This window comes from Microcystis protocystis FBCC-A270, assembly GCF_050500235.1.
Lineage (GTDB): Bacteria > Cyanobacteriota > Cyanobacteriia > Cyanobacteriales > Microcystaceae > Microcystis > Microcystis ichthyoblabe_A.
Map to the genome: position 1 here is coordinate 4,036,753 of NZ_CP191407.1, position 461,373 is coordinate 4,498,125.

Sequence of the window (461,373 nt, forward strand, 5' to 3'; positions counted from 1 at the left end):
CATTGTAGTTGATTGGATTCTCCTAATAAATACTCTTGCCAATTCTCAGCTAGTGGACAACTATAATATCCTCTTTGCCAACCAATACTTAGCATATCTTCTGAAAATCCTAGTTCTCTTAGTCCTTTCTTTAAAACTCTTAGTTTCCAATTGGGACCTTGACCAAATTTATAAGTATCAAAAATGGTTTCTGGAACGACTTGTTTAATTAATTCCCAACTTCCGTTAGCCGTTATATGTAAATGGCTTTGACCTTTTGTATAACCTATAAATTTCCAGTTCATTAAACGGTTATATATTGCTGATTTTCCAAATGCTCCTAAAGTATCTATATAAACTAAATCAGCTTGTTTATTTTGTCCAGAAATAATGGATACTCTATTGTTATACTTTTCATAGAAGTGCTTTCTAACTTCAGGGAACATCAAACATAAAGCAATTAATTTACTGCTGAGAACTAGATTATAAGGAGGTACAGCACCTAAAATATAAGCAGTCATACAATTATATAATCTCTCTAGCTTTTGATCTTTTGTCCAAGTGATATACTGATCTCTAACTCCTAAACCAATAATTGGATCACTGAGGCCAAAAATACCAATTAATTTATTATTTTGTTCATCAAAAACTAAAAAACGTATTCTTCTACCATAACCAGTTGTAACAGGGATTGACCAAAAAGAAGTAGCATAAGTCCAAAGTTCTCTTTGTTTCTGGGTGTTCACAACTTCTAAGTAAGGATTGATTTTAAGAATATTTATTTCTTCAGGTTTAGCTAAACAATTTTTAAATTCCTCCTCATATTTTAAACCTTTTGAGTTCGTATGTTGAGCTAATCGATTTTGCATAAATCGTAAATCATCAACTATTAACTTTTGAGAGTCAAAATCCCATTCAACTCCATATTCAGATAACTTTGATAACAATTGATCTCGAACGTGATCTTTTTGGTGTTTTTTCATGTTTAAAAATGGAACTCATCCGAGGATTGAAGATTATTAGCATTTTGAAATTGACTGAATTCTGTAAACATCTGAACAAATAAAGGAGAACCCGTAAAAGACAAAGGGGAAACCGGACCGAGAAACATAAACGGATATTGTTTATTACTTTGAGGGTCAACAAATGATTTGTATAAGCTTAAAGCCTGTTTATCACTTACTAATTCTTCAATTTGTCTGTATTCACTACCAGAAGTTAAACCATATCCAAAAGCGTAAAGTCTTAATTGACCGACAATTTCTTTATGTAAAGATGCAATTGTTTGAGTAATAAACATATAACCCAAGCCGTATTTTCTTGTGGTTCTTACACCATCTACAAATGTTCTTGTTAGGTTGGACATTTCACTATTATCATCATTACCAAAAGAGGATTTAACAAAGCGATGAGCTTCATCAAGACAAATTAAACAGTTTAATTTTTTATCCTCTTTAAAGGCATTTTCTCCCGCTACTTTTAAAATTGTGCTAATCTCTTTAAGAATCAGTGCTTTGATTTCCTCATTATCTGCGAAAGTTGTACCCTCACCCTTAATATCTAAAAATACAATAGGCTTTTGCTCATCAGTAGCAGATTTTTGAACAATATGCCACAATGAGCTTCTATGATTACCTTGACTATCATTTTTAAGAAATAAATCTAATACAGGTTGCCAAATATCGTCTTTGATTCTTTGAAATTCTAGAGACTTCTGTGATTTTTGATAATCTGTATCATTCTCTTTTTCAAGAAAGCTATCAAGAGTTTGTTCTAATCTTTCCTTTGTTTGTTTGGTAGCATATATTCTTTGTAGAGCATTATTATCATCTCTAAGACAAGTTAATACATTAAGTAACAAATTGTCAGGAGAGTTATTCAATTCAAATTCTATGTTTTTTCCTTGCTGTTTTGACAATTGAGATAAAATAATTCTGATGATTCGAGCGATTTCTTCCGAAGCATAGTCTTGATTTTCTTTACTTCTAACTCCAATATTTCTATAAAACTCTGTTTTTAATAAAAGAGAGCAAAATAAATTTACAGCATTATTTTTAGTTCCTAATCTAATTTGATTAGTTAAACGATAAACTTCAACTTTTCTACCTAACTTTCGGAGCGAGTCATGCAGTTTAAAGGGCAAATCTGTCTGACTTGCAAATTGATTTTGAGGATCTATGAAAATGATGCCCATATTTTTATGTTGAGCATAACCTAGAAGCATATAAGCGGCTAAACCAGACTTACCAGAGCCACTTTTTCCAAAAACTCCGATATGATAAGCTTCTCCCGCACCCCCTTCTCCTCTATCAAAATGTTTTAACCAAAGAGGCATTTTAACATCAGTAGCATAAGCATTACCTAAGTAAATAATTTGATTTTTGTATTGCTCTAAAAGCTTATCTAAAATTTCATCTCGAACTGAAATAATAGGCGTACCCGTTGCCGGGGAAGTTCCTAACGTTCCTGCGGTGATTTTTCCATCTGGCGCAATACTAAAACAAGCCTGAACGTTTAATTTAGCTGTTCTCACATCTGCTTTTTCACTAAGATGAGGAAGTGAACCTCTACGCTTAATAATACCTCTAAAGGTTAAATCTTCATGCCAGCGATTTTGAGTTTCTATCTCACTAATTTGTCCGATAACCACTAAATTTTCTTGATCTTGCGGTTGAACCAGACAGACTAACTGCCCTAAATTTCTCTTTTTCTCACTTTTTTGATTAATATCTATAATAATTTCTGTCGTGTTACTCGGTGAACCAACGCTACCGATGTTAAATTGATCTGAGTGATTGTTGAGTTTGTCAAGTAAATCCATTGTCTTTTTCCTGTAATTTGATGAAGATTGATTAAGTTCTGTAAGATTGGGTCAACAATTGGAGAAAGTCAGGGTTATCACTAAATTGATATTGTACCACGGCTCTTAACGCTTCTAAACCATCACTAATACTTTTAGCCATCAGATCCGCTAAATATTGAGGATAAGGTTCTTTGATCTCTGTTGAAACAACTTGTTCTTTGATAGCTTTTAATACTTTGGCTAATTCAATTTCTGTATTAGCACAGCTTTCTTTCATTTCTATCCTATAAGCTGGCGACCATTGATAAGGTTTATAATAAGTAAAATATACTTTTCGGCTTTTAGGCAAAATAATAGCTTGGTTTAAGTCCTCTTTTATCTTGTCTCGCTTACCTTGAAAATCAAATTTACTTGAAACTGAAATATATAAATCTTTCCAAACTCGCTCTGTTTTTGTGGTTTGACCCACAGGTAACGGTTTAGTAAATTCACCGGCATTTAAAATTAATGTCATGCTGGTTTTATCGTCAAGCTTGAGGTCAAAGTTTTTTAAAACACTTAAGCCAATTTCTTGAGAAGAATCATATTTAACCATATATACTATATTGGGATTGGTCATCGCTTTTTTAAGAGAATCTATCAAGCTAAACCTATTAATGATATCCCATGTAGCTTGTTGAAAATGCGGTTCATCCAACGTTGACATACTGGTTAAGCTGTTAATTCCGATAACTGGTGTTTGATGAGAACCATCGGCAATAATCACATCATGTGGTGTTTGACTAATAACTAATAATTCTAAAGCTGTCATCGCTCCTCTAGTCACTTTAGGATTACTCTCAGAACTGTGCGGGAGAACATCTTGCCAATTTTTGTATTGAACTGAACCCCATTTTCGCTGATCTTCTCTAACTAATCCTTCAACACCAACACCAACTGCAATTAAAGTATCAGCACCAATAGATTTTTCAATAGCTTGTCCACCGTCAACCGCTGCAACAGAAGGAATAGGTGGGTTTTCTAAATCGTCAACTCTACAAATTAAATCATTATCATCCAAGATTTGATGCAGGGTTTTTCTTTGTTGTTGTAATTCATTGAAAAGTGGCTTGATTTTTTCTGCTATTTTAGGAGCATCTTCCAGAATGTCTTCTAGTAATTCATCTGGCAAGTTAGCATAGTTATCATTTTTATTGTTAGTCATGTTTAGAAAATCATAAAAAAACAATCTAAAGGCCAGAAAATCACGGGCTTGATATTTTTAGCTCACGACAGAGCGTTTTGTCTGACATACCGTAAATTTACCGAACATCAAGCCAGCTTGTCAGGTTTAGCTTTTGCCCGTTGCTGAAAGCTATCAAAATTAACTATGGACGTAACTGGATTCGAACCAGTGACCCCATCGATGTCAACGATGTACTCTAACCAACTGAGCTATACGTCCGTACGAATTGTTATTATAACACGATTGCTCCTAATTAGGCAAGCCCCTAGGCAGTAAATTGATAGCCAATTAACTTATAAATTAACTTGGCAGTGGTAAATTCCGAAACCACCGAATCACTAATCGGGGCCAATTCCATCACATCGCAGCCAATCACCTGATGAGTTTGGAAAAGACGACGGAGAAAGCCTAGGGTTTGATGCCAACTTAACCCCCCCGGTTCAGGTGTTCCCACCCCCGGAATTAAAGCCGGATCTATGCCATCCACGTCTATGGTTAAAAATACCTTCTCGGTGGTGATTTTGGCGATCGCTTTTTCGATCCAATTCGGATCACCGGCGATATCTCGATCCCAAACCACGGGAATCTGTTGTTTAGCAATTAATTCGGCTTCTTCCCGACAAATAGCCCGAATTCCCACGGGTAAGGTGGGTAAACCCATTTCTAACACCCGACGCATCACACAGGCGTGGTTATGGTGCGATCCTTCGTACTCAAAACGCATATCGCCATGGGCATCAATTTGAACCACCGTAAAAGGGTCCGATAAAGCCTGTCGGTAAGCTTGTACTACTCCCGTAGTGATAGCGTGTTCACCCCCGACGGCGACGACAAATTTATCATCGGCAATTAAACGAGAAACTGTAGCTGTGGTGACGGCTAACATCTCCTCGGCGGACAATTGCGGTTGTTGACGGGTATCTGCGATCGCATCATGGGTATAGATGCCCACTTCTAAACAGGTTTCCCTCTTAAGTTCCTCGTCATAAGCTTCCAATTGTTGGGAAGCAGTAATCACCGCCGCCGGCCCGGTTTCACAACCCTTGCGATAGGTGGTGGTGGCCTCGTAGGGAATCGGCAGGATTACGGCCTTAGCTTTGGCGTAAGTGGCGATCGCTTCACTCCCTAAAAATTGTTCGCTACCGGTGGCGCAAGACAATAACATGGGCAAGTCACAGAAAATTTTAGTCCAATCTTCTATTATAAATATTTTGACTATTTTTGTCTATCTCAACTGACTCCAAACGTATCTACTACAATAGCCACAACCCCTTATCTATCAATAGATACATCCCTTAACTTTTTTTGCTGTACCCATGTTTATTCAAGAATGTTTGTCAGAGTATCCTAATTTTGAACAATTTGTCTGGGATTTGGAAACCCGAGGAGTTTCTGATATTGATATTCCCGTTCTGATATTTGTTGCCAGATGAAAAAGAAAGCCAGATGTTGAGAATCAAAATGGGTGATAGCGAGAATCAATTATTAAAAAATGTTCAGAAATCAATGTAAGGAAGAAAAAACAAGGTACAATTACTTAAATTTTTTCAAACTTGATCAGAATGGTTAATACCCCTCCTCCCACTCCTTGTCTGCCCCAAAATGAACCAGATGCGAATCGGCGGGCTGATTCCCTCAATCTTCAACGCCAAGCCTATAGATACGACTATCAGTATCTCCCACCCTTAGTCCTCATGGAATCCGTGCCTGCAGCGGAAAACTTTTCCCTTCAGTACATTACTGAACGGTTGGCGGCAACTGCGGAACTACCGGCCAATATGCTGGCTGTCAAAGTCAAATCTTTTTTAGATCCCCTCGATGAGCTACAAGATTATGAGGACTTCTTTGCCATTATCCCCTTACCCAAAATCGCCAAAGTCTATCAAACCAATGATGCCTTTGCCGAACAACGTCTATCGGGAGCTAATCCCCTAGTATTACGTTTACTGAAGCCGGGGGATGCTCGCGCCCAAGTTCTCAATCAAATCCCTAGTTCTAAGACAGATTTCGAGCCATTGTTTCAGGTCAATCAAGAATTAGCAGCGGGAAACATTTATATTGCCGATTATACGGGTACGGACATTAATTATCTCGGTCCCTCTTTGATTCAAGGGGGAACCCATGCCAAAGGGCGAAAATATTTACCGAAACCCAGGGCCTTCTTTTGGTGGCGGAAAAGTGGCATCAGAGATCGGGGCAAATTAGTTCCGATCGCTATCCAATTTGGGGAAAATGCGGAAAAGCTTTATACTCCTTTTGAGAAAAACCCCCTTGCTTGGCTATTTGCTAAAATTTGTGTTCAGGTGGCCGATAGCAATCACCACGAGATGAATTCCCATCTCTGTCGAACTCATTTTGTCATGGAACCGATCGCGATCGGCACGGCCCGGCAACTGGCAGAAAATCATCCCCTCAGTCTTCTGCTTAAGCCACACCTAAGATTTATGTTAACGAACAACCATCTGGGACAAGAGAGACTGATCAACCCTGGTGGACCGGTGGATGAATTATTGGCCGGCACCTTGGGCGAGTCGATGGCACTGGTTAAGGATGCCTACGCAAACTGGAATCTTCGAGACTTTGCCTTTCCTAAAGAAATAAGTAACCGGGGTATGGACGATACGGAACGACTACCCCACTACCCTTACCGGGATGATGGGATGCTGGTTTGGCAGTCTATTAATCAGTTTGTTTCTGATTATCTCCATTATTTTTACCCAAACCCCCAAGACATCACTAACGATCAAGAATTGCAAGCATGGGCCGGGGAATTATCTAATTCTGCGGCAGATCAAGGGGGCAATGTGAAGGGAATGCCGGCCAATTTTACGGATGTAGAGGACTTAATTGAAGTCGTTACCACAATTATTTTTATCTGCGGGCCACTGCATTCAGCTGTTAACTATGGTCAGTATGATTACATGACTTTTGCCGCTAATATGCCCTTGGCCGCTTACTGTGATCTTCCAGAAGCGATTAAGGATACTACAGGATCAATAATTGGAGATGCCAGAGGATCAATTACCGAAAAAGACATTCTTCAGCTATTGCCTCCTTATAAAAAGGCTGCCGATCAGTTACAAAGTCTGTTCACTTTATCCGACTATCGATACGATCAATTGGGCTATTACGATAAAGCTTTTCGAGAACTCTATGGCCGGAAGTTTGAGGAGGTTTTTGCCGAGGGTGATCAGGCAACAATTACGGGCTTCCTTCGACAATTTCAGCAAAATCTCAATATGAACGAACAAGAGATTGATGCCAATAATCAAAAACGGATCGTACCCTATACCTATCTAAAACCTTCTCTAATACTCAATAGCATCAGCATTTAAGTCTAAGATAATATCTCTAAGCTTGGCTTTCAACTTTTGCTATTTTACCCTGAAAAAAATCCCCCGGTCTTAGGGGGGATTTTTATTAGCGATCGCCGATCTTGTAGGGTGCGTTCCCTAATGCAACTTCTACCGCTCCACAGATCGATTTTTGGGGAACGCACCATGCACATTGATTGAAGTTGTAAGTCTAGGCGTTGCAGAATCAAGGTATGATACTAAATCCGTTGAGTACAGGCTAGTTATGAGGAGAGGCAAAAGGCAAGAGGTAAAAGGCAAAGGGGAATAAATAATCAGTTTTTAATAACCAGATTTAGTATGAATGCCAACTGTGCATCGTATCCAAAAGTTAGTTTGGGTCTAGCGGCAAGATGTAGGCAGAGTAGTCAAGTGAAGTGTCCCATGCCTGAGCCTCACCTTGTATTGTAAAGTTTTGTAAAAAATATATGCAAATGACTGCAAACAACTGCTAATATGGTTAGTACAAGTTTACGTTGCAGTTCACATGAAACTATCAGATTATGCTAAGAAAAAAGGGATCAGTTATGACACTGCTTGGAGAATGTGGAATCGAGGGCAGTTACAAGGAGAACGTCTTCCTACAGGAACAATTATTATTTTTGAAGATGACCGTTCTTGCGGTGAAAATAAAGTAGCTATTTATGGGCGAGTTTCTAGTTCAGAAAATCAATCTGACTTAGAGACTCAGGCAAAAAGATTGGAAGCTTATTGTATTGCGAAAGGCTATCAAATTGTTCGAGTAGTTAAAGAAGTAGGAAGTGGAGTCAATGATCATCGAAAGCTATTATTAAAACTTCTAGAACAAACTGATTATAATTTGATTGTCGTAGAACATAAAGATCGTTTAAGCAGAGTAGGGTTTAATTATCTGAAAGTTCTTTTAACTCAAACAAATAGAGATCTAGAGGTCGTTAATCTAGCAGAAGAAAGAAAAGACGATTTAAGGCAAGACTTCCTGAGCATAATTACCTCATTTTCCGCTCGATTATACTCATTAAGACGACGAAATAGAAAGACAGAATGTTTAATTAAATGCCTTGAGGAGAATGATGAAATTAGTTCAAAAACATCTAATTAAATTTAATCACAAAAATTATTCAGTAATTGATAAATTAGGATTTTTATCGAAGAATCTGTATAATTGTGCTGTTTATTTAAACCGTCAAGTTTTCTTTTCACATCAACCATTTTTAACAATGACTGAGTTACATCATGCCTTAAAAATGAGTCCAGATTATCAAGCCTTACCCGCCAAAGTAAGTCAGTTAGTATTAAAGCAAGTAGAAAAAACCTTTAAATCCTACCAAAAAGCGAAAGAACAATACAAAAAATCGCCAGATAAATTTACAGGAGAGCCTAAGTTGCCAAGATACAAAGACAAGGAAAAAGGTAGAAACGTTTTAACTTATAACTATCAAGCCATTTCTAAAAAAGCGTTGAAGCAAGGTTTAATCAAGCTATCAGGGACTAATTTAGAATTTAAAACTAATTTAAAGAAAGTCTTAGAGGTCAGGATTATTCCTAAATTGGGTGCTTATTGTTTAGAGATTGTCTATGAACAACCATCCTCATCAAGTCAAGAGGGAGAAAGATATGCTTTTATCGATTTAGGCTTAAATAACCTAGCTGCTGTTACCTCTAATATTCCCGAATTTCAGCCAACTTTAGTATGTGGAAAAGCCTTAAAATCCTGCAATCAAAAGTACAACAAGACACTAGCTAAACTCAAATCGGAATTACCCAGTCTCCAGAAGACCAGTAAAAGAATACAAGGTTTAACTTTAAAGCGTAATTGCCAGGTGGATTATTACCTCCACACCGCTAGTAAATATATTATTGATAAATTACTAGCTCATCAAATTAACCTTTTAGTTATTGGTCATAATCAAGGCTGGAAACAAAACATTAATATTGAAGATAGAAATAACCAGTCATTCGTAAATATTCCTCATTCAAGGTTTATCGAACAACTTACCTATAAAGCAAATTTAGTAGGAATAGAGGTCAAAACAACTAATGAAAGCTATACCTCTAAATGTAGTTTCTTGGACTTAGAGTCTATTCAAAAGCAAAAAAGCTATTTAGGCAAGAGAATTAAAAGAGGACTATTCAGAAGCTCGTCGGGTTATTTCTATGGAGCAGATATTAATGGTTCCTTAAATATTGGAAGAAAGGTAGTCGGAGAGGCCGCCTTTAGCGGGAATCCGATAGAGAGGTTCGTAGTTAACCCAGTACGGGTCAAAGCGTACAAAGCTAATTCTAGATGCAATATTTGCCTACAGAATTAGTAACTATTAGATAAAGTCTCTCCAGGAGAAGTGATTGAAGTTGCAGGCTCCTGAAAGTTGTGTTGGCGAAAGCAGCATAACTCCGCATCCCTGAGGATATCTCGATCCCAAATCACGGGAATCTGCTGTTTCTTCTCGACAAATAGCCCGAATTCCCACGGGTAAAGTCGGTAAACCCATTTCTAACACCCGACGCATCACACAGGCGTGGTTATGGTGGGAGCCTTCGTACTCAAAACGCATATCGCCATGGGCATCAATTTGAACCACGGTAAAAGGTTCCGATTAAGCTTGCTGGTAATCTTGTACTACTCTCGTGGTGATAGCCTGTTCACCCCCGACGGCGACGACAAATTTATCATCGGCAATTATTGGTTTCCTGCGGGCGATAATCTGGAAATATAGCCATCAGTTGGGCTGCTTCATATTGCTGTAACAAAAAACAATTATCCCCCGATAGCGATCGCTAAAGGTCGAATAATTATCAATTTTTGTCAAGAGGTGCGGTCAGATCTAAGAATCATCGCTAGAAAGAATGAGCCTAATTGTCAGGAATTTAGTTAAACAAGGTTTTTGGCAATATACTAATCTGGCTAACAAGCTTTTGGGCGTGATATAGGGAAAAGTTCTGGCGATAGTTGACCCATATCGTTACTCTGGAGATTGTTATACAGAAAGTTGACCTATAATATGTGGTTAGGCGTTTGAACACCCTCCACTCTCTCTTTGGTCCGAAATCATGAATTGAACAAATTTACTGGGGACTTAAGCATGACTACATCTGAAAGCGCCCGCTATCTTATGGCAAGAACGAACTTAGCATTTGAGCATCCTGAACTTGCAGTCTCTCTAGGGGATGCTGCCAAATGTTGGTCTTGTAAAATTGGGCTAAACGTAGGCTTGGGCGCAGTCATTGCTGCTGCAATTGCGGCGGCAGTTGCTACTGGCGGACTTGCCCTTATTCCAGAAGTTGCTGTGATTGCTGCGGCTACTGGTCTTTCAGAGGCAGTAGTGGTGGAAATTTTATCAAGTGTTGTTGGTGGAACAGCAGCTGTAGAGCTTATGATTGAAGAACTCTGTAAAGCTATGGGGGCATATAATTAGAGAGATCCCCTATATAATGGTAATTCTATGGGGTAAAACTTTTGGCTTGAGGGGTGTGGCAATTTTGTATTATGAGGATTTATTTTGATATGTGCAGCTTGCAACGCCCACTTGATACCAAGACGCAAATTCGAGTTGCTGTTGAAGCTGAGGCTATTCTCAATGTCATCTCATTGTGGGAAGCTGGGCAATTTGAGTTAGTTTCTTCACAAGCCTTAATGTTTGAAGCTGAACAAATTACGCCTTCTCCAAGAAAAGCATATATTTTAGAAGCGTTATCGAAGGCAGACTTATTTCTCCAACCAAATAAGCAAATCGAAGAACAAGCGCAAGTGTTTGTCAACTCAGGTATCAAACCACTTGATGCATTGCATTTAGCTTTTTCGGTTGAGGCAGAAGCAAATTATTTCTGTACATGCGACGATAGATTTTTGAGACGGGCTAAAGAAGTTGATACTTTGCAGACCAAAGTTGTTTCTCCTCTTGAACTGATTACGGAGCTATCGCAATGAGCAGTCAAACAAAATCCCTGAGCGAAATTACGCAGCAAGCAATTCAAGTCCTATCTAAAGAAATTGGCATTGCCAGTACAGTACGTTTTCTAAATCAGTTTTCAACTGGGTATGGCAACTATACAGAAGAACGCGAAAGTCTATTCAAAGACTTAACACTAGATGAGATTTTGAAGCGTATGCAAGACACCTAACAATTCAAATTCAGCGGAAGGTCAGGAGATATTGGTGCTGAGTTAGACGTCCTCTGCCGCCGCTTATCTTAGCCGTTATACTGAATCGGTTTTTAATAGCATGATTAACTCCCAATCCCACTTGAAAAACCCGCTCCCTTCTCCACACTGCTGTAACAAAAAACAACTATCCCCCGATAGCGATCGCTAAAGGTCGAATAATTATCAATTTTTGTCAAGGGGTGCGGTCAGATATAGGAATCATCGCTAGAATAAGCCTAATTGTCAGGAATTTAGTTAAACAGGGTTTTTGGCAAGATGCTAATCTGGCTAACAAGCTTTTGGGCTTGATATAGGGAAAAGTTCTGGCGATAGTTGACCCATATCGTTACTCTGGAGATTGTTATGCAGAAAGTTGACCTATAATATCTAGTTATATTTTCAAGAGAAGAGAAGAGAAAAAATGTTATCAACACTTCTAAGTAAAGCCGTACAAAAAGCTCAAGAACTGCCAGAAGCAATTCAAGACGAACTGGCAGAGCAGTTTATTGAAGACATCGAAAATGAAATCCAATGGCAAGAAACATTATCTAAACCCCAAGACAGCTTAATTCTCAAAGAACTTGCTCAGAAAGCTATTGCGGATTCAGAAAACGGACAGACTGAAGAAATGGGATTTGATCAGCTATGAAGTCGGAACTAAATCCAGATTTCGTCGGCTTATTTCAACAGCTACCAGAAAGAGTGAAAAGAACAGCCAGAAAAAATTACAAGTTATGGAAAGATAACCCAAGTCATCCAAGCTTAGAATTTAAGGAGGTCAATCAAGAAGACCAGATCTGGTCAATCAGAGTCGGTATAGGTTGGAGAGCGCAAGGGAAGAATCAAGAGTAAGAATGTAATTGTTTGGTTTTGGATAGGCTCTCACCCAGAGTATGACCAATTGTTAAAGAAGTTGTGAACCAAGAAACCTAACAAATCACCGCACCCGAAATAATAGTGAAATTTTGTGACAAAGTGCAGTCATATCTAAGAATCTTTGCTATGGTTATGGAAAGCTTCTGTGATAAGTTTCCTTAAAGGAGATTGTTTGCAGTAAGCTAATCTGGCTAACACGCTCTTGGGGGTGATATAGGGAAAGTTGACCCATATCGTTACTCTGGGGAGTTTTGTGCAGAAAGTTGACCTATATATAATATTTATGCCGACGATCATATGCTAGAGATGCCTCAAGGTGTGACAGCAGCTATAATTAAGAGCAGTTTTTCTCCAAGCAGAAAACTTGCATCCTGTAAAATTTAATACAATAATTATACAGAATACACTTACAGCATGACTTCATCTTCATCTTCGAGTATTGGCAGAACTCTTACTCTTGTTATCCCTGCCCTTTTAAGTTTAGTGGTCAGTATAGTTGGTGGTGTTACAGTTTTTCGTATTAATGATAAAAAGACTGATTTAAACTACAGTGTGGTCACATCAGCAGTATTTTCCGGGCAAACACAAAATACAGCCATTGTTGGTGTAGTTATCAATAACCCAGCCCAAAAAGAATTAGAGAACGTTCGTGTAATTGTTCCTTTGGGAAATGCAAAATTGACCGAACCTAAAGTCATAGGCTTGCAACCAGGCTCATACACGCAAGTTGTTGATGCCAAACAAATTGAAATTCAAGTTCCTTATCTAAATCCGCAAGAATCTTTCTCACTTCAGCTTTTGTTAGCATTATCTTCTAATAGGTGGAATATTAACAATTCTTCGGTATCAGTTCGAGCAAAAGGAATTACAGCAATTCCTACATCTTCGACAGCTCGGAATGATGGAGTTCTGGAATTTCTAGTTCCAGCAGTTACCTCTGTATTAGCGCTACTCGTTTTAGCCTTTAGCCGTTCATCGATCTTTTCACCGCTCTTTTACACCAGAAAACATGATTCAGATCAAAGGGATGTAGTTGCCTATATTCTCGGAGTTTATGAGTTTTATCAGGAAGCTGCTCAAATACGAACTTTAGAGAGGAAGACCCCTTACTGGGCACTTACTGATTCTCTTGCAGAAAAATGCTTATCATCCGGCGATCACACCAGGATTCAACAAGGTATTCAATGCCTTACAAGCTTATTATCATATGCTGATATACCAGACACTTCACAATTGCTTATTCACTATAATCTAGCTCGACTAGCTGCTGCTGTTGGTGATTTAAAGCTTGCAAGAAATCATCTTGAGTTAGCACGTAAGGGGAATCACTCTGTTATTAATATGCGTATCAGTTTTGATAAAAATTTATCACAAATTGTTTGAAGCCAGAAACGTTTAATCCTGTAATAAAACTTTACATTGACAAGCATAATACCCCTATAACATCAAATTTTAAGTTGAATAGACAATTCTCTGGAACCAGTGCGATCGCCGATCTTGTAGGGTGCGTTCCCTAATGTAACTTCTACCACTCCAGCGATCGATTTTTGGGGAACACACCATGCACATTGATTGAAACTGGGCGTTGCAGAATCAAGGTATGAATGCCAACTGTGCATCGTATCCAAAAGTTAGTTTGGATCTAGGTTTTAAAAATCCCACAAGAGAAGATTCATATCTCAAATCAGCAACGCCATGCAACGCCTTTAACCTTCGATTCTAATTTTTTCTTTTATCGAATTAACGATTCCGAAGCATTTGAGGTGATCGATCTATACAATTGATAGATTTAAATGATGTTGATCATGGAATAATTCCGATTTAATCATTTCTAACTAATAAGATTGAGCTGCTCTGTTTACTCACTTAAACTAGCAGTTTCTAGCCATTTTTTACCCATTTCAATGGGAATACCGAGGGGAGGACAGAGAATTTTAATTAATTCAATTCCTCCCGGGATTAAAATGCTTCTTAGACGAGAATTTTTCTTGATTTCTGCGTCAACTTGTGCGACAAAAGTTTGTTTTTCAACTTCGGTATTAGTGGGATAAGTTTGGGTAAGTTGGCTGATAAGTTGTTGGATTTCTTGGGCGGCTTCGGCTAAATTTTGGGGTGTGGCGTAATTATGTTGAACTGCTTTTTGATCTCCTTGCACCGTATCGGCAAAGTTAGCAATATTTGCTCCACGAAGGTCATATTTAGGAGTTTCTGACATAGGATTAAAAGATTGAAGATTACTGATGAGAATTAGGGTTTGCGGCAAAAAGTACGGGCGAAGCATTCGGATAGAAAATCTCCGGTTTCACCGATAGGTTATTGCCCGAATGCTTCGCCCCTACAGGACGCGGGCCGATGAAGACGCAAGGTTTTGAAGCACGATTCTCTCAAAATCTTGCACCTGTTTCGCAAGAAAAGCCACAAAACCCCTATCTTGCCTACATTTCACATTTATTCAGCAAGCCCTAATTATAGCATCCATAATGGCAAAACTGAGAACATTTCTCTGAATGAAAGCGATACGTCGAATTCAAGTCCCCCTTTTCAAGGGGGATTTAGGGGGATCAAAATAAGGATTGAGCGGCTTTAATCCGAATACTTGGGTTCTTGTCTGTGAATAGTCTTTTGGCAAGAGTTCTGATAATTAAATCGAGGGATTCTGTACTCAATTTCAGATCAGTTTACTGCATAACGAGAGCCAATTTTACCGAGGGCATCAACAGCACTGAAACGAACGCTATCATCTTCATCGGAACAAACATTTACTAGATAAGGAATAACATCTTCTAGTCCAATTTCACCTAAAGCAATTGTGGCTGTGACACGAACTTTTACTTCCGTATCTTTTAGGGATTGAATGAGATAGGATATTGCTTTTTCACTACCAATTTTTCCGAGAGATTCCGCCGTGATTATCCGAATATCGGGATTAGTATCAGATAAGCAGGAAGCTAGATAAGGAATTGCGGATTCATTGCCAATTTCTCCTAAAGCTCGAATCAGATTTAGGCGAACATTAAGATCATTTTCTCCTATTAAATGGGATACTAAGGTGTCGGCAAGGCTGCTATTGCCAATTTTGCCCAAGGCTTCGGCAGCTTTAGCGCGGATCTGGGGGAGAGAATCGTTGAGTTTATTCAATAAAGTATTGATGGCGATTTGGGTGTTATTAAGTTGCTGAACCATGTTATTTTTTCTCTGGGTTATTGTTATTAGTTTGCTGGGGATAATTCTGTTGGTTTCCTTGCACATTATGAGCTAAATTGCCAATGGTAGCTCCTCTGAAATCATAGGTAATAGATGAGGTTTCAGAGGTTGGGGATTGAGTGGAGTAAGAAATAGATTCAGGGAGGGGGTGATAGTATTTAAGTTTGTTTTGAATTGTGTCTAGTGCTTCTCTAGCTTGAGAGAGAGTATAGCCATTATTTAATGTGACAAAATCAGGATTTTTCAGGCATTTGATAAGTTCAGTCATCGCTGTTTCTGAGCTAATCTTACCCAAAGCGAAGGCTGCGCACCAACGAACATCGCTATTAGAGTCTTCTAAAGCCTTGAGTAACCCCGGAATAGCTGTTTCTGAGCTAATATCACCCAAAGCGAAGGCTGCCTTCCAACGAACATCGCTATTAGATTCTTCCAAAGCCTTGAGTAACTCCGGAATGGCTGTTTCTGAACCAATCTTACCCAAAGCCTCGGCTGCGTACCTACGAACAAACACATTAGAGTCTTCCAAAGCCTTGAGTAACTCCGGAATGGCTGTTTCTGAACCAATCTTACCCAAAGCCTCGGCTGCGTACCTACGAACAAACACATTAGAGTCTTCCAAAGCCTTGAGTAATCGCGGAATAGCTGTTTCCGAGCCAATATTACCCAAAGCCTCGGCTGCGTTCTTACGAACATACCCATCAGAGTCTTCCAAAGCCTTGAGTAATCGCGGAATGGCTGTTTCTGAACCAATCTTACCCAAAGCCTCGGCTGTGTTCTTACGAACATCTTTATCAGAGTCTTCTAAAGCCTTGAGTAACCCCGGAATGGCTGTTTCTGAACCAATCTTACCCAAAGCCTGGGCTGCTGTGATACAAACAAAAACATCAGAGTATTCTAAAGCCTTGAGTAACCCCGGAATGGCTGTTTCTGAGCCAATCTGAGCCAAGGCGAAGGCTGCGTTCTCACGAACATCTTTATTAGAGTCTTCTAAAGCCTTGAGTAACCCCGGAATGGCTGTTTCTGAGCCAATCTGAGCCAAGGCGAAGGCTGCGTTCTCACGAACATCTTTATTAGAGTCTTCTAAAGCCTTGAGTAATCCCGGAATGGCTGTTTCTGAGCCAATCTTACCCAAAGCGGAGGATGCACTCCTACGAACATCTTTATTAGAGTCTTCTAAAGCCTTGAGTAACCCCGCAATGGCTGTTTCTGAGCCAATATTACCCAAAGCCTCGGCTGCCTTCCAACTAACATACACATCAGAGTGTTCTAAAGCCTTGAGTAACCCCGCAATCGCTATTTCCGAGCCAATCTTACCCAAAGCCTCGGCTGCCTTCCCACGAACACCCCAATCAGAGTCTTCTAAAGCCTTGAGTAACCCCGCAATCGCTATTTCCGAGCCAATCTTACCCAAAGCCTCGGCTGCCTTCCCACGAACATCATTATCAGAGTCTTCTAAAGCCTTGAGTAACCCCGCAATGGCTGTTTCTGAGCCAATCTTACCCAAAGCCTCGGCTGCCTTCCCACGAACATCATTATCAGAGTCTTCTAAAGCCTTGAGTAATCCCCCAATGGCTGTTTCTGAGCCAATTTTACCCAAAGCTAAGGCTGCGTACACACGAACATCTTTATTAGATTCTTCCAAAGCCTTGAGTAACTCCGGAATGGCTGTTTCTGAACCAATCTTACCCAAAGCCTCGGCTGCGTACCTACGAACAAACACATTAGAGTCTTCCAAAGCCTTGAGTAACTCCGGAATGGCTGTTTCTGAACCAATCTTACCCAAAGCCTCGGCTGCGTACCTACGAACAAACACATTAGAGTCTTCTAAAGCCTTGAGTAACCCCCCAATGGCTGTTTCCGAGCTAATATTACCCAAAGCCTCGGCTGCCTTCCAACGAAAAAAATCCCCATCAGAGTCTTCCAAAGCCTTGAGTAACCCCCCAATGGCTGTTTCCGAGCCAATTTTACACAAAGCGAAGGCTGCGTTCCCACGAACATACTGATTAGAGTCTTCTAAAGCCTTGAGTAACCCCGCAATGGCTGTTTCTGAGCGAATTTTACCCAAAGCCACGACTGCGTTGCTACGAACATCTTTATCAGAGTCTTCTAAAGCCTTGAGTAATCCCGGAATGGCTGTTTCTGAGCGAATTTTACCCAAAGCCACGACTGCGTTGCTACGAACATCTTTATCAGAGTCTTCTAAAGCCTTGAGTAATCCCGGAATGGCTGTTTCTGAACCAATCTTACCCAAAGCCTCGGCTGCGTACCTACGAACATACTTATCAGAGTCTTCTAAAGCCTTGAGTAATCCCGGAATGGCTGTTTCTGAGCCAATATTAGCCAAAGCCTCGGCTGCTTTCCAACGAACAACCCCATCAGAGTCTTCTAAAGCTTGACTTAACTGATTAACAACTTCATTAGACTTTGTTAATCCCAATAACTCCACCTTAAACCGTTTCGGCACATCCAACCCAAGCACTAACCCCACTGTCTGCTTTTGAAACTTAAAGTTGACTTCTCCTGCTAACCTCGCTCCTAATTTTAAATCAATCTCTAACCCTAATTTAACCACCCGTTTTGCTTGGGTTTCATTATCCAATAACCCCAACAGTAACGCCATAGGTTCCGTCCATTTGAGATAATTTAAATAGTCCCACTGTAACTGCTCATCCCTGAGATGGGGTAACTTTTTCTTTAATTCCTCAGCCGTGTAATATTCTTGAATCAGTTGATGGCGAAAAGCAATTTTATCATTACCTTCTAGGTGAATTAGATGATATTTCAGTAAATCCTTTAACCACTGCTTACTGTAATATTCTGGAAATCCTTTATTTTTGATAAATTTGCTTAATTCTTCCTCTGCTTCTGTTCGGGAAATAGCCACCTGAATCTCGGTTTTTGACTCCCCTTGGGTCATTTTCCAAGCTAACACTTGCAGCAATTCTCGCCACCAATCCCGGGATTCTTGGTAAGTAGGAACATCTGCTTTTAATTTCTTGTCATAAATTCCTGTAAAAATCTGGAAAACTAAGCCTAAATTAGCAGGAATTTTGTTCTGATTATCATCAAAAACTGAACAAAGCATCCACAAAAGTAGAGGAGTTTCTGCCAATTCCTTGAGACGATTTCCCAACTGTTTAAGCATTTCTTCGCCTTTTTCAGGCAAATAGGCCTTGACAAAATCCTGCATCTGTGGTTCAGTCAGGGGGAGCATTTCCAGCTTTTTTTCAATGTTTAAGTCGTCGCTGCCTAAATCCCTTGTGGTGAAAATCATCGGAATTTCTGCATACTGCTGGCGAAAGTTTTTTAAATTCTGTCGTGCAGTATCTGAGGGCAATTCATTGATACCATCAAATAATAATAATGGTCTAAAATTCTGATTTTCTAACAGCCAACTTTCTAGGGTATTACTATCAATAATTAATTTATGGCGTTTCAGGAATTGTAAAATTAAATCAAGAATTGAGGTTTCATACAAGCGTAATTCGATGAGAATGGGAATTTGAATGATTTTAGCCTGATTTTGTTGATTTAGGCGCAAGCTTTGCGCCCCTACAGATTCTTCTAATAATAATCTGGCTAAAGCGGTCGATTTTCCTGAACCGGGACGACCTTTTAAAAGAACGTGATTAGCGGCATACTTGCGTAAACCATCTAAAACTGTGAATCTTTCGGTTTTTTCTGGTCTTTCTGGTCTTTCTTGTCGGTTTTGTGGTTCTTTTTCAATCGTCTGCACCCACAAATCCCTTAGCAAAGGTGCAGTTTTCGCCGGGCGTGTTTTTCCCTCTACGTCCGTGAGGGTGTAAAATGTCTCCCACTGGGCGTACTGTTCCGAGTCCGAGATTGATTTGAGATAGGGAGTCCAGTCAATCATTGATGCTGTCTGTTAGTTCGAGAAGGAACCCGGATTAAACTTTCTAATATTTTAATCGTAGGCTAAGAAGATTTGGTCATGACTTAAGTAGCTGGTTATAATTAAATTAAAAATGGATTTTAGGTTCGATCCCCCCTGCCCCCCTTGATAAGGGGGGTGCCGATAGGCGGGGGGATCCCCCCTTTAATCCCCCCTTGATAAGGGGGGCATCTGATAACTTTTAACGCCTACCTACTTACAAGATAGAATCGGAGTTTCTGCATCCCTCTCCTGTCAGACAGGGAAAACCCCATCCGAATATAAACACTCACGCTGCTGTCGTACCTTGTTCCAAGCACTTTAGCGTATATCTGGCACGAGTTTTAAGAATTGTTAATTGATCTGTTTTTGCCAACAACTCATCTAACTCAGCTACTTCATCAGCGCAGAGTAAAGATTCTGCATTTCTCGTCACTAAATCATCTAAACGGGTTTGCTCTACGAGGGACAATTGACAACTTGCCAGCGCTTTTAATTCATCCACACTCAAACCAATCAAACAATCTTCATCGAGTCCTAATGAATTGGCAAATCGAGAATAGGTGTTCCAGTCTAATAAAACCCCAACTCGTTCCCCTTGCTCATTTGTTAAGTATTCTACTGGCTTGGACATATTAGAAACACTCACAATACAATATAATCCTATTTTAGTAATTAATTCCAGAAAATGCCATCGATCGCCGATAAGGTTATCTTATTTTTGTTTTCCTAATTGTTAGATTTTCTAAAAAGTTGAAAAAGTACGGGCGAAGCATTCGGATAGAAAATCTCTGGTTTCAGCGATAGGTTATTGTCCGAATGCTTCGCCCCTACAGGACGCAATTGCCGATAAGGTTATCTTATTTTTGTTTTCCTAATTGTTGGGCCTTATAAAAAGTTTCTAAACTGTGACTATCCCCGACAAAACGCCAGTGCCAGGGTTCATAATTAATACCCTGGGGATTATTTTCAGGGAAAGATAACTCGAAACTATACTGGGCAGCGTTATTTTGCAACCAACGAAAAGCGGCAGTATTAGCAAAACTGCTACTTAAATTCGTTGCGGGAGCGCGACCATCGCCAATATCGATCGCATAACCGGTATGATGTTCGCTGTAACCCGGAGGTGCGCTCACTTCTGCTCGTTTGCGGGTTTGCTGATTGCGTTGTTTTTTAACTTCAAAAAAGAGCTTTTCTTGGGTTGCTTTCGATCGAAATGCGGAAATCGGCATTAAAATCACCCCCGACCTTCTCGCGTCACTCTGCATCTGGATAAAAGCTTTGGCTGCTGCCTTCCTTAAACGCATAGCACCATCCCCAGTAATAGGGGCTAATTCCGTCTCCGGGGCCTCTTGATAGGGTAAATGACCTAGAATGTTCTCAATGGGGCTAGGAGTGGCTTTAATGGGGGGGGAGGGGTTAATAACCGGTTTTTTTACGGTAGCAGGGGGACGATTCAAGACTGCTATGGCAATTAGGCCGGTTCCCACCAGAGCAAGTAAACCGCTTACGATCGCTATTAGACCATTAGGATTAGTAGTTTTTGTGTACTGGTTGTCCCGCAAAGCTTCGGGAATATCATCGATCGGTTTCACGGTTTACTTACCCTCCTGCACCATAATTACATTATTCCCCGGCCACTCCATCTTGACGAGCAGCGTGTTGAACGGCGGCGGCCACAGCCGTAACTACACGACCATCAAAAACCGAGGGAATAATATTCTCTCGATTGAGATTAGCAGGAGTGATCAGAGAAGCGATCGCTTTGGCCGCTTCCAGATACATATTATCGGTGATTGCCCTAGCGCGACAGTCCAGGGCCCCGCGAAATAATCCGGGGAAAGCGAGAACGTTGTTAATCTGATTGGGATAATCGCTGCGTCCGGTAGCCACCACGGCCACCAAATCATTGATTAATTCCGGTTGAATTTCGGGAATCGGATTAGCCATGGCAAAGACGATCGCATTTTTAGCCATTCCCTTGACCATTTCGGGAGTCAATACCCCCGGTGCGCTCACCCCCAGGAAGACATCAGCACCTTTGAGAGCATCCCCTAGCTTACCACTGGCAGCCACGGCCCAAGCTTGTTTTTCTGGGGTTAAATCGTCCCGGTTTTGGGAGAGGATACCAAGGGAATCACAGAGGATTATATCTGTGGCTCCTGCGGTTTTAAAGAGAGTAGCGATGGCGATTCCGGCCGCACCTGCACCATTAATGACGATTTTGACTGTATCAAGCGATTTTTTGACAAATTTGAGGGCATTAATCAGGGCAGCCAGGGAAACGATCGCTGTACCGTGTTGATCATCGTGGAAAACGGGAATATTTAATTCCGCTCGCAGACGTTTCTCGATTTCAAAACAGCGGGGAGCGCCGATATCCTCTAGGTTAATACCCCCAAAAACCGGAGCGATTCTTTTGACGGTTGCGATGATTTCTTCGGGATCCTGGGTGGCTAAACAGATGGGAAAAGCATCAATTCCGGCGAATTCCTTGAATAACATCGCTTTCCCTTCCATGACTGGCAAGGCAGCCTCTGGCCCGAGATTTCCTAATCCTAATACCGCGCTACCATCGGTCACTACAGCGACGGTGTTGCCCTTGATGGTCAATGAGTACACCAGTTCGGGTTGGTGAGCGATAGCGGTGCAGATGCGACCAACTCCGGGGGTGTAGGCCATGGCCAGGTCATCTTGGGAGGTGAGGGGAATACGACTCTCAATGGAGATTTTACCCCGACGATGGAGATCGAAGGTGCGATCGGAAACTTTGAGCAGTTTAACATCCGGTAGAGCTTTAACCGCGGCGATAATCTGTTCCGCTTGGTCGGTACTAGCGGCATCAACCATAATCTCGCGGGTGCTAATCTTTAAATTGCGTTCGATTAGAGAAATTTGCCCTAAATTCCCCCCCACATCGGCGATCGCATTGAGGACAGAAGCGAAGGTTCCCGCTTGATTGGGGATTTCTATCTTGAGACTTAAACTATAGCTAGGATTGGGCGTTAAATGAACCATGCTGAAGGCTTCCAATACTGATAAATATTGATTATCTTCTATCTGTGAGAGACTTTGGTATCTAATCGTGCAGTTTCTTTAGCTATTATGATATCTGTGGTCATAATACCAGTGGAGCGGGGTGTGGGGTGTGGGGAGATGGCAAATTAGGTTAGACTTCATCTTAATGAGAAAGACTGTAAATATGACTAGAGAATTATATCCAGCGATCGATCCCTATTGTACTGGTTACTTAAAAGTATCGGCTCTCCACACAATTTATTATGAAGAAGTGGGCAATCCCCAGGGTAAACCGGTAGTATTTCTCCATGGCGGGCCCGGAGGTGGTATTGAAGGGATTTATCGTCAGTATTTCGATCCGCAGAAATGGAGAATTGTCCTTTTTGATCAACGGGGTTGCGGTAAAAGTACCCCTCACGCTGAGTTAAAAGAAAATAACACTTGGCTGTTAGTGGCAGATATCGAAAAACTACGAAAATTATTAAAAATCGAGCGCTGGGTAGTTTTTGGCGGTAGTTGGGGAAGTACCCTATCTTTAGCCTACAGTCAAACCCATCCCGAACGCTGTTTAGGCTTAATTTTGCGCGGAATTTTTCTACTGCGAGAAAAAGAATTAAAATGGTTTTATCAAGAGGGAACCAGTTATATTTTTCCCGATATTTGGCAGAATTATTTAGCACCTATTCCCCCAGAAGAAAGGGGTGATTTGCTCGCCGCTTATTATCGGCGCCTGACTAGCGATAACCCCCAAATCCGTCTAGAAGCTGCCAAAGCTTGGTCAATTTGGGAGGGAAGTACCAGCAAATTAATTCCTGCGGACAATTTAATCGAGAGATTCGGTCAGGATAATTTTGCCGAAGCTTTTGCACGCATTGAATGCCATTATTTTGTCAATAAGGGTTTTTTAGAAACGGATAACCAACTGATCGAAAATGTTGATAAAATTCGTCATATTTCTGCGGTTATCGTGCAAGGACGTTATGACATTGTTTGTCCGATGATTTCTGCTTGGGAATTACATCAAGCTTGGCCGGAAGCGGAATTTATCATTGTTCCCGATGCGGGACATTCGATGACAGAAGTGGGAATTCGTAGTGCTTTAATTGAGGCTACCGATAAATTTGTTAACTTATAAATCACCTAATCATCGTGATGATTTTGCCAAATTTGTTCATAGGCTTTTTCCATATCTATCGTAAATTTTTTTCCATTCCAGAGGGGAGATGTATGACGAGATTGACGTAATTGATAACGGACTTCTTCCCTTAAATTTTGATCTAATCCTAGCTTAATTCCCCACTGCACATATTCCTCCTCACTCCAAGCTATACCCTGACTAATGCCGGCATTTTTCATAAAAGTATAGCTATTGCGGGCTGCGAATTGTTCACCAACCCTAGTGACTAAAGGAATCCCCATCCAGAGGGTTTCTAGGGTTGTGGTAGCACCACTATAGGGATAGGTATCGAGAATTATATCAGCAATTCCTAGATTAGCGCGATGGGTTTCCTCATGCAAATCATTGGGCAAAAATCTTAATCTATCTTGACTAATTCCCAATTCGTCAGCACTTTTGAGAAATAATTATCGAATGGTTTCTTTGTCGGCAAAACCTTTGATTAAAAGATAGCTATTAGGAACCTGTTGAAGAATCTGCAATTGCAGATAAATCATGTTTAAGGTGCGTTTTAATCCCGATTGCACGGTCAGATAAATAATAGCGTCATCGGGAATATTTAAATCAGTTCTTCTCCTAGTGGGAACACCCACTTCAAAACCATCTACAGATAAATAAGAGTTGGGAAGTCGGATGATTTTTTCTGAATAAATTTCTTCAGCATTTTCGGGTAAAACGTAGTTATCGGCAATAAAATAATCAATCGCAGGGATTCCCGACGCATCTAATCCTAACCAAGTTACCTGTATCGGTGCGGGTTTTAAGGCCATTACTAGATAAGTTGTATTATTGGTTAAGCTATCAAGATCCACTAAAATATCTAAGTTATCTTGACGAATTCGGGCAGTTATCTGTTCAATTTTTGCGGGCAAATTATAGCTATAATCTGAGTTATTTATAAACCATTTTTCAGTAATTTCGTCCGCTGCTTGGTTGACAAAATAGGTGTAAATTTCAAATTTATCTCGATTATGATAGTGAAATAACCAGCGACTTAACCAACCCACAGAATGACGACGGAGAGTATGGGCAATATAACCAATTTTTATTTTTCTTGCTGGAGATTTTGGAGAAGAAACAGGAGCAATATAGTTATAGCGGGTTCTTACATCTGCTTGAAAAATTTCTGCTAGTTTACTTTGTAAATAGCGATTGATTTTCGGATTATCTTGATAGTAGGGAAGACAGATAGTAACTCCTAAAATAGAGTCAATAATAAAAGGACGTGCATTAAATTGTTTAGCATTAATTTGTCCCTCGATTAGTTGTATTAATTCATCAATAAATTTAGGTAAATTTCCCCAGTCTCCTTTAGCTTGTGAAATAGCAATCACTAGAGAAATTCCCAAGAGCTTTTCAGTGGTTGTCTGGCAACTTTTATAAAAATTATCAGCAATTTCTAGAGATTTTTTATAGTCAACAGTGGTGGTTTTATAAAGATTAAACAAACTATTTTGTAGGTATAAATCCTCTGGGAGAAAGCGCAAACAAAGCTCTACCAAATTAATAGCAAATACACTTTGCTTTTGTTGATAAGCATAATTGACAATTGCTGATATAACTTTGGTTGCAATTATTTCTGGATTATTGATATGTAAGGCTGCTAATTCTAAAAAGTGGATGGTATCAGTACAGGGGTAGATTAAAACTTTTTCCGTCACTCGCAGCAGTAAATCAAGATTAATTGCTGCTGTAGCTGTATTCTCTAACAGTTCAAATACACACCAATCATGGCACTTTTCCATCGCAAAAATTTGGAATTGTATTTCTAATTTCATCAGATGCAGGAGATTGTTTAAAAAACTAGGATTAAGGTTTTGTAGATGCAATCGAATTAGATAACTTGTCTCTAGTCTTTGGGAATTTTCTTGTCTGGTTGCCTCTGCATCTAAGATTTGAGTTAAAGTTTCTATCCACCCCGATAATTCTGATTCGGCTGCTTGACTCAACACCAGTAACCAAGTAGCTTGTGCGTCTTCTTCTCTATCTTGTAAAAGATAGGCTAATCCTAGATAAAAATAATCCTCAATCACCAGAGAATTGGTTTCAATTAATTGTTCATAAAACTGCACTACTCTTTGATAATTCTTGTCATTTAAATGGGTTTGTATGTCTTGATGCCATTGCATAGTTTTTATCCGCTAAGATTGACAATAAATATTCCACATTTGTTGATAAGCAGTTTCTAAATCTCTGGTAAATTGTCTGGCATTCCAGAGGGGAGATGTATGACGAGACTTTCGGAGTTTCCACCGGACTTCTTCCCTTAAATTTTTATCCAACCCTAACTTAATTCCCCACTGCACATATTCCTCATCACTCCAAGATATACCCTCAGTTATTCCCGCATTCATCATTAAAGTATAACCGTTGCGCGATGACCATTGTTGCCCCACTTTAACCACGAGAGGAATTCCCATCCAGAGGGTTTCTAAGGTGGTTGTACCACCATTAAAGGGATAGGTGTCCAAAACCACATCAGCGATGGCTAAATTTGCCCTGTAGGTTTCCGTCTGATAGAGAGGAAGCATCTTAATTCGATTAGTTTCTACCCCAACTTCTGCGGCAATTTGACAGAATAAATCCCAGAGGGAATTATCATCAGCAACTCCTTGAATCAGGAAATAACTATTAGGTACAGATTTAATGATTTGCATTTGTAAGCGAATCATCGCAGGATTACGCTTAATTGCAGTTTGAGAACTTAGGTAAATAACCGCATCGTTATTAATACCTAAATCTTCTCTTCGCAGGGTAGGAACGGCTATTTCAAAACCATCCACAGCGACAAAAGCATTAGGTAAACGCCAGATTTTTTCTTGATAATATTCTTGGGCATTTTCTGGCAATACATAAGGATCCGCTAAAAGATAATCTACTGCTGGTAAACCGGAACCATCAAAACCTAACCAGTTAACTTGAATAGGAGCAGGTTTTAAGGCAATAACTTGGACAACGATTGCCCCAGTACCACTATCCAAGTCCACAAGAATATCGATTTTATCTTCTTTAATTTTGCGATAGGTTGCTAGGGAATCAGCAGTAGCATGATAGATTTTATCTGCGGGATTAGAAAACCATTGTTGAGTTATTTCATCCACAGGTTGATTCACCATATAAAGGTGAATATCAAACTGTTCACGATTGTGATAATTAATAGTCCAACGACTCAATAAACCCACGGGATGACGTTTTAAGGTTTGGGCAATGTAACCAATTTTAAGTTTTTTATCAGGATTATATTCTCTAGGTTTGTCAAAACTTTCCTCCTGAAAACCCAGCATTTCTTTGTAAGTTTCTTGAAAAAAACTGCCAATCTGACTTAAAAGCGGTCGATTCTCTTTCGGGTTATCTTCATAGTAAGAAATAGGGTTCATAACTGTTAGCAAAGCTTCTCTGACTAAGGGATGTATATCTTGAGGCTTTTCTTTTAGAAATTTTTTAATTAAGTGTTTATACTCTTGACAAATACTAGGAATGTCATTCCATTTTGAGGCTAGTAAAGAACCACTAAAGAGGAGAGATTGACTAAACATTTTTAAATCAATTGTTTGGCTTTTGTATTTGAATTCTTTGATAAAGTTTATCGCTTTTTGGTAGTTAGGGACAAAGACATAAAACCAAAATAAATTAGCTACTAAGTACAAATTTTCTGAATAAAGGGGAAGAAAAGCTTCCGCTAAGTCAACGGAATAAATAGGTTGATATTTCTCAAAAGCAAAGTGTCGGGTGACAGTGATGACGTGATTAAGTAATTCTGGAGAATTGTCAAGATAGGGTAAACTTAACCGAACTAATTCTATGGTATATTTATGAGCGTAAGGTATGACGGCAATTACTACCCGTTCCAATAATTGAGAGTTAACTGAACCCTGAGTAATTAATTCTAGTATTTGCCATTCTTGCAGTTGTTGAGGATGAAATCTATTTAATTTAATTTCAATGAGGGTTAAATGCAGTAAATTATTGAGATAACTGGGATTAATTTCCTGTAGATGTTTACGAATTAACCAACTGATTTCTAGATTTTCTAACTCTAATTGTCGGTTAGCTTCGGCTGCTAAAATATTGCTTAATTCTAGCAGCCATGACTCGGTTTCCTGTTCATCTCCTTGAGTGAAAACAAATAACCAAGTAGCTTGTGCTTCTTCTTCTTTTGCTTGCAAAAGATAGGATAATCCTAAATACCAATAATAACTAATTTCTGTGGTTTCTCTTTCTATCAGTTCTTCGTAAAACTGACTAACAATATCGTATTGATTGTTTTCTAAAGCGGTTTTAACTTCATTTTGCCAAGACATGATTTAATTCTCCCTGATTAACTTTCACAATAGATTTGCCACATTTGACGATAGGCATTTTCCACATTTTTAGTAAACTGACGTGCATTCCAAATCGGGGAAGTTTTTCTAGATTCATCTAATTTAGCGATAACTTTGCGTCTCAGGTTTTCATCCTTACCTAACTTAATCCCCCAGTCGATATACTCCTCATCACTCCAAGCGATACCCTCACTAATTCCCGCATTAACCATTAAAGTATAACTATTTCTCGATGACCATTGTTGACCAACTTTTGTAACTAAAGGAATCCCCATCCACAGCACATCTAAAGTCGTCATTCCTCCCGTAAAGGGATAGGTATCTAAAACCACATCAGCTATCCTTAAATTTGCTCGATAAATTCCTGTGGGATAGAGGGGTAAGATTTTTAATCTCTCATAATTAATTCCTTCTTCCTCGGCAATTTTGAAAAATAATTTTTCCACTGATTTAGCATCACTTAACCCTTGAATACTCAAATAACTATTAGGAACTGCCTTTAAAACTTGTAGCTGAAGTCGAATAATTTCAGGGTTACGTTTAACCCCCGTTTGTACGGTTAAGTAATTAATTGCATCCTCTGGAATCCCTAAATCATCCCTTCGGAGAGAAGGGGAAGCAACCTCGACACCATCCACACAAATATAGGAATTAGGTAAGCGCCAAATTTTTTCTCGGTAATATTCCTGTGCATCTGCTGGTAAAACGTAATTATCAGCAAGATAGTAATCAATTGCAGGAATTCCTGACGCATCAAAACCTAACCAAGTCACTTGTATTGGTGCGGGTTTTAGTGCCATGACTTGACAAGTTGCTTCATTAGTGATGCTGTCTAAATCTACCAAAATATCAATATTATCATGACTAATTTTTTCAGCAATCAGTAGAGGCTTAATCGGTAAATTATAGCAAGCATTTACCCGATTTTTAAAATCATTTTCAGTAATAAAATCTTCTTTTTGAGATACTAGGTATAAAGAGACATGAAACTGGTTATAGTCATGATACTTCATTAACCATCTAGAGATTAATCCGATAGAATGATTACCTAAAGTATTGGCAATATAGCCAATTTTAAGAACTTTATTGGCATCTTTAATAGTCGATTTTTGCAGAGAATGACGGTTATAATTATTGCGGACATATTCTTGAAAAAGTTGACCAACACAATTATTAATGTAACGGTTTTTTCTTGGGTTATCTTCTAGGTAAACTAGAGGGGATACAATTGATAGGCATGGTCCATCCAATAATCTTGGACATTCTCGATTAGTGATACTTTTTTGCAAGGATTCTGTATATTCTTCAATATCTGCCTTAATATCGACCCAATTACCACTAAATAATTTTACATAAAGAGCCATAAAATCAGCGACAGCTTGAGAAGGCAAACCTTGACAACTTGTTTTTAATTGACTAGCTACTTGCATAGCAGCGGCAAAATCTCGATTATCAAAATAACATTGATAAAGTTCAGCTAACAGATAAATTTGCTCCGGTTCCACTGCTAAACAAGTATTAATAATATCAATAGCCAATGGTTTATTATTCATGGCTAGAGAAGTTACTTTAGCTTCTACTACTTTGATGAAAGTTTGTCGCTGACAGTTAGATTGAAATATTGCCTCTAGGTAAGGGACAGTTTCTGGTATCTGATAATCGAGAAATTTTTCTAAAACTTCTTCCAATAAACTTAACTCTAGAGTCTGGAAATTATTTGTTTTTAACACATCAACAAATAACCAAGCTTTTAACTGCTCTTTCTCGAAATAATTCAAATTAATTGCCAATAAAATAAACCGCAGCAAATTATCAATATTATCGTGAATAATCTCGCGAATATGTCCTCGAATTAACCAACTGGTTTCTAAATTGCCTAACTCTAATTGTCTGCGTGCTTCCCCATCCAAAATATTGACTAAATCTACTGTCCACAGCATCACCTCCTGTTCATCTCCTTGAGTGAAGACAAATAACCAAGTAGCTTGTGCTTCTTCTTCCCGAGCTTCCAAAAGATAGGCTAATCCTAAATACCAATAATGACTAATTTCTAAGGGTTCTCTTTCTATCAGTTCTTCGTAAAACTGACTAACTTGCCAGAAATCCCCTTGCATAATTGCAGGTTCAACTTGGAAATGCCAAGACATAAGTATTTATCGTTAAGTGTCTCTACTAGCGTACCCAAATAGAAGCAAAATTTTTCTATATAAGTAAAATTTATCAGTTTCTCAGGGGTTGGGTTTTGGGGTGGTCACTGCGTGTGCGTTGCGGGGGGTGTTGGGGTTTTAGTTGAAATTCCCCATTCCCTCACCTCTCCATTCCCCACCTGCCACTCTCCACCCAGTTTCAACGAGTCCTAGCTTACCATCAACGTCAGCCAAGAGTAAATCCCGATGAAAAAGTTTTCACCCCCACAGATGAAAGAGGTTTCCTTCCCTACACCCCACACCCTCTTTCAAGTCAGTTTTTTGAAAGCTTTTCTAAATAAACCAATAAATCGGCCATAGCTTGAGGATCGGGCTGAAATTTGGGCATTGGCGGGGTTTTACCACTAATTACCTGTTCAATCAGACTAATTCTCGATTTGCGATGGGAAACCTCCTCTAAACTTGGTCCGACGATGCCATCAGCAAACTGACCGTGACAAGCAGCACAGTTAATTTGAAAGATTTCGTAACCGCGACTCACATTACCTTGTCGGGATAACACCTCCTTAATGTAGGGATCCGACATCTTAGCCAGATGAAAAGCGATTAAAAAGGTGCTAATCAGCAACAAACCCACGATTATAACCATTAAGAATCGATAAAGCCCGAATTTTGGTTTAACTAACTGACTATTCACGAAGGCCGCCGAAGGAAAGATGAGTTTCTCTTTACATTTTGCAACTTTTTGCCCGAAAATTCCACCGCCGCTGCTAGAGATAGGCAAATGGAGAATAATATAAGACAAAACTGCATCTTTTTCTAAACCTCTAGCAATGAACCTATTAACCAGACTGGAAGATTGGCCCTATATTATCCTACCTATCACCATCGTCCTCAGTTTCCTGCTGTTGGGATGGCTCGTAGAAAAGCGCGTTGTCAGTCAACTTTTATCGATTGCCAGAGAAAAAAACCTGCGTTTCTCGGAAGGGGTTTTACGTTCCCTTCGTGGATTAAGCATACTTTGGTTCGGACTTTTGGGTTTAAATATTGCCCTCTCCCTTCCCAATCTTCCCCTCTTTCCCTACCTGATTCTCCTGAGCCAAAAATTGCTGCTAGTGGCTTTTTTAGCTTCGGCTACTTGGGCTATTGCTCAATTATCCGTGGAAATATTACGATTTTATACCACGGGAGATGATGGCATTTCTTCCCTAACTTCCCTATTTGAATTTCTCGCCAAAGTTCTGATTTTTAGCTGCGGTTTTTTGCTGATTTTAAGCTCGATTGGCATTTCGATAACTCCGATGCTTACTGCCTTTGGTATTGGGGGTGTTTCCCTCGGTTTAGCTCTCCAAAATACCCTAGCTAATTTAATGTCAGGGATTAATATTATCACTTCTAAAAAAGTTAGACCGGGAGATTATATTGAACTGAAAACGGGAGAAGCTGGTTATGTGCGAGATGTGGATTTAAGATGCACAGTCATCGAAGAAATTACCAATAATATTTTGGTCATTCCCAATGCTCAGATCATTTCTTCTAGTTTCCGTAACTATAGTTTACCAGATCACTCCCTACTGATTCCCGTGGAAGTGGGCATTAGTTACGATAGTGACTTAGAAAAAGTCGAAAAAGTTACCCTAGAAGTCATGCAAGAAATCGCTCAGTTATTGCAACCTCACCTCGGTAACTATCAACCCTTGATCCTTTATGGTAAACTCGATTACTATAGCATTGTGCTAACAGTTTATCTCAAGGTGGTAGAAGAAGAATTTTTTCAACATCTCACCATTAAACACGAATTTATTAAACTCCTACACCGACGCTATCAGCAAGAAGGAATTAAAATTCCCTATCCAATTCTTTTTCCCTATCCCCCCAGTAATCCCCCTAGTTAACCTCAATTCGCTATCGCAACAAACAATTTAAATGCGCGGACAACTTACAACTGGTAATTCTCCTCAAAAAACTTACGAGTCATCGGTTGGGCAACTTCAATACCGTGGCCTTCTCCTAATAATTCTAGGGGTTTTCCTTCCACTTGAATCCAGACTTTGGCATTGGGATCCTCGGTAGTAGTAGTATAGATGATTTGTGCCAAACGACCGATTAACATATCAGGGCCATCATCATTGCCAAACTCGCGCGAGAGATTAATCTTAATTCCCGTTTTATCTACTTTTAAATCAAGTAATTTAGTCCCAGAAGGAATAGTAGTCATATCCTGAGGATTACTTGGACCAGCTAATAGAATCTTCAATACTGCTGTTAACTCTCGGTCGTCGCTATCTGCTTTTTGAACGGTAATTTCTTGGCTGACTAATTGATTACCCGTATCGGTCACTTTTAACCAATAAACCTGTCGAGTTTCCCTAACAGGAATAGCTGCAGGAGTTACTGTCGGACTTGTCTTCACCGGACCCGGAGAAACCGGTTCAAAAATTGGCGATTGACTTATCGGCACCGGACTGGGAGATTCAATCGGGTTTTCGCTGGTTTTCTGGGGGGAAGATAGGTGATGGACGGCAAACCAAGCAGTGGCCCCACCAGCAGTAAATAAAGCGAGGCCGATACCAATTATCCAAGGTAAAGAGATTTTATCACTAGAGCGAGAACTAGGCATAATTCAGTTATCAGTTATCAGTTATCAGTTATCAGTCGAACGCTTTTATTCTCCCCACTTCCCACTTCCCATCTCATCTTTTCCGACCGTTAAATTTAATTGGGGTTCCCCGATCGAGGTTCAATTCTGCCAAAAGCCGCTATACTTAGCTTATCATCGTCAATCTGTAATTGGAGAAGGCGGGCGATAATTCCTTGTTTCTCGAAGTTTTTTAAATCTAACTGGGTGGATATACCCTCGGCAAACCCCTTGAGAAGGCGCGAGGAGATGCGACGACCATTAAGAGTGGCTGTGGGGTCAATAAGCTCGATTTTTCGCCCCTGCACTAGCTTAAATCCCACTTCTAAGCTCAGATTGAGGCTGGCTGCTGGTTCGTCCGGCCTTTGGGTCTCTAGCTGCAGGCTGAGAGCGACTCGATTATTATTAAGAAAGTTAAAATTTGCTTGACTAAGTTGATATTTTGTGCTACCAAATTCTTCCCTAGAGGGAATCAGATTATTAATCAGGGTCTGAATTTGTTCTTTGACCGCTGCCGATTGTAAAGCTTGATTAAGATTAGTTTCCGTGAGGACAAGATGCAATGCTCCCGCAGCTGGTCGGCGCAGTGCGGCGGCTAAACTGCTGTTTTTTTGCTGTAATCGCCGCAAATCGAGGCTAATTGGCTCAGTTTCTAGCTCGATCTTCTCAATGCGAACGCCAGCAAGGGGATAAATTCCCCGTGCAGAAATGCGAACTCGATCGATTTTGCCTTGCAGAACCTGATAATTGGGAGTATTATCGACCCTCACGGCCAATTGTTCCACTTTTTGGACTTGGGAGCGAAGGGTATGGGCTAAAACCGTATCAATAATTGCCCCTGCGGGAGTTAACAGGGTCAAAACACTAGCGAGAGTGATTGTTAGCCATTCCATCGCTCAATTACACCCATCCAGCTAAATTTTGCCAAGCATTAGTGAAAAGCTGACTTAACCAACGTCGTTGCACTTGATCTAAAATCGGGTCTTCTGCGAGAATTTCTTCAGTCAGATCATCGAGGGATTGACCCTGAGCGTGGGCCATTCTAATAATTCCCGCAATCACGGCAGCGATCATCTCCTCATCGACGGGACGCTGTCGGAGGGCGGCAATTTCTTCGGGGGTAGTCGGGATGGGATAATTCATAATCAGATGGGTTAGGCTGTGTATTAATCTGGGTATGTAAAGTTTTTTAAACTTTTTTCAGAAAACTTTTTGTGTAGTCTAGCGTAATCAGACGATTTTTGGGTTTAACAGCTAAATCAAGATGAGAGAAATACTTTACAGAGAAATTCCGACTCCTGACTCGATCGCCGTTTGTCACTGGTTACAATCCGATTGGCAACCCAGAAGCGGTGTCAAGACAAATACACCTAACGGGGTGAGATTGCGCTTATCGGAGGCGATCGAATTGTCGATTTTTGTCTGGACGCTGCAACGGACTACTTATTTAAAAGTTTTCCGCTGGGGTGAGCGATCGCATGATCAAGAAACATCCCTGACTCGGCAGCTCGATCGAGCTTTACAAAAGCGTTTTCCGCCGCAGTATAACACGATACCAAATATCGATCAAAAAAATCACTCAATTTTTACAGCTTTAGAAGCGGACTATCCCCTAACGGTTCACTACTTCCGCAAAATGCCCCAAGGAGAGGCGGATTTAGAACGTTTGTATTGGTGGGAAAAACGTTGGCGCGACAGTGCCAAAAATCCCCAACAACCGCAGCCGGTAATTTTCTCTAGCAGTGAGGAAAATGATCATCCCATCACCTACGACTTAATTTATATTGGTGGTGCCTTGGGGGCAATTCATGCGGCACAGATGGCCAAATTAGGTTATCGAGTCCTCCTAGTAGAAAGACTGCCTTTCGGACGGATGAATCGGGAATGGAATATCTCTCGATCGGAGTTTCAAAGTTTAATTAATTTAGGTCTATTTACGGCCGAAGAATTCGAGAAATTAATCTTCCAAGAATACATCGATGGCTTTAATAAGTTTTTTGATGGCAATAATCCCCCCCATCTGAAGGCGGAGATTCTCCATACTCCCACGGTTTTAAATATTGCCATTAATTCCGATCAATTGCTGCAATCCTGCGGTAAAAAATTACAGGATCATGGCGGTAAAATTCTCGATCAAACCGAATTTATCAAGGCTGATATTACCGCTAATAGTGTTACTGTCACCCTTAATCATGGTGGGGAAATTCAACAGATAAAAGGTCGTTTATTGATTGATGCTATGGGTTCCGCCTCTCCCATCGCTTGGCAATTAAACGGAGTGCGTGCCTTTGATAGTGTCTGTCCGACGGTGGGGGCAGTAGTAGAAGGATTCGATCCGGTGGTGTGGGATTCTCACTATGGCGATGTCTTAAATTCCCATGGCGATATTTCTAAAGGCAGACAACTAATTTGGGAATTATTTCCGGGGGAAGGAAAAGAATTAACCTTTTATCTATTTCACTATCATCAAGTCCATCCCGATAACCCCGGTTCTCTGTTAGAAATGTACGAAGATTTCTTTACTATTCTGCCCGAATATCGACAGTGTGATCCAGAAAAATTAACCTGGAAAAAACCCACCTTTGGTTATATACCGGGGCATTTTAGCACAGGGAAAAAAGATCGAATTGTCTCCTTTAATCGCATTTTAGCCATCGGTGATGCCGCCTCTCTGCAATCACCGTTAATCTTTACTGGATTCGGTTCTTTGGTGCGTAATTTAGAGCGCTTAACCCATCTTTTGGATATGGCATTAAAACATGATTTACTAACAGCTAAAGACCTAGAAAATGTGCGAGCTTATCAAAGTAATGTGGCGGTAACTTGGTTATTTTCTAAAGGAATGATGGTTCCCACGGGAAAAACTTTACCACCCCAAAGAATTAACGCCATGTTAAACACATTTTTCGGTTTATTGGCTGACGAACCGCCGGAGGTTTCTGAAACCTTTATTAAGGATAAAACCGATTGGTTAACCTTTAGCCGTTTAGCAATTAAAGCGGCCAGAAAAAACCCAGCTTTACTGTTATGGATAGCAGAAATGGCCGGCAGTCAGGATTTAATACGTTGGTTGGGTTCCTATCTCGATTTTAGCCTTGATGGAGTCAAAAATCTGTTTTTTAGTTCCTGGTTTCCCCAATGGTTAAAAAACTCCCAAAGCTGGCTAGAAAAAGACAATCCTCGCCTCTGGTTAAAGTTATTGAGTTTTAATTATGGCTTAAGAAATTAGAGAATATTTATCAATTGACGCTCCCATCAACCTAGGCGCGTTAGAAGTCAAAGTAGATGAATTGTTTAAGAAGTTAACTCCCCCAGAGGGTTGCTTCTCTAACAGGATTTCCCCTAATCCTTACTGAATACAATTTAATTTGGTTTCATTAATATCTTGGCGAATAAATTTCTCAGTTCTAGAAAAAACCGGGTTAAACCAGCGAAAAATTATTCCTACCGGCAGTTGATCCGGTGGCGAGATTTTCGAGACATTTTCGATGACAGGAGAAGATATGACGATGGTTACTTTCGCCATGGCACGGATGAAGCAAGATTTAGATCAGCAATTAAAAAAAGGAGACCTATCCGAGAATATCTCGACCGAACGTATTTATCCAACCCTAGAGAAAGCGATCGAGGCGTTTCATCATCGTAACTCACCCCAATCATCCGAGCCTCAATATTGACACTTTCACCGTTCATTCCTAGACAATCTAGGGGTAAATTCTCGGTTGACAGACTTAAACTAATACTACCAAATCATTACCCAAAAAAATAAACAGAAAACTTCCTACAGAACTGGGGCAAGGGGAAAATTTTCACCTTTAACCCGGAATAGTCCCCCCTTTTCCCGACAAAAGAGCGAGATTTTAGCCCCTGGCCGAAGGCTGACCATTAGATAAAATTTTGTTAAGATTATCCCGCCAGCAATTTTTGAGCAAGATATAATCGAAACAGTAGAGCTGCCATTGGGCTAAAAGTTAAGCAAATTTAAGAGATAGCCATTTCAGAAAAAATCTATCATTGATGAGGTTGATCTTTCCCAGATAAGAAACGAGTGAAGATTAATTGTTGAACCGAGCATCAGAAGCTATCTCTAAAGGGGGAAATGTTAGAAAGTTATCCCAGAAGGGGAACCGTAACTATTGACTTATCTATTTCCTATTGCTTGTATTCATTTAGTCATCTAACAGCAAGGGATGTAATCTCATTCAGGGGAAAAAGTCGCTATGAACCACCAAATAGAAACCCCGATCCGCTCACCCTCTCAAGCTCGATTCCGTTCACGGGAAGAACGCATCCAGATCGGTAAATCCCTGCGGGAGCGATTGCCGCGTTCTAGCCACGCTATCTGGCAACCCCCCGCAGCTGGTCGAGAGCCGATCGAAATCATCGAAGCATCAAATCGGGGGCGATTACAGGAATTGATTCCCATCCGCTACGGACGAATGTTGCGGAGTCCCTTTACCTTCCTGCGCGGTTCCGCTGCCTTGATGGCCTACGATCTGGCCACCACTCCCAAAACCGACATTATCGTGCAGGCCTGCGGGGATTGCCACCTGTTGAACTTCGGATTTTTTGCCACCCCCGAACGCAATTTAGTCTTCGATATTAACGATTTCGACGAAACCCTGCCCGCACCTTGGGAATGGGATCTCAAGCGTCTCGTGGTCAGTTTTGTCATCGCCGGCAGGGATAGCGATCTATCTGATCGAGAATCGAAGGCAGCGGCGATCGATTGCGCTCGTTCCTATCGAGAACACCTGCGGGAATATTCTCGCCTCAGTCCCTTAGAGGTATGGTACACGCGCATAGGAGCAGAACAGGCGATCGAGATGGCTCCCGACGAAAAGACGCGGAAGTTGCGGGAACAGATGATGACAAAGGCCCGCGAGCGCATCATCGAACATCTCTACCCCAAGATCGTCACCCAAACTGGGGGACGCAATCGCTTTGTCGATCAGCCGCCTATTCTCTACCATGTCAACGAACCGGATTGGGAGACTATCGTGCGCGAGGGTCTGGAAGACTATCGCCAATCCCTGCCGGAGGAACGCCGAGTCCTCTTTGATCGCTACCAGTTAGAGGACTTTGCCCTGAAAGTAGTGGGCATTGGCAGTGTCGGCACCAGATGTTATATCGCCCTATTGTTCTCGGAAGATAACCATCCCCTCATCCTACAAGTTAAGGAAGCCCGCCCTTCGGTTCTGGAACCCTATACCGCCAAGAGCCAGTACGAAAATCAGGGACAACGGGTAGTTACAGGCCAGAGATTGATGCAATCCTCTAGCGACATATTTTTGGGCTGGACCCGGGGAAGAGGGGGCAACGACTTCTATTTACGGCAACTGCGGGATATGAAGTTTTCCCTACCCATTGAAGGAGTATCGGCCGTCCAACTGCAACGCTACGCCGAGTTCTGCGGCTGGACCTTGGCCCGCGCCCACGCTAAATCTGGAGATGCGGCCACTATTAGCGGTTATTTGGGGAAAGGAGATCAGTTCGATCTAGCCCTGGGCGAATTTGCGATCGCTTATGCCGATCAGACAGAACGAGATCACGCCGCTTTGGTGGATGCGGTGAAAACAGGACGGGTGGAGGCTTTGGTAGAAGAAAATTTATAGCATTAAGCTATCAGCCTGTTATTTCTCCTCCTATCGGAGGGCGCAGGTTCCTTGCGCCCCTACAGTAACGGATTTTGTCCACAATGTAGGGGCGAACTGCGTTCGCCCAAAAGGTACATTATCAAACCCACATTCCGCACCCTCAACTGTCACATAAGCTATCCCCCTCCAGAGACTTGAGTAAAAATACTTAGCTGGTGAAGGTTTTCTCGGCACCAGCTAGGGGGGTCTTGAAACCCCTAATTATGAAAAAATAGGGCTCTTCGGGAATTGTTATGCAAATAATTAACTTAAAATAAAATTCGATGAGAGTAACTAAGCTCAAAAGTAGCTGAAATCCATACAGGGAAAGACTTAAGGCACAAACAGGTTAATGCCAAAAGATAGACAATTGAGTTAAGATTTGATATAATTGCCAAAAACGAGATTATTTTACTTATGATACTTGACAAATTTTTGAACCTACAAGGAACCTGTATTCAAGGCTATCGACACCTAGAAAATATCGGTATAGTTTGCCGAATCGAATCGAAAAATAAAAAAGTAGCCTGTCCTCGTTGTGGGTTAGAGAGCGATAAACTACACCAAAATCATCGACATTTAGTCAAAGATTTACCAATCTCAGGTCAACCAGTGTACCTACAAGTTAATCGTCGTCAATTTAAGTGCGGTAATTGTCAGAAACCCTTTAGCGAAGAGTTAGATTTTGTCGCCAAGAAACGAACCTATACGAAAAGACTAGCCGAGAATATACTCGAACAATTAAAAGAAGGAGATATTTTAGATGTTAGCCGAAGAAATGACGTAACGGAAGAAGAGATTCAAAGAATGATAGAGGACATAGGACATCGCCGAAGAAATTACAGAGCCAGACCTATCGGAATTAAAAAGACTAGGAATTGACGAAATCGCTCTAGTCAAGGGGCAAAAAAATTACTGTGCAGTTTTAGTAAATTTAGATACGGGAAAACTAATAGCTATTCTAGAGAAGCGAACACAAGAAGAATTGAGGAAAACGCTTACAGGGTGGGGAAAAGAGGTGTTAGAGCAAATTGAAGAAGTCAGCATATATCTTTGGTTGCCCTATAAAAATTTGGTGAAAGAATTGATGCCATCGGCCGAGGTAGTCGCCGATAGATTCCATGTAATGAAACAAATTAATCAAGAGTTAGACGAACAAAGAAAAGCAGAAAAAAGAGCCGTAGAAGCGCAGAAAAATAAAAAACAGAAAACAGAAAAATAAGCAAAGCTAGAAGTTTTAAAGCGAAGTAAATATAGTCTGTTAAAAAATGAAGAAGATTTAACGGAAACCCAAAAAATCAAACTAGAAGCTATCAAAGAAAATTTCCCAAATTTGCAAAAGATGCAGGAATTAAAGGAAGAATTCAGAAAGATTTATGAAACCTCAGAGAATCCGACAGAGGGAATGCTATCCATCTCGGAATGGTTGGCAAAATCCTCCAGTGTTTTTACTAAGAGTTGTCAAACAATCCGAAACTGGTTTGGAGAAATAATTAGTTATTTCGAGCGAAGGACAACGAATGGGATGGTCGAGGGAATCAACAATAAACTTAAACTAATAAAACGGAGAGCCTATGGCTTTAGAAACTTTCGGAATTTTTGGGTTAGAAGTATGTTGTCTTGGCATCTTGTATGTTGATTTAGCATAAAGAGTAACGAAGAGCCATATTTTGTCTGCGACTCAAGAGTTTTTATCAGAGTTTAAATCTATCTTTGTTATAGTTTCATATCTATACTTTTTCTTCCCCAAAAAATGTAATATTATCTTACAATAAATCCAGTTATTAAAGACTGATTATTTATTCTCCCTGTTCCCTTTTGCCTGTCCTGATATGTAGCCTATACTCAACAGATTAACAAGGGAGACTTAAAGCTGAAAAAAGGGGCTTCGCGCCCCCAAAAATCTTTAGTCAACCGATTAAAAATCTACACCAGACTATAGACAATTACTAAGCCCAAAACTGCGGCAAAGACAATTAAAGCGTAGAATTGGGCGCGACCATTTTCAAGGTATTTAAGACCTTCACCACTGACAAGAGTAGCTAAACCGGTTAAATTCACAGCCCCATCGATAACGCGATAATCCACTTCCATAATTTGCCGTGCGAGACGACGACAACCCTGGACAAAAACTCGATCATAGAGATTATCAATGTACCATTTGTTCAGGGAAAAACGATACAAAGCGGGGAATTTTTCCGCAATAGTTGCGGGGTCAATTTTCTTCTGGAGATACATCAAAGAAGCGACAGTAATCCCGATTAAAGCAATCCCTACCGAATTACCCGCCATAATCAGAAACTCTGTCCAATCAAAAGCATGAACTTCTTCCACCACTTCGTTAGGAACATGAATAAAACCCTCGAAGAAATTCTGCCAAGGTTTACCCACCAAACCAATCAACAAAGAGGGAACCGCCAAAATCATGAGAGGTAAAGTCATAGTAATTGGCGATTCGTGGGGTTCATGGGCATGATGGCCGTGGTTGTCTTCTTCCTGTGCTTCCGAGTCTAATTGCTTAACATTCATTGCCCCCGGTCCAAAAGCCGGAATCGCGCCCGCATTGGCTAACAGTCGGCGTTTAATCTCCTTATTAGTCCCTCTAAACTCCCCTTCAAAGGTGTTAAAGTACATCCGGAACATATAAAAAGCTGTTAAACCCGCAGTAGCCCAACCGATTAACCATAAGGACGGGTTCGCCTCAAAAGCTAAACCGAGAATTTCATCCTTCGACCAGAAACCAGCGAAAGGAGGAATCCCACAGATGGCCAGAGTTCCCACCAGGAAAGTTAGGGCAGTAATGGGCATATACTTGCGTAAACCGCCCATCATCCGCATATCTTGCGCTAAAACCGGCTCATGACCGACCACATCCTCCATACCGTGGATGACCGAACCGGAACCGAGGAACAACATCGCTTTAAAATAAGCGTGGGTCATCAGGTGGAATAACCCGGCACTATAGGCACCAATACCCATAGCCATAACCATATAACCCAATTGGGAGATGGTGGAATAGGCTAAACCCTTTTTGATATCATTCTGGGTGAGGGCGATACTTGCCCCTAGGAAGGCAGTAAAGGCCCCCGTCCAAGCAATTACCGTCATCGCCGTGGGAATTGGCTCAAAAACGGGATACATCCGAGCAATCAGGAAAACTCCGGCGGCCACCATCGTGGCGGCGTGAATCAGGGCCGAAATCGGGGTCGGACCTTCCATGGCATCCGGTAGCCAGACATGAAGGGGAAATTGGGCTGATTTGGCCACGGGTCCAAGGAAGACTAAAACGGCGAATAATGCCGCTAAACTGCCGGCAATGGCTCCAGAAGAGACTAATTCCTCTAGACGTTCACCCATGATATCAAACTCGAAGCTACCGGTGGCCCAGAAAAGCCCCAGCATTCCCAGTAATAAGCCAAAATCGCCGACGCGGTTGGTAACAAAGGCTTTTTGACAGGCCTCGGCAGCCGCCGGACGAGTGAACCAGAAACCTACTAGCAGATAGGAACACATCCCCACCAATTCCCAGAAAATGTAGATCTGGACGAGGTTGGGACTGATGACCAAACCGAGCATAGAACTGCTAAAAATGCTCAGATAGGCGTAAAAACGCACATAGCCGGGGTCGTGGGCCATGTAACCATCGGTATAAATCATCACCAAAAAGGCTACGGTGGTGACGATAACCGACATTAAAGCGCTGAGGTGATCGATCGTATAACCCATTTTCAGGTGAAAGTTACCCGCCGATGCCCAATCGATCATTTGGGTATAGGGAGCGTGTCCATTGATTTGACTCCACAGCAGTGCAAAAGACAGCACCATCGACGCACCGAGGGTAGAAATGATTAATACAGCATTTGCCTGTCGCAGACGATTGGTGACTTCATTAAAGGAAATTAAGCCCGCACCGACTAGGGTAGCGCCTACCAAGGGTAGGACGGGAACTAGCCACGCGTACTGATAAAGCGGTTCCATTCAGTAATACCTAGTTTACAATTTCACACTATTTGGTTTATCCTCATCTATTGTGACATAGGTTAATTCTTAAGAAAGTGTTTATACCTAGTTTTGCTCCATAGGGCGGCGAAAGGTCAAAGGATCTTATCGATTTGGCAGTTTAGCGAGCGGGACGGTAATTTTTAGGGAGAAGCGGTAAAATTATCGAATAACCACGAAAGCAAGGAAACGATTAAACCAGCAGAAAAGGAAATTATCGCCACGATCGCCTCGCTGCCAAGATAACGGGATAAAAAACTGCCTTGAATTTGGGCGATCGGTAGTCGCGGATTTAACCCCACTTGGATGCTGTTGGTATTGCCGGAAACGCTCACTTCTAAACCTTGTGATGCTTCGCTAATCTGCAAGTTTTCCCCCGTGGTTTTTAGTTTGAGGTTTTGGTTGCTATCCTCTCGGATAATTTTTATCTGATTTAATATCTCTACCCCCGGTTTCTCGACGATCAGGAATTGGTTTTCTTCTAGCTTAAGATCCTGTTGAGCCATCCGGATATTACCAGAAATAATTGTTGATTCCACTAAGTCATCTCTCACATTATTACCAGTGATAATCGGTCGCTCAAATCTAACATTATTAACTTTAATATTGCGCCAAAAAATAGGCTGTTCTTTATCTTGAGAAAGTTGTAAATTAACATCGATCGCTTGTTGTATTTCTAATTTAAATTCGGTGGTACTGAGATTAAATTCGAGGGGAATATCCTCTTTTTTTTGGGGTAAATTAGCAATTTTATAACCAGAAAGAGTTATTTTAATCGGGTTGCCGCTAGGGTTAAATGATAAATTTACTGGTTGAGAATTTGGCTGCAAACTAAAAGCCAAAAGATTATTAAAAGGCGCGTATTTGAGATTTTTTACTCTAGTTTCCTTTTGTAAACGGAGTTCTTGCAGGATAAAATCCGCCGTCGGGGTAATTGTTAAAGTGCTATTTTCCCGGATTGATTCAATTTCTAGTCGCTCTCGTTTATTCAGTTCGGGATCTGCAAGACTGCTAAAGGTGCCAGCGAGGGTAAATTTTTTCAGTCCCGATAGATCTATTTGGGAAAGATTATAGACATCTTTGAGCAATAAACTTTCGTTTTCTTGACAGGTAAAACTAAAGCTTTTTACCAATAAATTGCCTTCAAAGTTTTGTTTAACTGGGATAATTCCCCAAAAAATCGACAGGAAAACCAGTGCTAGAGTAACTATAAAAACTGTGCAAAACTTGAGATTTTTCCTGATAAATCGCCAGAAACTTTTAAAATTATGCTTGGACTTCATTTTAGCCACTGGGGATTATGTTCAAAAGTTATATTAGTCGGGGCATTTCTGGGAGGAGCATTATCTTGTTCTAATAAAGCTTTGACTCGCAATTCGTACAATCCCGCCTTAGCCAGTTTACCATCAGAAGTACGACCATCCCAAGTAAAGAAAATTTCTCCTTTTGGTTGCCAGTTAGGGCGAGAAGTCTCATAGATAACCTCGTTGTTCTGGAGGATTTGTAATTCTTTGATCTGGCTACGCGCATTAGCAAAAAGGACGATATCGTAGGTTTTTGCCGGATTAAAAATAACTGGCAAATAGATCAATTTACCGTCACTGATAAAGGCCGTGGCCCGCAGACTTTCAAGGGCGATATCTTCGCGATCAATAACATAGTTAGACCATTTAAATTGATAGCGAGAACCTTGGGGACGCAAGGTGAGGGGATCGAGTTGATAATTTTTTGGCACAGAACGCACTATCACTTTTGGCGCTCGGTTATTACGACTAGGTACTTCCAACTTTAGGGGGTCAGTCATCTCCCGAATCCGGCCGATAGAAAGGGAAATAAGACTAAAACTGCCCGCAATATCGATCGGAGCTATTCCCTCACAGCGCTTGTCATTATCTCTCTGGATATAGTTGCTAGATCTAGTATTTCCCGTCCCACAGTTTTGAGCTTGAATAGGGAAGAACGAGACCAAAATAAGACTAAGAATTGTTAAGTTGAGGGCAATAAATGATTTTTTCATGGTACAACCACCTGCCATTGAGCTAATTTTTGGAGAACTCGATCGATTGGGTAAGCGAAACCGATACCGGAAGAATCGATTTGGGACTCGTTAATCGTTTTAAACATCAATCCGATCACCCGCATTTCCTGATCGAATACTGGACTACCAGACCCCCCCACGGCCAGACTCACATCGATTAATAAATTGCCGCTACTAGACTGAATGCCGATGGTAATCGCCTCGTACTTCGACCAATCTTTTGATTCAGGATGTCCGATGATAGAAATCGGTGTTTGTGGGTTAATTTCGCCTTGATGAAAGGTTAAAGGACTGATATCGTCTGGTAAACCCGTGACTTCCAGCAAAGCTAAATCCAAGTTTTCTTGGGGTTCGGTGATCTGACTTATTTTAGCCACTACACGATCGCGCGGGAGGTTGGGTAGATTTTCGCCGTAATAGGGTTCCACTTCCAGATTATTTTCCAGATTATCGGCCCTCTGTTCCGTGTCGCGATCGACCACCACATGACGATTAGTGATAATCCACACCGTTGTTCCCCGGCGTTTGACCACATAACCCGTACCGTAGGCAGTCCCCTTGGCGTTACCGGTAAAGACCACACTGATTTTAACGATCGATCGCTTGATCCGGGTGAGGGGATCCTCTTGGCGTAAATATTCGGTATTATTCAAAGCGATGATCTGATCCGGTTGTTGCTGCAACGATAACAAGCGCCGGGCCTCTTGCAGGTTATTGCTGGCAAATTCAAACTTCGGATCGATTTTCGTCGCCTTCTCGAACTCAGCGATCGCTGCCTCTAGCTTGCCCTGTTCCTGTAGGAGCCGACCCAAATTATTATGGGCAATGGTGTGAACGGTAGTCGGGGTGGCAGAGGTATCATCGGGTAAATCTAAGGCCCTACGGTACATTTCCTCCGCTTCCGTCAGTTTTTTCTGGTCCGACAGCACGTTACCCAGACCGTTGTAGGCATAGACATACTTATCATCAAGAGCGATCGCCCTACGGTACATTTCCTCCGCTTCCGTCAGTTTTTTCTGGTCCGACAGCACGTTACCGAGACCGTTGTAGACATCGACATCCTTATCATCAAGAGCGATCGCCCTACGGTACATTTCCTCCGCTTCCGTCAGTTTTTTCTGGGCCCTCAGCACGATACCGAGATTGTAGTAGGCAGGGACAAACTTATCATCAAGAGCGAGCGCCCTACGGTACATTTCCTCCGCTTCCTTCAGTTTTTTCTGGGCCCTCAGCACGTTACCGAGATTGTTGTAGGCAGGGACAAACTTATCATCAAGAGCGAGCGCCCTACGGTACATTTCCTCCGCTTCCTTCAGTTTTTTCTGGGCCCTCAGCACGTTACCGAGATTGTTGTAGGCACGGACATACTTATCATCAAGAGCGAGCGCCCTACGGAACATCTCCTCGGCTTCTGTCAGTTTTTTCTGGTTTGCCAGCACGATACCGAGACCGTTGTAGGTTTCTGGAAGTTTTGGATCGAGAGCGAGCGACTTTTGACAGAAAATCAGTGCTTCGTCTAACTTATTTTGACGGAATAGCGCAGCGCAGAGATTGCTAAAAGCCACAGCACTGTTAGGATCAAGCTGAATAATTTGTCGCCAGATTCTTTCGGCTTCCGGGTATTTTTTTTGCGCTTGAGCGGTTTCACCCTGTTGCCATAACTGCTCTAGTGTTTGTGCCACTGTTGTCGGCGGCATGATCACCAATGCCAAAGTTAACACCCAAGCCAGCCGCACCACTTTCATAAGCTGATTGAAAATATTCCATCTATAGGTTAACAGATAGCAATGGAGTCAGGAACATTGCTGCATCTTAGTCGGTTAAGTAGGGGTTTGCGGCAAAAAGTACGGGCGAAGCATTCGGATAGAAAATCTCCGGTTTTACCGATAGGTTATTGCCCGAATGCTTCGCCCCTACAGGACGCGGAACCATGAAGACGCAAGGTTTTGAACCACGATTCTCTCAAAATCTTGCACCTGTTTCGCGAAACAAGACCCTAAAACCCTTACTTCGTCTATATTTCACCATTATTCAGCAAGCCCTAAGTATATCCATAACTTATACTTTTTAATAGCAGAACCGACTGAAGAGCAATATTTACCTATTCAGGTATTAGATACCCTAGCTGATCCATCTGCCAACCTAACTTAGTTGGCTGCTGATAAACCTTTTTTAAAGTGTTAATATCCCGGCTAGAAATCGGGGCAATATCTCTAGTTTGAGCGAAATACATCACATCCGTCTCTAGGGGACTATGACCCCAAATTCCCAAAGCGTGACCTAATTCGTGCCGCGCTGCCGCTAAGGCCGACCGATCGGCTAAATTAGGACTAATCTGGATACTCATCCGATGAGTTAGGCGATTTTCCTTGACAAAAATCTCGTATTGTGTTATGGCAGAACGCACCCGGGGCAGTTCTAACTTACCAGTTTCGACATTAAAACGGACTCCCGACGGCGGTAACTCCCGTTTAATGAGGATATCGGCCAATTCTGCCCGATTTACCAACTCCATCGGCAAATACTGCCCCCATTCAGCGATCGCCTGTTGTACCAAACTCAGCCAAGAACTGCGATCGCTGTGAACGTAGATCTTCACGGGAAATTGCGACCAAATCAACGCCCCCACGGGACTGATTTCCACAGCATCAAAATAATCCCCGGACTGGTTTTGCTCTTGCCATTGGGCTAAATTAGCGGGTAAAGGATGGGTTTTTAACTCTGGTAGCGATCGACTGTCGGCGATCAAAGAATAGGAAAACAGCAAAAGACTCGCCAAGGCTGCGAGTCCTAGAAAAGAGAACCGACCTCTTAGCATTTAGCGATTTAACCAGCCGGCGCTCAGTACAATAGTTAGGGTGATAAATACCGTCCCCAACGCCCAAGTCACCTGATTTAAGGTTTTTTCCGCCGTTTTTGCGCTGGTAAAAATCTGTGATTGACCGCCAATACCGCCAATACCATCCCCTTTGGGACTGTGTAATAACACCAAAATCGCCAGAAAGGCCGCCGCCAGCGCCCAAATAATCTGTACTACCAGCACCACTGTCATGATTATTACTCTCTATTTTCCATTACAAAGTATAGCAGTTATCAAGCCGTCAGCTTTGAATTAGTTATCAACTAGGGTCCTCTTCATCCTCTATATCCTCAAGTGTTAGTGGTGCTTGGGCGCTATGGCGAACATATAACACATAAACCGTACTATCTCTAATTGTAAAAAGCACTCGATAGACATTTTTGCCTTTCCCATAAAAAAGTTGTCGGACTTCTTTGGGTAGAAAAATCGTCTGTTCGAGCGCTAAAGCACAACGAGTTGGTTTCTCTTGCAGAGTCGCAATAGCATTCATTAATCCTCGAAACCAACGGTCAGCAAACTCGGCATTATAACCTCGATACCAGCGATAGGCTTTTTCGATCTGTGCCGTGGCAGTTGGGGTAATTTCAACCTGAAATATAGCAAAGAGCGGGGTGGTTAGGACAATCAATCGCTGAAACCCTTGACCGATAAGAGTTTGAAAATTGAAAGCGTCCTAACTAACTCGTTCTATGCCATACCATATTTTTCGGCCATTTCTTGGGCAAAATCGGCAAGAGGACGGGTTTTACCGGAATTTATCTCCTCGAAACCTTGCTGAATCCCCTCAATGCTCTCTAAATACTCCATCAGTTGTCTGAGCTTACTAGGATCGATTTGATCGAGAAAAGTCACCAGCACTTGTGAGCGATCGCTAATATCATTGGGTAACTCGGTTAGGTGTATTTGTCCATCTCGATAAACACCTTCGATGGTTTTCAGCATAAAATTCCCCTTTCTTGACTTTTTACTCGTTAAAGCGAGATGCGGACGGGAGTGCGACTGGCTTTAATTTCCACTTCGGCCGGTTTAATCAGCGATCGCCCGGTCATTTCTACTGGGACGGGAATTTGTAGAATTTCCAGGATAGTGGGGGCAATATCGGCTAAACGACCATCATCCCGCAACTGCACATCGCCACCGTGGCCGGGTATTTTTCTTCCTTCCCCTTCAATTAAAATTAAAGGAACGGGATTAGTCGTGTGGGCCGTCCAAGGATTACCCGACTCATCCACCATCGTTTCCGCGTTACCGTGGTCTGCGGTGATTAACACTGTTCCCCCCAATTTATTGACGCTACTTAACAACTTAGCCAAGCATAGATCCACCGTTTCCACTGCTTTCATGGCCGCGTCTAAAATGCCCGTATGACCCACCATATCGGGGTTAGCGTAATTGACTACCACGAGACTATAGATCCCCTGTTCGATCGCCCCACAGACCGCTGCTGTCACCGCGGCTGCCGACATGGCCGGAGCTTGGTCATAGGTGGCGACTTTTGGACTGGGAATTAATTCGCGCACTTCTCCCTCAAAGGGTTTTTCTAACCCCCCATTAAAAAAGTAGGTGACGTGGGGATATTTTTCGGTTTCCGCACAACGAAACTGTTTTAATCCCTGTTGAGCGATCACCTGTCCTAAAATATTATTTAAATTCTGGGGAGCAAAGGCCACATCTACCGGTAATTTCGGATCGTATTGGGTAAAAGTGACAAAACTGAGGGGAGAAATTAAATCTCGATCGAAATCTTCAAAATCGGGCATAGTCAGGGCATAACATAACTGTCTAGCTCGATCGGGACGGAAATTATAGAATATCACCCCATCGCCCGCTTCGATCGCCCCCGGGGCAATTCTGGTGGGGGGAATAAATTCATCGGTAATATTTTGATCATAAAATGCCTGTAATACTTCCGTGATCGATCGCCCGTCGATACCTTGATCACTGGTCATCACGTTATAGGCTTTTTCCACCCGATCCCAACGGCGATCCCGATCCATGGCATAATAACGGCCACTGAGAGTCACCATGCGACCGAGTTTGATTTTATTAATATGTTCTTGAATCCGTTTAATAGCTGGCATTCCGTCGGTGACGTTGGTATCGCGACCATCGGTGATGACATGAATGCAGACATCGCTAATCCCTTGCACTTTCGCTAAGTCTAATAATCCCAGTAAGTGATCGAGATGGGAATGGACTCCCCCCTCGGAACATAAACCAATCAGGTGTAATTTGCTTTTTTTAGGGCTAATCTCGGCGCATAGTTTTAATAAAGCCTGATTTTGTTGAATCGAACCATCTTCGATCGCATCGGAAATTCGTACTAATTCCTGTGGTACAACTCGTCCCGCTCCGATATTCAGGTGGCCAACTTCCGAGTTGCCCATCTGTCCTTCTGGTAGTCCCACATCCTTAGCGGAGGTGCGGATTAAGGTGTGGGGATACACTTCCCAGAGGCTATCCATAATCGGGGTTTTCGCCATTGCAATCGCATTATCCGACCTTTGCGGGCGATAACCCCAACCATCAAGGATAACCAGTACGACTGGGGATATAGGTGCGTGGGTCATGATATACAGTCCTAAATTAAGAGTGGATTTCCATGCACTAAGATAATATCATCGAAACTTCCATTGATCACCGGTGTCGGGGCGATCGACCCCCTAATGTCAGCAAATGATGGGTATGTCTCAAAAAAACGAAACAACTGCTTTAATAATCGCTCTTTTAGCCACTGCGGGCATTTTAGGTGGGGGTTACTTCTGGCTACAAAGTCAATGTGCCGCGGGTCAAGAATTTTTTCTCTGTGGCAGCAGTAAAAGTCCGCAAAAATCGCCGGTATCGGGAAGTGCCTCCTCTCCCCTACCCCCTCCCCCCTCACCCCAGGGAGTGGTTAGTTTTGCCCCACCGACTTCTATCCCCAGTGGCACGACAATTCGCATTAACGGCTCTACCAGTATGGTACAGATTAATCAAGCCTTAAAAGCCGCTTTAACTGCCAAATTTCAGGGGGTAGAAGTCTTGACAAATGCTCAAGGATCTGATAGGGGATTAGAGGAAGTAGCCCGGGGGGCGATCGATATTGCGGCGGTGTCACGACCTTTAACCGAGTCAGAACGCTCTCAGGGATTGGCTTCTAGTCCGATCGTTCGAGATGCGATCGCTATTGTGGTGGGAGTAAAAAACCCCTTTGCGGGGGGGTTAACCACTACCCAAGTTAAAGATATTTTTACCGGAAAAATCACCTCTTGGTCGGAGGTGGGCGGTTCTGCTGCTACTATTCAAGTGATTAATCGTCCTCCGATTAGTGGCACTTATCAAAGTTTTCGTCAGGAAGTGCTGCAAGGGGGAGAATTTGGTACAGGAACTAATTTTAAAATGATGGACAGGGATGCCACCACCCCAATTTTGCGAGTTTTGGGACTGAATGGCATTAGTTACGCGACCTATAACCAAATTGCCAACCAAAAAACCGTCAGGGCGATCGCTGTGGACGGAATTTCAGCCAGTGAACCTAATTATCCTTGGCAGCGTACCCTTTACTACGTTTACAAAGAACCTGCTAGTGAAACAGTCAAAGCTTTTATGGGTTTTGTGTCCTCTAGTGATGGTCAAGAAGCGATTTTTCGGGCCAATGAAGACCTACAAAAGTAGTTAGCGAGAATATCTGAAAATCTGGGAAATTTTACGCCTTGCATGACTAGGGTGAGCATTGCCTATTTTACTGTGGAGACGGGGAAGCATTGAGAATGGTTAGCTGAACACCATTATCTTTTTCATAAACGATCGCCACGGGAATGGTCAACCTGGAATCTTTTTTCGGTAGATATGAAATTAGAAATTTCTCAGGTGAGACGAATGGAGTCATAAATTAAGTTATTCATTCCCATCGGCGATTCTACTGTTAAAATCAGAAAAAAGACGAGCTTAAGGTGGTATTGATGTCTATCATTAAACGGCGCAAATTTTTGGTTGGCTTGGTTTTGAGCCTTTTTTTCCATCGATTCTCAAACCAAAGCGTTTCAGCGCAGGAAAGTCAATCAGTCAACATTCAGTGGCGCGTTCCCGCAGAACAGGTGAACACTGTTCGGGAAGAATTGAACTTTGAAGGGCAAGTCATTCCAGACAAGTCAACGATAACGGATGATCGGGGATTACCCCTTATTTATATTTTAATTGGGGCAGTTGCTTTGGGGCAGATTGCCACAACTTTATTAGAAATTTATAAAGATACTAAATATGGAGGAGTTATTGTCCGTAAAAACAAAAAAGGAGAATTGTTAATCGAAAACAACGCAAATTTAGAACGAGGGACAATTATTATCGATCAAGGTAATGAAGTCAAGATAATTTTTAGAGAAAAAAACGATCCAAAGGCAACCGAACTCATCCAAGCACTAACCCCATTAATAAAATGATGTGGAAGGAGTAAGGTAATGAAAAAGGCTTTTTGGGGATGTTTGGCATTAACGGGAATAACAGCTAGTCTTGTTGGTATAAAAATAGCACAAGCTCAGCGTAATTCCTTGATCGTAAAAGATGCTAATGGGAAAGAAGTTATTGTTTATCAAGAAAGCCATGCTTTAGTTATTTGGGCTGGAGATTATAAAAATTGGGGAAAATTAAATAACCTTCAATATGAAGCGAAAGAGGTCATAACGGCACTACAAAAACAAGGATTTCAGGTTAGAGAAATTCCCAATCCCAATCGAACTAAATTGAGTAATGGGATCAAGGATTTTATCGATGATTATGGTTATCGACAGAATAATCGTCTAGTGATTTTTTTTGCAGGGCATGGTTACACTCGTCAGCAGACCAAAGGATATTTAGTTCCCGTTGATGCACCCGATCCGATTGTTGATGAACAGGGCTTTCTGAAAGCGGCATTGTCAATGGAACAGATTAATTCTTGGGCAACTCAAATGGAGGCAAAGCACGTTTTATTTGTGTTTGATAGTTGTTTCTCGGGAACGATTTTTAAACAAAGATCTAATGGAGAGGATGCGGGAAATGCTTATATCCGAGATGTGATGAATAAACCCGTGAGGCAATTTTTAACGGCTGGTGATGCGAATGAAAAAGTTCCTGCAAAAAGTGTATTTACGCCGCTATTTTTGAGAGCATTAGAAGGGGAGGCTGATTATACAAAAGATGGGTATGTAACGGGAAGTGAATTAGGTCTTTATTTGACGCAACATCTTCCCAATTTAACAAGGGGAAATCAACATCCTCAATTTGGGACGATTCTAGATGTTAACTTAAATCGGGGAGATATTGTTTTTCGCTCATCTATAGCCGTAGTATCCCCCCAACCCAGTCCATCACCTCCCGTGGTTACGCCACCGAAACCAACACCATCAAATCCGCCAATCCAACCGCGATCGACCCTCATCTCCTCAACCACTGGCGTGGACTATACAACGCTACTAGAACTCCTGCAACAAAAGAAATGGAAAGAAGCAGACGACATAACTTTTAAGTTAATGTTAGCGTCAGCCAAGTATCAAAATCCAGATTGGAAAAATAGGGACTGGTTGGATGAAAAGGATATTAATAGTTTTGCTTGTGAGGACTTAAAATTTATTGATCGGCTTTGGTCTGAGTACAGTAATAATCAATTAGGACTGTCGGCACAATTAAAGTTTTGGAATGATGCTAAAAATAATTCAACAACTATCATTGAAGCTTATCGTCAATTTGCTCAATGGGTTCAATGGATACTACCATCTAGTACCAGTTCTGGTAGTAGCTATATATCGAGTGATGATATTAAATATGCCAATCCACCTCAAGGACATCTTCCGGTACAAATAACTTATCCTTTAGGAGAGGGTTGGTCAGATGGAGGAAGCAATACGAATCGGCACTTGCTATATTCACGCTTTGCAGATTGTCGAAAGAAAGGTAATTAATATCAAGAATTGCTTAGATGTTTTTAGATGTTGTTTAACATCTTATTCCTGTACTTCCATCGGGTGCAATGGCGTAGCCGCAATCTCGAGTACCATTCAGAATTACACCACTCATATCAGCCCCAGTAAAGTTGGCACCAAATATATAGGCATTAGCTAACCTCGCTCCCGTCAAATTAGCATCCATAAATTTTACACGACCCAAATCAGCACTATTTAGCTTGGCATTCTTGAGGTTAGCCCCAATGAGGTTAGCATAACCTAGGTTAGCACCTGTTAAAATTGCCCCTTCCAAATCAGCTTGTAGTAAATTACTTTCGCTTAAATTGGCACTTCTTAAATTAGCACCTTTCAAGTTGGCATTCTTTAAGTTCAACTTGCTTAAATCTGCCCCACTGAGATCGCAACCCGGACATTGTTTTGTCTTTTTTAGTTTTGCTACATGATCGGGGTTTTCTGCATAAATAGGGGTGGTTAACCCAATAAAGCTAAAGATAATGGCAACAGTTAAGGTTTTGAGCCTGATTTCCGCTAACATTTTGTCCACGATTGAAGATGAATAGTCCTTATCTTAGCTTTATCCTGTAAAAATGTCAAAACATTAAAGGGTATTCCACTGGGGGCATCTCACTATCACACTTTTTTAGTGCGTGTTTATGTTCAAGGGTTTGGACAGTCCTGTGTCAGTGAATTGTAGCATATAAGGCGTGTCGCAGTTTTTTCAAACTCCGATCCTACAGGGGTTCAACACGAGGTTATCAGGGGTTCCGCGATTCGATACCTGTCACCGTCACCCCAGGAGGGTAAATGCCATTTTCCCCTACATAATCTATGGTTTATAATTACGATAGATATTAACCAGCGCAAGTTAGGAGTAAATACTTGTCAAAAAAGAAATTTCGTAAATCTGTTGAAAGCATTCGTTATCAAATTCTGATCCATCATCAAAAAATTGCCAATGAGGAACAAAAAGAATCCCCCGATGAAAACTTAATTAATTACTAGAAAAGAGAAATTAAAGGTTTAGAAAAAAGTTTATCTAGAGCAGAAAAGCGATTAAACAGAGGAAAATAAGCAATGATTTCAAACACTGAAAAACCCTTGAAAGTCAACTCTACCTTGGCCACTCTATTATCTGAATTAGGTGAAGAATGCGAGGCGGTTTTATTCTTACTAAGTCAGCTTAAATTACCAAGCCTAACTGATGACCAAAAAGGGGATATTTTGGCAGAATTAATAGGCTCAATTACTCACTTGCACGTTCATACCGAAAATTTACCTGATTTAATTGGGGATGAAATTTTAGCTTTGCCAGATGATCAATAATGTTATGATGATTCTTTGTTCTCTGGTTCAGTAGTAGTAGGTTGGGTTGAGGCACGAAACCCAACACAAAGCCTATAATTGTTGGGTTTCACTCTGTTCAACCCAACCTACATAACTTATCAAATCAAACAAATTCGTAATCTAATTTTAAAATATAAATTAGGAGGGAAAGATGAAAATTCGCTATGAATTAATTATTTATTGGAGTGAGGAAGATCAAGCTTTTATTGTTGAAGTTCCAGAATTAGCAGGATGTATGGCAGATGGAGAAACCTATCAAGAAGCTGTACAAAATGCTGAACTTGTTATTCAAGAATGGATTGAAAGTGCCAAACAACTAGAACGAATCATTCCTGAACCAAAAGGACGACTATTATTTACCTAATGATGAAGTTTCTCTGATTGTTTCCCCATTCCCCCTTGTCAGGCTGCAACAATAACTGATAATTTCCTCCCAGAGGTTTGAACACAATAAAACCGTCTCCTATCTGCATCGCCGCCAATCGTTTTGAAGTAACCAAAACAACCAGTAAAGTTGTCGCCAGATCATTAATATCTAACTGTTCTTTTTCGGCTTTTTCTTGGAGAATTTGCTGAACATAAGCCAACATTTGCCAGAATATTTCCTTTAATTCCGCTTCAGTTTCAGTTGCCGCAAATGCTGTTTTTTCGAGATTTTCCTCTAAAAAATGCAGCGCTGCTTCAACTGTTATTTTCGCACCCAAATCCGAATGTTTGGCACTACCGGCCCCATCAGCCACGGCTCCAATCAAAACATCCTGACCCAATAATTTATAATCAAGGTTTTGATCCCATCATTGAGAGCCTTAATCGGTTCCCCTTGCATTGAACCAGAGGTATCTAGTAGTAGTACCACAGGACAGCGATTTTCCTGATTTTCGACAAATTCAGCCACACCAATCGGCATTTTTTTCAAGCCTCCTAATTTTTTGAACTGGGGGAACTATGGGAGTTGTAGCAATTGGGATTATCTACTTTTTGTCCCATTATATTATCTCTGCCAGTCCCATCAGAAAAGATATCTTTCCCTTAAGCTGAACGCGGGATTTGATTTTTGACTATTAGTCGCAGGGTTTGTTGCAATTCCTCGCGACTGTGAATTTCCTCCAGACGGTGAACCGGAACACCTCGATCGAAGAGAATTAAAGTAGGCAGACTACGCAGACGAAAACTATTAGCTAATTTAAAATTATTATCGGCATTGACACCGACTAATTGAATCGCATCTTGACACTCATTTTGCCAAGAAAAGAGGGTGGGTTGGATTAAACGACATAAACCACACCAAGGCGCCCAAAAATACACGAGAACCGGACGAGAAGACTCTAAAACTAGCTTAGGGAAGCTCTTTTCGTTGACAGATAGTATCATGTCTAAACGTATTTTATGAAAACTTTATTTTGATATAGAAGCCATTCTACACCAATCGGGATCAACAGGAAAGGAGTTGGGAGCAAAATCACCAATAAATTTTACTTGTTGCTTGCATTAGCCAAGGATGCGCCCACCAGAGGAGTAAAATAAACCCTGTTACTCCTAGATAGGCAGGACGAAGGAATTCTTGCCATTTTAGACTTTGCCGACCATCGATAATTGCTAAAAAGGGAACCACTGAGGTGCGTTCTTTGATCTTTAAAAATGCCTCTCCGTAACGGTCTTCTAAACGGCGATCGCCATGCCAGACAGCAAAAAGATGATGAGCAATTAAACCTAGGGAAGTTAATAGGGTAAAGCTTGTCCCTAACCAGAGGGTGTGACCAATACACCAGATCACCTGTCCTACCATCTGGGGATGACGGGTAACGCGCAGGATGCCGGTTTCATAGAGATGAACCTGGGGTTTTTGGATAGCGGCGATCTCCAGCAGGTTAAAGGTGGCAGGATAGAGAAAGAAAAAAGAAATGGCCGAAAGTATCCAAACTAGGGTTTTAACTCCAGTTACTCCCTGTACTTGCCAGAGAAGCAAACCATCATAACGATGATTGAAGAAATAAACTACTAAAATTACTGCTAGAGGGATACTCACAAGGGCAAATAATACCCGATACAGTCGCGCACCGATGATGACTTCTCCCCGCATTCGTAAACTGGCTAATCCGCTATGGGCAACAGCAAAACCCAATAATAAACCTAACATGATCCAATGACTAGCGAATGCCACTTTTACCCTCTTGATTGACTAAATTTTTCTCCCAATTCTATTTTAAAGATTGATGGTTAATTTTCAGCCCCTTTTTTTTGTGTTGCCAGTATCGGGGATTCGGGGCAAAATAAAACTATGCTTCCCCAAAGCGACTCCCAAGAATATAACCGGGGAACTATCCAATTTTGCAACTTTTTAGGTAATATGTCTTATCCCCAAAAGCGATTTGTGATGGTCTGTCAGCATTCTTCCTGTTTGGTGCAGGGTGCGTCCGAGCTTCTTTTAGCTTGGCAAACGGCAGCTCTCCCAGAAGATGTCATCGTTATGACCAGTGGTTGTCAAGGACAGTGTAGCACTAGCCCCACGGTGAGGATTATTCCCGAAGAAACTTGGTACTGTCGTGTTAAACCAGAGGATGTCAATCAGATTGTCGAGGAACATTTAAAAAACGGTCAACCGGTCGAGCGTTTACTCCATCCACGCATTCACGCTCAATGGCAGTAAACTCGGTAATCAATTTTTAGGTTATGCTTCGCAATAGTCTTTTGCTACTAGGTTAACCCCTGTGAGTGCCTGTGATTTCAATCCAGAGACTTAATTCTCGGATAATACATTTGTTTTAAGTAGGTAGGCGTTAAAAATTATCAGACATCCCCCTTATCAAGGGGGGCAGGGGGGATCGAACCTAAAATCCATTTTTAATTTAATTATAACCAGCTACTTAAATGATCGGGTTCCTTTCGGGATTTCCGAAGAACAAAAAAGGGGACTTAGCCCCTTTTTCTGGATTAGTTAGTTATTTTTTCGGCGATAACATCATCATCATGTTACGACCTTCTTTTTTTGGTGCTTGCTGTACCTCAGCCACATCCTCTAAATCCTTGGCCATGCGAGCCAGTAATTCTTCCGCTAGGTTAGAGTGTTGAATTTCCCGACCTCGGAAGGTAATCGTCGCTTTTACCTTATCTCCCGCTTTTAAAAAACGTTGCGCTTGGTTGACTCGCACGTTGTAGTCATGCTCATCGATTTTATAGCGCATTTTAACTTCTTTTATATCGGCTGTATGCTGTTTTTTCTTGGCTTCGCGGGCTTTTTTCTCCTGTTCAAACTTGTACTTGCCATAGTCCATAATCCGGCAAACGGGAGGACTTGCCGTTTCACTGACGAGGACGAGATCAAGTTCCTTTTCTTCGGCCACGCGCAAAGCTTCGGCAGGAGTAATAATTCCCAGTTGAGAGCCGTCGCTATCGATAACGCGGATTTCGGGAAAGCGGATTCTTTCGTTAATTTGGGGGAGATCGCGAGTAGTGCGTCTTTTATCTATCACAGGCGTTCTGGGTTATCTCTATTCTAGTTAGTTAATCGGTTGGAGTTTACAAAATGGTTTACTTGCTATTCTACCTACTCGATCGAGTTTCTTGGCCAATTGTTAAGTTTTCTTGCAATGTTAATTTTTAGCCGCCGGTCGTCAGCCCCCAGCCGTCAGCCAGATAAGCTGTTGTCTATGGGCTTTGTTAGACTAAGACGCTATACTCTCAGGAATCGATCGGTAAGGTGCGTTCCCTTTGCGGCAGGTAACGCACCCGACAAAATCGGCGTAACCGCCCTACCTCTGTAAACCAATGTCTAGATTATAGTAGGACAGTATCGGGCGAAAGTTGATAAGATTTTCCAGTATGGTTAAATGTTGCACTGATGTTTTAATATTACCTATCGCCTAAAACTATGATTACTTATATTAAAATTCATGGCTTTAAATCCTTTCATAATTTTGAAATGGTATTCACGCCGCTTACTGTAGTTGCTGGGGTTAATGCTTCTGGTAAGAGTAATTTATTTGATGCTTTGAAATTGTTGGCGCGGTTGGCAGAAGTGGATCTGAAGACGGCTTTTAGCGAGCAACGAGGACATCCTAGCGAACTTTTTACCCAGTATGATGAGGACGACTACGCCACGGAAATGGAATTTATAGTTGAAATGTTAGTCAATCGCAAGGTAAAAGATAATTGGGGTGGGGAAGTCGATCTTAAATATACAAGGTTGCGCTATCAATTAAAAATTAAACGAGAGTCTAATATAAGTGGATTTGAAAACTTGTATATTGTTGATGAATGTTTAGAAAATTTAAAGCACAATGAAGATAATTGGGTAAAAAATTATATTCCTAAGACAGTATTGGAAACTTGGCGACCAAAAGTAGTAACGGGTAGGAGAGCGATTCCTTATATTAAGACTGAAGATATTAATGGTATTGCTACCATTGTTGTACCTCAAGACGGTCAACAAGGGAATAAAAAAGTATTTCCCGCAAAAAACGCATCACAAACTGTTTTAAGCAGCATTAATACCATAGATTTTAAACATATATTAGCCGCCAAACAAGAAATGCTGAGTTGGAATTTTATGCAGCTTAATCCCGAAGATCTGCGAGAACCTACGCGTCAAGATATGGGCATCAGAGATACAATAACAGCAAGCGGAAAGAATTTAGCCGCTGCTTTATTTCGCATTAAACAAGATGATGAATATACCCTCACAGCAATTTCCCGTGATCTCAATAATCTGCTACCGAATCTTACAGAAGTTAATGTTTATGATGACAAAGCAAATCGACAATTTATTATCAAGGTAAAAGGTGATGATGGTCGGGAGTTTTCTTCAAGAGTGCTTTCCGAAGGAACCCTACGTTTATTAACATTATGTGTCCTGCAATACGACCGACAACACACAGGATTACTGTGTTTTGAAGAGCCAGAAAATGGCATTCATCCTTTTCGTATTGAAGCAATGGCAAGATTATTAAAAGAGCTAACTGTCGATTTTAAAGATACTGAAATGCCTTTACGCCAAGTAATAGTGAACACTCATTCTCCAGTTCTGGTGAGTCAATTAATTAATTGGCAAGATGATAAAAATGTCAGCATTTGGCTTTCTCAACTTACCAATCGAATATCCACTATTGAAGGGAAGCGAATTAAGATGAAAAGCAGTAATTTTCACCCTGTTATCAAAGATAATAAAAAGCAATTAACCTTATTTTTCTCCGAAAATGAGGCCAAGCTAACTCTCTCGGAAGTTGTCGAATATCTAAAAACTGCTGATGCTGAAAGTGCGATTAAAAATATTAAAAATCAACAAAACCAATTAATGTAAATCAATTAAGATGGCAAAAAAAATCAAACAAATAATTATTGCCTTAGCTACAGAAGGCAGTTCCGATCATAGATTTTTAACGAATATTATTCAGCGCACTTTCGAGAGAGTTGCTCTTGACGATGAACAAGAAATAGAAATTTTTGACCCAATTTGTCTTCCACAAATCTCTGGCGAAAATATCCGAGAAAAAGCTAAAAAATATGCAATTCAAGCGGTGGAGAAGGGAGCAATGGTTTTGTGCTTCCATGCAGACGCAGATGATAAAACAGATGAAAACGCATTTAAGGAAAGAATTGATCCGGCTTTTAATGCTATTAAATCAGACGAGCGAGACTTATGCAAAAATTTAGTTGCTATCGTTCCAATACAAATGACTGAAGCCTGGATATTAGCAGACAAAGAATTACTAAAAAAAGAATTGTGTACAAATAAAAGTGATAGTGAGTTAGCAATCGATAAAGATCCCGAATCTTTTAGCAATCCGAAAGAAACGATTAAAAATGCCATCAATAAAGCCAGAGAAGGTATAACTAAACGGTATCGAAATAAACTAAAAATTGACGATTTATATTCACCGATTGGTACAAACATCCCATTGTCGAAATTAGAATCCTTGTCTTCCTACAAAAAATTTGAAAAGGCAGTACGAGATATTTTTCCACAATTAACGAAAGTCAACAATATAGAAGATAATCCTGATCAAACGTGAATAGGACCTTGCTAATACCATTTTTCTAAAGTAATGGCAGAGATGGTTAATTTTCGGCATTGCTGAATCAAGGCATGAATGGCAACTGTGCAGGTTCCCGTGCAAAAGTTAGTTTGGCTCTAGGTTTTAAAAATACCAGAAAAGAAGATTCATATCTCAAATCAGCAACGCCGATTTCTCTACACCTATTTTTTATACTAACTATTGATTAGGCGACTTACCATCTCTACCATTCCATATATGTTTAAATTTTTAATCTCTTCCTGAATTTGATCGATTGAACTTTGAGAATCATCACTACAGTAAGCCAATTGAACTTTCTTTCCCTGCGGATCGGTTAATAGGGTGATCAAGTCTCGATCGCTCGACACCTGATAATCTATATAGATGCCTTGTCTATCTTTGGTGGGAGTGAATTTACATAAATAATAGTTATCCTGTTCACGTTTGTCCGATGCTTGTCTAGCCAACAAGTTTTCGATTAACAAACAATCGGATTCTTTATGTTGCTCGTCGTGAATATAATTTATTTTGCTTAAATCCGCTTTCCTGTAAGTCTTGGAAACATAAGGATAAAGCTCCGCTTTCAAATTATACTGGATAGGTAAAATAATAAATCCTTTCTCCGCTTCCTCTTTGATCGCCTTTCGAGGAATATCGGCATTATAGGGAGTTAATAGGATAGCTTGTAATTTATATTTAAGTTTACTGGTGACATGATCGGCAATTTCTTGTTTTAAAATATCTCTAAAAGTTGTAATTTGTTCGATACCTGTACTCGTGGAATTTTTATTAGTTCCCTTCATCTCGATAATTGTCAGCAGAAGTAAGTCATTCTGAATAAAAAGAGATAAATAATCAGGTCTTTTCTGCTTTTGATTTCTAACGAGAGGATCCTTCTGACGATCAGTTTTAAATAAAATACAAACGGAATCTTTTTCTGGCTTGGTAATCCGAAAGCTGACACCGCTTTCGGGTGGAGCGATCCGATTGGGTACGGTACAGAAAATAAGCAAATTTTCTAAAAAGTTAAATTTCTGCCAATCGAGTTTATTCTTCTTCTGAGGAACATTCTTCTTCGGTTTCTTGGTTTTGTTGTCCTGCTTCATAAATTGCAAAAAACTTTTGTTGAATATCAACTGATACATCGCTGAGAGTATCCCAACGAATACCGTATTCAGGGTCGTGTAAAGAAAGTAATTGATTATTTTTCATTTCATAGGCGCTAACCTGTTCCATTTTAAGAAAAGCTCGGCTATCTTGCAGATAAAGCAATTTAGCTTGTTCGGCTAAAAGTTCTGGATTTTGGTGATTACCATTAACGATATTGTTAAGATGAGCCATCAAATAGGGGCTATGAGTCGTCAATAAAATTCTAACTCCTAAATTTACTAAAATCGCTAAAGATTCTAACAATTTTACCTGAGATTCTGGATGTAAGTTCATTTCAGGCTCATCGATCACCAGAAAATCCCCGGATTTTGCTCGATAGCGTAAATAGAGTAAAAGCGGGGCTAATTGTTTAATAGACGAGGAAGCATTATAAAGATCGATTTCTAAACTTCTTTTTACCGAAACTTTAATTTCTCTGCCTCCAATTTTAGTCTTTTTAAAGATTGTTTTATTGTTATTTTGAATATACTTTTCAATTTGATCAGCTAATTTTTGAAAATCATTTTTGTTTTTGGCAATGGGATCGGGCTTATTTTCTAGTTCTATGTCAGTTAAAAAATCTAAAAAATCCTCTACTGGTTGAGGATAGCGAATATCTCCCTGTTCTTTCAGTAACTCTAACTGTCTATCTCGATTAATACGTCTATTAATACGTCCTTGTGTCAATAGCTCTCTCTGATTCCCTTTAAGTAGCTTATATCTTCTATTGCCCAGCATTTTATAGGTATTTATAAAAGCGTTTCTTTCGGCGGGTAAAGGAAGTGCGTCGGAAAATGAAAATTTTACAACAGCAGCAACAAAATTAAGAAAAACTATGTCTTTATAATTATTAATTTTATCTTCCTTTTCTTGATAAAATAAAATCTCATTATTGTTCTCGCTTCGCTCGATTTTCTTGATTCCAAGTGAAGCTAATGACCCGCGATATTCAATTGTATCCGCTAAAACTTTTTCTATAGCTGTTTTAATATCATCTTCGGAAATTTCGATACTGAATTTCGTTTTTTCAAAAATCTTGCCGCTAGAATCTTGGAAAAAAGATTGTAGTTTTATCCCGCTAAATTCAGATGCGGACTTTTGAACAATTTCGGATATAACATCATAAAAATGTCGGTCTATTTTTAAAGACCAATGATCGGCTTGATTTGTAAATTCTATTTTTTCTAAAATTTCACTAGAAAAATAAAAGCCGTCAAGCTGATTAATCCATAACCCATAAATCGAGTAGGCGATATAAGTTTTATTAGAATTATTCGGGCCAATAATAACGGTTAGAGGCCGAAGATCCACTTCTGCCTCTTTAATACTACCTAAATTCAAGAGTTTGATTTTCATCATAAAAACGAACACTCCGAATACAGACCCTTATTTTACCCGATTCGTACTCGCCTGCGCCGATTCTTTAGTTTTATCTTCAAACGCGACCTTGATCGAGAAACGAACAGCGATCGCTTTCTGAGAAAAGATCGATCGCCAACCGACAATCCAAAACGCTGTCATTACCTTTCTAAAGCAACAAGCTAGTGGTTAGCTGATCACTGAAAGCTCCCTAAATATCTAACCTTTGGTAGATGCTATTAAGATGATTTAGGTGCTGCTGGGGATCAAAGCAACTTTCGATCTCGTCGGGGGATAAAATAGTGGTAACTCGCTCATCTTGACTGATAAAAGCTTTAAAATTGCCGTTATCGGTGTTCCAAGCGCGATGGGCGTTTTCTTGGACGATTTTATAGGCAGATTCCCGGCTAATTCCCTTACTCACCAAAGTTAAAAGAACTCTTTGACTGAAAATCACGCCACCGTAAACATTCATATTTCGCTTCATGTTTTCGGGATACACCAGCAGATTTTTGACTAAATCGGTGATTTCCTTGAGCATAAAGTGGGTCAAAATGCAAACATCCGGCAGCATCACCCGTTCTACGGAACTATGGGAAATATCTCTTTCATGCCAGAGGGCGATATTTTCTAAGGCGGAAACGCTATGACTACGGATAATTCTCGCCATTCCCGTTAAGCGTTCTGAACGGATGGGATTACGTTTATGGGGCATAGCGGAGGAGCCTTTTTGTCCTTTGGAAAAGTATTCTTCCACTTCTAGGACATCGGTTCTTTGCAGGTTGCGAATCTCCACGGCAAAACGTTCGATCGAAGCCGCTAATAAGGCTAATTGTTGCACATAATCGGCGTGTCGATCGCGCGAGATAACTTGAGTGGAAGCGGTATCCGGTTCTAATCCTAACTTCTGACAGGTTAACGCCTCAATTTTCGGGTCAATATTGGCATAGGTCCCCACTGCACCGGATATTTTACCGATGGCGATGTCTTGGCGCAAGCGAATTAAACGATCGCGTCCTCGCAGCACTTCCGCTAACCATCCCGCTAGTTTAAAGCCAAAGGTGATCGGTTCGGCGTGAATGCCGTGGGAACGTCCCACCATGACTGTATAACGGTGTTCTTGGGCGCGATAACGCAGGGCTTGGATAAAATCTTCTAATTGTTCTAGAATCAGGTTTAAACTGGCGACTAATTGTAAGGACAGGGCGGTATCTAATACATCAGAACTGGTTAAACCCAAATGAATATAACGCCCCGGCTCGCCCACATATTCGTTAACATTTGTTAAAAAGGCGATGACATCGTGGCGCACTTCTGCTTCTATTTCTAAAATGCGATCGGGATCAAAATTAGCTTTTGCCTTAATTTCTTCTACTGCATCCCCCGGAATATAGCCTAATTCTGCCTGCGCTTCACAGACGGCTATCTCTACCTCTAGCCATGTTTGATATTTATATCTATCCGTCCACAAATTCCCCATTGCAGGGAGAGTATAACGCTCGATCACTATTAATTCTTCCAAGACAACCGTTTAATTGTATCGGATCGGGGTAAGTCTGGGAATAGGCAGGGGGCAGCGGGGAGTTTTGTTTTCCCCACTCCCTTTTCACCGGTTAGTGTTTTAGGTTCGATCCCCCCTTAATCCCCCCTTGATAAGGGGGGCATCTGATAATTTTTAACGCCTACCTACTTATCTTGTTTAATTTAGCTTGAATCGAATCCCTACCCCCTTGCTTCAACCCATGCTCGCATTTTACCCGGATTGTTTAATCCGTAGGGATCGACGAGTTGTTTAAATTCTAGTTGTAGCGGATTAATCTGTCGGCTGCCACCATCTTCCATGATATAAGTGTGAGGATTGGCAATAGCTGCCCCCTGTTGTTCATAGATAGCAATAATCTCATTTAATCGAGTTTCTGTGGTAAATTCTAGCAAGGGAAGACCGGCGGGAATAACTTTACCTTGAAATCTCAAAAATTCTAGGTGCATCATTATTTCCTCCCCAAAATAATTATAGAGTTTCTCTACCGTGGCTAGATTAAAATAAAAAGCCTGTAGATAAGTTATTTTGGGGTTACAACTACGCGCATGGAGAGTGGTATGATTCCAAGTAAATTCTAAGATACTGTTGCCTTTTTGGGTTTCTTCTGGCGTTTTATAGTAGGTAAGTTCACCATTATATTCTTGAATTAAAGACTCTAGGGCAACTCGATCGCTGTCCGATACTATTAACAAAACTGCCGCTTTTCCCGTGGGTAAATAATCCTTAAGAGCAGTAAAATAAGCGGGAATTGGCCAGGAGTGAACACTAACCATTTTCTTGACAATGCCATCACTATCACTAAGAGCTTGACCGAATTTAGCGGCGGTGAGAAAATCGGCAAAAGTAACGATAAATTCTGCCCAAGGATAACAGGGAGCGAGGGCTATTTCTAACTCGGTAATAATGCCATTTGTTCCGTAGGCATGATTGACTTTTTCTACTTCATCCCCCCGTAATTCGATAATTTTTGGTTCTGTTTCTAGGGTGACTAACTGCACTGCTTGCAGATTGCCTCTATCCTTCAATTGTCCATAATTAATCGAACCCATGCCCACACTGCCACCCCCGATAAAACCGCCAATTGTCGCCGTCCGATAGGTAGAGGGAGCCATTCTTAATTCCCAACCGATTGCGCGAGCTTGTTTATCAAAAAAGGCCATTTTTACCCCCGCTTCTACCCGTGCTGTACCCGGTTCGATCGAGATAATTTTTGTTAGTTTGGTTGTGTCTAAAATTACTCCTCCCTGCAAGGGAACACATTGACCATAATTACCTGTACCCGCACCTCTAACTGTTAAAGGAATTTGGTATTTAACGCAGGTTTTAGCGATGTCAATAACTTCTTGGCTATTGTGGGGACGAATGACTAAATCAGCCCGTTTATCTTGCAGTTGTGCCTCTAAAATGGGACTAAAATGATAATAATCTAAGGAAAGTTTCGCCACTTGCCCCGGATCGGTGATAATTTCCAGATGGGCAAGTTCTTCAATGAGATTTTGATAGTTAGATTTCATGGTTAGGTAGAGATTGCTGAAAAGGTATATTGGTGGGGTTAGGATTCAGGAGCCAGGATTCAGGAGACAGGATTCAGGAGTCAGGATTCAGGATTCAGGAGATTATTTTTATTTATTCCCCCCACACCCTACACCCCACACCCTACACCCTACACCCTACACCCTACACCCCAATCAGCGATCGCTGGATAAGAAAAAATTAAAAACCGATCGCCTAGGGGATCGGTTTTACTAAGAAGTATAAACTTTTATTAACTTTGTTTGCTGAGAAACTGTTGAGCTTGTCTAATAGCGGCAGCGCCGATATTGAAGAAAGCCCAGCCACCAGCAATAAGCAAAGGGGTTAAAACGATTAACACTCTCCAGTCCATAGATTTCCTTCTCCTCGGTCAGTGCTTAAAAGATTGTTACTTGATTCTCATTTTATATTTATACCCTAAACCGCCCCTTTTGGGAATCCGGTATCAGTACCTTTTCCCCCATGAACGAGGGCAAGTTTAGCATAACGCTCGGCGTGTTCAATCAACTCTTGAGCCTCCTGTGACGACACTTCCCGGACGCGTTTAGCGGGAATACCCACCACTAAAGATCGCGGTGGTATATCTTTTGTCACAATACTACCCGCCCCGACAATACTACCCGCCCCGACGCGCACACCATCGAGAATCACTGCCCCAATGCCGATTAAACAACCGCGTTCAATATGGGCTGCGTGAATTACCGCCCGATGCCCGATGGTAACGTAATCTTCAAGGATAGTAATTTTGCCTGGATCTCCGTGTAGGATCGCCCCATCTTGGATATTAGTATAGGACCCAATTTCGATGCGTTCCACGTCGGCACGCAATACCGCCCCATACCAAACACTCACCCCCACAGCTAGGGAAATATCGCCTATTACCGTGGCATTAGGGGCGATAAAAGCCGCTTGACTGACATCGACAATCGGCCAGAAATTAGAAGTTGATCTTAAGTTATCTAAAGACATGGGAGGATCTGCACTAAAGTCGAAAGAGAATACCCGTCCAATTTGGTTGGGTATAATATATATAGGATTATTGGTACAAAGATAACAATTTTTAGTTTAGGTTCTTCCATGATCAATGCAAGTTTACAATACCCTGTTTTTGGCCCCGATATCCATTGTCCTCACTGTCGGCAGCTAATCCCCGCCCTCACTTTGACGGATACCTATTTGTGTCCGCGCCATGGGGCTTTTGAAGCCGATCCCAAAACGGGTGAGTTGGTTCACTTGCAGTCAGGACGGCATTGGCGACTCTGGAATGGTGAGTGGTATCGTCAACACACTCACCCGGATGGTATTCGTTTTGAGATTCACGAAGCACTCGATCGCCTCTATACCCAAGGATTTAAAGCGACTAAAGTGATTATTGCCAACCGTTATCGCGATCTAGTTAGTTCCTACCTAGAACGTAACACTACTTGGCGCGGTAATGAACCGGGGGAAGCTACTATTCCCCGTCTCTACGGTTTACCAGTAGAATTTAGTCCCGATGCCCCCGATGAACCCTGTTGGGATGTAATTAACTTTGATCTGGAAAAAGAACCGGGGGTTCCCAAACGTTATCCCTATTTTCGTCTTTTTGACTGATTACTGATCACTGAAAATGCACCATGCTTCTATTCGGACGGCTAATATCCATCGGGCGATCGCTTTTTATCAACTTCTCGGTTTTACCCTAGAGGAAAGATTCACCACGGGTTATACTTTGGCCTGTTGGCTCATCGGGTTAAACGGACGCATCGAATTAATCCAAATTCCCCAACCGAAACCCGCACCCGATGCCTTTGGTGATCAGCATTATGTCGGTTATTATCACTTGTCTTTTGACCTAACAGAAAATGTCAGCAATTTACCAGAATGGTTAGAAAAATTAACAAATAACTTTCAGCAAGCCCATCAAGAGGATGCCAATTTATATCAACCTTTAAATATTCTTTTGCCCCCCCAACAACAGATGATCGGCGATCATGTCTATGAAGTCACCTTTATTGCCGATACAGACGGTTTACCCTTGGAATTTATCCGTCGTTTAACCTAAAAAGATTGTCCCACTTCTAGGACTTTTGTTTGGCCATTGCGAGACAAAATAACCTGTTGATTGCCAACTTCCACTAAAGTCCAACCGTTGACAAATTCCCCCGGAGAAATACGGGTAGTTATGCCCTTATTATCAAATAAAGCTGTAGATTGATCGCCTAAATCCATCACCCCCACCAGGGTATTTTTCACCTGATTATTGGTAGGAATAACCGCTGCCACCGGTCGATTTACCTGGGGAGCAGCCGGTAATGGTGGTGCAGCAATGTCGGGACTTGAGGGTGTAACTGGGACAAGTTTGGCAGTAGTTTCAGGGGTTTGGGGATAAACAGGAACGTAAATTCTTTCTATGATCTGGGGAGTATTATTAACCGGTAAATTAGCGGGTGGTGCTGGTAGAACTGGCACTACTGGAGAAGGGTTATTTTTGGCAGCAGGATTGGGATCGGGGGATGAAGTTTGACTTTGGCGATCAATAATAGCAAGGGATGATTGCAGATAGGCAATAAATTTTTTATCTTCCTGGGAAATCGTGCCATTTTGAGAGATAGGGGCATTTTTTTGACTGATTAGCCATGCCACCACCCAACCTAGATAGATGCAAGCAATAACAAAAATAACTTTATCTAGGGGCATTCTGGGATTTTCTTCATAGCCCGCCGGCATATTTGTTTCACTCCTTGATCGATGCTGTAGTTTCGATTCTAACAGGATAACACTCATTTATTCTACCTCAATTTTCCTTTTTAACTCAGTGACGGATTTTGTTCACAATGTAGGGGCGAACTGCGTTCGCCCAAAAGGTACATTATCAAAGCGCAAGTCCCTAACCTGTTGGCGGCTGTTTGTAAGTGTGAGTTAGGTGTAGCAGCTTCTTAAAAGTTGCCAAACATTAATCAAGTCAAGGAGAATTTATTCTCAATTTTTATAATTGATAAAGTTTGTGATGCTTAAATAAAGAGGTTTTGACAACCAAATTAAAGCATATCTAAAGAGTTTTGAGTTAAAAGCAAAACTTCAGGTTTTCATTCAGAAGAAATGTACTAACTAATTTTCCAAAAAAAAATTAGTTAACCTATAATTATGACATATAATTAATTCGCAAGAGTTCTAATGTAAAAAACCTATACCTATGAGGGAGATGGGAGATGGGAGAGAAGAATAAATAAAAATAATCTCCTGAATACTGACTCGGAGAATACAGCTTTCTTTTGCCTTTGGCCTTTTTACTTGCTATAAAGTAGGTTTATTGAAAAAGTGGAGGGAATCATCATCCTATGGCGATAATGGCAAAATCATTTAGACAAAGACTGGCAGAGATTTTCGGGTTTGACCTGCGATCGCTGGCTTTATTTCGCATTGCCTTGGCGTTAGTGGTTTTAGTCGATTTATCAGTTCGTTTTAGCCAAGTAACTGCCCATTACAGTGAATTAGGGGTTTTACCTCTAGGAAGCTTATCAAAAGTCTCTGCTAGTCCTTTTTACTGGTCTATTTTTGCTCTCAGTGACTCGGTGCTGGTGCAGAGTATCCTGTTTATTGTCGCTATAGCGATCGCATTATTGCTCTTAATTGGCTATCATACCCGTTTAGCCACGATCGCCACTTGGGCGCTAATCGTCTCTTTGCATCATCGCAACCCCCTGTTACTATTTGCCGCCGATGACGTAATCCGGGCAGTATTATTCTGGGCGATGTTTTTACCCCTCGGTGCCTGTTATTCCGTGGAAAGTGCCTTAAACACCAATCCCAACCCCTTACCCAAGCGCGTAGTTTCGGCTGCCACGGTGGCTTTTATGATACAGGTGTGTTACATCTATATGTGGTCAGCGGCCTTTAAAACCAAAAGTGAGACTTGGTGGCCCGATGGTACGGCCGTTTATTACTCTCTCAGTTACGATCAATACGGTACTGCTTTTGCTGGTTTCTTACTATCTTTACCGCAACAATTACTAAAAATCCTGACCTTTTCAGCGTTAATCTTTGAATGGGTGGGTCCACTGCTAATTTTTATTCCCTTTCGCAATAGTTTCTTTAAAATAGTCGCTATTCTCTCGTTTATTCTTTTACATATCGGTTTTGCTCTCAGTTTTCATCTGGGAATTTTCCCGTTTTTGAGTGTCACCCATTGGTTGCCGATCATACCTAGTCTTGTCTGGGATTGGGGACAAAAACGGATGATAACCCCAGAAAGAGAAGGTTTAAGGATTAATTACGATCGAGATTGTGGATTTTGCAAAAAAGTTGTTCATCTTCTCCGCACTTTTCTCATTTTACCTGGCACTCCCCTGTTAGTCGCGCAAGATAACCCCTCAATATACGAGGATATGGTAGCCCAAAATTCTTGGGTAGTGGAAGATTGGCAGGGAAAACGCTGGTTTAAATGGTCAGCATTGGTTTATATTGTCAGTCTTTCGCCGATTTTCTGGTTTTTAGCCCCAATTTTGCGTTTACCGCCCCTCATGATCCTAGGAACGAGAATTTATGAGTGGATTGCCTCCCATCGTCGTTTTATGGGCAATTTCACTAAACCTCTCAAGTTTCGTCCCCTGACGATTAAATCCTCTTTACCCTTAAATATTTTGGTAATTTTCTTCTTATTGTTGACCAGTATCTGGAATTTACGCAGTTTTGTCCGGCAATCGGTCGATAGGGGTGATTTAAATACACCTTTAGTTCAATCCCTCGATCGCTTGCTCACCCGTCGTACTTTTAATACAATTGATATTCTCGCAAGAGTTACCCGTTTAGACCAATATTGGAGTATTTTTGCCCCTGGTCCGCCCCGGGATGATGCTTGGTTTCTGGCAGTCAGTCAATTAGTCGATGGTTCCACGGTAGATATATTTAGAGAAGGACAGCCGGTAATTTGGGATAAACCCACGGATAGCGATCGCAATCGTTTGTATAAAACCATGCAGTGGCGACAATATTTTATTAATCTTAATCGAGCTATCGGTCGGTCAGTTTATGGAGAGTTTGGTCATTATCTCTGTCAAAACTGGAATCAGCAGCACGGTAGTGATCAACAGATTAAATCCCTGCAACTTTATATTATGCGGGAAAGGACTGTACCCCCCGGAGAAAAACAAGGAATCGAAAAAGAGCTACTCTGGCAGCAAAACTGTCTTTAATCAGTTATCAGTTATTAGTCAGATCTAAAGTTATCTTGTAACTAAAATCTGATTGCTTCTTTTTCCCTTTCAAACTAACTACCGCTCAACTTTAAAAATCGCTGGAACCGCTCTGGAGAGTAGCGAGGGATTTTTCAAAATTCATTCTCTGTTCAGCATTGCGGAGAAAGTAACCACTCATCATTGCCGAGGCCAATAACCGGCCCAGATGTTCGCGACTGGTACTGATAGTGACACCGAAATGTTCGGAGGGAAGGTTGCCCAAAAGTCCGATAATGTTGCGTTCCATCACTTGGAAAACCTCTTGGGATTCTGGTTTCGAGAGTTGGGCGATTGTTTCGGGACTTAAGGTCTGGACATATTGCCACAAACTCTCGGAAAATTCACTATCGGTACCGAATAAATTGTGAGGGCGATCGTTTTCTCTATACACCTTTGATCTCCTTAACTCAATTTTTTTATAAACTATCCTTTTGGTTCTTCCAATTTAACAGTTTTTTGAGATAGTGGCAGTCGGTAGAACCGAACCTGAAGGGGATGGTCATACCAAGCAAAAAACCCATCTCCAGCACAAATCAAAAACTTAACACTGATGATAACCGATCACTGTTCACTGATAACTTTTATTTACCCATACCTAAATGCTGGGCCTTTTGATAGACTTTACCCTCCGTCAGCAGCGAGGGGGCAATCACCACTTCCACCTGTTGCATTTCCTTTAAGTTCTTAGCACCTAAAGTCCCCATACTGGTTTTCAGCGCCCCTAGGAGGTTATGAGTACCATCATCTAATTTTGCTGGTCCTACGAGGATTTCGGCAATAGTTCCCGTACTGCCCACACTAATCCTGGTTCCCCGGGGTAGAACTGGACTAGGTGTGGCCATACCCCAGTGAAAACCGCGGCCGGGGGCCTCCACGGACCGGGCAATGGGAGAACCAATCATCACCGCATCGGCGCCACAGGCGATACATTTGCAGATATCACCGCCGGTAATAATGCCGCCATCGGCAATAACGGGGACGTATTTACCGGTTTCTCGGAAAAAATCGTCCCTAGCGGCGGCACAATCGGCCACAGCAGTGGCCTGGGGAACTCCCACCCCTAAAACGCCGCGAGAAGTACAGGCAGCCCCGGGACCGATACCGACTAAAACCCCGGCTGCCCCAGTTTTCATCAGGTTAAGGGCGACTTCGTAGGTGACGCAATTGCCCAAAACCACGGGAATGGGCATTTCTTGGCACAATTGCACTAAATCGAGGGGGGTGATAGCTTCCGGGGATAAATGGGCAGTGGAAACAACCGTTGCTTGGACAAAGAGAATATCGGCCGCTGCTTGGGCAACAATAGCACCGTATTTGACGGCACCGGCAGGGGTGAGGCTAACTGCCGCAATACCGCCTTTTTCTTGAATTTCTTGGATACGAAGCTCGATTAGTTGCGGTTTAATCGGTTCTGCGTAGAGTTCCTGCATTAAACCGACGAATTCTGCTTTGCCGACTGCGGTAATGCGATCAAGAATCGGGTTAGGATCCTCGTAACGGGTTTGAATACCTTCGAGGTTTAGTACCCCTAGCGCCCCCAACTCGGAGAGAAGGACGGCCATTTTAGTATCCACCACCCCATCCATAGCGCTGGCGATAATCGGGATTTCCCGCTCGATATTGCCGAGAGACCAACGGGTATCGGCTAAACTAGGATCGAGGGTTCGCACTCCGGGTACAAGTGCGATTTCATCGATACCGTAAGCTCTACGGGCTGTTTTGCCCCGACCAATAATTGTATCCACGTTTCTATACTATTTCAGACCTATTTAGCCTAGACTAGCAAATTTCGCACCATCTCGAAAAGCTTTTCGGTATTATGGCAAACTAGGCATCGGGAAAATAATCGCCACAGTCGATCGCTTGTTCGGTGTTGGCGCTCCTGGGTTGTACACTACATTTGAGGCGATAATCGTTGGTAAAGTAGCGGCAGTGGGAGCAAGGGATAGAGTGCATCCGTCGGGCAACTTGCCAACTATCGCGCACGGCACTGGTTAAAGACCAGCAAACTAAAGCGATAATGGCAGCGGCGATTGAAAAACGTAAAATAATCCAGATTTCCATGGCGAGCAACTAAAATTACCTGATTTGAATAGGAATCAACTGAGGCAATCGGCAGAGGGTTAGATACTGAACAGTTTACTGACATCCAGACTAACCGTTAGCAATCACCAGACTTTTAAGAACATTTTCGGTCATGGCCGCTATTTGATCCAATTGTTCCTGATGGCGTTTTGCCTGTTTTTTGGCTTCTACCTTGCGTTTCAGGGCTTCCCGGGCTAAATCATCGCGATTTCTGCTTAAAGCTTCGATCGCTACTCGATTCCATGTTTCTGCTTCTTGAATGGCTTTTTTGTACTGGGGTTGAATTTCATCCCAACTGACCTTAAGATTGCTTAAAGCCCCTTTTAACAGGGTTTGGGCATTGTTGGGGTCGGCTCCGATCAGGGATTTTTTCAGAGGTTCGTAGAGTCCCACCGCTTGTAAATGGGTAATAATCGGGATAAATTCTTCTATCTGTTGACTTTTGCTAATACCGGTCTTACACCAAGTGGCAAAATGTTCGCAGTTGTTAAAAAGAAGATTATATTTCTGCTCCCCCAGACGACTTAGCGCCCTTTCTACCACCACATCGGGGATAAAGGAAAATCCCACCTCTACATGGCGCACCACATAGATTTTACCGCCCCTAGCAAAGGTTTCTAGGGAAGTTCGTTCCACAATCTCGCTCGGTTTTCGGTAATGAATGACGCTACCATCACCGCAATCGATGCCATGATGAGCATAAACACCCTGAAGATTGAGCAATTCCCGATAGGCGTATATTTGATCCCCTTTAGCCATATTTTTTTAGTGATAAATTAAACAAGGAGATTATCTATTGACCCAGTTTTTCTGGTTATTACTCTTATATTTTAGAGATTATGGATGCTTTTAGTCCCTTTCCCCCTGACTGGACAGAGAATGCTGTTCACGCCTACAATTTTTGTTGTCCTTACTGTGGGGCAAAAGCTAAAGAAGCTCAGTCCGTTTGGATCAATCGCCGCGCTCCCGTTTTAGGAGAAGATTCCCGTCGTAAATGGCAGGAATTCTATCATTGTCAATGCGATCGAGTTTGGTGGGCCTGGAGTAGTGATCGACCTGCCGAAAATAAGTAATTCTGAATCGGGAATGGAAAATATGGCCGATGTCTATGTTTCTTGGGATGAATACCATCGTCTGATCGAAAAATTAGCAGTAAAAATCGATCATTCTGGTTGGCAATTTGCTCAGATTGTCTGTTTAGCTAAGGGAGGATTGCGCGTCGGTGACATTCTCTGTCGTCTTTTTCGTCAACCCCTAGCCATTCTCTACGCTGCTTCCTACGGGGGGCAAAATCATCAAATTCGGGGAGAATTAACTATTTCCTCAAATTTAGCCATGCTCGAGGCCCAATTAAAGAGTCCCCTGTTATTAGTGGATGATTTAGTCGATTCGGGAATCACCCTCCAAAAAACCTCGATTTTATTGCAGGAAAAATACGGGATTACCAATATCAAAACTGCGGTGATCTGGTACAAAGCGGCATCAAGAATCAAACCTGACTATTATGTGGAATATTACCCCGATAATCCTTGGATTCATCAACCCTTCGAGCGTTACGAGTTAATTACACCCAAAGACCTCCTAAGCTGAGACGTATTTTAACCGCTTATTCTTAGATTAGCCGAATCTCCCCCAATCCCTTTACTGTTGCCTCTTGCCTCTTAAATGCGCGGGCAGCTTAGTCAATGACTTAATTAGTATTCTTGTATTGTTTGGGGGGAAAACTCAGAAAAATTGCTAGAATATTAGCCTGATTAATTAATTTTCCCCTCGATCGAGTATGACTTTCTCCTCAGCCGCAGACTTTCAAGATGAATTTGATGTCATCGTCGTCGGGGCGGGCCATTCCGGCTGTGAAGCGGCCCTAGCTTGCGCCCGTCTCGGTTGTCGTACCCTTCTCCTCACCCTTAATCTCGATAAAATCGCTTGGCAACCCTGTAACCCCGCCGTCGGTGGTCCGGCTAAATCCCAATTAACCCACGAAGTGGACGCTTTAGGCGGCGAAATTGGCAAAATGGCCGACCGCACCTATCTGCAAAAACGGGTTCTTAATGCCTCTCGCGGACCGGCAGTCTGGGCCCTACGCGCCCAAACCGATAAACGGGAATACGCGGCGGTGATGAAAGGTATCGTCGAAACCCAAGCCAATCTGGTTATTCGGGAAGCCATGGCCACAGACCTGATTTTAGGGGCAAATGAGCAAGTTTTAGGGGTAGAAACCTATTTCGGCACTTGTTTCGCCGCTAAAGCCGTCATTTTAACCACTGGCACTTTTTTAGGCGGTAAAATCTGGATTGGCGGCAAGTCTATGGCCGCCGGACGGGCGGGCGAATTTGCGGCGGTGGGTTTAACAGAAACCCTAAATCGTCTCGGATTCGAGACCGGTCGCCTAAAAACTGGCACTCCTGCCCGTGTGGATAAGCGTTCGGTGGATTACTCCCGCATGGAACCGCAACCGCCCGATGACGAGGTACGTTGGTTTAGTTTTGATCCAGAGGTGTGGATCGAACGGGAACAAATGAACTGTCATCTCACCCGCACCACGGCGGCAACTCATCAATTAATCAGAGATAATTTACATTTATCCCCCATTTATGGCGGTTTTATTGACTCCAAAGGACCGCGTTATTGTCCTAGTATTGAGGATAAAATCGTCCGTTTTGCCGATAAAGAAAGTCATCAAATTTTTATTGAACCGGAAGGGCGCGATATTCCTGAACTTTATATCCAAGGCTTTTCAACCGGACTGCCGGAAAATGTTCAATTAGCAATGCTGCGGACTTTACCCGGTTTAGAAAACTGTGTAATGTTGCGGGCTGCCTATGCAGTGGAATACGATTATTTACCGGCAACTCAGTGTTATCCAACCCTGATGACGAAGAAGATTGAGGGGTTATTTTGTGCGGGACAAATTAACGGGACAACCGGTTATGAAGAAGCGGCAGCCCAGGGACTGGTGGCGGGGATTAATGCGGCCCGGTTTACTTTAGGAAAAGAGTTAATTGTTTTTCCCCGGGAGGAAAGTTATCTAGGAACTTTGGTCGATGATTTGTGTACTAAGGATCTGCGGGAACCCTATCGAATGTTAACCAGTCGTTCCGAATATCGCTTAGTATTGCGATCGGATAATGCCGATCAAAGATTAACACCTTTAGGGCGAGAAATTGGTTTAATTGATGACCGGCGTTGGCAATTATTCCAAACGAAACAGGCTAATATTATCGCTGAAAAAGAACGCCTACACGAAACGAGAATTAAAGAACGGGATCAGGTGGCAATCGCCATCGTTAAGGATACGGAACAAAAAATTAAAGGTTCTCTCTCTTTAGCGGATTTACTGCGTCGTCCTAGCTTCCATTATCCGGATCTTGATCGCTATGGTTTAGGTAATCCTGATATAAATTTAGCCGAAAGAGAAGGGGTAGAAATTGAGATTAAATATTCCGGTTATTTAAAGCGACAACAAAATCAAATTGACCAAATTAGTCGCCACAGTAACCGTCATTTATCCCCCGATATTGACTACATGAAAATCGAAACTTTGTCAATGGAATCCCGGGAAAAATTAACAAAAATTAAACCCGCCACCATCGGCCAAGCCTCGCGAATTGGCGGAGTCAATCCTGCTGATATTAACGCTTTATTAGTATATTTAGAAATGCGGCAGATGTCGGCAGTTAAAAGTTAGGAAATAATCCTGATTATCAGCGATCAAGAGTTCTTATCGGCTGCCTAATTAGCAGCCCCAATCAAAATAAATGACCGATTACTCCTGACAAAAGAAAAACCTTTACTTGTGACAAGGTCAAAGAATTTTGTGGACATCAAGAGTTGAGTCAGAAACTAGGAGCAGATTTTTATTTTGCCCCTCCTGATCATTCTTAGGAGAGGGGATTAAACGAGCATAATAATATTGCCAACGGACAGAAGGCGATCAAAAACCGACTAATTACCTTGGAAAACGGACAGAAGAATTTAGAGTTAGGGCAGTCGGAAATTAAAGGCGATATCTAAACCCTAGACGGAAAGATAGAGGGTTTAAGCTGCAAGCAGCTCGAGTTAAAGTATGGCGAACGCGGCGGGGAAAACCACCGATCTCGCCGAAAAAGTCGGAGAATTGAAAAACCGGAAACAGATCGGGATAGTGGTGATCACCGCTTTGATCAGTTCGGTCTAGCCCTAGGTTTTAAAAGTTACCCAAAAAGACAGGCAATAATTATCCCCAAAATACTCTGGGGAGTAACCTAAATAACCAACCTTAAAAAAACTCTCTGCTAAACTTGAGTCAGTAGATGCACCCTGATGAAAAAGGAGAGTCAAAGAAAGCTCTCCTTTTTTTTTGTTGAGAAAGCAATCTGGGGGATTTAGCCGCGGTTAGCAGGTAGTTTCGCCTTGCGTGCCATGTCTTTGAAACCATTCAAACTTGGACCGGGGCGACGGCGAGACAGACTAGGAGTAATCAAGTATTTTGTCGCAAATTCCACCTCTTGCGGCTCTACTTTACCGTTAGTAGCGGCTACGGGTGCCGGTGCGCTCACAGGAGCGGCGGGAGTTTCTTTTACTTGCTTTTCTTTCTTGATAGAAGTTTTTTGGGCTTTTTTCTCGGCTACAGGGGCAGGAGCAGACTCCACAGCAGCGGCGGGCGCTTCCACAACAGGGGCGGCTGCTGCCGTGGTTGCTGTCGCTTTTTGTTCACCATCAGTTTCTTTTAGTTCTAGGTAAAAGTCAGATTTTTTGCCACCAAAGAGATTTTTTAACATCGGGGATCACTCCGAGAGTTGGGAAAATGTAAAAGACTAGGTATTTAAAAATTTATCATTGACCGGGATCAGGCAGCAAACAAGATTATTCTCTTGACAATTTCTCTGCTTCATCTATTTTTCTTTGGATAATCCTTAACAGAAAAAGGTTTTAAAAACAAGTTAAATTTACAAAAATTTACAAAAATCTAGAACGAGAAACCCCGACGCAACCAATGACAAAAACTGCTAGAGACGTTGCTGATAACGTCTCTAGATTATTTATTGGGGATTTGGTCGGATTTAGCTGGCTGCAGGTACACGGCTGCCGCTAACTCCGGGGACAGGACCACGACGAATGTTGGTTTCCGCTTCGATGGGAACGAATTCAATATGATTAAGGAGGGTAGTAACGAAAGCAAAGAGTAAAAAAGGCAAAGAGAGGACGACGACTAACCCCACGGTAGCGAGGGCGAAAATTTGTCTAGTGCTACTCCAAAGAGCTAGAGTGGAAGCGAGAGTAAGAAAAATAACGATTAACCAAACGATTATTTGTCCGTAAATATCTCCAAAGGTGAGAGTGCAAACCATGCGATAGTTACGAAAATCCTTATCCATAACAGTAAACCCGTAGATAGTCAGTTATTATCTCAGGGTAAGTCTAGAATCCTCACCTTGGTCAATATTTAAAGGTTTTTATAAACACTTGTTGATAAATCTTTACAATTACGCCCCGAGCGGGTAGCCAAATCTAGAAGTAAGAGCGGTATTGTTTGGTTGCTCTCCTAAGAATTGATAAGAATTGATAAGAATTGCTAAGAATTAGCAAAAAACTTGCCAAAATTTTGGCGAACGCTCTTTACAATTAAGTTAGAAAGGCAAGGAGGAGCAAGCCTAATGAAAACTTTTGTTGAGCGTTATCGGTCTTGGTTTAATTGGACAACCCTAGCCATGGTTGTTCTTGGTTTCTGGTTAAGTGCCAGTTTCGTCATAGATTTAATCATTATCCCCAGCTTATCCGTAGCTGGCATGATGACACAAAATGGCTTTGCCAGTGCCGGTTACTTGCTATTTGGCATTTTTAACCATCTGGAATTAGTTTGTGCGGCGATTGTGCTGTGTAGCTTTGTTGTCTTCCACCGCTATCATACCTTAATCCATCTCCCCGAACATCGATCGCTTCTATTCGCCGGTGTTCTCTTAGTAATCACCCTAATTTACACCTATTTTCTCACTCCCAATCTGAGCGCTATGGGTTTACTGGCCCCCGTTACTGCGTCGGGAATGTCGGGAGAAATGATGTCTTTGCAGATTGGTTATTGGTTTCTAGAAGTGGTTAAAGGTTTGATAGCTTTTACCCTGTTGCGCTGGTGTTGGCGAGATGCCTTTAAGTTAGCTTAGTTGTTGATTAAAAGCGGGGTTCAACCCGCTTTTTTTAGTTCTAGCAATATAATCCGCCTATTGGATTCATGGACGGAGACCCAGCACAACCGGCGAAGCCAGAAATAGAGGTGGTAAGGGACTTGCGCTTTGATAATGTACCTTTTGGGCGAACGCAGTTCGCCCCTACATTGTGGAGAAAATCCGTTACTGTAGGGGCGCAAAGCTTGCGCCCTCCGCTCGATTGGGATATTATTCTCACGCAAGTCCCTAAATTTTTTACACTTCATTTAGGCAGACTGGGGCCAAAAAGAATCAAGGAAATTTTTCAACCATAGTTGCAGTAAGGACGATAGAAGGAGGTGAATTGACAATTGCAGACACCAGTAAAGGAAAGATGGTTCTTCTCGTTTCTGTAGGGAGAATTTTCTTTCCAGAAAGATAGTCTTCAAAGCCTTGCCTAGCAAGACTCACACCAATGATAAGCAATGATTATCATACAGAGACCGCAACTTTGATAATTTGCTATCTAAGAATAAATCAGTTACAATTCTTGCAAATTAATTTCGTCTGTGAGGAAAGCTGGAAGTGTTATTAAAAAAAGCCAAAAGAAACAGCCAGATGAGACAGATATTTTCTGGAGGAATTTTCATCACATCCTGTGTGGGGACAGCCATACTTTGTGATGGGGTGAAGGCCCTTCCTTCCCCCTTAGACATTGACGCTGCTTCTATTCGGGTATCCCAAGAAAAAATTAACATTAATTCCCCCGTGGAATTAGAGATTACAGAAAGAATTATTACAACCAATTCCTTCTCGACAACAGAGGGATTAGCCGATAGTAATCTGCCCTCATCCTTAGAAAATAAACTAGAGAAATCTTCCCTCGATACTCTAGCAACAGAAAAGACCGGGACAATTTCAACCCTAGAAGAATGGAAGGCGAATCTAGGGACAACGCAAGCGAGTCAGCTTTTACCAGCAGGGGGTAATAACTCGCCAGAAGTCGAAAAATGGCAAGCGCAAGCATCTACCCCCGTTGATACCAATGTTTCCCCCGAATTGCAGCGTTTACGTCAAGATTTTCTGATTGAGGAACCGCAAACCCTTTCTGCGAAACTGGCGGAATTTGTGGTTGCCCCTAGTGCCAGTATTTCTACTCCCATCGGTTTTGGAGCCAATTTTGGGCAGATTTTCGGTGGTTTCGGTTTCCAGTCGAGAACCCGTTTTACTAATGAAGCAGATGGTGGGTTAGCCCTAGGGGTCGGTTTAGGAGAACCCCAGAAAATTGTCGGTTTGGATGTAACTATGGCGATTTTGAGCCTTTTTGGTGATAACGCTGGACGGGGTAGTTTTAGCTTTAAAATTCACCGTTCTCTGCCAGAAGGTTTTGCTGTCGCCCTAGGATTTGAAAACGCCATTCGCTGGGGTGGGACAGATGCCGGTAGCAGTATCTACGGGGTGGTGAGCAAATTTTTTCAGTTCACAGAAACAACGAAAGAACCCTTTAGTCAATTGACGCTCTCTTTGGGTGTTGGTGGTGGTCGTTTTCGCTCGGAAGGAGCCATCGAAGATGGGGTAAATTCCCTGGGTGTCTTTGCTAGTGCGGGTTTACGAATTGTTGAACCGGTCTCGGCCATTGTCGAATGGTCGGGTCAAGATTTAAACGCAGGTATTTCCCTGATTCCTTTCCAGAACATCCCCTTGACGGTTAACCTTGCCGGTGCTGATTTAACGGGCAATGCCGGGGACGGCGCTCGCTTCGTCATGAGTATCGGCTACAATTACTTTTTCCCCCGTTAGTCGGTTTTTACACTATTAATTTAGCTTTTTGAATGAGGATAAAGACCATGTTGATGAAATGGTTGACTAATTGGCAAGTTTCCTTAGTGGCGGCGGTTTTGCTGACCAATTCCCTAGTCTCTCCCCTTATGGCGCAAACCGGCAACCAATCCGATGCCACTGGGCCAATTCTTTCCACCGGTGATTTTGCCGGTCAAACTTTCCCCAGCACCAGGACGGTAACGGGATTTCAGGGGGGAGAACCGGCTCAAATCGCTGTTAATCAGGCGGCTGCTTCTCTGAATACTCTGTTAGCTGATAATAATTTAACCTCCCCCACGGGTACCCCGATTCCCGCAGCCGTTCAGCAATCGCTACTGAGCATCTTAACAGGGGATGCACAGGCGGGTAATAATATCAATGCTGTCATTGCCGCTCTTTACTCAGCCCCCGGCACAGCGCCTTTAAATGTTATTGAAGACTTATTGGCCAGCTTAGAGAAACTGACCAAAGATAAGAAGGTAGTTCCAGCTAAATTGCTGGCGGCGGTGCGGGCCTATAATGCGATGATTTTAGCCAGTAACGAAGAGTTTCTCCGCAATCCTCCCGCAGAACTGCGAGCAATTCAAGCATTCTTAGCTAAATTGGTGCAACCCACTATTAGCTAACCGCATTTTCCCTACTCACTTCACCATAGTCTTCTCGGATTAGAGGGCTGTGGTGAAGGCTCCACGGTGGGCGCGGTGGTTGGCTGTGAGGGGGTTAGAGAAGGGGTATTTCCTCCCCCTAAAGATTCTTGGAGCTTGTCGCGCAGTTTTTTGGCGGTATCGGAGTCAGGATTAATTTTGAGAGCTTGTTCGTAGGCGGCCAGCGCCTCTTGGGAGCGTTTCCAGTAGGTCAAGACCAGACCTTTACCGTACCAAGCTTGATAGAGTTGAGCATCGAGTTGCAAGGCTTTTTCATAGGCGGCATAGGCGAGGGCTAATTGTCCTAACCGCCACATTTTATTGCCTTGATTAAGCCAGTTGAGGGGATTAGTATCGTTATTATTGGGAACTTCAAAAGCCTTGTATAATTCATCACCAATTTCTTGCAAAGATAAGGCATTGGGGGGCGAATTTTCGACATTTATCTGCCCTTGAATGCCAGACTGGGGTGCTAATTTCAAAAAAGTAGTGATGGGAATAGCGAGACTAAAGCCAATTGGCACGGGAACCTTTTCGATTTTTTCGGCTTCATTTTGTCCGTGAACCGCGATGACTCGTCCATTTATATCTAACACTGGACCGCCACTCATGCCCCCATAGGTGACACTGGTATAAACTATCTCATACCCCAACTCTGGGGGAAATATTTTCAGCAAGGGTGTAATGTATTTGGGCAGCACTTTCCCCACATTGAACAATCGTTTCCGCTTGCCGATAAATTTCGGGTCGGGCCATCCAGAAGCAAAAATAAATTGTTCGTCAGCTACTTGATAGTTAGCCAAGGTCGCTAACTGATAATTTTGGTCGCTCTGAAACTGCACGAGAGCTAGATCTACTCCGGGTAATTTTTTGATGCTATTGTAATCGAGCGGATATTGCTTGCCATCCCAGGTAATAATTTTAAGTTGATCGTAATAGAACTTGCAGGCATCTCTAGCATCTTTACAGATCACATGACTGGCAGTAAGAACAGTATAAACTTTTCCTTCTTTGGCAATAATTGATCCAGAGCCATTAGCAGTAATTTTCCCATTTGCCCCCTCTTCTTCTGAGGGGATTAAAACGGTAATCTTTTCAGCAATTTTTTCTATCTGCTCAGTTGTTGATGCCTTAGCAATCTGAGGAGAAACCACAAACACCGCTATACTAACTAGGGCGGCGGAAATTTTCAAGAAATTGTTGCTCATCTGGTTTAAAAATACAGTTGAGTGGAATTTACCAGAGGGGTGTGGGAGCGGGATTCTTTTCTCTTGGGGTTGACGAGGATGGAGAAGGGAAATCTTCCGAGAAAGTGGGTTCTCTATGGGTGGGAAGCGATGGGGGTGACACTGCGGGCCGTTGCCGACTGGAAGCAGATGGAGAAGATGACCCCGATTTTAAAAAAGTCCTGATAGGAATCGCCCAACTTAATCGACTCATTTGTTCCCACAGTGCTGGTGAAGTCACCGTTCCATCAGCAAAAACGTAGGATTTACCCCAGAGAGGATAAGCATGAATCCCGTTAATACCAATAACTTTACCTTGCCGATTCAGCAGCGGTCCGCCACTCATGCCATTTTTAATCTTATTGGTGTAGCCGATTTGGTAGCCTCCCGAAAAGGATTTATCACTCAAAAGCGACACTTTACCCAGGGTGAAGGTAAATCCTTGTTCTGTCGGGCGATCGCCATCGAAGGGAAAGCCAGCGGCGAAAACTTCATCTCCGATAGCGAGATCATCGACATTAGCCAAATCAGCAATAGAATAAACTTGGCTACTGCGAAAAGAAACTAAGCCTAAATCATAATCATTCAAGCGAACTGTTCTGACCAACTCCCCCCGATGTATCTTGCCGTCAGGGGTTTGTATTTGCCAAACCCGATAGCGATACCGCCCTAAAACATGGTCATTCGTGAGGACTTTGTAGGAAGAACCCTGCTTTTCAACTAAAATGCCCGAACCCCAGCCTTGCCCTGATAACACCTTAACGGTAATTGCTCTGGCTAACTGACGCAGCTGTTGTTCCGAAAGTTGCTGAGAGCTATAGGCATTGGCCTGGTTAGGTTCCAGAGCAGGAGCATAGCTTTGGACAGCAAGCAAAGGTGTGGACAGTCCCAATAATAAACTGCCCGCACCAGCCAAAATTCTTTTTATAGGCCGACTCACTTGATTGCTATGCTCCTATCTATAGAACTAGAAAAGTTTACCAAACAGAACCGCCTGATGGTTTTTGGGGGGGTTGTTCGGGAGAAGTCTCCGGCAGTGGAGAGGGGGACGAACCGGTGGCAGGATTTGTTTCCACGGGAGCATTTTCTAGGAATTTATTGAAATAGACAATGACAGAATCCGATGAGCTTTCAAACAAAGGATCGGTTCCGGAACCCTCCCGGAGGTCGAATAGCTGTTGGATTTTCTGGGTTGCGTTTTCCCCTCTCTTGAGGGTAAATAATAGGTTACTGCTATTTGCCCGTTCTCGTCCATGACTAGGGGAATAGATGACCGGCAGACCATTGAGATAGCCAGTGGTAATAATATCAATTCCTCTAGGTCGAGCGTCAAGGGTATTGAATCGTTTAGTTACTTCTAGACACCGTTGCCGGGGAGTGTAACCGGAACCGCTAGAATAACGAGAAACCCAACGAATCACAGCTTTGCGTTCATTAGGGCGGACTTTGACATAGGTTGTGGGAACTCCCACATGGGGGCCTGTCACTGGTAAAAGACACTCGAATCTGGCTTGAGCTTGGCTCGGTGATTGTAAGGTCAAGGCAGGTCCTACACCAATCAGAGCAATAGTCAGAGTTTTTGTCAAAGTTTGTAATTTCATTGTCCTTATTCTAATCCTGCAAAGGGACTCTACTATACACTTCAAAGGTAGCTATTATCTCTCCGCAAAACCAACAAAAGCAAGGCTTTTGCAACAATTCTTATTTTTTGGGATTACCCTTTCTTCAAACTCCTTTAAGAGAGCAATCAGATGAGTTCGTTTACCCCAAAGCAGACCAAACTTCTAACTTACTGACCACGCGACGAATCACCTCATCGGTAAACTCAATCATGGTCATTTGGCCCCCTAAATCGGGGGTTTTTTTGCCCTCGTGAATAGTTTCAAAGACACTTTCATAAATTGCCCGAGAAGCTTTGCGCGCTTCGCTAGTTTCGATATAACCTAACAAAGCTGCCGAGGCTAAAATCATCGCCATGGGATTAGCGATATTTTTGCCCTCTAAAGCCGGGGCCGTGCCGTGGGGAGCTTCTGCCATAATAGTTTTAACCGCTAATGTCTCCTCATCAAATCCCAAAACTAAACTTTCGGCCCCGGCAATACTGCCATAGAGTTGCAAGACAAAATCGGATAATAAATCGCCATCGCGATTAAGTGCTGGAATCACCAAAGCTTCGCCGTCGGTTTGTAAAAGTAGGGCAAAAGTTGCATCAATTAACAGGGGTTGATAACGCACTTCCGGATGTCTTTGGGCCGCCGCGTCTAATTCCTCTTTAAACATCCCTTCGTAGGTGGCACTAACGGTGAATTTTGGGCCGCCAAATACCCGCGCCCCGGTTTTTTTGGCCTGTTGAAAGGTAAACTCGGCCACAGCGCGACTGGTAGCCCTAGAAATGCGCGAGGTGCGATAGGCAATTTCATCGCCAGTGGCAGTGGTTTCTCGCCATTCTTTGGCCCCGTAGGCATCATCAACGGCCATGCGGACAATGGCAATGGGAGAATAAACGCCCCCAATCGGACGAATGCCGGGGATACGGCGACCGATGCGGAGAATTACCTGAGAATTCATTGCTTCTCTTAAAATAGCGTTAGGACTGCCCACATCTCCTTTAATTTCTGGGGTAATGGTGGCAGCTTTGAGAGCTAATCCGGTTTTTAGAGTCGCTTCGGCGGCCTCATGAACCACTTGATTGTTACTCTGGCGACGCTGGGCTAAACTAAGATCAAAATCGGCAAAGTTAAGCGGTTGACGAATTATCGAGGGTTGCAATACTCTCAGGGCTTCTAGTAATAGTTCTTCTCCAGTTTGGTCGCCGTGCATGACCACAATAGTGGGGATATTTTCTGTCATAGTTTTTGAGTTTTAATGAAAATTTTCAAGTATATGTTAATGCTGAATTGGCTGGTTAATCGGCTAAAAAAGATACTTTTTACCTTAATTAATTCTGTAATTTTATCAATCTTGCAGAAAAAGATATATAACAGCAAATCTGGTTATTAAAAACTGATTATTTATTCTCCCTTTTGCCTTTTGCCCCCCTTGATAAGGGGGGTTTGATCCCCCCTGCCCCCCTTGATAAGGGGGGTTCGATCCCCCCTGTCCCCCTTGATAAGGGGGTTTGATCCCCCCTGCCCCCCCTTGATAAGGGGGGTGCCGATAGGCGGGGGGATCTACCCTTGATAAGGGGGGTTTCTGAAAGTTTTTGACACCTAGCCACTTAGAAGAAAATATATAATTAATATTATGCCCGATCGCTAATTAAATTAGCAATCGGGCGGTGGTGAGAATTAATTAACCCAAGATTTAGAAAGCTTGTTCAACTTCGGCAATTTCGGGAATCACTTCCCGGAGACGACGTTCGATGCCCATTTTTAGGGTCATGGTGGAACTGGGACAAGAACCGCAAGCGCCTTGAAGACGCAGTTTGACGACTGGCCCGTCGATTTCGACTAATTCCACGTTACCACCATCCGCCATCAGGTAGGGGCGCATTTCATCTAAAACTTGTTCGACGTTATCAGGAGTCAGTGTTAAAGACATAATCAGCTTCTGGTCAGAGATTTATTACAGTGTAAGTAAGTGGTTTCAATTAAATTGAAGATAGATTTTGTCTTTGATCCCCCCTGCCCCCCTTGATAAGGGGGGTTTGATCCCCCCTGCCCCCCTTGATAAGGGGGGTGCCGATAGGCGGGGGGATCTACCCTTGATAAGGGGGGTGCCGATAGGCGGGGGGATCCGACAATTTTTAACACCCACCTACTTAGTTACTTCAATCCTAACGCTTTTTGGGCGGGAATAACCCTTAAGCTTCTAAAAGCTGTAGATTGATAAAAGTAAATTCTGTGGTGGATTTTTCGCCACCGACATCGATTGCGTTAATCACTTGACAGGAGGGTAAATAATAATTACCGATTTTTTCGTAGGTTTCCTTAAAGTCACGTTTTCCCTTTAATTCATCGGTTTTAGCATTGCGGAAAATGGCATTATAGCGAATAGAAATATAACCTTCTCCCGTATCGAGACTTTCCTCGGTATTAATAGTAAAAGCCATCGGTCCCATGACTCGACTGACTTGACAGATTTCCTGACCGCGGACCTTATAATTAGACCCCATCGCATCGCCGGTGACCAGAATTTCTACCGCACCGGTGGGATCATCTTGCCCGAAATTAAACTGGTTTTTGCCGTGGGAAGCCTCAAAATTGCCTCTTTTGCGGTGAGTAACGATGTCGCGCATTTGATTATAGATACTTTCTTGCACTTTCTCGTCATCAATGCCCGTTACTTCCACACTATAATCGGCATTAACTTGAATTTTGCCCGTATAGACTTCCTCTCCTTGGGTGAGGATAATATCAGCAGTGTAACCGGGGAATCCTTCATCCCAAGTGTAACGGTTTTCGTAGGCGGAGCGGAAAATATCTCGGGCGTTCGTCGTGGCTACAGTCATAATCGCTTTACTTGTGTTGATAACTCCATTTATATCATTGTCGCTGATTTTTTCGCCTCTGGCCGAGATTTCTAGAAAACTAGATGAATTCCACAGCTTAGGGAAAAGTCAGTTAGAATGGGTCAATGACCCGTCCCTTGCTCGATTGCCATAAATCTAAATAAGCAAAAAATAAACATGAGCAATTATGACAAAATTAAGTCCAAAAGTTACCGCAATTATTCGTTCTGGTGAACAACAAGGATATGTAGGTGAATGCGTGGAAATTTCGATTGTCACCCAGGGAAATACCTTAGATGAGGTGGTTAATAATCTCCAAGAAGCCATTTTACTGCATTTAGAGGGAGAAGACCCCAGGGAGTTCGGTCTAGTTGCCAAACCTTCTCTACAGATTATATTTGAGTTACAGCCAGAATATGCCTAAGCTGAAACAACTATCCGGCAAAGACATTATCAAAATTCTTGATCGATTTGGTTTTACTATTCATAGTCAACGAGGAAGTCACATAAAATTGCGTCGTGTCATCTCGGAGAGAAAGGAGACTTTAACTATTCCCAATCATCGGCAACTTGATCCTGGAACCTGTTACGCTATTTTTAGGCAAGCAAGTCAATATATTCCAGAATCAGAGCTTTATCCTTACTTCTATGACTTATAGAAAAGGTTAGGTAGTTGCTCGGGGCGTATCCCGATAGTATTTGATCATCAAAAAATCGGGCTAAAATAGAAAAAACTCACCCTCAGCGACCACGGCGATGGCAGAAGAAACGGCGAAAATCAAGCTTTATCGGAAAACCTATCAACTTCCCCAACTAAATCGCCCCGATTTATTAGTTTTGCAGGATCAGATTCAAGAAAGACAGCAACTGATTAAAACTGGAAAACGGGTCCGCAATACATGGTTAGGATTGAGGAAAAAAGAAGAACCCCTCAATTTCGAGGAAACTTTTCAAGAATTGGAAAGGTTAGTCAAGGACTATAACCAGTTAATCAGATTTCTCACCGACCATAAGGATGAATACCGGCGGTTTTTCCAGTCACTGACCGAGGAAATCAAGGAGGCAGTGGCGGTTAAATGCCAGAAATTGACAGAAACAGAGCGAAAACGCCAATCTTTGGAGAATAGCATCGGCTCGGCCGACCTGCGAGATACCCTGAGACTACAGAAACAGCAGATTTTCCGCACTGTGATTCTTGTTGGTCGCGCCAGCTTGCTCATGCTCAAGAAAATCGACCTAATCAGCGAAAGTATCCAGAAATTAGCTGAAGATCAGGATACACAAAAACAGGTTTTCTCGAAAATGATCGGCGAGTTGAACGGGTACAAACAAGTGTATCAGTTGCAGCTAGAGTTAGATAGTCTGGAAAAAGAAGCGATCGAAATGGCCAAAGTAGCCATTAATCTAGAACAATACCTAAAACCAATTATCGGACAGTTTCAAGGCTTAATCGATCGAGTAGTGACCATTGACGGGGAACTTTCCCGCAGTGTCAGCGAAGTGGAATCCCTCGTCCAGAACATTCTTAGTTCCGAATCGGCCGTATCTTTCCGCAAAAACGAGAATCTATCGGCTAGTTTGCTCAATTTCCTCGTCACCAGCGAAGAAAAGCGCGGCCGTTTAGCGATCGCATTAGAGCGAGCCGAGCAGGAAGGATGGCAATGGACAGACGTGGAAATCCCCGACGAGGAAATCGAACTGGAAACCGCCATTCAACGCATCAACAACCATGTAATCGAGAGAGTTGGGAATTTTAGCACCTCCGTCGTCGGTGACTCTCCTATTCCTCAAACTTCATTTACCGAAAACCTACCCAATCGAGTCACACTAGAGATGGTGAGCTTACCAGCAGGTCAATTTCTCATGGGATCTGCTGACAGTGATCCCGATGCTCGAAGTTATGAAAAGCCTCAACACCAAGTTAAAGTAAACAGTTTTGCGATTGGGAAATATCCGGTGACTCAGGCACAATATCAAGCAGTAATGGGAAAAAATCCCTCTTATTTTAAAAACAATCCCCAAAATCCGGTAGAACAGGTTAGTTGGGAGGACGCTCAAGCCTTTTGTCAGAAATTGAGTCAAATAACTGGCAAAACCTATCGCCTCCCCACAGAAGCGGAATGGGAATATGCCTGTCGTGCGGGGACCACTACTCGCTATTATTTCGGTGATGATGCCAATCAGTTAGGAGATTACGCTTGGTATGACGGAAATTCTCAGGATAAAACTCATCCTGTGGGCCAGAAAAAGCCCAATGCTTGGGGACTCTATGATATGAGTGGCAATGTTTGGGAGTGGTGCGAAGACAATTGGCACGATAACTATAAGAATGCGCCAAAGGATGGTAGTGCTTGGCTAATAAAGGATAATTATTCTCAAATACTGCGGGGCGGTTCTTGGTACTACAATCCGAATTACTGCCGTTCTGCTTACCGCAACAGCAACAACCGCCGCGCCGACGACAGCAGCAACGGTTTTCGGGTGGTGTGCGGTGCTGGGAGGACTCTGTAACCCTTTTTCCCTTTTTACCCTTTTTCTCTTTTTCCCGCCTAGCGGCGGGTCGATTTTTTTTTGAGAAAATTGAGGTAGCATGAGTAGAAAACGGGTTTCTCGGAGAAACCGGTTTTCTGTGGGTTACTCAAGGGATTTAGGATAATTTGTAGGTTGAGTTAAGGTTCGTAGTTGCGCTTTAGCGCTTCATGTTGTCCGCACTACAGTAACGGCAGATTTGGCTTCAGCGTCCAGAAAGAAATCTATGAGAGTCTCCGTGACACGAGAGAATATAATAGTGAAGTGTGGAAAAAGTTCGGCGATCACATCGGCTGGAAAAAAGGAGAAAATTGCTTGTCTTACTCTGACCTAATCTTTAACAAGAATGCTCCCAAAGCTCATTTCCTTATTTGTATTTTTCACATTTTTTCAAAAAAATGGTAGATAAACAACTGAAAACTGTTATCTGGATTGGAGCATCAAAAAAGGAGCTATTAGAATTTCCTGAAGAGGTTATTGATGAAGTTGGCTATATTCTTTATCGTGTTCAGAACAATCAGAATCATCCTAACATCAAAGCTTTAAAGGGCTTTAATGGTGTTTTTGAAATAGTCAGCGATTATCAAACCGATACCTATAGAACAGTTTATGCCATCAAACTAAGCAATGCTATTTTTATTCTCCATGCCTTTCAGAAAAAATCAAAATCGGGGATTAAAACACCAAAACAAAATGTTAATCTAATCAAAGAACGCCTAAAAAAAGCACAGGAGATCGCAAAAGAGCAATAATAAATAACAAAAAGGAGATAAATGATTATGACAGAATATACTATTAGTTCGGGAAACATTTTTGAAGACTTAGGCTTTGCTAATGCAGAAGAAAAACTCGCTAAAGTCAAGCTGGCTTCAGTGATTTACGATCTGATTACTGAACAAGAATTAAGCGAGCAGGAGGTCAGTCAAATTTTGGGGATTGACGAGGCTAAAATTTCTAACTTAAAAAATGGCAGATTGCAAAAATTTTCTCTTGAGCAGATGTTTGACTTTCTAGTAGCATTAGGTCAGAAGATAGAAATCTTAGTAACTCCCCAAGCCTTAGCAAACTCTAGTTTAAGTATCCAGGTCATGTATCGAAATCAATCCTAATCTAAGCGCGATCGCCGATCTCGTAAGATGCGTTAATGTTAATGTAACGCACCTCAACTAACCTATTTTAGCTAATCCTTGTAGTAAAAAGAAACAGGACACTGGACTTAACCCTTAACCTTACAAAAGTCATCATGAATATTCAACTTAGTAACCCCGTTGATCGTTCCCTATCGCCTCTAGAAACCGCAGCTTTGGCTGATACGGGAGCCTTGCATCTCTGCATTCCTGCACATATTCAAATTCAGTTAAAATTAACTGAAATCGATCGCAAAGAGGTAATTTTAGCCGATGGTTCCCGTCAACTGGTTCCCTACGTTGGGCCGATCGAAACTCGTTTCAAAAACCGCGTCGGTTTCGTCGGTGCTTTGGTGATGGGGGATCAAGTATTGCTTGGTGCTATCCCAATGGAAGATTTAGACTTAATCGTTATTCCCGCAACCCGGACTATTGATATTAACCCCAATAGTCCTAATGTAGCCACCTCGATGGCTAAATAGATAGGCCCCAGAAATTATATTAATTTATCAAAGTTCCGAGAATAATTTACTGTTGATTGATAGCGATCGAGATTGGGAAACCATTATTAAAATGCGATCGCTTTGAACTTTTCCTATTCCCTTTGAGTTGCTTGTCTAACCTGTTCGATCTCTAATTCTAAAGCTTGCGCTAAGTAGGTAGGCGTTAAAAATTATCAGATGCCCCCCTTATCAAGCTGTCCTTTAGTCACATCTTTCTTAACATTTTAAACCTTTGTAGCACAAGGCTTTCAAGACTCGGTTAACAATTTGTAATATTCCTTGTTGACACCCTTACTGACAAAGAAAAAACTGAAATCAAGTCAGGACAAGAGTTGGAGTGCTTACTGAAAAAATTGTTAAGAAAGATCCCTATAAGGGATAGCTTATTAAGGGGGATCCCCCCGCCTATCGGCACCCCCCTTATCAAGGTAGGGCTGTTTCATTCTCCCATCAGAATATCAAAAGTAAAAGCGATCACAGTCAGGTAAAATGAGGAGTGACCGCCAACTTTTAAAACATATGTTGAGCTTAATAGGAAAACTAAAACAAGTCAAGGACTTTCGTAAAGATAAAGGAAAAAGACACCCTTTATGGATAGTATTAGTAGTAATAATACTGGGAACAATGCTAGGATATTCAGGTTATAGAGAGCTAGGAGAGTTTGCTAAAAATAATCGGCACAGGCTCAGTCAAGAATTTAACATAATTCCAGAAAGAGTCCCATCCTATTCAACAATTAGAAGGGTAATGATGGGAGTTAAATGGCAGATTTTGTTAAAAATGTTTAACGAATGGGCATTAGAAGAATATGGACAAAGAGATCATATAAATTGGCTAGATATAGATGGAAAAAGTCTCAAAAACACCCTAAAGAATCCTAACAATGAACAACAAAATTTTATTATGTTTGTCTCATTGTTTAGTCAAGAAAGTGGATTAGTATTACACTTAAAAAGAATTGAAAACAAAAAAGGGTCTGAAATCGACGAAGGGCAAGCTATAATTGAGGATTGCTCTCTCTAAAATAAAGTTTTTACTGGCGATGCTTTACACTGTCAGAAAAAAACAATCAGCTTAATAGCCAAGAGTAAAAATGATTATGTTATCACCGTTAAAGGAAATCAGAAAAATCTTTATCAGCGAATACAAGACCTGAGTAATTCCTCAAAGCCAGAAAGTTGCTTTCTCAAACAAGATAATAGTCATGGACGAAAAATATCAAGAAAAATAGAAGTTTTTAAAGTGAGGAAAAATGAAAGACAAGGGTTTGAAAATCTGCGAAGAGTTATTAAAGTAGAAAGAAAGGGTAGTCGCGGGGATAAAACCTATGAAGAAACAGCTTACTATATCAGTAGCCTAACCGAATCCGCTCAAGTATTTGCTGAAATTATTCGAGGACACTGGAAAATAGAAAATCAGTTACATTGGGTAAAAGATGTAATTTTTGAGGAAGATAAAAGCCAGATCAGTGATTTTCAAGGGGCAAGCAATTGGTCAATTCTCACAACCATAGGATTGAATCTTTTCAGAAATTTAGGTTTTCTCTCAATAACAGAGGGACAGAGGTGGTTAGCTGAACGTTGGGAAAAACTGATAGTTTTATCGACGTAAGAAGCAGAAAAATTAGCTAAATTAACAGGATGTACTCTCAGACAATTTCAAGAGAGATAGGCTTTTAGTGGCTTGGGAACAGGCTTTATCAATCTATTCATAATAAATATTGGCAGGGTATTAAAGATTAATTATTGTGACTAACTCTTTTGGTTAGAGAAAGATAAACTTGAGAATTTTCAGTCAAATTTATTGACTCAAAATCAGCTGTACTTAATTTAAATGAAACAGCCCTACTTGATAAGGGGGGCATCTGATAATTTTTAACGCCTACCTACTTATAAAGTCGATGTCTGATAACTGATGATTGATCGCTGAATTTAACTTCTTAAAGAAACTTGGAACTGTTTAACTAAAGCTTCTCGCACTTTTGTCATTAAGGGTTCCACATCTTCATCGGTTAAAGTTCGATCGCTGGCACGATAGACTAAACTAAAGGCCAAACTACAATGATTTTCTGGCACATTCTGCCCCTGATAGCGATCGAATAATTCGACTTTTTCTAAAAGAGTTCCCCCAGCATTTTTGATAGTTTTTGTCAATCTATCTACGGGTATATCTGTAGAAACAAAAAAGGCGATATCTCGCGCTGCCCCCGGATAGGTAGAATAGACCTGTAAACGCGGGGTAATTTTGGCACTATCGCTAAGAGTTGCTAACAGGATCGGGAACTGGATTTCAAAGGCATAAACTGCCTCAATTAATCCCTTTTGCTGACGCAATTGCGGGTGTAGTTGACCGAATATACCTAGGCGTTGTTTACCAATCCATAAAGATGCTGTTCGTCCGGGATGAAAACGCGCATCTTCGGCATATTTTTCGTAGCTTACCGTCAGCGAAAGGCGATCGAATACTGCTTCTAAAATGCCTTTTGCTTCATACCAAGTCATGGCCACCTCTTTACCCGATCGCAGCCAACGTCCGGCCGGGAAGAAATCACCGCCAAAAATACCAGCAATTGCATCGTATTCGTTGATATTATCCGATTCTAAGCGGAAAACTCGCCCGATCTCGAAGCCATTTAAGGAACTGTTACCCTGAGACTGATTATACTCAAACGCTTCGATTAAACCGTCTAGGAGATTAGTCCGCAAAGCAGAATACTCGACAAAAAGGGGATTAGCGAGGACAACTTCCGCTAATTCCGGTTTAACTAGGGAATACTGGACTAATTCCGTCAAACCCACTGCTCGAAAAGCTTCCCGCACTCGACGCTGTATAGTTTCCTCAAAGGATAATCCTCCGGCTGCGGTTTTTGCCGGCAAAGTATCGACAAAGCGATCATATCCGTACAGTCGCGCCACTTCTTCAATTAAGTCAATTTCTCGTTCTAAATCCCGATAACGGTAGTCTGGCACTGTCACAGTCCACAGAACAGGGTTTTTTGAGGTTAACCGCAATTCACAGCCTAAATTGCCTAAAATCCGTTCCACATCTTCGGCGAGAATTTCACCGATCGCACCGTTATCTAGGGTAACTTGACCCAGTAGCTGCTGCAAACGTTCTAAACGCAATTCGATCGAACGACTGGACTGATCGGCACGATAATCAGCTTTAACCTGACTGCTGACAGTTCCCCCAGCTAACTCTAGAATCAAATCGATCGCCCTTTGACAAGCATATTCCAAAGCGGCGGGATTAACACCGCGTTCATAGCGTCCGGAAGATTCGCTGCGTAAACCCTGCGCTTTTGAGGAACGACGGATAGCGATCGGATCGAATAAAGCCGACTCTAGCACAAGATTAACGGTTTCCTCGTTAACTTCTGTATCTTGACCTCCCATCACTCCCGCTAAAGCTACCGGCTTATTATTGGCAGTAATTAATAAATTAAGCTCTTTTAAGCTTCTTTCCTGACCATCAAGGCTAATAATTTTTTCCCCTTCCTCGGCAAAACGGACCCCAATAGTAACGGATTTACCTCCGGCAAAACTCTGTAAACGATCGCGATCGAAAGCGTGTAAGGGTTGTCCCCACTCCAAGAGGACATAATTAGTAATATCGACCACATTATTGATCGATCGCAATCCGGCAGCCTGTAAACGCTGTTGCAACCATAGCGGAGATGGGCCAATTTTTACCCCCTCGATCACCGTACCAATATAGGCAGGACAGGCTTTATTTTCTGATATTTCCAGCGTTAAATCTTTTTTAGGGGAAAATTCTCCTAATTTGACTTTTGGTAGGCTTAATTCTCCTCCTGTCAAAGCCGCTACTTCTCGCGCAACTCCGATCATACTCAAAGCATCGGCACGGTTAGCGGTGGGAGAAATATCTAAAATCACCTCATCGAGTCCCAAAAGGGGACGAACATCTGTACCTAAAGGGAGATTTTCCTGGCTAAAAATGTGGATTCCTTCAGAATCTTTAGTTAATCCTAATTCTGCGAGGGAACAGATCATCCCTTCCGATTTTACCCCGCGCAATTTAGCCGGTTTAATCGTTAAATTGATTTTTGGTAAATGAGTTCCCAAAGTAGCCACGGGAACTAGAATATCAGCCCTAGCATTGGGCGCACCACAGACAATTGTACTAAGATTTTCCTGACCGATATCCACCTGACAGACACTTAGTTTATCTGCATTGGGATGGGGTTGGCGATCGATAATTTTACCAATAACCACACCCTTTGCCCATTCTCGGCGATCCTCGATCTCTTCCACTTCTATTCCCGCAATTGTCAATAATTCGGCTAATTCTTGGGAAGATTGGACAATTTTGACTAATTCTCGTAACCAGTTGATCGAAATCCGCATCGTTAATTCTTGCTTGCCGTTGGTTCTTAACTATTGTAAACCGTGGGTAGTCAATGATTTAGAGATTAGGGCCGATCGGCTGTTAAAATGTTAGGGGGAGGATGGAACGACTGTGTAAATAACCGCTCATTTTCCTTGGCCAGGGGTGATATTATCTTTGAACAGATTACCGATAATTTGGGGAGATAATCAGTAGTTAGCTATCTATATCAAAAAGGATTATTGATGCCACCCGATCAAATAGAAAACCTCCTCAAGGGAATTTTGAGACAATACCAAAGTTCTTTTAGTGACAAAATCTATGGAGAAGAAAATGATGATTATGATTCGCTTATGAGGGTATTTGGAATTACTCCTAGTTTAAAAAGGGAAAATCGCCAGTATTGGGGCAGGGAACTAGGAATGTGTTGGCAACGTCTGGTGACAGAAGTTTTTAAGGCTAATTGTTTAGATTATCAACCGGCTTTAAAGATTGCAGATGATCAACCTTGTGACTGCATTTTAGGTAGAGATGCCATTGATACTAAATATAGAATTGGTTCGGGAGATTCTGGCACACTTAAAAAGTTTAAACAGTATGGAAAAATATTACAGGAAAGAGGACTTAGACCTATTTTACTGATTGTGCGAGAGGATAACTTACCAGCAGCGATTAAAGCTTGTCATCTGGGTGGCTGGACTGTTTTGCAGAGCCAACAAAGTTTTGATTATATACTTGATCGCAGTGGGTTCGATTTGCTGAAAGCTTTTAATAAATTTTCTGAAACACAGGAGTTTTATATTGCCCGATGAATATCTCAAAAAGATGGCAACTTCTGCACGGTGATTGTAGAGAACTCCTCACTTTACTAGAAGAATCTAGTATATCTTGTGTGATCACAGATCCACCCTATAATTATGAGTTCATTGGCAGAAATTGGGATCATGATGAAATCCAAAGACGCAGAGAACGCATTCAAAACAGTTCCACACTGGTAAAAAATATTCCCTATGGAAGTGGGTTAGCTGGTGGGGTTCGTAATCAGCGTTGGTATCAACGCAATCGCGAAAATGTGGTCAATTATATTGAATGGGCAACAGATTGGTCAAAGGAACTAATGCGTGTTTGTAAAAGGGGGGCTGTTGTCGCTGTTTTTAGTAGCACAAGAACACTAGCTCATATTCAGATTGCTCTTGAAAATGCCGGTTTTTATGCTAGAGATGTGCTGGTTTATAGACGACATTCAGGCATTCCCAAAGGATTAAATATTGAGAAAAAACTTGACAAAATTGGTGATACTAATGCCAAACAATGGCAAGGTTGGCATACTTGCTTGAGAAATGAATGGGAAGCTATAGTTATTGTGCAGAAGCCTCTAAAAAACAATTATATTGAAACTATACAAATGACTGGATTAGGTCCCTTCAAAGCTATACTAAATGACGGCTCTTTTCAATCCAATATTTTAGAGGGCTTTTCTAAAGGACGGGATGAAAATTTTGATGAGCATTGTACGATTAAACCTTTATCATTGATTAGAAAACTGCTCGAGTTATTTCTACCACAGGATAACAGTCATATAGTTCTCGATCCTTTTGCTGGAACGGGTACAACTTTAATTGCCGCTCTAGAATTAGGTTATCAGACTATTGGTATTGAAATTGAAGATCAGTATATTGATATCATTCAACAACGTTTGGGGGAATATTTTGGCAAGATCGGACAAGAATTTGAGGTATTTGATTAGTCAATCAAAAAGTTAACAATAACAACCGCTAGGGTAGAAAATCGGCTCGACAATAAATCCCTCGGAGAATTAAGGAGAGTTAGTCAAGCTGAGGACATAATTAGTAATATCGACCAGATTATTGATCGATCGCAATCCGGCAGCCTGTAAACGCTGTTGCAACCATAGCGGAGATGGGCCAATTTTTACCCCCTCGATCACCGTACCAATATAAGCGGGACAGGCTTTATTTTCTGATATTTCCAGAGATAAATCTTTTTTAGGGGAAAATTCACCTAATTTCACTTTTGGTAGGCTTAATTCTCCTCCTGTCAAAGCCGCCACTTCTCGCGCGACTCCGATCATACTCAAAGCATCGGCACGGTTAGCGGTGGGAGAAATATCTAAAATCACCTCATCGAGTCCTAAAAGGGGACGAACATCTGTACCTAAAGGGAGATTTTCCTGGCTAAAAATGTGGATTCCTTCAGAATCCTTGGTTAATCCTAATTCTGCGAGGGAACAGATCATCCCTTCCGATTTTACCCCGCGCAATTTAGCCGGTTTAATCGTTAAATTGATTTTTGGTAAATAAGTTCCCAAAGTAGCCACAGGAACTAGAATATCAGCCCTAGCATTGGGCGCACCACAGACAATTGTACTAGGGTTTTCCTGACCGATATCCACCTGACAGACACTTAGTTTATCTGCGTTGGGATGGGGTTGGCGATCGATAATTTTACCAATAACCACACCCTTTGCCCATTCTCGGCGATCCTCGATCTCTTCCACTTCTATTCCCGCAATTGTCAATAATTCGGCTAATTCTTGGGAAGATTGGACAATTTTGACTAATTCTCGTAACCAGTTGATCGAAATCCGCATCGTTAATTCTTGCTTGCCGTCGGTTCTTAACTATTGTAAACGGTGGGTTGTCACCGCGACCGGGTTGACAGGAAAATGATTGCTAGTCAAAAAAAGAGCCACAAATGAGTTATGATACAAGGGTTTTATCGTAAAAATTGCAAATTTTATCTTTGATCCTAGCTATTTCAGTTATTATCGGCAATATTGTAGGAGCCAGTAAAAATGACTCGGCTTTTTGAAAGTTTACGAATCAGTGGTTATCGTGGTTTTGAACAAATAGAACTGTCTTCTCTAGGACAGGTGAACATTTTTGTCGGTAATAATAATTCTGGCAAAACTAGCATTCTCGAAGCTGTTTCAATTGTTTGTAATCCCCTCGATCCCTTTCAGTGGCTAGAAGTGGCCCAACGTCGATTATACTTAGGCAGAATATCTTTAATGCGACCGGATTTGGAAGCAATTAAATGGGTTTTCTTTCGTCAGAATAATCTTGCTAGTAACGCATCCTATCAAGGACAAATTTCGATCAAGTGTACTGGAAATTCACCGATTAAAAATCTAGCAGCTAATCTCACCGATATTTACGGCGCGAGCAACGAAAAAGACAACCCAGAAAAGTTCAATGATGATTCCACCAATTCGGAAACCGATCTGGTTATCAATGGGTTAGAATTAAGTGTTACCGCCCATATTTTAGAGCAAGGCAGTCTGTTTGGGACAGATAAGGAACAAGTATTTCAGTTTTGGGAAAAAGAGCGTTTTATTCAAAGGAAACGACAAAAAATACTGGTGGAAAATGCCACCATATTTCCTGCTTATTTGTCCTCGGAACCAATTCTAGATAGACTATCCAAAATCATCCTAAAGGAAGAAAATAACAAAGATGACATCCTAGATTTAATTCGGTTATTTGACGAGGAAATTACCGACATACAAATACTTTCACCCAACAATAAACCAACTCTTTATATAGAACATAAACAGCTTGGTTTTGCTCCTCTCTATGTGTTTGGTGACGGATTTAAAAGAACCTTAGTTATGGTGCTTAGTTTGTTGACAATTACCGATGGGGTACTTCTAATTGATGAAATCGAGACATCTATTCATATTTCTGCCTTAAGTCGTGTATTTTCTTGGTTAATTAATACCTGTAATCAAAGAAGAATTCAACTTTTTGTAACTACCCATAGTTTAGAAGCAGTTGATGCCATGCTACAGTCAGAAAAGTCCATAGAAAACGTGGTAGCTTTTCGGTTAAATTCTCCAAGGGAAAAACCTCAAAGATTTTCGGGCGATTTATTGCATAGATTGCGTTGGGAACGCGGGTTAGATGTGAGGTAAAGATGGTGAGATACTGCTATATTGTTGTCGAAGGTCCCCAGGATGTCGAATTCTTAATTGGTTTACTTAAATTTTATGGCTTAAAGCGAGTTATTCATTTATCTTCATTGGATAAATTTTGGGAAACACTTATCCCGAAAGCTTATCCACTAGACGATGATTTAACCAAACGAGTACCAGTACCATCTTTTGTTCAAAATGAGCAACTATCAATCGCTTTACATAGTTCTATCGGCATTACACGCATAGCGCAAACCATCGAAGAAAGTCTCAATTTTATTCAACCTTCACAGCTTTTTAGTGTGGGAATTTTTTTAGATGCTGATGATAATGAAACCCCCCAAGAAAGGTTCAATAAACTAATTGTTTGCTTATCATCTCTTGATTTGTCAAACTTACGAATGCCTGCCCTACTTGGCGAAGTTACCCATTATTATCCTCGCTGTGGTATTTTCATTGCTCCTAACAATCGTGAACAAGGAACTTTAGAAGATATTCTCCTCGAGTGTGCTAAGATAAATTATACTGATTTACTCAATCTTTCTCAAACCTATATAGAAAGTATTGACAGGAATCAGTTAACTAAAAAAGACCTCAAATATTTTAAAAAACCAGCAGGTAAAAAGAAAGCAATTATATCTAGTATTAGTAGTATATTAAGACCGGGTAAAGCCCTACAAGTTTCCCTACAAGATAATCGATGGCTAGATAAGCAAACCCTAGAATTAGAGAGCATCAAGCTTATTAAAAATTTCCTTGAGCAAATTATTGGACTTTGAGAAAAAAAAGCTAATTGAATAGCTGCTATCGAAATTATCCCCATCTCCCCTAAAAACAAGCTATCCTAAAGATTGCCATACCGTTGCGATTCTATCCGTGCCTTACTATTCCCAATATCCCGACGCTTTTACTCCCAGTTATCTGAGCGAACTACAAGGACAGATTCTCGCTTGTCCCCACTTCACAGTTAACAATTTAAATCGAGATTTCGTTAAAACCAAAGGCTTTTCTATCGCTTTTCGACGCACACAAATCAGCGAAGTTGAACGAATGTTTCCCTATTTTAAACCCTATCTTGATCGCAGTTTACAAGCTGACTGCAACGCTTTTTATCTTAATCCCTTACTCCTACAAACCGGTTCACGCGTCGATCCCCATATCGATCGCTCCCTGCGCTCCTATTGTAAAACGATCGATCCTCCGCTCCTAGTTAGCGTCCTTTATGTGCAGGTTCCTAGGGATATTCAAGGGGGGGAACTGGTACTAGCAACAGGCAATCGTTCCGTGGCCCAGATTCGTCCTTGTACTAACACCTTGATCCTCTTTCAAGGAGATCTCACCCATTCAGTTAATCCCGTTAGCTGTTCCGGTATTCGTCTGAGTCTTGTCTGCGAACAATATCGTTTAGATGCCGAAGAATTGCGAGAGATTCCCGAAATGCAGATAGAATCGCGAACCATAAAACCAGAAAAGAAAAAAAAGAAAGATCGGGTCGTTGCTCTACAATAAAAGGGGATTTTTGTAAAGATATTCTAGATGGTGATGCGCGAACCGATCGTCGAATTAAGGGGAGTAACCAAAGCTTTCGGCAAGAAAGTAATCTTAAATAACGTCGATCTGAAAGTGTACGAAGGGGAAGCGATCGGCGTGATCGGTCCGTCCGGGACGGGAAAATCGACGATTTTACGCTTAGTCGCCGGATTACTGGCCCCCGATCGAGGAGAAGTGTACATCTACGGCACAAAACGGCAGAGAACCGTAGAACAGGGGGAAGATCCCCTCGGTGTTGGTCTAGTTTTCCAACAATCGGCCCTTTTTGACTCCCTCACCGTCGGGGAAAATGTCGGTTTTGCTCTCTATCGCAACTCAAAGCTAAAACGAGCCGAAATCCGCGATTTAGTGGAAGAAAAACTCGATTTAGTGGGAATGTCTGGTTCCTACGACCTCTATCCCTCTGAAATATCCGGAGGGATGCGAAAACGCGTCAGTTTAGCCAGAGCAATTATCAGCGATCCCTCGATCGCCGCCGATCGAGCGAACATTCTCCTGTACGATGAACCCACTGCCGGACTCGATCCCGTCGCTTCTACCCGCATCCAGACGGTAATTATGGAACTTCTCAAGGTAAAAAAAGCCTGTGGGGCCCATCTCATTGTCACCCACGTCCACAGCACCATCGAAAATACCACCGATCGCATCGTTTTTCTCTATAAAGGTCAATTTCAATGGGTTGGACCGACTCAAGAGGCTTATCACTCCGAAATCCCCGTACTCAAGCAATTTTTTACCGGCAGTATCGATGGACCAATTCAGTAAACTGCCAATTGAGGGAAGTGGGGTTTGGGGTAGGGCTGTTTCATTCTCCCATCAGAATATCAAAAGTAAAAGCGATCACTATCAGGTAAAATGAGGAGTGACCGCCAACCTTTCAAATATATGTTGAGCTTAATAGAAAAACTAAAACAAGTCAAGGACTTTCGGAAAGATAAAGGAAAAAGACACCCTTTATGGATAGTATTAGTAGTAATAATACTGGGAACAATGCTAGGATACTCAGGTTATAGAGAGCTAGGAGAGTTTGCTAAAAATAATCGGCACAGGCTGAGTAAAGAATTTAACATAATTCCAGAAAGAGTCCCATCCTATTCAACAATTAGAAGGGTAATGATGGGAGTTGACTGGCAGAGTTTGTTAAAAATGTTTAACGAATGGGCATTAGAAGAATATGGACAAAGAGATGATATAAATTGGCTAGGGATGGATGGAAAAAGTCTCAAAAACACCCTAAAGAATCCTAATAATGAACAACAAAATTTCATCATGTTTGTCTCATTGTTTAGTCAAGAAAGTGGCTTAGTATTACACTTAAAAAGAATCGAAAACAAAAAAGGGTCTGAAATCGACGAAGGGCAAGCTATAATTGAGAATTGCTCTCTCCAAAATAAAGTTTTTACTGGCGATGCTTTACACTGTCATAAAAAAACAATCAGCTTAATAGCCAAGAGTAAAAATGATTATGTTATCATCGTTAAAGGAAATCAGAAAAATCTTTATCAGCGAATACAAGACCTGAGTAATTCCTCAAAGCCAGAAAGTTGCTTTCTCAAACAAGATAATAGTCATGGACGAAAAATATCAAGAAAAATAGAAGTTTTTAAAGTGAGGAAAAATGAAAGACAAGGGTTTGAAAATCTGCGAAGAGTTATTAAAGTAGAAAGAAAGGGTAGTCGCGGGGATAAAACCTATGAAGAAACAGCTTACTATATCAGTAGCCTAACCGAATCCGCTCAAGTATTTGCTGAAATTATTCGAGGACACTGGAAAATAGAAAATCAGTTACATTGGGTAAAAGATGTAATTTTTGAGGAAGATAAAAGCGAGATAAGTGATTTTCAAGGGGCAAGCAATTGGTCAATTCTCACAACCATAGGATTGAATCTTTTCAGAGGTTTGGGTTTTCTCTCAATAACGGAGGGACAGAGGTGGTTAGCTGAACGTTGGGAAAAACTGATAGTTTTATCGACGTAAGAAGCAGAAAAATTAGCTAAATTAACAGGATGTACTCTCGACAATTTCAAGAGAGATAGGCTTTTAGTGGCTTGGGAACAGGCTTTATCAATCTATTCATAATAAATATTGGCAGAAGATTAAAGATTAGTTATTGTGAATAACTCTTTTGATTAGAAAAAGATAAACTTGAGAATCTTCGGTCAAATTTATTGACTCAAAATCAGCTGTAATTAATTTAAATGAAACAGCCCTACGCCTACCGGCACCCCCCTTATCAAGGGGGGCAGGGGGGATCAAACCTAAAATCCATTTTTAATTTAATTATAACCAGCCATTTATTATCTCAAGAATAATCTCACACATCGCTATCAATATCGCTGATTGCCTCTAATTGTTACCAATCAGTTTAAGAGGTTGGAAGGGTTCTTTTTTAGACTCGATCTCCTTTAAGAAATATTACAATCAATCGCTTTTGATATACGCTTTAAAAATAGATGATAATTGAAATCGGTTTTGCTCCCTTTGAATTAAATAACGTTGTTGCAAGGATTGTAAACCATTGATTAAATCACTAGCAGATAAATCTAGGTTATTTTTTAACTCCTCTCTAGATAAAGGTTGATCAACTTTACTTAATTCTAAGGCGATTTGTTGGGCAAGGGGAGAACAGCGACCAAAAATTTGTTTTAAATGAGACTGCATTTTTTTAGTAATAACTAAGCTATTTTCTGCCAAGAAATCGTTAACCTTGCCATCAAAAACATCTTTAATCAAAACGGCAATATCGATTAAATAAAAAGGATTACCTTCGTATAATTGAATTAATTCTAACCATCTTTCCCCATCTTGTAAACCTTTATTTTCAAGAAAATCAATCGCTTCAAATCCTGATAATTCTAAGCATTGAATGGGAGAATTTTCTTGATTAAGATAGTTCATTTCCGCAGATTTTTCTTGACTAATGAGAATAAAATGGCTCTGGTGTTGGATTTCTGCGATCAGTTTTAAAAAATGTTGATAACTACTATATTCAGGTTGATAATTACCCGCCATTTGACCAACAGCAAAAAGATTTTGAAAATCATCTAAGACGATTAAACATTTATGATTGCTTAGAACTTCTAACAATTGCTGGATTTTATTATCGGTGCTTTCTTTCGGTTCTTTTTGGCAAGTATTCAATAAATCATTTAGCCATAAATCTAAAGACTTAGGAAATTTTAAACTTTTCCAAATCACCACTTCAAATTGTTCTAAATTGAGATCAATAAATCGTTTAACTAGGGTGGTTTTTCCTATTCCCCCTAATCCCAAAACGGCAATTAAGCGAGTATTTTGCTTAAACACCCAGTTCGAGACTGTTGCGAGTTCGTTTTCTCGATCGTAAAAATCAATAATTTGAGGAGCAAGGGTTAGATCATGATATTTTGATTCAGATTGAGAGTTTATATATCTATTTTTATCATTGTCATTGGGTAAAGTGAAGGTTTGTGTATGGCAAAAATGGTTATTGTTACTATTTACAACATTCAAAGAATTTGGAGATGATTTAATCTTCATTCTTTCTATGGTAGAACGAAAATTAGATTTTCTTATTTCTTCCCCAAAAGCATCCGATAAAAGCTTCCATAATTTAGCACCTTCCTCTCTAATATGAGTCTCACTGCGGTGATATTCGTTACCTATTTCTTGATAACTCTGTCCTTGCCAACTCCCTTCAAAAATAGCCTTCTGGATAGTATTTAGCGGCTTTTTATCTCGCTCGATAAGGCGTTCGTCAATCAGTTGTAAAACTTCCGTGATATTCATACAATCGACACAGCAAAAGACTTTTGGGTATTATAGCCCAACTAAATCCCACTTTTTCCAATTTTCAGAAAAATTTACCCGACAAAACTCCCGATAAAATCCGATGTTTAGGGGTTGTCACTTTTTGGAAGCGTTTGGCATGATGGAATCTAGTTAAGCAAAACAGACCTAAAACTAACCATATCTAACTCAGCGACGCTAGTTCTAAGTATTATTGCTTATGTCTCAGTTTAACGTAGGTATTTTATGACTAAGTTCGTTTTAGACAAATATGCGCTCGATTCTAAAAAATCAGAAGCTAAGGCAAAAATCGTCGGTTCATTGGGTTCAAATGCCTCAATTTCAGGGGATCAGATAGAAGTCCCCAGTTATGACGCGAGTAAAGTGGTTCAGATTTTAAGTCAAGTTGGTATCAAGTATTCGGGAGGGTAGATTTGAAAATTAAGTCGGTACTTTTTTAGGTAGAAAGGCTTTATTTAGATACTGAACATCTTAATCATCAATTAATAGAGGTAATGCAATCATGAGTATAATCAAAGCGGGAACAGAACTTTTAAGTGACTTGGGTTGGGGAATAATAAAAAATTCAGGTCGCATTCTTTATGGTGGTGGACAAGCGGTTGTAGGTATGGTTACTGAAGATGAAGAACTTGTAGAAAATGGAGTGAGAAACCTTGCTAAAGGAGCAGGTGGTTTAAGTCTTGGTTTAGTCAAAAAAGCTATCAATGGAGATGAATCTGAGGATGGCAATGAAGACATTGATTTAGAGTCATAGTAATAACTTTTGGCTCTCCTAGACTGGTTATAGCAAATTAATAGCCTAGAATCCAACAAAGCAAAAAGCTTTTTTTATTAAAATTGCTTTTGTTAATTCTGGTGAGCCTTACTTGGCAAGGCTTGCGTGAACTATTTTATGCTAATATATCATAACTACTCTAGAAGAGCCTAACTTTTTTGCTCATTTACCATTTTTTCTCTTGCTTGGTAATTAAGCAGTTTTATACTATAGCGTTTTCTGTTTGAAAGAGGTACATTATAGATGTTAAAAAGCTTAATCGGCAGATGTTTAAGTGTGCCACACAGGTGTGAGAACTGCCAGAGAAAGTCGTTTAATTTCTAGAAAATCTTTGAGGTCAGCAATGAACGATACAACAATAATAACAATAAAGCCTGAAAATGTTACACCTAAAGGATTCCAAAAGTTTATTATTTATTGCTTTCTTGGGTTTGGTTTGTTAACTTTGATTTTTGGGATTGGACTTATATTTATTGGACTTAGTGTTTGGATCTTATTCATCCACCCGAAAAACTTCAAGAAAAATTACCCTATTAGCTATACATTAACAAATAATGAGTTTATTGCCCATCGATCAGGAGGTGGTATATTTTGGAGTATTCCTTGGAGTGATATTGATTCAATATACATCATTTCTTCTCACTGGGCGTTTCCTGCCTCATTAGGTTTAAAGTTAAAAGAATACTCAAATTTTCAGTCATCAATAGAACGCAGTAAAAGCAGTAAAAATAGTTTTAGTTTTTCAGAAAAACTTGCACTGTTGTCTTTTAACAAGATTTTTATGAATAAATATGCGAGGGCTTTATCTGGGGGCAAGTCTGATATTATAATACATTACCAGGCTTTTGATCGTCCTGCCGCAGCTTTTGGTAATCTTCTGAACACTTATATAGAGTATGCAACTGCTTTAGAGCAACTAGATAAAATGGATTCTTCAACAAGCAGTAGTTATAATACTACTAATTCCTATGAAGTAACTTTAAAAACTCCAAGCGGAGAATATACCATCCAGGTTCCTGATGATGAGTTTATCTTAAATGCGGCGAAGAAAAAAGGAATAGTGATTCCCTTTGATTGTCGTTGCGGTGCTTGTCCTACCTGTGCTGGTAAGATCGTTTCTGGTAGTGTAGATCAATCAGATCAATCTTTCTTAGATGATGATCAAATAGACGATGGTTATGTATTGCTTTGTGTTGCTTATCCTACTTCTAATTGTGTCATTGAAACTGATAAAGAAGAAGATCTTTATTAGTGCGATCGCTTTTTTATCGGGTGCATTATACTTTGTTAATGCACCTTATTTGTTGTCTATAATTTAAAAGATTGAGATAAGGGCAGTTTGTTGGGTTGATTTTGCGTTAAAATTAAGTTAGATATGTCTTAATTGATGAAACTTAGCAAGACAATGAATACTTCGACCACTTTTCAAGAAATCGCCGCCGAAATTCAATTATTTGATAATATTGAACAAAAAGAACAATTTATTTTTGTAGTGGGTGCTTTAGTTTCTCGCATCATCAGTCTTCATAAAGCCGCAGAAATCATGGAAATGGATACAGAAATGTTCTTGAAAATTTTAGAATTAATGAGAATCGATTTTTCTTATCTTACTACAGAAGACATAGATAGAGAAAAAAAATGGTAATCTCTATGAAAATTGTTTTCAATTCTTCCCCTTTAATCTTTTTGTCTCAGTTAGGATTTTTAGAAAAATTCCTAGATTCTAATGATAATTTTTATTTGCCTGCAACCGTACAACAAGAAATTAATGCCAAATAAGATCAATCTTCAGAGACTCTTAATAAGCTGATCAATCAACAGAAATTAATTATCCTAAATATTAAATTAATCTCTCTAGCAAATAGTTTAAATGAACGTTTAGGGAAAGGTGAATCTGATGCCATTACTTTAGTAGCAACAGTGAGTAAACCAATTGCGAATATCTTTTTGAGTAACTTGTAACATAGTGCGATCGCCGATTTAGTAGATTGGGTTGAGGCACGAAACCCAAGATGATCAACTATTAATTTATTTGGTTGGTGTTGGGTTGCACTTTGTTTAACTACATTTTGGCAGTAAAGAGGCGATTAGGGTTGATAAACGGCGAACGCTAATCTTGTAAGCTTTAAAAAGTGCTATCTAAAAAACTAAACAAACTATAATTAAAATTACTGCAAAAATTTAGAGACTAAAGAAGGAAATATGACAGAAATAGTTTTTTTAGTGGAAGATGCACCGGAAGGGGGATATACAGCAAGGGCATTAGGCGAGTCTATTTTTACCGAAGCCGATGATTTACAATCTTTACGAGAAATGGTAAAAGATGCCGTTAATTGTCATTATGATGATAGGGAAAATCGCCCTAAAATTATTCGTTTACATATTGTTAGGGATGAGGTATTTGCGGTATGAAGCTACCCAGAGATTTATCCAGTGATGACTTAATCAAAAAATTGTCTGAGTTAGGTTATGAAGTGAGTCGTCAAACGGGTAGCCATATTAGACTAACTACTTCTGAAAATGGTACACATCAGATTACTATTCCTGCTCATAATCCTGTCAAAATAGGCACTTTAAATAATATTTTGCGCGATGTCGCTCTACATTTTAATCTAAGTAAAGATGAACTATTGAAAAGACTGTTTTAAAATGGCTATCTCCTGTAGATTGAGTGCGATCCAAGATGATCAATTATTAATTTATTTGGTTGGTGTTGGGTTGCACTTTGTTTAACTACATTTTGGCAATAAAGAGGTGAACGCTTTTATTTTAATAATCTTTCCTATTTTTCATGACTTCCTATCCACCCCCAAATATAATCTTCATCATCTTTAAAAGCTAAAGCTCTATAATTAATACCAAATCCTGCCGATCAAAATTCTCCAACTTTTTTAAAAGACAAAGAAGGATGGTTTAAGTCACTTTTTAAAAGCTCAAAATTCCTTCTTACTAAAATTTGATTTGTTTTTCCCATTGTTGATCGTCTAACTTATTAATCCAATTTCTTAAATACAAAAAGTCATCAAAAGTAAGGCTTTCAATTTCCGCTTGAGTTAATTGTAACTTTGTCATCTTACTATCTTTCCACAACAATAGTTCAAATTTGAGTTTTATATTATCATTTTTTATGTAAAAATGGAGATTTGTGATGGCATTTGGCAGAATATTAGAAGTGCAATCGCTTTTCTGATCGGGTGCATTAACAGAGTATAATGCGCCTTATTTCTTGTTATTGATGGATTCCCACCATAACTTTAAATCACTTTCATTAATCTTTTTTTGAAGATATTCAATCTGATCTGAATAGCTGAGATTTTTCATGTCTTCAGCCATTTTTTCTTGACTGGTTTGTTTAAAAGCTAAACAGTCAAAACTTTTTTTAATTGTCGTTGGCTTCATCAATTGTTACCTCTAAAGGAGAAATAATAGTCAAAATCCCATAGCCATTGAGTAAATTAATTTGATTATAGCCTTTCATTTTATCTAGGCGCACAATATGTTTAAAATTCCATGATATGATTGCATCCGCTCTAGCTATTGTAGCAGCCGCTACATGAGTAGCATCATTAATAGACTTTGATGTAACAACTCCTTCATTGATATAAGCATCCCTTAACTGTAAAACTTCAGATGTTATCTTAACTACTTCAATAACTCTCTGCGGAATCGATAATAAAATATCTTTAACCCCTTGGGGGGCATTAATTAATTCGCTAACAATGATATCACTGATTAACAAAATAAACTTTTCTTGCTTAATGGCTTCCATCAATTGATTGGACTTTAAGGAAAATTCATCATCTAAACAGCCTCCAATGACTGATGTATCAAGATAAACTCTAAGTTTTTTCATAAATGATAGAAAAAGTTTTCTGATCTTAGTTTAACATCAAAAGTGCGATCGCCGCTCTTTTAGAGTGGATTAAGGTAGTGTAATGCAGCTTATTGATAATAGAATTTTTGAAACCTAAAAGTCGAGGGCTTTGGTTTTAAGATTTATCAAGCTTAAAGTACAATTAACATTAAGCTATAATAATCATTAGTCAACAACAATTATTACTATGTCTTTTGCAGCTAAATATCGAGATCGGATTGTGATTAACCCAGACATTCGCAGTGGCAAACCTTGCATTGTTAATACTCGTATTGCAGTAGCAGATATTTTTGATTATCTAGGAGGAGGGATGACTATTGAAGAAATATTAGATGATTTCCCCGATCTTACCTTAGAAGATATACAAGCCTGTTTTGCATTTGCCGCCGAGCGGGATCGTCGTTTAATGGTTATTCCCTATGAAACTGCTATTTGACGAAAATTTATCACCTAAACTACCTCTGTTACTGGTATCACATTTTCCGGATAGCGCTCATGTTAGAGATTGTAGCCTAAAAGGGTTTCCCGATCAAAGGGTTTGGGAATATGCGCGTATCAATGGATTTATAATTGTCTCGAAAGATTCTGATTTTTATCAACGGAGTTTGTTGTATGGCCAACCTCCAAAGTTCATCTGGTTGAGGATTGGAAATTGTACCACTTATCATCTAATCAGTCTTATTTTAAAACATAAACAAGCTATTAAGAGATTTAGCGATAATTCTACCGAGTCTGTTTTAGTAATTACATAATCATATATTATCCTAAGCGATCGCTTTTCTGATCGGGTGCATTAACAAAGTATAATGTGCCTTATTTATTGTCTATTGATGAAATGAGCCAAAGACGTTAATTTAAAAGATTGAGGTCAGGGGAGTTTGTTAGGTTGGTCTTGTGTTAAAGTTAAGCTGGAGTAAATTCTAATCCCCGATTAAAATTTCAACGGAACAATCACCATGAACTTTTATACCGTTATTCTGAGAAAAAGTGCAAATTATTGGGTTTCATTATGTCTTGAAAATGGATTAGTTGGACAAGGAGAAACTCAGGAAAAAGCTATTGAGAAACTAAAAGAAGCGATTGAATCTTTTTGGGAGATTTATCATGATCAAGCCAATATATATACCAGTCCTATTCCTATAGACGAACTTCATGAGTTTTTAACTGTGGGAGATTCTGAAACTCCCGAAACTTACGAACTCAGAAAAGTTTATGCCTAAAAATATTCCTTCTCTTAAACCCAAAGCACTAATCAAAATTCTTGAAAAAGGAGGCTGTCAATTTTATCGAGAAGGAAAAGGTGATCCTCGTTTATATTGTAGAGTATTGTATAATCAACGTCGAATCGTTCCTATCGATATAGGTGCAAAAGAAATGTCCCCTGCTTATGTTTTACGAATTTTTAGACAATTTGGTTTTACAGATGAAGAAATAGAACATTTATTAAAATAGATGATTGAATGCGTTTTTTCAAACGAAGAAATTATCTATTCTAGTACGCTTTATCTTAATTTTATTTCCAAAAGCTAAAATAAAGTGATAGCTACTTTTTTAAGGTACATTAACACAAGAGTAAAACCCTCGATTGCTTGTGATAAATTGATAATGATTAATTTTCACCCAGTCATCGCCGATAAATTAGCCTGCCTTAAAAACAGGTAAAGTGACTATCACCATTTTGCGTAATTTTTCGCTCTGGTAATGAACTTTTGATTATGAAATGATCCAAAGACGTTAATTTAAAATATTGAGGTAAGGCAGTTTGTTGGGTTGGTCTTGTGTTAAAATTGGGTTAGGGCTAGTCTGAATCATTTATCCTGTATCATTTAAGGGTGGAGAAAACTATGCTAAAAACCTTTAAAGCAATTTTGAAAAATAATACCCTTCAATGGCTTGATGAAACTCCTGAAATCAACTCAGAATATCCTGTTAATGTTTATATTACCTTATTAGAAGAAAATATCATTGGTGAAAATCGATCTAACGGTCAAAAAATGGCCAATGCTTTGAAAAAAAATTGCTAACAATAATACTTTTACTGCTGTTGATACCCAACAGTGGCAACAACAAAATCGTTGCGCTCTCTCTCTTCCTAATCGGGATTAAATCATGTTATTAGATAGCAATATTATTATCTATGCCGCTCAATTGGAAAATGAGTTTCTCAGGGAGTTTATTGCAGAAAATTCTCCTTATGTATCTGCTTTATCTTATCTGGAAGTTTTAGGTTACTATCGGTTAACTCATCAGGATAAAGTCTATTTTGAAGAATTTTTTACAAGCAGTAACTTTAAAACAAATCAGAAAGATGTCCTTAGGAGATGCCATTATTGCAGGAACAGCTTTCGTTTATAATTTAACAATTGTAACTCGCAATATTGATGATTTTAATTGGATCAGTAAATTAAATCTAATTAACTCTTTTCAACGGTAAAAAAATATCCATCCTGATATACTTTATCGCCAGTCCATTATTCAGAGTAAATCTTCTAGTTTTATGGTGATATAATTTTGAGTTTGATTGGGATTTTGGATAAACCTAACGACGATTTTATCTCGTTCTTCTAATAGGGTTTCTAGGGTTAATAAATTTGATTCTGTAGATTGAGAGAGAATTTTATATAAGGTACTCTCGCTCGAATTATAGTCTCGCTCATTTTCTTTGGCAATATCACTAATTTCGTTACGATTATAAAGAATAATTCCTCTGAATTGCACAAATATTTGTGCATTTTGATAGTTTTTCTGGGGATTAGCATGATTATTGAGAGTCAGAAGCATATAGATTCTATTCATCCCGCTTTGAAATTTACCAGCAATCTGCTTTAATGTGCTTTCTTTGTCTTTTTTTGCCTGTAGGGATGCTTTGAGTTCAATTAAACAAATTTGCAGATGATAATTGAGAATTTTACCCCCATCATCGACTTTTCTCTGTAAAACTAATATAGCTTTTTCAGGGGTTTTGCCGGAAGCAGAGATACCGGGTATCTCTTTTTCTAAATTGATAACCCAGATTTTATCTACTTCTGTAGATATATTTTTGTCATTTTTAGACGATAACTGTAAGTGATTAATAACTACTTTCTTTAAATCGCTCTTATTTGTTTCTTGAATTTCAATATACTCATCCTGACTAAGGGATATTTCTTGAATAAAACCCTGTTTTTCTAAAGCTTGGTGAAACTCTTGTCTAAGGGAAAATATTTCTTTTTTTGAGTTAGACTTACTCATTCTCTGCTAAATAGATATGATTGGTTAAAATTTCTCCAGATTTCTGCACAGAGTTGATAACTTCTGTAAAATTACGAAAATAAACACCATATTGACTGGTTCCATAATCAATAATTTTATCACCCGTGAAAAAGTAAACCCCTAAGTCTTCTTTAGCAAGTGAAATTTCAGGATTTAAATTTTTTAATTGATTATCTTCAATAATTTTTGTGACATCAACACCATAACTTTTTAAGGTATGAAGATAAACATAATTGTTGAGAATATCGGTTAAAATTGGGCTATGGGTGGTGATCAAAACCCGATTATTATGCTCGGTGACAAATTGAACTAAAATATCCATTAAGCGAATTTGATTTTCGGGATGCAAATTAACCTCTGGTTCATCTATCATCAAAAAATTGTTTTTTTCCTTGGCCCAATATTTGAGATAAAGATACAAGATAGTCAACTGATTGACTGAAGATGAAGCTAGATACATAGGTAAATCTTTGCTTTCATCGAATTTAAAAGAAAATTGAATAGGTGCGATCGATTCTAGACTAGAAATGGTGATTTCTCCTCCCATTAATCCGATCATCTTTTCAATCAGAGAATTATAAACTGAATTAATTTTTTTCTTGGTATTGAGAGAATAAAGCGACTCAATCACCTTATTCATTGGTTCTGTATAAGACCTTTTGGGTAATTGTTCTTGAAGACGTTTGAATATATCCCGATTAGTATCAACATCATCATCAATATTTTCTATTAATTCTTGCAATCGACGATTATACTCACTTCTTTTATTTCTCTCTATCTCATAAATGTACTGGTAGAAAACAGGAAAAAAGCTACGACTAGCGGGGATAAAAAAAGTATCTTGTATCGGAGACAAAAGCACTCTTATTATTGACGGAATAATTACTGATTCCTTGTATGGTTTAGCTCTCTCAAACAAGTCTCTGGGTATTTGATCAAATACTTTCTCAGGGATATTATTCTCTTTTATATTTATTGTTAGGCTACCTTTGCGCTTGCTAATCTGTAAATACTCCAGATCATTATTTCCTGCAACACGAACCGAAAAAGTTGTTTTAAATTTCGTCTCTTTAAATTCTTTAATATCCGCTTGAAAAATTAATTTATTGGAACTAATAATCGTTTCTTTAATACTGGCATCAAGATTATAAGTATTAACAACTTCTTTTTCAATAAATCGGCTAAATTTATTGAGAATCTCATCGATTAATTCTTGATTGATCGTAATTTTTTTAATAGGTTTTTCCGAGTCAACTACTAAAGAATCAATTTCGGTATTTTCGGAAAACTTTCTAATATTGTCATGATTAAAAATTGTCCATAAAAGCTGAGAAACTAGGGTTTTGCCACTATTGTTGTAGCCAATAAAAGTATAAAACTTCTTGGTTAAATCTATAGCTTGATTATTATTTCTAATTGATCCCAAATTCTTGATCAGTAGTTCCATATTATTTTTACCAATCACACCGAGAGAATAACTAATTTTTTAAAGGTGGACAAAATGCCCACCTTAGCAACTATTGTAAACTGCTAGTTAACTGACTTTTGGCCTTAGCTAAAGCTTCGCTTAACTTACTAGCATCCCGTCCCCCAGCTTGAGCTAAATTGGGACGACCACCACCACCACCGGCGCAGATTTTAGCGATCGCACCGATAAATTTACCCGCTTGTAAACCCTTATCTTTAATCACCCGGGGACTAAAAGCGGCCACTAAACTCACTTTATCAGCTGCGGGAGTCGAGGCCAAAATCACTGCCCCTTCCCCTAATTTTTGCTGTAGTCTTTCGGCTGCAGCCATCAAAGCATTAGCATCAATATCACCCAAAGAAGCGACTAATAGCTTAAATTCGCCGATAGATTCAGCTTGAGATAGCAAAGCATCTGATTTATTTAGTGCCAACTCCTGTTTAACCGCTTCTAACTGCTTTTGTGTCCCCTTTAACTCTGATTGTAGGGCCGTAATGCGATCGGGAATTTCCAGAGGTTTGACCTTAAAGCGATCGCACAAATCCCGTACCACCTGATCCCGTTCATTCAAATAGGCTAACACGGCAGGGCCGGCCACCGCTTCGATGCGACGAATTCCTGCGGCGATTCCCGTCTCGGAGATGATTTTAAATAAACCGATCTCGGCGGTATTTTTAACGTGAGTTCCCCCGCATAATTCCATAGAAACGCTAGGAATATCGATAACTCGCACTTCTGAGCCGTATTTCTCGCCAAACATAGCAATAGCTCCCTTTTGCTTCGCTTCTTCCAATCCCATCACCGCTATCTGGGTGTCATGCGCTTCGGCAATCCAAGTGTTAATCTGTTCTTCCACCTGTTGCAATTCAGAGTTAGTCAGGGGACGAGGACAGTTAAAATCAAAACGGAGGCGCTCAAAACTGACGAGGGAACCCGCTTGGGAAATCCCCCCATCGACAAGCTTTTTCAGGGCCGATTGTAGCAGATGGGTGGCGGTATGATTAGCTTGAGCGCGACGACGACAGGAGCGATCAATCTGAGCATTAATTGTATCGCCGGTGGTGACAATTCCCCGCTCAATCCGACCAAAATGGATAAAAATCCCCGATTCTTTCTGCACATCCTCAACGCGGATAAGCAGATTATCGCCAGTTAAATAACCCTTGTCACCGATTTGTCCACCCGATTCGGCATAAAAAGGGGTTTTATCGAGAACTATCTGCACCTCAGTGCCTGATGCGGCCGATTCCACCGTTTTACCAGCGACTAAAACCGCCGTTACTGTTGCGGTTGCTTGCAAATCTGTATAACCGAGAAATTCCGTCGGGTGAATATGTTCTGCCAGCTTATCTAAACTGCCCTGTACCGTTAAATCTATGGTTTCGTGGGCGGCTTTTGATCTTTGCTGCTGTTTTTTCATTTCCTGCTCGAAACCCGCCGTATCGACGCTTAAACCCTGCTCCTCAGCGATTTCTTGAGTCAGTTCCAGGGGGAAGCCATAGGTATCATAAAGGGTAAAAGCATCGACTCCCGAAATCTGGCTTTTTTCTTTTTCTAGAATCGATTCGAGCAGTTTCTCGCCTCTTTCTAGGGTTTCTAAAAATCTCGCTTCCTCTCGCTCTAATTCTGCCTTGATCACCGTTTCTCGTTCCCGAACATTGCCATAGACGGACTCGGAAAGAGCGATCGCAACTTCCGCCACTTTGGTGATAAATTGACCTTCAATACCGATCAAACGCCCGTGTCGTACTACTCTCCGAATCAGACGACGCAGGACGTAACCTCTGTCAGTATTCGATGCTGAGATACCATCCGCTATCATGTGTACTACTGAACGCACATGATCGCCGATGACTTTTAGGGAAACTTTCGTTTTTTCGTCCGCTTTCTGGTAGTCTATCGCTGCTAACCGGGCCGCTTCGGCGACAATCGGGAAAATTAGGTCAGTTTCGTAGTTATTGGCGACTTTTTGCAGGATTTGCGCCATCCGTTCCAAACCCATCCCCGTATCGATGTTTTTATTCGCTAGGGGTGTCAGATTGCCATCCGCGTCGCGGTTATACTGCATGAAGACGAGGTTATAAAACTCGATAAAACGGCTATCATCCTCTAAATCGATGGTTTTATCCCCTAATTCCGGGTGAAAATCGTAGTAAATTTCCGAACAGGGACCACAGGGACCCGTGGGACCCGATACCCAAAAGTTATCCGCTTCGCCCATTTTTTGGATACGATGGGCAGGAATACCGATTTTATCGCGCCAGATAGCGAAAGCTTCCTCATCCTCTTTAAAGACACTAACGACTAATCTTTCGGGGGGAAGGTTAAAAACTTCTGTGGACAATTCCCAGGCCCAGGCGATCGCTTGTTCTTTAAAATAATCACCAAAGCTAAAATTGCCCAACATCTCAAAAAAAGTATGATGTCTAGCAGTCCGGCCGACATTTTCGATATCGTTGGTGCGAATACATTTTTGAGAAGTGGTAGCGCGGGGAAATTCTGGGGTCTTTTGCCCTAAGAAAATCGGTTTAAAAGGGAGCATTCCCGCAATAGTCAGCAAAACGGTGGGGTCTTCTGGTACTAGAGAGGCACTAGGGAGAATTTTATGGTTTCTGGCCGCAAAAAAGTCTAAAAATCGCTGGCGAATCTCGCTTCCGCTTAGGTGGTTACTCATAGAAGATGTCAGTTAGTCAGAAAATGCCTATTTTATCCATTGTGGCATTTTTGCGTTTTAACTCTCCACCTTTACTCTCGCGCCGCTTGTCGGACCTGCTCTAAGTCTAAATCCAAAGCTTGAGCGATTTGTTCCACACTTAAACCCAAAGCCAGCAAACGGGGAATAGATTCCAGTTTTCCTTCTAGTTTTCCTTCTAGTTTTCCTTCCAGTTTTCCTTGCTGTCGTCCCTCCTGTTTAGTTGCTTCCTTCCATTCCTGATAGGTTTGAGATAAGGTCATAAACACCTCTCTATCCTCAGTTTCCAGGATGTTATTTATTTCCATACTAACCCGCCAACTAATCAATAATTCCAGCACATTTTCCCGGAAAGCATTACCTTGAGGTAATTCTAACAATTCTCGCACCGCTTGGTCTTGAGTTTTTCCCCGTCCTAATAATCTTAACCAAAGAGTCTCAGCAGTCACAGGCAATTGATTAATAGCGATAATTGCCGTGCGATAAAGCAAGGGAAGAAAATACACTCCTTCTGGCCAATCTGGGTCTATTTTTGCCCCAAATCCTTCTAAAACAGTGATACCAGCGGAAGGGGATAAAATCCACAAACGAGGGGCATTCTCTTCATTGTAGCTCTGATTTTCCCGTTTAGCTTGTCTTTGCAGTTCGGCTAAAATCGTCAAAAGTTTCGCTAAACAATTACGAATCTCGCTCCGATTGGGAGGATTGCGATAGGGTTCAATTAAGACAGTATTAAGGACAATTCTGCCTAATAATCCCAGATAATCGGGGTTGGGTTCGGGATTGGGGGAAAAAAATACATCTATCTGTCGGGTTTCATCGCTGACTTCTTTGCTGATTTCGACGGTTCCCAGGGGAGAAAGTAATTGTTCAAGGTAATTTTTGGCAAATTGATCATGGGGTTTCATGAAGTTTCTTGAATAGCTTGTCGGACTTGTTCTAAGTCTAAATCCAAAGCTTGAGCGATTTGTTCCACACTTAAACCCAGAGCAAGTAAACGGGGAATAGATTCCAGTTTTCCTTCCTGTCGTCCTTCCTGTCGTCCTTCCCGTCGTCCCTCCTGTTTAGTTGCTTCCCTCCATTCCTGATAGGTTTGAGATAAAGTCATAAACACCTCTCTATCTTCAGTTTCTAGGATGTTATTTATTTCCATACTAACCCGCCAACTAATCAATAATTCCAGGACATTTTCCCAGAAAGCATTAGAACTCTTGCAAATTAATTATATGTTATAATGCTGGGTTAACTAATTTTTTTGGGAAAATTAGTTAATTGGTACATCGGGGTGAGAGCATCTCAAACGCTAAAAAAGGTAAAAATTTCGGCTCTTCGTTACTTGTTATGGTTCGATAGGGGGGCATAAATTGACTAAATCCTTCTCTGGCAAGAGACTTAATTGATGAGTTCGCTCTAGATAAAAAACAATTGACAAAAATCGCCAAATGCCTTTCTACATAAGGGTTCCATCCCTTATAACCCCAGTCCATTGCATAACACAAACCGGAGAACCAAGATTTCCATTATACCATAAAAAAATTATGCAAGATGTATATTATTGTAGGGACGAATTGCCTTCGCTCCTACAATAATAATTATTAACGGTATTAGCAGAGGATTGTTGATTACTTCCCTCTAGTTTTTTCGGCCCAAACTTTGCTGGGTAATCCCCAAACATAGATGAAACCTTCGGCCGCTTTATGATCAAATTGATCCTCGGCTCCGTAGGTAGCTAAATCGGGAGAATAGATAGAATTGACTGACTGACGACCGACCACTTTAGCGTTACCTTTAAACAGTTTCACTCGCACCGATCCCGTTACCTGTTCTTGGGTTTTGAGGATAAAAGCATCGATCGCTTCCTTTAAGGGACTGTACCACAATCCTTTATAAATTAACTGTCCGTAGGTATCTTCAATTCCCCGTTTATATTGGGTAACATCTCCAGTTAAAGTTAAACTTTCTAAGTCCCGGTGAGCATCAATTAAAACTAATAAAGCCGGGGCCTCGTAAATTTCTCGCGATTTAATTCCCACTACCCGGTTTTCGATCATATCTAAACGACCAACACCGTGTTTACCCACTAGGTCATTTAATTGACTAATTAGCGTGACAGAATCGAGATTTTCTCCGTTTAAACTGACAGGAATACCCTGATTAAAACCAATATCGACGTATTCCGGCTCGTTGGGAGTATCGGCGATCGCTTTGGTCATTAGATAGATTTCTTCCGGGGGTTCCGTCATCGGATCTTCCAAGGGACCGGCTTCAATACTGCGCCCCAACAGGTTACGATCGATACTAAAAGGCGAGGATTTTTTCACAGGGGACTCGATCCCGAATTTTTCCCCGTAGGCGATGGTTTCTTCCCGGCTCATGCCCCATTCCCGGGCGGGAGCGAGAACTTTTAAACTAGGATTAAGGGTCATAATGCCCACATCAAAACGCACTTGATCGTTACCTTTGCCAGTGCAACCGTGAGCGACGGCATCGGCCCCGTATTTCTCGGCGGCCTCTACTAATAATTTAGCGATTAAAGGACGAGCCAGGGCGGTAGAAAGGGGATAACGATTTTCGTAGAGAGCATTAGCTTGAATTGAGGGAAAAGCGTATTCTTTGACGAATTCTTCCTGAGCATTGACCACTAAGGATTCGATCGCTCCGCAGCGCAGAGCTTTTTCTTGAATTGGTCCTAATTCGTCTCCCTGTCCTAAATCGGCGGCTAGGGTAATCACTTCTTCTACTCCCCATTCCTGTTTGAGATAGGGAATACAGACGGAAGTATCGACTCCTCCGGAATAAGCTAAAACCACTCTCTTGGCGCGTCCCATAATTTTTTCACCTACAAACGACTAATTGATTACTCTTTTAAGTTTATTATATATCTTGGGGATTGGATGTTTCTTTTTTAATGCTTTTTTGTTTAGTTTTTAATGAAGAAAAGGAATAGGAAGTCACGAGCAAAGAGCCAAAACTAAACGGGCAACCGGCCGCTATTTACGTTTACTGGCAGCACGACGGGGGGATTTTTTCGGAGCGGTATTTGGGGGATTATCGTTAGTTTTATCTTTAAATATTGGAATAGTAAAATGAAACTGACTGCCGTTATTTTTGCCCCTCGATTCTGCCCAAATTTCGCCGCCCCAACCATTAACGATCTGACGACAGATAGCCAGTCCTAAACCGGTTCCCCCAGCACTGCGTCGCAGGGCCCCCTCCTCTTGGTAAAAACGATCGAAAACCTGTTCTAAAAGATTGGGTTCGATCCCGCGTCCGGTGTCAGAAATCGTCACTTCTAGAGTTTTTGGTTTTCCCAAAGCGACTTCGATCGAGACATTTCCCTCCCGTCCGGTAAACTTACAGGCATTATCGAGAAGTTTGGAGAGTAATTCCACTAACCACTCGCCATCGGCTAAAACAAAGGGCAGATTAGGGGGGACAAGATTGCTAATTTTTGGATTTTCGTTGTCGAGATTGCGGGAGTGAACGTGACTGATGGCTAATTCTACACATTCCGATAAGGATAAAGCTTCAGGATTCCAATTAACCCGGCCACTTTCTAACCTGGAAAGAGTTAAAAAATCTTGGATTAATTTACGCATTCGTTCCGCATCTTTCAGGGCAGTATCAAGCATAATTTGGCGCATTTCCGCCGGCATATCCGGTTCCGAGGCCAAACTTTCTAGACAGACTTGAATGGTGGACAGGGGGGTGCGTAATTCGTGGCCGGTAATGGCGACTAAATTAGAACGAGTGCGATCGAGGGCGGCTAATTGTTCATTTAAATCCTGTAAATTAGCGTAGGCTTCTGCTTGAATGAGGGCGACTCCGATTTGAGTGGCCACCGCGTCCACCAGGGCGACATCCTCGCTTTTCCAAGTGGTGGTATAGGGTCCACAGTGATGCAGTTCCAACATTCCCAAGAGACGACTTTGGTAAAAAATCGGTACTAATAACCAGGAATAGATGGAACATTCCCGCACCAGATTTTGAATGGAATCCCCGGGGAGACGGGGATCGTGAATAGCGTCTTCAATTTTCAGGGATTCTCTCAATTCCAGCGCTTCCTGAAAAAGAGGATTATTTTTCAGAGGCCATTTTTGTCCTTTGATGGAACTAATGCCGGAGTTTAAAAATTCGTGTTCGATGGTGGCGTTAATGTCGGCTTCCTTACAACGATAGACCACGCAGCGACAGACTCCCAATCCCTCCCCCAATTTCCGCACTGCCACCTGGAGGATATCTTCCGGATCGAGGGAACGACGGATCGCCGCTGTCACCGAGTTGATCAGTCTTTCTTTGTGTTCTTTCGATGCCAGGGAACGATTGGCTTTCAGCAGTTTATACTGTCCCGCTTGCAAATAAGTGACCAATCGCTGGACAAAGGGATCCGGTTCCTCTTGATGATCCCTATCCGTCAGTTCACAGATTAGGTATTCTTCTTGAGCGCGCCTAATTTTGTCCGCCAGTTCGGGACGATAATCGAGAATATGATTTAAGAGAATTTGGGCGGCCTGTTGACTCACATGGCGATCACTCGTCCAAATCCCCTCAAAACGGCGATTATTATCCATAGCTGCCCTATTTTCCCCTTCGGCTACCAGATGGGTTCGCTCCCGACAGATTAAACAACTAGCATAATGGCGACTGATAACCACTAGATGCCATTCTTGGGCTAAACTGTCGTCCGGTTGAAAAGCGATCGTCTCGCAAACGTCGGAACTATGCTTAAAATCGGTTTCTGGGGCTGACAAAACATAAACTTGCCCGCTTTTGTGGGCAATGCGTCGGTAGCGATGGGCCTCTTGACGATAAAAGCGCTCACGCTGAAAACTGGCAATCACTAACGGTTGATCGTCTTCCGCTAAAACCTGATCCTCCATGGCGTGGGATAGCGCGGTCAGGGATGCTTTGAAGTACATCTGCGATCGCCATTGGGGGAGTAACTGCAACAGTTCTGTTAAAACAGAAGTTGATCTGCTCATCGATGATCTGTTTCGAGTCGAGTGTGACTAGCAAGCGCAATAGAGGGAACTAGCAATTTCTCCCTTGACCCTATCCTACAGGCTCAAGGGGACAAGAGGTGAGATCGTGTCGTGATCGCAAGAAATTTAAACCGAGTGATGCCAAAAAGTGAGGGAAATTATTCTAGTTAACTAGAGGTTGCTGAATAAATCTAAAAACCTTGTTGGGTCAGACTTTTAGACTTTTGAGAAATCAAAAAGTGCCAGCCGTTGCGGAGATCGGGGGGAAAATTCAGGTACTTTTTCCCTGAAAATTAGGTAACTGACTACCTCAAAATCGGTAAAACCCCACACCCCACACCCCACACCCTGCCCCCACGAGAAACTTTTTGCCGCAAACCCTAACTAGATGTAGGCGACTTTCATTGCCCAAAGGATCAGAGCAATAATACTACCGATAACGATAATCGACGATATCGCCACTACTGCCGGTTTATCGGCTCCCTCGAATTTCATGATGCCACGATTTAAGTCTGACATTGCTTTTAACTCCTTTTCATGAGATGGATAAGGTATGAGACACTTTCGGATCATAAATTAGCGAACTCTCATCTATCCGTGTTATTAGAAATTGGTATCATTCGGCTGTCTTTAATCATTCTAGGCGTTCTTTTCCTTCTTGGCCTTCTCCTTGAGGCTATTTTAAGAATTGTCTTCGGGTTCGGTAATCCGCTTATTTACAAAGCCGATGCCGAAATTGGCTATCTTTTGGCTCCTAATCAACAAACGCGCCGGTTTTCCAATTTTATCGCCGTTAATCAGTATTCGATGCGGAGCGATCCGATTACACCCCAAAGGCCCCCAGAGACGACGAGAATAATGTTAATCGGTGATTCGATCGCTAATGGCTCCTGGTGGACAGATCAAAAAGAGACCATTTCTGCTTTAATCACCAAAAGTTTAGGACAGAATCTGACAGGTTCGGTGCAAGTTCTCAATGCTTCGGCTAATTCGTGGGGACCGCGCAATCAATTGGCCTATCTGCGACGTTTCGGCACCTTTGAATCTCAGGTGATTGTGTTATTAATGAACACCGATGATCTGTTCGCTTTAGCTCCTAGTTCGGCGGTGGTGGGACGAGAAATTAATTATCCCGCTCGCCGGCCGGCTTTAGCTTTAATCGAATTATACGATCGATATTTTAAGCGTTATCCTCCCCTACCACCGGTGCAAGAAGGAGGCGATCGAGTGGGTAATAATTTAACCGCTCTTGCCCAAATTCAAGCCCTTGCTCAGGCTAATCAATCCCGTTTAATTATCGCTATTACTCCCCTCATTCGCGAAGCTCAAAAACAGGGGCGAGATTATGAATTAAAAGCCCGTCAAAGACTAGCGAATTTCACCAGCAACCAGCAGATTTTTTATCTAGATTTTCTGCCCATTTTTCAAGCACATTCTAATCCTGATTCCCTCTATATCGATAATATTCATCTTAGTCGAGACGGTAACGAGTTAATCAGTCAAAAACTGACCGAGGCAATCAAAAAGGTCTTTTAATTAGGGTTTACTGAATCAGTTATCAGTTATCAGTTATCAGTTAAGTAGGTAGGTATTAAAAACTTTCAGATCCCCCCGCCTATCGGCACCCCCCTTATCAAGGGGGGCAGGGGGGATCGAACCTCAAATACATTTTTAATATAATTATAAGTAGTCGTGCAAAATTAATTTCCTAGTGAAGATAGGCAAGAGGCAAAAGGCAAAAGGCAAGAGCGGGGTTAGATATGTGTAATTAATTTTGCTTAGGTACTTAACCAGCTACTTATCAGTTATCAGTTATCAGTTATCGGTTCACTGTTTACTGTTCACTGAAAATACACCCCACTTCCCTAACAACCATACCAAAGCTTTTCTATCTGTTTTGCTAGGTCCAATAACTCAGAGCGATCGCTTGTATCCCTTAAGAGGGTGACATGGCCTAATTTTCGACCGGGACGGGATTTTTTACCGTACCAAAAAACGTGAGCGTCTGGAATTGCCGCTAAAACTGCTCTTTTTTCGCCATAATCACCGTCACTATCCTCAAAACCCAATAGATTAACCATGACTGCCCCGGCAGATTTTAAATCCGTGGCTCCGAGGGGCAAATTAGCCACTGCTTGCAGTTGTAGGGAAAATTGGGAGGTAAGACAGGCAGAAAGGCTGTAATGACCCGAATTATGGGTACGGGGAGCGATTTCATTAATCAATACCTCCCCCTGCGGAGTGACAAATAACTCGATCCCGAAAACACCCACCGCCGACAAACTACTTAACAGATGATGGGCGATAGGTTCGGTTTGAGCCTGTAAAGATTGGTTAAGAGCGGCGGGAGCGATTACCCAGTGACAGACTTGCTCCTCTTGATAGGTTTCCACCACGGGATAGGTGACGATTTCCCCGGTTAATCCCCTAGCGGCAACGATGGCTAATTCGCGCTCGTAGGGAATATAAGCTTCTAACATCAAGTCAAGACGCTCTAATTGCGGCTTTTTGGCGTTTAATTCTTCAGGAGTGCGGATAATAAAGGTTCCCTGACCATCATAACCGTGTCGTCGTGCTTTCAGCACTAGCGGAAAAGGATAATTTTCTAGTTGGGATAAATTATCTATCGCCCAAAAATCAGGCACAGGCAACCCTAGAGAGCGTAAATAACATCTTTGCTCGTATTTATCCAATAGGGGGCGCAGATTTGCCAAACTAGGATAGAATTTAACTCCTGTGGCCGCTAATTCTTCTAGGGCATCTAAATTAACAAACTCATTTTCAAACGTGATCAGATCACAGTGTTGAGCTAGTTTTTTTGTGCCTTCCACGTCAGCTATTTCCGCAAAGACAACCCCGTCAGCTAAAGCAACGGCGGGATCGTCGGGGTGTGGTGTTTGTACAATTAGAGAAATGCCTAATTTCTTGGCTTCCTGTGCCATCATCCATGCTAATTGTCCACCACCAATAACACCAACCCTTGTTTGCATCATTGATCACATCCTAAAGATTCCGGGGTAGAGATGCCGGTTTTTGAGTTGACACCCTCGGCTCTTTCACAGAGATTTTTGATTTGTTGAGCGTCAAGCACGGCAAAACTAAAATCAGCACCGTTGATATTGACTCCCTCGAAAATGGTGCGCAGCATGATCGCTTCGGCAAAAATGGCATCGCTTAAATCGGAATTTTTAAAGGTACTCAGATAGGCTAACCCATTGGTTAAGTCCGCTCCATGAAAGTTGCCTTCGATGATAGAGGCTCCGTTAAACACTGCCCCGCGCAAATCGGCAGAGCTAAAGTTAGAATCTTGCAGATTAACGTTAGTAAATTGGGCAGATTGCAAATTTTGTCCCGAAAAATCCTTTCCTGTCAGATTCTGGTTTTCATAACTGGCATTGGCTCCTGTGACAGCAGCAGAACTGGCAGCTAAGGCATTGACAGGAGATAGGATAAATAGTGTTGCAAAAAAAGCGATCGCTAATCGAAAGATAGTCTTCATTGGCGGCAAATTCCATCATTGGGCATTCTTGATTTTATAGCAGTAAGCCATCAGCCGTCAGCTTTCCGCTGGCCGCCAGAAATTGCCGGCACACAAACCTTTATAATAGCTGTCTGAGCTTATACTGTCATGCAATTTGGTCTAAACAAAAATATTTAAGCCACAGGCCCTCAGCTTTCAGTTAAATAAAGTAAAAGACAAAAGTTAATTAGTTTTCTCTCTCCTGACTCCTATTTCTAAGGACAATTTCTGATTTATACAAGAGGTTTAATGGATACACCACAACTTTTATTTAATGGTTTAGCCGTCGGTAGTATTATTGCTCTGGCTGCTGTCGGTTTAACCCTTACCTGTGGCATTTTGCGTCTGTCTAATTTTGCCCACGGCGATTTTATGACTTTAGGTGCTTACATAACTTGGCTGGTAAATGCTCAAGGGATTAATCTCTGGTTAGCGATGCCGGTGGGGGCAGCGGTGACAGCTATTGCCATGCTCATTGCCGAGAGATTATTATGGAAACCTATGCGCGATCGACGGGCTGACTCTACCACTTTAATTATTATTTCGATCGGTTTGGCTTTATTTCTTCGCAATGGTATTTTAATGATCTGGGGCGGCAGTAATCAACGCTACGATCTGCCTGTGATGACCGCTACGGAAATTTTTGGTATTAAAGTAGCTTTCGATCGCTTGTTAGTTATTGGTTTGGCAATTATAGTTATTATTGCCCTCCATTTTTTATTACAAAAAACTAAGATCGGTAAGGCGATGCGTGCCGTAGCTGACAGCAACGATTTAGCTAGAGTAACTGGAATTAACGTCGAATGGGTTGTCTTCTGGACATGGATAATTACCGGAGTTTTAACTGCTTTAGCTGGAGGGATGTTCGGGTTAATTACCGGGGGAGTACGTCCCAATATGGGCTGGTTTTTAATCTTACCAATGTTTGCGGCCGTTATTTTAGGTGGTATTGGTAATCCCTACGGAGCGATTGCTGGAGCTTTAATTATTGGTGTTGCTCAAGAAATTAGTGTTCCCTTAATTGGTTCTGATTATAAATTAGCCGTGGCTTTATTAATTATGATCTTGCTGTTATTATTCCGTCCCCAAGGTTTATTTAAAGGCACGGTTTAACAGTTATCAGTTATCAGTTATCAGTTATCAGATGTAAGTTTTAAGTTATTTATTTATCTTCATCTTTATCCCTGTTTACTGTTTACTGGACGGCTACGCCGTGCCTTTGGCAACACTGAAAAGCCCAATCTTTAATCCTGAATATATTCTTCCCCGGTGATTAAAGCGTATTCAGCGCGGGTGAATTCTCGACCTAAATAAGCAGCATGATCGAACATAGTAATAGGACAAGGTTGGGTTTCTTCGATCACTTTGACGGCTAATTCTTTGGCGGTTCTCGCGGTGTAAATAGACTCAGGATTGCGATCAAGTTTTTGCCTAACACCGATAACTTTTCCCGTTTCTGGATCGACGGCTAAACCTTTTTCGTTGATAATATTGCTGTAATGTTTGGCACAGATTAACCCTGCTTCTCGGTCGAGATAAATAATAAAATATCCTGCGGGATCGAGAGCGATCGGGCGTTTGGAAAGTTGATGATCAATAGCGGTGATTTGGGATTTTAATTCGCTCATTTTCTTGACAAAATCACTTAAATAGGGTTTGCTGAAAAAGTTTGTTGGTGGGGCTAGGAGTCAGTAGCCGGTCGTCAGGAGTCAGTAGCCGGTCGTTTCAGGCTTTGTTGCCCTTCTTTTTTTGTACCAGTCTATGTACTACAAGAAGAATAATGCAAGGTTTTTGAATGTCCCAATCCTATATTCTTGCACTAACATCGGATTTTAACAGGTCAAAAGCCTTATTTTAAAAGGGTTTTACCATTATTCAGCAAGCCCTAAATATGTAGTTGAAAGCAAGAGCAAATTATATCACATACCATCATCCGGCTCTTCTCGACTTTGTGTGATAATTTTTGCTTATGGAATCGTGAAATGTTGACTGAGAAGGACTTTTACGACTATTTTGCCGAAGAAACTATCAGTATAGGCTTCGTTTCCACACATAAACCAGAAGAGCCATCATCCTTGTCCTCTCCTCTGGCAACAGGAGGATAAACTCAGAAAAACATAAACAGGGACACTTGTAGAGTAACCCAAGGGCTAGTATGATTGTCTGCTGCGAGACGAATAGCACTGCCCGGAAACGCCACCGAACCAACCCCCTGAAGCAAGAAATTTTGAGACAGATAATATCGCCCAATTAACAGTAATTCATGGCCAAGATCATAGGATTTTAGCGTCTGGAGGGCGGGATTACCCCCTAATACCAATTCTCCAAAGTCTGACTACAGAAGTTTAATCCCCCTAAATCCCCCTTAAAAAGGGGAACTTAAAGGGGGATTTAAATTCGATGTGTAGTTTTCATTTAGAGAAATGGTATAACCGTAACCTTTCAGGGGGGAACAGAAGCGCTGTATTGGCTAAAAAAAGAAAAAGCTACCACCATCAAGGTGACAGCTAAGGGACTTGCGCTTTGATAATGTACCTTTTGGGCGAACGCAGTTCGCCCCTACATTGTGGACAAAATCCGTTACTGTAGGGGCGCAAGCAAGCATTCATTGGTGTCAACTTAAGGGAAGAGGTTCCCATATTTGTCGATGGAGAGCCTCTTTCTCTCGATGTCGCTGACGTTCAGCTTTAATCAGTCCAAAAAGTTGAGCGCGTTCGGCTAAATAGCTGATTACATCTGGGTTTTCGCCCCGAGAGAAAGCCTTCGCTACATAGTAAAGGCTTCTAAAAACCATCTCGACAGAAATTTTTTCTTGCGGCTGATGGAGAGCGACAGCCACATCTTGAACTATCTGAGTGAGAACAGTATAGAAAATCAAGGTAGTGAGAATTTGGATTTGTACGCCGTTAGTGTGTCCAACCCATAAATAGGCCAGTCCTAAGAGTCGCTTAGTTAAGAGAAAAGCTTCTTCTATCTGCCATCTTCTTCTATACAAATCACAAACTTCCTCAGCGGATAGTTGTTGAGAATCAAGCACGTTTGTCAAATAATCATACCAAGTATTTCCCCAAAGAACTGAGACTAATCTGACGGTCGAATGGCAAGGATTAGAGCGATACTGACCGAGGGTAATAATCTCATCTCGGTAAAGTTTTCCTGCGGACAAAACTTGCTTTATTTTGTAAGATGTTTTCCCCCTCATGCGGGTAAGAAAATATTTTCCTTCCTTAGTAAATTGGTCAAACCACGGAAAACTAAAAAAGCCTAGGTCAACGACTAGCAAGCCTGATGTAGGTAGCTCATTTATTAATTGTTCTGCCCATACTTTATCGTTACATCTCTCATTTTTCTGATACCATACTGTCACAGGTACTTGCGTAAATGCCTCAACAATCATCATTATTCTTCCAGCCAATTTCCCAGATTCCTTCTCGGAAGCTTTCAGGCTTTTCCTCAGCTGCTCTAGGGTTGAGCCATCGGCTATCCAAATAACACTGAATTTTTCTCTCACCTTTTGCCATTTCTCAGCTATGCTAATTTTACCTGACATTTCTTTTCTTTTTTCTAAAATATTTCTCAGCAGCAATACAAAGATTTCCGTAGGTAAGCTCATCAATCTTTTGGATACAGCTTGCTTACTTACTTTTAGAGGTTCTACCCAGAGTAATCCTTCCTCTTTTCAGACTCTTACAGCTTCACTTGATCCCGCTATCTGGCAATAGACTAAGCTTACCAATAAGGCGACCACCACGGGTAAGGTTAATAATCTATCTCTCATGATTTTTTCATGATTTCCTCGCATATATTTTAGCGGCGTAAATAATCTTGGCTCTAGATATTTTTTAAGTTCTTCTATTACTTGTGGGATTTCTGGGCTTGGGCATTGATGTGGTCGCCGCAAATCTGGAACCCCCTGTTTTCTCGGTCGTTGCTTAGAGCGCTTTTTCACTGACCCAACTCTGACTTCCCCACCCTATTTTACCATTTTTTACTTCCTTCCTCTTGGATAATCAGCTACCTTTTATAATTAAGCTTCTTGCTTAAGTTGACACCAATGGCAAGCCTTGCGCCCCTACAGTAACGGATTTTGTCCACAATGTAGGGGCGAACTGCGTTCGCCCAAAAGGTACATTATCAAAGCGCAAGTCCCTAACCCTTCTTCTGCTTTACGACGGCTAACCAGACCGGGTAAAACTTGGTGTCCTGCGTGAACCCATTTGCCAAATTCTTCTGCCGCACCCTGATAATCCTTGAGGTTAAGTTTATGGAGTAGGGTAGAGCCTGCAAGAGTTCCTAATCCTAAGTTAAAGGCAAACGAAACTAATGCGTCATATTGATCCTGGTTAATGGGGACTTTGACCAGATTGGATACTCCAGCTTCAAAGGTTTCTAGGTCTTGTTCGAGAAGATTTTCGGCTTCTGATCCGGTAATTGTCATTCCTGCGTGAACACCTTTGGTATGGCCATAACCAATTGTCCATACTCCAACAGTATCTTGGTAAGCGTTGAGTTTTACCCCTTCAAAGTGTTTAATGAGATCGATTCCTTTTTGGCTAATTTTCATGGCTTTTGCTCCTGTTTATTGATGGAGAAAATGATTTGAGATTGTTAGTAACGGTAGGATGTGTGGCTCTTTGGTTTGTGTTATGCAATGGACGGGGGTTATAAGGGATGGAACCCTTATATAGAAAGGCATTTAGCGATTTTTGTTAATTATTTTCGATCTAGAGCGAACTAATCAATTAAGTCTTTTACCAGATAAGGATTTAGTCGATTTATGCCCCCCTATCGAACCATACCAAGTAACGAAGAGCCGGATGTGTTAGCGTAACGCATCACAATTTAGATTAAAGTGTTTTGAAAAAGTAAAAGGTGCGTGGGTGCGTGGGGCGCACCCTACGCGATCGGCGATCACTCTTTTTCGTACAATTCGTTGTCAGGGCCAATTAACCCTGGCTCTTCGGGAATTGTTATGCAAATAATTAACTTAAAATAAAATTCGATGAGAGTACCTAAGCTCAAAAGTAGCTGAAATTCATACAGGGAAGGACTTAAGGCACAAACAGGTTAATGCCAAAAGATAGACAATTGAGTTAAGATTTGATATAATTGCCAAAAACGAGATTATTTTACTTATGATACTTGACAAATTTTTGAACCTACAAGGAACCTGTATTCAAGGCTATCGACACCTAGAAAATATCGGTATAGTTTGACCAGTCGAATCGAAAAATCAAAAAGCAATCTGTCCTCGTTGTGGGTTAGAGAGCGATAAACTCCACCAAAATCATCGACATTTAGTCAAAGATTTACCAATCTCAGGTCAACCAGTGTACCTACAAGTTAATCGTCGTCAATTTAAGTGCGGTAATTGTCAGAAACCCTTTAGCGAAGAGTTAGATTTTGTCGCCAAGAAACGAACCTATACGAAAAGACTAGCCGAGAATATACTCGAACAATTAAAAGAAGGAGATATTTTAAATGTTAGCCGAAGAAATGACGTAACGGAAGAAGAGATTCAAAGAATGATAGAGGACATCGCCGAAGAAATTACAGAGCCAGACCTATCGGAATTAAAAAGACTAGGAATTGATGAAATCGCTCTAGTCAAAGGGCAAAAAAATTACTGTGCAGTTTTAGTAAATTTAGATACGGGAAAACTAATAGCTATTCTAGAGAAGCGAACACAAGAAGAATTGAGGAAAACGCTGACAGGCTGGGGAAAAGAGGTGTTAGAGCAAATTGAAGAAGTCAGCATAGATTTTTGGTTGCCCTATAAAAATTTGGTGAAAGAATTGATGCCATCGGCCGAGGTAGTCGCCGATAGATTTCATGTAATGAAACAAATTAATCAAGAGTTAGACGAACAGAGAAGAGCGGAAAAAAGAGCCGTAGAAGCGCAGAAAAATAAAAAACAGAAAACGGAAAAAGAAGCAAAGCTAGAAGTTTTAAAGCGAAGTAAATATAGTCTGTTAAAAAATGAAGAAGATTTAACGGAAACTCAAAAAATCAAACTAGAAGCTATCAAAGAAAAATTCCCAAATTTGAAAAAGATGCAGGAATTAAAGGAAGAATTTAGAAAGATTTATGAAACCTCAGAGAATCCGACAGAGGGAATGCTATCCATCTCGGAATGGTTGGCAAAATCCTCCAGTGTTTTTACTAAGAGTTGTCAAACAATCCGAAACTGGTTTGGAGAAATAATTAGTTATTTCGAGCGAAGGACAACGAGGCTCTTCGTTACTTGGTATGGTTTGATAGGGGGGCATAAATCGACTAAATCCTTATCTGGTAAAAGACTTAATTGATTAGTTCGCTCTAGATCGAAAATAATTGACAAAAATCGCTAAATGCCTTTCTATATAAGTGTTCCATCCCTTATAACCCCCGTCCATTGCATAACACAAACCGAAGAGCCGAGAGCATCAAGAATACCTATAGGGCCAGACGAGGAAAAAGAAAGAGTCGAAGCGGAGCGAAAAATAAGCGTGGCGCGATTCCGGAGCGTGGCAGCATTGGCCAAGAACAAAACCGCATCGGACATCAACCCTTGTCACCGAAAAACTTTTCCAAGAGATTCCCCCTGACAAAAGAAAAACCGACCCTTGTGACAAGGTCAAAGAATTTTGTGGACATCAAGAGTTGAGTCAGAAACTAGGAGCAGATTTTTATTTTACTACTCCTTATCATTCTTGGGAAAGAGGATTAAACACAGGGTAAGAGTATCTTAAATCCTTGACAAAATGAACTTTATGTGGTTCTCTTCCCCATACCCCACACCCCAACAAACTTTTTGCCGCAAACCCTATGTAACCCTAAAGTTTTATTTACCTTCTCCTACTACAGATTGATAAAATCTTTCTAGACTTTCTACGGAGGTTCGATCGTTAAATACTGTATCGATATTCATTTTAGTATAATCTTTGATTGTTTGTCGCCATTGATTATCTAAACCTAAACGGATAGCAATTTCAATATAGTGATTTTTATCGGTAGCAATTGTCTCGGTTATGCCTAATTTTTTCAAGATAGCATAGGAATGTCGTCCGCGCATAAATTCCCCCGGACAGGTAACAACTGGAAGCTGACAGGCAATTGCTTCGAGGGTGGTATTTCCTCCCGACCAACTTAAGTTATCTAAATAGATGTCTGCTAATAAGTTAAGCTGAAAATAATCATTTTGTTCTAATTGTGGCATCATTACCCCGTAATTTTGCCAATTGAGTCCATACCTATTAAAAGCTTGACTTAATCTCGACTGAAAGCAATGGGTCACAAATTCGCTACGATGACAGATAAAAATAAAGTGGCTGTGGGGAACTTAGGGACTTCCAAAAAATAAACTATTCATTCTCAAGAATAATAATCATTCTCGGAGTGTGGGAGGTAGGGATCGATGGTTGCCCCCTCCTTCCAATTTTGTAGTAGAATTAATCCTGTACATTATTAATCAAGTTTTTCTTTTTAAGAATATATGGAATTAACTGATTCCCTCAAGAAATTGCTCAGTGAAACTGCACTTCAATTAAAAGGTGCAGCTAAAAGAAGATTCATGGCGCAAACAGTCTTAGAATTAGGCTATGGGGGACAAACCCTTGCTGCACAGGAGTTAGGCTGGAATCGAACTACTATTCGTAAAGGAATTAAAGAACTAAAAAGAGGCATTATTTGTGTTGATAATCATTCAGCTAAGGGGCGGAAAAAAGCAGAAGAACATTTACCTTTTCTATTGGAAAACATCAAAAATTTAGTGGATTCTCAAAGCCAAACTGACCCAAGTTTTAAAAGCCAAAGGCTTTATGTGAGACTGAGTGCGGCCGAAGTCCGAAAGCAATTAATCTCTAAATATGGGTACAGTGATGAGGATTTACCGAGCGAGGAAACTATTCGGGTTAAATTAAATAACTTAGGTTATCGTCTGAAAAGAGTCGCTAAAGTTTTACCTCAAAAAAAATTCCAGAAACCGAGGCAATCTTTGAGGAATTAGCTAACATTAATCGGGAAGCGGATGAAGACCCTACGATGTTACGTCTTAGTTTAGATGCCAAAGCCCGTGTTAATATTGGACTGTTTGATCGAGGAGGTAAAAATAGAATAACTGTCGAAACAAACGATCATGATTTTAATCCGAAAACAACCCTAACCCCTTACGGAATATTTATTCCAGAATTTGATGAGTTGTTTTTGTATTTCACTACCTCCACAGTCACCAGTAACTTTATTGTTGATATATTAGAGGATTTCTGGGAATCTGAAAAATCTCGTTTTGAGAAAATTAAAACTTTGATAATTAATCAAGATAATGGATCAGAAAATAATTCGAGACGAACTCAGTTTATGAAACGTATAGTTGAGTTTTCCCAAAAATATCAAGTTAATATACGTTTAGCTTACTATCCCCCCTACCATAGTAAATATAATCCTATTGAACGAACCTGGGCTGTGTTAGAAAACCATTGGAATGGGAGTATTTTAGATGAAATCGAAACAGCTTTGAAATTCGCCCAAACTATGACTTGGAAAGGAAAACACCCGATTGTTAAGTTGATTACTGAAACTTACGAAAAAGGAGTAAAGCTTACTAAAAAAGCCATGGAAAAAATCGAAGAAAAAATCGAACGTCTCACAGAATCAACGAATCAAGACTTTCCCGATTTGGGGCAATGGTTTATTGATATTTATTATGATAAGACCTAGTTTGTAGTTAACTAAGATGGTTAGCTAAAAACTGTATTTGATTCTTTAACTTGTCCTTGTTATACTCGAAAAAGCTCGGAAGTATAAAAGTTTATGCTGCTATTTTTTTTTCGGAAAAATAGGTTGTAATGGGAGACTCTTTGTTTTCCTAGACAAAAATAATTACTTTTTCAAAAAAACACTTTTCTATTTTTTTGTTGGGTATTTTATTCTCTGGAAGTCCCTTGTCGGGCAATTCTAGGAAAAATATCGTCATTTTCTGGCAGATATTTAAATAAACTTTGACAGTTTAAGTAGATGATTTTATCCTCGGCTAATCCCATCTCTAAACGAGTTTTTCTCTGGGGAGGAAGCGAGGGTTTAGCATAGGCAATACCTAAATTGGATAAGCGAATTAATTTTTAACTGTAGTGATTATCTCCCTCCGTGGGTTCCATTAATTCACTGGAGATAAAATAATCAATGGTTGGTAATCCTGAGGTGATTGGATGTCCCCAAGTTACACATTGTACTGGAGCTAAACGCAATCCTGCTAGTTGGGTAGTACGAGCATCCATACCAATATCTAAATAAACGAGAATATGTAACTGATTATCTAAAATATTTTGAGCAATTTTTTCCATATTAACTAAATTATCAAACTGATAAAAATAATCACTTTGCTCTTGATATTCTCTTGTAAAATTATCGCAGGTGTTATTAATATCTATTCCATAACAGTAAATTTCAAATTGCTCTCGATTTCGCCACTGCAACCATCCTTGAAAGAGTTTCGCTACTGTGTGATGACGCAGGTGAGCAGAAATATAGCCAAGGCGAATTTTTCCCGTAGGCATGGTTAGGTTTTTTACCCAATTGGGAAAGTTAACCGAGGCAATTTTATAAACTAATTCTCCATATTTTTTTTGTAGTTCTAAATCATTTTCCGCTTGATATTGAAGATAAAAATTAGTTCTTAATCCAATACTTTTCCACGCCTCCTGTTGTTGATTATTAGTGGTTAAATCAAGATTGGACAAGATATTATCTAACCGTTTCTCGTAGTTTGCTCGATATAGCATAATATCTGCTTGAGTTGTGTAAACTATCGGCATTAACCGCATTAATTCTAACTTCAGGGATAGGCGATCGGGAAGATACTCTAAAGCCGATTTAGTTGCTTGAATTGCCACCTCGATCGGATAATTATTTTGTAGTAACCAAATTAGGCGCAAATGTAAATCAATATTTTCTGGATGATAGGCAATTCCTTTTTTATACACTTCTAAAGCCTGTTTTTCTCCTTTGAGAATGAGATAGCAATGGGCGCAATTTAAATAAAAATTGCTGTCCTCTATTTTAATTGCTAATAATTTTTGATAATAGTTTAATGCTAATTGATAGATTTTTCTTTGATAAAAATAATCACCTGAATAAAGATTCGCTCTTTTTTGGTCAGCTTGCAGGTTTTCCCAAAGGGAGAGATTTTGACTAATTTCTCGTCTATCTCCTGCCAGTTGTTGGGCAGTTTTATAAGCATTTTTTGCTTCTGTCCAAGCTTGTTTAACTAAATAGACATTGCCTAAATTGATATAAAAAGGATAAAAATCTGCCTGGTTATTAATTCCCTGCTGATAGAATTTTTCGGCTGACTCTAGCTGCCCTAATCGATAAAATAAATTGCCCAGTTTATTATAAGCATCGACAAAATTAGCCTTGAGATCAATCGCTTTTTGATAAGCTGATAAAGCTGTATCTGAACGTGATTGTTTTTCTAGCACCATGGCCATGGTATAATGATATAAGGCTTGATTTTCCTCTAAGTTGATGGCTCGTGCCAAACAGTTAAAAGATTCTGTTAGTCGGTTAATTATATAGTATAAATATCCTAAATCGTGCCAGATGTAAGCTAATTGTTCACGCCAAGATAAAATTCTTAAGTAAAAGTCCTCAGCTAAAGTATATTCTCGCCGATTAATTGCCTCTTGCACCTCTTGAAGACAGGAGTTTATCGCAGTCAGGGCATAATTTTCTATCTCTTCATCCCCTTCTATTTCCTCTAATTCTAGCCACTGAAGATAGATTAATTTAGCTTGGCCAAACTGCCAGCAATCAAGATTTCTAATTATCTCTTTTTTGAGCAGCACAATTAAATCCTGACTGGACTCTGATTGTAACAGCCAAAATAACCAAATTTCTTGCGCTGTTGCTTGCTGCTCTAGCAGCAGATAAGCTAATCCCAGATAGGGATAATAATCAGTCACTTCCGGATGAACCGCCAGCACTTGCTGACAAAATAACAATAACTGATTATAGTCTCCCGATGCTAACATTAGCTCGATCGCTTGTTAGTGATCGCTGTTGATCATTATCTTTCACTCTCGTTGCTCGGCTCTTCTGGTTTCTGTGTGGAAACGAGGTCTATACTGATAGTTTCTTCTTTCAAAATAGTCCTAAAAGTCCTGACCAGTAAGCATTTAACCTTACATAAGCAAAAATTATCACACAAATTTGAGAAGAGCCGTTGCTCTCATTCCACAATACCCTCGATCGAGCTTAAGGTAACATCTTAAGCTTATTGAACTTAACTAGCGATAGATTCGAGGATTTATTAGCCCTATCAAAGCAAAAAACCCTGATTTTGCCTTGATTTTGCCCCATCTACCGCCCTAGCCCGACAAGTAATTTCTCATATAGATAAGAATTATTCTCAATAGCTGTACAATAGGAAAAGACAACTTTGCCAAGAATCGAGCAATGAACGATAAAATAACTCGGAGAGTCTTTCTAGGCGCGGGAACAGCCACCTTAGCAGTAGCAGTGGGTCAATTAGGGAAAATAAACGAAGTTTCCGCCCAAACTAAACAATTAAACCTCTATTCCTCCCGTCACTACAACACCGACCGACGATTGTATGACAACTTCACCCGACAAACGGGAATAAAAATTAACCTTGTCGAAGGGGAAGCAGACCCATTAATCGAACGGATCAAAAGCGAAGGCCGCAATAGTCCTGCTGATATACTCCTGACGGTAGATGCCGGGAGATTATGGCGGGCCGACCAACAGGGAATTTTTGCCCCGGTCAATTCCCGCATTCTCACCCAAAGAATTCCCGCTAATTTGCGTCACCCCAAAGGTCACTGGTTTGGGTTTAGTAAACGCTTGCGGGTAATCATGTATAACAAAGACAGAGTTAACCCCAGAGAAATCGATTCCTATGGGGATTTAACCAATCCCAAATGGAAAGGAAAAGTCGTCACTCGGTCATCTAGTAACATCTATAGTCAATCTTTTACCGCTTGGTTAATCGACATCCAAGGGGAAGCAGCCGCAGAAAAATGGTGTCGAGGATTAGTGGCTAATTTTGCCCGTTCACCCCAGGGCAATGATAAGGCACAAATCGAAGCTGTAGCCGCAGGAATTGCCGATTTAGCCCTAGCTAACACCTATTACTTAGCTGGGTATGCCGAAGAAAAAGACCCCGCTAAACGGGCAATTTATGACCAAGTAGGCGTAATTTTCCCCGACCAAACAGGGCGCGGCGCTCACGTTAATATTAGCGGTGGTGGTTTAATTAAAACCGCCCCCAATCGAGAATCGGCCATTAAATTTTTAGAGTATCTTTCTAGCAATGAAGCACAGAACTTTTTTGCTAAGGGTAATCAAGAATATCCCGTCGTTCGAGGAGTTGCTTTAGACCCTGTTCTGGCAAAACTCGGACGCGGGAAGGAAGATACAGTTAGTGTGGCTAATTATGGTCCTAATTTAGCCAAAGCAGTACAGGTAATGAATCGCGCTGGTTGGAAATAAGTTATCAGTTATCAGTTATCAGTTATCAGTTAAGGCAATTGAAATAAAACCGAGAGATTATTAGCTGGCATAGGAATTACTTCTAACAATTGTAAACCTCGATTGCTCGCTGCTTGCACCACATCTTCTAAATTCCTAACTCCCCAAGCAGAATTTTGAGAACGGAGAGAAAAATCAAAGCTTTCATTACTAGGAGAAGTATGTTTTCCCTGTCGTTTATAGGGACCATAAAGATAGAGAATTCCCCCCGAACTAAGAATGCGACTCGCTCCTGCCATTAAAGCTAAACAAGCGGACCAAGGGGCGATATGAATCATATTAATATTAACAATAGCATTAATAACGATATTTTCCGTCTCTACCGCCCAAACTGACTGATGAACATCGATAAATAGGGGGCGATCTAGATTAGAACTAGGATAATAATCGCACCAACTGCGAATACTATCTAGAGCCAGAGGGTTACAATCCGAGGGAATCCAACGACAAGGAGCAAGACGAGGGGCAAAAAAAACAGCGTGTTCACCCGTGCCGCTAGATATTTCTAGAATATTCCCAGTCTTCGGTAAAAATTGGCTGAGAACTTCCAAAATCGGCTGACGATTGCGTTCTGTTGCCGGGGCATATTGACGTAAATCAGACATAATTACAGCGTTTTTCCTAAAGATGAAGCGTAACCTAATTTAGTATCGACGACCGGCTCCCATCTTGAATCAGTTATCAGTTATCAGCTTTTTTCTCCCCCCTCCTTTCTCCCATCTCCCCATTCCCCCACTTCCCTATTCCCCTATTCCCCATCTCCCTTCTCCCCAACTCCCACTCTGCAATAACTACTGGCAGCCAGAAATACGTTGGGTGCATATCATACTTTGTGCTTTTTGTCAAAAAAACTTTTTTTTTGCAATAAAACTACACACAAAAAAGATCATCGTTGTTGGTGAAATTGACTAATTTACCCGTCCTAATTAGGATAACCTTCTAGGTGTGGCAAGGGTTTCAACCATTGCTGCCTAAAAAAGCACGGAATATCCCATTATGAAATTCAGTAAAATCGCTGTAACCATTGTAACATCGTTGTTAAATAAAAATCTTTCTCAATTAATTCTTAAGAATTTATAAATATTGCGGAATGTTAATTTAAATATTCTCAAGTTTTTGGCATCAATAAATAAATTTTGCTTATCTTTGGCAAACATTGGGTTAGGAGTCAGTCATCAGTCATCAGTTATCAGTGTCAGCTTTTTTCTCCCTTCTCCCCATTACCCCATCTCCCTGCTCCCCTCTTCCTGCTCCAGAAAAATATTAAGTTTTATTAAGAAGTTAGTGACAAAAGACCAGCTTTAATCTCTATTATCGTAGTAAGTGGATTTTGACCCGAATCAAGCCGGTCAAGATAAATAGTAACTTTTGCCCATCATCAAACAAAGATGGTCAGTCTAACTAAAACAGTCGCTGTGGCCATGCCCTCGTGATCAATTCCTATGTCAACCCTGGTTATTGTCGAATCCCCCACCAAAGCTCGGACGATCAGTAATTATCTGCCTAGCGGCTATCGAGTCCAAGCCTCCATGGGCCACATCCGCGATCTGCCCGCCTCTGCCGAAGAAATTCCCCCCGCCCACAAAGACAAATCCTGGGCTAACTTAGGCGTGGATGTGGAGAACGATTTCGATCCTCTCTACGTCGTCCCCAAAACCAAAAGTAAAATCGTCAAAGAATTAAAAGAAGCCCTCAAAGGCGCGAGCGAACTGATCCTCGCCACTGACGAAGATCGGGAAGGAGAAAGCATCAGTTGGCATCTCTTACAGGTACTCAACCCGAAAATACCCACCAAAAGGATGGTATTTCACGAAATCACCAAAGAAGCGATCCAAACCGCCCTGAAAAATTGTCGCTCCATCGACGAAAATTTAGTTCACGCCCAAGAAACCCGCCGCATACTCGATCGCCTCTACGGTTATACCCTCTCCCCCCTACTCTGGAAAAAAATCTCCAAAGGTTTATCCGCCGGCCGGGTGCAATCCGTCGCCGTGCGTCTGCTCGTACAACGGGAACGGGAACGACGGGCTTTTAAAACCGCCAATTATTGGGATCTGAAGGCGACTTTAGAAAAGGACAAAAATCAATTCGACTCGAAATTAGTCACCTTAAACGGTCAAAAAGTGGCAAATGGGAGCGATTTCGATGCCGACACCGGCAGACTGCTCCCCGGTCGCCAGGTGACACTCTTAGATCAAGCCACCGCCACCGCCTTAAAAGAACAGATCCAAGACAAAATCTGGCGCGTTAGCCACACCGAAGAAAAACCCACCACTCGCAAACCATCCCCCCCCTTCACCACCTCCACCCTACAGCAAGAAGCTAACCGGAAACTAGGCATATCCGCCAGGGACACCATGCGAATCGCCCAAAATCTCTACGAACAGGGCTACATCACCTATATGCGGACCGATTCCGTCCATCTTTCCGATCAGGCCATCAGCGCCGCCCGTCATTGTGTAGAACAAATGTACGGAAAAAACTATCTCAGTCCCCAACCCCGGCAATACACCACCAAAAGCAAAGGCGCGCAGGAAGCCCACGAAGCCATCCGACCTGCCGGCAGTAGCTTTCGCTTGCCCCGGGAAACCGGCCTGAGCGGACTAGAATTCGCCCTCTACGACCTAATCTGGAAACGCACCGTCGCCTCACAGATGGCCGATGCCCGTATTACCCAGATCGCCGTCAATATTCAGGTGGAAAATGCCGGATTTCGCTCCTCCGGCAAAAGAATCGACTTCCCCGGCTTTTTCCGCGCCTATGTGGAAGGTTCCGACGATCCCGAAGCCGCCATCGACGACCAAGAAATAATCTTACCCGCCCTCAGCGTCGGTGATACCCCCAATTGTCGCCAACTAGAAGCCATTAGCCACGATACCCAACCCCCCGCCCGTTATAGCGAAGCCTCTCTCGTAAAAACCCTCGAAAGTGAAGGAATCGGGCGACCCAGCACCTACGCCACCATTCTCGGCACCATTATCGATCGCGGTTATGCCCAAATGCGGAATAAAACCCTCATTCCCACCTTCACCGCCTTCGCCGTCGTCGGTCTATTAGAAAATCATTTCCCCGACCTGGTAGATCCCAAATTCACCTCGAAAATGGAGGAAACCCTCGACGATATCGCCACCGGTTCCGCTCAGTGGTTGCCCTATCTCGATCGCTTCTATCGCGGCGAAAAGGGGCTAGAAAGCCAAGTCAAAGAGCGCGAGAGTCAAATTAACTCTAGCACCGCTAAATCGGTGATTTTAGAGGATTTACAGGCAACCATCAAGATCGGCAAGTACGGTCCCTATCTAGAAGTCTCCCGAGGCGATGAAATCCTCACCGCTTCCATCCCCGCCGATTTAACCCCCGCCGACCTCAACCCCGAACAGGTAGAAACCCTGCTGCGACAAAAAACCGAAGGTCCGGACAAAATCGGTCTTCATCCCGACACCGGAGAGCCAATTTATCTGCTCGTGGGTAGTTACGGTCCCTACGTCCAGTTAGGAGATATCAGCGATGACAACCCCAAACCGAAACGCGCCTCCCTACCCAAAGGAGTCAAACCAGAGGATGTCACCCTCGAACAAGCAGTGGGTTTATTGGCACTGCCACGACTACTGGGAACCCATCCCCTCACCGGAGGCAAAATTAAAGCCAGTTTAGGGCGTTTTGGTCCCTATGTAGTTCAGGAAGAGGGTAAGGAAAAAGAATATCGTTCCCTGAAAGCCGGCGATGATGTCTTAACTATAACCCTCGATCGAGCTTTGGCTTTATTAGCCGAACCCAAAAAAACTCGCGGCACTCGCGGTTCCACCAAACCACCCCTAAAAGAATTGGGTAAACATCCCGACGACGGGGAATTGGTGGGATTGTACGAGGGTCCCTACGGAGTTTATATCAAACACGGCAAAACTAACGCCAAGATTCCTGAAGGAGAAACCGCCGAAACCCTGACTCTAGAACAAGCTTTAGTCGCCCTAGCAGCCAAGACAACCACTGCCAAGAAAACCACTACCAAGAAAACTACTTCTAGCACCACCAAAAAAACTACTTCCCCAGGTAGTAAAACTGGCAAAAGTAAGAAGGTTTAGCGGTTAGTGGTGAGGCGATTTTCTACCTGGTCAATTCCTCACCCTGATGCGAGGACAAATCTGGCTGGCTTTTTTGTCCTTGGCACCACTTTGACTAGGCTGATCCTAAGTAGGTAGGCGTTAAAAATTATCAGACACCCCCCTTATCAAGGGGGGCAGGGGGCATCAAACCCCCCTTATCAAGGGGGGATTAAGGGGGGATCAAACCCCCCTTATCAAGGGGGCAGGGGGCATCAAACCCCCCTTATCAAGGGGGGCAGGGGGGATCAAACCCCCCTTATCAAGGGGGGCAGGGGGGCAGGGGGGATCAAACCCCCCTTATCAAGGGGGGCAGGGGGGATCAAACCTAAAATCCATTTTTAATTTAATTACAACCAGCTACTTATACCCCAAATTCCCCTACTGTAAAGCAATCGCCATCGCTTCTTGGGGAATTTGCCGGTAAATTGGTTTTAAAAATTGTTCTATGGCATCGGATTCGGGGGCAGCCAGGGGAAAATTGCCTAAAATGTCGAGAATGGTTTGATTTTCATTCCCCGGCGTAATCACAACTAGGGAGGGATCTAGCTCCTCATCGTACTGCCAAAAGCGATCGATAGCACTTTCGGGGGCAGTTTTTTCGACTGCTGCGGGGGGTTCACTGACTGCTAAAGGTTGATTATCAGAGGAATAGGAGCGTTTTTCGCGTAAAGCTTCCAGAATTTGGCTTTTGCTTCGGCCGCGCAGTTGCAAAAGCAGGAAGGGATCGACACTAAAACGATCGCCCAATTGATAATATACTGCTCCTATATGTTTGCAGGGGTTGGCTTGATCGGGACAGGTGCAACGGGAGCGAATATCAGCTAGGGAAAAGGGAAATAAATTTACCCCACTATCGATAAAAACACGCTCGATATGATCGGGCATTTGTCCCGTGAGTAATTGAGCGGAATAAATGGCTTTTTTGGAGAGAAGCTTAATAATATAATCCCATTCTTCATCACTAAAAGCCGCTAGGGATAAATCCACTATATAAGGTTCGGATTCACTGCCTTGTACTCTAGCAATAACTTGCGAGTCTTCAAAGTCAATACTTAAAACATTGCCCTCTCTAGCGTAGAGTCTAGCTCGTTCCAAGCGTTTTTTAAAGCGATAGGAATCGAGTAGTTCTAACCATTTTTGTACCCACCAAGCTTGTTCTGTCATTTTTTATTTACCCTACCGCTTATCAGCTTCGTTACTAACAAAAACACCAATTCAAAAAGGAAACACATCAGCCTTGAGGCTTGACTAGGAAAGGCTCATCAGGTATAGTCTGATCAATATAACAACAAATCAGACCCAAAAACGAAGCCCTCAACATTTTAACATAATACCATTTTTCTTTATTCGTGACAGGTATCCTACTCCCCTCTCCCAGAAAGGGGTTGGGGATGAGGGCAATTAACCATCTCTGCCATTACTTGAGAAAAATGGTATTAGTATTAAGATAAAATTATTGTAGTATCAACGGAAAGTGCGTAAAAAAACTTACTCCCAGGGATTTTACCAAAATGTCTAACGAAACCGTTACTTATAGTCTTGAATCTGTCCTCAAGGAAATCAAAGACAGCATCAAGGAAGTTAACCAAAAAATCGATACCTTTCAACAGGATGTTAACCAGAAATTTGATAGCTTACAGAAGGATTTTAACCAGAAATTTGACAAAATCGACGAACGGTTAACTAAGCTAGAGGTAGGACAGACAAAACTAACTGAGAAAGTCGATGGGATGGATAGAAGACTAGAAAAGGTGGAAGGAACCCAAAAAAATCAAGTTTGGACGTTAATTATCCTTTTAGGAGGAGCGATCGGAACAGCAGCGTGGCGATCCTTTTTTTCTGGTAATCCTTAGAAATATTACTATAAGTAGCTGGTTATAATTAAATTAAAAATGGATTTTAGGTTCGATCCCCCCTTAATCCCCCCTTAATAAGGGGGGCATCTAATAATTTTTAACGCCTACCTACTTAATACTAAATTCTAGGCAATAGGTAATCAGTTTTTAATAACCAGATTTAGGATTATAATAAAATTATTATACTATCATTACTCCCAGGGATGTTACCAAAATGTCTAACGAAACCGTTACTTATAGTCTTGAATCCGTCCTCAAGGAAATCAAAGACAGCATCAAGGAAGTTAACCAAAAAATCGACACCTTTCAACAGGATGTTAACCAGAAATTTGATAGCCTACAGAAGGATGTTAACCAGAAATTTGATAGCCTACAGAAGGATTTTAACCAGAAATTTGATAGCCTACAAAAGGATGTTAACCAAAAAATCGATATCTTGCAACAGGATGTTAACCAGAAATTTGATAGCCTACAAAAGGATTTTAACCAGAAATTTGACAAAATCGACGAACGGCTAACTAAGCTAGAGGTAGGACAAGCAAAACTAACTGAGAAAGTCGATGGGATGGATAGAAGACTAGAAAAGCTGGAAGGAACCCAAAAAAATCAAGTTTGGACGTTAATTATCCTTTTAGGAGGAGCGATCGGCACAGCAGCATGGCGCTCTTTCTTTTCTGGTAATCCTTAGAAATATCACTATAATTTCTCACTTTAGGGTAGTTATGAGGGGAAATCAGCAGATGTGAAACTCAGGTAAAAATAAGGGATATTTAACCCATCCTACCCCTAATTATGCTTTCCTCAACCATCTTTTTAACAATCGCCACAATGCCACTATTATCCCCCCAATTAAAACGAAAGGAAACTTAACCACCCCCAGAAAGAAAGCAACGATTAAGGGATATTTTCGGGTTTCTAATTGCCGAATTGCCTGATCGCAATCTTGAACATCCGCTGCTAACCCCAATGCTTGATATAATTCCCGCGACTGAAGAAATGCTTCTTTCGCTTCCGATATACGTTTGAGTTTATAGTAGGTAACTCCCAGATTAAACCAAGAATACGCTTCACCCCCCCGATCACCGATTTCCCGTGTGATTGCTAAGGACTGTTGATGAAACTCGATCGCTTTTTCGTATTCTCCTAGGGAACCGTAAGCATTGCCTAAATTACCGTAGGATTTCGCTTCACCCCCCCGATCACCGATTTCCCGATCGATTGCTAAGGACTGTTGATGAAACTCGATCGCTTTTTGGTATTCTCCTAGGGATTTGTAAACAATGCCTAAATTACCGTAGGATTTCGCTTCACCCCCCCGATCACCGATTTCCCGTTCGATTGCTAAGGACTGTTGATGAAACTCGATCGCTTTTTGGTATTCTCCTAGGGAATCGTAAGCATTGCCTAAATTACCGTAGGATTTCGCTTCACCCCCCCGATCACCGATTTCCCGTTCGATTGCTAAAGACTGTTGATGAAACTCGATCGCTTTTTCGTATTCTCCTAGGGAATCGTAAACATTGCCTAAATTATTGTAGGATTTCGCTTCACCCCCCCGATCACCGATTTCCCGTTCGATTGCTAAAGACTGTTGATGAAACTCGATCGCTTTTTCGTATTCTCCTAGGGAATCGTAAACATTGCCTAAATTATTGTAGGATTTCGCTTCACCCCCCCGATCACCGATTTCCCGTTTGATTGCTAAAGACTGTTGATGAAACTCGATCGCTTTTTGGTATTCTCCTAGGGATTTGTAAACAATGCCTAAATTACCGTAGGATTTCGCTTCACCCCCCCGATCACCGATTTCCCGTTTGATTGCTAAAGACTGTTGATGAAACTCGATCGCTTTTTGGTATTCTCCTAGGGATTTGTAAACAATGCCTAAATTACCGTAGGATTTCGCTTCACCCCCCCGATCACCGATTTCCCGATCGATTGCTAAGGACTGTTGATGAAACTCGATCGCTTTTTGGTATTCTCCTAGGGAATAGTAAACATTGGCTAAATTATTGTAGGATTTCGCTTCACCCCCCCGATCACCGATTTCCCGATCGATTGCTAAGGACTGTTGATGAAACTCGATCGCTTTTTGGTATTCTCCTAGGGAATCGTAAACAATGCCTAAACTGGTGAGGGATGCGGCATAATTCCAGTTGGTTTGCTCCTCCTGTTGTTGGTAAACAGTGACTAATTCAAGGTAATAATCCGCTAGGGTTTGATAATACCCCCGTCGGGTGAGAAAATCCTCGATAGCACGGAGAATATCAAAAGCAGAATCATAGACTTTTAGCTGACTCCAATGATAAAAAATTTCTAAATATTCTGTTACGTCTTTTAGGGTTTGCCAAGGTTTTGTTTTTATAGTTGAAAGATAATAGGCGATCGCTTTTTGGTGTAATTCCCTTTGATCGCCGGCTTTGTATTGTGCATATTCCCAAACTAAAGGCTGAAAACTAAAAATTCGCTGGCGATTTTCCTCTTTTTCTTCTAATAATGATCGTCGCTGCAATTCTCGCAAATCTGCCGTGATCTCGGATAGTGCGATCTCCGGGTAATTATCCATCACCGCTTTGGCTGCCAGAGAATCAAATTCTCGGCGATAAATGCTGGTTTTAGTGAATAATTCCTGCTGTCTTTGGCTAAGTCGCTGAAAACTAGCATCTAAAACTAAAGCAATTCCCACTGTCTCTTGACGATGGCTCCCCACCACCTGCGGATCGCTCAAAAGTTGCGATAAATTTCCTAATCCTAAATCCGCTAACCTTTCTAAACTGGGGTTTTGCGGAAATTCTGCTAAGATTAAATCCGCCACCAATCGCAGGAGTAATGGATGACCATCCACCCGTCGAGAAAAGTTCTCTAGATCCCCTGTTATTTGCGATTCCGCTAACAATTGCGCCCCTTCAGGAGGTTTCAAACCTTTTAGCTCAATCCAACGGTTAAAACCCCTAGTTTTTGGCTTTTCTCTGGTGGTGACTATAATTTTGCTGGTGTCACCTTTTTCTATCCAAGCAGTGAAAAACTGCTGATAAAATTCATTATTCCAAGAACCATCTTCCCCTAATAACTGAACTTCCCCCATACATATATACTATAATAGCCGAAAACCCTTATCCATCAATGGATACGCCCCTTAACTTTTCTTAATGTACCCATGTAATTTGTAACATTTCTTAATGGACAAGAATTCTCTCTATTTGCTAGAATGATAGCCATGTATATAGAAAAAGTTCCTAACCGTAATTCCCCCCCCGCCGTTCTTCTTCGGGAGTCCTACCGAGAAGGAGATCAAGTCAAAAAAAGAACCCTGGCCAATCTCTCAAAATTACCCGATGATATTATCGACAATCTGAAACTGGCTCTTAAAGGCGCAACACTGTCCATGACTGAAGGCATTCCCAATCATTTTGAAGTGATTAGAAGTCTTCCTCATGGTCATGTAATGGCTATTTTAGAGACGATTAAAAAATTAGGTTTAGATAAAATAATCAGTGAAAAATCCTCACGAATCAGAAACTTAGTGGTGGCGATGATTGTGGCAAGAATCATCAATCCTAAATCGAAACTAGCCACAGCGAGAGGGTTTAATAGCGAGACTTGTAGTCAGAGTTTAGGACAATTGTTAGACTTAGAGAAAGCCGATGAAGACGAATTATATAACGCCTTAGATTGGTTATTAGAAAAACAAGAGAAAATTGAGAAGCACCTAGCAATTAAACACTTAGAATCAGGAACATTAGTCTTGTATGATGTCACTTCTACCTACCTAGAAGGAAATGGTTGTGAACTGGGAAAATATGGTTATAACCGAGATAAAAAGAAAGGGAAAACTCAGATAGTTTTTGGTCTGCTCTGTTCAGCCAAGGGTTGTCCGATAGCGGTAGAAGTATTTGAAGGAAACACTTCAGACGGTGCTACTTTAAGCGGACAAATTGAGAAAGTCAGAAAGGGTTGGGGGATTGAGAATGTTGTCTGGGTAAGCGATAGAGGAATTTTAACCAACTCGAAAATCAACGAATTAGTAAAACCCATAGAAGGATTAGACTATATTACTGGTTTAACTAAGCCTCAAATTCGGAAACTGGCTGAGGTAGAAGTGATTCAATTAGGATTATTTGATCAGGTAAACTTGGTGGAATTTGAGAGTGAAGATTATCCCGATGAAAGATTAATTGCTTGTCGGAATCCCTTAATCGCCCAGAAAAATCAACTACAAAGAGAGGCATTATTAGAAGCGGTAGAGAAGGAACTAGATTTGATTGTTCAGGCGACTCAAAGGGAGAAAAGAGCTTTAAAGGGTCAAGATAAGATAGCTTTGAGAGTGGGCAAGGTTCTTAATCAGTTTAAGGTCAATAAATACTATAACTTAGAGATAACAGAAGAAGGCTTTTCTTATCAGCGTAAGCTGGAATTAATCGCTCAAGAAACGGCTTTGGATGGTGTGTATGTGTTAAGAACTTCTCTGGAGTCAACTTTGATGGATGCAGCGACGACGGTTAAAGCTTATAAAAGTTTGTCTCAAGTGGAGGAGGCATTTCGCTGTTATAAGTCAATTGATTTAAAGGTACGTCCTATATATCATTATAAGGGTGATAGAGTCAAAGCTCATATCTTTTTATGTATGTTGGCTTATTATGTGGAATGGCATTTAAAACAGTGCTTGGCTCCTTTGTTATTTGAGGATGAAGAAATTGATGATGGTTCTCTGAATGTGATTAAAGCGAGTCGCAGTGAATCCGCTCAGTCTAAAGAGAGAAAAAAACGGAATCAAGAGAACCTCCCTGTGCATAGCTTTCGGACTTTGTTGGAAGACCTGGGGACAATTTGCTTGAATACAGTGGAATGTACGATTAGGGAGGGAAGTTATCGTTTTTCTAAGATAACTCGACCGACCCAACTGCAACAAAAAGCGTTAGATTTATTGGGAGTTTCCCTGATTTGTACCCAGTAACGGGGCGGCGGAAATTCTCTTAATCCCTCCTACAGCATAGGTTATGGCCTTTTGTCAACGGGGAAGTCCAGTAATAAAATCTCTAGATTATCGATAATAATTAGGTGGCGATGGCGTTGCAATTGTCTGATTAAAGCTTCCTGTAAATCTATTTCTTTTTCGGGGACAGGATAACCAAATTCCGTCAGGAGTTGGCGAGCTAAACCACTAAATCCCCCCAGATTTCCCGCTTCCCACCAAAAGCGTTTTGGGAATAAATCTTCATCGTCTCCTAGGGAAGGATCGAGGGGAATTTCCTCCTCAAAAATTTTACTAGCTAGGGTAGATTTTCCAATTCCTCCAACTCCTTTGATGCCAATCATCGCAACATTTGGATCAGTAAACCACTGCTTAATTTGGGTGATTTCCTCCTCCCTTCCCTGCCAATGGACGAGACTTTTTCGAGCATTTCCTCCCTTGAAAATACTCCTTTGACTACTGCGATTATTTTCTATTGCGTCTGCTTTTGGGTGCAGATCCGCCAGTCATTCAGGAGGGATTCCTAGATTTAAATTCCCCTTAACTTCTTGAATGTTCAATTGTTGTTTAATATCTTTGTTTATTTGTGTAACAATTTGAGTTTTCGTTTCTGTTTGATTCTGATTAATTGTCATAATTTGTTGTGCTAGGGTTTGGATTTCTTGGGCAAAATCGGGGTCTTTGAGCATTTCTACCTGTAAAAAAGGAACCACTTGCTGTTCAATCATTGCCTCGGATTTAGTTTGTTCTGCTGCCGCTAAAACCTGTGCTGCGGAGGGTTCCTTTTGTAACTTTTGCTTAATTTTTTGCCACAATTCTACACCTTTATCCATTGCTCCTTCCGTTAATTTACCGATAACAGCTTCAAAGGCGATTTTAGCGATTTCGGCGGCGGCTAATTCGGCTAACATAATTATCAATTGCGAGAATTTTTCGCCATTCTAGCACAACTATTTTGGGATGAAAGCAGGAAAGTCAATCACTCATCTTGTCGGGAATCAGCGTTCCTTTGATCCCCCCTTAATCCCCCCTTGATAAGGGGGTGTTGATCCCCCCTTAATCCCCCCTTGATAAGCTGTCCTTTAGTCACATCTTTCTTAACATTTCAAACCTTTGTAGCACAAGGCTTTCAAGACTCGGTTAACAATTTGTAATATTCCTTGTTGACACCCTTACTGACAAAGAAAAAACTGAAATCAAGTCAGGATAAGGGTTGGAGTGCTTACTGCAAAAATTGTTAAGAAAGATCCCTATAAGGGATAGCTTGATAAGGGGGGCAGGGGGGATCGACACCCCCCTTATCAAGGGGGGCAGGGGGGAGAACCCAAATAACCAGATTTAGTATAACCCCTAAACTAATACACTTGTGCTATAGCTTGCCCAAAAAAATTCCAGAAAAGGGAATGAGGGAAAAAAAGGGAAAAAAAGGGAAAAACGGTTACAAAGTCCCCCCAGCACCGCACACCACCCGAAAACCGTTGCCGAAGCCGTCGCGGCGGAAGTCGAAGGTGCGGTAAGCGGAACGGCAGTAATAAGGATTGTCGAACCAAGAACCGCCCCGCAATGGAGAACGATTATCATTCCCATTTTTTGTCCAAGCACTGCCATCCGTCGGCGCATCCTTATAGTTCTCGTGCCAGGTATCGGCACACCATTCCCAAACGTTTCCGTGCATATCGTACAACCCGAAGGCGTTAGCTGCCTGAAAATAGCCCACTGGGGTTGTTTTACCTCGATATTTTCCTGTAGGTTCATCGGCATAGGTTTCAGTAGCTCGATAGTTAGCTAAATCTGCCGTTATCGTTTCCCCAAAGTGAAAGGCGGTTGTTGTCCCCGCTCTACAGGCATATTCCCATTCTGCCTCACTCGGTAGCCGATACTCCCGTTTTGTTTCCCTTGATAGTCGTTTACAGAATTCCGTTGCTTCATACCAGTTGACTTGTTCTACGGGTAGCTCATCCCCTTTGAAGTTAGAAGGGTTTGTCTTCAGGTCGATGTCTATTTTAGCGGTTGCGGCGATAGCTTGCCACTGAGCTTGGGTGATAGGATAACGTCCCATGTAGAAAGAGGAAACGGTTACTCGGTGTGAGGGTTTTTCTCGTCTAAATCCATCCCAACCAAATTTTTTCACCAGTCTTTCGATTTCCTCGTCTTCAGTTCCCATCATAAATGTGCCGCCGGGGATTTCCATCAATTCCAATTCGACTCCCTCGGCTAGTTTTTCGACAATGCCTTCTGCTTGCCTTTTTTCCTTTTTAATTACCCATGTTTCTCCTTGAAAAGGATTTTGATACTGACGTTCTATGGTTGCTAGGGTAAATTCAAAAGTACGGGTTTCTAGGATTTCGATGGTGGCAACGTCAAAGATAGAGGTTTTTAAGGGAGGTGGCGAGGATTGAGGGATTGGAAGGGGATTGGAGATATTAACGGCGATTTCTTCGGCAAATTCTGCGTATTCTCCCCCCAGATTGCGTAAGACTTCGATGCTGACTTGAGCGAAGGGAAGAATTTTTTCTCTTTGTTCTCGGGGATAGGTGGGTAATAGGGTTAATAAAGCGGCAAAACTGCGGATAGGACTTTTAATTTCCCCGGCAATATATTGGGAAATAGCATCGAGTACCTTGATAGTTTGTCGCCTACCGATAGCATCATTTAAGACTTGACGTACCCCGGGTAAAAAGTCATAGACTCGATACTGTCCTTCTTCATTTTCTACAATCGGTTTTAATAAACCTCCCATATAAAATTCTGCCACATGAACGGGACGCACTTCGTTTAAAAGAGTTTTACGAATAAGATTGACCACCTGCATACTTACCGGGGCAGCTGCCATCATTTTTGCTAGTTTTTTGGCCGGTTCTGACGCGGTGGCAAAAAATCGCTCGACCATTGCCTCGGCCTTATTTTTAATGGTGTTTTTATCCTCGCTGTCTTGCTTATTTTCCTCTCTGGACATAGGGGGAATTTCGATAATTTGTTGTTTAATAAATTCTAAATCAAATAAAAAAGCGGAAATCTGAGCATTACCTGAACCAGCGACAACTTTTGCCCATTGTTTGAGGACTTCTGTTTCTAACGTGATTACGGGAATAAGAAGGGTATTTTGCCAGTTAATCGGTAGCCATTGGGGATAATTTTTTAAGATTAATTTCGGATTGGGAACACCAGCAGTTAAAGCAGTGGTGAAGAGTTTACGTCCCCGTCCTAGTTGGGTACTATTCCATAATCTTTCGGGGAAAAGTTGCAGAATAGCGGTGGGTTGTTTTTCTGACCAATCTTTTAACCAAAGATGAATTAAGGCTTTTTGCCAGAGAGGAGAAACACAATCACTTACTAGCAAAACTAATCCCCGTCCCCTGGGATGAATAAGTTCTTTATGGGGGTGATAACGTTGTCCCGGTTTACCTTTTTTTCTGCGTCTTACTAACTGTAATTCTTGATTATTTGAGGTTGATAGTTGCCAAACTCTGACGGTTTTAAATGCTCCTTGATTTTCTAAGAGATTTTGTAACTCATTAATTAATTCTCGCCAAATGAAAGAGGATCTAGATTCTTCTACTACTAATTCGAGGGTTAACCAGCGTTCCGGTTGGGGTTTAGTCACGGGTAGCCAAATATCCCTTTCTGCAATAAAAGAAGCGGTTGCTTCTTCATCTAGAATCGTTTTAGTTGCTGAGGGAACTTTTCCCATGAAAGGACGCAAAGCGCGACTAATCAAGAGTGCTGTCTGTAGTGCCGCAGCAGCAGGAACTTGAAAAGGAAAGTCTTGGATTGGGGTAGTTTTTTCTATTTCTTTGGGGAGAGATTCTTCGGTAATAATATCGACATTTGGCTGAGATTGTGATAGGTTATCTTCTGGAATGTTTTCTAAATTTTCCTCTATTTGATTAGAAGTTGATGAATCTATTGGCTGTTTATTTTCTGGAAATATTGGCGGTGATTGCAAGTCTTCAACACCCATTTGTAAGGCCAACCAGATACTATCAGCTACATCTTCATCACTGAGTTGTAACCGTTCGAGTAGTCCTGTTTGCTCTAGATAATCTAATAGTTTTTTAATTGATGAATTGGATGGTAATTCACTCATCTTCTATCGTCCCCAAATCTTTCAAAAGTTGACTAATGAGGTCATCTTCAGTTGATATAGCTCCTTTTTTGACCATAAAAATAGCATTAAGTAATTGATCCGTGGCTAGGGTTTGTGAATTGCGCTTTTGAATGAAGTTATCAATCAGTTTATCGATGTCTGGATTGTTAGTAATTGTTTCTTCTAAATGTGCCTCAATTATTTTAATTAAGTCGGGTTTTTCCGGTTCTTTCATAGTTAAACGGAGACAACGACGCAAAAAAGGTGCAGGAAAGTCTCGTTCTCCATTGCTAGTTAAAATCACAAAAGGAAAAGCGTTACAGATAACTAAACCATCATTTATAGGTGTTTTTATATCTTTCTGGGTAACGTCGGTTGTATCGGTATAAGCAGTGCGGACTTCAACGCTTGGGACTTCTTCTTTTAGCCTAACTAATTCGGGAATTTCAAAGCGTCCTTCTTCAAATAAGGTGAGTAAATCATTGGGTAAATCGATATCACTCTTATCAATTTCATCAATTAACAGTACTCTTGGTTTTTCCGACTCTAATAGTGCGGTTCCCAAGGGTCCAAGGGTAATATATTTTTCAATCTGTTTTAATTGGTCTTTTCGTTCTTCTGGGGTTAATTCTTTTTGCTCTCGTTCCAGTAATTTAACTTCCTGTAACCGACCGATCGCATCATAGTTATAAAGTCCATCTTTTAGGGTAGTATGGGTGGTAATCGGCCAGTATAATACTTCTCCTAATTTTAATTCCTGGGCGACTTTATAGGCAAGAGATGACTTTCCTGTCCCTGGTTTGCCGGTTACTAATAAAGGTCGCCGTAAATACAAGGCTGCATTGACCATTTTAATTTCTTCTTCGCGCACTAGAAAGGTTTCTCCCCGATGCTTACGACGACTTTCTCCCGGTTGCTTTTCTTTGCCAAAAGGTCGCCAGCTGGGGGGTTCTGGTAATGTCCAAGCGTCTGTGGGAGCCTGATTTCCTGTAAAAATTTTCCAGTCTTTCATAGTTCAATTTATGGCATCAAAAGTGGATAGTTGGGGGGAACAAGCTGGTAGTCATCCCAAAGTAATGATAGATGATTCCCAATATGATTATCTTTTAACCAAGCCGCGGAACGTCTATTTTTAATTATTTCTGGTAATTTCTCTAGTGGACATTGACAGATAGGGTCTAATTTTTCCTGACAGTTAAGTTCTGGGTTAGCATCCGGTCGTATCCACAGAGATAAAGGTATTCCAGTTTCGTATAAAATGGCTAGAATATTTTTTAACTCTAAGGAGTTTTCTTGACTGAGATTAGTTAACCTTGAACCGATAACATTGTTAAATTTATGATATTTGAGTATTTTATTCGGATGGTCATTATTTGCCAGAGGTTTTTTAAAAATAACTGTTTGCTGATTGTTTGATTCGATCAGTTCTTGGATTTCTTCTTCACACTTTAAAATTTGGGTCAGATTTTGCTGCTGTATATTCCGAAAAAGTTGGCATTTTTTGATCCATAAATAGGTTTGTTGATTGTTGATATTTTCGGCTGTTATTCGTTCTGAAAATCTCATGATTACCTCATGATCGACTCCCCAATGATGAGGATCGCAGCCTGTAGCTGTTGCCACTTCATCAATTGAAAATAAATCAATCGGTTTAATCTCTTTTTCAATAAATCTATAGGGAAGAAAAAATTGAACTTTTTCTAGGGAAGATTGACAGATATTTTCTGATTGTCGTTTGAATTTTTTTAGGTGATTAATCAATTCATTTTCTTGGAGATGATTGCCCAGACTTATTCCTTCATTGGGGGTTAAAGATTGATATTCTCCACGTTTTTGAGGTTCTTTTTCTGTGGGATGATAATTGTTGATATCTTTAACAATCCAAGCTCTCAGCATTAAAGATTTGTTTTCTTCTGTAAGGGTAACAAATAAGCAGGGATTTTTGTCTGTTGATTTTTGAGCAATATTTAGTGATCGATGCTTAAGATTATTTTCTAAAGTATTGATTAAAACTTCCCATTTTGTTTGATATTTTTTTAGCCATTCTTTTAATAACTTTGCCAGAGCATCTGTTGAGTTTAACTGAATAACTAAATAGCCAATAAATATTTCTAGCCAAGAAAATTTTGATTGAGAAGTATAGGTAAAATGTCTTTCATCTAATTGATAGAGTATTTCTATAAAATCAGACCAAGAGGAAGGAATTTTTCTAGGTAAATCCACTAAATGATCCCTCACTTCAATTCTTAAATTTTCAGAAGCTGTATTAAGTTGATCTTGATAACTCTTGTTTTCAAATATACATCTAAGCAAGGAGATGATTCTAGGGATTCTTCCTTCTACTTGTGCTATATATAGCAACTTATCCCAAGCTTTTAAAAGAACATTAGTAGGAATAAAAAATGCAGATTTGGCAACCAATTTTTCCTTATCAGCACTTACTGCCATCCCCACTACTCCCCCCAATTGCTCATCCCAGATAGCTGTCCCACTAAACCCACCTTCTACAGCATATCCTGTGCTTTTATTATCTTCTATCTGAATTTTGTTGTTAGCAATATGACCTATTATCTTACCATCAGACCAGACACCTCCATCTCTGGAAAAACCATAAGCTTTATAATTATGATCAGATAAATCTCCTATTTCAGAGGTAATTAAAGAAACTGGTTGAGCTTGTGAAGGAACTGAATCTTTTAATTTTAAAATAGCAATATCCTGCAGATCATTGCTTTTAAATTTAACCGGATGCCAAACTTCTACGGTTGTTTCTAAAGATGTACCCGATGCAATGATAGGAAAATCACACTCAATAATGTCAGTGGGTTTCTCAGCAGATGTTAATACTAATCCTAAAGATTCATTAACAACATGAGCGCAGGTAATCAAGTATTCTGATGATATTAGAAATCCCGCTCCGACAATTTCTATTGTATCATCTTTATTTTTTCGTTGCTTATAAATTCTGACCAGAGAAGATTCTAGAGATGCAACCATTATTTTTATCTAAGTCCTTATTGAGTAGATGATTGCTTATTTTTTTCCTTGTTATCCCATTTTAGGGTAATTTCATAGTTAACATCGGCGCTGCCAGATGCAATAATAGCCCCTAGTCCAACAGTCATTTTTATCCCAAACTTGACCTCTACCTGATCGGCCGGTTCATTCAAACTTTTGACCTTATTAATTATGGCATTTGCCACCGGTTTTATGCCATTTAATGCGTCTTCAAAAGACTGAGCGGCTTTAACAGCTATTTCATCTGTTAGACTAATAAGTTCATCTTCTGGTTTCGGTTTGGGTAAGGGTAACTTTTCATCCACCTCGATGTAAATAGTCCCCTCCTCTGAGGTAAATTCCACTAAAGGACTCATAAAAATTCTCCTGTTTATTTTATTGCGGTTGTCTAGACTTAATCTATCACAACTCCATCTTTTTAGCCTCATACCTAATTATATCTCTTTACCAAGTATTCGGTTGAAAGTCAGCATCATTAATAATTGCCACCGTATCCCCAGAGGGTTTAATCACAAATAAACCTTTTTTATAAGCATAGCGATCGATTCCTTCGTTAATTTCAATTCCTGCCACTGCACCGTAGGCTCGATAGTTTTGATAATGGGGAAAAGCGATTTTAAAACGAGTCAATTTTTCAATAAATTCATCCACATCATCTTGAGATAATCTCGATTTACATTCCACCACCACGAGATCGGTATCATCCACCGCTAGAATATCAATTTCCATGGCAATGCCTTGACGTTTGACTCTAGCACGGGGATAAACTTCCTTAATATCAATGCCTTTCTCTTGAAAAAGCCGTAAAACCGCCGGTTCTACCAATTCCTCCACAAATCGACCCCAGCGAGTGGTCAGACTATCTACCGCTTTGCTGGTTCGTTCTACGGTGCGTTTCAGTTCTGCCATCGAGCGATCGGCTTCGGCGGCCCGGCGATCGCTTTCTAATTTCGCTTCGGCGGCACGACGCTCGTTTTCTAATTTCGCTTCGGCAGCTTGGCGCTCAAGTTCGGCGGCCCGGCGCTCGCTTTCTAATTTCGCTTCGGCAGCTTGGCGCTCAAGTTCGGCGGCCCGGCGCTCGTTTTCTAATTTCGCTTCGGCGGCACGGCGCTCGTTTTCTAATTTCGCTTCGGTGGCACGGCGCTCGTTTTCTAATTTCGCTTCGGCAAAGATACGTTCCATTTCGGCCCGACGAAGATCGCTTTCCCTTAAACGGCGATCAAACTCCTCGGCGGAAGCGCGGAATAGCTGGTAAATATCCTCAAGGGTAACGGGTTCACTCATGGACTGACAGGGGGTGCCGATAGACGGGGGGATTTAACACTTACCTATAATGCCTAATTATATCTCTTTACCAAGTGTTCGGTTGAAAGTCAGCATCATTAATAATTGCCACCGTATCCCCAGAGGGTTTAATCACAAATAAACCTTTTTTATAAGCATAGCGATCTACACCTTTGTTAATTTCAATTCCTGCCACTGCACCGTAAGCTCGATAGTTTTTGTAATGGGGAAAAGCGATTTTAAAACGAGTCAATTTTTCAATAAATTCATCCACATCATCTTGAGATAATCTAGGTAGTAATTCGACTAAAACGAGTTCTGTATCATCCACCCCTAGGATATCAATTTCCATGGCGATACCTTGACGCTTGACTCTGGCACGGGGATAAACTTCCTCGCCAATTCAAAAATGATCGCCCCGTTCGTAGTAAGCTCTTTAGGACTGATTATGGCTAAAGCCATTACTACAAACAAAAAGGCGATCGCCCTGAAAATTAAGGAATAAGTTCGGGATTGGTACAGTTATTTTTTCCTCTTCCTGTAAGATCAACCCCTTCATGTACATAAGCAACACATTCCAAAGCTCTTTGATTTACACTATAAGGGACTTGCGCTTTGATAATGTACTATTTAGGGCTGGTCTTATTCTTCTAGAGAGCGATTTTCTGGCTGAGATATTATTCCCACGCAAGTCCCTAAAGATACAGGTATCTAAATAAGCGGCGGTTATCATAATTTTTTACCTCATGAACTTTGCACTGTACGGTGTTAGAGGTATCATGCAGATTCAGTTAGAGTATTATTTGTTATTAGCGGCGGCTTTATTTTATATCGGAATTTATGGTTTAGTCACCAGTCGCAATGCCGTCCGGGTTTTAATGTCGATCGAATTGATGCTCAATTCTGTTAACATTAACTTAATGGGTTTTTCCAACTATCTTGACCCCGCTAATATCCGAGGCCAAATTTTTACTATTTTCGTGATTACCGTAGCGGCAGCCGAGGCAGCCGTGGGTTTAGCGATTATCCTTACCATCTATCGTAACCGCGACACCATCGATATGGAACAGTTTAATCTGCTCAAATGGTAAGCTTTTAAATATTTACCCCCCCTCTCTCCCTTTTCTGGGGAGAGTTTTTTTTGGTTAATTTTTCCTGTTAACGGGGATAAATCTCGGTGACAACTCGATCGGGCGAGCTACTGGTAACAACAATGTTATTATCTTCTAAAGTGCCGATCGCTTTATCGCCGGTGAGATTAAATTTTGGTTCCTGTTGTTCATAGATAATATTCCCCTCGGCCTCGACAATTTTTTCCGACATTTTCCAAGTTAAAATCTGACTATACAATTGCGCCCCAGTTTTCTGATTAATCCCCTTAACCCCATCCTTGAGATAAGCGATGCGATTGCCTAATTCCACCACCACACGATTACCAGTAATAGTAATTTGATCTTGATATTGAAAAATTTCCGTGGGGCGATCGGAAGTTAGGCTACGATTTTGATAGTTCCAAATTGCCTGAGAACCAGAAATCTGTAAAGGTGGTTCTAAAGAGCGATATTCGAGGTTTTCTTGCAGGATAACCTGATTATTTTTTCTTTCCCAACGACCGCCGATAGCAGTAAGGCGATCGATAATAGTTTTATCAATATAGCGATCAAAAGCGACTTTTTGATCGGTACTAATGACTTGTTGAGGAATTTCCCAGTACAGGCGCTCGGTTTGCAGGACGACACGAGATTCCTTGGCGGTAGCCACCACTTGACCTTGTAATTCTAGTTTTTCTTGGCGCGTGTCGTAGCGTCCTTGGCGGGCCTTGGCTTCTAGTTGTAGATGACTACCTTTGATCCCTTTGGGGGAGATTAAAATACCCTCCTTAGGTAGCCAACGCAATTCCGGCGCGTTAATAATGGCCTTATTGCGGGGATCTACAGCCACAATATTATCTTTGAGGAGAATTTCCTGGCCTTCCTTGTAAACTTCACCGCGGTCAGCACTAACCTGTAAAACTACTTTCCCATCTTGATAGATATTACCCTTGATATTTTCCAGACGGGCGATTTTTTGGTCTTGGGTGTAGGTAGCTTTTTTGACCTGAATTTTCCAGAGGGGTTGTCCGGAGGGGTTAGCCTGTTCTAAGGTGGCATTATTGAGAATTAAGCGGCCAGTTTCTTCAATTTTAGGCGATTCTGTCGGCGAAATTTTCGGCGGATCGGGAGGTTGACAGGCTGTTAATCCCAGCAAACCGATTAGAAGGGCAGCCCCGCGCCCAATTGATAATTTTAAGTGTAACCGCTGCCTCAATTTTGATCGCTCCGCTGCTATTTTCTCTCCTCCCAGTGTAGGGTAAGGGGTCGCCCCTTGACCGGTTGAAAGTAGTTTACTCGCTACTTTTGCTAGGAAAAACCCCCGGTTGAACGGTGAGAGTTTGTTGTTTACCCCTGCGGTTAATCTCGATTTCCAGATTACCACCGATCGCACTGGTTTCCACACCTTGCTGCACATCCGAAGCAGTTTTAACGGGGTTTCCTGCCACAGTTTCGATGATATCACCCGCTTGCATTCCGGCTTTTTGAGCGGGGGAATTTTCCACCACTCGCAGGACGATTACCCCTTCATTTTGGTCAATATTAAAGCTTAATTCTTTAGTTTCGTTCAATTGCTGCCGTAATTCTGGGTTTAGCGTCACCATCTGGATACCGATGTAGGGATGTTCCGCTTTACCCTTGCTAGATAGCTGTCCCGCCACTTTTTGGGCGGTTTCGATGGGAATGGCAAACCCTAAACCCTGAGCATCGGCCCGAATTGCCGTATTAATGCCGATAACTTCCCCCTTGGCGTTCAGCAACGGGCCGCCGGAATTGCCGGGGTTAATAGCGGCATCGGTTTGAATAAAACGAACCCGTTTATCGGGAACCCCCACTTCGCTGCTAGTGCGTCCTAGGGCGCTAATAATGCCCACCGTAACAGTATTATCTAAGCCTAGGGGATTGCCAATAGCGATCGCCCACTCCCCTGGGATTAAAGTTTCGGCCTTGCCAAAAGTCACCGTCGGTAAATTTTCCGCCTCAATTTTCACCAGGGCCACATCGGTCATATTGTCAACCCCCAGAACTTTACCCTGATAGATTTGACCGTTTTTCAAAGTCACTTTTACTTGGGTTGTCCCTTCCACCACATGGGCATTAGTTAAAAGTAGTCCATCTGTACTAATAATAAACCCAGAACCGGTTCCTCGTTCTAAATGCTCCTTGGGAATCGGCACTTGATCACCAAAAAAGCGCCGAAAAAAGGGCTGTTTAAATTCTTCGGGAATTTGGTCGGCCACTTCCCGGGCCGAGTCAATCCGCACCACCGCCGGCCCAACTTTCTGCACGGCCTGGGCGATAAAATTAACATTGCCGTCGGTTTGGGGAATAACAGGGAGAGAGAGGGAAGCGGGGAGGATTGCCGGCGGTTTATTTACCTCTAGGGGCGCTTTTCTGCTTAAATACTGATTTCCTAGCACTCCCACAGTACCACCTAGGGCGAGTAATCCCAGTGAAATCCCCAATCTTGTCAATAAACCCATAAGCTCTAGCCCTAAAATGTCGTGTGCGGTAGAATCGGCCCCAAACTTACCTATATTATAGGCTGTCTTTTTTGTCAGTAGAAAAGAATCAATGGGAACTTACCCCGTTTACGGGTCTTCTTTTAGGGGTAAAATCACGAAACAGCTATAAGAATCTCACTTCATGCAATTGTTTGATCGCATCCGTTTAGGGATAGCCGTAGCGGTGGCTAAAACCGTTACTGCTGTGGTTAAAGGACTCCGTTTAGGGGCCGCCAGCGTCTTGCCGGGGGAAATTGCCCGTCGTCTCCATCCCCGTTTGTTGCCGCTACTTTGTGGGCAAGTCCGACGGGGGGTAATTTTGGTGGTTGGCACGAATGGAAAAACTACCACTTCCCTACTGCTAAGAACTATTCTAGAGCGTCAGGGGGCAAAAGTCACCCATAATACCACTGGGGCAAATTTAATTAATGGTTTAATCACTGCTTTATTAGCCGATGCCAATTTATTCGGCACTTTAAAGGCTGATTATGCCATTTTAGAAGTGGATGAAAATATTCTCCCTTTGGTTTTAAAAGATTGTCGTCCTCGCGCTATTTTAGCTCTTAATTTGTTTCGCGATCAACTCGATCGCTATGGGGAAGTGGATACGATTAGTCGCCGTTGGCAAGGGGCCATATCTCCCCTACCCACCGATACTTTAGTGATTCTCAATGCTGATGATCCGACTCTTTCCCATTTGGGTCAACAACTGCCTCAAAGAGTTGTATATTTTGGCTTAAGTGAGCCAGAATTATATCTAGAAGAAATTCCCCACGCTGTCGATTCTATTTACTGTCCTAAATGTGGCGCTTCTTTGGATTATCGCGGAGTTTATCTCTCCCATTTAGGGGATTTTAGTTGTCCTAGTTGTGGCTTTAAAAAGAGTAATCCTGCTTTTCATAGTCACGATTGGCCGCAGATTTTAATCGGTGTTTATAATAAATATAATACTTTAGCGGCGGGTTTAGTAGCCCAGGAATTAGGGATTAAAGATCGAGAAATTTTTGAGACAGTTCAGGGTTTTAAAGCGGCTTTTGGTCGAGCGGAAGAATTAGAAATTGAGGGTAAAAAAGTTAGGATTTTACTGTCTAAAAATCCCGTGGGTATGAATGAAACAATTCGCGCAGTGGCTGATATTTTACAGAAAGAAAAGTCTTCTACTACTCTCTTAGTTCTCAATGATCGCATCCCCGACGGGACGGATGTTTCTTGGATTTGGGATGTGGATACGGAAAAATTAACCCGTTTGGGAACAACTTTAGTGGTAACAGGCGATCGACTTTATGACATGGCTTTGCGCTTACAATATAGTCAGGATAGTCTCGCTTATCCGGTTAATTTAATTGTTGAATCCGATCTAAAAAAAGCGATCCAAATTGCCCTTAATAACACCAAAAATGAGGAAACTTTACATATTTTACCCACCTATTCTGCTATGTTAGAAGTACGAGAGATTCTCACGGGTCGAAAGATTTTGTAGAAATAAAAGGGGGACATAAGCGCAAGCTTACATTAGCTTTTTTTGTGAGATGCTTACACGCAGTTGTTCATATACTGGTAATAATTTTTGATATTTCTACAAACTTGAGATGCAGCCTGTGTCTTATCCCCCATTCCCTAATCCCCTAAAAAATTATGCAAGAACTAGAACTAAAAATCGGCTGGTTATATCCGACCTTAATGAGTACCTACGGCGATCGAGGTAATGTTATTACTATTCAAAGAAGATGTCAATGGCGTGATATTCCTGTGACAATTATTCCCCTAGATGCTCAAACAGAAGCCGAGACATTTTACCAAGTAGATATAATTGTTGGGGGTGGAGCGCAGGATCGGCAACAGGAGATCGTTATGCGCGATTTACAGGGGAAAAAAGCAGCGGCGATGAAAGAACAATTATCGGCAGGAATACCAGGGGTTTTTACCTGTGGTTCCCCACAATTATTAGGGCATTATTACGAACCAGCTTTCGGTCAAAGAATCGAAGGATTAGGATTATTAGACCTAGTAAGTAAACATCCTGGCCCCAATGCAAAACGCTGTATCGGTAACGTGGTTTTTGAAATTACGGCCTCTCCCTTAGCGGAGGAAATTAAAGCTATGACTGGGGAAAAACCGCTAGTAATTGGCTTTGAAAATCACGGGGGTCGTACCTATTTACAAACCGTTTCTCCCTTGGGAAAGGTGATTACTGGTTACGGAAATAACGGAGAGGACGGTTATGAAGGAGCATTTTACCACAATGCGATCGCTACCTATGCCCACGGTCCCCTACTACCCAAAAATCCCTTTTTAGCCGATTGGTTAATCCAAAAAGCTTTAGAACAAAAGTATCAAAAACCCGTTTTTTTAACAAAACTTGATGATTCTCTGGCCCTGAAAGCACGATTTGCCATGTTTGAACGACTAGAACTAACCGGCGTGACCAATAAAGCCTAAACTGGTCATATACACTTATGGCAGGAGATAGTCAAACTAGCCATTAAAAATTTTAATTCTGGCAGCTTATGAAATTATGACTGGAAAAATTATCGATCGTCAGACGACGGGGTTTCTCGTCCTCATCATCCCCCTAGCGGTGCTAATCATCCTTGTTTTTACCGCTTGGCCATTGATCCTACTTGTCTTCCTCTTAACTCTGGCAGTCAAGGTGTGGCAAGACTATCGCTGGTCAAAATTATCGACGGTGATTAACCCCTATTTCAATCAACTTTTACAGGACAATCAAGGTTGTCTCACCCCGATTGACCTATCGGCAAAAGCCAATCTCACGGCCAAATTAGCCAGACAATTTTTAGACAGAAAAGCTGAGGAATTTGGGGCGCAAAAAAAAGCTGTAGGCGATAAGGGTATGGCCTATTACTTTATCACCGCCAGTACCTTGGGTAGTATTTTTGATGAGAGTGACCCCTCTTTAGAAGAAATAGGGGAAAAACAAATTCCTGCGATTACTGCCTCGAGATCTCCCCTGACCAATTTAGGGCAATCCCAGGAGGCTAAATCCTCTCTGATTGTCGCCGAGAAAAGCGAAAATTCTGTCCCGGAGGTTCCTGTTATTTCCTCCTCCCAATCTCTGACTAATTTAGGTAAATTATTTGAGGAAAAAGAGGAAGAAAATACCGCAGCAATCTCTGTTCAAGAAACGGTAATTCAAGAACGGGAGGAGATAATTAATCCTAGTTTGAACAGTTCTGCCAGTTCTTTATCCCAATCAGAATCAGAAGTTAGGGAAGAATCACTAACCTCTGTATCTGAAACCATCTCATCGATGAGTTTGGCGGATTTGGCTAAACGTTTAGGAGTTACCCCGGCCGTTTTGGGTAGAAACAAGAAAAATAAATCCGAAACAGAATTCGCCGATTGGAGTCGTATCAGAGATCCCGATGGTATTGCTTGGAAATTTGACGCAAAAAACTCCCTATTTTTGGCCAACTGATAGATAAATTTGTTTGGTTTTTTAGACAGGCTCCCTGCCTGTCTTTTTTGGCTCTACGTCCTACCCTCAATCCCATAGTATGGTTGCTTCAGGCTCTTGGAAATCATCACCCACCACAAATCTGGCGGTTGTATCAGTAACAGGATAGGTTTTAACGTAAATGAGACAACCTGTTGTTGAGGAAGGACTGTAGGGGCAATTGGGGTAGGGCTGTTTCATTCTCCCATCAGAATATCAAAAGTAAAAGCGATCACAGTCAGGTAAAATGAGGAGTGACCGCCAACCTTTCAAATATATGTTGAGCTTAATAGAAAAACTAAAACAAGTCAAGGACTTTCGGAAAGATAAAGGAAAAAGACACCATTTATGGATAGTATTAGTAGTAATAATACTGGGAACAATGCTAGGATACTCAGGTTATAGAGAGCTAGGAGAGTTTGCTAAAAATAATCGGCACAGGCTGAGTAAAGAATTTAACATAATTCCAGAAAGAGTCCCATCCTATTCAACAATTATAAGGGTAATGATGGGAGTTGACTGGCAGAGTTTGTTAAAAATATTTAACGAATGGGCATTAGAAGAATATGGACAAAGAGATGATATAAATTGGCTAGGGATGGATGGAAAAAGTCTCAAAAACACCCTAAAGAATCCTAATAATGAACAACAAAATTTCATCATGTTTGTCTCATTGTTTAGTCAAGAAAGTGGATTAGTATTACACTTAAAAAGAATTGAAAACAAAAAAGGGTCTGAAATCGACGAAGGGCAAGCTATAATTGAGAATTGCTCTCTCCAAAATAAAGTTTTTACTGGCGATGCTTTACACTGTCATAAAAAAACAATCAGCTTAATAGCCAAGAGTAAAAATGATTATGTTATCACCGTTAAAGGAAATCAGAAAAATCTTTATCAGCGAATACAAGACCTGAGTAATTCCTCAAAGCCAGAAAGTTGCTTTCTTGAACAAGATAATAGTCATGGACGAAAAATATCAAGAAAAATAGAAGTTTTTAAAGTTAGAAAAAATGAAAGACAAGGGTTTGAAAATCTGCGAAGAGTTATTAAAGTAGAAAGAAAGGGTAGTCGCGGGGATAAAACCTATGAAGAAACAGCTTACTATATCAGTAGCCTAACCGAATCCGCTCAAGTATTTGCTAAAATTATTCGAGGACACTGGAAAATAGAAAATCAGTTACATTGGGTAAAAGATGTAATTTTTGAGGAAGATAAAAGCGAGATAAGTGATTTTCAAGGGGCAAGCAATTGGTCAATTCTCACAACCATAGGATTGAATCTTTTCAGAGGTTTGGGTTTTCTCTCAATAACGGAGGGACAGAGGTGGTTAGCTGAACGTTGGGAAAAACTGATAGTTTTATCGACGTAAGAAGCAGAAAAATTAGCTAAATTAACAGGATGTACTCTCGACAATTTCAAGAGAGATAGGCTTTTAGTGGCTTGGGAACAGGCTTTATCAATCTATTCATAATAAATATTGGCAGAAGATTAAAGATTAGTTATTATGACTAACTCTTTTGATTAGAAAAAGATAAACTTGAGAATCCTCAATCAAATTTATTGACTCAAAATCAGCTATACTTAATTTAAATGAAACAGCCCTAGGATTAAGGGGGGATCGATCCCAAAATCCATCTTCAATTTAATTATAACCAGCTACTTAACCGCTTCAGAAAAAATGACTAAATTAATCATTCACCGACAGCAACGAGAAGCACAATATTACAGCGAGAATTTAGGGGAAGGCATTAATCTCGACATGATGCTTATCCCTAGCGGTTCCTTTCAGATGGGAACCCCAGATCAAGAAATAGAAAGACTCTGTAAAGAATACGATCGAGACTATTTCCAAAGAGAAAGTCCTCAACACACCGTTAATATTTCAGCTTTTTTCATGGGACGCTATCCCATCACCCAAGTACAGTGGCGAGCGATCGCCGCAACTGCTAAAATAGACATCGATCTAGAACTAGAGCCTTCCCACTTCAAAGAGCCATATCAAGAGCAGGATAGATGGACAAGACCCGTAGAACAAGTAAACTGGGAGCAAGCAACAGAATTCTGTAAACGATTATCAAGGGAAACAAAACGGGAGTATCGGCTACCGAGTGAGGCAGAATGGGAATATGCCTGTAGAGCGGGGACAACAACCGCTTTTCATTTTGGGGAGACGATTACCACAGATTTGGCTAATTACAGAGGAACTGATTGGGAAAAAGACAAAAAAGTTTATCCAGGGAATTATGGAAGGGGACTAAAAGGCATCGATCGAAAACAGACGACACCAGTAGGCTATTTTAAGGTAGCTAATGCCTTTGGTCTGTACGATATGCACGGAAACGTTTGGGAATGGTGCGAGGACGATTATCACCCTAATTATCAAGGCGCACCCACTGATGGGAGTGCTTGGATTAGCAAGAACAAATCTACTACAAAAGTGCTGCGGGGCGGTTCCTGGGGCGACTATCCTGTTATCTGCCGTTCCGCGTTTCGCGGCACCAGCTACCGCCGCGTCATCCGCGACTACTATAACGGTTTTCGGGTAGTCTGCGTATTCGGGAGGACTGTGTAACCCTTTTCCTCTTTTTTCCCTTTTTACCCTTGTTCGATTTTTTTGGGCAAATGTACTATATATGTACTATAAAGGGATTGAGAGAATGATCTCTCTTTTGTCAAAGTGGGTTGAAATCTTGATTTCTCCTAGCCTGAAACGACGTAAATTCGTTAAAATTTTCAAGACTGACAGAAGAGACCACAAACGCGAGGTATCCCTCCGCACCACCTAAAAGGAGAATCTAATGTTCAAAATCGATACTTGCTGTACCCTCGTACCCTACTTTGAAGTACCAGAAGGAAAAATTGCTGCGTTCAAGGAACTAAGCCCCAAGTTCATTGAGAGAACCCGCACCGAAGAGGGCTGTATCCATTATGCTTTTTCCTTTAGCGGCAATATTCTTCATTGCCGCGAGGGTTACGTCGATGCTTCCGCAGTTCTTGCCCACCTGCAAAACGTCGGGGAACTGCTAGACGAACTTCTCAAAATCGCCAAGATTATTCGCCTAGAAGTTCACGCTCCCGCTGCCGAAATCGAAAAGCTGCGGGAGCCGTTGGCTTCTCTTAACCCTCAGTTCTTCATTCTCGACGAAGGTATTCGCCGCACCAGCGAAGCCTAACCCCAGACTGACAGAAAAGAGAAAAAGTAAACTAGAGAGTATAAATAAAGGATCCTTGTCCTCCATTATCCCTAGATTCTGGTTTCTTCTCTGAAAGAAACAAAAAAGCACCCCCTCGCAGGAGTGCTTTTTCGTTCAGACTAGAACTTAACCATTGATAGCAGGAGCAGTCAGAGCTACAGGAGCCTGTTCACCACTAGCCAAGTCTAAGGGGAAGTTGTGAGCGTTGCGCTCGTGCATTACTTCCATACCGATACCAGCGCGGTTCAGCACATCGGCCCAGGTACCGATTACACGACCTTGAGAATCGAGAATCGACTGGTTGAAGTTGAAACCGTTGAGGTTAAACGCCATGGTGCTAACACCCATTGCCGTAAACCAGATACCGATTACCGGCCAAGCACCTAAGAAGAAGTGCAGAGAGCGGCTGTTGTTGAAAGAAGCGTATTGGAAGATTAAACGTCCGACCGAGGTAGCAGAAGACACCTAGTAAGAAGTGGAAAATGACTAACTGGTAGGGACCACCGTTGTATAACCACTCACACGTCATCTCCATCAACCCAAAGAATCAACACAGGTCTTTTTTTTGATGATGTACCATCAGTAAATAGAATTTTGGCAACCCAGAACTCACCTCCTTTAATAATCGTCATATAAACCTTCGTCTTCTGAGGCATAACTATTCAGAAAAGAAGAATGAAGGCGATCGCTAACTAAGGTTTTGGGCTGAATAGTAATCACCCACTTCCCTTTACCAATTCCTTGCACAATAGAACTGGGAAGATTGAGTTGCTCCCCTTCTTCAATTTCTACTTCAAAAGCTAATTTTAATAACTGATTTTTCATAAAGCAAAAACACCTATAATATTGGAGATGTTAGCACAGCGCGTAGAAGCATCAGCGATCGCCATCATCAAAAGTGAAAATAACTCGGCCTTGCAATAAAGCATAAGCTAACTGTTCCTCATCAGAAACCCCCATTAGCTCTTTCTCTGAAGACATTGTAACATCAATCCCTCGCATCCTTAAACCTTTGGCGATCGCCTTAGAAATACTTTCATCCAGTGCGATCGCTTTAGTCTTGTCAACTGCGATCGCTGGTGGGCATTGTTAAGTTTTCTTGAACGGGGGATTTTTGTAATCAAGAGTAGAACCATCAATATTTATGGTTCGGTTGGCTCTTGGTATGATACGAATGTCTATGGAGAAATGGGTGTTATACATTCCAGTCAAATTAAATTTGACAACTAGCGATCGCTTTTCTACGGGAACAGAGAATTAGATAAAAAATACTAATATTTTGTCGCCATCAGGTTCTAGCCGCAATTCAATTGAGTATAAAATGATCTCAGAAAAAGCCTCCAGAAAATGTCAAATCAACCATGAAAAAAATTATTTTGATTTCTAGTCTATCTTTGACAATGGTAATCGGTGCTTCCTGGGCAAAACCCAATATAGTTTTGGCTCAAACTTGTAATTACTTTGCCGGAACTGCTGTGACGGGAAAAAGCGTTAACATCGATTTATGTTCAATTGTTCCGGCTAGTTCGCGTAGTGTTGACTTTGTTTATTATTTAGGAAATCAACGACTGGTTAGCCAAGCTAATTGTGATAACGGAACTTGGACGACTTTTCCCGAAAGACAAATTCATCGTCCCCGCTCTCAGGCGACTCAAACAATGCTAGAGGTGGTGTGTAGTTACAGATTCAATAGTTCTCAATCCACATCAAGAATCGCCACAGCAATAGTCTTTTCTCCACCATCAAATGTGAGAACATCCCCCAATGGCAATATCATCTGTTCAGTCAGAGAACGTAGAACCATCAATATTTATGGTTCGGTTGGCTCTTGGTATTATACGAATGTCTGTGGGGAAATGGGTGTTATACACTCCAGTCAAATTAAATTTGACAACTAGAGAGCGCTTTTCTACGGGAACACAGAAACGGGTAGAATCGATCAATGCAGTTGTTTTCTTTCGAGGTGTCGTCATTAATAAGAAAGCTACCCGTTCCTTAGCCGGTATTGCCGGAATTGTCGCCGTTGCCACCTTAATCAGTAAGGTTTTTGGTTTAGTCCGCGAACAGGTAATCGCCGCTGCCTACGGTGTCGGGCCGGTGGTGAACGCCTACGCTTTTGCCTACGTTATCCCCGGTTTTCTGTTAATTCTCCTCGGTGGCATTAACGGCCCCTTTCACAGTGCTTTGGTCAGTGTTTTGGCCAAAAGAGATAAATCCGAGTCCGCACCGATTGTCGAGACTGTCACCACCCTAGTCAGTGCGATTTTATTAACTGTCACCGTCTTTTTAATCGTTTTTGCCAATATTTTTATCGATGTTCTCGCTCCCGGTTTAGATGCCGCCACCCGCAGCATGGCCATTCAACAACTGCAAATTATGGCCCCCATGGCGGTTTTAGCCGGTTTAATCGGCATCGGTTTCGGTACTCTCAACGCGGCGGACCAATACTGGCTACCGAGTCTCAGTCCGCTTTTTTCCAGTGTGGCGGTGATTATCGGGGTGGGTTTGCTGGCTTGGTTTCTTGGCGATCGCATTGATGAGCCGCAATATGTGCAACTGGGGGGTTTTGTCCTCGCCGGTGGTACTCTCGTCGGGGCGCTCTGGCAATGGTTAGCACAAGTGGGCGCACAAGTCAAGGCAGGTTTAGGAAAATTAATATTTCGTTGGGATTGGCGGATACCGGGGGTGTCGGAGGTGTTGCGGGTGATGATTCCGGCCACCTTATCTTCGGGAATGTTGCATATTAACGTTTATACTGACCTCTTTTTCGCTTCTTTTATCGAAAATGCCGCTGCTTCCATGCGTTACGCCAGTTTTATCGTTCTCACGCCCTTGGGCATCATGTCTAACATGATTCTCGTGCCGTTTATGCCGATATTTTCTCGACTGACGGAACCGGAAAATTGGGGAGAATTGAAGCAAAGAATCCGTCAGGGTTTATTATTGACGGCTTTAACCATGTTACCCTTCACCGCTATCTTTATCGCCCTCGCTTTCCCGGTAGTGCGGGTTATCTATCAACGGGGTGCCTTTAATCTGGCTGCCTCGGAACAGGTGGTTCCCGTATTAATGGCCTACGGTTTCGGGATGTTTTTCTATCTCGGTCGCGATGTTTTAGTACGAGTGTTCTATGCTTTGGGTGATGGCGAAACTCCTTTTAAGGTGAGTATGGTAAATATTTTTCTCAATGGTGCGCTGGATTTCCTCTTGTATAGACCTTTTGGTACTCCGGGGATTGTTTTAGCAACTGTGGGGGTTAATATCCTTTCTATGGGCATTTTTACGGTGATTTTAAATCGTCGTTTAGGGGGTTTACCCTTGGGAGAATGGGGTTTATCCTTATTGGGATTAACGGTAATTACAATGCTTTCTGGTGTTAGTAGTTGGGGTGCTAGTTGGGGTTGGGAAAAGGTTTTCGGTGCTGGTAATATTTTCCTACAATTATTACAGTTAGGTTTTGCTTCAACCGTAGCGGTGGGTTTATTCCTCCTTGGTGCGATGTTATTGAAGTTACCGGAATTAGACCTATTAATCTCACGAGTTCGTCAGAAGTTCTTGAAAAAATCTTAGGTTTAAGTTGCTGCCTCACCTCATCATTACATAGGGTTTGCTGAATAAATGTGAAATATAGACGAGGTAAGGGTTTTAGGGTTCTATTTTGCTCTCACAGGTGCAAGATTTTGAGAGAATCGTCGTTCAAAACCTTGCGTCTTCATCGGCCCGCGTCCTGTAGGGGCGAAGCATTCGGACAATAACCTATCGGTGAAACCGTAGATTTTCTATCCGAATGCTTCGCCCGTACTTTTTCAGCAGACCCTACATAGGGTTTGCTGAAAAAGTTTTTTCTGGGTGTAGGGTGTAGGGTTTTACCGATTTTCATCTGGTCAATTATCTAATTTTCAGGGAAAAAGTCCCTGAGATAATTAGAACCAGATATTTTCGGAGGTAGGGGTGCAGAATTGCGAAAGGTTATTTATTTTTAGGAATTGGGGGAAGTTGCGGGGATTTTCGGCGAGAATTAGAACCGGATATTTTCGGGGGTAGGGGTGCAGAATTGCGATTAGATAAACTTTGAAGGCTCTTTTTCATATTAGCAGGTTCTGGCAGTTCTAGAGTTACCCCTTCTCTAGCGGTCATTGTTTCCTCTGGTAGGCATAAATCAAAAACAAACGCAGAATTATTAGTTAAATCGGCCAATTCTAATTTTACCATTTCTGGAGAGTATTCTCGTGCTAAGAAAGGTTCAATTTCGGTTTTAATTAACTGTTCTAATTGAGCCAGATAATTGATCTTAACAGGAGTAACAATTAAAGTTAACATTTCTTGCCAACCTTGCCCCCCTAATTCGGCCAAAATATCCCCATAACAGCGAATTTTCCAGCTACCTATTCCCAAATCTCGATAGGAAAAAATTTCCAGCCACCCCCCAGCATCCGATCGGTAATAATGAGTATATCGTTCACTACTTTCCGGAGATTCGTAATCGATACGCACTTCGATATTGACAAAAGGAGAATCCAGACGGGCCAAGAGACGATAGTTTCCCGAGACAATTTCTAGGGAATTAGTAGAAATTGTGCGTCCGTGATTCTCCCCTTGTTTTTGCAGTATAAATTCCATAATCTTAGCCTAGGCCTAATGTTTGGCCATGACGCTAAAACTTAGGATTTGTGCCTGGAGATTTGCGCTTTTAATTCCCCTGCTTGTGTCAATAAATCCGCTTGGGTTAGACTAATTTGTTCTTGGGTGGCCATCCATTTCAGTTGTACCGTGCCATTTTCAGCCTCAGCATCCCCCAAAATTATACAGCCCACGGCCTTAGCTCGATCGGCCCGTTTAAATTGTTTTCCGAAAGCGCTGCCGCTTAAGTCTAACTCAACGCTAAACCCCAATCCGCGTAATTGCTGCGCTAATACCACACTGCGGGCCTCAGCTTTTTCTCCTTTGGAGACGAGATAAAAATCGGGAACCAAAAAAGATAAAGATTGCTTTTGTTGTAATAATATAATCAGACGTTCTAAACCGATCGCCCAACCCACTGCTGGTGTGTCTGGACCGACTAATTGAGCTATTAAACCATCATAACGACCACCACCGCAAACCGTGGCTTGAGCGCCTAAATCATCGGACTGAATTTCAAAGGCCGTATGGGTGTAATAGTCCAATCCTCGCACTAAACAGGGATTAAGATTATAGATAACTCCCAAATCAGTTAGTAAAGATTGCACCCGTTCAAAATGCTTTTGAGAATCACTGCCGAGATGTTCAAGAATACTGGGGGCATTCTTACAGATAATCTTGGTTTTCTCGTCCTTACTATCCAAAATTCGCAGGGGATTTTTTTCTAATCTCTGTTGAGAATCCGCGTCTAAATCAGCTTTGTAGGGAGTCAAATAATCTAGCAGGGCCTGACGATAATTTTGCCTATCTTGGGCATTTCCCAGGGAATTAATATCTAATTTTAGGTTTTCTAGCCCCACAGCTTTTAATATCTCGCTGGCAAGGGTAATTACTTCCACATCCGCCCTAGGATCATCACTTCCCAACAATTCGACCCCGATTTGATGAAACTGTCGCTGCCTACCCGCTTGCGGACGTTCATAACGAAACATCGGCCCCTGATACCAGAGTCTTTGTACTCCTCCAGCGGCCTGTAATTTGTGTTCAATGTAGGCGCGAACGACCCCAGCCGTTCCCTCCGGTCGCAAAGTCAGGGAACGTTGACCGCGATCAAAGAAAGTGTACATTTCTTTACCCACCACGTCCGTCGCTTCCCCGATACCCCGTTCAAAAAGTTGCGTCTGTTCAAAAATGGGAGTTCGTATCTCTTGATACAGCGCAGTCCCTAAAATTCTGCTGGCAGTTTCCTCTAACCACTGCCAGTAACCGACCTCCGCCGGTAAAATATCTTTTGTGCCTCGGATTGCCTGGATTTCGCCCATAGTTCTCTGTATTTTTATCCCTATTTGAACAATCTTAAACCGCTTAGAGTCACTAATACCGTCGATCCTTCATGACCGATGACACCTAGAGGTAAAGTTATATCACCGGCAAAATTGGCTATTAGCAATATGCCGATAAACGCGAGGGCGAAGGTGATATTCTGTTTAACGATGCGATTGGCACGACGACCGAGGTTAATTGCGCTGGGAATTTTGGCTAAATTATCGGACATAAGGATAATATCGGCCGTTTCCAAGGCCACATCACTACCAGCTTTTCCCATGGCAATCCCCACATTAGCCATAGCTAAAGCGGGCGCGTCATTAATGCCATCCCCCACCATAGCGACAGTGTGATATTTTTCTTGGAGATTTTGGATAACGCTTAACTTATCTTCGGGCAGTAAATCAGCGTAAACCTCCTCAATACCGAGTTTTTCAGCAACTTTATCGGCACTTTGTTGATTATCACCCGTAATTAAAACGATATGTTCGATACCGATCTTTTTTAGCTGCTTCACCAGATTAACTGCCGATTCCCGCAGGGTATCGGACACAGCGATCGCCCCGATTATCTGATTCTCTTGTACTACCCAAACTAGGGTTCTGCCTTCTTTTTGTAAACGTTCGCGGATAGCTAGGATATTCTGGTCAAGATCAGTAATATGGTCACGAATATAGGCAAAATTGCCCACAGATACCGACTTATCGGCAATTTTTCCCGTGATACCCCGTCCCGATACCGCTTGCACCTGATTAGCACTGAAGAAATTTATACCACGTTCCCTGGCTGTGGCGGTAATAGCGGATCCGATGGGATGTTCGGAACAGGATTCTAGGGATGCAGCCACCGCTAACACCTCATTTTCGCTGACTGCATGGATAGGGATAATTTCCACCACTTGCAACTTACCAAGGGTGAGAGTGCCGGTTTTATCAAAAGCGATCGCTCGTATGCGGCCGATCATCTCCAATCTTGCGCCATTTTTGAATAAAATCCCCTGTTTTGCCCCGTTAGCGATACCCGATAACAAAGCTGGCATAATCGAGGCCATTAAAGCACAGGGAGAGGCCACCACGAGAAAAATTAAAGCCCGATAGATAGTGGTTTCCCAGGTCCAACCCCAGAAAAAAGGCGGTAAAATCCCGAAAATTAAGCCCAAAATCACGATAATTTTCGCATAACCCCGCTCGAAACCTTCGATAAACTCTTGGGAGGGAGGGGATTCATTTTGCGCTTTTTCTACCAAACGAATCACCCTCTCAATTAAGCGACTTTCGGGGGGAGTTTCCACCTTTAAACGTAGCACTCCCGCACCGTTGAGAGTTCCCGCAAAGACTTCTTCACCGATGGTTTTATCCACGGGAAGCGATTCTCCGGTAATTGGCGCTTGATTAATGGGACTGTTTCCCTCCATAATAATGCCGTCAATGGGGATTAATTCGCCCGGTTTGACCAAAACTGTGTCACCGATCCGTAATTGCTTGATAGGAACCTCTTTTTCCCTGTCTCCCGTGATTAATCTAGCAGTATCGGGGGTCATGGCCATGAGAGAACGAATATTGCGATCGGTTTTTGCCATGGCAATCTGTTCTAAAGCGCCACTAATAGCGAAAATCAGGATTAAAACGGCTCCATCGATGATGAGATAGTAATTACTGTCCCAGAGTCCCAAAATCGCCGCCCCTAACGCCGCTACAATCATTAACAGGTCCACATCTAGTTCTTTTTCCTCCCATAAAGTCGTCAATCCTGCTTGGGTACTTTCGTATCCTCCCACCACATAGGCGATCGCTAGTAGGATAAAAGCTGGGCCGATCAGATTAAGGTGTAGGCATAACCAACCAAAAAAGACTAAAATAGCGCAAATTCCTGCGGCAACTGCCGAGGAATACTCAGAAAACCAAGAGGACGAGATACTCTGAATCATGGATCGATGGCAATTACTTTTCTCCCCATTCTAGAAAAAATTAGATCGATGCAGAAAACCCCTAGTACGTTATCCCCTGCAGCTAACCTAGCCGATAATAATTGGAATTTTGCCGAGGTTTGGATCGATCCGCTGCTATCTCCTCCCTATATCTTGCTTTTACTGGCTGAATCTTCAGGAAACTATCGCGTGTACGATCCCTCTGAGGGTTATCAGGTGGTATTTACCGGTGCGAGTTACGAGGAAGCGGAAAATTGGCTACTAGAGGACGAATTTGAACCGGTAGAGGGACGACTTTCGCCAGTAGAGATATAATTTCCTTATCTTCCTTTCCGCTTTTCTTCGATGCTATCCTTACTAAAAAAGCGATGGAATTGGCTAAAATCGCTCTTTATTGGCAGTCCGAGGGCAATTAACCCCAAAAAAGTCAAAAATACTCCTCCAGAAGCCAGCGACGCACCAGAGGGATAGACCGAACTCATGAAAACCGACACGATTTTCTACCGACTTTTTCAAACCTTTCCCGATCTTCTGTTTGAGTTAATCGACTTTCCCAGGGAATTAGCCAATTTCTATCGATTTTCCTCCGTAGAGGTGAAACAACTATCTTTTCGCATCGATGGAGTCTTTCTACCAGAACGGCAAGATTTACCAATTTATTTTACCGAAGTTCAGTTTCAGAATGATCCGGAGTTTTATGCGCGTTTTTTCGCCGAAATTTTTCTCTATCTCAAACAGACGCAGTTAAAAAACAATTGGCGCGGGGTGGTGATCTATCCGAATCGAAGGGTGGAAAAGGAGAATATAGAGCGATATAGAGAGCTATTACAAGAAACAAGAGTACAAAGGATTTATCTCGAGGAATTAGCTGATATTCCACCAGATTCGCTCGGATTAGCGACGCTAGAGTTAGTAAGCTTACCCGAAGCGCAAGTGATCAACCGGGGAAGGGAGTTAATCGTGCGAGTGAGGGAAACGGGGGTAGAAAATCGCCAACAGGAACTTTTAGAATTGATAGAGACGATTTTGATTTACAAGTTGCCGCAGATTAATCGAAAGGAGATAGAAGCTATGTTTAGTTTAAGCGAGTTAAGACAGACGCGTGTGTTTCAGGAGGCCCTAGAGGAAGGTCGTCAAGAAGGGGAAATCATCGGAAAATTGGCTTCTGTTCCCTTATTATTGCGAGCGGGGGTTAATCCCAAGGAAATCGCCGCTTCTCTGGGATTATCTCTCGAACAGGTCTTAGAAGTGGCTCGCTCGCCGGGAGAGAGCGAGCGCTAGGGTATTTTCAGAACTAAAAAAGCGATGGAATTGGCTAAAATCGCTTTTTATTGGCAGTCTGAAGGCAATTAACCCCAAAAAAGTCAAAAATACTCCTCCAGAAGCCAGCGACGCACCAGAGGGATAGACCGAACTCATGAAAACCGACACGATTTTCTACCGACTTTTTCAAACCTTTCCCGATCTTCTGTTTGAGTTAATCGACTTTCCCAGGGAATTAGCCAATTTCTATCGATTTTCCTCCGTAGAGGTGAAACAACTATCTTTTCGCATCGATGGAGTCTTTCTACCAGAACGGCAAGATTTACCAATTTATTTTACCGAAGTTCAGTTTCAGAATGATCCGGAGTTTTATGCGCGTTTTTTCGCCGAAATTTTTCTCTATCTCAAACAGACGCAGTTAAAAAATAATTGGCGCGGGGTGGTGATCTATCCGAATCGAAGGGTGGAAAAGGAGAATATAGAGCGATATAGAGAGCTATTACAAGAAACAAGAGTACAAAGGATTTATCTCGAGGAATTAGCTGATATTCCACCAGATTCGCTCGGATTAGCGACGCTAGAGTTAGTAAGCTTACCCGAAGCGCAAGTGATCAACCGGGGAAGGGAGTTAATCGTGCGAGTGAGGGAAACGGGGGTAGAAAATCGCCCACAGGAACTTTTAGAATTGATAGAGACGATTTTGATTTACAAGTTGCCGCAGATTACTCGAAAGGAGATAGAAGCTATGTTTAGTTTAAGCGAGTTAAGACAGACGCGTGTGTTTCAGGAGGCCCTAGAGGAAGGTCGTCAAGAAGGTCGCCAAGAAGGTCGTCAAGAAGGTCGCCAAGAAGGTCGTCAAGAAGGTCGCCAAGAAGGTCGCCAAGAAGGTCGCCAAGAAGGTCGCCAAGAAGGGGAAATCATCGGAAAATTAGCTTCTGTTCCCTTATTATTGCGAGCGGGGGTTAATCCCCAAGAAATCGCCGCTTCTCTGGGATTATCTCTCGAACAGGTCTTAGAAGTGGCTCGCTCGCTGGGAGAGAGCGATCGCTAGGCTATTGATCGTGCGAGTGAGGGAAACGGGGGTAGAAAATCGCCAACAGGAACTTTTAGAATTGATAGAGACGATTTTGATTTACAAGTTGCCGCGGATTAATCGAAAGGAGATAGAAGCTATGTTTAGTTTAAGCGAGTTAAGACAGACGCGTGTGTTTCAGGAGGCCCTAGAGGAAGGTCGCCAAGAAGGTCGCCAAGAAGGTCGCCAAGAAGGGGAAATCATCGGAAAATTAGCTTCTGTTCCCTTATTATTGCGAGCGGGGGTTAATACCCAAGAAATCGCCGCTTCTCTGGGATTATCTCTCGAACAGGTCTTAGAAGTGGCTCGGTCACGCGAAGCGTGCGCGAAGCGTGCGCGAAGCGTTCGCCGGAAGATAGCGATCGCTAGGGAGTTAATCGTGCGAGTGAGGGAAACGGGGGTAGAAAATCGCCCACAGGAACTTTTAGAATTGATAGAGACGATTTTGATTTACAAGTTGCCGCGGATTAATCGAAAGGAGATAGAAGCTATGTTTAGTTTAAGCGAGTTAAGACAGACGCGTGTGTTTCAGGAGGCCCTAGAGGAAGGTCGTCAAGAAGGTCGCCAAGAAGGTCGTCAAGAAGGTCGCCAAGAAGGGGAAATCACCGGAAAATTAGCTTCTGTTCCCTTATTATTGCGAGCGGGGGTTAATACCCAAGAAATCGCCGCTTCTCTGGGATTATCTCTCGAACAGGTCTTAGAAGTGGCTCGGTCACGCGAAGCGTGCGCGAAGCGTTCGCCGGAAGATAGCGATCGCTAGGGAGTTAATCGTGCGAGTGAGGGAAACGGGGGTAGAAAATCGCCAACAGAAACTTTTAGAATTGATAGAGACGATTTTGATTTACAAGTTGCCGCGGATTACTCGAAAGGAGATAGAAGCTATGTTTAGTTTAAGCGAGTTAAGACAGACGCGTGTGTTTCAGGAGGCCCTAGAGGAAGGTCGCCAAGAAGGTCGCCAAGAAGGTCGCCAAGAAGGGGAAATCATCGGAAAATTAGCTTCTGTTCCCTTATTATTGCGAGCGGGGGTTAATCCCAAGGAAATCGCCGCTTCTCTGGGATTATCTCTCGAACAGGTCTTAGAATTGGCTCGGTCACGCGAAGCGTGCGCGAAGCGTTCGCCGGGAGAGAGCGAGCGCTAGGGTATTTTCAGATTTCGGCAGTAAAGATATAATTTCCTTATCTTCCTTTCCGCTTTTCTTCAAAACCCTTATTCTGTATGCTGTTTAGCAATAATTAGCGATCGCCAATTATCGGAGTAGTTGATAAACACTTATGAAGCTATCGTTTCTAAGGATTCACAAATCAATAACTTCCTTCCCAGAGCTAGAGCTACCTGATTTTGTGGTGCTTACAGGGGTAAACGGTGCGGGGAAAAGTCACTTACTGGAGGCTATCGAGAATGGGTCGATGCGGATTGATGATATAGAAGTGAATAATCAAACACGTCCTATTCGCCGGTTTGATTGGTCAAACCTTATTCCACAAGATACAGGTGCTTTTGCACCCTACCAAATTACTCAAGAAATATCTGGACTTTGGAATGAAATTAATCAGTATGTGAAAGAATCTCGTCTTCATATTTCTCAAAATCTTCAATACTTTAATCGAGTTGATTTAGATAAACTTAAGCCTCGTGAGCTTATAGGTCTTACAGCAGAAGAATTAACTAAAACAGGCAGTAGCGTAGAGCAAGCAAGTCAAATAATTCAAGCTATTCGGGATACCATTTCTACTGTAAATCAAAATGTGACTAATAGATTTATCCAAAATGATCGAGTCAATAGGCAACGCTTGATCGATTTATTTCAGAGCAACACCGATATTCCTTTAGTCGCTTTTGACGAAGATTATTTTTATGAACATTTTCCTAGAAGTTGGCAGTCTGTTGATATATTTCAGCAGTCACTTGCTAGGATCTTCGTAGATTATCAACGCAACTGGCTTACTAATCGGCTCAAACGTGTTGCAAATTTAGAAGGTGAGACTGTTAGCTTCTTAACTGAGGAAAAATTTTTAAACAAATATGGAGAACCACCTTGGGAGTTTGTAAATAGTATTCTAGAGACAGCAAATCTTGATTTCAGGATTAACCGACCACCGCAATACGAAGATCGCCCTTATGAGCCAATTCTCACAGATAGAGTTAGGAACTCACAAGTGAGGTTCAATGATTTGTCTTCAGGCGAACGGATTTTAATGTCTTTTGCACTGTGTCTTTATTACGCTGATGATAAGAACAAACTTATTGTAGATAATCCCAAAATTTTACTATTTGATGAAATAGATGCTCCCTTGCATCCTTCAATGACTCAATCTCTCTTGCGAACCATTCAAGATGTTTTAATCAATCGTCGCAATATTAAGGTGATTCTAACTACCCATTCACCCTCAACAGTCGCTCTAGCTCCAGAACAATCTATATACGCAATGTATAAGACTGAACAAAGACGGATGCAAAAGGTCACAAAAGATAAAGCTTTATCTATCTTGACTACTGGAGTTCCAACTTTAAGCATAGATTATGAGAATCGTCGGCAAGTTTTTGTTGAAAGCCGTTATGATGTTCAATTTTATGAGAAATTACACGAAAAGCTAAAAGATTATTTAACTCCTGAGATATCACTTAACTTCATCGCGTCTGGTGGAGGAAATGGTACCTGTGATCAAGTAAAAGATGTTGTTAATCAACTGAAAAAAGGAGGCAACCGAACAGTCTATGGAATCATTGATTGGGATTTAAAAAATTGTGGTAATGGTCGTGTTAAAGTTCTTGGCAAAGAAACGCGTTACAGCATCGAGAATTATATTCTTGATCCCGTGCTTATAGCAGCTTTTCTTGTACGAGAAAAGTTGATAGAACGCATTGAGGTTGGACTCAGTGAGCGTGAAACCTATGTTGATTTTGGCACTTTTGATTATACTCGGCTTCAACAAATAGCTGATTTCATAGTAGAGAAAGTTAAGCCTAAGATTCAATCAGAAGTTCAAGATGATTGTTTATTATGCCAGTATCTTAGTGGCAAAACCATCAAATTACCTAAGTGGTTTCTTCGGATTCAAGGGCATAAATTAGAAGAAATTCTGAAAGATCTCTTTCCAAAGTTAAAGAAATTTAAGCAAGAACCTGAGTTGAAATTAGAAATCATCTCAAAGGTAATTGACGATTTTCCGTCTCTTATTCCCTACGATATTTTATCTTTGTTAAAAGAAGTACAAGATGTTAAATAAGTTGAAAAGCTATATTATAGCAGTTATGTTAATGGTAAGATAGGACGTTTTCGTGGTGGGGAGTCGGTGGTCAATATCAAATTAGGTCATACTTAATCTTGATGAGACAGGCTATAAACATTATCAGTAAACCCCAAAAAAAAAGGAAGCTAAATCATGAAAATTACTATCGATATTCCCGATGAATTGCTTCAACATTACAACTACAATAATCTTACCCGTGAAATTTTAGAGGCTTTGGTGGTGCAGGCCTACCGAGCGGAAAAAATCACCAGTGCTGAGGTCGGAAGTATTTTAGGTCTATCTTCTCGTTGGGTGGTGGATGCTTTTTTGAAAAACCACGATGCCGATTTACATTACAATGAAGTCGATCTAGAGAGCGATCGCAAAACCCTTCAGCAACTTCGCAACAAACACGATCATAGTCTTTTATGATAGTCGTTTCAATTAAATTGAAGATAGATTTCGCCTTTGATATCCCCTTAATAAGGGGGGCGCTGATACCCCCTTGATCCTAGGGTTGATTCATGAATCAACCCTACTACCCTTAATAAGGGGGCGCTGATGGTTTTTAACACCTACCTACTTAGGGTCTGCTGAATAATGGTACGCCAATTCAACAACGCCGAATAATCTTATACTACTCCTAATCACTTCTTATCTCTTGACAATGACCTTAGAAACCGATCACGGTAAAAGCCATCCCGTCGGTGCGACTGTCTTGGCCGATGGTGTCAACTTCTCACTATTTTCTAAGTATGCCACTGCGATCGAATTATTATTATTTGATGATGCCAATTCCCCGCAACCTAGTCAAATTATTCGTCTCAATCCCCAAGAAAATCGCACTTTTTTCTATTGGCATATTTTCGTTCACGGGATTGGAGCCAGTCAAGTGTATGCTTATCGAGTCTATGGTCCGGATAATGCAGCCCAGGGTCATCGCTTCGATCCTGATAAAGTAGTTCTCGATCCCTATGCGAAAGCGATTGTCGGTGCGGAAATTTATGATCGACAAGCTGCCAGCGAAAAAGGCGATAATTGTCATCGAGCTTTGCGGGGTCTGGTGGTCGATCCGGGCTGCTATGATTGGGAAGATGACAAACCGTTACGCACTCCCTACTCTGCCAGTTTTATCTACGAAATGCACGTCGGTGGCTTTACTCGTAACCCGAATTCCGGCGTTAGCGAGGAAAAAAGAGGTACTTTTGCGGGATTAATCGAAAAAATACCCTATTTGAAAAACCTAGGCATTACTGCCGTGGAATTGTTGCCGATTCATTACTTTGATCCCGCTGCGGCCATGCCGGGGTTAACTAACTATTGGGGTTATAGCACGATCAGCTTTTTTGCGCCCCATGCCGGTTACAGTAGCGATCGCTCACCCCTGGGTCCTTTGAATGAATTTCGAGATCTGGTGAAAGCTTTACACAAAGCGGGGATCGAAGTGATTCTCGATGTGGTTTTCAATCATACCGCCGAGGGGGACGAAACCGGGCCGACTCTTTCCTTGAAAGGTATCGATAATCGCACCTACTACATCCTTGATGCGGTCGATAAAAGCCTCTATAGCAACTATACCGGCTGTGGTAACACCCTCAAGGGCAGTCATCCGATTGTCGGCAAAATGATTCTCGATTGTTTGCGCTATTGGGTGTCGGAAATGCACGTCGATGGTTTTCGCTTTGACCTAGCGGCCGTATTATCGCGCAATGTGGACGGGGAACCGATCCTGCAAAAAGGTTATAACATGATCTGGGCGATCGAATCGGATCCTGTCTTAGCCGGGACAAAATTAATCGCCGAAGCTTGGGATGCGGCAGGATTGTATAGTGTCGGTCAATTTGTCGAATTTGCCGATTGGTTTTCCGAGTGGAATGGTCCTTTTCGCGATGATGTGCGTGCTTTTGTCCGGGGAGATACCGGCATAGTCACGAAATTAGCGGCGCGGATTTTAGGAAGCCCCGACATATACCACAGACCTAACACTGATGTCAATAGAAGTATAAATTTTGTTACCTGTCACGATGGCTTTACCCTTAACGATCTAGTGTCCTACGACGAGAAACACAACGAGGCTAACGGCGAGGAGAATCGGGACGGTTGCAACGATAATTTTAGCTGGAATTGTGGGATAGAAGGGGAAACCAATAACGAGGCGATTAAAACCCTGCGACTGCAACAAATAAAAAATCTCTTAACGATCCTGTTCATTTCCCAAGGAACACCTATGCTGTTGATGGGGGACGAAGTGCGACGCACCCAAAAGGGCAACAATAACGCCTATTGTCAGGATAACCAGTTAAGTTGGTTCGATTGGAGTGCGGTAGAGCAAGAGTTCGATCTTTGGTGTTTCGTAAGGAGACTGATCGATTTTAATAAAAAATTAGCTCTTTTCCGTCAAGAAAAATTGCTAGAAGTCACCTATACCAGTCTTGAACCCCATCTCAGTTGGCATGGTGTACAGTTGAGTAAACCCGATTGGTCGGAAGATTCCCGCAGTTTAGCTTTTTCCCTGCGTCATCCTAAGGCAAACGAGTATTTACACATTATGCTCAACGCTTACTGGGAATCTCTCAACTTCCAGTTACCACCCTTGGGACAAGGGGAAAAATGGCATCGCGTCATTGATACTGCTGGGCAATTGTCCGAGGCAGCCTGTGATTTAGATGCCGCCGCCGCTATTGAATCGGAAAATTATCGGGTGCAAGCGCGTTCGGCGGTAGTTTTAATCGTTAAATCAGTATAACAAGAGGAGAGATATTGCTCGATCGACCGATGTTGAATGCTTTAACTAATGAACAATGGCATCAATTCAATCGTCAAGTGGAAAAACGTTATTTATTTGCGGAGCAATAGCTGAAATGATGCGGCTTTCATTAGCGAAACGGGTATCGATTCTCTCTTTGTGTTTAATTGGTTTTTCCCTGCCTTGGACTCCGTTCGGCGCTTCACCAGTACAGGCGAACCTAGAACCGACTGCGATCGCTCTTGGTGATCCCGTTCGGGAAGAAAAGCAAGCTCGGCAGATAGTGGAATGGTTGGGAACTAAACAATACGACAAGGTGATCGCAGCTTTGTCACCCCAACTAAAACCCCTCTGGACTGCCGAAAAACTGCAAAAGGTCTGGGAAAGTCAAGTAACTGACCATACTGGACCGTTTAAGCGCATTGTCAAAACCAAGGTACTCGATGCTATCAATGCCAATCTGGTGATTGTCACCGTTGAATTTGAGAAAGTTACCGACGATGTGATAGTTACCTTTAACCGAGCTGGTCAGATAGTTGCCGCCGATTTTCCCGAATTTCGTAGTATTTCTGAGATTGGCACGGCTTTTGTCACGGCCTTGGCCAATAAAGACTACGGCCTGGCCCGAGGTTTTTTACACCCTTTCCTGAAAGCTGAGGTTTTCCCCACCAGAGTACAAGGCGCTTGGGAGAATTTACTCAAGCGTACCGGCACCGTGCGTCGGATCGTGGGAACTCAGGTCAGAAAAGGTTCGGGTGCGGACGGCGTGGATTTGGTGTTGGTGACGATTCAATTTGAAAAACTGACGGATACTTTAATCCTCGTTTTTGATGATCAAAAGCAGATTGTCAACGTGGATTTCCCTTTAGGCAATTAGTAATCAGCCGAAATTACCCCGTAAATTGAGTTGGAGACGATAAGTTATGTTAGATAAAATCGAAGTTCCCATCGAAGCGATCGCAGCTAGGGAGATTCTAGATTCCCGCGGCCGTCCCACCATCGAAGCGGAAGTGCTGTTAGAATCGGGGGCGCTCGGTTTGGCCCAGGTTCCCAGTGGCGCTTCTACGGGTAGTTTTGAAGCCCACGAATTACGCGATGATGATCCCCAGCGTTACGGTGGTAAGGGTGTCCTGAAAGCGGTTCGCAATGTCCACGAAAAAATTGTCCCGGTTTTGCAGGGGATGAATGCTTTCGACCAAGCTAGTGTCGATTTAGCTATGATCCATCGCGATGGCACGGCCAATAAACGAGAATTAGGGGCTAATGCTATCCTAGCCGTCTCTCTGGCTACGGCCAAAGCAGCGGCGGCGGATCTGGGATTGCCTCTCTATCGTTATCTCGGTGGTCCGATGGCCAATGTGCTACCCGTCCCGATGATGAACGTGATCAATGGTGGTTCTCACGCTGATAATAACGTCGATTTTCAGGAGTTTATGATCTTCCCCATCGGGGCCGATTCTTTTAAGGAAGGTTTGCGTTGGGGAGCGGAAGTATTCGCCGCTTTGGGTAAGGCCTTGCACGAACGCAAATTACTGACCGGTGTGGGCGATGAGGGCGGTTATGCTCCTAATTTGGCTTCAAATCAGGAAGCTTTGGATATTTTGATTGAATCGATCGAACGTGCTGGTTATAAACCGGGGTCGGAGGTGGCTTTAGCTATGGATGTGGCCGCCAGTGAATTCTATAAGGATGGTCAATACATCTACGATGGTTCGGCCCATTCTCCGGCCGAAATGGTGGATTTTTTGGCCAGTTTAGTCGATCGCTATCCGATTATTTCTATTGAAGACGGTTTACACGAGGAGGATTGGGATAACTGGAAATTATTGACCGATAAACTGGGGGCGCGGATTCAGTTGGTGGGCGATGATTTGATGGTGACTAATCCCATCCGTCTGCAAAAAGCGATCGATCTGGGTATTGCTAACTCGATCCTGATTAAACTCAATCAGATCGGTTCTTTGACGGAAACCCTACAAACGATCGCCCTGGCCACCCGTCACGGTTATCGTTCTGTTATCAGTCATCGCTCTGGAGAAACGGAAGACACCACGATCGCAGATCTGGCGGTGGCTACTAATGCCGGACAGATTAAAACCGGTTCTCTCAGTCGCAGTGAACGGGTGGCTAAGTATAATCGCTTATTACGCATCGAAGAAGAATTGGGCGATCGGGCGGTGTACGCGCCGAAAGTCGGTTTAGGTCCAAAATTCTTGGCCTAAAATTTGCAAAAAGTCTTGCAGTGATCGAAAAAGGGTGTTATACTAAAGGTACTGATAACTGATAACTGGTCACTGACTATTGTGGTACTTCGCTGAAACCTTTTTCGGCGAAGTATTTATTTGTGGCCTTTTTTTTGCACAAAGTTATGATTTTTGGATCAAAGGTGTTATACTAAAGGTACTGATAACTGATAACTGGTCACTGACTATTGTGGTACTTCGCTGAAACCTTTTTCGGCGAAGTATTTATTTAACCACAGTTCGGGTTAAACAGAGGGGGATAAAGCCCATTCCATGGTCAAGCTGAACTTATCGGGCGTTGTCGCCGTCAGCGCTAGGGAGTTTTTGGGGAAGGGAAAGCATCCCGTCAGATTGCGACCTCCATTGATTTTTGTAAATAATAATTTCAAGGCACTCGCTACTAGCATAGGATGGAAACGTCAGATTTCTAGGATGGGGATGATGAAAGACAGTTCTATATTTCGACGTTTCCCACAGGTGTTCGCGGGTTTATCAGTGCTATCGATCGCTCTCGTCTTGAGTTCGTGGATAGCGGCACGCTCGTTCTTGGCGGTGAAACGGGCGAGCGATGTTTTTGTCGTCACTGGTTCGGCCAAAAGGGCGATTACATCCGATTATCTTCTCTGGCGTTTATCGGTTTCCAGTCAACAACCTACCGCCCAAGATGCCTACCGCGATCTGATCCGGCAAACCCAGCGGATACGAGCTTATCTCAAAGAAAAACAAGTTCCCGAAGACGCAATCACCACCAACGCGATCGAGACGATGGCGATTCCCGAAGTAACAGTTAACGGCCAGGAAACCGGACAAATTCTCGCCTATCGTCTCACCCAACGCTTCGAGATCCGAGCGAGCGATGTGGCCCGTTACACGGAACTTTCTAGGCAGGTAACGGAATTGATTGAGGAGGGAATTAACCTCGTCTCTGAACCTCCCCAATATCTTTACACCCAACTGGATAAGCTGCGGGTGGAAATGGTGGCGGCGGCGACCAAAGATGCGAGAGCGAGGGCTGAGGCGATCGCTAGTAGTACCGGCAGTCGGGTGGGAAGGGTGCGCGATGCGAAAACGGGAGTTTTTCAGATCACCTCGCGCAATTCCACTGACGTGAGCGATTCGGGAATTTACGACACTTCCTCGATCGACAAAGATATTACCGCAGTGGTTTCGGTGACGTTCGGGATCGAGTGAATTAGAGTCTTTACCTAGGGGTGCATCTGATTTTTGTCAATCTACCCAGTGGGGATTTTTCCAGGGAAACTATCTTCTAAAATTCGCGCTTAATGGCGATTTTTTCCTCAATCCCGCCGCAGATTAGCTTTTGCAGTGGGATGCTTAGATGCGGTTGTTCATACATTCGTACTAATTTAAGGATGACTGATCATTGTTGATTGTCGTTATTTCTGCACATCTGAGATGCTCCCAGAAAGTCCGGACAAGCTAAGAGAAGATTTTAGTTTCAATCTGGTCATGACAAAACTACCTGAAACTTCAGGAACTGTCCTTGCTATTATCTTTTTGGTTGTCAATCTTTCCCAACTGCTTCGGCAGTTTTTTTGGGCTTTTTTTGTCTTTCTGGCTTTTTTGCGAACAAATGAACTAAGATAGTCCTTCTCTTTAATAAAAATTATGTTTAAAGTTGTTTTGCCTAAGTAAAACTTATCAATTGGGCGACAAATCAGTGGCATTCAATAGCATGATTTCTGGAGCGAATTTTTCAGCAGCCCCTATCTCATAGCAAGGAGAGAGTGAAACGGCTCTCTCCTTAATTATGGCTATTCGTCGTCGTCGCTGGCACCAACTTGCTTGAGATGAATATGTTTTCTCCCCAAAGTAATTTCAAATTCATCTCCCGGTTTGAGTCCCATTTTTTTGGTGTAGGCCGAACCGATCAGGAGATTATTATTTGATTGGACACTGATCCGGTAGCTGGCCGAGCGCCCACCTCGTCCATGACCATTGGCACTGCTATCTAAGTCAATTCCCTCAGCATCGATTAAAGCATTGAGAAATTTCATCATATTAACGCGTTCAATACCATTTTTTGTCATGGTATAGTAGCCGCATTCCCGGGCTTTTTCCTCTTTGCTGAGGTTGCCTAGCTGTTTAACTTTCTCAATTAGTTCGAGGCCAGTCAGGGGTTCTGGATTAGTAGTTGTGTTCATTTAAGTTTGCAGTAGATAAGTAAAGGTTAGGGTCATCAAGGCTAGTCGAGGAGAATTGCTCCCCCTGACCAGAAACAATCGGGTTACGATTGATCTCTACACTTATCTTACACGGTATAAACTAAAAATTGTCACTTGCTTGGGGAAATTGATTGTAATTGATTAGACTCTATCTCTCGATCAAAATCTTAACAGAATTTATCAATGTTGATGGAGATGCCGGGGTAAGGGAGGTTAGCCTTTCTGTCATCAATGAGAGCAGGGGCTAGGATAGAGATAAAGAGGTAAAAATGAGGGATAATGAAGCTAACAACTAGGGGTCACTATAGTGTTAAAGCCTTGCTGGATCTTAGTTTACAACCGAGGGGAACTCCCGTATCGGTAAAATCGATCGCCCTGCGTCAAGATATCCCGGCTGCTTATCTAGAGAAATTGCTGATAGAAATGCGACGAGCGGGGTTAGTTCGTTCCTTTCGGGGATCGCAAGGGGGTTATCAATTGGCCAGGCCGGCAAATCGGATCTCGTTGGGGCAAATTTTGGAGGCAGTGGGAGAGACGATCGAGCCATTATCAGGCTATCATCCCAGGGACGAACAGGCAGAAGATTGGGTGACATTTACTATCTGGAAACACCTCCACGAGAAATTAAAAGAGGCCCTGGGGAAGATTACCTTAGCCGATTTATACTACGATGCGCGTAGCTGGATCGCCTCTAGGGGAGAGGAAACCAGCTTTATTGTTTAGTAGTTTAGAAGTTATGACAGCAACAACTCAAGGAAAGATTTATGGGGGAGGTTGTCACTGTGGAGCGATCCGTTTTCAAGTGGCGATCGAGCATGATCAAGCTCTAGACTGTAATTGTTCGATTTGTCAGAAAAAAGGCTTTCTGCATCTGATTGTTCCTTCAGCACAATTTACCCTCCTAAGCGGTGAAGATTTCTTAAGTACCTATACATTTAATACCCACACAGCCCAACATTATTTTTGTCGTGTTTGTGGTATTCATCCTTTCTATCGTCCCCGCTCCCATCCTGACGCTATAGATATAAACCTGCGCTGTTTGGATGGCAATGTCTTGGAAGATTTTCAGATCCAGTTCTTTGATGGGGCTAACTGGGAAGACAATATTGAGAAAATTCGGGCTATCGATGGGAAAAGGGAGTAATTGTGAAGGGAACGGCAACGGCGATCATTTTAGTATTAGGGGCAGTTTTAGATTATCTGGTGGGCGATCCTTGGGGATGGATTCATCCGGTGCAGGTGATGGGGGCGATTATTGCCGTGGCCACAAAAGTTATTCTTAATTGGACGCAGGAAAAAATTTGCCAACGTTTAGGGGGCATAATTCTGGGACTGGGTTTAATTATCTTGGCCGGGGTCTTAACTTGGCTAGGAATCCAATGGTTAGGTCAGGTCAATTTGCTGCTGAGTTACCTAGTACAAATGATTCTCTTGGCCAGTTGTTTAGCCGGTAGAAGTTTACGCAGGGCTGCCGAAACCGTCATCGCACCTTTACAAGCGGAAAATATCACCCTAGCTCGTTGCCAACTAAGTTTATACGTTGGTCGCGACACAGATAATCTCGGCCAGGAAGAAATCCTTCGCGCCCTCTTAGAAACCGTCAGTGAAAATGGTGTGGATGGAGTTACCGCGCCGCTTTTTTATGCCCTTCTCGGTGCCTTTCTCGGGGTGGGACCAGTACCCCTCGCTTGCGCTTATAAAGCCGCTAGTACCCTCGATTCGATGATTGGCTATCGTCGGCCACCCTACACCCATATTGGTTGGTTTAGTGCCAAAAGCGAGGATGTTTTGACATGGCTACCCTGTCGTTTAACGGTCTTAACTCTCGCCCTAATTTCGGGCCAGCCGGGGCGGGTTTTAAGCATTTGTTGGCGCGATGCCCGTCGGGATACTAGTCCTAATTCTGGTTGGAGTGAATGCGTCTATGGGGCGATTTTGGGGGTGCAATTGGGGGGAAAAAATCAATATCGAGGACAGATTGTGGAAAAACCTTTATTGGGCGATAACCTCAACCCGATTACCGTCAAAACCGTCGAACAGGCTTTGAATTTAACTCGTACTTGTGTATTACTTTGGCTGGCGATCGCTGTTAGCTGCTTGATTGCTAGAGATTTTGCTCAATTTTAGCGACCACAGGCGACGGCGTTGACGGGATTGACGCTGCCAGTAACGGATAATCAGGGAGAAGGTCAAGAATAGCGATTGCAGTATCTGTATCTGTCCGCAGATGCGTTGATAGTTTTGTCGGAGATAATAGGTTTTCGCCCCGGCGATGACAATATATTCCGGGGCGGGGTAAAAAATGTGGTGTAAACGTCGTTCCACCCGGTTTAAAATTTTGGTCACTCGCCCTAAAATCCGCCGCAATTGCCACAATTTCCAGACTAGAAAGCAATTAAATAAAGTTAAGCCTAGATTGAAGCCGAGGACAAAAAAGAACATGATCGAGGCGATGGTCGAGTTATGCCAATTTTAGCCTAGATTCCCGACTTGAAAGTGTCGGGGAAAGAAATCTAAGACTAAATCCGTTGAGTAACGCACAGAAAACGGGTTTCTCCGAGAAACCCGTTTTCTACTCATGCAAAAGGCAAAGATTTAGCGTCCGAGAGCGTGTAATCCGTTAATAATTTCGGCACAGCGCTCGGTAACTGCCTGTAAAGCTTCTCTTTTGCTAGAAATCGGTGGCGGCAGCACTTCTCCGATGCGAATAGTTAAGGGGATACTATGGGGAAAAGAAGAACCTTTTTGAAAAATCTTTTCTGTCCCCCACAAACTGACGGGTAGCAGGGGAACTCCCGCTTTAGCGGCAATCATCGCCGCGCCTAGTTTTGGTTGATGGATCAATCCGTCCTCGGTGCGGGTTCCCTCCAGAAACACTCCCACTGCCCAGCCCGCTGCTAATGCTCCCATCGCCGCCCGAATGGCTCCGCGATCACCACTGCTGCGTTTGACGGGATAGGCCCCGTAAAGAGCGATCGCCTGTTTTAAAATCGGGATGGTAAATAATTCTTCTTTAGCCATATAAGCTACGGGACGACGCACGGCACAGGATAATAGGGGTGGATCGAAGTAACTGGCGTGATTGCAGACGATAATCAGAGGATGACGCTGAGGGACATTTTCCACTCCGTAAACGCGACCGCGAAAATAGCCGTGTAGGGTGGGGCTAACGATCGACCATTTAAAGAGATGATATAAAACTAAACTGGCAAAAGGTTCTCGCTCTTGAGGCTGGTTCATGACTGACAATTTTTCCCTAGACATGGAAAAGCCCCTGGGAGTCTTGCCGTGTTTCGACCCCAAGGACTTTGCTTTCTTCTCACTCCTCACACAATTAAAATATATAGCAATTTATAGGTTAGGGAAAGGTTAAGCGTGCCGCTTTCTTAACTGGCATAATTACCTACCTAGGGTTGAGAGCGGCAAAAGGATTAGCAAGATGTGTCATTGATTTTGCTTGGGTACTGAAAAAAGGGGTGGTGATTCGGTAGTAGTGATGGCGGCTTAATCCTTTGCTTTGCTGTGCATTGTAGTCATGGATAAAATACCAAAGGGTTCCCCAAGGTGATTCTCCATTTTTTTAGCCGACACTCCGCACTTCAAAATGTAGTATAAAGTAGCATAAACTCATTCAAGAAAAAATAAGTAAAAATACTCAGAGAATTAGTCCCAAAAAAGTGAGACAATCAAAAAGCTCAAAAATCTATTAAAGGTACAAAAATTGTCTCCTATCTCAGAGGTAAAAATTAAAAACCTAGATCACTTAGGAATAGTAGCCGGGCTAATTGACGAAATAGGAATAGTTGAAATAATCAACTCTAAATTAGGAATCGACCCCCGAGAAAAAATTTCAGCAGGAACAGTGGTCAAAGCTATTCTAATCAATGGATTAGGATTTGTTTCAAGACCTTTATACTTAGGCCAATTCAAGTCTGAATTGCATCACTGTCTGATCTACCTTTATAGAATACCTCATTCGGGGTACGATAGTCAAGACATTTTCGAGGACGATTGTTAATCAAGTTTACGGCTCTTTCCACCTCCTCTGGCTTAACGATTTTAAAATTCGTTCCCTTAGGGAAAAATTGTCTTAACAGTCCATTGGTATGCTCGTTTAATCCCCTCTCCCACGAATGATAAGGAGTAGCAAAATAAAAATCTGCTCCTAGTTTCTGACTCAACTCTTGATGTCCACAAAATTCTTTAACCTTGTCACAAGTAAAGGTTTTTCTTTTGTCAGGGTGAATCTCTTGAAAAAGTTTTTCTGTGACTCTATTGATTTCCGATGCGGTTTTGTTTTTGGCTAATCCTGCTACTAAAAATTTCGAGGCTTTATCTACATGAGTAACGAGAACTCCTAGATGATTGCCTCCAATCATTGTGTCACTTTCCCAATGACCGATTTCAGTTTTCTGGTCAGCAATTACTGGTCGCTCGCTGATATCTACACGCCCTGGAATCCCTCCACGCTTACTTTTTGCTCCGCCTCGACTCTTTCTTTGACAAAGCCCCCGGCGTAAATATTTCTGGTACTCTCCACATCCGTGATAGTTCTGATAGATCATTTGATAGATGGTTTCGTGACTGAGAGATTCTTGACTGGCTCTTTTCAGACGACCTGCTATTTGTTCGGGACTATGATAATCTTTCAATCCTTCTTTGACCAACTCTAAGGCTGACTCGCTGACATTTTTAAAGGGTTGTTTGGCATTTTTTCGCCTTGTCTCGCTTTCAGCTTGTGCTGTGTCAGGTAGATAGCAGCCAAGAGAACTTTGATTCCTTTTTAATTCCCGTGATATTGTGCTTTGATGACATCCGAGCCAGACGGCCATTTGCCGTTGAGATAAATTTCCCTCCTGACTAAGTTGGTAGAGCAAGTTTCTTTGTTCTATGTTAAGATGTTGGTGGCTCATTTTGGGTCTGATTTGTTTTTGTTAATGATCAGACAGTACCTGATGAGCCTTTCTTTGTCAACTCTTGAGGTTGATGCGTTTCATTTTTGAATTGGCGTTATTTAGTCAATTTTTTGAAGATAAAGGAATCGAAGAATTATTGGGAGAAGAAATAAAAACCGATTATATCAATGATGATAAAATTGGGAGAGTCATGGATGAATTATACAAACATGGACTGAATGATATCTTTATAGAAGTTGTCTTATCGGTCATCAAAAAATTTAAAATAGAGACAAAATATTCTCATCTAGATGCCACATCATTTCATCTAGATGGAGAATATAAAAGTGAAGAAAAAAAAGAGAAAGAAGAAGAGCTGCTCAAAGAAAGACCAATAATTATTACCAAAGGATATTCTCGTGACCATCGACCAGATTTGAAACAATGCGTCTTAGACTTAATAACAACCGAGGATGGAGACGTACCATTATTTGTGAGAGTCGGAGATGGAAATGAAGCGGACAAAGCTGTCTTTGGCAAAATCTTAGTAGAATTTAAAAAACAAATAAAATTTGACAGTATTATGGTCTGTGACAGTGCCTTATATAGTCAAGAGAATCTTCAACTAATTCAACATCTAAAATGGATAAGTAGAGTTCCCATGACTATAAAAAGAGCCAAAGAATTAGTCCAAAATTCAGAAATGGAAGAAATAGAGGCCAAGGAAAGAGAAAAAAGGGCAGAGCTAAATTTAGAAGGATATACCTGGAAAGAAGAAAAAGTGACTTATGGGGGAATCCAACAAATCTGGCTAATAGTAACCAGTGAAAAAAGACAAATAAGTGACTTAAAAAAACTAGAAAATAACCTGAAAAAAGAAAAAGACAAAGGGGAGAGAATTCTCAAGAGCTTGCAGAAAGAAGAGTTTGAAAATCCCCAACAAGCCCGATATAAATTAAGAGCAATTAATCAAAAATTAAACCTCGTTAAAATCCTAGAAATTGACCTAATTGCCAGTCAATCAAAAGACCATAAAACGATTTATAAAATTAGCGGCGTAGGGCAAGAAAAAACTGAAGAGATAGTCAGAAGAAGAAAGGAAGCAGGCAGATTTATTTTAGCAACTAACTTAGTTGATGAAGAAGACAAATTAGACTCAGCCGAAATGGTGACAACTTATAAAAATCAACAGTCTTGTGAAAGAGGATTTAGATTTTTGAAAGAGCCTTTATTTTTTGCGGATAGTTTCTTTGTTAAAAAAACGGAAAGAATCGAGACAATGTTATTCTTGATGTCTTTCTGCTTGTTAGTCTATAACCTCGGACAAAGAGAACTAAGAAATAGCTTAAAAAGAGCAAAGGCTGGAGTCAAAAATCAAGTCAGTAAATTAACGAGTCGTCCCACAATGAGATGGATATTTCAATGTTTTCAGGGCATTCATATTTTTATTGTGAATGGGGTCAAGCAAATTGTCAATCGCCAATTCAAAAATGAAACGCATCAACCTCAAGAGTTGACAAAGAAAGGCTCATCAGGTACTGTCTGATCATTAACAAAAACAAATCAGACCCAAAATGAGCCACCAACATCTTAACATAGAACAAAGAAACTTGCTCTACCAACTTAGTCAGGAGGGAAATTTATCTCAACGGCAAATGGCCGTCTGGCTCGGATGTCATCAAAGCACAATATCACGGGAATTAAAAAGGAATCAAAGTTCTCTTGGCTGCTATCTACCTGACACAGCACAAGCTGAAAGCGAGACAAGGCGAAAAAATGCCAAACAACCCTTTAAAAATGTCAGCGAGTCAGCCTTAGAGTTGGTCAAAGAAGGATTGAAAGATTATCATAGTCCCGAACAAATAGCAGGTCGTCTGAAAAGAGCCAGTCAAGAATCTCTCAGTCACGAAACCATCTATCAAATGATCTATCAGAACTATCACGGATGTGGAGAGTACCAGAAATATTTACGCCGGGGGCTTTGTCAAAGAAAGAGTCGAGGCGGAGCAAAAAGTAAGCGTGGAGGGATTCCAGGGCGTGTAGATATCAGCGAGCGACCAGTAATTGCTGACCAGAAAACTGAAATCGGTCATTGGGAAAGTGACACAATGATTGGAGGCAATCATCTAGGAGTTCTCGTTACTCATGTAGATAAAGCCTCGAAATTTTTAGTAGCAGGATTAGCCAAAAACAAAACCGCATCGGAAATCAATAGAGTCACAGAAAAACTTTTTCAAGAGATTCACCCTGACAAAAGAAAAACCTTTACTTGTGACAAGGTTAAAGAATTTTGTGGACATCAAGAGTTGAGTCAGAAACTAGGAGCAGATTTTTATTTTGCTACTCCTTATCATTCGTGGGAGAGGGGATTAAACGAGCATACCAATGGACTGTTAAGACAATTTTTCCCTAAGGGAACGAATTTTAAAATCGTTAAGCCAGAGGAGGTGGAAAGAGCCGTAAACTTAATTAACAATCGTCCTCGAAAATGTCTTGACTATCGTACCCCGAATGAGGTATTCTATAAAGGTAGATCAGACAGTGATGCAATTCAGACTTGAATTGGCCAATTTAACTGAAGAACGCCGTTTTATTTTAAATTTTCTGCCTTCATCTTGTCAAAAATATTATCTGTCATCGTTAGTCTAAATAACAAAGCAACAAAGTTGATAACAATTGAGTAATATGCTTATAGGAGAGTCACTACTCCTCGAATTGTTGTGACTTAGTTTAACTCTTCGAGCCGAAAAAATATTTGGCATTTTATGATTTCTCCTCAACATCTGATTGGTTGAGTATTTTTTTTGATTATTCTGATTTTTTTTCTTTGAAAAGACCTGTAGTTTTTTATACTTCAAAGTGAAGTGCGGAATATGGGTTTTAGAGAAAGATAGACTCTCTCTCACCAGCCGAGAAATCCTTTGTTTAAAGGTATTATTTAATCTTTCAATAGATTAGTTTGACCAGTTTGTTGACCGACAGAAAGTCTGTTTGGTTTGGTCAATATCCCGACAGTAGAGCAGATGCGGAACATCCTTGATGGAATAGCCGCAAAGCATCTTTTTCCCCTGTTCAAATGGATTTATCAAGGTCTGGGAGACCAAGGCTATTTGAGGCTATTTGCCGCCTTGGATGGCAACTTACTCGTCACCCTACATGGGACTCAGTACTGATGAAAGCTATCAACGGGCTCGGCTTCAAAGAGGGACTCGCTGGGGCTTTTTTCAAGATGTTATTTGTCTGACCAAGTATCTGTTGTTTGAAGGCTGGCAACACCTTCTAGACTTTATGCTCGATGATGCCATCCCTAGGGCTCTCGTTAATTCTTCTTGATGTTGGATTGGGATGTGCCGGGCAAAAGCGTTTTATATTCCGTATTATTTGCTAGATTCTGAATTTGGAATTGCTGTGCACTGACTAATTACCTTGACAAAAAGTTGATCATCGGGTAGGGTGTACCCAATATACCTATTGAATTGGGTCTTGAACTGGTCGGTTAATTAAATTGCCCATTATTCGGTGACACGCTGCCGTAGCAGTATTTTGTCAAGATTTAATAGGAAACAACCAGCTAGTAATAGTTTGATCAAGGATGCCAGTTCCCAGTTGGCTTTGACGACAAAACATGACAGTAAATATTAGTAGTGTAAAGGTTGACAATGTTGAAAAAATTACTTAACCGTATGCAAACCGAACAGGGTAGAAAAAATATTAAATTTGCCCTAGCCAAAAAAATATTCAATCCCCTCTTAAGAAATATTGGCTACACCCTAATTACTGACCATTTTTATCAGCCGATACCCAACCGTCAGGAAATTATGACATACGCGGGCAAGGAAAGGCCTCTTAGCTCAATTGAATGGCATCTAGACAAGCAAACTGAACTGGTTAGGTATTTACTAGAAAAATATGCGTTAGAATTTAACAATAAAGAAATTTTTTCAGCATTTGGTTATTCCGAAGATACTTCTGCTCTCATTAGTGGCGATGCAGAAATCCTCTATGCTATGGTCAGAGAAAAGAAACCTGATCGGGTAATTGAAATTGGCTCGGGTGGTAGCACTAAAATTATCGCCGCAGCTTTAAAAATGAATTTTATAGAAAATTCCCAAAAATCACAACTGATCTCGATCGAGCCTTATCCTCAAGATTTTTTAAAAGACTTTGCTAATGTTAGTAAAGATTTTCTAGAATTTAGTTTGCTTATCCAGAAAGTAGAAGCCGTAGATTTGTCTGTTTTTGAATCCCTGCAAACCAATGATATTCTGTTCGTTGATTCCAGTCATGTATTTAAGTCTGGTAGTGATGTGGAGTTTGAATTTCTTCAAGTTTATCCCCGTTTACACACAGGAGTCTTAGTTCATATTCACGATATATTCTTTCCCTATGATTATCCCATCGAATGGAATCTGAGAGAATCACGATACTGGAACGAGCAATACTTTTTAGAAACTTTTTTACAATTTAACAAAAAGTTTAAAATTTTGGCATCTTTATCTATGGTATCTCATTATAAGAATTCTGTGTTTCTTGAGAATATCAATGCTTATAATGAAGATCGATTACCCGGTTCTTTCTGGATGATTGCTTGAAAACTACTCGCCCTAGAAAACCATGAAAATAATTAATCCTAACCATAACTTTTTCACAATTCATAAACTCATTCAAGGACTCCTATAAATAGAAAGTCACTCCGGTGTTCGCCCACAATATCCAATATTATCTCCAGTAAATCCAGAAGGCAAGGGAGAAGGGGGATTAAGAACAAAGGGATATTTCAAATCAAACAGTCTTACGATGAAGCTAGTGGTTTGTCTGACAATTCACCGCTTCCTTGAGTTACTATCATTACCGTAGTTTTCAACAGTGAGAATTATTTAGAGCAAACGATTCAGATTGTGATTAATCAAACCTATGATAATGTTGATTGTATTGTTATAGATGGTGGTTCTAGGGATGGTAAGATCGATCACTGCAAATCAAGATTGAATCTGTCCCTCTAGAGATTCAATCTTCCTTAGAAGAGTCAAGCGTAGAACAATTAGAAGAAGTAATGGCTGTGGAACTGGCTGCCAATTCAATTGACGAGTTTATTGATGAGTTTGTCAATCACCTCTCTTTACTACCCTTGACAGAGGTTTTGAAGCGAGTTACAATGCCTGAAAGCCACTGCTAAATCACAATTATGACGCTTCCCCCAGTCAATCAAAACAAAAACGCGATCGCTCTAGACCCCAATTTTTCTACTACTCGCCTAGTGATGCGGGAGAAACCAGTCATAATTAACGATCCCTCCTCAAAAGTACAATCTGTTTTGTTTTTACCACCAAATCCAGAACGAAGAGGAGAAGGTGGATTGAGAACTAAGGGATATTTCAAAAAGTCTTATGATGAAGAGAGCGATTTGTCTGGCAATTTACCTCTTCCTTTAGTTACTATTATTACTGTAGTCTTCAACGGTGAGAAGTATTTAGAGCAGACAATTCAGAGTGTAATCAATCAAAATTATGATAATGTTGAGTATGTTATTATAGATGGCGGTTCTACGGATGGTACAGTTGATATTATTCGTAAGTATGAAGATAAGATTGATTATTGGGTGAGTGAGCCTGATGGTGGTTTATACTATGCGATGAACAAAGGAATCCAATTGGCAACAGGAGAGCTAATTGGATTAATTAATAGTGATGATATATACAATGATGGTACAGTATCGAAAGTAACCGATCAATATGTCAATCCTCAGAAACTGAGATTCGTTATTATAAGTGGGTCAATTTTTCGCACTGATAGCCAGGGAAATATCAAGATTAGACTTTACACATCACATAAGTCGTTAGAAGAAAAAATAGAGTGGAGAATGCCTCTGCATCATCCAGCTACTTTTGTATCTTGTGATGTATATAAAACAATTGGTGCATTTAACACTAAATATAAAATAGCAGGAGATTACGATTTTATTTATAGAGCCTTTCATTCTCGTAAAGTTAAATTTTTGATAATAGATGATTTCTTGACCTCTATGAGGTTAGGTGGTTTATCGGAGGAAGGCATTATGAGTATATGGATTAAAGCCAAGGAAAGTTTTCAAGTTAGAAAAGACAATATATCCTTGGCAAAAAACTTTTTGATTTTTGTATTTGTACTTCTAGTAAACGGTATAAAGCAAATTGTCAAGCCACTACTCAGTGAGCCACTGTTGTCAACTTATTACCGATATCGTCATAAAAGAGATTGATTAAGATTTGACTAGGTGGTTCAGTGATTAATTCGGGCTGAGAGCATCTCAAACGCTATTGACAATTGACCGATCTTGTGATTCGCTTGGGAATTTCAAGTGATCCCAGTCAGTTAGAATAGTTACGAACTCGACCCATTTGGCCGATTTTTGCTTGATAAGCGATTGAGATGGCAAATTCTACTCAAATATGCCTGAACCGTGGGTAAGCAACCCACATAAAGTTCATTTTTTCAAGGATTGTTAAGATGCGCTTATCTTGGTAGTTAATTTAGTGAAGGGAGTTTAGCATGAAACCTGTTTTGATATTAGAACTCTTGCAAATTAATTATATGTTATAATGATGGGTTAACTAATTTTCCCCAAAAAATTAGTTAATCAGTACATTCGTCCTGAATGAAAACTTGAAGTTTAACTTTTAACTCAAAACTCTTTAGAGCTGCTTTAATTTGGTTATCAAAACCTCTTTATTTAAGCGGCACAAACTATCTCAATTATAAAAATTGAGAATAAATTCTCCTTGACTTGATTAATCTTTAGGCAACTTTTAAGAAGCTGCTATACCTATCCCTAACTCACAGTTATAAATAGCCGCCAACAAGTTAACTCTTAAACTATATCTTCGACGACGATTCCGATATTTACAGGATAAGATTTTAAAGATTTTGAGTTTCCTATTTATATGTTCAATGATAATCCTTTCTTTGGCTAAAGCCTTGTTATACTCTTTTTCTAACTCTGTTAATTTTCTATTTTTCGATTTCTTTTTCGGTGTATAACTATTACTATGGTATGCAGCTATTCCCTGATAACCACTGTCTTCTATGCTGGTAGTTAAAGGATGAAAACGAACTCGACTTTTTTTAAATAAACTAAAATCATGACCTCTACCTTTCCCACAGAAGACACAGATAATTTCCTCTGTATTTTGATCAGCTACTAATTGGGATTTTAAAGTATGATAACCTCTTTTACCCGAAAAAAAATCTTTCTGTTTCTTTTGGGGGCGTTCAATGGGAGTTTCCGTTACATCCATTACCGTTATGACCGGTATCTCTGCTTGATTGAGTAAAGCTTTTTTTCCTTTTAAACGGAAGTTTCCCGATTGTAAAAGCATTTTTTCCGTCTTATTTACAATCCGACATATAGTTGATTCTGATAGTTCCCAGCTTGTACCAATGTGAAAATATGTTCTATATTCTCGCCAATATTCTAACGTTACTAAAACTTGTTCTTCTATAGATAGTTTAGGTTTCGGTCCCCTTTTAGATGGTGAATTAGAGTCGGCTTCAACACTTTTTACTGATTCTACCATCTTTCTATATGTTTGTTTGTACACACCGAAACGGCGTTTGAATTGTTCATCTGATAAGTTTTGATAATCCATAATTTTGCTAATAAACATAGCAAAATTATAGATGATTTCCTGACCTAAGATCACATTTTATTCTTTTTTCCACTTCAATCTAAGAATTGAGAAAAAAGCAAAACCTTATATTATACCATAAAAAAATTATGCAAGAGGTCTATTGTCTCTTGGAGTCCGAGGTGGTACGGTAATATATGCACAAGAAGTTATTGATCGTCTTTCGATTGAAAAAACCGTTATCGTCCCTTTTGGCTCTTTGGTAAAAACTCCACGCCACAATTATAAATGGATTGCTCATAGAAATGTATATGAGTTCTTTATCTATTCTTTTACTTTATTACCTCTATATATGATCAGCTTGTTCTGTGATTTGACAGTTAACAAATATAGTTCTATTTATCTTCCTTATTTTCATTACTGGAATATTTTTTTTGTATTCATTTTTAAGCTGTTTAATAAAAAGGTAATAACTACCATACATGACGGATGTATAGGGGATAAAAATCAGAACAATTTCAAAGGCAAAATTGTAGATTATCTTAAAGAGAAATCTATTTACTCTTCGGATGAATTAATTTTTTTGTCGGAATATGTAAAAAACGAATTTCAAAAAAGATATGGGAGAAAAGATGATTGTCATGTTATTCCTCTCGGCTTAATAATACCAGAAGGTCTAAGGCAAGTATCCAGGAATCATAATCCATTGCCTAACATTCTCTTTTTTGGTCAGGTAATCCGTTCCAAAGGAGTTGAGAATTTAATCCACGCCTGTTTGAAGATGGCAACAGAAAAATATAATAAATTAGTTATAGTTGGAAAGCATTTCTATCCCCTCGGTATTGATAGAAATATTTACTCTAGTAGTAAAATTGTTTTTATAGATAATTATGTACCAGAAAATGAAATCTCTAAGTTTTTCAATGAAGCTGATATTTTAGTTCTTCCCTATACTATTGCAACCCAGTCAGGGGTAGTCTCTATAGGTGTTTCTGCCTGTATTCCCATGGTTTGTACAAAAGTGGGTGGACTTAAAGATCAGCTAGTTCCAGATGCTGAAGCAATTTTCGTAAATTCCGATTCTGAATCGATTAAAGAGGGTATTTTGGATCTAATTGATAATAAAGAGCTTTATGAGTCTATTTCCTTAAATCTCAAAAGGAAACATACAAGTCTCGACTGGAATAATATAGCTAAATCTATCGAAAACGTTATACTCTCTACTACTGAATGACGAGGAAAACATCTATGACTATTGGGATTTGTAATTTGTGCGGTTCTGTGGTGGTTCGGATACATCCAGGATATTTTGGTACTCGTTGTTTAAACTGTAGATCTACTAAAATTCATAGAGCAGTTGGTTTGACAATTGAATCTCTAAATTTTTCAACCATTACCTCTGTTTATGAGTTGTCTTCTCGCGGAGCTTTCTATAAATTCTTAAAAGGTAAATTTAAGAATTTATACTTTTCTGAATACTTTGATGATGTACCTCTAGGGTTGATGAAGAACTCTGTTGTCTGTCAAGACGTTCAAAATCTTCTTCTCAACGACGAATCTTTTGATTTAGTGACTTCCACCGAAGTTTTCGAGCATGTTCCTGATGATAACAAGGGTTTTTCTGAAATTTACAGAGTCTTAAAAAAAGATGGATACTTTATCTTTACCGTGCCTTTATCGGATAACCCGAAGACAGTTGAAAGATGTTTCTTGCAGCCTGATGGGACTATCATACATAAACTTGAACCTGAGTATCATGGCGATCAGATCCGTGGACAGGGAAGAGTTCTTGCCTTCAGAAATTACGGATTGGATATAACTGAACGCTTAGAAAGTTGTGGTTTTCACGCTGAAATACGTCTAGTAAACTCGACGCGCAATGTAATTGAAGATCAGAAGGTTATCATAGCAAAAAAAATGTAGTTCTATGACTGTCACTACGCCAATTCAAAAATGAAATGCATCAACCTCAAGAGTTGTCAAAGAAAGGCTCATCAGGTACTGTCTGATCATTAACAAAAACAAATCAGACCCAAAATGAGCCACCAACATCTTAACATAGAACAAAGAAACTTGCTCTACCAACTTAGTCAGGAGGGAAATTTATCTCAACGGCAAATGGCCGTCTGGCTCGGATGTCATCAAAGCACAATATCACGGGAATTAAAAAGGAATCAAAGTTCCCTTGGCTGCTATCTACCTGACACAGCACAAGCTCAAAGCGAGACAAGGCGAAAAAATGCCAAACAACCCTTTAAAAATGTCAGCGAGTCAGCCTTAGAGTTGGTCAAAGAAGGATTGAAAGATTATCATAGTCCCGAACAAATAGCAGGTCGTCTGAAAAAAGCTGGTCAAGAATCGCTCAGTCATGAAACCATCTATCAAATGATCTATCAGAACTATCACGGATGTGGAGAGTACCAGAAATATTTACGCCTGGGGCTTTGTCAAAGAAAGAGTCGAGGCGGAGCAAAAAGTAAGCGTGGAGGGATTCCAGGGCGTGTAGATATCAGCGAGCGACCAGTAATTGCTGACCAGAAAACTGAAATCGGTCATTGGGAAAGTGACACAATGATTGGAGGCAATCATCTAGGAGTTCTCGTTACTCATGTAGATAAAGCCTCGAAATTTTTAGTAGCAGGATTAGCCAAAAACAAAACCGCATCGGAAATCAATAGAGTCACAGAAAAACTTTTTCAAGAGATTCACCCTGACAAAAGAAAAACCTTTACTTGTGACAAGGTTAAAGAATTTTGTGGACATCAAGAGTTGAGTCAGAAACTAGGAGCAGATTTTTATTTTGCTACTCCTTATCATTCGTGGGAGAGGGGATTAAACGAGCATACCAATGGACTGTTAAGACAATTTTTCCCCAAGGGAACGAATTTTAAAATCGTTAAGCCAGAGGAGGTGGAAAGAGCCGTAAACTTAATTAACAATCGTCCTCGAAAATGTCTTGACTATCAGACCCCCAATGAGGTATTCTATAAAAGTAGATCAGATAGTGATGCAATTCAGACTTGAATCAGCCCTAAAAAATCAACTGGAGGCAAGAATAAAATGTTAATTTCCTACAAATACAACTTTCTTTTTATCCATAATCCCAAAGTAGCGGGGTCGTCTTTGGAGAAATCTATGAGAAAAATCATCTTAAATGACTGGGAATATTTTAACTATAAAATTGATTGGGTATTAGGGAGAATTAATTTTCGTTTGGGAAATAAAGTTAATCTTCGCAATTACCTTTATTCTGACCCTATGGGTTGGGTTTATGATTCTTTTAAATTTCCTCAAGGCTATTTGAATCCTCACCCTTCAGCCCTAGAGGTTAAAAACCTAATTGGTCAAGATAAATATAATGAACTTTTCAAATTTGCCTTTGTCAGAAACCCTTGGGATTTAGAGGTATCAATGTATAAATATCTCTGTTGGAGAAAGCTGCATCCTTTACATCATGTGGTTAGAGCGATGAGTTTTGAGGAATATATATACTGGAAAGCTCAAAAAGGGATGGGCCTGCAAAAAAGGTTTTTAGCTGATAAAAATGGCGAGATTATCCTGGATTTCATCGGTAGATTTGAGACTTTACAAAAAGACTATGAGAAAATACTAGAATTGCTTAAGTTACCAGAAGTAAAACTAGCAAGCGTCAATCAAAATCATCAACGTCAGCGAGACTATAGGAGTTATTATAACGAAGAAACTAAAAATATTATTAGTGAACATCTCAAGGAAGATATAGAATTGTTTGGATACTCTTTTTAGTAAAAAATAGCTTTAGATACTTATGCAACTTAGCGCCTCCCTTGTCCTTTACAAAAATGACCCAGAGATAGTTATTCAAGCAATTAAGTCTCTGTTTAGCACACCCATGGAAATTAATTTATCAGTAGTAGATAACTCTCCCACCGATGAACTCAAAAAAATCTTTGATAATTTTCAGGAATACGACATCGATTATTATTTTAATGATGGTAATAACGTTGGTTTTAGCAAGTCTCAAAACCTAGCTATTACTAGGACTAAAAAGTATGATTATCATCTAGTAATGAATCCCGATATATACTTTGATAGCAAAACGATTTTAGAACTAATAGATTACTTAGAACATAATTTAGATATTGGATTAATTCAGCCTAAAATACTTTATCCCCACGGTGAAATACAATATCTGTGTAAACAGAACCCAACTTTTTTAGCACTGTTTATGAGAAGATTTATACCGAAACAATTAGCTAGTCAGAGTATGTTTAAAAAATATATGGACTGGTATGAAATGAGGGAAACTGGTTATGATAAAATTATGGACGTTTCCTATTTGTCTGGGTGTTTTATGCTGTTTCGTCGTCAATATTTAGAAGAAATTGGATACTTTGATGAAAACATTTTTATGTATCTAGAAGATGCGGATATAACCTTGAGAATGGCAGAAAAATATAGGTCTGTATTTTATCCCAATACCTATATTTATCACTACTGGGCTAGAGGTTCGCAAAAATCTCTTAAATTGACTTGGGTGACTATTCAATCAGCATTTTATTATTTTAGTAAGTATGGCTGGAAATTTTGGTAAATTAGGTTAACAACATAATTATAAAATAATTTTATGAAAAACATTTTAGTCACGGGTGCAACAGGTTTTATCGGCAGCTATCTTTTGCCAATTTTATCTCAGCAGAAATTCCAGATTACTGCGGCAGTACGAAAGAATTTATCTCAGTCCTTATCCAGGCCAATAAGAATAGTTAAAGTTGGCAATATCGATGAAAAAACTAATTGGCAAGAGGCACTTGAGGGAATTGATATAGTTATTCATCTAGCAGCCCGCGCTCATATTATCAACGAAACTATTCCCAATCCAGAAGCTGAATTTATTAAGGTTAATACTCAAGGTACAGCTAACTTGATTCAACAGTCAATTCAAGCAGGAGTTAAACACTTTATTTTTATTAGTTCTATCGGTGCGATGACAACTCAAAGCGATAGGATACTCACAGAAAACTCTCCCTGTCATCCCGATAGTCCCTATGGTCGTAGTAAACTACAAGCGGAACAAGCTTTAATTAACCTTGCCAAAGATAGTAACATGACTTGGACAATTATTCGTCCTACTCTAGTTTACGGTCCTGGTAATCCAGGTAATATGGAGCGCTTGATGAAACTAATTAAACGGGGATTACCTTTACCTTTTGGTGCAATAAAAAATCGCCGCAGTTTTGTCTTTGTGGGTAACTTAGTTGCTGCCATTATTACCTGTTTAGATCATCCTAATGCCGCTAATCAAATCTTTTTAATTAGCGATAACCAAGCTGTTTCTACTCCCCAATTAATTCGACTCATTGCTCAACAAATTCAACAACCCTGTCAATTGCTGCCCGTCCCCACTACCCTACTTAGATTCTTAGGTTATCTGGGTGATACCATAGAATCCATAACAGGGAAAAACCTCCCTTTTAACACCTATAGTATCGATCGCTTGCTTGGTTCTCTTGCCGTTGACTCTAGCTATATTCAAAAAAACCTAGATTGGCAACCTCCCTTTACTTTAGAGCAAGGATTAGCCCAAACAATTCAGCCAGAAAATTAGTGATCAGCTGATCAAAAAAGGCTTCATAATTCAAGTTCCGCTTTGACAAAATCGGCAGTTTTATAGAGAGAAAACCCCACTTTAGCAGCTATCATCTGCATAGCGCGGTTATCCCTTAAAATTTCCCCTTCAATTCCCTCTAATCCTTCCTTTTTGCCAATAGTGACTAAACGCTGTAGTAATTCTGTACCAACTCCTTGACCTTGATAGTCATCCCTAACTAATAGGTCAAATTCTGCCACATTAACGCCGTGCAGTTTATTTAAGCGTCCTATAGCGATAATTTCTGGTTCTTCCGTCTGATCGTTATTAATCTCTACCACTAAGCTCATTACTCGATCGTAGTCGATAAAACAAATGCGCGTAAGACGATCATAAGCGGTTTGGCGATCGAGATTGACAAGATGAAAATAACGATAATAAATGCTTTCTTCCGAGAGATAATGGTGAAATTGTCGCACTAAAGGCTCATCCGCTGCCCGAATCGGACGAATTAGCACCTTTAAGCCTCTTTTCGTCGTCCAAGGCCCTATATAATGTTCGGGATAGGGACGAATCGCCGGATGAGATAACTTTTCTGGGGGAGTAGTTGGAGGATGAAGAAGGATAGAAGCGGAAAGAGCGATCAATTGCTCTGAATCGGCAAAAAAGGGATTAATATCGATAGTTTTAATGCGAGGTTGTTCACTAACCAGGTTACTAAATCTAACGATTATTTGCTCTAAATTCGCCAAATTAAGCGATTTAAGCCCATTTGTCCCCTGAAAAGCCCGATAAATCTTGGTTTTTTCTAAAAGTCGGCGAGCGAGATTAGTATTTAAAGGAGGTAGAGCGGTGGCGTAATCTTGAAAAATATCGACTAAACGGCCACCAGTACCGAAAATTATCACCGGTCCGCACTGATCATCGTAATTAGAGCCGATAATTAACTCATATCCTCGATCGATTTCTAACATCGGTTGAATACTCACCCCGAGAAAATGCTCCCCACCCACTTGTGCGCTAACATTAGCTTCGATCGCCTGATATGCTTGCACCACTGCCATAGATGAAAAAAGCGGCAATTGTACCCCACCCACCGCACTTTTATGGATAATCGTCCTCGAATACAGTTTCATCACCACGGGATAACCGAGAGATTCAGCGAGATTAACTGCTTCTGCGGCACTTTCGGCAATTTTAGTGACAATAACAGGGATTCCATAAGCTTTCAGTAGCTCTAAAGACTCTGGCTCACTGAGAATTGTTCTATCCCCTGCTTGCTCGATAATCTCGCTCACTAAAACTAGATCGGAGCTATTTTCCTGAGAATTGGTTAAAATTGGCGTTTGATAAAGACCGCGCAGATTCTCTTCATATTTCCAGAGCAAATTAAACACCCGGGCCGCCGAATCGGGATAGCGATAGGTGGGGATACCCTGCTGATTTAATAACGCTACCCCCTCTGCAATGCCCTCTCCCCCCATCAAACTTGCTAAAATGGGTTTTTTGCTATTTTGAGCAATTGAAGCAATTCTAAGGGCAATTTCTCGCAGATCAGTGTTAAAGCGAGGCGAGAGAATCATCAACACCGCGTCGGTATGTGCATCCGCTAAAGCGATCTCTAGGGCGCGAGCGTAGCTATCGGGATCGCTGCTGCGACGCAGATCGATGGGATTTTGGGGGACGATATCCGCGGGAACAAGAGGCGCTAGTTTTCCGATCGTTGCGGGGGTAAGGGTTGCCAGTTGTCCATCTTCCGCCAGTAAAGCCGAGGCCGCTAAAAGAGCGGGAGCAACACCATTGCTGATGATTGTCAAGCGTTTTCCCCGGGGAAATCGGGGAATTTTCGCTAAAACTTGCGTGATATTCAAGAGATCGGCCAGTCTTTGTACTTCCACGATGCCACAACGAGCAAAGGCAGCGGAGAGAGTTAGCTGATCGCTGGTTAATTTGCCAGCATGGGAAAGAGAAGTGGGGTCAAAGTCGGTACTGTGGCGACTAATGGCGATAATTGGTTTATTTAGGGCAACTTCTCGGGCTGAGGACAGAAAAGAGCGGGCATTATTCAGGGATTCCAAGTAGATAACGATGCTTTTGGTTTGGGGATCGTCTCCTAAATAATAGAGTAATTCGCCCCAATCCACATCTAAAAGGACTCCGAGGGAGATAAAGTGACTAAAACCGACATTTTCGCTTAAACTCCAATCAAGCACGGAAGCAGCGATCGCGCCACTTTGACTAATCAGGGCAATTGAACCGGTTTTCGGCAGGATGGGGGAAAAGGTGGCGTTAAGATTTTGGCTTATATTGCAGATTCCTGAGCTATGGGGACCGATGATGCGTAATTTTTGACCAGCGATCGCTTTAATTTCCCTGAGTAAATTTTCCCCCATCTGGCCGGTTTCCCGAAAACCCGTGGAGAGAATCAGGGCGCATTTAACCTGTTTTTCGACAGATTGGGCGATAATAGCGGGAATTTCGGGAGCAGGGGCGGTGATAATTACCAGATCGATCGCCGCCTGGATATCCTCTAAACTGCTATAGGTGGGAAGATCGAGCCAGTTTTCGGGGTGAGGATTAACTAGATAAAGGTGGTGCTGACCGGGATTATGATGGAGATTATTTAAAAGAGTGCGATCAAGTTGGGGATTTTGGCGATTAAATCCCACCACAGCGATGTTTTTTGGCTCAAAAAAGGCTCTTATGGTTTGATGTTCGCCACCACGAGGCTCTAAGATGGGATTTAACATAAGTAAGCTAGGAGGCATTTAAACTGGGTATTGTTAAGTGAGCTAAAAAAGCGGCTAACCCTTACTTTTCCAGTGTTCTGTGGCGTTCCCCGATCAACCTAGACCAATTCTAGCTGTTTAATCAGGGTTCGATCGGTGTAATTAATTTTGTCTAGGTAGCGATCGGCAATAAAACAGCCCTAGCCGATGAACATTTTCCCCAAGAGATCTAGTAAACTAACTGATGCTGTAAATATTTAGAGACAGACGATGGAACTGGAATATCCCGAGGATTTGAGATACCTAGAAACCCACGAATACGTCAGACTCGAAGGTGAAATCGCTACCTTGGGAATTAGTGCTTTTGCCGTCGATCAATTGGGTGATATCGTGTTTCTAGAATTGCCCGAATTGGGAGAGGCGCTGGAAGTAGGTAGTAGTTTCGGCACGATCGAATCGGTAAAAGCGGTAGAAGATCTTTATCCTCCCGTCTCGGGGACCGTAGTCGATCGCAATCAAGCGATGATTGACTCCCCCGAATTAATTGCCGATGATCCCCACGGGGAGGGTTGGTTATTAAAAGTGCGGGTAGAAAATCCCGATACTGCCTTGGCTGATACCCTCTCCGCTAGTGAATACCGCGCCCAAGTAGCAGGGGAAAGTTAACTAATATTAACAACAGGGAGCCAGACCCTCACACTATCATAATCATAGAAAGAATTGAAAAAACAGGAAGCGATCGAGTCTTCCTGATTTTTGTCTCTAAATCGTGCTGAGACGAAATTCTTGCCCGAATCGAGTCAGGTTTCACTATTTACCCAATCTATGCTAAATCCTAATCTCGCGGCGATCGAACTTTCCAAAGAGGAGGTTCAACGCTACTCTCGACACATTATTCTGCCCGAAGTGGGCTTAGAAGGTCAAAAAAAACTAAAAGCCGCCAGTGTTCTCTGCATCGGCACCGGGGGACTCGGTTCCCCGCTTTTACTCTATCTAGCGGCGGCTGGCATCGGTAGAATCGGTATTGTTGACTTCGATATCGTCGATAGTTCCAATCTGCAACGTCAAATTATTCACGGCACTTCTTGGGTAGGCAAACCGAAAATTGTTTCCGCTAAGGACAGAATTCTAGAAATTAACCCCTATTGTCAGGTGGATTTGTACGAAACCCGCATAAGTTCCGAAAATGCCCTTGACATTTTAGCCCCCTATGATGTAGTTATCGACGGGACCGATAATTTCCCCACCCGTTATCTGACTAATGATGCTTGTGTTCTTCTCGACAAACCCAACGTCTATGGCTCAATTTTCCGCTTTGAAGGACAAGCAACCGTTTTTAACTACCAAGGCGGTCCCAACTACCGCGATCTCTATCCCGAACCGCCACCACCGGGGATGGTTCCCTCCTGTGCCGAAGGCGGCGTTTTAGGGGTTTTACCCGGAGTAATCGGCACAATTCAAGCCACAGAAGCCATTAAAATCATCCTCGGCGCTCCGGATACCCTCAGTGGTCGTTTACTGCTTTACAATGCTTGGGAAATGAAATTCCGCGAGTTAAAATTGCGTCCGAATCCCATCCGTCCCGTCATTGAAAAACTAATTGATTACGAACAATTCTGCGGTATTCCGCAAGCGAAGGCACAAGAAGCAGCAGAACAGCAAAAAATGACAGAAATGACCGTAGTAGAGTTAAAAGCACTAATTGACAGCAATGCCAATGATTACATTCTCATCGATGTGCGTAATCCCAACGAGTACCAAATCGCTAAGATTCCCAACTCGGTATTAATTCCCCTACCCGATATCGAAAATGGTTCGGCAATTCCCAAAATTAAGGAATTAGTCAACGGTTATCGTCTTATCGCCCATTGTAAGATGGGGGGACGTTCCGCTAAAGCCCTCGCTATCCTCAAAGACGCAGGTATCGAAGGAATTAACGTCAAAGGTGGTATCAGCGCCTGGAGTCGTGAAGTCGATTCCACTGTACCAGAATACTAATTTTGGTCCCTGGGTTTTGGGGTGTTAGGGTTTTGGGGTATTAGTCAAATTCCCCCATCTCCCCATTCCCCCATCTCCCTAGGGTTGATTCAAGGTAGGGTTGATTCATGAATCAACCCTACCCCATTCCCCCATCTCCCCACTTCATAATTCATAATTTCCTCCCCCCATTATTGCCCGTGAATCTGTTAAAATCAAGGCGAGTTAGCCTTAAAATCTTCGGTGTGAGCAAACGATGAAAAACCATATTAAAAAAATTGCTAGTTGGAGCGCGATCGCTACTATTTCCCTTGGCTTAGTAGAAATGAACCGAACAGCGATCGCATTTGGCAATAATAATCAATTTAGTGCCTGTATCAGTCAGATTGTCCGCACGGGAGTCAGTCCCCAAGATGCCGCCACCGCTTGTTCAGAAGCATTAATTCCTAAAGAATTATCCCGCTGTGTGGTAATGATTAAATCCAAAACCCCGATCGATGGTAATCTGGCTCTGCAAGCTTGTTTTCAAGTGCGTCGTCCTATTGACCTAGGTAATTGTGTGGTCGATATCCATCGCGCTGCCCCCTTGTTTGCCGCTAATTCCCTCAAACAAACGGAAACAGAAACAGCCAAGGAACCGGATAAATTAGGGATTTCTAAACAGGTTTTAGATTCCTGTCGTCAAAGTTTATTACCCGGCCGCTTTTCCGAGTGCGTTATCGCTGTCAGTCGTGGTGCGGACAAAAATAATCCCTCCCAAGCTTTACAAACCTGTTTAAGTGCCGAGGATTTCCCTAGAGATCTATTCCCCAGTTATCCCCAAAATCAAGACCAGAGACTTTAATCAAGATTATTTGGCTCTCTTATTTTGGGAATATACGGAAGAACCAGAAAACGTTAAATATTGAACCATCAATCAGACGAGTTCGGCGGCTTAGGAAAGGTACACTTAACCGTAATATTTAAATTACTTTTAGCGGTTCCTTTAGTAATATAAGGGATTCCTACCTCACCGCCGATTTCCACACCAAATTGTAAAGTGACTTCCTCAATGTTGGCAATGGCTAAATTGCGAAAAGCGTTTAAAGTGTAAGTAGTGTAAGTACGAATTGTATCTTCAATTGTCTGAAAATTCTGCAAAATTTGCTGTTTATCTGGTACATTAATTACCCCTTTAGCAACTCTTCCCTCCGTTTTTACAGTCTCGGCAGGAATTTCTAGGTCATCGGTGGACTCTATATAAATTAGGGTGTTTTCGTCAATTTGGATCGGAGTTAGTCGAGTCATAAATAATGCAAAAATTGAAAATTAACTTTTTTCTTAACTATTTCTTGGCTCTCCCGTACTTGTGATGATAAGAAAAGATTATCTAAGGGAGGGCCTATGCTTTCCTTGCAGTTTACCAAAAAATAACCTAACATAAAAAACATTTCTATCCCTTGCTGACTGTCTATGGCTCGCTACGCCCTTGTCATCGGCATTAACCATTACGATAACCCCAATTTCCTGCCATCTTTGAGTAAACCCGCCAAAGATGCGGAAGCTGTTGCTAAATTCTTGGAGAATACTGGGACATTTGCCAATGTAGAACGCCTACCCAATTGCTGGATTGCCGCAGAAAAACGCTACGAAGTTGTTCCAGGAAAGGTAACGGGGAATGAAGTCTTGCAGGCCTTAAAGAAAATCTTATCGGGAGAGCAGACCAAAAATCAAGAAGTCTTGATCTACTTTTCAGGACACGGGTTTCGCCTGATCAATCGCATCGGTGACGGGGAAGCCTATCTCGCCACCTCCGATAGCCAACCCGACGGCAAAAATGCCATTTCTTTAGACCGAGAACTCAATCCTTTATTACGGCGTTCTAATTTGAGTAATCTGGTAGTAATGCTAGACTGTTGCCATGCGGGGGCGTTATTGCCCGAAAATCGGGAATTAAATCGCACTTTGCTAGAACCTAGCCTCTCAGCGTTTAAGGAGAAGCAAGATTACTACCTAATCGCCGCCTGTCGGTCAGAACAGGTGGCTTGGGAAGATAAGAAATACAGTTTGTTCACCGCCGCCTTACTGAAAGGATTGTCCCAAAAAGAGGCGGACCCAAAAACGGGAGAAATTAGTGCCGATCGCCTGTTTGATTTCGTTTCGCGGGAATTGCGCGGGAAGGGTCAAGAACCGATTCGCATGGGAGTTGGGCGATCGCTAATTCTGGTCAAATATGGGGCGCAACCTCAAGTTAAAGAGGTGAAACCGTTACTAGATGAGAAGGGAGAATTGCGCTGTCCCTATCAAGGATTGCTGGCGTTTACTAAGAAGGAACGCCCATTTTTCTTCGGACGCAAGCGAGTGGTGGACGACATCAAATCTAAGCTGGATCGGCTAAATTTTGTCCCTCTGATTGGTGCTTCTGGAAGTGGGAAATCTTCGGTAGTTCTGGCGGGATTGATACCCTGGTTGGAAGAATTAGGATGGCAAATTCTCGAACCGATCAAGCCTGGATTTAAGCCGTTAACAATGTTGGAAAGCTTGCTGTTACCCTATTTTCGAGATGATCAACAATTGCTGGATCAATGTATCAATAATCAAGACAGCGAAGGCTTAAAACCGCTATTAGAGCTTTTTCCCCGCGAACACAAATTCTTGCTGGTGGTAGATCAGTTTGAGGAATTATTCACTTTTGCTCTAGCGGAACAGCGCGATCGCTTTATTGAATTGATTACTCAAGTTGCCACAATTCCAGACTCTCCTCTGGCAGTTGTCGCTACCATGAGGGCGGATTTCATTGAACCCTGTTTGCGTTACGATTCTTTGCGACAACTGATTCAAAATAACGCCGAATACCTGCCAGATCTAAGGGGATTAGATTTGCTAGAAGCTATCACCGAACCAGCCAAACTGCAAGGCTATGAAGTTACTAATGATTTACTCAATAAAATCCTTGAAGATATTAAACAAGAACCAGGATTTTTACCATTATTAGAGTTTGCTTTAACCCAGCTTTGGCAGAAACGAGATGAAGCAAACCATCGGCTGACTTTAGATACTTATGAGGCGATAGGTGGGATAGTAGGAGCGTTAAATTGTCAAGCTGATAAAGTCTATCAATACAAGGATTATGAAAAAGACTCACCGCAGCAGGAGCGAACGGAAGCAGAAAAAGCTTTAATTAAGCGAATTTTCTTGAATCTTCTGCAAATAGGAGATGGGGAAAAAGATACCAGATTGCGTCAATCAAAAGCCTTTATCTTGTCTTTAGCTGGAGATAATCAAGAAGGACAAAAAGTTTTAACAGAACTAATTGAAGGAAAACAAGGATTAGTAAAAGGTCGCCTTTTAGTAACGGGAAAAACTGAACGAGAAGAAGAAGCTTGGGTAGATTTAGCCCATGAAGCTTTAATTGAAAAGTGGGACAACCTGAATCAGTGGCGAAACGAAAATCGACAGGGAAGAGAATTAGCCAAACAGGTGGATAAAGATGCCAAAGACTGGCAAAAAAATAATAAATCCCAGGATTATTTGTGGTCGGGTGACAAGTTAGCAGATGCAGAGAAAATTCTGCAAGAATATCAAGACACGGTGGAGACTACGAAATTGGCTAAAGAGTTTCTCCAAGCTAGTAGTCAGGAGGAATTATATACTTATCTCCGCAGTCCAGACATTGATAATTTAGAGCGAGAGACATTAGAAGAAGAGGCAGTCCGTAAATCATTCTTCACGAAAGATAGATTATGGCAATTACTGAGAGATGAGCAGGAAAAAGCACAGATAAGGCTGTCAGCTTCCTGGTTGCTGAAGCAGTGGGGAGAGGAGGTTCCTATCTGGACAGCAGAGGTTAATAAGCAAGGAAATATTGCCCTCTCAATCATCGCAGAAAACGATCTACCAGCCACAGTAATCGAAGAGTTAGAAGACGGAATAAACCTAGAAATAGTGGAAATTCCCGGGGGTGAGTTTTGGATGGGTGCTTCTGAAGGAGAAGAAGGAGCATATCCAAATGAACGCCAGCCACATAAGGTCAAGATTTCTCCCTTCCTGATGGGCAAATATCTCGTAACGCAGGCGCAGTGGCGAGCAGTAGCTTCTTTGCCTAAAGTTGAACGGGATCTCAACCCAGAACCTTCACACTATAAAGGAAATAGCTGCCGACCAGTGGAACGTATTAGTTGGCAGGATGCGGTGGAATTCTGTGAGAGACTATCGCGCTGGTCTCAGAAAAAAGGGAAAGGCTATCAATACCGTTTACCCAGTGAAGCAGAGTGGGAATATGCTTGTAGGTCAGTTATCAGTGAAGAATTAATCCAAAATCCGATTTATCCGCCCTATCATTTTGGGTGGAAAATTGACCCGGCTTTGGCAAATTATTCACAAACCGCTTGTGCAAGGACGACAACCGTAGGCAGGTTTCAAATCGTAAATGCCTTTGGACTTTATGATATGCACGGGAACGTTTGGGAATGGTGTCTAGATCCTTGGCATGATAACTATAAAGACGCGCCCAATGATGGTTGGGTATGGGATGAAGGAAAAGAAGAATTGTATCAAGATATATCAAAACATCTTGATGTGTTGTTACAAGACAATAGAGATCATGTCGTACGTGGCGGGTCATGGGGCAGCCGTCCCTGGGCTTGCCGTTCTGCGGTTCGCGACAACGTCGCTTTCCTCAGCGATGCCTACGGTTTTCGGGTAGTTGCGTCGTCGAGGAAGGTGATTCAGTGAACAGTTAACAGTTATTGCTTGTGCCAAGGCTCTGGCTTGGTATATATAGTTGTTTCAAATAAGAATGAGATAAGACTCACCTAGCTCACTATTATTGTCAGTAAGCACTCCCGTAGGGGCGAAGCATTCGGGCAATAACCTATCGCTGAAACCGTAGATTTCTTATCCGAATGCTTCGCCCCTACAACCTCAAATACCAATTTAAATGATGAAAAGCTTATGTCTCAAACTTATTTGAAATGACTATAACATCTAGCCAGCAGACTACCTGAATAATTAGCGAGCAGGATGCTCGCATTCCCTTAAATCTAAGGCACTAAATTAGCTGTTTCAATCCAGTAGTATGCTATACTTATTACAGGTATAAACTCGTAAATTGGAGGAAAAAGCCATCAATAATGATACCCACTCCCGAACAGATGCTTACTTGCATTAGAATGTGTCAAACCCTGTCTAACTTCTATACCGATATTCATCTATTTCGGTATGATGAAAATAGTAATGTGAGCATCTTGCTCACTAATGTGGAGTTTGAAGATGAATCATCAACCTGATTTTTACCAAATGTCTCGCCCAGAATTAAGAAAATATGTCCTCTCCCATCGAGAAGATGATGAAGCCCTAAGAATTTATATGGATAGAATGCGAACTGAATCAGGTGTAACTAGATTTACCCTTACTCCTAGTCAAGAAGATATGAAGAAATTAGAAGAATTTCTCAAGGCAAAAATGGATAAATAAAATCAATTTAACTTGCTTGTACCAAGGCTCTGCCTTAATGTATGCTTCAGGTAGAACCTGGGAACGAGATGAAAAAGACGAATCACCGATTCTTCAACAGTACCAAAATCGATGCATCTCTAATAATCATCAGTTATAATAAAAATGCTAGCAAAAGATATTTATCATGATACCGTGAGAACTGCCTTAGACAAAGATGGCTGGACAATTACCCATGACCCCCTAATTATTCGCTGGGGAAAAAGAGATTTATATATTGACTTAGGAGCAGAAAAAATTATTGCCGCCGAAAAAGACAATCAAAAAATTGCCATTGAAATTAAAAGTTTTGTTGGCAAATCATCTATCGACGACTTAGAAAAAGCATTAGGACAATATATTTTATACTATGATTTATTGACAAAACTAAAATCTGAAAGAACTTTATATTTAGCAATTCATCAACAAGCTTTTGCCGATATTTTTGAAGATCCTATTGGTCAAGTTTTATTAGACAATAAACGATTAAAATTATTAATTTTTGACGAAATTGAGGAGGTTATTTTAAGATGGATAGTTTAGAAAAAATGAGAAAAATTATTATTGAATCTCTCCGTTATTATGCAAACTTGCGCTATGCTACTGGAGAGGTAAACCGCCTCCTCATTATTGACAAAGACTCTGATAACTATCTAATTCTCTTAGAAGGTTGGGATAACCGAGAAAGAGTACATGGCTGTTTACTGCATTTACAAATTATTAATGGTAAAATCTGGATACAACGAGACGGAACCGAAGACGGTATTGCCACTGATTTATTAGCCGCCGGTATTCCTAAAGAGCAAATTGTCCTTGCCTTTAAACCCGAACATATTCGACCCTATACTGAATTTGCGGTAAAATAAGCTATAGAATGAAATTCTAGAAGGTTATGAGTATGGTTCTAGTATCCAACGGGCAATCAGCTATTATTCGTACAGAGCGTGGATTGATAATCGCCGGTACGCGAATTACCCTTTATGATGTTATGGATTACCTAAAGGCTCAGTATCCCCCCAAGCTGATTCGTGAAAAACTTGGTCTTAATGATAGACAGATTGATTCAGCCCTAGCATACATTGAGACTCATTGTACTGAGGTTGAAGAATCACCCTAACAACAATTCCTATTGTAGGGATAATTATGTAGGGATAATTCATGAATTATCCCTACTCAGGAATGCTTTGTTTAATGCTTGCCGGGGAGAGAAATTTTCCGTCTTCATACCTTTATCCTCTTCCTACCCAACCCGATTCTTGAGGCTATTTTTTTCTCTCTTATCTTCCCTCAAAAACCCTATATATATGGGCGCACGGATTCCCATTATATAAAAAGTCTAAAGCAAGTCTCGCCATTTGTCAAGGGTTTGGGTAATAATTTTCCGGTTGCCGTTTGCCAAGCTCAGAACTAGGATAGGAAAGAATAAGGTATTATTGCAGCCAGAGAGGCTTAGACTGTGACCAATGTAGCGATCGATGTCCGATTAACCGAGACTTCTCTGTGGCAATGGCAAACATGGCAAGGATTGCCCTATCTTACCTGTAATCTCCTAGAGGACTGGTCCCACGGCTTTTTTACCCGTCATTATTACCCCCAAACCCCGGAAGCTTTTACGGCTGCTCTAGGGGCAAATGTACCAGTTTATCGGGTCAAACAGGTACATGGCGATCGCCTATTAAATCCCCAAGGGATTACTAACCCAGAAATAGCCGAAGCGGATGGAATTATTACCGATGCTTCCGGTCAAGGGATTTGGGTGGCCAGTGCTGATTGTACACCTGTACTAATAGGCGATCGCTCTAGCGGTGTTGGGGTGGCGATTCATTCTGGATGGAGAGGGACAGCTAAGGGAATAGTTGTCAAAGCAGTTAAGCAGTTATTAAACTCCGGTAGTTGTTTAGATAACTTAGTGTTGGCCCTGGGGCCGGCAATTGCCGGGGAAGTGTATCAAGTAGAGGCAGAAGTTGCCGTAGAAGTGGGTTTAAGTTTATTTCCTCAAGAAACCAATCCCGACCAAATTCTGGCGAATTTATTTAACCTCTCCCCTTCCCCCTTATTTGCTGACGAGGAAAAAGGAAAAGTTCGCTTGGACGTGCGAAGGGTGATTTATCATCAACTACAACAGTTAGGAATTAGAGATCAACAAATTGCGATCGCTCCTTTTTGTACCTATCAACAAGAGGAGCATTTTTTCTCCTATCGTCGGGAAAAAGCCAAAAAAATCCAATGGTCTGGCATAGTTAGTCGTTAATGATTACTGCACACTGATAACTGAAAAATCCCCCCTCTCCCATGCGTATTGTTTTTTTCGGAACCCCGACTTTTGCCGTCCCCACCCTCAAAAAATTATTAGCCAATCCCGATATAGAAATAATTGCCGTCGTTACCCAACCGGACAAGCGCCGGGGAAGGGGTAATCAATTAATCCCCTCACCGGTGAAACAAATAGCCATAGAACAGCAAATACCAGTTTTACAGCCTAAAAGTGTCAAAAAAAATGCTAAAACCTTAGATTTTCTCAGACAATCGCGAGCGGATGCCTTTGTAGTAGTTGCCTACGGACAAATCCTCTCCCCAGAAATTCTAGAGATGCCGAGATTAGGCTGTATTAACGTTCATGGCTCAATTTTACCGAAATATCGGGGAGCAGCCCCCGTGCAGTGGTGCATCGCTAGGGGAGAAAAAGAAACCGGCATTACCACCATGTTAATGGATGCGGGCATGGACACCGGACCGATGCTACTGAAAGCCTACACCCCGATCGCTCTTTTTGACAATGCCGAACAGGTGGGAGCAACCCTAGGCCAAATGGGGGCGGATTTGCTCCTAGAAACCCTCTCTAAGCTCGATCGAGCAGAAATTACCCCAATTCCTCAAAATAACGATGATGCCACCTATGCCCCTTTAATTCAAAAATCTGACTATCTAATCCACTGGCAAGATTCGGGCCGGACAATTCACGATCGAGTCCGGGGTTTTTATCCTCATGCGCTAACCACTTTCCGGGGACAACCCTTTAAAGTGATGGCCACTATTCCCCTAGACGATCCGGAGCAACTGCCTCGAGAATTACAGACAAAAGACCTTTCTCATCTAAGCGGAGAAGTGGGATCGATCGTGGCTCTCTGGAAAAATTTCGGGCCGGTGGTGCAGACGGGAGCGGGTTTATTATTATTAAAAGAAGTGCAATTATCGGGAAAACCTCCGCGTTCTGGTGGGGATTTGGTCAATGGTTCCCGTTTAACTATTGGTGAGATTTTCGGTCAATAGTTTTCGGGGTATGGCTTTCCTTTGCTCCTCTATGCTTCACCGGCGAAGATTTTTTTTAACTTGCGAAAGCGATCGGAATAACTTCTTAATACTTCGATCGCAAACATGGGGGTTTCCTGCACGGCAAATAAAAACTGCGGTTGATTGAGATAGGCTAATTTACAATCAGTTTTGGCGATAGCTGTGGATTCTCGCAGTTTATCTGGGTGCAGGAGCGCTCCTGCTCCGAATACGTCCCCTTTTTGTAGAGTTTCTATCAATTGCCCCTTGATATACATCTCCACCTCTCCACTAAGAATACCGTACATTAAATCGCCCTCCGTGCCATCGGCAAAAATAACTTCACCAGTTGGAAAAGTGCGATCGGGATGATTTTCGAGAATTTTAATCGTCTCTACGGGACTTAACATGATTTAACAAGAATTTTTCGGGTTATCTCTCCCATTTTCCAATAGATTGAACTGCCCGATCATCGTTTTTGTATGTAAGAATACTTGAAACTTCTCTACCTGACAAAGATTCGGTTTGACTCTCAGAAATGCTTTGTTTAATCCGACATTCCGCACATCTTCATATACCTTTATATATTTTTACATTCCCCAAGATGTTTTGACGAAAAAGCTTCATTGTAGAAACTACTATTGAGAACATTTTCAATAATTGATTTTTTCTGAGAAAACAAATTACAATTCTTCACCTTGATGAAAATCGATCCTTGTAGCTACAATCTTTACTGGCAAAGGGTTGTAAGCAATGTATTAGTAAAAATTATCAATTGAATGTTAAGAAGTGCGGAAGGTGGGTTTAATGCTTGTCGGGGAGGGAAAATTTCCGTCTTCATACCTTTATCCTCTTCCTACCCAACCCGATTTTTGAGTCTATTTTTTTCTCTCTTATCTTCCCTCAAAAACCCTATATATATGGGCAAACGGATTCCCATTATACATAAAGTATAAAGCAAGTCTCGCCATTTGTCAAGGGTTTTTCTGAAAATCTCCCCACTGCCTTGACAAAACACTGGGGTTAAAACTGTTCGATCGCTGCTTGGGTGATTTCTGCGATCGCGGCTAAACTGGGACTAACTTGGCCAGTATCGGTGGACAACCAGAGAAGATACTCGACATTACCCGCAGGTCCGGTAATGGGAGACCAAGTTAAACCCCGATAGAACCATCCTAAGACTTCTGCGGCCTGTAAAACCTGAAAAATTGCCCCTGCTTGGTCTTGGTAGTCGCGAACTACCCCTTTTTTGCCGACTTTTTCCCGTCCCACCTCGAATTGGGGTTTGACTAATAAAATCGCTTCTCGCGGTGGATTTAATAGCGTCCACAGGGTCGGTAAAACTTTGGTCAGGGAAATAAAGGACAGATCCATAACTGCTAAATCGGCGGGTTTTTCCTGTCCGTATAACTTTTCTGGGGTTAAATAGCGAAAATTAGTTCTTTCTAGTAAAATAACTCGTTGATCCTGCCGTAAACTCCAGGCCACTTGTCCATAACCCACATCGACCCCATAAACCTGTTTTGCTCCTTTTTGCAAGAGACAATCGGTAAATCCCCCCGTGGAAATGCCTCCATCTAAACAAATGCGATCGCTGACATCGATGGCAAACAATTCTAAGGCCTTGGCTAATTTTTCGCCCCCCCTTGACAAATAGGGCAGTTTCTGCTTAACCTCGATCGCCGCTGACCGATCGATTTCTGTGGCCGGTTTATCGATGATTTGGTGATTGACTTTCACCTCTCCAGCGCGAATTAATCGCTGTGCCTGTTGACGGGAATCACAGAGATTTTTGGCTACCAATAATAAATCTAATCTTTCTTTCGGCAAGGAAGGCCTCCCAATAATCAGCGCCTAATTCTAAAAAATACCTTATTTTTCCCCAAGCAATCCCAGAAGGAAGATTATAAGTAAAGATAGGGACAAGCGGAACCCATCAGCCAAATTTTCGATGCCATCACGATATTTTATGGATAAAGATACTCGATTCGCCATTTTAGTCATTGGCATCCCCTTTCTAGGACTAGCTTACTGTGGCTTGATTTTTGCCGTGATGATTTATTGGGTGTGGGCCCGGGAACATCCCGTAACCATGGCCACTTTTTTCGTCCTTGCTCCTTCTTTGATTTCTGGCTCTATCTGGCTGTTAGCTTCCTATAAAGCCCGTCAAAAGCAGCGTTTGGGTTTATAGTTCAATGTAGAGGCCGATGGCATTCGTCCAAAAAGAATCAACTGGATTTTAGAACTTGGTTTAGGTCTTTAGTGTCAACCTCGGACTAACCGATGGCGATCGCTGTCAGGGATTGGGAAAAAAACCAAAAAGTTTAGCAGCCCCTCCTAAAATGGCGACAACTAGGGCGATAAAAATTCCCCGGTTGGTAAATTCCTGATAAGCAACCCGTGTCGTTAGTCCTTTAATTTCCGTAGTTAGTCGCTCATCTAAAGCTTTAATGTCCCCTCTGATCTCCGATTGTCCTATTTCTACTTTGGTTAACCGTTCATCGATTTTGTCGAATTTTTGATTGACATCTCTTTGTAGGGAGTCTATTTTCCCCTCGATCCTTGTCAGAACAGCTTCTAGGGAATAAGTAACGGTTTCGTTAGCCATTTTCTGTCTCCTATATTTTCTTTAATTGCGATCGCTGGTGAGATTGGGGATACCTAAATATGTCAGTTGTCTTGGCATGGTGCGATCGCTCCAGCTAGTTGTGCAAGTGAGCAGTTAAGGGATTGACATAGCTTTAATGTTTGAGATGGGTTCATTCTCGGTTCCCTGTAGCCTGTTTCCCAATTGCTTACGGTTTGCACTGTCACACCTAACCGTTCCGCTAGTTTTCTTTGAGTTAACCCAGCGTTTTCTCGTAATTTCTGCATACGCTGTCCTAGTTCCCTATCCGTCATTATATCTCAAAAATCATCTAAAAATACTGTTGACATTATATAACTATCATTATACATCAAGAATATAAAGGAAGACGACCGCCCTTCGCTGACTTGCTGCTAACAAAACAATGAAGTTGTTGAATAAATCGGTTTTACTTACCGTTTCTGACTTAGTGCGTCCAAAAAGAATTAATAATCATTCTTTAGTCAGAATCAGAGCAGCACAAGGCTGACATTTAGGGGCTGGGCGCGATAGGATAAAAAAGTGCTAGATAAAAACCCCTCTCCCTTACAGTCCCTAGTTGCGGGTCACTGGTTCAAGCTCATCTGTGGAGCTAGTTACCAAGATTTGCCCACGATTCGCAACCTCGCCTTGGCCTATACTATCGCCGGGGCCGATTGTATTGATGTGGCTGCCGATCGAGCCGTGATCCTTGCGGCCAAGGAAGGCATCGAAACGGCGGAAAAAATCGCCGGATTCTCCCCAAATCGACGACCTTGGTTAATGGTCAGTCTCAATGACGGTGAAGATCCCCACTTTCGCAAAGCTGTCTTTAACCCGCAACTCTGTCCGGTCGATTGTCCCCGTCCCTGCGAAAAAATCTGTCCCGCTTATGCTATTGATGGGGGGGGAGTGATTGAACAGCGCTGTTATGGTTGCGGTCGCTGTTTACCCGTTTGTCCAGAGCAGATAATCGAGACAAGATCCCGTGTCTGTCAACCCGCAGAAATTATCCCCTTAATTATCGAAATGGGAGTAGATGCGATCGAAATTCATACCCAAGTCGGTCATGGAGAGGAATTTGCTCGACTCTGGCAAGCGATCGCACCTTTAACTAAAAACCTAAAAATCCTGGCCATAAGTTGCCAAGATGATGAATATATCATTGATCACCTCCACTATCTGCGAGAAACCATTTCACCCCTAAGCTGTCCTCTGATTTGGCAGACGGACGGCCGACCGATGAGCGGCGATATCGGCAAAGGGACCACCCACCCGGCCATTAATATGGCCAAAAAAGTCCTTTCCAGCAATCTAGCCGGATTTGTGCAGTTAGCCGGGGGAACCAATGACCACACCGTGACCAAATTACAGCAACTGGGACTGAGAAAAAAAATCGCTGGTATTGCCTATGGAAGTTACGCCCGTTCATTGATTTTGCCAATTTTAGAGCATTTAGACCAGCTTAACCTTGAAAATGACCCCCAAGCCTACAAAGAAGCCCTTAAAGCCGCTTCTATGGTGGTTGCTCAATTAAAAGCCTAGCCTTGGTCAAAAAACTATAATATTTTTTTAATTGACAACTAACCCATAAATGTGTTAGACCCCAAGAAAATCTTGGAAATAAAAACGGCCAATTATCGCCAAAACCCTTTACTATTAATGCCAGAAACCCTACCCTCCTCTCGGATGCCAGTGACCGACGATTTAAACAAACTCTTGGCAATTCTACCGGCTCGGATTCGCGGCAAAATCGAGGAACACCCGCGGCAGCATCAACTAATCGAAGTAGTTATGGATTTGGGACGCATACCAGAAGCGCGTTTTCCCGATGGGGCGATCGATCTGGGAGACGAACCGATCTCAAAAGAAGAAATCCAGTATTCGATCGCCAGGGTGGGCAGTTTTAGCGGCGATAATCGCGCCGGGATTGAACGCACCCTGCACCGGATCAGTGCCATTCGCAATCGAGACGGGGAAATTATCGGTTTAACCTGTCGTATCGGTCGGGCTGTTTTTGGTACGATCACCCTGATTAACGACCTAGTGGAAACAGGAAAATCCCTGCTGCTGCTCGGTCGTCCGGGGGTAGGAAAAACCACCGCTCTCCGGGAAATAGCCCGAGTTTTAGCCGACGATCTTAACAAACGGGTAGTAATTATCGACACCTCCAACGAAATCGCCGGAGATGGAGATATTCCCCATCCGGCCATCGGTCGCGCTCGTCGGATGCAGGTGTCCCGTCCGGAATTACAGCATCAGGTCATGATCGAAGCAGTGGAAAACCATATGCCAGAGGTAATCGTGATTGATGAGATCGGTACGGAATTAGAAGCTCTGGCCGCTCGCACGATCGCCGAACGCGGGGTGCAGTTAGTGGGAACGGCCCACGGCAATCAATTGGAAAATTTAATTAAAAACCCGACTTTATCGGATTTAGTCGGGGGAATTCAGGCAGTAACTCTCGGAGACGAAGAAGCACGCCGCCGGGGTTCTCAGAAGACCGTTTTAGAACGCAAAGCACCCCCCACCTTTGAGATTGCCATCGAAATGTTGGAACGTCAGCGCTGGGTGATTCACGGGGACGTATCCACCACTATCGACCAACTGCTGCGGGGACGGGAAGCAATTGCCCAAATCCGTTGGGTAGATGAGGAGGGAAAAATACAGGTCGCTCAGGAAGAACCAAAACCGGAAAACCTCACCCCTTTGCGCGGCAATTATCTGCCAGAAATGGATAAACCCAAGGGATGGCGGGCCGATGGCCGGATGACCCCCGTGGCCCGTTTCCCTGCGGGCCCTCTCAACCGGGAAAACGATTTTGATCGCCTCCTCGAACAATCTTGGCTGCAGGAAGAACCGGAAACGGAAAAAGTCCGCGTCCCCGGTCCCAATGGCGAAGATTGGCCGGTTTATGTCTATCCCTACGGAGTCAGTCGCGCTCCGATCGAGCAGGTAGTACAGGCCCTAGATTTGCCGATCGTTTTGACCAAAGATTTACAGGAGGCCGATGCGGTGCTGGCCCTGCGTTCCCACGTTAAAAATCAGTCAAAATTGCGGCAAATTGCCAAAGTAAGACAAATTCCCATCCACGGCATCAAATCCAATACCCTGCCCCAAATTTCTCGCGGTTTAAAGCGGATTTTGGGCATTGATGACCCGATGAATCAGGAAGGTGCGGATCTGCGTTTATTTGCCCGCAGCGGTAGTGATGACGAGATCGAAGCTTTGGAGGAGGCCCGGTTAGCGGTGGAACAAATCGTTATTCCTACCGGCCAACCGGTGGAGTTACTGCCCCGCTCGGCGAAAGTGCGGAAAATGCAGCACGAATTAGTGGAACATTACCGTCTCCAATCCGATAGCTTCGGAGAGGAACCGAATCGCCGTATTCGCATCTATCCAGCTTAGGAATCGGGAATTTGCAGCGACGCACCCTCATCATTATCGGTACAGGGACGGCGATCGGTGCGGTGGCCGTCCGGATTATCCATCGTCCCGAATCGGAGGCGGAATTGCGGGCTAAAATGCCCCTAGCTGAAAGAATTAAGCTCTGTCTCGATCTGGCTAGTTTAATTCTAGCCAGATCGACTATCTCGATGGTTATTTGGGGAATTCTCTATCCCTATCTTACCCATCCAGAGTCATCGGGTTTTAACAATGCCTTGGCTGAATAGTTACTAATTCTGTAGGCAAATATTGCATCTAGAATTAGCTTTGTACGCTTTGACCCGTACTGGGTTAACTACGAACCTCTCTATCGGATTCCCGCTAAAGGCGGCCTCTCCGACTACCTTTCTTCCAATATTTAAGGAACCATTAATATCTGCTCCATAGAAATAACCCGACGAGCTTCTGAATAGTCCTCTTTTAATTCTCTTGCCTAAATAGCTTTTTTGCTTTTGAATAGACTCTAAGTCCAAGAAACTACATTTAGAGGTATAGCTTTCATTAGTTGTTTTGACCTCTATTCCTACTAAATTTGCTTTATAGGTAAGTTGTTCGATAAACCTTGAATGAGGAATATTTACGAATGACTGGTTATTTCTATCTCCAATATTAATGTTTTGTTTCCAGCCTTGATTATGACCAATAACTAAAAGGTTAATTTGATGAGCTAGTAATTTATCAATAATATATTTACTAGCGGTGTGGAGGTAATAATCCACCTTGCAATTACGCTTTAAAGTTAAACCTTGTATTCTTTTACTGGTCTTCTGGAGACTGGGTAATTCCGATTTGAGTTTAGCTAGTGTCTTGTTGTACTTTTGATTGCAGGATTTTAAGGCTTTTCCACATACTAAAGTTGGCTGAAATTCGGGAATATTAGAGGTAACAGCAGCTAGGTTATTTAAGCCTAAATCGATAAAAGCATATCTTTCTCCCTCTTGACTTGATGAGGATGGTTGTTCATAGACAATCTCTAAACAATAAGCACCCAATTTAGGAATAATCCTGACCTCTAAGACTTTCTTTAAATTAGTTTTAAATTCTAAATTAGTCCCTGATAGCTTGATTAAACCTTGCTTCAACGCTTTTTTAGAAATGGCTTGATAGTTATAAGTTAAAACGTTTCTACCTTTTTCCTTGTCTTTGTATCTTGGCAACTTAGGCTCTCCTGTAAATTTATCTGGCGATTTTTTGTATTGTTCTTTCGCTTTTTGGTAGGATTTAAAGGTTTTTTCTACTTGCTTTAATACTAACTGACTTACTTTGGCGGGTAAGGCTTGATAATCTGGACTCATTTTTAAGGCATGATGTAACTCAGTCATTGTTAAAAATGGTTGATGTGAAAAGAAAACTTGACGGTTTAAATAAACAGCACAATTATACAGATTCTTCGATAAAAATCCTAATTTATCAATTACTGAATAATTTTTGTGATTAAATTTAATTAGATGTTTTTGAACTAATTTCATCATTCTCCTCAAGGCATTTAATTAAACATTCTATCTTTCTATTTCGTTGTCTTAATGAGTATAATCGAGCGCAAAATGAGGTAATTATGCTCAGGAAGTCTTGCATTAAATCGTCTTTTCTTTCTTCTGCTAGATTAACGACCTCTAGATCTCTATTTGTTTGAGTTAAAAGAACTTTCAGATAATTAAACCCTACTCTGCTTAAACGATCTTTATGTTCTACGACAATCAAATTATAATCAGTTTGTTCTAGAAGTTTTAATAATAGCTTTCGATGATCATTGACTCCACTTCCTACTTCTTTAACTACTCGAACAATTTGATAGCCTTTCGCAATACAATAAGCTTCCAATCTTTTTGCCTGAGTCTCTAAGTCAGATTTATTTTCTGAACTAGAAACTCGCGCATAAATAGCTACTTTATTTTCACCGCAAGAACGGTCATCTTCAAAAATAATAATTGTTCCTGTAGGAAGACGTTCTCCTTGTAACTGCCCTCGATTCCACATTCTCCAAGCAGTGTCATAACTGATCCCTTTTTTCTTAGCATAATCTGATAGTTTCATGTGAACTGCAACGTAAACTTGTACTAACCATAATATTAGCAGTTGTTTGCAGTCATTTGCATATATTTTTTACAAAACTTTACAATACCAAGATTTACCCTTTTTGATGGGGGAAGTGGCAAACTATTAACTGTTACCGTTGAATGGGAAAAGACTGTGGATATTCGCTTAATCGTTGTCGATGTGGATGGAACGATCGCCGGGGATAACAATCAGGTTAATCCGGCCGTGGTGCAAGCTGTCTCTTCCGTCCAAAAAAAGGGGATTCCCGTCGCTATTGGCACTGGTAGGATGTACCGCTCGGCTTTACGCTTTCATAAACGCCTTAAATCCACTTTACCTATAATTGCTTACAATGGCGCTTGGATTCAAGACCCTGTTTCCCAAGTTCACCATCGACATACCCCTATTTCCCCCGACTTGGCGATCGATCTTTTAGATTATCTCGAACAACCCCAATGGAAGGAGAAAATCTCCCTTAATTTTTATATGGACGATGTGCTTTATGTGCGGCAATTAAACGCGGAAACGGAATTCTATCGGCAGCGATCGGGTATTATTGCCGAAGCAGTGGGAGATTTACGCAAAGTGGCCCACAAAACTACTAAAATCCTGGCCATGGGGGAAGATAAGCAATTTATCGCCGAGATTTGGCAGCATTTACAGCAACGCTATCAAAATCAAGATTTATACTTTACCCAATCGAGTCCGACTTTTTTTGAAGTTACCCACGTTGAGGCTACCAAGGGAAGCGCCACCCAATTTTTGGCCGAAGATATCCTAGGATTACAACCTAAAAACGTCATGGCGATCGGTGATAATTTTAATGATGTTTCTATGCTCACCTATGCGGGTGTCGGTGTTGCCATGGGTAATGCTCCCCAAGCTGTTAAGGATCAAGCCGATTGGGTTGCCCCCAGTGTAGACTTAAATGGGGTGGCCGCGGCCTTGGAAAAGTTTGTTTTAATTTGAGGAATGGGGGAATGGGGAAGTGGGGAAATGGGGAAGTGGGCAATTTTAACTAAAACCCTAACACCTTACAACCCTAACACCCTAACACCAATTCGCTTTTTACCGAGAAAATTATGACTATTAATACGCAAACTGTTACGATTTCTAACAAAGATATTGACATAGATGCTTATTTAGCCATTCCCGATCGAGTGGGAATTTATCCAGCAATTATCGTAATTCAGGAAATATTCGGCGTAAACGACCATATTCGCGATGTCACCCGCAGAATTGCCCAAGAAGGCTATATAGCGATCGCTCCTGCCATTTATCAGCGATTTGCTCCCGGTTTTGAAACGGGGTACAGTATGGCAGATATCGAAATCGGTCGTCAGTACAAAGAACAAACCAAAGCAGCCGAATTAATCAGCGATATCCAAGCCACCATCGATTATCTTTATAGTTTGCCACAGGTGCAAAAAACCGGTGTCGGCACGATCGGTTTTTGTTTTGGTGGTCATGTGGTTTATCTTGTCTCCACTCTAGAGGATATCAAAGTTAGTGCCTCTTTTTACGGTGCAGGAATCACCACGGGAACCCCCGGGGGTGGTCAAGGGACAGTGAAGGTGACTCCCCAAATCAAAGGGACAATCTACGCATTTTTCGGGGTGTTGGATACCAGTATTCCTCAAAAGCAAGTGGATGAGATAGAAAACGCATTAACCCGTTATCAAATCCCCCATCGAGTTTTCCGCTATGAAAACGCCGACCATGGCTTTTTCTGCGACCAAAGGGCTAGTTATAATGCTAAGGCGGCCAAATCTGCCTGGGGTCATGTGCTAGAGTTATTTAGCCTTCTTAAATCTTAATGGTCTGACTCCTCAAGCTTCAGCTTACACTGGAAGCAGCTCGAAATCATACTTGTAACTATTCTATTTATCATGACACCGAACCCAGCCTTTTCCATGGACGATTTTGCCAAAGCTCTTGATCAATACGATTATCAATTTGAAAAAGGGCAAATCGTGCGCGGGAGAGTCGATCAACACACCTCCGATGGAGCATTCATCGATATTGGCGGCAAATCCTCCGCTTTTATTCCTTTAAGGGAAATTTCCCTCGAAAATGTTATTTCTATTGCTGAAGCTTTACCCATAGGTGCAGAATTCGATTTTCTGATTACCCGTGGACAGGACGCGGAAGGACAAGTTACCCTGTCTCTGCGGCAATTATTACTACAAAAAGCTTGGGAAAATGTCAGGGAAATCTCTGAAAGTGGCAAGTCGGTACAGCTGCGCGTCACGGGGGTGAATAAGGGGGGAGTGACGGGAGAAGTGGAAGGATTAAAAGGATTTATCCCTCGCTCCCATTTAATCGAAAAAAATGATTTAGATTCCCTGATCGGACAACTTTTAACCGCAACTTTTATTCAAATCGATCAAGAAAATAATAAATTAGTTTTATCTCAGCGAGAAATTGCTCGCGCTAACGCTATCAGTCAATTAGCTGTGGGTAAATTATTAAGTGGCACTGTGGTTAAATTACAACCCTACGGTGTCTTTGTCGATTGCGGTGGAGTGACGGGATTACTCCATGCTAAACAGGTGACAGGAGCCTCTTTTAATTCTCCCATGACTTTCTTTAAAGTTGGTCAAGCAATTCAAGTGGTAGTCGCGGAAATTGACGAATATAAAAACCGCATTTCCCTATCCACAAAAATCCTGGAAGCACACCCCGGCGAAATTCTCGAAAACTTTGCAGAAGTCATGGAAACAGCAGCAGAAAGATTAAAACAAGCTCAGGGAAAAACCCCAGAAACTTAGTGTAGGGTGGGTTAGGCGACAATAATTTAGATATTTTACCACCTATTTAGTATTCGCCGTAACCCACCATCAGTTATCAGTTATCAGTTATCAGTTATCAGTTATCAGATGTGAGTTAGCGTAGGGTGGGTTAGGCGACAATAATTTAGATATTTTACCACCTATTTAGTATTCGCCGTAACCCACCATCAGTTATCAGTTATCAGTTATCAGATGTGAGTTTTAAGTGGACAGTCTTAAGTAGGAAATTGCCGTTTTCTTTTCGCTGATTGCTGTTTTTTACTTTTTCCTTGATCAAGATGTTTCAAGAAAAGATGTTTCAAGATCGGATAGCAATTTTAGGGACTATGCACGGAAAAGAGCGGGTGATTGCACCGATTTTAGCGCAAGAAATAGGCCTTAAGGTGATTGTACCCGATAATTTTAATACCGATCGCTTTGGCACTTTTACCCGGGATATTAAGCGCATCGGGACACAAATTGAAACCGCTCGCAGGAAGGCACAACAAGCGATCGAGCTTTCGGGATACGATATCGGAATTGCTAGTGAGGGTAGTTTTTATCCCTATCCCAACTTGCCGTTAGTTTCCTGTAATCGTGAATTGATTTTATTGCTCGATCGAGTCCATAATCTAGAAATAATTGGTCAAGCAATAGTCACGGAAACTAATCACGCTCACCAAACTGTCACTAATCTAGCAGCTGCTTTAGAATTTGCCGAAAAAATAGGGTTTCCTAGTCATGGTTTAGTGGTGATGTTTGATAAAAATTCTCTCGACTCTGAGCATATTTTTAAGGGAATTACTGACCAGAAAAATTTCGTTAAAATTGTTGAAGATATTCTTGACAAAAACGGCAAAGTACACCTAGAAACCGATATGCGCGCTATGCACAATCCCACGCGGATGAAAGCAATTGCAGCTGCGACAGCAAATCTTGTTCAAAAACTCAATCAATTATGTCCTAATTGTGGTTGTCCGGGGTTTGATATTATCGAAAGAACATCGGGTTTACCCTGTGGTTTATGTCACTTTCCCACCTCTTTAATTAAACTGGAACTATACGGTTGTCAAAGGTGTGATTATCGAGAGGAAAAACTCTTTCCCAACGGTGAAAAAACCGCCGATCCGATGTATTGTCAATATTGTAATCCCTAAAGATAGCTTTTCTATGGAAAGAATTTTAGAACCAGAAGTAATGGATGATCGGGAAGAAGCGATCGAATATGATGCCATGGACTTCACCGAAGTTAATACTAATTTTGCTAAAGAAGCCGTACAATTGGCTGGTATTAATGCTAGGGTATTAGATGTGGGAACCGGTACTGCACGCATTCCGATTATGATCAGTCAACTACGTCCCCAATGGCAAATTATCGCTATTGATCTGGCCGATTCTATGTTAGAAATTGGTCAAAAAAATATCCTTAATGCTAACTGTCAAGAACAGATCAAATTGGAGAAAGTTGATGGAAAAAATCTTCCCTACCAATCCGAGCAATTTGATTTAGTTATTTCTAATAGTTTAATCCACCATCTCGAAAATCCTCTGCCTTTTTTACGCGAAATTAAGCGAGTTTTAAAACCCAATGGTGGCATTTTTTTAAGAGATTTATTCCGTCCCGATTCCGAGGAAATAATCCAGGGGATGGTGAGGGAAATCGATCCTAATTTTTCTCCCCGACAAGCGCAACTATTTAAAGATTCTCTCCATGCCGCTTTTACCCTAGCAGAAATTGCCGATTTAATCCAGCAGTCTGGATTAAAAAATGTTAAAATTTATCAGTCTTCAAAACGTCATTGGACAGCCATAAAAACAAGTAAAAACTAATCACTAAATCAGGAAAAAAGCGAGTTATGAAAGTTGGATTTTTGGGAACAGGATTAATGGGAACGCCAATGGTAGAAAGATTATTAAATCAGAAAATTACTGTTATTGCCTATAATCGCACCTTAGAAAAATTAGCACCTTTACAGCAGTTGGGAGCCAAAACTGTTAGCTGTTCCGAGCAAGTGATTCAAGAGGCAGATTGTCTGATTTTAATGTTAACTAATGCCGCCGCTATCCAAGAGGTTTTAGGATTAAATTCCGAGCAATCTAACTTCAATAATCGGACTATTATCCAGATGGGAACCATTGCTCCTTCTGAAAGTAAACAACTGCGAGATCAAATTGTGGCTAAAGGGGGAGAATATCTAGAAGCACCCGTGTTAGGAAGTATTCCCGAAGCTAAAAATGGCACTCTCTTAGTTATGGTGGGAGCAACGGAGAAACAGTTCCATCAATGGTCAAATTTATTAGCATATTTTGGTCAAAAACCGATGTTAATCGGGGAAGTGGGAACCGCTGCGGCATTAAAATTAGCTTTAAATCAATTAATTGCCACTCTAACCAGTGCTTTTGCTTTGAGTTTAGCTTTTTTATCCCAGCAAGGAGTAGATCTAGAAAAATTCATGACTATCCTGCGTCAAAGTGCCTTATATGCGCCTACTTTTGACAAAAAATTAACCAGAATGTTAGAGAAAAATTATGCTAACCCTAACTTTCCCACTAAACATTTACTCAAAGATGTCAATCTCTTTTTAGAGGAATCGGAGAAGTTAGATTTAACCACTTTTCCCCTAACAGGAGTAGAGCGTCTTCTGGAAAAAGCTTTAGCAATGGGATTAGCAGAGGAAGATTATTCAGCTTTATATGAGGCGCTGAAAAAAGAATTATAAACCGCGTGGCAACATCAAAACGACTCTCTTTGGTTTGTCTAGTCGGACAACTGATAGGAGAAAAACTGGTAAAAGGCTTTAAATTTTCCTTAAGCTTTGTTGAGGTAGCCGGAAGAGGGGGTTAGAGTGGGAAGTGATGGAATTTTGGGCATATTTTCCTATGACGTTGACTGAATTTGGATTATTAGCGGGTTTACTTGTCCCCGGTATCCTGCTCTCGATTTTGGTGATGGTGAGTTTTGCCAAAGGGGGTTAAAAACTGATAGAGACACCGATGAAAGTGTCTCTATCTTTTTGGGGTGAGGATTAATCTATTTTTGGTTTTTTGCCCAATTTAATTGATTCTGTAGCTAACAAAATTGATTCTAAATGATGGCGCTTCTCCACTTGACCGAGGAAATAACCTGTCATCATCGCTGAAGCGAGAAGATTCGCCAAATTCTCGCGGTCAGTGGTAATTTGTACCGCAAAATCCTCTGAGGGCAACATTCCCACCAATCCCCTGACGTTTTGCGAGATAATATCTTTAATTTCGCTACTGACGGATTGGGCTATTCTCTCAAGGGTTTCAGGATGCTGCTGCTGGAGATACTGCATCAGACAGTTATCATTTTGTTCTTCGGTTTCCCAGGGAAAAAAATCAGGATTAAAAGTCATCAGAACTTCCACGCTGTAGTGGTTATTGGATCTAGGTTAACAAATCGCTCTTCTTGATTGCCCGAAGTCCCCCCTATCTTCTTCAAGTTTAGCTCAGTGATCAGAAATATTTACCCTTAATATACCCTCTCCCTCCTTATTCCTGATCGGTAGCTTCTAGAATACCCTGTTCCCTAAGATTGTCAACCTCGAAATATTGATGAAATTTATCGGTTACTTCTAACCAATAGGATCTACCTTCATTTTGCTTGCGTTTTCTCACAAATCCTCGTTCTACCAAGTCCTGAACCTGTTGATAGGCCGTACTGCCTCGTAAATTAATTAAATCCGCTTGCAAAATCGGTTCTTTCAGTGCGATCGCTGCTAAAGTACGGAGGGTTCCTGTGCCTAATTCGGCCGGGATCAGGTCTTCGATCAAATTCTGATAAGCTGACCGCAATTGTAAACTATAACCGAGGGGGGTTTCCACCACTTCCAAGGCACTATCCCGGTGGGCATAATCGGACATTAACTCGATCATAGCATCTTCCACCGTCAAGCGATCGCTGTTGGTTAATGTCACCATCTCGGTTAAGGGGACAGGCTGCCCTTTTAGGTAAAGTATCGCTTCTAGACGGGTAGCTAGTCTGATCTCTTGGTGGGCTTCCGCGCTCAATCTCGACTACCTAAGTTTAGACACTAAGCTAATATTCTACTAGAAAACGAACGAGAAAATTATGGAAACTTTTTGGAGTCAGGTTTTAGACTTTTGTTATCAGGCTACCGAGCAGGTGGGCGATCGCCTAGTAGCTGATTTTGGCAAATTACAGGCCACCAATAAAGCAGACGGGACTTTAGTGACGGCTGCCGACCGTTGGTCCGATGGCGAATTGCGATCATTAATTGCCCGCACTTTCCAGGATCATGGAGTCTTAACCGAGGAAACTACCCATATTTTCCCGGATCAAGAATGGTGTTGGGTAGTGGATCCAATCGACGGCACGACTAATTTTACTCGCGGTATTCCCATCTGGGGCATTTCCCTAGGACTTCTCTACCGGGGGACTCCTGTGTTCGGATTTGTTTATCTCCCCTGCCTGAAACAGTCCTATTATGGTTATTGGTACGGTGAGACGGGTTTAACCGGTCCAGAGGGGGCCTACTGCAACGGTCAACCGATTCACACCAGCGACGATTTTCCCAGCAAAAATCATCTGTTTAATCTCTGCGCTCGTAGTACAGGTGTATTAAAAAAACCCTTTCCCTGCAAAGTGCGGATGATAGGAGTGGCTAGTTATAATCTGCTTTTGGTTGCCGATGGCACTGTCTTGGGAGGAGTGGAAGCAACCCCAAAAGTCTGGGATATTGCTGCGGTTTGGGCAATTCTACAGGCCGCCGGCGGGGTATTTATCTCTTTAGGAGAAAAGATTTTTCCCTTACAGGTGGGGGAAAATTATAGTGATCGATCCTATCCCTGTTTAGCCGTGGCTCGATCGAATTTAGCGCCGGTTTTCTTGCCTTTAGTCGGTTTTCTCAAGGATGTTGCTTGAATGGAGAATTGCTCAGGTTAGAATAGCTGCATTTATTGGTTTTATCTCTATTTAGGGCTGGCTGAATAAATCTAAAAACCTTGTTGGATAATATCTTTAAGCTTGTTTGAAATCAAAAACTGCCAGCCCTTGGATTGATCAGGGGGGAAATTTAGGCACTTTTTGCCTGAAAATTAGGTAATTGACCCCCTGAAAATCGGTAAAACCCTACACTCCACACCCTACACCCCACACCCTGCCCCCACGAATTTATTTCATGAGTTTTGATACTTCCTCTCTCAGCGAACGCAACGATAAAGCCGAAGTCTATCAGCCGGTAATTATTCGCCTCGAAAATGTGTCTAAAATCTACGGCAGTGGCGAAACCATAGTTAAAGCCCTCAATAACATCAATTTAAGCCTAAAAAAAGGGGAATATTGCGCTATTATGGGGGCATCGGGTTCGGGAAAATCCACGGTCATGAATATTATCGGCTGTCTTGATCGTCCCACCTCGGGGTCCTATTATCTAGAAAATCTGGACGTTTCCACGCTGCCGGATGGGGATTTAGCTCAGATTCGCAATCGTAAAATCGGCTTTGTTTTCCAGCAATTCCATCTTTTACCCCAGATGAGTGCGCTAGAAAATGTCATGTTACCGATGATTTATGGTGGGGTTCCTCCCCAAGAAAGAAAGGAAAGAGCGATCGCTGCTTTAACGAGGGTAAAATTAGATAATCGACTGCACAATAAACCCAATCAATTATCGGGGGGACAACAGCAGCGCGTCGCTATTGCTAGGGCAATTGTCAATCAACCCATATTATTACTTGCCGATGAACCGACGGGGGCCCTAGACTCGAAAACTACCCAAGAGGTGATGGCTATTTTCTCGGAATTGAATAACAGTGGCATTACTATCGTCATGGTAACTCACGAGGCTGATGTGGCGCGTAATTCCGGACGCATTATCTGGTTTAAAGATGGTGAAGTGGTTTATCCTAATCTGGCACCGACGGATTTACACGAGGTGATTGGGTAGGGTAGGGATTTTTCAGTTATCAGTGAAAAGAAAACGGCAACTTCCTAATTAGATATCTGTTAGGGATTGGGAAGAAAACCAAAAAGTTTAGCTGCCCCTCCTAAAATGGCAACAACCAAAGCGATTAGAATCCCTCGATTGGTAAATTTCTGATTAGCGACTCTTGCAGTTAATCCTTTAATTTCTGTGGTTAGTCGCTCATCTAGGGCTTTAATCTCCCCTTTTAACTCCGATTGTCCTATCTCTAGCTTGTTAACATCTCTTTGTAGAGAGTCTATTTTCCCCTCAATCCTTGTCAGAACAGCTTCTAGGGAATAAGTCACGGTTTCGTTAGACATGAGCTAAACTCCTATATTTTGCTATGTTGCAATCGCCTTATTTATGGGTTGCCACTGAGTAGAGAAAATCTGATGCTGACGGTGATTATTGCCCCGATACCGGCACTAATTCCCCCAACAATCAGAGGTAAAATTAACCCCCGAAATCCCTGTAAGTCAGAAACAGACTTAACTAAAACAGATTGCTCGTTTTCTACTTTCTCTAATCTTTTATCGATGCCCTCAATCTTAAAGCCTAAGGCTTTAATCTCCCCTTTTAACTCCGATTGTCCTATTTCTACTTTGGTTAATCGTTCATCGATTTTGTCTATTTTTCCCTCAATCCTTGTCAGAACAGCTTCTAGGGAATAAGTCACGGTTTCGTTAGACATTGGCTAGACTCCTATATTTTGCTATGTTGCGATTGCGCTATTTAGGGGTTGCCACCGAGGAGAGAAAATCTGATGCTGACGGTGATTATTGCCCCGATACCAGCACTAATTCCCCCAACAATCAGAGGTAAAATTAACCCCCGAAATCCCTGTAAGTCAGAAACAGACTTAACTAAAACAGATTGCTCGTTTTCTACTTTCTCTAATCTTTTATCGATGCCCTCAATCTTAAAGCCTAAGGCTTTAATCTCCCCTTTTAACTCCGATTGTCCTATTTCTACTTTGGTTAATCGTTCATCGATTTTGTCGAATTTTTGATTAACATCCCTTTGTAGAGAGTCTATTTTTCCCTCAATCCTTGTTAGAACAGCTTCTAGGGAATAAGTCACGGTTTCGTTAGACATGGGCTAAACTCCTATATTTTGCTATGTTGCGGTCTCGCGTAGCGAGCGCGTTGCGACCGCCTAATCTTCTTTGGGCGCGATTGCTCCAGTGGGGACTAATTCTAATAATTCTCCAGGCTGTACTCAGTAGCGATCGCATTAAAATAATCACACAATCAATTAAAAGTATAATAATACTAAATCCATTGAGTACAGGCTAGTTATGAGGAGAGGCACTCATGCAATAGGCAATAGGCAAAAGGGAGAATAAATAATCATTCTTTAATAACTGGATTTAATATTAGTAAAAATTATCAATTGAATGTTAAGAAGTGCGGAAATTGGGATTTAATACTGCTCACTTAAAACTCAAATCTGATAACTGGTAACTGGTAACTGGTAACTGGTAACTGGTAACTGATAACTGATAACTGATAAATCCTTAGATTTCGGGTGCTTTTAGGGAATAAAGGGAGAAACTAGCGGTTTTTGCCTTGGCCTGTTGCACTAAACTGGGGACGGAATTACGCGCTAGGGCGGTTAATTTATTGGTGGTAGCATCGTAAATTGTCGTCGCCACTTTGGGATAGAGTCCAATGCCGATAATTGGCACTAATAGAGAAGCGATGATAAAGACTTCCCGGGGTTCCGCATCCACTAGGGCATGGTGTTCTTCTAATTCCTTATTTTCCGGCCCATAGAGAATTTCTCGCAACATGGACAAGAGATAAATCGGGGTGAGAATGACACCGATAGCCGCTAAAAAGACGATAATGACGCGGAAAGTGGGACTATAGGCATCACTGGTGGCAAAACCGATAAATACCATTAATTCCGCCACAAAACCGCTCATCCCGGGCAAAGCCAGGGAAGCGAGGGAACAGGTGGTCCACATGGCAAAAACTTTCTTCATTTTCTTGCCGACACCGCCCATCTCGTCTAACATCAGGGTATGGGTGCGATCGTAGGTACAACCGACCATAAAGAATAAACTCGCCCCAATCAGTCCATGGGAAATCATCTGTAACATCGCCCCACTTGTGCCAATATCGGTAAAGGAAGCCATGCCAATCAGGACAAATCCCATGTGAGAGATGGAGGAATAGGCAATTTTGCGCTTAAGATTGCGTTGGGCAAAGGAAGTTAAGGCGGCGTAGATAATATTAACTACCCCTAAAATCACTAAAACGGGGGCGAAAACGGCGTGAGCATCGGGTAACATCCCCATATTCATCCGTAAGAGCGCATAACCACCCATTTTAAGCAAAATTCCCGCTAGTAACATATGGGCAGGGGCAGTGGCTTCGCCGTGGGCATCCGGTAGCCAAGTATGAAGAGGGAAGATGGGCAGTTTTACCCCGTAGGCAATCAGAAAACCAGCGTAGAGGAATAATTGCAGTTTCAGGGGGAAATCCTTGCCGGCAATAGTCACCATGTCAAAGGAGACGGTATCGCCATAAAAAGCCATCGTCAGCGCCGCTACAAGGATGAAGAGAGAGCCTCCGGCGGTGTAAAGGATAAATTTGGTGGCCGCGTAGAGACGGCGTTTACCGCCCCAAATAGAGAGGATCAGATAGACGGGGACTAATTCTAATTCCCAGACGAGGAAGAACAGTAACAAATCCTGTACGGCAAACACTGCAATCTGTCCCCCGTACATCAACAGCATCAGGAAGTAGAATAGTTTCGGTTTAAAAGTCACCGGCCAAGCCGCTAAGATAGCTAGAGTGGTAATAAATCCCGTTAAGATAATCAGAGGCATGGAGAGGCCATCGGCTCCTAATGACCATCTTAGGTCAATTTCGGGCAACCATTGGTAACTTTCCACTAATTGCAGATTGGGATTAGCGAAATCGTAACTGCTATAGAAAGCGTAGATAATTAGGGCAAAGTCGATTAATCCCACCGTCAGAGCAAACCATCTCACGGTTTTACCGTCTTTATCGGGAATTATGGGAACCAATAAAGCGGCGACGATGGGAAAAAGGATGATGGCAGTTAACCAAGGAAAGTTCGTTAGATTCATCGGCTGTTTTAATATTTATTTAATCGTCAGAATCGAGAAATTAAGCTAGGGCTTTTTGGCGGTTTTACCTAGCAAAACCGCCTTTTTTTCGCTTGTTCTCGCGGTTACATTTGACTGTACCTAAATCAATCTAGCAATTATTTTCCTGTCCTTGTCTGTTAATATTGTTAAGTTTCAAGAGACTTCTGGCCTAATTAGGGTTTGCTAAAAAAGTTTTTCGGTGGGGGCAGGGTGTGGGGTGTGGGGTGTAGGGTTTTATACCATTAACCCATCCTACAAATAATTGTGCCTCCCTACTTAATCGGGCAAATCAAAGAGAACCCCCGTCATATAACGCTCTGCCCATTCCCAACCGAAGGCTTTTTCTAGTACACGACGAGTTTTATCGTTTTTTTGCTGTTGACTACAATAATCCCGTTGTCCCTGTAAATAAATGCGCGCTTCTTCCCCGGAAAGAGGCTGACTTTCCTTAGCACATTTGCAGTGAATTGTCAAGAAATCTGTTACTCTTTGTAAAAATTGTCGTTCCTCGGCGGCGGTTTCAGGACGAATAAACAGACAATATTGGGAGAAAATATGACCCCAAGGGGGCAAATCACGAGCTTGAGCGAAATTAGCCGCAGGTAAAGCCGCTAAAGCCTCATTATAGGCACTAGAGAGAGTTTTATCGCCACTGGTGGGAGAAAGATCCACAATAGCGGCACTGATTCCCGCTTTGCCGGAGACTATATCACATCCGAACATCGGCAGCGGATATTCTGGACGGGGGAACATGACACAGTGAAGGATATCCAAACCATTGCCCAGTTTAGCCAGTTCTAGGTGCATTTTGCGGAACTGGGGAGTTTGATAGCAGCGATTCTCGATAATCAATTTTTCCCCTTCTAAACGTCCCTCCACATAGCCTAAACCTTCGGGTAACTCAAAGGGCGACAAATCAAGATAATTTTCCCAGTGGGACAGAATTGCTGTGGCTAATTGTCCAATCAGGGGATGAAGTAACGGTAAAATTTCAGGGTTGGTAACGGCTATCATAGGTCAGTTATCAGTAATCAGTTATCAGTTATCAGTTATCAGTCATCAGTTGTCAGTTATCAGTCATCAGTTATCAGTCATCAGCTTTTTTCTCCCTATTTGCCTATTTCCCTATTTCCCCATCTCCTTATCTCCCCATCTCCTTATCTCCCCTCTCCCTATTTCCCTATTTCCCTATTTCCCTATCACCCTATTTCCCTATCACCCTATCTCCCTATCTCCCTATCTCCCTATCTCCTGACATCTAAAATCCACTTTACCCCATGGAGCGATCGAGATTAGAACTGGGAAACATAAAATTAACTTTTTGATCCTTCTCCCAATTTAGCCTATGGTTAGCAGCGCTGCTCGTCCAAGACCTTCCTTAAAAACCCTCTGGCAAAAGATAGAATCTTTTCCCCTACCAGAAACCGAGGAATCGATTATTTTAAGAATTCTGGTGCAAGCTTTAGTAATCGTCGGTATTATCGCCACGGATGTGGCTACCGATAGTTATACCAGTATTTGGGCTGTTCCTCTCAGTATTATCGGCGGAATCTGGAGTTGGCGACGCAGGAAAAAGCGCAATATCGGGGCAAAATTTTGTATAGCGATCGGAATGTTGGTAGTTTTGGCGCTATTCTTGGGTGATATCGTTGCGATGCAGGATAGTCGTATTGCTCTAACACAATTACTAATTCAACTGCAAATTCTCCATAGTTTTGACCTGCCCCGACGCAAAGATTTAGGGTATTCTATGGTAATCGGTTTAATTCTCTTGGGAGTCGCCGGGACAATCTCCCAAACCCTCGCTTTTGCGCCTTGGTTAATCCTATTTCTGTTTTTATCCCTACCTACCCTAGTTTTAGACTATCGTTCTCGTTTAGGTTTAGATAATCTCAATCAGAGTCTCCCTTTCTTCCCAAGGAAACCCCCGCGTCTAGCCACAAAAAAATTAGTTTCCCCGCAAAATTCCCCCCTTTCTCCCAAACGTTTCGGGATTTTCTTTCTGACAATTCTCCTCTTGGGATTGACAATTTTTGCTCTGATGCCGCGTTTTCCGGGTTATCAAATTCAATCTTTTCCCGTCAATAGTCCCGAAGGTATGGAAAATCAGGGTTTTGAACAGGGAGACAGACAAATCGTTAACCCCGGCTATGTGCGCGAGGGTGAAACGGGGAAGGGTGGCGTAAATGGCGGTAATAGTCCCACTACAGGGTCAGGACAGCTAGATACTACCTTTTATTACGGTTTTAACAGCCAAATTAACCAAAATTTGCGGGGAAGTATGACTCCCCAGACAGTCATGCGGGTACATTCTCAAGCCCCCGGATTCTGGCGCGCCATGGCCTTTGATCGCTATACTGGTCAAGGGTGGCAAATCTCGCGAGATCAAGAATTAGAGGATTTAAATCGCAGTAGTTGGTCCTATCGCTTTTTTGTGCCGCTACCCGCAACCCAAGCCAAAACCCATCAGGTAGTCCAAACCTACAGCATTGTCTCCAGTTTACCGAATATTATCCCTGCTCTTACTTCGCCCCAGGTTCTCTTTTTTCCCACTCGACAGGTATCTCTGGACCGAGAAAATAGCTTAAGGTCGCCGGGAAGATTAGCAGAACGGCTAACTTATACTGTAATCTCACAAGTGCCGGAACGCAATCGCAGCCAATTGCGATCGGCCTCAGAAACCTACCCTAAGTCTATTCTCAAGTATTATTTACAAATTCCTGCCGAAATTGCCCCGAAAGTCCGCCGAAAAACCGAGGAATTGCTGGCCAAATCTCCCAAACCCTTAACCTCTCCCTACGAGAAGGCCCTATATTTGGCCCAAGCATTGAAGCAAAACTACGAATTAAAAACCGATTTGCCCTTTTTAGCCGAAAATGAGGATTTAGTCTCGGCCTTTTTGTTTCGTTTTCAGGGGGGTTACGCCGATCATTTTTCCACCGTGTTAACGATTATGTTACGCTCGATCGGTATTCCTGCCCGATTAGCCACCGGTTTTGCCCCTGGCCAGTTTAATCCTTTCACTGGCTTTTATGTTGTCCAAAATACGGACGCTTACGCCATCACAGAGGTGTTTTTCCCGGGTTACGGTTGGTACACTTTCGATCCTATCCCAGGCCACGAATTAATTCCCCCATCCTTTGAGGAAGCGGAACCTTTTAGCGTCCTCAAGCAATTTTGGCAATGGGTAGCCGGATGGTTGCCTTCCCCAGTCACGGGTTTTCTCGGTCTGATTTGGGAAAATGTTATCGTTACTATCGGTAAGTTATTGGCCTGGTTATGGCGCTTTATTTCTGGCAGTCTTTTCGGGGGAATTCTCGGTGGTTTAGTCGGGGTCGTCTTCGCTTACGCTGGTTGGTTAGGATGGCGACAGTTCCATCGTTGGCGTAGGAGTCGCAAGTTAGCAAAACTACCACCAATCGAGCGTTTATACCAGCAAATGTTAGGAATCTTAACAGAAGCCGGTTATGGCAAACATCCCGCTCAAACCCCTTTAGAATACGCCACCGCCGCCCGCCGCGTCCAACCGCCGCCAGTGGCGAATATTATCGAGGAGATTGCTCGCGCCTACGTTGATTGGCGTTATGGCGGGAAATCGGCTAATATCGAGAGATTACGCCAACGTTTTCGAGAATTTGTCAAGTTGGTGAAAAAGTGAGCTTGAGAGCAGTTATCTTAATGGTGAGGTAGGAAGTTTTCGTTTTGGGGAGTCGATCGCCGGTCGTCCATAGCAAATTAGGTTACACTTCATCTTGATGAGAAAGGCTATAAACAAGACTATGTTAAGAAATGTAACCAAGGCCGAAACCCTTACTGTTGCCTTGTCTGCACAGTTAACTTTATTTTTGTCCGACTACCGATAATTCTCAGCCAGCAATTTATAAGCAGATCAATGTCATCTTGTCAAGTATTTGAACAATCAATTCAGATTAAAGCTAGTGCCACGACGGTGGAGCGTTGTATCACGGATTTAGAGTTAATGCGTCGTTGGTTGAATCCGGTGTTAGTTTGTGAACCTATCGGCGATTGGAAGACCGATATCGGTGGGAGAAGTCGTTTTTTGATTCAAATTCCCCTAATTCAGCCAACGCTAAAAAGTACGGTGATTGAGAGGGAACCGGGATTAATTGTCTGGCAATTTGAAGGCTTTTTTCGCGGTTGCGATCGCTGGGAATGTCAACCCAATGATGACGGCACTTGTTTAATCAATCGTTTTGAGTTTGCGATTCCTAATCCGGTTGTGGGGTGGGGATTCCAGCAATTCGCCGCCAAATGGACTAAAAAGGATATGGAAGCGCAATTAAGACGCTTAAAACGAGTAGCTGAGGAAATTTATCTACTTTCAGCAACAAGTTAAGCTGATGGGGTGGTAAGCGGGGGGTTTTGGGGATGGGAGAATACCCTCACCCCCAACAGCTAACCCCTGATCCCTAATCGATCGAGATCGACTGGGGACTGTTGCCGTTATCCTGATTATTGTCGTTAAAACTGACTAATCCCTGCTGTTCTAACCATTTTTTGAGGGGATCGTCCGAAAGTTTCAAGCGCAGTAATCCAGAGGCAAAACCACCGAAAAAAGCGATCGGTTGTTGAATCAGTTCTTTAACAACGGGTTGTAATTCATCGAGAAACATCTTATTCTATCTCCTGATATTGTCACACCTATCAATGTTAAGTTAATTGAAGTGATTCTGTAAGACTAGCATGACTGAAACTCCCAACACGGTGAAAAAATCTTTCCGGCTAACCCCGTTTATTTTTCTAGGAATACTGCTCATCTGGCTAGGAATTAGGTTAATCGCTCCCGATAGCGTCAGTTTATTCGCCGGTACTCGTCCCGATTATTTGGGAGTCAGGGAGGGTAAACTGGCCCCTTGTCCAGTCACTCCTAATTGTGTTAGTAGTCAGAGTCAGGATCAGGCTCATGCGATCGAACCCCTTAGTTATCAGGGTAGCGGTGAAAAAGCGATCGAGCAATTAGCTAAAATTATCGCCTCCCAACCGAGAACTAAAATTATTAACCAAGATAGTAACTATCTCTACGCCGAATTTAGCAGTCAATGGATGGGATTTGTCGATGATCTAGAATTTTCTCTTAATCCTAGCAAAAATGCGATCGATGTTCGCTCGGCCTCCCGGTTAGGAGAATCGGATTTAAATGTCAATCGAGAACGAGTGGAAACCCTGAGAAAACTCTTTTCAGTGATCAGTAAACAGTAAACAGTGAAAAGTAATCGGGTGCATCTCAATTTTGTAGAAATATCTATACTACATTTGGGCGCACGCGATGCGCCCCTACCATTGGTGCGATAATATTATTATTGTAGGGGCGAATTGCATTCGCCCTCTTTAAATGACTTCTGCTGCTCACCTATATGTCAGAGAAAGTCACCAATAGGAGATGCATCCAATCAGTAATCAGTAATCAGTAAACGGTGAAATGACTCAGAGAATACTGACTCGGAGAATAATATAAGAAAAATTATGTTTCGTCCCCAACCGATACCAGCAAAAGCAGGACAGGAATCCGTCTGGGATTATCCTCGTCCCCCGCGCCTAGAATTATCGCCTAAACACCTAAAAATCATCTTTAATGGGGTGATAATTGCCGATACTAAAAGCAGTTATCGAGTTCTAGAAACCAGTCATCCTCCAGTTTATTATCTACCGCCCCAAGATATTAAAATGGAATACCTGCAAGCCACAGCAGAAAAGTCTTTTTGTGAGTGGAAAGGTCTAGCTGGATATTACAATATCACCGTTGGGGATCAACAGGCAATTAACGCCGCTTGGTATTATCCGGACCCGACACCAGAGTTTCAGGCAATTAAGAATTATCTGGCTTTTTATCCCGCCAAAATGACCGCTTGTTATGCCGACGGGGAATTAGTACAACCGCAACCGGGCAACTTTTACGGGGGATGGATAACCTCCGATGTGGTTGGTCCATTTAAAGGCGTTCCCAATAGTTGGGGCTGGTAATCACGTTAAGTCCTTTGGGCATTATGCTACTTGTCAGAAGGGGCAAAAGGCAAAAGGCAAAAGGCAAAAGGCAAAAGGCAAAAGGCAAAAGGCAAAAGGCAAAAGGCAGGAGGCAGGAGGCAGCTTTTTTCTTCCCACTTCCCACTTCATAATTCATAATTTATAATTCATAATTCCCCTTAACTCCTAGTTTCTACTTTTTACGAGAAATTATGACTATATCCCAACCCGATCTAGAACCCACTTGGATGACGATTATTCGCCTCTTGCGCTGGGATAAACCCGCCGGTAGGTTAATTTTGATGATTCCCGCTTTATGGGCGGTATTTTTGGCGGCAGACGGGGTGCCACCACTACCCTTGATCGGGGTGATCATTTTGGGAACTTTGGCTACTAGCGCCGCCGGCTGTGTGGTGAACGATCTTTGGGATCGGGATATCGATCCACAAGTCGATCGCACTCGTAACCGTCCTTTAGCGGCCAGAGCTTTATCGATCAAGGTTGGTTTGATTATCGCTCTAATTGCTTTCTTTTGTGCCGCAATTTTAGCTTTATATCTCAATTTCCTGAGTTTTTGCCTATGTGTGGCCGCCGTTCCCCTGATTATCTGCTATCCTCTCGCCAAGCGTTTTTTTCCTGTACCCCAATTGGTTCTTTCTCTCGCTTGGGGTTTTGCGGTTTTAATCTGTTGGAGTGCCGTCACTGGGTCGTTAAATAGTAATACATTTATATTATGGGGAGCGGTGATTTTTTGGACATTGGCATTTGATACAATTTATGCTCTGTCCGATCGAGAGGATGATCTCAAGGTTGGTATTAACTCTAGTGCCATATTTTTCGGCAAATACGCCCCGGAAGCCGTGGGGGTCTTTTTTGCCATAACAGTAGGTTTATTGGCTTGGGAGGGGCAAAAAATGCAGTTATCAGCCTCTTTTTGGCTAGGGTTGGGTCTAGCGGCGATCGCTTGGTTGCGTCAATACTGGTTGTTACGTCAATCGGATTTACCCAAACCAGTTTATGGTCAAATGTTCGGTCAAAATGTTTGGGTCGGTTTTATTTTATTAGCGGCTATGATTGCGGGGAGTTATTTTTAAATAAGTAAATCGAGTAATTTTTGACTCTTTCGGTCTTCCCAAGCGTTTTTTAAGCTCGATCACTATAAAATCAAGTTAGTAAATTACCGCCCCTTAACTAATGTCTAACTCGAAATCCGATAACGTTTGGAATCACAAACCCCGTTGGTGTCAACCTTGGTCCATTCTGTTGACAGGAATTACCCTAATTGCTGGGTGTTGGTTTTTAACTCAGCGTCTCTGGTTAACCCTACTCCTATCTATTCCTATACTCCTCTGGTGGTTTGTCTTCCTAATTCTTTATCCGAGGACGCTGCAGCAACAGTTAAACACAGAAAGAATCGGGGAAAGCATTGATTAAAACAGGAAAGACAGGACAGGGATTTTTATCCTGTAATTGACTACTTTCATCTCCGCGAAAAGTGTTCCAACGGAAGGGAGCTTTTTTTTCACTCGACATCCATAAAAGTCTTTTTGCTCGCGTCATCGCTACATACAAAAGTCGGTATTCTTCAGCTTTTTTAAGTTGTCCAGCTTCTAACCAAGCGCTTAAAGGTGGGGGAATAATTGGTATGCTGTCGGGGTTTAAATAGCGTTGATGAACCGCTGCTCGAATTTGCGCTCGTGCCACTTCTGCGAGGGTAAAATCTCCCAAAAATTTTGCCCCATTGGGTACCCAAGGTTTGCCTGGGATAATATCTTCGTGAAGAAAGGGAATAAAAACATAATCCCAGTCTAAACCCTTGGCTTTGTGCATAGTAATAATCGTCAGTTGTCCAGGACGAGTATAACAATCGTCGTTATCTTCTTCCACTCCTTCAAAGCGCTCAGAGGCGATAATTTCATTAAGAGTATTAATTGTATTTTTGAGAGAACTATTACCAGCAGTTTCCTGATAAATACGGGCGGTTAATTTTTGCAAAGTGGCTAATTCTGACCCCGAATATTGGAGAGTCATAGCGAAAAAAGACAGGAGTTGATAATGGGGTAATTCTAATCTAGCTTTTAGTAAACTGCAGCAATAACGACGGGCGATTTTTTCGTTAGATTTCAGTTCAGGATCGAGGGGAGTGGGATAAAGAAATTGTTCGGGATAGGTAACTAAAGGATTTAAGTCTTGGGCAGTAATTAAACCCCTCAATTGTAGCACTTCTAAGGCCGCTTTGAGATAATCGGGAGAGTGGGGACGTTCGACAAAAGCCAATAGTTTCAGCATTTCGGCGGGAATTTGGGAAAAGCGATCGATCTCGTTAGCTTCAAAAATTCTGATTTGATAACTTTTATAAAAATGGGCGAATTTTTGAGCAAAAAAGTGTCCTTGTCGATTTTCTCTAACGAGGATAGCGGCATTATGTTGAGGGTTTTCTTGGAGTAATTTAACTAGACGTTTTTCGATTAATTCTACTGTTTGATAAATGTCATCGGGTTGATAAATTTCTAATCCTTTTCCCTCCTTGACTGGATTAGGTTGAGGATCTTCAGCACCGACGGGAAGAATCGCTTGAACCCGAAAAGGAGCCTCGGTAACTTTATGATTATCTTTTCCCTGTTTCCAATCTCGATCGACCCATTGTAAAACTAAATTAGCAGCTTCAATAATTTTAGTATTGCTGCGACCTGCTTGGTTCATAGTCGATAAATTGCCTTCGCTTTGACAACTTTCACAAAACCAATTAAAGTAAACAGGATCGGCGGGGGTAAAGGTAGAATTAATGGCTTGATTGGGATCGCCGACGCGAATTAAATTAGGTATTTCCCCGTCATTATTTTTTGCTAAAATAGTAATTAGTTTTTCTTGGAGAGGACTAGAATCCTGTGCCTCATCTTCAAAAACTCCAAAGACAGATTTTTGCTCTTGTCGGCGAATTTTTTCTTCCTCTAATACCCGCAAGGCTCCTAAAATCATGTCATCATAATCTATATAGTTTTTCTGACGCATCAGAATTTCATACTGTTGGTACAAACCACTAGCCATAGCGAGAATTTGATAATTATCGTCGCTATAGTGGCTTAATTCCCAGACTTGCTGCGGTGATAATCCCGAACTTTTTAGCTCATGAATGGCCGCATAAGCAAGACTAGGTAAAATTTCGGTTCTCAGCACCGATTGACGGCGTAATCTTTCGGTTTCCTCCCCATCAAATTCTACTCCTTCTAATAACTTTTGATAACGAATTGGGTCGGCAATTAGCCATTTTTCCACCGAGTTTCTAATAATTCTGTGGCTAGGAGTCGGAATAACTAAGGTAGAAGATTCGAGGTCTAATCCCGATAATTCCGGGTAACGACGGGCCAATTGTAGGGCCAGTCCGTGCAGAGTTTGGACGCTGAAACCTTGAGCAGAAAGCTGTAAATCTTGCAAGCGTTGTTTAATTTTAGCTTTAATACTAGCGGCAGCCGAGCGCGTGTAGGTGACAATAATTAACTGTTTTTTAGCATGAAGTTGCTCACGAGCAATAACCATGGCGGCAGCTACGGCCAAACTGTGGGATTTTCCCGCCCCCGGCACCGCAGAAATGGCCATTTTTCCCCCTTGCCAATCGGCTAATTCCTGTTGTCCGGCGCGTAGTTGTTGCCGGAGATTTACCAGTAAATTTTCTCGATTAATTACTTTAGTTTCGCTCATTATGCCCCGCCAATTTTATTTTTAGTTTAATTGTATTACTATTAACACGGTCCACTTAAAACTGTAATGGCTCTCTTAGGTTTGGTGGGTAAAATGTATTCTAAGATACAGTCCTGCTGGCGCGGGAGTGGAAGGAACCACTCCAGACACAGAGGACACAAAGATTGATCGCTTATATAGTAAGTTAAACTGATCACACAAAGAATAAGAGAACCCTGTAATCTGATCACTGATAACTGATAACTGATAACTGATCACTGATAACTGATATGTAGCCAATTTTGTTGTACTTCTACCCGAATTTTGCCGGTTAAGGAGGAAGTGGCATCGCGATTAACACCAGTAATAAGATTAACCACTGACTCAACTTCGGCAAAATTAGGGGATGAGGGTAAATATTGAGCCAAAAATAAACGAATCACTCGTCTTTGTATCGCTAGAGGTAGAATTTGTAAAGGCGAGCGATCGAGTCTTTGTTGATCTAGATCGATAACCTGACGAAAAATATCCCGGGCAATACTATCTAAATAATCGCTTTCTGCTTCCAAAATTTCGGCAGTTTGGGCGAGATGTTTTTCAATTTGGGGGTTTAAATTAGTTTGCAGGTAGGGTAATAATTCCAGACGGATACGATTGCGAGCATAGCGTAAATTTTCATTAGCTCGATCGTACCAGATCGGTAATTCTCGACTTTGACAAAAAGCGAAAGTTTCCCCGCGAGTAACATTTAAGAGGGGACGGACTAAAAAAATATCTGGGGTTAAACTTGTCAACCAAGTTAAGGCAGAAAGTCCATCACTACCCGCCCCGCGCATGAGATTATAAAGGAAAGTTTCCGCTCGATCGCTCCTCGTGTGTGCCGTGAGAAGATAATTAAAACCCTGTTCTTGGGCGATTGTTTGTAAAGCTTGATAACGCCATTGTCGGGCCTTGGCTTCCGTTTCCGCCATGGGGGGTGCGGTGGTAATATAAACAGGTAATTGCCAAATTTCGGCGATTTCCCGCACATGAGTGACTAATCCTCGGTCGGAGGACCAACGGTGATCACAATGAGCGATCGCTAGTTGCCAACCCCAACGAGGGCGCAAATCCAGCAATAATTGACCTAAACAGAGGGAATCCTGACCCGCCGACAATGCCACTAATAGAGACGCATTTTTAGGTAGTAATTGTCCCTTTTTGACTGTGGTTTCCAGACGAGTATGGAGAGGTGTCCAAAAATTAGCCAAAATTTTTAGATTTATTTACTTGACAAATGACAGATAACCAGAAAAAGAGAAGGGAGAGGGAATTATGAATTATGAATTATGAATTGGGAAGTATTTTCAGTGAACGGTAAACTGATAACTGATAACTGATAACTGATAACTGATAACTGATAACTGATAACTGATAACTGATAACTGATAACTGATAACTGATAACTGATAACTGATAACTGATAACTGATAACTGATAACTGATAACTGATAACTGATAACTGATAACTGATTTAACCTTGCCAATTAACCCAATCTTGTGGTTTTAGGAAGACATCATAGAGTTTTGCTTCTGGGGTATTGGGTGCAGGTTGATAACAGTATTCCCAACGGACTAAAGGAGGTAAAGACATCAAAATTGATTCGGTACGACCGTTAGTTTGCAACCCAAAAATTGTGCCACGATCATAAACTAAATTAAATTCTACATAACGACCGCGACGATAGAGTTGAAACTGACGTTCTCTGTCACCGTATTCCGTCGAGTGCCGTTTCTGGACAATGGGAACGTAAGCGGGTAGAAAAGCTCGGCCACAGTCATTAATGAAACTAAAAATTTCTTCCCAGTTGCGCGGTTGTTGGGGAGATAATTTTTCTGAATAGATAGCGGCATCACTTTCGGCAAAAGGACCGCGATAGAGAGGGTCTAAACCGTCTTGGTAATCAAAGAAAATCCCACCGATGCCTCTGGCTTCCTGACGATGATTGAGATAAAAATATTCATCACACCAGCGTTTAAAAACGGGATAATATTCGGGATGATGTTGGTCGCAAACCTGTTTAAAAGTGCGGTGAAAATGACTAGCATCTTCTTCAAAGCCATAGTAGGGAGTTAAATCGGCACCACCGCCAAACCACCAAACTGGACCGGCTTCAAAATAGCGATAATTGAGGTGAACCGTAGGAATATAAGGATTGCGAGGATGCAAAACCATCGAGGTTCCCGTGGCGTAAAATTGATGACCGGCAGCCTCGGGCCGTTGTTTGGCAATGCTAGGAGGTAATTCTTTCCCCCAAACTTCCGAAAAATTCACCCCTGCTTGTTCAAAAATTGCCCCTTCCCGCAAAACTCGCGAACGTCCGCCGCCACCTTCAGGCCGTTGCCAACTATCTTCGATAAATTTTGCTTGTCCATCCACTTCTTCTAATCCCTGACAAATTTCATCCTGTAGGGATTTCATAAATTCACTGACACGGCTACGGCTGTCACTGGCGGGCAAATTAGCAAGGGTGGGGGTTGTGGTGAATGCAGTCATACTTAAGGATCAAAGTTGATAACTCAGTGATTATATTACTACTGGGTGATGAAACGGACGCTCTTCGATACTTAACTTAACATTTAGAGGGATTGGCGGTGGGGAAGTGGGGAGCGCCGGAGCGCATATTAGAGTTAGTCCCGCTCCGGGGACAATAACACAGATACCCAACTTCTACCACCATGTCCTCCCGTCGAATCATCATCGGTGACGTTCACGGTCAATACGATGCTCTTTTGCAGCTAATGGAAGCAATCGCGCCTCAAGAAAAGGAACCGGTTTATTTCTTGGGCGATTTAATTGATCGTGGTCTTAATAGCGCCGAAGTAGTCGAATTTGTTTGTCAACACCGCTATGGTTGTCTATTGGACAATCATGAACAGATGCTGCTAGAAGTGTTGGGCAGCCAAGGAATGATGGGGGAAATGTTGCCAGGTTGGCTTTATAATGGCGGTAATAATACTCTTTTTAGCTATAACCACAAAATACCGCAAGATCACATTGATTGGCTGAAAACCTTGCCTCTTTACCTCGATTTAGGCGATATTTGGCTGGTTCATGCCGGTGTTTATCCCCATTTACCCCTAGAAGAACAAGATGCTACTCATTTTTGTTGGATCCGCGATGAATTCCACAGTATGCCGGAACCTTTTTTTAGTGATAAATTAATTATCACTGGCCACACGATTACCTTTACTTTTCCGGAGGTAAGTCCGGGGCAATTAGTCGCCGGTGCCGGTTGGTTAGATATCGACACGGGAGCCTATCATCCCCACAGTAATTGGTTAACCGGATTAGATATCACTAATCGTTTGGTTTATCAGGTCAATACCAAAGATAAAACCCTGCGAAAATTCGATTTAGAAGATATAACCACCTCAATTAATCCCGCCGAAGTCTATACTAAAAGAGTGCAGCCCACCCCTTAAAAATAACTGTTATTAACAAAAATATAATTCTCGGACGGGGAATAATGTCAAATCCCCCCAGATAGCTCAGATATTAATCCCTGGATTGAATAACGCGAACCAGCAGCTTAGGCTATTGGGATTCTTTGATCGTAGGTTCTCAAGAGCGGTAAATTGAATAAAGAATTGTCCAGCTTTCCTTCACCCATGACTCTCCCCTCGGATTTTCCCCTAGAACCACCGGCTACCAATAAAGATCCCCATCGTGATTATCGCGGACTCGATCGCGATAAACTCACCCCCATGTACCAGCATTATGTGGAGGTAAAAGAAACCTATCCCAATGCCCTTTTACTGTATCGTGTGGGCGATTTTTTCGAGTGTTTCTTTCAGGACGCGGTGATTATCTCCAGAGAATTAGAATTAGTTCTCACCAGCAAGGAAGGGGGTAAAGGGATTGGGAGAGTCGCCATGACCGGGGTTCCCCACCACGCCCTAGAGCGCTATAGTCGTTTATTGGTGGAAAAAGGCTATGCAGTGGCGATTTGTGACCAAGTAGAGGATTCAACGGAAGCAGCCGCCGAAAAACGACTCGTAGAACGCGCTATCACCAAACTGCTCACCCCCGGAACCCTCACCGATGAGGGAATGTTAAACGCAAAAAAGAATAATTTTCTAGCTGCTGTGGTTATAACCGGAGAAAATTGGGGATTAGCCTATGCAGACATCTCCACCGGAGAATTCTACACCACCCAAGCCAGCGATTTAACGGCTTTAAGCCTAGAATTAACCCGTTTACAGCCCTCAGAAATCCTTTTTCCCATCAATGCCCCCGATTTAAACCGTATTTTGCGCCCCGGGGAAAAATCCGACCATCTCCCCCCCTGTTTACCCGATAGTTTTTGTTATTCTCTCCGTCCCCAAAATATCTTTACTCTCACAGAAGCGAAAAATCGTCTCCTAATCACCTATAAAATGCGTTCCCTAGAGGGGATGGGCTGCGAACATTTACCCCTCGCCATTCGCGCAGCCGGAGGCCTATTAGAATACATTGAAGATACCCAAAAAGCCAATCAAGTCCCCCTACAACCTTTAAAAACCTACTCTATCTCGGAATTTTTGATTTTAGATGGGCAAACCCGTCGCAACCTTGAAATTACCCAAACGGTGCGCGATGGTAGCTTCTATGGTTCTCTATTATGGGCGATTGATCGCACTTGCACGGCCATGGGTAGTCGCGCTTTACGTCGTTGGTTACTGCAACCTCTCTTAGATTCTCGCGGTATTCGCGCCCGTCAAGATACTATCCAAGAGTTAAAGGATAATCCCTCCCTGCGCCAAGATATTCGGCAAAAATTAGGGGAAATCTACGATATAGAACGTTTAAGCGGTCGTGTAGGTGCAGGAACCGCTAATGCCCGCGATTTACTTTCCCTAGCGGCATCTTTAGTCAAATTAGCCGATTTAGCGGCTTTGGTTGCTTCGGGAAATTCGCCCTATTTGAAAGCTTTACAGCAAATTCCCGCCGATTTAGAAAAATTAGGCCAGCAGGTGATAGCGCATCTGGTGGAATCTCCCCCGCTGCATCTGAAGGAAGGGGGGGTGATTCGCCAGGGAATTGATGCCCAATTGGATGCCCTGCGGCGCGACTATCAGGAAGTAATCGATTGGTTTAAGAATCTGGAGACGACAGAAAAAGAAAGAACGGGTATCAGTAACCTTAAGGTTAATTATAACAAAACTTTCGGTTATTATATCAGTTTACCCCGCAGTAAAGCCGATTTCGCCCCAAAAGAGTATGTGCGTAAGCAAACTTTAGTCAATGAGGAACGTTATATCACCACCGAGTTAAAGGAGAAAGAAAATATAATTCTGACGGCAGTAGATGAATTAAATAACCTAGAATACGAGATTTTTAGCGATTTACGCCGTCAAGTGGCCGAATTTTCCCCAGAAATCCGGGAAGTAGCCACAAAAGTCGCCGCTTTGGATGTGTTGGCAGCATTGGCAGAAATCGCCGTTTATCAGGGATATTGTCGCCCGGAAATCGCGGATGGTCGTCTTATCGATATTAAAGATGGTCGTCATCCCGTGGTGGAACAATCCCTTGGGGCCGGCTTTTTTGTGCCGAATTCGATTAATTTGGGCAATCAGGAGGGTTTAGAATACCCCGACTTGATTATTCTCACCGGTCCCAATGCTAGTGGCAAAAGTTGTTATCTGCGACAGGTGGGATTAATTCAATTGTTGGCCCAAACTGGTAGTTTTGTCCCGGCAAAGTCGGCCAAAATCTCCATCTGCGATCGCATTTTCACCCGGGTGGGGGCTGTGGATGACCTCGCTACCGGCCAATCCACCTTTATGGTGGAAATGAACGAAACTGCCAATATTCTCAATCACGCCACAGACAGATCATTAGTATTATTAGACGAAATTGGCCGGGGGACAGCCACTTTTGACGGTTTATCCATAGCTTGGTCTGTGGCCGAGTATTTAGCCACGGTACTGCAATCGCGGACGATTTTCGCCACTCACTACCACGAACTGAACGAATTAGCCTCAATTTTAGAGAATGTGGCTAATTATCAGGTAACGGTCAAAGAATTACCCCATGAGATAGTATTTTTGCACCAAGTACGACCGGGAGGTGCGGATAAATCCTATGGTATCGAAGCGGGGAGATTAGCCGGTTTACCAACTTCTGTGATCGATCGTGCCATGCAGGTGATGGGTCAAATCGAAAAACATAGTAAAATTGCGATCGGTTTGCGTCAAGGAATTAAGAAAATTAAACCGGTTAAGTCGGATAATTCCCCCTCTCTGCAGCAGTTAGATATTTTTGATGACAGTAAGTAGGGTTTGCTGAATAAATGTGAAATGTAGGCAAAGTAAGGGTTTTGGGGCTTTTCTCCCGAAACAGGTGCAAGATTTTGAGAGAATCGTCGTTCAAAACCTTGCGTCTTTATCGGCCCGCGTCCTGTAGGGGCGAAGCATTCGGGCAATAACCTATCGGTGAAACCGTAGATTTTCTATCCGAATGCTTCGCCCGTACTTTTTCAGCAGACCCTAAGTAGTTGTGAAAAGCCCAACTTTGTGTCCTTTGTGTCTCTGTGGTTCACAAAAACAAAAAAGGCTTAATTTGGCAACACTATTAAAACTGTAAAAACTTTTTAACTTGTGTCCAAAGATTGGTAAAAGACTCTTTCATTTCCTCCTTAATTTTCCAGCGTTTAAATGCCTCTTCGTAGGCAATTCCTTGATTTTGAAAAGTTTTCCAAGCAGAAAGGGAAAGAGGTAAACCCATCAGCAAAAAGATATAAATTGCCCAAGAAATTGTTCCCGAACTAATTAAATTAATGATAATAAAAAAACTATTAATAATCAGATAGCGAACGGTTTTATTTTTTAGCTCCTCGCGACGAAAGCGATCGAATTCTTGCCGTTTATAACTGAGCATTTTTGACTCTTGCCAGTCCTTTTCCGCCGCTTCTAAGTCTTTAACTTCAATAGCTAAATCGTCGGCAATTTCTAACAACTGTTGACGGGTAATTTCTCCCTTATCCCCTTGACGGGAGATAGCCAAATAGAGAATTTCCTGCACATCCTCTTGACTGTAGGATTGGGGAGGGAAAAAATCGGGGTTTGGCATAGCGATAGAGAAAGAAATAGGTTCCTTCTCTATTATGGGCGATCGATTTAGGGATTGACAGTTAGACGAGACAGGGAGTTTTTAACTGATTTATCCATGCTTCTAAATCCTGCAAAGAGCGATCGGCATATTGACCGTAACGTTCCCGTTTATTGCGGATTTTTCTGGTAAAATTCGGCAAAATGCCAAAATTTGGCGGCATCGGTTGAAAATGTTTCGGTTCGGCACTGCTGATAAACTCAAATAATGACCCCATCATCGTTGTGGTTGGCAATGTCACCGTTTCTAATCCTAAAGCTAAACGAGCGGCATTAGTTCCCGCTAACCATCCCCCAGCAGCCGCAGCCGTATAGCCTTCCGTGCCGATTAACTGTCCTGCCGCTAATAGCGTCGGTCGCGATTTAAACTGGAGACTGGAGGATAATAACTGGGGAGAATTAATAAAGGTGTTTTTGTGCATCACCCCCATACGGACAAATTCGGCCTTTTCTAACCCCGGAATCAGACGGAAAACTCGTGTTTGTTCACCCCATTTTAAATTAGTTTGAAATCCCACCATATTCCACAATTGCCCCGCTTTATCTTCCATTCGCAACTGTATAACTGCGTAGGGACGTTGATCCGGATATCTGGGATCCGCTAATCCCACCGGTTTCAGGGGACCAAAACGCATGGTATCCTCTCCCCGACAGGCTAATTCTTCGATTGGCAGACAAGCCTCGAAAAATTTGGCATTTTCTCGCTCAAAATCCTTTAATTCCGCTTGTTCTGCTTGTTTTAACTCTTGCCAGAAATGCAGGTATTGTTCCCGATCCATGGGACAATTGAGATAGGCGGCCTCACCTTTATCGTAACGGGAGGCCAGAAAAGCGATCGATCGATCGATCGATTCCCCTAGAATAATCGGACTAGCGGCATCAAAAAAACTCAGATAGTCCAGGCCGGCAAAATTTTGCAGATCTGCGGCTAAAGCAGCACTGGTTAACGGTCCAGTGGTTAAAACGACGATACCATCCCGGGGAATTTCCGTGATCTCCTGACGTTTTAAGGTGACTAGAGGGTGGTTAGCCAAGATTTCCGTCAAATTTCGACTAAAGACCCCTCGATCGACCGCTAAAGCCCCTCCTGCTGGGACACTGTGCTGATCGGCCTGGGCAATAACTAGAGAATTTAAGCGTCGTAATTCTTCATGGAGTAACCCAGTAGCGCGATCCACCGCCATGGCACCAAAGGAGTTACTACAGACTAATTCGGCTAAAAATTGGCTATGGTGGGCGGGACTAGAGCGAATTGGGCGCATTTCGTACAGGATCACGGGAATACCGGCTTGGGCTATCTGCCACGCCGCCTCAGTCCCCGCTAATCCTCCACCAATTACATGAATAGGGCGATCGATCATAGTTGGGAGAAAATGGCTAGAGTAGGATTATTTTAGCGTTAGTTCCGAGTCACCAAAAAATAGGGCCAGCCTAGTGCGATCGCATAAAGATTGGGGCTGATCACAAACTCAGGTTATAATCAAGGAAGGGATAGAATATTATATTTTATCTCGTCACGGTTTTTGCTTTCGAGAAGGTGGCAACACCGCCCCACTTTCTCACCATCTCCTTCCAGATGGGCTAGTTAGCGGTTTGACTTCTATGAACACCAATTATCTTGAGGAATACCAAAAATACCTAGCCGAATGGCAGAAAATGCTTCTGTCCGCTTGGGGTAATGGTCTTCCCACGACTACACCAGTGTTTGAGTTTCCGGAAACTTTGGTTAAATCCCTCGAATATCAACAAGAATGGGTGAAATCCTACCTAACCGCCCAAGAAACCGCCACCAAAGTTGCCCTCGATAGTCAGAAACAATTCTGGGATAGTTATTTCGGTTTTGCTCGTCAGTCCATGGCTGTAATCAATAAACCAGCTTAATTAGGTATCAATTGACTAGATAGGGTTTGCTGAATAAATCTAAAAACCTTGTTGGACAAGGTTTTTAGACTTTTTTTCCCTCAAAAAGTGCCGACCTTTGGAGTGATTGGGGGGAAAATTCCTGGACTTTTTCCCTGAAAATTAGGTAATTGACCACCTGAAAATGGGTAAAACCCCACACCCCACACCCTACACCCCACACCCTGCCACCAGGAAAAACTTTTTTAGCAAACCCTAAATAGTTCGATTGGTGACTTAACTTCCCTTAAAAAATAAAATACCTCAAATACAATCCCCTCTGGCTCTGTATTTGAGGCTTTTTTGGGTTTTATTACCTTTAGGCAATTAGGGAATTTTGGGGTTTAGCAAAAATCATCCGTCCGGCCGAGGTTTGCAGTGCAGATGTCACCACTACCCGCAATTCTCCCCCTAGATAATCTTTTCCTTCTTCTACCACCACCATCGTGCCATCTTCTAGATAACCGATGCCTTGGGTGGGTTCTTTTCCTGCTTTGAGAATTTTCAGATCTAACGTATCCCCAGGCAGGTAGATCGGGCGTACTGCTTGGGCGAGATCGTTGACATTCAAGATGGTGACTTTTTGCAGATTGGCCACTTTGCTGAGATTATAATCGTTAGTGAGCAAGGTGGCGTTAATTTCTTGGGCAAGATGGACTAATTTAGCATCTACGGTGCTAATATCCTCATAATCGGCGGGATGAATGATAATGCGCTCGGGGAATTCTTGCTGCATCCGGTTTAGGATATCTAATCCGCGTCTTCCTCTAACTCGTTTTTGGTCGTTACTGCCATCCGCTAACTGTTGCAATTCCTGAAGGATAAATTGGGGGATGAGTATCTGTCCCTCGATAAATCCCGTGTCTAACAATTGTTCGATACGACCATCGATAATACAACTGGTGTCCACAACTTTGGTGGCGGCCGCTTGTAGGGTCCCTTCTGCCACTAAAATTGATTCCATACTATTGGGGTTAATCAGACGCAAAAAAGTGCGACCGTGGGTATCTGCTAAACTAACCCCCAGATAGGAAAACATAACACTGCCTAAAATGGCGATTATCGGCTTAACAAACGAGAATTCTCTGGGAATCGGTAGGAAGAAAATCGGAGCTAGGATCAGATTAGCAATCAACAAACCAATAACTAGACCGACCGAACGGGTTAAAATAACTTCGATCGGAGTTTGCCGTACTTGGGTTTCTAGACGACGATAGGTAGTTTGGGCAACTAAACCAAGAGCTAAACCAATAATTGAGGCAAAACCCGCCGATAACCAGCGTAAAGCTTCAATATTGCTGATTTGAGACTGGACAGTAACCGGCAGCAAGTCAACACCACTATAACCAATACTGGCAACAGCGAAGACGAATAGTAAAATTATGACAGCATCAAGCATGGGTATAATACCAGAGAGGATAGGGGGGAATGATGATAGAAAAATAATGAGTATGGATGCTTTTTTATTATATCTGTGGGTTTCTCCTAATTTGTGTCGGGAAAGTTGCCTCCATTCTAGGAGATGTTCTCCCCAGCCATAATACATCTTAACGAAGATAAACGAAATTACAGTAGGAGGCAGGAGGCAGGAGGCAGCTTTATTCTCCCCACACCCCACACCCCACACCCCACACCCCACACTCCCTTTTTTCCTTTTTCCTCATATAATGCCCTATTTTCACCCCGTAACCTCGGTTTATATTCATATTCCCTTTTGTCGTCGGCGCTGTTTTTACTGTGATTTCCCGATTTTTGTCGTCGGTAATCGCACCAATCCGGCGACTTTTCCCCCTGTGGTGGAGTATGTGGAAATATTACAGGAAGAAATTAGCCTTAGTCAGGGGACGGGGAAACCCCTAGAAACAATTTTTTTTGGGGGGGGGACTCCTTCCCTGTTACCGGTGGAATTATTAGGGGCAATTCTGGATACTTTAGCTAAAAAGTTTGATTTTGCAGCCGATATAGAGATTTCTATGGAGATTGATCCAGCTACCTTTAGTTTAGAACAATTACAGGGTTATCTTAGCGCGGGAGTCAATCGGGTTAGTTTAGGAGTACAGGCTTTTCAAGAACCATTATTACAGGTTTCTGGTCGATCGCATACCGTTAAGGATATCTATCAGGCAGTGGAATTAATTCAGGGATTGGGAATAGTTAACTATAGTTTGGATTTGATTTCGGGATTGCCACAACAAACCCTCACAGATTGGGAAAATTCCCTAGAAAAAGCGATCGAACTGCAACCGGCCCATCTTTCCTGTTACGATTTGGTCTTAGAAGCGGTTACTCCTTTCGGTAAACAGTATCAACCGGGGAAAAAACCCTTACCCGATGATGAAACCACGGCGAAAATGTATGTTTTAGCTGGTGAAAAACTAGCTTTAGCAGGTTATCAACATTACGAGATTTCTAACTATGCTAAACCGGGTTATCAATGCCGACATAATCGAGTTTACTGGGAAAATCGTCCCTATTATGGCTTTGGTATGGGGGCTGCTAGTTATCTTCATCAACAACGTTTTACCCGTCCGCGCAAAAGTCGCGACTATTTCGCTTGGGTAAAAGAAGGCTGCCCAATTGACGTGGAGAAAAATAGTTTTATCGATGATCTTCTCGAAACCTTAATGCTAGGGTTAAGGTTAGGGTCAGGGGTGAGTTTACCCGCGATTGAAGCTAATTTTGGCCCGGAAATCAAAAAAGCAATTTTAGAGGTCTTAGAGCCGCATAAACAGCGTAATCTAGTAATAATTGAGGGGGATACCAGGGTAAGATTAAGCGACCCCGAAGGTTTTTTGTTTTCTAATATCGTTTTAACCGATTTATTCGATCGCTGGCAATAGTCAGGAACTATATTTTACTAGCGATAATAGATAGCTAACCAAATACAAGGGGGATTATTGCTAGTAAATTCGACGCGATGTTTTTGGTGAGGAGGAATCAGGAGATAATCCCCCGCTTGCAGATTAACTTTGTTGCCATCTTCATAACTAATCTCAGCGTATCCCTGTAATAAAATCACCCATTCAAACTCAGATTGATCGTACCATTGACCCCGGGGAGTGGTTTGACCGGTGGAAATAATTCTTTCTAGACGAATAGCCTGACTTTGAGCTAAAATTTCCAGAATTTCTCGGTCGGGAATTAGTTCAGGTAAATCAAAAATTGAAGCTGCTATCATTAGTTATGATCCCTTTCTGGATGAAAATCTTTAATCACCGTCGGTATTGCTGTTAAAATTTTCTCAACGATATCAGTAGGTGTATCTAGGTCAGAAACAACAATCCTAATATCTGCTTCTGCATAAAGTCCTCGTCTTTGTTCTAATAATAATTCCAGTTTACTTTCTAAATCAGTGGACTGAAGCAAGGGACGAGAGGTATCTTGTTTTAAACGTTTAACCAAGACTTCGAGGGGAACATCTAACCAAATCATTAAACCGTGACGAAGATAACTCCAATTCATCGGTTTTAAAACCATCCCTCCCCCGGTGGCAATCACAGTTTTAGTCAGAGAGGATAATTCGGCTAAAACTTGGGTTTCTAACTCCCGAAAAGTCGCTTCTCCCTCGTCGGCAAAAATTTCCCTGATTTTCTTTCCCGCGACCCTTTCTATTAATATATCTGTATCAAAAAAACGATATTGTAACCGTCGGGAAAGCAACTCTCCCAGGGTGGATTTGCCAGATCCCATCATTCCTAGCAAAAAAACACTTAATCCCCGTAAGGAGTTAAAATCCGTTGAATTGTCCATAGTTAAAATTTAGCTGAATGTAGTCCTCGCTACTCAGGGACGATGTTTTGATAAGCATTTGGGAGTGAAAATCGCCAGATGGAATCAGAAAATCTTCTCAGAACCCCCATTGACACCGACATCGTGTCAGAATCTGGATAACCATGATACCATCTTGGTAATTAATGGACAAAATCAGCTTGATTAATTTAATCAAGTGGTGTGGGGAGTGTGAACACAGGAGTCTAAAATTCATGTCCAATCAACCAGCAAACTTTCCGGGTAATAGAAATCAACTCAAACCGATTAAAGTCGGGGTTATCGGGGTCGGTAACATGGGACAACACCATAGTCGCATCCTGAGTTTATTAAAAGACGTGGAATTCGTCGGGGTGGCCGATGTCAACGTCGAAAAGGGTCTGGAAACTGCCAGTAAATACCGAGTCCGTTTTTTTGAAAATTATTTAGATCTCTTACCTAGGGTAGATGCGGTTTGTCTCGCTGTCCCCACGCGGTTACACCATCGAGTCGGGATGGACTGTCTGCAAGCGGGAGTACATACCTTGATCGAGAAACCGATCGCCGCTAGTATTAGTGAAGCGGAATCTTTAGTCAACGCGGCAGCAGATCATGATTGTATTCTGCAAGTGGGTCATATCGAGCGTTTTAATCCCGCTTTCCAAGAGTTATCGAAGGTCTTGAAAACCGAGGAGATTTTAGCGATTGAATCCCATCGCATGAGTCCCTATTCCCAGCGCGCTAATGATGTGTCGGTGGTGTTAGATTTAATGATCCACGATATAGATTTAATTTTAGAATTAGTCGCCGCTCCTGTGGTGAAATTAACCGCTAGTGGTAGTCGCGCTGCCACTGATTCCGGTTATCTCGATTATGTCACTGCAACCCTTGGTTTTAGTAATGGAGTAGTGGCTAATTTAACCGCTAGTAAGGTGACTCATCGCAAGATTCGTCGTTTAGCAGCCCACTGTAAAAATTCTCTCACGGAAGCGGATTTTCTCAATAATGAAATCCTCATTCACCGGCAAACCACCGCTAACTATAGCACCGATTACGGTCAAGTTCTCTACCGTCAAGATGGTTTAATTGAAAAGGTTTATACTAGCAATATTGAACCTCTACACGCGGAATTAGAACATTTTGTTCATTGTGTGCGCGGTGGGGACCAACCTTCTGTCGGTGGGGAACAAGCTTTAAAAGCTTTACGATTAGCTAGTTTAATCGAACAAATTGCCCTTGATGGTCGCGTTTGGCAACAATCGGACTGGAATTATCAATATCTTAATTCTCCCGTGATTACTGCTTCTTGATTGTTTTCACCCCGATTCTTTAAGTGAGAGAATTGGGGTGAGGAAACAAAATTAGTTATCTGGAAAACTTTCCCAACATTTTTCTGAGGATTTTTTTCCACACCATTGACTTTCACAGGGAACTCCATCACCGTCTCCATCCATTTTGACATTGGGGCAATTTCTCAAGAAAAAAGTCGCTTCTGCACAGGATGTCATCTGGGAACAGTGAGTTCTACCATCGCACCGAAACTGTGGAGAAGGAATAGGTTTTTTCTGGGGAGTGGGACGATTATTGTTGTTAGCTACGGCTAAATTATTGAGGGTTTGATTACCAGAAATTGGTGATTTTATTGATATTTGTTCGCTCAGAAAACCCAGAATTAAAATAACAACTACTTTTTTCATAAAATGCTTGCCTGATTCTCTGCTCTTATCATAGTAACAGATAGGAGACAGGATAATAAATCAGAGTTATTCCCCGTTTCCTATTCCCCCTATTTAGAGTAAAAATTCCCTGTGTTGAATTGCTAATTTATGGGCGGGAAAACCTTCGTACTCGGCTAAAGTTTTCGTGGTTTCTTTTAACTTTTCAAAGCCTTCGGAGGTGACATAAGCCAAAGTGGAGCGCTTGAGAAAATCATAAACCGAAACCGCCGAATAGGAACGGGCAAAACTTCCCGTCGGCAGCACAGCATTGACTCCGATGGCGTAGGTAGCCATAGAGGAAGGAGTATGATTTCCTAGGAGAATTTCGCCAGCATTTTTAATCTTGCCCAGAATGGCAAAAGGATTACTAACTAAAAGCTCTAGATGTTCCGGGGCGTACTCATTGACAAAATCGAGGGATTGCTGCAAACTATCGGTTAAAATTATGCCCCCATAGGCGGCTAAACCCGCCTCACAAAATTCCCGTCGCCAATCTGGGAGTTTTTGCAGGTATTCCTGAGCGTATTCACTAGCAGCGATCGCAACCTGTTCACAATGAGTGACTAATAAAGCCGCCGAATCCGCCCCGTGTTCCGCTTCAATTAATAAATCCAAGGCCGCTAAACGGGCATCGGTGGACTCATCGGCCAAAACTATCGACTCACTAGGACCTGCCGGCAAACCCACATCCACAGTGCCGAACAGTAACCGCTTGGCCGCCGCCCCATAGACGCTGCACGGACCGGTAATTTTGTCAACCCTTTTGATATTTTTTGTTCCCAAAGCTAAAGCAGCGATCGCTTGTACGCCCCCTAACTTATAAATTTCTCTGACTCCAGCCATGCGTGCCGCCACCAGAGACACTGGCTCCACGTTGCCCTGTTTATCGGGGGGAGTGCAAACGACAACTCTTTCCACTCCTGCCACCATTGCTGGTATAGCTAACATTAACATCATCGAGGGAAAAGCACCACGGCCCCGGGGAACGTATAAACCCACATTGGGGATAGGAGAGATTTTTTCGCCAGCAAAGACACCAGCTTCAATTTCTGCCAGTTGTATTTCTTCCGGCATTTGGCGACGATGTACCTCTTGAATATTCCGAAAAGCCTGTTCAATGGCGGTTTTTACTTCTGGTTCAATTAACTGAAAAGCCCGCTCAAATTCTGCCTCGCTGACTTTGATATTTTCTACCGTCGCACCTTCGTAGTCAAAACGCCGCACATAGTCCACAACGCCGGCATCCCCCCGTTCGCGGATGGTTTCTATCACCGTTTGAGCGACTTTTAGGGCGTTATCAATATCTAACTCGGCTCTTTTCTGAAGTTTTGCCCGTTCCGCATCACTTAATTGCGAAAGTTTTAATATTCTGACCACTATTGCTGCTCCTACTGCCCCCGTCCTCTCAAGAATAGCGGGGAATCTGAATCTTTTTTGATTATAATGCAGATCATGTTTAAGCTCTCTTGCTGTTCTGTAAATGCGATCGCTCTTAGTTTATTATGGGGGGCGAGTGGTGCTGTGTGGGCAGAAACGGATTTAGACTTAGATCCGAAAATTCGGCAAGAAAGCCCGGTTTTAGAGCGTTGGTTAGAAAAAATACCCGATATCGCCGAAGATATTCGCCGCGATCCCAGTTTTCGCACTCGTATCCGCTTGGGATATGCAGAGTTTCCTTCTAGCGATAATTCCAGTGGCCTGATTTTGGGGGTAGAAGATGTGTTTTTTGGTCAAACCAGTTTAACCCTAAGCGGCGATTATCAGACGGCTTTTAACGGCAAAAGGACGGCAATAGGAGGAAATTTACAATACTATCTCCTCCCTTTGGGTGATTATGTCAATCTGGCTCCCATGGTGGGCTATCGTTACATTCAGACAGGAAATTACAGCACCGATGGGCTTAACTTAGGATTAAAGCTCAAATTAGCCCTTTCTCGCACGGGGGCAGCAGATATCACCGTCAGTCAGAGTTTTATCTCCCCCGGTGGTGATAACGAGGTGGGATTGACTACTCTTTCGGTTGGTTATGCGATTACCCCTAATTTACGTTTAGCTGCCGATATTCAAGCCCAAAATTCCCGCGCTCGCAAAGATAGCTCCGTGGGAATTTTACTGGAATGGCTGCCCTAATTAGGTTCGTGGGGGCAGCGTGTGGGGTGTAGGGTGTAGGGTTTTACCGATTTTTGGGACGTTTGGCAAAGCTCAGTAAAAAAAAGGAATTGGGAGAAAAAATTTTAATTCTGCGTCAAGGATGTTGCAAGGTGACTGGGCAACATTTGGGAATTCTGCTCAAATGCCCCTATCATGAGGTTGACTTTACTACCGATCGAGTTTAAAACTTATATAATCGTGGGTTTGAGGAGTGAAAAAAGTGAAAAAAGTTAATTTTAACGGCCAACCTTTCCATTTTATCGGTATTGGCGGCATTGGGATGTCAGCCCTCGCTTATATCTTAGCCAAACGCAATTTACCCGTGTCTGGCTCCGATTTACGTCCTACTCATATCACCCAACGGCTACAGGGAGCGGGAGCGCAGATTTTCCACCGTCAAGAGGCAAATAATTTAGCTTTATTTCATTCTCCTGGCCTTCAAAACAGTAGCCAAACAGTTCCGCAAGTAATCTGCTCCACGGCGATTAATGACCATAACAAGGAATATCAAGCGGCCAGAGACTTAAGATACCCAATTTTTCACCGTAGCGATGTTTTAGCGGCTTTAATCGCTGATTACGACAGTATCGCCGTCGCTGGAACCCACGGAAAAACCACCACTAGCAGCTTAATCGGTTACGTTTTGTTAGAAGCGGGATTAGACCCCACGATCATTGTCGGTGGTGAGGTGGACGCGTGGGAAGGTAACGCTCGTCTTGGTCAAGGTCGTTTTTTAGTGGCAGAGGCCGATGAGTCCGATGGTTCCCTAACCAAGCACGCCCCAAAAATCGGCGTAATCACTAATATTGAGCTAGATCACCCCGATCATTACCAGAATTTAAGCGAAGTTATCGATACTTTCCGTGAATTTGCCGATCAGTGCCAGATTTTAGTCGCTTGTTTAGATTGTGACACGATCGCCGAGCATTTCCGTCCGACAATTAGTTATAGTCTCGATCCCGAAAAAGGTGCGGATTACACCGTCAGCGAGATTATCTATGAACAGGGAATGATGAAAGCTTCCGTCTGGGAAAAAGGCAGTTATCTGGGACAAATGGAGGTGAAAATCCCGGGGCAACATAATATTAGTAATGCTTTGGCAGTGGTTGCCATCGGACGTTATCTCGGTTTAGAATTTGCTGTTATTGCCGATGCGATCGCTACTTTTGCCGGGGCAAAACGCCGTTTTGAACACAAGGGAGAGGCAAACGGCATCACCTTTATCGATGATTATGCCCATCATCCTAGCGAATTGTTGGCCACGTTAGCGGCTGCAAAATTGAAGGTAGAAGGCAAACAGTACCAACGTTCGATCGCCATTTTCCAACCCCATCGCTACAGTCGCACCACTGCCTTTTTGGAGGAATTCGGCTCCGCTTTCAGTTCCGCCGATGTGGTAGTCTTAACGGATATTTATAGTGCCGGGGAAGTGAATATCGATCACGTCACCGGGCAGCAAGTGGTCGAACAGGTGAGAAAACACCATAAAAACGCCTACTATCACCCTGAATTGAGTTCTTTAGGTCAATTCCTGTTAGAAATTCTCCAACCAGGGGATCTGGCTCTGTTCCTCGGCGCCGGCAATCTCAATCAAGTTATCCCCGAAATGCTCTCTCTTTACCGCGAACAATTAGCAGTTAGAGTATAGGATTCAGTTATCAGTTATCAGTTATCAGTTATCAGTTATTATGTTTACTGATTACTGATTACTGTTCACTGAAAATGCTCCCCAACCCCCTAAAACCCTATGATTAAATCCTCTGTTTCTCTAGCTGATTTCACTTCCTACCGGGTGGGGGGAAGAGCGCAATGGTATGCCGAACCAGTTAATCTAGAGGAATTAAGAGAAGTGTTCGCTTGGTTGCGATCGCAAGATTTACTCTTGACTGTTTTGGGGGCTGGTTCAAATTTACTAATCAGCGATCGAGGTTTACCCGGACTTGTCCTCAATACTCGCCATCTGCGATCGAGTTGTTTTGATGCCGAAACTGCTACGATTACAGCAGCGGCGGGGGAACCCCTGCCAAAAATAGCTTGGAGAGCGGCAAAACGGGGCTGGAGGGGCTTAGAATGGGCGGTGGGTATCCCCGGGACGGTGGGGGGGGCTGTGGTGATGAATGCGGGCGCACATACCTCCTGTGTGGCGGATCGATTAGTGCGGGCGCTGGTATTAAATCCCGATGGTCAGTTAGAAACTTTAAGCAAAGAAGATTTAAATTATAGTTATCGCAGTTCTTCTCTGCAAGGGGATCAACGTTTAGTTGTCGAAGCCACATTTCAGTTAGAAGCTACCGATAATCACGAGGAAATAATGGCAATTACTACCCATAATTTACGCCATCGCAAAAGTACCCAACCCTATGATCGTCCTAGTTGTGGTAGTGTTTTCCGCAATCCTAAACCGCAATATGCTGGGGCTTTAATTGAGGGAATAGGATTAAAAGGTTATCAAATTGGTGGGGCGCAAGTATCAGAATTACACGCTAATTTTATCCTGAATATTGGTTCAGCAAAAGCCTCGGATATTCTGCGTTTAATTCGTCATGTGCAGGAACAAGTGTTCGATCGCTGGTCCCTCTGGTTAGAACCAGAGGTGAAAGTTTTAGGGGAATTTGACGGGATTTAACTATTTTTCTCGATAACGGTTGAACTCAGCCACGATGGGCTGGAGTGCGACGGCGGATATTTTTATAATCCTCTAGCATGGTGCGTTCCCCAAAAATCTATTGGTGGAGCAGTAGGAGCCACATTAGGGAACGCACCCTACGGCTAACGTTCCCAATCACCCGCCGCAGATAACCTTGAACTCTAACCGATAACCTTTCGTCGGTCGGAGTGCATTGGGGTTGTTATGCTGTGTCACCAACAGATATGATGCGCCAATCACCTTATGGAATAAACAACCGACCAGCCCCCATATAGTCTTGGATATCGATCACAATTTCTACAAGCCTTTCAACGCAGCGTTCTCGATAGTCAGATTCATTGACCCTATCCGGATCGCCAATCGTAATGATCGGAAATGAAGTCGGTTGATTTTCTTCACGCATTACTTGTTCCAACGAGTCTTCACCCTTCGCATTCCGGTTTGCCGTAAGTAAGAGCATCCCGTTGGTTTGGGCAAATCTCCAAACTACTCGATCATTGCTGTCTGCGGGTAAGCCAACGTCTTCAAATGTCCTCAACCGAATTAGAGCGAGATCTAATAACCCGCTAACAACAAGACTTCCAGAGATCAGAATTGCCTGCCGATTCAAGTTGTAATCAGCCAGAACAATCATTGCTTCTTCGCTTCCCGCTTTGCTCTCCGTTCCTGAAGTTTAGCTCTAACCGCTTCATAGCCTGGACGAGGAGGAGTAGCAGCGATCCGAGCAAAACGTTCGCGATTCCTCTCTTCCCAAAATTGTTTAGTTTCTGCGGCAGTCTTTAAAACCTCCTGATATTCCGCTTCCACTTCTGTTCGATGTGTTTCAATGTAGGAAAGGGCAGCATGAATCTGAGCATCTGTAAAATTGAAGGCATCACGAATAAACTTGGGTGGATACTGAGCTTTGAGATAATCCATTACGTCATACAGAGTAATACGAGTATCCGCAATTGTAAGCCCTCGCTCTGTGCGGATTATAGCTGTTTGTCCATTCGATGCCAGTGCCATAGCAGTCTTAGCTTTTAATCATTTAATTCCATAGTAGCGCACAAAAAAAGCAAGGGGAACCAACGCCCCCTAACGACTGATTCACAAAATCCTTAATCCTCAACCCAGACCTTCAAAATGTATTTCAGCCTCGTTCCTGCATCTAGCCAGTAGTGAACTCCAACATCTGGCAGTTCAGTATCATTTGTGTGAGCGTCACCCCGTCCTATGCCATCATCAAAGGGAGTAATACGGTGTTTGGAAACCTCTTTGTGGAATTCCACCCGTGTTATTCTTGCTCCAGTGCAAGGAAATTTATCGTCTCCTCGCTTGCCAAGCATACCAGATTCGTAAGTTCTCGAAACATCAACTGCTAGTCATTCAGCCATAATAAACCTCCTTTTTTGCTGTAACTTTTCCGTATATCACGCCCAAAAGCGTGTTATCCAGATTAGCCTACTGCTAGTGGAGCAGTAGGAGCCACATTAGGGAACGCACCCTACGGCTAACGGCAAAACGCAGCGGCGGCAGATAACCTCGGCATCCCCACAAGCGGCTTCTATCCGTCCGCTGCCGTGGAGTGTTAGCTTGAGATCGCTAACATTAAGTGCCAATAAATCCTGAGAAAAGTTTTGTATTATCTTATTCACATTGGACCTGGTGGAGTAAGTAGTATAGTCCAGTAAGCAATTGAAACAGTAATTCCATTAGCAATTACTAGACACCAAAAAATTTTTGCTGTCCACCTAAACTTAAAAATCCAAATTAGACTCATAACCTCAACAACTGCATTCAACAGCGCAGCCAGAATACAACTCACTATCCAAGTAACTGGATTGAATGTACCCCAGTGAAACAGGGGATGGATTGTGATAGTTGCAATTAACTCCCAGACAATACCAGACAAAGGGATGCCGACAATACCTACAACTGTAGAAACGAGGTTCATCACAAGAGTCATCAATCCTACTTTCCATATTTTTTCTTGGGTCAGCCATATTAAGCAGAGGAACTCAATCAGGAGACTAATTCCAACTATCCACCATGTGTTTATACGTTCAACCAGATACAAAGACGGCCAAATGACATTTGCGAGAATCATCATTTTTATAATTAACGGATTGGCTCAATATTAATAAATTATGCTCACAGTATAATCTTTGAACAAATTTATGGACGACCTCGAAGCTCTGTCCCAGCAGAAAATCTAGCAAGCTAACGATCCGCTTCACCCGCCGCTAGTAGCTTTCACTTACTTTGTCTGCCAGTCCGGACTATACTTCTGACAGGTTTCTCTAGCACCTCTAGCAATTTCATCCTGAGCTAAAGTTTCAGGATCGTTCAAAACGGGATGGTAGCGGAGTCTATTGCAAGCAATTTTCAGAAAGGCTTGCCAATTAGCGGGAAAGAAATGAATTTCTCCATATTTTGAGGTCAAAATATATTGACTATTGCGACTAAATGCTAAAAAGTCCACGCCACCTTCCTGCTCAAATTTACCGATAGGTTGACCATTAATATCAAAAAGCTGTAAAGGTGGTCTAGTTACGTCGCCAGGCTCTCGTTTTTTTGCTGCTGCGATTGTTCTGCCATCAGGACTAATGGCAGCAATATCGATTTGTCCATCATTGATAAATATAGTCAGTGGTTTACCTTGAAAGTCTCGAATTTCGATTTCATCCGGCTTAATAATCACTACTTTTTTAGTATTGCTACTAAGGGCAACAAATTCAACCTTTCCTATTACCTCAAACTCTCCTAACTGAGCGTTTCCTTGTTTTGCTTTAATTTGGATAAGATTTTTGAAAGAATTAAAATTGTTTTCTGTTTCGTTAAACCTCTTCGGATCGTGTTGGACTATTGCCATACTATCACCATCAGAACTATAAAAAATACTGGTATAGTCTGACAAGGATGGATTTTGGGTTTCCTCTACTTCTTGTTCGATTGCATTACCTTTTTGACGTAACTTCAACTTACGACCTGAAAAATCCCAGAACTCTAGTTGATGGTTAGGTTGCTCCTGAAAGAGAGTTGCAACATCAGTAGAAATGCTTTTCATGCTCCATAACCTGACTGTACCATCGCTACCTCCACTAACAAGATTTTTACCATCTTTACTGAGAGAAATCGCATTTACCGTGCCTTTATGCCCGACAAACGCAAATACTATGTTATGAGTCCAGGGATCGAGTAGAATTAAATTATTGCCGTCCCCCCGTTCATCGCCACCACTAACAATTTGCTTTGTATCAGGATTAATTACAACTGCACGAGCAATGTTTTGGTGTACATTCAATGCTTTTTCTTCAGTCCATGCCCCCCGCTCATCTCTAGTTAGAGTTCGGATAATTCTGCCAGAGGCATACTCTAGCATTTCGTGGACACCAATACCAATAGTGATAAAATAACTATCAAAGGCTAACGATTGAATTGATTCAGCATAACCTGGTCTTCCTTCTAACAAAGTTTGTTGAGTCTTATCGGAAAGATTTAACAATCTTAAGCCGGACACAGAATCACCTATAACTAATAGATTACCGTCATGACTAAACGCAATAGATGTGACAGATGGATAGATTGTGCCAGCATGAAAATTCGTCGCATATTTCTCTGCATATTCTAAAGTGTCAATTACCTTAGAGTCACAATAAGCTATGTTGAATAAACGAACTTTATTATCAGGGCCTGCGCTAGTCAATAAATTCTCATTTTGAGGGTTAAAGGCTAACACTGTCCTCGAATAATATTCATTACCATTGGCCTTTTCTTTCGGTTCACCTTGATAGTTACAGACAAGAGAATTATCTTGTAATTTGCGAATTTTTATATTTCCATTAATGTCGGCAATGGCTAAAAGCGTTCCATTGCGGTTGAACACAACGCTCGTAGCTTGAGTCCCTTGAAAATCATCTATAACCTGCCCATTATAATTACTGAGAGTCCAAATTCTGACTGTTCCATCTGCTCCAGCACTGGCAATCTTTTGCCCATCAGGACTCATTGCAACGGATAAAACTGCCCCTTGATGCCCTTCAAATACATTTTCTTCTCTTGCTCCCTGAACACTTGCTAGTAAACTATTTTCTGCCGAACTCAGGACATTTTTATACTCTGCTACACTTTGCCCTGTAGCATAAATTGATAGGACTGCTGCTCTAGTTGGTTCTTTGGGCAGTAAATTATTGGCTAACACAATTTTTGTTTGCAGTTGAGCCATTCGAGTCTGACGTTCAGCTTTTTGCCACTGGTAAGCAGCAGCGAGAGCAAATAAGACAGCCACTACCAAGCCACCAGAAAGCCATTGAATCGCTCGACGCTGGAGACGTACTTTTTCTTTTTGAATGCGATCGCGCTCACCTTGACTTGCATCTAAAAACTGATTAGCTTCCTGACTCAAACCGCCGAGAATCTGATTAAAGGTTTCATCTTTTCTCAGTTCTAAAGCCTGCTCTAGTCGAGAACCTGACCACAAATCTTCATGGGAATTTGTTTTCTTCCATTGTTCAACATCATCATTTAAGCGATTACGCAGAGCGATCGCCTGACGATTTTCCTTAATCCAAGTATTTAATGTTACCCAGGAAGTCAGCAAAGCTTCGTGAGCGATCTCAATCGTGCTTTCTTGGGAGTCAGTAACACGATTACTCACTAATAAGTTCTGATTGACCAACTGAGTTAAAACAGTCTGCTCTAGTGAGTCGCTAAACTCTGAACGGGTAGCACGTCGCCGCACAGGTTTCCATTCAGTTCCAGATTCTTCATCTTCGCCAATACCCACTAACTTCAGAAATATCCTCTGAGCCGCCAATTTCTCCGATTCAGACAAGGATTGGTAGATTTGCTCTACGTGCTGCTGGAGTGCGCCCCGCACCCCACCCAATTTCCGATAGTTGCTGATATTTAGCGTCCGGTCTTCAATGCCTTGGTTATGAACTTCCGTTTCCCACAACAAATTTAGCGTGTACTGCAACAAAGGCAAATATCCAGCCTGTCCTTGCACATCATCAATGATTTGCTTGACTAACCCGGTCTCAAACACTACACCATGATGGGCAGCAGGTTGTTCGATCGCCAAGCGCAATTCATCCAATTGCATTTCCGCAATCATGGGGCGATGCCGATCCGTAACTTTGATTAAATCGGGATAAGGACTGAGCCGATCCAAAAAATCTGCTCGCATCGTTGCTACAAGTTTGACCGAGCGATCGCCAGACTTGTTGAGAGCTTTCACCAGTTGCACCAAGCTCTTGATGGAGACATCTCGTTTGCTTGACTCAGTGGTAGTAAACAACTCCTCAAACTGGTCGATGAGAATGAACCAGTAATCATCTTCTTGTTTGAGCGATCGTACCAGCTGAGTTAGCGTATCTTCCTTAGCAATACGAGCAATCTGCGCTTCTGACTGTTTATACTTCCCTAACAAACTGGCATACAGGGATTCAAACGGATCTTGATCCGGAGTAAAGACCAGATTCACAAAATGGCTTCCTTGTCTCTCTGCCAGCCAAGGAATCAAACCTGCTCTAATTACTGAAGATTTGCCGCTTCCCGATGCACCTAGAAGTAATACAAAATTGGTCTGCTCCAGTTCATTCACCAATCCTGTGAGAAACTGATCCCGCCCGAAAAAGCGATCCTTATCTTCTGATTCAAACTTCTTTAGCCCTTTATAGGGGGATGTGATAATGAATTTCCGAGTCTTGACCTCTTCAACTGAGATCTGAATGATCTGTGTCTGGTTAAATGTAACGTTTTGGCTACTAACAACCGACACATCATGGATTGTCTGCTCGCGTCCACTCTCCCCTAAATTCTTAGAAAATTCATGCGTCATGGGACTACCATCCAGGCTTTAGCCACCAAACCGGCAACTTTCATCACTGGCTCTGCCAGTTCTTCTACCCCTGCTAATCCCTTTTTCAAGGCTGCAATTGCTTGATCCACCAAGCTTTTATCTGGCTGTGGCTTTTTTACTTCTTTCTGGATAGCCTCAATTTTCTCCTCTGCCACTTCCTTTATCAGAGGATTAAGATCGCTATTAATGACAACTGCCTGCTTTAATTTTTCCAGCACACTCAGTGCTTCCTTTAAATCAGTATTCTCTAGTTTTGCTTGAGTCTTACTCTGATTGATACTACTTCCCTCTGCCTGAATTTGACTCAGACCAATGTCACTACTACCTGTAATAGTTACCCCACTCATACTTTGACTCTTAGCAGGAGTTGTCGCCTCCTTGCCAACAGCAGCTAGAACACTGGGGAGTTCGCGTTGAAGTTCCAGCTTTTGTTCGGGGTTTAGAGTTTTGATAATTTCTAAAATGTCGCTAACGCTATAAGTAGGCATAGGTCAAATTACCAAAAAACGAATTGTTGACAAAATGTAAAAAAGTGATGTGATTTCTTCTCAAAAGAGTTTATGAAGGCTTGATCTGTCTGCATAACTATTGATTATACGGAAAATTTCCGTATAACACTCCTGAAAGTAATGATATGGGTCAACTTTCGGCATCTCACCCCATTTAGGCGCGATCGCCAGAACTTTTCCGTATATCACGCCCAAAAGCGTGTTAGCCAGATTAGCCTACTGCTAGTGGAGAAGTAGGAGCCACATTGGGGAACGCACCCTACGGCGATGGCTATCACACTAATTATATGCTAGACGGATTTTTTCCACACAACACCCCAAATACGGATTTTCTGGCTCTTCATTACTTGTTATGGTTCGATAGGGTGGCATAAATCGACTAAATCCCTATCTGGCAAGAGATTTAATTGATTAGTTCGCTCTAGATCAAAAACAATTGACAAAAATCGCCAAACGTTTTTCTCTATAAGGGTTCCATCCCTTATAACCCCCGTACATTGCATAACACAAACCAAAGAACCCATTTCGTCGTCGTGCCTAGAATTTTATTGTCTAGTACAGCATCGCTATCATAGCACGATCGATTTAACTTGACTAGGAATGGATAAAGGCAAATAATCAATTAATCGATCGAGATCAAGACTCAATGTCTGATAACTTGTTATTGGTGGGGTAGGAAATCACCTAAGTCACCCTGTCGAATTATTGATTGTCATTAAAAATGTTTAAGCGATCGCTTTTCTTGCCCCTGTTAATTTTATCCCTTAGTTGTACGCTGCTTTTTAGTGCTTGTCGTCAACAAACAGCTAATAATCCCCCAGCAACGACCAATAATAATTCAGAAACTTTAAAACTTTTATATTGGCAAGCACCGACGATTTTAAATCCCCATCTCTCCACGGGATTTAAAGACTCAGAAGCGAGTCGCATTACCTTAGAACCTTTGGCTAGTTTCGATGAAAAAGGGGAATTAGTTCCTTTTTTAGCGGCAGAAATTCCTACTATTGAAAATGGGGGAGTTGCCTGGGATGGTAAATCGGTGACATGGAAGCTAAAAAAAGATATTAAATGGTCGGATGGTACTCCTTTTACTGCCAAAGATGTCATCGCTACCTATAATTTTATTACCAATCCGAAAACTGGTTCGACTAGCGCCGGCAATTATGAAATAGTTAAAAGTGTGGAAGCGATCGATCCCCATACAGTTAAAATAACTTTTAAGCAAGTTAATCCCGCTTGGTCATTAGTTTTTGTGGGGACAGAAGGGATAATTTTACCCGCTCATCTCTATGAAAAATATAGCAATGAAACAGCACGCCAGTCCCCTGCTAATTTATTACCGGTGGGAACTGGCCCCTATAAAGTGGTAGAATTTAAACCGGGAGATACGGCGGTTTATGAACCAAATTCTTTCTTTCGAGAAGCGGATAAATTAGATTTTCAAAGAATAGAATTAAAAGGAGGAGGTGATGCCACTTCTGCGGCAAGAGCGGTTTTACAGACACAGGAGGCGGATTATGCCTATAATTTGCAAGTAGAGGCCAAGGTTTTAAGTGATTTAGAAAAAGCGGGTCGGGGTCAGTTAATATCTAGTTTCGGTTCTTTGATTGAACGAGTTTTATTTAATCTGAGCGATCCTAATCAAGCTACTCCTGAAGGTGAGAGGTCTAGTATTAAGTTTCCCCATCCTTTTTTGAGTGATGTGAAAGTAAGAGAAGCTTTGTCGTTAGCCGTTGATAGAGATACTATTGCCACGCAGCTTTATGGTATTACTGGGAAAACAACTCCTAATTTTATCGTGATGCCATCGGAATATAATTCGCCCAATACTAGCTATGAATTTAATCTAGAAAAGGCTAAGAAATTACTAGATGATGCGGGATGGAAAGATAGTAATGGTGATGGCACTAGGGATAAAAATGGGGTAGAAATGAAATTAGTTTTTCAAACCACTGTCAATCCTCTCCGTCAGAAAACCCAAGAAATTATCAAACAAAGTTTACAAGCGATCGGGGTAGGAGTAGAATTAAAAACTGTTGATGCCAGTATTTTCTTTTCTAGCGATCCTGCTAACGATGACACGGTAGAAAAGTTTTATGCTGACCTACAAATGTACACTACTGGTAATAATAGTCCCGATCCGAAAGCCTATTTTAAAACCTTTACCTGTAGCGAAATTCCCCAAAAAGCTGATGGTTGGGCCGGTGATAATTATGCTCGTTATTGCAATCCTGAATACGATAAATTATGGCAAGCTTTTAGTCAAGAATTAAACGCAGAAAAACGGCGAGAAATAGCGATTAAAATGAATGATATGTTAATCAATGATTTTGTGATTATTCCCCTAGTTCATCGTGCCGATGTGGTGGCAATTAGCAATAGTTTGTCGGGGTTTAAATTAACTCCCTGGGATAGAAATACTTGGAACATCAAGGACTGGAAGCGTAGTAAATAAATGCTCAAATATTTTCTGAAAAGATTATTATTTTCGATTCCCACTCTTTTAGCTATTAGTATGGTGGTTTTTGGCATTTTGGCCCTAGCACCGGGGGATCCGATGGGAGAATTTGCCGCTAATCCTGCTATTACGGAAGCGGTGCGAGAAAATATTCGCAAAAGTCTCGGATTAGATCAACCGCTTCCCGTGCGTTATGTCAAGTGGTTGTTAGCATTTCTTCAAGGAGATATGGGCTATTCTTTCACCAGTCGCAGCCCGGTTTTTACCCTCATTTGGCAGCGTTTACCCACAACTCTCTGGATTGTCGGTATTGCCTATATGTTCGGGGTTTTAATTGCTTTTCCTTTAGGCGTAATTTCAGCAGTCAAGCGCTATTCTTGGTTAGACAAAATCATCTCTACTTTTTCGCTACTTGGCTTTTCTTTACCCACTTTTGTAACGGGATTATTATTAATTATTATCTTTAGTGTGCAGTTAAACTGGCTACCATCTTTTTATAACAGTACCCTAGAAATCAGTGATTTTAATAGTTTGATCGAGCAGGTTAAACAGTCAATTATGCCCGTAACTGTATTAAGCTTATATCAAGGGGCGATGTTGATGCGTTTCGTGCGTTCTTCCGTAACTGAAGAAATTCACCAAGAGTACGTTAAAACTGCCTTAGCCAAGGGATTAACTAATTTTTCTGTCCTAACTAAGCATATAGTTCGCAATGCTTTAATCCCCGTTGTCACCCTGATTGCTCTCGATATTCCCTCAATTTTTACTGGGGCCTTAGTTACAGAACAAGTGTTTCGTGTGCCGGGTATCGGTGCTTTATTAATTGATTCTATTTCCCGCAGTGATACCCCCGTAGTGATGGCGATTACCTTTATCTATGGGATTTTAATTGTTATCTTTAACTTAATTGCCGATTTAACCTATAGTTGGCTCGATCCGCGAGTCAGATATTAACTATGAACATCATGCGATCCTTACACACGGCGATTTTAGTCACCGATCTAGAAAAAGCTGTTAACTTTTACGAAAATGTTCTAGGATTGACTAGAATTGATCGCCCTTTTCAATACGATGGGGTTTGGTATCAAGTGGGAGATTATCAAATTCATTTAATTGTCGATACCAATTATCAAAACTACCGTTCCAATCCCCAAAAATGGGGACGCAATCCTCATATTGCCTTCGCTATTGATGACGTGACGGCCATGGGTAACTATCTAGAAAGTCAAGGTTATACAATTCAAATGAGTGCCTCAGGTAGAAAGGCATTATTTGTCAGTGATCCCGATGGTAATATCCTAGAAATGAGCCAAATTTAGCCTGAAAAATTCCCCAATATGTTAGACCAATTACAGACTCAACTCTATCACCTTGAACAATACGCCGATCGCTTAGTGACTTCCCAACTAACTCACCTTAGTTTTGTCAGTATTGCCGTGATTTTTCTAGCCGGTTTACTTACCAGTCTTACCCCCTGTATGCTGTCGATGTTGCCGATTACCGTCGCTTATATCGGGGGTTACGAAAATCAAGGTCGTTTAGCGGCTTTTTGGCAGTCCACATGGTTTTCCCTGGGATTAGCTACCACCTTAGCGGGATTGGGACTAATTGCCGCTACTTTAGGGAAAGTCTATGGACAGGTGGGGATCGGTTTACCAATTATCGTCAGTGCGATCGCTATTTTGATGGGGTTAAACCTCTTGGAATTATTACCCCTGCGCTTCCCCTCCCTTGGCGCTACCGATTGGATTACCGGCGATTTTCCCCCGATTTTGCGGTCCTATCTTCTCGGTTTAACATTTGGTTTAATCGCCTCTCCATGTAGTACACCTGTCCTAGCAACTCTATTGGCATGGGTGGCAAATACGGGGGATTTAAGCTTAGGAGGGGGATTATTGTTATCCTACACTGCCGGCTATGTTTTACCGCTAATTATCGTCGGTTCTTTTACTGCCTCGCTGAAAAGCTTTCTTTCCCTACGTCAATGGTCCGGGTGGATTAATCCTGTCAGTGGGGTTTTATTAATCGGTTTTGGAGTTTTTTCTTTATTATCCCGTCTGCTGTGATGGTGGAGAGTTATGATAGATAATTGGCTAGAATTGTAAAACTTTTAACTATGACTATATCGGAAACTTCCTCAAATTTAAAGAATACACCGCCTCAATGGGGACGTAAATTTATCCAGACTATTGCCGATCTGCGATTGGCAATTATCCTCTTACTTTTAATCGCTATTTTTAGCATTTCTGGGACGGTAATAGAACAGGGACAATCTCTATCTTTCTACCAAGTTAATTATCCTGAGAAACCCGCTTTATTTGGCTTTCTGACTTGGAAAGTTTTATTACTATTGGGATTAAATCATGTTTATAGCACTTGGTGGTATCTATCATTATTAATTCTCTTTGGTTCCAGTTTAACCGCTTGTACCTTCCGACGACAATTACCCGCTTTAAAGGCGGCCAGAAACTGGCAATTTTATCAACAATCTCGCCAATTTCAAAAACTGGCTTTAAGTGCCGAATTAGAAACTGGTTCCCTAGAATCCCTCACCCCCCTATTAGAAAAAAAAGGCTACAAAGTTTTTCTAGAAAATAACAGTCTTTATGCTCGTAAAGGTCTGATCGGTAAAATCGGTCCGATTATCGTTCATGCAGCCATGTTAATTATTTTAGCAGGGTCGATCTGGGGAGCGTTAACGGGGTTTTTCGCTCAAGAAATGGTAGCTAGTGGCGATAGTTTTCAGGTTAAAAATATTATTGAAGCTGGACCCTTATCTAAAAATTCTCTCCCTAAGGATTGGGGGATTAAAGTTAATCGTTTTTGGATTGATTATAGTCCTAAAGGTGATATAGAACAATTTTATTCTGATTTGTCGGTGATCGATAATCAAGGACAGGAGATCGATCGCAAAACTATTCAAGTTAACCAACCTTTGCACCATAAAGGGGTGACTTTTTATCAAACCAGTTGGGGAATTGCTGGGGTAAAAGTACAGGTGAATAATAGTCCGATCCTACAGCTACCGATGGCTAGTTTAGACACCAAAGGTAATGGACAAATCTGGGGAACGTGGATTCCGACTAAAACCGATCTTAGTGAGGGAGTTTCTCTTTTAACCAGAGATTTACAAGGTACGGTAATCGTCTATGATGCTAAGGGAGATTTAACCTCTGCGGTACGAGAAGGAATGACGATTCCTATCAATGGAGTTAATCTAAAAATAGTCGAATTAGTGGGCAGTACAGGTTTACAAATTAAGGCAGATCCGGGAGTACCGATTGTCTATTTAGGTTTTGGTTTATTGATGATGGGAGTGGTAATGAGTTACTTTTCCCATTCGCAAATTTGGGCTTTACAATCGGGCGATCGCTTTTATATTGGTGGTAAAACTAATCGCGCTCAAGTCAGTTTTGAACGGGAAATAATTGATACTATCGAAATGTTAAAGTTAAAGTAGAATTGATGTTAATTTGGTGTCGTTTCCCGATGAAAAGTTCTGTTTATCTATCTTTTGCCTTTTGCCTACCCTAACCAAGAACTTAATTTTGTTCAATTACTTATATGCCAGAATTGCCAGAAGTAGAAACGGTGCGTCGCGGGTTAAATCAAGTTACCCAGGGCAAAAAAATTATCGGTGGGGAAGTATTATTACAGCGTACCCTAGCCTATCCTAATTGCGAGGTAACTTTTCTGCAAGGAATTGCTCAGACTACGATTACCAATTGGCAGCGCCGAGGCAAATATCTCCTCGCCAATTTAGATAATGGTAGCAGTATCGGGGTTCATCTGCGTATGACCGGACAATTGCTCTGGGTAAAAGATACCACTCCCCTGCCGATTCATACGCGCTTACGCTTCTTTTTTGCCAATCAGCAAGAATTGCGCTTCGTCGATACCCGCACTTTCGGGAAAATTTGGTGGATTGCCGCCGATAAAACCCCAGAAAGCGTGATTACTGCTCTCAAAAAACTGGGACTAGAACCCTTTGATCGCAATTTTACCCCCGATTACCTCTATAGTCACTGTCAAAAAAGTCGTCGTCCGATTAAAACTTTTCTCCTCGATCAAAATGTGGTGGCAGGAATTGGTAATATCTACGCGGATGAAGTTCTTTTTAAAAGTGGTATCCATCCCCAAACTGCCGCTAATCTCTTAAAAATTGAGCAAATAGACTTATTGACAAAAAACATTATTTCTGTACTGGAAACAGCGATCGCTGAAGGCGGCACCAGTTTTAGCGATTTTCTCCACGTTACGGGAGTTAATGGCAATTATGGGGCGATGGCCTGGGTTTATGGTCGTACTGGCGAAAATTGTCGCCTTTGCGGTGCAACTATTGCCAGAATTAAATTAAGTGGACGCTCCTCTCATTTTTGTCCCCAATGTCAAGTCTCAACAGTAATCAGTAAACAGTTGTAAGCTGATAGCTAGATGGTCAGGTCACGGAAATCGATGCAAAGTTCACTGAAAAGGATTATCATCGGTGCGAGTTTTTTTCTCGCTACGGTAGTCGGAGCAACTATCGGTTATATGGCCTACGGTTGGAGTTTTCTAGATGCCGTTTATATGGTGATTATCACCATATTTGGGGTAGGTTTCGGGGAAGTTAAACCGATTAACACTCCCAGTCTGAGAGCTTTTACCATGTTAGTTATCATCTGTGGGACTACCTCGGCCGTTTATGTGGTGGGAGGGTTTTTTCAGATGCTCACCGAGGGAGAAATTAACAAAGCCTTTAGCGATCGCCGGATGAATAAAGAGATGGAATGCTTAGAAAATCACGTCATAATCTGTGGTTTTGGGCGCATAGGACGCATCCTAACGACTAAATTGGCAAAAACAGCCCAATCCTTTATTATCGTCGATAATAACCCCGATCGCATTAGATTAGCTCAGGAAAAAGGTTACATAACTCTTAATGGTAACGCCACCGATGAAAGTATTCTCCAGAAAGCCGGCATCGACAAAGCGCGAGTTTTAGCGACTGTGTTACCCGATGATGCCTTAAATGTCTTTATCACTTTAACCGCAAGAGAACTCAGTCCGCAACTATACATCATCGCTAGAGGAGAATATCCCAGCACTGAGAAAAAATTAAAATTAGCTGGAGCCGATCAAGTGGTTTTACCTGCTACCATTGGAGCAGAGAGAATAGCCCATTTAATCACCCATCCGGCCGCGATTGATTTTTTACAGGAAGATGAAGGTAGGCGCAATCTTAACGAATTATTAGCCGATATCGACCTACAATTTGAAGAATACTCGATTTTAAGCAATTCTCCTTTTTTGGGACAACCCATCAGTCAGATGGAAGTGCGGGGACAGGGTGCTTTTATTATCGTTGCTGTGCGTCAATTTGATGGTGGTGTCATCGCCCATCCCGACAATTCCACCATTCTACAGCAAGGCGATACGGTCATTTTATTAGGTCATCGGGGCGATGTTCCTAATTTTGCCCGTCGTTATGCTCTGCGTCGAGAAATGCGCTATCGTGGGTCTTCTTGGTAGGATATTTACCTACAAAAAAGTTGAGATTTTCTGGAATTAATTTCGCTACCGATGGAGATAAAACTAACTCACTAATTATCTCCAGGGACAGCTATGAAATTAACCTATCGCGGCATTCCTTACGAGAAAAACCCCACTGCCACCGTTGTTTCCAGTCCGATGATTTTAGGCTATCGTGGTGTTCCCTATTTAAAAAACCTTGGTGTCGTTCAAACCATTCAGAAACAGGTAGCCGTTACCTATCGCGGTCAAGCCTATTATATCACTCAATCTTTAGCTTCTTTGCCCATGGAAAGACCCTCTTTAAGTTTTTAACTTCTAGTTCTTTTTTCAATCAATCTCTTTTAAAGATTGTCAATTAATGATTTTATCAATTACCTTAAACGGGTTGTATCTCCCCTCTTGCTCCCTCGCTCCAAGGCGGATTTTTTACTCGTTTTTGCCAACAAGAAATAAGTACCTAAGCAAAATTAATTACACATATTTTTCCCTTCCGCAGTTCCGCAGTTCCAGCGTTCCCCCGAAAGGGGGTGTGAATTTAATTTTGTCGAACTGCTGATAGTTATCAGTTTTTTGTAGAATAGGGAGATTGAGAAAACGAATACCTGCCCCTATGACAAGATTCCCTTTGACTGGTCGCTATTCTGGTTTATGCGTCTTGCTCACTTTATTCTGGTTAAGCGGTCAATCTTTACCGGTGCGAGCAGAAAAAATCTATAGTCCCGTCCCCCTCATCCTCAATAAAGAAATTAACGATACTCTCACCGACAAAGATATTCCCACGGGTGAGGGGGGGTTTGCCAGAGATTATACCGTAGATTTGGAAAAGGACGATCAGGTGGCCATCGATCTGAAATCGGAAAACTTTGATGGAGTTTTAATTCTCCTGGCCGACGATGGTTCCACTGTAGCGGAAAATGATGATGGTCCCGATGGTGGCACTAATGCTCTCCTTTTTGCACGGATTACCGAGTCGGGTAAATATATTATTCGGGTGAGAGCTTTCGGAGAAACCGGTGGGGGAAAATTTACCCTGAAATTAACCCGTTTACGGGCTGTGGAGGGCAAAAATTAGCTAATTATTGTCAAAAAAACCAAGAATAGAGCCTCTGTCCACTCTACCACCGCACCGTAGGTATCGCCAGTGTGACCGCGAAGACGACGATATAACCAGTAACCAGTAAGCAGAGCGAGGGCGATTCCAGCACTAATGGCGATTATTCCCCAGCTTAGACCACCAAATAGGGCGATTAACCCCAAAATTACTCCCCCACAGTCCCAGGGCAGACAAAAAGCCACTTTATGAAAGGCTCCCTTGCCGGTGGGTTTGAGGTAGGGATAAAGAGCGATCGCCATTACTTGCCCCCAACGTCCCCAAATTGGCGCTAAAATTAGAGCTAAGGCTCGATTATCGCTTAAATCCGTCAAAGCGGCGATTTTTAACAGCAAAACCATAGTCACGGCCATGACTCCAAAGGCCCCGGTAACACTATCGGCCATAACCGCTAAACGACGCTGGGGGTCGGTGACAGCTAAACCATCGGCCGTGTCACTAACTCCATCAAGGTGTAGTCCTCCCGTCAGATAAACCCAAACCCCCACAAGGACAACCGCACGAGTCAGGGGTGGCATTCCCAGACCAGCTAGAGTTATATCGAGCAAAACCAGAATTAAACCCAAAAATAAGCCCACTAAGGGAATCCATCGGGCAATTCTACCAAAATCCGGCCAGGCAATCGGAACCGGAATAATCGTGTAAAAAGCGATCGCACCTAAAAATGAGCGAATTTCTTGACAAATGAAGTTAAATATGGTAATCAATCCCCCCAATTCGCTCCCGGTATGTCATCGTTTCTCATAAAGATGAAGTATAACCTAATTTTGTATCGGCCACCCTGTGGGATTTTCAAAACATCTGAGAACACCTATAATAATTCGGTATAATACGGTTACTTGTAATTTTATAGGAAGAGTTCTTGCGATCGCTCTATAGGAGAGTAATATGCGGAAAGATTTCTTAAAAAAATGTGTATTTAGCGTGATATGTCGAAAGTTTCCGTATAATCCATAGTTAGGCCAAACAGTGAAGTCCGTCAAGGTTGCCTGTTTCAATTAGAGATTAGGTGATCGCAAAATGGTTCGCTTCCTTGTTCAGTCCACAGGGGTTATTCGCGATCATGGAAATTAAGAATAGTTAAGTGATCGGGCATAACACACCATTGGAGCGGACAATATTAATGGGTTTTTGTTGGGGGGGAAATACGATCATTTACCGCTCAATTAAACCTTTGGGTAAACACGAGGTATTCGTTTTTTAGGTAAGTTTCAGCAATTTTAAAGATCACAGAAGGAGTTAAATATGTCAGCAGAGAATATTCCTATTCAAATACAAGATAGAGATAATGTACTTGTGGCTGATGAAGGCATAGAATGGCGTTATGGAAAACGCCCTGATTATTCAGGAACGAATAAAACATTAAGGGCGCAAAGCGAAAAACACCATCCAACTGGCTCATTAGAATCTATTGCACAAAATTTAGTAAGAACATTTGAAATGGAAGCCACTTATAAGCTAAATCCAAATCAATGGACATCGGTGGATATACATCAATTTAGAATGCGTACTAACCACGGTCCGGAATATACGGTACAAGACATTATAGAACGCGGAACTTATAATTTATTTTTAGGCGAAACACCGGTTTATAGTTCAAAAGCAGAAGATTTTGAATCAGGTGCAGCAAGTTTTATGAATGCTTTTAAAACTGGCTTTGTTTGGGAAGTTATTGAAGCTTATAGCGGTCCGCCAAGAGTTATTTTTAAATGGAGGCATTGGGGAACACATCAAGGAGAATTTAAAGGTCACGCGCCTACCAACAAACTAATTGAGGTATATGGCATTACAATTGCTGATGTAAATGCAGATTTAAAACTGACTTATGTCGAACATTTTTTTGATAATAGCCAATTTTTAGAAAAATTGGTTTCTGGCGGAAAGTGTCCAATGCACGGTTAGGAGAGGATAACTAAGTGCGGTGGCGAAGGCACTACGTGGCAGTACGCTGATCCTGTCGGTTGGGTTGGCGGCTGTTACCCAACACCCTCAAAACCAAGATTAAATAAGGTAGGATAGAGAGCGAAAAGATATTCTAGATTGCCGTGAATGGAAGCGTCTATATTGAAACAAGTATTTTTGGGCATTTAACCGCCAGACCCACTGACAATCTGATCGTTGCTGCTAATATCAAGATCACCCAGGATTGGTGGAACGAACATAGTAGCTCATTTACGCTTTACGCATCAGAGATCGTTGAAGATGAGGCAGCTAAGGGAGATCCGATAATCGCCGCTCAACGGTTAAACTTGTTACAATCCCTAATGCTTCTCGAACTTACAGAAGATGCGTTTGAACTTTCGCAAGCATTTCTGACTCAAAGCAATCTGCCCCTAAAGGCATCTAACGACGCTTTACATATGGCATTAGCAACCGTCTATAACTTAGATTATTTGCTAACATGGAACTGCAAGCACATGGCAAATGCCCAAATTCAGCGTAAGCTGGCTCAGATTAGTTCTGATCTCGGATATATATTGCCAGTTATTTGCACTCCTTATGAGCTTATTGGATATAACCTAGAGGTTTAGTCATGTATAAAAATGAAATTCTCGATGAAATTCACAAGTATAGAGAAGAATACGCTCAATCGTTTCAATATGACTTAAGAGCTATTTTTAATGACTTAAAGCAGAAGCAACTGGCTCATAAAGATAGATTAGTTAGGTTGCCAATTAAGCGAGCGTCTAACAAATCACTGCACCCGACCGCCGGCTAAAGCATTCAATGGAACCGCTAAATCTATAGTGCGATGGCGAAGGCACTGCGCAGCAGTACGCTGATCCTGTCGGTTGGGTTGACAGACATTGGCATCTGGTAAGTTTAGGGATGGAATTAGATCTTTATAACCCTGAACGAGACAGTCACGTACATTACTGTTCATCAGAGCTTTTGTGCGGTGAAGACGCTCCTCCGTGAGCTCAGGTCTATTCTTCAAAAGATTCCGAATCCACTCATCATGAATTTCATCGAAAATTTGGGTCTGAAACCCCGTCGTTCTACGACGGCTTTACTGTTAAATATGAGCATCGTTTACGAAATATATGCTAAAATGTGAGATATGGAAAAAGCCTATTCTTACCGATTTTACCCCACACCAGAACAAGAGTCGCTATTGCGGCGCACATTGGGCTGTGTAAGATTGGTTTACAACAAAGCTCTCCACGAACGAACACAAGCTTGGTATGAAAGACAAGAAAGAGTAGGATATACTGAAACTTCTTCAATGCTAACCGACTGGAAAAAGCAAGAAGAATTAGAGTTTTTAAACGAAGTTAGCTGTGTACCTTTACAACAAGGGTTAAGACACCTACAAACAGCTTTTACTAACTTCTTTGCTGGTCGTACTAAGTATCCCACCTTTAAGAAAAAACATCAGGGAGGAAGTGCCGAATTTACCAAATCTGCTTTTAAATTTAAAGACAAACAAATCTATTTAGCCAAATGCACAGAACCTTTACCTATTCGATGGTCAAGACAAATACCAGAAAGCTGTGACCCAAGTACAGTAACAGTCAGGCTACATCCCTCTGGACGTTGGCATATTTCAATAAGATTTGATGACCCAACAATTAAGCCATTACCAGTAACAGATAAAGCCATCGGAATTGACTTAGGAATTAGTAGCCTTGTGATTACCAGCGATGGCGGCAAAGTATCTAATCCTAAGCATTTTAAGAAACATTATCAGAGGTTGCGAAAGGCACAAAAAAGCCTTTCTAGAAAACAGAAAGGCTCAAAAAATCGGGAAAAAGCGAGAATCGAAGTAGCAAGGATTCACGCCCAAATTACTGATAACAGAAAAGACCATTTACATAAGCTAACCACTCAATTAGTTCGGGAAAACCAAACGATTGTGGTTGAGAATTTAGCCGTCAAGAATATGGTCAAAAACCCGAAATTATCTCAGGCAATATCTGACGTTAGTTGGGGAGAAATCACTCGTCAATTAGCCTATAAATGCCTTTGGTATGGGAGAAATTACATCGAAATAGATAGATGGTTTCCTAGCTCTAAAAGGTGTAGTAATTGCGGGTATATTGCTGAGAAAATGCCGTTAAATGTTCGAGAATGGGATTGTCCAGACTGTGGGACACACCATGACCGAGATATTAACGCCAGTAAAAATATTTTGGCCGCAGGGCTTGCGGTGTCAGTCTGTAGAGCGACCATAAGACCAGAACAGAGTAAATCTGTTAAGGCAGGTGCGAAAAATCCTTCGGGAAAGAAGCAGAAACCCAAATCGTGAGGTTTGGGAATCGCCGTCCGTTTTACGGCGGCGAGGATGTCAAACTGTTGATTGAACTCTTGTCCAGAGTTACTACGGCCTAGTGTACCCCACATACGAAATAAATCCAACAAACGCAACAAACGAAAAATATGTTTTTGTCACAACTTGCTCACCAGTTCGGAATCAAGTGTGATGGCGAAGGCACTGGGTAGCAGTACGCTGATCTTGTCGGTTGGGTTGGTGGCTGTTACCCAACACCCTCAAAACCAAGATTAAATGCAGTAGGATAGACGTTGGATAGATTTTCTAGATGGCGTTGTCAAATTGAAAGATGCTCCGAATCAGCACCGGAAATGAAATTACTTTGATAACAAGGATTGCATGGCATCTTTCCTATTCTGATCTGACAACGCCCACTTTCTTATATTTTAAACAGCATTTAGTATCGTATCTTGATTCAGCAGGGACGAAAATCTTTTCAGGACTCGTAGCGTCGATAAAGCCGCTGCACCTTGTCAGAGAAACGCTTGCGGACTTTTTCCGGGGAGATCAACAAGCAATCTTCCCCGTAGGGGAGAATCTCGCGGAAAAACCAGAAGCTACTCGTTATCTGTCGGGTAATCTGCCGGATGGGGGGATCGTTCGAGATCAATTCGTCGGCGATATCGATAGCGCTTTTAGTCCGGTACGATCGAGCTAATCCATCGAACAGGTGAAACTCGGCCGACACACTATCAAGCTGATTGCGCCATTTGGCCCTAGGGATCGGGGTAATTAAGGAATCGTTGGGGATTCGATCGATCCTTAAACTCCAATTATGGTGTAGTTCGGAAATATCTTGATTTCCCTCGGTTTCCTCGCACCAACAATCGAGATATAAGCGATCCTCGTGACGATTGATAGCGGCATGGTAAAGATGGAATTCCCAGATTCGATCGCCGGCATCCTGATAGGATAACTGAAACGGTTGTTGTCGGAGAATGCAGCGATCGAGTTCTAACCGCCATGGCGGGGGAGGATTATCGAGGCTACGTTCTAGCTCTTTCCGTAAGGGTCCCGACAGTTCGCTCCGTTCTAATAGTAGTTTAGTTAGTTCTAGGGCGATGGGGATTTGTCCAGCATCGATGAGAAAATCGATCGCCTGTTGGAGCATCTGCAAGCGCTCGGGCTTCCAGTCGTGATTAGGAGCGATTTTAAGCTTATTACGGGCAATTTCTTTGATTAACTTCGATATATTCGGTTTATCTCCCCAAAATAGCCCGAATTCACTGGCAAGGATTTCTAGGGCCTGTTTTTCTTTTTCACTGACCGATAAAGTGATCGATTGTCCTATCCGGCTCATAGTTTATAAGTGTACGGACACTTTTTCTGTTAAGGTACTTGTCCATCCCTATTATCGTGGTTATTATGGAAGATAGCAAGGATTTACGGACAGAAATTCATGGTAAATTATCAAGTAAAGCTCAGGCCAGTCTATTCCTGTCCCGCAGACGAGATACCAGACGGGATCAAGGTTCCGCAAGGATGGCGGTTATCGTGGCATCAGGTGGAGACGTGGAAAGCACTCAACGATCCCGATATCGATGTGATTTTCAATACGGCCATGACGGGGGACGGGAAAAGTCTAGCGGCCTACCTGCGAACTTTGCAAGGATATTTCCCGATTATGGGACTCTACCCAACCAACGAACTAGCGCGGGATCAGCGGGGTCAGATCGAGGCATATATTCAACGATTTCAACCAACGGATCAACCCCGGGTCAATCTTTTAACCGGGCCCGAGTTGGAATTGTACGCCGAACGGGATGGGAAAACGAAAGCGATCGCTCTAGAGACTCGATCGAAACAGTCGGAAATTCTCTTAACTAACCCCGATATTTTCCATTATCTGCATCGGGGGGCCTATTTAACCCCCTACGATAACCCCGATCAGCTATGGAACCGGATCGATAAACATTTCGATCTCTTCCTATTCGATGAATTTCACGTTTTCGGCACGCCACAGGTCGCCAGCATAATCAATACCATGCTTCTAATCCGACGGGCCAATCGTGGGAAACGATACCTGTTTTTGTCCGCAACTCCCGACGAGAGTTTACTAAAACGATTGGATAAAGCGGGGTTTCGCTATCGATCGATCGACCCGGTAAGAGAAGGAAAATACCGGTTTCCCGATACCCCAGAAGAGGCCAATTCCCTCGCTCAACAGGGATGGCGACAAGTAACCTCGGAAATCGAGCTATCTTTTATTCCTTTACCGTCGAGTTTTCAAACTTCGGAAAATTGGTTGAAGGAAAATAAAGAGCGAATTTTAGACTATTTTAAGCGATACCCCGGCAGCAAGGGCGCGATTATTCTCAATTCGATCGCTTCGGTTAAACGTCTGCTGCCGATTTTCCGAGAATTATTGGCGACTATCGGTTTAACAGTGGGGGAAAATACGGGTCTTTCGGGAACGCGGGAGAAGTTGGCATCGTTAAATCGTGATCTGGTGATCGGAACGAGTACCATCGATGTGGGGGTGGACTTCAAGATTAATTTTCTCATTTTCGAGTCGTCGGATGCGGGAAATTTTATTCAACGTTTCGGCCGTTTAGGCCGTCACAGCGGCTACGATCGAAAGGGAACGGCGGTAAAATTTGCTAACTTCACAGCGATCGCTCTGGTTCCGAAATTTTTCCTAGAACGGTTATTCGAGAAGAAAGACGCACCGTTACAAGTCGGGGAACGGTATGACCGAATTCAGCTACAGGAGGCCATCAAGAGTAACTACCGTCATATCAATAATTTCGAGGGTTATTACCAACGTTGGGGAGCGGTACAATCATTTCAACTCTGGTGGAATTTAGGGAGTCCGAAGATCAAATCCCAATACGGGGAAAGTCGCCAGAAGTTTCAACAGGAATGCGAGGAGGTTTTCGATACCAGTTTAAAACGGGTCGCCGGTCGGGTGAAAGGATGGGCCGACGAATGGAAGGAGTTATCGGGGAAAAACGGTAATCCGATTTTCGAGGATGCGTCTAGTTTTCGCGGGTCAAGTCCGTTACTATGCGGGTTATACGATTCGACGGAACCGGAGGAATGCGATCGCTTTAAAACCTACGATTTACCCAGTATTCTCGGTAATCTAGAGGTGGAGGTGTGGAGAAAAGGCGAGTTTAAGCGCCAGATCGAGGCCACGAAAACACCGATCGCGCGCAGACGTTTCGATTATTGTCTCGCGTTTCTGAATTTAAAGGGATATCGAGAGGAAAGGTTAAACTGGCGCTTTACCTACGACGGCGATTTAGGCGAGATCGCCTCCGCGTGGAAAGTACAGGTTTTGACGGGAATCGGTGTTTGGCAACCAGATAATCCTTGGCTCGATCGAATTAGTCGGGAGTTACGGGATCAGGCTCTGGTTAGCTTCGTTCTTGCCTATCCCGTCGCTGCAGTTCGCCAACGCTTACAATTACCGATGCACTTTGGTATCTATCCGATTAGTGACGAGAGTAGTATTCATTCTCCCCTGTCTCCCTATTCTATAGCGATCGGTCAATCGGCTTTGTTGTTGGATACTCTCGCTCATCGGTTCAAAGGTCAAGGGGGTGAGGTGTGGATCTGTTGATGCCGTTTGAGGTCACTAAACAACACTTATCAGAAGATCGATAACCATGAATAATCCTAATGCTCGTTCGCACGAGGAACCGCTAGACTCGCTCATAATATATAAAAAACGAACGGATATTAGTAATCTCGACCCGGAAGAACGAGATTATCTTGAATCTTACGAACGCGGGGAATGGATTTCCGATTTGACCCCCGAACGAGTTAAGGAATTGCAGGCCTACGCACGAGTGACATTGGAGGAACGAGAAAAAGAAAGGGAAAGTAAAAAAGAGATTATCGATCCCTAATAGGGATTTTGCCCTTTATTTGAAAAAAAACGGAAAAAAGGGTTCATTGAAAAGCTTGCATACGGCTTTTTCAATCCCTAAAAGGGGTTTTTCTAAATTTTCCAGTTTTTTATTCTGTCCTAACTACCCATATCATGTTATATCATAGATATGTGGTCAACTCCCAAGTTATGGATTATTTCTCCCCGATCCTCGCTCCCCTATGCCTTGTAAACAGAATTTAGTATTATGGAGGAGAGAAGAGAATGTTTTAGTTAGCCGAATGCATCCGTTTATACCTTTATCATGATCCCTATTTTACCATTGAGATAGAATAAACCAATAAACCAAACCACTTAAAAATCTATGAACCTGCCTAAATCCCAAGAGCTTACTCTCATCTTTCTCGATCACCCTTTCGAGTACACCCTGAATCATCCGCTCATGGAGGCATTAAACAATGAAAGCAAGCAAACAATTGTACTGGTAATTGGTCAGCAGCAAGAAAAACAAGCCCTTGCTATAGAAATAATCAAAAATTGTTGCGGGACTGACAAAACATCAGAGGAGCTTATCGATATTAAAAATAGACTTGAGGAACTTGAAAACAAATTCGAGGGAATTGAACCTATAGCTCACGAATATCGATATAACAAGGCTCACAACCAGTTTTTAGAAGAACAACTCTCTTTTTACACACCTTCTGAAGATTAGCCATCAAACAAGAGATGAGGGAGTCAAAGTGTACGGACACTTTTTCTGGGATTTAGTTGCTCTTTGCTTCCTCCGCGTTTGATAATAGACATAGACAGACGCTAGGGACATCGATCGATATATCCATCGGATTCTTGCCATTTTTTTTGATAGGGGCTAAATATGAATAGGCTAGTAGAAAAAATTACGGCTATTGTCGAAAAACTACCGAATTTAAAACTATTAATTCTCTTCGGTTCTAGAGCGCGTGGAGAGCATAAACCTGATAGCGATTGGGATTTCGCTGTTTTATACGAGGAAAGAAGTGATCGCAAGGATATTTCGAGTCTGTTGAAAATTTATACACTACTCGAACAAGCTTTAGAGATTCCCGAGGACAAAATTGATGTGATTGATTTAAAAGAATGTTCGCCGATCCTCGCTCATTATGTCGCGCGGGATGGTCAACTTCTATACGAACGGGAAACGGGAATATTCGAGGGATTTAAAGAAAAATTTCTCATGAATCCTGAAGAATCGAAAGCGTTATACCGTCAATTACGGAATAATCTAGAGATTTCTCTACGAGAAAAAGGAGTGTAAATGCTATTCAACCTCTGATTGCGATAGACGAATTAAACATCATGAATCAATACCTCGCCGAACTTAGCGAGTACGGTTCGATCACCTTAGAGGATTATCGTACATTAAGAGAACGTCAATTAGCCATAGAAAGGTTAATTCAGCTTATCGTTCAAACTGGCATCGATATCAATTACCAGATTTTAAAATGTTTAGATATCGAGTCTCCGAATAATGCTCGCGACGCATTATTTCAAATCGTAGAACTGGGAATCTTAGAAGAACACCTAGCCGTTCAACTGGCCGAGTCTATTAAATTAAGAAACTTACTCGTACACCTATACAAGAAAATTGATCCCGATATCGTTCATTCCTCGATCGCTAATATTTTACGAGATTATCCCCGCTACCAACGCTCGATCGTTCAATATCTAGATTCCTTGGAGGCAGAAAATGGTTAAAAATACGAAAGAATTGAAAATTATCAATACAATCAATAGAATAACCACGACTGTGGAAAAACTACCGAATTTAAAACTATTAATTCTCTTCGGTTCTAGAGCGCGTGGAGAGCATAGACCTGATAGCGATTGGGATTTGGCAATTTCACACGATGAAACAAACAGACAAACACATATTAAGGAAATCAGTAATGATTACTTAACTTCTCTCTCTATCTTGAGTGAATTGTTTGAGATAAACCGTGATTTGATCGATCTAATTGAACTCGATCGCTGTTCTCCATTAATGAAGTATCAAGTCGCACGAGATGGAAAACTTATCTATGAAAAAAATACGGGAGACTTTTTAAAATTTCGTGTACGCGCTTGGAAAGAGTACGCCGATACCGCTAAATTCCGAAAGATTCAAAAAGACAGTATCGATCTTTGGCTCAAACAATGGGGAGTTTAAACGATGGAAAGGGAGATAGTCACCGTTAGAATTCGTTTGATGATCAAATATCTTAATCGATTACGGGGGTTCGAGAGCGTTACTCTATCAGAGTATTTGGACAATTTTGACTATCAACTTATGGTTGAGAGATTGATAGAATTATTGGTAGAGTCATCTTCCGATATTAATAGCTATCTTCTTTTACAATTACATAACGTAACTCCCGCTACCTATTACGATTCTTTTATAGAAGCTGGTAAAAATGGTTTAACTACCAGAGAACTAGCCGGGGAGTTGGCGAAATCATCAGGAATGCGAAATCGTTTAGTGCATCAATACGAGGCGATCAATAATGAACTTGTTTTTAAGGCGATTCCGATCGCTTTATCTCAATTTCCGCTTTATCTCAAACAAATTACCGACTATTTAGACTCTCTAGAGGTGAAAGATGCCTAAAAAACAAAAAAAATTAGAGGAAACGGGACAGTTAAATCTATTCGATAACACTACAGAAATTGACGATGAAGATCTGGATTTTGAGTTCGAGGATATTGATTTAGAATCTCTTGTTTCCGAAGATTTGGGGATTACTGAATCAGTAAGCGATCGCCGAGTCGAAACTGTTCGCCAACTGCTAACCCTAAAACTCCTACGGGAGGCGATTCGAGCCGAAAACCCCGACGATCGAGTTATGGCAGATTTTGCCGAAATGGTATTACCCAATTTACTCCGATTAGCGATCGGGGTAACGGCAAAAGGAGGAAATTTTATTGAGGCAGTTGATCGCGGTCGTGAATTGAGAAACAAACCTAAAGCTAAACGGGATAACGCTGGTGATCAATCTCTAAATACTCATTTACTTAATGGGTTATTTCCTGCCAATCTCATCGAGAAACGCTTACAAAAGCTTAATACTACGGTGCGGCAGATAATTAAAGAGTTCGAAAGAAGATTGGCCATAGCAGGATTTCTTGTTCATGATTTCGAGAAATTCTCTTACGATCGCTTCCCGTCCATGTCAGAGAGATATATACAAGTTCAGCGAGATTTCATTCAAGATCCGTTTAAAAATCAAGACCCTCGTAAATTATCTAGGGAAGAACATCGGGAGATTCTACAGGTACTAATTCCCGAATTGGGATTAGATCGTTTCTTATTTCCAGATAATCCCGAACGATGGTTAGAATATCTTGATGATCTACTATATATTGCCAAAAACACCCAACGCCGTAATGACACCGACCTTAACACTTCTGAGGATGGGTTAAATGTTCGTTTAAACGATCGCGTTATAGAGAGTCTATGCGATCTTGCCTGTCTAGCCGATCGCCTCGCATCCATTATTAAACACCCCCACGATGCGGAAAAAGCCTCGTTACAAGACCTTTTATACAGCCTCAGCGATGGGGAACTAAAATTCACTTACCACAGCATCGCCGAAAACCGCGGGGTACTGACGAACGTACTTAATAACGCGGTGATGGAAGCACATCAAGAACTAGACTATCAGCCTTTACTTTACTTGCCTACGGGAGTTATCTATATCGCCCCCAAAAACGCGCCAGAAGTGTCCCTAGAAACCTTACCGAATCGAGTGGTGGACACGATTAAATCCCTCTGTAGCGGTGAATTACAGCGTAAACAAACGGGATTCGGCCGAGATGGCAAGGGGATGAAATACGCAGATTACTACAGCCAATTTTTCGACGATGCCGGGTTAATGCGCGCTGCCCTCAACGCCACCCTTCGCATCCTCGGTGATAATAAAGCGTCCGTGGCCGGAAGTCGCGGCGAAAACCTGATTAAATTTCAACAACAGGGCGTTTTACCGACGGATTACGATTTTCATTGTGAAGATGATATCCGCATCGATCGCCTAGCGGAATTCGGGGACGTGGTGACGCGGAAAATCTGGGGCGATCGCCTGGAAAAAATCGAACAGGCGCGAAAATTGCAGAAAAACTTACCCGCACCGCCGGATTTAGATTTAATTAGCGAGATCGCGCATTATTGGAATCTAGAAAATTATCTGCCACAAATCCGAGCGATCAAGCGTATTAATGAATCGTTAAAAGAACTCAAACTGAAAGGCAATACGGGAGGGGTTCCCTACGAATGGTATTATCTAGCGGCGCAATACCTGAAACAGCATCCCGGAATCGAGGATATTAGACCCGTTGCAGAAGATTTAATCGCTTTTCTCGCCGCAAAAATCGCCGCCATAGTTGCGGGATATAACTTACCCGATGGTTGGGAGGATTTGCGAGAGTGGGTTAATCAAGTGGTGCAGTTACCCGGTCGGGAATTGGCCCACTCGATCGAAACCTTCCAGAAAGAATTAAACCACTACAACGCCGCTAAAAAACAAGGTCGCGGCCGTCAACTTCTCTGTTCGATCTCCCATTCTCCCTATAGTGTCAGCGAACAGATGGAATCGGCGGTTCTTTTTACTCCCCAAGTCTATACTAATAAACAAATGCTGGCAGGCTCGAACGCCAAACGAAACATTTCCAGTATCGCGGGAACGGAAATGATGTTGCGTCAGATTCTTATGAATCAAACCCAAGCGGTAGGAAAACGTTTCGAGGAGGGCAAATATCGCTATCTGTACTTTTACCCCACCTATTATTTTACTCCCGAAACCAATAGTTTTTTACAAAAAGCCTACGCTAACATCGCTCAAACTCGTTTTGATAGCTCGATAAAGTTGCACTTTGTCGATAAGGATCTAGTCGCTAACTTCGATCGAACCCGTTATCAGAGTGTCGATAGTTTCCTGATCGATGAAAAATTAAGGCAGAAAAAGGAAACAATTAACGAGGAGGAAGATGGCAAAAAAGACCGCACTTTTAAACTATCCTATCCCGAAGATAAACCCCTAACCTTTTATTTTATGGCCCTACCTCCGGGCCGCGATCCCACCGATACGGAATCATGGATCATGCCGGCATGGTTAGGATTAGCTTTCCCGATGATTCTAGATGTCAAAACGGTGGTTTCTGAGTCTCCTATTCCTCCCTATCGCGACGGTGCGGAATTTGAAGAGACGGTATTTCTCGACAGTGCGCCCCAAGCGATCCGGTCTTTAACTCGACGCGATCGATTCCGTCTCGATCGAGTCTTGAACCCATGGCAAGATAATGACGGAAAAAAATATTCCGCCCCCTTAAATACCCTAACCGCAGCCTATTCTATTCATTTAGACGTAAACTCGAAGCAGGGTAAGACGGGTTATGACCCCAATTGGGGCAAATTAACGGAACTCGCTATCAATTTAGAAACCAGTCCTCTCTATGTTTTTCATTACCTTAAACAGTGGAAACGGGGCAAAGATGCCGATATACCGAGCGCTAATCGAATCGCTCTGTATCTCTACGATTTTTATCCTTGTTTCGATCCTTACGTTACAGAAGTTCACCGTTCTAATTTCACAATTAATATGGAAGAGCAATCCCCGTTAAATCACCCGAAAAAATTAACCGAATTGTATCGTCAATTCTATCGAGCTAATAAACGATATAACCCGAAAGCGAACGCAGTTTTAAAACCGATCGATGTGGCTGCAGATACGATTCTCAAAGGAGGAATGTATCAGGGAGAAGCCCTAGTTTCTGTAGTAGCGGCGGAAGTGGCCAGCTTAATGAATCGGGTTCATGCTTCTACAGCAGAAGGTCGCTGGATTCTATCCGATCGAGAACAGGAAAGACAGAAAATATTGTCTTTTGCTCGTTATTTTGTGATCGATGTGTTCGAGGGTTCTTTTAAGGGCGATCGAGCGCGTCTAGCCGGCAGACAATTAAACCTTATTCGCGATACCTGCGAATTTCTTTACCGTCTCGAACAGGACAGAGAAAATCAAGAGTTAAAAGTCCAGGGTCAAACTGTGGATGAAGATTCTGAAAACAATAATTAATTCAAGGAGTACCTACCATGTCTTTACTGAAAACCCTCAATTCTAAATTCTTTCATAGCGAGATTCCCTACAAACCGATGGGAAAATACGTTCACTTTTTGACGATTCGAGTCACAGAATCTTATCCTTTATTTCAAACAGATGGAGAGCTAAATAAAGCTCGTGTTCGTGCGGGAATTGATAGCAAAAAAACGATTAGTCGTTTATCGATGTTTAAACGGAAGCAATCAACTCCAGAACGTTTAGTCGGTCGAGAATTACTCAGAAACTACAAATTAATTACCGCCGAAGAATGTGAGTACAATGTAAAATTTGCCATGAATAACCCCGACTGTATTATTTATGGTTTTGCCATCGGTGATTCTGGTTCAGAAAAATCGAAAGTAGTAGTAGATACGGCTTTTTCGATCACACCCTTTGATGAATCCCATGAAAGTTTTACTTTAAACGCTCCCTACGAGAACGGTACCATGGCATCAAAGGGAGAAAATGACACAAAAGTAGGAGAAGTGACTAGCCGAATTAACCAGCAGGATCACATCCGTCCGCAGGTGTTTTTCCCTAGTATTGTCACTTTAAAAGATCCGACAGAAGCGGGTTTTCTCTATGTTTTTAATAACATCCTGCGTACCCGTCACTACGGCGCACAAACCACCCGGACGGGACGGGTAAGAAATGAGCTTATCGGTGTTATTTTTGCTGATGGGGAAATTGTTAGTAATTTGCGCTGGACACAGGCAATATATGATCGCCTTCCCGATGAAGTATTACACTCGATCGATCCCTTAGACGAGGATTTAGTTATGGAAAAAGCCACCGAGGCAATACAAGCATTAATGGCGGAAGAATTTATCGTTCATACCGATTTTATCGGGGAAAATTTTCAACCTTTATTAACTGAGGTGAAAACTCTCACGGCTACGGAAGCAGGAATTTTATCGGTTCTAGATCAAGCAAATAAGGAGTCAAAAAAATACTTTAAACAATATATCGAGAAAAAGAAAGCCGAGAAAAAATAGCTAATTTCGTCGGGTGGGTGTCGCCCACCCTATCATTATGGTACATATTTATTCCTGTCAATTAGAACTGCACGATAGTCTTTATTACGCAACCCGTGAAATCGGCAGACTCTACGAAAGCGAACCCGTAATTCATAATTACGCGCTCTGTTATGCTTTGGGATTGGTAAATAGCGATAGTTATCGTTACTTCTGTTCCGAACAGATTCCCCAGTACCAAGAACATTTAAATCCTCTTAACGAAGAGAAAATTTATGTCACTCCCGCACGGGCGATCGTTCATACGGCGGTTCTCAATACTTGGAAATATGCCAATAATAACTATCATGTGGAGATGGAAAAAACCCAGAAAAATATTCCTAGTTTTGGCAGGGCTAAAGAAATCGCTCCCGAAAGTGTTTTTGAATGTTTTATCATTTCCCATCACCCCCTACAACTTCCTAAATGGATTCGTTTGGGAAAATGGATGAGTAAAGCGGAAGTAAAACTGACAGAACTTTCCCTATCAAAACAAAAAGAGGATTTATTTATCTATCCCTATCCTTTAAATCCTCTCGATGTTATGTTTACCCATCAGGTGATTGGCTACGACGTGATTAATATGCCTCCCGTTAGTTTAATCCGTAATGTAAGAATGCGCGGGGAATATTACCAAATAAGCGATCGCCCCGATCTCAAAATTCCCGCTCGATTGTCCTATCGCTTCGGTTGAAAATTGACCATGACTCTTATCTCTTCTAAACCCCTCACTTTACCGGAATTTTTCTCACTAACCGCTCCCGAGGGCGATATTACCGTCGCATCGCACACCTTACTCCTATTCGTACTGTTGACGAGATTTAAATAAAATTTGTTTGATCCGGTTGCGTAATGGCTCTGGTGTAAGTACAATACAGCGATCTCCGTAGGGTAAAATCTCCCGAATTAACCAAAAAGGACTAGAGACTTTACGGGTTATAATCCTTTTTCCGTTTACCTCTCGGTCGTCGATATCCCTTGTGTTCCTTTCATAGGCCTTCACGAGGTCTTTTTCTAATTGTAATTGTACTTCTATAAAATCGAGACTGTCTCGCCATTGTTCTTCGATCGGGATCAGGCTTTGAATACGAGAGAATTTAAGACAGCGATTGTGAACAAGCTCGGGAAAGTCTCGCTGATCTTCTTCTGGCAGATCGACCGTTTCCTCACACCAGATCTCTAGATAGAATTCTTTTTCCCGAAACATGATCTCGGCAGAGCGAACGGTAAATTCTAGGGTCTGTCCCTGAGAATTTTTGTACATTACCCGAAAAGCTTGCCGGTCATGGATATAGCGCTCCACCGTGAGCCGCCAATCGCGATCGTACTGACTCACCTGTTCGGAAATCTCCCGACGCTCTTGAGGGGAGAGATTTCCTCTCTCTAAAAGAAAATTAGAAAGAGTCTGGGCCGGTTCGATGTTACCCGATCGCACCAGACGGTCGATCGCTTCCTTAATCGCTTCGACCCGCTTTGCCGAGAGGGTAAAAGGTTCACCGATCTCCAGTTCTCCTTCGGCGATGGCGGCGATTAGACCTGACGGACTAGGACTTTTCCCCCAAAAGATGTTAAAGCGTCGGGCGATCGCCTCTAGCTTCTCCTTCGTGCCGGGAGGAATTGACAGTGTAATTGTTTCTTTTTTGCGGTTCACCTTGAAAATATACTTGTAGTTTCAGAATATTTGTGCTACAATACCTATATTGTAATGATAAATGAGGACAAAGGACTATGAGCAAAGGATAGTTGAGAAGGATAAGGAAGTGATCGGGGTTATTGCTGATTCCGCTATTCGTTTTAGGAAATCTCGAATCGGGGATGAGTTGACCGTTATGTTTTGCGATGGGTCGGTCAAAGTAAACAAAATTTAATCAAGCCTAAAGCTGATTAAAGGAGGAAAGTGGGATTATCAAGCTATCCCTATTAGGGAATTCCTTAAAAAAGACTATTTACAGTCTTGATTGCGATATTTTTTCAATTCCTTAGAGGCTTTTATCGCTGGACTATCATTTTAGCGGACAGTCGGCTGCTGATCAACCTCTCGATCTGTAAATTTCTTTCTTTATTACAATATTAACTTTTTAAAGTGATATGCTATAAACAAATGAGTGATAACTTATCCAATAGTTTACTAAGATTGATGTCTGATGGACGCTGGCATCAAGAGCCAATAACTCGTTAGGTGATGAGATTATCTTGAGGTGACTAATGAAAATCAAACTCTTATCAACGTGGTCAGAACTGTTAAAGGAAACCGATCCTATTGCTAAAATTAAATTAGCCATTCACCAAAAAAAAGTCTGGGACGCTGTTTGTAATCCTGGTATTGAAATTATATTCGATACTGCCTTAACTGGAGATGGTAAAACATTAGCAGCACTTTTACCAGCGTTTTATGAATCTCAAAATTTAGGAAAGGGATTATTTGCTTATCCTACAAATGAACTCATTAGAGATCAGGCTAAACAAGTTGAAAAATGGAGTCAATACTTAAATTTAGCAATTGAATCCCATCAATTAAATAGCCAAACTTTAGCAGAATTCATTAAAAATGAGGGAATTAGCAAAATTGAAACTTTACGCACAATTGCTAACGACGCAGATTTAGTATTAACTAATCCTGATATTTTTACTTTAATTCATCGTTTTTTCTATAATCAATATCGAGGTAATATTGCTCATTTATCACAAACTTGGTTTATTTACTTTCGTTATGTCGTATTTGATGAATTTCATATTTTTAACTCAGCGCAAGTTACGAACGTATTAGATAGCATTGCTTTCAATCGTGCTAATGCCACTCAAAAATATCCTGTTAAGTTTCTCTTTCTTTCAGCTACTCCTGATAAATTAATTCAGGAAGCTTTAGAAAAAGCAGGTATTTCTATTAAAGTTATTAAGGGAAATTATCAACATGGTTTAAAAGATAGTAAAACTCATCGTTGTATTTTGCGTGATGTAGAATTAGAATTAGTTGCTTGTCAACAAACTAGCGGAGGTGCTGAAAACTGGATTAATGACAATTTAGAAACAATAAATCAGTTTTTTCGAGATTATCCGACATCAAAAGGTTTATTAATTGTTAATAGTGTATTTGCCGCAAAACGAATTGTTAAAAGCTTAAAAAACAATTATAGTTGTAAGTTTACTATTGGTGAGAATACAGGATTAACCAGTTTAGAAATTCGGAAAGATTCTGAAAGTAAACAGCTAATTATTGCCACATCTACGGTAGATGTAGGAGTAGATTTCGAGATTAATTTTTTGGTTTATGAATCTTTAGATTCGGGTACATTTATTCAGAGATTAGGACGTTTAGGAAGACATGAAGGCTTCCCTATTTATAAAGCAATCGCCTTAGTTCCTGATTGGGTAAAAGAAAAATTTGCTGAAATTTATGCAAATAACTCAGAAATTGATCGAGAGAGTTTTTTTGACGTAGTTAGAAATAATATCTATCAAAAACCTCAAGAATTTGATAGATATTTAAGCCGTTGGGGTAAAATACTTTCAACAGTCCGTTATGCAAGATTAACTACTCAAAAAGAGCAATATCAAACCCTATTAGAACGCTATGGGAATGAAGCATCAAATATTATTGGAGAAACTCCTAAATGGTGCAAATTAAATGAATTAAAAGAACACCCTAGCATTATTCAAGATTTAGAAACTTTTAGAGGTACGGGACAATTAGATTTATGGGTTTATGAACCAGAGACTAACGCTATTACTAATACGAGTCTAATTCGGTTATTATCCGGGACTGAATTTAAACTTGTTTCTGGATCAGAAGCAAAAAAAATTAGTGATAAATTTCAACAACCTTTTTACAAAAATAGTTTAAATTTATATGCTATAATTAGTAATTATTTAGATAGTTACAAAAAAGTAGAATTACAATTTACTTACGACTTTGACAAGCAAAAAATTAATCAAGCACAACAAAGAGTAGGTTTTAGGATTCAAGCACCTCATCCTGAGATTAGAAAAATCAATGAACAGCTTGAATATTTAAAATTAACTACTTGCGTCGCTGATCCGACTAGGTATGATATTCCTAAGTTAAAACGACTTTATAAACTTCCTGCTCTTTTTGAATTATATCCTATTAAAGATAGTCGTGGTGCGATTCATAGTGTAGCATTTGGTCAGGATGCTTTACTCTTGGATTCTCTATTATACTGGCAAAAAACAAACACAACAATGATTTGTTAAGGAGAAAGTCATGAAAAATTTCGATTGGTTAATGCCTAATAATTATAATGTACCTGATCCTACAAAAACTAAAGAACCACCTTTAGTAAGATTAGCACTTGATACATTGACAAATGAGGAAGATCAAATTTTAAACGATTGGATTAAAATAGTTTTTCCTTATATTTTAGATTACTTTAGTTTAAGAAATGCTAAGGGAACGAGTTTTCAAGTTGCTGAAGTATTAACGGCTGATTTAGATATTCCTCTTGAAAAGCGACAAAAAATTATTAACAAGCTAGTTAATTTAAAAGATCAAAGTCTAGCAGTGCATTTACTTAATGCTGCTTTAGGAGGATGGACGTTAGCTAAATTAGCTAATTTAGATCAGTTTCAACAGCAACTTTATTTAAGTGCTATTACCATGCACGATCTCAATAAAATTGTGTTACCTCGTTTGGGTAATACTCGTATGGATGGAAAACAATGGGAACAGTATAAAAATGCTTTTTTGACTTGGGGAGATGCTTTGCATTTGTGGGATTTTATTGATCAAAATTATTGGCAAGATGTAGCATTTTTAGCACAAAATGCAGAAGATGCAAGGGGAGCAAATTTAACTGTTGCTAATTTTCCTGATTTACAATTACCACCAGATCAACTAATGAATTTAACTGATTTTGTCAGATTTGGTGATTTAGTTGCGTCTATTGCTCATCATCCTGATGATTTAGAACAAGATAGTATGAGAGCAATTTTAAGACGTACTGTTAAAGGGAAATATGTAATTCGTAGTCATAAAACTAATGAAAATAGAGGTTTATTAACTCAAGCAATTCACAACGCAGTTTTACTACAAACTGAAAAAGTCAATTGGAAACCGTTTTTATTTTTTCCCGATGGTGTAACTTATTTTGTACCTAAAGATTCTGCTGAACCTGATTTGTCTGATATTCCCGAAGTGGTTAGAAATAATACTTTGGAAATAGTTTCCAAAGGAGTTGGTGATTTAGTTGATCGTGCTGGAAAAGGCGTTTATTATGAACCTGATTTAATTGAAATTGCTGATATTAAATTAGCATCAGAAACTTTAATTAGACGAACATTTACTATTATTAACGATAAAAAAGATGCTAAAACTGGAGAAAGGCGAGATAAGGTATTAAGCAACGCTTTTTTAAGTAAAAACCCTGATTTAAAACATTTAGATTGGGAGTATCCTGCTAATTTGCAAACTGATCGTTTTGCAGAAGGATTTAACGCAATAACTGTACTAATTAAGGATTTTTATGGATTAGAAGAAGGTACTGAATTGATTTTAGAAACTCTTAATATGAGTCAATACTTAAAACACTGGGAAATGATTCCCAAAACAGGTGGTACTCCCTATGGTTGGTATTATCTTGCAGGACATTATATTAAAGAACATTCTAGTTTAAGTCCAACCGAATTAGAACAAATAATGTTAACTACCGTTCAGGAGATTTTAGAAAAGTTAGGAAAACCAGATCGTCCACCACCATTTGCTTTTTTAGAGAAATATATTTCTCAAATATTAACAATAACAGATTCAACAGAAAAACACGATTTTAAAGGAGAACTACAACGTTATCATCTGAATAAAGCTCAACGTAAACGCCAACCTATTTGTGCTATTTGTAATAGTGCTTTTGAGATTCGTGAGGAATTTTCTAGTTATAGTAATAAAAGAGTTACAAGCACACAAGAATCAAAACGAGGAAAATGTACTATCTGTCAAGTAGAAAGTTTATTAAGACGCTATGGAATGAATGCTAGTTTATCAGCAGAAGATGAAACTGTTTATCTTCATTTTTATCCTGCATATTACTTTACTCCAGAAACAGTTTTAATAATGGAGAGAGCTTACCAAAATTTTGCTCAAAGTTCTTTTGCTGAATTAGATAAAGATTTATCTGAGCAAAATTATAATCCTAATTATGTTCCTCGTATGGATATTTTTCGCATCGGAAATGATCCCAATGAAAACTTAAAAAGACGCACTAAAAAAGAATATGCAACAGGCAAAATGCACGGTTATTATTTGTTAGGTATTCCCTATTTAGGAGAAAAACCTACAGATACAGAATCATGGTTTATGTCAGCAATCAAAGCCTTACTAGCTCCTCTTACTTTTGGAGTAAAATTAGTTGCTAGTCGTAATCCTATTCCTCTTTATGACTCAGGTGGAGACTTCAAAGAAACTGTAATTATTGATGGAGTCCATACCTATTGGTTACACGGAATAAAACGAACTATTTTTCGTTTAGATGAACTAGAAAAAGCGATTCCTGCTGTTTTTAGTATTTACTCACTAACTGCACAATCTTACAGAGATAGTCGTAACTATCCTGTATGGAACCAGTTAAATACGGTTTGTCAATCTTTAGATACCAGTCCTCTTTATGTTTTTCATTATGCTGATCGAATTCAAGAAAATGATAAAAAAACAAAAGCTCAAAAATCCCAAACAGATCAATCTCAATCTAATAGTTTACCAGATTGGTTGGCTGATAAACTGATCACTTACTACTACTTGTTAATTAAATACTATGGGGGAGAGGATACAATGTCAATGATTCAAACATTAGTAGATCAGTATGCTTGCTTTTATCGAGCAAGTGGGTTTGCTGCTTATGCTAGGCTAAGACCTTTTAATGTAGCGGCAAAAGTGGTTTTAGATAGTTTACCAACAATATCAAAAGATGATCTTAAATTAATGATAGAAGGTCATTTAATTGCTTTAGTTGATGGTGTACTTGATAAACAAACCGATGGCTATATTCCTGAAGAAATCAGAAAAGATATAGCTAAACGTCAAGAACTTATAGAAATCTTTGCTGAATCTTTTTTAGATAAAGTTTTCTATGATTACTGTAGAGGTGAGAGATCGCTATTACGACAACATATTAATTTATTGCGTAAAGCCGCCGAAGCTCATTACGTCAAAACCTACAGCAAGAAAAAAGATCAAGAATAAATTATTAAATAGGAGAAAAAACTCATGTTTGATCAGTACAAATCTCATTTCCAAACCTCTATTCCTAAAATTCCAGGTGCTAAATATGCTCACTTTATCCTATTACGAGAAACAGACTCTTATGCAGTTTTTAAAACTGATGGTGAGCTAAATGTAGCACGGGTAAGAGCAGGGTTAGATAGCACTGATATTATTACTCGTCTGGTGTTATTTAAACGTAAACAAACCACACCTGAAAGATTAACAGGACGGGAATTATTACGCCGTTATGGAATCTATGAACAGATTACAACCAACTATGAACGAATTGCCAAAAAAGAAAAAGACAAAATAATTGAAGATTGTACTTACAACGGTGAACCCTGTGGAGGTTGTCCAGATTGTGTTATTTATGGTTATGCAGTAGGTGAGTCGGGTTCAGAAAAATCAAAGGTTTTTATTGACTCTGCTTATGCTGTTCCTGCTTATGAAGAATCTCACCAAACAATGACTCTTAATGCGCCTTATGAAGATGGAACAATGACAAGTGGAACAAGTACAACTAACCGTTTTAGTGAACAAGATCATGTTATTCCCCAAGTCCCTTTTCCCACTGTTGTTACATTAAGAGATCCTACTCCTAACACATTTCTTTATGTGTTAAATAACATTTATCGTACTAAACGTTACGGCGCACAAACAACTCGTACAGGACAAGTGAGAAATCATTTAATTGGTATCATTTTTGCTGATGGTGATATTTTTGCTAACTTACGTCTAACTCAAAAAATCTATGATTTATTTCATGAAAAAAAACCGCCCTATGGAGTAGCAGAAATGAGAGAAAAAACTGAACAAGCTATTGAATATTTAATCAAACAAGATGGCGTGTTATATCAGTTAGTTAAGGGAGAATCATTAACATCTCTTGAAAAAGAAGCTGAAGCTATTTTATCTGATGAAAATCAATTTAAAAAGTGGCTAAATGCTGTTGCTGAAGAAACTTTAGCTTATGCTGAAAATGCCAAAGTCATCAAAAAGAAATAGTAAACTATGCACATTTATCATCTCGAATTAACTTTACAAGATACAGTTTACTTTGCAACCCGTGAGTTAGGTCGTTTATACGCAACTGAAAATTATTTACATAATTATGCGTTGACTTATGCTTTAGGATTGGCTAAAAGTAGTTATCACGATTCACAACATATTCCTCATTATCAAGAAGATTTAGAACCCCTAAATCAAAAAGGAATTTATGTTACTCCAGCACAACCTGTTAATTTTGCCTATGTTACGCACACTTACAAATGGGCAGATTTGCGGTATCAAGTCAGAATGGAACAGAGTAGTGTTAACTTACCAACATTTGGAAGAATACGAGAAATCGCTCCCGAAAGTGTTTTTGAATGTTTTATCATTTCCCATCACCCCCTACAACTTCCTAAATGGATTCGTTTGGGAAAATGGATGAGTAAAGCGGAAGTAAAACTGACAGAACTTTCCCTATCAAAACAAAAAGAGGATTTATTTATCTATCCCTATCCTTTAAATCCTCTCGATGTTATGTTTACCCATCAGGTGATTGGCTACGACGTGATCAATATGCCACCGGTTAGTTTAATCCGTAATGTACGAATGCGCGGGGAATATTACCAAATAAGCGATCGCCCCGATCTGAAAATTCCCGCTCGATTGTCCTATCACTTCGGTTGAAAATTGACCATGACTCTTATATCTTCTAAATCCCTCACTTTACCGGAATTTTTCTCACTAACCGCTCCCGAGGGCGATATTACCTATGAATTAGTCGATGGAGAAGCGATCGCAAAAATGTCACCGAAATTCTTTCATTCTCGTTTAACTCTGGCTTTATCTTCTATACTTGATCGCTGGAATCAAGGACGGGGAGAAGTGGGAATCGAATGGGCGATCATTCTAAGCAAAAACGATCGAGATTGGTGTCCCGTTCCCGATCTTCTCTACATTTCCCCGGAAAGGTTAGGAGATATTCCCCTCACCGATGAAGCTTGTCCCGTTCCCCCGGAATTAGTCATCGAAATTATTTCTCCTGAACAATCCTTCAGCAGCCTGAGCGAAAAAGCCGTGGACTACCTAAAAGCGGGAGTCAGTCGTATCTGGATCGTCGATCCCCGGGCCAAGCAGATCACGATTTTCTATCCCGACGCACCCCCAGCGATTAAAAAAGGCGATGACGAAATTAGCGATATTCTCCTCCCCGATTTAACCCTAACCCCCGGACAAATTTTCGCCAAGGCCCGATTAAGTTAATGCCCTACAGTCTCGTTCTCAATCTCACACCCCGATCGCCGATCTATCCGAATTTTCTCACCGGACGACACCTTCACGCGCTATTCCTTACCCTTGTCAGTAGTGTCGATCAGGAATTAGGGGACATTCTGCACGCATCGGAGGCAGATAAAGCCTTCACCTTATCGCCACTACAGATGCAATCCGGGGGAAAAACGATAAATTCCCCGCAGTGGCGATACGAACGGCCAATCGCCCCCGAAACTCCCTGCTGGTGGCGGATTTCTCTGCTCGATGACCGATTATTCGGTAAATTAACCTCACTCTGGTTGAATCTCAATCCAAAACACCCCTGGCATCTCGGTTCCGCCGATCTCGTTATCACTAGCGTCCTCGCCACCCCGCAATCGGTTCAACCCTGGGCGAACTCTTGTACTTATCAATACCTGTATGAAAACGCCTCGGAAACGAATCGGGAATTTGATTTCCTTTTCGCCACCCCCGTCACCTTCCGGCAGGGAAAATTCGATAGTGCCTTACCGACGCGGGAACTGGTGTTTAATAGCCTTCTCAATCGTTGGAATCGCTATAGCGCTATCCCCTTCGATTCTATTGCCCTAGAGTTGATTTTCCCTAGTTTCTTCGATATTCAAACGAAATTAGCCGACGAAGCCTATAAAAACCAGTCGTTCGGTTGTGTAGGCGAGATTCACTATCGTCTTTTGGGAGAGGTGGAACCCGCAAAGATTAAAGCGATTAATGTACTGGCGGATTTTGCCCTCTACGCGGGAGTGGGACGGAAAACCACCATGGGGATGGGGATGACTCGCAGAATTGCTAAGGAGAAAAGATAGCCATGGATGAATCTGACTACATACCGATCGCCGCTCTCAACCATTACGCCTACTGTCCCCACCGTTGTTGGAGAATGTTCGTCGCCGGGGAATTTCTCGATAATAGCTACACGATCGAGGGAACAAATTTACACGAGCGAGTTCACACCGTCGGGGCGGCAAACCGCGAGGAAATATGGCAAATTCGGGCGATCTGGCTTAAATCAGACAATTACCGTCTCATCGGTAAAGCCGATCTGATCGAGTCCCAGGATGGCGAATTTATCCCCGTGGAATACAAACGGGGCAGTAAAGGCGAATGGGATAACGACGAGTTGCAGGTGTGCGCTCAAGCTCTGTGTTTGGAAGAAATGACGGGAAAACGGCTAGATACTGGCTATATCTACTATGCCAGTTCCCACCAGCGTCAACCGGTGGCGATCGATCTTGCTCTACGGCAACGGGCGATCGCTACGATCGGAGCAGTTGAAACCCTGATCCAGACGGGAAAAATGCCACCGGCGATCTATTCACCCCGCTGCAAGGGATGCAGTTTGTTCGATCGCTGCTTGCCCCGATTAACTGAAAAAGTCCAACGATATCGAGAGGAAGACTAAAAAATATGGGAACGGTATATGTGACAAGAGAAGACGCATTTCTCGGCAAAAATGACGAGCGTTTAACGGTTAAAGCATCCAAAGAAACGATCCTCGATGTACCTCTATTGAACGTGGAAGGAGTGGTGATTTTCGGACGGGGTTCAGTTTCTCCCGCATTGGTGATCGAATTGTTGGAACGTCATATTCCGCTCAGTTTCGTCACATCCACCGGACGCTATCTCGGTAGATTGGAACCGGAGATGACCAAAAATATTTTCGTTCGTCGAGCGCAATGGCAGGCCGCCGGCGATTCTCCGAAAGCCATTCATTTAGTGCGGGGATTCGTCCGCGGCAAGCTGAAGAATTACCGCAACATTCTGCTCCGTCGTCAACGCGATCGAAAAGAGTTGGATTTACAAACGGCGATCGCTTGTCTGGAAGCAGCGATCGGATCGATCGAAACAACCTCGGCGATCGATTCTCTCCGGGGGTTAGAGGGAGCGGGAAGCGCAGCCTATTTCAGTTGTTTTGATTCCCTAATTCTCGGCGATACTTTTACCTTTACCTCGCGTAACCGTCGCCCCCCGCGAGATCCGGTCAATTCTCTTTTGAGTCTGGGTTATGCGTTATTGCGCCATGACGTGCAGAGTGCGATCAATTTGGTCGGTTTTGACCCCTATCTCGGTTATCTTCACTATCAACGCTACGGTCGCCCCTCGCTGGCACTAGATCTGATGGAGGAATTTAGAGCGATCGTCGTTGATGCCGTAGTTCTCAATGGGGTCAATCATCCTTATCTTACCCCCGAACATTTCACCACCGAACCCTTAAGCGGTGCGGTTTCCTTGACGAGAGAGGGATTACAGATTTTCCTGCGCTTGTACGAACAGAAGAAACAATCCAAGTTTAAGCATCCGGTAATGGGTAAACAGTGTACTTATCAAGAAGCTTTCGAGATTCAGGCCCGACTAATGGCGAAATATCTCATGGACGAGACGGATAAGTATCCACCTTTGATTTTAAAGTAGGTAGAGGCGGTCATGTATTTTGTTATCAGTTACGATATTTCCGATGATAAGCGACGAACCAAAATTCACAATACGTTAAAGTCCTACGGCCAACGGGTGCAGTATAGTGTTTTTGAGTGCGATCTAACCGATACCCAGTACGCTAAGCTGCGCGGGCGCTTGAGTAAGTTGATCAAACCCGATACCGATAGCATCCGCTTTTATTTTCTCTGCGCCTGTTGTCGGGGTAAAGTGGAACGTATCGGTGGTGAGTTACCCCGGGATAATACAATTTTTTTTGTTTAGCTCGGTTGCGCTTCCGGGTAGCTGTAAAAATCCTTAACTATTATCTGGTGGCTGAAAAGCTTATGCAATATAGATTCGAGATGATTTTCCTTTCCAACGCGGGGCGCACCTTATCCCGTAAGGTTTTGCGGGGTCTTGAAGAACTGGGTCACTTGCTGTACAATAGATTTATTGCGGGTGCGGCGCATACGAACCTTGAAAACCCCATAGCGTATAGCTTTTACCACTGGGCGGTTCCAATTAATCTTAAACCCTATTAGGGATTGAAACTGGAATCTAGATAATTAAATGGGGGGATTAATTCCCGTTCCAATTAATCTTAAACCCTATTAGGGATTGAAACCATGAAAAGGCCTCCTTTATTCCGGCTTCTAGAGCGTTCCAATTAATCTTAAACCCTATTAGGGATTGAAACTAATCCCATTGTACTGCTCAGGAGTTAAATCAATTGTTCCAATTAATCTTAAACCCTATTAGGGATTGAAACAATACTGACTTACGGGTACAACAAAGTCACTTTATCGTTCCAATTAATCTTAAACCCTATTAGGGATTGAAACATTCATCTTTAGGCATACTCCAATGTGTTGATTAGGTATGTTCCAATTAATCTTAAACCCTATTAGGGATTGAAACATGGGAGCGATTGCTAAGCTTTCCAAGAAAGAAAGTTCCAATTAATCTTAAACCCTATTAGGGATTGAAACTCGCAAAAGTTCGATAAATTCTTGTTCCATTAATGTTCCAATTAATCTTAAACCCTATTAGGGATTGAAACAGTCTGTGGAGCCAGTGATAATGACCGAGAAACAGGTTCCAATTAATCTTAAACCCTATTAGGGATTGAAACGCCCTACCATTACCGCCCTGTTATGGTTCGGGTTCCCGTTCCAATTAATCTTAAACCCTATTAGGGATTGAAACAGCCGAGTGTTGTGGTATTCTTTTGTGAGGGGGATTGTTCCAATTAATCTTAAACCCTATTAGGGATTGAAACATCTTGAATCTGTACAGGGGGAACATGATTATTCTCGTTCCAATTAATCTTAAACCCTATTAGGGATTGAAACATCAGGAGAGAAAATGCACATAATTTCAGTTTTCAGGTTCCAATTAATCTTAAACCCTATTAGGGATTGAAACAATCATCAGAAACTTACAGAAAAAGCCTCGAAAGTTCCAATTAATCTTAAACCCTATTAGGGATTGAAACCCTTCAGTTGCCTCGCTATCCCACTTGTAGAAATCGTTCCAATTAATCTTAAACCCTATTAGGGATTGAAACGGTCCAAAAGCAGTAATTTACGCTGGTAAGCCGCCAGGTTCCAATTAATCTTAAACCCTATTAGGGATTGAAACCCGACTAAGGCAGATGTAGCCGAGTATCTACACGTTCCAATTAATCTTAAACCCTATTAGGGATTGAAACGCAGTCCATAGGTAGCCAAAATGCCAAATATCCAGCGTTCCAATTAATCTTAAACCCTATTAGGGATTGAAACTTTAACCTTGCTTGCAAATCCTCTAATATTTCTAGTTCCAATTAATCTTAAACCCTATTAGGGATTGAAACAGGTAATTTCCGTCCCACAGGATGAGTTGTCTTCGTTCCAATTAATCTTAAACCCTATTAGGGATTGAAACTTTCTGCCGCTCTAAAACAGAAATTTCTTGTTGGTTCCAATTAATCTTAAACCCTATTAGGGATTGAAACACTAAAAATTCATCTAGTCCCTTATAATGGTTCCAGTTCCAATTAATCTTAAACCCTATTAGGGATTGAAACGTTTTTTTGCGGAGGGTGAAAAAAGAGAAAAAAATCGTTCCAATTAATCTTAAACCCTATTAGGGATTGAAACGCTGGCCAGCTAACCTAATTCACGATGGGAGTGATGTTCCAATTAATCTTAAACCCTATTAGGGATTGAAACTGATAGAATAGAGTAAAACCAAGAGGTAATTATGGTTCCAATTAATCTTAAACCCTATTAGGGATTGAAACTTACTTTGAGGCAGATCCCAAGAATTTGCAAAAAAGTTCCAATTAATCTTAAACCCTATTAGGGATTGAAACTAAAGGCGGAGCTAGAATTTAGTTTTTGCCGACTGTTCCAATTAATCTTAAACCCTATTAGGGATTGAAACAGCTGCCGATCTAGCTTTCTTAGAGTTTCGGGGATCAGCGTTCCAATTAATCTTAAACCCTATTAGGGATTGAAACCGGCGATCGATTTCAGGGTGGCGGCCGTGCTGCCGCTATGTTCCAATTAATCTTAAACCCTATTAGGGATTGAAACTTAAAAATTATTAGGAGAAAGGACATGGAAAATAGTTCCAATTAATCTTAAACCCTATTAGGGATTGAAACGGATGGAGCAGTGGAGTGATAAAAATTTAAAAACTTGTTCCAATTAATCTTAAACCCTATTAGGGATTGAAACGGGTACAAACTAATTTGGGAAGCTCGATCGCTGGTGTTCCAATTAATCTTAAACCCTATTAGGGATTGAAACTAATAAAGATTCCAATTGCACAACAGTTAATCCTAGTTCCAATTAATCTTAAACCCTATTAGGGATTGAAACCTTTTTCCGACAATCCTAAAGAGGTATCGATCGCCTGTTCCAATTAATCTTAAACCCTATTAGGGATTGAAACATCAAGTTTTACAAAATTGGTTTATTAATTGCTTTGTTCCAATTAATCTTAAACCCTATTAGGGATTGAAACCCGACTTGGTTGCAAAAGTGCCGAAACACTACTTAGTTCCAATTAATCTTAAACCCTATTAGGGATTGAAACAAAACGGTAGTGCAGTTGGCTCACCCCGGGACAGTTCCAATTAATCTTAAACCCTATTAGGGATTGAAACGAATAACAGAAGCGCGGGCATCTAAATTGGAGAGATCTAGTTCCAATTAATCTTAAACCCTATTAGGGATTGAAACAAAATTGATGACGACCCCTATTCAAAGCGGGGGGACTGTTCCAATTAATCTTAAACCCTATTAGGGATTGAAACAGTTCCCACGTTGCCCGCCAGGGTAGCATTCTGAAAGTTCCAATTAATCTTAAACCCTATTAGGGATTGAAACTCCCAATTGAGAGATGGCGACCTAATCAAACTTGTTCCAATTAATCTTAAACCCTATTAGGGATTGAAACGACGATTCTCTGATCCCTATACCTAGGCCCGGATAAGTTCCAATTAATCTTAAACCCTATTAGGGATTGAAACTTCTCAAATGGCAGGCACTACACAAAGCAATTAAAGTTCCAATTAATCTTAAACCCTATTAGGGATTGAAACTTCCAGATTCTCTTTTATGGAATCACTTGCCAGAAGTTCCAATTAATCTTAAACCCTATTAGGGATTGAAACCGATGATTCCTTCGGCTCGAATTTGGAATCGGCAAAGTTCCAATTAATCTTAAACCCTATTAGGGATTGAAACTTTCGAGGACCAAAAGGCGATCCCGGTCAGCCCGTTCCAATTAATCTTAAACCCTATTAGGGATTGAAACGGGCGATTAGCTTGCAAGCAAGTAATAATCATACTCGTTCCAATTAATCTTAAACCCTATTAGGGATTGAAACATTTTACCTACGTTTGGAGAGATACCTTCCGGCGTAATGTTCCAATTAATCTTAAACCCTACTAGGGATTGAAACTGGAACTTGAAACCTTCTAGTCTATTAATTTCAAAATGAGAATTGCTGTCAGTGAGTTTATCGAACTGCTTGCGTCCAAAATATCCTATAAATTAGAGGAAGTATAAGCTAATTTGTATTGATAGTAAATCTGTTTTTAATAGTATGAGCAACTCTCAATCGCACGCTAAAAACCTTCTCCCTTGTTCCTTCTCCCCACTTCCCCATACCTATTACCTAGCATTGTTAGTATTCTATAATACCAATGCTTAGGAAACTATAAAGAAAATCCCAAGATTAGGCGAGTCCCTTGGCGAAAAAGGCTATAGTAGCATAAAATCCGTAATTTTATCTACAAAATTGTTATGACAGTTACCAATAGACAAGAGCTAGAAGAACTGATTCAACAGGTGAAAAAAGCTCAACAACAATTTGCCAACTATAGCCAAGAACAAGTAGATCTTATCTTCAAAAAAGCGGCATTAGCAGCCAACAACGCTCGCATTCCCTTGGCTAAAATGGCCGTACAAGAGACAGAGATGGGAGTAATAGAGGATAAAGTGATTAAAAACCATTTTGCCTCAGAAATCATCTACAACAAATATAAACACAGCAAAACCTGCGGCATTATCGAAGAAGATAAATCCTTTGGATTGCAAAAAATCGCCGAACCCGTGGGCATTTTAGCGGGGATCGTACCCACCACAAATCCCACCTCCACAGCCATTTTTAAAGCCCTAATTGCCCTGAAAACCCGCAACGGCATCATTTTTTCCCCCCATCCGCGAGCCAAAGACTGCACGATCGCGGCGGCCAAAATAGTCTTAGAAGCAGCCGTGAAAGCGGGCGCACCGGCTGGTATTATTGGTTGGATCGATCAGCCATCGGTGGAACTTTCCCAAGCATTAATGCAACATCCCAGCATTAATTTAATCCTTGCCACCGGCGGTCCCGGTATGGTAAAAGCGGCCTATTCTTCGGGAAGACCTTCCCTAGGAGTTGGCGCCGGCAATACCCCCGCTTTAATTGACGAAACCGCGCACATAAAAATGGCTGTTTCCTCGATTATTCTCAGTAAAACCTTCGATAACGGCATGATTTGCGCCTCCGAACAATCGGTAATCGTTGTCGATAGCATCTATGAAGAAGTTCGACAGGAATTTATTGATCGCGGGGCCTATCTTCTTTCCCCCGCAGAAAAGGAAAAAGTCGTCGGGATTCTCCTAAAAGATGGTCATATCAACCCCGATATCGTCGGGCAACCGGTGGAAAAATTAGCCAACATGGCCGGAATTTCTGTTCCTGAAGATACCAGGTTAATAATCGCAGAAGTGGAAAATATTGGCTTAGAGGAACCATTTTCCTACGAAAAACTCTCGCCAATTTTAGCCATGTACCGGGCCAAAGACTTTGAAGATGGGGTAAAAAAAGCCGAAAAACTGGTCTTATTTGCCGGTCGAGGTCATACGGCCGTGCTTTATACTGCACCCTCTAATCGGGAACACATTAAGCGCTTTGAAGACAACGTACAAACAGCCCGGGTGTTAATTAATACCCCTTCCTCCCAGGGTGCGATTGGTGATATCTATAACTTCCGTCTCGATCCTAGTTTAACCCTCGGTTGTGGCACTTGGGGCGGTAATTCCATCAGCGAAAACGTCGAACCTACCCACCTATTAAATATTAAAACCGTAGCCGAGCGCCGGGAAAATATGCTTTGGTTCCGAGTACCACCAAAAGTATATTTTAAATACGGGTCATTACCGATCGCTATTCGGGAATTAGCCGGCAAAAAACGGGCCTTTATTGTCACCGATAAACCTCTTTTCGACCTAGGAGTTACCGCACCTTTACAGGAAATTTTAGAAGAAATCGGCATCACGGTTAATATCTTTTATGATGTGGAACCCGATCCTTCCCTGGAAACCGTCGAACGGGGTTTAAATGTCATTAATACCTTCAATCCCGATGTAATTATCGCTATCGGTGGTGGTTCCCCCATGGATGCCGCTAAAATCATGTGGCTACTCTACGAGCATCCAGAGATAGAATTCGAGAGCTTGGCCATGCGTTTTATGGATATCCGCAAACGAGTCTATGAATTGCCCCCTTTAGGCGAAAAAGCTCTGATGGTGTGTATTCCCACCACTTCGGGAACAGGATCGGAAGTGACTCCCTTCGCCGTCGTCACCGATCGCCGTAATAATATTAAGTATCCTCTGGCAGATTATGCCCTAACTCCCAGCATGGCCATCGTCGATCCGGAATTAGTGCTGAATATGCCGAAAAAATTGACAGCCTACGGCGGAATTGACGCTTTAACTCACGCTCTTGAGGCCTACGTCTCGGTTTTAGCCTCAGAATATACTAACGCTCTTGCTCAAGATGCCATCCGACTGCTGTTTAAATACTTGCCCAGTTCCTATCATAACGGAGCTAAAGACCCGAAAGCGCGGGAAAAAGTCCATTATGCGGCGACAATGGCAGGAATGGCCTTCGCTAATGGCTTTTTAGGCATCTGTCACTCCATGGCTCACCAATTGGGGGCAATTTTCCACATTCCCCACGGTCTGGCCAATGCCTTGATGATTTCCCACGTCATCCTCTATAATGCCACCGATGCCCCCTTTAAACAGGCGACCTTCTCTCAGTACAAATATCCTAACGTGAAGTGGCGCTATGCCAGGATCGCTCATTCTCTGGGATTGGGGGGAGAAAGCGAGACCGAAAGTGTGGAAAGATTGGTATTAGCGATCGAATGTTTAAAACGGGAAATCGGTATTCCGGCCAGTATCAAAGAGGTAATTCCCGAAAGTGAAGCCGAATTTATGGCCAAATTAGACCATTTAGCCGAACAAGCTTTCGATGATCAGTGTACCGGAGCCAATCCCCGTTATCCCCTGATCGAGGACTTAAAAACCCTGTTAATCCAAGCTTATCACGGCAATTTGCCCCTAGAGGTGGCGGTAAATGGTCACGGTGAGGTCAGTCTTGCCGATTTGAAGTTAGATCCGCAACCCTTGAGCTTGTAGAGATAGATTTTGCCTTTGATCCCCCCTACCCCCTAGTAGGGTTGATTCATGAATCAACCCTACCCCTTGCCTATTGCCTATTGCCTGTCTTCATCAGTAGCCTATACTCAACGGATTTAGTATGACAGGTCTTTTGCCGCGGGTCTAATATTGATTTTTATCAACGATTAATCTAAGTTGCTCGACAAGAAGCTATATTAAGTAATAATACCTACAGCCTCATCCTGAGGAGGGAACATGGTAGTTAATCCGCTTCCCGATTTCTCGTTACCGTCAGAATTAACAGATATTCTGCAATCATGCCCGAATTTCACCCTGGCTGCGGATGTCGAACAACTAATTGAATTAGCCGTTAAAGATGCCAAAAACGGCTATCATGAGGTTGCCTATGACATCCCCAACCGAGGTAAAGTGGTAGAAGCCTTAGTGTGTCGGGTTCGCAATGGCATTAGTGCTAATTATACGGAACCGTATATGCGGCGGCGCGATCCCGATTGTATGGTCATTGGCGACGAGTTGCCAACTAATAAACCGACTTTTAAGTCTCGTTTTGGTTTTGAGTTTGAAGAACTAAGACAACAGACCTTTGCGTGGTTAAAAACTCAAGAATTAGCACTTTTTACCTTTGTAGCTGGAGTCAAGGGAAAAGGCCCCGATGTTGTGGTTGTCGCCCCCGCTAACGCCGGTTTCTTCGCTTTAGGGCTTTCTCTGCTCCAAGGCATCGACGATCCTAGTGAAATCGGTTCTGACTTTTTACCCGGGGCGGTTCTCTATGTGGCGCCGCCGTTTCGCCATCAGGTGTTTCAAGGCAAGCAAGTGGTTGTCCATAACCGCCGTCCGGGGTTGCATGAGCTATTCAGCTACAATCTTTATCCCGGTCCTTCGGCTAAAAAAGGAATCTATGGCGTATTGTTAGCCATGGGAGAGCAGGAAAACTGGGTGACAGCCCATGCTTCTACCGTTCAAGTGATTACCCCCTACGATCACAAAGTCACCTTTATGCACGAAGGGGCAAGTGGTGGGGGAAAAAGTGAAATGCTAGAACCGGCTCATCGCCGCCCCGATGGGAGTCTCCTATTGGGAAAAAATCTGGTCACGGGGGATGAACGCCACCTAATCTTACCCAAAGCTTGCGATTTGCGTCCTGTAACCGATGATATGGCCCTCTGCCACCCCAGTCTGCGCCAGCCCAAAAATCAAGACAAACTGGCTTTAATGGATGCAGAAAATGCTTGGTTTGTGCGTCTCAATCACATCACCCATTACGGCACCGATCCCTATTTAGAAGAACTGACCATTCATCCACCCCATCCGCTTTTATTTCTCAATATCGAGGCACGGCCGGAAAGTACCGCTCTGATTTGGCAACATATCGAGGATGAGCCAGGAAAGCCCTGCCCCAATCCTCGCGTGGTCATTCCCAGAGATATCATCCCTAACGTAGTTAACGGGGCAGTTAGCGTCGATATTCGCAGTTTTGGGGTGCGGACTCCTCCCTGCACCAAGGAAAGACCGAGTTACGGCATCATCGGGCTGCTGCATCTTCTCCCCCCCGCCTTGGCTTGGTTGTGGCGGTTAGTTGCTCCTCGCGGTCATGCCAATCCCAGTATCGTCGAGAAGGAGGGGATGAGTTCCGAAGGGGTTGGCTCTTACTGGCCCTTTGCCACCGGACGGCGAGTGATTCAAGCTAATCTGATTTTGCAACAAATTCTCACCACCCCCAAAGTTCGTTACACCCTCTGTCCCAATCAGTATATTGGTGCTTGGGAAGTGGGATTCATGCCTCAGTGGATCGCACGGGAATATCTAGCCCGTCGGGGTGGCGAAAAATTTTCTCGCCAACAGGTTGTTCCCTCCCGTTGTCCCTTGCTCGGTTACACCTTCCGCTCGATGATGGTTGAGGGGCAAACTATCGGTAACTGGTTTTTCCGTGTCAACCTGCAACCAGAAGTGGGAAATGAGGCCTTTGACCGGGGGACTACGATTCTTAAAGAATTTTTTGCCGGCCAACTTCGGCAATTTCTCGAACCCGATCTCGATCCTCTGGGTAAAACAATTATTGACTGCTGCCTCTCCGATGCCAGTTTAGAAGATTACGAACGACTGATTCCCTACCCGATCATCAGTGATGAAGACTGATTAGGGCTGGCTGAATAAATCTAAAAACCTTGTTGGGTAAGACTTTTAGACTTTTTGTCAATCAAAAAGTACCAGATATGGGAGTGATCGGGGGGAAATTTCAGGGACTTTTTCCCACACCCCACACCCGACACCCCACCAACAAGCTTATTCAGCAAACCCTAACCACTCCTAAAAATTATCTTTTTTCCCCCGCAGCCGTGCAAACACTTGTACTGGTTCGCTGCTATTCATGGTCATGGCCAAAGCGGGACTATCCCAGCGCAAAAAAGGATTAGTCAGCTTTTCCGTCCCCAAAATTGCCGGAATCGTGGGAAGATCTTCAGCGCGATGTTTTTCCACTTCCCGATAACGCTGTTGCAGAGCAGCATTATTAGGGTCAACTGTCAAGGCAAACTTTAAATTATTTAACGTATATTCGTGAGCGCACCAAACCCTGGTCTGGTCAGGCAGCGATCGCAATTTAGTTAAAGAAGCCACCATTTGGCCCGGTGTTCCCTCAAATAAACGACCACAACCCCCAGAAAACAGGGTATCACCACAGAATAACTCACCGTAATCTCCGGGGTTAACCGGGGGAAAATAATAGGCAATATGGCCGCGAGTGTGGCCGGGGACAAAGAAAACCTCGGCCCGGCGACCGGCAAATTCCACCCGGTCCCCCTCCTCTAAAAACAGCTGCTGGCCCGGAATGCGACCGCGATCCTCCTTTCCCCCATAAACACAAAGATGGGGATAACGATTAATTAAAGCCTGATTAGCCCCCACATGGTCGCCGTGGTGATGAGTATTGAAAATAGCGACTAAATCCACCTGTAAAGCCTCTAATCGCCTGAAAACCGGTTCAGGTTCCGCCGGATCCACCACGGCCGCGATTTTTTGTGCCGGATCGTAGAGGAGGAAAATATAATTATCGGAAAGGGCGTTAAGACGTTCGATCTCCATGGTAGAATTTTGGGCTAAGGTTTAACTCGATCATACCTATAGCAGCATCTTTGAGAAATCAGGCTAGAAACCTCAACCACTGGGACAAAATCTTAAATATGGCCGATGTAGAATAATAACTATAATAAAAGTGTCATAAAAAAGCAGTGAATTTATAGTAGTTATGACGATCAAATTTCGGTTTCATCCAGAGAAAGCAGTGGAAGCCGCTGCTATACTCTTAAAGCTGCACGGCAAACCGATGAAGTATTTAGGGTTGCTGAAAATGCTCTATATAGCTGACCGTCTTGCTTTAAAAACCATGGATCAACCAATTACTGGGGATAGATATATATCAATGGATTATGGACCGGTTCTCAGTGGTGTTTATGATTTGATTAAAGGACAGCCCGTGGACTCTGCTTTACCCCTGTGGTCGAAATATATTTCTCCCCGGGATTCTAATTATGTTGACCTGCTGCAATATCCCGGCAATGAAGAACTCTGTGAAGAAGAAGAAATGATTCTTAAACAGGTTTACAAGACTTTTGGCCATCTCAATCCCTTTCTTGTAGCCGAATGGACTCACGATCTACCAGAATGGAAGGATCCCCATGGTTCGGCTATTCCAATTTTAGTAGAGGATGTTTTGCGATCTATGGGTAAAACGGAGGAGGAAATCGAAGATATTAGCCAAGAAGCCCAGCGAGAAGCCTATTTAGATGGAGCTTTACATGGCTAGTCTGGTAGTCAAGCTGGGGGATGCCTTTTTAATCGATACACCCCCTAATAAGCAACATCTCTATATTGCGATCGCAAAGACTTCTGAAAATAGATATTTATTTGTCAATGTTACAACTCGAAGAAGCAGTTCGGAAGCTACTTGTGTGCTTTTGCCCGGCCTTGGTGTCCCGAATTTTATAGTCTGTGAATCCGTGATTGCCTATCAATTTGCCCGGGAGATGGATGCCACGGAATTAGCCAGTTTAATCACTGCGGGTAGTCCGATTCCAAAAGGCTCCTGTTCAGCCACAATTCTCGCACAGATTCAGCAAGGTGGTCTGGTTTCTCCACGGCTGAAAAACAAGTACAAAATTGCCCTGAGAGCCTTCTTAGATACATAGCTTCAGCCGTTTTCTGGTTAACAAGTTTTTGTCCCCTAACTCCCCGCAGGACAGGAATCGGCGAAAATTACGCAGGGAATCCCCACATGACTAACGGGAACAATATAGGTTTCTGTGGGGGGAAATAAAGCGACAACGTGGGGAACGGGACGGGGAGTATAATGCACTTGCGATTGGCCCTGATAAGCGAGGGAGGTGCTTGCTCCTGAATCCAACATCACTGCCTCCCGAAAGCCTGCCTGTACTAATAATTCTCCCAAAGCCATGGAATCGATCGGGTCTCTGGAAACCCCGATTACTGGCTGTCCTGCCTGATTAATCCCCCAAAAAGCCCGGTGACGCAGGGCATCAAAACCGTAAAGTGTACCAAAGGATTCTCGCGATTGTGGTTGTCCATCTTTGACTAACCAAGCGGCCGCGACAAAAGCATCCGTAACCTTGAGATCATTTCTAGCCTCCGCTGCAATTCCTTCTAGGGTATTATGACGAGCAGGATCAAAAGGAAGATAACGCACCCATCGATCGGTAATGATTACTAAAGGACGACCCTCTAACTTGTCAATTTCTCCCTCATATCCCGGGATAAAGCCGCCATTTTGGCTTAAAACCGGCCCGATCATCTGATTTGAGTCCAATTCCTTGAGAGAGAAAAAACCGCCATCTACAGCCGCGATCGCTTCTGTACCGGCGATAATTTCCTCCACTTGATAGCGACTATCAGCGTGGATAGTTTTGGGAATCCCGCCACTAATTAATACAAGTGTATTAGTTGGAAATTCCACTTCCCGTTTTTGGATGGTGGTAGCAAAGTTAAAACCGCCATCGGTACGGGGTAAGGGATCACCCCCCCAAGCTTGCGGTACAACTTCTCGCGTGCGCGATTGCCCAAAGCGTCCAATCGTGAGTAAATTGGGGGATTGTCCAGCAAAATGCTCATCGAGGTCATTCATCGATAAAGCCGCCCGATAACCCGCTTTTTTGACGAATTCCTTCACTCGATCGTCCGCCTTCCCTTCCGGATAGGTGAAATAATTAATCGGAATACCCAATTCTTTTTCTAAGATTTGTTTCGATTGCTTGACTTCTTGCTCCAAATCTGCATCGGACAATAATCTTAAATCCCGGGGATGACTGACGCTATGGGAGACAATTTGGACTAGAGGATCGGCGGCCATTTCCTGGAGTTGTTGCCAAGTGACACTGGTTCTACCAGTTTTTTGAGTCATTTTATTGATATAAATCGAGAAAACAGCAGGATAGCCGTATTTTCTCAATAAAGGATAGACATACTGGTAATGTCCCCCATAACCATCATCAAAAGTTAATAAAACTGGTTTAGCGGGAAGGGGAATACCTGTCCGCAGATGGGAAATTAACCAATCGATACTGATAGGAGTTGCCCCGATTTCCCGCAAAAATTGAAAATGTGCCTCTAATTCGGCGGGAGTAACGTCAAAGAATACCTCTTTTTCCGGTAAAATGTCGTGATACATTAAAATCGGTACTTTTGTCTCTTGAGCGCGGGGATGAATTTCTGGCCAGGGTGCTAATTCGATCGCTGTTGCCGAGTTATTTTGCCAATTATCGAGACTAATATCGTTTTTTTGGAGAGATAGGGGTAGAATCACTCGATCAGAGATGTTTTTATAGGTTTTACAGTCAAAAATTCTCGATATATCCTTAAAGGAACTATCTTCTAGGACATAATCCGCGCATTCCGGTTGAAACTCCCTAAAAGGTGCGGGAAGATAATCACCCCCCACCAGAGCATTAGAACGAGGATAGAGAGAAATTGCCCAAATAATCAGACAAACGACGATAAATGCCAAAAATCCGTATAGGGGAAGGAAAGGAAACGAAGATTTTTGCCGAGCTTGCCAACGCATAAGATCAAGTAATAAAGTAAAAAGTAAAAAAGAAAAAGTAAAAAAGCAGATAGTCCCTAATTTACTGAAAAAACTGCTTTTTATCTAGATTTTTGGCTTTTGTTTTCTCGTCAGCAAAGCCCACCGATTACAAGCTGAGTTTCTCTGTAATCCGTTCCCTTGTCAAGTTTTCTAGAACACCCTCATCAGTTATCAGTTATCAGTTATCAGTGAGCAGTGAGCAGATTTGAGTTTTCAGTGGACAGTGGTAATCAGTGAGCAGTTGTCAATAGACTACCTTTATTGATTCTCCCTATTTCCCCACACCCCACACCCTACACCCCACACCCTACACCCTACACCCTACACCCCACACCCCACACCTCACTATGTTCAGGGGGATTAAGCTGGTAAAGCGTGACACAAAACTGCTAGAGTTACCAAAGACGAGTATATAAACTTTACAGATATTGTATGAGAGTTTTGGTTATTGGCGGAGACGGCTATTGTGGTTGGGCAACGGCACTCCATCTATCAAATAGAGGTTACGAAGTAGGCATACTTGATAGTTTAGTTCGTCGCTATTGGGACTTACAATTAGGCTGCGATACCTTAACACCGATCGCACCCATATCTCATCGGATTCAACGCTGGCAAGATCTGACGGGAAAATCGATCGATCTTTTTGTCGGGGATATTAATAACTACGACTTTCTGATTCAATCCCTGCGACAATTTCAACCAGACACCATTGTTCACTTCGGAGAACAGAGATCTGCACCCTTCTCCATGATCGATCGCGAACACGCGGTTTTAACCCAAGTTAACAACGTGGTTGGCAATTTAAACATCCTCTACGCGATGAAAGAGGAATTTCCCGAAGCGCACCTAGTAAAACTGGGAACGATGGGTGAGTATGGCACACCGAATATAGATATTGAAGAAGGCTACATCACGATCGAACATAACGGTCGTAAGGATACTTTACCCTATCCCAAACAGCCCGGCAGTATGTACCATCTCAGCAAAGTCCACGATAGCCATAATATCCATTTTGCCTGTCGGATGTGGGGTTTAAAAGCCACAGATCTCAATCAAGGGGTGGTTTATGGAGTCCTCACCGAAGAAACGGGAATGGATGAGATGTTAATTAACCGTCTTGATTACGATGGGGTTTTTGGTACTGCTTTAAACCGTTTTTGTATTCAAGCGGCGATCGGTCATCCCCTGACAGTGTACGGTAAAGGTGGTCAAACGCGAGGATTTTTAGATATCCGCGATACCGTGCGTTGTTTGGAATTAGCGATCGCTAATCCTGCTCAATCCGGGGAATTTCGCGTTTTTAACCAATTTACCGAACTGTTTAGCGTCGGTGACTTGGCACTGATGGTGAAAAAAGCTGGTTCTGCATTAGGGTTAAATGTGGAGATTAACAATCTTGACAACCCGCGCATCGAGTTAGAGGAACATTATTTTAACGCTAAAAACACAAAATTACTCGATCTAGGCCTACAACCTCACTATCTCTCCGATTCTCTCCTCGATTCCCTCTTGAACTTCGCCACCAAGTATAAAAATCGGGTAGATATGAATCATATCCTACCAAAAGTCACTTGGAAACGATAATTTATTAGTAGATGATAAGTTGAGGATGGGCAAATAACCCATCCTTTGCGTTTTTCTAATGTATCGCCATCAAACTCGATCTTAATCCGCACTGATAGGAATTATTGTCGTCCGCAATTGCGGGAATTAGGGCAACGTTCCTGCATTAATTGCGAAAATTCCGTTCTTTGAGCGGGAGTTAAGACTTGACGAATTTCTAAAAAACTTTCAAATTGCAGGTTACTCATTTCTTGGCGATTCCGAGAGATTTGCTGATGTTTAGCACGAATATCTCGATCGGAGGCATTATTCGATAATAAACTATTTAATTCTTGTTCGTTGCTTCTCAGGGTTTCTCGCAACTTTTTGGTTTTTTCCTGATATTTCTGACGAATAGCGGCAACTTTCGACTTTTGGTCATCGGTAAGGTTCAATTGTTCAATTAGTCTTTCTCTAGAATTATCCATCCCACGGGGACGATTTTCAGGACGTTGGGGAGAGCTAGTTTGAGCAATAAATAGACCATCTTGGGGATAGGATAGCACAGTGGCAGTGGGGACTAGGTTAGCGGCCAGAGTTAAAGCCATGGTTGTGCCGAGAATCGAGACAGTAGAAAAGTACATAATTGACCTTGACAAAGAAATTAAGGATTATAGGTAGAATAGGTGAGTTGAGGCTCGTTTAAGCTCATCCAAGGCGAACTATAAACGCTAGGAGCAGCAATCGGTGGAGCGATGCTATGGTTCCAACTCTCCACTAAAAAAGCTTCTAACTCCTCGTCGGAAATTTGGCTCAGTTGTGGATGAGGATGAGACCAACGATAGGAAGCAAAAATCAGCACAGATAAGGCAGTAATACCAGTTATCCACCCCAATTTTGGGAAATTTACTGGCTTTTCTTCCCTAATCATTTGCATTAACTGTTCTTCTTCATCTATCGGTCGAGGTGGCAGCGATGGACGATAGCGACGCAGAAAATTAACCACTTTGTCATCTTCTGGGGACATTAGAGAACTCCTTGTTTTTGCAAAAATTGGCCCATGATTTTACGCGCATAATGAAGACGTGATTTCACCGTACCGAGGGGAATTTCTAAGATTTCGGCGATTTCCTTTTGGGGTAAGTCCTCTAGATCGTGAAGGATAAGGACAGCGCGATGTTCTAAACTGAGAATTTCTAACCCTTGTCGGACCACTTCCTCATAATGCAATTGCATCAAATCAGGACTATCTTGGGGACGGGATTCGCTATCAAGGGGGTTTTCCTGATCAGTGCTTTTGGCGATCCTCATTTGTCTTTTGGCTAATTGTCGCCGACCATCGAGCGCCACATTGCAGGTGATCCGATAAACCCAAGTGGAAAAGTATTCAGGTGAACGCAATTTCGGCAACCCGTGCCACACTCTTAAAAATACCTCTTGGACAAAATCCTCTAGGAATTCCTGTCCACAGAGTTGATAGAGAGTAGAGCGGATTTTTGGTTGATAAAGACGGTAAAGGTGACGAAAAGCACCCCTATCACCCCTTTGACATTTTAAAACTAACTCTCGAACGCTCACACTTGTTTGCTTCTCGGTTATCACCTCGATCATTCCCCTCACCCCTAGCTACTTGTCCCTTTAGACTAGGGGGTATCAAGAATGGTTCATAACCAGTTATCAGTTATCAGTTACCAGTTATCAGTTATCAGCTTTTTTCTCCCCACACCCCACACCCCACACCCGATCACCGAGGGAGTAATTGTTGATAGAAATCCAATTGTTTTTGAGCGAGGGCTTTATTAGTATAATTGGTCATTACTCTCTGATAACCTCTCTGGCCTAATTCTTGAGCGAAGCTGGGATTATCTAAGAGAATTTGTATAGATTTAGCCAGTGCTTCCCCATCTTTTTCGGGAAAAATTAACCCCGTATCAGCAATAACAAAGGGAATTTCTCCTGAATCAGAACCAATAACAGGAACCTGACAGGCCATAGCTTCAATTAAAACATGACCGAATTGTTCTTTCCAACCGACGGCCGTTAAAGTTTTGACCCGATAGGTGATTTCTGAAGGCAAAACTAAAGTGTTCATCAGGTTAATATAATTAACTACTTGATCGTGGGGAACACTTTCCACTATTATCAAGCGATCGCTTATTCCTGCGGCTGTAGCTTCGCTGACTATTTTATCTTTCAGGATGCCCCGACCTAACAGTAATAACTTCCACTTACCTGTTAATTTATTTACAGCTTTAATCAAGGTTAAAATGCCTTTTTCTTCCACAAAACGACCGATAAAACCAATCACAAATTCATCGCTTTCAATGCCTAAAGATCGGGCTAAATCGGGTTGCTTGCCCGGAGAAAAAAGAACTTCATCCACGCCTAATTGCGGTAAAACGGTGTATTTACCCCTGTAACCCCGTTCTTTTAAAACATCTACTCCGTCCTGATTACCGGCAATTAAACCATCGGTATTTTTCAGGTTATAAGCTTCTAACCAAGAGATGGGAAATTTAGGAGTATAGGGAAGATTCCACCAAGTAAAAAATACATTTTTAGCCCGGAGATTTAAGAGACGATTCAGAGTAATAAATTGTGCATAACCGAGAGATTTAGAACCCTGTTCCACTTGAATAATATCTGGTCTAAATTTTTGCAATAAAGAAATTATATCAATACCAAAAGTTAATAAAGCTTGGTTATTCTGGCTAAAATTAGAGATAGGAATGACTTGGAAATTATCGGCTATTTTCGGTTGACTTTCAATGATTTTATTTTGGACTCCTCCCGGTTGCCAACGTTGGGGAACAACAATAGTAACTTCAATATTAGGATTTAATCTTGTCAGGGAGCGCAGTTTCTCACAGTTGAGATCAACTATATATGTATGACTAGCGACTAAAATTCTCATAGATTATCTAGTTTTGTATAAATTTGGCCATCATTCCAGAGGGACTTAACTTGAGTTTTCAGAGCATCCAGAAAACCTAAACCATAAAAAATTCCCCTAGAAAGAATTTTAATCGGGGAACCACCTTTATTACAGGGAGGATTGCCAAGAACGTGACAGTCAAATAATTTAGCATAGAGTCGCAATTGTTGAGCAGGAGTGAGATTTTTCAAGGCCATCAAAAAGTGATTATGATAAAAAGTCGTCTGATAACTCAAAGAACGAGTGCTAATATCATGACAGCCGCCGGTTTCTTCCCCTAAATGAACCAGATAAGCGGTGGGATCGTACCAGACATGATAGGGAGTCTGGCGTAACCTTAAGCAAAAATCCGATTCCTCGCGCACGGCACTGCCACGAAAGCGTTCATCGAACCAAATGCCGTATTTCGTAAATATATCCTTCCGGAAAGACATATTACAGCCCCGGGCCGAGATTACCTGCTGGGGTTTAGTGGTGTGGACAAGATCGATGTAATACCAAGCAATGCCGGGATCCATGGCTTGGGGGGGTAAAAAGTCGATTTCGTAGGGTTTGCTGGTATCTGTCACCATTTTTTGGGAGTCACCCAATTTCATGCGATCAAATACCCGACCTGCCACTACACCTATCTCAGGGTTCTTGACAAAATTCTCACCATGTGCTTTGAGATAATTATCCGGTAGCCGCACATCATCATCGATAAAAAGAACGATATCGCCCTGGGTGCGACGGACTCCATAATTTCTGGCACCGGGTAAACTCGCCCAATCCAGCCGATACCAGCTAATTTTGTGCTGATTAGCCAGATTTTCTAGATAGGATTGTATTTCGGGGCTGTGGGTAGCGGTTTGGTCGATAACCAATACCTCAAAATCGGGATAATCTTGTTTGAGCAGGTCATCGAGAGTATCTTTAAGAGGCTCTTCGCGTCGATAGGTGGGTATGATGACAGAAATCGAGGGAAAATTCATAGCAGTAATCAGTAATCAGTAATCAGTAAACAGTAATCAGTAAACAGTAAAAAGACGGTAGGAAACTTCTATTTAATACCGCACACTTAAAAACTCACATCTGATATAGCGTTTCTTACACCTGTGTGGTACAGTTAAACATTTGCTGATTAAGCTTTTCACCATCGACAATGTACCTCTTGCGAACAGGAAACGCTATAAATGAAAACTTACATCTGATAACTGATCACTGATAACTGATCACTGAAAGGGCTGATAGCTTATAGTAATTTGGCTCTACCGAACCTGTCATGTAAAACTATCAATAACTCATGCTTGTAAAGTTTGTACACTAAGGCTTTGAGTTTTTGTTAGATTGATATTTATCAACTTTAGAGCCTTGCTGTGCAGAGAGGGAGCTTGAGGAATTTTCTACAGTGTAAGTTCGGAAGAACCAGTAATTTTAAGCTAAAGAAACACCTTTGCGTTTAAATTTTAAGCCCTTTTTGGAGGATTTTGTTTCAGTTTCCCCCGCCAAAATTTTGGCTTCTTTTTCCTGTTTTTCGATCACGGGTAATTTAAAAATTACGCCCGCAAATATCCAGTAATAAACGCCCACAGGATCCGTATCGAGGGCATACCAATAGGGAAGATAGGCAACAAAGGGCAGCAAAACCCAATAACTACCGGCAAAACCCCGCAGAGTGGAATCTTTGAGAGAAAGATAGGTGCGGAAGGCCAGATAAACTAGATGGGTTATGAATATCATGTACAAGGCAAAACCAATGTATCCCAACTCGAATAAAACTTTACTGTGAAAGGTTTCCACGAAAGAAATATCACCGAAAAACCTAGCAGAAGATGTGGCCACACCGAGTCCACGACCTAAAATACCGCCCTGATTACGGATAGCAAAATCCAACTGTTCTTGAATAAAAGCGGTGGGGGGACTGTTTTGCCAACGGGCGATGGCGCTATCGTAGCGTTGTTGGACAAAATCGGGGTTAAGGAAAGAAAAACCGACAGCTAGGAGTAAAGCGACGGAAAAAATGATCGGCAAAAATCGTTTTAAGTTAGCGATTTGTCCCGTAAGAATCGTCATCAGACCAACAATCATCGGTACAGCAAAGAAAGCTAATCTTTGCCCGGAGACCACTGCATTAATAAGAACTAGGGTTAAACCCACTAGGGCTGCTAGTCGCCATTTTTGAGAAATTTCACTAAAGGCACTGGCATAACAAATCACGGCACTAGAGACCAAAAACCAAGCCCAGTGCCAGGGAGAAACAAAAGTACCGGGTAGGCGGATCATATTTACTTCTGGACTATAGACTAATCCTCCACCGACCAAACACCTTGCCTCTAAGGTGGCTTTGAATAGTGAGTCACCCAGGTAGCCTCTAGTTCCTGCACAACGACCGGTTTTCAGCATCCAGTATTGCATTAGTCCTAGGACACAACAAATAATCGCTAAAGTCACTAAAAAACGACTAAAAAATAAGAGGGTCGGTTTGTCTTTGATTAAGTAATAAGTGCAGAAGATCAAGGGGACATAACCTAGCAAAACTTTAAACCCTAATACTCCTTGCAGAAAAGTCTCACTTTCCCGACAGGGAAGTCCGACCAAACGGCCATCCCTAAAGATACTCATCCCAGCCACGGAATCGCAAGTAGGCAGAAATTGTCTCTGTAAATTGACGGCTAATAGACAGACTACACAGAAAACAAAGATTAATAATAGGGTTGTACCCAATTGTTTCGGGACAATAATCGGTAATCGCTTTTTTCGACATTCTAAAACTAAGGCGATTAAAGCGGGTAGATAAAAGATATCTTTACTTAGCTGGAGGATTGGACTACCCCCCAACCAATAGACGATAGTGCCAGTGAAGGGGACATAGATAATAAATGTCCAAAGAGCCGTACGAGGATAGCTAAAGGAGAAAACTCCTAAAATTAAGGCTAAACTTACTACAGTTCCTATCTTGGGATCAAACAACAAGCTGAGGGGTAATCCGATCAAAATTGCTACACAAATGGCAAAAACAATCAACCCTGTTAACTTTTGTTTCCTTTGCCTTTCTTCTTTTTTCAGGGCAAGTTTCTCCTTGATGTTAGGCGGGCGACTATCGGCTTTTGTTTCCCCTTGTTTATGCTTTTTTTTCTGGCGATCGATACTTAGTCCAGTCATAATTATCCCTTGCTAGGCTAGGCTAAGGGCATTATAATCCCTGTTCCCCTCGATCGACTACAAAAGATAGCTTCGCACCGCTTCCACTAGCCTTTCTGTCCAAAAACTGGCTAATTCGAGGGTTTCTGCTTCCACCATTACCCGAATTAACGGTTCTGTCCCGGAAGCTCGCACCAAAATTCGGCCTTTTTCTGCCATGGCTGTCTCAGCTTGGCAGATTTCCCGTCGCAAAGGTTCACATTGCTGCCAATTACGTCGCACTTCTCTATCTTCCACCCGCACATTGCGTAAAATCTGCGGATAGGTGACAAAGCTATGATCGACTAAATTAGCCAAGGAAACCCTCGATTTCTGCACTAAAACCGCTAAATGTAGGGCGGTTTGCATTCCATCCCCAGAAACTCCGTAATGATGGCAGAGAATATGGCCGGATTGTTCACCCCCTAGCATGGCCCCAGTTTCCCACATTTGCGCCTGAACGTGCTGATCGCCCACGGCAGTCCGCAAGAATTGACCCCCCAGTTTTTGCCAAGCGCGTTCAAAACCTAAATTAGCCATCACCGTGGCTACTAATAACCCATCGGGTAGCTGTCCGGCTTCTAAGAGGGAACGACCCCAAAAATAGAGGATATAATCGCCATCTACTACTCTACCCTGACTATCCACGGCCATTACCCGATCAGCATCGCCATCGAAGGCAAACCCTAAATCCGCTTGCTGATTAATCACCGCAGCCTGTAAGCTTTCTAAATGGGTAGAACCACAATTAACATTAATGCGATCGCCATCGGCTCGCTCGTGTAGGCAGATAACTTCCGCCCCCAAGGTTTGGAATACTAAAGGTGCTAGGTTAACGGCTGCCCCCCAAGCTAGATCTAAAACTATTTTTAATCCCGATAGGTTAATATCCGTCCCGACGGAATCAATCACAGCTTGATAATATTTTTGGATTAATTCGGGACAAAAAGTCGCTTTTCCCCAATTTTCTGGTTTATCTGCTAATTCTAAATTGCCCCTTAAACCCGCTTCTATCTGTGCCGCTAAACTGCCAGACAATTTTAAACCGCTGCCGTCAAAAAATTTAATGCCGTTATCTTCAGGAGGATTATGACTGGCAGAAATCATGATCCCCCCCATCGCTTCGCTTTCTCTGGTTAAATAGGCTACGCAGGGGGTAGGACATAATCCCAGTTGCCAGACTTCTATTCCCGCCCAAGTTAAACCCGCAGTGATAGCATTGGCTAACATATCACTGGAATTACGCGAATCTTGACCAATAATTACCGGTTTGGTGACACCAGCTTGATTTTTTAAGACCTGTCCCGCCCAAAATCCGATTTGTAGTGCTAGGGGGGCAGTTAATAATTCTCCCACTTGACCGCGAATTCCGTCCGTGCCGAACAGGGGTGATGACGGTAATTCGATCAAACCCCCTAAGGATAACAGGGGATGCGATCGAGCTTTTTGCCCATTTTGATACGATAGAGACGCTACCATGGCCGATTCCTTTCCTCACACAACACACTCAGAGAATAACATGATCGCCGATTTTTTAAAATCAATGTTCCCAGTTGACCTTAATCATCCTCCCGGAGTTCCTTACAGTGTGGGGTGTGGGGTGTGGGGTGTGGGGAAATGGGGAGAATAAATAAAAATAATCTCCTGAATCCTGTCTCCTGAATCCTGTCTCGGCTCTTCTCGACTTTGTGTGATAATTTTTGCTTATGGAATCGTGAAATGTTGACGGAGAAAGACTTTTACGACTATTTTGCCGAAGAAACTATCAGTATAGGCTTCGTTTCCACACAGAAACCAGAAGAGCCCTGTCTCCTGAATCCTGAATTAAAGATTGTGGATTTTTGCGGGAAGTCTAATCAAGGAACCGAGGTTATTTGGTAAGCTAAAACGATAATCTTGACCCCCGAATGCCCGTGCTGATCAGTGTTGTCATCCCTACCTACAATCGCCAAGCAATCTTAAAAAAATGTTTACTCGCCCTAGAAAATCAGCGTTTAACCGATAATAAGGTGGAAAACTACGAAATAGTCCTTGTCGATGATGGCTCTACCGATGGGACGATCGCTTGGCTAGAAACTCAAAAGGCTAATTTACCCCACCTGCAACTGTGGCAACAGGATCACGGCGGACCAGCGATCGCCAGGAATCTGGGGGTAGAAAAAGCTCGTGGTGATACGATTATTTTTATCGATAGCGATCTGGTAGTGACAGAAAATTTTTTGCAAGCCCACGCCGACGCTTTAACCGCCGGGGCAGCAAGTCTCGGTAGTGATCGCTTATTTACCTACGGCAGCGTCATTAATACCTGTAACTTCGAGCATCCCACCAGTGAACCCTATAAAATCACCGATTTCTCCGCCGCCTATTTTGCCACGGGCAACGTGGCGATCGCCAAAAAATGGTTATTAGCGGCGGGGTTATTTGATACTCAGTTTCAACTCTACGGTTGGGAAGACTTGGAATTAGGGGTGAGATTGAAGCAATTGGGACTAAAATTAATTAAATGTCCTGAAGCCGTCGGTTATCATTGGCATCCCCCCTTTAATCTCGCTCAAATTCCCAATCTCATCGATAAGGAAATTCAACGGGGACGAATGGGAGTGCTTTTTTATCAAAAACATCCCACCTGGGAAGTGCGGATGATGATTCAAATGACTTGGATTCACCGACTTTTGTGGGGTTTACTTTCCCTAGGCGGAACCCTGAATGAACGCAGCCTCTCCCCGCTGTTACAATGGTTAATCGATCGAGGTAAACCGCAATTAGCCCTAGAAATTGCCCGCATTTTTCTCAATTGGTACAACGTGCGCGGCGTTTATCAAGCTTATCGGGAAATGCAGCCTCAGTGAAATGTCTTGCCAAACACCGATGCGGTGTGACAGGATCGAGCATCGACAACCAACTCCCTAAAACCAGAGACTTTGTACCTCACCATATTTGCCGAGAAAAAACTTAATATTTTCTTTCTTTTTTTGATAATTGCTGCCACAATCAAAAGCAATCGGCATAGAGAGCGGCGGATTACAAGTAAATTTTCCTAGAGGAGGAATCCCATAATGAGTATCGTCGATATTTTAATCGGTTTTGTCGGTGGAGGTGCGATCGGGGGTGGGGCTTTATATGCCCTGCAAGAGGGAAAAATCAGGGAGGCACGGCAAAAACAGGGTAAAATTCGGGCGGATTTAGGTAAAACCGAAGCGGAGTTAGAAGATACCAAAGGAGAGTTAAAACGACTCGAACTCTCCCAAGAACGGATGGGCAATATCGAAGCCGCCTATAGAGAAGAAGTGGCTAAATTACAAAAAGAGTTAGAAGATAGCCAAGGACGTTTACAAGAGGCAGCCGGCGCAAATCCAGTTCAAGCCATGGAAGTTGCCTATAAAACCCAAATTCAGGAACTTGAACAGGAATACGAGACTAAAATCGAGGAATTGCGCCAAAGCTATCAAAGTCAAATTCGAGAGATTATCGACGGCAAGCAAGCAGAAATGGAAGCCCTGCGTCAAAGTCAACAGGCGCAGATTCTAGAATTAGAAAAGGGCTATCAGTGGCAAATTCAACAACTAGAACAGAGTTATCAAAGCCAACTGTTAGAACTACAAAACGACACCCAAACAATCCAACCTGGGGAAGAAATCAATCCTTTTGATGGTTTTATCACCGAAGAAACTCTAGGATTGGAGCCAGAATTTGCTCCCGAAACGATGCTAGAAGCCACAGTTTCTGAACCAGAATTCGTCAGTGAAATCAATACTTTTGATGGTTTTATCACTGAAGAAAATCTAGATTTGGCAGCGGAATTCACTCCTGAGATGGAGATGTTTGACGAAGAGGAAGAAACTAGAATGATCGGTAGCCTAGAAGAATTATCGGGTAATTACGATCAGAGCTACAGTCAAGAAACCGTTGGCAGTGACACGGGTTTCCCTGATTTATTAGCCACCGACTCAGAAAAATTCGCCGCTGCCCCAAATTCTCTAGATGACTTATTTGCCGATATTACTGACAGCAATAGCCCAGAATTATTCGATCCTTTTGCTGAAGAAACCCCTAAAGTTGAATCTAACCGCCAAAATGTTGCTTCTGTTCCGAGTTACCAAGAGGAACTAGATTTCTTCAGTATGTGGGATGATGAAGGAGTGGGCGATCTAGAATCCCTGCCTTCTGAGGAAGAATTTCCCCTTGATGATCTATTTAGCGATGATTTATTCTCCGATGGAGATAATACCAAAACCACGATGCCAGAATCTCATCAGTAGGTGGATTGCCCGCTATGAAACTAATCTACTCACTTAAAGCAACCAACAGGGAGAAATCTAGATATTAGGTAAAGTTACGTCAATGGTCGTTGGAGCAATAAGGGTGGCAGCGAAATTCAAGGAACTGTAGCCCGTCCCTAGCAGATTTGACATTTTCTCAATCGGGACACAAGGGATAAAAACTTAGTAAGGGCCATAATTACCCCTTGCCAAGGGGAATTTTTTGACTGGAAAACCAATGTTCGCCGTTGGGGCAGCCAAGATCCCTTCAATGGAACCTGTGGCCAGAAAAATTGGAAAAACAGCCCTGGGGTTTCTCGCGAGTGCTATAAAGGAAATAGTCATTTTGATCGCCTACTCGTCCTAACTATGCCACGCACTCAACGTAACGATAATTTTATTGATAAATCTTTTACCGTCATGGCGGATATCATTTTAAAGATACTCCCCGCCGATAAAAAAGCCAAGGAAGCCTTTGTTTATTATCGCGATGGGATGTCTGCTCAAGCTGACGGTGAATACGCCGAAGCCCTCGATAATTACTATGAAGCTTTAACATTAGAAGAGGATCCTAATGATCGCAGTTATATCCTCTACAATATCGGCATTATCCACGCTAGTAACGGCGAGCATCAAAAGGCCTTAGAATACTACGAAGAAGCTATCCAACTTAATCCCAGAATGCCCTCCGCCTTGAATAATATCGCTGTTATTTACCATTTTCAAGGGGAAAAAGCCAGAGAAGACGGACAACAGGCCGAAGCAGAAGCACTCTACGACAAAGCGGCAGAATACTGGAAACAAGCCATCCGATTAGCCCCCAATAACTACATTGAAGCCCAAAACTGGCTGAAAATTACCGGGCGCTCGGAAATTGATGTTTTCTTTTAAATTGAGGAGTCGCTCGTCGGTCGTTAGGAGACGGGAGACGGGAGATTATTTTTATTTATTCTCCCCACACCCTACACCCCACACCCCACACCCCACACCCCACACCCCACACCCCACACCCCACACCCCACACCCTACACCCCCATTTCTCCCATGATCGATAGAGCTACAGTTGAAAAAATCGCCCATTTAGCCCGTTTAGAGATTACCAACGCTGAAGAAGAACAATTTGCGGGGCAATTAAGCGGGATACTGGATTATTTCGAGCAGTTAAGCGAATTAGACACGGAAAATGTGCCACCCACCACGCGAGCGATCGAAATTCAAAATATCACTCGCGCTGATAGTAATAGACTTTATCGCGATCACGAGGTCTTAGTGCAGGAATCGCCGGTCCCGGAAGGAGATTATTTCCGGGTTCCCCGTATTCTCAACAGCGACGAAGAGTGAATCAGTGAGCAGTTGATCACTGACTTAGATGCCATCTAGGGTTTTTGCTGCTATCTTGGACTAAGATCAGACCTAGCAATGGAGACATAATATAATGATCGCAGCCCAAGATGTGGCACCATTTCAGCTTATTTCGAGCGTAGAATCGGCGGCAACAGAATTTAGGCCCTGGGGTTCCTTCACCACCCTAGAAGAGGGTCCCGGTTATAAAATCAAGCGGATTGAAGTGAATCCGGGTCATCGTCTCAGTTTACAGATGCACTACCATCGCAGTGAACATTGGATTGTCGTTTCGGGGACGGCAAAAGTCACCTGTGGAGATAACGAGGAAATTCTCGGTGCTAATCAGTCCACCTATGTGCCGCAGTGTACCGCTCACCGTCTGGAAAACCCCGGGGTAATCAAATTGGTATTAATTGAAGTGCAGAATGGGGAATATTTAGGAGAGGATGATATAGTGCGTTTTCAGGATGATTATGCTCGTCACCAGAGCTAAGACTGCTTTTAGGGGGACAGAAAGGCAAGAAACTATATTTTCGCTCCAAAAACCTTTTTAGTTTAGTCTGTCTGACTGTCTTCCCTGCTGTCAAGGCTTGTCAATTTCTAGAAAAATTTTCTTTTCGGGCCAGGTAGCGGTTTTCCTCATGGGCAGAAAAATAAACTTCCCCTAGACCCTGTGTGGGAAGCTTGAGGAAAGCTGGGCTAGGGGAAATAATTTATTCCTTTGCTGGATTAACTTTAGCATATAACTCTCATTTGTCAGGACTATAACAGCCGGATGTCAATTCTGTGACAAGTGCGAGTTTTCAGTTTACTGATTGCTGGTGACTGATTACTGGTTACTGTCGTCCACCTATTTTCTGAGAATTCTAGAGGTACTTGTAAAGATTTGTTACAAAGAGACGCGGAAAAATCTGAGGACAGGGAGACAAGAAAGGATTATCGACGGGGATCAAGGATTTCAGTAGGAAACTGGATTGGGGATCAAGGGAAACCGATTGTAAAGTTTTCGATACCTCTTGGCGATTTTTGTAATAGTTCGATACATATAACATAGATGATCGGCGATGATTGTAAATTTATATTGCGAATAGCTCATTTTCTTCGGTGTTTTTCCTATACTGGTTTTCATCAACTTTGAGCCGACGTGCAGAAAAGTTAGACCACCAAGTTTGTAAGAGGTCAGGAAGATGCAATTAACCGCAAGAAATAACTGGGGCCACGTTTCTTTAGCAATGCTAAAAAGCTTTCTTCTCTGGAGTTTCGTCCTCACTGTCTGTTTATTAGTAGTGGGATTTCCTTTAGTAGTATTAATGATGACAGTGGGGGCATTGTCTGCGATTATCTTACAGTCAGTTTTACCGGTTAGTTCCGTGCTTTTAGTGGCAGGAATGATTATTGGTATTAACATTTTGGCTATCCTAATTAGTGCCGCTTTGTTGGCAGCAAAAGGTGTTCATCCCCATGAAGTTAGCTGGCTGCACTGGTTACACGGTGAGGTAAAAACCTCTCATCAAGCTGTTTATGCTTCTTGTCCCCTAACTTGCGGGATGATTCATTAAATCTGATTCTCTTACAGCGGAATTGCTTACCTTTTTTCTATTTAGATTTATTTAAGTTTTCAACTGCCTTATCGGTTGATTATACACACTCCAAGCTAGTGCAACCCGGTGAAACCGGGTTTTTTCATTGTTATTGAGCTAAAGCAGTTATCTGAATGGTGAGGTACGAAGTTTTCGTTTTGGGGGGTAGGTCTTCAATCAAATTAGGTTAAACTTCATCTATTATCAGAAAAGCTGTGACTGAATATTAGGAAGATAGGGAGATGAGAGCTTTTTTGCTGTGATCGGTAAACAGTGATTAGTGAACTGAAAACTCACATCTGATAACTGATAACTGATCACTGATAACTAACTGGTATAATGGGCGAGAAAACCGGAAAAAATCGATGTCTAGCCTTCCAGAAACCGACAATCCCAGTTACAAGGCCATCTTAGCGGCATTAAACCATTTAATCAGCGTTGTTGCCCGTTTACGAGACCCAGAAAGCGGCTGTCCTTGGGATTTAGCGCAAACCCCGGAAACCCTAATTCCCTACGTTATCGAGGAAGCTTATGAGGTGGTAGCAGCGATTAAAAGTGGTGATAAAACTGCCATTGCCGAGGAATTAGGCGATTTACTGCTACAGGTGGTTTTACAAGCTCAAATTGCCAGTGATGAGGGTAATTTTAGCCTAGAAGAAGTGGCTAGGGGCATCACTGATAAATTAATTCGTCGTCATCCCCACGTTTTTGGGGAGCTATCCCTAGAAAATCCCGAACAGGTGCGTCAAAATTGGGAGAAAATCAAAGCTGAGGAAAAAAATGACCCGACTATTAGCGGCAAATTAACCCGTTATGCCCAAACTTTACCACCCTTGATCGGGGCGATGAAAATTTCTCGGCAAGCAGCGCGAGTCGGTTTTGATTGGGAAAATATCGCGGGAGTCTGGGAAAAATTTGGCGAAGAGTTAGCAGAATGGCAAGAGTCCCTAGAATCGGACGATAAAGAGCATCAACAGGCCGAATTAGGCGATTTACTCTTTACTATTGTCAATCTTGCTCGCTGGTATGATTTAGACCCCAGTATCGCTTTACAAGAGACTAATCTGCGTTTTATTCAACGTTTTTCCCTAGTGGAATCCGTGGCAGAAAAGCCTCTCCATGACTATACACTAGAGGAATTAACAGTTTTTTGGCAGCAAGCGAAAGCTAAGTTAAACCAACCATCATCTGGGCAATAATGCAAGAGCAAGAAATTAATAAGGACAAATCCAAGAGTTTTTGGGCTTCTATTCGAGAAAATCTGCAAATTATCACTATAGCTTTAGTTTTAGCCCTATTGATTCGCACTTTTGTGGCTGAACCTCGTTTTATCCCCTCTGATTCTATGTTACCCACTTTAGAACAGGGCGATCGCTTAGTGGTGGAAAAACTTTCCTACGATTTCCATCCTCCTCGACGGGGGGATATCGTCGTCTTTGAACCGCCGGCACAATTACAATTACAGGGATATCAAAAGGACCAAGCTTTTATTAAAAGAGTGATTGCCACCCCAGGGGATGTGATTGCTGTCAAGGAGGGCAAAATTTATCTGAATAATCAACCCTTGGCAGAGGATTATATTCTAGAATCCCCTCAATATAATTTAATGCCTTTGCTCGTGCCAGAAAATAACTTATTTGTCATGGGAGATAATCGCAATAATAGCAATGACTCCCATATCTGGGGGTTTTTACCGGAAAATAACGTGATTGGTAGGGCGGTTTTTCGCTTTTTTCCTTTTAATCGTTTGGGGATTTTAGGGGGAAATAGCTAACAGGAATTTTTAGTCCTGAGGATGTTGAACAATTAAGACGGAACAGGGGGCATGATGGAGAACATAATTACTCACACTACCTAAGAATAACTCTCCTAGACCCGATCGCCCACGCCGACCGATAACAATTAAATCAATATTTTCCTCTTGCGCCACTTTACAGATAGTTTTGGCGGCATGACCATAAATTTGCCGGTATTCTCCCTTTACACCCATTTCTCCCGCTTGATTAGCTCTTTTTTGCAACATTGCCAACCCTTTCTGCTCAAATTCTTCCCATTGTTGCCGCCAAAAATCGAGAGTCAGATCATTACCCTGGGCGGGGTAAATATCGGCTAAGTTGGGTGGAATCGGTAAAGGGCTATAATCTTCTTCAGGGGAAAGGACGTGCAGTAGTAGGAGGTTAGCTTCATACTTACTGGCTAAGGATACAGCCTCCTTAAAGACACTCTCCCCCATCTCCGACAAATCTACTGCTATCAAGATTTTTTGATACATTTTTCAGCCTCTGCAACCATGCCTTATTTAACGGAATCCGACGCTATTAGGAATGCGATCGATCACTTTTGCCATTTTCCCATTCTTTGGTTAGATACGGAAGTAGCCGATTACGATAGCAAGACTCCCCGTTTGTCTCTGATTCAAATTCTGGCTGATTCCACGGATTTAACGGGGGAGCGGGTGACAATTTTGGATGTTCTCGAACAACTGGATCGTACTGACTATTTTATCACTAAAATCCTGTTGGTTGACCGGATAGAAAAGGTTTTGCACAATGCTAGTTATGATTGTAAATTTTTGGGCGGTAAAAGCAAAGTTAAAAAAATTACCTGTACCCTAGAGTTAGCTAAAAAGGTTCCCTACTATATTGCTCCCTTACCCAATTATCAACTGAAAACGCTGGCTGAATTAGGTTATACTTGATATTTATGAGAAAGGCTGTAATAGCTAGAAAAAATTGCTTGCGGGGATAATCTAAATGACTGTAAAGATCGCTTATCTGGGGCCAGTGGGAACCTATTCAGAAACAGCCGCTTTAGCATTTGCTAACAGTTTACCACCCCAGCCTCATCAATTAATACCCTATCCTAGCATTGCCCTGACCCTGCGATCGGTTGTCCAAAATCAGGCCGATTTAGCAGTGGTTCCGGTGGAAAATTCCACCGAAGGAAGTGTGGTAATGACTCTTGATGCTTTATGGCAATTACCCAGGTTACAGATTCAACAAGAATTAGTTTTACCGATTTCCCATGCACTTCTATCTCCTCAACAATCGCTAACAGAAATTAAAACTGTTTATTCCCATCCCCAAGCTTTAGCTCAATGTCAAAAATGGCTAGAAAATAATTTACCTAACGTGCCGATTATTCCCACCAATTCTACCACGGAAGCGATTCAAATTCTCGATCGAGAGGCTAATTCGGCCGCGATTGCTTCTCCCCGGGCTGCCAAACTCTATCATGTACCAATATTAATACAACCAATTAATGATTATCCCGATAATTGTACCCGTTTTTGGGTAATGGCTTTAACTTCCCATCCTCAAGGAGAGCGAATGTCCCTCGCTTTTCAAGTTTTAGATCAACCCGGTGCTTTAGTCAAACCTTTAGAAGTTTTTGCCAAACGTCAGCTTAATTTATCTCGGATTGAATCGCGACCAACTAAACGATCTTTAGGGGAATACATATTTTTTATTGATCTAGAAATTAATCTGGATCAACAGCATTTAATCGCAGAAACTTTAGAAGAATTAACAAATTATACCGATGCGATCAAGGTTTTTGGTGCTTATCAGGTGGTTAATTTGCCTGTAGAAAGTTTAGAGGAATTATAAACTAAATTCCTCATAAATTACAGTAGTTAAATAGAGATATTTTAGCTTTTAAGAGAAGGAAGAATCGGCAAAGATGAGTTTTCCTCTGGTGGGGTAAAATCAAGCTTTCTTTCCCCCACCAGAGGAAGAATAATTTCTACAGTTGTTCCTAAACCTTGACCTTGACTAGAGATAGTAATATCTCCCCCCATTATTTTCATAAAATTCTTAGAAATAGCTAATCCTAAACCCGTACCGCTAAATTTTCTAGTTGTGGAACCATCAATCATCACAAAAGGACGGAATAATTTTAATTGCTGCTGGGGGTCGATACCGATTCCTGTATCGATTATAGTGATAATAGCCTGTGGATATTCTAAGTGAGTTATCAGAGAAATAGTTCCCGTCTCGGTAAATTTAATTGAGTTAGAAATAACATTCAAAATTACCTGTTTTAATTTAGTGGGATCAGCATAGACTATCGGATTTTCTGGACAGAAAAGCAAATTTAATTTTAAGTGCTTACCCTGCAGCGATGCTGTTTGTAAATTAATAACTTCATTGATAATTTGGTGTAAATCTACTGGTTCAGGATTAACGGAAAGTTTGCCTGCTTCTATTTTAGCAATACTGAGAATATCATCAATAATTTCCAAAAGATGTACGGCTGCCTTATCCGCTTGTTGCAAATATTCTTTTTCCTCCTCTTCACTGTTACAAAATCCATCCATAACGCAACGAATTGAGCCAATAATACCATTGAGAGGGGTGCGTAATTCGTGGGAAGTATTCGCCAAAAATTGGTTTTTTAATTGATTAGCATTTTCCGCTTCTTGCCAACTCTTAACTATTTCCTCTCCCCAAAGACGTAAACGTTCGAGCATTTCCTCTAGGGACGAGGCTAACTGATTAATTTCTCTAATATTAAAATTTTGTGGTCTAATCTTTTGGGAAGGAATTTTCTGAATATTTAAGGCATAATCTCGCAGTTTTTCTAAAGGTCTAGCTAAATCCCTAGCAATAAGTACAATAGCCACTAAATAAGCTAATAATAAACCAGAAATTAGATAAAAAATTGCCTCCCAAATTTGTTGTAGAGGAGACAGAGCTTGGGAGAGAGAACTAATGGCTAAAACTACCCATTTTTGGGATGATTCTCCCGTAACTGGACTGGGGAGGAAACTGTAACCAGCGACTAATTCTTTGCCATATTTCTCGAAAGAAAATAAATGGAGAAATCTCTGTCGACCTCTAACAGCATTATCGATGATCAGATTGAGACGTTCCGCATCAGCTTCTTGACTGATATGGCTACCAATGCGATGAAAATAGGGATGAGCGAGAATAATGCCATTTTCAGAAATAACCACGGGATAACCTGACAAAGAACCGGGTAAAACCTTCTCACCGTAAAGTAGAGAAGCTTGCAGAATTAGACCAGATTGTAATTGTCCTTGATCATCGTAGATGGGAACGGCAAAGACTAATTCTAATTGACGATTGTTATCGGGAGATTTAATTAGAAATTTTCTAGGTAAACTTTTAACTAAAATATTCTCGATATTCCTGGCAAAGCTATTCCGTTTTTCTGCCCATCTTTCCAGAGGCAAAATTTTGAGGGTTTCTGGTTCACAGGCTCGATTTAATAAAGGTTTCTTGGTCTTAATATCAATTAATTCCACACAGTTAATCTGATTAGGAAGCATCGCTGTTAATTGTTGTAAAAAAGCTTCTTTTTCGGCTAAGGTTCCCTGTTTTAAAACCAGACTTTCCCCCGCAGTGATCAGATTGGCCCGCAAAAGTTGAATTGATTGCTCAATATTATCTGCTTTTCTGATGGCACTTTCGGTGAGATTTTGACGGGCCGTTTCCAAAAAAGCCGATCGCGCCTTACGATAGGTAACATAAACCCCCATTAGTAGTACAGGAACACTAACCAGGAGTAAGCGAGAGAGCAAAATACGACGAAAGGAGGATTGACCGATAGACATGGGCGGAAATTGGTTTGATTCTTGCTATCAAACTCTAGACTATACTAGCCTATTCACCAATCGGACCTGGTGATATCCCTCATCATTTACTATGAATCATCCTCACACCACCGTTATTTTAGCCATGAGTGCCGATGGTAAAATTGCCGACGCCTACCAGTCAGCGGCCAGATTTGCCTCTGCTACCGATAAAATGCGTCTAGAACAACATTTATCCCGCATGGATGCCGCTTTATTCGGTGCTAACACCCTGCGCGCTTATCACACCAGTCTTCCTATCCGTCATGGCGATTTTCTCGCTTATCGTCAACAACGGGGATTATCCCCGCAGCCGATACAGATCGTTTGTTCTCATTCGGGCCTGCTTGATCCCCGGATGAAATTTTTTCAGCAGCCTTTTCCTCGCTGGTTAATCACGGCAGCGGAAAAAGTGGTGGCATGGGAAAATCGGGGTTTATTTGAGCTTGTCTTAGTCTGCGGCGATTGGAAGGCTATTTTTAGTCAATTTACCGCCCTAGGTATCAAAAAACTGGCGATTCTGGGAGGAGGTGAATTAATTGCCTCTCTTTTAGCTGAAGATTTAATCGATGAAATCTATCTAACCATTTGTCCTTTGCTGTTAGGAGGCAATAAAGCGGCAACTCCCCTGGGAGGAACTGGATTTCTGGCAGATTCTGCCAGAAAATTACGACTTTTGAGCGTGGAAACCGTGGAAGCAGAAATTTTCCTACATTATTCCCTTGAACGAGATTGCCACAAATCTCAAAACTAGATTACCTTAAATAGGGTCTGCTGAAAAAGTTTGTTGGTGGCGGCAGGGTGTGGGGTGTAGGGTGTAGGGTGTAGGGTTTTACCGATTTTGAGGTAGTCAGTTACCTAATTTTCAGGGAAAAAGTCCCGGAATTTTACCCCTGATCACTCCCAGTCCGGCACTTTTTGATTGCCAAAAAGTCTAAAAGTCTTACCCAACAAGGTTTTTAGATTTATTCAGCATACCTTAGATAAAAAGGTTGACTTATCTTGTCCCATGGTAGAACAGCTTAAACCCCAATATTCTGTCGTTTGGATTGATAAAATGAGTGAGATTCCCCAACAAAAATGGGATGCTCTCGCTCAACCCCTAACTACTCCCTTTCTCGAGTGGGAATGGTTACATAATATCGAAACTTCCGGCAGCGCTACGGGACGGACGGGGTGGCAACCTGCTCATCTAACAGTTTGGTGCGGTGCTGAGTTAATTGCCGCCGCTCCTTTGTATATTAAAAGTCATAGTTACGGTGAATTTGTCTTTGACCACCAATGGGCAGATCTTTCCCATCGTTTGGGGATTAGGTACTATCCGAAACTGTTAGGAATGACCCCTTTTACTCCGGCGGTAGGTTATCGTTTTTTAATTGCTCCGGGGGAAAATGAACTGGAAATTACTGCTTTAATGATAGCGGCTATTGATCATTTTTGTGACCAAAATAATCTGTCGGGTTGTCATTTTCTTTTTGTGGATCCCCAATGGCGAATTTTAATGGAAAATTTGGGCTTTACCCCCTGGTTACACCATAGTTATATTTGGAATAACAAGGGTTTTCAAAGTTTTGAAGATTATCTGACGGTTTTTAATGCTAATCAACGCCGCAATATTAAACGGGAACGGAAAGCGGTGACTAATGCGGGGTTAATTATTAAAACTCTGGCTGCCGAAGAAATTCCCCATCATTTATTCCCGTTAATTTATCGGTTTTATAGCAGTACCTGTGATAAATTTTACTGGGGAAGTAAATATCTGACACAGAAATTTTTTGAACAATTATATCCGAATTATCGTCAGCGAGTGGTTTTGATTACTGCCTACCAAAATGACAAGGATACTAAACCGGTGGGTTTATCTTTTTGTATTCGCAAAGATACTAATCTTTATGGTCGTTACTGGGGCAGTTTTCAAGAGTATGACTGTTTACATTTTGAAGCTTGTTACTATCAACCGATCGATTGGGCAATTAGTCAAGGTATTACCGTGTTTGACCCGGGTGCGGGAGGACAACATAAAAAAAGACGGGGTTTTCCTGCCACTGCTAATCATAGTTTACACCGTTTTTATCATGGCAAAATGACTCAAATTCTCCGCAATTATATCCAAGAAATTAATCAAATGGAACAGGAAGAAATTGATGCAATCAATCAAGATTTACCCTTTTCTAAGAGAGAAATTGAGTTGAACGAGTAATTTAGATAGGGTTTGTCCCTATTAGTGCAATCAACTATGAATACGAGGTTCCGGGTGCAGAGTAGTGAGAATTTCACTTTCGATCGCCGCTAGGGTTTCTAAACGTTGCTCGATCACTGTCCGTTCAAAATAATCCGCTGCTAATAGCCAATAAATACCATAATGACGCGCTTCGGAAGCCATTAAACCGCGATAAAATTTGCCTAAATCGGGATCAGGACAATATTCTCCCAATAAACCTAATCTTTCGTGGGAACGCGCCTCAATTAAAGCTGATATTAACAGAGAATCCAAAAGGCGATCGGGTTCTTGGTGACGAATCTGGGCCTTCAATTTAGCACCATAGGGGGGAGAATTTAAGGGAGCGAGGGGAATTCCCCATTTATCTAACCATTGATTGACCTGTTCAAAATGTTCTAATTCCTCTTGTGCGATCGCCGTTAATTTCCGCACGAGGGAAGCGTAGGAAGGATAACGAAACATGAGATTTAATGCCACTCCTGCCGCTTTTCGCTCACAATGGGAATGATCGAGCAGAATAATCTCTAAATTATTAATTGCCTGTTCTATCCAATCCTCAGAGGTGGCACTGACTAATAAATTAATCTTTCCCATCGTCGCTGATTCCAATGTGCTGCATCTTTCACCCTAACCCAAAAAGTCGAACAACACCAGTCAAAAACTAAGGACACGGCTTCTGTGATAGCCTAGATGATTGGTGAAGCATAAACACGGCCAATCAATCAGATGGATTTTTTACTTGAAGTCGGTACAGAAGAACTACCCGCAGATTTTGTCGATAGCGCGATCGCACAATGGCGGGAAAGAGTTAGCAAGAGTTTAGAGACGGAATCTCTGGACGCTACTGCTATTCAAGTTTACGGAACCCCGCGCCGTTTGGCCGTGTTAATCACAGGATTACCAAGGGAGCAAGAAGCTCGCAGCGAGGAGATCAAAGGACCGCCAGTTAGTGCAGCCTACAAAAATGGCCAAATTACCCCCGCTGGTGAGGGTTTTGCTCGAAAACAGGGAGTTAGCACCGACGCTTTCTCCATTCGTGCCACAGACAAAGGAGAATTTGTCTATATTGAAAAAACGATTCCGGGTCGTCAAACAGCCGAGATTTTAACTGAATTAATTCCCCAATGGATTACCCGTTTGGAAGGAAGACGTTTTATGCGTTGGGGAGATGGAGACTTAAGATTTCCCCGGCCAATTCGTTGGTTATTAACTTTAGTGGATGGGGAAGTTTTGCCCCTAGAATTAATTAATGGCTCTACCACTTTAACCAGCGATCGCTTAACTTTTGGTCATCGCATTCTACACCCGCAATCCTTAGCCATTAGTCATCCCCAAGCATATTTAACCAGTTTGCGCTCGATTTTTGTGGAAGCGGATCCGCAAGTGCGTCAACAGATAATTACCGATCAGATTACCACCCTAGCCAAAAAGCTGGAGGGAGTGGCAGAAATTCCCGCAGATTTATTAGCAGAAGTGACTAACTTAGTCGAATATCCCACGGCAATTGTCGGCAAATTTGACGATGAATTTCTGGAATTACCCCCAGAAGTAATTATTACTGTGATGGTGACACATCAGCGTTATTTCCCGGTGAAAACTCCCCAGGGTTTGTCACCCTATTTCATCACTATTTCTAATGGCGATCCCCAGAAATCTGAGATTATCTCCGCAGGAAATGAAAGGGTTATCCGCGCACGGTTAGCCGATGCCAGATTTTTCTATACTGCCGATTGTGATGAACCCTTAGATAGTTTTCTTCCCCAACTGGAAACCGTCACTTTCCAAGAAGAATTGGGAACCATGCGCGATAAAGTCGATCGGATTATGGAAATTGCCCAGATGATCGTCGAACAGTTAAATCTCGATGAACAAAGTCGCAGTGATATAGAGTCCACTGCCATGCTTTGTAAAGCGGATTTAGTTACCCAAATGGTTTATGAATTCCCCGAATTACAGGGAATAATGGCCGAAAAATATGCTTTAATTAGTGGTGAATCGGCTGTAGTTGCCCGGGGCATTTTTGAACATTATCTGCCTCGCAATTCTGGGGATATACTCCCGGAAACAATCACCGGTCAAGTGGTGGGAATTGCCGATCGATTAGATACTTTAGTCGGTATTTTTGGACTGGGAATGCTACCCACTGGTTCCTCAGATCCCTTCGCTCTCCGTCGGGCTGCCAATGCAATAATTAGTATTATCTGGTCAGCCGATTTTAATATCAATCTTTTGGCATTAATTGAGCAGATAGCTCAGGATTTTGTCACCAGTCATCCCGATAAACCCAACCCAGTCAATCTGATTAAAGATTTCTTTTTACAACGTCTGCAAACTCTCTTAATTGATGATTTGAGGATAGATTATGATCTCGTTAATGCAGTTTTAGGGGAAAACGATCCAGAGTATAAGTCTCGCGCTTTAGAAAATTTATTAGATACCCGTGAACGCGCTCGCTTTTTATCCCAAATTCGTCAGGATGGTCAGTTAGCCAACATCTATGAAACCGTCAATCGCTCGACCCGTTTAGCACAAAAAGGAGATTTAGATACAACTACCCTAGAAACCAAAGGAATCATCGATAGGGAGTTATTTGAACAATCCTCCGAACCAGCATTTTGTGACGCTTTAATTGCCCTAATTCCCGAAACTATCAGCGCAAGAGAGCAAAGAGATTATCAGCGTCTCGTCACTGCTTTAACAGCAATTTCTCCCCTGGTGGCTGACTTTTTTGATGGCGAAAATAGTGTGTTAGTCATGGCCGAAAAAGAATCTGTCCGTCGCAATCGTTTAAATCTGTTGGGTTTACTGCGAAATCACGCCCGAGTTCTAGCAGATTTTGGCGCAATTGTCAAGGGATAATTCAGTTATCAGTGATCAGTTATCAGTTATCAGTTATCAGATTTGAGTTTTCAGTTCACTGATTACTGTTCACTCAAAACACTTCATAATTCATAATTCATAATTCATAATTCATAATTCATAATTCATAATTCATAATTCCCCACTGATAACTGAAATGGCCGATTTTGAACTACAGCAACAGGTCAAAAGATTACATCGACTGACGGTATGGGGTCGTTGGTTATTTGTGTTGGGTTGTTGGTTAGTGATTGGTTCGGCGAGTTTATGGGTTTTATGGGATGATATAGCCTTAATGCGGCAATATTTTACTTGGACAGCCCTTAGATACGCTTTAGCTTTCAATTACTGGCCTTCTATCGGTCTAGCCTTTTGTCTTGCCATTACAGGAGCCGTGTTAGTCTGGCAAAGTCGCAACATTATTTTAGGACTTTCCCCGAGAGAAAAACTGCGCTTAGAGCAACGGGTGCAGAAAATTCAGGCCAAAGGGCCGGGTCATCCCCTCTGGCGCTGGATCTTAAAAAGCAGGGAAAAAGACTTACAATGATAAGGCTTTGCTGAAAGCTGACGGCTAGAACCCACACTAGATATAATTCTTTACGCAACAACTCTTGACTTTTGAATCCACTTATGACCGTGACTCCCCAAGCTCCTCCGAAAACTCGCCGCGTGGTTTTTCCCTTCACCGCTATTGTCGGCCAGGAAGAAATGAAATTATCCCTAATGCTCAACGTCATCGACCCCAAAATTGGCGGGGTGATGATTATGGGAGATCGAGGTACGGGAAAATCGACCACAATTAGGGCTTTAGCCGACCTTTTACCAGAAATTGACGTAGTTGCTAACGATCCCTTTAATTCTGACCCCAATGATCCCGATTTAATGAGCGATGAGGTGCGGCAAAGGGTGGACGAGGCCATTCCCTTGACCATTGCCAAGAAAAAAGTCACTATGGTAGATTTGCCCCTCGGTGCGACGGAGGATCGGGTCTGTGGCACGATTGACATCGAAAAGGCTTTATCAGAAGGGGTAAAAGCTTTTGAACCCGGTTTGCTGGCCAAAGCTAACCGCGGCATTCTCTATGTGGATGAAGTCAATTTACTTGACGATCACCTCGTCGATGTGCTATTAGATTCGGCCGCTAGTGGTTGGAATACGGTGGAACGGGAAGGAATTTCCATCCGTCACCCGGCCCGGTTTGTTTTGGTGGGATCGGGCAACCCAGAAGAGGGAGAATTGCGCCCACAACTGCTCGATCGCTTCGGAATGCACGCCGAGATTCACACCGTCAAAGAACCACCTCTACGGGTCAAAATCGTGGAACAGCGTGCGGAATTTGATGGCAATCCTCTCTCGTTTTTAGAGAAATATAACTTAGAACAGGAAGAACTGCAAAGAAAGCTCGTGGAGGCCCAAAATCTTTTGCCTTCCGTGGAGCTTGATTATGAGCTGCGGGTGAAAATTTCCGAGGTTTGTTCCGAGTTGGACGTAGATGGATTGCGCGGCGATATCGTTACCAATCGCGCCGCTAAAGCTCTGGCCGCTTTGGAAGGACGGACCACTGTGACGGTAGATGATATCCGTCGGGTAATTGTTCTCTGTTTACGTCACCGTTTGCGGAAAGATCCGCTAGAATCGATCGATTCTGGTTATAAAGTCTTGAAAGCTTTTAATCGCGTCTTTGGATTAGAGGAAAATTCCTAAATCTAATTCACCCTCTCTGCGAAGAGAGGGTTTTTTAATAGTCAAAAGTGATGAAAGCATTATTTTGACCTCTGACTGGGAGAATTTTAATCGCTTTTTTCCTTTTACTTAGATATTACAGCGTTTGTGTTAAAGATCAAGTATGATCTGACAGGGCATCGTCTCGGAGTATCCCGACTCCCCAAAAGGAAAACTTCGTATCTGACCATTAAGATAACTGCTAAGTACCTAAGCAAAATTAATTACACATATCTAACCACCTCTTGCCTCTTGCCTTTTGCCTTTTGCCTTTTGCCTATCTTCCCTAGGAAATTTATTTTACACGACTACTTATATGTCTCGTCCTGTTGTTTATTTTGCCGTTACTAATCATGGTTTTGGCCATGCCGTCCGCAGTGCTTCAGTAGTAGCTAATATTATTGAACTTAATCCCGAAATTTTGCCGATATTAGTCACCACGGCCCCGCGCTGGTTATTAGATTCCTATATATCCGGAGAATATATTCAAAGACCCCGAGGGTTTGATGTGGGGGTAATCCAATCGGATAGTTTAACGATGGATAAATTAGCTACTAAAGAAAAATTAGAACAAATAATTGCTCAATCAAGGGCAATTATTGCCAGTGAAGTTAATTTTATTAAAACTAATCGTGTGGGTTTAGTTGTGGCCGATTTACCGCCTTTAGCGGCACTAATTGCCAAAAGTGCGGGGCTTCCTTGTTGGATGATTGGTAACTTTGGCTGGGATTTTATCTATCGTGATTGGGGTGAAGAATTTGCCAGTATTAGTGATTGGATCAGTCGTTGTTATAATCAATGTGATCGCTTATTTAAACTGCCTTTAGCAGAAGCGATGACAGCATTTCCTCACATTACAGAAGCAAATTTAACCGGGGGTACACCCCGCTACAGTGAAGAACAATTGCGACAGGAGTTTAAGCTAAATGCCCCTAAAGAAAAAACTATTTTATTGAGTTTTGGGGGGTTAGGATTAGAAGCAATTCCATATAATAACCTCGCCAGTTTTCCCGATTGGCAATTTATCACTTTTGAAAAAAACGCGCCCGAATTGCCCAATTTAGTCCGCTTACAGGATAAACTAGATCGGAGCTATCGTCCCGTGGATTTTATGCCCCTGTGCGATCGAATTATTTCCAAACCGGGATATAGTACCTTTGCCGAGGCTTTAAAATTAGAGGTGCCGATTGTTTCCCTAATTCGAGAAGGTTTCGCCGAATCAGCGATTTTATTGGCTGGAATCCAAGATTATAGTTATCATCAAATCATTAGCAGTGAAGAATTTTTTCAAGGTAATTGGGACTTTTTACGCCAAGCCCCCCAACCGCCACGATTAAAGGTTAAACTGCCTAAAGATGGTGCAGAATCGATAGCGAGAGCTATCGTAGAATACTTTGAGAGGTAATAGTAATGATTAACTTAGCCAATTTAACCTCTGATTATTAAGTAGGTAGGCATTAAAAATTATCAGACACCCCCCTTATCAAGGGGGGATTAAGGGTAGGGGCAGGGTAGCTCAGAGGCAAAATCCATCTTCAATTTAATTATAACTACTTAGGGTCTGCTGAAAAAGTTTTTCCTGGGGGTAGGAGTCAGGAGTCTCCGAGTCAGTAGCCGGTCGTTTCAGGCTTTGTTGCCCTTGTTTTTTGTATCAAGCAATGTACTACAAGAAGGATAATGCAAGGTTTGTGAAAGTCCCAATCCTATTTTCGCAGCATGAACATCGGACTTTAACAGGTCAAAAGCTTTATTTTAAAAGGGTTTTACCATTATTCAGCAGACCCTACTTACTGAAGTTAATTTCCTCCAAATTTTTGCGGCTCTCTTGTCTTTTTTGTGATAGGTTTTAGCGCTCGAATTTGTCTTCCTCTCTCTGTCCTTTGTACCTTTGTGGTTTATCCCCAAGAGAGCCTTTTTCCAGTCTATCCCTTCGGTGAGAAAAATAAGAGCGGAAACCACAGTTGATGAAGAATATCTTCATTAATCCGACGCACGGCTAACCATTCCAACATATTAGAACGATGGCAGGTGGCCACTGCGATCGCACTGATATCATTTTCTTCTGCTGCCGTCAAAACTTCTAATACAGGTGTTCCTGATCGCACTTGGCTCTTTACTTGCAAACCGAGTTTTTCTAGTCGCGCTTGCACCGCTTCTAATTCCCGACGAGCATCATTAAAACGGTATTCGGTGACACCGGGATCGCGACTGATATTTTCTACTACCCGGAGGAGAAGACATTGCTCAAAAGAGCCGGGGGCGCGGATTTGAGCGTATTTTTCTATCTGTTCAATTAGATAAATTGCGTCGGGACTGCCATCGTAGGGAATTAATAAATGTTTCCAGAGATGCTGACAGCGCAGGGCCAATTCATCGCGAGTATAAACTGATAATAATTGCGGTCGGAAAATCAGCAGCGGAATATCGGTCATACCTGCGATCGCTAAACTGGTACTACCGAATAATTTTTCTTGGACAGCACCGCGCATGGGATTTCCCATCAAAATCACGTCAATAGAGTGATTAGCGAGGATTTCCCGCACGGCATCCACGGGACGACGGTTAGAGATTTCGACAATAACTGTCATACCGTCGGGAATATTTGCTAAAGCTGGAGATAATTTTTCTTTGGCCGCGTCAATTTTTGCTTGATCTACGGCAGCTAGGGTGGGTTGTTCCCAAACCGGAATACTGTGGAGGAAGATAACTTGTTTTAAGCCGCTCAGGGCTAAGTGTGGCACACAATGGACAAGACGATGGAGACCATCGAAAAGATCTGTACAGATCAAAGCGCGCTCGAACATAAATTAACCCCCAGCAGTTCGGTTATTCTTCCCTAAGAATAGCTAAAAAGGTGAAGAAATGCGCCCCGCATCCCTAGCTCGTTTCCGGAGAAACCCAGCCGGAGAAAGAGGTCGCCCGAAGGGGTGAAATGAGTTACTGGGGGGCCCAGGGATTAGAATCTAGACCCCACTGGTGTTTGAGAAAAGCTTTGTACATATTTTCTCTGACCATCATTTGTTCGTAGAGCTTGATCAGGAAGTCCTGCGCTTGCTCCTGACTCATTTTTTCTACCTGAGTCTGAAAAGAACGAATGTTGAACTGTTGTTCTAAGGAAAGTTCGATCGGTTGAGACATGGTGTTCCTCCTCAATGAAGACAGTGGTTGATCACAAGCGAGATGGGTGATTGGTATCACCTCTTTTCTTTAACTAATGTAACAAATACTTGACAAAGTGTCAATGTATCTGTAGAGAGGGTTTTGCTTTCTCCCTCCTGTTAGCTAGGATACCCCGCCGCCAAAAGCAAAGAAGCATATAATGATACATTTAGCAAGAGTTTTCATAAAATTTTGCTTACTGTGAACAAATACTTAAGTAGTTATACTTAGGCAGCTCAGAGCGAGAGAAAATATTTGACAAATTGTGGAAACATTCTGTAATAATCGAAAAGAGCGACATAAATCGGGTAAGTTGAATGGTTAGGCCTGTTAAAAGCTAAAAACGTAACCCCTAGATTCCGTCCCTCTCGTTGAAATCGTTAAGGATAGTCAAAATTGACGGCCACAGCCGCTATCGTGCAGAAACTACAAGCTTATCGCTGGGAAATATCTTCCTTAGCTCTGTTTGCCTTAAAAAAATCAGCATACAGGCACGGAATGTCGCACAAGTTTTTACATCACCCTATACTTGGAGGAATCCATCATGTCCGTTCGTCTATACGTTGGTAATTTGCCCAAAGAATCCGTCGAGCGCGAAAAATTACAGGCGCTTTTTGCCGATGAAGGGGATACGATCACCACTAAAGTCATCAAAGATCGCAAAACCGGCAAATGTCGCGGTTTTGCCTTCGTTACCGTCCCTAGCGATGAACTAGCTGACCAGTTTATCGAAAAATACAACGGTCAATCCTTCATGGAAAACCCGATCAAAATCGAGAAAGCTCTCCCCCGCAGCAAGGGAGGTAAAGAAGAAGGAGAAGAAGCAGACGGACCGGAGGCCAGCGTAGAAACCCCGGAAAAAGTCGAAAGACCGACTCCGAAACCGACGACGGCGGCACCGCGCAAATCCAGTGGTGGTGGTGGCGGCGGCGGCAAAAAACGCAAGGCTGAACGGGGTGGCAATAATGCCCCGAAAGTTACCAGCGATGGTGACGCTTTACAGCCAGATCCCCGTTGGGCCAATGAATTGGCTAAACTCAAGGAAATGTTAGCAGCTCAGGCCACTAATCCCTAATTCCATTGACAAGAGGGCAAGGGATAGCCGATAACTAAGAGGTTCAAAACATCGCTTTTAGGAGTGTGCATCATGACAGCAATCGATCCGGTCATTCTTATGAAACAGGAGGTCGGTAAGGCCGCCGCTAATCTAGTTCAATCTAATTCGGTCGTGGGATTGGGAACTGGTTCAACGACGGCCTACGCGATCGAATATCTCGGTGCTAGACTGCAAAGCGGGGAAATCAGCAATATTGTCGGGGTTCCTACTTCTTTTCAAGCGCAGGTTTTGGCCCGGAAGTACGGAATTCCCCTCACTACCCTCGATGTCATCGTGAAGATGGATATCGCCATCGATGGGGCCGATGAGGTGGATCCCCAGAAAAATCTGATTAAAGGCGGCGGTGCTGCCCATACTCAGGAGAAAATTGTCGATAGTCTCGCCGATATTTTTGTCGTGGTGGTGGATGGCAATAAGCTGGTGGATAAGTTGGGATCGACTTTTCTTTTGCCGGTGGAAGTGTTACCCATGGCCATGACTCCGGTAATGCGGAAATTAGAGGCCCTCGGTGGTAAACCTTCCCTGCGCATGGGGGTGAAAAAAGCCGGCCCCGTGGTCACAGATCAAGGCAATTTAGTTATCGATGTTAAATTTGATAGTATCGATGATCCGGCTGATTTGGAAAGAACTATTAATAATATGCCGGGGGTTTTAGAAAATGGTTTATTCGTCGGGGTTGCTGATCTGATTCTCGTCGGTGAAATTATCGACGGTAAGCCGGTAGTGCGCGAAATTAAGTAGGCTTAATTATTCTGAAGCTAATAGTGAAACAGGCCTGCCGCCTGTTTTATTAAGTAGTTAGGTGTTAAAAACTATCAGATACCCCCCTTAATAAGGGTAGGGCTATTTCATTCTCAAGAAAAAAGGAGAAATACGGCGAGAAACGAAATTTTAGCGACCTAAAGACAATAATTGGGAGATGCTGATTAAGCTTTTCACCATCGACAATGTACCTCGTGCGAACAGGAAACGCTATAGTCAAGCTAGTTTTTGGAAAATGACGATCAAATATAGTCTGAAAAAATTAACTTTTGATTCAGCTTTTCGAGAATTTATTGAGTCACAAATTCAGAGCAATGATTAGCAAATTCTACCCCTTAATTTACTACATTTTTAACGAGTAGCGCAATTGCCTTTTCAGCATTTTAGTAGATATGTAGGGGGTAAGTTCGGTTATATTGCCGGCTCTTCTGGTTTCTGTAACGCCGCTAGAACCACTGAGAACAGAGGACATCACTTTTGTGCAATTCCTGTGAAAGGTTGAATAAAACTATCCACACCGACAAAGGAGGTGAGGGGCGACCAGTTTAAAATATCCTCTAAAATTGATTGATAGCCCTGGACATTGGGATGAAGTCCATCTTCCATTAATCTTTCTTGGCACCACAGATCACCCCGGTCCATCCAGAGATCAAATAAATCGAGATAGGGAATATTTTGCTCTAGACAAGCTTGTTTAGTGGTTTCCTTAAAACTATACTGATCGCCATGGTTGAAGTAAAAGCAATCTAAAAAGGGCATTTTCCGCTCATCCACGGGAATCATACCTATAAACAAAACCGGGCAAAGAGAACGGGCCCGGCCGAGTAAATGTTCGATTTGAGTTTGAAAAAGATCGTGATCGGTATAAGTACGACCATCGGGCCGGCCTAAACGGGCTGTATCATTAACACCGACGGAGAGAAGAATCAGGTCGGGGAGACGATTGCGAATTTCCCCCCTGAGACGAAATTCCTGTTCTAAACGTTCGGACACTTGTACCACTCGATCGCCGCGAATCCCCAAATTATACAGGGCATGACCGGCACTTTCCATCCACAAACGACGTAGGCGCTCGGCCCAACCGCCACCCACGGGGTCGCCATAGCCATACACAAGGCTATCACCTAAAGCGACGATTTTGAGGGGATGGGTCATGATTAGGGCTTTGTCTTTAGTAGGTAAACGAGAAAGAGTTTGCATGATCGCTCGATCGAATCGGTTGTCCTTTACACTTATAAACGAATTTGGTTAAACTGTCCGTGTATTATACTACATTAAAAATTTTTTCCTGCCAGTTAACTTATCTGATATCAGCCAGGTGCTGACACCGACCAGTATAAAACAGCCCGATGATCATTCCTTCCCTCCGAGTGATTTTCGGGCTAAATCTACTATAAAATTTATGGTTAAAACCTAGATAACTTGATGACTACTCGTTTACGACGTGCGGTTCAAGACCGAGAATTTTTGATTACAGCCGAGATTACTCCCCCGAAAGGGGGGAATGCCAGTCATATGCTAGAAATGGCCCTCTGGCTAAAAAATCGCGTTCATGCAGCTAATATTACCGATGGCAGTCGCGCCGTAGTGCGAATGTCCTCTCTGGCGGCCTCCGCTATTCTCTATCAACACGACATCGAACCCATCTGTCAAATGGCCTGTCGCGATCGCAATGTGATCGGATTACAAGCAGATCTAATGGGCGCTCATGCCTTGGGATTGAGAAATATACTAGCTTTAACCGGAGATCCCGTCAAAGCAGGAGATCACCCCCAGGCTAGAGCAGTTTTTGACCTAGAATCGGTACGTTTGTTAAAATTAATCGATAAATTAAATAAAGGTTTTGACTTTAACGATAAATCTTTACCCGATGGACCCCTAGAACTTTTTGCCGGGGCTGCCGTCGATGTGCAGTCAAAAAGTAAGTCTGGTCTTCAACGCCGTTTTGAGCGTAAAATCGAAGCGGGAGCGCAGTTTTTTCAAAGTCAATTAGTTACAGATTTCGAGTGTCTTGATAAGTTCATGCAGCAGGTGGCCTCGCTGGCCGATAAACCGATTCTAGCGGGGATTTTTCTGTTAAAATCAGCTAAAAACGCCGTATTTTTAAATAAAAATGTGCCGGGGGTACAAATTCCCGACCATATCATTCAAAGACTCGCCGATGCAGCCCATCCCCTCGAAGAAGGCATCAAAATCGCCGCCGAACAAATAAAATTAGCCCAGCAGTTATGTCAAGGTGTCCACATCATGGCGATTAAACGGGAGGATTTAGTCCCAAAAATTCTCGACGTGGCCGGTATCCCGCCAGTACATAACTGAGATGAAAAGTCAATAGTTTTTAGAAAAAATTAACTTTCATTTTGACTAGCGGTCTTTTGACAAGAATTCTACCCCTAACCTAGGATGGTAAGGCTCAAAGCATCTTCGGGGTTAAACATGGATTCCAATCTAGGTCAAGAAAAAGAGAATAGTTGTGGTAATTCCGGACGAAAATGGTTGTCGATCGGTATTGCCCCCACTGGTATAATTTCTATTGGCATTGTTCCCATGGGCGTTATTTCCATCGGTATTGTTCCTATGGGAATAGTTTCCATTGGAACCGTGGCCATGGGGACAATTGCGGCCGGTTTTGTTTCCATGGGACTTTTCAGTATTGGTAGCGTTGGGATGGGATTAAATAACGGCCATTTTTCCAATCTTAATTCTCCCCCTGCTGAATCTCCCCATAAACATCATCAGCATTAAAATCAAGATTTGACTAGCAATCATGAATTATTCCATCCGTGCTGCCGTTGCTACCGATGTCAAGGCTATTTTTGACTTAATTGTTGCCTTAGCAGCCTATCAAGAACTCAGCCATTTAATGACAGGAAATAGTCAAGCTTTAGGGGATCATTTATTTGGAGAAAAACCCTACATCGAAGCATTGGTCGCGGAAGTAGAGGGTAGAATAGTCGGTTTTGCCCTATTTTTTGCTAACTATTCCACCTTTATAACTAAACCGGGGATTTACCTGGAAGATATCTTCGTTTTACCCGATTATCGTAGTCAAGGTATCGGGAAAGCTTTACTAATGGCTGTGGCTAAAATTGCCGTCGCTAGGGATGCAGGACTTTTAGAATGGACTGTCTTAGAGTGGAATCAACTGGCGATCGATTTTTATGGAAAAATGGGGGCTAAGGTCTTCAAAGAGTGGCAAATTTGTCGTCTCACCGGGACTGCTTTAACCGAATTGGGTAATAGCGATCAATAAGTCAGACCCGATGAAAAAATTTTCACCCCCACAGATGAAAGAGGTTTCTTTCCCTACACCCCACACCCTACACCCCACACCCTACACCCCACACCCCACACCCTCTTTCAAGTCAGACCCTTTGTCGAGCCTGGAACTTTGTGATCGATCGAGACTCCTTGCTATACTATACCTCTGACACTGGCTTTCCTCATTGGTGCAGAATGCAACCCACAGACTCGAATAAATTTACCGAACAAGCTTGGGATTCGATCGTTAAATCGCAAGAAATTGCGCGACGCTTTAAAAATCAGACCTTAGAGGTGGAACACGTTATTATTGCCCTCCTAGAGCAGAATAACGGTCTAGCCACCCGGATTTTACAAAAAGCTAATATAGAAATTCCGCGACTGCAACAACAGCTAGAAGTCTTCACCAACCGACAGCCGAAAGTGGCCATCGTCGATCAATTATATCTAGGTCGTGGTCTCGATCTGCTGCTCGATCGAGCGGAAGCATCCCGGGAAAGTTGGCAAGATAAATTTATCTCCGTCGAACATCTTCTCGTCGGTTTTGCCGAAGATGAAAGGGTTGGCCGGAAATGTTTACGCACTTTCAATCTTGACCCCCAAGATTTAGAATTAGCCATCAAAGCTATTCGCGGTACTCAAAAGGTTACTGAACCCAATCAAGAGGAAAAATACGAAGCTTTAGATAAATATGGCCGGGATTTAACAGCAGCGGCCAAAGAAGGCAAATTAGACCCGGTTATCGGTCGTGATGAAGAAATTCGACGGGTGGTACAAGTCCTCTCGCGACGGTCGAAAAATAACCCGGTTTTAATCGGTGAACCGGGGGTAGGAAAAACCGCTATCGCTGAAGGATTGGCCCAAAGGATTGTTAACGGAGATGTTCCCGAATCTTTGAAAAATCGTCAGTTAATTTCCCTCGATATGGGAAGTTTAATCGCTGGGGCAAAATATCGAGGAGAATTCGAGGAAAGATTGCGGTCAGTCATGAAAGAAGTTACCCAATCAGAAGGGCGAATTATTCTCTTTATCGATGAACTACATACCGTCGTCGGTGCGGGTTCTAGGGAAGGGGGATCCATGGATGCAGGCAACCTATTAAAACCTATGTTAGCTCGGGGAGAATTGCGCTGTATTGGGGCGACAACTTTGGATGAATATCGCAATCATATTGAAAAAGATCCCCCTTTAGAAAGACGTTTTCAACAGGTTTATATTAAGGAACCTTCCGTGGAGGATACTATCTCGATTCTCCGGGGTTTAAAAGAACGTTATGAGGTGCATCATGGGGTGACAATTACCGATTCGGCCCTAGTGGCAGCAGCTACCTTATCCCATCGTTATATTAGCGATCGTTTTTTACCGGATAAAGCGATCGATTTAGTTGATGAAGCGGCGGCAAAATTAGAGGTAGAAAGTACCACTAAACCTGCCGATTTGGAAATGATAGATCGTCGCTTAATGCAGTTACGGATGGAAAAATTCTCCTTAGAAAAAGAGGAGAAAAAAGATCGAGCTTTTCAAGAGCGTTTAGAAAGAATTATCGAAGAAATTGAGGAATTAGAAAGTAAACAAAAGCCTCTTGCTGACCAATGGCAAACGGAAAAACATATCGCCGAGGAAATTAAATTATTGCGAGAGGAAGAAGAACAATTGCGCCTACAGGTGGAACAGGCGGAACGTGCTTATGATCTCAATAAAGCAGCCCAATTAAAGTATGGCAAACTAGAAATTTTACAAGGGGAATTAGAAGTAAAAGAAAAAGAGCTAGAAACTATTCAAGCGGCAGGTTCGACCCTGTTAAGACAACAGGTAACTGATGCCGATATCGCCGAAATAGTTGCCCGGTGGACAGGAATTCCCGTCAATCGTTTAATGGAATCGGAACGACAAAAATTATTAGAATTAGAGTCTCATTTACAGAAAAAAGTGGTCGGACAAAATGAAGCGGTCACGGCAGTAGCAGCGGCGATTCGACGCGCACGCGCAGGAATGAAAGATCCCTCCCGTCCGATTGGTTCATTTCTATTTATGGGACCCACAGGAGTGGGTAAAACCGAGTTAGCGCGGGCCTTGGCGGGGTTACTGTTCGACTCCGAGGAAGCCATGGTTCGCATCGATATGTCGGAATACATGGAAAAACACGCGGTTTCGCGGTTAATCGGCGCTCCTCCGGGTTATGTGGGTTACGAGGAAGGGGGACAACTATCGGAAGCGGTGCGTCGTCGTCCCTATTCTGTGGTTTTATTGGATGAAGTGGAGAAGGCCCATCGGGATGTTTTTAACATTTTATTACAAGTGCTTGACGATGGGCGCATTACCGACTCTCAGGGGCGAGTGGTGGATTTTCGGAATACGATTATCGTCATGACCAGTAATATTGGCAGTGACCATATTTTAAATGTTTCCGAAGATGCCGATTATGAGGAGATGCGGAAACGGGTTTTAACAGCTTTGCGGAGTCATTTTCGTCCCGAATTTTTGAATCGTATCGACGATTTAATTATTTTCCATACCCTGAAAAAAGAAGAATTGCGTTATATTGTTCGTCTGCAATTACAGCGTCTGGAAAGATTATTAGGAGAACAAAAAATCAATCTAGAATTAACTACGGCTGCAGAAAATCATATCGTTACTGTTGGTTACGATCCCACCTACGGTGCGCGACCTTTAAAACGTGCTATCCAACGGGAGTTAGAGAATCCTTTAGCCACAAAAATTCTCGAACAAGCTTTTATGGAAGGGGATACGGTGGTAATTGATTGTCTAGATGAGGTGTTAAGTTTTAGCAAAAAGGAGCTAGAAAAGGAAGGGCAAACATTAGAATTAGCTGTGGTTAACCTCAGTTCAGATTAAAACCAGATAGGGGATATATTCCCCCTCTGAGTTTACCGTAACCCCCGCCTATCGGCACCCCCCTTATCAAGGGGGGCAGGGGGGATCGAACCTAAAATCCATTTTTAATTTAATTATAACCAGCTATTTATAACTATGAGTTAGGGATAGGTGTAGCAGCTTATTAAAAGTTGCCAAACATTAATCCAGTGAAGGAGAATTATAATTAGTCAGGAGAATTTATTCTCAATTATAAAAATTGAGAGAGTTTGTGCTGCTTAAATAAAGAGGTTTTGACAACCAAATTCAAGCATATCTAAAGAGTTTTGAGTTAAAAGTTAAACTTCTGGTTTTCATTCAGAACAAATATATTAATTAACTATTTTTTTTGGGAAAATTAGTTAACCGAATCTTATAACATATAATTAATTTGCAAGAATTCTAATGTGCTGCACTGGATGGCAATTCTGCTGCGCTCCATTGCAGCTGTTAAGCTTTGTTGTTAGATCGACAGCTTAACACGGGTTACTTGTACTCTATGCTAAAATCTGAACGCTACGATCTAACTTATTTATCTTCTGTCAGAGGAGGAGAGTTAGAATAGAGAGAAAATTCCTCAAAACGAGACTTGGTATATGGTTAAGCCAATTAAAGGTTCGCTGCTATGAAATTCCGTCAATTGATGCGGGCAACAGAAAATAAATACAATCGGCTGCTGGCAAATCTGCTCTCGCTCTACATTATTTACCCGTTTTTAGTATATCTACCCCTGGGAGATTGGCTGATTTTCTTTTTCTTCTCCCTCTCCCTGATCATCGCTGTTTATCAGATCGATCGCAGTAAATTGGCTTTAAGATTTAATATCGGTCTGTTTTTGATTGCCCTCCTCCTGCGAGCATTCAGCACGATTATCCCTATTTATAGCGATTTCAACCGTTGGTTCGAGCTATCTAGTACATTAATTTCTCTAGCTTTTGTTAGTTTATGTGTGTACTCGATTTTACTAGAATTAATTCTCGCCGAACAGGTCACATCTGATATCATCAAAGGGGGAATTTGTGTCTATTTTCTCTTGGGATTTTTCTGGGCATCCGCTTATAATATCGTCCAGATTTTCGAACCCGATTCCTTTAGCTCCGCCGCTAAAACCGTCAACCAGGCGGATCTACTTCATTTCAGCTTTACTACCCTGGCTACGGTTGGCTACGGTGATATAGTTCCTACCAGTAAAATCGCTAGAGTTTTAGCCAATTTAGAAGGAATGACTGGAGTTCTCTATCCCGCCGTTTTTATCGCTCGTTTAGTCAGTTTACACAATGGTCGTTAACCAAAACAATCGATCACCTTGGGGGAATATTAGATGATTATGCGTCGCTTTATCCCGATTCTTTCTTTGCTTTTGCCTTGGGTCACTGCTGCGGCAGTCTTGGCGGAAATCCCCACTCTGGCCCAGGAAATCCGCCCAAAAACGGCGGAACAAGTGATCGAGCAACTCTGTGCTAATTTAACCAAACAGCGATCGTTCACCGTCAAGATGGATGTCACCTATGACGATATACTCGACTCAGGGGCGAAAGTTCAGTACAGTGCCTATCAAAACATCTGGGTAGAGAAACCCAATCGCCTGCGCTCGGACTACACTGGGGATGAACGAGTTACCCGCTTTTTTTACGATGGTAAAACCTTCACCCTTGCGGATCTGGAACGGGATCTATACGTCACGAAACCAGCACCGAATACTCTAGATGAAGCCTTAGACCAAGTAGAACAAAGGTACGGGATCAGCATTCCCATGTCAAATCTGGCAGCGAACGATCCCTGTGCAGAGCTAATGGCCGATGTCAAGCAAATTATTTTTATCGGCAACGACATGGTCAACCGCGAACCGATGTATCACCTGCTGCTGATCGGTAGCGATCGCGATTATCAAATCTGGGTCACGCAGGATGCCACCCCCCTAATGAGAAAAGCGATTATCACCTATAAAACTCTACCCGGTTCACCCCAGTACACGGCAATATTATCCGATTGGAATTTTAATCCCAGTACCTCCGCCGATACTTTCACTTTCCAACCGGGATCAGAGTCGATCCCTATCGAACTTCTACCCCCTAGGGATAATCAATCCCAGCAGTAAACCCTGTTCATAAAATGCGATCGCTTGTCGGTATTCCCCTAAATCAGCGTTTTGATATACTTTGAATATCTAACGAATTCGAGGTGGGATCATGAAGTCGCAGATTCGACGCTGGGGTAATTCTTTAGCGATTCGGATTCCCAAGTACGCGGTGGAGGCACTAAACCTCAATCCCAATGACGTTGTTGAATGTTCTGTGGAAAACGGAAAGCTAGTAATTGAGCTAATTCAAGCCTTGCCTGAGTTAAGCCTAGAAGAACTACTGGCTGGGGTTGTTGAATCACCGGAGCCGGAAGTGGATTGGGGACGACCGATGGGAGAGGAGGTTTGGTGACATACATTCCAGAACGTGGAGATTTCCTGCGGTTGAGCTTCGACCCACAGATTGGGCATGAGCAAATGGGTAATCGTCCAGCACTGGTGGTAAGCCATATTGATTTTAATCGCAAGATTGGTTTTGCCTTTGTCTGTCCGGTCAGCAATACGCAACGCCAGAACCCTTTCTACGTCAAGATTCCAGATGGAGAGGCAGTGACAGGAGTTATCATGGTAGATCAACTGCGATCGTTGGACTTCCGAGGGAGAAAAGCGAGCTTTATCGGCAAGTGTCCAGAACGGTTGCTCCAGGATGTTCTCAGAAGAATTAAGCCGATTCTTTTCTAATCGGGACATTAGGGACTTGCGTGGGAATAATATCCCAGCCAGAAAATCGCTCTGTAGAAGAGTCAGACCAGCCAGATGGCATATTATCAAAGCGCAAGTCCCTTAGCTGCGGAGGCTGTCGAAGGCTCTCCCCCTACTTAGAGTGATCAGCAAACCTGATCGATCGGAGGGCGCAAGCTTTGCGCCCCTACAGTAACGGATTTTATGCACAATGTAGGGGCGAACTGCGTTCGCCCAAAAGGTAGATTAGAACTCTTGCAAATTAATTATATGTTATAATGATGGGTTAACTAATTTTCCCCAAAAAATTAGTTAATCAGTACATTCGTCCTGAATGAAAACTTGAAGTTTAACTTTTAACTCAAAACTCTTTAGAGCTGCTTTAATTTGGTTATCAAAACCTCTTTATTTAAGCGGCACAAACTATCTCAATTATAAAAATTGAGAATAAATTCTCCTTGACTTGATTAATCTTTAGGCAACTTTTAAGAAGCTGCTATACCTATCCCTAACTCACAGTTATAAATAGCCGCCAACAAGTTAACTCTTAAACTATATCTTCGACGACGATTCCGATATTTACAGGATAAGATTTTAAAGATTTTGAGTTTCCTATTTATATGTTCAATGATAATCCTTTCTTTGGCTAAAGCCTTGTTATACTCTTTTTCTAACTCTGTTAATTTTCTATTTTTCGATTTCTTTTTCGGTGTATAACTATTACTATGGTATGCAGCTATTCCCTGATAACCACTGTCTTCTATGCTGGTAGTTAAAGGATGAAAACGAACTCGACTTTTTTTAAATAAACTAAAATCATGACCTCTACCTTTCCCACAAAAGACACAGATAATTTCCTCGGTATTTTGATCAGCTACTAATTGGGATTTTAAAGTATGATAACCTCTTTTACCCGAAAAAAAATCTTTCTGTTTCTTTTGGGGGCGTTCAATGGGAGTTTCCGTCACATCCATTACCGTTACGACCGGTATCTCTGCTTGATTGAGTAAAGCTTTTTTTCCTTTTAAACGGAAGTTTCCCGATTGTAAAAGCATTTTTTCCGTCTTATTTACAATCCGACATATAGTTGATTCTGATAGTTCCCAGCTTGTACCAATGTGAAAATATGTTCTATATTCTCGCCAATATTCTAACGTTACTAAAACTTGTTCTTCTATAGATAGTTTAGGTTTCGGTCCCCTTTTAGATGGTGAATTAGAGTCGGCTTCAACACTTTTTACTGATTCTACCATCTTTCTATATGTTTGTTTGTACACACCGAAACGGCGTTTGAATTGTTCATCTGATAAGTTTTGATAATCCATAATTTTGCTAATAAACATAGCAAAATTATAGATGATTTCCTGACCTAAGATCACATTTTATTCTTTTTTCCACTTCAATCTAAGAATTGAGAAAAAAGCAAAACCTTATATTATACCATAAAAAAATTATGCAAGAGGTCTATTATCAAAGCGCAAGTCTCTTATCAAAAGCCTTACTCTATCCGAACGCAACCCAGATTTATCATAGAAAATGTTCCCGCCAGAGTTTGTGTAGAAACAGGAGAGCGTTTTTTTGCACCAGAAACCGTCGAACGCTTGCAGAAAATAATCTGGGAAGATAAGCAGCCAAGGCGAATAAAAAAATCAAGGAGTCCGGGCCATGAAAAGATCTTTATGTCAAAACTTATGTGTTCTTGCCGCCCTCCTTTTGGGTACAAGTTTACTGATCACGGATTATGTGGACGCTCGCGGTGGCGGTGGCGGTGGTCGTAGCGGTGGCGGTGGTGGAGCTTCCCCACGGGTTAACCGCAGTAGTGATCTGCAAAACCGAGGGAATTTTAGTAATCGTTCCCAACCCTCTAGAGATTTTTCTGGAAGACAGGGGGAACGGCAAACCAGTCAACAAAACCGCCAAGGGGAACGCACGGAAAGACAGGGGGAAAGACAAACCAGTCAACAAAACCGTCAAGGGGAACGCACGGAAAGACAGGGGGAACGGCAAACCAGTCAACAAAACCGTCAAGGGGAACGTAGCGAAAGACAGGGGGAACGGCAGAACGAACGCACCGAAAGAACCGATACCCGTCAAGGGGAACGCACCGAAAGACAGGGGGAACGGCAGCAGCAGGTTAGCGATCGCCAACAGAACCGTCAGAACTTTATTGACGATAATCGCAACGGTTACTGGCGTGGTGGCGGTTGGTACGGTGGCGGTTATTACGTCCCCCCGGGTTGGGGTTGGGTGGGTTTGACCACCGGCTTAGTCATCGGTTCAGCGATCGCTACTCTCCCCCCCTACTACAATACCGTCTATGTGGGTTCTACTTCCTACATTTACTCGGACGGCATCTATCTTCAACCTAGCGGCAGTTCCTACACGGTGGTGGCCCCGCCAATCGGCGCAATTGTCACCTATATCCCAGACGGCTGCACCACAATTACGGCTGACAATACGCTTTATTACAATTGCAGCGGTATTTACTATCGGCCTCTGTTTGAGAATGGTTCCACGGTTTATCAGGTGGTTCGCTTCTAATCAATTTCTTCTTCATCAATAATTGCCGATCGATCTAATAATAATAAATCTCGCAGGCGATCGGTATCTAATTCTGTTAACCAATTTTCCCCAGCATCTACGGTTTGTTCCGCTAATTGTTTCTTGCTTTCGATCATCTCATTAATGCGTTCCTCTAGGGTTCCCGTACAGATGAATTTATGTACCTGAACATTGCGTTTTTGTCCGATGCGGAAAGCGCGATCGGTGGCCTGATTTTCTACGGCTGGATTCCACCAACGATCGATATGAAAAACGTGATTAGCGCGGGTTAAATTTAATCCTGTTCCCCCCGCTTTCAGGGAGAGAATAAAAATCTTTGGTCCTTGGGGATCATTTTGAAAGCGCTCGATCATTTCTACCCGATCTTTTGTTTTGGTAGAACCGGAGAGAAATAATATTTCCTCGGCTAATTTTTTCTGGAGATGGGTTTGTAGGAGTTTTCCCCACTCGGCAAATTGTGTAAAAATTAAAGCTCGATCGCCTTCTGCTATCACTTCCTCTACCATGGCTTCTAAGCGTAATAATTTTCCCGATCTTTGACTGGTTTCTAAACTATTTTCTTTCAAAAAATGACCAGGATGATTACAAATTTGTTTTAGTTGCATTAGCAAGGTTAAAATTAATCCATGTTTCTGAATTCCTTGAGTTTCTTCAATTTTCTGGAGGGTTTTCTCGACTAATTGTTGATAAAGTTGTCCCTGTTCTTTCGATAAACCACAAAAAATATTCATTTCCTGTTTTTCTGGTAAATCTTCAATAATAGTTTTATCGGTTTTTAATCTCCGTAAAATAAAAGGACGGACAAGGGAACGTAAATTATGCAGGGATTCTTGATCGCCGTATTTTTCAATGGGAAGGGCAAAACGACGCTGAAAAAAGGCTTGAGTTCCTAAAAAATTGGGATTGAGAAAATCCAAAATTGACCATAATTCCGTCAGGCGATTTTCTACGGGAGTTCCCGTTAAGGCAATCCGAAATCCTGCGGGTATTTTTCGCACTGCTTGGGATTGTTTAGCCGTAGAATTTTTGATATTTTGAGCCTCATCTAAAACTAAACCTTGCCATTGTACTGCTTCCAAAGTGGACAGATCGCGATAGATTAAAGGATAACTGGTAATAACAACCGATTTATTTTTTACCTCTTGAGCAAAAGCTTGACCTTTTAATCTTTTTTCGCCATGATGCACAAAAACCCCCAGGGTGGGAGCGAATTTTCTTAACTCATGTTCCCAGTTATTAACCACAGAAGTGGGAGCCACCACTAACACGGGATTAACTAACATATCCTCTTCTTTTAATGCTAGTAAAAAAGCGATTAATTGCGGGGTTTTTCCTAAACCCATATCATCGGCTAAACAAGCACCTAAACCCCACTTTTCTAGGAAAGCTAACCAACTAACTCCCTTGATTTGATAGGGACGTAATTCCCCCCGAAATTCCCGCGGTGGGTTGATTAATTGAATCCCTTGATTGTTATTTAAATTATCAATTAATTCCTTTAATGCTCCCTCCGCTTGAAAATTAACTACCGGCAGTTTAGCAATTAGATTATTATCTCCTGAACTCAAGCGCAGGGCATCCTCTACCGAGAGATTAAGGGGAGTAATGGTATTATTTAAAATTGCCTGAGCTGCTTTGACATCCGTAGGTTGTAGGATTAACCATTTGCCCCCCACTTCCACCACTGGCGATTTTTTCTCTAATAACTTATCAAAATCTTTTTTCGATATTTCCTGTTCCCCTACCACTAATTTAAGCTGAAAGTTTAATAAACTGGTTAAACTTAATCTTTCTCCTTTTTTGGGAGTTACACTGGCAGCAATCTTAATTCCTAATCTTTGTTCATTACTACCAGCAGTTAACCCCGTTGGTAAAATTACCCCTAATCCCTGATCTTGCAATTGCCAAGCGATCGAGCGAATAAACTGATAAACTTCGATCGAATCAAGAGAACATTCCTCCGGGTGTCTTTGCTCTAAACTAATTCTAATCGGTTCGTACAATCGCGATGCTAATCCTAATCCTTTTAAGAGAATTTCCTGGGGATTATTGACAACTCTTTGATAACTATGATAACTTTCTTTCCCCTCTAACCAAATCAACTTGGCACTAATGAGAAATTCGGGATCATCTAACGCTTGTAAATAATAGGTTAGTTTCCACGCTGTCCCTAATCTGGGAGGTTGTAAAGATAAACAGACACGGTATTGATTCTCGATTAATTGGCGATTATTGCCATTAACTAAACTTTCTTGGATAGGAAACACCCAGTTATTATAAGCATTTTCTAGACGCTGTAAATTCTTGGCTTCTAAAGCAATGTCATGATGATCACCGCTTAAAGATTGTAGCCAGGGTTTTACCATCAATGAGGGGGAAATATTAACACTACTATCTATCTTTTGTCGCAAACGAGCATCGACAATATTTTTTAAGCAATCGAGAATAATTGTTTGTGGTTCGCTATTTTCTTGATAGGCAAGACAAACCGGGGGGATGGTTTGGATAAACTTAGCTAAACGAGTGCGATCGATGGTACTATCTAGCAGGGGATACCAGCAACTTTCACCCTGATTTATTCCCGCTAAAAATTTCCCCCTTGCTAATAAATCTAAACTCCAACGGTGCAAATACAGCCAAAATCGTAGATCATTGCCGATAAATTCGGCCTTAGCTAGGGGTAATTTCTCCCATAACTGTATTATCATCCCCGCAGAAAAAGTTAATCCCGATACCTGCCATGGTTGCCAAGACAAGGATTTAGCTGTGGGTTCGAGAATTTGCCCCGACAGCAGCGGTAAAAAATATTTTTTCCTTGGGGGGGAATAACTAGGCAAACTGAGCTTGATTGATTCTGGAGAATAGCGGTCAAGCTGAGGAGAAAATTTCTGGATAAATTGGGCTAATGCCCCAGATTCTAGACAAAAAGGATGATTTTCCTTTGTTTCACTTAATTCCTTCCCTTGCCACTGTTCACCCCAAAGAAAAAAAACACTATCCTGCGAACCAATCAGCCAATTACCGTGTAGAGTAGTCATTATAAAATAGGGAAATTCCTCTAAAAAACCTGCTGTTGAAAAGGTAACAAATCTCGATTTTGTCGCTTCTTCTGACCTTAAGAGCCTCTAATCTCCTATTTTAGTGGACAAGGGCTGATTTCTCAAGCAGAATCTAGTTCAGCGATTAGCCCCGATCGCATGGTTATTATCAATAATAATAACTAGAGTTATTTTTAAACTATGTACAAATCGATCGCCCTAACCCTCCTCCTCAGTCTTCCCCTGAACTTGTCCCTAGTTGGTTATGGGGAAGATTTAAACCATCTACAGCAATTATTATCCACCCGACAATGTCCCCAATGTGATCTGAGCGGTTCGGGGTTAGTGCAATCGAATCTAACTGGGGCAAAATTAAATGGGGCCAATCTCGTCGGGGCCAATCTTAGTCAAGCTAATTTAAGTGGAGCGGATCTGAGTGGTGCTAATTTAACTGGTGCTTCTTTCTTTGGTGCTAATCTGACTGGAGCGAACTTAAGCGGGGCAATCTTGACGGGTGCGGATTTAAGAGGCGCTTATCTCAATAATGCTAACCTTGACAACACCAAACTAGACACTGCATACGTGCAGGGTGCGGTGGGAATTCCCAGTAGTGCTGGTACTCCTGAACTATTCTACGGTCTAGGGATGGTGGAAGGAAAACAGGGACGCACCAGCACGGCTATAGAAAATTTTAATAAGGCCTTGACAATCAACTCGGAATATGCTCCAGCTTATCTGGCCCGGGCCATGGCTCACTATCGTCTGGGACAAAATGCTCTAGCGGCCCAGGACGCTCAAATGGCTTCGACTCTCTTTGAACGACAAGGCAATACCCCCGGTTACGAAGCGGCAGAGAATTTTATTAAAGGCATGGAAATCGCCCTAAAACCGCGAGAACAAGGTGGTGGCAACGCTCAATTAGACCAAATGGTGCAGGGGATTGGTTCTCTGCTCCTACAGTTTGTTTTACCCGCTTTGGGACTGTTTTAATCCTCGTCCGCTGGCTCTTCTAAATGTTCCGAGACCGCGTAATAAAGGTCAAGAACATGATGATCGGCAAGACGATAAAAGACTCTCCGTCCCTGTTTTTGGTATTTAACTAATCTTAAGGCTCTTAGGGTTCTTAACTGGTGCGATACGGCCGATTCACTCATCCCTAAGTCGTCGGCTAAGTCACAAACACATAATTCTTGTTTGGCTAAAAGCGACAGAATTCTTAGGCGGTTGGCATCCCCCAAAAGGCTGAAAAATTCGGCCATTTTTTGGGCTTTTTCGATTTCTAATCCCTGCAAGTGCTGGAATTTCGCCTCTTGGTGATGGGATTCCCCACAAACCGGTGCTATTTTCTCTAGGGCCATATTTTTTCCTGATCGGTTATTAAGGGAAAGTTGAGAAAGGGAGGTATCGATCAAATCTTCCATGCCGATACTTGTCCCCTTCTCCCTAATAACTAAATTTAAACGCAACGACAGCCCTGGTGTCCACAGCCTTTCTCGTTCTCGTTAACGTGACCATTGGCACAAGCTTGGGAACAGTAGTATTGATCGTTTTCTTTGATGGCATCGGCGATCGATACTACACACAAACAGGATTTACAAGCACATTTCATCATGGTGACAGCGATCATGGTTACTACCTCTGAACTTCTTTACTGACTTTAGTATAACATCTGAACAGATGTTCATGGATTGAATAAAGTTAAATTTTTCTAAAACTCAGACGGGAAAGTTAGGGCAGTCATCTCAAGGGTGAGGTGGGAAGTTCTCCTTGATCAGTGATCAGATTTGAGTTTTCAGTTTGCATATAGAGCTTTTCACGTTACTGAGGTATCGACAAGTTTTGCCAACCAAGAGTTTAAGCCCCTTGCCCATGCCTCATTCTGATGAAAACTGCTATATATAGTCTAAGGTAGAAAAAAGTTAAATACTGACTAAACCGCCCAATCATAACAACTGAGCCGACAAATTCTGATGTTATTAGCATTAAAACAACTAACTGTTACCCCAGGCGATCGCCTGTTGTTAACTTCACTCACTTGGCAAGATTATGAAACAATTCTTGACGAATTGGGAGATCGACGGTCAATTCGTCTATCTTATAGTCAGGGAACTTTAGAAGCAATGACTCCTCTTTTTATTCATGAAAACACCAAAGTTTTAATCGGGGATTTGGTTAAAGTTCTTCTGGATGAATTAGAGTTAGACTATGAACCCGCTGGATCGACAACCTTTAAAAATCATAAAATGGATCAAGGAATAGAACCAGATGAGTCTTTTTATATCGAAAATTGTCATGCTATTCGGGGAAAAACGCGCCTTGATTTGGCGATTGATCCCCCTCCCGATTTAGCAATTGAGATTGATATTACTAAGCGAACCAGATTTAATAATTATGAGCGATTGGGTGTTCCTGAATTGTGGCGATATAATGGAGAGAGACTAGAAATCAATGTTTTGCAAGGATCAGAATACGTTGAATCTTGCCAAAGCCGACTATTTCCTCAATTTAATCTAATAGAAAAAATTCCAGGAACGCTACAAAATAGTCAAAAAATCGGTAGTGCCATGGCATTAAAACAATTCCGAATTTGGGTCAAGCAAACGCTTAATCCCTGACCTCAAATGAACAACGAAGTCAGGGAACTGAGGTTTTCTACTGTCTTTTTACTGCTCACTGATTACTGTTTTTAGACGCAGAACGGCCTACCAGCGATCGCCAGCATCGTAAATTGTTAAACGTCCGACTCCTAGAGCTAATCCGGGAGAATTGTCTCCAGGGGGATAAGCAGTAATTCCAAACTGATAGACACCACCATAATCGGGATTTCGTACTGGTTTCAGACCGATGGAAACGGTATTACCGGGGGGGACAGGAGGATCAAAAATGACCGTAATCGTCTGAGTATTGGGGTCAAAAGTAGTGGATTTTAGGGTTAATTTTTCGCCTCGCTGATTGCGATCGCCAAGAAAAGCAAAAGTTTGATCAACAAGAAAAGCAATAGTTTGAATATTAGGCTGCTGTTGTATAGTTACTTTGCCCAAGGGCGCCCCGAGAGACGGCGGCAGAGCGATGGTAAGATAGTATTTTGCACCCCAAGCACGCACGGATTGGAAAGTAGCGAAGAAATTAACCAGAGTGGGAGAACTCTCAAAAAATACTCTGCCATCGGGAAATTGTCCTGCGAGAGACACAGAAGCATCAAAAGCGAGTATAGCAATCAAAGCGAGTTTAGATAGACTTTCAGTCTGTTTTAAAGGCAAAAAGGGAATCTTCAAGGTAAAAGCTACTATAAAATATTGATTGTCAAGGAGAATTATAGCAAATTCACTTAACCCTCAGCCGCTGCCATTATCAGTGATCAGTTATCAGTGATCAGTTATCAGTTGTTTTCTCCCCACTCCCCCACCCCCAATACTTAACCCCCAACTTGCAATGTATCTCGAACACCTGCACCTTCACAGTTTTAGAAATTATGCCGAACAGTTGCTAAAATTCGAGTCCAAAAAAACAATATTATTGGGCAATAATGCTCAGGGAAAATCCAATTTACTAGAAGCGATCGAACTTTTGGCCACTCTCAAGAGCCATCGAGTCAGCAAGGATCGGGATCTAGTGCTAGAATCGGACTCGGAGGCGAGAATTTTTGCTAGGGTTAATCGTCTTTATGGAGCATCAGAATTAAGTTTAATTCTCCGTTCTTCCGGTCGTCGCACCGTGATCCGTGACCGTCAACCCCTGCGCCGTCATCTCGATTTTTTGGGCGTGATTAATGCGGTACAATTTTCTAGTCTCGATCTGGATTTAGTGCGCGGTGGTCCGGAAGCTCGCCGAGATTGGTTAGATACTTTATTAATTCAATTAGAACCCCTATACGTTCATATTTTACAGCAATATAATCAGGTTTTACGACAAAGGAACGCTCTTTTAAAAGAGATTCGTAAACAGGAATTAGAGGGAAAAGTTTATGCGGATTTATCCCAACTAAAACTCTGGGATTTACAATTAGCAGAAACTGGTTCAAGAGTTACGAGAAGAAGGGCGCGAGTCCTGCAAAGATTAATTCCTTTAGCTCAAAAATGGCACGAAAGTATTAGCGGAAAAACTGAATATCTAGAATTACAATATATTCCCAATGTGCCTTGGGTAGAAGATGATGTCAATGGGGTACAAACGGCTTTTTTAGATAAAATTGAAACCCGTCGTTTGGCCGAGAAACAGCTAGGGACATCGGTAGTCGGTCCCCACCGGGATGAAGTGGATTTTTTAATTAACCAAAACCCCGCTAAATCCTACGGTTCCCAAGGACAACAAAGAACCTTAGTTTTAGCCTTGAAATTAGCAGAATTACAGTTACTAGAGCAGATTATCGGGGAACCTCCCCTACTACTCCTCGATGATGTTTTAGCGGAATTAGATATCGAACGACAAAATCAATTATTAGATGCGATCGAAGACCGTTTTCAAACCTTAATTACCACCACTCATCTCAGTTCTTTTGAGTCTCGCTGGTTGCAATCTTCCCAGATATTTTCTGTCAAAAAGGGACATATTTTTTATTAGTCTATAGCCTCTCTTTGTTTGTCTCTTTGCTAACGATATACACCCATAATTTTATCCCCCCTTAATAAGGGTAGGGCTATTTCATTCTCAAGAAAAAAGGAGAAATAAGGCGAGAAACGAAATTTTAGCGACCTAAAGACAATAATTGGGAGATGCTGTGCTGATTGTGGTCAATTCCCTTTGTTAAAGAATCATAACCCTCTAACCTGTACAAGGTTAAAACCGGGAGCATCTCACCTTTGTAACCCCTAAATCAGGTTTTATGTCAAGCTATTTTGAAAGCCTTGCTAGAAACCATTTTTAGGGACAAGTATAATTACTCACTTGCATAAATGAGATGCTCCCAAGAAATAAGAAATCTGCACTCGGCAAGGGGCAGTATGAAAATGGGATCACTTATTTAGATTTCAGATGGTATATGGTAAAATTTGCATAATTCAGTAAGATTAGTATTATCCTATATTATTTCAACTCAACTTCCTATGAGTAACAAATCTACGATTAAATTGCTGATCGCTTTTAACGATCCTAACCTGGAGCCTGAAGAACGCGACAAACAGACCCAAGTATTACTAACAGAACTAGAACAGGCAGATGAAGTTGAATCGGTTAAACGCATTCTTGATCCCAATCCCCCTGAAGGTAATAAGTCATTGGGCGGTTTTTTGGGTGGAATCTTAATGACCGAAGTTAACCCCGCTAATGGCAAAAAACTGTTAGGGTTTCTTGGCGATCGCCTGGGAGGTAAACCGATAGAATTGTCGGTAGAGGCCAATGGTCGCAAGTTGACGGTTAAAGCTCACAGTCGAGAAGAATTGGAAATGGCTATTAAAGCGGCTCAAGACTTTATCTCAGGTTAAAGAAGGTATTATGGCAAAATTTGCTTTGTTAATTGGTGTGAGCGAGTATTCCGCAGGATTGCGTTCAATTTCTAGCGCGACTCAAGACATTGAAGCAATGCGCCGAGTATTAGAGCATCCAGACATGGGAGCCTTTGATCAGGTTACAGTTTTGCCTAACCCAGACAAAGGGAGCATGGAAAAAGCAGTTGAGGATTTATTTGCTAATCGACAGAAAGATGATTTGGTGCTTTTATATTTTTCTGGGCATGGACTTAAAGATCAAAAGGCTAGATTTTTTCTAAGTACAAGAGACACTGGGCGTGATCAGAAGGGAAATTTTTCTCTTGCAACAGCTTTAGCGGCAACTAAACTTCAAGAGTACATCACAGATAGTCATTCCCAAAGGCAGATAATTATTCTCGACTGCTGTTTTAGCGGAGCATTGGTTCAGGGAATGCCAATCAAAGGGGAATTTAACATTCAAGAGGAATTAGGAGGTAAAGGAAGGGCGATTTTGACCTCTTCTAGTCCAATTGAATATTCTTTTGAGTCGGAAGATAAAGATTTGTCCATCTATACAAAATATCTAGTTGAAGGAATTGAAACTGGTGCAGCAGATCAGGATGGTGATCAATTAATTTCTGTTAATGAATTGCATGAGTATGCCAGCGAACGAGTAAAGGAAGCTGCCCCGGCAATGACTCCCAAATTTTATCTTTCTCTTGAAGGAGAGGATACTATTTATTTAGCCAAATCTCCTCTTGCTGCTAATGATCCTAAATTTAAGTATCGTAAAATAGTTGAGGATATTATTAAAAAGTGGAATGATGAGGATATTAAAGATTATTGTTTTAAGGAGGAAGACTTTTCTGCTGCAGATAGGGCAGTTTTGGATGCAACAATAGATCAATTAAATCTCTCACCAGATGAAGCCAGAACGATTGAAACAGAAGTTCTTAACCCACTGCTACTGCGACGAGACAATATTAAGAAATATAGGAATGCGTTTCGGAAAATAATAGCTGCTGCTAATCATACTCCATTGAAAAACAAAGATAAAGAGAGTTTAAAGAAACTGCAAATTATCTATCGACTCAGGGATGAGGATATTCAGGTGATTGAAGAAGAAGTGCAAAATGAGGTTTATCCCATTACTCCGACGATTCCACCAATCACTTCGCCTTCTGCAAAAATCGCCCAAATTTTGCATTCTATAAAAACTTTAAAGCCCCAAAATTTCAAATTAAATCTGCCAGTTAGCATAGGAATAGCATCAATAGCAGTTGTAAGTTTATTTGCCATTTATCGCCCTGATAATTGTCCAAAACAAACGGGAGACTTTATTAGTGAAGGAGAAGAAGTTCTTAATTACTCTCAATCGTTTAACAAGAAGAAAGGTACAGAATATTTTGCACAGTGTGATTATCAAAAAGCCCTGTTAAGATTTAAGGACGCATGGCAACAGGATAGGCTAGATCCAGAAACGTTAATTTACTTAAATAATGCTTTACTAGAAGCCAATAAAATGCCATATTACACGATTGCTGTTGCTGTTAGTATTCCCAAAAATCAAAATGACTTTAATGATGATGATGGTGATAGTCGAGCAAATGAAATGTTACGAGGAGTAGCGCAATTACAAACAAAAATTAATCTGGGACTTTTAAATGACAATGATCCATTCCTCAAGTATTTTCCAGATCAAAATTTTATCAACAAAAAAGCGATTAATGGTAAGGGATTAAAAGTTGTCATTACTAATGATGAAAATGACGAATTACTAGCCCAAAAGACAGCAAAATCTCTTTCCCAGCGTCCTGAAATTTTAGGGGTTGTTGGTCACTATCCCAGTGAAATGACTGTGGCAACGGTGGATATTTATAAGGAAAATGATTTAGTTTTGATTTCTCCCGGATCAACGACTAGCGAGCTTACTAAATACCCCAGAAAAAATTTCCTGCGAACTGTTTTTTCCAGCGATCAACAATCTCCTGCCATTGCAAAATTTTTGCAAGAAAAGTCTATTAAAAAAGTGGTAGGCCTTTATAGTGAAGGAAGTCCATTTAGTGAATCTTTTTTTAATAGTTTTAAAACTATTTTTACACGCCCTCCATTCTCTGGAACTGTAGTAAAATTAGATGAATTTGATCTGGGAAATAATTTTAATGAAAAAGAAGCCATCCAAGAGTTACGACGACAGAAAGAAGAAAAAATAACAGAAACAATAGGGCTTGTACTATTCCCAAAAGCAATTGGCGATGCTCAAGGCGATGCAATTAGACTTATAAAACTTAATAATAGTCAAAATTGGGTTATCGGATCATGGGGGCTTCGTAGTTCTCGTACCTTAGAACAAATTAACAACCTACAACCTTTTCAAAAGTTTGTTATTGCGGTTCCTTGGGATTCTTTAACCAGTCCTAACAAAAATTTTCTTAAGGATGCCAAAATTTTATGGACTACAACTTCTGTTAATGCAATAACAGCCCTATCCTATGATGCAACGCTTGCTCTAACAAAAGCTCTAGAAAAGGAAAATACTCCCACACGAATTAATATCCGTGAACAATTAAAGTCTCCTGATTTTCTTGTCACTAAAGGTGCAACTGGGACAATTAAATTCGATGAAAATGGCGATCGCAAAAAAATTGATGAAAATGGCGATCCCCAAAATCCCTCCGTAGAATTTGTTCACATTGTGGAGTGTCGGACACTAAGTTCAGATTTTGCTTTTGTCCCAATCAAGTATCCTACTGCTAAAGATGCTGGTTTATCCTGTTTAAACTCACCTAAAAAGCCTAGTCCCTAGCTAATCAGGGTTGGCTGAAAAAGTCTGGGTGGTGATTCGGTAGTAGTGATGGCGGCTTAATCCTTTGCTTTGCTGTGCATTGTAGTCATGGATAAAATACCAAAGGGTTCCCCAAGGTGATTCTCCATTTTTTTAGAGAAAGATAGACTCTCTCTCACCAGCCGAGAAATCCTTTGTCGAAAGGTATTATTTAATCTTTCAATAGGATTAGTTTGACCAGTTTCTTTTCCGACTGGTCGATGACGTTTACTAGGAATTACTGTCTTATAGGACTCCCAAAAGTCTGTGTAAACAACCGCGCATTGTCGGTAAACACCTGGTAAACTGGCCCCAAAGTTTTTTAGCTGATTGACGACTCCTATCTCCGCGCATAGCAACCAATAATTTCCCTTGTTTTTCTATCAATTAACCGCCAAATATAAACCTTGATTGTTTTAGAAAAAACAAAAGACCACATCTCATCACATTCTGTAACTAATTTACCTTTTAGTTTGTCCGAAACCTTTATTTGACGTGGGACAGATGCCAATTTATTGTTGACATAATTTTGTAAACATGACCAACTTACCCCTGTTACTCTGGCAATTCCTCGTAAGGAAATTCGTTCGAGCAAGAGTTTATCAATTAATTGTTTGGTTTCGTCAGAGACGGTTTTATTAGTGGGATTGATCACAAACTGACGACCACACTCTTTACATTGACGTTTGGGTTTTCCATTATGAATAGAACCATTCTTGATCATATAATGAGAACCACAATTAGGACAGGGGAATAGAGGTGAAGGGGGGATTTTGTTCGGTGCTAGACTGATATTTGAGTAAGCCAGACAGAAGCCAGAAAAAGATATTTATCAGAAAAGTCATGATCAAGCTAGAGGTTTAAAGACTGATCGGGTTCCAATTATTTTTATTAATAAATATTTTACACAATTCATACCAGGTAAGCAAGAGGGCTACGCCACTACTACCAAATCATTACCAAGTGATTAAGTAGGTAGGTGTTAAAAGTTCTCAGGCACCCCCCTTATCAAGGGGGACAGGGGGGATCCCCCCGCCCATCAGCACCCCCCTTATCAAGGGGGGCAGGGGGGATCAGACGCAAAATCTATCTTCAATTTAATTATAACTACTTACTTATAAACTGTAATGATTAAACAATAGAGCGAGAAATTGAAATCCCTAAAGGGATCAAGTGACTATATCTCGTCGCTGCGAATACTATCCACCAAATTCTGTCGCATCTCTAGGAATTCTCGGGATAGCCGCAAAGAAGCCGGGGTTACCTCGTGGTCACGGTGGGCAAAAGGATTGACGATATCCTTAACCACGCGACCGGGACGAGCGTGGAGGACAACGATGCGGGTGGCGAGTAAGAGAGTCTCTTCCACGTCATGGGTGATGAAAAAGATCGTTTTCCCTGTTCTCTGCCAAATGCCTCTGAGATGGGTTTGGATCGATTCGCGGGTGAGCGCATCGAGTGCGCCAAAAGGTTCGTCCATGAGAATAATCGCTGGTTCGGCGGCTAGGGTACGGGCGATCGCTGATCGTTGTTGCATCCCTCCGGAAAGCTGATAGGGGAAGAAATTCGCCGCTTCCGAGAGTCCCACCATCTCCAAAGTGGCGGATACCCTTTGTTTTCGTTCCCGATCGCTCACTCCTTTCATTTTTGGCCCAAACTCGACATTTTTGGCGATCGTTAACCAAGGGAACAGGTTAGGACGAGAGAACCACTGAAACCACCGCCGATAATGGCGATCGCCAGTTGAGAAACAGTCACATCGGTCATGTCCTTGTCCTGTATTATAATTCATCCAAGATTGTATTATGCTTCATTTAGAATACAAAGACAAGGCTGCGATGCTACGGGGCGGCTACATCTAAAATGAGAGTGCCTGGTGAACTATCCCTAAATTGACGAAGGTAGTAGCTTCCTTTACTGTATCCTTCGATTCTGTGGCAAAATCGGGCATAATTTGGTAGAATTCCTTCAAATAAAAATGAAACAACAGATTGATTTTATTCTCGATACAACCAAGAAATATTAAAGTAATCTTAAGGTTAAGATAGTTTTAAAATGTAGCAAATGTACTTGGTATTCACAATTTTAAAAGCACAACCCCAAGGATAGAATCGAGTAAAGCCAGTTTCGGCTTTGTTTGGCATTCAAATTTGTTTAAGTCCCATTAGAGTAGAATTGCAGTAGGAATAGGAACTGGCAGAAAGTCGGTTACAAGGTTGGTGACTATGAATTTCCGGGGAATTTTTCTTAGATATCTCATGCTGGTTCTGGTGTTGACCCCAACGCCGGTTTTAGCCCAGCAGACAGATGTTATGATCGCACCCACTCAAATTGATATCGTGGGGATGAAAGGAGCGATCGCAACTCGACGTTTATTTGTGAAGACTCCCCAGCCTATTGAAGGAATGCAGCTGATTCCTCCCGATCTCAATAGCTCTGATGGAACTCAAATATTACCGCCAGCAGCAGTCCAGATTCCAGAAATGTCGCCCAAACAGCCACAAAACCGATGTCAAGCTTCAGGTATTGAAAGAATTACTGCTAGTCTAGAAAAGTCTAATGAAGCAATTCTCCCTGTCTGTTTTGACTTAAAAGAAGCCCCTAGCGGAGAATTTTCCAGTCAGCTACAACTCAGCTATCAAGGGGGACAGCAGCTTGTTCCGATTATTAAACCTCTTGCATAATTAATTTTTGAGGGTTCAAAAACGGTAAAAATAAGGATTCAATTGCATAAAATTCTTAAATAGACCATTTAATTGATTAATGCTCATTCTTAATTCTCCTGACTACTGGCTCCTGACTCCTGACTCCTAACCCTAACAACAATTTTTGATTTTTACAAGAGGTCTATTTACCCTCGACCAACTCAAAAAAACCCCGGCTGACTTTCCCGATCGCTGCCGTCTGTGAGACAATCGATCGAGTGTTATCCTAAACTCTGCCAATTTTCATGTCCGACGACGCTACTATTCGCACTGCTGTACAACGTCTCTACAATACCTATCCTTTCCCCCCCGAACCGCTCCTAGATGAACCTCCTCCCGGTTACAATTGGCGCTGGAATTGGATTGCTGCCTATAACTTTTGTTGTCATCGTAAACCTGAACGAGAGGATATCCGCATTCTCGATGCGGGTTGTGGTACTGGTGCGGGAACCGAATATCTGCTCGCGCTCAACCCTTTTGCTAATATAGTCGCTATAGATATCAGTGAAAAAGCCCTAGAAATTGCCAAAGAACGCTGTAATCGTTCGGGAGTCGCACCAAAACACCGAGGTTCTCTGGCTTTTCACCATTTACCCCTTGAATCCGCCACTAATCTCCCCGGAGAATTTGATTTAATTAACTGCGTCGGGGTGCTGCACCATCTCCCGGACCCGATTAAAGGTATTCAATCCCTCGCGCAAAAACTGGCCCCCGGTGGTCTGCTGCACATTTTCGTCTATGCACAATTGGGACGCTGGGAAATCCAGTTAATGCAATCTGCGATCGCACTTTTGCAAGGAGACCGACGCGGGGATTATAAAGATGGGGTCGCTGTCGGCCGAGAGATTTTTGCCTCTCTACCAGAAAATAATCGCATTTTGAAACGGGAAAAAGAGCGTTGGTCAATGGAAAATCATCGCGATGAGTCCTTCGCTGATATGTACGTTCACCCCCGGGAAGTGGACTACAATATCGATACCCTCTTTCAACTGATTGATGCGTCAGGATTAGCCTTTATTGGCTTTTCTAACCCTTCCTACTGGCAATTAGAGCGTTTATTGGGTAAATCCCCCGAATTGATGGCTAGAGCGCAAAATTTAGGGGAAAGGGAACGTTATCGCTTGACGGAATTATTAGACCCCGAAATCACCCACTATGAATTTTTCCTCGCTAAACCACCGATTCTGACTGCCGATTGGTCCCGGGATCAAGTCCTAGAGAATGCAGTGGCCGAAGTTCATCCCTGTCTTTATGGTTGGCCTAGTGCAAGTGTTCTAGATTACGATTATCGGCCAGTTAATCTCTCGGAGAGAGAATTTGATTTTCTACAAGCTTGCGATGGTCGTTTAACCGTGGGAGCAATCGATGCTCAAGTTGGTTTAGGATTAACTGGTGTGCGTTCTTTACAACAGCGCCAACTACTGATTTTAAGTTAGGGAAAACTTGGGGATGTTAGAGATAGCGTCCCTTGGCAATCGGCAACTTTTAAACTAACTTGGCTAAATCTTGCCAAAAATTCTTGTTTCTTAACAATTATCCCCCTCTCTCCCCATAGTTTCAGCCCCAGAAATGACTAGGGCTGAATTATAATAGTTATATAGAGTGGACAAGGCTGATAAATTTCTGATTGGTCCGATTTTTACCCAGATCGGCAAACGGGGGTTTAGTCATTATCCCAAGATTCCGAGGCGATTAAGTCACCAATTTGATCCCTGAGAAGGTAGTCACACCGTTCTAGTTCACATTCAACACAAACCCACTCCCGAGGGGGAATGAACTGACAGAGGGTGTAGATCGGTTGGTGTCTGCTCACTACCCCCTGTTCTACCATCTGACGGACTTCGTCCTTAATCATCCTGATAGAGTAAGCGGTGGGAGCGGTGGAGAAAGTTATGGCACTCATGGGAGATTTCCTGCAAGATCTACAAAAAAGTCTTATCAATAACTATACTCTAACCTATAAGGGGACAAAAGAGATTTTTTGCTGTATCGAGGATGACAATTTTTTATATATAGCGAAACCCTCTCCCCTCGCCAGTTTAGGCTTAGGTTAAGAAAAGTTAAATTCATCGGCTAAAAGCTGTCGAGTCCCCTTATGTCAAATCAGTGATCAGTGATCAGTGATCAGTTATCAGTGATCACTGATCAGTGATCAGTTAAGCTGTTGACTATCTAGAGTTTGCTGAATAAATGTGAAATGTAGGCAAGGTAAGGGTTTTGGGGCTTTTCTTGCGAAACAGGTGCAAGATTTTGAGAGAATCGTGGTTCAAAACCTTGCATCTTCATCGGCCCGTGTCCTGTAGGGGCGAAGCATTCGGGCAATAACCTATCGCTGAAACCGGAGATTTTCTATCCGAATGCTTCGCCCGTACTTTTTGCCGCAAATCCTATCTAAAGACTGCACCGGAGTGCTGGAGTTGGCAGCAGGGAGAGGAATTCAGAGCATTTGTACTTAATTTTTCCCTAAGCGTTTTAAAATCAGTACATATGATCAGTGATCAGATTTGAGTTTTCAGTTTACCGTTTACTGGACGGCTACGCCGTGCCTTTGGCAACACTGAAAAAAGCTTCCAGCTTAAACTAATAAATGGGGAATAAAAATAAAAGCCGCTACGAGTAAAGCGGCGATCGAGGCGATTAAAACGGCACCAGCGGCACAATCTTTCGCTATTTTGGCTAAATCATGGTAGGATTGCCCCACCGTCAGATCTACCACTGATTCTAGGGCAGTGTTAATTAATTCTAAGACCATCACCAGAGCGCAGGTAAGGGTGACAATCGCCATTTCCATGGCATTAACCCGCAAAAATAAGCCCCAACTAATCGCTACTAGGGTCATCAGGGTGTGAATGCGAAAATTTCTTTGACTAACAAAAGCATAACGGACTCCGGCCCAAGCGTAGCGAAAACTGACTAACAGATTCGAGGCGACTTGCCAAGCGTATTCTCTTTGACTGGGATTGTTACCCTCACTCACCTGTCCCGATCGAGGGATAAAATTATTGTTGAGATAGGGATTAGATAGGCTGGTAGATTGGTTGGCTTGATGATAGTTTGTCTTCATATTCCTCAATAATGCTTGACAAAAATAACTAACTATGTATCGGCATTTCGACGGTTTTTAACAAAGTTTCCTGTAAAGATAGCATTTCTAACAGACTTGTTTCATCGGGATGGTCCCAACCCAAAAGATGTAAACAAGCGTGGGCAGTTAACCAGGCCAATTCTCGCACCAAAGAATGATTTTGTGTTAAAGCCTGTTGTTGTGCTGTCTCCACAGAGATGATAATATCCCCCAAATATAAAGGTTCTGTCTCTAAAATGCCCTCATCCACTGGTAAATCCACTTCCAGAGCGGCAAAAGCGAGAACATCCGTCGGTTGATCTTTGTGGCGATATTGGGAATTATAGGTCTGAATTTCTCGATCGTCTGTTAAACGCAAACTTAGTTCATAACCGGCGGCAACCGGGAGATAATCCGATAGATAGCCTAACCATGTTTCTAACCAATAGTGCCAAGTTTCCCCATCCACAGGACTATTTCCGGGATCAAAATAATTATCCTGTAGGCATAAATCCACCCCTAGGGGCAAAGTCTCACTCACCAGATTTCATCCTAGGGACGCGTCAGATAGGAAATACCGACAAAAAAGCCTAATAGGGCTGCTGTAGTCAAAAAAAAGTGTTTTAACGAGACGCCTTTTTTCTTGACCATATTCCGCATCGCCAGCTTGACGTAACTGGGTTGCGCTTCGGTGGCGGTTTCTACTGCGGGGTCAGTGGTGCTAACAGGTTCAGTCATCAGTAATTCCCCAGACAAGGATTGATCGCTATAAGTGTAACAGATTATTAAAGAAGTGCAAAAAAAATTCAATTATGGGAAAAATTGTTACCCGTCCGGGATAGTCAAAACCGCTCAACTCCCCCACACCCCACACCCCACACCCCACACCCCAGCAGTTAACCCATGTCTTCCCACAATACCGAAAGCATCCAGACTATTTTTCAGAAAATTTGGGGCTATGATAGCTTTCGCTTTCCCCAACAGGAGATTATCGAGACAATTTTAGCGGCAAAGGATGCCCTGATTGTCATGCCCACGGGATTCGGTAAATCTATCTGTTTTCAATTGCCCGCTTTATTAAAAACCGGCTTAACCCTAGTGATTTCCCCCTTAGTTGCCCTGATGGAAAATCAGGTGGAGGAATTATTAGCCAAAAAACTACCCGTCGCCCTGATTCATAACGAAATCCCCCGACAACAGAGAAAGAAAACCTTAAACGCGATCGCAGATCAAACCCTGCGACTTCTCTATCTTTCCCCAGAAACCCTCTTAAGTCCGCCCCTCTGGTCAAAATTAACCCTTCCCCACGTTAAAATTAACGCTCTCATCCTCGACGAGGCCCATTGTTTAACCCAGTGGGGCGATAATTTTCGTCCTGCTTACCGTCGTCTTGGTGCTGTCCGTCCCGCTCTTCTGCAATCGAAACCGGCAGGCAGCCAAATAGCGATCGCTGCTTTTACCGCCACCGCTAACCCCGCCACCCGTGAGACTCTCACCCGCGTCTTACAACTAGAAAAACCACAACTTTTCTTAATAAATCCTTACCGTCAAAACCTTGACTTAAGCACCAAAATATGTATTAGCCCCGGTTGTCGTCGTCATCAACTATTAAACTTCCTCACCGGTCAACCTCGACAATCCGGCCTGATCTATACTCGTTCCCGTCGCCATAGTGAAAATTTAGCGGCATGGTTGCAATCTCTCCACTATCGCACCAGTGCCTATCATGCCGGTTTATCGCCCTTTCAGCGTCGGGAAATAGAACAAAATTGGCTGCGGGGGGATTTAACTTTTGTTGTCTGTACCTCAGCTTTTGGCATGGGTATCAATAAACCCGATGTGCGTTGGGTTGTCCACTACCAACCCCCAGCTTTACTATCGGAATACCTACAGGAAATCGGCCGCGGTGGTCGCGATGGGGGTAAAATGCAGGCTCTCACCTTAATTAGTGAACCGACGGGATGGTTAGATAATAGCGATAAAAACCAGCAAAAATTCTTTAACTCCCAACAGGAACGCCAATACCGACAAGCTTGGCAAATTTTAGCCCAAATTCCCCTAGAGGGCAAAGTAGAGGCGATTAGTGCCGAATTTCCCGATGGTGCGCTCATTCTCTCCCTTTTACACAGTCTCGATCGCCTAGAATGGCTCGATCCTTTTCATTATCGGCTTATTTATCCTCATAATTCAGCCAAGATGACTTTTAAACCCAGAAATGAGATATTTCCCTACCTCTATACCCGTCGCTGTCGTTGGCACTTTCTCTTAAATGCCTTTGGGTTTCAGGAAAATGCCGATAATTTTCGCTGTGGTCATTGCGATAATTGTCGTCGCAATCGACCTCTGGTAAGCTAGGGAGCGCCAGAGCAGGGAGAGCAGAGCATTTGTACTAATTTTTTTATGTCTTTTTTCTCCTCCTGTCTCGGATTCTCCTCAGCTAAGGTCAGATTTTTGATTTTTGCAGGAGATTTATAGCGGGTTTTACAGAAGTTAGTCCCGATTGAATCTATCAAGGGATTTACCATACCTTACCCGAAATAATAGTGAAATTTTGTGACAAAGTGCAGCCAGATATAAGAATCTTTGCTAGATTTCTAGAAAGCTTCTGTGATAAGTCTCCTTAAAAGGAGATTGTTTGCAGTAAGCTAATCTGGCTAACACGCTTTTGGGCGTGATATAGGGAAAAGTTCGGGCGATTGCGCCTAAATAGAATGCTGGAAGTTGATTTGCGAATGCTATAGTTTAGAATGCTATAGTTTAGTTAATGCCCAGTCACTGCCATTTTTTTGGAGGTTCTAAAATGTCAACACGTTCTTTTGCAGCATTTCTCAACGAAGTGAAGTCAGATGAGACTCTAGCTCGTGATCTCAAGAGTGCTTTAGTATCTGTAAATGTAAATGACCTTTCGGCTGTTGTGGCTGAATTTGCCCACAGAAAAGGCATGGCATTAGATGCAGAAGCTTTGTTAGAATCCTTGCAAGCGTCGATGAATATTGCATCGGCTCCAGAGTTCTCGGATAGGGAGATTGAATATATTCACGGATCTATCGCTATGGAAACGCAAATGGGTTCGACCTTGGGTTGTTACACATGCGGAGATGAAATTCAATGCCGCGATACATCCTTTGCCTCGACCTGCGATTAAATTGAGGGTTGAGATGAGATCGACAGGCATGAGCTTAACCGCTTTTTTGATCGTTCAGGTAACGCCGATTTTTGCTGATTCACTTAGGACTGCTATACCTTCTCCACCATCTGTTCAATGAGGAATCATCTGATAATCCTGCCTGCTAGACATACCATCGCACCTTGCTCATAAAGAAATACCATCTACACCATCCGTTCAATGAGGAATCATCAACATGAATGCAACGCAATTAGCCAATGTCCTTCAAAAAGTCAAAGCTGACCCCGTTTTGCAAGAAACATTAAGATTTACTAAACAGGACTGGGTTGAATTTAACCTAACAACTCAAGAAATCTTGCAAGCGTCGATGAATATTGCATCATACCCAGAATTCTCGGATAGCGAGATTGAAATCCTTAATGGGCCGATGATTGGCTACGCAGCCACGGACACGAATTGTTCAATCCGTCAGTGCCCATCCAATGGTTGCACTGCATTCACACAATGCATTGAAAATGAGTAATGACAAGTCTAAAAGTTTACCAAAACTTCTAGCCAAGGAAGGCTGGACTCTCCGACAGCGTTTAGATTATTCTCAAGTCCTGAAGTTGAGTGAGTACGTTAATGAATCACACCAGCTTGATGAATGGAGCAAAATTGTTGCCCCTAACCAAACTGAGAACTTTATTAAGCGTTTAGAATGGTCAGGCTATACCCCTAATCAAGCTCTATGGGCTTTAAATCCTCCTGAAGAAGCGGTTCCTGCCCATCCAAATTGGTTAGATTTATTGACTTGTTTGCGTCAAGTTCTCGTGGAAGCTGGATGTAGTTTTAATCAAGAGAAAAGTGTAAACCAGTATTCTACAAAGTCTCAGCCTTTACCTTTTGAAGATCTCTGGTTGCCTTTATGTGATTGGGGAGTGAGTGAGCTTAAACAGCGTTTATCCCCAGATTTCTTAGGGGGAGTTAGTGATGATGCTGTGAACAGTCTAACAGAAACACTACTTACCCGTCTCTGTCAATTAAGTGAGAAAGTTCTGTGGGAGGAATTTCACAAAGGTCGAACTCCCGGTCAAATACTGTTAGCTCATCTAGGAGATAATGGCGATGGTAGTGGACTGCCGATAAGGGAGGCTTATTTAACATTTATTCAAGATAATCTTCAGGATGGTCTTGAAAAAATATTGACGATATATCCTGTTTTAGGTCGCTTGTTAGCAACAGTGGTAGAATTGTGGCTAGAATCAAGCATTGAACTATTAAAGCGTATTCATGAAAGCCGACAAGAGTTAAAGAATTGCTTTGATATTTCAATCAATGCCAAAATAAGTGACATTCAACAAGGGATGAGTGATTTTCATCGAGGTGGGCGTTCTGTTGCAGTCCTACACTTTAAAGAATCAGACCATGAAGAGGAAACGCCTCAAAAAGTAGTATATAAACCCAAAGACATGAATGTAGATTCTGTCTATCAACGATTGCTTGGTATCATCAATCAACAGATTGGAGAAAATGTATTTCGGGTTTTGAAAATCCTTCCTCGGCAAGGATTTGGTTTCATGGAGTTCGTGGAACATCGTCCCTGTGTTAATGATCAAGAGTTAAGTGATTTTTACAAAAATGCAGGCCGATTGATGGCAGTTCTTCATATATTAGGCTGTACAGATTGTCACCATGAAAACTTAATTGCGTGTGGAGAGCAATTAATACTTATTGATACTGAGACTCTTTTAGAAGGCGATGTTGGTAATCATACTAATAATGATGACATTGTTATTAGCAATTTACAAAAGTCAATGGGAAGCTCAGTTTTACGCATTGGCTTATTACCACAATGGCTATTTATAGGGCGAAAAGCTCATGCAGTTGATATTAGTGCTTTAGGCATAATACCTCCTAAGAAGTCTTATATTGAACAACCTGGATGGTTAGGGATTAATAGTGATGGAATGTTTTGGGGAGAGGTAGAGACACCCGTTGACACCCCCACTAGCTCTCCTTTTCCTATCGGCAGTTCCAATCTTCTCAATGAATTTCAAGGCGAACTGTGTGAGGGATTTCGCCTACAAATGCAACACTTTCTTGATTATCGTCAGGTATGGTTAGATTCAAATTCTATACTTAGAGATTTTACTGGCTTACCTCGTCGGATTGTTCTTCGTGCTACTCGTATTTATTTTCTCATTCAACTTCAGTGTTTAGAGCCTGCTTCTTTAAAAAATGCAATAGCCTATAGTCTTAAACTAGAACAACTTGCTCGTAGTTATATTTTGGCTACGGAAAAACCGATTAACTGGCCGGTTTTTGAGGCTGAACTAAGACAAATGGAACAACTCGACATTCCATTTTTTGAACATTCAATTGATAGCGATACCTTAACCTTATCTGATAGCTTGCCTAATATTCAGGGTTTTTTAGATACCTCTGGTTTATTAGCTTGTCGAAGAAGGTTAGGAGAACTCTCAGTTGATGAAATTAATTTTCAAATACAATTAATTAAAGGAGCAATAGAAGCCAAGCAAATTAAAGTTGGTTCTCTAGAAATTCCGACAGAACAAATTAATGTATCTGATACTTTCCCAAGTAGTGACTATAAACTTGATGAAGTAATTCGTATCGCCAAACAATTACAGCAACAAGCAATAAGAGATCAGCGTGGCTATCCTGAATGGTTAGGTATAGACATCGGACAAGATCAAGAAAAATTTAACTTTGGTTTAGTTGGTCTTTCCCTCTATGGAGGTCGTTCTGGCATTGCTTTATTTTTTTCTGCCTTAACTCACTTTTTCAGACAGCAAAACTCTGATTTAGAATTTCAAGAATCTTTAGTTAACGATATTCGTGGTTCTGTTGCTCAGATATTAGATATTGTTAAGTCAAAAGATGGTTTTCTTTTATTTCGTTACCTACGAGATCAACCTCTTGGGTTATCAGGAACTGGTGGAATTCTTTTAACACTCCAGATTCTAAGCCAGTTAGAAATCAACCCTATTGACGAGAAATTTTCTAACTATGAAAGAGTCGCTCAAGTGATTATAGATTGTCTTACCCTAGAACGTATCAATAAAGATCAAGGATGTGATTTAATTAGCGGTTGCGCTGGCTTGATTGGCCCGCTTTTATCAATAGCTCAAGATGTTGAAAGCAAAAATTTGCCGTCTCAAAAACCTTTAGACTTAGCTATTGTATGTGGGGAGCATTTGATTTCTCAACAAATGGAAGATGGTGGATGGTTGACCTTAAGAGATAAAAAGCCCCTAACAGGTTTTTCTCATGGTGTTTCTGGGATTATTGCTGCCTTAGCTCGTTTGTATCAACTAACGGAAGATGATCGGTTTTTAACTGCTATTCAACAAGGTTTAGGTTACGAACGCTCTGTCTTTTGTCTTGAAAAAAGAAACTGGCCAGATTTTCGCTCCAGTTCTGAACCAAAAAAATTTATGAACAGTTGGTGTCATGGCGCTCCCGGTATTGCCTTGAGTCGTCTTTGTCTCAAAGAATCAGGGATATGGGATGAGCAAATAGCCACAGAGATGGAAATCGCTCTTGAAACTACCGCAAAACAAGATATGGGTGTCGATCATCTCTGTTGTGGAAGCTTTGGTAGAGCAGCTATTTTGAATTTGGCTAGTGACTTTGACATGGGAGAAAAATGGTCTCTGTTTGCCCAGCAAATAGTAGAATTAAGTCTGAAAAGAGCTTCAAACCAAAAATCTTACCGCCTTTTTTCAACTCAAGAAGGTGAATTACTGTTACCTGGAGTATTTACTGGGATGGCAGGAATTGGACTTCAGTTATTATCATATAGTAGTGGGAAGACAAAACAAATAGTTGCACAATGTCTAACATCAAACTTACTTTTATTTTAACATGGAATTGTAAGCACATGGCAAACGCTCAAATCCAAAGAAAGCTATCCCAAATTAGTCTTGAGCTTGGATACAGGCTACCATTTGTTTGTACCCCTTACGAGTTCATCGGATTTAAGCTTCGAGGAGAATAACTATGTATAAAGATGAAATTGTCGAAGAAATTCACAAATATAGAGAAGAATACGCAAAATCTTTTAATTATGATCTCAAGGCAATATTTGACGATCTTAGAGAAAAGCAAATTGCCAGTGGACGTAAAGTTATTAAGCTCCCGATCAAGCGACAGTATAACAAATCACTGCACCCGACCGAGAGTGCGATCGTCTTCACGCACTGAAAGTTATTAGCTGTAGGGTGCGTTCCCTAATATGGCTCCTACTGCTCCAGCGATCGATTTTTGGGGAACGCACCATGCACATTGATTGCAGCTGTGGGTTAAAGTGCGATGTCGAAGGCACTGGGTAGCAGTACACCAATCTTGTAGAGACGTAGTAGGATGGGCATTAGCTCATCCTACAGACCTGTGAGATATTATAGAGGGGTCTCCAGAAGTCAAATCGTAATCAGGAGTTAGTATATGCAAGCAATCCTTTTAAGCCGTGAAGAAGTTGCTCAACGTGCAGAGAAACTGTACGAAAGCAGAATCCGCCAAGAGGTGGAAGTTGAAGAAAACATTGGCAAGATGGTTATCATTGACATTGAAACAGGTGACTACAAAGTTGATGAAAATGGCTTACACGCTGCTGACTTATTGAGCGAGAAACACCCCCATGCTCGGCTCTTTGGGATCAAAATTGGCTACAACGTTGCTGCCGCTTTTGGTGGGGGTGTTATGGAGCGTGTAGTTAAGTGATTTCAGGTATTGTGGCTAATGGACACCCGATCATCACTATCCCATTTCGGATTCCAAATCGCGCTGACTTTCCGATTGAGTTTGTAGTAGATACAGGATTTACAGATGAGCTTTGTTTACCACCCGAAGCAGTAGCATTACTGAATCTTCCTTTCAGGTACGATATGCGTGCGAATTTAGCAGACAACAGCCAAGTAATGCTGCCTCTTCACAAAGCAATTATTATCTGGAATGGTGAGGAGCGAGAAACTCGTGTATTTGCCACAGGGCGGCGACCCCTGGTTGGAACTGCTTTATTAGATAGCCATGAACTTGTGATTCAGTTTACGGAAGGTGGGTTGGTAACGATTGATGATTTATAGTGCGATGCCGAAGGCACTGCGTAGCAGCACGCCGATTTTGTAGGGTGCGTTCCCTAAGGCGACTCCTACTGCTCCAGCGATCGATTTTTGGGGAACGCACCATGCACCTTGATTGAAGCGCCGATTCAAATTTGAAGTGCACCACTGGGGGGCTTGCGATGAGGCGGCTCATCAGTAGTAGAGCGGGAGCACCTCGTTAGAATAAATCAGAGTATCATTAAGGCAAAATACTGAGTTGAGGTCAACCCTATGGCAGTTCGTCAACGGCGTTATCCCAAAGATGAGTTAGCCGAGCGAGGGCAAAAACTCTACGAATCTGGCATTCGGCAGCAAGTCGAAGCCGGTAATGAAGGTAAGATTGTAGCGATCGACATTGAAACTGGAGAGTTTGAAGTCGATGAAAACGTTGTGCCTGCAACTAATCGGCTCTTTGAACGTCACCCCGATGCCCAACCTTGGATCATTCGTATCGGACATCGCGCTGTTTATCATTTCGGGGCACGGAGTTTGAAGAAAAATCCATGATGGAAGGTGTTGTAAATTTGCGGCGTGAAGCCACGCTAAGGATTGTAGTCGGAAACTCAAATCGGCAACTGCAAGCGGTTGACGCGGTGATTGATACTGGGTTCAATGGATTTTTATCTTTGCCCTCTACAATCATCGCTACATTAAATTTACCTTGGAGTGGTTCTGATTTTGTCACGCTGGGTGATGGCAGTGAAACTTATTTTGATCTGTACACTGGGACTGTGATATGGGATGGGCAGTACCAAGAGATTGATATTGCAGAATCAGAAACAGAGCCTCTACTAGGAATGGCGCTGCTTTACAGATATCGGTTGCAGGTCCATAACATTGAGGGCGGTAAGGTCAAGATTGAAGCCTTATGAGCCAGTGCTAGAAGAGATTCGGTGAGGCGCGGTCTAACAACGCAGCCGTAGGGTGCGTTCCCTAATGTGGCTCCTACTGCTCCACCGATCGATTTTGGGGGAACGTACCATGCACATTTATTGCAGCTGTGATACCAAATCCTGTTATAATAAAACGAGTAAAGACGAGGTTTTAGACCCGATTTTTTTGATACCATTTAGTGGATAATCGACCTCTGGTAAGCTAGGGAGCGCCAGAGCAGGGAGAACACAGCACTTGTACTAAATTTTTTATGTCTTTTTTCTCCTCCTGTCTCGGATTCTCCTCACTTAAGGTCAGATTTTTGATTTTTGCAGGAGATCTATAGCCGTTTTCACAGAAGTTAGTCCCGATTGAATCTATCAAGGGATTTACCATACCTTACCCGAAATAATAGTGAAATTCTGTGACAAAGTGCAGCCATATCTAAGAATCTTTGCTACAATCCTGAGAAGCTTCTGTGATAAGTCTCCTTAAAAGGAGGCTGTTTGCAGTAAGCTAATCTGGCTAACACGCTTGTGGGCGTGGTATGGGGGAGGATACAACCATGACTCATGAGATTTTAGGTGAATTTTTATCTTTGCCTGCTGAAGCACAGAGCCAAGTAGTCAGCCTGATCGCTTTTTTGAAACAAAAGTACATATATTCTGAACCTCTGTCTGCATCGTCAAATGTTGATTTAGTTAATGATCCCTTTGTTGGAATGTGGCGCGATCGTCAAGATTTAGATAGTACTACTTGGGTGCGAAATTTACGAGAAAGCGAGTGGTCAAAGACAAATGGCTAGTTCAACTATCGTAGATACCGACATAATCATTGATGTTGGTCGTGGTATTCCTGAAGCAGTCAATTGTCTGCAAAGGCTACAATCAAGTTCCAGATTAGCAATTAGCGTAGTTACACAAATGGAACTAATTGTTGGCTGCACTAACAAGTCAGAGTTACGGACGCTGGAAAAATTTCTTCAACAGTTTGATGTAATCAGAATTGACCAACCTATTTCAGACAAAGCGGTTGACTTACTTCGCTTGTATCGGCTAAGTCACGGTTTGCTGATTGCCGATGGCTTGATTGCAGGTACAGCAATAATATGGAATTACCCTTTTATCACCAAGAATCAACGAGACTACCGATTTATTCAAAATTTAAATGTATTACCCTACCCTTAGCGAAAAGCCTAACTAGACCTTTATGCCGCAAGTCCTTGGTGGAGGGTGTAAACAGGGCTAGTTCATCGGTATCTGAAGTTAAAAGAGGAGAATTGGTTCTTGAGCGAGGATAAAGAGTATCAATGGCTTCAGTTTGAAAAACTGATAGATTTGCATAAATTTTATTTTGAAAATTTATGCAAATCCGCCTCTTTTTCCTTTGGAATTATTGGGGCGATTTTGACCTATGTAATCAGCGCTAAACTTAGCGAAAACTTAATCCGGCTTGCTCTTCAACTACCATTTCTACTCAGCATCGGGACGTTCATTATATTTCGTTTCGGCACATGGAAGACTTGGGATTTGTCAAATTGGGTGAAGCATCATCAGGCAGAACTTGGAATTGATTGGCGACCTCATGCCGAAACTTTAACCTATATGTCAATCGCATTTGCTCTATTGTTCTTAATAGTAGCCATTGGTCTTGGAGGACTTATTGCAAATCCCTCAATGCTACAGCCGTAGGGTGCGTTCCCTAATGTGACTCCTACTGCTCCACCGATCAATTTTTGGGGAACGCACCATGCACATTTATTGAAGTTGTGATACCAAATCCTGTTATAATAAAACGAGATATAGGGTGCGTCCCACGCAGCCTTTACCTTTTTGAAAACACTTTCAATGATGTAGCTATGGACTGGGAAACTCGAATTACACTAAATCCCGATATTTTGGTGGGAAAACCTATCATTAAAGGAACAAGGATTGCGGTTGAATTTATCATCGATCTTCTCGCCCAAGGTTGGAGTATTGATGAAATTCTGCGAAACTACCCAGGTATTACAGTAGAAGATATTCAAGCTTGTCTTAGCTATGCTAGTGTAATGCTCAAATCTGAGAAAGTCTATGCTATTCCTGCTTAACTGATGCGTTTTCTAGCGAACGAAAATTTCCCCCTTGATGCGGTTGAAGCCCTAGGACAAAATGGCCATGATGTCCTGTGGATTAGGGTGGAATCCCCCGGAATCTCAGACCGGGAAGTTTTAAGTCGCGCCCAAGCAGAAAATCCTATTCTCTTGACATTTGATCAAGATTTTGGAGAACTCGCCTTTCGTTCAAGGTTGCCGGCCAGTGTTGGTATTATTTTGTTTAGAATAAGAGTACCTTCTGCATCTGTAGTCGCTGAGAAAGTTGCCAAGGTTATCTCATTGCGGGATGACTGGTATGGACACTTTACAGTTATTGAAGAAGACAAAATTAGAATGAGAGACTTAACGGTGAGATCGCCGATCTTGTAGGGTACGTTCCCTCATGTGACTCCTACTGCTCCACTGATCGATTTTGGGGGAACGCACCATGCACATTGATTGCAGCTGTATTCCTTGATGGGAGAGGTAGATTTAGGAAGATGCTATGATCCAAATTAGATAGCAACACCAGATGTTTAATATGTCCCTTATCGAACTCCTGCCAACTGTCAGTCAACTAACGCATCAAGACAAGCTCAGGCTTATTCACTATCTTTTGCTTGCAGTAGCCAAAGAGGAAGGATGTAGCCTAGACACTGCAAGTAATGGGCATAATGAAAATATGCTGATCAAGCAACTAGCGGTTACTAACGCGGTTGTCTGGTCGCCTCAAGCAGATCATCAAGCTGTTCACGCTTTGTCTGAGCTTTTGGTGTCGGCAAAGGGAGTATCAAATGCTTGACGGTCATCGCTTTTCTTTTACAGAACGGACTGACAGTTCTGGTCGGTCTAGCATTGCCATACTTGCCGCTAACCTTAACTGATGGACAACAGTCAATAGAGGTTATGGCTTTATTGGATACGGGTGCTAGTGTTAATGTCTTACCCTACGAAATCGGATTACAGTTAGGGGCGGTCTGGGAAAATCAAACTGTTCAAATTCCCTTAAGTGGAAACCTTGTCCATAGTGAGTCACGAGGGCTGGTTGTGACTGGGACAGTTGCACATTTTGCTCCTGTTTTACTTGCCTTTGCGTGGACTCAATCAACAGATGTACCAGTAATTTTAGGTCACATGAACTTTTTTGCAGAATTTAATGTGTGCTTTTATCGAAACGAATTAGCTTTTGAGATTTGTCCGATCCAGAAATAAACTGTTGCCAACCAATCCGCTGAACTTGTCATTTGCCGAACTGTTTTTACTTCGTAGCCAGTGCGATGCCGAAGGCACTGCGTAGCAGTACGCCATCGCTGTAGGGTGCGTTCCCTAATGTGGCTCCCACTGCTCCACTGATCGATTTTTGGGGAACGCACCATGCACATTGATTGCAGCTGTGGGTTTAAATGCGATGCCGCTCCTCCCGCTCAAACCCCGGAACCCTCTGCCCTCGTCGGTCTGGGGGCTGTCGTCGGTCTGGGGGCTGGCTTCAAGCGCCGCCACACCCAAGCAGACAAAAACTAAGCGTTAGTTGAAGGGATTACAACAGGAGAGCCGCAATGGTCTCTTTTTTTGCTATTTAAAAGAGGATTATTTGATATTTGCTTCTTTTTAATGGAGATTGGAGAAATCATCAACCTTCCTCAAGGCACTAGACACAAGCGAGCTATCATAAAACCATCGCTGATTTGACAATCGCCAACCCCTAAAAATTATGAGCGTAGTTATTCCTAATGACATACTGACCGCATCAGGACTCTCCGAAGACGAGCTAAAACTAGAAATCGCCATCATGCTCTTTAAACAAGACAAAATCAGCATTGGCAAAGCCCGTCATCTTGCAGGCATGAACCTCCTCCAATTTCAACACGAACTTAATCTAAGAGAGATTTGTGTCCATTATGACCTTGAAGAATTAGAAGAAGATATCCAAACCTTACAAAAACTGGGCAGACTATGATCGTCGTGAGTGACACCTCACCCATTACCAACCTAGCCGCCGTTAACCAGTTAACCCTTTTGCATCAACTCTATGGAACAATTATCATTCCTCAAGCCGTTTATGAGGAAATGGCGAGTTTAGGTTACGCCGTACCCGGCACGATTGAAATCATGACCTTATCTTGGATAGAAACACGGCCTGTCACCCAGCAAAACCAAGTTAATCAACTACTCAATAAATTAGACCGAGGAGAATCAGAAGGGATTATTTTAGCGCTAGAATTAGGCGCAGATATATTAATTTTGGATGAAAGAAAAGGACGCAAAGTTGCACAATCTCTTGGGCTAAATATTACTGGAATATTGGGACTTTTACTCGAAGCCAAGCAAAAGGAATTGATTATGAATATTAAACCGATTGTTGATCAGCTAATCTTAAAGGCAGAATTCCGAATTAGCGAAACACTCTACAGAAAAGTTTTGACCATTGCGGGAGAATGATTCTATTGCAATATTTCAACCCATTTTACAAAGTGCGATGCCGAAGGCACTGCGTAGCAGTACGCTAATCTTGTAGGGTGCGTTCCCTAATCTGACTCCTACTGCTCCAGCGATCGATTTTTGGGGGAACGCACCATGCACATTGATTGCAGCTGTGGGTTTAAATGCGATACCGAAGGCATTGGGTAACACCCCTAGATGGGGTTGGAGGAGTTGATTTAGGGTACTATACTGGTTTATAGGGTTTTCGAGATTAGTGCTTTTTCTCATAAAGCCTTACTCCTGATCTGGATAGGGGATCTGCTAAACTGAAATTTAGGAGAGTCAAAAGCTTGCCCCAAGGGGAAAGTTAAAAATCATTTAAGCGTTACAGGGTTTGATTCACGAGCATCTAGAAGGCAGGTGAAATTCTGTGTTTATGACTAAGAACTAGCTGCCCAAAGCAAAGACACTTCATACTGATTAAATGTTGAATCCGCACTCACAAGTGTCATATCTTCTACCTGAGCTTGTGCAATCAGCATTCGGTCAAAAGGATCACGATGATGTAAAGGCAATGCAGCCGCCCGCAAAGCATGAGAAGCATTGATCTCTAACGACCTAGCTCCCAGTCGGGTCATTCGAGTGGAGACATAATCATCTATTTGCTCTGGCAGTGGTAATTTACCGATTGAAACTTTAATTCCCATCTCCCAAACACTGGCAACAGAAAACCACACTTCATTGCTTTCGTTTGCAATTTGTTCAATTACATTCTCACTTAACTTGTCTGGTTGGACAAACCACCACAGCCAGCATTGTGTATCCAGTAAAAGTCTCACTCCGCACCACCCTCAAATGCTCCCAAAATATCTTCTGGTAAAGGAGCATTAAAATCATCTGGTATGGTCAACATCCCTCGATCTTGTCCTAAACTAGACCGTCGATCTAAAGATGTCCGAAATGGAACAAGCTTAGCAATTGGGATACCTCGGTTTGAAATAACGATTACTTCTCCGAGTTCCACACGAGACAATAGCCGAGAAAGGTTTGTTTTAGCCTGATGAATGTTTACTGTTTCCATAGTCTAAAAGAACTAAGTCTATAAACTAAGTTTAATCTAGTCACGGCAATTCTGCAAGGGCAAGTTAATTTAGAGTTGTGGGTAACTGACAAGCAACACGACATAACAACACGCTGGAGCAGCGGACAATTGAGAGATCTTAGCGGTGATTCAGAGGTTGTCTATCGCCGCTCAGCTAAGCCGTTAGCTCTCTGGAAGTGGCATAGCACATTAATTGAAGCTGTGGGTTTAAATACGATGCCGAAGGCACTGCGTAGCAGATCGCTGATCTTGTAGGTAGGAAACCCAACTCCCTCAAAACCAAGATTAAATGCAGTGGGATAGACGTGGGATAGATTTTCTCTTATTGCCGTGAGCGAAACCGTCTATATTGAAACCAGTATTTTGGGTCATCTAACCGCAAGACCAACAGAAAACCTGATTCTTGCCGCCAACATTAAGATTACACAAGACTGGTGGGATGAGTATAGTAGTTTATTAGTTCTGTATGTTTCGGAAATTGTTGAAGATGAAGCATCGAGAGAAGATTCAACAATTGCTACTCAAAGACAGAACTTGTTACAGTCCTTGATTTTTCTCGATCTAACCGAAGAAGCGATCGCTCTAGCACAAGAATTCCTGCAACAAAGCAACCTACCCCCCAAAGCCTCTAATGATGCCTTACACATGGCACTAGCAACCGTTTATGGCTTAGACTATCTACTAACATGGAATTGTAAGCAGATGGCAAACGCTCAAATCCAAAGAAAGCTATCCCAAATTAGTATTGAGTTTGGATACAGGCTACCATTTGTTTGTACCCCTTACGAGTTCATAGGATTTAAGCTTCGGGGAGAATAACTATGTATAAAGATGAAATTGTCGAAGAAATTCATAAATATAGAGAAGAATACGCAAAATCTTTTAATTATGATCTCAAAGCAATATTTGACGATCTTAGAGAAAAGCAAATTGCCAGTGGACGTAAAGTTATTAAGCTCCCGATCAAGCGACAGTATAACAAATCACTGCACCCGACCGAGAGTGCGATCGTCTTCACGCACTGAAAGTTATTAGCGGCGGGTGAGCGCGACCGTTATGCTTCAAACCATAGATATCTCAACCCAATACAAAAACTAAGCTAAGAAAAAGTGGGATTGCATCAGTTCGCCCCTAAACTAGAATGCACATAGTTTAATCTCATAGAAAGTAATGCCGACTGAAACCCCCAAAACCTACCTAGAACAAGCGATCGCTGATGGACAGGCGGAAATTAAAGGCGAAGGCAAAAAAGAACGCATTCACTATCTTGCTGCTGATCATTCTGAGCGTTGGTCTGATCCTGAAGAAAAAGTTAGGGCTGAGTTTTGGGCTGAGTTAATTTACAAATATGACTATGATCCTAAATTGATCAAGTTTGAGGTGAAAGTACCTCGACGGACTCCTAATGATTTAGCGGATATAGTTATTTACAAAGATGAGGAGCATAAAGATCCTTATTTTGTTTTTGAGATTAAGCGATCGGATATTACTGATGCCGAATTTTCTCAATCTATTGAACAAGCTTGTGGAAATCGTGCCAGTTTAGCTGCGCCTTTTTGTGGCTCGATCGCAGGTTTAACCCGTCGTTTACTGCGCTTTGATGATAAACAAAAATATCCACCGATGGAGCGCGATCGCAACCATTTAACGGATATTCCGAAGCGGTTTGGTAAACCTCCTGAATGGCGATTTTATAAGAATAAGGAGGGACAAGATTTAAAGGCTGTTCCCCGGGAAGAATTACGTTCAGCGATTCGCAAATGTCATCAGACGCTTTGGGAAGGTGGCCGTCGTAGTCCTATCGCCGCATTTGGTGAATTTTGTAAGTTGATCTTTGTCAAATATCGTGATGAGAAAAATCCTGATATTGAAGATGGACAACCCTATGCGTTTCAGCGTCGTGATGGTGAAAGTAGTGAAGATTTATCGAAACGAATTTTGAGACTCTATACAAATGAGCAGGAAAAAGAACCGGGGGTTTTTACTGACAAAGTTAATATTGATCCGCCTGTTATTGCGCAAGTAGTGGAACATTTAGAAGCTTTATCACTCGATCGGACGGAACTGGACACAAAGGGAGTTGCTTTTGAAGAATTTATGGGAGGATTCTTTAAAGGAGATTTTGGTCAATATTTTACACCTCGTGAATTGATTGCTTTTTCCATTGAGTTATTGAATCCAGAGCGAAAGCATCTAGTTCTTGATCCTGCCTGTGGTTCGGGTGGTTTCTTGCTTTATGCACTTGATCACGTTCGTCGTGCAGCCAATCGGCGTTATGAAAACTATAAAAGTGATCCCCGTCAAAGTGTTGATCATTTTAGCTATTGGCATAGTTTCGCTCAAAACAATCTTTTCGGGATTGAAATTAATGAGGAGTTAGCCCGTGTCGCCAAGATGAATATGATCATTCATGATGATGGTCATACGAATATTGTTGGTCATGATGCTCTTGATTTTTTGGAGCGTTTAACCGCTCTTAAACCCGAACTTGTTCCTAATAAGTTTGATGTGATTTTAACTAATCCGCCTTTTGGATCGGTGGTAAAGTCAACAGAAAAGGATAAGGGTTATCTCGATCAGTTTGATTTACGCCACTATTTGAGTAAGGGGACAACGGATACAGAACCAGATGAATCTACTCAAGGTGAACGCAATGCAAAACGGGGGGCTAAGGCAGTAAAGGAAAGAACTAGCATTAAAACAGAAATTCTCTTTATTGAGCGAGTTTATTCCTATCTAAAACCAAAGGAAGGACGAGCGGCGATCATTCTGCCGGATGGGATTTTAACTAATTCTTCTTTGCAAGGGGTAAGGGATTGGATGCTTTCCCATTTCCAAATTTTGGCGGTGGTGAGTTTGCCTCAATTTGCCTTTGCTTATTATGATGCGGGGGTAAAAGCAAGTATTGTTTTTTTGAGAAAGTTGGGTGATGGTGAGGTTGTGTCTGATGATCAGCCGATTTTTATGGCGTTGGCGGAAAATATTGGCTATGATGCAACGGGACGGAAGACTTTTAATGTAACAGTTGAGCGTGAAACACCAGAACGGGACAAGATTGAACGTCATAGTTGCGATTTGTTTGATTATCGGGTTTGTTTTGAGTGGAATCAGTCTAATCCGAAGGAAGCGGGATGGAGTGAGCGTTATCGAGAGATTATTCCTGATACGGGTTTAATCGCTCAGTGGCGAGAGTTTCAACGAGATCCTTCCTCTTTTTTCGTCTAAGCCCTGTTCGTGTTAATAGCTCTATAGCTTTCGCAATTGAACAGGGCAAAACGGGTAAAAGTTTTGGTGTTTTAAGCGCTAAATTTGAAACCTTTGAACGTCCTTTATTAACGAGTAAGGCAAAATTTCCAATTCGTGATCTATCTCAGCTTGTGTCAGAAGATTTGCTAAATGGAATTTTTAAGAAAAAAGACTTCTATGGTGAAGGTACTTTGCTCGTCAATGTGTGGGATTTATATCGTGATGAGGTTATTCTTCAAAAGACTCTTGAAAGAATCAAGACTACCTCAGAAGAAAATAATCGATTTGAAGCTAAAGAAGGCGATGTATTTTTCTGTCGTTCATCATTAAAGCCGGAGGGAGTAGGCTGGTCTTGCTTATTGGAAAGGTTAAATGAGCCTGCGGTTTTTGAATGCCATTTAATTCGGGCTAGAGTTAACAGCAAAGAAATTCTTCCCTCATTTCTTAATTACTTTGCAAGATCTTATTTTGGTGTTTCGTACATAAGAGCAAAGTCTGTAGTTACAACTATGGCGACTATTGATCAAGGAACTTTATACAACTTGCCTGTTATTTGTCCTCCAGTAGAAAAACAAATTGAATTAGTTGCTGCTATGGATGAGGCGCGATCGCATCGTAAACAAAAATTAGCAGAATCTGATGCCCTTCTTGATGGTAGTGATACCGAAATTCTTAATATACTTGGGTTAAATGTTCCTACCTTGTCACCACGCAATATTTTTGCGACTAGACTTTCTGATCTTAATCAATCAAGAAGGATTGACGTTAGCTATCATCTGCCATTTCATCAAACTATTACCAGAGTTCTTAATTCTTGCCCTTATCCCTTATCTACTATCAGTGAATTATGCTGCAAGCCTGTAGGCGGTGCTACTCCCAAAAAAGGTGATCAAGAGCTTTATACCGACTCAGGAATTAAGTTTTTACGAATCCTAAATATCAAGGCAAATGAAATAGATTTAACTGATGTTAAGTACATAAAGCCGGACGTACATGAGGGACAATTAAAACGCTCTCAGCTAGATTCTGGCGATGTTTTAATGACCATTACTGGAAGAGTTGGCACTGCTGCGGTCGTTAATGAAAATATACTACCTGCTAATATTAACCAGCATATTGTACGTTTAAAAATGTTAAATGATAGTTGTCTTCCCGAATACTTGGCAGCTTACCTCAATACTAATTTAGGGCTAACTATATCTAATCGCAGTGTAACTGGTGGAACTCGTATGGCATTAGATTACGGTGCAATTCAAGCTATTCCTATTCCTTTACCTCCAAAAAAAATTCAAGAACAAGTAATTGCTGTTGTACAACACCGCCGATCCGAAGCCCAACGCCTACGCTCTGAAGCAGAAACAGGCTGGCAAATTGCTAAACAATGGTTTGAAGATCAATTGCTAGGAGGTAGCTGATTGTGATTTTTGAGTTTGTGATGGTTTATCAGCAAGATCCTGACACGGATATTAGACAAATTCTAATAGACACATTAACCACCTCCCTACAAGATAACTATGACGAATTTGAGCCTGATACAGTCGAGCAGATGATCATTTTTCAAACTCAAAGGATCGCAAATCAATCAACGAATCAAGACGGCAACACAACCCAAACAATCATTTTAGGATTTACCCTAGATCTACCAGAAGAGGTTAACGAAGACCAAACAGTCGTTGAAGAATTTGCCAAAGCCTTAACCGAAAAAACCACCCCAATCTCTCATATAGTTAAATTTGAAGACTCACTACTGCAAGCTGATTTAGCCCGATGGTCAGCAGAAATATTTGCCATTGAACCGATGCTCCAGCCGTGTTTGATGGGGATATTGTAACGGTTGAGGAGGATCGTTACGGTTATGGAGAGCAGCGTTTTGTCACATTCGGTTTGTTGCCAGGGCGAGTGATACTAAATCCGTTGAGTAACGCACAGAAAACGGGTTTCTCGGAGAAACCCGTTTTCTACTCATGCACTCATGCAAAACGGAGAATAAATAATCAGTTTTTAATAACTGGATTTAGTATGATTGCCGTTGTCCATAGAGAACGTGAGGATTGCACCCGGATTATTTCTGCAAGAAAAGCGACGAAATATGAACAACGAACCTACTTCGAGCAACTCTCAAACTGATTGGCAACGATTGGATGCGATGAGCGATGAAGATATTGATTGATCAGATTGTCCAGAGATTACGCCAGAAATGTTTGCTAAGGCGGTAGTGCGGCGGGGTTTACCTGCTACAAAAGCCAAGGCTCAAGTTATACTCCCCATTGATAGCGATGTATTGTAAAGTTTCAATAGAAATATAGTCAGATATAGTCAGGCATGGCAATATATGGACATGAAACTATCAGACTATTGTTCGTCACGGGATTTGCTTGGTGTAGGCTAGACTGTAAGCAGCTAACTAAATCACCCCTAATTCTTGTGATAGAGATTTCTCCATGCCCCAAGCCTTGAAAGCAATTTATCATAGTGGTACGTTCATCCTTCAAACAGCTTACGATTTACCTGAAGGCACTGAGGTGGAGCTTTTTGTCAAATCACCTCAAATTATTCCCCCAAAGATTACCGATATTGCGGCTAGGCAGAATTTTTTAAGGCTGCTTGTTGAGCGAATGCAACAAAACCCCATTCCCTCTAATGCTCCCCAGTTTACTAGAGATATGTTGCATGAACGCTGTTGACACAAATGTTTTAATTTACGTCAATGATTCGCGTTATCCTAGTAAGCAGGCAATCGCAGCTTCTCTAGTAGCTAATCTGACAGAGGGAGTTTTAATTTGGCAGGTTGCCTGCGAATATTTAGCGGAAAGCCGCAAACTTGAGCCATTTGGGTATTGCCTATCCTTTGCACACCCAACGAACTGATGGGAGATTAAGTCATGTGGACAGATGAAATTGTCGAGGAGATCCACCGAATCCGTGAAGAGTATGCCAAGTCCTTCAACTATGACTTGGATGCAATCTTTGCAGACCTACGCAAAAAGGAAGCAGCAAGCGGCAGAGAAGTCGTAAACTTATTGCGAAAGCCCAGTCTAACAAGTCGTTGGAGCGGCCAGGCTAGAGAGCTTGATGATGGGATCAAGGATGCTAACCGCCGCTCAACTTAGTTGTTCCCCACTTCCCACGAAAAACTTTTTCTCTATGTGGAGAAAGATTCGCCAATAGACTGGACAAGAATCTCTAGATGAGCGAGGCTATGGGTGGCCATGGCAGTAAATCGCAGACGACTGGTGGGAACGGTAGGAGGACGAATTGCGGGGGCAAAAATCCCTTTTTCTAGCAGTTTTTGCGATAATTCTAGGGCTTGACCCGGATTGGCTACCGGTAAACATAAAATCGCCGCTTCCGAAGGCAATATATTAAGATTATTTAATTTACTCTTGACAAAATTAATATTTTGGTGTAGGCGTTGGCGACGTTCCGGTTCCAGACGAATAATCTCTAAAGCCATTCTAGCAGCAGCGGTGTCGGCGGGGGATAAACCGGTAGTATAAATCCAAGTAGCGGCGCGATTGCGGATAAAATCGATAATTTTGGCGTTTCCGGTCACATATCCCCCTAAACTGCCTAAAGCTTTACTCAGGGTCCCCATCTGAATTAATTCCCGTCCTTGACAACCACAATATTCCACGCAACCTGTGCCATTTTCCCCCATAACCCCAGTAGCGTGGGCCTCATCCACCAAAACCATGCAATTATAAATCTCGGCTAGAGCGAGAATTCCCGCTAGGGGACAGATATCCCCATCCATACTAAACACTGTATCGGTGAGCAGTAAACAATGACGATAGTGATGACGGTGGGCTAATAACTGATTTTCTAAGTCTTCGAGACTATTGTGCCGGTATTCTTTCACCGTGGCACCGCTTAACTTGGCTCCATTTTTGAGGCTAGAGTGATTGTATTGATCGCCTAAAATCAGGTCTTTCTGCCCCACTAAACAGGTAATTGTCCCCAAATTGGCTAAATATCCCGAACTAAAAACGATCGCGTCTTCGCTATTTTTAAAGGATGCGATCGCTAATTCTAAGTCTCGATGAAGATCTCGGTGTCCACTCAATAGACGCGAGCCGGTGCTTCCGGTTCCATAGCGTTGTGTTGCTGCTATGGCTGCCGCGATCATTCTTTCATCGGCTGCTAATCCCAGATAATCATTACTGGCAAAATTAATCAGCGATCGACCCTCTAATTCTATAACGGCTCCGCCCCGGCCTTGAATGGTTTTAACCCTTCGATACCAATTGGCCCGATGGAGGGTTTTTAAGCTATCCTCGATCCAAGAATAAGGATGATTCATAGGCGATTTGTCAATATAGTGGTTAGCTAGGGGAAAATAGTCAGATTATTGCCGAAAAAGGCTCTTTTAAGGGTTAATAGTTTCGTAAAAACGACAATCTTGACAGGGACCGGAGGGGTTAATCGCACAGCGCAACAGTTCGGATCTGGCGTTAAAACGACAACTAGCATCCCCCATCACCCAACGTCCTTCAATCAAACTTTTTTCGTTCGGAGTGGGAGCAGTTTGTACATAAAGGGATATTTTGCGTAAACAATAGCCACCAATCTTGTATTGATACTGGTGGTGACGTTCCAAAACCGCATAGGTTTGTCCTTTTAAGGCCAAATAATTACCCGGTTGTGGCATCCAATCCAACTGTATCTCTCCCAAACTTTGCCGCGGATGGGTTAGAATAACCTCCGTTGTTAATGAATCTTGCTCCATGATTATCCCTGTATTCTGGGCTACCTTTGCTCAATGGTAGCCTAAATCTCTGGCTCTCTTATTCTTTGTGTGATAAGTTTAACTTATATAATAGCGATCAATCTTTGTGTCCTTTGTGTCTCTGTGGTTCGTTCCACTCACTCTAGAATTGCCAATTTCCCGATTAGAGTAGAAGATAAACAGCAGGATTTTTCCGAGAATTTAGTTTATGGTTTACCCCATCCCGCCTGAAGATAATCTACCGCAAAAATTTCCGAAAATTCCCTTAGATCGTCGGGCCTATGCTTTCCTGATCGACTTTGCCTCGATCTGGTTTTTAAGCTCCTTTGCTAACAGTTCGCCTGTACTACAATTTTTCCTTTTTCTCCTGATTTGGTGGTGTTTGCGGGTGTTATTAGTCGCGCAGAATCAGGGTCAGAGTTTAGGAAGTTGGGCCCTGGATATGAAGATCATCGATCTACAACTTCAGCGTTTACCCGGAATTTTGGAGTTAAGCAAACGAGAGGCGATCGCTGGTGGCGGGGCAGCTTTAATGATGGTAGGGTTAAATACTTTTTTTGGCAATCCTTTAAGTTTGATTTTACTATCTTCGCCTCTTTTCGCCGATTGTGGTATGGCGATCGGTGATGAGCAATTGAACCGCGCTTTCCACGATCGCATCGGTGGCACGATTGTTATTCCCACCCGTCGGGGTTTTTCTCTCGATCTACGTTTAAGAAGGCTTTGGTATCAAGTTAAGGGCAGAATGAGAAGATAAATAGCAGTTATCAGTGATCAGTTTTAAGTTTTGAGTGATACTAAATCCGGTTATTAAAAACTGGTTATTTATTCCCCCTTTTGCCTTTTGCCGTTCGGCTGTCCTGATATATAGCCTATACTCAACGGATTTAATATTATTCCGCCATCCGAGGGGCATCGGTGGGGGACAAGAAATTAGTCTATTAGGAGTTTACCAAAATGTCAGAAGACAGATTAGAGCGGATCGAGAAAATAGTGGAATCGAACGCTCGCGCTATTCAATCCCTAGCTGATGCCGTCGCTAGTGACCGCGAAGAACGGAAACAGGAGAAAAAAGGGCTTTACGATTACCTAGCTCGAATAGCAAGCGCACAATCAGATTTTTATGAGACTCAAGCCGATTTTTACCGGCATCTAGAGAGAATGGATGATCGACACGCTCAAATGATTGAAATCATCCGACAGATTAACGAGAACAGAAGCGATCAAGCCTAACCTCTAGAAGTTGCCCGTAGCCGTGCCTACGGGCTTAATTAAGCCCGTAGATATTTTGATAATGAACGCTATAGCAGTTTTCATCAGAATGAGGCATGGGCAAGGAGCTTAAGTCCTTTGTTGGCAAAACTTGTCGATACCTCAATAACGTGAAAAGCGCTATAAATAGCAGTTTCCCGGTCTCTTTTCACTGTTTACTGTTCACTGAAAAAGGCGGGATCGGCCGGGGTCGAACCGGCGGCCTAGTGCTTAGGAGGCACTCGCTCTATCCAACTGAGCTACGACCCCTTTTTTCCCTAACCATGATAAGCCATTCATGGCTAAACTGTTGATTGCCATCGATACCCAGCTACTTTCTGTTTTATGGCCGCAACCTTGGCAATATGTTAATTTTATTTGCCCTTGAGGGCTTTTTGAAAATTCTTGCGATAGGCGGGATTAACAGCCAACAGAAGCGGCCAGAACATTGTTAAAGCTAAACGATTGGGTAAACTGGAACTAAAATTAGTGCTTCTGTACCCGTTCCAGAATTTCCAACCACCGACACCATAAAAAATTATTAAGATAAAAATAACGAGTCTCATGCCATCTCATCCTTAGATTTAGACAATTCACATCTCCCATTGTAAGCTTGGGTTTTGCCGGCTTGGGAAAAGAAAATATTGTCCTGAATCCGGGAGACGGTGTTAGAATGCCGGTTAGGAACTAGCTCGATCGAGATAGGAAAACTAAAGCCATAATTTGCAAAAACTATTTAAAAACGGCGAAAAGATAGCCTTGGGAGGAAGTTATGCGAGCGGTACTAATGGCAGGTGGTTCGGGGACAAGATTACGTCCGCTTACTTGTGATCTTCCCAAACCGATGGTTCCGATTCTCAACCGTCCGATCGCCGAACATATTATTAATTTACTGCGAAAGCATGACATTACCGAAATTATCACCACCCTGCACTATCTCCCCGATGTCATGCGCGACTACTTTCAAGACGGCAGCGACTTTGGGGTAAAAATCACCTACGCTGTCGAGGAGGATCAACCCCTAGGCACCGCAGGATGTGTAAAAAATATTGCCGAATGGTTAGATGATACCTTTCTGGTGATTAGTGGCGATAGTATCACCGATTTTGACCTGCAAAAAGCGATCGCATTCCATAAAAGCAAAAACTCGAAAGCAACCCTCGTCCTGACGCGCGTTCCCAATCCGATCGAATTTGGGGTAGTGATTACCGACAAAGAAGGCAGAATTCGCCGTTTTATCGAAAAACCATCCACCAGCGAGATTTTTTCCGATACCGTCAACACCGGAACCTATATTCTCGAACCAGAAGTCCTCGATTATCTCCCCTACAAAGAAGAAACCGACTTTTCTAAAGATTTGTTTCCGCTGCTGCTGCAAAGGGGCGAACCTATGTATGGTTATGTGGCCGATGGTTATTGGTGCGATGTCGGTCATCTGGAGGCCTACCGAGAAGCGCAATACGACGCTTTATCTGGCAAAGTTAACCTGGAATTTCCCTATCGAGAAAAATCCCCCGGAGTGTGGGTCGGCACTAATACCTATATCGATCCTAGCGCCCAGATTGAGGCCCCAGCCATGATCGGCAATCATTGTCGTATTGGTGCAAATGTTCTGATCGAGAGGGGTTCGGTTATCGGCGATAATGTCACCATCGGTGCCGGTTCCGATCTGAAACGTCCCATCCTCTGGAATGGTGTGGTGATCGGGGATGAGGTCAATTTAGCCGCTTGTACGATCGCTAGGGGGACCAGAATCGATCGACGGGCCCAGGTACACGAAGGTGCGGTGATCGGACAATTATCGATCGTGGGGGAAGAAGCGCAGATCAATTCCGGGGTGAGAGTCTGGCCGAGTAAACAGATCGAATCGGGAGCCATCCTCAATATTAACCTGATTTGGGGAAATACTGCCCATAAAAACCTCTTTGGTCAACGAGGAGTATCGGGCCTCGCTAACATCGATATCACGCCCGAATTCGCCGTTAAACTGGGGGCATCCTACGGTTCCATTCTAAAACCGGGGTCAACGGTAATCGTCTCCCGGGATCAACGTAGTGTCTCGCGCATGGTCAGTCGATCGCTGATTGCCGGTTTAATGTCCGTGGGAGTTAATATCCAAAACCTACAAGCGAATGCTTTACCGATTTCGCGGACTTTAGTGGCTAAATTAAACGTAGTCGGTGGCATTCACGTTCGTATTCATCCCGATCGCCCAGATTTTCTCTTAATCGAGTTTTTAGACGAAAAAGGGATTAATGTTTCCAAAGCGAGGGAAAAGAAAATCGAAGGGGCCTATTTCAAAGAAGATCTGCGACGGGTGGGAATGCAGGAAATCGGCAGTATGTCCTATCCGGCTGATATTCTCGATAATTACCGCAAAACCTTTGAAACTCAGCTAAACGTGGAGGCTATTCGCAATAGTAGCTCCAAAATCGTCATTGATTACGCCTACGGAGTCTCGGGAGCAATTTTACCAGAATTACTGGCTAAATTTGGCTGTGATGCCGTGGTTCTCAATGCCAGTTTACGTCAGAATGCCCTTTCCATGCAGGAAAGAGAGTTACTAATCCATCAATTGGGCCATGTGGTGGAGGCCCTGAAAGCGAACTTAGGTGTACAGGTTTCGGCCAATGGGGAACAATTAGTCCTCGTCGATGAGAGTGGTTTATCGATTCGCGGGGAACAATTAACTGCTCTAATGGTGAATACAATTCTGACCGCCCATCCTCGCGGTACAGTGGTAGTGCCGGTTCATGCTTCTAGTGCCGTGGAACAGATCGCACGTCGTCACGATGGCCGGGTGGTGCGGACAAAAGCCAGTCCTAGCGCTTTAATGGAAGGATGTCAAACCAATCCTAATGTGGTTTTAGGAGGCTCTGGGCAAACTGGCTTTATTTTTCCGCAATTACATCCCGGTTTCGATGCCATGTTCAGCGTGGCGAAACTTTTGGAGATGTTAACCATTCAGGAACGTTCTCTAGCTCAGGTGCGGGCCGAGTTACCGCGCATTTACAATAAGAATACGGCGGTGCGTTGTCCTTGGAAAGTCAAGGGATCCTTGATGCGCTATCTGGTGGAAACTCACGCTACCGATAATCTAGAGTTAATCGATGGGGTGAAGGTGATTAATCCCCTCAATGATGACTGGGTATTGATTTTACCCGATGCTGGAGAACCTTTAGTGCATATCTATGCTAACAGTGAGCAGCGGGAATGGGTCGATCGGACAATTAAAGAATATCGTCATCGTGTCCAGCATTTCGTCGAACATTACCAGGGCGAAATAGTGATGATTTAGGATTTTTTTGCCCTATTAGCCCCCGAAACTTGACTATGAGGATTTTTTTGACCTAAAAGGTGTCCTAGCCCTGTAAATGCTCATTTTTCCCGCAAAAGCAAGGCGATTCGATCGGCCGCTGCCTCACCAGTGCGGATCGCTCCCTCAAAAAATCCCGGCCAGCGATCAGCCATTTCTGTGCCGGCCCAGTGAACCGGTCCAACGGGAGTAAAAAGAGCCTCGCCGAAACTTGTCCAGACTCCGGGGGGCATAAAAGCGGAATATGCGCCACCAGTCCAGGGATCCCCGGGCCAATCCACTTCATCGTAACTGATCGGGAAAAGAGCCTCTTGACCGAAATAAATAACTAAATCCGAGAGGACGGCGGCACGACGCGCTGGGCCACTCATGGAGCGCCAACGAATATAGCGATCGCCAACCACAAAGGTGGCGATTACCCCGACACCGGTTTCGGGATCGGAACTATCAGCACAGAGTTCCAACCATTGACAATTCCCCTGAGCAACTCCCGCTAGTCCCTGTTTTCGCCAGAAAGGTTGCTCATAGGAAATCAGGATTTTAGCGCAGCATCCCATCGGTACTCGTTGGGTTAGTTGTTCTCGCTGGGGTGGCAGCGGGGGATGATAAATAATGCGGCCGGCAAGATGGGGCGGCATGGCAATGATGGCAAATTTGGCGGTAAAAGTGTTCTGGGTGGTTTCTATGGTGACACCGGCCGAGTCATAATTAAGGCGAACAACTGGTTCCCCCAGTCGAATTCGCTCTCCTAATTCCGCCGCGATCTTGTCGGGAATTTGTCCGGCTCCGCCATGGATCAGTTCGGCTTCTGGATGTTCGGCCTGAGGGGCGCAATTTTGTCCCCAAAGAACGTGCAGCAGTGAGACTTGCTGGGGTTCGGCCGGCCCGAGAAAACCCACTGCACGCACCATATAAGCAAAATACCATTGACCAAAATCTGTGCTGGTGTTTTCTTCAATCCACTGGGCAAAAGTTTTACTGTCTAGTTTTTTGGTGTGATCGTTGCTTTGGGGATAACCGGAAGGTAGGGTTTTGGCTAGTTCTTGAAAACGCGCCCATGCTGACATCGCATCTTGCCATTCTGCCGGGCCGATATCGGGTACTTCTCCCTCGTGGAAACCTTGAAAAAAACCATTGAATTCATAGCGTTTGTCGTTGAACACTAGGACGGTTTTTCCCTGATTGGGAGAGGGAAAACGACGTATTTTGTACTCATCGAGGAGGGACAAAAAACGCTCTTGGGTTGGACCCACCCACTGACCACCTCGATCGATCCACTGTCCGGAGGGGAGATATTGACCAGACATCCTACCACCGTAACGATTTCGCGCTTCGATCACCAGAACTTGATGACCTTGCCTCTGGAGATTCCGCGCGGCGATTAATCCTGCTAATCCTGCCCCAACCACGATACAATCATAGCTAGTCCACTGGAGATTTGTCATGATTTTAGCTCCACAGAATATTTTATAATCAACAATTATTATTTTCCCCGATTTTTCCCTCAGTTTCTCTATCCATTGGCTCTTTTGATTAAATTATCTGCTGCTATCAATGTTTGATCTTCTTAGCGATCGCTTAAGCCAACACCTAGAACAAATTGTCCGAGAAAGAAACCCTTTTTTCTCTAGTCAAGGACATTTTTATGTGCGAGAATACCTACGGCAAGAGTTAGGCAATTGGGGAAAGGTTGAATCACATTGTTTCCCTTTTCAGGGAAAAGTTTACGAAAATTTAATCTTGGATTTGCCTAACAATAGTCAAAAACCTCCGATTTTAATTGGCGCTCATTATGACACGGTGCCGGGGTCGCCGGGGGCTGACGATAACGCCACGGGATTAGCGGTATTATTAGAATTAGCGAGGTTTTTTGGGGAAAATCAGGCTAATTATCCAATTCGTTTAATTGCCTTCGATCTAGAAGAATACGGATTACTGGGGAGCATTGCCTACGCAGAAAAATTAAAACAAACTAAGCAGGATTTAAGGTTAATGTTATCCTTAGAAATGCTCGGTTACTGTGATAAAAATCCCCATTCTCAAAAATATCCAGCTTTTCTAGAACATTTTTACCCCAACACCGGGGATTTTATCGCTTTGATTGGCAATCTCAAAACCCGCGAGGATTTAAATTTTCTTAGTCGAGTCATGAGAGAAAATCAGACTCCCTGCGAATGGTTGCCGGTAATTTTTGGAGGTTATATCGTCCCCGATACTCGACGCAGCGATCATTCTCCCTTTTGGGATTGCGGTTATTCGGCAATTATGGTGACAGATACTGCTAATATGCGTAATCCCTATTATCATAGTTCTCAGGATACAATCGCTACTTTGGATTTAAATTTTCTAACAAGAGTCTGTCAAGGTCTCTGTTTTGGATTGCAATCTTTACCGATGAGATAAAAGTTAGCGTGTAGGGTGAGTTAGCGTTAGCGTAATGCACTAATACCAGTTAGAAACTCAACATTATTGACGACATTGGTGTGGTTGGGTTTCGCTCAAGCGTCACTAATATTTGACAGACAAAAGTTATTATTGCTCAACCCAACTGACAAAATGGGCGATCGCTTATGACAAAAATTGCTATCATAGAAACTATTGATATTCAATGATTTAGGGGTAATCATAATGACACAGTTAACTGAAGAACGAAAATAAGAGATTATTGCTGAAGTTTTAGCAGCGAGAGCAAACCGTGAACAATTTCTATTAGAGATGAAACAACGGCAACAAGCAGGGTTAAAAATTGCTCAAAAATGTGCTAGTCTCCTTAAAGAGAAGTATGGAGTCACAAAAGTTGTTTTATTTGGTTCATTGTTAAATTATGAAGAAATAACTCCCCATTCTGATCCTGATTTAGCGGTTTGGGATTTACCAGAGAAAGATTATTTTAAGGCGATAGCAGAGTTAGATAATGGACAGGATTTTGAGGTGGATTTAGTAGAAGTTCAAAAGGCTCATCCTTATATTTTAGCAGCAATTGCTCAGGGGGTCGAATTATGACTAATTTATCAATTCAAGATAGAATTAATCAAGAACTCAATAAAATTTTTCAAGCCCTACAACAGTTAGAGATATTTTTAAGAGAATTATCTCATCAATCGAATGTCATGTATCAAAACGCATTAATTAATTCTATTGCGCTTAATTTGCATGGAGTTTATACTGGAATTGAGCGTATATTTGAAGCGATTGCTAAAAAAATTGATCAAAGATTCCCAACGGGGGATAAATGGCATCGAGATTTATTAGAGCAAATGTCTGTTGATATACCTAGGGTGAGAAAAGCAGTTATTACAGAAGAAACAAGGCTCATTTTGGATGAGTTACGGCAGTTTCGTCATCTGGTGAGAAGTGCTTATTCTTGCCAATTAGATGAGGAAAAGGTTTTAATCATCCCCCATGAAATTGTTAATTCTTATCAAACCATAATCAATGACATTCAATTGTTTTGTAATAATTTAAGTAAGGGAGAAACTTAATTAAAGATAACTGGTGATCGCACTGAATCTAAGTAAAGTGTATCAGGGCAAACATCTTGTTCATGAGGCCATAAGCAAAGTTATTCTGGACTTAAACGTACCTGTAGGGGCAAACCCCCTGTGGTTGACCCCGTGTTGCCCCTGTAGCGCACTAAGCAATACAAGCGCGTAAATCATTAAGAGTAATCATCAACGTCATCGGTTCAAGAGGAGACACATCAAAACCTAAAGCCAAATAAAAATTCTTAGCTTCTTCTGAAATAGCATGAACAATAATTCCCCGAATACCAATGGTATCAGCCGCTTTAACAACCCGTAGCGCACCATCACGAAATAAACCGCATCCTAAACCTTGACCTTGGTAAGAAGTATCTACTGCCAATCGTGCCAAAATTACCACTGGAATTGGGTTAGGCATATTCCGCCGAAATTTACCATTAGCTGATTGTATACTAATCGCCCCGGAAGCAAGGGCGTAATACCCAACTACCCTATTGTCAACGCAGGTAACAAAAGTTCTAGTTGCACCACTGGCTTGATTAGCATAAGCTCGACGCTTCAAGCAATCATCAAGAGAAGTAATTCCGCAGGAAAAATCAGTGATTGAGTGATAACTAGCCAGAGGTTCAGGTGGTGTCAAATTCATTCCTTCTCCCAAGGTGCGAGCGTCTGCATGGTTTTGCGTAAACGTTCATTAGGTTGAGGTGGTGCATCTAGAAGTGCGATAAATTCTGCATAAGCCTCTGGACTAGCCCAAAAAATAGTACGTTCGAGCAAAGTTTCCTCCGCAGCATTCCGCGCGGCTTCCAAAATAAAATCAGTTCTATTCTTACCTTGCACTTTGGCTGCCATATCGATCAAATTGCGTTCTTCTGGCTTAATTCGCAAATTTAGGGTATTACGCGGAGTCTTACTTTTTGTTTTACTACTCATAAGATGGGTGTGTAATTCCAAACTTAATTATTTTAACATAATGTAGTGACAACGACATTACACTATGTACGATACGATACCAGGATTTTTCAGAGAGATGAGCATCATTTGATGAAAGTCTAGGCTTCAAACCTTTCCATTATAACTGATAGGTAAAAGCTGCATCACCGCAGTAACACACCTTAAATAGTCTTGGGTTTCGTTGTTTTAATCCAATCGAGAAGAAGGGGCGTGCTGCTATGCAGTGCCGTAGGCATCGCACTATTATTGAGGAATTAATTTAATTAAACTTCTTAAAGTAGCATTAACGGATTCCGAATTAGGAAAATATTTTTTAACATCAGGATCAAGAATAATTACATCATTTTGCGCTGGAAAATGTTCAACCGTTTTTGTTCCATCTTCATGATGAATAGTAACGCTATGACCTTCCCGATACTGTTGGTAATATTTTCCGCGAACAGGATTTTTAAGTTGACTTAAATCATATTCTTCTCGCAAGTCATCTTCTAATTCATCTTGGATTTTCTCGTTCATAATATCTCCTTTCTTTGGGTGTAACTAATCTTGCACTAATTAAACGAATTTTGTGATCACGATCCGTATAAGAAATAAATAGAAATTTACCTTGATCTGATCAACCTATTATAAGATAGGGATTCTCTCCTGTAGAATGGTCAGGATCATCGAAATTTACAGCTAAGGGATCATCAAATACGGTGGATGCTTCTTCAAAAGAAATGTTATGTTTTCTTTGATTTATTTTTGCTTTCTGTTTATCCTATTCAAATGCTAGTTCCAAATCATTGCCACTTTGCCAACTGAAATATCCCCCATTTATAGCATATCCTGATGGCGGAATAACAATTTTTCCTCTGCGATCGCGTCTTGCCAAAGTTTGACCAATAGAGAGATCTATAAGCGATCGCCGCTGATAGTAAAAGGTGTGTCACCGCAGTAACACACCTTTATTAGTGTTGGGTTTTGTTGTTTCAACCTAATCTAGAAGAAGGGGCGATCGCACTTAAATAAAACTCCCTGTTGATGAATCATATTGAAGTTGCTTAATAGGATTATCTTGAAATGTAACTTCTGTAAATTTTTCAGGTAGCTTTGAAATAACAGTTCCAGAGCTTAGAGGAGTTTGTAACCAAACATAGACAATATTAGATGGAGCAAAAGTTATAGGATAAGTAGAGGGAACAACTGAGGCATTTAGTGGAGACTGTGGAATATTTTGACCATTAATAGATGCTTTCTGCTGTAACCCAAAAGTTAAGGCTGGATACTGAGTATTTGGCATATTGTTATTAACTTTATAAGCTCCAGAAGGAGGAGAGTTAGAATCAGTAAAGGGTCCGTCAAATAACCCATTGGATGTGAATGAATAATAACTAGCATCAATAGCAGGATAATCAGTCTGACTAATTTTTGAGATAACAGTTCCTTTGGTTAATTCAAACTGAGATGAGCAATAAATTGAATACTCTTCATTCCAGGTAATACTATTATATGGAAATGGCTCAAAAACTAGCCAAATCAAGGAGGGAGTAAAACTTGATATTGCCATAGATTCTCCAACATTAATCTCAAAATTAACGAGTTTTGCTAACGTAATTCTTAACGTTGCCGCTTTAATAATTTTTAGATCATCAGAATTAATTGAGAGCGTTAAAGAAAAATCGACCATTAGTTAAAGAAAAATCGACCATTAACTTTTCGCTGTTTAGAAATCGTAGATAACAGGATAGTGATCTGACACAATAAAATTGTCAAGTACCGTACCAATAACTCCTGGTCCCGGATTTTTAAAAGCATAGTCTAAGTTTGTTCCGCTACCAGGATGAGTAGGAACTGGATTATGAGGACAATAAGCTGTTCCAGGAGGAACAATTTTAGGAGAGCCACTTCCAGGCAGACCCCATTGGGTTGGATCACAATTATAATCTCCAGCCGCAAACCAAGAGCCACCTGTAAGATTTATATTAGCAAGTAGTCCAGGTCCATCATTGCCATTACCTGAAAAGGCGTGAAGACTAAAAATGTCTGCGTTTCCTGCTGGACCATACAAAAGGCGCATCCCAATGGCTGGTCTACCTCCCAGTGGATTGGGAATATAGATTAAATTCAAAGGGGGCAATACAGAGGCAACAGCTACATTATTTCGATGTCCTGTAGCATCTGTTTCAATCCAGATAATATAGACATTAAAAGGTCGGCTAGAAGTGCCAAGATTCCACAAAAGATAAGCTCCGTTCAAACCGACTGGGGGCGCAAAACCGGGCAACCAACCTGGTGCTGCTGCTGGTACAGCCGATGGTGGAGGATTGCCAGACTCTTGTAAGCAAGCTACGTTAACTCCTGCTTGCAGAAAGAGTCGTTTAACATCTGCATTCCATTTACTTTCACCGCCTCCCGTTGCTCCTTGCATATTCCAAGTGACGACACGCATAATTACTCCTAATTTACAGTTCAAAATGATTGATAGTCTATGGTCTTAGCTTTTAGATTCGGCTTCTTGCTTTTTAACTTCTATTGAGAAGCTAGAATGTATGGTTCAAGAAACTGGGTAAATTGGGACAGTAAACCAAACCTAGAAGAGAAAGAGTAGAAGTATTTATAACTTCATAGGTTTGGCAATAATTTATTACACGGCTTTTATCCCTTTTCTGGCATTAGTAAACGCCTGCTTGTTTTAATATTTTGACATCGGGATCATCAAAACTAGCTAAAGCCGCAAAACTATCTAAAGCCGTCACATTTCCCGCAGAGGATGGAATAAAAGTTCCTGTGGCTGGATTATACACGAGGGATTTTTCAGTGACAGAGCCTCCAAACGTCACGATTGTTGCATTTCCATTTACTCGTGTAATAACAGTTCCAGATGTATAGGAGGCTTGTAGCCAAACATAAACAGTCGTTAGGGGTGTAAAAGTAACAGGGAACATCGCAGGAACAACTGCCGCATTAAGCGGTGATGGGTTAATCCCTTTGCTATTAATAGATGCTTTTTGTTGTAAGCCAAAAGTTAAGGCTGGATACTGAGTGTTTGGCATATTGTTGATCGCTTTATATGACCCACGAGGAGGTGCATCTGAATCTATAAATGGTCCTTGAAATGTTGCAGTAGAGTCAAAAGAATAATAAGCGGCATCATTAGCAGGAAAATCTGTTTCACTTAACCGCGTAATCACTGCACCATTTTGTATTACTTGGTTGGGGGAGGCATAAATGCTATATTGCTCTTCCCATTGAACTTTATTTCCTTGAAAGGGATCGAAGACTAGCCAAGTTACATTAGGACTTGATGCACCCACAGGTTTGGCTATCGTGATTTTTAGTTGTGCGGCTTTCATAATTTGTAAGTTCGCAGCATCAATTGAAAGATCAAGTGTATATTGAGGCATGGTTTTCTCCTTATTTTTGATTTGAGTTAATTTGATTTTTTAGAAACAATTTTAGACTTCTAAGTTGAATTAATGATCAATCAACTTCCGTCTTTTGTCTCTACACCGCTAAAACACTCTCAAAAATCCATTTCTGAATTTTTTAGATTAGCCATAGTGCCTTAAGCAAAATGCCTTGTCTTTTGGGTCAAAAGTGATTTGTTTAATCACCTTTGATACCAGAATAAGTTTTATTTTGAGTAATGGCAATCTCTAAAGTTAATACTTTTCTAATAGGTTTTTTTGAGCAGAATATTAGATTTATATTAGATTTATATTATATTTATATTAGATTCAAAGGGTCACTTTATGGTATGACTTCCTCATCCCTGAAAGTAGAACAAATGAATTAATCTGTCGGCTAAAATTCTCAAAACCCTTTTACCCTCTGACTTGTAGCGGTTTCAGGGGATGAAAAGAAAGCAGCGAAAAAGCGATCGCTTATCCCTCAAGGAAAACACCTGCCCTAAGTAAGGAGATGCTACCACCGAATGATGAGTATAACCTTCCAATTAGTTCTGGCTTTACTTTCCCGTGGGCAAGTGATTTTACAAGGAGAAAACCATGACAAAAAAGCCTCACATTAAACTCATCCACATTGGAGAGTACATGGCTGAAGTGGAAGTAGAACTGATTGAGACTCCCGAAGGATGGTCGCCCTATTTATCATTAGAAGACGCTCAAAAATTAGATGATGTCCGAGAAGCCCTTCGTCAAGGTGATCTACAAAAAGCTTCCAATTTAGCACATCTTTACAAAATTACCCCTCTTACCGTTTAACTAAACTTTGACAAGAAAAAATTAAAAAGCGATCGCAATCCTTGAAAACAGACAGCGATCGCCTAACTTTTAACTATCACAAGCAACATTAGACCTCTTGCATAATTTTTTTATGGTATAATATAAGGTTTTGCTTTTTTCTCAATTCTTAGATTGAAGTGGAAAAAAGAATAAAATGTGATCTTAGGTCAGGAAATCATCTATAATTTTGCTATGTTTATTAGCAAAATTATGGATTATCAAAACTTATCAGATGAACAATTCAAACGCCGTTTCGGTGTGTACAAACAAACATATAGAAAGATGGTAGAATCAGTAAAAAGTGTTGAAGCCGACTCTAATTCACCATCTAAAAGGGGACCGAAACCTAAACTATCTATAGAAGAACAAGTTTTAGTAACGTTAGAATATTGGCGAGAATATAGAACATATTTTCACATTGGTACAAGCTGGGAACTATCAGAATCAACTATATGTCGGATTGTAAATAAGACGGAAAAAATGCTTTTACAATCGGGAAACTTCCGTTTAAAAGGAAAAAAAGCTTTACTCAATCAAGCAGAGATACCGGTCGTAACGGTAATGGATGTGACGGAAACTCCCATTGAACGCCCCCAAAAGAAACAGAAAGATTTTTTTTCGGGTAAAAGAGGTTATCATACTTTAAAATCCCAATTAGTAGCTGATCAAAATACCGAGGAAATTATCTGTGTCTTTTGTGGGAAAGGTAGAGGTCATGATTTTAGTTTATTTAAAAAAAGTCGAGTTCGTTTTCATCCTTTAACTACCAGCATAGAAGACAGTGGTTATCAGGGAATAGCTGCATACCATAGTAATAGTTATACACCGAAAAAGAAATCGAAAAATAGAAAATTAACAGAGTTAGAAAAAGAGTATAACAAGGCTTTAGCCAAAGAAAGGATTATCATTGAACATATAAATAGGAAACTCAAAATCTTTAAAATCTTATCCTGTAAATATCGGAATCGTCGTCGAAGATATAGTTTAAGAGTTAACTTGTTGGCGGCTATTTATAACTGTGAGTTAGGGATAGGTATAGCAGCTTCTTAAAAGTTGCCTAAAGATTAATCAAGTCAAGGAGAATTTATTCTCAATTTTTATAATTGAGATAGTTTGTGCCGCTTAAATAAAGAGGTTTTGATAACCAAATTAAAGCAGCTCTAAAGAGTTTTGAGTTAAAAGTTAAACTTCAAGTTTTCATTCAGGACGAATGTACTGATTAACTAATTTTTTGGGGAAAATTAGTTAACCCATCATTATAACATATAATTAATTTGCAAGAGTTCTATTATTGGAGGGCTGATAATTCTTCTCGAAGAATACGGCGTAAATCGGACTGAGTGAGCGATCGCTCAGAAGGAGATTGGATATATTGTTTTAAAGCCTCATTAATTAGGGTTTGATAACCCATTCCTGCGGTTTCAGCCTGTTCTCGAAAATAAGCTAGAATCTCATCATCTAGATAAATGGTAATGCGTGTTTTTCCCTGAGAGGAAATGAGCGCCCCTCGTTTTCCTTTAGAAAAATCATATTCCTTTCTCATAAGTTTTTCTCTCTTGTTTTGTAGCACGACGAGCGGAAATCAAGGGAATGACTTCACCCCGCAAAGTATAAATAACCACTAATAGTGATCCCATGTTTCCCATCCCCACTGCAATAAAACGTTCTTCTGTTATACAATCGGGATCAAGATCATGAATAGCGAGGGGATCAAAAAACACCATTTCAGCTTCTGCAAAGGAAACACCGTGCTTTTGCCAGTTGGTTTTTGCTTTTCTGGGATCATATTCAAATGTCATACATACATTATATGTATCTTAGAAGGTTGAGTCAAGCTCAAAACCCCTTCAGAGTATCACACGGATCGCCTTACCTTCCCACTTAGAGGGGTATTCAGGGGGAATGACAACTGTGCCATGTTGACATCCTCGCCGCCGTAAAACGGACGGCGATTCCCAAACCTCACGATTTGGGTTTCTGCTTCTTTCCCGAAGGATTTTTCGCACCTGCCTTAACAGATTTACTCTGTTCTGGTCTTATGGTCGCTCTACAGACTGACACCGCAAGCCCTGCGGCCAAAATATTTTTACTGGCGTTAATATCTCGGTCATGGTGCGTCCCACAGTCTGGACAGTCCCACTCTCGAACATTTAACGGCATTTTTTCAGCAATGTACCCGCAATTACTACACCTTTTAGAGCTAGGAAACCATCTATCTATTTCGATGTAATTTCTTCCGTACCAACGGCATTTGTAGGCTAATTGTCGGGTGATTTCTCCCCAGCTTACATCAGATATTGCCTGAGATAATTTCGGGTTTTTGACCATATTCTTGATGGCTAAATTCTCAACCACAATCGTTTGATTTTCACGAACTAATTGAGTGGTTAGCTTATGTAAATGGTCTTTTCTGCTATCGGTGATTTGAGCGTGAATCTTGGCTACTTTGATTCTTGCTTTTTCCCGATTTTTTGACCCTTTCTGTTTTCTAGAAAGATTTTTTTGCGCTTTTCGCAGTCTCCGATAATGCTTTTTAAAGTGCTTAGGATTAGATACTTTGTCACCATCGCTGGTAATCACAAGGCTACTAATTCCTAAGTCAATTCCAATGGCTTTATCTGTTACTGGTAAAGGCTTAATCGTTGGGTCATCAAATCTAATTGAAATATGCCAACGTCCAGAAGGATGTAATCTGACTGTTACTGTGCTTGGTTCACAGCTTTCTGGGATTTGTCTTGACCATCGAATAGGTAAAGGTTCTGTGCATTTAGCTAAATAGATTTATTTGTCTTTGAACTTAAAAGCAGATTTGGTAAATTCGGCACTTCCTCCTTGATGTTTTTTCTTAAAGCTAGGATACTTAGTACGACCAGCAAAGAAATTAGTGAAAGCTGTTTGTAGGTGTCTTAACCCTTGTTGTAAAGGTACACAGCTAACTTCATTGAGAAAGTGTAATTCTTCTTGTTTTTTCCACTCGGTCAACATTGAAGAAGTTTCAGTATATCCTACTCTTTCTTGTCTTTCATACCAAGCTTGTGTTCTGACATGGAGAGCTTTATTGTAAACCAATCTTACACAGCCCAGAGTGCGCCGCAATAGCGACTCTTGTTCGGGTGTGGGGTAAAATCGAAACGAATAGGCTTTTTCCATACCTCACATTTTAGCATATATTTTGTAAACGATGCTTATATTTAACAGTAAAGCCGTCGTAGAACGACGGGGTTTCAGACCCAAATTTTCGATGAAGAATCATTTTAAATTCAATCGCTTCCATTCGTTAAGTTTAATAAAGTGCTGTATCAAGTTTAACCCAATCAATCCAGGCAGTTTTAGGGGATGAAAAGAAAGCCGCAAAAAAGCGATCGCTTTTTCCCAATCAAATATAATTTAGGTAGAAAATTCCCAAAAAACCTCTATGCTCAACGGGTACAAAATTATTGATGCTGATTCCCATGTCATTGAACCCCCCGCAATGTGGGGACAATACCTAGAACCTAAATTTAGGGAATTTGCTCCTTCTGCTGACATGAAAATCAAAGGAGAACCGATTAGTCAAAAAATCTCCCCACAAGTACAAGCAGAAGGGAATAAGCAGATGAGGCAAGCTCATCCCCATGCTTATCTCAATCGCTATAATCCGGAATCCCATGTTCAAGCAATGACACAAATGGGGGTAGATAGGGCTTTTATTTATCCTACCTATGGACTGTGGTTATTTGCCATTGATAGCCTACCCGCCGAAGTGATGGGGGCTTTTGTCCGTGCCTATAATAGATGGTTATTAGAAGAATATTGTAGCTATGACCCGGCCAGACTCAAAGGAGTCGCTGCAGTCAATCAACATGATCCCGAAGACATGGTAAAAGAGCTACACCGCATGGCAAACTTGGGCTGGAAGGCGGTTTTTTTGCGCCCTAACCCCGTTAAAGGCAGAATTTTGAGCGATCGAGCCTATGAACCCTTTTGGGCGGCCTGCGAGGATTTGGACATGGCTATAGGAATTCATGAAGGCACTCATAGCCGCTTACCCACCACTGGTGCAGAGCGATTTAATAGTCGGTTTGCGCTTCATGCTTGTTCTCACCCGATGGAACAAATGATGGCACTGTTAGCCTTAATTGAAGGGGGGGTTTTAGAACGTCATCCTCAGCTAAGAATCGGATTTTTAGAGTCGGGCTGCGGTTGGTTTCCCTATTGGTTATGAAAGCTTGACGAAGAATACAAAAATTTATAGTATGATATAAAGAATAAGATTAGGTTGAACTTAATCCAAGTATTTTCCCTATCAATCTCAGATTATTAAGATATTATGACTGAAAACCCCAATAATTATAGTTCTAACTTACCTTCTGGTTGTCCCTTGATCCCAGAATCAATCATGACTGCGAATAGATGTGAACACACGGAGCTTAACTTAGAGATTGAAGGGCAATTACCAGAAGACTTGCAGGGTCATTTTTTTATGGTCGCACCAGTAGGAACGGTTGATTCTGGGGGTACCCCTTTTCCCGATGGCGACTCATTGTTGAATGGCGACGGTATGATTTACCGACTCGATTTTGATTGCCCCGGTGAAGCAAAGATAACAACACGATTAGCTAAGCCCCCTGATTATTATGCAGACAAGGCAACCTTCTTGAAAAGCCAATACCAAAAGTATAGATTTCGCAATCATGGAATTGTCCGCTTTTCTTGCGCACTTGGCTTTCGTAATGAGCTAAATACAGCTTTTCTAGTTATGCCATCAGGAAAGGAAGATGTCCTAGATCGTTTATTAGTGACCTATGATGGAGGCCGTCCCTACGAATTAGATACAGAAACCCTTGAAGTTGTTACACCTGTTGGCTGGAATCAAGAGTGGCGGGCCGAAATGAACAAACCACAATTTCCTTTCAAGACGATTTTGAGTACCGCCCATCCTGCTTTTGATAGTAATACGGGTGAAATGTTTACTGTAAATTATGGCAGAGCTATTATAAATCTGCTAAAGAGGCTCCCTTTTGCCATTGAATTAGATGAACTCCCCAAAGACATTTACCAATTAATGAGGGCAATCATTGGTTTTTCTAATGCTAATATGTTGCGAAATATTTTTCAGTTGAATATTATGTGGGCTCAAGGTATTTTGCAACAGGCCATAAATGTAATTAAATATTTGCTTGGGGAAGATATTGAGAATTTTGTCTATCTGCTTCGCTGGGATGGGACAGGTAACTTAGAGCGTTGGAAGTTAAGACTTCCCGATGGTTCACCAGTAAAAATTGAACAAACCATCCATCAAATTGGAGTCAGCAAAGATTATGTGATTTTAATGGACACAGCTTTTATTGTCGGTTTAGAGCAGTTAATAAACAATCCAATACCAGAGAATAAACAACTCGAAGAATTAATCAGAAACTTACTCGAAAGCCCGAATCGACCGGATTCATATATTTATATTGTACGTCGTAGGGAGCTCATCTCAGGACAGTACCCGATTGATTCTGACAAGGAAGTGACTGTCATCGCTAAAAAACTCATCATTCCTTTACCAGCTGCTCACTTTTTAGTTGATTACGAAAATCCTGATGGAAAGATTACGCTTCATGTTGCTCACATTGCTTCTTGGGATGTGGCTGAGTGGATTCGTAAATATGACTTATCGGCTTACCCACCCTATCATCCAATCGCCAAGCGGGTTTATTCTATGGAACCCAGTGAGATGGATATTAGCCGTTTGGGACGCTATGTAATTGATGGAAACCGAGGAGAAGTCATTCAATCAAATGTTATCTACTCATCTCCCTATACTTGGGGAACGGGTTTATACGCTTACCGAGATCGATTATCATCAGGAAGGCAACCCAAACGACTTGATGATATTTATTGGATTTCCTTTGGACTTTGGCAGGAAACGATGACAAAGTTTCTCTATGATTTATATAAAGATGCCCCCTACCGAGCAGCGCCTTTGGAGGATTTACTGAATTTAGCGAAACAAGGCGTTCCATCTTCCCTGTTTCGATTACATACCCCAGATGATTTCCTGAAGATTGCCGATTCTTATCAGTTTCCTAGGGGATATATTGGTGGTTCTCCTCAGTTCATTCCTCGCCGTGCAAGCGAAGAAAATTCTACAGAGGGTTACATCATTTGTAGTGTTTTTACCCCTCGTAGTAGCGAATTTTGGATTTTTGATGGGGGGGATCTGGCCAAAGGTCCTTTGACTAAGCTAAGACATCAGGATCTAAATTTTGGTTATAGTTTGCACACGGCTTGGCTTCCTACAATTGGTCGCCGTCGAGTGAGTTACAATATCCCTGTCAAATCGGATTTTCAGCAGTTGGTAAACGACAGTTCCCCCGATATTCAAAAACTTTTTGAAGATGAAATATATCCCTTCTTTCCATCAGATAATGGACATTTAGTGTAGGAGATAAAGATTCGATGTTCGCTCTTCCTAACTATGAGATTAATCACAAGATTCACGAAGGGGTTAAAAGCGTCGTTTATCGGGGTAAATCTTGTCAGAAAGAACAGCCCGTAATCATCAAAGTTCTCAAAGCTGAATATCCCTCCATAGAAGAGATCGTCTGTTGGAGACAGGAGCATGAAATTATTCAAAATTTAAACTATGATGGGGTAGTTAAATCCTATGGTTTGGTTAACTATCGTCATGTTTTTGCCCTAATTCTCGAAGATTTTGGTGGTCAATCTTTAGCTGAATTTTTAACAACCCAACACCTTTCTATTTCTCAGTTTTTAACCATTGCTATCTCCTTAGCAGACATCTTAATTAAGATTCACCAAGTTCCCATTATTCATAAAGACATTAAACCCAGTAATATCCTCATCAACCAAGAAACAAAACAGGTTAAATTGACTGATTTTAGCATTGCTTCTAACCTAACATTTGAGCGGCAAACTATTACCAATCCTCGCTTTTTACAAGGAACACTGGCTTATATGTCCCCAGAACAAACGGGACGAATGAATCGCCGGATTGACTATCGCAGTGATTTTTATTCTTTGGGAGTGACCTTTTATGAAATGCTCACAGGAATGTTGCCCTTTAGATCTCAGGATTTGATGGAGTTAGTTCATTGTCATATTGCGAAACAACCTCCTCCTTTAGAACAATTCTCAGTTCCGCCGATGATTTCTAACATTGTTAGAAAACTAATGGCAAAAAATGCAGAAGAGCGTTATCAAAGTGCTGCTGGACTCAAATTTGATTTGGAAACTTGTTTATGTCAACTAGAAAAGCAGAGCCGGCTTAAGATTTTTGCTTTGGGAGAACGGGATTATCCCAATCAATTGCTGATTCCTCAAAAACTCTATGGAAGAAGTCAAGAAATAGTGAGATTACTAGAAGCATTCAAACGAGTAGCACACCCAAAAGTAGCAGCAGTAGAAAAAGTTGAATCTGCAATCGAAATAATGTTAGTCTCTGGTTATTCAGGAATTGGTAAGACATCCATTGTTAATGAAGTTCAAAAAGCAATTGTTGAAGCGAGAGGATATTTTATTAGGGGAAAATTTGAGCAGTTAAAACGCAATATTCCTTATCTAGCTCTGATTCAAGCATTTCAAGAATTAATTCGCCAGTTATTAACTGAAAATCAGGAGGAAATTGAATCGTGGAAAGACGATATTATCAGGGTTATTACGCCAAATGCTCAAATTATTATCGATGTCATTCCTGAAGTTGAATTAATCATTGGTAAACAGCCAGAAGTTCCTCAATTAAACTCTCTAGAAGCTGAAAATCGTTTTAATCAAGTTTTTAAAGAGTTCATCAAGGTTTTTTGTACTCCTAATCATCCTTTGGTAATTTTTCTTGATGATTTACAATGGATAGATTCGGCATCCCTAAAATTATTGCAACTTATAGTGACCGATAAAAGAGGCAAATATTTGTTTTTTATTGGTGCTTATCGAGATAACGAGGTTAGTTCAACTCATCCCTTAACCTTGATGCTAGAGAAACTAAAAACTACCCATTTAGTGATCAATCATCTTGAAATTCAACCCTTATCTTATGACAATGTTCGACAATTAATTGAGGAAACTTTTAACGGTAAGGTTAATAGGGATGAGCTTAAAGATTTAGCCGAGTTAATTTTTTATAAAACCCAAGGCAATCCTTTCTTTATCTCTCAGTTTCTTAAAACTTTATACAGTGAAAATTTAATAACCTATCAAGTCAATATAGATCGTTGGATTTGGTCTAGTGAGGCTATACAATCTGTCGGTATTACTGATTATAATGTTGTGGAATTAATTGTTAGAAATATTGGTAAACTTCCTGAAAAAACGCAACAACTAATCAAATTAGCTGCTTGTATTGGCAACTCTTTTAGTTTAGATTTATTGGCATTTGTTCAACAAAAATCTATCTCCGCTACAGCGAAAGAATTAGCGATAGCTCTTCAACAAGGATTTATTTTACCTCAGTCAGAAGACTATAAACTTCCTTTATTGTTTGATCAGATAGAATACCAACAGTTAAATTTAGAAAATGTAGAGATTAAATACAAATTTTTACACGATAGAGTACAGCAAGCAGCCTATTCACTTATTCCCGAATCAGAACGAAAAGCAAATCACTTGCAAATTGGTCAATTTCTTCTCAAAAAGACAACTACTCAAGCTCAAGAAAACAAATTATTTGACATAGTTAATCAACTCAATTTTGGGATTGATTTATTAAAGGATACCTCAGATAAAAAACAGTTGTGTCAATTAAATTTAAGGGCGGGAAAGAAAGCTAAATCGGCTAATGCTTACCAAGCTTCAGTCAATTATTTACATTTTGCTTGTCAGCTTTTATTATTAGATAGTTGGCAAAAGCAATATGAGCTTACCTTTAATATTTATCTTGAATTAGTAGAAGCTCACTATCTGAATACTAATCTAGAAACGGCTGATAATCTCTGTGATTTTGCTTTACTGCACGTCCGAAGTCCTTTAGAACAAGTTAAATTTTACGAAATAAAGATTAAAATAAACTTGGCTAGAGGCGCAATAGATTTAGCTCTAAATAACGGACAAAAAGGTTTAGAAATTTTAGGCATATCTTTAGTGGAATCACCACCACAAGCGTTAAACATTGAAAAATTAGCCAGATTAGGAGTGATGAAAGAACCTAATAAGTTGATGGCAATGAAGATTTTTAGTCTTATTTATGCTCCTGCTTGTTTTGCCGAAAGTTCTATAGCATTACCAATTCTCTATACTGAGATTACCCTATCCCAGCAGTATGGCAATTCACCCCCAGTCGTTTATGCTTATGCTGTTTATGGAATTATTGTCTCTTGGCTCATGTTAGATATTGATTTAGCTTATCAACTTGGACAATTATCTTTACGGGTTTTAGAGAAATTAAATGCCAAGGATTTTTGGTCGAAAGCTTATGTCTCAATTTCCATTAATATAACCTATAAAAAACATCATATTAAACAAACGCTTGAACCCCTTAAGAAATCTATACAAAAGGCTCTGGAAGTTGGCGATCTTGAATTTGCTTGCCATGGGGCCAATTTCTACTGCGATCATTTATTATTTGTAGGGAATAACTTAGAATTCGTTCACAATCAGCAAAAACAATATATTGATTTTATTGCTCAATATCAGCAAGAACATCCCTTAAATTTAATCAAAATATGCGCCCAATTTGTTGAAATTTTAGTAAATGAATCAGTCGTCAAAAACTTGACGGGTACTATGCTCGACGAGGAAAAGTCTTTAAGGCAGTTACTCCAAGTTAACAATCGAATTTCTGTCTTTAATATTTATTTTTATAAAGCTTGGCTTTGTTACTTGTTTAAAGATTATCCTCAAGCAATAGAAAACAGTAAGATCGCCCTTGAATATTCAGGTTTTGTGAAAGCGGAAATTATTTTTACAGAACATAATTTTTATTATTCTTTGGCATTACTAACTCAATAGAACTCTTGCAAATTAATTATATGTTATAATGATGGGTTAACTAATTTTCCCCAAAAAATTAGTTAATCAGTACATTCGTCCTGAATGAAAACTTGAAGTTTAACTTTTAACTCAAAACTCTTTAGAGCTGCTTTAATTTGGTTATCAAAACCTCTTTATTTAAGCGGCACAAACTATCTCAATTATAAAAATTGAGAATAAATTCTCCTTGACTTGATTAATCTTTAGGCAACTTTTAAGAAGCTGCTATACCTATCCCTAACTCACAGTTATAAATAGCCGCCAACAAGTTAACTCTTAAACTATATCTTCGACGACGATTCCGATATTTACAGGATAAGATTTTAAAGATTTTGAGTTTCCTATTTATATGTTCAATGATAATCCTTTCTTTGGCTAAAGCCTTGTTATACTCTTTTTCTAACTCTGTTAATTTTCTATTTTTCGATTTCTTTTTCGGTGTATAACTATTACTATGGTATGCAGCTATTCCCTGATAACCACTGTCTTCTATGCTGGTAGTTAAAGGATGAAAACGAACTCGACTTTTTTTAAATAAACTAAAATCATGACCTCTACCTTTCCCACAGAAGACACAGATAATTTCCTCTGTATTTTGATCAGCTACTAATTGGGATTTTAAAGTATGATAACCTCTTTTACCCGAAAAAAAATCTTTCTGTTTCTTTTGGGGGCGTTCAATGGGAGTTTCCGTTACATCCATTACCGTTATGACCGGTATCTCTGCTTGATTGAGTAAAGCTTTTTTTCCTTTTAAACGGAAGTTTCCCGATTGTAAAAGCATTTTTTCCGTCTTATTTACAATCCGACATATAGTTGATTCTGATAGTTCCCAGCTTGTACCAATGTGAAAATATGTTCTATATTCTCGCCAATATTCTAACGTTACTAAAACTTGTTCTTCTATAGATAGTTTAGGTTTCGGTCCCCTTTTAGATGGTGAATTAGAGTCGGCTTCAACACTTTTTACTGATTCTACCATCTTTCTATATGTTTGTTTGTACACACCGAAACGGCGTTTGAATTGTTCATCTGATAAGTTTTGATAATCCATAATTTTGCTAATAAACATAGCAAAATTATAGATGATTTCCTGACCTAAGATCACATTTTATTCTTTTTTCCACTTCAATCTAAGAATTGAGAAAAAAGCAAAACCTTATATTATACCATAAAAAAATTATGCAAGAGGTCTAATATCCATCCCTCGATCAAAAAAATAAAAAACAATATCTTAAGCAAGTCAAAGAAAATCAGAAACTGATGAAATGTTGGCAAGATCATGCCCCGATGAATTTTCAGCATAAATACAATTTAATACAGGCAGAAATGGCTCGTGTTTTGAGAAAACCTTTGACAGCAATGAAATATTATGATAGTGCTATAGCAGGAGCAAAGAAATATGAATTTATTCATGAAGAGGCTTTAGCTTATGAACGTGCCTCTGAATTTTATTTTACTTTAGGTAGAGAAGAAATCGGTAAATTATATCTCAGAAATGCTTATCATTGTTACATTCGTTGGGGTGCAAAGGCCAAAGTTAAACAATTAGAAGAAGAATACCCTCAATATTTATTAGGCATCAGCAATCAAAACAAATCTAAAGGACTGAGTACCACCATTTCAACCACTGGTAATGATGGAGCAGTTCTTGATTTAACCACTATTCTTAAAGCCTGGCAAGCGATTTCTGGAGAAATTAAACTAGAAAATCTCCTAACAAATTTAATGAAAATTGTCATTGAAAATGCAGGAGCGCAGAAAAGTTGTCTGATTTTAGAACAGGAAGGAAATTGGGTCATTGAAGCTCAAGGAACAATTGATCAAGAAACGCTTAATATCTTACAGCCGATTCCCATAGAATCTATCGACCATGATCATTCAATTCCTATCTTACCCACCAGTATTATTTACTATGTGGCTCGGACAAAAGAAACTATCGTTTTAAATGATGCCACTTCATCAGGTCAATTTACCAACGATTCTTACATTATTGCTAAAAAAACTAAATCCATTCTTTGTACTCCTTTACTCAATCAAGGTCAATTAAAAGGAATTGTTTATTTAGAAAATAATTTAACAACAGGCGCATTTACCTCAGAAAGGGTTGAACTATTAAATATTCTAGCAGCTCAAGCTGCTATCTCTATTGATAACTCCAGACTCTATCAAACCTTAGAACAAAGAGTAGAAGAACGGACAAAAGAACTCACAAACACTTTAGAGGTACTGAAAGCAACCCAAGCAGAACTTATCTTTGAAAATGACCTACTTAAAAGTGCTGAACAACCTCCCAAATTTGTCTATCAAGTGGGGGGCAGTTTACCGATGGATGCACCGAATTATGTGGTTCGACAAGCTGATCGCAATCTTTATAAAGCTCTCAAACAAGGTCTATTTTGCTATGTTTTAAATGCACGTCAAATGGGAAAATCTAGCTTAATGGTGCGGATGATGAGCCAATTACAAAAGGAGGGAATTAGATGTGCAGTAATTGACTTAACTCGGCTAGGAACAGACAATATTACCCCCGAACAATGGTATAAAGGATTAGCCGTTGATCTGCTCCGCAGTTTTGGATTAATCAAAGAATTGAAAACTTTTAAAGCTTGGTGGAGTGAACAATTAGACCTGCCTCCTGTACAACGATTAGGACAATTTATAGAAAATTTTCTTCTAGTTAATGACGATTTTGATCAGCGGCAATCTGGAAAATCGACTGTTATATTTATTGATGAAATTGATAGCATTTTAGGGTTAAAATTTGATGTCTCTGACTTTTTTGCTTTAATTCGTTCTTTTTATAACCAGAGAGCGATTCAACCTCAATTTCAAGAGCTAACTTTTGCCTTTTTTGGTGCTACCACACCTTCAGCTTTAATTACTGACCCCCAGAAAACACCTTTTAATATTGGTAACGCTATTGAATTAGCAAGTTTTAAAGAACACGAAGCCCAACCTTTATTATATGGGTTAACAGAAAAAGTCAGTAATCTTCAGACAATGCTCAAACAAGTCTTAAGCTGGACGGGAGGGCAACCTTTCTTAACCCAAAAACTCTGTCAACTGATGCGGGATAGTGAGCAACCAATCCCCTCTAATCAAGAAGAACAATGGTTGGCCAACTTAGTAGCAGAAAAAATTATTCAAGATTGGGAGATGCAGGATCAACCCGAACATTTAAAAACCATTCAAGATCGCCTTCTTCAAAGTCCAAACCGACCCCAGTTATTAACCTTGTATCGACAAATCCTGCATCAAGAACCAATACAGATTGATAACAATCCCTATTTACCTGAGTTATTTTTATCTGGATTAGTGGTAAAACGCCATGGAAAAATGGACGTTCATAATCGGATTTATCAGACGATATTTAATAATGATTGGCTTGAGCGATCACTGTCTTAATACCATGGTTCAAAAATTTATTTATACCGAACCAGTATATTGACTTATAAAGTACTTTTGATACAACTGACAACTGACAATTGCTTTATTTTCTCTGAGTTTAATTAAACCCATACTATTAAGTTTATAAGCAATAATTGGATCGACTATCATTGGTTGATTCCCTTGACAAATCTGTTGAAAAATACCGGCAAGTTCGGGTTGTTTTTGTAAAGTGACCCAGTGAAGCTGTAAATGAGAGGAATAAATTCCCGTTGATGTAGTTGCTGATTTGATTAAATCTGGCATCGTGATTTGCTCTTGGCTAAGATGATAAATCGCTAAATGAATCAAGGCAGGATGTCCCCCCACTAAGTCGATCAATTGTTGAATTTCGTTGGTTGCTAATTCATTTAATTGATATTTTTTTGCCAATTCTGCCACTTGTTCTTGACCAAAACCCTGTAACTCTATGGGTAATCCCACATTAAAAGGAGACTGTTCTAATCGCAGAGAAACATAAGATTCTGTGGATTGAACAATAATTAAACGTAATTTCTGCCACAGGGGAGATCGCTTAGATTCTTCATAACAAGCTCTGATTAAAGGTAAAAAATCTTCTGCTACTTTCGGATGTTCAAAGACTCGATGCACTCCATCTAAAGCCAATACCAGTGGCTGTTTTATCTCTCGTAAAATATACTCTTCAAAATAAATTGTCCAACTCATTTTAATTCCTATATCTTCATCCCAATAATCATCTAATTTGGCTTCTAAATTCAACTGCCGAGCGCAATTACGGCAGATCCAGCGTAAGAACTTGTTAAAATTTGCTATGATGTCTTGGTCTGCTTTTTGTAAATCTAAACTAACAATTTGATAACCGAATTGCTGTTGACAAGCCTCTAAAATTGTTAATAATAAAGACGTTTTCCCCCATTTGTTGGGAGCTTTAATGCGTACTAACGCCCCAGATTGTCCGATTTCCTCGATAATTTTTGCTTCAAGTTTTGTTCGTTTTAGATAATAATAAGAATTATAGGGAATAGGAGCATCGGGGTATTCTGGACGCTCATTTTGGAGATATTCCTGATCGCAATACTGAAGCGATGTGGAGTTGGTAAAATGAGATTGTAGTCTAGATAAAAAATTTTTCTTATTGATCGTTTGTCCGATCAGTTGCGAGACTCTATTATAGAGTCCTGGGGCAACTACATTGGCAAGATAGCCGCTACTATAACCATTTTCTTGGGCAATTTCTTGATAGTTCTTTTTCTGCCAAAGTCCTCGCAATAATAATTGTTCTGTGTCATTGAGACAGCGATTCTCAAGCTTGAGCAGTTGCCCATTAAGAATCTCTTGGATTTCCTCGAATTTCATTATTTTTGTCCAAGGTAAGAAGATTTGATGGAATAGATTATTTGATTTTTCAGTTCCGTTGCAGCCAGAAAGCCTGAATCTTGACATAACAGCACCGATTCAAACTAGAATTGGTATATTTGACAAACAAGCTGACGAGAACCAGCAACCGACAAAATTGTGCGATGGCAACCCTGAGAGGGATTCAATTCCCCTCTTGCTAGGAAATTATAGCATTTCTTGTCAAGGTCAATTACACGGCAGCAATTATCTCTTGATAATTTCTATCAAAACCCCTAAGTCTTCAGCGTCTAACTTCTCGATAATCCTATCAAGAATTAATTCGCAAAAATCCTCACAGGAGTTGACTAGACAGGGTTTTAGCAATCAGATGTACTGCATTTAAACTGCTTATTCGCAATTTAAATGCAGTGGCTGCTCCCAATCTTGCCAACAACTCTGAACAGTTACTGTTCATCCTTCAATACACTTGCTCCCAAAGCTTTTAGGGTTTCTTGCAGCATTTCAGCGCGAGATACATTACCCTGATCTTTCAATAATTGTAGGCCTTTTTGCCAAATCTCGATCGCCTCATTATAACTACCGAAAACTATATAAGCCACCCCTAGATTTTGGTAAATAGTGGGATTATCGGGGTTTAACTTGAGAGCTTTTTTATAAGCTTTAATCGATTCTGGTAGCCGGTGCAGTTGTTTGAGAACCAGTCCTAAATTATAGTAACCATCGGCATAGCTAGGATCAATTTCTACGGTTTTCTCAAAGACAGATAAGGCAGCTTCGTATTTTTCTGCTTCGTACAATAACCCACCGAAATTATTATAAGCACCCAGTTTTAATTTATCTAAAATTGGCTGCTTAATCGCTTTAACAAAATGATCGCCTGATTGCTTAAATTCCTCCACTGAATAATAATAATTAGCGAGATGATAATATAACTCGTATAAAATATGTGGATTAGAGCCATGGCATTTTAAACCATGTTTGAGCAGCTTAAAACCCTCTTTATCCCTGCCAATCTTCAGATATAACCCTCCCAATTTACTACACACATAGGGATCGTGGGGATGTTGTTGATAAAAGCCCTCCATCGCTTTTCTTGCCCGTTCAAACTTATCTAGGCTGGCTATTTTATCGACGGTGTAACCGTAGTGAAAGATAGCAATTTCTGGCAGTTCAACTATTTTCCAACCCGGTTCTTTTTTTAATAAAATAGCCACATTATCATCAATAATTGAGTGATAGGGACGGGTAAAAGTGACTTGAGGATGTCGGCGAAATAGCCGCGAAATTAGAGAATAGGGTGATTGTATGGCTCCGATTTCATGGCGGATTAAATTAATAACTAAATTTTCCTCTTTTTCCATAGCCTGACGCATTTTCGGTACGATAGCGGGATTTAATTCCTCATCGGCATCAAGAACTAAAATCCAATCACCAGTAACATATTTTAAAGCCTCATTTCTGGCATCGGAAAAATTACCCCGCCAATCGTAGCTAGGAACTATAGCACCGTAACTTTGAGCAATAGCAATCGTATCATCGGTCGAACCCGTATCCATAACGATCATCTCATCCACCACCTCTTTAACGCTATCCAAACAGCGCCGGAGATTTTCGGCTTCATTTTTGACAATCATGCAGAGACTAAGTTTAGGCATAACTTTACCAACTTTAGCGGTTAATCTTGAGCGATAGCAGCTGATCAATAACCCACTGATTACCACTCATCGATTATTAATTATCTTCCGAGTCTATCTTAAACCGTTCTACCGAAGAAAGCAGCTCCCGGGAGATACTCACCAATTTTTGCAAAGAACCCGCCACCTGTTGAGATTCTTGGGAAGTTTCCTGAGCGGTTAACTCCACCGACTGCATAACTTGGGCGACATTGAGGGAATTTTCCCGTTGTTTGACCGTATCGGCGGTAATCGATCGCACCAGCGTATCGATGCGGTTAGAAACTTGGATAATATCTTCTAGGGACTTCTTGGCCTGTTCCGAGCGCTCGGTGACATCGATAACCTGTTGAATCCCTTCCTCCATTGCCATCATTACCGAACCCGTTTCCGATTGAATCTGTAAAACGATCTGTTCAATTTCCTTAAGAGATTTAGCCGATCTATAGGCTAACTGACGTACCTCATCGGCCACCACCGCAAAACCGCGGCCTGCATCTCCTGCTCGCGCCGCTTGAATCGAGGCATTAAGAGCCAATAAATTGGTTCGCGAGGCAATCTGAGAGACTACTGCGACAATTTTCGAGATTTCCTGGGAAGCTTCTGCCAAACGCTTGACTTTTCGCGCCGTTTCTGATACCGTGTCGCGGATTTGCAGAATTCCCGCCACGGTTCTTTCCACGGAATCGCCCCCCTTGAGAGCGGTAATCGAGGAAGTGCGGGCGACTTCTTCGGCTTCTCTGGCGTTTTCTGCCACCCTTTGAATTGAGTCGGTCATCATCTGTACCGAATTAAGGGTGACGGCCAACTCCTCCGCCATCCGCAGGGCATCGCTAGACTGATTGCGGGCGAAAGATTCACTATTGGTACTGGCTTGATTCACCTGTTTTGCCGCTTTTTTCACCTGTCGGACAATTTCGCGCAGGTTTTGGATCGTCAAATTAAAAGCATCGGCCACCGCCCCTAAAACATCCGCACTTACCTCCGCTTCCACTGTCAGATCCCCCCGAGCCGCTCCTTCCACATCATCGAGAAGTCGAATCACTTGCCTTTGTAGATTTTTCCGTTCCCGTTCCGTTTCGGCGGCGCGGCCTTGGGCCAAGGTGGTGATAGTTGCCACCACCTGGGACATCTGATTGAAACGATTGGCCAGTTGACCAAATTCATCTTCCGAGTAGATCGTCGCTTTAGCGTTAAAATTGCCTTCCGAAAGATGATCGAATTGGCTTTGCAAATCGTCGAGACTGCGCTTAATTTGACTAATTAGCAACTGTAAACCTAGCCAAGTTAGGGCAAAGGTTCCCAATCCAGTTAATAACATCATTGCTGGTTTCGGTTGACTCCAAGGAGAAAGGCTGGCTGGTGCTGGTGGTATTGGGGCTGTTTTGGGGGCAACTTTTGCAGAAAGCCAAGAGGTGGTGCTAACGGCAAAAATTAACACCACTGGGGTAATACCCGCTAAAGCCGCTAAAATTAGTTGCTTTTTGCCCAAAGAAGCATTGACAAAAAAGGCTAATTTGCCCGGATTGACTTCCACCACTGGCCCGAGCAGGCGCTCGGAAACAGGGCCAAGATGACTATCTCTTTTGTCATCGGGGATTTCTAGACGAGAAGGATGAAAACTAGGCTCTCCCACAGCAGAACTGGCATTAAGGCTCGCCCTGGGTTCGGGGACAAAACCAGCAGTTAAAGCTTCCTCTCCCGAACCGGTAAATAGCTCCGATTCCCCCAGTTCTTCGCCTATATCCGTCAGACGTAGTTGGGAAAAACCGTCTAAATCCTCATCATTGAGTTTTAGTTCTCTAAAATCTCTGGCTTCGTCTTCCTCGTATCTTTTTTGAGTGACTCTGCCCTGATTAAGGTCAGTTTTCGCCGCTTGTCGGCGGGGCAGTTCCGGGTCAATGGCAAAAGTGCTTGTTTCTGGGGCATCGGCATAGGATAACTCCTGATCTCGACCGGTGACGGGATTTTCCCGCCAGTCAGCCGTAAAAGTGGCTTCTCCCGTTGATCCTAACCCACCGCCCCACCCTTCCTGCAGCGGGTCAATCTCCGCTGCTTCCAAAAAGGGGAAAGGGGGTTCTCCATCCGCAGAATCCCCGGACCACTGGGAACCGTGAGAGCCTGAACCAGCCAGGATAAGGGAACTAAAGGCGGTTTCCTCGGATTCCCCAAAATCATCGCCATAGGAATCGACTGTACCCGCCGTAGGCTCTCCGAAATCCTCGTCATTGAAAAGACCACTATCCCAGTCCACTACCTCCTGTTGTCGCTCGATAGCAGCCGCTTGCGACCCCCCGGACAAAGAATTGCTGAAACCTTGACTGGGATCGAAAGCTGCCTCGCTGTAGGCAATGCTTTCCGTAGCGGCGATCATAAAATCTCCATTCTCGGCTTCAAAACGCGATTGCTGAATCTGATCGAGACCCCGTCGAGCATAATCTACCAGCTCAAAGAAATTGGCAGAATTTTTGGCCAATTCCAGCACTTTTTCGTAACGTCCCTCGGCCAAGCTGTATTGTTGTAGTCCGACATAAATGTGTCCCTGTAAAAGGATGACGTTGGCATCATCGGGATACTTGCTGATCATTTCTTTGACAATGACGGCGGCATCCTCAAGGTTGCCCTGGCAATAGGCGGTGTTCGCCTTGCCATAGAGTTTCGCATATTCTTTCCCTGACGGCATTTGTCCCTCCCCTAGTTAAAGATAAAGTGGTGAAGTAGTTAGTAGTTTCAAGAAATAATTACTATAAATGCTATTCTGCTATTTTTTTGAGGTTTTAAGCCGCCCAACGGCTAGAACGGAGTATGCCCAGATGATCGAGTAGTCTTAAGGTTTTTTTTGATTCTTGGCCCAGAATCCACTCTCCCCGCACATAGGGGGCGATCTGATCGGGAATACTGACGACACTACCTAGTTTATCTGGGTCGAGCCATTTCATATCTCCCAAACGTTGCACCCCTAAACCGAGGATCGTTTCCTGTTCTTCAATCACAATTACAGGGATTTCGGCTCGATCGGTGTTTAAGGGGCTGCTATCCCCCAAAAATTGCCCGATATCCGCCACCCAGATCACTTGACCCCGAAGATTGATCGTGCCGAGAAGCAAGGGTGAAGCATTGGGAATGGGGGTAATGCGATCGACTGGTTGCTGCATCACCTCGCGAATACCCACGGAACTAAGGGCAAACTCGTCCTGAGAGGGTAGATAAAATCGCAAGTACAGTTCACCGACGGGAGTTTCTAATTCCTGAGTGTCGGGGGCGGTATTTTGAGCGTCACCAGTAAAAAAATCGGTATCGTTAAGCATTTGTTTTGTTCTCCTGTAAGTAGGGTTTGCTGAAAAAGTTTGTTGGTGGGGTTAGTAGCCGGTCGTCAGTAGCCGGTCGTTTCAGGCTTTGTTGCCCTCTTTTTTTTGTACCAGCTTATGTACTATAAAAAGGATAATGCAAGGTTTTTGAATGTCCCAATCCTATATTCTTGTACTAACATCGGATTTTAACAGGTCAAAAGCCTTATTTTAAAAGGGTTTTACCATTATTCAGCAAGCCTTAAGTAATATTTGGGGCGGCGTTTTTAGCTATCTCGACCTATACCATGACTAGACTGTCCCTGGTGAAGGCGATTTTATCGGCGCAGCAGTTGTTTAACGATGCAAATGAACTCAATAGGTTCAAAGGGTTTGACAATGTAGGCATCGGCTCCGATTTTCGGTTCTTCCGAACTTACACTGTAGAAAATTCCTCAAGCTCCCTCTCTGCACAGCAAGGCTCTAAAGTTGATAAATATCAATTTAACAAAAACTCAAAGCCTTAGTGTACAAACTTTACAAGCATGAGTTGTTGATAGTTTTACATGACAGGTTCGGTAGAACCCGATTTTCATGCCCTCTCAACCAGCAGTCATAACTCATTTTCGCTCAAAGGTTTGCTTAAATAATCGGTTGCCTCCACCATTTTGGCTTTTACCCTTGCCAGTGGCCTCCCCCTTGACTGGTTAAACCGTCGAGTTTTGGTAGGGCGATATCCCAGAGAATGAGAGCAGCTTCGATCACTATAGCCTGAGCGAGAGCTTCTTAGGGAAAAGATCCCAGGAATAGTTGGAATTTTCTAAAATACTCTCGACTTTTTCACCAATACTGAGATCGCCATCAATAGTTCTCTTGTTCTTTGTCCTAGTTCAATCAATTGTAAAATACTGGGAATGTCAATCTCATTGAAGCTTCCTGGCTCTTCTGGTTTCTGTGTGGAAACGAGGTCTATACTGATAGTTTCTTCGACAAAATAGTCCTAAAAGTGTTACCCGATAAGCATTTCACGATTCCATAAGCAAAAATTATCACACAAAGTCGAGAAGAGCCGCTTCCTTGCCTAATTTCTCGGAATCTCCCCCACTAGACGCTATTTCTTTTGGTCTAGAATAACCTAGAGCAGTTATCTTAATGGTGAGGTACGAAGTCTCTAGTCTTGGGCAATACTGGAAGAGGAGGTGTTAGTCTGGAGATGATACCAAGTCTCGTCATACTTCATCTTGAGATTGAGAAGAAACGCTGTCTTCCTTGCTCTTGTCACTAATAATAAATCTGATAAGCTAATTATGTAAGATATTTTTCAGTAAGCTTTGCTGCATTTAAACTAGCTTTGGCAATTTTCAGTACAAAAGGTCTAGCTTTCTATCCTTGCCTCTCGCTCTCACGCCGTCTTAAACGATAATTTAGATGTGTGGTCAGCTTATTCAAACTGCAGCCAGAGGTAAAAGGGGTCAGAAAACATCAGCCGATTTATGAGATTGACTGCCAAATTTTTTGAGACTAGGTCAGTAAATTGGTGCTTAAAAATCTTCAAAAATTTAAAATTTTCCAGTGGGTAAGAGGAAAAATTGAGGACAAATGTATGTCTCAAAAAGAAAAACTTGAATAATAGAAATTTAAAATTTTTTGGCAGCTGATGGGTACACTGAAACTATAGACAGGCCGTTCCTAGCCTCGATCACCAACTCTCTCTAAAACCAATTACAAAAACTTTCATCACACAGGAAGACTACTCGTGCTATACCTTGCAGAAGTAAAAAAACAGACTAGAGGTTTTATCAGCGGTTACAAAACCGAATTGAAACTATTGGCCTGTCAGCATAAAGATCAGACGTGGAGTGCCATAGCGGGAAACGATATTTTAACCTGCGACGAAACTAACTCCATAGGAGAAGGTGCGCTTCTCTTGGTGAATTTGAGCGATAATCGTCAACTGCAAGGAAAACCGGAATTAGCGGGAGCGGAGATCGTGCGACAACTGCAAAAGATTTCCCGTTTGATCGAACGCAATAAGGAAGATCAAGAGAAAATCGCTCAGTGGAAACAATCCCTCACCTATCAAAGCGAGATTCTCAACCGCCAGAAAATGGAAATGGAGGAAAGAATTGAGCAAATTGAGCGCATAGAAGTAGAATTCGATTATTTAGAGGGCAAAAAACAAGAACTGGAAAACCTAAAACAACAATTGATAGAGCAACAGCGACACCTGGAAGAAGAACAAATAAATTTCAACTCCTTCCCCAATCTTTCCCCAGAACAACAACAATTTATTCGCTCTCTAGCGGAGAGTTTAGCCAATAATCACGATCTGGGTAATTCTCCCTCACAAATTCTCTATTCAACTCTTGAATCTGTGCAGGGACAACAGACAATTTTAAATAGTTGTTGGCAAAGTTTAGAGGAGCAGAAAAAAGCTGTAGAAAATCGCCAGGTCGTCAACGAACAAATGCTCAATCATCTCAAACAAAGAGCCAGGGAATTAAAGACAAGTCGCAGTGTTTTGGAAACAGCGAAAATACAACTACAAATACAAGAAACTGTTCTGAGTCAAAAACAGGAATTATTCGATCACCTTAACCTCACCCTACAAACCACTGATTCTACTCGACAAATGCTCCTTCGTCTCGCCCAAGCAGCAGACCTAGATTTTGATGGTAAAATCGATCTAGAAGCTCTTGAAAAAATGCCTTTAGAAAAATTGGAGAGCTTAGTTAACAATTTACAAACAGACCTCGATCGCTTGGAAATTTTTGTCAACGACCAAGAGGAAGAATTAACTCTCCAATCTCAAACCGTGGAAGAATTAGAGGCAAGAATGGCCACAATAGATGAATCCCAGCGAGCTAATTTAGAGGCGGAATTAGCCGAGGAACAGGAGAGAAAAGGAATGCTGGCAGAAACTTTGTTCGGACAAAGACGGAATCTTCGGGAAAGGCAAGCTATTTGCTCTCAACATCTGAAAATTCTGCAACGCAGACAGGGAATTTTATCCCCAGAAGATGCCCAAAAATGTAGCTTTGAACCAGTGTTAATTCTCCTGGAGGATAGTTATCAAAATAATCTCCAAGAAAGTCAACGTTTAGCCGCAGAAATCAAGGAGCTACAAGAGGATTTACAAAAAAACAGAGATACTATTGATGAGCAATGCTCGGATTTAGAGCAAAAAACTCGTGAATTTGAAGAACAGGAGCGACAATGGCGCGATGCTAATCTGGCATTAGTGCGTTTAAAAACTCAGATGCAACAGTACGAAACTTTTCTGCAACCCGTGCAGGATCATCTCGATCAAATCCATCAAAAACTAGAAAATATCTCCCATTGGTTTATACCTATGGAATCTAATGTTATTGCATATCATTAAGCTATTAACAGTTAGGCTTATATTAGGGCTTACTGAACAAATAATACAGGGTAATTCAGAAAAAGATTTCTCCCTTCTTGCCGATAACTTTTATAGCTTTTTATCTATGGATAAAATAATTTAGATCAATTTAACTCTAGGTTAGATGTGGTATAGACTAGGATTAGTAATTTATACTCAGATAGCTATGAGACAATCCGATCGAGAAATAATAATTCTAGCGGCTGTGGCCTCCCTCTTAGCGGTGGTGGCGGAAGTAGCGATCGCTTTTTAGATAAAAAAAACTGATTTATGGGGTTAAATTCTGCCAAAATTGACAATCAATGCCGAGCAAAGATATCGATAGAATGCTCGTAACAGGGGCGGCAATTGCGATCGCCTCGATCGGGGAAATCAAAGCATGAGTGTTAGTGTAACGGGTCAGGTAAAAAGAATCGAAATAGGCACGGGAACTTGGGCATTAATTGCCGATAACGGTCAAACCTACGAATTAATGGAACCGACCGCCGAATTAATTCAAACAAGGGCAAAAGTGACAGTTATAGGTCAAATTCGCTCGGATGTGATGACTCTGGCCATGATCGGGCCAATTTTACAAGTGACCTCCTTTCAATCCCTGCCATGAAGCCGCAAAATACCGTTTAAAAACGGGCAAAAACCGCTTTTTAAGCCTGTAATCTCGAAAAATTGCCGTAATTGTCCCTCAGCTATACGAGAAAGAAAAATTGTCAAGAAGACCCTAATGGTTGATTTTTTCGAGAATAATCGGGAAATTTTGAATAATCATACTACAATAGACAGCAACTTTGTCTTAGGAACATCGGAATCACCTAAACCGATCTATCTGATTGGTTTAACTCGTAGTTACCTAAGTTGGCGTGAGGAGTGGACTGAATGAATTTGCGCGATAATGCTTTAACGATTCTGCAAGAAACGAGTCGAACTTTTTATATTCCCATAAGTCGTTTACCGGATCGTCTGCTCGAGGCAGTAGCCTCAGCTTATCTCTGTATGAGGGCGATCGATGAAGTAGAAGACCATCCAGACCTAGATAACTTCAGTAAAGCCCAGATATTAAGACAAATTAGCCTGAATTTACAAGCAGGTACCCAAAATTCTACCAAAGAGGATTTTACTTTTGGCTTAGTCCATCGGGAGATTTTGCCGGAAGTCACCCTGAGAATTGGCGAATGGGCAATGTTAGCACCGGATTCGATCGCCCCCCGGGTTTGGGATGCCACGGCGGCCATGGCCGATCGCATGGCCTACTGGGCCGGGAATAACTGGGATATTCGCACAGAAGTGCAATTAGATCAATATACCTTTAGTGTGGCCGGTGCCGTGGGTTTATTGCTGTCTGACCTCTGGAATTGGTACGACGGCACCGAAACTAATCGCAGTTATGCCCTCGGTTTTGGTCGGGGTTTACAAGCGGTTAATATTGCCCGCAACCATGGCGAGGATCTGCGCCGGGGGGTAAGTTTTCTGCCCCAAGGTTGGACAATTAGTGATATTCATAATTATGCCCGTCGTAATCTGAAATTAGCCGATTATTACACTCAATCGCTGCCCCAAGGGCCAGCACTCGATTTTTGTAAGATTCCCCTCGCTTTAGCCCATGGCACTCTCGAAGTCCTAGCTTTAGGTAAGGAAAAACTCAGCCGCAGCGATGTCATCGCTTTGGTACAACAAATTACCCGTTAGAGGAAATCACAATTAAAATTGCCCACGATCGCTCTTCCAAAGTCAGGAATCACAAGCGTGGGCAAAAAACTGCCGGAGTTCAGTAACTTAGAACAAACCGAGAGTTAAAGATATATCGATGGGGAAAGTGGCACCAATACCTAACCAGATCGTGACCACAGTACCAAATAGGAAGATAGCGGTAGCGACGGGACGACGGAAAGGATTTTGGAATTTATTGACGCTTTCAATAAAAGGAACTAACATCAAGCCTAGGGGAACGCCAGCCATGCAAGCGATACCTAAGAGTTTGTTAGGAAGAATACGGAGAATTTGGAAAACGGGATAAAGATACCACTCTGGCAGAATTTCTAGGGGAGTAGCGAAAGGATCGGCAGGTTCACCGATCATGGTGGGATCCATAATCGCTAAACCGGTGCAGAGTCCGATCGTACCAAAGATAACCACCGGGAAGACATAGAGCAGATCGTTAGGCCAAGCGGGTTCACCGTAGTAGTTGTGACCCATCCCTTTAGCCAACTTAGCGCGCAGAGCGGGATCGCTGAGATCGGGCTTTTTTAATGTGGACATGGATAATGTCTCCTAAAAATGATTTCGGATCGACAGAGATATTTTTCTGAATTATAGAGGCCCAGAAATGCCTTGTTTACGGATCATCAAGAAATGTAGCAACATGAAGACCGCGATCGACCAGGGTAGTACAAAAGTATGTAAGCTGTAGAAACGGGTTAAAGTTGCTTGACCGACGCTTTCGCTACCGCGCATCAGGGTGACGAGTTGATCACCGACGACGGGAATAGCAGCAGGTACACCGGAAACAATTTTAACCGCCCAGTAACCCACCTGATCCCAGGGTAAGGAGTAACCGGTGACACCGAAGCTAACGGTGATTACGGCCAGGACAACCCCAGTTACCCAGGTTAATTCGCGAGGTTTTTTGAATCCACCGGTCAGGTAAACGCGGAAAACGTGCAGGATCATCATTAAGACCATCATACTGGCGGACCAGCGATGGATAGAACGAATTAACCAGCCAAAGTTAACTTCGTTCATGATGTACTGTACGGAGGAGAGGGCCTCTGCTACAGTGGGTTTGTAGTAGAAGGTCATGGCGAAACCAGTGGCAAACTGGATCACGAAGCACACAAGGGTGATGCCACCCAGACAGTAGAAGATATTGACGTGAGGGGGAACGTATTTGGTGCTGATATCATCAGCGATCCCTTGAATTTCTAAGCGTTCCTCAAACCATTGATAGGCTTTAGAATCCGTTACTTGTTTGGTAAACATCGCGTAACCAGTAAGAAAAATGAAAGATTTAATGTGTGACCTTTAAAAAATGTAACACAGTTTTCAGGTCTAATTCTCGCTCCGGTCAGGTTTCTCCACCGGTGGGGATCGATTGGCGATCGCTAGGGACGAAAAACGGCTAACTTCCTAAAATTTCCCTTAAAATGTCTCCTAGACTACAAAAAATCAGGCCAATTGTCCGACACTGGGAATAGGTAAGGTATGAAATGAGGTCAGCGTGCTATTAAATACCTACGATCCCGAAGGCTTCTACGACGAACTATTCTTAGATGATGGTCAACCTCGTCCCCACTCGTCCCCTTTAATCAAATGGTTGCAGAATCTGCCGCCCCGAGAACTTCAACAACACCGGGAAACGGCTCAGTCGGCCCTGTTTGAATTGGGGGTGACTTTCAATGTCTATAGCGACAATCAAGGGGTGGAAAAAATCTTTCCTTTTGATATTATTCCCCGAATTGTCTCGGCTGAGGACTGGGATTATTTAGAAAGAGGACTGAAACAACGCATCAAAGCTCTCAATCTTTTTCTCTCCGATATCTACAATGACCAGTTAATCATTAAAGATGGTATTATTCCCCCCGAATTAATCGCCTCGGCGACGGGATTTCTGAAACCCTGTGTGGGACTGAAACCCGCCGGAGGTATCTGGTGTCACATCACGGGAACCGATTTAGTCCGCGATAAAGATGGTCAATGGTACGTTTTAGAGGATAATTTGCGGGTTCCTTCCGGTATTTCCTATGTCCTCGAAAATCGTCGGGTAATGAAAAGCACTTTCCCCGATATTTTCCAGACAATGAATGTTAAACCGGTGGATGATTATCCTTCCCATCTGTTGGAAACTCTCCTCAATTTAGCCCCAGCCCAATTACCTAATCCCACCGTGGTGGTTTTAACCCCCGGAACCTATAATTCTGCCTACTTTGAACATTCTTTTATTGCCCAACAAATGGGGGTAGAATTAGTGGAAGGGCGTGATTTAGTTGTCTTTGATGGTTATCTACAAATGAAAACCACCAAGGGATTAAGACGGGTAGATGTGGTCTATCGTCGCCTCGATGATGACTTTTTAGATCCGGCGGTTTTTCGTCCCGATTCGATGTTAGGTGTACCCGGATTATTAAAAGTTTTCCAGGAAGGTCGCGTCGCTTTAGCTAATGCTCCGGGTACGGGAGTCGCCGATGATAAGGTTATTTATGCTTTTGTCCCCGATATGATTCGTTATTATCTGGGAGAAGAAGCGATTTTAAATAACGTTCCTACCTATCTTTGTTGGCGAGAAAAGGACTTAGATTATGTCTTAAATAATCTCGATAAGTTAGTTGTGAAAGCCGCTAATGAGTCGGGAGGTTATGGGATGTTAGTCGGTTCTCAAGCTACCCCCGAACAAAGGGCAGAATTTGCCCCACGCATTGCTGCTAATCCCCGCAATTATATCGCTCAACCGGTGTTAAGTCTTTCTAGGGTTCCCACTTTAATTGACACGGAAGTTGAAGGTCGTCATGTGGATTTACGTCCCTATATTCTCCATCGTGGCGATGAAATTTATGTGCATCCAGGGGGGTTAACTCGCGTGGCTTTGAAAAAGGGTTCTTTAGTGGTTAATTCCTCTCAAGGTGGTGGCAGTAAAGACACTTGGGTTTTAACCAAGTAATCAGGACAATAATCAAAATTTTGGTGGGTTACTAACCCACCCTACCCTTTTCTTTTTCCTTTTCACTTTTTCCCAGTTAATTATGCTTAGTAGAGTTGCTGATTCAATTTATTGGTTAAATCGCTATATTGAACGGGCAGAAAATGTCGCCCGGTTTATGGATGTTAATCTTAATTTAATGTTAGATGTACCTACCAGCGTTTTGCAACAGTGGGAACCTTTGGTTTTAACCACGGGAGATTTAGAACAATTCAAGAAACGTTACGGCACAGCCACCGCAGAAAATGTGATCAATTTCTTGACATTTGACACGGAATATAGTAACTCAATTATCTCTTGTTTGCGCTGGGCTAGAGAAAATGCTCGGTCAGTTCGCGAGATTATTTCTTCGGAAATGTGGGAACAGGTTAATGGTTTTTTCTTGATGGTAAAAGATGCTTCCTCTTACCATCCTCAAACTACTTTACCGAACTTTTTTACCCAAGTTAAATTGGCTAGTCACCGTTTTGCGGGGGTAATGGATGCAACGATGACTCATAATGAAGGTTGGCATTTTGGCGTTATGGGAAGATTACAGGAACGCGCCGATAAAACCGCCAGAATTCTTGATGTTAAATACTATTATCTCTTACCTTCCGCTCAATGGGTAGGAACTTCTCTAGACCAAATTCAATGGATTGCTTTACTGCGGTCGGTGAGTGCCTACGAAATGTATCGTAAATGTCAACGACGGATTACTCCTAGTGACGTGGCCGAATTTTTAATTCTTAATCGAGAATTTCCTCGTTCAATTCACTTTTGTCTGCGGGAATTAGACCACTGTTTGCATCAAGTTACCGGTACTCCTGTAGGAACTTGGGGCAATTCGGTAGAAAGAAGTTTAGGGCGACTTTGTGCCGAAATGAGTTATCTAACTATCGAGGATGTTATTGAAATGGGATTGCATGAATTCCTCGACCATATTCAAAAAAGAGTTAATGATGTGGGAATAAAAATGACAGAAACTTTCTTTGTTTTTAATCCCGAACTTGCCTCACCTCTGCCAGTAAATAACTTTCAATATCAATCCCAATTAACAACTTAATGCGTTATCACATTCGGCATCAAACCAACTATTTCTATAATCAACCCGTGATTTTATCGCCTCATCTGCTGCGCTTGCGGCCAAAATCCGATGGTGGGCAAACTTTGCGAGAGTTCACGCTCAAAATTAACCCAGAACCTTTAACAATAACTAATATTATCGACCTCGATGGTAATTCTTGTTTACAAATTTGGTTTAATCAACCGACGGAAGAATTATTGATTGATGTGGTCAGTGAAGTGGAAACCCATGGGGTTAATCCTTTTCAGTATTTGTTGGAACCTTGGGCGACCTGTTTACCCTTTGATTATCCTATTTCTCTCCACAGTCAATTACAACCCTACAGACAATTCTATGGGTTAAATAATGACCCTGATATGGCAGCATTAGCCCAAGAAATTATGCAGGAAACTGAGGGACAGGTGCTATCTTTCCTGTTTAATCTTAATGACAAAATTTACCGCAATTGTCAGCAAATTATTCGTCTTACTGGAGAACCCTATCTACCCGGAAACACTTGGAAAAATAAGCAGGGTTCCTGTCGCGATTTTGTGGTTTTATTTATGGATGTGTGTCGCTGTGTGGGATTAGCTTCCCGTTTTGTCAGTGGCTATCAAGAAGGAGATTTAGACCAAGAAGAAAGACATTTACACGCTTGGGTAGAGGTGTATTTGCCGGGGGGCGGCTGGAAAGGCTATGATCCTAGCCATGGATTAGCGGTGAGTGACCGTCATATTAGCCTCGTTTCTAGTCCAATTCCCCGTTATTGCGCGCCGGTAGAGGGAAATGCTCGACCTGTTAGTCTCGGTCATCAAGTGATAGAATCTCAGCTATCATCGACAATTGCGCTCGATTTGTTATCTTGAGGGTGATTGTTTATTGGAGTTACTAATATGTTAGAAATGGCGCAAGTTTGGACTAAAAAAAAGTGCGGCAAGTCGATGCTATAGCCCTAACTAGAACTGCGCTAAAGCGCAACTACAAACCTATCAGAAGCCTAATGTTTTCAAAATTATCGGTAAGGCTTTTTGACAGGCTTGGGCAAGTTTGCTGGCAGGTTCCAAAGCTTTAGCAATTGTTTCGAGAAAATTAACCGCTCGTTGGGCTTTCTTTTGCAGTCCGGCATCATCAGGATTTTGACTAGCTTGGGCAATCTTTTTCACTTGGTTGGCGGCTTCGGCTTTTTCTTCTTCATCTAAATGGCTGTCAATTTTAATCGCCTGGGTTAGTTCTTGCAGTAAGGCTTTGAGTTGGGCATTTTCTGGGGAAGCATCGGCCGCAATTTGGTTAATGGTATTGGTTACATCGCCGATGATTTCGCCGAAATTGACGGCGGAATTATTAATATCGCGGATGGTGATATTTGGAGAACTGTCGTTACTGTGGCTCATGGCTTTTGCTTCTACATGGATGGGACGGTTGGCGAGGGTTTTGGTAATTTCCATCATATCAACACTTTGTTGGCGATAGATGGCAATTTCTGTCTCTTTGGCGGTGAGTTGTGCCTTATATTGGGCTTCGATGGCTGCGAGTTGTAGTTGATAATTTTGGTTAAATTCTTGATGAATTTTCTCTTTATCAGTATCGGGCGGTAAATGGACTTTTACCACTATCACCCCATCCCCTTTATTGGCAATGCTCTGCACCTGAAGCGGCGTATCTTCATTCTGCACTTGTACTATTTTTAAGGCGGCAATGAAAGCTTTCCAATCTACCCCATTGCGGAAAATGAGGTCAACGGTGTCGAACATTTCGGCAAATAATTTAGTAAATTCGCCCGGTTGAAATTCGCCACTGCTGGGGCGGCGCTCTTTTTGCCCATTAAGCAGATAAATGTACTGGCAGTCCACCTCATCCAGTTGGGTGGTGGCATCAATATTCCAATTTTCCACGCAAGCACCCGTCAGAGTAGCATGGCGCAAATCGGTATTGACGGCGTTGACTTCGGTGAGGTTTGCCCCCGCAAGGTTGGCGTATTGCAAGCTGGCTTCACTGATATTCGCTAGGCGCAAGTTGGCAGCTTGCAGGTTTGCCCCCTCCAGGTATGCCCCCCGTAAATTGGCTTGGGCAAAGTCTTTTCCGCTTCCGGTGCGGGAATCAATCAAAAATTCTCTAATTTGGGGATTGGCTAATAAGGTATTGCCGGGGCGGGCTAATTCCAATTTAATTGCTTGTTTAAAAATTGTTTTATTCAAGATTGCCTGATTAAAATTGGTACTTTTTAAGGTGGCTCCTGTAAAATCCGCCTCGGTTAAATTGGCTTGAAAAAAGGATGTGCCACCAATGGCAGCAAAGGCTATCACAATTTTACGCAACCAAGGATCGCGGTGTTCTTGTTTAAGGGTCAGCCAACCGAGCCAACAGAAAAATAATGTCAAGGCTACGGCTACGACTACGGCTTCGGCTAGGGCTCCGGCTACGGCTCCGGCTAGGGCTAGGGCTCCGGCTAGGGCTCCGGCTAGGGCTCCGGCTCCGGCTAGGGCTAGGGCTAGGGCTCCGGCTCCGGCTACGGCTCCGGCTACGGCTAGGGCTCCGGCTCCGGCTCCGGCTCCGGCGAAGGCGAAGGCTACGGCTAGGGCTACGACTACGGCTAGGGCTCCGGTTTCGGCTCCGACTCCGGCTAAGCCTACGGCTACAATTCCGACTTTGACTCCGAGGAAGACTCCGACTGAGGCGAAGACTCCGACTGAGGCGAAGGCTCCTGCTACGGTCAAAATATTTTTGCGCCAAGCAATGTGGAAAGTGGAGATGAGAAAAATTAAGGTGAACCAACCAGTAACTTGGTGTTCTGGATTGGAATAAAAAATTAAGCTCACCATATAACCGACGAAGGCGGAGAAAAAACTCGAAATCACAATTAACACCAAAGCCAACCCCAGCAAAATCAGCAGCGACCGCTTCGGTAATCCCGCCTTCGCCCAGGTAAACTTCGTCCCCGTCAAATTCGCCCGACTAAAATTTGCCCCGCGTATATCACAACCACTGAAATCCGCCCCCGCTAAGTCCGCACTGCGAAAGTTACCACCCCGCAAGGATTCCCCCCGGAAATCCCGCCGCCCGTTTTTGTACTGTTCAATAACTGCCGCTGCCTTCATCGCCTACGAAATTGCCATACTATGCCCTCAATCTTACTGCAAGTCAGAAAGCGGGTTTCCTGAGAGAATCCGATTGATAATCGCATCCCACTAAGCGCTTCGGGATTCTTGGTTCAACGAGTCCACGTTCAAAAACCTGGCATTTTTATGGGCAATCGTGTCAGGTTCCACACCTCACGTTCTAGAATATATCTGGATTTCCCCCATAGATATCTACTACAATAGCCGAAAACTGGCTCTTCTGGTGTTTATGTGGAAGGAAGAAGAATAGGGATAATTTCGGTGCATCTCAATTTGGTGGAAATATCTAGAGGACGTTTTGGGCGCACGCAACTACGTTTACCCTTCTGAGTATGAATTTTATCTGCAATCACCCCTCGATCGAGCATTGTTTAAAACAACAATTAATTAATCTTTTTCCAGAAAACAACCATAAATTAACTTTCTATCGTTGCCAAAAAACTGATAGTATCCTCTATCGTTCACCTCTGTTTTATTATTTTACACCCGCTCAATGTCAAACCATATTTAACCATTTAATCGCCCTTTTTCCACAAATTCAGCTTAGGGAAGGATGGCTAGAATTATTATTAGATCAGCAATTTTTGTCCTTTTGGTTACTGAAACTAAACGATTTAATTGATAAATTTTTCTCTGATCAGCTTCCTCTCCATCCCGAAGGAGAATTTTTCTTTTTATTTCAATATACCCACGCTCGCTATTCTAGTTTGTTACAACTGCTCAATCGGGAAAAAATTAGATTAACCGAGTCAGAACTATTATCATGGCATCATCCCGCCGAAATAGCCTTAATCCTGCAAATTTTAACCGTTTGCGATTGTTGGGAAGGCCAGAAACTCTATCCCCTAACTGCGAATTTTTGCGAAGCGATGCTCAATTTTGAGCGTAACTGTCGCATTATCGGAGAATCGGCCCCAATTCAGCAATCGAGATTAATCCTGATTAGCGTCAGTCAAAAACTACTTAACCGTCTTCTCCGTCAAAAATGGCAACTGCTGCCGATGACGGAACTATAAAAATATTAACTTTTGTGAATTTAGTGGACAAAACCATCAGCTTATGATAGATTTTAATTAGTGTGAGGAGCGAACCAGAATAGAGAGCCGAGACGAAACATGGACAGTCGCCGGCTCTCTTTCTGTTGTTCAGGAATTATCTTTTTCTTGGCGATATTTAATAAAAGTGGGCAAATCAACCCGAAAAGAGGAATATTTCGGGGAAGGAGAGATGATAGGTGCGGGCCAATCCCTGTCTTTCTTATTTAAGGATTCTACTGGCTCAATAGTCTCTAATTCCGCTACAAAATCATCGATGGGAGCCACTTCATCGTTTTCTTGATTCTCTGTCTGAGACCAAGGCTCAATCGCAGCTGCCTTGTCAACAATGGCTAAATCTGGGGAAAAATTGCGATCGCTACCGCGCTGGAAATACTGGGCCAAGGCCGCTTTATACTGGAGGGTGTAGCGTTGCTGACGTTGGAGACGGGTGCGTAATTCCTGCAATTGCTGGTCATAGTTGCACAGTTTTTGGCTTTTTTCCTGATAACTTTCCTGAATTAAGGCACATTCTCGCTCTAAACGGGCTAATTGTTGGCGCGTGCGGGTCAATTCTGCGGTCAAATTGGCAATAATCATCGGTTGCCGTTGTTCTGCTTGACGATACTGTTCGATTTCTCCTAAAGCTCGCTGTAATTGTTGCTTTTCGTATTGCAGTTCCTCGTTTTGCTGCTGGATTAGGGTATCGCAACTTTGCCAGCGACGATGTTGCTCGGCTAACCGCGATCGCAGTTCCGCCAGAGCTTGCTCCCGTCGCCAGATCTCCGCTTGTAATTCTTGATTTTGTTGACGTAAATGAGAGGATAGAGCTGCCCAATCTGTCTCATCTGTTGATTGACTCTCATGCTCGACAATTTCAGCAGTGATGACAGTATCCGCATGGGTGAGATGATCGAGGTACAGGTCGGAATTATCGTTCATAAAAGCCAAAGGATGAGGAAACCTAGAAGTTTAGAGACGTTAAAAGCCTTCTATCGTTCCAAAAAAAAATGGGAACCGCATTGTTAGAGACTGCCGCGCGGTTCCACTGCCGATCCTTAAGAGGAGAACACTATAAATAACTATAAGCTTATTAGGAATTTTTGTCAATACTTAATGAGAAGTTTTTTCAATAAGTTGGAGAGGAGAGGGGAATCGACTAATTCCTAGATAGCTATAGTGCGGGGTATCTGGCCCGGATCCAGGGAAGAATTAGCCACAGCAAAATTGACACAAGCACTGGTCGAGCGGGTTAGCGGCTCGATATGCTTCAATAATCCTATAGTTTTTATTTTCCTTGTCGTATCATGCCACGTCCCCCGAAGAAAACCCCTAGCACCCCTGAACCTCCCGAAGAGCCAATTAAAACCACTCCTCCCCTACAACCTCTACAAATTATTAAAAAGGGTTCTAGGGCTGCAGTACCCCCCAAACCTCCAGAAACCCCTCCAGAAATAATTGAGGAAAAACCAGCCGAGGAAACGGTAAAATCAGCCAGTAGTGAGATAAAATCTCCTCTCCGTCCCCGTTTCGATTCGGCTCCTCCATTCCGAAAACCGATTCCCAAAGCAGAAATTCCCGTCATCGAAAAAGCGACGGGAGCTAATGGCGAAGTATTTAATCTGACCGATTCTGTCCTGATTACTGAACCTTTTGGTACTCGTATTCCTGCTATTATCGATAGTTTTTATGCCGATGATCAAGGCGAAATCTGGGCGCGACTCAAACCAGTGGAAGTTAATCCCGATTGTCGCTGGGAACAGGCCTGTATTCGCTCTCAGGGTTTGGTAAAAGCCGAGTAAGACAGTTATCAGTTATCAGTTATCAGTTATCAGTTATCAGTTATCAGATTTGAGTTTTAAGTGTGCAGTAAGCTGTTCGTAATTTAAATTGCGTTAACAGAATTACCCTTGTTTTTCAACTTGCGATCCCACTTAATAATTAGACCTCCTTCATTTATAAAGTTGATGTAAAAGAGATTCTAATTCTTCAACTGATTTAAAAAGTCGATGAGCGATAAATTCTTTTGTCGAGTGCCAGAGCAATTCAATGATATTTAAATCTGGGCTATATGCGGGTAAACACTCTAAAATTAAGTTGGGCATATTTTCAGCAATTTTACCAACAACATCCGTTTTTTTGTGAACACTAGCATTATCGAGAATCAGGACAATCTTTCGACCCTTTTCTCGAAAATCCTCCTCTTTATTCCCCGCTTCCACCCATTCTTTAATGATTTTTGTATAAAAAACTTTTACCACTTCATAAAAAGTTTCTCAATTTCCTTTTTTGATGAATTCTACGAATCTTTTTTTATCGGAATATCTCACTCCTCCCATCCCATTTACTCGACCACCTCTTCTTTGTCCGCTAACTTTTTTTTTGCTTTTTTTCCCCATGTTTTTCTTCTCATGACTCTTAAACTATAGCTTTTTTCAGTCTGCTGAGGTACAAAAGTTATGGGCTTTAGACGAAAGGAAAGAAGAATAGGTGTACCTCACTAGCTTAAGAAACGCTATATTCTGAATGAAAACTTGAAGTTTTACTCTTAACTCAAAACTCTTTAGATATGCTTTAATTTAGTTATCAAAATCTCTTTATTTAAGCGGCACAAACTGTCTCAATTTTGATAATTGAGAATAAATTCTCCTTGATTTGATTAATGTTTGGCAACTTTTAAGAAGCGGCTATACCTATCCCTAACTCAAAGTTATATAAAGGTTTTGAGATTTATTCAGCCAACCCTATTTAATGATCGCTGCCCTTTTCCTGTACCGATCCTAACTGTTGACGCACATCATCGATCGCTAGATTTAACTGGGCAATTTTATCTTCTAAACTGCGGCGGGCCATTTCCATGCCTTCCTCGGGAGTCAAGCGCCCATGGCGGATACCCTCCACAAAGGACTGATTATCACCAGCTGCTAAACCGCGGCGGCTGCGATTAGCCAACACTGTCCCCAAAACACCGCCCACTAAACCACCGACAATCGCACCGGCTAAAAAACCGCCCGCAAACCCATCTCGCTGACTCATAATCCGTTTTTCTCCTAATAGGTTCCAAAAGCTCGATCGCCGGCATCGCCCAACCCCGGCACGATGTAACCACGGCTATTTAGTCCTTCATCGATAATAGCCGTATAGATGTTCAAGCTGGGATAATTTTGACTCAATTTCTGTAAAGCCGGCGGGGCAGCCACCACGGAAATCAGGCGAATTAGGGCAGGATCAACGCCTCTGCTGGTAATTTCTGCCATTGCCGTTGAAATTGATCCCCCCGTGGCTAACATCGGTTCGAGAATTAACACTCTCGTGGCCGGATCAAAACTAGCCGGTAATTTATTTAAATAACAACTCGCCTCTAGGGTTTCCTCATTTCTGGCTAAACCGAGATGATAGGTACTAGCTAGGGGTAAAAGACTTTGCGCCCCTTCCAACAGGGCTAATCCTGCGCGTAAAATCGGGACTACGGCGATCGGTACGCTAGGATCGATAAAAGTAGCGGGACATTCCGCTAGAGGGGTTTTAACGCTAGTTTCCAGGGTCGGCAGCCATTGCCGCGCCGCTTCGTAGGTTAACCAGCGCCCTAGTTCCGTCATCGCTGTTTTAAACAGTACCGGGGGGGTATTTTGATCGCGGGCGATCGCCAGCCAATGCTTAACCAGAGGGTGTTCGGGAACGTAGACGCGCAGTTGTAAAACCATGAAAACACGAGAACTCGATCGAGGGCTAAACTTTATCTTAAGCCAAAAAGCCATCAGCCCGGAATCAGTTATTAGTTTCTGAAGGCAAGGGGCGACAGGCACTCATGCAAAAGAAAGAATCTGGCAATTCTCCCACCTAAAAACAAGGGTAAAAACTAAGTAGGTAGGTATTGAAAACTTTCAGATGCCCCCCTTATTAAGGGGGGACTAAGGGGGGATCGGCACCCTCCTTAATAAGGGGGGGGATCGAACCTAAAATCCATTTTTAATTTAATTATAACCAGCCACCTAAGTACATCAAAGCTTTTAGCTTAACCAATTAGGTTTTAGATTCGGCCTTTGGTATCGGTTATCAGTTCACTGATGACTGAAAAAGCCCTTGTCAGAGGTCTGCCCGAATATGTAACAATTTATGGGAGAAACCCCCAGCAAATTTAACGAGAAAAACATGGCAGCTACAATTAAGAAAGGAGCTTTAGTCCGCGTGGTGACGGGAAACCTAGAAAATAGCCTCGAAGCCCTAGCCAGCGATCGCCGTTTACCCAGTTATATGTTCAACTCGACAGCAGAAGTCTTGGATGTAAAAGATGATTACGCTTTGATTAAATTCTATGTTCCTACCCCCAGTGTGTGGCTAAAGCTCGAACAACTGGAACCCGTCTGATGAGGATATTGCCTCATCCATAAATCATGGTTGACTTCTACGATACACTCATCCCCTGCCAATCGCCCCGAGTCTCGGTTATTGGTGCCGGTAACGTCGGACGCACCCTGGCCCAACGCATCGCCGAAAAAAACCTCGCCGATGTGGTTCTCCTCGATATCGTCAATGGTTTGCCCCAGGGTATTGCCCTAGATTTGATGGAAGCTCAGGGCATAGAACTGCACGACAGCGAGATTATTGGCACTAATAACTACGAAGACACGGCAGGCTCGGATATTGTCGTGATTACGGCTGGATTAGCCAGAAAACCGGGCATGAGTCGCGATGATCTCATGAATGTCAATGCTAAAATTGTCGTCGAGGCCGCCACTAAATGCCTCAAGTATTCTCCGGAAGCCATTTTTATTGTCATCACTAATCCCCTGGATGTGATGACCTATCTAGTCTGGCAATCGACCGGTTTACCCCCCCAAAGAGTGATGGGAATGGCCGGAGTCCTCGATTCTTCCCGTTTACAAACCTTTATCGCCATGGAATTGGGGGTTAGTACCGCCGACGTTCATGCTATGGTTTTGGGTGGTCACGGTGATTTAATGTTGCCCCTACCCCGTTACTGTACCGTCAGTGGTGTGCCGATTACCGAATTAATGGACGAGATAACAATTAACCGTTTAGTGGAGAGAACTCGCAACGGTGGGGCTGAAATCGTCAAATTACTGCAAACTGGCGGCGCTTATTATGCCCCTGCTTCCTCTGCCTGTACCATGGTCGAGACGATATTGAGAAATCAATCCCGTTTACTGCCGGCGGCAGCCTATCTTAAGGGTGAATACGGTTTACAGGATGTCTATCTGGGGGTTCCCTGTCGCCTAGGATGTCGGGGTGTGGAAAGTATTCTGGAAGTGCGTTTGACCGATGCTGAACGTCTGGATCTACACACTTCGGCTGCCTCAGTTCGTCAAAATGTTCATTTAGCTCTTGACAGTCTCAAGGTTTTGATGTAGTTAATACAACTCATATTTTAAGAGGGTACAGGGCAAAGAACCGTTATACAAGGGAGTGCGACGGGAAGAACGCAGACCGATTTGTTTAGTCAGTTCTTTGTTTCCCGATAAAATATAGGCTGTCCAACCCTTAAACCTCTGTTTTAAGACATCACCGAAGGATTTATATAAGGCCCCTAATTCTTCGGTATTGCCCAATCTTTTGCCGTAAGGGGGATTACAGAGAATAATCCCTCGATCGCTCGTCGGTTCTAAGTCGGTGATGCTTTGCAAGCTAAAATTAATATAGTCCTGCACTTGACAAAAATAGGCGTTATCCTCGGCCTGACGCAAAACCTCATAATCGGCATCACTAGCATAAATTGGCGCATTTAGCTGAAATTTTTGTTTTTCTTTAGCTTCCTGAAGCAAAGATTGCCATAAATCCGGTTGATAGTCTGGCCATTTCTGGAATCCGAACTGGGAACGGGATAAACCGGGGGCAATATTTAAAGCTTTTAACGTCGCTTCGATGACAATGGTTCCCGAACCACAGAAAGGGTCCAAAAGCACCATATCATCCTGCCATGCTGATAATTCTACCAAAGCAGCGGCAAGACTTTCTTTCAGAGGTGCGACTCCCATGGCCCGATGATACCCGCGACGATGTAAACTGTGGCCAGAACTATCTAAACTAAGCACACAGCGATTTTTCTCGATATGAGCGTTAATTTGCAGGTCGGGGTTTTCTGTATCCACAAAGGAACGGGGATTGCCCTGTTGACGCTGTTGGTCGATAATAGCGTTTTTGATGCTTAAAGCGGTGTAATGGGTGTGATTGAGGCGATCATTCGTTCCCGTACATTGTACCGCTAAAGTTTCCTCACTGCTGAGATAATCTCGCCAATCAATGGCTTGAATACCATCATACAGTTCCTTCCCATCCCCACAGGGAATTTCGGCAATGGGAACCAAAACCCGAAAAATAATTCTTGACCAAAGATTGACTCGATAGAGTAGGGAGATATCCCCCTGAAAATGGACTCCGGTGAATACTGGTTTCACTTCTTTGGCCCCTAGGAATTCTAATTCCCTAGCGGCAATTTCTTCTAGTCCCCTAGCGGTGGTAGCAAAATAGGATCGAGTCATTTCAGTTATCAGTTATCAGTTATCAGTTATCAGTTATCAGTTATCAGTTATCAGGTTTCAGTTTTCAGGTTTCAGTTTTCAGTTTTCAGGTTTCAGTTTTCAGTGACTAGCGCTGGTCGTTGGTAGCTTGAAATCAGAAAGATTTTAATTTTTGTCCCCTTGTAAATTCCTATCTCATTCGTTCTTTCTTTATCTTGCAGTTAGTTGGCGATCAAATCAAGTTTTTGTTAGGAAATATTAAGGGTTTCTCTCAATCAAGACTAGACAGCATTCTCTGAGAAAATAATGTAGGCGCTCATCATCATTCTTCTCTCGAGTTGCCTGAGCTATATTTGCTAGTTCTGTTTCTCCTATCTCTATATTATCCAGCCAACGCTCAAAATCTCCTCTGTCCATGTGTTCTTTAAATTTATTGGGATTATCTATAGATAATTCGAGTAATTCTGGGATATTGTTAACGACTTTTACTTCACCATTGTCT

Annotated in this window: 434 protein-coding genes, 2 tRNA genes, 30 pseudogenes and 1 CRISPR repeat array (1 of these 467 only partly in view); of the genes and pseudogenes, 270 read left to right on the top strand and 196 right to left on the bottom strand. The window is 41.9% G+C overall.

Going from position 1 to position 461,373, the window contains the following annotated elements:
- From ACQY1X_RS19675 to speB, 5 genes are all read right to left on the bottom strand, one after another.
- A protein-coding gene (locus ACQY1X_RS19675; protein ID WP_002736881.1) for a Druantia anti-phage system protein DruA crosses the window boundary here: on the bottom strand, positions 1–962 show its 5' portion. 109 nt of this gene lie to the left of the window's left edge; 962 of the gene's 1,071 nt are visible here — the first part of the coding sequence; the start codon lies at positions 960–962; the stop codon falls past the left edge of the window.
- A gap of 2 nt (positions 963–964) precedes the next feature.
- Complete coding sequence (locus tag ACQY1X_RS19680) at positions 965–2,800, bottom strand: helicase HerA domain-containing protein (protein ID WP_002735930.1); 1,836 nt, start codon at positions 2,798–2,800, stop codon at positions 965–967.
- A gap of 31 nt (positions 2,801–2,831) precedes the next feature.
- On the bottom strand, positions 2,832–3,986 hold the full coding sequence (locus tag ACQY1X_RS19685; protein WP_123230273.1) for a DNA double-strand break repair nuclease NurA: 1,155 nt from the start codon (positions 3,984–3,986) through the stop codon (positions 2,832–2,834).
- Positions 3,987–4,152: 166 nt separating this feature from the next.
- Positions 4,153–4,226, bottom strand: a tRNA-Val gene (locus ACQY1X_RS19690).
- A gap of 46 nt (positions 4,227–4,272) precedes the next feature.
- Positions 4,273–5,172: an agmatinase gene (gene speB, locus ACQY1X_RS19695; RefSeq protein ID WP_002736468.1), complete on the bottom strand. Its 900-nt coding sequence runs from the start codon at positions 5,170–5,172 to the stop codon at positions 4,273–4,275.
- Positions 5,173–5,569: 397 nt separating this feature from the next.
- Between speB and ACQY1X_RS19700 the strand changes: the two genes are divergently transcribed.
- From ACQY1X_RS19700 to ACQY1X_RS19710, 3 genes are all read left to right on the top strand, one after another.
- Positions 5,570–7,342, top strand: a complete 1,773-nt coding sequence (locus ACQY1X_RS19700; RefSeq protein WP_288125519.1) for a lipoxygenase family protein — start codon at positions 5,570–5,572, stop codon at positions 7,340–7,342.
- Between the two features lie 505 nt (positions 7,343–7,847).
- Positions 7,848–8,441, top strand: coding sequence for an IS607 family transposase (locus ACQY1X_RS19705; RefSeq protein WP_430013393.1), 594 nt, complete (start codon positions 7,848–7,850; stop codon positions 8,439–8,441).
- The gene (locus tag ACQY1X_RS19710; protein WP_430013394.1) at positions 8,413–9,651 is read left to right on the top strand and encodes an RNA-guided endonuclease InsQ/TnpB family protein; all 1,239 of its coding nucleotides are present in this window, start codon (positions 8,413–8,415) and stop codon (positions 9,649–9,651) included. Before ACQY1X_RS19705 ends, ACQY1X_RS19710 begins: the two co-directional genes overlap by 29 nt.
- An 86-nt stretch (positions 9,652–9,737) precedes the next feature.
- On the opposite strand, the pseudogene ACQY1X_RS19715 reads toward ACQY1X_RS19710, so the two are convergent.
- A pseudogene (locus ACQY1X_RS19715) lies at positions 9,738–10,023 on the bottom strand (arginase family protein); the annotation flags it as partial.
- 399 nt (positions 10,024–10,422) lie between these two features.
- Here ACQY1X_RS19715 and ACQY1X_RS19720 point away from each other — a divergent pair.
- The 6 genes from ACQY1X_RS19720 (at position 10,423) to ACQY1X_RS19745 (ending at position 13,741) form a co-directional block, all read left to right on the top strand.
- Positions 10,423–10,755: a hypothetical protein gene (locus tag ACQY1X_RS19720; protein ID WP_123230578.1), complete on the top strand. Its 333-nt coding sequence runs from the start codon at positions 10,423–10,425 to the stop codon at positions 10,753–10,755.
- A 71-nt stretch (positions 10,756–10,826) separates the two neighbouring features.
- Positions 10,827–11,267 (top strand): PIN domain-containing protein, encoded by a 441-nt coding sequence (locus tag ACQY1X_RS19725; RefSeq protein WP_259679044.1) that lies wholly within the window; start codon positions 10,827–10,829, stop codon positions 11,265–11,267.
- Positions 11,264–11,461, top strand: coding sequence for a hypothetical protein (locus ACQY1X_RS19730; RefSeq protein ID WP_002750230.1), 198 nt, complete (start codon positions 11,264–11,266; stop codon positions 11,459–11,461). Before ACQY1X_RS19725 ends, ACQY1X_RS19730 begins: the two co-directional genes overlap by 4 nt.
- A 442-nt stretch (positions 11,462–11,903) precedes the next feature.
- Positions 11,904–12,131: a hypothetical protein gene (locus ACQY1X_RS19735; protein WP_002735396.1), complete on the top strand. Its 228-nt coding sequence runs from the start codon at positions 11,904–11,906 to the stop codon at positions 12,129–12,131.
- Positions 12,128–12,334, top strand: a complete 207-nt coding sequence (locus ACQY1X_RS19740; protein WP_002774168.1) for a hypothetical protein — start codon at positions 12,128–12,130, stop codon at positions 12,332–12,334. The genes ACQY1X_RS19735 and ACQY1X_RS19740 overlap by 4 nt, the downstream gene beginning before the upstream one ends.
- A gap of 438 nt (positions 12,335–12,772) precedes the next feature.
- Positions 12,773–13,741, top strand: a complete 969-nt coding sequence (locus ACQY1X_RS19745; RefSeq protein WP_002737733.1) for a hypothetical protein — start codon at positions 12,773–12,775, stop codon at positions 13,739–13,741.
- A 62-nt stretch (positions 13,742–13,803) separates the two neighbouring features.
- Here the strand turns inward: ACQY1X_RS19745 and ACQY1X_RS19750 are convergent, their stop codons facing one another.
- The 7 genes from ACQY1X_RS19750 to ACQY1X_RS19780 all read right to left on the bottom strand — a co-directional run bounded on the left by ACQY1X_RS19750 (position 13,804) and on the right by ACQY1X_RS19780 (position 22,472).
- Positions 13,804–13,977 (bottom strand): hypothetical protein, encoded by a 174-nt coding sequence (locus ACQY1X_RS19750; RefSeq protein ID WP_193745189.1) that lies wholly within the window; start codon positions 13,975–13,977, stop codon positions 13,804–13,806.
- Positions 13,978–14,216: 239 nt separating this feature from the next.
- Positions 14,217–14,639, bottom strand: coding sequence for a hypothetical protein (locus ACQY1X_RS19755; RefSeq protein WP_430015034.1), 423 nt, complete (start codon positions 14,637–14,639; stop codon positions 14,217–14,219).
- Between the two features lie 392 nt (positions 14,640–15,031).
- On the bottom strand, positions 15,032–15,541 hold the full coding sequence (locus tag ACQY1X_RS19760) for a HEAT repeat domain-containing protein (protein ID WP_430015035.1): 510 nt from the start codon (positions 15,539–15,541) through the stop codon (positions 15,032–15,034).
- A 1-nt stretch (position 15,542) separates the two neighbouring features.
- Positions 15,543–19,436 (bottom strand): HEAT repeat domain-containing protein, encoded by a 3,894-nt coding sequence (locus ACQY1X_RS19765; RefSeq protein WP_430015036.1) that lies wholly within the window; start codon positions 19,434–19,436, stop codon positions 15,543–15,545.
- Positions 19,437–19,743: 307 nt separating this feature from the next.
- On the bottom strand, positions 19,744–20,088 hold the full coding sequence (locus ACQY1X_RS19770) for a hypothetical protein (RefSeq protein ID WP_002754005.1): 345 nt from the start codon (positions 20,086–20,088) through the stop codon (positions 19,744–19,746).
- Positions 20,089–20,314: 226 nt separating this feature from the next.
- Complete coding sequence (locus ACQY1X_RS19775; RefSeq protein WP_002774182.1) at positions 20,315–21,049, bottom strand: M15 family metallopeptidase; 735 nt, start codon at positions 21,047–21,049, stop codon at positions 20,315–20,317.
- Between the two features lie 31 nt (positions 21,050–21,080).
- Positions 21,081–22,472, bottom strand: coding sequence for an NAD-dependent malic enzyme (locus tag ACQY1X_RS19780; RefSeq protein WP_287233277.1), 1,392 nt, complete (start codon positions 22,470–22,472; stop codon positions 21,081–21,083).
- A gap of 184 nt (positions 22,473–22,656) precedes the next feature.
- On the opposite strand from ACQY1X_RS19780, the gene pip reads away from it, so the two are divergent.
- A complete protein-coding gene (pip, locus tag ACQY1X_RS19785; RefSeq protein WP_430015037.1) occupies positions 22,657–23,607 on the top strand; it encodes a prolyl aminopeptidase in 951 nt (316 codons plus the stop codon).
- A 5-nt stretch (positions 23,608–23,612) separates the two neighbouring features.
- On the opposite strand, the pseudogene ACQY1X_RS19790 reads toward pip, so the two are convergent.
- The 4 genes and pseudogenes from ACQY1X_RS19790 to ACQY1X_RS19805 all read right to left on the bottom strand — a co-directional run bounded on the left by ACQY1X_RS19790 (position 23,613) and on the right by ACQY1X_RS19805 (position 30,923).
- Positions 23,613–25,778: pseudogene (locus ACQY1X_RS19790) on the bottom strand (O-linked N-acetylglucosamine transferase, SPINDLY family protein).
- 12 nt (positions 25,779–25,790) lie between these two features.
- Positions 25,791–27,950: an O-linked N-acetylglucosamine transferase, SPINDLY family protein gene (locus ACQY1X_RS19795; protein WP_430013398.1), complete on the bottom strand. Its 2,160-nt coding sequence runs from the start codon at positions 27,948–27,950 to the stop codon at positions 25,791–25,793.
- Between the two features lie 17 nt (positions 27,951–27,967).
- On the bottom strand, positions 27,968–30,118 hold the full coding sequence (locus ACQY1X_RS19800) for an O-linked N-acetylglucosamine transferase, SPINDLY family protein (RefSeq protein WP_430013399.1): 2,151 nt from the start codon (positions 30,116–30,118) through the stop codon (positions 27,968–27,970).
- Between the two features lie 313 nt (positions 30,119–30,431).
- Complete coding sequence (locus ACQY1X_RS19805; protein WP_002790853.1) at positions 30,432–30,923, bottom strand: c-type cytochrome; 492 nt, start codon at positions 30,921–30,923, stop codon at positions 30,432–30,434.
- A 28-nt stretch (positions 30,924–30,951) separates the two neighbouring features.
- On the opposite strand from ACQY1X_RS19805, the gene ACQY1X_RS19810 reads away from it, so the two are divergent.
- Positions 30,952–32,013 carry a mechanosensitive ion channel family protein gene (locus ACQY1X_RS19810; protein ID WP_002735319.1) on the top strand — a complete coding sequence of 354 codons (1,062 nt, stop codon included), beginning with the start codon at positions 30,952–30,954 and terminating at the stop codon, positions 32,011–32,013.
- A gap of 44 nt (positions 32,014–32,057) precedes the next feature.
- On the opposite strand, the gene ACQY1X_RS19815 is transcribed toward ACQY1X_RS19810, so the two are convergent.
- The 3 genes from ACQY1X_RS19815 to ACQY1X_RS19825 form a co-directional block, all read right to left on the bottom strand.
- Positions 32,058–32,738: a GerMN domain-containing protein gene (locus tag ACQY1X_RS19815; RefSeq protein ID WP_430015038.1), complete on the bottom strand. Its 681-nt coding sequence runs from the start codon at positions 32,736–32,738 to the stop codon at positions 32,058–32,060.
- 95 nt (positions 32,739–32,833) lie between these two features.
- The gene (locus ACQY1X_RS19820) at positions 32,834–33,649 is read right to left on the bottom strand and encodes an LmeA family phospholipid-binding protein (RefSeq protein ID WP_002736045.1); all 816 of its coding nucleotides are present in this window, start codon (positions 33,647–33,649) and stop codon (positions 32,834–32,836) included.
- Positions 33,650–33,656: 7 nt separating this feature from the next.
- A complete protein-coding gene (locus tag ACQY1X_RS19825) occupies positions 33,657–33,899 on the bottom strand; it encodes a hypothetical protein (protein ID WP_002737489.1) in 243 nt (80 codons plus the stop codon).
- A gap of 121 nt (positions 33,900–34,020) precedes the next feature.
- On the opposite strand from ACQY1X_RS19825, the gene ACQY1X_RS19830 reads away from it, so the two are divergent.
- Positions 34,021–35,985, top strand: coding sequence for a flavin-dependent dehydrogenase (locus ACQY1X_RS19830; protein ID WP_430015039.1), 1,965 nt, complete (start codon positions 34,021–34,023; stop codon positions 35,983–35,985).
- A 120-nt stretch (positions 35,986–36,105) separates the two neighbouring features.
- On the opposite strand, the gene ACQY1X_RS19835 is transcribed toward ACQY1X_RS19830, so the two are convergent.
- Positions 36,106–36,282, bottom strand: a complete 177-nt coding sequence (locus ACQY1X_RS19835) for a hypothetical protein (RefSeq protein WP_184891203.1) — start codon at positions 36,280–36,282, stop codon at positions 36,106–36,108.
- Between ACQY1X_RS19835 and ACQY1X_RS19840 the strand changes: the two genes are divergently transcribed.
- The 3 genes and pseudogenes from ACQY1X_RS19840 to ACQY1X_RS19850 all read left to right on the top strand — a co-directional run bounded on the left by ACQY1X_RS19840 (position 36,266) and on the right by ACQY1X_RS19850 (position 40,031).
- Positions 36,266–36,433, top strand: coding sequence for a sulfate transporter (locus ACQY1X_RS19840; protein WP_430015040.1), 168 nt, complete (start codon positions 36,266–36,268; stop codon positions 36,431–36,433). The genes ACQY1X_RS19835 and ACQY1X_RS19840 overlap by 17 nt on opposite strands.
- A 543-nt stretch (positions 36,434–36,976) precedes the next feature.
- On the top strand, positions 36,977–38,371 hold the full coding sequence (locus ACQY1X_RS19845) for a DUF2252 domain-containing protein (protein WP_430015041.1): 1,395 nt from the start codon (positions 36,977–36,979) through the stop codon (positions 38,369–38,371).
- 438 nt (positions 38,372–38,809) lie between these two features.
- Positions 38,810–40,031: pseudogene (locus tag ACQY1X_RS19850) on the top strand (ISL3 family transposase).
- Positions 40,032–40,318: 287 nt separating this feature from the next.
- Here ACQY1X_RS19850 and ACQY1X_RS19855 read toward each other — a convergent pair.
- The 9 genes from ACQY1X_RS19855 to gpmI all read right to left on the bottom strand — a co-directional run bounded on the left by ACQY1X_RS19855 (position 40,319) and on the right by gpmI (position 49,859).
- Positions 40,319–42,370 (bottom strand): NAD(P)H-quinone oxidoreductase subunit 5, encoded by a 2,052-nt coding sequence (locus ACQY1X_RS19855; protein WP_430015042.1) that lies wholly within the window; start codon positions 42,368–42,370, stop codon positions 40,319–40,321.
- A 164-nt stretch (positions 42,371–42,534) separates the two neighbouring features.
- Positions 42,535–43,674 (bottom strand): hypothetical protein, encoded by a 1,140-nt coding sequence (locus tag ACQY1X_RS19860; RefSeq protein WP_430015043.1) that lies wholly within the window; start codon positions 43,672–43,674, stop codon positions 42,535–42,537.
- On the bottom strand, positions 43,671–44,408 hold the full coding sequence (locus ACQY1X_RS19865) for a FlgD immunoglobulin-like domain containing protein (protein WP_430015044.1): 738 nt from the start codon (positions 44,406–44,408) through the stop codon (positions 43,671–43,673). Before ACQY1X_RS19865 ends, ACQY1X_RS19860 begins: the two co-directional genes overlap by 4 nt.
- Positions 44,405–46,174 (bottom strand): tetratricopeptide repeat protein, encoded by a 1,770-nt coding sequence (locus ACQY1X_RS19870; RefSeq protein WP_430015045.1) that lies wholly within the window; start codon positions 46,172–46,174, stop codon positions 44,405–44,407. Before ACQY1X_RS19870 ends, ACQY1X_RS19865 begins: the two co-directional genes overlap by 4 nt.
- 356 nt (positions 46,175–46,530) lie before the next feature.
- A complete protein-coding gene (locus ACQY1X_RS19875) occupies positions 46,531–47,247 on the bottom strand; it encodes a peptidase (RefSeq protein ID WP_194013202.1) in 717 nt (238 codons plus the stop codon).
- Positions 47,248–47,481 (bottom strand): preprotein translocase subunit SecG, encoded by a 234-nt coding sequence (gene secG / locus ACQY1X_RS19880; RefSeq protein WP_002736485.1) that lies wholly within the window; start codon positions 47,479–47,481, stop codon positions 47,248–47,250.
- A gap of 67 nt (positions 47,482–47,548) precedes the next feature.
- Complete coding sequence (locus ACQY1X_RS19885; RefSeq protein ID WP_430015046.1) at positions 47,549–47,917, bottom strand: type II toxin-antitoxin system RelE/ParE family toxin; 369 nt, start codon at positions 47,915–47,917, stop codon at positions 47,549–47,551.
- Positions 47,918–47,976: 59 nt separating this feature from the next.
- Positions 47,977–48,231, bottom strand: coding sequence for a hypothetical protein (locus tag ACQY1X_RS19890; protein ID WP_430015047.1), 255 nt, complete (start codon positions 48,229–48,231; stop codon positions 47,977–47,979).
- A 29-nt stretch (positions 48,232–48,260) separates the two neighbouring features.
- A complete protein-coding gene (gpmI, locus tag ACQY1X_RS19895) occupies positions 48,261–49,859 on the bottom strand; it encodes a 2,3-bisphosphoglycerate-independent phosphoglycerate mutase (RefSeq protein ID WP_430015048.1) in 1,599 nt (532 codons plus the stop codon).
- Positions 49,860–49,965: 106 nt separating this feature from the next.
- On the opposite strand from gpmI, the gene ACQY1X_RS19900 reads away from it, so the two are divergent.
- Positions 49,966–50,943, top strand: a complete 978-nt coding sequence (locus ACQY1X_RS19900; RefSeq protein ID WP_430015049.1) for a phosphate ABC transporter substrate-binding protein — start codon at positions 49,966–49,968, stop codon at positions 50,941–50,943.
- A gap of 67 nt (positions 50,944–51,010) precedes the next feature.
- On the opposite strand, the gene ACQY1X_RS19905 is transcribed toward ACQY1X_RS19900, so the two are convergent.
- A complete protein-coding gene (locus ACQY1X_RS19905; RefSeq protein ID WP_176721611.1) occupies positions 51,011–51,157 on the bottom strand; it encodes a hypothetical protein in 147 nt (48 codons plus the stop codon).
- Positions 51,158–51,230: 73 nt separating this feature from the next.
- Here ACQY1X_RS19905 and ACQY1X_RS19910 point away from each other — a divergent pair, with 73 nt between their 5' ends.
- Both ACQY1X_RS19910 and ACQY1X_RS19915 read left to right on the top strand, forming a co-directional pair.
- The gene (locus tag ACQY1X_RS19910) at positions 51,231–51,707 is read left to right on the top strand and encodes a hypothetical protein (protein ID WP_061432093.1); all 477 of its coding nucleotides are present in this window, start codon (positions 51,231–51,233) and stop codon (positions 51,705–51,707) included.
- Positions 51,708–51,725: 18 nt separating this feature from the next.
- Positions 51,726–53,204: a GUN4 domain-containing protein gene (locus tag ACQY1X_RS19915; RefSeq protein ID WP_430015050.1), complete on the top strand. Its 1,479-nt coding sequence runs from the start codon at positions 51,726–51,728 to the stop codon at positions 53,202–53,204.
- A 34-nt stretch (positions 53,205–53,238) separates the two neighbouring features.
- Here the strand turns inward: ACQY1X_RS19915 and ACQY1X_RS19920 are convergent, their stop codons facing one another.
- Entirely contained in the window at positions 53,239–53,742 is a 504-nt protein-coding gene (locus tag ACQY1X_RS19920; protein WP_430015051.1) for a pentapeptide repeat-containing protein, read from the bottom strand.
- A gap of 344 nt (positions 53,743–54,086) precedes the next feature.
- Between ACQY1X_RS19920 and ACQY1X_RS19925 the strand changes: the two genes are divergently transcribed.
- The 3 genes from ACQY1X_RS19925 (at position 54,087) to ACQY1X_RS19935 (ending at position 54,915) form a co-directional block, all read left to right on the top strand.
- Positions 54,087–54,209, top strand: a complete 123-nt coding sequence (locus ACQY1X_RS19925) for a hypothetical protein (protein WP_255520686.1) — start codon at positions 54,087–54,089, stop codon at positions 54,207–54,209.
- Positions 54,210–54,281: 72 nt separating this feature from the next.
- The gene (locus tag ACQY1X_RS19930; protein ID WP_002745417.1) at positions 54,282–54,530 is read left to right on the top strand and encodes a hypothetical protein; all 249 of its coding nucleotides are present in this window, start codon (positions 54,282–54,284) and stop codon (positions 54,528–54,530) included.
- A 172-nt stretch (positions 54,531–54,702) separates the two neighbouring features.
- Positions 54,703–54,915, top strand: a complete 213-nt coding sequence (locus ACQY1X_RS19935; RefSeq protein ID WP_069473775.1) for a type II toxin-antitoxin system HicB family antitoxin — start codon at positions 54,703–54,705, stop codon at positions 54,913–54,915.
- Between the two features lie 19 nt (positions 54,916–54,934).
- Here the strand turns inward: ACQY1X_RS19935 and ACQY1X_RS19940 are convergent.
- From ACQY1X_RS19940 to ACQY1X_RS19955, 4 genes and pseudogenes are all read right to left on the bottom strand, one after another.
- Positions 54,935–55,330, bottom strand: a pseudogene (locus ACQY1X_RS19940) (PP2C family serine/threonine-protein phosphatase); the annotation flags it as partial.
- A gap of 2 nt (positions 55,331–55,332) precedes the next feature.
- Positions 55,333–55,458: pseudogene (locus ACQY1X_RS19945) on the bottom strand (vWA domain-containing protein); the annotation flags it as partial.
- A gap of 122 nt (positions 55,459–55,580) precedes the next feature.
- Entirely contained in the window at positions 55,581–55,922 is a 342-nt protein-coding gene (locus ACQY1X_RS19950) for a thioredoxin family protein (protein ID WP_016514592.1), read from the bottom strand.
- An 88-nt stretch (positions 55,923–56,010) separates the two neighbouring features.
- On the bottom strand, positions 56,011–56,712 hold the full coding sequence (locus ACQY1X_RS19955; RefSeq protein ID WP_430015052.1) for an NnrU family protein: 702 nt from the start codon (positions 56,710–56,712) through the stop codon (positions 56,011–56,013).
- Positions 56,713–56,898: 186 nt separating this feature from the next.
- Here ACQY1X_RS19955 and ACQY1X_RS19960 point away from each other — a divergent pair, with 186 nt between their 5' ends.
- The gene (locus ACQY1X_RS19960) at positions 56,899–57,198 is read left to right on the top strand and encodes a (2Fe-2S) ferredoxin domain-containing protein (protein WP_002786792.1); all 300 of its coding nucleotides are present in this window, start codon (positions 56,899–56,901) and stop codon (positions 57,196–57,198) included.
- 292 nt (positions 57,199–57,490) lie between these two features.
- Here ACQY1X_RS19960 and infC read toward each other — a convergent pair whose 3' ends face one another.
- Positions 57,491–58,021, bottom strand: a complete 531-nt coding sequence (infC, locus tag ACQY1X_RS19965; RefSeq protein ID WP_002736104.1) for a translation initiation factor IF-3 — start codon at positions 58,019–58,021, stop codon at positions 57,491–57,493.
- A 398-nt stretch (positions 58,022–58,419) separates the two neighbouring features.
- Here infC and ACQY1X_RS19970 point away from each other — a divergent pair, with 398 nt between their 5' ends.
- Both ACQY1X_RS19970 and ACQY1X_RS19975 read left to right on the top strand, forming a co-directional pair.
- On the top strand, positions 58,420–59,847 hold the full coding sequence (locus ACQY1X_RS19970; RefSeq protein WP_430015053.1) for an AAA family ATPase: 1,428 nt from the start codon (positions 58,420–58,422) through the stop codon (positions 59,845–59,847).
- Positions 59,848–59,857: 10 nt separating this feature from the next.
- Positions 59,858–60,559: a DUF4276 family protein gene (locus ACQY1X_RS19975; RefSeq protein ID WP_430013410.1), complete on the top strand. Its 702-nt coding sequence runs from the start codon at positions 59,858–59,860 to the stop codon at positions 60,557–60,559.
- A 197-nt stretch (positions 60,560–60,756) separates the two neighbouring features.
- Here the strand turns inward: ACQY1X_RS19975 and ACQY1X_RS19980 are convergent, their stop codons facing one another.
- The 7 genes from ACQY1X_RS19980 to ACQY1X_RS20010 form a co-directional block, all read right to left on the bottom strand.
- The gene (locus ACQY1X_RS19980) at positions 60,757–61,668 is read right to left on the bottom strand and encodes a hypothetical protein (protein ID WP_430013411.1); all 912 of its coding nucleotides are present in this window, start codon (positions 61,666–61,668) and stop codon (positions 60,757–60,759) included.
- Entirely contained in the window at positions 61,610–63,070 is a 1,461-nt protein-coding gene (locus ACQY1X_RS19985; protein WP_008206637.1) for an AAA family ATPase, read from the bottom strand. The genes ACQY1X_RS19980 and ACQY1X_RS19985 overlap by 59 nt, the downstream gene beginning before the upstream one ends.
- A 27-nt stretch (positions 63,071–63,097) precedes the next feature.
- Positions 63,098–63,232: a hypothetical protein gene (locus ACQY1X_RS19990; protein ID WP_002747389.1), complete on the bottom strand. Its 135-nt coding sequence runs from the start codon at positions 63,230–63,232 to the stop codon at positions 63,098–63,100.
- A 49-nt stretch (positions 63,233–63,281) separates the two neighbouring features.
- Positions 63,282–64,577 carry an adenylosuccinate lyase gene (gene purB / locus ACQY1X_RS19995; protein WP_430015749.1) on the bottom strand — a complete coding sequence of 432 codons (1,296 nt, stop codon included), beginning with the start codon at positions 64,575–64,577 and terminating at the stop codon, positions 63,282–63,284.
- A gap of 215 nt (positions 64,578–64,792) precedes the next feature.
- Positions 64,793–66,127 carry an FAD-binding oxidoreductase gene (locus ACQY1X_RS20000; protein ID WP_430013412.1) on the bottom strand — a complete coding sequence of 445 codons (1,335 nt, stop codon included), beginning with the start codon at positions 66,125–66,127 and terminating at the stop codon, positions 64,793–64,795.
- A 251-nt stretch (positions 66,128–66,378) separates the two neighbouring features.
- On the bottom strand, positions 66,379–66,498 hold the full coding sequence (locus ACQY1X_RS20005) for a photosystem II protein Y (protein WP_002737284.1): 120 nt from the start codon (positions 66,496–66,498) through the stop codon (positions 66,379–66,381).
- Between the two features lie 65 nt (positions 66,499–66,563).
- Entirely contained in the window at positions 66,564–67,115 is a 552-nt protein-coding gene (locus ACQY1X_RS20010; protein WP_002753087.1) for a gamma carbonic anhydrase family protein, read from the bottom strand.
- A 108-nt stretch (positions 67,116–67,223) separates the two neighbouring features.
- Here ACQY1X_RS20010 and ACQY1X_RS20015 point away from each other — a divergent pair, with 108 nt between their 5' ends.
- The gene (locus ACQY1X_RS20015) at positions 67,224–67,739 is read left to right on the top strand and encodes a TIGR02652 family protein (RefSeq protein ID WP_046661831.1); all 516 of its coding nucleotides are present in this window, start codon (positions 67,224–67,226) and stop codon (positions 67,737–67,739) included.
- A 16-nt stretch (positions 67,740–67,755) separates the two neighbouring features.
- A complete protein-coding gene (locus tag ACQY1X_RS20020; RefSeq protein ID WP_002736212.1) occupies positions 67,756–68,190 on the top strand; it encodes a VOC family protein in 435 nt (144 codons plus the stop codon).
- Here ACQY1X_RS20020 and ACQY1X_RS20025 read toward each other — a convergent pair.
- Complete coding sequence (locus ACQY1X_RS20025; protein ID WP_430014701.1) at positions 68,187–68,855, bottom strand: hypothetical protein; 669 nt, start codon at positions 68,853–68,855, stop codon at positions 68,187–68,189. The genes ACQY1X_RS20020 and ACQY1X_RS20025 overlap by 4 nt on opposite strands.
- A 611-nt stretch (positions 68,856–69,466) precedes the next feature.
- Between ACQY1X_RS20025 and ACQY1X_RS20030 the strand changes: the two genes are divergently transcribed.
- Entirely contained in the window at positions 69,467–71,320 is a 1,854-nt protein-coding gene (locus ACQY1X_RS20030) for a hypothetical protein (protein WP_430015054.1), read from the top strand.
- A 91-nt stretch (positions 71,321–71,411) separates the two neighbouring features.
- Here the strand turns inward: ACQY1X_RS20030 and ACQY1X_RS20035 are convergent, their stop codons facing one another.
- The 4 genes from ACQY1X_RS20035 to ACQY1X_RS20050 all read right to left on the bottom strand — a co-directional run bounded on the left by ACQY1X_RS20035 (position 71,412) and on the right by ACQY1X_RS20050 (position 74,206).
- Positions 71,412–71,753 (bottom strand): DUF760 domain-containing protein, encoded by a 342-nt coding sequence (locus ACQY1X_RS20035; protein WP_002792971.1) that lies wholly within the window; start codon positions 71,751–71,753, stop codon positions 71,412–71,414.
- A gap of 190 nt (positions 71,754–71,943) precedes the next feature.
- Entirely contained in the window at positions 71,944–73,107 is a 1,164-nt protein-coding gene (locus tag ACQY1X_RS20040; RefSeq protein ID WP_002747415.1) for a GuaB3 family IMP dehydrogenase-related protein, read from the bottom strand.
- 82 nt (positions 73,108–73,189) lie between these two features.
- Entirely contained in the window at positions 73,190–73,426 is a 237-nt protein-coding gene (locus tag ACQY1X_RS20045) for a hypothetical protein (RefSeq protein WP_016514875.1), read from the bottom strand.
- Between the two features lie 90 nt (positions 73,427–73,516).
- Complete coding sequence (locus ACQY1X_RS20050) at positions 73,517–74,206, bottom strand: lecithin retinol acyltransferase family protein (RefSeq protein WP_002736879.1); 690 nt, start codon at positions 74,204–74,206, stop codon at positions 73,517–73,519.
- 80 nt (positions 74,207–74,286) lie between these two features.
- Between ACQY1X_RS20050 and ACQY1X_RS20055 the strand changes: the two genes are divergently transcribed.
- The 4 genes and pseudogenes from ACQY1X_RS20055 to ACQY1X_RS20070 form a co-directional block, all read left to right on the top strand.
- A complete protein-coding gene (locus ACQY1X_RS20055; protein ID WP_002735880.1) occupies positions 74,287–74,520 on the top strand; it encodes a hypothetical protein in 234 nt (77 codons plus the stop codon).
- 22 nt (positions 74,521–74,542) lie between these two features.
- Positions 74,543–75,037: a phosphoribosyltransferase gene (locus tag ACQY1X_RS20060; protein WP_123230611.1), complete on the top strand. Its 495-nt coding sequence runs from the start codon at positions 74,543–74,545 to the stop codon at positions 75,035–75,037.
- A 190-nt stretch (positions 75,038–75,227) separates the two neighbouring features.
- Complete coding sequence (mnmG, locus tag ACQY1X_RS20065) at positions 75,228–77,135, top strand: tRNA uridine-5-carboxymethylaminomethyl(34) synthesis enzyme MnmG (protein WP_430013414.1); 1,908 nt, start codon at positions 75,228–75,230, stop codon at positions 77,133–77,135.
- A 77-nt stretch (positions 77,136–77,212) separates the two neighbouring features.
- Positions 77,213–77,329: pseudogene (locus ACQY1X_RS20070) on the top strand (IS30 family transposase); the annotation flags it as partial.
- 482 nt (positions 77,330–77,811) lie between these two features.
- Here ACQY1X_RS20070 and ACQY1X_RS20075 read toward each other — a convergent pair.
- Together ACQY1X_RS20075 and ACQY1X_RS20080 are read right to left on the bottom strand one after the other, a co-directional pair.
- Entirely contained in the window at positions 77,812–78,207 is a 396-nt protein-coding gene (locus ACQY1X_RS20075; RefSeq protein ID WP_287637600.1) for a hypothetical protein, read from the bottom strand.
- Positions 78,208–78,489: 282 nt separating this feature from the next.
- Entirely contained in the window at positions 78,490–78,804 is a 315-nt protein-coding gene (locus ACQY1X_RS20080; protein WP_002735918.1) for a hypothetical protein, read from the bottom strand.
- Positions 78,805–79,083: 279 nt separating this feature from the next.
- Between ACQY1X_RS20080 and ACQY1X_RS20085 the strand changes: the two genes are divergently transcribed.
- The 3 genes from ACQY1X_RS20085 to ACQY1X_RS20095 all read left to right on the top strand — a co-directional run bounded on the left by ACQY1X_RS20085 (position 79,084) and on the right by ACQY1X_RS20095 (position 82,016).
- On the top strand, positions 79,084–79,587 hold the full coding sequence (locus ACQY1X_RS20085) for a hypothetical protein (protein WP_002735260.1): 504 nt from the start codon (positions 79,084–79,086) through the stop codon (positions 79,585–79,587).
- Positions 79,588–80,154: 567 nt separating this feature from the next.
- Entirely contained in the window at positions 80,155–81,369 is a 1,215-nt protein-coding gene (locus ACQY1X_RS20090; RefSeq protein WP_430013415.1) for a hypothetical protein, read from the top strand.
- 47 nt (positions 81,370–81,416) lie between these two features.
- On the top strand, positions 81,417–82,016 hold the full coding sequence (locus tag ACQY1X_RS20095) for a hypothetical protein (RefSeq protein ID WP_430013416.1): 600 nt from the start codon (positions 81,417–81,419) through the stop codon (positions 82,014–82,016).
- Between the two features lie 20 nt (positions 82,017–82,036).
- On the opposite strand, the gene ACQY1X_RS20100 is transcribed toward ACQY1X_RS20095, so the two are convergent.
- The 6 genes from ACQY1X_RS20100 to ACQY1X_RS20125 form a co-directional block, all read right to left on the bottom strand.
- Complete coding sequence (locus ACQY1X_RS20100) at positions 82,037–83,242, bottom strand: tetratricopeptide repeat-containing S1 family peptidase (protein WP_193979858.1); 1,206 nt, start codon at positions 83,240–83,242, stop codon at positions 82,037–82,039.
- 28 nt (positions 83,243–83,270) lie between these two features.
- A complete protein-coding gene (locus ACQY1X_RS20105) occupies positions 83,271–84,200 on the bottom strand; it encodes a S1 family peptidase (RefSeq protein ID WP_430013417.1) in 930 nt (309 codons plus the stop codon).
- A 37-nt stretch (positions 84,201–84,237) separates the two neighbouring features.
- Complete coding sequence (locus ACQY1X_RS20110) at positions 84,238–84,861, bottom strand: COP23 domain-containing protein (RefSeq protein WP_430015055.1); 624 nt, start codon at positions 84,859–84,861, stop codon at positions 84,238–84,240.
- A 160-nt stretch (positions 84,862–85,021) separates the two neighbouring features.
- A complete protein-coding gene (locus ACQY1X_RS20115; protein ID WP_069473789.1) occupies positions 85,022–86,110 on the bottom strand; it encodes an isocitrate/isopropylmalate family dehydrogenase in 1,089 nt (362 codons plus the stop codon).
- Positions 86,111–86,563: 453 nt separating this feature from the next.
- Positions 86,564–86,800: a NifU family protein gene (locus tag ACQY1X_RS20120; RefSeq protein WP_002779291.1), complete on the bottom strand. Its 237-nt coding sequence runs from the start codon at positions 86,798–86,800 to the stop codon at positions 86,564–86,566.
- A 262-nt stretch (positions 86,801–87,062) separates the two neighbouring features.
- Complete coding sequence (locus tag ACQY1X_RS20125; protein ID WP_430015056.1) at positions 87,063–87,710, bottom strand: DUF3386 domain-containing protein; 648 nt, start codon at positions 87,708–87,710, stop codon at positions 87,063–87,065.
- A gap of 187 nt (positions 87,711–87,897) precedes the next feature.
- Between ACQY1X_RS20125 and ACQY1X_RS20130 the strand changes: the two genes are divergently transcribed.
- The 8 genes and pseudogenes from ACQY1X_RS20130 (at position 87,898) to ACQY1X_RS20165 (ending at position 93,480) form a co-directional block, all read left to right on the top strand.
- Positions 87,898–88,134 carry a type II toxin-antitoxin system HicB family antitoxin gene (locus tag ACQY1X_RS20130; protein ID WP_002753114.1) on the top strand — a complete coding sequence of 79 codons (237 nt, stop codon included), beginning with the start codon at positions 87,898–87,900 and terminating at the stop codon, positions 88,132–88,134.
- Positions 88,127–88,369 carry a type II toxin-antitoxin system HicA family toxin gene (locus tag ACQY1X_RS20135; RefSeq protein WP_002735126.1) on the top strand — a complete coding sequence of 81 codons (243 nt, stop codon included), beginning with the start codon at positions 88,127–88,129 and terminating at the stop codon, positions 88,367–88,369. Before ACQY1X_RS20130 ends, ACQY1X_RS20135 begins: the two co-directional genes overlap by 8 nt.
- 97 nt (positions 88,370–88,466) lie before the next feature.
- On the top strand, positions 88,467–90,221 hold the full coding sequence (locus ACQY1X_RS20140) for an SUMF1/EgtB/PvdO family nonheme iron enzyme (protein ID WP_430015057.1): 1,755 nt from the start codon (positions 88,467–88,469) through the stop codon (positions 90,219–90,221).
- Positions 90,222–90,392: 171 nt separating this feature from the next.
- Positions 90,393–90,644 carry a GUN4 domain-containing protein gene (locus tag ACQY1X_RS20145; protein WP_430015058.1) on the top strand — a complete coding sequence of 84 codons (252 nt, stop codon included), beginning with the start codon at positions 90,393–90,395 and terminating at the stop codon, positions 90,642–90,644.
- On the top strand, positions 90,638–90,991 hold the full coding sequence (locus ACQY1X_RS20150) for a type II toxin-antitoxin system RelE/ParE family toxin (RefSeq protein WP_002783506.1): 354 nt from the start codon (positions 90,638–90,640) through the stop codon (positions 90,989–90,991). The genes ACQY1X_RS20145 and ACQY1X_RS20150 overlap by 7 nt, the downstream gene beginning before the upstream one ends.
- Positions 90,992–91,018: 27 nt before the next feature.
- The gene (locus tag ACQY1X_RS20155; RefSeq protein ID WP_002737427.1) at positions 91,019–91,348 is read left to right on the top strand and encodes a helix-turn-helix domain-containing protein; all 330 of its coding nucleotides are present in this window, start codon (positions 91,019–91,021) and stop codon (positions 91,346–91,348) included.
- A 134-nt stretch (positions 91,349–91,482) separates the two neighbouring features.
- Positions 91,483–91,848 (top strand): hypothetical protein, encoded by a 366-nt coding sequence (locus ACQY1X_RS20160; protein WP_002737379.1) that lies wholly within the window; start codon positions 91,483–91,485, stop codon positions 91,846–91,848.
- Between the two features lie 540 nt (positions 91,849–92,388).
- Positions 92,389–93,480: pseudogene (locus ACQY1X_RS20165) on the top strand (ISAs1 family transposase).
- A gap of 320 nt (positions 93,481–93,800) precedes the next feature.
- Here ACQY1X_RS20165 and pheT read toward each other — a convergent pair.
- Positions 93,801–96,236: a phenylalanine--tRNA ligase subunit beta gene (gene pheT, locus ACQY1X_RS20170; RefSeq protein ID WP_430013426.1), complete on the bottom strand. Its 2,436-nt coding sequence runs from the start codon at positions 96,234–96,236 to the stop codon at positions 93,801–93,803.
- Between the two features lie 225 nt (positions 96,237–96,461).
- On the opposite strand from pheT, the gene ACQY1X_RS20175 reads away from it, so the two are divergent.
- Positions 96,462–97,028 carry a restriction endonuclease gene (locus ACQY1X_RS20175; RefSeq protein ID WP_430013427.1) on the top strand — a complete coding sequence of 189 codons (567 nt, stop codon included), beginning with the start codon at positions 96,462–96,464 and terminating at the stop codon, positions 97,026–97,028.
- The gene (locus ACQY1X_RS20180) at positions 97,025–97,963 is read left to right on the top strand and encodes a DNA-methyltransferase (RefSeq protein WP_430013428.1); all 939 of its coding nucleotides are present in this window, start codon (positions 97,025–97,027) and stop codon (positions 97,961–97,963) included. The genes ACQY1X_RS20175 and ACQY1X_RS20180 overlap by 4 nt, the downstream gene beginning before the upstream one ends.
- A 69-nt stretch (positions 97,964–98,032) precedes the next feature.
- On the opposite strand, the gene ytpR is transcribed toward ACQY1X_RS20180, so the two are convergent.
- Positions 98,033–98,827 carry a YtpR family tRNA-binding protein gene (gene ytpR, locus ACQY1X_RS20185; protein WP_430015059.1) on the bottom strand — a complete coding sequence of 265 codons (795 nt, stop codon included), beginning with the start codon at positions 98,825–98,827 and terminating at the stop codon, positions 98,033–98,035.
- Between the two features lie 204 nt (positions 98,828–99,031).
- On the opposite strand from ytpR, the gene ACQY1X_RS20190 reads away from it, so the two are divergent.
- From ACQY1X_RS20190 to ACQY1X_RS20210, 5 genes are all read left to right on the top strand, one after another.
- Entirely contained in the window at positions 99,032–100,150 is a 1,119-nt protein-coding gene (locus tag ACQY1X_RS20190; protein ID WP_016514931.1) for an AAA family ATPase, read from the top strand.
- 2 nt (positions 100,151–100,152) lie between these two features.
- Positions 100,153–100,929, top strand: a complete 777-nt coding sequence (locus tag ACQY1X_RS20195; protein ID WP_288138595.1) for a DUF3226 domain-containing protein — start codon at positions 100,153–100,155, stop codon at positions 100,927–100,929.
- 97 nt (positions 100,930–101,026) lie between these two features.
- Complete coding sequence (locus ACQY1X_RS20200) at positions 101,027–101,659, top strand: 2OG-Fe(II) oxygenase (protein ID WP_430013430.1); 633 nt, start codon at positions 101,027–101,029, stop codon at positions 101,657–101,659.
- Between the two features lie 27 nt (positions 101,660–101,686).
- Positions 101,687–102,466: an ABC transporter ATP-binding protein gene (locus ACQY1X_RS20205; protein WP_185238015.1), complete on the top strand. Its 780-nt coding sequence runs from the start codon at positions 101,687–101,689 to the stop codon at positions 102,464–102,466.
- Positions 102,467–102,586: 120 nt separating this feature from the next.
- Positions 102,587–103,678, top strand: coding sequence for an ISAs1-like element ISMae8 family transposase (locus tag ACQY1X_RS20210; RefSeq protein WP_430013431.1), 1,092 nt, complete (start codon positions 102,587–102,589; stop codon positions 103,676–103,678).
- Positions 103,679–104,122: 444 nt separating this feature from the next.
- On the opposite strand, the gene ACQY1X_RS20215 is transcribed toward ACQY1X_RS20210, so the two are convergent.
- Positions 104,123–105,469, bottom strand: a complete 1,347-nt coding sequence (locus ACQY1X_RS20215; protein ID WP_430015060.1) for an NB-ARC domain-containing protein — start codon at positions 105,467–105,469, stop codon at positions 104,123–104,125.
- 246 nt (positions 105,470–105,715) lie between these two features.
- Here ACQY1X_RS20215 and ACQY1X_RS20220 point away from each other — a divergent pair, with 246 nt between their 5' ends.
- The 7 genes from ACQY1X_RS20220 (at position 105,716) to ACQY1X_RS20250 (ending at position 108,913) form a co-directional block, all read left to right on the top strand.
- Entirely contained in the window at positions 105,716–105,901 is a 186-nt protein-coding gene (locus ACQY1X_RS20220; protein ID WP_002754073.1) for a hypothetical protein, read from the top strand.
- Between the two features lie 91 nt (positions 105,902–105,992).
- Complete coding sequence (locus ACQY1X_RS20225; protein ID WP_002795035.1) at positions 105,993–106,244, top strand: hypothetical protein; 252 nt, start codon at positions 105,993–105,995, stop codon at positions 106,242–106,244.
- A gap of 946 nt (positions 106,245–107,190) precedes the next feature.
- Positions 107,191–107,517 carry a 2Fe-2S iron-sulfur cluster-binding protein gene (locus tag ACQY1X_RS20230; RefSeq protein ID WP_334310435.1) on the top strand — a complete coding sequence of 109 codons (327 nt, stop codon included), beginning with the start codon at positions 107,191–107,193 and terminating at the stop codon, positions 107,515–107,517.
- A gap of 153 nt (positions 107,518–107,670) precedes the next feature.
- A complete protein-coding gene (locus tag ACQY1X_RS20235; protein ID WP_147073572.1) occupies positions 107,671–107,910 on the top strand; it encodes a hypothetical protein in 240 nt (79 codons plus the stop codon).
- Between the two features lie 5 nt (positions 107,911–107,915).
- On the top strand, positions 107,916–108,044 hold the full coding sequence (locus ACQY1X_RS20240; protein ID WP_430015061.1) for a hypothetical protein: 129 nt from the start codon (positions 107,916–107,918) through the stop codon (positions 108,042–108,044).
- A 423-nt stretch (positions 108,045–108,467) separates the two neighbouring features.
- Positions 108,468–108,677, top strand: coding sequence for a hypothetical protein (locus ACQY1X_RS20245; RefSeq protein WP_002747310.1), 210 nt, complete (start codon positions 108,468–108,470; stop codon positions 108,675–108,677).
- Positions 108,674–108,913 (top strand): type II toxin-antitoxin system HicA family toxin, encoded by a 240-nt coding sequence (locus ACQY1X_RS20250; RefSeq protein WP_002747313.1) that lies wholly within the window; start codon positions 108,674–108,676, stop codon positions 108,911–108,913. The genes ACQY1X_RS20245 and ACQY1X_RS20250 overlap by 4 nt, the downstream gene beginning before the upstream one ends.
- Before the next feature lie 301 nt (positions 108,914–109,214).
- Here ACQY1X_RS20250 and ACQY1X_RS20255 read toward each other — a convergent pair whose 3' ends face one another.
- The 3 genes from ACQY1X_RS20255 to ACQY1X_RS20265 all read right to left on the bottom strand — a co-directional run bounded on the left by ACQY1X_RS20255 (position 109,215) and on the right by ACQY1X_RS20265 (position 110,118).
- Entirely contained in the window at positions 109,215–109,337 is a 123-nt protein-coding gene (locus tag ACQY1X_RS20255) for a hypothetical protein (RefSeq protein ID WP_272076465.1), read from the bottom strand.
- A 147-nt stretch (positions 109,338–109,484) separates the two neighbouring features.
- Positions 109,485–109,664: a hypothetical protein gene (locus ACQY1X_RS20260; protein ID WP_002747316.1), complete on the bottom strand. Its 180-nt coding sequence runs from the start codon at positions 109,662–109,664 to the stop codon at positions 109,485–109,487.
- Complete coding sequence (locus tag ACQY1X_RS20265) at positions 109,645–110,118, bottom strand: PIN domain-containing protein (RefSeq protein ID WP_103112055.1); 474 nt, start codon at positions 110,116–110,118, stop codon at positions 109,645–109,647. The genes ACQY1X_RS20260 and ACQY1X_RS20265 overlap by 20 nt, the downstream gene beginning before the upstream one ends.
- A 208-nt stretch (positions 110,119–110,326) precedes the next feature.
- Between ACQY1X_RS20265 and ACQY1X_RS20270 the strand changes: the two genes are divergently transcribed.
- The 6 genes and pseudogenes from ACQY1X_RS20270 (at position 110,327) to ACQY1X_RS20295 (ending at position 112,494) form a co-directional block, all read left to right on the top strand.
- Positions 110,327–110,575, top strand: coding sequence for a DUF433 domain-containing protein (locus ACQY1X_RS20270; protein ID WP_002735373.1), 249 nt, complete (start codon positions 110,327–110,329; stop codon positions 110,573–110,575).
- Complete coding sequence (locus ACQY1X_RS20275) at positions 110,559–110,891, top strand: DUF5615 family PIN-like protein (protein ID WP_103112056.1); 333 nt, start codon at positions 110,559–110,561, stop codon at positions 110,889–110,891. The genes ACQY1X_RS20270 and ACQY1X_RS20275 overlap by 17 nt, the downstream gene beginning before the upstream one ends.
- A gap of 204 nt (positions 110,892–111,095) precedes the next feature.
- Positions 111,096–111,359: a type II toxin-antitoxin system HicB family antitoxin gene (locus ACQY1X_RS20280; protein WP_002776938.1), complete on the top strand. Its 264-nt coding sequence runs from the start codon at positions 111,096–111,098 to the stop codon at positions 111,357–111,359.
- Positions 111,352–111,591 carry a type II toxin-antitoxin system HicA family toxin gene (locus ACQY1X_RS20285; protein ID WP_002735907.1) on the top strand — a complete coding sequence of 80 codons (240 nt, stop codon included), beginning with the start codon at positions 111,352–111,354 and terminating at the stop codon, positions 111,589–111,591. Before ACQY1X_RS20280 ends, ACQY1X_RS20285 begins: the two co-directional genes overlap by 8 nt.
- A gap of 392 nt (positions 111,592–111,983) precedes the next feature.
- Positions 111,984–112,245 (top strand): annotated as a pseudogene (locus tag ACQY1X_RS20290) (hypothetical protein).
- Between the two features lie 3 nt (positions 112,246–112,248).
- Positions 112,249–112,494 (top strand): twitching motility protein PilT, encoded by a 246-nt coding sequence (locus ACQY1X_RS20295; protein WP_103112057.1) that lies wholly within the window; start codon positions 112,249–112,251, stop codon positions 112,492–112,494.
- A 120-nt stretch (positions 112,495–112,614) separates the two neighbouring features.
- Here the strand turns inward: ACQY1X_RS20295 and ACQY1X_RS20300 are convergent, their stop codons facing one another.
- The 8 genes from ACQY1X_RS20300 to ACQY1X_RS20335 form a co-directional block, all read right to left on the bottom strand.
- Positions 112,615–113,370 (bottom strand): hypothetical protein, encoded by a 756-nt coding sequence (locus tag ACQY1X_RS20300; protein ID WP_103112058.1) that lies wholly within the window; start codon positions 113,368–113,370, stop codon positions 112,615–112,617.
- Entirely contained in the window at positions 113,363–114,838 is a 1,476-nt protein-coding gene (locus ACQY1X_RS20305) for an AAA family ATPase (RefSeq protein WP_103112059.1), read from the bottom strand. The genes ACQY1X_RS20300 and ACQY1X_RS20305 overlap by 8 nt, the downstream gene beginning before the upstream one ends.
- A 70-nt stretch (positions 114,839–114,908) precedes the next feature.
- On the bottom strand, positions 114,909–117,533 hold the full coding sequence (gene alaS / locus ACQY1X_RS20310; protein WP_430015062.1) for an alanine--tRNA ligase: 2,625 nt from the start codon (positions 117,531–117,533) through the stop codon (positions 114,909–114,911).
- A 71-nt stretch (positions 117,534–117,604) separates the two neighbouring features.
- Positions 117,605–118,459: a flagellar assembly protein H gene (locus ACQY1X_RS20315; RefSeq protein ID WP_430015063.1), complete on the bottom strand. Its 855-nt coding sequence runs from the start codon at positions 118,457–118,459 to the stop codon at positions 117,605–117,607.
- Positions 118,456–118,704 carry an Rpn family recombination-promoting nuclease/putative transposase gene (locus ACQY1X_RS20320; protein WP_430015064.1) on the bottom strand — a complete coding sequence of 83 codons (249 nt, stop codon included), beginning with the start codon at positions 118,702–118,704 and terminating at the stop codon, positions 118,456–118,458. Before ACQY1X_RS20320 ends, ACQY1X_RS20315 begins: the two co-directional genes overlap by 4 nt.
- Positions 118,705–119,173: 469 nt before the next feature.
- Positions 119,174–120,379, bottom strand: coding sequence for an argininosuccinate synthase (locus tag ACQY1X_RS20325; protein ID WP_002736083.1), 1,206 nt, complete (start codon positions 120,377–120,379; stop codon positions 119,174–119,176).
- A 162-nt stretch (positions 120,380–120,541) separates the two neighbouring features.
- Entirely contained in the window at positions 120,542–122,533 is a 1,992-nt protein-coding gene (locus tag ACQY1X_RS20330) for a DICT sensory domain-containing protein (protein ID WP_271938616.1), read from the bottom strand.
- Positions 122,534–122,917: 384 nt separating this feature from the next.
- A complete protein-coding gene (locus tag ACQY1X_RS20335) occupies positions 122,918–123,052 on the bottom strand; it encodes a hypothetical protein (RefSeq protein WP_002736350.1) in 135 nt (44 codons plus the stop codon).
- Between the two features lie 78 nt (positions 123,053–123,130).
- Here ACQY1X_RS20335 and ACQY1X_RS20340 point away from each other — a divergent pair, with 78 nt between their 5' ends.
- Positions 123,131–124,069 (top strand): SGNH/GDSL hydrolase family protein, encoded by a 939-nt coding sequence (locus ACQY1X_RS20340; protein WP_430015065.1) that lies wholly within the window; start codon positions 123,131–123,133, stop codon positions 124,067–124,069.
- 329 nt (positions 124,070–124,398) lie between these two features.
- Here the strand turns inward: ACQY1X_RS20340 and ACQY1X_RS20345 are convergent, their stop codons facing one another.
- Together ACQY1X_RS20345 and ACQY1X_RS20350 are read right to left on the bottom strand one after the other, a co-directional pair.
- Entirely contained in the window at positions 124,399–125,526 is a 1,128-nt protein-coding gene (locus ACQY1X_RS20345) for a 5-(carboxyamino)imidazole ribonucleotide synthase (protein ID WP_430013441.1), read from the bottom strand.
- The gene (locus ACQY1X_RS20350) at positions 125,523–126,032 is read right to left on the bottom strand and encodes a pentapeptide repeat-containing protein (protein ID WP_430013442.1); all 510 of its coding nucleotides are present in this window, start codon (positions 126,030–126,032) and stop codon (positions 125,523–125,525) included. The genes ACQY1X_RS20345 and ACQY1X_RS20350 overlap by 4 nt, the downstream gene beginning before the upstream one ends.
- A 270-nt stretch (positions 126,033–126,302) precedes the next feature.
- On the opposite strand from ACQY1X_RS20350, the gene ACQY1X_RS20355 reads away from it, so the two are divergent.
- Positions 126,303–127,166 (top strand): branched-chain amino acid ABC transporter permease, encoded by an 864-nt coding sequence (locus ACQY1X_RS20355; protein WP_002747356.1) that lies wholly within the window; start codon positions 126,303–126,305, stop codon positions 127,164–127,166.
- A gap of 131 nt (positions 127,167–127,297) precedes the next feature.
- On the opposite strand, the gene ACQY1X_RS20360 is transcribed toward ACQY1X_RS20355, so the two are convergent.
- The 3 genes and pseudogenes from ACQY1X_RS20360 to ACQY1X_RS20370 form a co-directional block, all read right to left on the bottom strand.
- On the bottom strand, positions 127,298–127,681 hold the full coding sequence (locus ACQY1X_RS20360; RefSeq protein WP_002735883.1) for a DUF4346 domain-containing protein: 384 nt from the start codon (positions 127,679–127,681) through the stop codon (positions 127,298–127,300).
- 986 nt (positions 127,682–128,667) lie between these two features.
- Positions 128,668–130,002, bottom strand: a pseudogene (locus tag ACQY1X_RS20365) (IS4 family transposase).
- Between the two features lie 123 nt (positions 130,003–130,125).
- On the bottom strand, positions 130,126–130,617 hold the full coding sequence (locus ACQY1X_RS20370; RefSeq protein ID WP_016514703.1) for a lysozyme: 492 nt from the start codon (positions 130,615–130,617) through the stop codon (positions 130,126–130,128).
- Between the two features lie 571 nt (positions 130,618–131,188).
- On the opposite strand from ACQY1X_RS20370, the pseudogene ACQY1X_RS20375 reads away from it, so the two are divergent.
- Together ACQY1X_RS20375 and ACQY1X_RS20380 are read left to right on the top strand one after the other, a co-directional pair.
- Positions 131,189–132,283 (top strand): annotated as a pseudogene (locus tag ACQY1X_RS20375) (ISL3 family transposase); the annotation flags it as partial.
- 276 nt (positions 132,284–132,559) lie between these two features.
- Positions 132,560–132,764 (top strand): annotated as a pseudogene (locus ACQY1X_RS20380) (IS30 family transposase); the annotation flags it as partial.
- 112 nt (positions 132,765–132,876) lie between these two features.
- Here ACQY1X_RS20380 and ACQY1X_RS20385 read toward each other — a convergent pair.
- A pseudogene (locus ACQY1X_RS20385) lies at positions 132,877–133,374 on the bottom strand (tetratricopeptide repeat protein); the annotation flags it as partial.
- Between the two features lie 153 nt (positions 133,375–133,527).
- Here ACQY1X_RS20385 and ACQY1X_RS20390 point away from each other — a divergent pair.
- A protein-coding gene (locus ACQY1X_RS20390; RefSeq protein ID WP_430013443.1) for an ISAzo13-like element ISMae28 family transposase occupies positions 133,528–134,750 on the top strand; the annotation gives its coding sequence in 2 pieces (ribosomal slippage) (positions 133,528–134,008 and positions 134,008–134,750; 1,224 coding nt in all).
- Between the two features lie 401 nt (positions 134,751–135,151).
- On the opposite strand, the gene ACQY1X_RS20395 is transcribed toward ACQY1X_RS20390, so the two are convergent.
- Complete coding sequence (locus ACQY1X_RS20395; protein ID WP_430013444.1) at positions 135,152–137,062, bottom strand: tetratricopeptide repeat protein; 1,911 nt, start codon at positions 137,060–137,062, stop codon at positions 135,152–135,154.
- A gap of 424 nt (positions 137,063–137,486) precedes the next feature.
- Between ACQY1X_RS20395 and ACQY1X_RS20400 the strand changes: the two genes are divergently transcribed.
- On the top strand, positions 137,487–138,542 hold the full coding sequence (locus ACQY1X_RS20400; protein WP_430013445.1) for a Fe(3+) ABC transporter substrate-binding protein: 1,056 nt from the start codon (positions 137,487–137,489) through the stop codon (positions 138,540–138,542).
- A 29-nt stretch (positions 138,543–138,571) separates the two neighbouring features.
- On the opposite strand, the gene ACQY1X_RS20405 is transcribed toward ACQY1X_RS20400, so the two are convergent.
- Complete coding sequence (locus ACQY1X_RS20405; protein WP_430015066.1) at positions 138,572–139,186, bottom strand: DUF938 domain-containing protein; 615 nt, start codon at positions 139,184–139,186, stop codon at positions 138,572–138,574.
- Positions 139,187–140,023: 837 nt separating this feature from the next.
- On the opposite strand from ACQY1X_RS20405, the gene topA reads away from it, so the two are divergent.
- A complete protein-coding gene (topA, locus tag ACQY1X_RS20410) occupies positions 140,024–142,660 on the top strand; it encodes a type I DNA topoisomerase (RefSeq protein ID WP_430015067.1) in 2,637 nt (878 codons plus the stop codon).
- A 399-nt stretch (positions 142,661–143,059) separates the two neighbouring features.
- Here the strand turns inward: topA and ACQY1X_RS20415 are convergent, their stop codons facing one another.
- Positions 143,060–143,845 carry an SWIM zinc finger family protein gene (locus tag ACQY1X_RS20415; protein ID WP_430015068.1) on the bottom strand — a complete coding sequence of 262 codons (786 nt, stop codon included), beginning with the start codon at positions 143,843–143,845 and terminating at the stop codon, positions 143,060–143,062.
- A gap of 347 nt (positions 143,846–144,192) precedes the next feature.
- On the opposite strand from ACQY1X_RS20415, the gene ACQY1X_RS20420 reads away from it, so the two are divergent.
- Together ACQY1X_RS20420 and ACQY1X_RS20425 are read left to right on the top strand one after the other, a co-directional pair.
- Complete coding sequence (locus tag ACQY1X_RS20420) at positions 144,193–144,534, top strand: DUF4164 family protein (protein WP_106909122.1); 342 nt, start codon at positions 144,193–144,195, stop codon at positions 144,532–144,534.
- Between the two features lie 217 nt (positions 144,535–144,751).
- Positions 144,752–145,225, top strand: coding sequence for a DUF4164 domain-containing protein (locus tag ACQY1X_RS20425; RefSeq protein WP_430015069.1), 474 nt, complete (start codon positions 144,752–144,754; stop codon positions 145,223–145,225).
- 102 nt (positions 145,226–145,327) lie between these two features.
- Here the strand turns inward: ACQY1X_RS20425 and ACQY1X_RS20430 are convergent, their stop codons facing one another.
- Positions 145,328–147,622 carry a tetratricopeptide repeat protein gene (locus ACQY1X_RS20430; protein WP_430015070.1) on the bottom strand — a complete coding sequence of 765 codons (2,295 nt, stop codon included), beginning with the start codon at positions 147,620–147,622 and terminating at the stop codon, positions 145,328–145,330.
- A 132-nt stretch (positions 147,623–147,754) separates the two neighbouring features.
- Here ACQY1X_RS20430 and ACQY1X_RS20435 point away from each other — a divergent pair, with 132 nt between their 5' ends.
- Entirely contained in the window at positions 147,755–149,491 is a 1,737-nt protein-coding gene (locus ACQY1X_RS20435; RefSeq protein ID WP_430014641.1) for an IS1634 family transposase, read from the top strand.
- Between the two features lie 41 nt (positions 149,492–149,532).
- On the opposite strand, the gene ACQY1X_RS20440 is transcribed toward ACQY1X_RS20435, so the two are convergent.
- From ACQY1X_RS20440 to ACQY1X_RS20475, 8 genes and pseudogenes are all read right to left on the bottom strand, one after another.
- Positions 149,533–150,015: an NB-ARC domain-containing protein gene (locus ACQY1X_RS20440; protein WP_430015750.1), complete on the bottom strand. Its 483-nt coding sequence runs from the start codon at positions 150,013–150,015 to the stop codon at positions 149,533–149,535.
- The gene (locus tag ACQY1X_RS20445) at positions 150,016–150,420 is read right to left on the bottom strand and encodes a hypothetical protein (RefSeq protein WP_069475309.1); all 405 of its coding nucleotides are present in this window, start codon (positions 150,418–150,420) and stop codon (positions 150,016–150,018) included.
- 527 nt (positions 150,421–150,947) lie between these two features.
- A complete protein-coding gene (locus ACQY1X_RS20450) occupies positions 150,948–153,596 on the bottom strand; it encodes an SAV_2336 N-terminal domain-related protein (protein ID WP_430015071.1) in 2,649 nt (882 codons plus the stop codon).
- Positions 153,589–154,608 (bottom strand): AAA family ATPase, encoded by a 1,020-nt coding sequence (locus ACQY1X_RS20455; RefSeq protein ID WP_430015072.1) that lies wholly within the window; start codon positions 154,606–154,608, stop codon positions 153,589–153,591. The genes ACQY1X_RS20450 and ACQY1X_RS20455 overlap by 8 nt, the downstream gene beginning before the upstream one ends.
- Positions 154,609–154,616: 8 nt before the next feature.
- Entirely contained in the window at positions 154,617–156,593 is a 1,977-nt protein-coding gene (locus ACQY1X_RS20460; RefSeq protein WP_430015073.1) for a trypsin-like peptidase domain-containing protein, read from the bottom strand.
- Positions 156,594–156,610: 17 nt separating this feature from the next.
- The gene (locus ACQY1X_RS20465) at positions 156,611–156,970 is read right to left on the bottom strand and encodes a CU044_2847 family protein (RefSeq protein ID WP_123229902.1); all 360 of its coding nucleotides are present in this window, start codon (positions 156,968–156,970) and stop codon (positions 156,611–156,613) included.
- An 88-nt stretch (positions 156,971–157,058) separates the two neighbouring features.
- Entirely contained in the window at positions 157,059–157,898 is an 840-nt protein-coding gene (locus ACQY1X_RS20470) for a DUF3782 domain-containing protein (RefSeq protein ID WP_430015074.1), read from the bottom strand.
- Between the two features lie 67 nt (positions 157,899–157,965).
- Positions 157,966–158,295: pseudogene (locus ACQY1X_RS20475) on the bottom strand (DUF3782 domain-containing protein); the annotation flags it as partial.
- A 388-nt stretch (positions 158,296–158,683) separates the two neighbouring features.
- Between ACQY1X_RS20475 and nuoK the strand changes: the two are divergent.
- Positions 158,684–158,989 carry an NADH-quinone oxidoreductase subunit NuoK gene (gene nuoK, locus ACQY1X_RS20480; protein WP_221178078.1) on the top strand — a complete coding sequence of 102 codons (306 nt, stop codon included), beginning with the start codon at positions 158,684–158,686 and terminating at the stop codon, positions 158,987–158,989.
- A 67-nt stretch (positions 158,990–159,056) separates the two neighbouring features.
- On the opposite strand, the gene lptC is transcribed toward nuoK, so the two are convergent.
- Positions 159,057–160,205 (bottom strand): LPS export ABC transporter periplasmic protein LptC, encoded by a 1,149-nt coding sequence (lptC, locus tag ACQY1X_RS20485; protein WP_002735673.1) that lies wholly within the window; start codon positions 160,203–160,205, stop codon positions 159,057–159,059.
- A gap of 76 nt (positions 160,206–160,281) precedes the next feature.
- Positions 160,282–161,472, bottom strand: coding sequence for an HhoA/HhoB/HtrA family serine endopeptidase (locus ACQY1X_RS20490; RefSeq protein ID WP_430015075.1), 1,191 nt, complete (start codon positions 161,470–161,472; stop codon positions 160,282–160,284).
- A gap of 163 nt (positions 161,473–161,635) precedes the next feature.
- On the opposite strand from ACQY1X_RS20490, the gene ACQY1X_RS20495 reads away from it, so the two are divergent.
- The 6 genes from ACQY1X_RS20495 (at position 161,636) to ACQY1X_RS20520 (ending at position 168,120) form a co-directional block, all read left to right on the top strand.
- Positions 161,636–162,973 (top strand): Mur ligase family protein, encoded by a 1,338-nt coding sequence (locus tag ACQY1X_RS20495; RefSeq protein WP_002776995.1) that lies wholly within the window; start codon positions 161,636–161,638, stop codon positions 162,971–162,973.
- Between the two features lie 155 nt (positions 162,974–163,128).
- Positions 163,129–163,932, top strand: a complete 804-nt coding sequence (locus ACQY1X_RS20500) for a type 1 glutamine amidotransferase (protein WP_002735455.1) — start codon at positions 163,129–163,131, stop codon at positions 163,930–163,932.
- A 76-nt stretch (positions 163,933–164,008) separates the two neighbouring features.
- The gene (locus tag ACQY1X_RS20505; protein ID WP_002738184.1) at positions 164,009–164,929 is read left to right on the top strand and encodes a hypothetical protein; all 921 of its coding nucleotides are present in this window, start codon (positions 164,009–164,011) and stop codon (positions 164,927–164,929) included.
- A gap of 295 nt (positions 164,930–165,224) precedes the next feature.
- Positions 165,225–166,316: an ISAs1-like element ISMae8 family transposase gene (locus ACQY1X_RS20510; protein ID WP_430015076.1), complete on the top strand. Its 1,092-nt coding sequence runs from the start codon at positions 165,225–165,227 to the stop codon at positions 166,314–166,316.
- A gap of 309 nt (positions 166,317–166,625) precedes the next feature.
- Positions 166,626–167,519 (top strand): formylglycine-generating enzyme family protein, encoded by an 894-nt coding sequence (locus ACQY1X_RS20515; RefSeq protein WP_430015077.1) that lies wholly within the window; start codon positions 166,626–166,628, stop codon positions 167,517–167,519.
- 226 nt (positions 167,520–167,745) lie between these two features.
- A complete protein-coding gene (locus ACQY1X_RS20520) occupies positions 167,746–168,120 on the top strand; it encodes a putative quinol monooxygenase (protein WP_002735682.1) in 375 nt (124 codons plus the stop codon).
- A 147-nt stretch (positions 168,121–168,267) separates the two neighbouring features.
- On the opposite strand, the pseudogene ACQY1X_RS20525 reads toward ACQY1X_RS20520, so the two are convergent.
- From ACQY1X_RS20525 to ACQY1X_RS20535, 3 genes and pseudogenes are all read right to left on the bottom strand, one after another.
- A pseudogene (locus tag ACQY1X_RS20525) lies at positions 168,268–168,585 on the bottom strand (hypothetical protein); the annotation flags it as partial.
- A 174-nt stretch (positions 168,586–168,759) separates the two neighbouring features.
- Positions 168,760–168,966 carry a hypothetical protein gene (locus tag ACQY1X_RS20530; RefSeq protein ID WP_002737153.1) on the bottom strand — a complete coding sequence of 69 codons (207 nt, stop codon included), beginning with the start codon at positions 168,964–168,966 and terminating at the stop codon, positions 168,760–168,762.
- A 51-nt stretch (positions 168,967–169,017) separates the two neighbouring features.
- Complete coding sequence (locus ACQY1X_RS20535; protein ID WP_430014702.1) at positions 169,018–169,215, bottom strand: DUF5615 family PIN-like protein; 198 nt, start codon at positions 169,213–169,215, stop codon at positions 169,018–169,020.
- A 287-nt stretch (positions 169,216–169,502) separates the two neighbouring features.
- On the opposite strand from ACQY1X_RS20535, the gene ACQY1X_RS20540 reads away from it, so the two are divergent.
- Together ACQY1X_RS20540 and murJ are read left to right on the top strand one after the other, a co-directional pair.
- Positions 169,503–170,039 carry a hypothetical protein gene (locus tag ACQY1X_RS20540; protein ID WP_430015078.1) on the top strand — a complete coding sequence of 179 codons (537 nt, stop codon included), beginning with the start codon at positions 169,503–169,505 and terminating at the stop codon, positions 170,037–170,039.
- Positions 169,984–171,711, top strand: coding sequence for a murein biosynthesis integral membrane protein MurJ (gene murJ, locus ACQY1X_RS20545; RefSeq protein WP_430013459.1), 1,728 nt, complete (start codon positions 169,984–169,986; stop codon positions 171,709–171,711). The genes ACQY1X_RS20540 and murJ overlap by 56 nt, the downstream gene beginning before the upstream one ends.
- 399 nt (positions 171,712–172,110) lie before the next feature.
- On the opposite strand, the gene ACQY1X_RS20550 is transcribed toward murJ, so the two are convergent.
- The 3 genes from ACQY1X_RS20550 to ACQY1X_RS20560 are packed head-to-tail and all read right to left on the bottom strand — an operon-like array spanning position 172,111 to position 176,014.
- Positions 172,111–172,761 (bottom strand): hypothetical protein, encoded by a 651-nt coding sequence (locus ACQY1X_RS20550; RefSeq protein WP_430015079.1) that lies wholly within the window; start codon positions 172,759–172,761, stop codon positions 172,111–172,113.
- Between the two features lie 41 nt (positions 172,762–172,802).
- Positions 172,803–174,083, bottom strand: a complete 1,281-nt coding sequence (gene hisS / locus ACQY1X_RS20555; protein ID WP_430013461.1) for a histidine--tRNA ligase — start codon at positions 174,081–174,083, stop codon at positions 172,803–172,805.
- Positions 174,084–174,103: 20 nt separating this feature from the next.
- Positions 174,104–176,014 carry a heavy metal translocating P-type ATPase gene (locus ACQY1X_RS20560; RefSeq protein ID WP_430015080.1) on the bottom strand — a complete coding sequence of 637 codons (1,911 nt, stop codon included), beginning with the start codon at positions 176,012–176,014 and terminating at the stop codon, positions 174,104–174,106.
- 6 nt (positions 176,015–176,020) lie between these two features.
- On the opposite strand from ACQY1X_RS20560, the gene ACQY1X_RS20565 reads away from it, so the two are divergent.
- From ACQY1X_RS20565 to ACQY1X_RS20625, 13 genes and pseudogenes are all read left to right on the top strand, one after another.
- The gene (locus tag ACQY1X_RS20565; RefSeq protein ID WP_430015081.1) at positions 176,021–176,329 is read left to right on the top strand and encodes a hypothetical protein; all 309 of its coding nucleotides are present in this window, start codon (positions 176,021–176,023) and stop codon (positions 176,327–176,329) included.
- A gap of 30 nt (positions 176,330–176,359) precedes the next feature.
- Positions 176,360–176,485 (top strand): hypothetical protein, encoded by a 126-nt coding sequence (locus ACQY1X_RS20570; RefSeq protein WP_268745002.1) that lies wholly within the window; start codon positions 176,360–176,362, stop codon positions 176,483–176,485.
- A gap of 9 nt (positions 176,486–176,494) precedes the next feature.
- Entirely contained in the window at positions 176,495–177,295 is an 801-nt protein-coding gene (locus ACQY1X_RS20575) for an Rpn family recombination-promoting nuclease/putative transposase (RefSeq protein WP_430013463.1), read from the top strand.
- Between the two features lie 136 nt (positions 177,296–177,431).
- Positions 177,432–178,328 (top strand): Rpn family recombination-promoting nuclease/putative transposase, encoded by an 897-nt coding sequence (locus tag ACQY1X_RS20580; RefSeq protein WP_430013464.1) that lies wholly within the window; start codon positions 177,432–177,434, stop codon positions 178,326–178,328.
- A 10-nt stretch (positions 178,329–178,338) separates the two neighbouring features.
- Entirely contained in the window at positions 178,339–179,109 is a 771-nt protein-coding gene (locus ACQY1X_RS20585; RefSeq protein WP_430015082.1) for a DUF2887 domain-containing protein, read from the top strand.
- A pseudogene (locus ACQY1X_RS20590) lies at positions 179,108–179,488 on the top strand (DUF2887 domain-containing protein); the annotation flags it as partial. The gene ACQY1X_RS20585 and the pseudogene ACQY1X_RS20590, both read left to right, overlap by 2 nt.
- A 133-nt stretch (positions 179,489–179,621) precedes the next feature.
- Positions 179,622–181,577 carry an AAA family ATPase gene (locus tag ACQY1X_RS20595; protein WP_002735424.1) on the top strand — a complete coding sequence of 652 codons (1,956 nt, stop codon included), beginning with the start codon at positions 179,622–179,624 and terminating at the stop codon, positions 181,575–181,577.
- Positions 181,578–181,733: 156 nt separating this feature from the next.
- Positions 181,734–182,012 carry a UPF0175 family protein gene (locus ACQY1X_RS20600; protein ID WP_002797556.1) on the top strand — a complete coding sequence of 93 codons (279 nt, stop codon included), beginning with the start codon at positions 181,734–181,736 and terminating at the stop codon, positions 182,010–182,012.
- Positions 182,013–182,247: 235 nt separating this feature from the next.
- Complete coding sequence (gene glgX, locus ACQY1X_RS20605; protein ID WP_016515291.1) at positions 182,248–184,326, top strand: glycogen debranching protein GlgX; 2,079 nt, start codon at positions 182,248–182,250, stop codon at positions 184,324–184,326.
- Between the two features lie 115 nt (positions 184,327–184,441).
- Positions 184,442–185,203 (top strand): DUF3887 domain-containing protein, encoded by a 762-nt coding sequence (locus ACQY1X_RS20610; RefSeq protein ID WP_430015083.1) that lies wholly within the window; start codon positions 184,442–184,444, stop codon positions 185,201–185,203.
- A gap of 46 nt (positions 185,204–185,249) precedes the next feature.
- Complete coding sequence (gene eno / locus ACQY1X_RS20615; protein ID WP_430015084.1) at positions 185,250–186,548, top strand: phosphopyruvate hydratase; 1,299 nt, start codon at positions 185,250–185,252, stop codon at positions 186,546–186,548.
- A 462-nt stretch (positions 186,549–187,010) separates the two neighbouring features.
- Positions 187,011–187,760: an SIMPL domain-containing protein gene (locus tag ACQY1X_RS20620; RefSeq protein WP_002754107.1), complete on the top strand. Its 750-nt coding sequence runs from the start codon at positions 187,011–187,013 to the stop codon at positions 187,758–187,760.
- 236 nt (positions 187,761–187,996) lie between these two features.
- A pseudogene (locus tag ACQY1X_RS20625) lies at positions 187,997–188,177 on the top strand (transposase); the annotation flags it as partial.
- 167 nt (positions 188,178–188,344) lie between these two features.
- Here ACQY1X_RS20625 and ACQY1X_RS20630 read toward each other — a convergent pair.
- On the bottom strand, positions 188,345–188,734 hold the full coding sequence (locus ACQY1X_RS20630) for an AbrB family transcriptional regulator (RefSeq protein ID WP_002737568.1): 390 nt from the start codon (positions 188,732–188,734) through the stop codon (positions 188,345–188,347).
- Positions 188,735–189,034: 300 nt separating this feature from the next.
- On the opposite strand from ACQY1X_RS20630, the gene ACQY1X_RS20635 reads away from it, so the two are divergent.
- From ACQY1X_RS20635 to cbiB, 3 genes are read left to right on the top strand one after another with little or no spacing between them, the layout of a single operon-like run.
- Positions 189,035–189,478: an Rrf2 family transcriptional regulator gene (locus ACQY1X_RS20635; RefSeq protein WP_069475295.1), complete on the top strand. Its 444-nt coding sequence runs from the start codon at positions 189,035–189,037 to the stop codon at positions 189,476–189,478.
- Positions 189,426–189,899, top strand: coding sequence for a GFA family protein (locus ACQY1X_RS20640; protein WP_016515295.1), 474 nt, complete (start codon positions 189,426–189,428; stop codon positions 189,897–189,899). Before ACQY1X_RS20635 ends, ACQY1X_RS20640 begins: the two co-directional genes overlap by 53 nt.
- Positions 189,900–189,901: 2 nt before the next feature.
- Positions 189,902–190,882, top strand: coding sequence for an adenosylcobinamide-phosphate synthase CbiB (gene cbiB / locus ACQY1X_RS20645; RefSeq protein WP_430015085.1), 981 nt, complete (start codon positions 189,902–189,904; stop codon positions 190,880–190,882).
- Here the strand turns inward: cbiB and ACQY1X_RS20650 are convergent.
- Together ACQY1X_RS20650 and ACQY1X_RS20655 are read right to left on the bottom strand one after the other, a co-directional pair.
- Entirely contained in the window at positions 190,823–191,197 is a 375-nt protein-coding gene (locus tag ACQY1X_RS20650; protein ID WP_149106412.1) for a hypothetical protein, read from the bottom strand. The genes cbiB and ACQY1X_RS20650 overlap by 60 nt on opposite strands.
- A gap of 153 nt (positions 191,198–191,350) precedes the next feature.
- A complete protein-coding gene (locus ACQY1X_RS20655) occupies positions 191,351–192,019 on the bottom strand; it encodes a lysophospholipid acyltransferase family protein (protein WP_430013468.1) in 669 nt (222 codons plus the stop codon).
- A 457-nt stretch (positions 192,020–192,476) separates the two neighbouring features.
- On the opposite strand from ACQY1X_RS20655, the pseudogene ACQY1X_RS20660 reads away from it, so the two are divergent.
- A pseudogene (locus tag ACQY1X_RS20660) lies at positions 192,477–192,674 on the top strand (DUF4277 domain-containing protein); the annotation flags it as partial.
- A 7-nt stretch (positions 192,675–192,681) separates the two neighbouring features.
- Here the strand turns inward: ACQY1X_RS20660 and ACQY1X_RS20665 are convergent.
- Positions 192,682–193,668 (bottom strand): IS30-like element ISMae39 family transposase, encoded by a 987-nt coding sequence (locus tag ACQY1X_RS20665; RefSeq protein WP_430012831.1) that lies wholly within the window; start codon positions 193,666–193,668, stop codon positions 192,682–192,684.
- Positions 193,669–193,759: 91 nt separating this feature from the next.
- Here ACQY1X_RS20665 and ACQY1X_RS20670 point away from each other — a divergent pair.
- Positions 193,760–195,127 (top strand): annotated as a pseudogene (locus ACQY1X_RS20670) (IS1634 family transposase); the annotation flags it as partial.
- A 97-nt stretch (positions 195,128–195,224) separates the two neighbouring features.
- A complete protein-coding gene (locus ACQY1X_RS20675; protein WP_430012831.1) occupies positions 195,225–196,211 on the top strand; it encodes an IS30-like element ISMae39 family transposase in 987 nt (328 codons plus the stop codon).
- A gap of 318 nt (positions 196,212–196,529) precedes the next feature.
- Here the strand turns inward: ACQY1X_RS20675 and ACQY1X_RS20680 are convergent.
- Positions 196,530–196,633, bottom strand: a pseudogene (locus ACQY1X_RS20680) (IS1 family transposase); the annotation flags it as partial.
- A 676-nt stretch (positions 196,634–197,309) separates the two neighbouring features.
- Between ACQY1X_RS20680 and ACQY1X_RS20685 the strand changes: the two are divergent.
- The 3 genes and pseudogenes from ACQY1X_RS20685 to ACQY1X_RS20695 all read left to right on the top strand — a co-directional run bounded on the left by ACQY1X_RS20685 (position 197,310) and on the right by ACQY1X_RS20695 (position 199,888).
- The gene (locus ACQY1X_RS20685) at positions 197,310–198,242 is read left to right on the top strand and encodes a class I SAM-dependent methyltransferase (RefSeq protein WP_430015086.1); all 933 of its coding nucleotides are present in this window, start codon (positions 197,310–197,312) and stop codon (positions 198,240–198,242) included.
- A gap of 22 nt (positions 198,243–198,264) precedes the next feature.
- A pseudogene (locus ACQY1X_RS20690) lies at positions 198,265–198,620 on the top strand (glycosyltransferase); the annotation flags it as partial.
- 215 nt (positions 198,621–198,835) lie between these two features.
- Positions 198,836–199,888, top strand: coding sequence for a glycosyltransferase family 2 protein (locus tag ACQY1X_RS20695; protein WP_002735829.1), 1,053 nt, complete (start codon positions 198,836–198,838; stop codon positions 199,886–199,888).
- Between the two features lie 547 nt (positions 199,889–200,435).
- On the opposite strand, the gene ACQY1X_RS20700 is transcribed toward ACQY1X_RS20695, so the two are convergent.
- The gene (locus ACQY1X_RS20700) at positions 200,436–201,293 is read right to left on the bottom strand and encodes an IS5-like element ISMae4 family transposase (protein WP_002732125.1); all 858 of its coding nucleotides are present in this window, start codon (positions 201,291–201,293) and stop codon (positions 200,436–200,438) included.
- A 124-nt stretch (positions 201,294–201,417) separates the two neighbouring features.
- Here ACQY1X_RS20700 and ACQY1X_RS20705 point away from each other — a divergent pair, with 124 nt between their 5' ends.
- The 6 genes from ACQY1X_RS20705 to ACQY1X_RS20730 all read left to right on the top strand — a co-directional run bounded on the left by ACQY1X_RS20705 (position 201,418) and on the right by ACQY1X_RS20730 (position 206,841).
- The gene (locus ACQY1X_RS20705) at positions 201,418–202,488 is read left to right on the top strand and encodes a glycosyltransferase family 4 protein (protein WP_430015087.1); all 1,071 of its coding nucleotides are present in this window, start codon (positions 201,418–201,420) and stop codon (positions 202,486–202,488) included.
- Between the two features lie 14 nt (positions 202,489–202,502).
- Positions 202,503–203,177, top strand: a complete 675-nt coding sequence (locus tag ACQY1X_RS20710) for a class I SAM-dependent methyltransferase (protein ID WP_430015088.1) — start codon at positions 202,503–202,505, stop codon at positions 203,175–203,177.
- Positions 203,178–203,291: 114 nt separating this feature from the next.
- The gene (locus tag ACQY1X_RS20715; protein ID WP_430013469.1) at positions 203,292–204,278 is read left to right on the top strand and encodes an IS30 family transposase; all 987 of its coding nucleotides are present in this window, start codon (positions 203,292–203,294) and stop codon (positions 204,276–204,278) included.
- Between the two features lie 36 nt (positions 204,279–204,314).
- Positions 204,315–205,019, top strand: a complete 705-nt coding sequence (locus ACQY1X_RS20720; RefSeq protein WP_430013470.1) for a sulfotransferase family 2 domain-containing protein — start codon at positions 204,315–204,317, stop codon at positions 205,017–205,019.
- Between the two features lie 22 nt (positions 205,020–205,041).
- Positions 205,042–205,827, top strand: a complete 786-nt coding sequence (locus tag ACQY1X_RS20725; RefSeq protein ID WP_430013471.1) for a glycosyltransferase — start codon at positions 205,042–205,044, stop codon at positions 205,825–205,827.
- 33 nt (positions 205,828–205,860) lie between these two features.
- A complete protein-coding gene (locus tag ACQY1X_RS20730) occupies positions 205,861–206,841 on the top strand; it encodes an NAD-dependent epimerase/dehydratase family protein (RefSeq protein WP_430013472.1) in 981 nt (326 codons plus the stop codon).
- 23 nt (positions 206,842–206,864) lie between these two features.
- On the opposite strand, the gene ACQY1X_RS20735 is transcribed toward ACQY1X_RS20730, so the two are convergent.
- The gene (locus tag ACQY1X_RS20735) at positions 206,865–209,573 is read right to left on the bottom strand and encodes a GNAT family N-acetyltransferase (RefSeq protein ID WP_430015089.1); all 2,709 of its coding nucleotides are present in this window, start codon (positions 209,571–209,573) and stop codon (positions 206,865–206,867) included.
- Between the two features lie 249 nt (positions 209,574–209,822).
- On the opposite strand from ACQY1X_RS20735, the gene gcvH reads away from it, so the two are divergent.
- From gcvH to ACQY1X_RS20750, 3 genes are all read left to right on the top strand, one after another.
- Complete coding sequence (gene gcvH / locus ACQY1X_RS20740) at positions 209,823–210,218, top strand: glycine cleavage system protein GcvH (protein WP_002737085.1); 396 nt, start codon at positions 209,823–209,825, stop codon at positions 210,216–210,218.
- A gap of 159 nt (positions 210,219–210,377) precedes the next feature.
- A complete protein-coding gene (gene moeB, locus ACQY1X_RS20745) occupies positions 210,378–211,550 on the top strand; it encodes a molybdopterin-synthase adenylyltransferase MoeB (RefSeq protein ID WP_430015090.1) in 1,173 nt (390 codons plus the stop codon).
- Between the two features lie 235 nt (positions 211,551–211,785).
- Positions 211,786–212,373, top strand: a complete 588-nt coding sequence (locus ACQY1X_RS20750) for a hypothetical protein (protein ID WP_430015091.1) — start codon at positions 211,786–211,788, stop codon at positions 212,371–212,373.
- A 68-nt stretch (positions 212,374–212,441) separates the two neighbouring features.
- Here ACQY1X_RS20750 and ACQY1X_RS20755 read toward each other — a convergent pair whose 3' ends face one another.
- Entirely contained in the window at positions 212,442–212,816 is a 375-nt protein-coding gene (locus tag ACQY1X_RS20755; RefSeq protein ID WP_104396437.1) for a CU044_2847 family protein, read from the bottom strand.
- A gap of 165 nt (positions 212,817–212,981) precedes the next feature.
- Between ACQY1X_RS20755 and ACQY1X_RS20760 the strand changes: the two genes are divergently transcribed.
- The 8 genes and pseudogenes from ACQY1X_RS20760 (at position 212,982) to fmt (ending at position 220,271) form a co-directional block, all read left to right on the top strand.
- Positions 212,982–216,242 carry an SUMF1/EgtB/PvdO family nonheme iron enzyme gene (locus ACQY1X_RS20760; RefSeq protein WP_430015092.1) on the top strand — a complete coding sequence of 1,087 codons (3,261 nt, stop codon included), beginning with the start codon at positions 212,982–212,984 and terminating at the stop codon, positions 216,240–216,242.
- Positions 216,243–216,640: 398 nt separating this feature from the next.
- Positions 216,641–216,796: a DUF6888 family protein gene (locus ACQY1X_RS20765; protein ID WP_002737946.1), complete on the top strand. Its 156-nt coding sequence runs from the start codon at positions 216,641–216,643 to the stop codon at positions 216,794–216,796.
- Positions 216,780–216,983 (top strand): DUF6887 family protein, encoded by a 204-nt coding sequence (locus ACQY1X_RS20770; protein WP_002758886.1) that lies wholly within the window; start codon positions 216,780–216,782, stop codon positions 216,981–216,983. The genes ACQY1X_RS20765 and ACQY1X_RS20770 overlap by 17 nt, the downstream gene beginning before the upstream one ends.
- A 144-nt stretch (positions 216,984–217,127) precedes the next feature.
- On the top strand, positions 217,128–217,544 hold the full coding sequence (locus ACQY1X_RS20775; protein WP_287232285.1) for an element excision factor XisH family protein: 417 nt from the start codon (positions 217,128–217,130) through the stop codon (positions 217,542–217,544).
- Positions 217,532–217,867, top strand: a complete 336-nt coding sequence (locus ACQY1X_RS20780; RefSeq protein ID WP_002736025.1) for a XisI protein — start codon at positions 217,532–217,534, stop codon at positions 217,865–217,867. Before ACQY1X_RS20775 ends, ACQY1X_RS20780 begins: the two co-directional genes overlap by 13 nt.
- A gap of 32 nt (positions 217,868–217,899) precedes the next feature.
- Positions 217,900–218,261, top strand: a pseudogene (locus tag ACQY1X_RS20785) (DUF433 domain-containing protein).
- Between the two features lie 196 nt (positions 218,262–218,457).
- Positions 218,458–219,252 (top strand): peptidoglycan editing factor PgeF, encoded by a 795-nt coding sequence (gene pgeF, locus ACQY1X_RS20790; protein WP_430013477.1) that lies wholly within the window; start codon positions 218,458–218,460, stop codon positions 219,250–219,252.
- A 41-nt stretch (positions 219,253–219,293) separates the two neighbouring features.
- Positions 219,294–220,271: a methionyl-tRNA formyltransferase gene (gene fmt / locus ACQY1X_RS20795; RefSeq protein WP_069475440.1), complete on the top strand. Its 978-nt coding sequence runs from the start codon at positions 219,294–219,296 to the stop codon at positions 220,269–220,271.
- Between the two features lie 29 nt (positions 220,272–220,300).
- On the opposite strand, the gene ACQY1X_RS20800 is transcribed toward fmt, so the two are convergent.
- Together ACQY1X_RS20800 and ACQY1X_RS20805 are read right to left on the bottom strand one after the other, a co-directional pair.
- The gene (locus ACQY1X_RS20800; RefSeq protein WP_430013478.1) at positions 220,301–220,681 is read right to left on the bottom strand and encodes a cyclic nucleotide-binding domain-containing protein; all 381 of its coding nucleotides are present in this window, start codon (positions 220,679–220,681) and stop codon (positions 220,301–220,303) included.
- A 613-nt stretch (positions 220,682–221,294) separates the two neighbouring features.
- The gene (locus tag ACQY1X_RS20805; RefSeq protein WP_024969913.1) at positions 221,295–222,101 is read right to left on the bottom strand and encodes a TlyA family RNA methyltransferase; all 807 of its coding nucleotides are present in this window, start codon (positions 222,099–222,101) and stop codon (positions 221,295–221,297) included.
- A gap of 139 nt (positions 222,102–222,240) precedes the next feature.
- Here ACQY1X_RS20805 and ACQY1X_RS20810 point away from each other — a divergent pair, with 139 nt between their 5' ends.
- On the top strand, positions 222,241–222,462 hold the full coding sequence (locus ACQY1X_RS20810) for a hypothetical protein (protein ID WP_002736250.1): 222 nt from the start codon (positions 222,241–222,243) through the stop codon (positions 222,460–222,462).
- 105 nt (positions 222,463–222,567) lie between these two features.
- On the opposite strand, the gene ACQY1X_RS20815 is transcribed toward ACQY1X_RS20810, so the two are convergent.
- Together ACQY1X_RS20815 and ACQY1X_RS20820 are read right to left on the bottom strand one after the other, a co-directional pair.
- Complete coding sequence (locus ACQY1X_RS20815) at positions 222,568–222,879, bottom strand: DUF4164 family protein (protein WP_002737935.1); 312 nt, start codon at positions 222,877–222,879, stop codon at positions 222,568–222,570.
- Between the two features lie 62 nt (positions 222,880–222,941).
- Positions 222,942–223,172, bottom strand: coding sequence for a helix-turn-helix domain-containing protein (locus ACQY1X_RS20820; RefSeq protein ID WP_016516364.1), 231 nt, complete (start codon positions 223,170–223,172; stop codon positions 222,942–222,944).
- Between the two features lie 247 nt (positions 223,173–223,419).
- On the opposite strand from ACQY1X_RS20820, the gene ldpA reads away from it, so the two are divergent.
- From ldpA to ACQY1X_RS20835, 3 genes are read left to right on the top strand one after another with little or no spacing between them, the layout of a single operon-like run.
- Positions 223,420–224,421 carry a circadian clock protein LdpA gene (gene ldpA / locus ACQY1X_RS20825; RefSeq protein ID WP_130756436.1) on the top strand — a complete coding sequence of 334 codons (1,002 nt, stop codon included), beginning with the start codon at positions 223,420–223,422 and terminating at the stop codon, positions 224,419–224,421.
- Positions 224,422–224,472: 51 nt separating this feature from the next.
- A complete protein-coding gene (locus ACQY1X_RS20830; protein WP_430015093.1) occupies positions 224,473–226,284 on the top strand; it encodes a R3H domain-containing nucleic acid-binding protein in 1,812 nt (603 codons plus the stop codon).
- 11 nt (positions 226,285–226,295) lie between these two features.
- A complete protein-coding gene (locus ACQY1X_RS20835) occupies positions 226,296–226,550 on the top strand; it encodes a hypothetical protein (RefSeq protein ID WP_430015094.1) in 255 nt (84 codons plus the stop codon).
- Positions 226,551–226,553: 3 nt separating this feature from the next.
- Here ACQY1X_RS20835 and ACQY1X_RS20840 read toward each other — a convergent pair whose 3' ends face one another.
- Together ACQY1X_RS20840 and ACQY1X_RS20845 are read right to left on the bottom strand one after the other, a co-directional pair.
- Positions 226,554–227,792, bottom strand: coding sequence for an RNA-guided endonuclease InsQ/TnpB family protein (locus ACQY1X_RS20840; protein WP_430015095.1), 1,239 nt, complete (start codon positions 227,790–227,792; stop codon positions 226,554–226,556).
- Positions 227,764–228,357 (bottom strand): IS607 family transposase, encoded by a 594-nt coding sequence (locus ACQY1X_RS20845; protein WP_430015096.1) that lies wholly within the window; start codon positions 228,355–228,357, stop codon positions 227,764–227,766. The genes ACQY1X_RS20840 and ACQY1X_RS20845 overlap by 29 nt, the downstream gene beginning before the upstream one ends.
- A 156-nt stretch (positions 228,358–228,513) precedes the next feature.
- Here ACQY1X_RS20845 and ACQY1X_RS20850 point away from each other — a divergent pair, with 156 nt between their 5' ends.
- The 6 genes from ACQY1X_RS20850 (at position 228,514) to ACQY1X_RS20875 (ending at position 233,851) form a co-directional block, all read left to right on the top strand.
- Positions 228,514–229,329 (top strand): Cof-type HAD-IIB family hydrolase, encoded by an 816-nt coding sequence (locus ACQY1X_RS20850; RefSeq protein WP_430015097.1) that lies wholly within the window; start codon positions 228,514–228,516, stop codon positions 229,327–229,329.
- 113 nt (positions 229,330–229,442) lie between these two features.
- Entirely contained in the window at positions 229,443–230,177 is a 735-nt protein-coding gene (locus ACQY1X_RS20855) for a dienelactone hydrolase family protein (protein WP_430013483.1), read from the top strand.
- A gap of 96 nt (positions 230,178–230,273) precedes the next feature.
- Complete coding sequence (locus tag ACQY1X_RS20860; RefSeq protein WP_002737055.1) at positions 230,274–231,131, top strand: S1 RNA-binding domain-containing protein; 858 nt, start codon at positions 230,274–230,276, stop codon at positions 231,129–231,131.
- 299 nt (positions 231,132–231,430) lie between these two features.
- Positions 231,431–232,288, top strand: a complete 858-nt coding sequence (locus tag ACQY1X_RS20865; RefSeq protein WP_042790682.1) for a DUF6671 family protein — start codon at positions 231,431–231,433, stop codon at positions 232,286–232,288.
- A gap of 13 nt (positions 232,289–232,301) precedes the next feature.
- Positions 232,302–232,961 (top strand): class I SAM-dependent methyltransferase, encoded by a 660-nt coding sequence (locus tag ACQY1X_RS20870; RefSeq protein WP_430015098.1) that lies wholly within the window; start codon positions 232,302–232,304, stop codon positions 232,959–232,961.
- A 26-nt stretch (positions 232,962–232,987) separates the two neighbouring features.
- Positions 232,988–233,851, top strand: coding sequence for an NAD(P)-dependent oxidoreductase (locus ACQY1X_RS20875; protein WP_430015099.1), 864 nt, complete (start codon positions 232,988–232,990; stop codon positions 233,849–233,851).
- Positions 233,852–234,157: 306 nt separating this feature from the next.
- Here the strand turns inward: ACQY1X_RS20875 and ACQY1X_RS20880 are convergent, their stop codons facing one another.
- Both ACQY1X_RS20880 and scpB read right to left on the bottom strand, forming a co-directional pair.
- The gene (locus ACQY1X_RS20880) at positions 234,158–234,508 is read right to left on the bottom strand and encodes a DUF760 domain-containing protein (protein WP_002735620.1); all 351 of its coding nucleotides are present in this window, start codon (positions 234,506–234,508) and stop codon (positions 234,158–234,160) included.
- Between the two features lie 136 nt (positions 234,509–234,644).
- A complete protein-coding gene (scpB, locus tag ACQY1X_RS20885) occupies positions 234,645–235,163 on the bottom strand; it encodes an SMC-Scp complex subunit ScpB (protein WP_002737651.1) in 519 nt (172 codons plus the stop codon).
- 61 nt (positions 235,164–235,224) lie between these two features.
- Here scpB and ACQY1X_RS20890 point away from each other — a divergent pair, with 61 nt between their 5' ends.
- Together ACQY1X_RS20890 and ACQY1X_RS20895 are read left to right on the top strand one after the other, a co-directional pair.
- A complete protein-coding gene (locus ACQY1X_RS20890) occupies positions 235,225–236,037 on the top strand; it encodes an inositol monophosphatase family protein (RefSeq protein WP_430013486.1) in 813 nt (270 codons plus the stop codon).
- 256 nt (positions 236,038–236,293) lie between these two features.
- Entirely contained in the window at positions 236,294–237,058 is a 765-nt protein-coding gene (locus ACQY1X_RS20895; protein WP_430015100.1) for an ABC transporter ATP-binding protein, read from the top strand.
- Between the two features lie 59 nt (positions 237,059–237,117).
- Here the strand turns inward: ACQY1X_RS20895 and ACQY1X_RS20900 are convergent, their stop codons facing one another.
- From ACQY1X_RS20900 to ACQY1X_RS20920, 5 genes are all read right to left on the bottom strand, one after another.
- A complete protein-coding gene (locus tag ACQY1X_RS20900; RefSeq protein WP_069475450.1) occupies positions 237,118–237,396 on the bottom strand; it encodes a DUF4164 domain-containing protein in 279 nt (92 codons plus the stop codon).
- Between the two features lie 41 nt (positions 237,397–237,437).
- Positions 237,438–237,767, bottom strand: a complete 330-nt coding sequence (locus ACQY1X_RS20905; RefSeq protein ID WP_069475451.1) for a hypothetical protein — start codon at positions 237,765–237,767, stop codon at positions 237,438–237,440.
- Positions 237,768–237,808: 41 nt separating this feature from the next.
- Complete coding sequence (locus ACQY1X_RS20910) at positions 237,809–238,171, bottom strand: DUF4164 family protein (protein ID WP_002736814.1); 363 nt, start codon at positions 238,169–238,171, stop codon at positions 237,809–237,811.
- A gap of 421 nt (positions 238,172–238,592) precedes the next feature.
- Positions 238,593–240,176 carry a photosynthetic/respiratory NAD(P)H-quinone oxidoreductase subunit D1 gene (gene ndhD1 / locus ACQY1X_RS20915; protein WP_016516375.1) on the bottom strand — a complete coding sequence of 528 codons (1,584 nt, stop codon included), beginning with the start codon at positions 240,174–240,176 and terminating at the stop codon, positions 238,593–238,595.
- 297 nt (positions 240,177–240,473) lie between these two features.
- Positions 240,474–241,211, bottom strand: a complete 738-nt coding sequence (locus tag ACQY1X_RS20920; protein WP_430015101.1) for a phycocyanobilin:ferredoxin oxidoreductase — start codon at positions 241,209–241,211, stop codon at positions 240,474–240,476.
- Positions 241,212–241,542: 331 nt separating this feature from the next.
- On the opposite strand from ACQY1X_RS20920, the gene ACQY1X_RS20925 reads away from it, so the two are divergent.
- Both ACQY1X_RS20925 and ACQY1X_RS20930 read left to right on the top strand, forming a co-directional pair.
- Complete coding sequence (locus ACQY1X_RS20925; protein WP_430013489.1) at positions 241,543–243,855, top strand: transglutaminase TgpA family protein; 2,313 nt, start codon at positions 241,543–241,545, stop codon at positions 243,853–243,855.
- 234 nt (positions 243,856–244,089) lie between these two features.
- Positions 244,090–244,554 carry an SRPBCC family protein gene (locus tag ACQY1X_RS20930; RefSeq protein WP_002736419.1) on the top strand — a complete coding sequence of 155 codons (465 nt, stop codon included), beginning with the start codon at positions 244,090–244,092 and terminating at the stop codon, positions 244,552–244,554.
- A 73-nt stretch (positions 244,555–244,627) separates the two neighbouring features.
- Here the strand turns inward: ACQY1X_RS20930 and ACQY1X_RS20935 are convergent, their stop codons facing one another.
- Positions 244,628–244,831, bottom strand: a complete 204-nt coding sequence (locus tag ACQY1X_RS20935; RefSeq protein ID WP_002737727.1) for a hypothetical protein — start codon at positions 244,829–244,831, stop codon at positions 244,628–244,630.
- A 70-nt stretch (positions 244,832–244,901) separates the two neighbouring features.
- Here ACQY1X_RS20935 and ACQY1X_RS20940 point away from each other — a divergent pair, with 70 nt between their 5' ends.
- The 4 genes from ACQY1X_RS20940 to ACQY1X_RS20955 all read left to right on the top strand — a co-directional run bounded on the left by ACQY1X_RS20940 (position 244,902) and on the right by ACQY1X_RS20955 (position 247,613).
- The gene (locus ACQY1X_RS20940) at positions 244,902–245,417 is read left to right on the top strand and encodes a DUF1499 domain-containing protein (protein WP_002778574.1); all 516 of its coding nucleotides are present in this window, start codon (positions 244,902–244,904) and stop codon (positions 245,415–245,417) included.
- 264 nt (positions 245,418–245,681) lie between these two features.
- Complete coding sequence (locus tag ACQY1X_RS20945; protein WP_004163102.1) at positions 245,682–246,179, top strand: DUF427 domain-containing protein; 498 nt, start codon at positions 245,682–245,684, stop codon at positions 246,177–246,179.
- A 212-nt stretch (positions 246,180–246,391) separates the two neighbouring features.
- Positions 246,392–247,273 carry a 4-hydroxybenzoate solanesyltransferase gene (locus tag ACQY1X_RS20950; RefSeq protein WP_430015102.1) on the top strand — a complete coding sequence of 294 codons (882 nt, stop codon included), beginning with the start codon at positions 246,392–246,394 and terminating at the stop codon, positions 247,271–247,273.
- 100 nt (positions 247,274–247,373) lie between these two features.
- Positions 247,374–247,613 carry a DUF6737 family protein gene (locus ACQY1X_RS20955; RefSeq protein ID WP_002736158.1) on the top strand — a complete coding sequence of 80 codons (240 nt, stop codon included), beginning with the start codon at positions 247,374–247,376 and terminating at the stop codon, positions 247,611–247,613.
- On the opposite strand, the gene ACQY1X_RS20960 is transcribed toward ACQY1X_RS20955, so the two are convergent.
- The 3 genes from ACQY1X_RS20960 to hemF form a co-directional block, all read right to left on the bottom strand.
- Entirely contained in the window at positions 247,578–249,878 is a 2,301-nt protein-coding gene (locus ACQY1X_RS20960; protein WP_430013491.1) for an ATP-dependent helicase, read from the bottom strand. The two genes, ACQY1X_RS20955 and ACQY1X_RS20960, sit on opposite strands and share 36 nt — an antisense overlap.
- 254 nt (positions 249,879–250,132) lie before the next feature.
- The gene (tilS, locus tag ACQY1X_RS20965) at positions 250,133–251,107 is read right to left on the bottom strand and encodes a tRNA lysidine(34) synthetase TilS (protein WP_430013492.1); all 975 of its coding nucleotides are present in this window, start codon (positions 251,105–251,107) and stop codon (positions 250,133–250,135) included.
- A gap of 263 nt (positions 251,108–251,370) precedes the next feature.
- Entirely contained in the window at positions 251,371–252,393 is a 1,023-nt protein-coding gene (gene hemF / locus ACQY1X_RS20970) for an oxygen-dependent coproporphyrinogen oxidase (protein WP_002738246.1), read from the bottom strand.
- Between the two features lie 182 nt (positions 252,394–252,575).
- On the opposite strand from hemF, the gene ACQY1X_RS20975 reads away from it, so the two are divergent.
- Together ACQY1X_RS20975 and mutS are read left to right on the top strand one after the other, a co-directional pair.
- Positions 252,576–253,322, top strand: a complete 747-nt coding sequence (locus ACQY1X_RS20975) for a metallophosphoesterase family protein (protein WP_430015103.1) — start codon at positions 252,576–252,578, stop codon at positions 253,320–253,322.
- A gap of 186 nt (positions 253,323–253,508) precedes the next feature.
- On the top strand, positions 253,509–256,157 hold the full coding sequence (mutS, locus tag ACQY1X_RS20980) for a DNA mismatch repair protein MutS (protein ID WP_430014704.1): 2,649 nt from the start codon (positions 253,509–253,511) through the stop codon (positions 256,155–256,157).
- Between the two features lie 295 nt (positions 256,158–256,452).
- Here mutS and ACQY1X_RS20985 read toward each other — a convergent pair whose 3' ends face one another.
- Together ACQY1X_RS20985 and trmFO are read right to left on the bottom strand one after the other, a co-directional pair.
- Entirely contained in the window at positions 256,453–256,950 is a 498-nt protein-coding gene (locus ACQY1X_RS20985; RefSeq protein WP_016514515.1) for a 2TM domain-containing protein, read from the bottom strand.
- 61 nt (positions 256,951–257,011) lie between these two features.
- Entirely contained in the window at positions 257,012–258,349 is a 1,338-nt protein-coding gene (trmFO, locus tag ACQY1X_RS20990; protein WP_287233145.1) for an FADH(2)-oxidizing methylenetetrahydrofolate--tRNA-(uracil(54)-C(5))-methyltransferase TrmFO, read from the bottom strand.
- Positions 258,350–258,590: 241 nt separating this feature from the next.
- On the opposite strand from trmFO, the gene ACQY1X_RS20995 reads away from it, so the two are divergent.
- Complete coding sequence (locus tag ACQY1X_RS20995; RefSeq protein WP_002736942.1) at positions 258,591–258,869, top strand: hypothetical protein; 279 nt, start codon at positions 258,591–258,593, stop codon at positions 258,867–258,869.
- Positions 258,870–259,206: 337 nt separating this feature from the next.
- Here the strand turns inward: ACQY1X_RS20995 and ACQY1X_RS21000 are convergent, their stop codons facing one another.
- Positions 259,207–260,286 carry a PIN/TRAM domain-containing protein gene (locus ACQY1X_RS21000; RefSeq protein ID WP_130756422.1) on the bottom strand — a complete coding sequence of 360 codons (1,080 nt, stop codon included), beginning with the start codon at positions 260,284–260,286 and terminating at the stop codon, positions 259,207–259,209.
- Positions 260,287–260,554: 268 nt separating this feature from the next.
- On the opposite strand from ACQY1X_RS21000, the gene hemW reads away from it, so the two are divergent.
- Entirely contained in the window at positions 260,555–261,727 is a 1,173-nt protein-coding gene (gene hemW / locus ACQY1X_RS21005) for a radical SAM family heme chaperone HemW (protein WP_430015104.1), read from the top strand.
- Between the two features lie 17 nt (positions 261,728–261,744).
- Here hemW and ACQY1X_RS21010 read toward each other — a convergent pair whose 3' ends face one another.
- Together ACQY1X_RS21010 and ACQY1X_RS21015 are read right to left on the bottom strand one after the other, a co-directional pair.
- Complete coding sequence (locus ACQY1X_RS21010; protein ID WP_002778598.1) at positions 261,745–262,065, bottom strand: cupin domain-containing protein; 321 nt, start codon at positions 262,063–262,065, stop codon at positions 261,745–261,747.
- On the bottom strand, positions 262,065–262,637 hold the full coding sequence (locus tag ACQY1X_RS21015; RefSeq protein WP_016514518.1) for a shikimate kinase: 573 nt from the start codon (positions 262,635–262,637) through the stop codon (positions 262,065–262,067). Before ACQY1X_RS21015 ends, ACQY1X_RS21010 begins: the two co-directional genes overlap by 1 nt.
- Before the next feature lie 233 nt (positions 262,638–262,870).
- Between ACQY1X_RS21015 and ACQY1X_RS21020 the strand changes: the two genes are divergently transcribed.
- Complete coding sequence (locus tag ACQY1X_RS21020; protein ID WP_002737757.1) at positions 262,871–263,944, top strand: Gfo/Idh/MocA family protein; 1,074 nt, start codon at positions 262,871–262,873, stop codon at positions 263,942–263,944.
- Positions 263,945–263,995: 51 nt separating this feature from the next.
- Here the strand turns inward: ACQY1X_RS21020 and ACQY1X_RS21025 are convergent, their stop codons facing one another.
- Positions 263,996–264,331: an excalibur calcium-binding domain-containing protein gene (locus ACQY1X_RS21025; RefSeq protein WP_430015105.1), complete on the bottom strand. Its 336-nt coding sequence runs from the start codon at positions 264,329–264,331 to the stop codon at positions 263,996–263,998.
- Positions 264,332–264,424: 93 nt separating this feature from the next.
- Positions 264,425–265,729, bottom strand: coding sequence for a histidinol dehydrogenase (gene hisD / locus ACQY1X_RS21030; RefSeq protein ID WP_287233138.1), 1,305 nt, complete (start codon positions 265,727–265,729; stop codon positions 264,425–264,427).
- Positions 265,730–265,795: 66 nt separating this feature from the next.
- On the opposite strand from hisD, the gene ACQY1X_RS21035 reads away from it, so the two are divergent.
- The 3 genes from ACQY1X_RS21035 to murB all read left to right on the top strand — a co-directional run bounded on the left by ACQY1X_RS21035 (position 265,796) and on the right by murB (position 269,129).
- Positions 265,796–266,482 (top strand): hypothetical protein, encoded by a 687-nt coding sequence (locus tag ACQY1X_RS21035; protein WP_430013496.1) that lies wholly within the window; start codon positions 265,796–265,798, stop codon positions 266,480–266,482.
- Positions 266,483–266,723: 241 nt separating this feature from the next.
- A complete protein-coding gene (gene murC / locus ACQY1X_RS21040) occupies positions 266,724–268,151 on the top strand; it encodes a UDP-N-acetylmuramate--L-alanine ligase (protein ID WP_430013497.1) in 1,428 nt (475 codons plus the stop codon).
- Between the two features lie 99 nt (positions 268,152–268,250).
- Positions 268,251–269,129 (top strand): UDP-N-acetylmuramate dehydrogenase, encoded by an 879-nt coding sequence (gene murB / locus ACQY1X_RS21045; RefSeq protein ID WP_430013498.1) that lies wholly within the window; start codon positions 268,251–268,253, stop codon positions 269,127–269,129.
- Between the two features lie 262 nt (positions 269,130–269,391).
- Here the strand turns inward: murB and ACQY1X_RS21050 are convergent, their stop codons facing one another.
- The 6 genes from ACQY1X_RS21050 to ACQY1X_RS21075 form a co-directional block, all read right to left on the bottom strand.
- The gene (locus ACQY1X_RS21050; RefSeq protein WP_002791850.1) at positions 269,392–269,784 is read right to left on the bottom strand and encodes a hypothetical protein; all 393 of its coding nucleotides are present in this window, start codon (positions 269,782–269,784) and stop codon (positions 269,392–269,394) included.
- Entirely contained in the window at positions 269,781–270,158 is a 378-nt protein-coding gene (locus ACQY1X_RS21055; RefSeq protein WP_016514527.1) for a DUF433 domain-containing protein, read from the bottom strand. Before ACQY1X_RS21055 ends, ACQY1X_RS21050 begins: the two co-directional genes overlap by 4 nt.
- Positions 270,159–270,622: 464 nt before the next feature.
- Positions 270,623–270,787 carry a hypothetical protein gene (locus ACQY1X_RS21060; RefSeq protein WP_185237913.1) on the bottom strand — a complete coding sequence of 55 codons (165 nt, stop codon included), beginning with the start codon at positions 270,785–270,787 and terminating at the stop codon, positions 270,623–270,625.
- Positions 270,784–271,242 carry a hypothetical protein gene (locus tag ACQY1X_RS21065; RefSeq protein ID WP_185237914.1) on the bottom strand — a complete coding sequence of 153 codons (459 nt, stop codon included), beginning with the start codon at positions 271,240–271,242 and terminating at the stop codon, positions 270,784–270,786. The genes ACQY1X_RS21060 and ACQY1X_RS21065 overlap by 4 nt, the downstream gene beginning before the upstream one ends.
- Positions 271,243–271,389: 147 nt before the next feature.
- Positions 271,390–274,974, bottom strand: coding sequence for an NACHT and WD repeat domain-containing protein (locus ACQY1X_RS21070; protein ID WP_430015106.1), 3,585 nt, complete (start codon positions 274,972–274,974; stop codon positions 271,390–271,392).
- Positions 274,971–275,483, bottom strand: a complete 513-nt coding sequence (locus ACQY1X_RS21075) for a hypothetical protein (RefSeq protein ID WP_430013500.1) — start codon at positions 275,481–275,483, stop codon at positions 274,971–274,973. The genes ACQY1X_RS21070 and ACQY1X_RS21075 overlap by 4 nt, the downstream gene beginning before the upstream one ends.
- Before the next feature lie 742 nt (positions 275,484–276,225).
- Between ACQY1X_RS21075 and ACQY1X_RS21080 the strand changes: the two genes are divergently transcribed.
- The 9 genes from ACQY1X_RS21080 to ACQY1X_RS21120 all read left to right on the top strand — a co-directional run bounded on the left by ACQY1X_RS21080 (position 276,226) and on the right by ACQY1X_RS21120 (position 284,548).
- Entirely contained in the window at positions 276,226–277,959 is a 1,734-nt protein-coding gene (locus ACQY1X_RS21080) for a peptide ABC transporter substrate-binding protein (RefSeq protein WP_430015107.1), read from the top strand.
- Complete coding sequence (locus ACQY1X_RS21085; RefSeq protein WP_110545758.1) at positions 277,960–278,916, top strand: ABC transporter permease; 957 nt, start codon at positions 277,960–277,962, stop codon at positions 278,914–278,916.
- A gap of 2 nt (positions 278,917–278,918) precedes the next feature.
- Entirely contained in the window at positions 278,919–279,281 is a 363-nt protein-coding gene (locus tag ACQY1X_RS21090) for a VOC family protein (RefSeq protein ID WP_430013502.1), read from the top strand.
- Positions 279,282–279,299: 18 nt separating this feature from the next.
- A complete protein-coding gene (locus ACQY1X_RS21095; RefSeq protein WP_002736734.1) occupies positions 279,300–280,028 on the top strand; it encodes a cytochrome c biogenesis protein CcdA in 729 nt (242 codons plus the stop codon).
- Between the two features lie 50 nt (positions 280,029–280,078).
- Entirely contained in the window at positions 280,079–281,422 is a 1,344-nt protein-coding gene (locus ACQY1X_RS21100) for a cytochrome c biogenesis protein (protein WP_430015108.1), read from the top strand.
- 104 nt (positions 281,423–281,526) lie between these two features.
- Positions 281,527–282,384, top strand: a complete 858-nt coding sequence (locus ACQY1X_RS21105) for a DNA-formamidopyrimidine glycosylase (RefSeq protein ID WP_430015109.1) — start codon at positions 281,527–281,529, stop codon at positions 282,382–282,384.
- A 33-nt stretch (positions 282,385–282,417) separates the two neighbouring features.
- Positions 282,418–283,473: a potassium channel family protein gene (locus ACQY1X_RS21110; RefSeq protein ID WP_430015110.1), complete on the top strand. Its 1,056-nt coding sequence runs from the start codon at positions 282,418–282,420 to the stop codon at positions 283,471–283,473.
- Between the two features lie 93 nt (positions 283,474–283,566).
- Positions 283,567–283,788 (top strand): DUF4278 domain-containing protein, encoded by a 222-nt coding sequence (locus ACQY1X_RS21115; RefSeq protein ID WP_016514536.1) that lies wholly within the window; start codon positions 283,567–283,569, stop codon positions 283,786–283,788.
- Between the two features lie 298 nt (positions 283,789–284,086).
- The gene (locus ACQY1X_RS21120; protein WP_002742906.1) at positions 284,087–284,548 is read left to right on the top strand and encodes a PPC domain-containing protein; all 462 of its coding nucleotides are present in this window, start codon (positions 284,087–284,089) and stop codon (positions 284,546–284,548) included.
- Here the strand turns inward: ACQY1X_RS21120 and cobS are convergent.
- Positions 284,545–285,303 (bottom strand): adenosylcobinamide-GDP ribazoletransferase, encoded by a 759-nt coding sequence (gene cobS, locus ACQY1X_RS21125; RefSeq protein ID WP_430015111.1) that lies wholly within the window; start codon positions 285,301–285,303, stop codon positions 284,545–284,547. The two genes, ACQY1X_RS21120 and cobS, sit on opposite strands and share 4 nt — an antisense overlap.
- Before the next feature lie 529 nt (positions 285,304–285,832).
- Between cobS and ACQY1X_RS21130 the strand changes: the two genes are divergently transcribed.
- From ACQY1X_RS21130 to ACQY1X_RS21145, 4 genes are all read left to right on the top strand, one after another.
- Positions 285,833–286,489: a SnoaL-like polyketide cyclase gene (locus tag ACQY1X_RS21130; RefSeq protein ID WP_430015112.1), complete on the top strand. Its 657-nt coding sequence runs from the start codon at positions 285,833–285,835 to the stop codon at positions 286,487–286,489.
- Positions 286,490–286,632: 143 nt separating this feature from the next.
- A complete protein-coding gene (locus ACQY1X_RS21135) occupies positions 286,633–287,118 on the top strand; it encodes a type II toxin-antitoxin system VapC family toxin (protein ID WP_002797897.1) in 486 nt (161 codons plus the stop codon).
- Between the two features lie 2 nt (positions 287,119–287,120).
- Positions 287,121–287,306 (top strand): hypothetical protein, encoded by a 186-nt coding sequence (locus ACQY1X_RS21140; RefSeq protein WP_002757942.1) that lies wholly within the window; start codon positions 287,121–287,123, stop codon positions 287,304–287,306.
- Positions 287,307–287,648: 342 nt separating this feature from the next.
- Positions 287,649–288,836, top strand: a complete 1,188-nt coding sequence (locus ACQY1X_RS21145) for an RNA-guided endonuclease InsQ/TnpB family protein (protein ID WP_430015113.1) — start codon at positions 287,649–287,651, stop codon at positions 288,834–288,836.
- A 460-nt stretch (positions 288,837–289,296) separates the two neighbouring features.
- On the opposite strand, the gene ACQY1X_RS21150 is transcribed toward ACQY1X_RS21145, so the two are convergent.
- Positions 289,297–290,160: a WYL domain-containing protein gene (locus ACQY1X_RS21150; protein WP_430013506.1), complete on the bottom strand. Its 864-nt coding sequence runs from the start codon at positions 290,158–290,160 to the stop codon at positions 289,297–289,299.
- Between the two features lie 99 nt (positions 290,161–290,259).
- Between ACQY1X_RS21150 and cas3 (ACQY1X_RS21155) the strand changes: the two genes are divergently transcribed.
- From cas3 (ACQY1X_RS21155) to cas5d (ACQY1X_RS21200), 10 genes are all read left to right on the top strand, one after another.
- Positions 290,260–292,425: a type I-D CRISPR-associated helicase Cas3' gene (gene cas3 / locus ACQY1X_RS21155; RefSeq protein ID WP_430015114.1), complete on the top strand. Its 2,166-nt coding sequence runs from the start codon at positions 290,260–290,262 to the stop codon at positions 292,423–292,425.
- 46 nt (positions 292,426–292,471) lie between these two features.
- Positions 292,472–292,714, top strand: coding sequence for a hypothetical protein (locus ACQY1X_RS21160; protein ID WP_002742893.1), 243 nt, complete (start codon positions 292,472–292,474; stop codon positions 292,712–292,714).
- A 345-nt stretch (positions 292,715–293,059) separates the two neighbouring features.
- Positions 293,060–293,407: a hypothetical protein gene (locus ACQY1X_RS21165; protein ID WP_002742891.1), complete on the top strand. Its 348-nt coding sequence runs from the start codon at positions 293,060–293,062 to the stop codon at positions 293,405–293,407.
- Between the two features lie 162 nt (positions 293,408–293,569).
- Positions 293,570–293,989 (top strand): type VII toxin-antitoxin system MntA family adenylyltransferase antitoxin, encoded by a 420-nt coding sequence (gene mntA / locus ACQY1X_RS21170; protein WP_194016404.1) that lies wholly within the window; start codon positions 293,570–293,572, stop codon positions 293,987–293,989.
- Between the two features lie 41 nt (positions 293,990–294,030).
- A complete protein-coding gene (gene hepT / locus ACQY1X_RS21175) occupies positions 294,031–294,429 on the top strand; it encodes a type VII toxin-antitoxin system HepT family RNase toxin (RefSeq protein ID WP_002791882.1) in 399 nt (132 codons plus the stop codon).
- Positions 294,422–294,880, top strand: a complete 459-nt coding sequence (gene mntA / locus ACQY1X_RS21180; protein WP_430015115.1) for a type VII toxin-antitoxin system MntA family adenylyltransferase antitoxin — start codon at positions 294,422–294,424, stop codon at positions 294,878–294,880. The genes hepT (ACQY1X_RS21175) and mntA (ACQY1X_RS21180) overlap by 8 nt, the downstream gene beginning before the upstream one ends.
- Before the next feature lie 3 nt (positions 294,881–294,883).
- Positions 294,884–295,318: a type VII toxin-antitoxin system HepT family RNase toxin gene (gene hepT / locus ACQY1X_RS21185; protein ID WP_430015116.1), complete on the top strand. Its 435-nt coding sequence runs from the start codon at positions 294,884–294,886 to the stop codon at positions 295,316–295,318.
- Positions 295,311–298,775 carry a type I-D CRISPR-associated protein Cas10d/Csc3 gene (cas10d, locus tag ACQY1X_RS21190; protein WP_430015117.1) on the top strand — a complete coding sequence of 1,155 codons (3,465 nt, stop codon included), beginning with the start codon at positions 295,311–295,313 and terminating at the stop codon, positions 298,773–298,775. Before hepT (ACQY1X_RS21185) ends, cas10d (ACQY1X_RS21190) begins: the two co-directional genes overlap by 8 nt.
- A 17-nt stretch (positions 298,776–298,792) precedes the next feature.
- On the top strand, positions 298,793–299,794 hold the full coding sequence (cas7d, locus tag ACQY1X_RS21195) for a type I-D CRISPR-associated protein Cas7/Csc2 (protein ID WP_430015118.1): 1,002 nt from the start codon (positions 298,793–298,795) through the stop codon (positions 299,792–299,794).
- A 37-nt stretch (positions 299,795–299,831) separates the two neighbouring features.
- A complete protein-coding gene (cas5d, locus tag ACQY1X_RS21200) occupies positions 299,832–300,506 on the top strand; it encodes a type I-D CRISPR-associated protein Cas5/Csc1 (RefSeq protein WP_012266047.1) in 675 nt (224 codons plus the stop codon).
- A 105-nt stretch (positions 300,507–300,611) separates the two neighbouring features.
- Here cas5d (ACQY1X_RS21200) and ACQY1X_RS21205 read toward each other — a convergent pair whose 3' ends face one another.
- Positions 300,612–301,463, bottom strand: a complete 852-nt coding sequence (locus ACQY1X_RS21205) for a helix-turn-helix transcriptional regulator (protein WP_430015119.1) — start codon at positions 301,461–301,463, stop codon at positions 300,612–300,614.
- 554 nt (positions 301,464–302,017) lie between these two features.
- Here ACQY1X_RS21205 and cas3 (ACQY1X_RS21210) point away from each other — a divergent pair.
- The 11 genes from cas3 (ACQY1X_RS21210) to ACQY1X_RS21260 all read left to right on the top strand — a co-directional run bounded on the left by cas3 (ACQY1X_RS21210) (position 302,018) and on the right by ACQY1X_RS21260 (position 320,819).
- Positions 302,018–304,024 (top strand): type I-D CRISPR-associated helicase Cas3', encoded by a 2,007-nt coding sequence (gene cas3 / locus ACQY1X_RS21210; RefSeq protein ID WP_430015120.1) that lies wholly within the window; start codon positions 302,018–302,020, stop codon positions 304,022–304,024.
- Positions 304,025–304,034: 10 nt separating this feature from the next.
- On the top strand, positions 304,035–307,001 hold the full coding sequence (gene cas10d / locus ACQY1X_RS21215) for a type I-D CRISPR-associated protein Cas10d/Csc3 (protein WP_430015121.1): 2,967 nt from the start codon (positions 304,035–304,037) through the stop codon (positions 306,999–307,001).
- A 24-nt stretch (positions 307,002–307,025) separates the two neighbouring features.
- On the top strand, positions 307,026–308,027 hold the full coding sequence (cas7d, locus tag ACQY1X_RS21220) for a type I-D CRISPR-associated protein Cas7/Csc2 (RefSeq protein ID WP_072924198.1): 1,002 nt from the start codon (positions 307,026–307,028) through the stop codon (positions 308,025–308,027).
- 6 nt (positions 308,028–308,033) lie between these two features.
- Positions 308,034–308,696 (top strand): type I-D CRISPR-associated protein Cas5/Csc1, encoded by a 663-nt coding sequence (cas5d, locus tag ACQY1X_RS21225; protein ID WP_430015122.1) that lies wholly within the window; start codon positions 308,034–308,036, stop codon positions 308,694–308,696.
- 9 nt (positions 308,697–308,705) lie between these two features.
- Positions 308,706–309,272 carry a Uma2 family endonuclease gene (locus ACQY1X_RS21230; RefSeq protein ID WP_430015123.1) on the top strand — a complete coding sequence of 189 codons (567 nt, stop codon included), beginning with the start codon at positions 308,706–308,708 and terminating at the stop codon, positions 309,270–309,272.
- Positions 309,272–310,105 (top strand): CRISPR-associated endoribonuclease Cas6, encoded by an 834-nt coding sequence (cas6, locus tag ACQY1X_RS21235; RefSeq protein ID WP_430015124.1) that lies wholly within the window; start codon positions 309,272–309,274, stop codon positions 310,103–310,105. The genes ACQY1X_RS21230 and cas6 overlap by 1 nt, the downstream gene beginning before the upstream one ends.
- Before the next feature lie 2 nt (positions 310,106–310,107).
- Entirely contained in the window at positions 310,108–310,701 is a 594-nt protein-coding gene (gene cas4 / locus ACQY1X_RS21240) for a CRISPR-associated protein Cas4 (protein ID WP_430015125.1), read from the top strand.
- 5 nt (positions 310,702–310,706) lie between these two features.
- Positions 310,707–311,711 carry a type I-D CRISPR-associated endonuclease Cas1d gene (gene cas1d / locus ACQY1X_RS21245; RefSeq protein WP_002778670.1) on the top strand — a complete coding sequence of 335 codons (1,005 nt, stop codon included), beginning with the start codon at positions 310,707–310,709 and terminating at the stop codon, positions 311,709–311,711.
- 12 nt (positions 311,712–311,723) lie between these two features.
- Entirely contained in the window at positions 311,724–311,996 is a 273-nt protein-coding gene (gene cas2 / locus ACQY1X_RS21250) for a CRISPR-associated endonuclease Cas2 (protein ID WP_046663050.1), read from the top strand.
- Positions 311,997–312,229: 233 nt separating this feature from the next.
- Positions 312,230–315,669: direct repeats of the CRISPR family, unit length 37 nt; unit sequence GTTCCAATTAATCTTAAACCCTATTAGGGATTGAAAC.
- A gap of 344 nt (positions 315,670–316,013) precedes the next feature.
- Positions 316,014–318,680: a bifunctional acetaldehyde-CoA/alcohol dehydrogenase gene (gene adhE / locus ACQY1X_RS21255; protein ID WP_002738695.1), complete on the top strand. Its 2,667-nt coding sequence runs from the start codon at positions 316,014–316,016 to the stop codon at positions 318,678–318,680.
- A gap of 237 nt (positions 318,681–318,917) precedes the next feature.
- Positions 318,918–320,819 (top strand): DUF4914 family protein, encoded by a 1,902-nt coding sequence (locus tag ACQY1X_RS21260; protein WP_002754908.1) that lies wholly within the window; start codon positions 318,918–318,920, stop codon positions 320,817–320,819.
- 171 nt (positions 320,820–320,990) lie between these two features.
- Here the strand turns inward: ACQY1X_RS21260 and gloB are convergent, their stop codons facing one another.
- Positions 320,991–321,764 (bottom strand): hydroxyacylglutathione hydrolase, encoded by a 774-nt coding sequence (gloB, locus tag ACQY1X_RS21265; protein WP_430013519.1) that lies wholly within the window; start codon positions 321,762–321,764, stop codon positions 320,991–320,993.
- 163 nt (positions 321,765–321,927) lie between these two features.
- Here gloB and ACQY1X_RS21270 point away from each other — a divergent pair, with 163 nt between their 5' ends.
- Together ACQY1X_RS21270 and ACQY1X_RS21275 are read left to right on the top strand one after the other, a co-directional pair.
- Positions 321,928–322,485: a Panacea domain-containing protein gene (locus tag ACQY1X_RS21270; RefSeq protein ID WP_409879313.1), complete on the top strand. Its 558-nt coding sequence runs from the start codon at positions 321,928–321,930 to the stop codon at positions 322,483–322,485.
- Positions 322,478–322,867 (top strand): hypothetical protein, encoded by a 390-nt coding sequence (locus ACQY1X_RS21275; RefSeq protein WP_002803334.1) that lies wholly within the window; start codon positions 322,478–322,480, stop codon positions 322,865–322,867. The genes ACQY1X_RS21270 and ACQY1X_RS21275 overlap by 8 nt, the downstream gene beginning before the upstream one ends.
- A 35-nt stretch (positions 322,868–322,902) precedes the next feature.
- On the opposite strand, the gene ACQY1X_RS21280 is transcribed toward ACQY1X_RS21275, so the two are convergent.
- Positions 322,903–324,753: a polysaccharide deacetylase family protein gene (locus ACQY1X_RS21280; protein WP_430013520.1), complete on the bottom strand. Its 1,851-nt coding sequence runs from the start codon at positions 324,751–324,753 to the stop codon at positions 322,903–322,905.
- Between the two features lie 453 nt (positions 324,754–325,206).
- Between ACQY1X_RS21280 and ACQY1X_RS21285 the strand changes: the two genes are divergently transcribed.
- A complete protein-coding gene (locus tag ACQY1X_RS21285; RefSeq protein ID WP_002747854.1) occupies positions 325,207–326,358 on the top strand; it encodes an NAD-dependent epimerase/dehydratase family protein in 1,152 nt (383 codons plus the stop codon).
- Between the two features lie 101 nt (positions 326,359–326,459).
- Here ACQY1X_RS21285 and ACQY1X_RS21290 read toward each other — a convergent pair whose 3' ends face one another.
- From ACQY1X_RS21290 to glmM, 7 genes are all read right to left on the bottom strand, one after another.
- A complete protein-coding gene (locus ACQY1X_RS21290) occupies positions 326,460–326,960 on the bottom strand; it encodes a Spy/CpxP family protein refolding chaperone (protein WP_430015126.1) in 501 nt (166 codons plus the stop codon).
- Positions 326,961–326,980: 20 nt separating this feature from the next.
- On the bottom strand, positions 326,981–327,343 hold the full coding sequence (locus ACQY1X_RS21295; protein ID WP_002791902.1) for a hypothetical protein: 363 nt from the start codon (positions 327,341–327,343) through the stop codon (positions 326,981–326,983).
- The gene (locus ACQY1X_RS21300; protein WP_430013522.1) at positions 327,343–327,927 is read right to left on the bottom strand and encodes a sigma-70 family RNA polymerase sigma factor; all 585 of its coding nucleotides are present in this window, start codon (positions 327,925–327,927) and stop codon (positions 327,343–327,345) included. The genes ACQY1X_RS21295 and ACQY1X_RS21300 overlap by 1 nt, the downstream gene beginning before the upstream one ends.
- A 133-nt stretch (positions 327,928–328,060) precedes the next feature.
- Entirely contained in the window at positions 328,061–329,230 is a 1,170-nt protein-coding gene (hpsO, locus tag ACQY1X_RS21305) for a hormogonium polysaccharide biosynthesis glycosyltransferase HpsO (RefSeq protein ID WP_430013523.1), read from the bottom strand.
- Positions 329,227–330,222 (bottom strand): hormogonium polysaccharide biosynthesis glycosyltransferase HpsN, encoded by a 996-nt coding sequence (gene hpsN / locus ACQY1X_RS21310; RefSeq protein WP_016515869.1) that lies wholly within the window; start codon positions 330,220–330,222, stop codon positions 329,227–329,229. Before hpsN ends, hpsO begins: the two co-directional genes overlap by 4 nt.
- Positions 330,223–330,664: 442 nt before the next feature.
- Positions 330,665–332,392 (bottom strand): hormogonium polysaccharide biosynthesis protein HpsL, encoded by a 1,728-nt coding sequence (gene hpsL / locus ACQY1X_RS21315; RefSeq protein ID WP_430013524.1) that lies wholly within the window; start codon positions 332,390–332,392, stop codon positions 330,665–330,667.
- A 57-nt stretch (positions 332,393–332,449) separates the two neighbouring features.
- Complete coding sequence (gene glmM / locus ACQY1X_RS21320; RefSeq protein WP_016515871.1) at positions 332,450–333,889, bottom strand: phosphoglucosamine mutase; 1,440 nt, start codon at positions 333,887–333,889, stop codon at positions 332,450–332,452.
- Positions 333,890–334,096: 207 nt separating this feature from the next.
- Between glmM and ACQY1X_RS21325 the strand changes: the two genes are divergently transcribed.
- The 9 genes from ACQY1X_RS21325 (at position 334,097) to lepB (ending at position 341,367) form a co-directional block, all read left to right on the top strand.
- The gene (locus ACQY1X_RS21325) at positions 334,097–334,291 is read left to right on the top strand and encodes a hypothetical protein (RefSeq protein ID WP_430013525.1); all 195 of its coding nucleotides are present in this window, start codon (positions 334,097–334,099) and stop codon (positions 334,289–334,291) included.
- A gap of 26 nt (positions 334,292–334,317) precedes the next feature.
- Positions 334,318–335,259 carry a glycosyltransferase family 2 protein gene (locus tag ACQY1X_RS21330; RefSeq protein WP_271935425.1) on the top strand — a complete coding sequence of 314 codons (942 nt, stop codon included), beginning with the start codon at positions 334,318–334,320 and terminating at the stop codon, positions 335,257–335,259.
- A 207-nt stretch (positions 335,260–335,466) separates the two neighbouring features.
- The gene (locus tag ACQY1X_RS21335) at positions 335,467–336,669 is read left to right on the top strand and encodes a hypothetical protein (protein WP_103112801.1); all 1,203 of its coding nucleotides are present in this window, start codon (positions 335,467–335,469) and stop codon (positions 336,667–336,669) included.
- Positions 336,670–337,038: 369 nt separating this feature from the next.
- Positions 337,039–337,560, top strand: a complete 522-nt coding sequence (locus ACQY1X_RS21340) for a photosystem I assembly protein Ycf3 (RefSeq protein ID WP_002738883.1) — start codon at positions 337,039–337,041, stop codon at positions 337,558–337,560.
- A gap of 153 nt (positions 337,561–337,713) precedes the next feature.
- Positions 337,714–338,010, top strand: a complete 297-nt coding sequence (gatC, locus tag ACQY1X_RS21345; protein ID WP_002738949.1) for an Asp-tRNA(Asn)/Glu-tRNA(Gln) amidotransferase subunit GatC — start codon at positions 337,714–337,716, stop codon at positions 338,008–338,010.
- Between the two features lie 94 nt (positions 338,011–338,104).
- Entirely contained in the window at positions 338,105–338,506 is a 402-nt protein-coding gene (locus tag ACQY1X_RS21350) for a phosphomannose isomerase type II C-terminal cupin domain (protein ID WP_002738428.1), read from the top strand.
- Positions 338,507–339,200: 694 nt separating this feature from the next.
- Complete coding sequence (locus ACQY1X_RS21355) at positions 339,201–339,572, top strand: hypothetical protein (RefSeq protein WP_002739421.1); 372 nt, start codon at positions 339,201–339,203, stop codon at positions 339,570–339,572.
- Between the two features lie 386 nt (positions 339,573–339,958).
- Complete coding sequence (gene mazG, locus ACQY1X_RS21360) at positions 339,959–340,792, top strand: nucleoside triphosphate pyrophosphohydrolase (protein ID WP_002738913.1); 834 nt, start codon at positions 339,959–339,961, stop codon at positions 340,790–340,792.
- Positions 340,792–341,367 (top strand): signal peptidase I, encoded by a 576-nt coding sequence (lepB, locus tag ACQY1X_RS21365; RefSeq protein WP_002747877.1) that lies wholly within the window; start codon positions 340,792–340,794, stop codon positions 341,365–341,367. The genes mazG and lepB overlap by 1 nt, the downstream gene beginning before the upstream one ends.
- Before the next feature lie 9 nt (positions 341,368–341,376).
- Here lepB and ACQY1X_RS21370 read toward each other — a convergent pair whose 3' ends face one another.
- Positions 341,377–341,865 carry a universal stress protein gene (locus ACQY1X_RS21370; RefSeq protein ID WP_430015127.1) on the bottom strand — a complete coding sequence of 163 codons (489 nt, stop codon included), beginning with the start codon at positions 341,863–341,865 and terminating at the stop codon, positions 341,377–341,379.
- Positions 341,866–341,883: 18 nt separating this feature from the next.
- Between ACQY1X_RS21370 and ACQY1X_RS21375 the strand changes: the two genes are divergently transcribed.
- Both ACQY1X_RS21375 and pheA read left to right on the top strand, forming a co-directional pair.
- Positions 341,884–342,291 (top strand): hypothetical protein, encoded by a 408-nt coding sequence (locus tag ACQY1X_RS21375; protein WP_430015128.1) that lies wholly within the window; start codon positions 341,884–341,886, stop codon positions 342,289–342,291.
- A gap of 55 nt (positions 342,292–342,346) precedes the next feature.
- Positions 342,347–343,201, top strand: coding sequence for a prephenate dehydratase (gene pheA, locus ACQY1X_RS21380; RefSeq protein ID WP_430015129.1), 855 nt, complete (start codon positions 342,347–342,349; stop codon positions 343,199–343,201).
- A 41-nt stretch (positions 343,202–343,242) separates the two neighbouring features.
- Here the strand turns inward: pheA and ACQY1X_RS21385 are convergent, their stop codons facing one another.
- Positions 343,243–345,171, bottom strand: a complete 1,929-nt coding sequence (locus ACQY1X_RS21385) for a sensor histidine kinase (protein WP_430015130.1) — start codon at positions 345,169–345,171, stop codon at positions 343,243–343,245.
- 91 nt (positions 345,172–345,262) lie between these two features.
- Between ACQY1X_RS21385 and ACQY1X_RS21390 the strand changes: the two genes are divergently transcribed.
- A complete protein-coding gene (locus tag ACQY1X_RS21390; protein WP_430013526.1) occupies positions 345,263–345,943 on the top strand; it encodes a RibD family protein in 681 nt (226 codons plus the stop codon).
- Between the two features lie 255 nt (positions 345,944–346,198).
- Positions 346,199–347,389 (top strand): GNAT family N-acetyltransferase, encoded by a 1,191-nt coding sequence (locus ACQY1X_RS21395; protein ID WP_430015131.1) that lies wholly within the window; start codon positions 346,199–346,201, stop codon positions 347,387–347,389.
- Positions 347,390–347,419: 30 nt separating this feature from the next.
- On the opposite strand, the gene ACQY1X_RS21400 is transcribed toward ACQY1X_RS21395, so the two are convergent.
- Entirely contained in the window at positions 347,420–348,004 is a 585-nt protein-coding gene (locus tag ACQY1X_RS21400; RefSeq protein ID WP_002778708.1) for a tRNA-(ms[2]io[6]A)-hydroxylase, read from the bottom strand.
- 132 nt (positions 348,005–348,136) lie between these two features.
- Between ACQY1X_RS21400 and glyS the strand changes: the two genes are divergently transcribed.
- From glyS to ACQY1X_RS21420, 4 genes are all read left to right on the top strand, one after another.
- Positions 348,137–350,269, top strand: coding sequence for a glycine--tRNA ligase subunit beta (gene glyS / locus ACQY1X_RS21405; RefSeq protein ID WP_430015132.1), 2,133 nt, complete (start codon positions 348,137–348,139; stop codon positions 350,267–350,269).
- 157 nt (positions 350,270–350,426) lie between these two features.
- Positions 350,427–350,816 carry a hypothetical protein gene (locus ACQY1X_RS21410; protein WP_024969902.1) on the top strand — a complete coding sequence of 130 codons (390 nt, stop codon included), beginning with the start codon at positions 350,427–350,429 and terminating at the stop codon, positions 350,814–350,816.
- An 83-nt stretch (positions 350,817–350,899) separates the two neighbouring features.
- Entirely contained in the window at positions 350,900–351,973 is a 1,074-nt protein-coding gene (bchI, locus tag ACQY1X_RS21415; protein WP_002791921.1) for a magnesium chelatase ATPase subunit I, read from the top strand.
- A gap of 334 nt (positions 351,974–352,307) precedes the next feature.
- Complete coding sequence (locus ACQY1X_RS21420; protein ID WP_069474490.1) at positions 352,308–353,396, top strand: glycosyl transferase; 1,089 nt, start codon at positions 352,308–352,310, stop codon at positions 353,394–353,396.
- Between the two features lie 517 nt (positions 353,397–353,913).
- On the opposite strand, the gene ACQY1X_RS21425 is transcribed toward ACQY1X_RS21420, so the two are convergent.
- A complete protein-coding gene (locus ACQY1X_RS21425; RefSeq protein WP_430013528.1) occupies positions 353,914–354,795 on the bottom strand; it encodes a universal stress protein in 882 nt (293 codons plus the stop codon).
- A gap of 133 nt (positions 354,796–354,928) precedes the next feature.
- Entirely contained in the window at positions 354,929–355,129 is a 201-nt protein-coding gene (locus ACQY1X_RS21430; protein ID WP_002739006.1) for an NblA/ycf18 family protein, read from the bottom strand.
- Positions 355,130–355,694: 565 nt separating this feature from the next.
- Here ACQY1X_RS21430 and ACQY1X_RS21435 point away from each other — a divergent pair.
- Both ACQY1X_RS21435 and rpiA read left to right on the top strand, forming a co-directional pair.
- Entirely contained in the window at positions 355,695–356,225 is a 531-nt protein-coding gene (locus ACQY1X_RS21435) for an RNA recognition motif domain-containing protein (protein WP_002738382.1), read from the top strand.
- A gap of 72 nt (positions 356,226–356,297) precedes the next feature.
- The gene (rpiA, locus tag ACQY1X_RS21440) at positions 356,298–357,008 is read left to right on the top strand and encodes a ribose-5-phosphate isomerase RpiA (protein WP_002738940.1); all 711 of its coding nucleotides are present in this window, start codon (positions 356,298–356,300) and stop codon (positions 357,006–357,008) included.
- A gap of 492 nt (positions 357,009–357,500) precedes the next feature.
- Here rpiA and ACQY1X_RS21445 read toward each other — a convergent pair whose 3' ends face one another.
- Positions 357,501–358,229 carry a GDSL-type esterase/lipase family protein gene (locus ACQY1X_RS21445; RefSeq protein WP_430013529.1) on the bottom strand — a complete coding sequence of 243 codons (729 nt, stop codon included), beginning with the start codon at positions 358,227–358,229 and terminating at the stop codon, positions 357,501–357,503.
- 225 nt (positions 358,230–358,454) lie between these two features.
- Between ACQY1X_RS21445 and ACQY1X_RS21450 the strand changes: the two genes are divergently transcribed.
- The 8 genes from ACQY1X_RS21450 to ACQY1X_RS21485 all read left to right on the top strand — a co-directional run bounded on the left by ACQY1X_RS21450 (position 358,455) and on the right by ACQY1X_RS21485 (position 365,925).
- Positions 358,455–359,348 (top strand): methylenetetrahydrofolate reductase, encoded by an 894-nt coding sequence (locus ACQY1X_RS21450; RefSeq protein ID WP_012266671.1) that lies wholly within the window; start codon positions 358,455–358,457, stop codon positions 359,346–359,348.
- Positions 359,349–359,465: 117 nt separating this feature from the next.
- Entirely contained in the window at positions 359,466–359,774 is a 309-nt protein-coding gene (locus ACQY1X_RS21455) for a hypothetical protein (protein ID WP_002759516.1), read from the top strand.
- A gap of 22 nt (positions 359,775–359,796) precedes the next feature.
- Positions 359,797–360,282, top strand: coding sequence for a GNAT family N-acetyltransferase (locus ACQY1X_RS21460; protein WP_002797118.1), 486 nt, complete (start codon positions 359,797–359,799; stop codon positions 360,280–360,282).
- Between the two features lie 203 nt (positions 360,283–360,485).
- Positions 360,486–363,146: an ATP-dependent chaperone ClpB gene (gene clpB, locus ACQY1X_RS21465; protein ID WP_002739103.1), complete on the top strand. Its 2,661-nt coding sequence runs from the start codon at positions 360,486–360,488 to the stop codon at positions 363,144–363,146.
- A gap of 643 nt (positions 363,147–363,789) precedes the next feature.
- Complete coding sequence (locus ACQY1X_RS21470) at positions 363,790–364,452, top strand: potassium channel family protein (RefSeq protein ID WP_287233396.1); 663 nt, start codon at positions 363,790–363,792, stop codon at positions 364,450–364,452.
- Between the two features lie 33 nt (positions 364,453–364,485).
- Positions 364,486–365,262 (top strand): DUF2092 domain-containing protein, encoded by a 777-nt coding sequence (locus ACQY1X_RS21475; protein ID WP_430013530.1) that lies wholly within the window; start codon positions 364,486–364,488, stop codon positions 365,260–365,262.
- A gap of 91 nt (positions 365,263–365,353) precedes the next feature.
- Positions 365,354–365,596 carry an AbrB/MazE/SpoVT family DNA-binding domain-containing protein gene (locus ACQY1X_RS21480; RefSeq protein WP_002791939.1) on the top strand — a complete coding sequence of 81 codons (243 nt, stop codon included), beginning with the start codon at positions 365,354–365,356 and terminating at the stop codon, positions 365,594–365,596.
- Positions 365,593–365,925 carry a type II toxin-antitoxin system PemK/MazF family toxin gene (locus tag ACQY1X_RS21485; RefSeq protein ID WP_002778731.1) on the top strand — a complete coding sequence of 111 codons (333 nt, stop codon included), beginning with the start codon at positions 365,593–365,595 and terminating at the stop codon, positions 365,923–365,925. Before ACQY1X_RS21480 ends, ACQY1X_RS21485 begins: the two co-directional genes overlap by 4 nt.
- A gap of 485 nt (positions 365,926–366,410) precedes the next feature.
- On the opposite strand, the gene ACQY1X_RS21490 is transcribed toward ACQY1X_RS21485, so the two are convergent.
- A complete protein-coding gene (locus ACQY1X_RS21490; protein WP_420065461.1) occupies positions 366,411–367,268 on the bottom strand; it encodes an IS5-like element ISMae4 family transposase in 858 nt (285 codons plus the stop codon).
- 322 nt (positions 367,269–367,590) lie between these two features.
- Here ACQY1X_RS21490 and ACQY1X_RS21495 point away from each other — a divergent pair, with 322 nt between their 5' ends.
- Entirely contained in the window at positions 367,591–368,466 is an 876-nt protein-coding gene (locus tag ACQY1X_RS21495; protein WP_430013531.1) for a DUF6515 family protein, read from the top strand.
- Here ACQY1X_RS21495 and ACQY1X_RS21500 read toward each other — a convergent pair.
- Positions 368,463–371,525, bottom strand: a complete 3,063-nt coding sequence (locus ACQY1X_RS21500) for a DEAD/DEAH box helicase (protein WP_430013532.1) — start codon at positions 371,523–371,525, stop codon at positions 368,463–368,465. The genes ACQY1X_RS21495 and ACQY1X_RS21500 overlap by 4 nt on opposite strands.
- A 201-nt stretch (positions 371,526–371,726) precedes the next feature.
- Between ACQY1X_RS21500 and ACQY1X_RS21505 the strand changes: the two genes are divergently transcribed.
- Positions 371,727–372,515, top strand: coding sequence for a pentapeptide repeat-containing protein (locus ACQY1X_RS21505; RefSeq protein WP_002739252.1), 789 nt, complete (start codon positions 371,727–371,729; stop codon positions 372,513–372,515).
- Here the strand turns inward: ACQY1X_RS21505 and ACQY1X_RS21510 are convergent.
- Together ACQY1X_RS21510 and ACQY1X_RS21515 are read right to left on the bottom strand one after the other, a co-directional pair.
- A complete protein-coding gene (locus tag ACQY1X_RS21510; RefSeq protein WP_002754959.1) occupies positions 372,512–372,946 on the bottom strand; it encodes an ArsR/SmtB family transcription factor in 435 nt (144 codons plus the stop codon). The genes ACQY1X_RS21505 and ACQY1X_RS21510 overlap by 4 nt on opposite strands.
- A gap of 35 nt (positions 372,947–372,981) precedes the next feature.
- Complete coding sequence (locus ACQY1X_RS21515; RefSeq protein WP_287233415.1) at positions 372,982–373,152, bottom strand: metallothionein; 171 nt, start codon at positions 373,150–373,152, stop codon at positions 372,982–372,984.
- A 343-nt stretch (positions 373,153–373,495) separates the two neighbouring features.
- On the opposite strand from ACQY1X_RS21515, the gene ACQY1X_RS21520 reads away from it, so the two are divergent.
- Positions 373,496–374,140 carry a Uma2 family endonuclease gene (locus tag ACQY1X_RS21520; protein WP_016516541.1) on the top strand — a complete coding sequence of 215 codons (645 nt, stop codon included), beginning with the start codon at positions 373,496–373,498 and terminating at the stop codon, positions 374,138–374,140.
- Between the two features lie 87 nt (positions 374,141–374,227).
- Here ACQY1X_RS21520 and ACQY1X_RS21525 read toward each other — a convergent pair whose 3' ends face one another.
- Positions 374,228–374,800, bottom strand: coding sequence for a DUF2808 domain-containing protein (locus ACQY1X_RS21525; protein WP_002738348.1), 573 nt, complete (start codon positions 374,798–374,800; stop codon positions 374,228–374,230).
- 157 nt (positions 374,801–374,957) lie between these two features.
- Here ACQY1X_RS21525 and recF point away from each other — a divergent pair, with 157 nt between their 5' ends.
- From recF to ACQY1X_RS21540, 3 genes are all read left to right on the top strand, one after another.
- On the top strand, positions 374,958–376,085 hold the full coding sequence (recF, locus tag ACQY1X_RS21530) for a DNA replication/repair protein RecF (protein ID WP_002747232.1): 1,128 nt from the start codon (positions 374,958–374,960) through the stop codon (positions 376,083–376,085).
- A gap of 482 nt (positions 376,086–376,567) precedes the next feature.
- Positions 376,568–376,945 carry a hypothetical protein gene (locus tag ACQY1X_RS21535; RefSeq protein WP_430015133.1) on the top strand — a complete coding sequence of 126 codons (378 nt, stop codon included), beginning with the start codon at positions 376,568–376,570 and terminating at the stop codon, positions 376,943–376,945.
- Between the two features lie 10 nt (positions 376,946–376,955).
- Positions 376,956–379,736: a caspase, EACC1-associated type gene (locus ACQY1X_RS21540; RefSeq protein WP_430015134.1), complete on the top strand. Its 2,781-nt coding sequence runs from the start codon at positions 376,956–376,958 to the stop codon at positions 379,734–379,736.
- Here ACQY1X_RS21540 and ACQY1X_RS21545 read toward each other — a convergent pair.
- Both ACQY1X_RS21545 and ACQY1X_RS21550 read right to left on the bottom strand, forming a co-directional pair.
- Positions 379,737–380,478 (bottom strand): annotated as a pseudogene (locus ACQY1X_RS21545) (IS1 family transposase).
- A gap of 453 nt (positions 380,479–380,931) precedes the next feature.
- Positions 380,932–381,546, bottom strand: coding sequence for an ABC transporter ATP-binding protein (locus ACQY1X_RS21550; protein WP_238142421.1), 615 nt, complete (start codon positions 381,544–381,546; stop codon positions 380,932–380,934).
- A 520-nt stretch (positions 381,547–382,066) separates the two neighbouring features.
- Here ACQY1X_RS21550 and ACQY1X_RS21555 point away from each other — a divergent pair.
- The gene (locus ACQY1X_RS21555; RefSeq protein WP_002738860.1) at positions 382,067–382,438 is read left to right on the top strand and encodes a hypothetical protein; all 372 of its coding nucleotides are present in this window, start codon (positions 382,067–382,069) and stop codon (positions 382,436–382,438) included.
- Between the two features lie 266 nt (positions 382,439–382,704).
- A complete protein-coding gene (locus ACQY1X_RS21560; RefSeq protein ID WP_430013535.1) occupies positions 382,705–383,895 on the top strand; it encodes a class I SAM-dependent methyltransferase in 1,191 nt (396 codons plus the stop codon).
- 227 nt (positions 383,896–384,122) lie between these two features.
- Here ACQY1X_RS21560 and ACQY1X_RS21565 read toward each other — a convergent pair whose 3' ends face one another.
- The gene (locus tag ACQY1X_RS21565) at positions 384,123–384,362 is read right to left on the bottom strand and encodes a DUF4327 family protein (RefSeq protein ID WP_002738935.1); all 240 of its coding nucleotides are present in this window, start codon (positions 384,360–384,362) and stop codon (positions 384,123–384,125) included.
- On the opposite strand from ACQY1X_RS21565, the gene ACQY1X_RS21570 reads away from it, so the two are divergent.
- Entirely contained in the window at positions 384,352–384,513 is a 162-nt protein-coding gene (locus tag ACQY1X_RS21570) for a hypothetical protein (protein ID WP_002752946.1), read from the top strand. The two genes, ACQY1X_RS21565 and ACQY1X_RS21570, sit on opposite strands and share 11 nt — an antisense overlap.
- Before the next feature lie 521 nt (positions 384,514–385,034).
- On the opposite strand, the gene ACQY1X_RS21575 is transcribed toward ACQY1X_RS21570, so the two are convergent.
- Genes ACQY1X_RS21575 through ACQY1X_RS21585 form a run of 3 tightly spaced genes read right to left on the bottom strand, consistent with a single transcriptional unit; the run spans position 385,035 to position 386,261 of the window.
- Entirely contained in the window at positions 385,035–385,523 is a 489-nt protein-coding gene (locus tag ACQY1X_RS21575) for a diacylglycerol kinase (protein ID WP_016515837.1), read from the bottom strand.
- Positions 385,524–385,551: 28 nt separating this feature from the next.
- Positions 385,552–386,064, bottom strand: coding sequence for an rRNA maturation RNase YbeY (gene ybeY / locus ACQY1X_RS21580; protein WP_430015135.1), 513 nt, complete (start codon positions 386,062–386,064; stop codon positions 385,552–385,554).
- Positions 386,065–386,075: 11 nt separating this feature from the next.
- On the bottom strand, positions 386,076–386,261 hold the full coding sequence (locus tag ACQY1X_RS21585) for a DUF3285 domain-containing protein (protein ID WP_002752941.1): 186 nt from the start codon (positions 386,259–386,261) through the stop codon (positions 386,076–386,078).
- 165 nt (positions 386,262–386,426) lie between these two features.
- Between ACQY1X_RS21585 and ACQY1X_RS21590 the strand changes: the two genes are divergently transcribed.
- From ACQY1X_RS21590 to ACQY1X_RS21625, 8 genes and pseudogenes are all read left to right on the top strand, one after another.
- The gene (locus ACQY1X_RS21590) at positions 386,427–387,878 is read left to right on the top strand and encodes a RecQ family ATP-dependent DNA helicase (RefSeq protein ID WP_002738465.1); all 1,452 of its coding nucleotides are present in this window, start codon (positions 386,427–386,429) and stop codon (positions 387,876–387,878) included.
- Positions 387,879–388,323: 445 nt separating this feature from the next.
- Positions 388,324–388,668: a hypothetical protein gene (locus ACQY1X_RS21595; RefSeq protein ID WP_430015136.1), complete on the top strand. Its 345-nt coding sequence runs from the start codon at positions 388,324–388,326 to the stop codon at positions 388,666–388,668.
- A 217-nt stretch (positions 388,669–388,885) separates the two neighbouring features.
- Positions 388,886–389,173: a hypothetical protein gene (locus ACQY1X_RS21600; RefSeq protein ID WP_430015137.1), complete on the top strand. Its 288-nt coding sequence runs from the start codon at positions 388,886–388,888 to the stop codon at positions 389,171–389,173.
- Positions 389,166–392,519 (top strand): type 2 lanthipeptide synthetase LanM family protein, encoded by a 3,354-nt coding sequence (locus ACQY1X_RS21605; protein ID WP_430015751.1) that lies wholly within the window; start codon positions 389,166–389,168, stop codon positions 392,517–392,519. Before ACQY1X_RS21600 ends, ACQY1X_RS21605 begins: the two co-directional genes overlap by 8 nt.
- Positions 392,504–392,653 (top strand): annotated as a pseudogene (locus tag ACQY1X_RS21610) (type II toxin-antitoxin system VapC family toxin); the annotation flags it as partial. The gene ACQY1X_RS21605 and the pseudogene ACQY1X_RS21610, both read left to right, overlap by 16 nt.
- Positions 392,654–392,655: 2 nt before the next feature.
- Positions 392,656–392,859 (top strand): hypothetical protein, encoded by a 204-nt coding sequence (locus tag ACQY1X_RS21615; protein WP_002747099.1) that lies wholly within the window; start codon positions 392,656–392,658, stop codon positions 392,857–392,859.
- 240 nt (positions 392,860–393,099) lie between these two features.
- Complete coding sequence (locus tag ACQY1X_RS21620; protein ID WP_002739245.1) at positions 393,100–393,375, top strand: hypothetical protein; 276 nt, start codon at positions 393,100–393,102, stop codon at positions 393,373–393,375.
- The gene (locus ACQY1X_RS21625) at positions 393,372–393,737 is read left to right on the top strand and encodes a clan AA aspartic protease (RefSeq protein WP_008205585.1); all 366 of its coding nucleotides are present in this window, start codon (positions 393,372–393,374) and stop codon (positions 393,735–393,737) included. Before ACQY1X_RS21620 ends, ACQY1X_RS21625 begins: the two co-directional genes overlap by 4 nt.
- Here ACQY1X_RS21625 and ACQY1X_RS21630 read toward each other — a convergent pair.
- Positions 393,732–393,866: a hypothetical protein gene (locus ACQY1X_RS21630; protein ID WP_430013538.1), complete on the bottom strand. Its 135-nt coding sequence runs from the start codon at positions 393,864–393,866 to the stop codon at positions 393,732–393,734. The genes ACQY1X_RS21625 and ACQY1X_RS21630 overlap by 6 nt on opposite strands.
- 120 nt (positions 393,867–393,986) lie before the next feature.
- Here ACQY1X_RS21630 and ACQY1X_RS21635 point away from each other — a divergent pair, with 120 nt between their 5' ends.
- From ACQY1X_RS21635 to ACQY1X_RS21690, 12 genes and pseudogenes are all read left to right on the top strand, one after another.
- Positions 393,987–394,262 carry a hypothetical protein gene (locus tag ACQY1X_RS21635; RefSeq protein ID WP_002752924.1) on the top strand — a complete coding sequence of 92 codons (276 nt, stop codon included), beginning with the start codon at positions 393,987–393,989 and terminating at the stop codon, positions 394,260–394,262.
- Positions 394,259–394,627 (top strand): clan AA aspartic protease, encoded by a 369-nt coding sequence (locus tag ACQY1X_RS21640; protein ID WP_430013539.1) that lies wholly within the window; start codon positions 394,259–394,261, stop codon positions 394,625–394,627. The genes ACQY1X_RS21635 and ACQY1X_RS21640 overlap by 4 nt, the downstream gene beginning before the upstream one ends.
- 566 nt (positions 394,628–395,193) lie before the next feature.
- The gene (locus tag ACQY1X_RS21645) at positions 395,194–395,433 is read left to right on the top strand and encodes a hypothetical protein (protein ID WP_002739406.1); all 240 of its coding nucleotides are present in this window, start codon (positions 395,194–395,196) and stop codon (positions 395,431–395,433) included.
- Positions 395,426–395,815 (top strand): type II toxin-antitoxin system VapC family toxin, encoded by a 390-nt coding sequence (locus ACQY1X_RS21650; protein WP_002763446.1) that lies wholly within the window; start codon positions 395,426–395,428, stop codon positions 395,813–395,815. The genes ACQY1X_RS21645 and ACQY1X_RS21650 overlap by 8 nt, the downstream gene beginning before the upstream one ends.
- Positions 395,816–395,914: 99 nt before the next feature.
- Positions 395,915–396,319 (top strand): hypothetical protein, encoded by a 405-nt coding sequence (locus ACQY1X_RS21655; RefSeq protein ID WP_430013540.1) that lies wholly within the window; start codon positions 395,915–395,917, stop codon positions 396,317–396,319.
- A 167-nt stretch (positions 396,320–396,486) separates the two neighbouring features.
- On the top strand, positions 396,487–396,717 hold the full coding sequence (locus ACQY1X_RS21660; RefSeq protein ID WP_002779924.1) for a DUF433 domain-containing protein: 231 nt from the start codon (positions 396,487–396,489) through the stop codon (positions 396,715–396,717).
- A gap of 3 nt (positions 396,718–396,720) precedes the next feature.
- The gene (locus tag ACQY1X_RS21665) at positions 396,721–397,092 is read left to right on the top strand and encodes a DUF5615 family PIN-like protein (RefSeq protein ID WP_430013541.1); all 372 of its coding nucleotides are present in this window, start codon (positions 396,721–396,723) and stop codon (positions 397,090–397,092) included.
- Between the two features lie 142 nt (positions 397,093–397,234).
- On the top strand, positions 397,235–397,504 hold the full coding sequence (locus ACQY1X_RS21670; protein WP_242028831.1) for a hypothetical protein: 270 nt from the start codon (positions 397,235–397,237) through the stop codon (positions 397,502–397,504).
- Positions 397,497–397,914 (top strand): annotated as a pseudogene (locus ACQY1X_RS21675) (hypothetical protein). The gene ACQY1X_RS21670 and the pseudogene ACQY1X_RS21675 overlap by 8 nt, the downstream one beginning before the upstream one ends.
- Positions 397,915–398,076: 162 nt before the next feature.
- Complete coding sequence (locus ACQY1X_RS21680; protein ID WP_002738886.1) at positions 398,077–398,223, top strand: PEP-CTERM sorting domain-containing protein; 147 nt, start codon at positions 398,077–398,079, stop codon at positions 398,221–398,223.
- A gap of 190 nt (positions 398,224–398,413) precedes the next feature.
- Positions 398,414–398,659 (top strand): UPF0175 family protein, encoded by a 246-nt coding sequence (locus tag ACQY1X_RS21685; RefSeq protein WP_002770883.1) that lies wholly within the window; start codon positions 398,414–398,416, stop codon positions 398,657–398,659.
- On the top strand, positions 398,656–399,141 hold the full coding sequence (locus tag ACQY1X_RS21690) for a DUF3368 domain-containing protein (protein ID WP_002778777.1): 486 nt from the start codon (positions 398,656–398,658) through the stop codon (positions 399,139–399,141). Before ACQY1X_RS21685 ends, ACQY1X_RS21690 begins: the two co-directional genes overlap by 4 nt.
- A 15-nt stretch (positions 399,142–399,156) precedes the next feature.
- On the opposite strand, the gene ACQY1X_RS21695 is transcribed toward ACQY1X_RS21690, so the two are convergent.
- From ACQY1X_RS21695 to ACQY1X_RS21705, 3 genes are all read right to left on the bottom strand, one after another.
- The gene (locus ACQY1X_RS21695; protein ID WP_002739141.1) at positions 399,157–399,411 is read right to left on the bottom strand and encodes a hypothetical protein; all 255 of its coding nucleotides are present in this window, start codon (positions 399,409–399,411) and stop codon (positions 399,157–399,159) included.
- 152 nt (positions 399,412–399,563) lie between these two features.
- Positions 399,564–399,962: a type II toxin-antitoxin system VapC family toxin gene (locus ACQY1X_RS21700; RefSeq protein ID WP_002779922.1), complete on the bottom strand. Its 399-nt coding sequence runs from the start codon at positions 399,960–399,962 to the stop codon at positions 399,564–399,566.
- On the bottom strand, positions 399,959–400,204 hold the full coding sequence (locus tag ACQY1X_RS21705; RefSeq protein ID WP_016514827.1) for a type II toxin-antitoxin system Phd/YefM family antitoxin: 246 nt from the start codon (positions 400,202–400,204) through the stop codon (positions 399,959–399,961). The genes ACQY1X_RS21700 and ACQY1X_RS21705 overlap by 4 nt, the downstream gene beginning before the upstream one ends.
- Before the next feature lie 351 nt (positions 400,205–400,555).
- On the opposite strand from ACQY1X_RS21705, the gene ACQY1X_RS21710 reads away from it, so the two are divergent.
- The 8 genes and pseudogenes from ACQY1X_RS21710 (at position 400,556) to ACQY1X_RS21745 (ending at position 406,581) form a co-directional block, all read left to right on the top strand.
- A complete protein-coding gene (locus ACQY1X_RS21710; protein WP_016514828.1) occupies positions 400,556–401,044 on the top strand; it encodes a type II toxin-antitoxin system VapC family toxin in 489 nt (162 codons plus the stop codon).
- A gap of 2 nt (positions 401,045–401,046) precedes the next feature.
- Positions 401,047–401,250 carry a hypothetical protein gene (locus tag ACQY1X_RS21715; protein WP_002747099.1) on the top strand — a complete coding sequence of 68 codons (204 nt, stop codon included), beginning with the start codon at positions 401,047–401,049 and terminating at the stop codon, positions 401,248–401,250.
- A gap of 145 nt (positions 401,251–401,395) precedes the next feature.
- Positions 401,396–403,450 carry a restriction endonuclease subunit M gene (locus ACQY1X_RS21720; protein WP_430015138.1) on the top strand — a complete coding sequence of 685 codons (2,055 nt, stop codon included), beginning with the start codon at positions 401,396–401,398 and terminating at the stop codon, positions 403,448–403,450.
- Positions 403,408–404,886, top strand: a complete 1,479-nt coding sequence (locus ACQY1X_RS21725) for a restriction endonuclease subunit S (RefSeq protein WP_430015139.1) — start codon at positions 403,408–403,410, stop codon at positions 404,884–404,886. Before ACQY1X_RS21720 ends, ACQY1X_RS21725 begins: the two co-directional genes overlap by 43 nt.
- Positions 404,887–404,888: 2 nt before the next feature.
- Complete coding sequence (locus ACQY1X_RS21730; protein WP_430015140.1) at positions 404,889–405,302, top strand: hypothetical protein; 414 nt, start codon at positions 404,889–404,891, stop codon at positions 405,300–405,302.
- Positions 405,303–405,493: 191 nt separating this feature from the next.
- Positions 405,494–405,598, top strand: a pseudogene (locus tag ACQY1X_RS21735) (BrnT family toxin); the annotation flags it as partial.
- Positions 405,599–405,912: 314 nt separating this feature from the next.
- Entirely contained in the window at positions 405,913–406,155 is a 243-nt protein-coding gene (locus tag ACQY1X_RS21740) for an antitoxin family protein (RefSeq protein ID WP_002755898.1), read from the top strand.
- 198 nt (positions 406,156–406,353) lie between these two features.
- Entirely contained in the window at positions 406,354–406,581 is a 228-nt protein-coding gene (locus ACQY1X_RS21745; RefSeq protein WP_016516502.1) for a hypothetical protein, read from the top strand.
- 32 nt (positions 406,582–406,613) lie between these two features.
- On the opposite strand, the gene bioF is transcribed toward ACQY1X_RS21745, so the two are convergent.
- Both bioF and ACQY1X_RS21755 read right to left on the bottom strand, forming a co-directional pair.
- Positions 406,614–407,771, bottom strand: coding sequence for an 8-amino-7-oxononanoate synthase (bioF, locus tag ACQY1X_RS21750; RefSeq protein WP_103112831.1), 1,158 nt, complete (start codon positions 407,769–407,771; stop codon positions 406,614–406,616).
- Between the two features lie 66 nt (positions 407,772–407,837).
- On the bottom strand, positions 407,838–408,197 hold the full coding sequence (locus ACQY1X_RS21755; RefSeq protein WP_002747143.1) for a DUF6464 family protein: 360 nt from the start codon (positions 408,195–408,197) through the stop codon (positions 407,838–407,840).
- A gap of 208 nt (positions 408,198–408,405) precedes the next feature.
- Between ACQY1X_RS21755 and ACQY1X_RS21760 the strand changes: the two genes are divergently transcribed.
- Together ACQY1X_RS21760 and ACQY1X_RS21765 are read left to right on the top strand one after the other, a co-directional pair.
- Positions 408,406–408,954, top strand: a complete 549-nt coding sequence (locus tag ACQY1X_RS21760; protein WP_002739343.1) for an RDD family protein — start codon at positions 408,406–408,408, stop codon at positions 408,952–408,954.
- A gap of 200 nt (positions 408,955–409,154) precedes the next feature.
- Positions 409,155–409,430 (top strand): hypothetical protein, encoded by a 276-nt coding sequence (locus ACQY1X_RS21765; RefSeq protein ID WP_002738957.1) that lies wholly within the window; start codon positions 409,155–409,157, stop codon positions 409,428–409,430.
- Between the two features lie 214 nt (positions 409,431–409,644).
- On the opposite strand, the gene ACQY1X_RS21770 is transcribed toward ACQY1X_RS21765, so the two are convergent.
- Positions 409,645–409,718 (bottom strand) — tRNA-Arg (locus ACQY1X_RS21770).
- 104 nt (positions 409,719–409,822) lie between these two features.
- Positions 409,823–410,014 carry a hypothetical protein gene (locus tag ACQY1X_RS21775; protein ID WP_430013546.1) on the bottom strand — a complete coding sequence of 64 codons (192 nt, stop codon included), beginning with the start codon at positions 410,012–410,014 and terminating at the stop codon, positions 409,823–409,825.
- A 206-nt stretch (positions 410,015–410,220) separates the two neighbouring features.
- Between ACQY1X_RS21775 and ACQY1X_RS21780 the strand changes: the two genes are divergently transcribed.
- Entirely contained in the window at positions 410,221–412,746 is a 2,526-nt protein-coding gene (locus ACQY1X_RS21780) for a sugar phosphate nucleotidyltransferase (protein WP_430015141.1), read from the top strand.
- An 80-nt stretch (positions 412,747–412,826) separates the two neighbouring features.
- Here the strand turns inward: ACQY1X_RS21780 and ACQY1X_RS21785 are convergent, their stop codons facing one another.
- Entirely contained in the window at positions 412,827–414,209 is a 1,383-nt protein-coding gene (locus ACQY1X_RS21785) for a flavin monoamine oxidase family protein (protein WP_430015142.1), read from the bottom strand.
- 109 nt (positions 414,210–414,318) lie between these two features.
- Here ACQY1X_RS21785 and ACQY1X_RS21790 point away from each other — a divergent pair, with 109 nt between their 5' ends.
- From ACQY1X_RS21790 to ACQY1X_RS21800, 3 genes are all read left to right on the top strand, one after another.
- On the top strand, positions 414,319–415,167 hold the full coding sequence (locus ACQY1X_RS21790; protein WP_002738738.1) for a M28 family metallopeptidase: 849 nt from the start codon (positions 414,319–414,321) through the stop codon (positions 415,165–415,167).
- A 258-nt stretch (positions 415,168–415,425) separates the two neighbouring features.
- Positions 415,426–415,767, top strand: a complete 342-nt coding sequence (locus tag ACQY1X_RS21795; protein WP_306307483.1) for a nucleotidyltransferase family protein — start codon at positions 415,426–415,428, stop codon at positions 415,765–415,767.
- On the top strand, positions 415,764–416,246 hold the full coding sequence (locus ACQY1X_RS21800; RefSeq protein ID WP_002738740.1) for a hypothetical protein: 483 nt from the start codon (positions 415,764–415,766) through the stop codon (positions 416,244–416,246). Before ACQY1X_RS21795 ends, ACQY1X_RS21800 begins: the two co-directional genes overlap by 4 nt.
- A 151-nt stretch (positions 416,247–416,397) precedes the next feature.
- On the opposite strand, the gene ACQY1X_RS21805 is transcribed toward ACQY1X_RS21800, so the two are convergent.
- The 7 genes and pseudogenes from ACQY1X_RS21805 to ACQY1X_RS21835 all read right to left on the bottom strand — a co-directional run bounded on the left by ACQY1X_RS21805 (position 416,398) and on the right by ACQY1X_RS21835 (position 420,586).
- Positions 416,398–416,892 (bottom strand): GNAT family N-acetyltransferase, encoded by a 495-nt coding sequence (locus ACQY1X_RS21805; RefSeq protein ID WP_002778801.1) that lies wholly within the window; start codon positions 416,890–416,892, stop codon positions 416,398–416,400.
- Positions 416,889–417,179: a DUF1778 domain-containing protein gene (locus ACQY1X_RS21810; RefSeq protein WP_002778803.1), complete on the bottom strand. Its 291-nt coding sequence runs from the start codon at positions 417,177–417,179 to the stop codon at positions 416,889–416,891. The genes ACQY1X_RS21805 and ACQY1X_RS21810 overlap by 4 nt, the downstream gene beginning before the upstream one ends.
- A gap of 264 nt (positions 417,180–417,443) precedes the next feature.
- Entirely contained in the window at positions 417,444–417,716 is a 273-nt protein-coding gene (locus ACQY1X_RS21815) for a hypothetical protein (RefSeq protein ID WP_002799473.1), read from the bottom strand.
- Positions 417,694–417,942: pseudogene (locus tag ACQY1X_RS21820) on the bottom strand (BrnT family toxin). The gene ACQY1X_RS21815 and the pseudogene ACQY1X_RS21820 overlap by 23 nt, the downstream one beginning before the upstream one ends.
- Positions 417,943–418,203: 261 nt before the next feature.
- A complete protein-coding gene (locus ACQY1X_RS21825) occupies positions 418,204–418,869 on the bottom strand; it encodes a hypothetical protein (RefSeq protein WP_430013550.1) in 666 nt (221 codons plus the stop codon).
- 36 nt (positions 418,870–418,905) lie between these two features.
- On the bottom strand, positions 418,906–419,631 hold the full coding sequence (locus ACQY1X_RS21830) for an endonuclease/exonuclease/phosphatase family protein (protein WP_149986003.1): 726 nt from the start codon (positions 419,629–419,631) through the stop codon (positions 418,906–418,908).
- A 223-nt stretch (positions 419,632–419,854) separates the two neighbouring features.
- Entirely contained in the window at positions 419,855–420,586 is a 732-nt protein-coding gene (locus tag ACQY1X_RS21835; RefSeq protein WP_430013551.1) for a hypothetical protein, read from the bottom strand.
- A gap of 603 nt (positions 420,587–421,189) precedes the next feature.
- On the opposite strand from ACQY1X_RS21835, the gene ACQY1X_RS21840 reads away from it, so the two are divergent.
- Together ACQY1X_RS21840 and ACQY1X_RS21845 are read left to right on the top strand one after the other, a co-directional pair.
- The gene (locus ACQY1X_RS21840) at positions 421,190–421,405 is read left to right on the top strand and encodes a hypothetical protein (RefSeq protein WP_002757627.1); all 216 of its coding nucleotides are present in this window, start codon (positions 421,190–421,192) and stop codon (positions 421,403–421,405) included.
- Between the two features lie 213 nt (positions 421,406–421,618).
- Positions 421,619–422,476: an IS5-like element ISMae4 family transposase gene (locus ACQY1X_RS21845; protein ID WP_420065461.1), complete on the top strand. Its 858-nt coding sequence runs from the start codon at positions 421,619–421,621 to the stop codon at positions 422,474–422,476.
- Positions 422,477–422,714: 238 nt separating this feature from the next.
- On the opposite strand, the gene ACQY1X_RS21850 is transcribed toward ACQY1X_RS21845, so the two are convergent.
- The 3 genes and pseudogenes from ACQY1X_RS21850 to ACQY1X_RS21860 all read right to left on the bottom strand — a co-directional run bounded on the left by ACQY1X_RS21850 (position 422,715) and on the right by ACQY1X_RS21860 (position 424,576).
- Positions 422,715–422,969: a BrnA antitoxin family protein gene (locus tag ACQY1X_RS21850; RefSeq protein WP_002738362.1), complete on the bottom strand. Its 255-nt coding sequence runs from the start codon at positions 422,967–422,969 to the stop codon at positions 422,715–422,717.
- Positions 422,953–423,225: a BrnT family toxin gene (locus ACQY1X_RS21855; protein ID WP_016516511.1), complete on the bottom strand. Its 273-nt coding sequence runs from the start codon at positions 423,223–423,225 to the stop codon at positions 422,953–422,955. Before ACQY1X_RS21855 ends, ACQY1X_RS21850 begins: the two co-directional genes overlap by 17 nt.
- 163 nt (positions 423,226–423,388) lie before the next feature.
- Positions 423,389–424,576: pseudogene (locus tag ACQY1X_RS21860) on the bottom strand (RNA-guided endonuclease InsQ/TnpB family protein).
- Positions 424,577–424,841: 265 nt separating this feature from the next.
- Here ACQY1X_RS21860 and ACQY1X_RS21865 point away from each other — a divergent pair.
- The 3 genes and pseudogenes from ACQY1X_RS21865 to ACQY1X_RS21875 form a co-directional block, all read left to right on the top strand.
- A pseudogene (locus tag ACQY1X_RS21865) lies at positions 424,842–425,627 on the top strand (amidohydrolase family protein); the annotation flags it as partial.
- A 108-nt stretch (positions 425,628–425,735) separates the two neighbouring features.
- Entirely contained in the window at positions 425,736–427,838 is a 2,103-nt protein-coding gene (locus ACQY1X_RS21870; protein WP_430015143.1) for a carotenoid oxygenase family protein, read from the top strand.
- 14 nt (positions 427,839–427,852) lie between these two features.
- Positions 427,853–431,356, top strand: coding sequence for an ATP-binding protein (locus ACQY1X_RS21875; RefSeq protein ID WP_430015144.1), 3,504 nt, complete (start codon positions 427,853–427,855; stop codon positions 431,354–431,356).
- 235 nt (positions 431,357–431,591) lie between these two features.
- Here the strand turns inward: ACQY1X_RS21875 and ACQY1X_RS21880 are convergent, their stop codons facing one another.
- Positions 431,592–432,449: an IS5-like element ISMae4 family transposase gene (locus ACQY1X_RS21880; protein WP_002732125.1), complete on the bottom strand. Its 858-nt coding sequence runs from the start codon at positions 432,447–432,449 to the stop codon at positions 431,592–431,594.
- A gap of 161 nt (positions 432,450–432,610) precedes the next feature.
- Here ACQY1X_RS21880 and ACQY1X_RS21885 point away from each other — a divergent pair.
- Positions 432,611–434,785 (top strand): annotated as a pseudogene (locus ACQY1X_RS21885) (AAA-like domain-containing protein); the annotation flags it as partial.
- A 21-nt stretch (positions 434,786–434,806) separates the two neighbouring features.
- Here the strand turns inward: ACQY1X_RS21885 and ACQY1X_RS21890 are convergent.
- The 4 genes from ACQY1X_RS21890 to ACQY1X_RS21905 form a co-directional block, all read right to left on the bottom strand.
- Positions 434,807–436,144: an AAA-like domain-containing protein gene (locus tag ACQY1X_RS21890; protein ID WP_430013554.1), complete on the bottom strand. Its 1,338-nt coding sequence runs from the start codon at positions 436,142–436,144 to the stop codon at positions 434,807–434,809.
- Positions 436,145–436,590: 446 nt separating this feature from the next.
- The gene (locus ACQY1X_RS21895; RefSeq protein ID WP_002778814.1) at positions 436,591–437,802 is read right to left on the bottom strand and encodes a glycosyltransferase; all 1,212 of its coding nucleotides are present in this window, start codon (positions 437,800–437,802) and stop codon (positions 436,591–436,593) included.
- A 76-nt stretch (positions 437,803–437,878) separates the two neighbouring features.
- On the bottom strand, positions 437,879–440,503 hold the full coding sequence (locus ACQY1X_RS21900; RefSeq protein ID WP_430015145.1) for a methyl-accepting chemotaxis protein: 2,625 nt from the start codon (positions 440,501–440,503) through the stop codon (positions 437,879–437,881).
- A gap of 94 nt (positions 440,504–440,597) precedes the next feature.
- The gene (locus tag ACQY1X_RS21905) at positions 440,598–441,128 is read right to left on the bottom strand and encodes a chemotaxis protein CheW (RefSeq protein WP_430015146.1); all 531 of its coding nucleotides are present in this window, start codon (positions 441,126–441,128) and stop codon (positions 440,598–440,600) included.
- Positions 441,129–442,863: 1,735 nt separating this feature from the next.
- On the opposite strand from ACQY1X_RS21905, the gene hmpF reads away from it, so the two are divergent.
- From hmpF to ACQY1X_RS21925, 4 genes are all read left to right on the top strand, one after another.
- Complete coding sequence (gene hmpF / locus ACQY1X_RS21910) at positions 442,864–444,489, top strand: pilus motility taxis protein HmpF (protein WP_002751694.1); 1,626 nt, start codon at positions 442,864–442,866, stop codon at positions 444,487–444,489.
- A 145-nt stretch (positions 444,490–444,634) separates the two neighbouring features.
- The gene (locus tag ACQY1X_RS21915) at positions 444,635–444,763 is read left to right on the top strand and encodes a hypothetical protein (protein ID WP_257792579.1); all 129 of its coding nucleotides are present in this window, start codon (positions 444,635–444,637) and stop codon (positions 444,761–444,763) included.
- Between the two features lie 126 nt (positions 444,764–444,889).
- Positions 444,890–445,114: a hypothetical protein gene (locus ACQY1X_RS21920; protein ID WP_002738436.1), complete on the top strand. Its 225-nt coding sequence runs from the start codon at positions 444,890–444,892 to the stop codon at positions 445,112–445,114.
- Between the two features lie 269 nt (positions 445,115–445,383).
- Complete coding sequence (locus tag ACQY1X_RS21925; RefSeq protein WP_130758356.1) at positions 445,384–446,193, top strand: squalene/phytoene synthase family protein; 810 nt, start codon at positions 445,384–445,386, stop codon at positions 446,191–446,193.
- Between the two features lie 87 nt (positions 446,194–446,280).
- On the opposite strand, the gene petD is transcribed toward ACQY1X_RS21925, so the two are convergent.
- Both petD and petB read right to left on the bottom strand, forming a co-directional pair.
- A complete protein-coding gene (petD, locus tag ACQY1X_RS21930) occupies positions 446,281–446,763 on the bottom strand; it encodes a cytochrome b6-f complex subunit IV (protein WP_002738373.1) in 483 nt (160 codons plus the stop codon).
- 51 nt (positions 446,764–446,814) lie between these two features.
- Positions 446,815–447,483 (bottom strand): cytochrome b6, encoded by a 669-nt coding sequence (gene petB, locus ACQY1X_RS21935; RefSeq protein WP_002738970.1) that lies wholly within the window; start codon positions 447,481–447,483, stop codon positions 446,815–446,817.
- A gap of 238 nt (positions 447,484–447,721) precedes the next feature.
- On the opposite strand from petB, the gene ACQY1X_RS21940 reads away from it, so the two are divergent.
- The 3 genes from ACQY1X_RS21940 (at position 447,722) to ACQY1X_RS21950 (ending at position 451,108) form a co-directional block, all read left to right on the top strand.
- Entirely contained in the window at positions 447,722–449,158 is a 1,437-nt protein-coding gene (locus ACQY1X_RS21940; RefSeq protein ID WP_016516520.1) for a circularly permuted type 2 ATP-grasp protein, read from the top strand.
- A gap of 82 nt (positions 449,159–449,240) precedes the next feature.
- The gene (locus ACQY1X_RS21945; RefSeq protein ID WP_002751685.1) at positions 449,241–450,242 is read left to right on the top strand and encodes an alpha-E domain-containing protein; all 1,002 of its coding nucleotides are present in this window, start codon (positions 449,241–449,243) and stop codon (positions 450,240–450,242) included.
- Positions 450,242–451,108 carry a transglutaminase family protein gene (locus ACQY1X_RS21950; protein WP_002794786.1) on the top strand — a complete coding sequence of 289 codons (867 nt, stop codon included), beginning with the start codon at positions 450,242–450,244 and terminating at the stop codon, positions 451,106–451,108. The genes ACQY1X_RS21945 and ACQY1X_RS21950 overlap by 1 nt, the downstream gene beginning before the upstream one ends.
- Before the next feature lie 123 nt (positions 451,109–451,231).
- Here the strand turns inward: ACQY1X_RS21950 and ACQY1X_RS21955 are convergent, their stop codons facing one another.
- Positions 451,232–453,337, bottom strand: coding sequence for a pentapeptide repeat-containing protein (locus ACQY1X_RS21955; protein ID WP_430013557.1), 2,106 nt, complete (start codon positions 453,335–453,337; stop codon positions 451,232–451,234).
- Between the two features lie 353 nt (positions 453,338–453,690).
- Between ACQY1X_RS21955 and ACQY1X_RS21960 the strand changes: the two genes are divergently transcribed.
- The gene (locus tag ACQY1X_RS21960; protein WP_190537567.1) at positions 453,691–454,374 is read left to right on the top strand and encodes a DALR anticodon-binding domain-containing protein; all 684 of its coding nucleotides are present in this window, start codon (positions 453,691–453,693) and stop codon (positions 454,372–454,374) included.
- Between the two features lie 129 nt (positions 454,375–454,503).
- Here the strand turns inward: ACQY1X_RS21960 and ACQY1X_RS21965 are convergent, their stop codons facing one another.
- A complete protein-coding gene (locus tag ACQY1X_RS21965; RefSeq protein WP_002751676.1) occupies positions 454,504–455,334 on the bottom strand; it encodes a hypothetical protein in 831 nt (276 codons plus the stop codon).
- Between the two features lie 365 nt (positions 455,335–455,699).
- On the opposite strand from ACQY1X_RS21965, the gene ACQY1X_RS21970 reads away from it, so the two are divergent.
- Entirely contained in the window at positions 455,700–456,194 is a 495-nt protein-coding gene (locus ACQY1X_RS21970; protein ID WP_002778834.1) for a hypothetical protein, read from the top strand.
- A gap of 83 nt (positions 456,195–456,277) precedes the next feature.
- Here ACQY1X_RS21970 and ACQY1X_RS21975 read toward each other — a convergent pair.
- The 3 genes and pseudogenes from ACQY1X_RS21975 to upp form a co-directional block, all read right to left on the bottom strand.
- A pseudogene (locus tag ACQY1X_RS21975) lies at positions 456,278–456,829 on the bottom strand (IS630 family transposase); the annotation flags it as partial.
- 311 nt (positions 456,830–457,140) lie between these two features.
- Positions 457,141–457,428 carry a hypothetical protein gene (locus tag ACQY1X_RS21980; protein ID WP_430013558.1) on the bottom strand — a complete coding sequence of 96 codons (288 nt, stop codon included), beginning with the start codon at positions 457,426–457,428 and terminating at the stop codon, positions 457,141–457,143.
- Positions 457,429–457,442: 14 nt separating this feature from the next.
- Entirely contained in the window at positions 457,443–458,096 is a 654-nt protein-coding gene (upp, locus tag ACQY1X_RS21985) for a uracil phosphoribosyltransferase (protein WP_046663119.1), read from the bottom strand.
- A 448-nt stretch (positions 458,097–458,544) separates the two neighbouring features.
- Here upp and ACQY1X_RS21990 point away from each other — a divergent pair, with 448 nt between their 5' ends.
- Entirely contained in the window at positions 458,545–458,760 is a 216-nt protein-coding gene (locus ACQY1X_RS21990) for an NAD(P)H-quinone oxidoreductase subunit O (protein ID WP_002758722.1), read from the top strand.
- 26 nt (positions 458,761–458,786) lie between these two features.
- Positions 458,787–459,764, top strand: a complete 978-nt coding sequence (mdh, locus tag ACQY1X_RS21995) for a malate dehydrogenase (protein WP_002738829.1) — start codon at positions 458,787–458,789, stop codon at positions 459,762–459,764.
- Here the strand turns inward: mdh and ACQY1X_RS22000 are convergent, their stop codons facing one another.
- Complete coding sequence (locus ACQY1X_RS22000) at positions 459,765–460,892, bottom strand: THUMP domain-containing class I SAM-dependent RNA methyltransferase (RefSeq protein ID WP_002738408.1); 1,128 nt, start codon at positions 460,890–460,892, stop codon at positions 459,765–459,767.
- Positions 460,893–461,373 lie beyond the last annotated feature (481 nt).

Coding starts and splice junctions, on each gene's coding strand:
- ACQY1X_RS19680 (WP_002735930.1), bottom strand. CDS start 2,800: ATGGATTTACTTGACAAACTCAACAATCACTCAGATCAATTTAACATC.
- ACQY1X_RS19685 (WP_123230273.1), bottom strand. CDS start 3,986: ATGACTAACAATAAAAATGATAACTATGCTAACTTGCCAGATGAATTA.
- speB (WP_002736468.1), bottom strand. CDS start 5,172: ATGTTATTGTCTTGCGCCACCGGTAGCGAACAATTTTTAGGGAGTGAA.
- ACQY1X_RS19700 (WP_288125519.1), top strand. CDS start 5,570: ATGGTTAATACCCCTCCTCCCACTCCTTGTCTGCCCCAAAATGAACCA.
- ACQY1X_RS19705 (WP_430013393.1), top strand. CDS start 7,848: ATGAAACTATCAGATTATGCTAAGAAAAAAGGGATCAGTTATGACACT.
- ACQY1X_RS19710 (WP_430013394.1), top strand. CDS start 8,413: ATGAAATTAGTTCAAAAACATCTAATTAAATTTAATCACAAAAATTAT.
- ACQY1X_RS19720 (WP_123230578.1), top strand. CDS start 10,423: ATGACTACATCTGAAAGCGCCCGCTATCTTATGGCAAGAACGAACTTA.
- ACQY1X_RS19725 (WP_259679044.1), top strand. CDS start 10,827: ATGAGGATTTATTTTGATATGTGCAGCTTGCAACGCCCACTTGATACC.
- ACQY1X_RS19730 (WP_002750230.1), top strand. CDS start 11,264: ATGAGCAGTCAAACAAAATCCCTGAGCGAAATTACGCAGCAAGCAATT.
- ACQY1X_RS19735 (WP_002735396.1), top strand. CDS start 11,904: ATGTTATCAACACTTCTAAGTAAAGCCGTACAAAAAGCTCAAGAACTG.
- ACQY1X_RS19740 (WP_002774168.1), top strand. CDS start 12,128: ATGAAGTCGGAACTAAATCCAGATTTCGTCGGCTTATTTCAACAGCTA.
- ACQY1X_RS19745 (WP_002737733.1), top strand. CDS start 12,773: ATGACTTCATCTTCATCTTCGAGTATTGGCAGAACTCTTACTCTTGTT.
- ACQY1X_RS19750 (WP_193745189.1), bottom strand. CDS start 13,977: ATGCACAGTTGGCATTCATACCTTGATTCTGCAACGCCCAGTTTCAAT.
- ACQY1X_RS19755 (WP_430015034.1), bottom strand. CDS start 14,639: ATGCTTCGCCCGTACTTTTTGCCGCAAACCCTAATTCTCATCAGTAAT.
- ACQY1X_RS19760 (WP_430015035.1), bottom strand. CDS start 15,541: ATGGTTCAGCAACTTAATAACACCCAAATCGCCATCAATACTTTATTG.
- ACQY1X_RS19765 (WP_430015036.1), bottom strand. CDS start 19,436: ATGATTGACTGGACTCCCTATCTCAAATCAATCTCGGACTCGGAACAG.
- ACQY1X_RS19770 (WP_002754005.1), bottom strand. CDS start 20,088: ATGTCCAAGCCAGTAGAATACTTAACAAATGAGCAAGGGGAACGAGTT.
- ACQY1X_RS19780 (WP_287233277.1), bottom strand. CDS start 22,472: ATGGTTCATTTAACGCCCAATCCTAGCTATAGTTTAAGTCTCAAGATA.
- pip (WP_430015037.1), top strand. CDS start 22,657: ATGACTAGAGAATTATATCCAGCGATCGATCCCTATTGTACTGGTTAC.
- ACQY1X_RS19795 (WP_430013398.1), bottom strand. CDS start 27,950: ATGTCTTGGCAAAATGAAGTTAAAACCGCTTTAGAAAACAATCAATAC.
- ACQY1X_RS19800 (WP_430013399.1), bottom strand. CDS start 30,118: ATGTCTTGGCATTTCCAAGTTGAACCTGCAATTATGCAAGGGGATTTC.
- ACQY1X_RS19810 (WP_002735319.1), top strand. CDS start 30,952: ATGAACCTATTAACCAGACTGGAAGATTGGCCCTATATTATCCTACCT.
- ACQY1X_RS19815 (WP_430015038.1), bottom strand. CDS start 32,738: ATGCCTAGTTCTCGCTCTAGTGATAAAATCTCTTTACCTTGGATAATT.
- ACQY1X_RS19820 (WP_002736045.1), bottom strand. CDS start 33,649: ATGGAATGGCTAACAATCACTCTCGCTAGTGTTTTGACCCTGTTAACT.
- ACQY1X_RS19825 (WP_002737489.1), bottom strand. CDS start 33,899: ATGAATTATCCCATCCCGACTACCCCCGAAGAAATTGCCGCCCTCCGA.
- ACQY1X_RS19830 (WP_430015039.1), top strand. CDS start 34,021: ATGAGAGAAATACTTTACAGAGAAATTCCGACTCCTGACTCGATCGCC.
- ACQY1X_RS19840 (WP_430015040.1), top strand. CDS start 36,266: ATGGTTACTTTCGCCATGGCACGGATGAAGCAAGATTTAGATCAGCAA.
- ACQY1X_RS19835 (WP_184891203.1), bottom strand. CDS start 36,282: ATGGCGAAAGTAACCATCGTCATATCTTCTCCTGTCATCGAAAATGTC.
- ACQY1X_RS19845 (WP_430015041.1), top strand. CDS start 36,977: ATGAACCACCAAATAGAAACCCCGATCCGCTCACCCTCTCAAGCTCGA.
- ACQY1X_RS19855 (WP_430015042.1), bottom strand. CDS start 42,370: ATGGAACCGCTTTATCAGTACGCGTGGCTAGTTCCCGTCCTACCCTTG.
- ACQY1X_RS19860 (WP_430015043.1), bottom strand. CDS start 43,674: ATGAAGTCCAAGCATAATTTTAAAAGTTTCTGGCGATTTATCAGGAAA.
- ACQY1X_RS19865 (WP_430015044.1), bottom strand. CDS start 44,408: ATGAAAAAATCATTTATTGCCCTCAACTTAACAATTCTTAGTCTTATT.
- ACQY1X_RS19870 (WP_430015045.1), bottom strand. CDS start 46,174: ATGAAAGTGGTGCGGCTGGCTTGGGTGTTAACTTTGGCATTGGTGATC.
- ACQY1X_RS19875 (WP_194013202.1), bottom strand. CDS start 47,247: ATGCTAAGAGGTCGGTTCTCTTTTCTAGGACTCGCAGCCTTGGCGAGT.
- secG (WP_002736485.1), bottom strand. CDS start 47,481: ATGACAGTGGTGCTGGTAGTACAGATTATTTGGGCGCTGGCGGCGGCC.
- ACQY1X_RS19890 (WP_430015047.1), bottom strand. CDS start 48,231: ATGCTGAAAACCATCGAAGGTGTTTATCGAGATGGACAAATACACCTA.
- gpmI (WP_430015048.1), bottom strand. CDS start 49,859: ATGACCCACGCACCTATATCCCCAGTCGTACTGGTTATCCTTGATGGT.
- ACQY1X_RS19900 (WP_430015049.1), top strand. CDS start 49,966: ATGATGGGTATGTCTCAAAAAAACGAAACAACTGCTTTAATAATCGCT.
- ACQY1X_RS19905 (WP_176721611.1), bottom strand. CDS start 51,157: ATGACTCCATTCGTCTCACCTGAGAAATTTCTAATTTCATATCTACCG.
- ACQY1X_RS19910 (WP_061432093.1), top strand. CDS start 51,231: ATGTCTATCATTAAACGGCGCAAATTTTTGGTTGGCTTGGTTTTGAGC.
- ACQY1X_RS19915 (WP_430015050.1), top strand. CDS start 51,726: ATGAAAAAGGCTTTTTGGGGATGTTTGGCATTAACGGGAATAACAGCT.
- ACQY1X_RS19920 (WP_430015051.1), bottom strand. CDS start 53,742: ATGTTAGCGGAAATCAGGCTCAAAACCTTAACTGTTGCCATTATCTTT.
- ACQY1X_RS19930 (WP_002745417.1), top strand. CDS start 54,282: ATGATTTCAAACACTGAAAAACCCTTGAAAGTCAACTCTACCTTGGCC.
- ACQY1X_RS19935 (WP_069473775.1), top strand. CDS start 54,703: ATGAAAATTCGCTATGAATTAATTATTTATTGGAGTGAGGAAGATCAA.
- ACQY1X_RS19950 (WP_016514592.1), bottom strand. CDS start 55,922: ATGATACTATCTGTCAACGAAAAGAGCTTCCCTAAGCTAGTTTTAGAG.
- ACQY1X_RS19960 (WP_002786792.1), top strand. CDS start 56,899: ATGTCTTATCCCCAAAAGCGATTTGTGATGGTCTGTCAGCATTCTTCC.
- ACQY1X_RS19970 (WP_430015053.1), top strand. CDS start 58,420: ATGATTACTTATATTAAAATTCATGGCTTTAAATCCTTTCATAATTTT.
- ACQY1X_RS19975 (WP_430013410.1), top strand. CDS start 59,858: ATGGCAAAAAAAATCAAACAAATAATTATTGCCTTAGCTACAGAAGGC.
- ACQY1X_RS19980 (WP_430013411.1), bottom strand. CDS start 61,668: ATGAAGCAGGACAACAAAACCAAGAAACCGAAGAAGAATGTTCCTCAG.
- ACQY1X_RS19985 (WP_008206637.1), bottom strand. CDS start 63,070: ATGATGAAAATCAAACTCTTGAATTTAGGTAGTATTAAAGAGGCAGAA.
- ACQY1X_RS19990 (WP_002747389.1), bottom strand. CDS start 63,232: ATGACAGCGTTTTGGATTGTCGGTTGGCGATCGATCTTTTCTCAGAAA.
- ACQY1X_RS20000 (WP_430013412.1), bottom strand. CDS start 66,127: ATGAAATCTAACTATCAAAATCTCATTGAAGAACTTGCCCATCTGGAA.
- ACQY1X_RS20005 (WP_002737284.1), bottom strand. CDS start 66,498: ATGGACTGGAGAGTGTTAATCGTTTTAACCCCTTTGCTTATTGCTGGT.
- ACQY1X_RS20010 (WP_002753087.1), bottom strand. CDS start 67,115: ATGTCTTTAGATAACTTAAGATCAACTTCTAATTTCTGGCCGATTGTC.
- ACQY1X_RS20015 (WP_046661831.1), top strand. CDS start 67,224: ATGATCAATGCAAGTTTACAATACCCTGTTTTTGGCCCCGATATCCAT.
- ACQY1X_RS20020 (WP_002736212.1), top strand. CDS start 67,756: ATGCACCATGCTTCTATTCGGACGGCTAATATCCATCGGGCGATCGCT.
- ACQY1X_RS20025 (WP_430014701.1), bottom strand. CDS start 68,855: ATGCCGGCGGGCTATGAAGAAAATCCCAGAATGCCCCTAGATAAAGTT.
- ACQY1X_RS20030 (WP_430015054.1), top strand. CDS start 69,467: ATGGCGATAATGGCAAAATCATTTAGACAAAGACTGGCAGAGATTTTC.
- ACQY1X_RS20045 (WP_016514875.1), bottom strand. CDS start 73,426: ATGGAAATCTGGATTATTTTACGTTTTTCAATCGCCGCTGCCATTATC.
- ACQY1X_RS20050 (WP_002736879.1), bottom strand. CDS start 74,206: ATGGCTAAAGGGGATCAAATATACGCCTATCGGGAATTGCTCAATCTT.
- ACQY1X_RS20055 (WP_002735880.1), top strand. CDS start 74,287: ATGGATGCTTTTAGTCCCTTTCCCCCTGACTGGACAGAGAATGCTGTT.
- ACQY1X_RS20060 (WP_123230611.1), top strand. CDS start 74,543: ATGGCCGATGTCTATGTTTCTTGGGATGAATACCATCGTCTGATCGAA.
- mnmG (WP_430013414.1), top strand. CDS start 75,228: ATGACTTTCTCCTCAGCCGCAGACTTTCAAGATGAATTTGATGTCATC.
- ACQY1X_RS20075 (WP_287637600.1), bottom strand. CDS start 78,207: ATGTTAAAAAATCTCTTTGGTGGCAAAAAATCTGACTTTTACCTAGAA.
- ACQY1X_RS20080 (WP_002735918.1), bottom strand. CDS start 78,804: ATGGATAAGGATTTTCGTAACTATCGCATGGTTTGCACTCTCACCTTT.
- ACQY1X_RS20085 (WP_002735260.1), top strand. CDS start 79,084: ATGAAAACTTTTGTTGAGCGTTATCGGTCTTGGTTTAATTGGACAACC.
- ACQY1X_RS20095 (WP_430013416.1), top strand. CDS start 81,417: ATGTTGATGAAATGGTTGACTAATTGGCAAGTTTCCTTAGTGGCGGCG.
- ACQY1X_RS20100 (WP_193979858.1), bottom strand. CDS start 83,242: ATGAGCAACAATTTCTTGAAAATTTCCGCCGCCCTAGTTAGTATAGCG.
- ACQY1X_RS20110 (WP_430015055.1), bottom strand. CDS start 84,861: ATGAAATTACAAACTTTGACAAAAACTCTGACTATTGCTCTGATTGGT.
- ACQY1X_RS20115 (WP_069473789.1), bottom strand. CDS start 86,110: ATGACAGAAAATATCCCCACTATTGTGGTCATGCACGGCGACCAAACT.
- ACQY1X_RS20120 (WP_002779291.1), bottom strand. CDS start 86,800: ATGTCTTTAACACTGACTCCTGATAACGTCGAACAAGTTTTAGATGAA.
- ACQY1X_RS20125 (WP_430015056.1), bottom strand. CDS start 87,710: ATGACTGTAGCCACGACGAACGCCCGAGATATTTTCCGCTCCGCCTAC.
- ACQY1X_RS20130 (WP_002753114.1), top strand. CDS start 87,898: ATGACAAAATTAAGTCCAAAAGTTACCGCAATTATTCGTTCTGGTGAA.
- ACQY1X_RS20135 (WP_002735126.1), top strand. CDS start 88,127: ATGCCTAAGCTGAAACAACTATCCGGCAAAGACATTATCAAAATTCTT.
- ACQY1X_RS20140 (WP_430015057.1), top strand. CDS start 88,467: ATGGCAGAAGAAACGGCGAAAATCAAGCTTTATCGGAAAACCTATCAA.
- ACQY1X_RS20150 (WP_002783506.1), top strand. CDS start 90,638: ATGGTAGATAAACAACTGAAAACTGTTATCTGGATTGGAGCATCAAAA.
- ACQY1X_RS20155 (WP_002737427.1), top strand. CDS start 91,019: ATGACAGAATATACTATTAGTTCGGGAAACATTTTTGAAGACTTAGGC.
- ACQY1X_RS20160 (WP_002737379.1), top strand. CDS start 91,483: ATGAATATTCAACTTAGTAACCCCGTTGATCGTTCCCTATCGCCTCTA.
- pheT (WP_430013426.1), bottom strand. CDS start 96,236: ATGCGGATTTCGATCAACTGGTTACGAGAATTAGTCAAAATTGTCCAA.
- ACQY1X_RS20175 (WP_430013427.1), top strand. CDS start 96,462: ATGCCACCCGATCAAATAGAAAACCTCCTCAAGGGAATTTTGAGACAA.
- ACQY1X_RS20180 (WP_430013428.1), top strand. CDS start 97,025: ATGAATATCTCAAAAAGATGGCAACTTCTGCACGGTGATTGTAGAGAA.
- ytpR (WP_430015059.1), bottom strand. CDS start 98,827: ATGCGGATTTCGATCAACTGGTTACGAGAATTAGTCAAAATTGTCCAA.
- ACQY1X_RS20190 (WP_016514931.1), top strand. CDS start 99,032: ATGACTCGGCTTTTTGAAAGTTTACGAATCAGTGGTTATCGTGGTTTT.
- ACQY1X_RS20195 (WP_288138595.1), top strand. CDS start 100,153: ATGGTGAGATACTGCTATATTGTTGTCGAAGGTCCCCAGGATGTCGAA.
- ACQY1X_RS20205 (WP_185238015.1), top strand. CDS start 101,687: ATGGTGATGCGCGAACCGATCGTCGAATTAAGGGGAGTAACCAAAGCT.
- ACQY1X_RS20210 (WP_430013431.1), top strand. CDS start 102,587: ATGTTGAGCTTAATAGAAAAACTAAAACAAGTCAAGGACTTTCGGAAA.
- ACQY1X_RS20215 (WP_430015060.1), bottom strand. CDS start 105,469: ATGAATATCACGGAAGTTTTACAACTGATTGACGAACGCCTTATCGAG.
- ACQY1X_RS20220 (WP_002754073.1), top strand. CDS start 105,716: ATGACTAAGTTCGTTTTAGACAAATATGCGCTCGATTCTAAAAAATCA.
- ACQY1X_RS20225 (WP_002795035.1), top strand. CDS start 105,993: ATGAGTATAATCAAAGCGGGAACAGAACTTTTAAGTGACTTGGGTTGG.
- ACQY1X_RS20230 (WP_334310435.1), top strand. CDS start 107,191: ATGGATTCTTCAACAAGCAGTAGTTATAATACTACTAATTCCTATGAA.
- ACQY1X_RS20235 (WP_147073572.1), top strand. CDS start 107,671: ATGAATACTTCGACCACTTTTCAAGAAATCGCCGCCGAAATTCAATTA.
- ACQY1X_RS20240 (WP_430015061.1), top strand. CDS start 107,916: ATGAAAATTGTTTTCAATTCTTCCCCTTTAATCTTTTTGTCTCAGTTA.
- ACQY1X_RS20245 (WP_002747310.1), top strand. CDS start 108,468: ATGACAGAAATAGTTTTTTTAGTGGAAGATGCACCGGAAGGGGGATAT.
- ACQY1X_RS20250 (WP_002747313.1), top strand. CDS start 108,674: ATGAAGCTACCCAGAGATTTATCCAGTGATGACTTAATCAAAAAATTG.
- ACQY1X_RS20255 (WP_272076465.1), bottom strand. CDS start 109,337: ATGACAAAGTTACAATTAACTCAAGCGGAAATTGAAAGCCTTACTTTT.
- ACQY1X_RS20260 (WP_002747316.1), bottom strand. CDS start 109,664: ATGAAGCCAACGACAATTAAAAAAAGTTTTGACTGTTTAGCTTTTAAA.
- ACQY1X_RS20265 (WP_103112055.1), bottom strand. CDS start 110,118: ATGAAAAAACTTAGAGTTTATCTTGATACATCAGTCATTGGAGGCTGT.
- ACQY1X_RS20270 (WP_002735373.1), top strand. CDS start 110,327: ATGTCTTTTGCAGCTAAATATCGAGATCGGATTGTGATTAACCCAGAC.
- ACQY1X_RS20275 (WP_103112056.1), top strand. CDS start 110,559: ATGAAACTGCTATTTGACGAAAATTTATCACCTAAACTACCTCTGTTA.
- ACQY1X_RS20280 (WP_002776938.1), top strand. CDS start 111,096: ATGAACTTTTATACCGTTATTCTGAGAAAAAGTGCAAATTATTGGGTT.
- ACQY1X_RS20285 (WP_002735907.1), top strand. CDS start 111,352: ATGCCTAAAAATATTCCTTCTCTTAAACCCAAAGCACTAATCAAAATT.
- ACQY1X_RS20295 (WP_103112057.1), top strand. CDS start 112,249: ATGTTATTAGATAGCAATATTATTATCTATGCCGCTCAATTGGAAAAT.
- ACQY1X_RS20300 (WP_103112058.1), bottom strand. CDS start 113,370: ATGAGTAAGTCTAACTCAAAAAAAGAAATATTTTCCCTTAGACAAGAG.
- ACQY1X_RS20305 (WP_103112059.1), bottom strand. CDS start 114,838: ATGGAACTACTGATCAAGAATTTGGGATCAATTAGAAATAATAATCAA.
- alaS (WP_430015062.1), bottom strand. CDS start 117,533: ATGAGTAACCACCTAAGCGGAAGCGAGATTCGCCAGCGATTTTTAGAC.
- ACQY1X_RS20315 (WP_430015063.1), bottom strand. CDS start 118,459: ATGAAACCCCATGATCAATTTGCCAAAAATTACCTTGAACAATTACTT.
- ACQY1X_RS20320 (WP_430015064.1), bottom strand. CDS start 118,704: ATGGAAATAAATAACATCCTAGAAACTGAAGATAGAGAGGTGTTTATG.
- ACQY1X_RS20325 (WP_002736083.1), bottom strand. CDS start 120,379: ATGGGACGCGCCAAGAGAGTGGTTTTAGCTTATTCCGGAGGAGTCGAT.
- ACQY1X_RS20330 (WP_271938616.1), bottom strand. CDS start 122,533: ATGAGCAGATCAACTTCTGTTTTAACAGAACTGTTGCAGTTACTCCCC.
- ACQY1X_RS20335 (WP_002736350.1), bottom strand. CDS start 123,052: ATGTCAGACTTAAATCGTGGCATCATGAAATTCGAGGGAGCCGATAAA.
- ACQY1X_RS20345 (WP_430013441.1), bottom strand. CDS start 125,526: ATGATGCAAACAAGGGTTGGTGTTATTGGTGGTGGACAATTAGCATGG.
- ACQY1X_RS20350 (WP_430013442.1), bottom strand. CDS start 126,032: ATGAAGACTATCTTTCGATTAGCGATCGCTTTTTTTGCAACACTATTT.
- ACQY1X_RS20355 (WP_002747356.1), top strand. CDS start 126,303: ATGGATACACCACAACTTTTATTTAATGGTTTAGCCGTCGGTAGTATT.
- ACQY1X_RS20360 (WP_002735883.1), bottom strand. CDS start 127,681: ATGAGCGAATTAAAATCCCAAATCACCGCTATTGATCATCAACTTTCC.
- ACQY1X_RS20370 (WP_016514703.1), bottom strand. CDS start 130,617: ATGAAAATTAGCCAAAAAGGAATCGATCTCATTAAACACTTTGAAGGG.
- ACQY1X_RS20395 (WP_430013444.1), bottom strand. CDS start 137,062: ATGTTAGCATCGGGAGACTATAATCAGTTATTGTTATTTTGTCAGCAA.
- ACQY1X_RS20400 (WP_430013445.1), top strand. CDS start 137,487: ATGAACGATAAAATAACTCGGAGAGTCTTTCTAGGCGCGGGAACAGCC.
- ACQY1X_RS20405 (WP_430015066.1), bottom strand. CDS start 139,186: ATGTCTGATTTACGTCAATATGCCCCGGCAACAGAACGCAATCGTCAG.
- topA (WP_430015067.1), top strand. CDS start 140,024: ATGTCAACCCTGGTTATTGTCGAATCCCCCACCAAAGCTCGGACGATC.
- ACQY1X_RS20415 (WP_430015068.1), bottom strand. CDS start 143,845: ATGACAGAACAAGCTTGGTGGGTACAAAAATGGTTAGAACTACTCGAT.
- ACQY1X_RS20420 (WP_106909122.1), top strand. CDS start 144,193: ATGTCTAACGAAACCGTTACTTATAGTCTTGAATCTGTCCTCAAGGAA.
- ACQY1X_RS20425 (WP_430015069.1), top strand. CDS start 144,752: ATGTCTAACGAAACCGTTACTTATAGTCTTGAATCCGTCCTCAAGGAA.
- ACQY1X_RS20430 (WP_430015070.1), bottom strand. CDS start 147,622: ATGGGGGAAGTTCAGTTATTAGGGGAAGATGGTTCTTGGAATAATGAA.
- ACQY1X_RS20435 (WP_430014641.1), top strand. CDS start 147,755: ATGTATATAGAAAAAGTTCCTAACCGTAATTCCCCCCCCGCCGTTCTT.
- ACQY1X_RS20445 (WP_069475309.1), bottom strand. CDS start 150,420: ATGTTAGCCGAATTAGCCGCCGCCGAAATCGCTAAAATCGCCTTTGAA.
- ACQY1X_RS20450 (WP_430015071.1), bottom strand. CDS start 153,596: ATGAGTGAATTACCATCCAATTCATCAATTAAAAAACTATTAGATTAT.
- ACQY1X_RS20455 (WP_430015072.1), bottom strand. CDS start 154,608: ATGAAAGACTGGAAAATTTTTACAGGAAATCAGGCTCCCACAGACGCT.
- ACQY1X_RS20460 (WP_430015073.1), bottom strand. CDS start 156,593: ATGGTTGCATCTCTAGAATCTTCTCTGGTCAGAATTTATAAGCAACGA.
- ACQY1X_RS20465 (WP_123229902.1), bottom strand. CDS start 156,970: ATGAGTCCTTTAGTGGAATTTACCTCAGAGGAGGGGACTATTTACATC.
- ACQY1X_RS20470 (WP_430015074.1), bottom strand. CDS start 157,898: ATGAGTGAACCCGTTACCCTTGAGGATATTTACCAGCTATTCCGCGCT.
- ACQY1X_RS20490 (WP_430015075.1), bottom strand. CDS start 161,472: ATGGGTTTATTGACAAGATTGGGGATTTCACTGGGATTACTCGCCCTA.
- ACQY1X_RS20495 (WP_002776995.1), top strand. CDS start 161,636: ATGCAATTGTTTGATCGCATCCGTTTAGGGATAGCCGTAGCGGTGGCT.
- ACQY1X_RS20500 (WP_002735455.1), top strand. CDS start 163,129: ATGCAAGAACTAGAACTAAAAATCGGCTGGTTATATCCGACCTTAATG.
- ACQY1X_RS20505 (WP_002738184.1), top strand. CDS start 164,009: ATGACTGGAAAAATTATCGATCGTCAGACGACGGGGTTTCTCGTCCTC.
- ACQY1X_RS20510 (WP_430015076.1), top strand. CDS start 165,225: ATGTTGAGCTTAATAGAAAAACTAAAACAAGTCAAGGACTTTCGGAAA.
- ACQY1X_RS20515 (WP_430015077.1), top strand. CDS start 166,626: ATGACTAAATTAATCATTCACCGACAGCAACGAGAAGCACAATATTAC.
- ACQY1X_RS20520 (WP_002735682.1), top strand. CDS start 167,746: ATGTTCAAAATCGATACTTGCTGTACCCTCGTACCCTACTTTGAAGTA.
- ACQY1X_RS20530 (WP_002737153.1), bottom strand. CDS start 168,966: ATGAAAAATCAGTTATTAAAATTAGCTTTTGAAGTAGAAATTGAAGAA.
- ACQY1X_RS20540 (WP_430015078.1), top strand. CDS start 169,503: ATGAAAAAAATTATTTTGATTTCTAGTCTATCTTTGACAATGGTAATC.
- murJ (WP_430013459.1), top strand. CDS start 169,984: ATGTCTGTGGGGAAATGGGTGTTATACACTCCAGTCAAATTAAATTTG.
- ACQY1X_RS20550 (WP_430015079.1), bottom strand. CDS start 172,761: ATGGAATTTATACTGCAAAAACAAGGGGAGAATCACGGACGCACAATT.
- hisS (WP_430013461.1), bottom strand. CDS start 174,083: ATGGGCGAAATCCAGGCAATCCGAGGCACAAAAGATATTTTACCGGCG.
- ACQY1X_RS20560 (WP_430015080.1), bottom strand. CDS start 176,014: ATGATTCAGAGTATCTCGTCCTCTTGGTTTTCTGAGTATTCCTCGGCA.
- ACQY1X_RS20565 (WP_430015081.1), top strand. CDS start 176,021: ATGGCAATTACTTTTCTCCCCATTCTAGAAAAAATTAGATCGATGCAG.
- ACQY1X_RS20570 (WP_268745002.1), top strand. CDS start 176,360: ATGCTATCCTTACTAAAAAAGCGATGGAATTGGCTAAAATCGCTCTTT.
- ACQY1X_RS20575 (WP_430013463.1), top strand. CDS start 176,495: ATGAAAACCGACACGATTTTCTACCGACTTTTTCAAACCTTTCCCGAT.
- ACQY1X_RS20580 (WP_430013464.1), top strand. CDS start 177,432: ATGAAAACCGACACGATTTTCTACCGACTTTTTCAAACCTTTCCCGAT.
- ACQY1X_RS20595 (WP_002735424.1), top strand. CDS start 179,622: ATGAAGCTATCGTTTCTAAGGATTCACAAATCAATAACTTCCTTCCCA.
- ACQY1X_RS20600 (WP_002797556.1), top strand. CDS start 181,734: ATGAAAATTACTATCGATATTCCCGATGAATTGCTTCAACATTACAAC.
- glgX (WP_016515291.1), top strand. CDS start 182,248: ATGACCTTAGAAACCGATCACGGTAAAAGCCATCCCGTCGGTGCGACT.
- ACQY1X_RS20610 (WP_430015083.1), top strand. CDS start 184,442: ATGATGCGGCTTTCATTAGCGAAACGGGTATCGATTCTCTCTTTGTGT.
- eno (WP_430015084.1), top strand. CDS start 185,250: ATGTTAGATAAAATCGAAGTTCCCATCGAAGCGATCGCAGCTAGGGAG.
- ACQY1X_RS20620 (WP_002754107.1), top strand. CDS start 187,011: ATGAAAGACAGTTCTATATTTCGACGTTTCCCACAGGTGTTCGCGGGT.
- ACQY1X_RS20630 (WP_002737568.1), bottom strand. CDS start 188,734: ATGAACACAACTACTAATCCAGAACCCCTGACTGGCCTCGAACTAATT.
- ACQY1X_RS20635 (WP_069475295.1), top strand. CDS start 189,035: ATGAAGCTAACAACTAGGGGTCACTATAGTGTTAAAGCCTTGCTGGAT.
- ACQY1X_RS20640 (WP_016515295.1), top strand. CDS start 189,426: ATGCGCGTAGCTGGATCGCCTCTAGGGGAGAGGAAACCAGCTTTATTG.
- ACQY1X_RS20650 (WP_149106412.1), bottom strand. CDS start 191,197: ATGTTCTTTTTTGTCCTCGGCTTCAATCTAGGCTTAACTTTATTTAAT.
- ACQY1X_RS20655 (WP_430013468.1), bottom strand. CDS start 192,019: ATGTCTAGGGAAAAATTGTCAGTCATGAACCAGCCTCAAGAGCGAGAA.
- ACQY1X_RS20665 (WP_430012831.1), bottom strand. CDS start 193,668: ATGAGCCACCAACATCTTAACATAGAACAAAGAAACTTGCTCTACCAA.
- ACQY1X_RS20675 (WP_430012831.1), top strand. CDS start 195,225: ATGAGCCACCAACATCTTAACATAGAACAAAGAAACTTGCTCTACCAA.
- ACQY1X_RS20685 (WP_430015086.1), top strand. CDS start 197,310: ATGTTGAAAAAATTACTTAACCGTATGCAAACCGAACAGGGTAGAAAA.
- ACQY1X_RS20695 (WP_002735829.1), top strand. CDS start 198,836: ATGACGCTTCCCCCAGTCAATCAAAACAAAAACGCGATCGCTCTAGAC.
- ACQY1X_RS20700 (WP_002732125.1), bottom strand. CDS start 201,293: ATGTTTATTAGCAAAATTATGGATTATCAAAACTTATCAGATGAACAA.
- ACQY1X_RS20710 (WP_430015088.1), top strand. CDS start 202,503: ATGACTATTGGGATTTGTAATTTGTGCGGTTCTGTGGTGGTTCGGATA.
- ACQY1X_RS20715 (WP_430013469.1), top strand. CDS start 203,292: ATGAGCCACCAACATCTTAACATAGAACAAAGAAACTTGCTCTACCAA.
- ACQY1X_RS20720 (WP_430013470.1), top strand. CDS start 204,315: ATGTTAATTTCCTACAAATACAACTTTCTTTTTATCCATAATCCCAAA.
- ACQY1X_RS20725 (WP_430013471.1), top strand. CDS start 205,042: ATGCAACTTAGCGCCTCCCTTGTCCTTTACAAAAATGACCCAGAGATA.
- ACQY1X_RS20730 (WP_430013472.1), top strand. CDS start 205,861: ATGAAAAACATTTTAGTCACGGGTGCAACAGGTTTTATCGGCAGCTAT.
- ACQY1X_RS20735 (WP_430015089.1), bottom strand. CDS start 209,573: ATGTTAAATCCCATCTTAGAGCCTCGTGGTGGCGAACATCAAACCATA.
- gcvH (WP_002737085.1), top strand. CDS start 209,823: ATGGAACTGGAATATCCCGAGGATTTGAGATACCTAGAAACCCACGAA.
- moeB (WP_430015090.1), top strand. CDS start 210,378: ATGCTAAATCCTAATCTCGCGGCGATCGAACTTTCCAAAGAGGAGGTT.
- ACQY1X_RS20750 (WP_430015091.1), top strand. CDS start 211,786: ATGAAAAACCATATTAAAAAAATTGCTAGTTGGAGCGCGATCGCTACT.
- ACQY1X_RS20755 (WP_104396437.1), bottom strand. CDS start 212,816: ATGACTCGACTAACTCCGATCCAAATTGACGAAAACACCCTAATTTAT.
- ACQY1X_RS20760 (WP_430015092.1), top strand. CDS start 212,982: ATGGCTCGCTACGCCCTTGTCATCGGCATTAACCATTACGATAACCCC.
- ACQY1X_RS20765 (WP_002737946.1), top strand. CDS start 216,641: ATGATACCCACTCCCGAACAGATGCTTACTTGCATTAGAATGTGTCAA.
- ACQY1X_RS20770 (WP_002758886.1), top strand. CDS start 216,780: ATGAATCATCAACCTGATTTTTACCAAATGTCTCGCCCAGAATTAAGA.
- ACQY1X_RS20775 (WP_287232285.1), top strand. CDS start 217,128: ATGCTAGCAAAAGATATTTATCATGATACCGTGAGAACTGCCTTAGAC.
- ACQY1X_RS20780 (WP_002736025.1), top strand. CDS start 217,532: ATGGATAGTTTAGAAAAAATGAGAAAAATTATTATTGAATCTCTCCGT.
- fmt (WP_069475440.1), top strand. CDS start 219,294: ATGCGTATTGTTTTTTTCGGAACCCCGACTTTTGCCGTCCCCACCCTC.
- ACQY1X_RS20800 (WP_430013478.1), bottom strand. CDS start 220,681: ATGTTAAGTCCCGTAGAGACGATTAAAATTCTCGAAAATCATCCCGAT.
- ACQY1X_RS20810 (WP_002736250.1), top strand. CDS start 222,241: ATGGATAAAGATACTCGATTCGCCATTTTAGTCATTGGCATCCCCTTT.
- ACQY1X_RS20815 (WP_002737935.1), bottom strand. CDS start 222,879: ATGGCTAACGAAACCGTTACTTATTCCCTAGAAGCTGTTCTGACAAGG.
- ACQY1X_RS20820 (WP_016516364.1), bottom strand. CDS start 223,172: ATGACGGATAGGGAACTAGGACAGCGTATGCAGAAATTACGAGAAAAC.
- ACQY1X_RS20840 (WP_430015095.1), bottom strand. CDS start 227,792: ATGAAATTAGTTCAAAAACATCTAATTAAATTTAATCACAAAAATTAT.
- ACQY1X_RS20845 (WP_430015096.1), bottom strand. CDS start 228,357: ATGAAACTATCAGATTATGCTAAGAAAAAAGGGATCAGTTATGACACT.
- ACQY1X_RS20855 (WP_430013483.1), top strand. CDS start 229,443: ATGACTATTAATACGCAAACTGTTACGATTTCTAACAAAGATATTGAC.
- ACQY1X_RS20860 (WP_002737055.1), top strand. CDS start 230,274: ATGGACGATTTTGCCAAAGCTCTTGATCAATACGATTATCAATTTGAA.
- ACQY1X_RS20865 (WP_042790682.1), top strand. CDS start 231,431: ATGTTTCAAGAAAAGATGTTTCAAGATCGGATAGCAATTTTAGGGACT.
- ACQY1X_RS20870 (WP_430015098.1), top strand. CDS start 232,302: ATGGAAAGAATTTTAGAACCAGAAGTAATGGATGATCGGGAAGAAGCG.
- ACQY1X_RS20875 (WP_430015099.1), top strand. CDS start 232,988: ATGAAAGTTGGATTTTTGGGAACAGGATTAATGGGAACGCCAATGGTA.
- ACQY1X_RS20880 (WP_002735620.1), bottom strand. CDS start 234,508: ATGACTTTTAATCCTGATTTTTTTCCCTGGGAAACCGAAGAACAAAAT.
- ACQY1X_RS20890 (WP_430013486.1), top strand. CDS start 235,225: ATGGAAACTTTTTGGAGTCAGGTTTTAGACTTTTGTTATCAGGCTACC.
- ACQY1X_RS20895 (WP_430015100.1), top strand. CDS start 236,294: ATGAGTTTTGATACTTCCTCTCTCAGCGAACGCAACGATAAAGCCGAA.
- ACQY1X_RS20900 (WP_069475450.1), bottom strand. CDS start 237,396: ATGTCTAACGAAACCGTGACTTATTCCCTAGAAGCTGTTCTGACAAGG.
- ACQY1X_RS20905 (WP_069475451.1), bottom strand. CDS start 237,767: ATGTCTAACGAAACCGTGACTTATTCCCTAGAAGCTGTTCTGACAAGG.
- ACQY1X_RS20910 (WP_002736814.1), bottom strand. CDS start 238,171: ATGTCTAACGAAACCGTGACTTATTCCCTAGAAGCTGTTCTAACAAGG.
- ndhD1 (WP_016516375.1), bottom strand. CDS start 240,176: ATGAATCTAACGAACTTTCCTTGGTTAACTGCCATCATCCTTTTTCCC.
- ACQY1X_RS20920 (WP_430015101.1), bottom strand. CDS start 241,211: ATGATAGCCGTTACCAACCCTGAAATTTTACCGTTACTTCATCCCCTG.
- ACQY1X_RS20925 (WP_430013489.1), top strand. CDS start 241,543: ATGGTTAGCAGCGCTGCTCGTCCAAGACCTTCCTTAAAAACCCTCTGG.
- ACQY1X_RS20930 (WP_002736419.1), top strand. CDS start 244,090: ATGTCATCTTGTCAAGTATTTGAACAATCAATTCAGATTAAAGCTAGT.
- ACQY1X_RS20935 (WP_002737727.1), bottom strand. CDS start 244,831: ATGTTTCTCGATGAATTACAACCCGTTGTTAAAGAACTGATTCAACAA.
- ACQY1X_RS20940 (WP_002778574.1), top strand. CDS start 244,902: ATGACTGAAACTCCCAACACGGTGAAAAAATCTTTCCGGCTAACCCCG.
- ACQY1X_RS20945 (WP_004163102.1), top strand. CDS start 245,682: ATGTTTCGTCCCCAACCGATACCAGCAAAAGCAGGACAGGAATCCGTC.
- ACQY1X_RS20950 (WP_430015102.1), top strand. CDS start 246,392: ATGACTATATCCCAACCCGATCTAGAACCCACTTGGATGACGATTATT.
- ACQY1X_RS20955 (WP_002736158.1), top strand. CDS start 247,374: ATGTCTAACTCGAAATCCGATAACGTTTGGAATCACAAACCCCGTTGG.
- ACQY1X_RS20960 (WP_430013491.1), bottom strand. CDS start 249,878: ATGAGCGAAACTAAAGTAATTAATCGAGAAAATTTACTGGTAAATCTC.
- hemF (WP_002738246.1), bottom strand. CDS start 252,393: ATGACTGCATTCACCACAACCCCCACCCTTGCTAATTTGCCCGCCAGT.
- ACQY1X_RS20975 (WP_430015103.1), top strand. CDS start 252,576: ATGTCCTCCCGTCGAATCATCATCGGTGACGTTCACGGTCAATACGAT.
- mutS (WP_430014704.1), top strand. CDS start 253,509: ATGACTCTCCCCTCGGATTTTCCCCTAGAACCACCGGCTACCAATAAA.
- ACQY1X_RS20985 (WP_016514515.1), bottom strand. CDS start 256,950: ATGCCAAACCCCGATTTTTTCCCTCCCCAATCCTACAGTCAAGAGGAT.
- trmFO (WP_287233145.1), bottom strand. CDS start 258,349: ATGATCGATCGCCCTATTCATGTAATTGGTGGAGGATTAGCGGGGACT.
- ACQY1X_RS20995 (WP_002736942.1), top strand. CDS start 258,591: ATGAACACCAATTATCTTGAGGAATACCAAAAATACCTAGCCGAATGG.
- ACQY1X_RS21000 (WP_130756422.1), bottom strand. CDS start 260,286: ATGCTTGATGCTGTCATAATTTTACTATTCGTCTTCGCTGTTGCCAGT.
- hemW (WP_430015104.1), top strand. CDS start 260,555: ATGCCCTATTTTCACCCCGTAACCTCGGTTTATATTCATATTCCCTTT.
- ACQY1X_RS21010 (WP_002778598.1), bottom strand. CDS start 262,065: ATGATAGCAGCTTCAATTTTTGATTTACCTGAACTAATTCCCGACCGA.
- ACQY1X_RS21015 (WP_016514518.1), bottom strand. CDS start 262,637: ATGGACAATTCAACGGATTTTAACTCCTTACGGGGATTAAGTGTTTTT.
- ACQY1X_RS21020 (WP_002737757.1), top strand. CDS start 262,871: ATGTCCAATCAACCAGCAAACTTTCCGGGTAATAGAAATCAACTCAAA.
- ACQY1X_RS21025 (WP_430015105.1), bottom strand. CDS start 264,331: ATGAAAAAAGTAGTTGTTATTTTAATTCTGGGTTTTCTGAGCGAACAA.
- ACQY1X_RS21035 (WP_430013496.1), top strand. CDS start 265,796: ATGCAGATCATGTTTAAGCTCTCTTGCTGTTCTGTAAATGCGATCGCT.
- murB (WP_430013498.1), top strand. CDS start 268,251: ATGATTAAATCCTCTGTTTCTCTAGCTGATTTCACTTCCTACCGGGTG.
- ACQY1X_RS21050 (WP_002791850.1), bottom strand. CDS start 269,784: ATGATTGTTCTGGCTGATTACAACTTGAATCGGCAGGCAATTCTGATC.
- ACQY1X_RS21055 (WP_016514527.1), bottom strand. CDS start 270,158: ATGGCACTGGCATCGAATGGACAAACAGCTATAATCCGCACAGAGCGA.
- ACQY1X_RS21065 (WP_185237914.1), bottom strand. CDS start 271,242: ATGATGATTCTCGCAAATGTCATTTGGCCGTCTTTGTATCTGGTTGAA.
- ACQY1X_RS21070 (WP_430015106.1), bottom strand. CDS start 274,974: ATGACGCATGAATTTTCTAAGAATTTAGGGGAGAGTGGACGCGAGCAG.
- ACQY1X_RS21075 (WP_430013500.1), bottom strand. CDS start 275,483: ATGCCTACTTATAGCGTTAGCGACATTTTAGAAATTATCAAAACTCTA.
- ACQY1X_RS21080 (WP_430015107.1), top strand. CDS start 276,226: ATGTTTAAGCGATCGCTTTTCTTGCCCCTGTTAATTTTATCCCTTAGT.
- ACQY1X_RS21085 (WP_110545758.1), top strand. CDS start 277,960: ATGCTCAAATATTTTCTGAAAAGATTATTATTTTCGATTCCCACTCTT.
- ACQY1X_RS21090 (WP_430013502.1), top strand. CDS start 278,919: ATGAACATCATGCGATCCTTACACACGGCGATTTTAGTCACCGATCTA.
- ACQY1X_RS21095 (WP_002736734.1), top strand. CDS start 279,300: ATGTTAGACCAATTACAGACTCAACTCTATCACCTTGAACAATACGCC.
- ACQY1X_RS21100 (WP_430015108.1), top strand. CDS start 280,079: ATGACTATATCGGAAACTTCCTCAAATTTAAAGAATACACCGCCTCAA.
- ACQY1X_RS21105 (WP_430015109.1), top strand. CDS start 281,527: ATGCCAGAATTGCCAGAAGTAGAAACGGTGCGTCGCGGGTTAAATCAA.
- ACQY1X_RS21110 (WP_430015110.1), top strand. CDS start 282,418: ATGCAAAGTTCACTGAAAAGGATTATCATCGGTGCGAGTTTTTTTCTC.
- ACQY1X_RS21115 (WP_016514536.1), top strand. CDS start 283,567: ATGAAATTAACCTATCGCGGCATTCCTTACGAGAAAAACCCCACTGCC.
- ACQY1X_RS21120 (WP_002742906.1), top strand. CDS start 284,087: ATGACAAGATTCCCTTTGACTGGTCGCTATTCTGGTTTATGCGTCTTG.
- ACQY1X_RS21130 (WP_430015112.1), top strand. CDS start 285,833: ATGTCAGCAGAGAATATTCCTATTCAAATACAAGATAGAGATAATGTA.
- ACQY1X_RS21140 (WP_002757942.1), top strand. CDS start 287,121: ATGTATAAAAATGAAATTCTCGATGAAATTCACAAGTATAGAGAAGAA.
- ACQY1X_RS21145 (WP_430015113.1), top strand. CDS start 287,649: ATGGAAAAAGCCTATTCTTACCGATTTTACCCCACACCAGAACAAGAG.
- ACQY1X_RS21150 (WP_430013506.1), bottom strand. CDS start 290,160: ATGAGCCGGATAGGACAATCGATCACTTTATCGGTCAGTGAAAAAGAA.
- cas3 (WP_430015114.1), top strand. CDS start 290,260: ATGGTAAATTATCAAGTAAAGCTCAGGCCAGTCTATTCCTGTCCCGCA.
- ACQY1X_RS21160 (WP_002742893.1), top strand. CDS start 292,472: ATGAATAATCCTAATGCTCGTTCGCACGAGGAACCGCTAGACTCGCTC.
- ACQY1X_RS21165 (WP_002742891.1), top strand. CDS start 293,060: ATGAACCTGCCTAAATCCCAAGAGCTTACTCTCATCTTTCTCGATCAC.
- mntA (WP_194016404.1), top strand. CDS start 293,570: ATGAATAGGCTAGTAGAAAAAATTACGGCTATTGTCGAAAAACTACCG.
- hepT (WP_002791882.1), top strand. CDS start 294,031: ATGAATCAATACCTCGCCGAACTTAGCGAGTACGGTTCGATCACCTTA.
- mntA (WP_430015115.1), top strand. CDS start 294,422: ATGGTTAAAAATACGAAAGAATTGAAAATTATCAATACAATCAATAGA.
- hepT (WP_430015116.1), top strand. CDS start 294,884: ATGGAAAGGGAGATAGTCACCGTTAGAATTCGTTTGATGATCAAATAT.
- cas10d (WP_430015117.1), top strand. CDS start 295,311: ATGCCTAAAAAACAAAAAAAATTAGAGGAAACGGGACAGTTAAATCTA.
- cas7d (WP_430015118.1), top strand. CDS start 298,793: ATGTCTTTACTGAAAACCCTCAATTCTAAATTCTTTCATAGCGAGATT.
- cas5d (WP_012266047.1), top strand. CDS start 299,832: ATGGTACATATTTATTCCTGTCAATTAGAACTGCACGATAGTCTTTAT.
- cas3 (WP_430015120.1), top strand. CDS start 302,018: ATGAAAATCAAACTCTTATCAACGTGGTCAGAACTGTTAAAGGAAACC.
- cas10d (WP_430015121.1), top strand. CDS start 304,035: ATGAAAAATTTCGATTGGTTAATGCCTAATAATTATAATGTACCTGAT.
- cas7d (WP_072924198.1), top strand. CDS start 307,026: ATGTTTGATCAGTACAAATCTCATTTCCAAACCTCTATTCCTAAAATT.
- cas5d (WP_430015122.1), top strand. CDS start 308,034: ATGCACATTTATCATCTCGAATTAACTTTACAAGATACAGTTTACTTT.
- ACQY1X_RS21230 (WP_430015123.1), top strand. CDS start 308,706: ATGACTCTTATATCTTCTAAATCCCTCACTTTACCGGAATTTTTCTCA.
- cas6 (WP_430015124.1), top strand. CDS start 309,272: ATGCCCTACAGTCTCGTTCTCAATCTCACACCCCGATCGCCGATCTAT.
- cas4 (WP_430015125.1), top strand. CDS start 310,108: ATGGATGAATCTGACTACATACCGATCGCCGCTCTCAACCATTACGCC.
- cas1d (WP_002778670.1), top strand. CDS start 310,707: ATGGGAACGGTATATGTGACAAGAGAAGACGCATTTCTCGGCAAAAAT.
- cas2 (WP_046663050.1), top strand. CDS start 311,724: ATGTATTTTGTTATCAGTTACGATATTTCCGATGATAAGCGACGAACC.
- adhE (WP_002738695.1), top strand. CDS start 316,014: ATGACAGTTACCAATAGACAAGAGCTAGAAGAACTGATTCAACAGGTG.
- ACQY1X_RS21260 (WP_002754908.1), top strand. CDS start 318,918: ATGGTAGTTAATCCGCTTCCCGATTTCTCGTTACCGTCAGAATTAACA.
- gloB (WP_430013519.1), bottom strand. CDS start 321,764: ATGGAGATCGAACGTCTTAACGCCCTTTCCGATAATTATATTTTCCTC.
- ACQY1X_RS21270 (WP_409879313.1), top strand. CDS start 321,928: ATGACGATCAAATTTCGGTTTCATCCAGAGAAAGCAGTGGAAGCCGCT.
- ACQY1X_RS21275 (WP_002803334.1), top strand. CDS start 322,478: ATGGCTAGTCTGGTAGTCAAGCTGGGGGATGCCTTTTTAATCGATACA.
- ACQY1X_RS21280 (WP_430013520.1), bottom strand. CDS start 324,753: ATGCGTTGGCAAGCTCGGCAAAAATCTTCGTTTCCTTTCCTTCCCCTA.
- ACQY1X_RS21285 (WP_002747854.1), top strand. CDS start 325,207: ATGAGAGTTTTGGTTATTGGCGGAGACGGCTATTGTGGTTGGGCAACG.
- ACQY1X_RS21290 (WP_430015126.1), bottom strand. CDS start 326,960: ATGTACTTTTCTACTGTCTCGATTCTCGGCACAACCATGGCTTTAACT.
- ACQY1X_RS21295 (WP_002791902.1), bottom strand. CDS start 327,343: ATGTCCCCAGAAGATGACAAAGTGGTTAATTTTCTGCGTCGCTATCGT.
- ACQY1X_RS21300 (WP_430013522.1), bottom strand. CDS start 327,927: ATGATCGAGGTGATAACCGAGAAGCAAACAAGTGTGAGCGTTCGAGAG.
- hpsO (WP_430013523.1), bottom strand. CDS start 329,230: ATGAGAATTTTAGTCGCTAGTCATACATATATAGTTGATCTCAACTGT.
- hpsN (WP_016515869.1), bottom strand. CDS start 330,222: ATGAATTTTCCCTCGATTTCTGTCATCATACCCACCTATCGACGCGAA.
- hpsL (WP_430013524.1), bottom strand. CDS start 332,392: ATGACTGGACTAAGTATCGATCGCCAGAAAAAAAAGCATAAACAAGGG.
- glmM (WP_016515871.1), bottom strand. CDS start 333,889: ATGGTAGCGTCTCTATCGTATCAAAATGGGCAAAAAGCTCGATCGCAT.
- ACQY1X_RS21330 (WP_271935425.1), top strand. CDS start 334,318: ATGCCCGTGCTGATCAGTGTTGTCATCCCTACCTACAATCGCCAAGCA.
- ACQY1X_RS21335 (WP_103112801.1), top strand. CDS start 335,467: ATGAGTATCGTCGATATTTTAATCGGTTTTGTCGGTGGAGGTGCGATC.
- ACQY1X_RS21340 (WP_002738883.1), top strand. CDS start 337,039: ATGCCACGCACTCAACGTAACGATAATTTTATTGATAAATCTTTTACC.
- gatC (WP_002738949.1), top strand. CDS start 337,714: ATGATCGATAGAGCTACAGTTGAAAAAATCGCCCATTTAGCCCGTTTA.
- ACQY1X_RS21350 (WP_002738428.1), top strand. CDS start 338,105: ATGATCGCAGCCCAAGATGTGGCACCATTTCAGCTTATTTCGAGCGTA.
- ACQY1X_RS21355 (WP_002739421.1), top strand. CDS start 339,201: ATGCAATTAACCGCAAGAAATAACTGGGGCCACGTTTCTTTAGCAATG.
- mazG (WP_002738913.1), top strand. CDS start 339,959: ATGTCTAGCCTTCCAGAAACCGACAATCCCAGTTACAAGGCCATCTTA.
- lepB (WP_002747877.1), top strand. CDS start 340,792: ATGCAAGAGCAAGAAATTAATAAGGACAAATCCAAGAGTTTTTGGGCT.
- ACQY1X_RS21370 (WP_430015127.1), bottom strand. CDS start 341,865: ATGTATCAAAAAATCTTGATAGCAGTAGATTTGTCGGAGATGGGGGAG.
- ACQY1X_RS21375 (WP_430015128.1), top strand. CDS start 341,884: ATGCCTTATTTAACGGAATCCGACGCTATTAGGAATGCGATCGATCAC.
- pheA (WP_430015129.1), top strand. CDS start 342,347: ATGACTGTAAAGATCGCTTATCTGGGGCCAGTGGGAACCTATTCAGAA.
- ACQY1X_RS21385 (WP_430015130.1), bottom strand. CDS start 345,171: ATGTCTATCGGTCAATCCTCCTTTCGTCGTATTTTGCTCTCTCGCTTA.
- ACQY1X_RS21390 (WP_430013526.1), top strand. CDS start 345,263: ATGAATCATCCTCACACCACCGTTATTTTAGCCATGAGTGCCGATGGT.
- ACQY1X_RS21395 (WP_430015131.1), top strand. CDS start 346,199: ATGGTAGAACAGCTTAAACCCCAATATTCTGTCGTTTGGATTGATAAA.
- ACQY1X_RS21400 (WP_002778708.1), bottom strand. CDS start 348,004: ATGGGAAAGATTAATTTATTAGTCAGTGCCACCTCTGAGGATTGGATA.
- glyS (WP_430015132.1), top strand. CDS start 348,137: ATGGATTTTTTACTTGAAGTCGGTACAGAAGAACTACCCGCAGATTTT.
- ACQY1X_RS21410 (WP_024969902.1), top strand. CDS start 350,427: ATGGCCGATTTTGAACTACAGCAACAGGTCAAAAGATTACATCGACTG.
- bchI (WP_002791921.1), top strand. CDS start 350,900: ATGACCGTGACTCCCCAAGCTCCTCCGAAAACTCGCCGCGTGGTTTTT.
- ACQY1X_RS21420 (WP_069474490.1), top strand. CDS start 352,308: ATGTCTCGTCCTGTTGTTTATTTTGCCGTTACTAATCATGGTTTTGGC.
- ACQY1X_RS21425 (WP_430013528.1), bottom strand. CDS start 354,795: ATGTTCGAGCGCGCTTTGATCTGTACAGATCTTTTCGATGGTCTCCAT.
- ACQY1X_RS21430 (WP_002739006.1), bottom strand. CDS start 355,129: ATGTCTCAACCGATCGAACTTTCCTTAGAACAACAGTTCAACATTCGT.
- ACQY1X_RS21435 (WP_002738382.1), top strand. CDS start 355,695: ATGTCCGTTCGTCTATACGTTGGTAATTTGCCCAAAGAATCCGTCGAG.
- rpiA (WP_002738940.1), top strand. CDS start 356,298: ATGACAGCAATCGATCCGGTCATTCTTATGAAACAGGAGGTCGGTAAG.
- ACQY1X_RS21445 (WP_430013529.1), bottom strand. CDS start 358,229: ATGCAAACTCTTTCTCGTTTACCTACTAAAGACAAAGCCCTAATCATG.
- ACQY1X_RS21450 (WP_012266671.1), top strand. CDS start 358,455: ATGACTACTCGTTTACGACGTGCGGTTCAAGACCGAGAATTTTTGATT.
- ACQY1X_RS21455 (WP_002759516.1), top strand. CDS start 359,466: ATGGATTCCAATCTAGGTCAAGAAAAAGAGAATAGTTGTGGTAATTCC.
- ACQY1X_RS21460 (WP_002797118.1), top strand. CDS start 359,797: ATGAATTATTCCATCCGTGCTGCCGTTGCTACCGATGTCAAGGCTATT.
- clpB (WP_002739103.1), top strand. CDS start 360,486: ATGCAACCCACAGACTCGAATAAATTTACCGAACAAGCTTGGGATTCG.
- ACQY1X_RS21470 (WP_287233396.1), top strand. CDS start 363,790: ATGAAATTCCGTCAATTGATGCGGGCAACAGAAAATAAATACAATCGG.
- ACQY1X_RS21475 (WP_430013530.1), top strand. CDS start 364,486: ATGATTATGCGTCGCTTTATCCCGATTCTTTCTTTGCTTTTGCCTTGG.
- ACQY1X_RS21480 (WP_002791939.1), top strand. CDS start 365,354: ATGAAGTCGCAGATTCGACGCTGGGGTAATTCTTTAGCGATTCGGATT.
- ACQY1X_RS21490 (WP_420065461.1), bottom strand. CDS start 367,268: ATGTTTATTAGCAAAATTATGGATTATCAAAACTTATCAGATGAACAA.
- ACQY1X_RS21495 (WP_430013531.1), top strand. CDS start 367,591: ATGAAAAGATCTTTATGTCAAAACTTATGTGTTCTTGCCGCCCTCCTT.
- ACQY1X_RS21500 (WP_430013532.1), bottom strand. CDS start 371,525: ATGACTACTCTACACGGTAATTGGCTGATTGGTTCGCAGGATAGTGTT.
- ACQY1X_RS21505 (WP_002739252.1), top strand. CDS start 371,727: ATGTACAAATCGATCGCCCTAACCCTCCTCCTCAGTCTTCCCCTGAAC.
- ACQY1X_RS21510 (WP_002754959.1), bottom strand. CDS start 372,946: ATGGAAGATTTGATCGATACCTCCCTTTCTCAACTTTCCCTTAATAAC.
- ACQY1X_RS21515 (WP_287233415.1), bottom strand. CDS start 373,152: ATGATCGCTGTCACCATGATGAAATGTGCTTGTAAATCCTGTTTGTGT.
- ACQY1X_RS21520 (WP_016516541.1), top strand. CDS start 373,496: ATGTTATTAGCATTAAAACAACTAACTGTTACCCCAGGCGATCGCCTG.
- recF (WP_002747232.1), top strand. CDS start 374,958: ATGTATCTCGAACACCTGCACCTTCACAGTTTTAGAAATTATGCCGAA.
- ACQY1X_RS21535 (WP_430015133.1), top strand. CDS start 376,568: ATGAGTAACAAATCTACGATTAAATTGCTGATCGCTTTTAACGATCCT.
- ACQY1X_RS21540 (WP_430015134.1), top strand. CDS start 376,956: ATGGCAAAATTTGCTTTGTTAATTGGTGTGAGCGAGTATTCCGCAGGA.
- ACQY1X_RS21550 (WP_238142421.1), bottom strand. CDS start 381,546: ATGAATTATAATACAGGACAAGGACATGACCGATGTGACTGTTTCTCA.
- ACQY1X_RS21555 (WP_002738860.1), top strand. CDS start 382,067: ATGATCGCACCCACTCAAATTGATATCGTGGGGATGAAAGGAGCGATC.
- ACQY1X_RS21560 (WP_430013535.1), top strand. CDS start 382,705: ATGTCCGACGACGCTACTATTCGCACTGCTGTACAACGTCTCTACAAT.
- ACQY1X_RS21570 (WP_002752946.1), top strand. CDS start 384,352: ATGGCACTCATGGGAGATTTCCTGCAAGATCTACAAAAAAGTCTTATC.
- ACQY1X_RS21565 (WP_002738935.1), bottom strand. CDS start 384,362: ATGAGTGCCATAACTTTCTCCACCGCTCCCACCGCTTACTCTATCAGG.
- ACQY1X_RS21575 (WP_016515837.1), bottom strand. CDS start 385,523: ATGAAGACAAACTATCATCAAGCCAACCAATCTACCAGCCTATCTAAT.
- ACQY1X_RS21585 (WP_002752941.1), bottom strand. CDS start 386,261: ATGACTGAACCTGTTAGCACCACTGACCCCGCAGTAGAAACCGCCACC.
- ACQY1X_RS21590 (WP_002738465.1), top strand. CDS start 386,427: ATGTCTTCCCACAATACCGAAAGCATCCAGACTATTTTTCAGAAAATT.
- ACQY1X_RS21595 (WP_430015136.1), top strand. CDS start 388,324: ATGTCAACACGTTCTTTTGCAGCATTTCTCAACGAAGTGAAGTCAGAT.
- ACQY1X_RS21600 (WP_430015137.1), top strand. CDS start 388,886: ATGAATGCAACGCAATTAGCCAATGTCCTTCAAAAAGTCAAAGCTGAC.
- ACQY1X_RS21605 (WP_430015751.1), top strand. CDS start 389,166: ATGAGTAATGACAAGTCTAAAAGTTTACCAAAACTTCTAGCCAAGGAA.
- ACQY1X_RS21615 (WP_002747099.1), top strand. CDS start 392,656: ATGTATAAAGATGAAATTGTCGAAGAAATTCACAAATATAGAGAAGAA.
- ACQY1X_RS21620 (WP_002739245.1), top strand. CDS start 393,100: ATGCAAGCAATCCTTTTAAGCCGTGAAGAAGTTGCTCAACGTGCAGAG.
- ACQY1X_RS21635 (WP_002752924.1), top strand. CDS start 393,987: ATGGCAGTTCGTCAACGGCGTTATCCCAAAGATGAGTTAGCCGAGCGA.
- ACQY1X_RS21640 (WP_430013539.1), top strand. CDS start 394,259: ATGATGGAAGGTGTTGTAAATTTGCGGCGTGAAGCCACGCTAAGGATT.
- ACQY1X_RS21645 (WP_002739406.1), top strand. CDS start 395,194: ATGACTCATGAGATTTTAGGTGAATTTTTATCTTTGCCTGCTGAAGCA.
- ACQY1X_RS21650 (WP_002763446.1), top strand. CDS start 395,426: ATGGCTAGTTCAACTATCGTAGATACCGACATAATCATTGATGTTGGT.
- ACQY1X_RS21660 (WP_002779924.1), top strand. CDS start 396,487: ATGGACTGGGAAACTCGAATTACACTAAATCCCGATATTTTGGTGGGA.
- ACQY1X_RS21665 (WP_430013541.1), top strand. CDS start 396,721: ATGCGTTTTCTAGCGAACGAAAATTTCCCCCTTGATGCGGTTGAAGCC.
- ACQY1X_RS21670 (WP_242028831.1), top strand. CDS start 397,235: ATGTTTAATATGTCCCTTATCGAACTCCTGCCAACTGTCAGTCAACTA.
- ACQY1X_RS21680 (WP_002738886.1), top strand. CDS start 398,077: ATGCACATTGATTGCAGCTGTGGGTTTAAATGCGATGCCGCTCCTCCC.
- ACQY1X_RS21685 (WP_002770883.1), top strand. CDS start 398,414: ATGAGCGTAGTTATTCCTAATGACATACTGACCGCATCAGGACTCTCC.
- ACQY1X_RS21690 (WP_002778777.1), top strand. CDS start 398,656: ATGATCGTCGTGAGTGACACCTCACCCATTACCAACCTAGCCGCCGTT.
- ACQY1X_RS21695 (WP_002739141.1), bottom strand. CDS start 399,411: ATGAGAAAAAGCACTAATCTCGAAAACCCTATAAACCAGTATAGTACC.
- ACQY1X_RS21705 (WP_016514827.1), bottom strand. CDS start 400,204: ATGGAAACAGTAAACATTCATCAGGCTAAAACAAACCTTTCTCGGCTA.
- ACQY1X_RS21715 (WP_002747099.1), top strand. CDS start 401,047: ATGTATAAAGATGAAATTGTCGAAGAAATTCATAAATATAGAGAAGAA.
- ACQY1X_RS21720 (WP_430015138.1), top strand. CDS start 401,396: ATGCCGACTGAAACCCCCAAAACCTACCTAGAACAAGCGATCGCTGAT.
- ACQY1X_RS21740 (WP_002755898.1), top strand. CDS start 405,913: ATGCCCCAAGCCTTGAAAGCAATTTATCATAGTGGTACGTTCATCCTT.
- ACQY1X_RS21745 (WP_016516502.1), top strand. CDS start 406,354: ATGTGGACAGATGAAATTGTCGAGGAGATCCACCGAATCCGTGAAGAG.
- bioF (WP_103112831.1), bottom strand. CDS start 407,771: ATGAATCATCCTTATTCTTGGATCGAGGATAGCTTAAAAACCCTCCAT.
- ACQY1X_RS21755 (WP_002747143.1), bottom strand. CDS start 408,197: ATGGAGCAAGATTCATTAACAACGGAGGTTATTCTAACCCATCCGCGG.
- ACQY1X_RS21760 (WP_002739343.1), top strand. CDS start 408,406: ATGGTTTACCCCATCCCGCCTGAAGATAATCTACCGCAAAAATTTCCG.
- ACQY1X_RS21765 (WP_002738957.1), top strand. CDS start 409,155: ATGTCAGAAGACAGATTAGAGCGGATCGAGAAAATAGTGGAATCGAAC.
- ACQY1X_RS21775 (WP_430013546.1), bottom strand. CDS start 410,014: ATGAGACTCGTTATTTTTATCTTAATAATTTTTTATGGTGTCGGTGGT.
- ACQY1X_RS21780 (WP_430015141.1), top strand. CDS start 410,221: ATGCGAGCGGTACTAATGGCAGGTGGTTCGGGGACAAGATTACGTCCG.
- ACQY1X_RS21785 (WP_430015142.1), bottom strand. CDS start 414,209: ATGACAAATCTCCAGTGGACTAGCTATGATTGTATCGTGGTTGGGGCA.
- ACQY1X_RS21790 (WP_002738738.1), top strand. CDS start 414,319: ATGTTTGATCTTCTTAGCGATCGCTTAAGCCAACACCTAGAACAAATT.
- ACQY1X_RS21800 (WP_002738740.1), top strand. CDS start 415,764: ATGACTAATTTATCAATTCAAGATAGAATTAATCAAGAACTCAATAAA.
- ACQY1X_RS21805 (WP_002778801.1), bottom strand. CDS start 416,892: ATGAATTTGACACCACCTGAACCTCTGGCTAGTTATCACTCAATCACT.
- ACQY1X_RS21810 (WP_002778803.1), bottom strand. CDS start 417,179: ATGAGTAGTAAAACAAAAAGTAAGACTCCGCGTAATACCCTAAATTTG.
- ACQY1X_RS21815 (WP_002799473.1), bottom strand. CDS start 417,716: ATGAACGAGAAAATCCAAGATGAATTAGAAGATGACTTGCGAGAAGAA.
- ACQY1X_RS21825 (WP_430013550.1), bottom strand. CDS start 418,869: ATGGTCGATTTTTCTTTAACGCTCTCAATTAATTCTGATGATCTAAAA.
- ACQY1X_RS21830 (WP_149986003.1), bottom strand. CDS start 419,631: ATGCGTGTCGTCACTTGGAATATGCAAGGAGCAACGGGAGGCGGTGAA.
- ACQY1X_RS21835 (WP_430013551.1), bottom strand. CDS start 420,586: ATGCCTCAATATACACTTGATCTTTCAATTGATGCTGCGAACTTACAA.
- ACQY1X_RS21840 (WP_002757627.1), top strand. CDS start 421,190: ATGACAAAAAAGCCTCACATTAAACTCATCCACATTGGAGAGTACATG.
- ACQY1X_RS21845 (WP_420065461.1), top strand. CDS start 421,619: ATGTTTATTAGCAAAATTATGGATTATCAAAACTTATCAGATGAACAA.
- ACQY1X_RS21850 (WP_002738362.1), bottom strand. CDS start 422,969: ATGAGAAAGGAATATGATTTTTCTAAAGGAAAACGAGGGGCGCTCATT.
- ACQY1X_RS21855 (WP_016516511.1), bottom strand. CDS start 423,225: ATGACATTTGAATATGATCCCAGAAAAGCAAAAACCAACTGGCAAAAG.
- ACQY1X_RS21870 (WP_430015143.1), top strand. CDS start 425,736: ATGACTGAAAACCCCAATAATTATAGTTCTAACTTACCTTCTGGTTGT.
- ACQY1X_RS21875 (WP_430015144.1), top strand. CDS start 427,853: ATGTTCGCTCTTCCTAACTATGAGATTAATCACAAGATTCACGAAGGG.
- ACQY1X_RS21880 (WP_002732125.1), bottom strand. CDS start 432,449: ATGTTTATTAGCAAAATTATGGATTATCAAAACTTATCAGATGAACAA.
- ACQY1X_RS21890 (WP_430013554.1), bottom strand. CDS start 436,144: ATGAAATTCGAGGAAATCCAAGAGATTCTTAATGGGCAACTGCTCAAG.
- ACQY1X_RS21895 (WP_002778814.1), bottom strand. CDS start 437,802: ATGCCTAAACTTAGTCTCTGCATGATTGTCAAAAATGAAGCCGAAAAT.
- ACQY1X_RS21900 (WP_430015145.1), bottom strand. CDS start 440,503: ATGCCGTCAGGGAAAGAATATGCGAAACTCTATGGCAAGGCGAACACC.
- ACQY1X_RS21905 (WP_430015146.1), bottom strand. CDS start 441,128: ATGCTTAACGATACCGATTTTTTTACTGGTGACGCTCAAAATACCGCC.
- ACQY1X_RS21915 (WP_257792579.1), top strand. CDS start 444,635: ATGTGGTATAGACTAGGATTAGTAATTTATACTCAGATAGCTATGAGA.
- ACQY1X_RS21920 (WP_002738436.1), top strand. CDS start 444,890: ATGAGTGTTAGTGTAACGGGTCAGGTAAAAAGAATCGAAATAGGCACG.
- ACQY1X_RS21925 (WP_130758356.1), top strand. CDS start 445,384: ATGAATTTGCGCGATAATGCTTTAACGATTCTGCAAGAAACGAGTCGA.
- petD (WP_002738373.1), bottom strand. CDS start 446,763: ATGTCCACATTAAAAAAGCCCGATCTCAGCGATCCCGCTCTGCGCGCT.
- petB (WP_002738970.1), bottom strand. CDS start 447,483: ATGTTTACCAAACAAGTAACGGATTCTAAAGCCTATCAATGGTTTGAG.
- ACQY1X_RS21945 (WP_002751685.1), top strand. CDS start 449,241: ATGCTTAGTAGAGTTGCTGATTCAATTTATTGGTTAAATCGCTATATT.
- ACQY1X_RS21950 (WP_002794786.1), top strand. CDS start 450,242: ATGCGTTATCACATTCGGCATCAAACCAACTATTTCTATAATCAACCC.
- ACQY1X_RS21955 (WP_430013557.1), bottom strand. CDS start 453,337: ATGAAGGCAGCGGCAGTTATTGAACAGTACAAAAACGGGCGGCGGGAT.
- ACQY1X_RS21960 (WP_190537567.1), top strand. CDS start 453,691: ATGAATTTTATCTGCAATCACCCCTCGATCGAGCATTGTTTAAAACAA.
- ACQY1X_RS21965 (WP_002751676.1), bottom strand. CDS start 455,334: ATGAACGATAATTCCGACCTGTACCTCGATCATCTCACCCATGCGGAT.
- ACQY1X_RS21970 (WP_002778834.1), top strand. CDS start 455,700: ATGCCACGTCCCCCGAAGAAAACCCCTAGCACCCCTGAACCTCCCGAA.
- ACQY1X_RS21980 (WP_430013558.1), bottom strand. CDS start 457,428: ATGAGTCAGCGAGATGGGTTTGCGGGCGGTTTTTTAGCCGGTGCGATT.
- upp (WP_046663119.1), bottom strand. CDS start 458,096: ATGGTTTTACAACTGCGCGTCTACGTTCCCGAACACCCTCTGGTTAAG.
- ACQY1X_RS21990 (WP_002758722.1), top strand. CDS start 458,545: ATGGCAGCTACAATTAAGAAAGGAGCTTTAGTCCGCGTGGTGACGGGA.
- mdh (WP_002738829.1), top strand. CDS start 458,787: ATGGTTGACTTCTACGATACACTCATCCCCTGCCAATCGCCCCGAGTC.
- ACQY1X_RS22000 (WP_002738408.1), bottom strand. CDS start 460,892: ATGACTCGATCCTATTTTGCTACCACCGCTAGGGGACTAGAAGAAATT.